Here is a 350,000-nt window from a genome sequence, read left to right on the forward strand (position 1 = left end):
ATGTCCCGACTCAATCCCCGGCAGCAAGAAGCCGTGAACTATGTCGGCGGCCCTCTTTTGGTGCTCGCCGGTGCAGGCTCCGGCAAGACCAGCGTGATCACCCGCAAGATCGCGCACCTGATCCAGAATTGCGGCATCCGCGCCCAGTACATTGTCGCCATGACCTTTACCAACAAGGCCGCGCGCGAGATGAAGGAGCGGGTCGGCACCCTGCTGCGCGGTGGCGAGGGACGCGGCCTGACCGTGTCGACCTTCCACAACCTGGGGCTGAACATCATCCGCAAGGAGCATGTACGGCTGGGCTACAAGCCGGGCTTCTCGATCTTCGACGAGACCGACGTCAAGTCGCTGATGACCGACATCATGCAGAAGGAATACTCGGGCGACGACGGCGTCGACGAGATCAAGAACATGATCGGCTCGTGGAAGAACGACCTGATCCTGCCCGCCGAAGCCCTGGAAAATGCGCGCAACCCCAAGGAACAGACTGCCGCCATCGTCTACACCCACTACCAGCGCACGCTCAAGGCGTTCAACGCGGTGGACTTCGACGACCTGATCCTGCTGCCGGTGAAGCTGTTCGAAGAACACGCCGACATTCTCGAGAAATGGCAGAACAAGGTCCGCTACCTGCTGGTGGACGAATACCAGGACACCAACGCCAGCCAGTACCTGCTGGTGAAAATGCTGATCGGCAAGCGCAACCAGTTCACCGTGGTGGGCGACGACGACCAGTCGATCTACGCCTGGCGCGGCGCGCGCCCGGAAAACCTGATGCTGCTCAAGGACGACTACCCGTCCCTGAAAGTGGTGATGCTGGAGCAGAACTACCGCTCCACCAGCCGCATCCTGCGTTGTGCCAACGTGCTCATCTCCAACAACCCCCACGAGTTCGAAAAACAGTTGTGGAGCGAGATGGGCCACGGCGACGAGATCCGCGTGATCCGCTGTCGCAACGAGGACGCCGAGGCCGAACGAGTGGCCATGGAGATCCTCAGCCTGCACCTGCGCACCGACCGCCCCTACAGCGACTTCGCCATTCTTTACCGGGGCAACTACCAGGCCAAGCTGATCGAATTGAAGCTGCAGCACCACCAGGTGCCCTATCGCCTGTCCGGCGGCAACAGCTTCTTCGGACGCCAGGAAGTAAAGGACCTGATGGCTTACTTCCGCCTGATTGTGAACCCGGACGACGACAACGCCTTCCTGCGGGTGATCAACGTGCCGCGCCGGGAAATCGGCTCCACGACCCTGGAAAAACTCGGCAACTACGCCACCGAACGCAAGATCTCGATGTACGCCGCCACCGATGAGATCGGTCTGGGCGAACATCTGGACAGCCGCTTCACCGACCGCCTGGCGCGCTTCAAGCGCTTCATGGATCGGGTCCGCGAGCAGTGCGCCGGCGAAGACCCGATCTCCGCCCTGCGCAGCATGGTCATGGACATCGACTACGAGAACTGGTTGCGCACCAACAGTTCCAGCGACAAGGCCGCGGACTACCGGATGGGCAACGTCTGGTTCCTGATCGAGGCCTTGAAGAACACCCTGGAAAAAGATGAAGACGGCGAGATGACCGTCGAGGACGCCATCGGCAAGCTGGTTCTGCGCGACATGCTGGAACGTCAGCAGGAAGAGGAAGACGGCGCCGAAGGCGTGCAGATGATGACCTTGCATGCCTCCAAGGGGCTGGAGTTTCCCTACGTGTTCATCATGGGCATGGAAGAGGAAATCCTCCCGCACCGCTCCAGTATCGAAGCCGATACCATCGAGGAAGAACGGCGCCTGGCCTACGTGGGCATTACCCGCGCACGTCAGACCCTGGCCTTTACCTTTGCGGCCAAGCGCAAGCAGTACGGTGAAATCATCGACTGCGCGCCGAGCCGCTTCCTCGATGAGCTGCCCCCGGACGACCTGGCCTGGGAAGGCAACGACGACACCCCGACCGAAGTCAAGGCCGTTCGCGGCAATAGCGCTTTGGCGGATATACGCGCGATGTTAAAGCGTTAAAATCGACTATTTTTTAAACGACCTTTGGCGCACCAGGCAGGCGCTGTGGAAACCGAACAAGCGAAGGTCAGACAAGGCCGGAACAGGCAAGAGCACGACGTTCAGGATGCTGGATAGGCATTCCCGAACCCGCACCCGAATCTGTTTCTAGCGCGCAATGACCCAACGCAGTGGTTTGCACCGTGCCACCGGCGCCAGATAGAGGAAGCAACATGGAAGCACTGCACAAGAAAATTCGCGAAGAAGGCATCGTGCTTTCCGATCAAGTCCTGAAAGTCGACGCCTTTCTGAACCATCAGATCGACCCGCAGCTGATGAAGCTGATCGGCGACGAATTCGCCACGCTGTTCAAGGACTCGGGCATCACCAAGATCGTCACCATTGAAGCCTCGGGCATCGCCCCGGCGATCATGACCGGTCTGAACCTGGGGGTGCCAGTGATCTTCGCCCGCAAGCACCAGTCCCTGACCCTGACCGAGAACCTGTTGTCGGCCACCGTGTACTCCTTCACCAAGCAAGTGGAAAGCACCGTGGCCATCTCCCCACGGCACCTGACCAGCAGCGACCGGGTGCTGATCATCGATGACTTCCTGGCCAATGGTAAGGCGTCCCAGGCGCTGATCTCGATCATCAAGCAGGCCGGCGCTACCGTCGCCGGCCTGGGCATCGTGATCGAGAAATCGTTCCAGGGCGGGCGCGCCGAACTGGACTCCCAGGGCTACCGCGTGGAATCCCTGGCCCGGGTCAAGTCCCTGGCCGGCGGCGTGGTCACCTTCATCGAGTAACCCTGCCCGCCAGGCCTGCGCAGCAACTGACTTGTGCGGGAGCTGCCCTGTGTAGGAGTTGCCCTGCGTAGGAGCTGGCTTGTGTAGGAGCTGGCTTGCCAGCGAAGACGCCCTCGAGAGCAGCGCAAGACTTGAAGGCCCATTCGCCGGCAAGCCGTCTCCTACGACACGGTGGGGGCCGTGGCCTGCAGACCAGCCAGCAGAAACCGCTGGTACAGGTCTTCACGCAGGCCTTCGGGCTTCTCCAGTTGCATGCGCTCAAGGTGCGCCGGAAATGCCTGCGGGTCCGGCGCGTCGAGTGCCGCCTTGCCCAATTCGAGGATTTCGCTGAGCTTGAACTTGCTCTTGAGCCAGTTCAGGGCCCGCAGCAGGTCGCGCTCCTGGGCACTGAAATCACTGCCCAGCGGGTACTCCGGGAACAGATGGCGATGACGCGCCTGAATGTTCTCCAGACGTTGCGGGCTGTTGTCGGCAAAACGCAGATCCAGACGAAAATCCTTCGCCAGCTTGCCGGCTTTCTGCGCCTGCTCCATCAGGCCCGGCTGGAAGCGTGAATCGCTGATATTGAGCAGCGCCTCGATCACTTTCGCATCCGACTTGCCTCGCAGGTCGGCAATACCGTACTCGGTGATGACGATGTCCCGCAGGTGGCGCGGGATGGTGCAGTGGCCATATTCCCAGACGATATTGGAACTGACCTCACCGCCGGACTCACGCCAGCTGCGCAGGATCAACACCGAACGTGCGTCCGCCAGGGCATGGCCCTGGGCGACGAAGTTGTACTGCCCGCCCACCCCGCTCAACACCCGCCCGCCCTGCAACTGGTCGGACACCGCAGCGCCCATCAGGGTCATGGTGAACGCACTGTTGATAAATCGCGCATCACGGCGTTGCAGGCGCTTGAGCGCTTCGTCGCCATACAGCTCGTTGATGTAGCTGATGGCGGTCATGTCGAATTCCGCCAGCCGACTCCGGGGCAGCTCTCGCAGGCGCTGGTAGAAGCTGCGCGGCCCGAGGAAGAAACCGCCGTGGATCGAGACTCCGCCAGCGGCCGAAGCCGCGTCCAGGGTTCCGGCATTGGCCTGCTGCTGCAGGTCCAGGGTCGGGTAGACCTTGCGCCGCACGATTCCGGCATCGGCCAGGGCCAGCAGGCCGTTGACGAACATCTCGCTGCAACCATAGAGCCCCTGGGCAAAGGGCTCGACACCCCCTTCGCGATCGATCAGTGGTTGCCAGTGATTCACCTGCAAGTCCGCCAGCAAGGCGCGATAGCCCTCGTTATCGGCCTGGCGCGCCAACAGCGCGGCCGTCAGTGCATCGCCCATCGAACCGATGCCGATCTGCAAGGTGCCGCCATCACGCACCAGGGTGCTGGCATGCAAGCCAATGCAATGGTCTTGCACCCCAACCGGCATGTTGGGCGTGGAAAACAACGTGCTGTGTTCTTCCTCATCGATCAGCAGGTCAAAGTCTGCAGCGGCGATCTCGGAGCTCCCCGGCATGTACGGCAGGTCACTGTGGACCTGGCCGAGGACCAGGATGGTTTCTCCCTGGGCGCGACGCTTGGCGATCATCGGCAGCATGTCCAGGGTGATGTCCGGGTTGCAGCTCAGGCTCAGGCGCTGCGGATGCTGGGGATCGCGCGCAACCATCTGCGCCACCAGGTTCAGGCCGGCGGCATTGATGTCCCGGGCCGCATGGCTGTAGTTGCTGCTGACGTAGTCCTGCTGCGCCGACGCGCTGTGCAAAAGGCTGCCGGGCTGCATGAAGAACTGCTCGACGCGGATGTTCGCCGGCAGGCTGTCGCGGTGCAGATCGGCGAGGTAATCCAGTTCGGGGTAGTCACCGAACACCCGCTCGACAAAGGGTTCGAGAAAGCGCCGCTGCAAGCCATCGCCCAGCGAAGGCCGGCCCAGGCTCAGGGCGGTGTAGATCGTCAGCTGGCGCTCGGGCAATTGAGCCACACGGCGATACAGGGCGTTGGCAAAGCGGTTGGGCTTGCCCAACCCCAGGGGCATGCCCATGTGAATGTGTGACGGCAAACGCGCGAGCACTTGGTCAACCGCATGCTCGATAGAACAGGATTGCAGCATCTGACCCTCCAGGGACCATCCATGAATTGAGGTTGGACCGAGCTTGCCGGGAGTTTGCTGCGTTGAACAGTATGGAGGCTGAATTACGCCCACAAAAAAGCCGCTCGTAAGCGGCTTTTTCGCTGAAGATGACGACTTATTTCAAGCCGGACATCTTCTGGATGGCGCCCTTGAGCTCATCGTCGGAGCAATCAGCGCAAGTGCCTTTAGGCGGCATCGCGTTGAGACCGGTGATGGCCTTGGCCAGAAGACCGTCGAGGCCGCCCTGGTGGTCGGCGCGCTCTTTCCAGGCCGCTGCATCACCAATCTTCGGTGCGCCCAACAGGCCAGTGCTGTGGCAAGCATTGCAGTGCTTGGCAATCACGTCATCCGGGGATTTCGCCCCGCCGCCACCGCCTGCAGTGGCAGCAACTTCCATTCCCTTGCACTCTTGCCCCTGGACGCACACCTGACCCACAGGCTCGAGGCGCTTGGCAATGTCATCATTAGTCGCAGCTTGAGCGCTGACTGCCCAAAGGGCCAATACGGTTGCTGGTGCGGCCAGCATTTTCATAATTAGGTTCACGCGTACACCCTCAATGGTGGCTAGTCACGCCTGCGGCCACGGTTTCGCAGGCGGGCGAAAGTATAACGGTTAGCCCGCCACACTGAAACAACCCCAAAGTCGAAGGGGTCTTATTCGCGGCGAAATGTCGCTGGGCAGCTCTCTGCAAGCCTTGCAGGACGCCTCTGGTTCTAGAAGTTCGCCGGAGTGGCTGCGCTGATTAGTCGCGCCGGAACATCGAACGGATTACGGAAACGGTGCGGCTTGGTACTCTCAAAGTAGTAGCTGTCACCGGCTTCGAGGACAAATGTTTCAAGTCCTACTACCAGTTCCAGACGACCTTCAAGCAAGATTCCGGTTTCCTCGCCGTCATGGGTGAGCATCTCTTCACCGGTGTCGGCACCTGGCGGGTAGATCTCGTTGAGGAAGGCAATGGCGCGACTCGGATGGGCCCGGCCCACCAGCTTCATGGTCACTGCACCATCGGAGATATCGATCAGTTCGTGGGCTTTGTAGACGATCTGAGAAGGTGTTTCCTGGAGGATTTCCTCGGAAAAGAACTCGACCATGGACATCGGAATGCCGCCCAGCACCTTGCGCAACGAGCTGATCGAGGGGCTGACACTGTTCTTTTCGATCATTGAAATGGTGCTATTGGTGACGCCCGCACGCTTGGCGAGTTCACGCTGGGAAAGACCTTTCAGTTTACGGATGGATTGCAGTCGTTCACCGACGTCCAATACGGCAGCCTCCTAGGCGGGAATCAGGCGTTATTGTAATTGAGCGTTATCATGGCGACAGCGTTCAGTATTTACAACACTTGGTCCCGATTCCCCCAGGGGAGGCGACTTTCGGTGCGACCCGCGTAATCTCAGCCTTCGCTGTACTGCAGGGGCACCCGGCGCAGGTTGCAGAACAGCTGGTACGGAATAGTCCCGGCGGCCAGCGCCACATCACTGGCGAGGATGTTCCTGCCCCACAACTCCACAGTCGAACCCAGGCCGGCCTGAGGCACGTCCGTCAGGTCGACGCACAGCATGTCCATTGACACCCGGCCCAGCAGGCGGCTGCGCTGGCCGGCCACCAGTACCGGCGTGCCGGTCGGTGCATGGCGCGGATAGCCGTCGGCATAGCCCATGGCAACCACGCCAATGCGCATCGGCCGGTCGGTAATGAACTTGGCGCCGTAGCCAACAGGCTCGCCGGCGGGCAGTTCACGCACACAGATCACCTTGGACTCCAGGGTCATGACCGGCTGCAGGCGCGCCGCCACGGAGTTGTTTTCTTCGAACGGCGTCGAGCCATAGAGCATGATGCCCGGGCGTACCCAATCGCTGGGAACGCTCGGCCAGCCCATGACCGCCGGCGAATTGCGCAGGCTGACTTCGGCGCCCAGGCCCTGCCGAGCGGCTTCGAATACCGCGACCTGTTCGCTGCTGCGCGGGCAATCCAGCTCGTCGGCGCGGGCGAAGTGACTCATCAGTACGATCTTCTCGACCTTGCCACTGGCCTGCAGGCGCTCATAGGCCGCGCGGTAATCCTTGGGATGCAGGCCAACCCGGTGCATGCCCGAGTCCAGCTTGAGCCAGACGGTCAGCGGCTTGGCAACGGCTGTCTGTTCAATGGCCTCGAGCTGCCACAGCGAATGCACCACGCACCAGAAATCATGCTCGACGATCAGCGCCAGTTCCGAGGCCTCGAAGAACCCCTCCAGCAACAGAATCGGCGCCCGGATACCGGCAGCACGCAGCTCCAGGGCTTCTTCGATACAGGCCACGGCAAAACCGTCGGCGCTGTCCTCCAGGGCCTGGGCGCAACGTACCGCGCCGTGACCGTAGGCATCGGCCTTGATCACGGCGAGCGCGCGAACGCCCGCGACTTCACGGGCCAGTTGGTAGTTGTGACGCAGGGCTTGGAGATCGATCAGGGCACGGGCAGGACGCATGGCGGCAGACTTCTAGGCGGTCATGGGGAATAAAAACCGGTGCTGGATGATGGCGGACCACCACCGGCACCGGGAGAGGGATCTTGTGGCTTAAGGCAGGGCAGCCACGACCGACAGCTCGACGAGGATTTCCGGCTCGCAGAGCTTGGCCTGCACCGTGGCCCGGGCTGGCGCCACGCCTTTGGGCAACCACTGGTCCCAGACACTGTTCATGCCTGCGAAATCGGCATCGATGTCCTTCAGGTAGATGGTCACCGACAGCAGCTTGCTCTTGTCGGTCCCGGCCAGGTCCAGCAGGCGCTCGATGCTGGCCAGGGTTTCCCGGGTCTGCTGCTCAATCCCGGCCTGCATGTCGTCACCGACCTGCCCGGCCAGGTAGACCGTGCCGCCGTGAACAACGATCTGGCTCATGCGCTCATTGGTGAGCTGGCGCTGGATTGACATGTTTAGCTGACTCCTGGTGGTTACCGTAACGGGAAATATCGAGGCCTTCGGCGCTGATCTGCGGCTTTTTCTTCGCCATCAGGTCAGCCAGCAAGCGACCGGAGCCGCAGGCCATGGTCCAGCCGAGGGTGCCATGGCCGGTGTTCAAGTACAGGTTGCGGAACGGCGTGGCACCGACAATCGGCGTGCCGTCCGGGGTGGTGGGACGCAGCCCGGTCCAGAAACTGGCCTGGGACAGGTCGCCGCCCTGAGGATAGAGATCGTTGACGATCATCTCCAGCGTTTCACGCCGGCGCGGGTTCAGCGAGAGGTCAAAACCGGCTATTTCAGCCATGCCGCCAACCCGGATGCGGTTGTCGAAACGGGTGATCGCAACCTTGTAGGTCTCATCCAAGATGGTCGAGGTCGGAGCCATCGCCGGGTTGGTGATCGGCACGGTCAGGGAGTAGCCCTTGAGCGGGTACACTGGCGCCTTGATCCCCAGCGGCTTGAGCAATTGCGGCGAGTAGCTGCCCAGGGCCAGCACGTAGCGGTCGGCGGTTTCCAGCTTGCCGTCAATCCACACGCCATTGATCCGGTCGCCGGCGAAATCGAGGCGCTGGATATCCTGACCGAAGCGGAATTCCACACCCAGCTTGGTGGCCATTTCCGCCAGGCGGCTGGTGAAGATCTGGCAATCACCGGTCTGGTCGTTGGGCAGGCGCAAGGCACCGGCCAGAATGTCGGTGACATTGGCCAGGGCCGGCTCGACCCGGGCAATGCCTTCGCGGTCCAGCAGCTCGAACGGTACCCCGGACTCCTTGAGCACGGCGATGTCTTTCGCCGCGCCATCCAACTGCGCCTGGGTCCGGAACAACTGGGTGGTGCCCAGGCTGCGACCCTCGTAGGCGATGCCGGTTTCGGCGCGCAGTTCGTCGAGGCAGTCACGGCTGTATTCGGACAGGCGCACCATGCGCTCTTTGTTCACTGCATAGCGGCTGGCGGTGCAGTTGCGCAGCATCTGCGCCATCCACAGGTATTGATCGATGTCGGCGGTGGCCTTGATCGCCAGTGGCGCGTGGCGTTGCAGCAGCCACTTGATGGCCTTGAGCGGCACGCCCGGGGCAGCCCAGGGCGAGGCATAGCCAGGGGACACCTGGCCGGCGTTGGCGAAGCTGGTTTCCATGGCTGCAGCCGGCTGGCGGTCCACCACTGTCACGTCAAACCCGGCCTGAGCCAGGTAGTAGGCACTGGTGGTTCCGATAACGCCACTGCCCAAGACCAGAACGCGCATTTTCATATCCCTCATCGCGGCTTGACCGCTGACGTTTGTTATTCAGAGCAAAGATGGGCGCAGTGTAAGAAACAATGGGCAGTGATTTTCACTATATAACCGCCTATATTTGGCGAGAATTCTCGGCAATATCGCTTTTCATGGAGGGGCATCCCCTATGCGTACCAACCATCAGACCCGTCGTGCCCTGGATAAGATAGATCGCAACATCCTGCGTATCCTGCAGGCCGACGGCCGTATCTCCTTCACCGAGCTGGGGGAACGGGTCGGCCTCTCCACCACGCCCTGCACCGAGCGTGTACGCCGCCTGGAGCGTGAAGGGATCATCATGGGCTACAACGCCCGGCTCAACCCGCAGCACCTCAAGGGCAGCTTGCTGGTGTTCGTCGAGATCAGCCTGGACTACAAGTCCGGCGACACCTTCGAGGAGTTCCGCCGCGCCGTGCTGAAGCTGCCGCATGTACTGGAGTGTCACCTGGTGTCCGGCGACTTCGACTACCTGGTCAAGGCACGGATCTCGGAGATGGCCTCCTATCGCAAGCTGCTGGGGGACATCCTGCTCAAGCTGCCTCACGTGCGGGAGTCCAAGAGCTACATCGTGATGGAAGAGGTGAAGGAGAGCCTCAGCCTGCCGATCCCGGACTGAGCCGCAGCGCGCGTCGAGGCCCGCCAGCCGCAGCCGGCAGTGGTCGCCCCTAGACCAGCACCTGGCGGGTGCTGGCCATGTATTCATGGATCTGCTTCTCGACCCGGGGATGAATCATCTCCACCGGGCGCCTGCCGTTGGGGCACGGCAGGCTCGGCGTGGTGCCGAACAGGCGACAGATCAGCGGCCGCTCGTCATACACCGTGCAGCCCTCGGGCCCGAGGTGCACACAGTTGAGCTCCTCCATGGCCGCGTCCTGCTCGGCAGCCGTCTTGCGCGGCAGGCGGGACATTTCCTCCGGCGAGGTGGTAACCGGCCCGCAGCAGTCGTGGCAGCCAGGAACACACTCGAAAGAGGGGATCTGCTGGCGCAGGCTACGGATTTTCTGACGGTTACAGCTCATGCCAACACTTACCGGGATCATGGAGAGCCGTGGATTCTGCCTCAAATGCCCCGCCGCAGACAGGGCCGACCGTCCTGCGGTTGCTCCGGCGGAAAGGCCCGGCTTATGCTCCGTCAATTTTTCCAGATGCCATGATCAGGACGCTTTCCATGCCCGCCAACCTTCAGCAACCCGCCTCCAGCGACTGGCACGCTGCCTCTTACTATGCTGCCAGCAGCCTGCCCCAGCCTGACTATCCGGTGCTGGCGGGGGACCTGTCGGCAGATGTCTGTGTGGTCGGCGGCGGGTTTTCCGGGCTCAACACCGCCCTGGAACTGGCCGAGCGCGGACTCAGCGTGATCCTGCTGGAAGCCCGCAAGATCGGCTGGGGCGCCAGCGGGCGCAACGGCGGGCAACTGATTCGCGGAGTCGGTCATGGCCTGGACCAGTTCGCCAAGGTGATTGGCACCGACGGCGTGCGCCAGATGAAGCTGATGGGACTGGAGGCGGTGGAAATCGTCCGCCAGCGCATCGAGCGCTTCCAGATCCCCTGTGACCTGACCTGGGGCTACTGCGACCTGGCCAACAAGCCCGCCGACCTCGAAGGCTTCGCCGAGGATGCCGAGGAACTGCGCAGCCTCGGCTATCGCCACGAGACCCACCTGTTACAGGCCAATGAAATGCACAGGGTAGTGGGCTCCAAGCGCTACGTGGGCGGCCTGATCGACATGGGCTCGGGCCATTTGCATCCGCTGAACCTGGCCCTGGGTGAAGCCCAGGCGGCGCAGCAGATGGGCGTTCAGCTGTTCGAGCACTCGGCGGTGACCCGCATCGACTACGGCCCTGAGGTCAAGGTCCACTGTGCCCGGGGCACGGTCCGCGCCAAGACCCTGGTCCTGGGCTGCAACGCCTACCTCAACGACCTCAACCCGGAACTGGGGGGCAAGGTCCTGCCGGCCGGCAGCTACATCATCGCCACCCAGCCCCTGAGCCAGAGCCAGGCCCAGGAACTGCTGCCACAGAACATGGCGGTCTGCGACCAGCGCGTGGCCCTGGACTACTACCGGCTCTCGGCCGACCGCCGCCTGCTGTTCGGCGGTGCCTGCCATTATTCGGGACGCGACCCCAAGGACATCGCCGCCTACATGGGGCCGAAGATGCTGGAGGTGTTCCCCCAGCTGGCTGGCGTGAAGATCGACTACCAATGGGGCGGCATGATCGGCATCGGCGCCAACCGGCTGCCGCAGATCGGCCGGCTCAAGGACCAGCCCAATGTGTATTACGCCCAGGCCTACTCCGGCCACGGCTTGAATGCCACGCACCTGGCGGGCAAGTTGCTGGGTGAAGCCATCAGCGGCCAGCAGGGCGGCGGTTTCGACCTATTCGCCAAGGTGCCTCACATCACCTTCCCCGGCGGCAAGCATCTGCGCTCACCGCTGTTGGCCCTGGGCATGCTCTGGCATCGCCTGAAGGAGCTGACCTGAGCCCTTTCCGCAGCCGCTGGCACAGGTGCGGACAAGCCCCCAAACACCCAAGACAGTTGCCCGTCTGCTCAGGCCCGCCGCCGCGGGCGATTGCAACCCGGGGATGGCTGTCGACCGTCATCCCCGGGCGTTGCGCAGCCGGCTCACAGGCGCCAGAAGGGCTTGAGGCCTTCGGCCCGCGCCTGCTCACGACTCAGGCCAACATCGCGCAGTTGCTCGGCGGTCAGCCCAAGCAACGCCTTGCGAGTGTGCAACCGATGCCAGTACAGCCCCCAGCGACCCAACCCGGTCGGCGCATTGCGCGGCAGGCTGGCTGCCTCTGCCTGCTGCGCCACCAGTTCCTGACTGCGTAACGACAGACGCACATCGCTCAAGCCGTTCATCTGCATTGCTCCTGTTTGCTGGGTTGCCATGAGCAAACATGATGCGCGGCCGACCAAAACCATTACAGACTCAATACAACGACATTACTTCCATACAGTTTTGCCAAAAAACCCGCTGAATCCTGTATTTTGGCCCCATCTGTACTGGTCCCTGCGACCACCACCACGAGCCAACACCATGACCCTCTATGTGAACCTCGCCGAACTCCTGGGCACCCGTATCGAACAAGGCTTCTACCGTCCGGGTGACAGGTTGCCCTCGGTACGCGCCCTGAGCGTCGAGCACGGGGTCAGCCTGAGCACCGTGCAGCAGGCTTACCGCCTGCTGGAAGACAATGGCCTGGCGATGCCCAAGCCCAAGTCCGGCTATTTCGTGCCGCCCAGCCGAGAGCTGCCGGCGCTGCCGGCGGTAGGCCGTCCGGCGCAACGTCCGGTGGAGATTTCACAATGGGACCAGGTGCTGGAGCTGATACGCGCCGTGCCGCGCAAGGACGTGGTGCAACTGGGCCGGGGCATGCCGGACATCACCACGACGACCCTGAAGCCGCTGCTGCGGGCCCTCGCCCGGCTCAGCCGGCGCCAGGACATGCCCGGGCTGTACTACGACAACATCTACGGCGTACTGGAACTGCGCCAGCAGGTGGCGCGCCTGATGCTCGACTCCGGCTGCCAGCTCAGCGCCAACGACCTGGTGATCACCACCGGCTGCCATGAGGCGCTGTCCACCAGCATTCGTGCCATCTGCGACCCCGGGGACATTGTCGCCGTGGACTCACCCAGCTTTCACGGGGCCATGCAGACCCTCAAGGGCCTGGGCATGAAAGCCCTGGAAATTCCCACCGATCCCATCACCGGCATCAGCCTGGAAGCCCTGGAGCTGGCCCTGGAGCAGTGGCCGATCAAGGCCATACAGTTGACCCCCAACTGCAACAATCCCCTGGGCTATATCATGCCGGAGCCGCGCAAGCGGGCGCTGCTGACCCTGGCCCAGCGCTTCGACGTGGCGATCATCGAGGACGACGTGTATGGCGAGCTGGCCTACACCTACCCACGCCCGCGGACCATCAAGTCCTTCGACGACGACGGCCGGGTGCTGCTGTGCAGTTCCTTCTCGAAGACCCTGGCCCCCGGCCTGCGCATCGGCTGGGTCGCCCCCGGGCGCTACCTGGAACGGGTGCTGCACATGAAGTACATCAGCACCGGCTCCACTGCGCCGCAGCCCCAGGTGGCCATCGCCGAATTCCTCAAGGGGGGCCACTTCGAGCCCCACCTGCGCAAGATGCGCAGCCAATACCAGCGCAATCGTGACCTGATGCTCGATTGGGTCAGCCGCTTCTTTCCCGCCGGCACCCGCGCCAGCCGGCCACAGGGCAGCTTCATGCTCTGGATCGAACTGCCCGAGGGTTTCGATGCTCTGAAGCTCAACCGGGAGCTGCTTGAGCAGGGGGTGCAGATCGCCGTGGGCAGCATCTTTTCCGCCTCGGGCAAGTACCGCAACTGCCTGCGGATGAATTACGCTGCCAAGCCCACTGCGCAGATCGAAGAGGCGGTGCGCAAAGTCGGCGCCGCGGCCATCAAGCTGCTCGGCGAAACCCAGGACTGACACCCCGAACCCTTGCCGGAAGCCAGCCGTCCCATGCCTATTCGTGCCGTGATGCGAGATGACCTGACTTGAGCCGTATAAGGGTGTTTACCTGGCTGGTGCTGCTGAACCTCGGGCTGGCCGGTTGCGCCACCCTGGAAGTGCCGTACCAACCCAGCCAGGCCCTGCCCGCCAGCGACTCGAGCTTTGCCCAGTCGATCAGGGCCCAGGCAGCGCCCTATCAGGGGCGCTCGGGCTTTCGCCTGCTGCCCAACAGCACCGAAGCCTTCATGGCCCGCGCCGAGCTGATCCGCAACGCGCAAAGCAGCCTCGACTTGCAGTACTACATCGTCCACGACGGCATCAGCACCCGGATGCTGGTGGACGAGCTGCTCAAGGCCGCCGACCGTGGGGTGCGCATCCGCATTCTGCTCGATGACACCACCAGCGACGGCCTGGAGCAGATCATCGCCACCCTGGCGGCCCACCCGCAGATTCAGATTCGCCTGTTCAACCCGCTGCACCTGGGCCGCAGCACCGGCCTGACCCGGGCCATGGGCCGGCTGTTCAACCTGTCCCAGCAGCATCGGCGGATGCACAACAAGCTGTGGCTGGCGGACAACAGCGTGGCCATCGTCGGCGGGCGCAACCTCGGCGACGAGTACTTCGATGCCGAGCCCAACCTGAACTTCACCGACATCGACCTGTTCAGCGTCGGCCCAGTGGCCGAGCAGCTCGGCCACAGTTTCGACCAGTACTGGAACAGCGCCCTGAGCCGGCCCATCGGCGAGTTCCTGTCCTTCGCGCCGTCAGCCAAGGACCTGAACAACACCCGCCAGCGCCTTGAAGAGTCGCTGCAAGACAGCCGCCGGCAGAACCAGGCCCTGTACCGCCAGTTGATGACCTACCAGACCCGACCACGCATGGAGATCTGGCGCAAGGAGCTGATCTGGGCCTGGAACCAGGCGCTGTGGGACGCCCCGGCCAAGGTCCTGTCCAAGGGTGACCCCGATCCGCACCTGCTGCTGACCACCCAACTGGCCCCGGAGCTGAGCGGGGTCAGCCAGGAACTGATCATGATCTCGGCCTACTTCGTCCCCGGCCAGCCCGGCCTGGTCTACCTCACCGGCCGCGCCGATGCCGGGGTTTCCGTCAGCCTGCTGACCAACGCCCTGGAGGCGACCGACGTGCCCGTGGTGCATGGCGGCTATGCCCCCTATCGCAGGGCGCTGCTGGAACACGGGGTGAAACTCTACGAACTGCGTCGCCAACCCGGCGAGCGCCGTGGCGGCAGTGGCCCGCACCTGTTCGGTGGCTCCCAGCACGGCTCCGACTCCAGCCTGCACAGCAAGGCCATGATTTTCGACCGGCAGAAGAGTTTTGTCGGCTCGTTCAATTTCGACCCGCGCTCGGTGCTCTGGAATACCGAAGTCGGGGTCCTGGTGGACAGTCCCGAACTGGCCGGCCACCTGCGCGCCCTGGCACAGCAAGGCATGGCTCCGGCCTTGAGCTATCAGGTGCAACTGGAGGACGGCCAGTTGGTCTGGGTCACCGAAGACCAGGGGCAGATCCACACCCTGCACCGCGAACCCGGTAGCTGGTGGCGCCGGATCAATGCATGGCTGAGCACCCGTATCGGCCTGGAACGCATGCTCTAAGCCACCACCAACGGGCTACAGCGGTTGTGCCTGGGCGTTGCCGAACGCGCCTTGGCGCAGCAGCAGGAGCAGCAGGCCAAACGCCCCGGCCGCCACCAGCAGCAACATCGCGTGGCCGCTCACCCACTGGCTGCCCGCCCCCGCCACCAGCGGTCCGATCAGGCAGCCAATGCCCCAGAGTTGCGCCACATGGGCATTGGCCCGGACCAGCGCATCATCACGATAGCGTTCGCCGATCAGGATCAACGACAAGGTAAACAGACCGCCTGCACTGGCGCCGAACAGCACCCACAACGGCCAGATCAGCACAGTGTCCAGCAACAGCGGGATGGCCAGGCTGGAGCACAGCAGGATCACCGCGCAGCCGGTGAACAATCCGCGCCGCGACACCCGGTCGGCCAAGGCGCCGATCGGCAACTGCAACAGGGCATCGCCCACCACTACGGTGCTGACCATCGCCAGAGCAATGTCCTCGGTGAACCCCTGGCTCAGGCAATAGACCGGCAGCAAGGTCAGGATCAGCGCCTCGAAGGTCGCGAACAGGGCCACCGCCCAGCCAATTGCCGGCAGCGCCTGGCAGAAGCGCCAGAGATCGATCAGGGTCACGCTGCAGGCCTCGGTGCTCGGTGCCCCGCTGCGCCCCAGAAGCAGCAGGGGCGAGACCACCAGCAAGGCCACCGAGACCCAGAAACCGTAGTCCTGCTGAGTGCCCAGGACTCCCAGTATCAGCGGCCCGGCCAGTTGGCTCAGGGCATAGCTGCTGCCATACAAGGCCACCAGACGGCCTCGCCATTGCTCGACCACCAGCTGATTGATCCAGCTTTCACCCAGAATGAAAATAATGGTCAGGACCACGCCCAGTATCAGGCGCAGCACCAGCCATATCGGGTAACTGGGCAGCAGCGCCAGCAAGCCGATGGAGATGGCCCCGCCCCACAGGCACAGGCGCATAAGGTTGGCGGTCCCGAAGCGCGCGGCCAGGCGGCTGGAGATTTTCGCCCCGAGCAATACGCCAATGGCCGGCATCGCCGCCACCACGCCGATGGCGAAAGGACCGTAGCCCCAGCTCTCCAGGCGAAAGGACACCAGGGGCATGGTCATGCCCAAGGCCAGGCCCACACTCAAGACCGCAGCCAGAACGGCGAAATAGGTCGCCCAACGCATTTCCACACTCCTGTGGATCAGTGTTTCAGAAAGCACAGACAACACAGCCGGACTCCCCTTGCGGAAAGTCCGGCTGCGCTGCGGATCCGTCGGCCCTTGCCGGAGCAGGCGTCCTTACGGACGCCAGTCACTCCAGGCCTGAAGACTCAGAGCTTGATCCAGGTCGCTTTCAACTCGGTGTACTTGTCGAACGCGTGCAGCGACTTGTCGCGGCCATTGCCCGACTGCTTGAAGCCGCCGAACGGCGCCGTCATGTCGCCGCCATCGTACTGGTTGATCCAGACGCTGCCGGCACGCAGGGCCTTGGCGGTCTGGTGGGCCTTGGAAATGTTCGCGGTCCAGACGGCAGCTGCCAGGCCGTACGGGGTGTCGTTGGCAATCTGAATCGCCTCTTCCACGCTGTCGAAGGCGATCACCGACAACACCGGGCCGAAAATCTCTTCCTGAGCAATTTTCATCGCATTGCTGACGCCGTCGAAAATCGTCGGCTCGACGTAGGTACCGCCGGTTTCCTGCAGGGTACGCTTGCCACCTGCCACCAGCTTGGCGCCATCGGCGTGCCCGGCTTCGATGTAGGACAGCACAGTGTTCATCTGCTGGGTATCCACCAGGGCACCGACGTTGGTGGCCGGGTCCAGCGGGTTGCCCGGCTTCCAGCCTTTCAAGGCCTCGATCACCATGGGCAGGAATTTGTCCTTGATCGAACGCTCCACCAGCAAGCGCGAACCGGCGGTGCAGACTTCACCCTGGTTGAATGCGATGGCACCGGCGGCGGATTCGGCCGCAGCCTGCAGGTCCGGGGCGTCGGCGAAGACGATGTTCGGGCTCTTGCCGCCCGCCTCCAGCCAGACGCGCTTCATGTTGGACTCACCGGAATACACCAGCAGTTGCTTGGCGATCTTGGTCGAGCCGGTGAACACCAGGGTGTCCACGTCCATGTGCAGGGCCAGGGCCTTGCCGACAGTGTGGCCATAACCCGGCAGTACGTTGAGCACGCCCGCAGGGATACCGGCCTCCACCGCCAGGGCAGCGATGCGGATGGCGGTCAGCGGAGATTTTTCCGATGGCTTGAGGATCACCGAGTTGCCAGTGGACAGCGCCGGACCGAGTTTCCAGCAGGCCATCATCAGTGGGAAGTTCCAGGGCACGATGGCCGCGACCACGCCCACCGGCTCCCGGGTCACCAGGCCCAATTGGTCATGGGGGGTGGCGGCCACTTCGTCGTAGATCTTGTCGATGGCCTCGCCGCTCCAGCTCAGGGCCTGCGCTGCACCGGGGACGTCGACGTCCAGGGAATCGCTGATCGGCTTGCCCATGTCCAGGGTTTCCAGGAGCGCGAGCTCTTCGGCGTGCTTTTTCAGCAGGCCGGCAAAACGAATCATGGTGGACTTGCGCTTGGCCGGCGCCAGGCGCGACCAGACGCCGGAGTCGAAGGTGGCGCGGGCATTATCCACGGCACGTTGGGCATCGGCGGCGTCACAGCTGGCAATGGTTGCCAGCAGGCGGCCGTCTACCGGGCTGATGCACTCGAAGGTGTCATTGGAGACGGATGCGGTGTATTCGCCATTGATGTAGGCGCGGCCTTCGATTTTCAGGTCGCGGGCACGTTGTTCCCAGTCGGCACGGGTCAGGGTGGTCATACGAGTGTCCTCCTCTTATTTGTATACAAGCGCCATGCGAACGTTGCCGGCACTCCTGAAGAATTCTGCCCGGCCAGCCTGCTTTCGGCCAAAGGCACCCGCCACCCTAAACCAGCGACACCTGTACTTTCAATATATTTGACAAAGTCGCGGCAAACGCCATTGCTATGTGCATTTTAATAAACATAGACTTTGCCCTTCATAGCCACTCGCGCCGCAATCACGGGGGAATACAAGAATGAGCATCCACAACGTCGTCGACTTCAGCCAGGCCAATACCGAGGGCGAACGCTACCGTCCCGCGCCCGAGAAAGTACTCAAGGGCGACCCTGAACAAGCGGTGTTCAACCACTACGCCAGCCCATGCGCACAACTGAACGCCGGGATCTGGGAAGGCGCCGTCGGCCAGTGGACGGTGAACTTCACCGAGCACGAATATTGCGAGATTCTGCAGGGCGTGTCGGTACTGCGCGACCATGAAGGCAATGCCAAGACCTTGCGGGTCGGCGACCGCTTCGTGATCCCGGCCGGCTTCAAGGGCACCTGGGAAGTGCTGGAGCCCTGCCGCAAGGTCTACGTGGCCTTCGAACAGAAAGCCTGAATGACAGGCACAAAAAAACCCGCTTGAAGGCGGGTTTTTTTGTCAGAAGAAAAATCAATTACTTGATTTTGCCTTCCTTGTAGATCACGTGCTTGCGAACAACCGGATCATATTTCTTGATCTCGATTTTGTCCGGAGTAGTACGCTTGTTCTTGTCGGTAGTGTAGAAGTGACCAGTACCGGCGCTCGAGATCAAACGAATCAATTCACGCATGATTAGCTCCCTTAAACCTTGCCGCCATCGCGACGGATTTCGGCCAGCACGACATCAATGCCGCGCTTGTCGATGATACGCATGCCTTTGGCAGATACGCGCAGACGCACAAAACGTTTCTCGGACTCAACCCAGAAGCGGTGATGCTGCAGGTTCGGCAGGAAACGACGACGGGTTTTGTTGTTTGCGTGGGAAATGTTATTCCCAGTCACCGGACCCTTACCGGTAACTTGACAGACTCTAGACATGCCTCAGCCCTCTAAAACCACATGCCCAACCCGGCATGGGTTGGCCGCTTAATCTCTCAGTCATTTGGCGCCAGGCGCCGCGTTTCTTTAAGGGTCTTACCGGCTACACCTACAAGCGAAGGAACCGGGCCCCTAGAAAAGAGCGCTGCTTTATACCAGAAAGACCCAATAGCAACAACAACCGCTGTGGTCTGAATGACGAAAAGTCCTGATTTTCTTGCGCCGAACGCCTGCGGCAAAGGCTACCGTGGAAATCTACCGCTCGTCGCAGAATATATTCCAGCCTCTGCCAAGCGTCCCTCCCCTGCAGGTAACAACCCCGCCCCCGGGCCGTGGACGCCGTTCCAACGGGATCAATCTGCAGAAAATGCGGCCCCAGATGACCCGCCCTCACCCACAGCGCCACAAGCGGATCGCGAGCCACACGCCAGGTTCCGGCACAGGATGCAAAAGGGGATAGTCATTTTCCAGCAAGGCCACTAGGGTAAGGCATTTCCAGACTGCACTCGCAGATGGGCTTTCGATCTGCACAAGGAACCCGACCATGCGTCTCGCCGCCCTCCCGCTCCTGCTCGCCCCTTTTCTGAGCCCACTGGCTCAGGCTGCCGCGCTGAGCGTCTGCACCGAAGCCAGCCCGGAGGGCTTCGACGTGGTGCAGTACAACTCGCTGACCACCACCAACGCTTCCGCCGACGTATTGATGAACCGCCTGGTGGAGTTCGATGCCGCCAGCGGCAAGGTGGTCCCCAGCCTGGCCGACAGCTGGGAAGTGTCCAGCGATGGCCTGACCTATGAGTTCAAACTCCATCCCAAGGTCAAGTTCCACCGCACCGACTACTTCACTCCAAGCCGCGAGCTGAACGCCGAGGACGTGAAGTTCAGCTTCGAGCGCATGCTCGACCCGGTCCACCCATGGCACAAGATCGCCCAGAGCGGTTTCCCCCACGCCCAGTCCCTGCAGTTGCCCAGCCTGATCAAGAAGATCGATGCCCTGGACCCACTGACCGTGCGCTTCACCCTGGACCATGCCGACTCGACCTTCCTCGCCACCCTGAGCATGGGCTTTGCTTCGATCTACTCTGCCGAATACGCCGACCAGCTCCTCAAGGCCGGCACCCCGGAGAAGCTCAACAGCCAGCCGATCGGCAGCGGTCCGTTCATCTTCGGTCGCTTCCAGAAAGATGCCTCGATCCGCTACAAGGCCAACCGCGATTACTTTGCCGGCAAGCCGGCGGTGGACTCACTGATCTTCGCCATCACCCCGGACGCCAACGTGCGCCTGCAGAAGCTGCGGCGCAACGAATGCCAGATCGCTCTTTCGCCCAAGCCCCTGGATGTTCAGGCCGCCAGCGGTGACCCTGCACTGAAGATCGAAAGCACCGCGGCCTTCATGACCGCCTTCGTTGCCATCAACAGCCAGCACCCACCCCTGGACAAACCGGAAGTGCGCCAGGCCATCAACCTGGCCTTCGACAAGACTCATTACCTCAAGGCCGTGTTCGAAGGCACCGCCGAGGCCGCCAACGGGCCCTACCCGCCCAACACCTGGAGCTATGCCAAGGATTTGCCCGGCTACACGCACGACCCGGAAAAGGCTCGCCAACTGCTGGCCAAGGCTGGCCTGAAAAATGGCTTCGAAACCACCCTCTGGACCCGCCCTTCCGGCAGCCTACTGAACCCCAACCCCAGCCTGGGTGCCCAACTGCTGCAGGCAGACCTGGCGCAAGTGGGAATCCAGGCCGAGATCCGGGTAATCGAATGGGGCGAGCTGATCCGCCGGGCCAAGGCCGGCGAGCACGACCTGCTATTCATGGGCTGGGCCGGTGACAACGGCGATCCGGATAACTTCCTCTCGCCGCAGTTCACCTGCGCCGCGGTCAAGTCCGGCACCAACTTCGCCCGTTATTGCGATCAGAACCTCGACAAACTGATCACCGCGGGCAAGACCACCACCGAGCAGGGCGTACGCAGCAAGCTTTATCAGCAGGCGCAGACCCAGATCCAGCAGCAGGCACTGTGGTTGCCCCTGGCGCATCCCACCGCCTTTGCCCTGACCCGCAAGCAGGTCGAGGGCTATCAGGTGAGCCCCTTCGGGCGCCAGGACTACTCGAAGGTCAGTGTCCGGTAGGTCCGCGGCAAGCCTTCGGCGGCAAGTTTCAAGACCAGGTCGGTCCTGGACCTGCCGCCGATTCAGATCCAGCCGTACTCGGCCATCGACAACGGGTCGCCGTCGCCGACGATGAAGTGATCCAGCACCCGCACGTCAATCGACTCCAGCGCCTCCTGCAGGCGCCGGGTCACGACCCGGTCGGCCGGACTGGGCTCGGAGATGCCCGACGGATGGTTATGACAGAAGATGACCGCGGCCGCGTTATGCACCAGGGTGCGCTTGATGACCTGCCGCAGATACACCGTGGTGCTGTCGATGGAGCCTTGAAACAGCACCTCGAAAGCCAGCACACGGTGCTTGGTGTCCAGGAACAGGCAACCGAACACTTCGTGGGGCTCATGCCGAAGCATCGACTTCAGGTAATCGCGCACCACCAGCGGACTCTCCAGCGCGGACTGCCGATGCAGCCTCTCTGCCAGATGGCGGCGGGCCATTTCCAGCACCGCCTGTAACAGGGCATATTTGGCCGGCCCCAAGCCCAACTGCCGGGTGAAGGTCAACTGATCGGCCTCCAGCAACCTGCGCAGGCTGCCAAAGCGCTGCAACAGGTGCCGCGCCAGGTCCACCGCACTTTTGCCGGCCACTCCGGTGCGCAGGAAAATAGCCAGCAGTTCGGCGTCGGAAAGGCTTATCGCACCCTGCTCCAGAAGCCGCTCCCGCGGGCGCTCCGCCGCGGGCCAATCACGAATGCTCATCACACCTCCCTGTGCATGGCGCCGCTGTTCGGCAGCGGTCGCTGTGCTATCTTAGCCCCCTCTTTTTTGCGTGGTATTTCACCTGGGGAGGGGGCATGCCACGCAGCAATCACTGAACGGAAAGACAGGCCTATGCAGCGGCTGTATCGGAAACGCATCGTGCTCGGCGTCGGCGGCGGCATTGCCGCCTACAAGAGCGCGGAACTGGTTCGCCGACTCCTCGACCAGGGCGCCGAAGTGCGCGTGGTCATGACCCGGGGCGGCAGTGAGTTCATTACCCCGCTGACGATGCAGGCGCTCTCCGGGCACCCGGTCCACCTCGATCTGCTGGACCCGGCGGCCGAAGCCGCCATGGGCCATATCGAGCTGGCCAAATGGGCCGACCTGGTACTGATCGCCCCGGCCACGGCCGACCTGATCGCCCGCCTGGCCCAGGGCATTGCCGACGACCTGCTGACCACCCTGGTCCTGGCGACCGACGCCACCGTGGCGATCGCCCCGGCGATGAACCAGGCCATGTGGCGCGACCCGGCCACCCAGGCCAACACCCAACTGCTGCAAAGCCGCGGCCTGCGCGTGTTTGGCCCTGCCTCCGGCAGCCAGGCCTGTGGCGACGTAGGCCTGGGCCGCATGCTGGAGGCCACGGACCTGGTGCAATGCGCCGCCGATTGCTTCCAGCATCTGGCACTGACCGGCAAGCACCTGCTGATTACCGCCGGGCCAACCCAGGAAAACATCGACCCGGTGCGCTACATCACCAACCATAGCTCAGGAAAAATGGGCTTCGCCCTGGCCGAGGCCGCCGTCGAGGCCGGCGCCCGGGTGACCCTGATCACAGGTCCTGTACACCTGCCAACACCCGACAGAGTCACGCGGATCGACGTTGTCAGCGCCCGCGACATGCTTGCGGCTTGCGAAGCGGCCATCCCATGCGACGTTTTCATCGCCTCTGCCGCGGTCGCGGACTACCGCCCAGAAGTCGTCGCCCCACAGAAATTAAAGAAAGACCCTACGAAAGGCGACGGCCTGCTACTACAGATGGTGCGCAATCCGGACATCCTGGCCACCATCGCCGGCCGCCCGGATCGCCCTTTCAGTGTCGGTTTCGCCGCCGAAACCGAACACCTGCTCGACTACGCTGCACGCAAATTGAAGGACAAGAACCTCGACCTGATCGTCGCCAACGACGTGGCCAACCCGAGCATTGGCTTCAACAGCGAGGAAAACGCCTGCAGCGTGATTGACCGGGAGTTGCACGCAACTCTCTTCGCCCAGACCAGCAAGGGCAAGATTGCCCGCCAACTGATCTCTTTTATCGCCGAACGGCTGAACCAGGTTTAACTCGCATGCACGCTTTACAAGCCAAGATCCTCGACCCACGCATCGGCAATGAATTCCCCCTGCCGCAGTACGCCACACCGGGCTCCGCCGGCCTGGACCTGCGGGCCATGCTCAAGGAAGACACTGTCCTGGAACCGGGCCAGACCCTGCTGATTCCCACCGGCCTGTCGGTCTACATCGGCGACCCGGGCCTGGCGGCGCTGATCCTGCCGCGCTCCGGCCTTGGCCACAAGCACGGTATCGTGCTGGGCAACCTGGTGGGCCTGATCGACTCGGACTACCAGGGCGAACTGATGGTGTCCTGCTGGAACCGTGGCCAGACGGCCTTCAATATTGCCGTGGGCGAGCGCATCGCCCAACTGGTACTGGTCCCGGTAGTCCAGGCGCATTTCGAAGTGGTCGAGGCATTCGACGAAAGCCAGCGCGGCGCAGGCGGTTTCGGTCACTCCGGCAGTCACTGATAGCACTTCCCCGGGCCAGGCTCCCTGCCTGGCCCGATCAATGGCGACAGGGATTTCAGGATGAATGACCACCGACACCCAAGCATTGCCACGCCCCCTTCAAACAGGGCTCTTGAGCGGTCACGGTCAGGTCACCGCCCCTCAGATGGCACTTTCGCAGTACGAACTCTATGCTGAAAACGCCGTCATACCCTTCAGTTTGAGCCTGCCGGCCTACCATTCCACGGCCGTACTGCACCCCCTTCAGATGGAGCACCCTCAGTGATGAGCAACGCAGCTAAAGTCGCCCCGAAATTCCCCGACAGCATCTTTCGCGCCTACGACATCCGCGGCGTTGTACCGGAAACCCTGACCGCAGAGACCGCCTACTGGATCGGCCGCGCCATTGGCGCCCAGAGCCTGGCCCAGGGCGAGCCGAACGTTTCCGTAGGCCGCGATGGCCGCCTGTCCGGCCCGGAGCTGGTGGCACAACTGATTCAGGGCCTGTATGACAGCGGCTGCCACGTCAGCGATGTCGGCCTGGTGCCCACCCCGGCGCTGTACTACGCCGCCAATATCCTGGCCGGCAAGTCCGGGGTGATGCTCACCGGCAGCCACAACCCGTCGAACTACAACGGCTTCAAGATCGTCATTGCCGGTGACACCCTGGCCAACGAACAGATCCAGGCCCTGCACGAGCGCCTGAAGAGCAACAACCTGACCAGCGCACCGGGCAGCATCACCCAGGTCGACATCCTGCCGCGCTATGCCGACGAGATCACCCGCGACATCAAACTGGCCCGGCGCCTGAAGGTCGTGGTGGACTGTGGCAACGGCGCCGCCGGGGTCATCGCCCCACAACTGATCGAAGCCCTGAACTGCGAAGTCATCCCACTGTTCTGCGATGTCGACGGCAACTTCCCCAACCACCACCCGGACCCGGGCAAGCCCGAGAACCTCGAGGACCTGATCGCCAAGGTCAAGGAAACCGGCGCCGACCTGGGCCTGGCCTTCGACGGTGATGGCGACCGCGTCGGCGTAGTGACCAATACCGGCAGCATCGTCTTCCCCGATCGCCTGCTGATGCTGTTTGCCAAGGATGTGGTGGCACGCAATCCGGATGCGGAGATCATCTTCGACGTCAAATGCACTCGACGCCTGATCCCGCTGATCAAGGAGTACGGTGGTCGCCCGCTAATGTGGAAGACCGGTCATTCGTTGATCAAGAAGAAGATGAAGCAGACCGGCGCCCTGCTGGCCGGCGAAATGAGCGGGCACGTGTTCTTCAAGGAGCGCTGGTTCGGCTTCGACGACGGCATCTACAGCGCTGCGCGCCTGCTGGAGATCCTCAGCAAGGAGAAATCCACCGCGCAAGAGCTGTTCGCCACCTTCCCGGACGATATTTCTACGCCGGAAATCAATATCCATGTGACCGAAGAGAGCAAATTCAGCATCATTGATGCCTTGCATGACGCGCAATGGGGCGAAGGCGCCGACCTGACCACCATTGACGGGGTGCGAGTCGACTATGCCAAGGGCTGGGGCCTGGTTCGCGCCTCCAATACCACCCCTGTGCTGGTGCTGCGCTTCGAGGCCGATGACGAGGCCGAACTGCAGCGAATTAAGGACGTTTTCCACGCCCAGCTGAAACGTGTTGCACCTGATCTCCAACTACCGTTTTGATTGTTTGAAGCACCGGAGCCCTGAATGACCCTCGAACGCGATGCCGCCGCCAATACCGCCAAGGTCCTATCCGAAGCGCTGCCTTATATTCGCCGCTACGTCGGCAAGACCCTGGTGATCAAGTACGGCGGCAACGCTATGGAAAGCGAGGAGCTGAAGACCGGCTTCGCCCGCGACATCGTGCTGATGAAGGCTGTCGGGATCAACCCGGTGGTGGTGCACGGTGGCGGCCCGCAGATCGGCGATCTGCTCAAGCGCCTGTCGATCGAGAGCCATTTCGTCGATGGCATGCGCGTCACTGACGCGCAGACCATGGACGTGGTGGAGATGGTCCTTGGCGGCCAGGTCAACAAAGACATCGTCAACCTGATCAACCGCCATGGCGGCAGCGCCATTGGCCTGACCGGCAAGGATGCCGAACTGATCCGGGCGAAGAAACTTACCGTGACTCGCCAGACACCGGAGATGACCACCCCGGAAATCATCGACATCGGCCATGTGGGCGAAGTGGTCGGGATCAACACCGACCTGCTCAACCTGCTGGTCAAGGGTGATTTCATTCCAGTGATCGCACCCATCGGCGTCGGCGCCAACGGCGAGTCCTACAACATCAACGCTGACCTGGTGGCCGGCAAGGTGGCCGAGGCGCTGAAAGCCGAGAAGCTCATGCTGCTGACCAACATCGCCGGCCTGATGGACAAGTCGGGCAAGGTCTTGACCGGCCTGAGCACCCAGCAGGTGGACGAGCTGATTGCCGATGGCACCATCTACGGCGGCATGCTGCCCAAGATCCGCTGCGCACTCGAAGCGGTGCAGGGCGGGGTTGGCAGCTCGCTGATCATCGACGGTCGCGTGCCCAACGCGATCCTGCTGGAGATCTTCACCGATACCGGTGTCGGCACCCTGATCAGCAACCGCAAGCGTCCTTAAGCACCAGGCACAAAAAAGCCCTCGTCCGGGATCCCGGGCGGGGGCTTTTTTATCGACGCAATCTTTGTGGGAGCCGGCTTGCCGGCGAAGGCACTCTTGCGAGCAGCTCAAGGCCCAAAGGCCTCTTCGCCGGCAAGCCGGCTCCTACAGGTCAGATTCCGTATTGCGCGCGGTAGGCTTCCACCGCCGGCAGATGCTGCTTGAGCGCCGGATCGTCTGCCAGGAACTCGAGGACCTGGGTCAGGGACACGATGCTCACCACCGGAATGCCGAAGTCACGCTCGACTTCCTGGATCGCCGACAGCTCACCATTGCCACGCTCCTGGCGATTCAGGGCAATCAACACCCCGGCGGCCTTGGCGCCGTCCTGGGAGGCGATGATCTGCATCACCTCGCGAATGGCGGTGCCGGCAGTGATCACGTCATCGATGATCAGTACATCACCGGTCAGCGGAGCGCCCACCAGGCTGCCACCTTCGCCGTGGGCCTTGGCTTCCTTACGGTTGAAGCACCAGGGCAAGTCGCGCTGATGATGCTCGGCCAGGGCCACCGCGGTGGTCGCCGCCAAGGGAATACCCTTGTAGGCCGGGCCAAACAGCACATCGAAGGGAATGCCACTTTCAACGATCGCCGCAGCGTAGAAACGCCCCAGTTGCGCCAGGGCCGAACCGCTGTTGAACAGGCCGGCATTGAAGAAGTAAGGGCTGGTGCGCCCGGACTTCAGGGTGAACTCACCGAAGCGCAAAACCCCGCGATCGATGGCAAAACGAATGAAATCGCGCTGATACGCCTGCATGAAAAAACCCCAGATACCACGGATTTAGCTAATTAGGTAGAGCTCGGGTATCATACACGCACGTGATTTTTGGGGCCATTTATGCGGATCATCAGTGTGAACGTCAATGGTATTCAGGCGGCAGTCGAGCGTGGTTTGCTCAGTTGGCTGCAAGCACAGAATGCCGACGTCATCTGCCTGCAGGACACCCGCGCCTCTGCCTTTGAACTGGACGACCCAGCCTTCCAACTGGATGGCTACTTCCTTTATGCCTGCGATGCTGAAGTCCCTGCCCAAGGCGGTGTGGCTTTGTATTCGCGGTTGCAGCCGAAGGCGGTCATCAGCGGCCTCGGCTTCGAGACAGCCGATCGTTACGGGCGCTACCTGCAAGCCGATTTCGACAAGGTCAGCATCGCAACCTTGCTGCTTCCATCAGGGCAGAACGGCGATGAAGACTTGAACCAGAAGTTCAAGTTGATGGATGACTTCGCCCGCTATCTGGATAAACAGCGGCGCAAACGCCGCGAGTACATTTATTGTGGCTCGCTGTATGTGGCGCAACAGAAGCTGGATATCAAGAACTGGCGCGACAGCCAGCAATCTCCGGGCTTCCTGGCGCCTGAACGCGCCTGGATGGACGAGATCGTTGGCAACATGGGCTATGTCGATGCCTTGCGCGAAGTCAGCCGCGAAGGTGACCAGTACAGCTGGTGGCCGGATAACGAGCAGGCCGAGATGCTCAACCTGGGCTGGCGTTTCGACTACCAGTTGCTGACTCCCGGACTGCGCCGCTTCGTTCGCAGTGCACGCCTGCCGCGCCAGCCGCGCTTTTCGCAGCACGCACCGCTGATCGTGGACTATGACTGGACGCTGACTATCTAAGCGTCTTTTCATCGCCACAAAAAAGCCGACAGTGATGTCGGCTTTTTTGTGCGTGCCCGTTCTATTTGATCAGGCGCCAGGTGAAGGGATAGCGATAAGCCACACCTTCTCCCGCCTTGACGCCGCCGATGATGGTCAGCACCAGGGCGCCGATGGCAAGCAGGCCAAATAGAATGAAGCCGATGAACACGAACATCAGCAGGAAGCACACCGCCGAGGCGATCGCCACCGTCAGCTGGAAATTCAGTGCTTCCTTGCCTTGGGCATCGATGAAGGGGTCGGTTTCACGCTTGAGCTGCCAGAGAATCAACGGCCCGATCAAGGTGCCGAACGGCACCCAGATCCCCAGCAAGGCCGATAAATGGCAAAACATCGCCCACTGCCGAACCTCATGGCTCGGGGTAGGCAGCGGCAGTTGTTCATCGCTCATGGCGCTCTCCTTGCTGGGGACCGGCACTCATCAATCGGCGAGTGCAGCCTGTTGCAGTTGGAAGATCTCGGTCATGCCTTTCTGTGCCAGCGCCAGCATCGCGTTCAATTCCGCAGGCTGGAACGGTGCGCCCTCGGCGGTGCCCTGCACTTCGATGAAACCACCGGTGCTGGTCATCACTACGTTGAGATCGGTTTCGGCTGCCGAATCCTCCAGGTAATCCAGGTCAAGCACCGGCTCGCCCTGGTACATGCCCACGGACACCGCCGCGATCATCTGCTTGAGCGGATCGCCACCCTTCAGGCCGCCACGCTTCTTGATCACTTTCAAGGCATCGACCAGGGCAACCATGGCACCGGTGATCGAGGCGGTACGGGTGCCGCCGTCGGCCTGGATCACATCGCAATCGACATACAGGGTGACGTCGCCCAACTTGGACATGTCCAGGGCTGCACGCAGGGAGCGACCGATCAGGCGCTGAATCTCCAGGGTACGACCGCCCTGCTTGCCACGGCTGGCCTCACGCTGATTGCGCTCACCGGTAGCGCGCGGCAGCATGCCGTACTCGGCGGTCAGCCAACCCTGGCCCTGGCCCTTAAGGAAACGCGGCACGCCGTTCTCGACGCTGACGGTGCAGATCACTTTGGTATCACCGAACTCGACCAGTACAGATCCCTCTGCGTGTTTGGTGTAGTTGCGGGTGATGCGGATCGAGCGGAGCTGATCGGCAGCGCGACCACTTGGACGTTTCATAGGGGAACACCTGTACGAGGACGGAAAACTGCCGAGCATTATAAAGCCCGCAACTGCACCAGGGCACGCCCAAAAAGGCCGAAAGCACATTTGTACCTCAGATCGGTCCTGTTGCGACGACCTGCCGTCCATTGCCGGCACCAAGGTTTGGGGCCGCCCACCGCACTGCGCTACAATCCTGCGCCTTCGCCGCCTGTCGGCTTTAATTCATCACTATCAGGCCCGTTCAACCCGCACGTGGTTGGCGCCGGCACTGAATCGGAGGTACCTCCATGGTGCATAGCATGACCGCCTTCGCCCGGGTCGAACGGGCCGGTACCCAGGGCACCCTGAGCTGGGAGCTGCGCTCGGTCAACAGCCGCTACCTGGAGCCGCACCTGCGCTTGCCGGAAGCCTTTCGCGATCTTGAAGGCGCCGTTCGCGAAGCCTTGCGCCAGGGCCTTTCACGGGGCAAGGTCGAGTGCACCCTGCGCTTCACTGAAGAAACCGCCGGCAAGTCCCTGCAGGTCGATCGTGAGCGTGCTGCGCAACTGGTCGCTGCCGCCGAGACCGTGGCCAGCCTGATCCAGCAGCCTGCGCCGCTCAACCCACTGGAAGTTTTGGCCTGGCCAGGGGTGCTGGTGGCCGACGCCAGCGACCCGCAAGCCTTGAACAGCGATGCCCTGGCCCTGTTCAACCAGGGCCTGAAGGAGCTGAAGAATGGCCGCGAGCGCGAAGGCGCCGAACTGGCGCGCCTGATCAACGAACGCCTGTCCTCCATAGAGGAAGACGTAGTGACCTTGCGCGAGCTGGTCCCGCAGATGCTCGCAGCCCAACGCCAGAAAGTCCTCGACCGCTTCGCCGACATGCAAGCCGAGCTGGATCCGACCCGCCTCGAACAGGAGATGGTCCTGCTGGCACAGAAAAGCGACGTCGCCGAAGAACTCGACCGCTTGAGCACCCACATCATTGAAGTCCGCCGCGTACTCAAGTCCGGCGGCGCTGCCGGCCGGCGCCTGGACTTTCTGATGCAGGAACTCAACCGTGAAGCCAATACCCTGGGCTCCAAGGCCTTCGACCCGCGCAGCACCCAGGCTGCGGTCAACCTCAAGGTGTTGATCGAGCAGATGCGCGAACAAGTGCAGAACATTGAGTAAGGCAACTGACATGACCCACAGCACCGGCACCCTCTACATCATTTCCGCCCCCTCGGGCGCAGGCAAGAGCAGCCTGGTCAAGGCCCTGACCGACGCCAACCCGGAGATCCGCGTGTCGGTCTCCCACACCACCCGCGCCATGCGCCCGGGCGAAGTGAATGGCGTGAACTACCACTTCGTCGAACGCAGCGAGTTCGTGAAGATGATCGAGCACGGCGACTTTCTCGAGCGCGCGGAAGTGTTTGGCAACCTCTATGGCACCTCGCAAAGCCACCTGCAGCAGACCCTGGATCAGGGCCACGACCTGATCCTGGAAATCGACTGGCAGGGCGCCGAGCAGGTGCGCAAGCTGATGCCCCAGGCGCGCTCGATCTTCATCCTGCCGCCGTCATTGCAGGCCTTGCACCAGCGCCTGACCAACCGCGGCCAGGACAGCGACGAGGTCATCGAAGGACGGATGCGTGAAGCCGTCAGCGAAATGAGCCACTACGTCGACTACGACTACCTGATCATCAACGATGATTTCGCCCACGCGCTGGACGACCTGAAAGCGATTTTCCGCTCCAACCAGCTGCAACAGAAACGCCAGCAACAGCGCTTCGGCAAATTGCTGGCCGAACTGCTGGGTTAAAACAGCACTTCCCAAAACCGCTGCAAGCGCTTTACATTGGCACTTGCAGCGCGTTGAAGAGCTTGGTCAAAAAATCAGCGCTTCCCTAAACGCTGGTGATTTTTTAAACTGTTGAGTCCGCTCGCCCATCCGGGCAGCGCGCATATTGCATTTGCTACGAGGAAGACCATGGCCCGCGTAACCGTTGAAGACTGTCTAGAACACGTGGATAACCGCTTTGAGCTGGTCATGCTCTCTACCAAGCGTGCCCGTCAACTGGCCACCGGCGGCAAAGAGCCGAAAGTAGCATGGGAAAACGACAAGCCTACCGTTGTCGCCCTGCGCGAAATCGCTGAAGGCCTGATCGACTACGCAGCTATCGCCGAAGCCGAAATCGTTGAAGATGAACCGCTTTTTGCTGCTTTCGAGGACGAGTCCAACGAGACCGTCTGAGTCCATGCCTGGTCGACGTAGCACGGCGCGGGATCACAGCTTACGGCAGGAGATATCATGCCGAGCATAGACGCCCTCGCCGATCGCTTATCGACCTATCTCGGCACGGACCAGGTCAATCTGGTCCGCCGAGCGTATTTCTACGCCGAACAAGCCCATGACGGTCAACGCCGTCGCAGCGGCGAGGCGTACGTCACGCACCCCCTCGCGGTAGCGAACATTCTTGCCGACATGCACATGGACCATCAGAGCCTGATGGCCGCGATGCTGCATGACGTGATCGAAGACACCGGTATCGCCAAGGAAGCGCTGCAAGCGCAGTTTGGTGAAACCGTGGCCGAACTCGTGGACGGGGTCAGCAAACTGACCCAGATGAACTTCGAGACCAAGGCCGAAGCCCAAGCGGAAAACTTCCAGAAGATGGCCATGGCCATGGCCCGCGATATCCGCGTGATCCTGGTCAAACTGGCGGACCGCCTGCACAACATGCGCACCCTGGAAGTGCTATCCGGCGAGAAGCGCCGCAGGATCGCCAAGGAAACCCTGGAGATCTACGCTCCCATCGCCAACCGCCTGGGCATGCACAGCGTCCGTATCGAATTCGAAGACCTGGGCTTCAAGGCGATGCACCCGATGCGTTCCGCGCGGATCTACCAGGCGGTCAAGCGCGCCCGGGGCAACCGCAAGGAAATCGTCAACAAGATCGAAGAATCCCTGAGCCACTGCCTGGCCATCGATGGCATCCAGGGCGAGGTCAGCGGTCGCCAGAAACACCTGTATGGCATCTACAAGAAGATGCGCGGCAAACGCCGGGCCTTCAACGAGATCATGGACGTCTATGCGTTCCGCATCATCGTCGACAAGGTAGACACCTGCTACCGCGTGCTCGGTGCTGTACATAATCTGTACAAACCGCTGCCGGGACGCTTCAAGGACTACATCGCCATTCCCAAGGCCAACGGCTACCAGTCGCTGCACACCACGCTGTTCGGCATGCACGGGGTACCGATCGAGATCCAGATCCGCACCCGGGAAATGGAAGAAATGGCCAATAACGGCATCGCCGCCCACTGGCTGTACAAATCCAGTGGCGACGAACAGCCCAAAGGCACCCACGCCCGCGCCCGCCAGTGGGTCAAGGGCGTGCTGGAAATGCAGCAACGCGCCGGCAACTCCCTGGAATTCATCGAGAGTGTGAAGATCGACCTGTTCCCGGACGAGGTCTACGTGTTCACGCCCAAAGGCCGGATCATGGAGCTGCCCAAAGGCTCCACGGCGGTGGACTTCGCCTACGCGGTGCACACCGATGTCGGCAACAGCTGCATCGCCTGCCGGATCAACCGGCGCCTGGCGCCACTGTCCGAACCCCTGCAAAGCGGTTCCACGGTGGAAATCGTCAGCGCCCCGGGCGCACGCCCGAACCCGGCCTGGCTCAACTTCGTGGTCACCGGCAAGGCCCGCACCCACATTCGTCACGCCCTCAAGCTGCAGCGCCGTTCCGAGTCCATCAGCCTCGGCGAACGCCTGCTGAACAAGGTGCTCAACGGCTTCGACAGCTCTCTGGAAAAAATCCCGGCAGAACGGATCCAGGCCATCCTCCAGGAATACCGCCTGGAACTGATCGAAGACCTGCTGGAAGACATCGGCCTGGGCAACCGCATGGCCTATGTCGTGGCTCGCCGCCTGCTGGGCGAAGGCGAACAGCTGCCAAGCCCGGAAGGCCCGCTGGCGATCCGTGGCACCGAGGGCCTGGTCCTGAGCTACGCCAAATGCTGCACGCCGATCCCTGGCGACCCTATTGTCGGCCACCTGTCGGCCGGCAAAGGGATGGTGGTGCACCTGGACAACTGCCGCAATATCAGCGAAATCCGCCACAACCCGGAAAAATGCATCCAGCTCTCCTGGGCCAAGGATGTCACCGGCGAGTTCAACGTCGAGCTGCGGGTCGAGCTGGAGCATCAGCGCGGCCTGATCGCGCTACTGGCCAGCAGCGTCAACGCTGCCGACGGCAATATCGAGAAAATCAGCATGGACGAACGCGATGGTCGCATCAGCGTGGTCCAACTGGTGGTCAGCGTGCACGACCGCGTGCACCTGGCCCGTGTGATCAAGAAACTGCGCGCCCTGACCGGGGTCATCCGCATCACCCGCATGCGTGCGTAGCCCGCCCATTACAAGGAGTCATTCATGACCAAGACTGTAATCACCAGCGACAAGGCCCCAGCCGCCATCGGTACCTACTCCCAGGCGATCAAGGCCGGCAACACTGTCTACATGTCGGGCCAGATCCCTCTCGATCCAAAGACCATGGAACTGGTGGAAGGCTTCGAAGCCCAGACCGTCCAGGTGTTCGAGAACCTCAAGTCGGTGGCCGAAGCCGCTGGCGGTTCGTTCAAGGACATCGTCAAGCTGAACATCTTCCTCACCGACCTGAGCCACTTCGCCAAGGTCAACGAGATCATGGGCAAGTACTTCGAACAGCCCTACCCAGCCCGCGCCGCCATTGGCGTGGCCGCCCTGCCAAAGGGCTCGCAGGTTGAAATGGATGCCATTCTGGTCATCGAGTAACACCCGCGGCGCAGCTCTTCAGGCTGCGCCGTTTTCGTTCTGAAAGGATTTCGTCATGCGCAAAGCGCTAGCTGTTTCGCTGCTCGCCGTATTGCTCGGCGGTTGTGCCAGCGACCCCGCCAAAAACGATGTTGGCGGCATCTGGATCAATCAGGTAGCGATCGACGCAGCCTCCAAAGGTGGCCCTTTGCGTGAAGCCCTCCAGGCTTACGGCCCGAACCTGGAGTGGGAACTCAACACCAAGGCTGGCCAGGCCCGCTACACCAATGGCTTCGAAACCGTCGAAGGCAAGATCATCGGCGACGGCGCAAGCCCGGCCAAGGTCGAGTTCTATGGCAGCGCCGCCACTGAACTCAAGCGCAGCGGCAAGCAATTGCTGCAAGTGGCCAACGACAACGAACCCGAACAGGTCTTCGACCGGCCCAAGGAGCCCGCTCCCGAAGGTGCGCCACTGGGCGCCAACTTCGAGCGCGCCTTGTACTCGGCCTACCTGGGGGGCAAGTGGAAGATCGTCAACGGCCCAGGCCTTGGCAACGAAGTGCAGTTCCAGGCAAACGGTGCGGTCCAGGGCCTGCCCGGGGCTGATCGCTACGCCTTGTGCCTGGCTGGCGACTGCGCCTCCATGAGCGGCGGCAACGACAGCATCTGGCTGCAGCTCAATGGCCAGGGCAACTCATGGATCTTTGTGCGCAAGGATCAACAGCTGGAAATTTTCCAGGCAGTGAATACCGCCCTGGCCGACGAAGTGCCTTCGTTGACCCCGGGCAGCCAGCAGTGGTTGCTGGAAAAGCAGTAAGCCTCCCGCAGCTGCCGCACGCGGCAGCTGCGAACGGGCCGGCGAGTCAGCCCTGCCCTTCGAGAATCGCCGCATAACCCTCGCGATAACTCAGGTAGCGCGGCACCCAACCCAGTGCTCGCGCCCTGGCATTGCTGCAACGCTTGCTGCCCGTGCGACGAACGCTGGCATCTGCCGCCCACTCGGTCACCCCCAGGTATTCACGCAACCAGCCGACCACCTCGGCCAACGGCGCAGGCGAATCGTCGACGCCTATGTAGCAGTCATCCAATGCCGCACCGCGCTGGTCGGCCTTGAGCAGAAACGCCAGCAGGCCTGCTGCATCGTCAGCGTGAATCCGGTTGCCGTACAGCGGCGGATCGGTCTCCACCCGATAGCCTCGCCGCACCTGGGTCAGTAGCCACTCACGGCCCGGACCGTAGATACCGGTAAGACGCACCCGGCTGGCGGGAATCCCGCTGTCCAGGGCCAACTGCTCCGCTTCCAGCATGACGCGACCTGAGTAGGCTTCCGCCTCGGCGGGAGAAGCCTCGTCGACCCACTCACCGTCCTTCTGCTCGTAGACGCTGCTGCTGGATACGAACAGCAGGCGCTTGGGCCGCTGTCCACGCTCCCCGAGCCAGCCCAGAACATGCTGCAAGCCCTCGACATAGGCGGCGCGATAACCGGCCTCGTCATGCTCGGTGGCCGCAGCGCAGTACACCAGATAGTCCGGGGCAGCATCGGGCCAGTCCGCCGGGCATTGCTTGCTGAACAGGTCACCCGCCACGGCCTTGACCCCCTGGGGCAGGCGCGCCACGTTGCGGCGCAAGCCATGAACCTGCCATTGCTCGGCCAGCAACTGAGTCGCCAGGCGACTCCCGACATCACCGCAGCCGGCGATCAAAACAGAGGGGGAGGACATCAGAAAACTCCTTTCATAAAGGCCAAGACTAGCCTCGGCGATGGACGAACGGCTAGCAATCGAGGAAAAAAAGATACTCTATTACTTCTGTTAACAAGAATTACTTGCAATAATGATCGCCCATTTTGTTCTCGGCCCTGCGAGGCCTAGAAGGACATCCAACCCTTTTCTCCTCTCAGGTCCGGCAGCATGACAAGCAATCAACTCTCCGCCTCGCCAACCAAACGCCCAAGCCCGCTGCGCGCCATGAGCGCGGTTGCAGCGCTGCTGTGCAGCCTGCTGCTGGCACCGACCGCAGCCTTCGCCGATCAGCACGCCCCGGTCAGCGCACCTGCCGCACCTGCTGCCACGGCCCCCGCCGCCGAACACCCGGCCACCGATCCTGCCGCTCCGGTGGTGACTCCGGTCGCCGGCGAGCCGACCCAGGCCGAAGGTCTGCCGGTAGCAGGCGAAGATGCTCCCGAGGTTCTCGAGGCCGACAACACCCTGGGCATGGCCCACGACCTGTCGCCCTGGGGCATGTACCAGAATGCCGACATCATCGTGAAACTGGTGATGATCGGCCTGGCCATTGCCTCGATCATCACCTGGACCATCTGGATCGCCAAAGGCTTCGAGCTGATGGGCGCCAAGCGTCGTCTGCGCAGCGAAATCGCCGCACTGAAAAAAGCCACCACCCTCAAGGAAGCCAGCGCCACTGCAACCAAGGAAGGCACCCTCGCCAACCTGCTGGTGCACGACGCCCTGGAAGAAATGCGCCTTTCGGCCAACAGCCGTGAGAAAGAAGGCATCAAGGAGCGCGTCAGCTTCCGCCTCGAACGCCTGGTAGCCGCCTGCGGCCGCAACATGAGCAGCGGCACCGGCGTGCTGGCCACCATCGGTTCCACTGCGCCGTTCGTCGGCCTGTTCGGCACCGTGTGGGGCATCATGAACAGCTTCATCGGCATCGCCAAGACCCAGACCACCAACCTCGCCGTGGTTGCCCCAGGCATCGCCGAAGCGCTGCTGGCCACCGCCCTGGGCCTGGTTGCCGCGATTCCGGCCGTAGTGATCTACAACGTCTTCGCCCGCTCCATCACCGGCTACAAGGCCCAGGTCACCGACGCCTCGGCCGAAGTCCTGCTGCTGGTCAGCCGTGACCTGGACCACCAGCCGCAAGAGCGCTCCGCACAACCGCACATGGTGAAAGTGGGGTAATCAGCCATGGGCTTGCATTTGAAAGAAGGCGCAGGCGACGACCTGGCCGAAAACCACGAGATCAACGTCACACCGTTCATCGACGTGATGCTGGTGCTGCTGATCATCTTCATGGTGGCTGCCCCCCTGGCCACCGTGGACATCAAGGTCGACCTGCCCGCCTCCAGCGCCAAGCCGGCGCCACGGCCAGAGAAGCCGGTGTTCCTCAGCGTCAAGGCCGATCAACGCCTGTTCCTGGGCGAAGATGAAGTCAAGGCCGAGACCCTGGGCGCCATTCTCGACGCCCGGACCGAGGGCAAGAAAGACACGACAATCTTCTTCCAGGCCGACAAGGGCGTGGACTACGGCGACCTGATGAGCGTCATGGACACCCTGCGGGCCGCCGGATACCTGAAAGTCGGCCTGGTCGGACTTGAGACGGCAGCCAAGAAATGATCACGACGCGCCAAAGACTGACGCGTTACAGCGGTAGCCTGGCGGTGGTGCTGGGCGTCCATGCGGTGGCGATCCTGCTCGCCCTCAACTGGTCCAAGCCACAGCCGATACCCGTTCCACCACAAGCCATGGTGGTCGAGTTGGCGCCTGCCCCTGTGCCGCCTCCACCGGCACCACCGAAAGTGGTGACCCCGCCGCAACCGCCCGCGCCGGTGGAGGAACTGCCGCTGCCCAAGCTGGCCGAAGCCCCGAAACCGACTATTTCGGTACCCAAGCCGGTCAAGCAGAAACCCAAGCCCCAACCGCCCAAGCCGGTGGAGAAAATCGAGCCGCCCAAGGAAAAGCCTTCCGAGGAAAAGCCCAGCGACGCCCCGGTAACGCCTTCGCCGTCCAAGCAGCCTGCACCTGCAACCCCTGGCCCCTCCCCGGCCCAGGCAGCAGCCAAGGCCAACTGGCAGGGTGAACTGCAAGCTCACCTGGCGAAGTACAAACGCTATCCGGGCGAGGCCCAGCGCCGTGGCAAGGAAGGCACCAACTCGCTGCGCTTCGTGGTGGATGCCGAAGGCAAGGTACTGTCCTATGAGCTGGTCAACCGCTCGGGCAACGCCGATCTGGACCGGGCCACCCTGGAAATGATCCGCCGCGCCCAGCCGCTGCCCAAACCACCCGCCGACATGCTCAACAATGGCAGCGTGGAGATCACCGCCTCGTACAACTACGAGATCGACAGGAGTCGCGGCCGCCGCTGACCACCGCAAGGGCACCTTCCAAGGTGCCCTTTGCACATCGGGAGACCGGCCGAGACATTGACGGGTTCCGCGCTCCACCCTCAGTCTGATAACGTGCGTCTATCGATTGCAGTCGGTATGCTTGGCCGCAACCTCATGGATGCCCGCTATGACCCTTACAGAATTGCGCTACATCGTTACCCTCGCCCAGGAGCAGCACTTCGGCCACGCGGCCGAGCGTTGCCATGTCAGCCAACCCACCCTGTCGGTCGGCGTGAAAAAGCTAGAAGACGAACTCGGTGTGCTGATTTTCGAGCGCAGCAAGAGCGCGGTGCGCCTGACACCGGTGGGTGAAACCATCGTCGCCCAGGCGCAGAAGGTCCTGGAACAGGCCCAGGGCATCCGTGAACTGGCCCAGGCCGGCAAGAACCAGCTGACCGCGCCCCTCAAGGTCGGAGCTATCTATACGGTCGGCCCCTACCTGTTTCCACACCTGATTCCACAACTGCACCGGGTCGCCCCGCAGATGCCGTTGTACATCGAGGAAAACTTCACCCACGTGCTACGGGACAAGCTGCGCAACGGCGAACTGGACGCGATCATCATCGCCCTGCCGTTCAATGAGTCCGATGTCCTCACCCTGCCGCTGTACGACGAGCCGTTCTACGTGCTGATGCCCAGCGGCCACTCCTGGACCAAGAAGGAAACCATCGACGCCAACCTGCTCAATGACAAGAGCCTGTTGCTGCTGGGCGAAGGCCATTGCTTCCGCGACCAGGTCCTGGAGGCCTGCCCGACCCTGACCAAGGGCAATGACGGCGCCAAGCACACCACCGTGGAATCCAGTTCCCTGGAAACCATCCGCCACATGGTCGCTTCCGGCCTGGGCATCTCGATCCTGCCGCTGTCGGCAGTGGACAGCCATCACTACGCTCCCGGGGTGATCGAGGTCCGTCCACTGACCCCTCCGGTGCCTTTTCGCACCGTGGCCATCGCTTGGCGTGCAAGCTTCCCGCGGCCCAAGGCCATCGAGATTCTCGCCGACTCGATCCGCCTGTGCTCGGTGGCCAAGCCGCCCGCCGCGACTTAAGCGGTCGCGATGACTGAGCTGTCGAAAGTGCCGGTCACGGCACTCAAGGGCGTTGGCGAAGCCATGGCCGAGAAACTGGCCAAGGTCGGCCTGGAAAACCTCCAGGACGTGCTGTTTCACCTGCCCCTGCGTTATCAGGATCGTACCCGCGTGGTGCCGATCGGTGCCTTGCGCCCCGGCCAGGACGCGGTCGTCGAAGGCACCGTCAGCGGCGCCGATGTGGTCATGGGCAAGCGCCGCAGCTTGCTGGTGCGCCTGCAGGATGGCACCGGTGGCCTGAGCCTGCGCTTCTACCATTTCAGCAATGCACAGAAAGACGGCCTGAAACGCGGCACCCGGGTGCGCTGCTACGGTGAAGCGCGCCCCGGCGCCTCGGGCCTGGAGATCTACCACCCGGAATACCGGGCCATCAGTGGCGATGAACCGCCGCCCGTGGACCAGACCCTGACACCGATCTACCCCCTTACCGAAGGCCTGACCCAGCAGCGCCTGCGCATGCTCTGCCAGCAGAGCCTGGCACTGCTTGGCCCTCGCAGCCTGCCCGACTGGCTGCCCCAGGAACTGGCCCGGGACTACCAACTGGCACCCCTGGACGACGCGATCCGCTACCTGCATCACCCGCCTGCGGACGCCGATGTCGACGAGCTGGCCCTGGGTCACCACTGGGCGCAGCACCGCCTGGCCTTCGAAGAGCTGCTGACTCACCAGTTGTCCCAGCAACGCCTGCGGGACAGCCTGCGCTCGCAACGCGCCCCGGTGCTGCCGGTGGCCAAGAAGCTGCCGGCCCAATACCTGAAGAACCTGGGCTTTGCCCCCACCGGCGCACAACAGCGGGTCGGCAACGAGATCGCCTACGACCTGAGCCAGCCGGAGCCGATGCTGCGGCTGATTCAGGGCGACGTCGGTGCCGGCAAGACCGTGGTCGCCGCCCTGGCGGCCCTGCAAGGGCTGGAGGCTGGCTATCAGGTGGCCTTGATGGCACCCACCGAGATCCTCGCCGAACAGCACTTCATCACCTTCAAGCGCTGGCTCGAGCCCCTGGGCCTGGAAGTCGCGTGGCTGGCCGGCAAGCTCAAGGGCAAGAACCGGGCCGCGGCGCTGGAGCAGATCGCCGCCGGCGCGCCGATGGTGGTCGGTACCCATGCGCTGTTCCAGGACGAAGTACGCTTCAAGAACCTGGCCCTGGTGATCATCGACGAACAGCACCGCTTCGGTGTCCAGCAGCGCCTGGCCCTGCGCCAGAAAGGCGTGGGCGGCCGCTTGTGCCCGCACCAGCTGATCATGACCGCGACCCCGATCCCGCGGACCCTGGCCATGAGCGCCTATGCCGACCTGGACACCTCGATCCTCGACGAACTGCCCCCCGGGCGCACGCCGGTGAACACCGTCCTGGTGACCGACAGCCGCCGCATCGAGGTGATCGAGCGGGTGCGCGCCGCCTGCGCCGAAGGGCGCCAGGCCTATTGGGTCTGCACCCTGATCGAAGAATCCGAAGAGCTCACGTGCCAGGCCGCCGAGACCACCTTCGAAGACCTCTCCAGCGCCCTGGGCGAACTGCGGGTGGGGCTGATCCACGGCCGTATGAAGCCTGCGGAGAAAGCCGCGGTGATGGCCGAGTTCAAGGCCGGCAACCTGCAACTGCTGGTGGCCACCACGGTGATCGAGGTGGGGGTCGACGTGCCCAACGCCAGCTTGATGATCATCGAGAACCCGGAGCGCCTGGGCCTGGCGCAACTGCATCAGCTGCGCGGGCGGGTCGGGCGCGGCAGCGCGGCCAGCCACTGCGTGTTGCTCTATCACCCGCCGCTGTCACAAATCGGCCGTCAACGCCTGGGCATCATGCGCGAAACCAATGACGGCTTCGTCATTGCCGAGAAGGACCTGGAGCTGCGTGGCCCCGGCGAAATGCTGGGTACCCGCCAGACCGGCCTGCTGCAGTTCAAGGTTGCCGACCTGATGCGCGACGCTGACCTGCTGCCCGCCGTGCGCGACGCCGCCCAGGTACTGCTGGAGCGCTGGCCGGACCATGTCAGCCCGCTGCTGGAACGCTGGCTGCGCCATGGCCAGCAATACGGCCAAGTGTGAACCAAGCCTCAGTTAATGGACCAATGGCATAACCAAGCTGGTTATACTCGTCAAATTGTAGAAAAGCGGATACCAGACCATGACAGAAGTTGCCCTCGCCACTGCAACCCCACACGCTCCGTCTGTTATCCGGTTGCTGCTCGGCAAACTGGCCATCAGCTACAACGAGGTGATCGACCAGCCAGGCCTTCCGGCGGCCCGTCGGGTCCAGGCGGTCTTGCTGGACGACGCCGTCGGCGCGCTGATGGTGCTGTTCCCGCAGAGCCAGTTGCTGGACCTCAATCGCCTTGCCGAGCTCACCGGCCGACGCCTGACGGCGGTGTCCACCGAGCGCCTGGAGCGCATGCTCGGCAAGCACAGCCTGAGCCTGCTGCCCGGCCTGCCGGCACTGACCAGCTCCCCCTGCCTGTATGAAGAAAGCCTGCTGCGCGAACCCAGCCTGCTGATCAATTCCGGCGAGCCAGGCGTGCTCCTGGAGATCACCCGCGACGCCTTCAAGAGCATGCTCAGCAAGGCCAGCGCCGGCCACTTCGGCGAGCCGGTGACCAGCATCCGCCCCAACCTCGACCGCCCGGACGACGACCGCGAAGAGATCACCCAGGCGATGCAGGCCTTCACCGCGCGGCGCATCCAGCAGCGCCTGGAAGCCACCATCGAGATCCCGCCCCTGGCGGAAACCGCACAGAAGATCATCAAGCTGCGGGTCGACCCCAACGCCACCATCGACGACATCACCGGCGTGGTGGAGACCGACCCGGCCCTGGCCGCGCAAGTGGTCAGCTGGGCGGCGTCGCCGTACTACGCATCCCCGGGCAAGATCCGCTCGGTGGAGGACGCCATCGTCCGCGTGCTGGGTTTCGACCTGGTGATCAACCTGGCCCTGGGCCTGGCCCTGGGCAAGACCCTGAGCCTGCCCAAGGACCAGCCGCAACACGCCACGCCCTACTGGCAGCAGTCGATCTACACCGCCGCGGTGATCGAAGGCCTGACCCGTGCCATGCCCCGGGCCCAGCGTCCGGAAGCCGGGCTGACCTACCTCGCCGGCTTGCTGCACAACTTCGGCTACCTGCTGCTGGCCCACGTGTTCCCGCCGCACTTCTCGCTGATCTGCCGGCACCTGGAGGTCAACCCGCACCTGTGCCACAGCTATGTCGAGCAGCACCTGCTGGGCATCAGCCGCGAGCAGATCGGCTCCTGGCTGATGCGCTACTGGGACATGCCGGAGGAGCTCTCCACCGCCCTGCGCTTCCAGCACGACCCAAGCTACGACGGCGCCTACGCCGAATACCCGAACCTGGTGTGCCTGGCGGTGCGCCTGCTGCGCAGCCGGGGCATCGGCTCCGGCCCCCACGAAGAAATTCCCGACGCCCTGCTCGAACGCCTGGGGCTGAGCCGCGACAAGGCCGATGACGTGGTGAGCAAGGTGCTGGAAGCCGAAGTACTGCTGCGGGAACTGGCTTCGCAATTCAGCCAGGCCTGAAACACTGCGCCGCCTCGATAACGGGCGGCGCCAACGGTGTTATGAGTGCTGCCGCAGGCCGGGACCGGCCTGGCTCGGCAGGCGCCACTCTCGAAAGCCTCGCAAGCCCCTCTGCCCCGTCCCGTTCGAATCTGTTCGCAGCCTGCGACAACCACTGCAAAGCCTTCGGGACTCAAGCCTTGGGCTTGGCCTTCTTCGGCTTCAGGTATTTGGTCAGGCCCTGGAACCAGATCACCAGCGCCGGGTTGCCCTTGATCTGGATCGACTTGTCCTGGATGCCGGTCATGAATGCCAGCTGCTTGTTCTTCGCCTGCAGGGTCTCGAAGCCGTAGGCGGCATCCTTGAAGGCAATGGCGAACGCAGGCTCGGGGTAGAAACCCGAACGACTGGTAACGCGCTGATCCTTGACGAAGAAGTGACGAGCAACCTTGCCGTCGAGCGTCTGCAGCTGGAACACCAGCTCCTTGTCACCCAACTGTTGCTGAAAGGCAGGATTGTTGCGGCTGGCTTTGCCCATCAACAGGCCAAGCACCCAGAGAAGAAAACGGAATTTCATGCGCGGCGCCTCAGTGGAATTATTGGATGGCCGGCGCAGTTTAACCTGTAACGCGAAGAGCGCCAGCCGATCTGTTCGATGGCTCGAAGATCGACTGGCGTTCAACGCTTATCGCGACATCTTGTCAGACAATCGCTGACTCAGACGTTAGGGCAAGGTACCGGCGCCCAGTCACCCAGGTCCGGGTTCTTGCACATGCTGTTGACCTGAGTCTGGCCGCTGGTTGCAACCTGGTTGCTCTCGGCCTGCTTGGTCTTGGCCTGCTGCATCGACTTCTCGGTGCTCACCGCTTCCGCTGGCACGGCAGGCAGCTTGGGTTGCTTCGGCGGCTGCTTACCCTTCTGCTTGCCGCTGCCGGTGGTTACCCGAGTGGTGTCGGCGGTGGCCACTTTCACCACGTCGGTGCGCTGTACACCCACTTGCTGCAGGTCCTGCTCGTAGGCCTGGTTGTACTTGCTCAGGTCTTCGCTGGCACGCCCATTGACCGCGGTGATCAGGTCGTTGGACTCTTTCAGGCCGCTGACGATTTCCGCCAGGCGCTTGCGCCCTTCCACGTCGTTGATGCTGTTGGCCTTGCGCGCACTGATCAGGCTGTCGAAGGCGCGCTGGTAGCAGGTCTGCGAGGCACGGGCGTAGGCCGTGCTGCGATCGATGTCGGCCGCGCTCTTGTTGACGTCGGTGGCATAGGAAGCGATGCGCTGATTGTCGTCGGCAATCTGCTTCTGACGCTCGGTGTAGTAACCGGCAGCGCCGCCGGCCAGGGCACCACCCGCGGCACCGATGGCCGCGTTGCGCCCACGGTTGTCGCCGCTGCCGGTCAGGGCACCGAGCAAGGCACCGCCGGCGGCGCCCAGGGCCGCACCGGTGACCACCGACTTGGTCATGTCCGAGTCAGTGGCGCGCAGGTGCTGCACCGGCTCGTAGCAGCTCGGGTAGTACTCGACCTTGGTGGTGGAGGCGACCTTGGACACCGGAGAGGTCGCGCAACCGGTCAATACGGTGCTGAACCCGGCGGCAACCAACAGCAGGTGACGCTTGGACGTTGAAGCAAATGGCTTGCGGGAAAATAGCATGTTGGTGATCTCGATTAAGTTTGACCCACTCGGTACGACACCACGTCGTCCGAGATCCTCCAGGCTCGACAGACAGCGGCCGGTCATGACTTCTGACCGGTCGAGGCGAGCAGTTCCTTCAAAATCGTCGCCGGGTCGGCTCGCCGTTGCTGGCGATAGTTCCCGACATGGCGAACGAATAACGTAGCGCGCGTCACCAGGCTCTTGCCGAGCACCGGCTTGCGATTGAGTTCTTCCTTGATCCGTTGAAATTGCGCCTGGATCACCGCGTCGGTGTAACGGGTGCCCGTGGCCAGGTTGTCGATGTAGATCGCCACCGCCCCATCCAGCGCGCTGCGGCCGTTGTCGATGGCTTCGGCGAACAGCTTGGCGCTGGGCTCGTCCTTGGCATCGATGGCCTGCTGCTGGCTCTTCTTCAGGTTGGTCAGGCGGATGTTGTAGTTATTGATGGTTTCGGCCACCAGGGCCGAGGACTGGATCAGGTTGCCGGCCGCCTCCTCACGCTGCTGGGCGATCAGCGAAACGTTGCGCTTGAGCTCTTCGTTGACCAGCCCCAGCTCGGCCTGCAGGCGCGGGTCAACGCTGGCGGCAATGATGGCGTCCAGGCGCTTGGTGGGGTCCTGGGCGTCGTCGATGGCGTCGGTCAGGGAGGCCAGGCGGCCCTCCTTCTGCCACTGGGCGAACAGCTCCTTGTAGCGCGAACGGGGCGCCGACAGCGCGCCGATGGCCACCCGGAAACCGGTGGTTTCGTTGCTCTGCTCGGTGCCGTCGGCGCCGAACAGCGGGTACTCGCGGCGCATCCCGGTAAACAGCGTGCCCTCGCCTTCCAGGTAGTTGCCACCCTTGACCACGAAGCCGCCGTAGGTGCCCTGGCGGCGCCCGGCGCGCACCAGCTGGAAGGATTCCTGGACCATCTCGGCGGCGTTGCCGATCACGTCGAACAGGCCGATGGGGTTGGGCAGCTTGGTGCCGATGGGCATCAGCCGCGCCGCCTGGCCGGTGCCACCGGCCACCTGGTTGAACACCGCCCAGTCCGCCAGCGGGCCGTCCTCTTCACTGCCGTCCACCCGGCGCGGGAACAGCCGGCCTTCCAGTTCCTGGCGACTCACCGCCTGGCCGCCACGGGCGGCATATTCCCACTCCACCTCGGTGGGCAGGCGCACGAAGCCCAGGCCGCCGTCTTCCGAAGAGCTGCCACGGCCGCTGACCGGCAACAGGTCGCGGTGGTTCTTCATCAGCCAGGCGCTGTACACCGCAGCGAAGCGCTCGGCCTCGAAGCGCGACAGCTTGACCTTGGGCAGGCGCCCCTGCAGGCCGTCCGGCGCCTCGCAGGCCGGGGCCGGCTCGCCACTGGCCAGGGACTGGGCCTGGGCCATGACCTGGGCGTACTGGCGGGCAGTGACTTCGTACTTGCCGATGAAATACAGCATTGGCTTGAGGGGCACCCCGGCGCCGCTTTTCGGCAGCGCCGGGCCAATGGTCTTGCCCCAGGCACTGGGCAGGTCCTTGAGGGTGAACTGGCCGTTGATGTAGTCCCGGCGGTAACCGGAAATGAACGACTGCTGGTAACCGCTCTCGCCCTCGCTGAAGGGGTAGCCGAGGTTCACCTCGCGATCGTCCAGGGTGCCCTGGGCCAGTACGTACACGTAGCGGAACACCATCTCGCCTTCGCAGGGCAACGGCAGGCTGACGTCATCCGGCAAGGGCTTGGGGTTGTCCATCTTGTTCGTCGGTTCTTCGGCCCACACCGCCCCGGCCAGAGTCAGGGCCAGCACGCTGCTGATCAACTTATACATCGCGAATTCCTTCACAGGCTTCTATGCGCGACACCCGCCAGCCGCCCAGCGCGGCGGCCAGGGTGCTGACGCCCAGCGTCGCCAACAGGGCCAGCCCGTAATGGGCCGGCAGCAGGTGGCTGGCGTATTCGCCGGGCACCTGCATGAACAAATGGTTCAGCCCGGCCTGGGCCAGGCCATAGAGCGCGCCGCTCAACAGCGCGGCGAAGCCGGCGCTGTACAGCGCCTGGGCCACCACGAACAACAGCAGCGCCCCGGTGGAGAACCCCAGCAGGCGCAGCACCGACAGCTCCCGACGCTTGCGCTCCACCGCCGCCAGGGCCCCGGCGAAGATCGCCGCGAAGGCCCCCGCCAGGGCCAGCCCGGCGATCACCCAGAAGACGATGGCCAGGTTGCGGCTCAGGGACTGCACCTGGGCGATGGTCTGGGCCTGGGTCGACACCAGCAGCCCGCGCTCGGCGAAATACCGGCGCAACGGCTCAACGTCGCCCAGGTCCCGGGCATACAGGCGAAACGCCGGGTAGACCCGTTGCCCGCTCGCAGCCTGGGCCTCGCCAAGCCAGCCCAGGGCCAACACCGCGCGCCCGTCGCGGTAATCCTCGGCGGCCTCCAGCAGCGCCAGCGGGGCGAACAGCGCATCACGGGCAAAGGCCTCCAGGGGCAGGATGCCTTCCACCTGGACCCGGGTCCGCTGCACCTCACTGCGTCCCGCTACTTGCCGGCCAAAAGTGGCCTGCAACCAGTCCCCCGGCTGCACCCCGAGTTTCTCCGCGGCGGTTCGGCTGAGCAACACGCCGCTCAGGGCCCGGGGCGCGGGCAGGCGCCCGAGCAAAGGATCGCCGGCGGCGGTGGGCAACATTTCCACGGTCAGGCCGATATCCCCCGTGCCCCGGGACAGATCCGCCGTGGCGGCGATCTGTCGGGTCCTGGGCAAGGCAAAGGCCACCTCCGGCCGCCGCCCCAGTTCGGCAATGAAGTCGGCACTGAAACGCCCGCCGCCCAGGGGGATGATCTCGCGCACCGCCGGGTCCTTCTCCAGGCGTTCGGTGAGGCTGCTGACCAAGCCGAACTTGAGCCCGAACAGCACCAGCAACGGAGCGATCACCGCCACCAGGGCCAGCACCGAGCAGGCCGACAGCCAGCTGTCGGCCCGATAGTCCTGCCAGGCCAGTGCCGCGGTCAGGGACGCACGCATCAGCAGGCCTCCCCCAGGGTTGCGGTGACCCCGCCATCGGCATCGCGCTGGCAGGCGATACGCCGCACTTGCAAACCGTTGGCCCGGGCCAGGAGTTCATCGTGGGTGGCGATCACACTGCACACCCCCTGATCCCGCGACTGCTGTACCAGCAATTGCATCACCCGCTGGGCGTTCAAGGGGTCCAGGGCTGCCGTCGGCTCATCCGCCAGCAATACCTGTGGACCGTGGGCCAGGGCCCGGGCGCAACTGACCCGCTGGCGCTGGCCCACCGACAAGGCGGCGGGCTTCTTGTGCAATTGATCAACGATCTCCAGGCGCTCGGCCAGGCGCCGGGGCACGCCCTCGTCGGCCAGCCCCAGCAACTGCCGAGGCAGGCTGATGTTGCCGCGCACATCGAGAAACCCCAGCAAGCCGCCGGTCTGCAGCACGTAGCCCAAGTGCCGGCTGCGCAATTGCGCCAGGGCGCTGTGCCCCTGCGCCCGCCAGATCCCGGCAATGTCGATGGCCTCGCGCAGCGGGGCAAAGTCGAAGTGCCCGGCCGAATCGGGGGCCAGCACCAGCGCCAGCAGGTCGAGCAAGGTGCTCTTGCCGCAACCGCTGGGGCCGACCACCGCCAGTTGATCGCCGGCGCGCAGCTGCAGCCGGGGGATCACCAGGCTGTAGCGCTGGTGCCCCTCGCCACGGCTTTTGCGCACGTCCGACAGGTCGAGCATCACGGCAGCGTCGACAACGGAACGCGGTACAGCGCGTCGCCCGGCTCGGCGTCGCCGAAGCGCACCCAGTTGGCCAGGTCGTTGTGGAAGGTTTCGTAGAGGCGGATCTTCGAATCCAGCTCGTCGATGAAATCTTCCTGTTCGGCCACGCTCAGGGACAGCCACAGGTCCTGGGTCATGTTCAGCGACTTGCTGCGGTACGGCAGGCCTTCCAGGTACTCCCCCAGCACCCCGCCGTCGGCCAGGTTGCCGCCCTTGCGCAGGGCGGAAGGGTCGCGGCTCATGTAGGCACTGGCGCTGGCGATTTCCTGGAAGAAGTCCTTGGGCGAGGTCTGGGTCTTGCGCGCGGCATCGACGATCAGTTTCAGCGACTGCTGCAGGTCGTTGAGCTGCAGCTTGGTGAGCATCACGCAGACCTGGAACGCCGGCAGCGCCGGATTGGTCAGGTCGCGGTCGGCGGTCCAGGCACTGACCAGCTGCGGCGCCTGGCTGGCCGACTTGTGCCCGAGAAAGTCCATGTGCATGGCATAGCCGATGGCCGCCGACTTCTGCGCCAGGCTTGGCGCTGCCGCCAGCACCGGCACCGCCTGGCTCTGGTTGCCGCGCACCTGGTGCACCAGGTCGGCGAACACCGTGCCGATCTCGTCGACCCGGGCGCCGAACTTGCCCACATCGCCACCGGGCACCGGAATGTACAGGTCGCCGATCTTCGGGTTGGCGTCGGCGGTCAGCACCCGGTACTGGGTTTCCGCCTGGGCGTGGTTCTTCTTGCCGGCGTCGGTGCGCAGGTGCAGGGCGTAGATCTTGATCTGCTTGCCCAGGGCTGCCTGGCGCACTTCCGCCTCGTTCATCTGGGTGCGGCTGTAGGGATCGTTCTTGCGCAAGGCCCCGGCATCACTGACCAGCAGGATCAGGCGGCCGCCGTAGCCCTTCCAGTCCATGCCTTCCACCGCCTGCATGATCCCGGCGAAGGCGTCTTCGTTGAACGAATGGCTGGACACGGTGGTGGCCTTGACCTGGCTCACCAGCTCCTGGAAACGCTGAGGGTCGCGGCCCTGATCCAGGGTCACCAGGGTCTTGGTCACGTACTCCAGGCCCGGGGTCTTGCTGGTGTTGTTGCGAAACCCCACCAGGCCGAAGCTGACGCTGTCCAGCTCGCCACGCTCGGCGATCTTGGCCTGCAACTCGTGCACTACGTCGCGTACCTGGTCGATGTACGGCTGCATCGACACCGAGGTGTCCACCACCAGAACCACGCCTGTGCGAAAGCCATCCCCAGCCTGAGGGGGAGTGGCCGGCAGGCTCTTGCCACTGCTGTCGCTGATGCTTTGCGGGGTGCTGCCCGGGTCGATGGAGGCGACATTCAGCAACTGCACCGGCTGGCCGTTCTCGTCGAAGCTCTCCTTGGAATCGAAGATCGGCAACAGGTAGAACTGGTCCTGGGGCACCGCGCTGGCATTGGGTTCCAGGGCCAGCACCTGCTGGTCGTCCTGAGGATTCTTCTGCGCCTTGAGCAACAGGTTCTTGGCCGCCGCCGGGTCCGCCAGCAGGCGTTCCAGCTCACTGGCCTGGCGCACGAACATCACCGGCGCACGGCCGGAGCGCTCGGTGAACTTGAGCACCAGGCTCTGCTTCCAGTCACTGACCTGGTCCGCCGGCAGCCAGCCGGCGCTGCGCCCGTCACTGGCCGCGCCCAGGCGCAGCCAGGAGCGGCCGTCGACGTTCTTGCGCTGGTACACGTAGAGCACCGAGAACGCCGGCACTGCCTTGCCCGGTGTGGCCCCCGGCTCGCTGGAAAAGCTCACCCCCGGCTTGCTCAGCACCCGCTGGAACAGGGTCTTCTTGCCTGGCATCAACAGCGGTCGCTGACCGCCGTCGACGTCGGCAGCCACCGGTTGATTCACCGCTGGCGCCACCACTGGCGGCGTGCTGTTGGACGCCACCGGCGGCTTCGGTTCAACCTCGGGGCTGTCGCCGGACAGCCACCAGTAACCAGCACCGGCAATGGCCAGGGCCACCGCCACGGCGACACCGGCCAGGGCCAGCACCGGGCCGCGACGCTGCCCGGAAGGCCCGGCAGAGGCAGGCGGCAGGTTGGAGGAACGTGGCGGTGGCGGCGCTGGAGGTGGCGACTGGCGATACTCCTGGGCCGACGCGGGCGGCGCCTGCCGGGGAATCTCGATGGAGATCGGGGTCAGCCCGGCCAGGTCATTGCCCAGGGGCAGTTCCTGGGGCGGTAGCGACAACGGTTGGATCAAGGTCGCCTCGACCTCTTCGGCGGCAGCCGGCAGGTGGTCCAGGGCGGCGAGCAACGCGGCCGCGTCGGGGTAGCGTTCCGCCGGGTCCTTGGCCAGCAGCTTGCGCAGGATGTGCTGGTAGCGGCCATGGTGCAGCGGCAGCTCCGGCAGCGGCTCGGTGAGATGCGCCAGGGCCGTGGACAGGGCGTCCGTGCCGTTGTACGGCAGCTCGCCCACCAGGATTTCATACAGCACCACGCCCAGGGCGTAGAGGTCGGCACGACCGTCGATGTCCTGGCCCCGCGCCTGTTCCGGGCTCATGTAGCTGGGCGTACCGACGGCAAAGCCGGCCTGGGTGAACTGGGTACGGTCATCCAGGGACTTGGCGATGCCAAAGTCCGAGAGCACCGCCGTGCCGTCGGCGCGGAACAGGATGTTGGCCGGTTTCACGTCGCGGTGCACCAGCCCCTGGGCGTGGGCATAGCCCAGGGCCGAGGCGATCTGGCGGATGTAGGTCAGGCCCTGCTCCGGGGTCAGGCCAGCGGCGATGCGCTCTTTCAGCGTGCCGTTGGGCAGGTACTCCATGGCCATGTAGTACAGCTCGCCGACATTGCCGATGTCGTGGATGGTCACGGTGTGCGGGTGCGACAACCGCGCCAGGGTCTTGCCCTCACGCAGGAAGCGCTCGCAGAAACTCGGGTCGGCGGCCAGCGCCGCCGCCATTACCTTGAGCGCCACCTTGCGCTCCAGGGAACGCTGGGTCGCCAGGTACACCGAGGCCATGGCGCCTTCGCCGATCTCGCCTTCGATGTCGTAGCCGGGAATCAGAATGTCCATGGTCAGTGTCCTGCGGCCTTGATCACGATGGCAGTGATGTTGTCCGGAGCGCCCCGGGTCAGCCCCAGGTGGATCAGGCTGCGCACCACATCATTGGGCTCGCTGTGACTGAGCACGTCACGCAGTTCAAAGTCCTCGGCGGTCTTGTTCAGGCCGTCGCTGCACAGCAGGAAGGTGTCGCCGTCCTGCACCTGCAGGTCGACCTGGGACAGCTCCAGCTGCGCCTCGACACCAATGGCCCGGGTGACGATATTGGCCCGCGGGTGCACCCGCGCCTCGGCCTCGCTGAGCAGGCCGCTGTCCTGCAGGTCCTGGACGTAGCTGTGGTCCCGGGAAAGGCTTTCCAGTTGCTCGTCGCGCAGCCGGTACAGGCGGCTGTCGCCAGCCCACAGGCACACCGCGCGGTCACCGCGGATCGCCAGCAGGACCACGGTGCTGCCCATCATGGTCACCCCACGGTTGGCGGTTTCCTCACGGACCGCAGCGTTGACGGCGGCCAGGCTGTTGCGCAGCGCGGCGACGTATTCGTCCAGGCTGTCGGCCGCCGGCACCTGGCGCAGGCTGTCGACGATCAGGCTGCTGACATAGTCCCCCGCAGCGTGCCCGCCCATGCCGTCGGCCACCAGCCAGAGACCGCTTTCCGGTGCTTCGAGCCAGGCATCTTCGTTGATTTTCCGCACCATGCCGACGTGGCTGTAGCTGGCGGACTGGTAGGACAGCTGTGGCGCTGAACGCATTTAGACGGCACCTTCTTGTGCGAGCAGAAACTGCGCAAATTCACTGGCCGGCGGCAGCCCCTGGCAACGCAGCAACATCGGGCTGATGTACTGCGATCCCCGGCCCCACCAGACACTCGATTCCTCACAGGCCTGGGCCGCCAATACCGCGCCGCGGGCCTGTGGATCACTGACGTAGAAGCGCTGCAGGCCGGCATAGCGGCTGCCTTCGGCGCGGGGCGCCGGGCTCGGTTCACCCAATGCCTGCAAGCCCGCTTCCAGGGCTTCGAAGCTGGCGTCCTCGTCAAGGGTCGCCAGCAACAGTTCCTCTACCTGTTCGAACCACCGGTCCGGACCGTTCACCAGGGACCCCAGATCATCGTCATGCTCCAGCAGCGCCGCCACGGTCAGGGGGAAATAGCGCCCGACCCGGTCGATGCTCGGCATCACCACCCCCACCGCCGCCTGGGGCCCGCAGACTCCGGGGGCCAGGGCGAAACGCCACAGCGGGCTGACCAGGTAGGCATTCAGCCATTCGCCACCCAGGGCGGTCTGGCTGGCCAGCAGGCCAGCCGCCAGCCAGCTGTCCCAGGGGCCGATAAAACTCTGTGGCAGGCCGCGACTGACGAAATCGCCACGGCTGGCCAACTTGCCGTACAAGCCCATCACCGTCATAGCCGCTCCGGCAGGCTGAAGCCGCTGAGCACCCGGCTCTTGAATGGATTGAAGGCACTGCTGGCGCGCAACTCGTAGGAGATGCTCGCGCCATCCACCCGCAACCGCAGGTTGAAGCGATCCGGCGAATTGGTGGCGGTCAGGTCCGACTGCTCCAGCAGGCGGAACCAGGCCCAGGGCCCGTCCAGGGTGATCCCCGAGCGCCCGGTGGCCGACGGCGGCATGATCGACAGGCGCACCACGCCGATGCTCCCCGGGTTCGGCCACTGCATGGCCACCGGCCGGCTCGGGCCGTGGTCGTAGCTCAGTTGCTGGCCGTCCAGGTCGAGGAGGAACTGGCTGATGCTGGCGTCCATCGCCACCGGCTTGAGCTCGAAGCGCACGGCCGGCTGGGTCCCGCCACTGGAGCGGAAGAAGGCATCGCGAATGTTCGAAGCGCGCTGGAAAGTCTGCAGCACCCCAGGGGAAATCCCCAGTTTCTGCGCGGCGCCCGGCTGCCAGCTCCAGGTCGGGGTCGAGGTGTTGACGTAGGGCTGCAGGTACTTGCGGAAGTAGTTGTCCATCACCCCGCCGGTGCCGAAGAACTGGCCGAAGTCCTCCAGGGTCGCGTCCCGGGAACTGCCTGGCGACATCGGGTAGCGGCCACTCAGGGACTGGCGGTAGACATTCACCACTTCACTGACCCAGGCCGCGTTCAGTTGATTGCGCACCCCGCCCATCATGGTGTTGGTGGTGGAGCCGACCACCGACTTGACCAGGCCCTGGACCACCGCCGGTTGCCGCTCGGCGGTCAGGCTGACCCGCGCCGCAGCGGCGCTGGCCTGGTTCTTGGCCTCGCCCAGCAAGGCATCGCCACTGGCCCCGACCATGGCGCTGACCTGCACGTACAGGGCGTTCATGTCCGCCAGCAGGCCGTCGATGGCCGCCGGTTCGCCCTCGTTCTTGCTCACCAGGCTGTTGAGGTCGGCAAAGTGTTCGCTGACCGGGTCGTCCGCAGCCTGTACGGCACTCGGATTGGCCGCCTGCTCCTGGCCCAACAGGGACCCCAGGCGTTGCTTGAGCTGATCGACACCGCCCTCGACCTTCTGGCCCTGGGCCGCCAGCAACCGGTCTTCCTGTTGCAGGTCGGTTTCCTTGGCCACCGCCACCAGCAGCTTCTTCAGCGGCGAACTGGGCCCGGAGATGATCCGCAGCACATCCGCGGCCTGGGCCACGCTGGTGATGGGCACGAAGTCGATGTCGGCCAGCAGCGCGTCCCACTGGCGCAGATAGTCCTGGAAGTACAGGCGACGCACATCGGCGGCCAGGCTCACGACATTCTGCTGGTCGGCGCGATCGCGGCCCAGCACCCACTGCTCTTCGGCCAGGGTCCCGGCCTGGTCGAGGCTGGCCAGGAGGAAGCCCTGGCGATAGCCCTTGGCGGTGAACAGCCCGCTCAGGGGCTCGCTCAATGGCTTGCCGCTCTTGCGGGTGAACACCAGCGCCGCGTCGCGGCCACCGGCCTCGCTCAGGCGGAAGTCCGGCACCCCAGCCGGCAGCTTGGCGCGCTTGACCCGGTCATAGACCCGCTGGGCCACCGGCAATTGCTGCAACTGGCGACGCAGGTCGTCGATCAGGCGCTGGTCCAGGCGTGCGTTGGGCGGGTGTTTTTCAAACAGTGCCTGCAGGTGGCCGGTCAGGGCCTGGCGCTGTTCGGGCGCCAGGTCGCGGGACAGGCTCTGCTCCCAGTCCAGGGCGATCCAGGCCTTGATGAAATCCGGGTCGTAATGCTCGCTGTCAGCCAGCATCAGGTAGGCCTTGAGGCCCTCGTAGAGGAAATCCGAACTGCCGCCACTGTGCAGTTGCTCCTCGATACGAGTCATCAGGCGCGGGGCGAACACCGCCACCAGCAGCTTGCGATAGACGCTGGCCGACTCGGCTTCAAGCATGTCGCCCTGGTACAGGCCCAGGCCCTCGGCCCAACCGGGCGCATCACCGGCCAGGTGGCGAGTGGCATTGAGCAGCGGCAGCACCGCCAGCACATCGCGCTGGGCCGGGCTGAGATTCTGCACGCCCTGGCGCACCGGCACCAAGCGCTGGTCGACCTGGGCGATGTAGGCCTGGTTGGCCCGGTAGCTGATGATCCACAGGGTGCTGACCACCAGCACCAGGGCCACGGTGGCCGCCAGGGCGCCCCGGGCGATCCACTTGCGTCGCCGCTCGACCTTGGGGTTGACCCCCACCAGCCCGCGCTCGGCAAAGGCCACGGCGCTGAACAGTTTTTCGATGAAGTAGCTGCGGCCGGTGCCGGTCTGGCGCGCCAGGTGCTGGCGATCCAGGTTCATGCTCTGGGCCATGGCGCCGATCAGGCGGTCGATCGGGCTGCCTTCCTGGGTGCCGCTGGTGAAATACACTCCGCGTAGCAATACCCGCTCTTCGAAGGCGTTGGGCTTGAACACCCCTTCGAGGAAGCTCTGCAAGGATTCCTTGAGCGCCGCGAACTGCTGCGGGAAGCCGTAGATCAGGTCGCGCCGCGCCGGGTCGCGTTCCTGTTGCAGGCGTTCCACCAGCCGTTCGTTGAGCCGCTGCTCCAGGGCCGCCAGCTCTTCGGGCAGATGGGCCAGCGGGCTGTCGCTGCTCTTGCCGTCGTCCAGGGCGAAGGTCATGCCCCAGACCTGGGAACGCTCTTCCTTGCTCAGGGAGTCGAAGAACTCCATGAAGCCCGGCACCAGGTCGAGCTTGGTGAGCATCAGGTAGATCGGGAATCGCACCCCGAGCTGGGTATACAGCTCCTGGATCCGCAGACGGATCGCTGCCGCGTGGGCCGCCCGTTCCGTCTCGCTGCTCAGCAGCAGGTCGGAGAGGCTGATGGCCACGAAGGCACCGTCGATGGGGCGGCGCGAGCGCTGGGTTTTCAGCAGGTCGAGAAAGCCCAGCCAGGCCGCCTTGTCCACGGCCGCATGGCTGTCCTGGGTGGTGTAGCGCCCGGCGGTATCGAGCAGCACCGCCTGATCGGTGAACCACCAGTCGCAGTTGCGGGTCCCGCCGACGCCGCGCACGGCACCAGCTCCCAGCTGCGCCGCAAGGGGAAAATGCAGGCCGGAATTGACCAGCGCGGTGGTCTTGCCGGAGCCCGGCGGACCAATGATCACGTACCACGGCAACTCATACAGGTTGCGCCTTTCGTCACCACCGAGCTTGGCTTTCTTGAGCAGCACCAGAGCTTCGTCCATGCGCTGGCGCAGGGCCGCCAGTTCCTCGGCGGTGGCCACGCTGTCCGGGTCCGGCGGGGTGTCGGCGACCAGGCTCTGCAGAACCTTGGCCGCGTGCCGGCGGGCCTGGATGATGCGAAACACCCGGTAGCCGATCCACACCGCAAAGATCAGGATGATCAGCGCCCAACGCCGGCCTTCCGGAACCAGGAACTCCAGCAGCGGGCCAATGAACCAGATGATCAGGCTCAGGGCGATCAGCCCCAGCAGCGGGATCACCCAGCGAATCACAAAACTGAAAAACGCCTTCACTCGACCCCCTCCGCCAATACGCTGATTTCTACCCGACGATTGCGCGCCCGCCCTTCGGCGGTGGCATTGGTTGCCAATGGCTCGGTGTCACTGCGGCCTTCGGCACTGAAGCGCTCCGGTTGCCCAGTCTTCGCCGCGAGGATCTGCAGCACCGACTCGGCCCGGGCCTGGGACAGCTTCCAGTTGGATGGGAAGCGCAAGGTGGCGATCGGTCGATTGTCGCTGTGACCGGTAATGCGCACCTGGCCCTTGACCTTGCGCACCGCGTCGGCGATGCGCAGCATCAGCGGCTGGTAATCGTCGAGGATGCTGGCGCTGGCCGAGGCGAACAGTTCGTCGCCGCGGATGGTCACCACCGAACGGTCGACGGCGTCTTCCACCGCCACCCGCCCGGCCCGGATGTCGTCGGCGAGGAAACCCGCCAGGCGCGGCCGTTCCACCACCTTGGGCTGGATCGCCGGGCGGTCCAGGGTCTGCACCGGGATCTCGCCCAGGGCATGGATGTTCTTGAACACCGGCTCGGCGTCTGCCGCCAGCTTCAGGCGCAGGCCGAACAGCAGGGCCAGGAGCAGCGCCACGCCAATGGCGATGCCGACCCAGGGCGGCATGAACTGGGCCAGGCGATCGCGGGCCACGGTGACCCCGCGCCAATGGGGCGAAAGCTCGCGCTCGTGTTCGCCACGGGCGCTGCGGATGGTCGCAGCCGTACGCTCGCGCAAGGCTTCAAGTTGGCTGCGGCCGTCGATCATCACCCGGTAGCGGCCTTCAAAACCCAGGCACATGCACAGGTACAGGAGCTCCAGCAGGTACAGGCGCTCCCGCGGGCTCTGCAGGCAGTGCTCCAGCAGCTGGAAGACCTTCTCCCCACCCCAGGCTTCGTTGTGCACGGTGATCAGCAGGCTCTGCTTGCCCCAGTCGCTGGTGCTGCCCCAGGGGGTGCTCAGCACCGCCTCGTCGAGGGCGGTGCACAGCGCGTAGCGGGCCAGCAACACGTCGTTGCGTGGAACACCGGCGGCCTCGGCGCGCTCCTCGAACTGCCGCAGGTAGGCCAGCAGTTGCGCCCGCAGGCTGGCCGGTGCCGGGTGCGCCAGCGTGCTGCGCAAGCGGGTGAGCAGTGCCAGCAACGGGCCGGCTGCGCTTTCCAGCGGGTTCAGCCCATGGCCCTGGCCGCTGGGCAGCGGGGCCGCCGGCATTGCCAGGGACGGCGCCGGCGCTGCAGGAGCCGGACGCCCGGGCTCGGGCGCCCGGCCACCAGGGCGCGGCATGAATTGGGTGCGGTCATTGGCGGGGGACGGCTGCCCTGCCGAATCGTCGAAAGGATGCATCGCGACTTATCCTCGAATGGCCCAGAAGGCCAGATTCAACCCCGGGAACTCGCCCGCGACGTGGAACGCGAAGCCTCCGGAATGAGCCAGTTGTTTCCAGTGCTCGCTGCCACGGTCGAGCTCGTAGTAGGTCGAGCCGGCGTGGTACGGCAGTTGCCGTGGCGCCACCGGCAGCGGCAGCAGGCCAATGCCCGGCAATTGCAGGTTGACCAGGTCGCGGATGTGCTCCACCGAGCCCACCTTGCTCTGCTGGGCAAAGCGTCCGCGCAGGGTTTCCCCGGGCACGTCGGCGCGCACCACCAGGATGAAGCTGGCGTTCTCCAGCAGGGTACGGTCCGCCAGCATCGCCACGTGTACGCCGTAGGCCTTCTCGACGATGGGAATCGGCGTCGCTTTACTGTCGATCAGCATCGACAGCGCCTCACGCAGGGCCTGCATCACCGGGGCGAAGCTCAGGGCCAGCTCGTCGTGCTGGTACTGCGGGTATTGCGCCGGACGCCGGGTGCTGTTGGAGAAGGTCGAGAACTCGCCGGCCAGGCTCACCAGCTCGCTGTACAAGCGCTCCGGGTGCAGCGGGCTGAGCTGGTTCAGATGGCCCACCAGGGGCTGCGCCCGGTTCACCAGTTGCAGCAACATGAAATCGGCGATCTCCGAAGCACCGCCAGCCCCCGAAGCCACCACCCGCCCGGCCAGGGCTTCGCCACGCTGGTGCAGCAGCCCCAGCAGCTCGCTGCGAAAGGCGCTCAGCGGCTTGGACGCAGCCACATCCAGCACCGGCGGAATGTAGCTGTCGTCCAGTACCAGGGCCCGATCGGCGCGTTTTTCCTTGACCCGCACCACGCCGATGGCCGCGTAGTCATTCAGGCCGTCCGCCGCGGTGAGCAGACGCAGGGCGCGGGAGCCGACCGCTACCGGGGCACGGTTTTCAAAAGGGGCATTGTCATCACGCACCTCACGCACCTGGCTCAGGTAGCGCGCCCCACCCAGTTCCTCGCCTTCGTCCACGGTGTCGCGGGCGCCGGCACGCTTGAGGGGCAGCGCCAGGTACACCAGGCCGTCGCGCAGGTTGTCATCGATGCTCAGAGGGCTCGGCGCCAGGTCGTCATGGGGAATGTTGAACGGCGTACCGTCGGGCAGCAGGCCACGGGCGCTGACGATGGCCAGCTTGCCCTGGGCCAGCAGGCCCTGATCGATACGCAGCTCGGAGAACCCCCAGGCCCCGGCCGACAACGGGCGGCTGCGAGCGTCGATGAGGTTTTCCAGATAACGGTCATGCTGCTGGAAGTGCTGGGTTCCAATGAACATGCCTTCCGACCAGACCACGCGATTGTTCCAGGACATGGTTGCTCCGATTGCCTATTGGGCAGGGCTGGATGGGGATTCCACGAGTTCGGCGCTGACCGAGCGAACATCGAGGACGATCTGCGATCGGTTGAGCTTGTGCGGCACGGCGTAGACCCCGACCCGCCACAGCGCCTGGTCGACCTCGCGATAGCCCACCAGCAGGCCGAGGGTGCGAGTCGCCGGATCGAGGGTGCGCTTGAGGGTGAAGCGATCACCAGGCCGCACCAGGACTTCATCCTGGTCGATCAGGTCCGGGCCCAGGGTCGCCTGCGCCCGCTCGGCCAGGGCGAAGTAGTCCGAACGCATGAAGGTCGCCGGGTTCTTCAGCTCGAAGAGCCGTACTCGCACTGGCGTAGCCTGACCGTCAGGTCCCGGGTTGAGCCCGGTCACGGCGAGAAAATCCAGCTCCACCGTGGTGGCTCCAGGCCCTTCCCTGGCGGCCTCGGCAGCGGGCGGTGCGTCCTTGGCACACGCCGCCAGTACCAGCATGGCGACCAATGTCAGCAATCGTTGAATCATCCTGCGTCCTCAATGACGTATTAGCTGTCCGTGTATCCGTGTGTCGGGGGTTCCAGGCGCGCTCAGGAACGGCGCAGCCGGTGGGTGTGCTCTTCATAGGCGCGACTGAACTCGCGGCCGAAGAGGTCCTGGAAATCATCCTGGGCCTCTTGGGAAATCTGCTTGTAGAGCGCGGTGAACTGCTGCCAGTTTTGTGCCTGGCGCGAACCACTGAACAGGTTCCCCAGGCCGCCGGGCTTGCTCATGCGCGCTTCCAGCTCGCCCGGTTCGAAGCGCCCCAGCAAATGCTTGATCGCGGCTTCCACACCGGCCATGACCGCCAACTGGTGGGCTCGCAAGTCATCGAAACTGTCCTGCACCGCCTGGTCCGGGGCCATGAACGCCTGATTGCTGTGGCGCAGCAGCAGGAGCATGGCTTCGTCGACGTTGGGGGCGAACTTCAGCGGATTGTTCTCCACCGGGCGGATCATCGTCTGCTGCATGCGGAACTCGCCCTTGAGACTGCTGCGGGCACGCAGGACGTCGATCAGGCCTTCGACCATCAGCCGGTAGCTACGGCCCAGGTTCTCCATCTGGGCCTGGGCCTGCTGCGGGTCGATCCGCAGTTGGTCCAGCCCGGCCCCCCGAAGAAAGGCTTGCAGCAGATCAGGCTGGGCCGCCGTGGCTGGCGCAGCCACGGCAGCGACCGCAGCGGGAGCCGCGGGAGCCGCAGCCGGAGCCACTGGAGCCACTGGAGCGGAGGCGACCACGGCGACAGGAACCTCTGCAACCGCTACCGGTTCGGGCTGGGGCTGGGGCTGCGGTTGCGGTTGCGGTTGCGGTTGCGGTTGCAACATTTCGGCCGGGAACTGGGCCACCTCGGCCAGCGGCAGCGCAGCGCGAGGTGCGACAGGCGGCGCCTCGGAAAACGGCGCGGAACGGGGTGGCGTGTCGCCAAACAGGTCCCAGTCTTCCGGGATCACCGAGGCGGCAGGTGCCGCCAGCGGCTGCGGCGCAGGCTGGGGTACAGGCTGCGGCACCGCCGTCGGCGCCGGGGGACGGAAATCGTGCTGCTCGGCCGGCACGTGGTCTGGCTGGGTGGCCGGCGGGGTCGCGCTCGGTGCAAGAAAGTCGAACAGGTCGGGAAAAGTGTCCTGGGCCGAAGCCCCCTGAAAATGCGCCACGGGCGCCAGGGAGATCGGTTCGATCGGGGTCGGCGGCGCCGATTGACGCCCCATCAGCGCCTCGAAACTGTTGGCGCTGTCCCCGGAAAAGGCTTCAGCCTGCGCACGACTCAGATTGAAATCGATGCGCGCACTGATTTCATAATCGCCGATGCGAATAACCTCGCCATCTTCCAGCAGCTCGCTGTTACCCCGGCGCATGCGAATGCCGGCACGGACCAACTCCACACCATTAGTGCTGTTATCGGTCAAATAATAACGACCATCCCGGTATTGGATGACGCAATGACGAGCGGAAACTAAGCGCTCGGGATCAGGAAGTACCCAGTCATTATCGGAACTGCGGCCAATTGCCATCACTCCCTGATCCATTAGTTTCTCAGGGCACTGGCCGGGGGTAATCTTGTGATAACTAGTGATAGTCAGACACAGCGACATCGCGCCTCCTTAGCTGTACTTCGCGTGCGAACCGGCGTCAGGAAAAAAGTTCCGCGTTCAACCGATAAATTCGCAAATAATCCTTTCAACGGCGCTGTTCACAGCATAATCGCTTAATTTAAACGATAAAAATGACAATCGCCTTGCGCCCCGCCTCAAGTCTGACTTCTCGGTCAGAGAGCTAACAAGACGACATTACACTGTCATGCGGGACGAATAGCTTACCTTGACAAGGCATAACTACTACACCAAAAATGCACAACTTCTTGAACACGGATGATGGCTTACTAATATCAGTGAGTCCATATAAACCAAGAAATGTGCGCGGGTTCACAAATCAACTAGCGCATTAATTGCCTGACTGTCCTGCAGGCCGATAGGGAGATCGAATCAGGTGGATGTACCGATGTTGCTCGCCGCCATTTCAGCAACTTCACCTTGTGGTGAAGACTTGGAGTATGACGCGGATTTCTTGCACTTGGAGCGGGCCGCACAAGGTCAGCCCGAGCGCAGCATGGGCGACTCGATCCTGCCGGCCGAGCCGCCGGACTGGCGCAGCATCCAGCAACTGAGCCTGGACTTGCTGGCCCGCAGCAAAGACCTGCGCATCACCCATTTCCTCCTGCAAAGCACCCTGGCCCTCGAAGGCCTGCCGGGCCTGGCCACCAGCCTCGAACTGATCGACGGCCTGCTCCGCGATTACTGGGCGGACCTGCATCCGCGCCTGGACGCCGACGACGACAACGACCCCACGGTGCGCATCAACGCCCTGGCCGGCCTGGTCTCGGACACCACCATCGGCCTGCTGCGCGAAGCCATCCTGACCCGTTCCCGAACCTTCGGCCCGGTCAGCCTGCGCGCGGCCCTGAACGCCGCCGGGCTGCAACACTTTTCCGGCGAGAGCCTGGGTTCCGACCACCTCGCCGGCGCCCTGCAAGACAGTGATCCCCAGCACCTGGAAGCCATTCGCACCGCCTTGAGCACCGCCCGCTCGGCAGCCGAATCCATCGAGAAACAGGTCAGCGAACAAGTGGGCTCGGCCAGCGGCGTCGACCTTGCGGCCCTCAAGCAGCCTCTGCGCCTGGCGCTGCAGGTACTGGGCCAAGGCGCCTCCCAGGGGGCCGACATCCCCGTCGACGAGCACCACGAAACGCCGCCAGACGAAGCCCCAGGCGCCCCTGTGGCCCCGGCTGCGGTGCGGGTGTCCGGCGAGATCAACAGTCGCGACGACGTGCTGCGCAGCCTCGACCGGCTACTGGCCTACTACAGCCGGCACGAGCCTTCGAGCCCGCTGCCGGTATTGCTCAACCGGGCCAAGAACCTGGTCAACGCCGACTTCGCGGCCATCGTGCGCAACCTGATTCCCGACGGCATGTCCCAATTTGAAAACCTGCGCGGCCCCGAATCCGACTAACCCGGGACAGGCCGAACAGTATCGTCAGCGGCAACCACCGACCGACGCCAACATCGTCGCAGCAGCGACCAGGAGCACAACGTGGCGAAGCAAAGTTCTCAAAAGTTCATCGCGCGCAACCGCGCGCCCCGGGTGCAGATCGAGTACGACGTCGAACTCTACGGCGCCGAGAAAAAGGTCCAGCTGCCCTTCGTCATGGGCGTGATGGCCGATCTTGCCGGCAAGCCCGCCGAGCCCCTGGCGGCCGTGGCTGATCGCAAGTTCCTGGAAATCGACGTCGACAACTTCGACTCGCGTCTCAAGGCCATGCAGCCGCGAGTGGCCTTCCACGTGCCCAACGAACTGACCGGCGAAGGCAACCTGAGCCTGGACATCACCTTCGAAAGCATGGACGACTTCAGCCCGGCAGCCGTGGCGCGCAAGGTCGACTCGCTGAACCAGTTGCTGGAAGCCCGTACCCAGCTGGCCAACCTGCTGACCTACATGGACGGCAAGACCGGTGCTGAAGAAATCATCATGAAAGCCATCAAGGATCCGGCGTTGCTCCAGGCCCTGGCGAGTGCGCCAAAGCCTGTGGACTCCGAGCCCAACGCTTAATCAGGACCAACGATCATGACCGAATCGATGCGTGACAATCAGGCGCAACCCGCCGCCACCGAGCAGGCCAACGAGTTCGCCTCGCTGCTGCTGCAAGAATTCAAGCCCAAGACCGAGCGTGCCCGCGAAGCCGTGGAAACCGCGGTGCGTACCCTGGCCGAGCAGGCCCTGGCGCAGACCGACCTGGTGTCCAACGATGCGATCAAGTCGATCGAATCGATCATTGCCGCCATCGACGCCAAGCTCACCGCCCAGGTCAACCAGGTGATCCATCACCCGGAATTCCAGAAGCTGGAAAGCGCCTGGCGCGGCCTGCACTACCTGGTCAACAACACCGAGACCGACGAGCAGCTGAAGATCCGCGTCCTGAACATCTCCAAGCCGGAGTTGCACAAGACCTTGAAGAAGTTCAAGGGCACGGCCTGGGACCAGAGCCCGATGTTCAAGAAGATGTACGAAGAGGAATACGGCCAGTTCGGCGGCGAGCCTTACGGCTGCCTGGTGGGCGACTACTACTTCGACCAGTCGCCACCGGATGTCGAGCTGCTGGGCGAGCTGTCGAAAGTCTGCGCCGCCATGCACTCCCCGTTCATCGCCGCGGCCTCGCCGACCGTGATGGGCATGGGCTCGTGGCAGGAGCTGTCCAACCCCCGCGACCTGACCAAGATCTTCACCACCCCGGAATACGCCGGCTGGCGCTCCCTGCGTGAATCGGAAGACTCGCGCTACATCGGCCTGACCATGCCGCGCTTCCTCGCGCGCCTGCCCTATGGCGCCAAGACCGACCCGGTGGAAGCCTTCGCCTTCGAAGAGAACACCGACGGCGCCGACAGCTCCAAGTACACCTGGGCCAACGCCGCCTACGCCATGGCGGTGAACATCAACCGCTCGTTCAAGCATTTCGGCTGGTGCTCGCGGATCCGCGGCGTGGAGTCCGGTGGCGAGGTGGAAAACCTCCCGGCCCACACCTTCCCCACCGACGACGGTGGCGTGGACATGAAGTGCCCGACCGAGATCGCCATCTCCGACCGCCGCGAAGCGGAACTGGCGAAGAACGGCTTCATGCCGCTGCTGCACAAGAAGAACACCGACTTCGCCGCCTTCATCGGTGCCCAGTCGCTGCAGAAGCCGGCCGAATACGACGACCCGGACGCCACCGCCAACGCCAACCTGGCCGCGCGCCTGCCGTACCTGTTCGCCACCTGCCGCTTCGCTCACTACTTGAAGTGCATCGTGCGCGACAAGATCGGCTCCTTCAAAGAGAAGGACGAAATGCAGCGCTGGCTGCAGGACTGGATCCTCAACTACGTCGACGGTGACCCGGCGCACTCCACCGAAACCACCAAGGCCCAGCACCCGCTGGCCGCGGCGGAGGTGGTGGTCGAGGAAGTCGAAGGCAACCCTGGCTACTACAACTCCAAGTTCTTCCTGCGTCCGCACTACCAGCTCGAAGGGCTGACCGTGTCGCTGCGGCTGGTCTCGAAGTTGCCGTCCGCCAAGGGCGTCTAACCCGCGTGGGAGCCGGCTTGCCGGCGATGCACTCAAGGGCGCCTGGCGCCATCGTTGACGACCATCGCCGGCAAGCCGGCTCCTACAGGTTCATATACGAAACATCGTGGCAAGGGCCACACAGGGAGAAAACATGGCTGTTGATATTTTCATCAAGATCGGTGACATCAAGGGCGAGTCCATGGACAAAGCCCACAAGGACGAAATCGACGTACTGAACTGGAGCTGGGGCATGTCCCAGTCCGGCAACATGCACGTTGGTGGTGGCGGCGGCGCGGGCAAGGTGAACATCCAGGACCTGTCGCTGACCAAGTACGTCGACAAGGCCTCGCCGAACCTGATGATGCATTGCTCCAGCGGCAAGCACATCGACAAGGTGCGCCTGACCGTGCGCAAGGCCGGCGGCGAAAGCCAGGTCGAGTACATGATCATCGACCTGGAAGAAGTACTGATCACCTCCCTGAGCACCGGCGGCTCGGGCAGCGATGATCGCCTGACCGAAAACATCACCCTGAACTTCGCTCAGGTGATGGTCGAGTACCAGCCGCAGAAAGCCGACGGCACCAAGGACGGCGGCCCGATCAAGTACGGCTGGAACATCCGCTCGAACACCAAGCGCTAATCCGCTGCGGTCGCGCCACAGACGGCACTCGCCGCCTGTGGCAGCGGCTACAGGTCTGAGCGTTGTCGAGTCTGTGGCAATGCCCCTTTTCCTGACGTCATGCCTGCGCAATCCGATCCTGGAGCGAACCCTTTGGTAACCGACATCGCCGCCCGCGATCGCTTGCAACCCTCTTTACTGGATCGTCTGACCGACGATGAACCCGGCAACCTGAAAGAAAGTCCGGACAAGCGCGTGCTCTCTCTGAGCCAGCTCAAGGCTTCAGTGCTGCGCGACCTCGCCTGGCTACTGAACACCACGTCCTTGCTGGAAGCCGACGCCACCCTGCACACCCCCGCCGGCACCTCGGTGGTCAACTACGGCCTGCCGGCCCTGGCCGGGTACAGCGCCTCGAGCATCGATATCCCGGCCCTGGAGGCGCTGATCCATCAGGCCATCGCCACCTTTGAACCGCGAATCCTGCGCAGCAGCCTGCGGGTGCGTGCCCGCACCGCCCCCGGCGAGATGAACCACAACGCCCTGAGTTTCGAGATCGAGGGCGATCTGTGGGCCCAGCCGATGCCCCTGCGCCTGCTGCTGCAAACCGACATGGACCTGGAATCGGGCCATGTGCGAGTGGTCCATGCCGACTCCCGGAGGCGCTCATGAACCCGCGCCTCTTGGAGCTGTACAACCAGGAACTGCACCACGTGCGCGAGAGCGCCGCGGAGTTCGCCAAGGAATACCCGAAGATCGCCAGCCGCCTGACCCTGTCGGGCATGGATTGCGCCGACCCCTATGTCGAGCGCCTGCTGGAAGGCTTTGCCTACCTCACCGCGCGGGTGCAGCTCAAGCTCGACGCCGAGTACCCGACCTTCACCCATAACCTGCTGGAGATCGCCTACCCGCACTACCTGGCGCCGACCCCATCGATGACCGTGGTGCAGCTGCAGGCCGATCCCGACGAAGGCTCCCTGAGCAGCGGCTTCACCCTGGAGCGCGGCACCAGCCTGCGCGCCGCCCTGAGCCGCGACACCCAGACCTGCTGCGAGTACCGCACCGCCCACGCGGTGACGTTGTGGCCGCTGCAGGTCAGCCAGGCCGACTACTTCGGCAACCCAGCGGCCGTGCTCGGGCGCCTGGCCGCCAGCGAACCCAAGGCCAAGGCCGGGTTGCGCCTGACCCTGCGCACCGGCGCCGAGCTGCCATTCAACAGCCTGGCCCTGGATGAGTTGCCGCTGTACCTCAATGGCAACGACGAACAGCCGTTCCGCCTCTACGAGCAACTGCTGGGCAATGCCTGCGCGATCTTTGCCCGGGCCCCGGGTGGCGACTGGGTCGAACGCCTGCCCCTGGACGCCCTGCGCTCCCGGGGTTTCGACGATCGCGATGCGGCCCTGCCGGTGGTGCCCCAGGCTTTCCAGGGCTACCGCCTGCTGCAGGAATACTTCGCCCTGCCCAACCGTTTCCTGTTCGTCGAGTTCACCCAGCTGAGCCGTGCGGTACAGCGTTGCGCCGGCCAGGAGCTGGAGCTGATCGTGCTCTTCGAGCGCTTCGAGCAGAGCCTGGAAAGCAGTGTCGCTGCGTCCCAGTTCGTGCCCTTTTGCACCCCGGCGATCAACCTGTTTCCCAAGCGCCTGGATCGCATCCACCTGTCCGACCGGGTCAACGAACACCATGTGATCGCCGACCGCACCCGGCCGATGGATTTCGAGGTGCATTCGCTGACCGCCATCAGCGGCCATGGCACCGGCCCCGAGCAACCGTTCCTGCCGTTCTACGCGGTACGCGATCCGTCGCGCTACGGCCGCGACCAGGCCTACCACATCGTCCGCCGCGAGCCACGGGTGCTGTCCAGCGACCAGCGGCGCAACGGTCCGCGCTCCACCTACATCGGCAGCGAATCCTTCGTCAGCCTGGTGGACAGCCAGCAGGCGCCCTACCGCCACGACCTGCGCCAGCTCGGGGTCAGCGCCCTGTGCACCAACCGCGACCTGCCGCTGTTCATGAACGTGGGCAACGGCAAGACCGACTTCACCCTGGCCGACAGCGCCCCAGTGCAGGCCATTCGCTGCCTGGCCGGCCCGAGCCGGCCGCGCCCCAGCCATGCCCACGACGGCAAGGCCTGGCGGCTGATCAGCCAGCTGTCGCTGAACTACCTGTCCCTGAGCGAACAGGGCCAGGGCGCGGCGGCCCTGCGCGAGCTGCTGCGGCTGTACGGCGACAGCAACGACGCGGCCCTGCAGCTGCAGATCGAAGGCCTGCGCGAAGTCAGCAGCAAGGCGGTGACCCGACGCCTGCCAATGCCCGGGCCGATCGTCTTCGGCCGTGGCCTGGAGATCACCCTGGAATTCGATGAAAACGCGTTTCGCGGCACCGGGGTGTTCCTGCTCGGCGCCGTGTTCGAGCGCTTCCTGGCACGCTACGTGTCGATCAACAGTTTTACCGAGACGGTGATCCGTACCACCGAACGCGGCGAGATCATGCGATGGAAAGCCAAGCCCGGACGTCGTCCGACTCTTTGAATACGCTGGCGGCGATGCACGCCGAGCCCTGGGAGTACGACTTCTTCCAGGCCCTGCGGCGTATCGAATGCCTGTCGCCGCAACTGCCGCGCTTCGGGCACTCCCTGCGCCTGGCGGACGATCCCTTGCGCCTGGGGCAACAGGCCGACTGCACCTTCGCCCCCGCCACCCTGGCCTCGGTCACCCCCGGCAACGAGGGCGCCAGCACCCGCCTGGAGCAGTTCTTCTTCGGCCTCGGCGGGCCCAACGGACCGCTGCCGCTGCACCTCACCGAATACGTGCGCGAGCGCCAGCGCAACAACGCCGACAGCACCAGCAAGCGCTTTCTCGATGTCTTCCACCACCGCCTGCTGAGCCTGTTCTACCGGGCCTGGGCCGAGGCCCGGCCGACCGTCAGCCATGACCGCCCGGACGACGACTACTGGTCGGCGCGGCTGGCGGCCCTGAGTGGCCGAGGCATGCCCAGCCTGCTCAAGCAGGGGCTGATAGCCGACACCGCCAAGCTGCATTACAGCGGCCATCTCGCGGCCCAGACCCGCTACCCCGACGGCCTACGGGCGATCATCAGCGAGTATTTCGGCCTGCCGGTGGCGATCGAGGAGTACGTCGGCCAGTGGCTGGAACTGCCGGAGCGCAGCCGGGTCGGGGTCCAGGCACACCAACTGGGGGTGGATTTCTGCCTGGGCAGCCACGTCTGGGACCGCCAGCACAAATTCCGCATCTGCCTGGGTCCGCTCAAGCTCGACGACTACCTGGGCATGCTGCCCGACGGTCAGCAGTTCAAGGAGCTGGTGGCCTGGGTCGCCGAATACCTGGGGCACGAACTGGACTGGGACCTGAACCTGGTCCTGCTCAAGGACGAAGTGCCCAGGCTGCAACTCAACGGCCGCCAGCGCCTGGGCTTCAACACCTGGCTCGGCCAACCCGGCAGTGATGCCAAGGATCTAATACTGGCCCGGCACTACGCCGATCAGGCCACTACCTCACGTACACCAAGGAGCACAGAGCATGGGTGAAATCAGTCGCGCGGCACTGTTCGGCAAGCTCAACAGCGTTGCCTACAAAGCCATCGAGGCCGCCACGGTCTTCTGCAAACTGCGGGGCAATCCCTATGTGGAACTGGCCCACTGGTTTCACCAGTTGCTGCAGCTGCAGGACTCTGACCTGCACCGCATCATCCGCCAGTTCAACCTGGAGCCGGCGCGCCTGGCCAAGGACCTGACCGAGGCCCTGGACCGCCTGCCCCGGGGCTCGACCTCGATCACCGACCTGTCGTCCCACGTCGAGGAAGCGGTGGAGCGCGGCTGGGTCTACGGCAGCCTGATGTTCGGCGAAAGCCAGGTGCGCACCGGCTACCTGGTGATCGGCCTCCTCAAGACCCCGAGCCTGCGCCACGCGCTGCTGGGCCTGTCCCGGGAGTTCGACAAGATCAAGGTCGAGGCCCTGAGCGAGCGCTTTGACGAATACGTCGGCGACTCGCCGGAAAACGCCCTGAGCGCCAGCGACGGCTTCAATGCCGGCGCAGTGCCCGGCGAAGCCAGCGGCGCCATGGCCCCCAGCGCCCTGGGCAAGCAGGAAGCCCTCAAGCGCTTCACCGTCGACCTCACCGAGCAGGCCCGCAGCGGCAAGCTCGACCCGATCGTCGGCCGCGACGAAGAGATCCGCCAGTTGGTCGACATCCTCATGCGCCGCCGGCAGAACAACCCGATCCTCACCGGTGAGGCCGGGGTGGGCAAGACCGCGGTGGTGGAAGGCTTCGCCCTGCGCATCGTCGCCGGCGACGTGCCGCCGGCGCTCAAGGACGTCGAACTGCGCAGCCTCGACGTCGGCCTGCTGCAGGCCGGCGCCAGCATGAAGGGCGAGTTCGAACAGCGCCTGCGCCAGGTCATCGAGGACGTCCAGGCTTCGCCCAAGCCGATCATCCTGTTCATCGACGAAGCCCACACCCTGGTGGGGGCCGGTGGCGCCGCCGGCACCGGCGACGCGGCCAACCTGCTCAAGCCGGCCCTGGCCCGTGGCACCCTGCGCACCGTGGCCGCCACCACCTGGGCCGAGTACAAGAAGCACATCGAGAAGGACCCAGCGCTGACCCGGCGCTTCCAGGTGGTGCAAGTGGCCGAGCCGTCGGAAGACAAGGCCCTGTTGATGATGCGCGGCGTGGCCTCGACCATGGAGCAGCACCACCAGGTGCAGATCCTCGACGAAGCCCTGGAAGCCTCGGTCAAGCTGTCCCACCGCTACATCCCGGCGCGCCAGTTGCCGGACAAGTCGGTGAGCCTGCTGGACACCGCCTGTGCCCGGGTCGCCATCAGCCTGCACGCGGTGCCGGCCGAAGTGGATGACAGCCGCCGACGCATCGAGGCCCTGGAAACCGAGCTGCAGATCATCGCCCGGGAACTGGCGATCGGCGTGGCGATCGGCAACCGCCAGGTCAACAGCGAGAACCTGCTGGCCGCCGAGCGCGAGCGCCTGGCCGAACTGGAAGACCGCTGGGCCCAGGAGAAGACCCTGGTGGACGAGCTGCTGGCCACCCGCGCCCAACTGCGCGAGCAGGTCGGCGTGGTGGACAGTGATGCCGGCGACGCCAGCCACGGCCTGCGGGAGAAACTGGTGGACCTGCAACAGCGCCTGAGCGCCCTGCAGGGTGAAAACCCGCTGATCCTGCCGACCGTGGACTACCAGGCGGTGGCCTCGGTGGTCGCCGACTGGACCGGCATCCCCGTGGGCCGCATGGCCCGCAACGAACTGGAAACAGTGCTCAACCTCGACCAGCACCTGAAGAAGCGCATCATCGGCCAGGACCACGCCCTGCAGATGATCGCCAAGCGCATCCAGACCTCCCGTGCCGGCCTCGACAACCCGAACAAGCCGATCGGCGTGTTCATGCTGGCGGGCACCTCCGGGGTGGGCAAGACCGAAACCGCCCTGGCCCTGGCCGAAGCCATGTATGGCGGTGAGCAGAACGTCATCACCATCAACATGAGCGAGTTCCAGGAAGCCCACACCGTGTCCACCCTCAAGGGCGCCCCGCCGGGCTACGTGGGTTATGGCGAAGGCGGCGTGCTCACCGAAGCGGTACGGCGCAAGCCCTACAGCGTGGTGCTGCTGGACGAGGTGGAAAAAGCCCACCCGGACGTGCACGAGATCTTCTTCCAGGTGTTCGACAAGGGCGTCATGGAAGACGGCGAAGGCCGTACGATCGACTTCAAGAACACCCTGATCCTGCTCACCACCAACGCCGGCACCGAGCTGATCGCCAACGTCTGCAAGAACCCCCAGGACGTGCCCGAGCCGGAAGAGATCGCCAAGGCCCTGCGCCAGCCATTGCTGGAGATCTTCCCACCGGCGCTGCTGGGGCGCCTGGTGACCATCCCTTACTACCCGCTGAGCGACGACATGCTCAAGGCCATTACCCGCCTGCAACTGGGGCGGATCAAGAAGCGCGTGGAAAGCACCCACAAGGTGGGTTTCGATTTCGATGACCAGGTGATCGATCTGATCGTGTCCCGTTGCACCGAGACCGAAAGCGGCGGCCGCATGATCGACACCATCCTCACCAACAGCCTGCTGCCGGACATGAGCCGCGAGTTCCTGACCCGCATGCTCGAAGGCCGTGCCCTGGCCGGGGTACGCATCAGCCAGCGCGACAATGAGCTGCACTACGACTTCAGCGAGCCGACCTGACCCCGCGCCTCTGCAGGAGCCGGCTTGCCGGCGAAGCGCCCGCCACGGTGACGAACCTGGCGCCTTCGCGAGCAAGCTCGCTCCTACCGGGGGCCGGCCAGGCACACCACGCATTCAACGAGACTGATGATGTTATTTCAGCAATCCACACGACTGGCACAGGTCAACTGCCCCCTGGGACCTGACGTCCTGCTGCTCAAGAGCATGAGTGGCGGCGAGGAACTGGGACGCCTGTTCGACTACCAGCTGCAACTGACCTCCAGCGACGCCAGCATCGACCTCAACCAGTTGCTGGGCAAGCCCATGGGCTTGAGCGTGCAGCTGGATGGCGGCGGCCAGCGCCATTTCCACGGCATCGTCGCCCGTTGCAGCCAGAACATCGACAGCGGCCAGTTCGCCAGCTATCAAGTGACGCTGCGGCCCTGGCTGTGGCTGCTGAGCCGCACCTCCGATTGCCGGATTTTCCAGAACCTGAGCATCCCGCAGATCATCAAGCAGGTGTTTCGCGACCTGGGGTTTTCCGACTTCGAAGATGCGCTGAGCCGCCCCTACCGCGAGTGGGAATACTGCGTGCAGTACCGCGAGACCAGCTTCGATTTCGTCAGCCGGTTGATGGAGCAGGAAGGCATCTACTACTTCTTCCGCCACGAAAAGGGCCGCCACGTGCTGGTGCTGGCCGACGCCTACGGTGCCCACAGCAGCGTGCCGGGCTACGCCTCGGTGCCCTACTACCCGCGGGACGAACAACAGCGCGAACGCGACCACATGTTCGACTGGCACCTGGCCCAGGAGGTGCAGCCCGGCTCTCTTGAACTCAACGACTACGACTTCCAGCGCCCCAGTGCGCGGATCGATGTGCGCTCGGCCATGCCGCGCCCGCACACCGCCGGCGACTACCCGCTGTACGACTACCCCGGCACCTACGTGCAGAGCAGCGACGGCGAGCACTATGCCCAGACCCGCATCCAAGCGCTGCAAAGCCTGCATGAGCGCATCGAGTTCAGCGGCAACGCCCGGGGTCTGGGGGTGGGCAACCTGTTCACCCTCAGTGGCTTCAGCCGCCAGGACCAGAACCGCGAATACCTGATCGTCGGCATCCGCTACTACCTGGTCCAGGAAAGCCTGGAAAGCGGCGCCGGCGGCGGTTCGGCGCAATTTGAAAGCAGCCTGACCTGCATCGACGCCCAGCAGAGCTTCCGGCCCCTGGCCAGCACCCACAAGCCCATGGTCCAGGGCCCACAGACCGCGCGGGTGGTAGGCCCGTCCGGCGAGGAAATCTGGACCGACCAGTACGGCCGGGTCAAGGTGCACTTCCACTGGGACCGCCACGACCAGTCCAACGAAAACAGCTCCTGCTGGATTCGCGTGTCCCAGGCCTGGGCCGGCAAGAACTGGGGCTCGATGCAGATTCCGCGCATCGGCCAGGAAGTCATCGTCAGCTTCCTGGAAGGCGATCCCGACCGCCCGATCATCACCGGCCGGGTGTACAACGCCGAGCAGAGCGTGCCCTACGACCTGCCGGCCAACGCCACCCAGAGCGGGATGAAGAGTCGTTCGAGCAAGGGCGGCAGCCCGGCCAACTTCAACGAAATCCGTATGGAGGACAAAAAGGGCGCGGAGCAGCTGTACATCCACGCCGAGCGCAACCAGGACATCGTGGTCGAGGTCAACGAAAGCCATTCGGTGGGCAACAATCGCAACAAGAGCATCGGCCACGACGAGTACGTGACCATCGGCAACAAGCGCACGCGGATCGTCCAGCATGTGGATGAACTGCGGGTCGGCGAGAAGAAGCTCGACAGCGTCGGCCAGAGCTATGTGATCGAGGTCGGCGAGCGCCTGCGCCTGGTGTGCGGGGCCAGCATCCTGGAGCTCAACGCCAGCGGCCAGATCAACCTGTGTGGGGTCAACATCAGTGTTCATGCCTCCAGCGACGCGCAGATCAACACCGGCGGCGTGCTGCACCTGAACAACGGCGGCGGTCCGGATACCACCACCGAGGGCCAGGGTGTACAGGGCGCCATCAGCGCCCAGGTGAAAGCCGCCTTCCCCACGGCCACAGGCCAGTAACCGGATGCTTGCACCATGACTTACCGCCTCAACGAAATGCACTTCCAACTGCCCGCCAGTGAATTGCAGGATGCCTCAATCAACATCCTCAAGTTCCCGGCACTGGGGACCTCGCTGATCGTCAGCCGCAGCCTGCTGGCCGACGGCGAGACCCTGGAAAGCAGCCTGGCCAGCCAGCTGCAGCGGCTCGAGCAACAAGTCCAGGAACTGCGCTACCAGGCACCGCAAGCGGTGCTGCTGGGCCCAGCCCGGGACATCCCCGGCCAGGAGTTGCGCAGCCAGTTCAGCAAGGGCAGCGAGCGGGTATTCCAGTACCAACTGGCCCTGGTGCTGCCCGGCACCCGGCAGATGCTCGCCATGAGCTACGTCAAGGCGCAGCAACTCGGCGACGCCGAGGCCGCCCATTGGGCACAGATCAAGAACACCCTGGTCCTGGGTTGAGCCATGTCTGACGCCTTGTGGGCCGCTCGGCTGGGCGACGGGCTGGAACACACCTCGATGATGGCCGACATCCTCGGCGGTGTGCTCGAGGTGGCGGCCAACGTGGCCATCGGCGCCCTGGCGACCATGGCGGTGGCCGCGGCAGCCGGGATCACCGTGGCCACCGGTGGCCTTGGCGCCTGCGTGCTGGGGCTGGTGGTGGGCGTGGTGGTCGGCGTGGTGATGAGCAAGACCGGGGCCGACAAGAAACTCAGCGGATTATGCGAGGACATCGGCAACGCCCTCTTCCCGCCCTCGATCCAGGCCACCATCGCCAGTGGCTCGACCAAGGTCCTGACCAACCACAAACCGGCGGCCCGCGCCGCCGGCACTGCGCCGCCGTCGCGGATCAGCGGCGACGGCGCCGAGGAAGGCGAGGCGACTGACACGCCCTCGGCGACTCCACAGGAGGACGCGGGATTCCTCGACATGGCCAAGGCGTTCTTCTCGCAGATGTGGCGCCCCACCGTGGCCTCCCCGGCTCCGGGTTCCGAGCCCAAGGACCAGGACCTGGTGACCTGCACCAAGCACCCGCCGATGCCCTTGCAGTACCTGGCCGAGGGTTCGGAAAAGGTCAGCATCGAGGGCCAGCCCGCGGTGCGCAGCGGTGATCGCAGCACCTGCGACGCCAAGGTGGTGTCCGCCGGCCCGATCTCCCCCGACGTGACCATCGGCGGCGGCTCGGTGGTGGTGCGCGAGATCCGCAGCGGCAAGACCCCGGGGGTGGGCCTGGCGGTGAGCGTGCTGATGATGCTCAAGGGCGGCAAGGGCAAATTCCTCAGCAACCTGCCGTGCATGCTGATGGCGGGGGTCAACTCCTTTGTCGTGGGCCAGGCGACCAACGCCCTGACCCGGGCCATCGCCGGCTCGCCGAACCCGGTGCACGCGGCGACCGGGGCCAAGGTGCTGGGGGACGACGAGGACCTGGATTTCGTGCTCCCCGGCCTCCTGCCCATCGACTGGCAGCGTTTCTACAACAGCCATGACCTGCGCCGCGACGGGCTGTTCGGCGCGGGCTGGAGCGTGCCCTATGAAATCAGCGTGGAGATCGACACCCACGAGGGTACCCAGCGCCTGATCTACTGCGACGAGCAGGGCCGGCGTATCGACATGGGCTGGGTTGCCCCGGGCGCTGCCGTGTTCTGCCCGGGGGAAGGGCTGAGCGTGAAGCACAACGCCGATGGGCGCTTGCTGATCGAAAGCGAAGATGGCCTGTATCGCCTGTTCGAACCGAGCCCGGCCCAACCGTCGAGGTTGCGTCTCGGCTTGCTGGGGGACCGCAATGACAACCGCATCCATATCGACTACGACGAATCGGGGCGCATCAGCGGCCTGCACGATGCACACGAACTGACTCGGATCGCGCTGACCTACAGCGCCACCTGGCCACGGCGAGTGGCGTGCATCGAGCGCCTCTACGCCGACCAACAGCGCGAGCTACTGGTGCGCTACGACTACGATGCCCAGGGTGACTTGGCCGCGGTGCACGACGCCAATGCCCAGCTGCAACGGTGCTTCGCCTACGACGCTGGCCGGCGCATGACCGAACACCGGCTGCCCACCGGCCTGCGCTGCTTCTATGAATGGGCCTGCATCGACCAGCGCGAATGGCGGGTAGTCCGGCACTGGACCGATGACGGCGCCGACTACTGCTTCGACTATGACTTGCAGGCCGGTACCACGCGCATTCGCGACGGCTTGCAGCGCACCAGCCTGCGGCGCTGGAACGCCCAGCAGCAGATCACCGAATACATCGACAACCTGGGCCTGGCCTGGCAGTTCGAGTGGAACGACGAGCGCCAGCTGCTGAGCGCCACCGATCCCCAAGGCGGCCAATACCGGTTTGGCTATGACGAGACCGGCAACCTGTGCTCGGCCACCGACCCACTGGGTCGTGCCGAGACCACCCTGTGGCTGGAGCACTGGTCGCTGCCGCTGGTGCACACCGATGCGGCAGGCAGCAGCTGGAGCTACGCGTACGACCAACGGGGCAACCGCATCCGCGAAACCGACCCCCTGGGCCAGGTCACCCAATACCGCCATGACGCCCGAGGCCTGGTCGTGGAAGTGATCGACGCCAGCGGCAAGAGCAAACACCTGCACTGGAATGACGCCGGGCAGTTGGTCAAGCATGTCGACTGCTCGGGCCTACCCACCACCTTCGGCTACGACCGTCGCGGTTGCCTGCAAGTGGTGACCAATGCCCTGGGCGAGCGCCAGACCTACGAACACGATACCAATGGCTATCTACTGCAAAGCCAACTGCCGGACGGCCGCATAGAACGCTTCCAGCGTGATGCCAGCGGCCAGTTGACCGCCTACATCGACCCCGCCGGCCATGCCACGGGCTACCAGTACAACACTCGCGGCCAGGTCCAGCAGCGTACCGACGCCCTGGGCCGGCGTGTCGGCTTCAGCTACGACAGCTACAGGCGCCTGCTGGCCCTGACCAACGAAAACGACGAGAGCTATGGCTTTTCCTGGGATGCCGGCGATCGCCTGATCGCGCAACAGAACCTGGATGGCGGCGCCCGGCGCTACGCCTATGACCCGCTGGACAACCCGACCCGTATCGAGTTCGTGCCGACACCCCACAGCGACCACCGGCTGGCAGCGGAATCAACGCCTGCGGCGCCGATCATTCATCACTTGCAGCGCGACCCGGTAGGGCGCCTGATCGCCAAGATCACCGACGACGGGGTGACCCGATACCGCTACGACCCGCTGGACCAACTGACCGCCGTAGAATTCACCGACACCCTGGGGCGCCAGCAACAGTTGGGCTTCGCCTACGATGCCCTCGGCCGCCTGCTGGAAGAACGCAGCGCAGCGGGCAGTCTTGAGCATCACTACGACGAACTCGACAACCTGATCCAGACCCGCCTGCCGGACGGCCGCCAACTGAACCGGCTGTATTACGGCAGTGGCCACCTGCACCAGATCAATCTTGACGGCCTGGTGATCAGTGATTTCGAGCGCGACCGCCTGCATCGCGAAGTGTTGCGCACCCAGGGGCAGATCAGCACCCACAGCGAATACGACCGTTGCGGTCGCTTGCGCTCGCGGGTCAGGCGCCCGGCACAAACACTCGCGGCACTGGCACCCAGCGCCCAGCGCCACTTCGAATTCGACCCCGGCGACCAGCTGATCGGGCGTACCGACCGGCACGCCAACGGCCAGGATCAACACCTGCTGGGCTATGACGCCAGTGGGCGCATCATCGCCAGCCAGGGGCATCTGCACGGGCACAATGAAACCTTCGCCTACGACGCCGCCGCCAACCTGCTCGACGGCCCGCAGGCAGGTGCTGGGCGGGTGCGCCACAACCTGCTGCTGACCTATCAGGACAAGCGCTATCGCTACGATGCTTTCGGGCGCTTGAGTGAGAAGCGCAGCGGCAAGCGAGGCGTACAGCGCTTTAGCTACGATGCCGAACACCGCCTGGTGGAAGTTCAGAACCAGGGCCCCGGCGGTGAAACCCGGGTGCAGATGAGCTACGACCCACTGGGGCGACGCATCCTTAAAAGCGTCCATGATCCGCAGGGTTATCCCCTGGGCGACACCCGCTTCACCTGGGAAGGCATGCGCCTGCTGCAAGAGCACAAGCACTCCCAGAGCAGCCTGTATATCTACAGCGACGAGAACGAATACGAGCCCCTGGCCCGCGTTGACGGCGAGGCTGGCGCGCAAAAGGTCCGTTATTACCACAATGACCTCAACGGCCAACCCGAACAGCTGACCGAAGCCCAGGGTCACAGCGTCTGGCGCGCTCGCTACCACGTCTGGGGCAACACCGTGGAAGAGGTGCGCGAGCCCTACTACATCGAGGAACAGAACCTCAGGTTCCAAGGTCAGTACCTGGACCGGGAAACCGGCCTGCACTACAACACCCTGCGCTATTACGACCCCGACATCGGACGCTTCACCACCCCGGATCCAATTGGCCTGGGCGGTGGCATCAATGCCTATACCTACGCCGACAACCCTTTCGGCTGGATCGACCCGCTGGGCCTGGCACCTTGCGGCGCCGGCGGCAAAGTCCATGGCAACAGCAACTCGAGCACCAAGCCCAACCACGTGTATGTGATCGTCGATACCCGTACAGGGAAGATGATGAAACCGGGGATCAGCGGCCAGCCCCTGAACAAGAACGGCAGCTCCCCCCGGGCGAACACCCAGCTGGCCGCACTCAACAAACCCGTGCCGGGACGTTACAAGGCGGTGATCGTGGAGAAGAACAAGACCCGGGTCCAGGCCAAGGCCACCGAGCAGAAAATCACCGACAAATATGGTGCCCGCAACAGCGGTAAATCGCCCTCGAGCATCCACAAGAGGCCGGTGACGCAAGTTGACACTCGAGATGGCTACACGAAACTATACGGCACGCCAGACAACCGCTAGAACGCACAGCGAACACCCCATGACACTCAACATGCTGACCCTTCAAGAAAGTGATGCGGCCCCACGCACGGTAGGCACCCGCCTTCGCCAACTGAGCCACCCCCTCACTGAAATCTTCATGGCCTTGCTGCCGAAAATCGACGTCAACGGCAGCAGCAAGGTAACCATAGCGCTGGGACCGCAAGGAGATGAAGAGGCGTTCGACAACGTTCTGGGCGTCACCTGCGTGTTCATCGAGGATTTCGACTTCAAGCACTTCCTGGCCCAGGACCCTGCCACGCAGAACAGCCAGTTGCTGGAGCTGCTGCGACAGAACCTGATCGCGATTGCCACCCGCAAAGGCGAGAATGCACAAGCGGTCGACGCGATCAACGCCACCGCCGACGCCGTCGCTCAGGCCCAGTTCCAGTTGACCCTGCCGATCAAGAAATTGAGCAAAAGCAGCAAGGACCGAAAAACCCGCTTCGACATTTTCCGACGCCTTGATTCAACCGTCGGCGAAGCCTGGTACTGCGAGGTCACCCGGCCCGGCGCAGAGGCGGCGGAAAAGATCTGCATGAACGATCTGCCCGGGCTGATCGACCGCCGCGATTTCTTCAAGACGGCCGAAGTGACCGACAGCGGTTACAGCGTCAAGAACCGCTTTGGCAAGGTGGTTTTCCAGGCCCCGCTGGCCTGAGCCGGCGGCGCTGACGAGCCGGGCTTGAGCTCAGATCGCCGTGCCGCGATTATTGCCCGGCTTCATCATCAGCAATTGATCCAGCTCGCGCTTCCTGGCGCGGGTGACAAACTCCAGCGCCGCTTGCAGGTCCTGCTCAAACAACTCGAAGGTGGCCCGATCGATGGCGTAGTACTCCTCGTAGTCGACCATGCCGTTGCTGACCGGGAAGGAGACGTAGTACTGGCCGGAGACTTCCTCGATGCCCATCGAGAACATCTCTTCACGGTTTACAAACAGATCGTTGAATTTCATGTCGGTCCTTAGAATTTGAGTATTTTCCAATCCAGGTCACTGGTCTTGACCCCGCCGGCATCGATCACCGCTTCACTGGTGCCCTTGGGCAGCTTGCCGCCGGGGATCCAGAAATCGTTGGCCCCGGCCTCATTGCCCGAAGGAATGCGCAGGCCCATGTCCTTGGGTGCGGGAAGGTCGATACGCACCAACTCGCCGGTCTCGAGGAATTTTTCCGGAAGGCCCAGGGCCTCCTCCAGCGCGCGGTTATTGCCCTTGGTGCGGGCCAGGAGCTGGTCAACCTCATGCTTGGGCATTATGAACGAAGTGCCATCCCTCTGAGCGATGCCGTACTTGTCCAGGTTACCTTTGGGCATCAATCGCGAGGCGCCCTTGTCGAACTGCGCCAGGTGCCGGGACATGTATTGCGGGGTCAGGTATTCCGACGGGTCCGGGCGCGAGCCCTTGGGAATGCCGAGGATGTCGGCCTCGCTGAAGCCCGGCTTGAACTTGGGCGGCTCGATTCTCTTGGCCATCTTCGGCCCCAGGCCCAGCATCGCCATGCCGGCCATGCCCTGGAGCAGGTCGCGATAACCCGGGCCGAGGCGATCGCCCAGTTGCCCGAGCAACTCCATGCCGCCCATCATCGCTCCGCCGATGGCAACGGCCCCGGCAAAGGCGGCAAAACCGGCCATGGCCGCCATCACCAGTGCAGCGCCTGCCGCGGCGATCCCCAGGGCCTCGAGCCCGGTGTGCATCCAGCCTTCGATATCCAGCACGAAGGCCACTTGCACCGTGGGGCCGCCGATGAAGGTGTTGTGGCTGCCGGTCTTGATATGGGCGCCGCAGACCATCTTGCTCTGCAACCGCGCAGCCGGCTTGCCGTTGATGGTGACCTTGGCGCTGCCCTCGGCGATCAGCACCGGGAATGGCCAGATCGGGTGGTTCAGCGGCAGGCCGCTGCACGAGGACGAGCTGTCCTGCCCTGCGCGCATGCCATTGCGCAGGTTGATATAGACGTTGAAGCTGCCCTCCACCAACACCCCCGTGCCGGGTTCGGGCAGGTTGAAGATGGTGCTCAGGCCCTTGGCGATCTGGAACATCGACAGGCCGCCCGCGGCCACCGAGCCCGCGATGATGGCGATTGCCACCCCACCGGTGGCCACCGTCGCGGCCACCACGGCGGCCCCGATCAGGGCGCCGACAACGGCCCCGGCCACCATCGCCGCGACACCAAAACCATGGGCGATCTCATCCCCCAGACGCGCTGCTGCCAACATATCCATGACGGGTCACTCAGCCGCGATGATCAGGCTACCGGGGGCTGAGGCACGAGGCTTTGCATGGCCTGCTTCCAGGCCGGCTCGTGGTGCACCAGATCATTGACCGTGGTGGTCAGGGTGGTAATCAGCACCGCCGGCTTACGCTCGATGAACACCTGGCGCAGCATCAGCTCGCGGCCTTCGCGTTTCCAGCTGTAGTCCAGCAGTACCGCGGCGTGGCCGTGCATGTCGAAGTCCCAGCGCTTGAGCAGGTTGAAGCCCGGCAGTTGCTGCTCGGCGCTGCTCAGTTGGGTGGCCACATAGTCGGCGAAGGGGGCATCGCCCTGGCTCGGGTCACGGCTGATGACGAAGCTGGCTTCCTGGGCACCGCCCACGGCCGGCAGCTTGAAGATGTTGATGCTCTGATCCTGCCAGGTGTCGGGGATATCGAGGTCGGCTTCTTGAATGCGGTAAGAGGACAAGAGGTTCGCGTTCCATGCAAAAAGGGGGAAATCGGACAGCGGCAAATCTTCAAGCAATGCCCGGCAACAATCAAGGAACCTGTCGGCAACTCTGTGTAAAGAAAGCCGCGTTTCCCGGCGTGCCGCTACGTGCTCGAACGCGCCAGGCCGGGGCTCAGCGCGCCTTGAGGCAGGAGGCGTAGGCTCGGGCGAAACGAGGGTCGAACTTGAGCGCCTGGGGCTCTTCGGGATCGATGCTGACGTTCCACAGCGCCTGCTCTGGCACGTCGTAACGAACCCAGCCAATGATGCCGCTGCCGGAGGTTTCATAGAACAGCTGCAGGCTCAGTTGCTCGCCATCATCGCGGTCGATCAGCAGCTTGAGCCGCTCCGGGGTGGTGAAGTCGCGGTAGGGAAAATCGCTGCTCCTGACCATCTCGGTGAGGTAGCCGTAGCAACCCTGGCCGGGAGCCGGTTCGTCGGCGTGGGCCGGTACAGCGATGCAGCCCATCAGCAAGCCCAGGCCCGCCAGGTTCAAGTTCCGCATGATTGCCCCTTGAGGGTCAGGGTTTCGACCTGATCGTTCATCTCGATCTTTGCCAGCACCTGGCGGTCGTGGGATTCCTGGTATTCGCTGAAATTGTTGCGCTTGAGGATGTCCAGGGTGACCCGGATAGCGGCACCGGCACTCTGGTATTCGCTGCGCTGGGGACTCTGGGCGGCACCGGTGAGCTCCACCAGCTTGCCGCCGGTCTTGAGGTAGAGGTAGCGCTCGTCCACCTCCACCAGCAGCCGTGGGGCCTTGGGCGCTACGCTGTAGTCCTCGTGGGCCAGGGAGTAGCCGCAAAGCCAGGCGCCGGAACTCTCGTACTTCTGGCTGTGGAACCAGGCCAGGGCCTCGCGGTAGCCGATCTGCTCGAGCCGCGAGTCGTTGCCGGCAGCGGCCGAGGACAAGCCAAGGCTGAACAGGCAGCCCACTATCAGGGCAGCTGTACCGGAGCGTCCCAGGCCGTGCAGCAGTGCTGCCCATGAAAGGGGTCTGTCAGTGGGGCGGGTCATCCTTGGCCTTTGGATCAAACATCTAACGATCGCGCATCCTAGCCACGCCAAAGCGGCTTCGCAAGAACATCTGCGGGCAAATGGCAGGCAAAAAAATAGGCACCCGATGCGCTCGGCGTGCCTATTTTCCCCTGCGTGCCCCCGCTCACGGGAGCCCGCTCAATGCTTATGGGTTGACGCTGTCTTTCAGCGACTTGCCCGGTTTGAATGCCACGGTGTTGCTGGCCTTGATCTTCACCGGCTCGCCGGTTTGCGGGTTCTTGCCGGTGCGGGCACCACGGTGACGCTGCAGGAAGGTCCCGAAGCCAACGAGGGTGACGCTGTCCTTGCGATGCAGGGCCCCGGTGATTTCTTCGAGAATGGCGTTGAGCACACGATTGGCCTGCTCTTTGGTCAGGTCCGCTTTTTCAGCAATGGCTGCGGCGAGTTCTGGTTTACGCATAGTGTGAAGCCTCTTTGACGGTTTTTTGTTGTTATGTCCGTGCTGTTCACGGGAACAGCGCCCAAGGCGCCGCAGGCTCTACGCTGCGGCAGACGGGTGTGAGGATGGCACGCGCTTGAGAGTGGCGCCAGTCTCCCCGCGACCTTTGTGAGGGCTAGAACCGGTTTATTCCGACAGAACGACCGGTATTTAAGCCAGCAGGGCCGGAAGTTCCTTGTTCAGGGCCAGTTTCTCCATCACCGCCGCCCCGGTCAGGGCATAGCCCAGCAGCTGCCCGCTGGCATCGCGGCACAGAACCTTGATGTCGGCCCCCTGCCCTTCGGTGCTCCAGACGCCCTCGGCACCCCGCGGCGGCGGCGAGACCACCAGCGGGCAGACCGGGGTCTTCACGGTGATCGGCATCGGCCCGTAGCTGACCGCCGTCGGCTTGCCGGCCAGGGTCTGCGCCAGGGCCCGGGCGCAGCTCATCAGCGGCATCACGTACAGCAGGTTGAGGCCATCCACCTCGGCGCAATCGCCCAGGGCATAGATGTTGGCGTGGGAGGTCTTCAGCTCGCGGTCCACCACCACGCCGCGATTGACCATCAACCCCGCGGCGGCGGCCAGATCGATGCGCGGGCGCAGGCCGATGGCCGAGACCACCAGGTCGCAGGCAATCACCTGGCCATCGGACAGGTGTGCCTCCAGGCCATCGGCGCTGCGCTGCAGGCGGTTGAGCACCGGCCCCAGGTGGAACCGCGCACCGAGGCTTTCCAGGCCGGCCTGGACTGCCGCGGCGGCGGCCGGGTGCAACAGGGTCGGCATCACCTGCTCGCAGGGTGCGACCAGGTCCACTTCATAGCCGCCCAGGATCAGGTCGTTGGCAAACTCGCAGCCAATCAGGCCGGCCCCCAGCAGCAGCACCCGGCGCTTGCCGGCCGCCGCGGCCCGAAAGCGCGCGTAGTCCTCCAGGTCGTTGATGGGAAACACCAGCTCGCTGGCGTCGCCCTGCACTGGCACGCGCACGGTTTCCGCGCCCCAGGCCAGGATCAGGTCGCGGTAGGCCACGGCCTCCTCGCCAATCCACAGGCGCTTGTGCCCCGGGTCGATACCGCTGATGCGGGTGTGGGTGCGCACCTCGGCATTGAGCTGCTCGGCCATGGTGCCGGGCTCGGCCATGCTCAGGCCGTCGGCGTCCTTGTTCTTGCCAAAACCGGTGGAGAGCATCGGCTTGGAGTAGGAACGGCCGTCATCGGCGGTGATCAGCAACAGCGGCGTCTGGCCGTCGAGCTTGCGAAATTCCCGGGCCAGGTTGTAACCCGCCAGGCCTGTCCCCACGATCACTACCGGTGCGCTCATTCCCTGCTCCTTGTTATTGGTCATTGAATCCACAAAATTCGATCAAGCGATTTCGATCATCTCGAAATCCATCTTGCCTACGCCGCAGTCCGGGCACAGCCAGTCTTCGGGTACATCTTCCCAACGGGTACCCGGCAAAATACCGTCGTCCGGCCAGCCTTCCGCTTCGTTGTAAATCAGGCCGCAGACCACACATTGCCACTTTTTCATTGATGCATTTCCTCGGGAATTCAGGCTTTGCCGGTGGGGCGGTCGATGGGTCGACTCTGGGAGCCCTGCTGCTCAGCGCCCGGCACTGGGGTTTTTTACTGATCAGTACCGGCAGATGCAAGCACGTTCGTGCCGCCGGACGTCCTGGATCAATCAAAACAGCCGGTGCCATGCTAAGCTCGCCGCCTCATTTGCTGCCAATACTGACCCACTGTGCCGCACTCAATGCCCCCCGCGCCGGCCCCGAGCTGGCTGGCGCAAAGCCGTCTGTCCCCTTTCCCCGGGACGCTCGTCGCGAACTGGCTGTTCGATGAAGGGTCGCTGACCCGACGCCTGTCCCGGCTTTCCCACGACGCCTTCAGCGTCACGCCGCTGGTGGAAGGGTGGCAGGCCCTGCGCAACGATGAATGCGCCGCCCTGGGGCTGCCCGAGCAGAGCGAAGGCTGGGTTCGCGAGGTCTACCTGCGCGGCCACGGTGAGGCCTGGGTGTTTGCCCGCAGCGTCGCCGCCCGCAGCGCCTTGCTCGATGGCGGCTTGAATATCGACGAACTGGGCAGCCGCTCCCTGGGCGAGCTGCTGTTCTGCGACGAAGCCTTTACCCGCCGCCCCATCGAAGTCTGCCGCTATCCACAGCAGTGGCTGCCGGCGGCCGTCTGCACCAGCGGCCTGTGGGGCCGTCGCTCGCGCTTCGACCGCGGGCCGCTGAGCCTGCTGGTGGCCGAAGTCTTCCTGCCCAGCCTATGGACCGCCATTGATGCCCGACCGGAGGCCTGCTGATGTACCTGCGCCTGCTCAAATCCCTGAACCGCCTGCATCCACGGGCCTGGGACTTCCTGCAACTGACCCGCATGGACAAGCCGATCGGCATCTACCTGTTGCTCTGGCCAACCCTGGTGGCACTGTGGATCGCCGCCGAGGGCAAACCTTCCCTCAGCCACGTACTGATCTTCACCTTCGGCGTAGTGCTGACCCGGGCCGGCGGCTGCGCGATCAACGACTTCGCCGACCGCAAGGTCGACGGCCAGGTCAAGCGCACCGACCAGCGCCCACTGGCCACCGGCAAGGTCAGCGCCAAGGAGGCCCTGGTACTGTTCGCCGGGCTCATGGGCACAGCCTTCCTGCTGGTGCTGTGCACCAACGCCACCACGGTCTGGCTGTCGTTCGGCGCCCTGGCCCTGGCCGCCTGCTACCCCTTCATGAAGCGCTACACCTACTACCCGCAGGTGGTGCTGGGGGCCGCCTACTCCTGGGGCATCCTGATGACCTTCACCGCGCAGAACGGTGAACTGCCGGCCACGGCCTGGCTGCTGTACATCGCCAACCTGCTGTGGACCGTGGGCTACGACACCTACTACGCCATGACCGACCGCGACGACGACCTGAAGATCGGAGTCAAGTCCACGGCGATCCTGTTCGGCGATGCCGACCGGGTGATCATTCTCACCCTGCAGGGCCTGTCCCTGGGCTGCCTGCTGTTGGCCGGGGCGCGGTTCAATCTGGGGGGCTGGTTCCACCTGGGGCTGGCAGTGGCGGCGGCGTGTTTCGCCTGGGAGTTCTGGTACACCCGGGACCGCGACCGGCTGAAGTGCTTCAAGGCTTTCCTGCACAACCACTGGGCGGGGCTGGCGATCTTTATCGGCGTGGTCCTGGACTACGCAGGGCGCTGAGCCAGGCCGAGCTCCGTGAGGGGTTCCCCGCAGCCGCGCCGCGGCTACGGGGCAGGCGCAGGTCAGTCGGACTTGGCGACCTTCCAGGCGCCGTCCATCTTGCCCTCACCGGTCATGTCGCCGGCTTTCTTGTCCATCACGAATCCGTACAGCGGCTTGCCGTCATAGGCCCATTGCATCTTGCCGTCGTCGCGCTTGATCACGCTCCACTTGCCCATCGCCTTGTCGCTGCCTTCGGCCATCAATGGCGGCCAGTTGGTCGCACACTTGTCGTTGCACATGGACTTGCCATCAGCGTCCTTGGCAAAGGTGTAGAGGGTCATGCCCTTGTGATCCACCAGCATGCCGTCCTTGCTCATTGCCGGCTCCGCGGCCAGGGCGAACGTCGGCAGGGCCAGGGCGGCACCCACCAGCAGAACCTTCAGAGATTGCTTGAACAGAGTCATGGAAACCTTCTTTTGTGGTTGTCAGGAATCGGACTCAAAGCTTAGTCGACGAAGCTGCAGCACGCTGCGCGACCTGAAATACTGTCACACGACTGCAATAATTCCGTTATCTAATGCGGCGCAAGACAGTTAAATGACAAGAGGTTCAAGCATGGTTGGCAGAAGCATTCTGATCGTTGACGACGAAGCGCCTATTCGCGAAATGATCGCCGTTGCGTTGGAAATGGCCGGCTATGACTGCATGGAGGCAGAGAACTCGCAGCAAGCCCATGCCATCATCGTCGATCGCAAGCCGGACCTGATCCTGCTGGACTGGATGCTGCCCGGCACCTCAGGCATCGAGCTGGCCCGGCGCCTCAAGCGCGACGAGCTGACCGGGGACATCCCGATCATCATGCTCACCGCCAAGGGCGAAGAGGACAACAAGATCCAGGGCCTGGAAGTCGGCGCCGACGACTACATCACCAAGCCGTTCTCCCCCCGCGAACTGGTGGCCCGCCTCAAGGCCGTACTGCGCCGCGCCGGTCCGTCCGATGGCGAAGCACCGATCGAAGTCGGCGGCCTGCTGCTGGACCCCATCAGCCACCGGGTGACCATCGACGGCAAGCCGGCGGAAATGGGCCCGACCGAATACCGCCTGCTGCAGTTCTTCATGACCCACCAAGAACGCGCCTACACCCGCGGCCAGCTGCTGGACCAGGTCTGGGGCGGCAATGTGTACGTCGAGGAGCGCACCGTGGATGTGCACATCCGCCGGCTGCGCAAGGCCCTGGGTGATGCCTACGAAAATCTGGTACAAACCGTGCGCGGCACCGGCTATCGTTTTTCCACCAAGGCCTAACAACAGCTGCAAGCGGTATGTCACAAGCGGCAAATCGATAACCGACCGCCTCTGGACTTGCAGCTTGCGGCTTACAGCATGGAGCTGCTCCTCAAAGTGAATCAAAACTGGCATGGCACCCTGATTCGCCACATGCTGCTGTTGGTCACCGCCTGCCTGCTGGTGGGCCTGATCAGTGGCTACTACGGCTGGAGCCTGGCCGCCGGGCTGGGTCTCTACCTGGCCTGGACCCTCAAGCAACTGCTGCGTCTGCACGAATGGCTGCGCCTGCACCAGCCCGATGAAGCCCCACCCGACGGCTATGGCCTGTGGGGCGAGGTGTTCGACAGCATCTATCACCTGCAACGTCGCGACCAGCGAGTGCGTGGGCGCCTGCAGGCGGTGATCGATCGGGTCCAGGAATCCACCGCCGCCTTGAAAGACGCGGTGATCATGCTCGACAGCGATGGCAACCTGGAGTGGTGGAACCGCGCCGCCGAGACCCTGCTGGGCCTCAAGACCCCACAAGACAGCGGCCAGCCGGTGACCAACCTGGTGCGCCACCCGCGCTTCAAGGAATACTTCGAACAGGACAGCTACGCCGAGCCGCTGGAGATCCCCTCCCCGGCCAACGACCGCGTGCGCATCCAGCTGTACATCACCCGCTATGGCAACAACGAGCACCTGATGCTGGTGCGCGACGTGACCCGCATCCACCAGCTGGAGCAGATGCGCAAGGACTTCATCGCCAACGTGTCCCACGAGCTGCGTACCCCGCTGACAGTGATCTGCGGCTATCTGGAGACCCTGCTGGATAACGTCGAGGAAGTGAACCCGCGCTGGAACCGCGCCCTGCAGCAGATGCAGCAGCAAGGCGGGCGCATGCAGACCCTGCTTAACGACCTTCTGCTGCTGGCCAAGCTGGAGGCCACCGACTACCCCTCGGACAACCAGCCGGTGCCCATCGACGCACTGCTGCAATCGATCAAGAGCGACGCCCAGGCGCTGTCCGGGGAGCGCAACCAGCACATCACCCTGGAAGCCGACGCCTCGGTGCAGCTCAAGGGCAGTGAGGCAGAGCTGCGCAGCGCCTTCTCCAACCTGGTGTTCAATGCAGTGAAATACACCCCCGCCGAAGGCAATATCCGCATTCGCTGGTGGGGCGACGAGCACGGCGCGCACCTGAGCGTGCAGGACTCGGGGATCGGCATCGACAACAAGCACCTGCCGCGCCTCACCGAACGCTTCTACCGGGTGGACTCCAGCCGCAACTCCAACACCGGCGGCACCGGCCTGGGCCTGGCCATCGTCAAGCACGTGCTGCTGCGCCACCGGGCCCGCCTGGAGATCAGCAGCGTGCTGGGCCACGGCAGTACCTTCACCTGCCATTTCGCACCGGCCCAGGTGAAAAAAAACCGCGCCAGCAGCCTCACCGACCAGCGCTGACAGCGCTCTGCACGGGGTTGCGGAGGTCTGGCAACAGGCCGTAAACGTCGACAACCCCTAGGCAATCGCCCTGTCAGCCGCTACATTGCGTGACTTGTGCCTGCCTTTCAGGCACTGCATTTCCTTCTTTTTCGAACACACGGAACCCGCAAAACTCCATCATGGACCCTTCCCCTGGTTTTACCCTCGCGTCTCTGTTCGCCGACTTCGGCATGATTCTTTTTGCTCTGATCCTGGTATTGCTCAACGGCTTTTTCGTTGCCGCCGAGTTCGCCATGGTCAAGCTGCGCTCGACCCGGGTCGAGGCCATCGCCCACAAGAACGGCTGGCGCGGGCAGATCCTGCGCACCGTGCATAACCAGCTCGATGCCTACCTCTCGGCCTGCCAGCTGGGCATCACCCTGGCCTCCCTGGGCCTGGGCTGGGTCGGTGAGCCGGCCTTCGCCCACCTGCTGGAACCGCTCTTGGGCGCAATCGGCGTGAGCTCTCCGGAAGTGATCCGCGGGGTGTCGTTCTTCACCGCGTTCTTCATCATTTCCTATCTGCACATCGTGGTCGGCGAGCTGGCGCCCAAGTCCTGGGCGATCCGCAAGCCCGAGCTGCTGTCGCTGTGGACGGCGGTGCCGCTGTACCTGTTCTACTGGCTGATGTACCCGGCGATCTACCTGCTCAACGCCAGCGCCAACACCATCCTGCGCATCGCCGGCCAGGGCGAGCCCGGCCCGCACCACGAACACCATTACAGCCGCGAGGAACTCAAGCTGATCCTGCACTCCAGCCGTGGCCAGGACCCCAGTGACCAGGGCATGCGCGTACTGGCCTCGGCGGTAGAAATGGGCGAGCTGGAAGTGGTGGACTGGGCAAACTCCCGGGAAGACCTGATCAGCGTCGAATACAACGCGCCGCTCAAGGAGATCCTCGCCCTGTTCCGTCGCCACAAGTTCAGCCGCTACCCGGTCTACGACAGCGAGCGCAACGAATTCGTCGGCTTGCTGCACATCAAGGACCTGCTGCTGGAACTGGCGGCCCTGGATCACATTCCCGAGTCGTTCAACCTGGCCGAGCTGACCCGTCCGCTGGAGCGCGTCTCGCGCCACCTGCCGCTGTCGCAGTTGCTGGAGCAGTTCCGCAAGGGCGGTTCGCACTTCGCCCTGGTGGAAGAAGCCGACGGCAAGGTGATCGGCTACCTGACCATGGAAGACGTGCTGGAAGTGCTGGTGGGTGACATCCAGGACGAACACCGCAAGACCGAGCGCGGCATCCTCGCCTACCAGCCCGGCAAGCTGCTGGTGCGTGGTGACACGCCGCTGTTCAAGGTCGAACGCCTGCTGGGCATCGACCTGGACCATATCGAGGCCGAAACCCTCGCCGGCCTGGTCTACGAGACCCTGAAACGGGTGCCGGAAGAGGAAGAGGTGCTGGAAGTCGAAGGCCTGCGCATCATCATCAAGAAGATGAAGGGGCCGAAGATCATCCTGGCCAAGGTCCTGATGCTCGACTGAACACACCCTGCCGGCAGCCGCCCCGAGCGCCCCCTGCCGGCAAAGCCATGCAACCCCGCTGATGCAGCCCACGGCGCCTGGCCCGGCCTGAAAACCGCGCTACGCGCCGCTCGCGGCTGGCGACGCGGCGGCGGGCAGCAACGCTGCCAGAGTCCCGATCCCCGTCAGCAGGCCTCGACACCCGCTCCTGTTCACTGCTTGCCCAAGGCGAAGTTCGGCAGGCTGCCCACCGGCTGGTTGAACTGATACGGGATCGACACCAACCCCAGCCCGGTATTGCGCTGCACCACAAAATGCAGGTGCGGCCCGCTGCTGTTGCCCGTATTGCCCGACAACCCCAGGGCACTGCCCACCACCACTCGCTGCCCCTCACGCACGCTCACCGACCCTTGCTTGAGGTGCAGGTACACGCCCATGGTGCCGTCCTCGTGCAGCACCCGGACAAAGTTGCCCGCCGGGTTGTTGCCTCGCCCGCTCTGGGCGTTTTCAGTCTTCACCACGGTGCCGCTTCGAGCGGCGATGATCGGCGTGCCCTCAGGCATGGCGATATCCATGGCATAACGGCTCTTGGGGCTGAAATGGCTGTACTGGCCATTGGCGCCCTGAGTCAGGCGGAACGGCCCGCCACGCCAGGGCAGCGGATAGCGATAGGCCTGGGCGGCCCCTGCAGGGTCGCCCAGGGAATAACGGAACCTGGGGGCATAGCTGAAGGGCTGATCGCCGCGGGTCGCCGTGAGCAGCGCCAGGCGCAGTCTGCTGCGGGCCGGCAGAACCCGGCGGATCGGCTGCCCAGGCGCACCGCTGACATTGTTCAGCCCGGCAAAGCCCAGCTCGATCTCCACCGGCGCATACAGGTCATTGCGCACATAGACGCTGTCCACACCCCTGCCCTTCTGGATATCCAGGCGCACCTGGCGCTCCAGGTGCTCGACCATGCGATCGCGGAACACGAACTCCCGCGCTCCCGGCGAAGGCCGGTCGCTGTAGGACACCACACCGTTGGCGTCGGTGGACTTGTAGATAGTCATGGCCGCCAGCGAGGTGGCGACCAATGACAGTCCACAGAAAAACAGCAGGCGCACAAACATTCAGTAGCTTCTTGGCAGGGGGTGAAATCAAGCTAACAGCCTGATATGGAGCTTGTATGAATCAGGCCGGCGCCAGGGGTTCCGGACCTGGCCCTTCAAAGCTGATCTCCAGTCCGAGGTGGGCGGCTTCGGACAGGTTGACCAGCGCGTCGAGGGAAAACTTGTTGATCTTACCGCTAAGCACATCGTTGAGCCGCGGCTGAGTGATATTGAGGCGCTTGGCCGCTTCCTTCTGCGAAACGCCCCAGGCCTGCACGGTCTTGCCCAGTTCCAGCATCAGCCTGGCCCGCAGGCGCATGTTGGCTGCTTCCTGGGGGGTCGCCTCAAGGGCATCCCAGACACTGGCGAACCGCTGTGTCACGAGTGAGTCAGTCATAGTGTGAACCTGTTTCCTGAAATCTGGCGCGAGCCAGCTCGATATCCCGCGCTTCGGTCTTGCGGGTAGTCTTGCGCACCGCATGCAGCACATAGATCGCCGCCGCTCGCCTGACCACATAAAACACCCGAAACGCCCCTGAGTCCTCATTGATGCGGATCTCGAATACCCCCGGCCCGATGGTTTTCACTGATCGGCAGTCATAGGGCTGCTCGCCCTGCTGCAACAGATCCAGTTGATAACCTGCCGCCCTGCGAGCCTCCAGGGGGAACGCCCTGAGATCCCGGAGCGCGCTCCCGACAAACACCACATCCTTGTGCCTTGGCATTGAACTTCTCCTGTGACTGACCAGGAGGAAGGCTAATCAAGACCGTCCAGACAAACCGCGCCGGGTTGTTTCAAGGCGTGGCCGAAGGTGATGAATGAGGTGAAGCACCCCCTGCAATTTATATCTAAATAGATATAAAGCAAGCCTAAGGAAATCAATCGGACGTACGGCGCCAACAGCCGGGCGCGGCGCCCAAGACCTTGCCGCTGGCGGCTTCCGGTCCTTGCTAACGCTTGTCCGTCGAGCGCTGCGGGGCTTGGGTAATGCGCCGCTGACCGCGCTCATTTCTGCGCCAGGGCGGCCGGCAGGAAAGTGTTTTCAGCAGGTTTCCGGCCGCACCCTCATGGGCATCGGCAAGTCGGCGCGTAGCGTTCAGGGTGATCGGCAGGACCCAGGGCCTGCCGGGGTGGATTCTGGTCACGGCCAATGGAGCAATGATTCACGGCACACCTTGGCAAGCGTGCCATGACCCAGGGCCTTGAGGGGACCGGATGGCCCGAGCGCCAACGGCCTAGATCGGCCTGATGGCCCCTGGCATGACAGGGACCACTTCCAAGCCGCGCCCCTGCGCAGCGACGAAGCACTCTTGCGAGCCCCAGGCTCCGGTTCAGCCATCAGGGCAAGGAAAGCCTCAAGCCCCTGGAACGAAGTGCTTCTGCGCCGTGCCGCGAGCGATCAGCCGCGAGATGTAGTCCAGTTTCTGCGCATCCTGATCGACAAAGCGGAACGTCAGTTGCAGCCACTCGCTGTCGGGCTTGGGCTCGAAGGCCACCACCGCATGCAGGTAGCCGTTCAACCGCGCCACTTCGGCGTTGTCGCCCTGCTCCAGGTCCAGCACCGCGCTCTCCAGCACCTGCGGCAGGTTCTCGCTGCGTTTGACCACCAACAGCGCCTCCTTGATGCTCAAGGCCTTGATCACGCACTGCTGATTGCCACTCGACAGGCGCAGTTGGCCCTGGCCACGACCGCCACCGGCGGCCGCTGCAGGAGCCGCTGCCTTGACCGGTGGGCTGTTGAGCAGGCCACGGGCCGGAGCCGCGGCGCTGGGGGCCGGGGCCGGGGCTGGAGCCGCTGCCGGCTTGGCAAACGGGTTGGCGGCGGGCGGGGTGCCGACCACCGTTGCCTTGCCGCCGGTCAGGGCATTGAGGGAGTCATTGCCGAAGGCCGAATTCATCTTGGTCGGCGCGCTGTTCATCAGGGTGTCGAGCTTGCCGACCTTGTTCAGCGCCTGCTTGACCTTGGTCAGCAGCTGCTCGTTGGTGAAGGGCTTGCTGACATAACCGGACACCCCGGCCTGGATCGCCTGCACCACGTTTTCCTTGTCGCCCCGGCTGGTGACCATGACGAACGGCATGGTTTTCAGGGCCTCTTGCCCGCGGCACCAGGTCAGCAGTTCGAGGCCGGACATTTCCGGCATTTCCCAGTCGCACAGGACCAGGTCGAACGCTTCCCGGGCCAGCATCGCCTGGGCCTTCTTGCCATTGATTGCGTCTTCGATCTTGATGCCAGGGAAGTAGTTGCGCAGGCACTTCTTCACCAGGTCACGAATGAACGAAGCGTCATCCACCACCAACACACTTACCTTACTCATCGACCACCCCTTTAAAAATCCCGGCAAGCATAACGCTGGCTGATGGCACTTTGCCAAAACTCTTCAGTCACGCCGGGACTTTTCGTTCGCGGGTGCTGCTTTTCGAATTCGAGGAGCACAAACAAAAACGCCCGACCAAAAGGCCGGGCGCTCTTCTCGGGCACTCTTACTTATCGTCAGCTTGATCCGGAACATTAGCGGATTCGCCACTTGTGCCTTCAACTTCTTCCTTCATGCGCTTGAGCCCCAGATGGCGCACGTCGGTACCGCGCACCAGGTAAATCACCAGCTCGGAAATATTGCGCGCGTGGTCGCCGATCCGCTCCAGCGAGCGCAGCACCCAGATAATGCTCAGAACCCGCGAGATAGAGCGTGGGTCTTCCATCATGTAGGTGGCCAGCTCACGCAGTGCAGTCTTGTATTCGCGGTCGATGATCTTGTCGTACTGGGCCACGGAAAGTGCCAGGTCGGCATCGAAGCGGGCAAAAGCGTCCAGAGCGTCACGCACCATGTTGCGCACCTGATCGCCAATATGCCGCACTTCCACGTAGCCACGCGGTGCCTCGCCCTCTTCACAGAGCTGGATGGCCCGGCGGGCGATCTTGGTGGCTTCGTCGCCGATGCGCTCCAGGTCGATCACCGACTTGGAGATGCTGATGATCAACCGCAGGTCGGACGCCGCCGGCTGACGACGGGCGAGAATGCGCAGGCATTCCTCGTCGATGTTGCGCTCCATCTGGTTGATCTGGTCATCGATCTCGCGCACCTGCTGGGCCAGCCCGGAGTCGGCCTCGATCAGCGCGGTGACCGCGTCATTGACCTGTTTCTCCACCAATCCGCCCATGGCCAGCAGGTGGCTGCGCACTTCCTCAAGCTCGGCGTTGAACTGAGCGGAAATGTGATGGGTTAAACCTTCCTTCGATATCATGGTTTGCTCCGCAAAAGCTGTGAGCTGCAAGCTACAAGCTGCAAGCTATCTATGTCGTTACCCTGAACCGCTCTCACTTGCCGCTTGAAGCTTGCGGCTTGCAGCCGCTTTCTAGCCATAGCGGCCGGTGATGTAGTCTTCGGTCTGCTTCTTGGCCGGGTTGGTGAACAGGGTATCGGTGTCGCCGAACTCCACCAGTTTGCCCATGTACATGAACGCCGTGTAGTCGGACACCCGGGCAGCCTGTTGCATGTTGTGGGTGACGATGACGATGGTGAACTTGGACTTGAGCTCGTAGATCAGCTCTTCGACCTTCAGGGTCGAGATCGGGTCCAGGGCCGAGCAGGGTTCATCCAGCAGCAGCACCTCAGGCTCCACGGCGATGGTCCGGGCAATCACCAGACGCTGTTGCTGACCGCCGGACAGGCCCAGGGCCGAGTCATGCAGGCGGTCCTTGACTTCATCCCACAGCGCCGCGCCCTTGAGCGCCCATTCCACGGCCTCGTCGAGCACGCGCTTCTTGTTGATGCCCTGGATGCGCAAGCCGTAGACCACGTTTTCATAGATGGTCTTGGGGAACGGGTTGGGCTTCTGGAACACCATGCCGACCCGGCGACGCAGCTCGGCCACGTCCTCGCCCTTGCGGTAGATGTTGCTGCCGTAGAGGTTGATGGCGCCTTCCACACGGCAGCCGTCCACCAGGTCGTTCATGCGGTTGAAGGTCCGCAGCAGGGTCGACTTGCCGCAGCCGGACGGGCCGATGAAGGCGGTCACGCGCTGCTTGGGGATGTTCATGCTGACGTCGAACAGCGCTTGTTTCTCACCGTAGAACAGGCTCAGGCCGGGCACTTCGATGGCCACGGTTTCCTGCTCCAGGCTCAGGCTCTGCTTGTCGCGGCCCAGGGCGGACATGTTGATGCCATGAGTGTGGGTTTCGTGTTGCATGGTCTCACTCCGTTCGTAGCTGCAAGCTTCTAGCTGCAAGCCGCAAGTTAGGGCAAAGCGGCACTCTGCTTGGAGCTTGCCGCTTGTGGCTTAAAGCTTTCGTTAGCTGTCCAGCGCTTTGTATTTTTCCCGCAGGTGGTTACGGATCCACACCGCCGACAGGTTGAGCGTCGCAATCACCAGTACCAGCAGCAGCGCGGTGGCGTACACCAGCGGCCGCGCGGCCTCGACGTTGGGGCTCTGGAAGCCGACGTCGTAGATGTGGAAGCCCAGGTGCATGATCTTCTGGTCCAGGTGCAGGTACGGATAGTTGCCGTCCAGCGGCAGCGACGGGGCCAGTTTCACCACGCCCACCAGCATCAGCGGCGCCACTTCACCGGCGGCACGGGCCACCGCGAGAATCATGCCGGTCATCATCGCCGGGCTGGCCATGGGCAGCACGATCTTCCACAGGGTCTCGGCCTTGGTCGCGCCCAGGGCCAGGGAGCCCTCGCGCACGGTGCGGGGAATCCGCGCCAGGCCTTCCTCGGTGGCCACGATCACCACCGGCACCGCCAGCAGCGCCAGGGTCAGGGAGGCCCAGAGCAGGCCTGGGGTGCCGAAGGTCGGCGCCGGCAGGGCTTCGGGGAAGAACAGACGGTCCACCGAACCACCCAGCACATAGACGAAGAAGCCCAGGCCGAACACGCCGTAGACGATGGCCGGAACCCCCGCCAGGTTGTTCACGGCGATGCGGATCACCCGGGTCAGGGCGTTCTGCTTGGCGTATTCACGCAGGTACACCGCTGCCAGCACGCCAAACGGGGTGACGATCATGGCCATGATCAGGGTCATCATCACGGTGCCGAAGATCGCCGGGAAGATCCCGCCTTCAGTGTTGGCTTCACGCGGGTCGTCGCTGAGGAATTCCCAGACCTTGCTGAAGTAGAAACCGATCTTGGTGAAGGTGCCCATGGCATTCGGCTGATAGGCGTGAACCACCTTGCCCAGGCCGATCTCCACTTCCTTGCCGTTGGCATCGCGGGCGGTCAGGCTGTCGCGGTTGAACTGGGCGTGCAGGTCACTCAGACGCGCCTCGATGTCCTGGTAACGGGCATTGAGTTCGGCGCGCTCGGCGTCCATGTCGGCCTGGGCCGCGGCGCTCATCTTGCCGTCCAGCTCCAGTTTGCGGCCGTGCAGGCGGATACGTTCGAGGCCGGCGTTGATCGCACCGATATCGGACTTCTCCAGGCTCTTGAGCTGGGCCGCCAGCTTGTTCACCCGGTCGATCCGCGCTTGCAGCTCGGGCCAGGCGGCTTCGCCCTCGGCGATCACCTTGCCGTTTTCCTTGACGTTGACCAGGTAGCCGTAGAAGTTGCCCCACTCACGGCGCTCGATGGCCATCAGTTCCTTGGGGTAGCTCTGGTTGGTCAGCCACTCGCCGACGATCCAGGTGAAGTCGTTGCCGTTCAGGTCACGGTTGCCGACCTTGATCAGCTCCCGAGTCATGAACTCCGGGCCCTGGTCGGGCACCGGCAAGCCGGCGCTCTTCAACCGGGCGCGGGGCACTTCTTCCTTCTGCACCACTTCACCGATGACCAGATGGTTGGCCTGGCCCGGCACGTCGTAGTTGGCATGCACCAGGTCCGCCGGCCAGAAGTGGCCAAGGCCGCGCACAGCGATCACGGCCAGCAGGCCGATGGTCATGATGACCGCGATGGACACCGCGCCACCGCTGATCCAGACGCCGGGGGCGCCGCTTTTGAACCAGCCGTTTAGGGAGTTCTGTTTCACAGACTTCTACCTTTGTTAAAGCGACGAATATTTCTTGCGCAGACGCTGACGAATCAGCTCGGCGAGGGTGTTCATGACGAAGGTGAACAACAGCAGCACCAGCGCCGAGAGGAACAGCACGCGGTAGTGGCTGCCGCCGACCTCCGACTCGGGCATTTCCACCGCGACGTTGGCAGCCAGGGTGCGCAGACCTTCGAACAGGTTCATCTCCATGACCGGGGTGTTGCCGGTGGCCATCAGTACGATCATGGTCTCGCCCACGGCGCGGCCCATGCCGATCATCAGCGCCGAGAAGATCCCCGGGCTGGCGGTGAGGATCACCACTCGGGTCATGGTCTGCCACGGCGTGGCGCCCAGGGCCAGGGAGCCCAGGGTCAGGCCGCGCGGTACGCTGAACACGGCGTCTTCGGCGATCGAGTAGATGTTCGGGATCACCGCAAAACCCATGGCCAGGCCAACCACCAGGGCGTTGCGCTGGTCGTAGGTGATGCCCAGGTCGTGGGAGATCCACATGCGCATGTCGCCGCCGAAGAACCAGTTCTCCATGAACGGGCTCATGTACAGCGAGAGGAAGCCGACGAAGATGATCACCGGGATCAGAATCGCGCTTTCCCAGCCGTCCGGCACCCGCAGGCGCAGGGACTCGGGCAGGCGGCTCCAGGCAAAACCGGCCACCAGGATGCCCACCGGCAGCAGGATCAGCAGGCTGAAGATGCCCGGCAGGTGACCTTCGACATAAGGCGCGAGGAACAGACCGGCAAAGAAACCGAGGATCACCGTCGGCATCGCTTCCATCAGCTCGATCACCGGCTTGACCTTGCGGCGCATGCCCGGGGCCATGAAGTAGGCGGTGTAGATCGCCGCGGCCACCGCCAGCGGCGCTGCCAGCAGCATGGCGTAGAACGCCGCCTTCAGGGTGCCGAAGGTCAGGGGCGAGAGGCTCAGCTTGGGTTCGAAATCGGTGTTGGCCGCGGTGGATTGCCAGACGTACTTAGGCTCGTCGTAGTTCTCGTACCAGACCTTGCTCCACAGTGCGCTCCAGGAGACTTCCGGGTGCGGGTTGTCCAGCAGCAGCGGTTGCAGCTTGCCGCCAGCCTCGACGATTACCCGGTTGGCCCGTGGCGACAGGCCGAAAATGCCTTGGCCGTCCACCACCTGGTCCACCAGCAGGGTGCGGTGGGCAGTGCTGTGGAACACCCCGAGCTTGCCGGCGGCGTCCAGGGCGACGAAGCCCTTGCGGCGCTCTTCGGCGGTGATTTCGACGATGGGCGCGGTGCCCATCTGGAAGGTGCGGATCTGCTTCAGGCGCAGCTCACCATCCGGGTCGCGGGCCATGAACCACTGGGCCAGGCCGCCCTTGGAGGTACCGATGATCAGCGAGATGCCGCCCACCAGCTGGGTGCTGGCGGTGACTTCGGTATCGGCGTCTTCCAGCAGTTTGTAGCGCCCGTTGAGGCTCTTGTCCCGCAGGCTGAAGACGTCGGCCTGGGCGCGCCCGTTGATCACATACAGCCATTGCTGGCGCGGATCGATGTACATCGCCTTGACCGGCTCGGTCATCTGCGGCAGCTCGATGCGGCTCTGCTCGCTGGTGACTTCACCGGTCATCATGTTTTCTTCGCGGGTCAGCTTCAACACGTGCAGCTGCGAGCCATTGGAGCCGGCCAGGACCAGCGACGAATCAGTGGCGTTGAGGTTGACGTGCTCCAGCGCGCCGCCCTGTTCGTTCAGGGTGATCGGGGCTTCGCCGTAGGGGTATTCGATGGCCGGCGAGATGGTCTTCTTGCCGTCCGGGTAGCTGACCTTGTAGGTGTGACGGAACACCAGGGCCTGACCGTTGGACAGGCCGACCACCACCAGCGGGTTGCCGGGCTGGTCCTTGCCGATGGAGGTGACGCTGGCGCCCGCCGGGATCGGCAGGTCGACCTTGCGCAGCTCGGCGCCGCTGTCGATGTCGAAGAACAGCGCCTGGCCCTTGTCGGAGACGCGCATGCCGACCTGGTTCTGCTCTTCCAGGGAGAACATCAGCGGCTTGCCGGCATCCTGCATCCAGGCCGGGGTCAAGGGGTCCTTGGCGGTCAGATCGGCACCCTGGAACAGGGGCGCGACCACGTAGGCGAGGAAGAAGAAAATCAGGGTGATCGCGCCCAGCACGGCAAGGCCGCCTACCAGGACGTACCAGCGGGTCAGACGGTCTTTCAGCGCGCGGATGCGGCGCTTGCGTTGCAGTTCAGGCGTATTGAAATCAATGCGCTTAGGGGGAGAAGTCGTAGTCATGGTGGAATTGGCCAGATCATTCATGCGCACACCCTAGCGATCCTGTATGACAGAAAGATGACAATGCAGTGACGCAGCAAATCCGCCGCGTAGCAGAGCTGGCAGCGGACAGAAAATGAGGTTGTAGGAGCCGGCTTGCCGGCGAACAGGGCCTTGAGCCTGGGTGCCCTTTGGAGCGCTTTCGCTGGCAAGCCAGCTCCTACGAGGAAGGGTCCGGGGAGCCGGACCCTTCTGCGGCGGCTTATGCGCCTTCTTTCAGACCCAGGTCAGCCAGGGCCTTGGCGGCAACCTTGGCAGGCAGTGGGATGTAGCCGTCTTTCACAACCACTTCCTGACCCTGTTTGGACAGGACCAGTTTCACGAACTCGGCTTCCAGCGGGGCCAGAGGCTTGTTCGGGGCCTTGTTGACGTAAACGTAGAGGAAGCGCGACAGCGGATACTTGCCGTTCAGGGCGTTTTCTTCGGTGTCTTCGATGAAGTCGCTGCTGCCTTTCTTGGCCAGGGCCACGGTCTTCACGCTAGCGGTCTTGTAACCGATGCCCGAGTAGCCGATGCCGTTCAGCGAGGAGCTGATGGACTGCACCACGGAAGCCGAACCTGGCTGCTCGTTGACGTTAGGCTTGTAATCGCCTTTGCACAGAGCTTCTTCCTTGAAGTAGCCGTAGGTGCCGGATACCGAGTTGCGACCGAACAGCTGCACTGGCTTGTTGGCCAGGTCGCCCTTCACGCCCAGGTCGCCCCAGGTCTTCACTTCTGCCTTGGCGCCGCACAGACGCGTCGAGGAGAAGATCGCATCGACCTGTTCCATGGTCAGGTGCTGGATCGGGTTGTCCTTGTGCACGAACACCGCCAGGGCGTCCACGGCCACCGGGATAGCGGTTGGCTTGTAGCCATACTTCTGCTCGAAGGCCGCCAGTTCGGTGTCCTTCATCTTGCGGCTCATCGGGCCCAGGTTGGAGGTGCCTTCGGTCAGCGCGGGTGGCGCAGTGGCGGAGCCAGCGGCCTGAATCTGGATGTTGACGTTCGGGTATTCTTTTTTGTAGTTCTCGGCCCACAGGGTCATCAGGTTCGCCAAGGTATCGGAACCGACGCTGGACAGGTTGCCCGACACACCAGTGGTCTTGGTGTAGCTCGGGATAGCAGGGTCAACAGCGGCAACCGCGTGGGCAGTCGCAACGCCAGCGGCGACAAAGGTCATTGCCGCCATCAAACGCTTCAGTTTCATGCCTTACTCCTAGCAGATAGGGTGTGTTAAGTCGGGGCCAAGTATCTGTAGGCCGTGTGAACACTCTATGTCTGGAATATGACAATTAGATGAAAGGCCAGCATTCCTGAACGAAGGCTGGCCTTTCTTTGACAGGCGCCGAAACGCGCAAGCACTGCAGGGCAATTACGCGATAGGTCGAGCGCAAAACGCCCTCGCTGCACGCCACATGTCACCAGCCACAAGCGGGTAGCTTGCAGCTCCAGACCTGTTAACGGCCCTTCTTCCACAGGTACAGCCCCACCAGCAGGCCGATGCCGCAAATAATTGCAACATAATAGGCCGGCCCCATCGGGCTCTCCTTGAGCAGCCAGGTCACCACCATTGGCGTCAGGCCACCGAAGACCGCGTACGCCAGGTTGTAGGAAAACGACAGGCCGCTGAAGCGCACTACTGCCGGGAACGCCTTGACCATCACATAAGGCACCGCGCCGATGGTGCCGACGAACAGGCCGGTCAGGGCATACAGCGGGAACAGCCACTGCGGGTTATCCAGCAGGCCGTGATAGAAGGTCCAGGACGTGGCCAGCAGCAAGGCGCTGCCGAAGACGAACACCCGCCCGGCGCCGAAACGGTCCGCCAGGGCGCCGGAGGCCACGCAGCCCAGGCTCAGGAAAACGATGGCCAGGCTGTTGGCTTCCAGGGCGGTGATGGCCGGGAATTTATAAACAGTCTGCAACACGGTGGGGGTCATAAGGATCACCACGATGATCCCGGCGGACAGCAGCCAGGTCAGCAGCATGGAAATCACGATGGCGCCGCGATGCTCACGCAACACAGTGCGCAGCGGCAGTTCCTCGGCCAGGGCCTTGCGCAACTGCAGCTCGGCGAATACCGGGGTTTCGTGGAGCAGGCGACGCAGGTACACCGAGAACAGGCCGAACACACCACCCATCAGGAACGGGATACGCCAAGCGTACGCCGCCACCTCTTCCGGGGTGTAGAGACTGTTGATCGCGGTGGCCACCAGCGAGCCCAGGAGAATCCCGGCGGTCAGGCCCGAGGTCAGGGTGCCGCAGGCATAGCCGATATGGCGCTGGGGCACGTGTTCGGAAACGAACACCCAGGCCCCGGGGACTTCCCCGCCGATGGCCGCGCCCTGGATCACCCGCATCAACAGCAGCAGGATCGGCGCCCACAGGCCGATCTGCGCGTAGGTGGGCAACAGGCCCATGATCAGGGTCGGCACCGCCATCATGAAGATGCTCAGGGTGAACATCTTCTTGCGCCCCAGCAGGTCGCCGAAGTGGGCCATGACGATCCCGCCCAGGGGCCGCGCCAGGTAGCCGGCGGCGAAGATGCCGAAAGTCTGCATCAGGCGCAGCCACTCGGGCATGTCCGCCGGGAAGAACAGCTTGCCGACCACGGTGGCAAAGAACACGAAAATGATGAAGTCGTAGAACTCCAGCGCACCGCCCAGGGCAGACAGCGAAAGGGTCTTGTAGTCACTACGAGTCAAGGGACGGGCGGGCTGCGCTGGCTGCGCGGCGCTGGAGGGCACAGTGGTCATGGCAAGGGCTTCTCTTATTAGTCGGTTCTGCAAGCCGCAACAGCGCTGGCTAGGGCCTGGCAGGTTCGGCACGATAGCAAATTGTTCGAATGCGTACACAGCGGCGCACAAATGACTCACAAATTTGCGAACTGGACGGGTCGTCGCGGAGTCTATCGACCGATATACTCGCAGACCTCGGAGCGCAAAGCCGCTCCTGGCAAGGGTTGCTGTGCGAAAACGCTGCTGCGCGCCCCTGGCCCTGGCCAGCGCCAGTCGATTTCGCAGAGTTTCCCTTTAGCACGCCTTAGAAAGAACGTGACGAACGTAGTATGTTCGGGCTGAATCGTTTTTCCTGAAGACGGCTATTCACCTGAAGTACCCATGAAGCGTCACGGGTCAGAGGCCCCCCGGCATGATAGAGCTCGAACAAGAAGATCCAATCCCGCAAGGCGACCTGGCCCTGCAAATCACCGCCCTGCCCCGTGAAACCAACGGTTTTGGCGATATCTTTGGTGGCTGGCTGGTAGCGCAGATGGACCTGGCAGGCACCGCCATGGCCAGCCGCGTCGCCGGTGGCCGGGTGGCCACGGTGGCCATCGATCGCATGGCCTTCCTGGTGCCGGTGGCGGTGGGCGCGCAACTGTCCTTCTATACCCAGACCCTGGAGATCGGCCGCAGCTCGATCCAGATGATGGTGGAAGTGTGGAGCGACGACCCGCTCTCCAGCGAATGGCGCAAGGTCACCGAGGCGGTATTCGTGTTCGTCGCCATCGACGGCAGCGGCCGCACCCGTTCGGTTCCGCCCCGCGCGCGTTAAACCTGGAGGCTGTTATGCGGTCCATAACAGCCCAAACCTTGCGAACGAGATCAGCAGCATGCCTACGCCCCACGTTGAAACAGTGAAACTCGATGAGCTGAACTGCTGGCGCATCCGCCACGGTGCTGCCGAACTGTTGGTGGCCCAGCAAGGCGCGCACATCCTCAGTTATCAGGTGGCCGGGCAACAGCCGCTGATCTGGCTCAACGAGGAAGCACAGTTCAAGACCGGCAAGAGCATCCGCGCCGGGGTTCCGGTGTGCTGGCCCTGGTTCGGCAACTTTGCCCGCAACCCGCAAGCCGTGCAGGCCATGCGCCAAAGCAGCGAGCCGGCACCGGCCCATGGCCTGGTGCGGGCCAGCGACTGGGAGCTGCAAGGCATCGAGAGTGAAGGCGACAGCTTGCTGGTGCGCCTGCGCCTGCCCTGCCCCGAAGGCGGCTTTCCCGGCTGGCCCCATCAAGTGGAGCCAAGCCTGAGCATCCGTCTCGACCAGCAACTGCACATCAGCCTCAGCAGCCACAACCTGGGCACTGAAAGCGTCAGCATCAGTCAGGCGCTGCACAGCTACTTCGCGGTCAGTGATGTGCGCAATGTGCAGGTCGCAGGTGTGGACGGGCTGAACTACATCGAGACCCTGGAAGACTGGAAGACCAAGGTCCAGGACGGCGACCTGCACTTCGCCGGGGAAACCGACCGCATCTACCTGGATGTTCCGGAGCAGTTGGAGATCGTCGACCCGGACTGGCAACGGCGAATTCGCCTGACCAGCGCAGGCTCGCGCACCGCCGTGATCTGGAACCCCTGGATCGACCGCGCCGCGCAGTTCAGCGACATGGCCAACGACGGCTGGCAGCGCATGCTGTGCATCGAAACCGCCAACGTGATGGACGACATCGTCACCCTGGCCCCCGGTGCCACTCACACCCTGAGCGTGAGCATCACCAGCGCCCCACTCTGACCTCACCTGCCCCCGTAGGAGCTGGCTTGCCAGCGAAGAGGCCCTCAAGACCATCGGCGTTCTTGAGGCCGCTTTCGCCGGCAAGCCGGCTCCTAGCGTTGCGCGGCGTTCAAATGCGCCGCTTCAGAGATCCGACTCCTTGACCACCCGCACCTTCGCCGCCTCCAGGGCGTAGGCGGCATCGGCCAGGTCATTGCTGACCTTTTCGATCTTCAGGGTGCCGGTCACCCACAGCGGCGTGTAGATGTCGTCCAGCTTCAAGCCCTTGGGAAAGCGCACCAGCACCAGCTGGTTGGGCGGCGGTGGCGGCACATGGATGCAGGCCCCCGGGTACGGCACCAGGAAGAACAGCGTGCTGCGCCCCTTGGCATCGGCTTCCAGCGGCACCGGATAACCGCCGATGCGAATCTGCTTGTCATTCATGGCCGGCACGGTCTTGGTGGAATACATCACCGCCGGCAAGCCCTTGCTCTGCTTCAGGCCGCCCTTTTCGGTGAAGGTGCCATTGGCTTCCGGGGAGTTGTGGTCGATTTCCGGCATCTGCTCCAGGGCCTTCTGGTCCGACTTGGGCATCAGCTCCAGCCAGTCGGTTTCCGGCAGTTCGCCAGCCTGGGCCAGGCCGCAGCCCAGCAGAACAAAGGTCAATAGAAGACGGCGCATGTGAGGGTGGCTCGGTCAAAAAGAAAGGACGGAAAAACCCGGGCATTCTAGTGCCCAAACCGTCAGCTGCGGTGAAGTTTCAGATAAAGAAAGGGGTCCCCTCCGCCCGGATGGCAGAGGGGGCTTGCAACGTGGCTCAGCTCTTTTTGACGAAGCCGTAGATCACCAGCAGGACGATCGCGCCCACCAGCGCACCGATGAAACCGGCGCCCTGGCCAGCCTGGTAGATGCCCAGCGCCTGGCCGCCATAAGTGGCCGCCAGCGAACCGCCGATACCCAGCAGGATGGTCATGATCCAGCCCATGCTGTCGTCTCCCGGTTTGAGGAAACGCGCCAGCAGACCAACGATCAAGCCGATGAAAATGGTTCCGATAATGCCCATGGCTGTTCCTCTGTAAGGGGGGATCAAGCCAAAGCCTAGTCAGCGCCTTGGCATCCTGCTATCAGAGAACGGCGGGAAACGAAGGTTCCCGCCAGCCGGTGGATTTGTTACTTGGCGATCAGCGCTTCGACCTTGGCGATCTGCGCTTGCAGGGTCGCCTGATCGGCGCAGCGCAGGTTGGCATGGCCGACCTTGCGTCCGACCTTGAAGGCCTTGCCGTAGTGATGCAGGTGGCAGTCGTCGATGGCGATGACCTGGTCCACCGGCGGCACTTCGCCGATGAAGTTGAGCATGGCGCTCTCACCAACCTTGGCCGTGGAGCCCAGGGGCAGGCCAGCCACCGCCCGCAGGTGGTTTTCGAACTGGCTGCACTCGGCGCCTTCGGTGGTCCAGTGCCCGGAGTTGTGCACCCGCGGGGCGATCTCGTTGGCCTTGAGGCCACCGTCGACTTCGAAGAACTCGAACGCCATCACGCCGACGTAATCCAGCTGCTTGAGCACGCGGCCGGAGTAGTCCTCGGCCAGGGCCTGCAACGGGTGATCGCTGCTGGCCACCGACAGGCGCAGGATGCCGCTGTCGTGGGTGTTGTGCACCAGCGGGTAGAAACGGGTTTCACCGTCACGGGCGCGCACGGCGATCAGCGAGACTTCACCGGTGAAGGGCACGAAGCCTTCCAGCAGGCAAGGCACGCTGCCCAGCTCGGCGAAGGTGCCTTCGACATCGGCGGCGCTGCGCAGAACCTTCTGGCCCTTGCCGTCGTAACCCAGGGTGCGGGTCTTGAGCACGGCCGGCAGGCCGATGCGCGCCACGGCGGCGTCCAGGTCAGCCTGGGACTGGATGTCGGCGAACTCCGGGGTAGGAATCCCCAGGTCCTTGAACATGCTCTTCTCGAACCAGCGATCGCGAGCGATGCGCAAGGCTTCGGCACTCGGGTAGACCGGCACGAACTGCGAGAGGAAGGCCACGGTTTCCGCCGGCACGCTCTCGAATTCGAAGGTCACCAGGTCCACTTCATCGGCCAGCTGGCGCAGGTGGTCCTGGTCGCCGTAATCGGCCCGCAGGTGTTCCCCCAGGGGGGCGGCACAGGCATCCGGCGCCGGGTCGAGGAAAGCGAAGTTCATTCCCAGCGGAGTACCCGCCAGGGCCAACATGCGGCCCAGTTGGCCGCCACCGATTACACCGATCTTCATCGTCAACAACCTCAGGCGACTCGCGGGTCTGGATTGTCCAGGACGCTGTCTGTCTGTTCAGCACGGAATTTTTTCAGCACCGCGTGGAATTGCGGGTGCTTGGCGCCCAGGATGCTCGCCGAGAGCAGGGCGGCGTTGATTGCCCCAGCCTTGCCGATGGCCAGGGTGGCGACCGGAATACCGGCCGGCATCTGCACGATGGACAGCAGCGAATCCACGCCCGAGAGCATCGACGACTGCACCGGCACGCCCAGCACCGGCAGGTGGGTCTTGGCTGCGCACATGCCCGGCAAGTGCGCCGCGCCGCCGGCACCGGCGATGATCACCTCGATGCCTCGCGCCTCAGCCTCTTCGGCGTACTGGAACAGCAGGTCCGGGGTGCGGTGTGCGGAAACCACCTTCACCTCGTAAGGGATGCCGAGCTTTTCCAGCATATCGGCGGTGTGGCTAAGGGTGGACCAATCGGACTTGGAGCCCATGATCACGCCAACCAGTGCACTCATCGTCGTGCCTCTTCTCTCTGGGCGCCCGCGGGCGCGTCAAAAACAACAAGCCACGCGAAAATGCGTGGCTTTGTTGTACGAAAAATGACCGGATAAACCGGCCGAAGGCCGCGCAGTATACCGAAAAAGGCGCGCTAAACGCACTTTCGCCGACCATATGCAAAACAAAGTATTTCCAGCGCAAAACCCCGGTTTTATTGACTCCAAGGTCAATCCCGCCCGCCTCGTAGGAGCTGGCTCGCCAGCGAAGAGGCACGCCCTGCAATCACCGCCATCCCGGCCGACGCTTTCGCCGGCAAGCCGGCTCCTACAAAAACTCTGCGCCTATCCCCCGTAGGAGCTGGCTCGCCAGCGAAGAGGCCAGCCCGCCGATCACCACCCTCCCCGCCGACGCCTTCGCCGGCAAGCCGGCTCCTACAAAAAAACCTGCGCCTATCTCCCGTAGGAGCTGGCTCGCCAGCGAAGAGGCCCGCCCCGCGATCACCGCCATCCCGGCCGACGCTTTCGCCGGCAAGCCGGCTCCTACAAAAAAACCTGCGCCTATCTCCCGTAGGAGCTGGCTTGCCAGCGAAGAGGCCCGCCCTGCAATCACCACCCTCCCGGCCGACGCCTTCGCCGGCAAGCCGGCTCCTACACGGCCGCGGCTTGGGCGGCGGCGCCTTCCAGCTTGCGCCAGAGCAAGCGCACGTTGGCCTTGCGCACCAGGGCGCAGCGGTACAGGCGGATCTCCAGCGGCACATGCCATTGCGCCCCGCCGCACACCACCAGTTCGCCCCGGGCCAGTTCGGCGCGCACGCTCAGTTGCGGCACCCAGGCAATGCCCAGCCCCTCCAAAGCCATGCTCTTGAGGCTGTCGGCCATGGCGGTTTCATAAACAGTGGTGAAACGCAGGTTGCGCTGGCGCAGCAGCAGGTTCACCGAGCGGCCAAGGAAAGCCCCGGCGCTATAGGCCAAGAGCGGCACGCTGGCCTCGCCCTCCAGGTCGAACAACGGCTTGCCCTGGGCATCGGCGGCGCACACCGGGAGCATCTCGGTGTGCCCCAGGTGCAGCGAGGGGAAGATTTCCGAATCCATCTGCAGGGCGGCGTCCGGGTCGTAGAAGGCCAGCATCAGGTCGCAACCGCCTTCACGCAGGGCATGCACCGCATCGCCGACGTTGGTGGCCACCAGCCGCGTGGCGATGTTCAGCCCTTCGTTGCGCAACTGGGCGATCCAGCGCGGGAAGAAGCCCAGCGCCAGGGAGTGGGCCGCCGCTACCTGCATCACCTCACCCTGCCCGCCTTCCAGGTGGTGCAGGTGGCGCACCACCTCGCCGAGCTGTTCGACCACGGTGCGCGCGGTCACCAGGAACAACTGCCCCGCTGCCGTCAGTTCCACCGGCGTGCGCGAGCGGTTGACCAGGGTCAGGCCCAGGGCCGCTTCCAGGCTGCGGATCCGCCGACTGAACGCCGGCTGGGTCACGAAACGTCGCTCGGCAGCCTGGGAAAAGCTGCGGGTGGCGGCCAGGGCACTGAAGTCCTCGAGCCATTTGCTTTCCAGATTCATCACGTCCTCCCGGACACGCACCATTTTAGGTCACACGCTCGCCGGCAACCCGGCGTCACACCGCCATTATGCCGAATATGCATAGCCCAGTGTTTAACAGCATTGGCCCAAAAATTCCCTTCGGCCTAGGATTCGCAGCGTTCCCGGCACAGACCGGGTCCCTACCGAGATGATCTCCGTCATGTCCTCCGCTGCATCATTCCGCACCGAAAAAGACCTGCTTGGCGTACTCGAAGTACCCGCTCAAGCGTATTACGGCATCCAGACCCTGCGAGCGGTGAACAACTTCCGCCTCTCCGGTGTTCCGATTTCGCATTACCCGAAATTGGTGGTCGGCCTGGCAATGGTCAAGCAGGCAGCTGCTGACGCCAACCGCGAGCTGGGTCAGCTCAGCGAAGCCAAGCACGCTGCCATCAGCGAAGCTTGTGCCCGTCTGATCCGCGGCGATTTCCACGATGAGTTCGTGGTGGACATGATTCAAGGCGGCGCTGGCACTTCAACCAACATGAATGCCAACGAAGTCATCGCCAACATCGCGCTGGAGGCCATGGGCCACAGCAAGGGCGAATACCAGTACCTGCACCCGAACAACGACGTGAACATGGCGCAGTCCACCAACGACGCCTACCCGACCGCGATCCGCCTGGGTCTGCTGCTGGGTCACGACGCGCTGCTGGCCAGCCTCGACAGCCTGATCCAGTCGTTCGCCGCCAAGGGTGAAGAATTCGGCCACGTCTTGAAGATGGGCCGTACCCAGCTGCAAGACGCCGTGCCGATGACCCTCGGCCAGGAATTCCGCGCCTTCGCCACCACTCTGGGTGAAGACCTGGCGCGCCTGAAGACCCTGGCCCCCGAGCTGCTGACCGAAGTCAACCTGGGCGGCACCGCCATTGGTACCGGCATCAACGCCGACCCGCGTTACCAGGCCCTGGCCGTGCAACGCCTGGCCGTCATCAGCGGCCAGCCGGTTGTTCCAGCTGCCGACCTGATCGAAGCCACTTCCGACATGGGCGCCTTCGTGCTGTTCTCCGGCATGCTCAAGCGTACCGCGGTGAAGCTGTCGAAGATCTGCAACGACCTGCGCCTGCTGTCCAGCGGCCCACGCACCGGCATCAACGAAATCAACCTGCCAGCGCGTCAGCCAGGCAGCTCGATCATGCCCGGCAAGGTCAACCCGGTGATCCCGGAAGCCGTGAACCAGGTAGCGTTCCAAGTTATCGGCAACGACCTGGCCCTGACCATGGCGGCCGAAGGCGGCCAACTGCAACTGAACGTGATGGAGCCGTTGATCGCCTTCAAGATCTTCGACTCGATCCGCCTGCTGCAACGCGCCATGGACATGCTGCGCGAGCACTGCATCACCGGCATCACCGCCAACGAAACCCGTTGCCGCGAACTGGTGGAGCACTCCATCGGCCTGGTCACCGCGCTGAACCCGTACATCGGCTATGAAAACGCCACCCGTATCGCCCGCATCGCCCTGGAAAGTGGCCGTGGCGTACTGGAACTGGTGCGCGAAGAAGGCCTGCTGGACGACGCCATGCTCGACGACATCCTGCGTCCGGAAAACATGATTGCCCCGCGTCTGGTTCCGCTGAAAGCCTAACCACCGCGACACCGAAACATGCAACACCGCTCACCAGGTTGAGGGACTAGACACCTCTCACCTTTTGAGGGCTTGGAGCTTCGTCTCCAGGCCCTTTTTTTTGCCTGGCGGAAAGTGCCGCGCCCGCCCAACCTCGACCTCGATTTGTAACCGCAGCCGAGTTCGCCAGGCTGCGAACGACCCCGCAGGGGCCGCAAACCCGCCAACCGGTTCTGCCTGCACCTCACACACTCGACCCGAACGGTACCCAGCGCCTGATCCCCTGCCGGTTTTGTCAGGGAATGCCAGCCAGAGCCGGAGCCGTTTCGCTTTGTTTTGTAGGGCAAATCCGAGAGAATCCCCCACGCCTTTGAGCGCCTTGTACCCCCTCGAACGATCAGGCAGTCTCGCTGAGCCGCTGCAAAATCAGCGGCCCGGATGTGGAAGTCTGGGATAAAGGACGTGCAGTCGTCTCACTCGAACCTCCCTGCCGCCTCGGCGTGGGTGAACTCGATTTATGGCGGCTGTGCGTAGGGCACCTTCGGGTGCGCCGGTTCCTTTAGCCCGGTCTTCCACACCTGCGCACGGCTGCCACCCTCTCATGTGGAAGTGAGATCTGGCGGTTTCTTAAATGCTAAAGGAACCAGTCTCATGAAAAAGCTCGTCCCCGATCCACCTTTACCCACCGATCATCCGCGCCGCGATCCGGAGCTGGACCGCGCCAACGCCAACCTGCTGGCCGCCTTGCACGGCACCCGCCATCGCTCCTTCGGCCTGCGCGACGGCCAAGGCCACCCGCTGTTCGCCGTACAGCCCCAGGTCAATGCCGAAGACGCGCTGATGCACGTCTCCCTGCTGCTCAAATGCGCCGAAGAGGTGTCCGATGAAATCACCGAACGGGCCAGCGGCATCGAACGCGGGCTGATCTGGTCCATGGTGCACTCGGTTGAAATGGCCCGCGCCGTGGTGGACGCCCTGCTCGATGGCGCCCGCCCAGACCCCACCTAAACACCGCGCCGTAGGAGCTGGCTTGCCAGCGAAGAGGCCGGCCCAGCCTTCACCGCCATCCCGGCCAACGCCTTCGCCGGCAAGCCGGCTCCTACAAACCCAAAACCGTGTAAATCCCGTGGGTGCCGCAATCATCATCGGAGCCTCGTTATAAACCCGCACAACTGCGCGCCCACGGTGGATAATCGCTCCTCTCGAACATCCGCCACTCCCGAGGCAACGCAGTCGATGGACCCGACGCACATCCAGGCCCTGCAACAGCTACGCACCCTGATCCCCATCGGCCTGCGCCACGCCCAGGCCCTGCTCGCCCGCTGCGCAGGCAACCCGCAACAGGCCGCCGAGCTGTACAAATCCGAGTTGCTGCAGGTGCTGGTAGAAAAGTCCGGCCTGCCCCAAGAGCAAGCCCGGGAACAGCTGCACACCGCCGGCTATGACTTGAACCGCGCCCTGCACGCGATTGAAGAAGCGCGCTTCACCCTGACCCAGCGCATCCTGCGCAAGCATCACCGGGACCCGGCTCAGGCCCTGGACCTGATCGCCCAGGCCTTGGAAACCGCCGAGCAGTTGCCGCGTCAGTACTGGCTGGATTTCGCACAACTGGAGCAACTGGCCCCGGCCCCGCGCTGCTTCATGATCCTGCACGAGTGGCTGGCCTACGAGGATTGGGAGGGCTTCGACAGCGCCCTGCACTTTCACCTGCCCGAGGCCATCGCCCAGTTGCGCCACCTGCAACTGGATAACCTGGCGGACAGTCTGGAACAGGCCGATCAGCGCCAGCAGCAACTAAGAGCGGCCCATGCCGAAAGCGAAAGCCCCATCGAGCTGGCGCTGCGGGTCAATCAGGACCCGTTCTTCATTAGCTGCCAGGACCGCTTCAGCCAGCAGCGGCCGCAACTCGACGAACACCTGTTCCAATGGGTGGAGCGATACATAGAGCAATTTCCAACCTGAGCAGTGAGTAAAGGTTCGCGCACACGCCGCTGCTACCCGCCCCACAGAAATCGGTAAACTGCCGCCCTCACCGAACACGGACCTCGGATTCAGCCCCCATGGAATTGCACTACCGCATCACCCCTGCCCACACCGAAGCCTGGATTGCCGAACCGCTGAAGCAAGAACTGCTCAAGGGTGATCAGCAGCATGTCCGGGCCATGAGCACATTTGCTCAGTGGCAAGGCCGCTTTATCGGCCTGGTGATGTTCACCCTGTGCCTGCTCGGCGGCTGCCTGTCGATCTATTTCCCCGAGCGACGCCTTACCCCGGAGAAAGTCATCGCCATGGTGCTGTTCGCGTTGATCTTCATCCCCTTGTGGTGGCGCTTTTCCGGGCGCTGGATCAAGCACCTGCAAAACCGAATTGCTGCCACCCCGATCAAACCCCAGGCGCCCTTGCGCGGGTTGAGTCAGCACTTGATCGAAACCAGGCTGCGAGTCGTCGAAGGCACCTATTACCTGAACTTCGACCACCAGGGCTTCACCCTGCTCAACGCCCGCGGAGGTCAGAGCAGCCTGGCCTGGGATCAGATCGTACGCGTGCAGGAAATAGCCGATTTCTACCTCGTGGCTGACGCCGATATGGTGCGCCAGGGTACGGCCTGCTTCATCGCCAAACACAGTGACCTGATGCCGGTCGAGGAATACCAGCAAAAGCTGCAGGGGTTTCTGAGCAAATGCCCAGTGGCGCCTTCAGCCAACTGAGCGCACCTCGCAACACCCCCTCGATGCCCCACAAATGGAATTTGCATGCACACATCAGCGTCCCCCCTGCGCCCGGCCCGCACTCTGGCCATCCTCGGCAGCGGCCATGCCCTGCCGCAGCGCGTGGTCACCAGTGCCGAACTGGACAGCCAGCTCGGCCTGGAATCCGGCAGCGTGGCGCGCATCAGCGGTGTGCAGCAGCGCCATGTCGCCGGCCCCGCGGACAACGCCGCCAGCCTCGGTGCCAGTGCTGCACGCCAGGCCCTGCACGCAGCAGGCCTGACGCTTGAACAGCTGGACCTGATCGTCTGCGCCAGCGGCACCATGGACCAGGGCATGCCCTGCAACGCCGCGCTGCTGCAGCGGGAGCTGGGCCTGGGGCAGTCGGGCATTCCGGCCATGGACATCAACGCCAGTTGCCTGGGCTTTATCGCCGCCCTGGACACCCTGTCCTGGCCAATCCAGGCCGGGCATTACCGGCGCGTGCTGCTGGTGTGCGCCGATATCGCCTCCTGCGGCCTGGACTGGCAGCAGGTGGAGGTCAGCGGCATCTTCGGCGACGGCGCGGCGGCGGTGGTGCTGGGGGCCGGTGACGGCGGGCAGAAGATCCTCGCCTCGCGCCTGAAGACCTACGCCGAAGGCGCCGCGCTGTGCCAGATCCCAGCCGGCGGTTCGCGCTTTCATCCGCGGCGCATCGAGGTGCCCTTCGAGCCCCTGACCAGCTTCGCCATGCAAGGCAAAGGGGTGTTCCGCCTCGCCGCCAAGCACCTGCCCGAGCTGATGGACGACCTGCTCCAGCAAGCTGCATTGCCCCTGGAGCGGATCGACTGGGTGATCCCCCATCAGGCCAGCCAGCAGGCCATGCAGCACGCAGCCAAGCGCCTGAGCCTGAGGCCGGAACAGGTCATCGATATCTTTGCCCGACACGGCAACCAGGTGGCGGCGTCCCTGCCCACCGCCCTGGACATCGCGGTGCGCGACGGGCGCATTCAACGCGGGCAAACCCTGATGCTGATCGGTACCGGCGCGGGCTTGTCCCTCGGCGGCCTGATCCTGGAGTTCTGATGAAGATCCTGGTCACCGGCGGCACCGGTTTTATTGGCCGGCATCTGGTCTGGAAGCTGGCCGCCGAGGGCTGCGAAGTGCAGTTCAGCGGGCGCAACCCCGAGGCGGCGGCGCAAGTCATCGCCCACAGCCCGGCGCCGGTGCGCTGGCTGCCCCTGGAACACGGCAGCCGCCAGGCCAAACGCCTGCTGACCGACGCCAGCCGCGAGCACGACGCCATCGTCCATTGCGCGGCGCTGTCCTCGCCCTGGGGTTCGCCCCAGGCGTTTGCCCGGGCCAACCTCGACTCCACCGCCGAGGTGATCCACGCCTGCCGGGACAACCGCATTACGCGGCTGGTGCACATCTCCACCCCGAGCCTGTACTTCAACTTCAGCGACCGCCTGGGCATCCGCGAAGACCAGCCGCTGCCGCCACCGGTGAACGACTACGCCCGCAGCAAGGCCCAGGCCGAAACCCTGCTGGGCCAAGCCGGCTTGCCGGAATGCGTGATCCTGCGGCCCCGGGCGGTATTCGGCCCCTGGGACGCGACCCTGATGCCGCGTCTGCTGCGGGTGATGCAGCGCGGGGCGATTCCGCTGATGCGCGGCGGCCGGGCGCAGCTGGACCTGACCTGCGTCGACAATCTGGTGCACGCGGTGTGGCTGGCCCTGACCCGACCCCTGCCGCGCCCGCTGTGCGTCTACAACCTGAGCAACGCCACGCCCCTGGCCTTCAAGGACTTGCTGCAACAGATGGCCGAGCACTTCCAATTGCCACTGCGCACCCGCCGCCTGCCCTGGCCCCTGGTGCACGGCGTGGCACAGTTGCTGGAGCTCAAGGCGCGCCTGGGCAGCGGCGCTGAACCCTTGATCACCCGCTATGGCGCAGGCGTCCTGGCCTTCAGCCAGACCCTGGACATCAGCGCCATCCAGCGCGAGCTGGGCTACCACCCGGTGATCAGCCAGGAACAGGGCATCGCCCAGCACGCCCAATGGTGGCTGGCCCAACAGAGGCAACGACCATGAGCCGCCGCGTTAGCTTGAAGATCCTTCGGGCCGGCTGGTGCCAGCATCTGGAATGCATGGCCGACCGCGGCGGGCGCCTGGCGCCGGTGCAGTTCCCGGCCTTGTGCGGGCTGATCCAGCACCCGGACCACGGCTGGATCCTCTACGACACCGGCTACGCCGAGCACTTCTTCCAGGCCACCCGCGTCCTGCCCGAACGCCTGTACCGCAGCGCGGTGCCGGTGCAGCTACCGGTGGCGGAGCAACTGGGCGCGCAGTTGCACGAGCTGGGCATCGGCCCGGGGGATATCCGCCATGTGATCATTTCCCACTTCCACGCCGACCATATCGCCGGCCTGCGGGACTTCAGCAATGCCCGTTTCATCGCCCTGCAGGCCGATTACCAGCATATCGACAACCTGCGCGGCCAGCGTTGGCGCGCCACCCTCGGCGGCCATCTGCCGGGGTTGCTGCCGGACGACTTCAGCGCCCGCCTGCGCCTGGCCGACGCCAGCCCCAGCTGTGCGCTACCGGGCTGGATGGCGCCCTTCGAGCAGGGCCTGGACCTGTTCGGCGATGGCAGCCTGATCGGCGTGCCGCTGCCGGGGCACAGCGCCGGCCAGCTGGGCCTGTTCATCGCCGACGCCCAGGGGCGGCCGGTATTTCTGGTGGCCGACGCCTGCTGGTCAGTGCCGGCCTGCCGCGCCGAGCGCCTGCCGGCCGCACCGGCGCTGTGGTTTGCCAGCGCCGACCGCCAGCAATACCTGCGCACCTACAGCGGCCTGGGCCAGCTGATCCGCCGGGAACCGGCGGTGGCGGTGCTGCCGTCCCATTGCACCCAGGCCTGGGAGGCGTTCGCCAATGAACAGTGAACGCCTGCTGGGCACCCTGCGCAGCATCGGTGCCTTTGTGTTCAGCCGCTATGCCCTGCGCTTTCGTCGTCGCGAGCGGCTGGAAGCCTGGCAGGCAAGACGCCTGCGGCACTTCATGGCCAAGGTCATGCCTGGCGGCGAGCGCTTCAGGGGGCTGGTCAACGACGGCCTGCACAGCTTGCCGATCATGGACAAGGCCAGCCTGATGAGCGATTTCGCCGGCTTCAACACCCGTGCCCTGAGCCTGGAGCAGGTGCTGCCGGTGGCCTTGCAAGCCGAGCACTCCCGGGACTTCAGCCCGACCCTGGGGGACATCACCGTGGGCCTGTCCAGCGGCACTTCGGGGGCCCAGGGGGTGTTCCTGGTCAGCAGCGCGGAACGCCAGCGCTGGGCCGGGATTCTGCTGGCGCGAACCCTGCCCCGGGCCCTGCTGCCACGGTTGCTGTGCCCCTGGTTGGCACCGCTGCGCATCGCCTTTTTCCTGCGGGCCAACAGCCGCCTGTACACCACCCTGGCCAGCCGTCGCATCGACTTCGCCTTTCATGACCTGACCCTGGGCCTGAGCGCCTCCCTGGAGCGCCTGAACCAGCAGAACCCGGACGTGCTGGTGGCCCCGGCCACGGTGCTGCGCGGGTTGGCCCAGGCGGCCCTGGCCGGGCAGCTGACGATCCGCCCACGGCACATCCTGTCGGTGGCCGAAGTGCTGGAAAGCACTGACGCCGAGGTGGTGCAGCAGGCCTTCGGCCTCAAGCCCCAGCAGATCTATCAGGCCAGCGAGGGCTTTCTTGGCTACACCTGCGAGGCCGGCACCCTGCACCTGAATGAAAGCCACCTGCACATCGAGCCGCAGTGGCTGGACCCGGAACGCACGCGCTTTCAGCCGATCATCACCGACTTTTCCCGGCGTACGCAGTTGATCGTGCGTTATCGCCTCAATGACATCTTGCGGGTGGCCAGCGCGCCCTGCCCCTGCGGCCGCGCGGAGCGGGCGATTGCCGCCGTGGAGGGCCGCGCCGACGAAATCCTCTGGCTACCAAGGCTCGACGGCCAGCAACTGGCACCGCTCTACCCCGATGTGTTGCGCCGCGCCTTGCTGATGCTCGGGGCGACGCTTGAAGAATATCAAATCCACCAGCGCGGGCTGCTCTGGCAGGCCAACCTGCGCACCTCGGGCGACTACCCCGCCCTGTGCCAACGCTTGACCGAGGCCCTGAGCGCACTCTGCGCGCAACAGGGGCTGCAGACGCCGAGCCTGAGCTTCGGCCACTGGCAGGCCCCGCCCCCCCAAACGAAAAGACGCCGCCTGCTGATGCTGCAACTACCCGAGGAACTGCCATGCGTGTATTGATTCTTGGCGCCCGGGCCCCGGCCTGCCTGGAATGGGCCCGGGCGTTCAAGCAAGCCGGCTGGACGGTGACCGTGGCCGATTCCCTGGCCCAGCCCCTGAGCCGTTTCAGCCGCGCCGCCGAACACTTCGTGCGCCTGCCGGAACCCCGGCACGATCCCCAGGCCTGGATCGAGGCCCTGGCCGTGGTCATCCGCCAGCAGGCCATCGACCTGCTGCTGCCCACCTGCGAAGAGGTGTTCTACCTGGCCCACGGCCTGGAGCGCTTGCGGCCTTTGTGCCGGGTGTTCACCAGCGATTTCGAGCTGCTGCACCGCCTGCACCACAAGGGCGATTTCGCGGCCATGACCCAGGGCTGGGCCGTGGCCGCACCGCCGACCCAGGTGTTGCATGACCCGGCCGCGTTGCAGGCCCTGGCCGCCGAACACGATGCCCTGGTGTTCAAGCCGGCCTATTCGCGTTTCGCCTCCCAGACCCTGATCCGCCCGAGCCCGGCGCAACTGGCCAAGGTCCGACCCAGCGCCGAGGCCCCCTGGGTGGCCCAGCGCTTTGTCCCCGGCCAGGAATACTGCAGCTTCAGCGTGTTGGTGGACGGCCAGTTGCGCGCCCACAGCAGCTACCAGCCGCGCTACCGGGTCGGGCGCGGCTCGGGGATCTACTTTCACAGCTGCGCCCCGGCGCCGATCCGCGCCTTCCTGGAGCAGTTCGGCCAGGCCACCGGCTACACCGGGCAAGTGGGCTTTGATTTCATCGAGGACCAGCACGGCCGCTTCCACGTCCTGGAGTGCAACCCCAGGGCCACCAGCGGCGTGCACCTGTTCGACGACCAGCGCGAACAACTGGTGGCGGCGCTGGGCATTGAGGCCGGCACGGCGCTGCAGGCCACCCTGGAACCGCGGATGATCGCCCTGGCCATGCTGCTTCTGGCGGCGCCGCAACGGGCCTTGAGCCGCGCGTTCTGGCACGACTATCGGCAAGCCCGGGACGTGATCGTCCAGGACGGCGACCGCGGCCCCCTCACCGCCCAGGTACTGAGCCTGGCGGAAATCATCGGCCGCGCCCTGACCCGCCGCTGTGGGCTGCTGGCCGCCTCCACCGCCGATATCGAGTGGAACGGCCAACCCCTGGAGGCGCCGCGCCCATGAAGCTGTTGCTGCCCGAACAACTGGCTCAGCAGCCACCCAGCGCCGACGACAGCCACGCCCGACATTACGTGCGCACCTGCGCCGGTGGCGCGCTGATCGGCAACGTCAGCACCGCCCTGGCCCTGCTGGATACCGGCCGCCAGCAGTTCCCGGTGAGCATCAACCATGGCCACGACCCTGTGGATAACTGCTACGTGGTGTCGCCGCAGACCGCCTACAGCGGCTATGCCCGGGAAGAGCTGCAACGCCTGAAGCGACCCTGGCTGGCCTGGCCACTGAAGCTGCTGACCCAGGGCGTCGACCGGCTGCTGAGCGTGGCCAAGGTCGATCGCCTGGTGCAGGTCAACAACTGGCTGCTGTCCACCAACCTCTACCCGGCCGACTGGGATGGCGCGGATTTGCCGGCGATCACCGAGCTGCTGCGCCGGGAGTTTCCCGACCACGGCTTCGGCTTCCGCTCCCTCAACGATTTCAGCAACCTCGAACTGCGCAAGCGCCTGCAAACCCTGGGCTACCTGGCGATTCCCAGCCGCCAGGTGTACCTGTTCGACGGGCGCGACGGCGAAGACTCGGCCTTCCTGCGCCATCACAACACCCGCATGGACGCCACCCTGCTGCGCCGCAGCCCTTATACGGTGGTGCCCGGCAGCGAGCTGAACGAGGCCGACTTCCAGCGTATCGAACAGCTGTACAACCTGCTCTACCTGGACAAGTACAGCCGCCTCAACCCCCACTACAGCGCCCAATGGCTGCAACGCGGGCAGGCCGAGGGCTGGCTGGAAGTGCGCGCCCTGCGCAACGCCGAAGGGCGCATCGACGGCGCCCTGGGCTGGTTCGCCAACAGCGCCCTGATCAGCACCCCCATCGTCGGCTACGACACCGCCCTGCCTCAGCGCGCCGGCCTGTACCGGCAACTGACAAGGCTGTGCCTGCAAGAAGCGGTGAACCGCCGCCAGGTGCTCAACTTCAGCTCCGGCGCCGCCGCCTTCAAGCGCCTGCGGGGCGGTGAGCCAGAGATCGAATACAGCCTGATCCACGTCGCCCACCTGCCCTGGTCGCGAAGGCTGGTGTGGCAATTGATGGGCCTGCTGCTGCAACAGATCGGCGTACCACTGATGAGGAAGCTCAAACTGTGAACAGTCACTCGGGCTGGTGGCCCGTCGCCCTGAGCCGGCAACTGCAACGCCAACCCCTGGCCTGCACCCTGCACGGCGTGCCGCTGGTGCTGTTCCGCGATGCCGAAGGCGCCCCCTCCGTGCTGCCGGACCGCTGCCCCCATCGCTTTGCGCCCCTGAGCGCCGGTCGGGTGCGCGACGGAGAGATCCAGTGCCCCTACCACGGCTGGCGATTCGACCCCCAGGGCCGCTGCACGCACCTGCCCGGCCAGGAGCAGCAGCGCTGCAGCCAACCGCTGCTGCAACCCTTGCACAGTTGCGAAGCCCAGGGGCTGGTGTGGGCCAGCCTTGCCGCCGAACCACCGAGCACCGCTCCGGTGGCCGCCGCCGAACAGGCCCAGGCCCTGGACGTGTTCTGGATCAGAGACCGGGTGCGCTGCACCTTGCAGGACGCCGCGGAGAACTTCCTCGACGGCTTCCACACCCACTTCGTGCACGCCGGCTGGATTCGCCACGACCGCCAGCGCCAGCGTATTCGCGCCTGGGTGCATCAGCTGGAGGATGGGGTTGAAGCGCAGTACAGCGAAGAAGGCACCCAATCCGGGCTGATCTCCCGGCTGTTCGAAGGCGAACGCGGCATCAGCATGGGGCGCTTCCGCCTGCCCGGGCTGGCGGAAATCGAATACCGCGACCGCCAGGGCCGGCTCAACCTGCTGGTCAGCGCCTGGCTGAGCCCGGCCGCCGAGGGTGAACTGCGCCTGTTCGCGCGCATCGCCACGGCCCGCGGCCGCACGCCGGGCTGGCTAAAGCGCGGCGTGCTGCAGCCCTTGTTCAAGGTGATCCTCAAGCAGGACCGGCAGATCCTGGAGAAAGTCAGCGCCAACCAGCAGCGCTTCGCCCAGGTGCCGCTGCGCTGGCAGCGGCCAAGCCCTTTGGACAGTTCGCTGGATCTGCTGGGGCCGTGGATTCGCCAGTTGCTGGAACAGGGTGAGTTGCAGGGCTTCCAGGAGCGGCATGAGGAGTTTCTGCTCTGAAAGGTAGGAGCCGGCTTGCCGGCGATGGCGGTCTTGCAGGCCTCTTCGCTGGCGAGCCAGCTCCTACAGCTGGCAGAGGGATCGGCGGGGGCCGTAGGAGCCGGCTTGCCGGCGATGGCGATCTTGCGGGCCTCTTCGCTGGCAAGCCAGCTCCTACAGCTGGCAGGGGGATCGGGGGGAGTCTGTAGGAGCCGGCTTGCCGGCGATGGCGGTCTTGCGGGCCCCTTCGCTGGCAAGCCAGCTCCTACAGCTGGCAGGGGGATCGGGGGGAGTCTGTAGGAGCCGGCTTGCCGGCGATGGCGATCTTGCGGGCCTCTTCGCTGGCAAGCCAGCTCCTACAGCTGGCAGGGGGATCGGGGGGAGGTGCGGTTCTCGGGACGCCTGTTCGCGGGGGTTTGCGGGCCAGGACAAGAACCGATTCAGCCTGCCGCCCTGCCTGCCGTTCCTCGGCTCGACGCACTATATGCAGACGGCGAGCCCGCGCACCGGTATAGTGCGCCCCCTCTTCACGTGGACAGCCGTCGGTAACGAGGCTCAATCCCACGGGAAACCCGAACTAATAACAACCCGCGAATAGAGAACCGGGACGAACAATCGCCCCACCGCTTTGCCGTGCGTGCAATCAGCGGTGTAACAGAATGTTTCCGTCCGCTCTGCTTTTGCCTACACAAAAAACAGCGAGGAATAATCCATGCTCGAAGTCATCAACGACTTCCTCTCAGGGAAAGTGCTGATCGTGCTCATCGTCGGGCTCGGCAGCTACTTCACGATCCGCTCGCGTTTCGTTCAATTGCGCCACTTCCTCCACATGTTCGCGGTGTTCCGCGACAGCCTGAAAAGCAGCGGCGGCCAGCTCAGCTCGTTCCAGGCGCTGATGCTCAGCCTCGCCGGCCGAGTGGGCGCGGGCAACATCGCCGGCGTCGGCATCGCCGTGACCCTGGGTGGCCCTGGCGCGGTGTTCTGGATGTGGGTGACCGCACTGGTCGGCATGTCCAGCAGCTTCTTCGAGTGCACCCTGGCCCAGGTCTACAAGCGCGCCGACGGCGACGGCCTGTACCGCGGCGGCCCGGCCTACTACATCCAGCACGGCCTGAAGCTCAAGGGCATGGCGGTGTTGTTCTCGATCCTGCTGCTGGTCACCTACGGCTTCGCCTTCATCGGCCTGCAGTCCTACACCGTGACGCACTCGCTGCAGGACGCCTTCGCCTTCGCCCCTAGCCACACCGGTATTGTCCTGGCGGCGCTGCTGGCGATCACCTTCATCGGCGGCATCAAGCGCATCGCCGCGGTGTCCGACCTGCTGGTCCCGGTCAAGACCCTGGCCTACATCGGCGTGACCCTGTACGTGATCGGCACCCAGATCGAACAAGTCCCGGCCATGCTGGAGACCATCATCAAGAGCGCCTTCGGTCTCGACCCGGCCTTCGGCGGCCTGCTCGGCAGCGCCATCGTCATGGGCGTGAAGCGTGGCGTGTTCGCCAACGAAGCGGGCCTGGGCAGTGCGCCGAACGTCGCCGCCGTGGCCGCTGTGAAGCACCCGGGCGCCCAGGGCGTGGTCCAGGCCTTCAGCGTGTTCCTCGACACCTTCGTGATCTGCACCTGCACCGCGCTGCTGATCCTGCTGTCGGGCTTCTACACCCCGGGCTTCGAAGGCGACGGCATCGTCCTGACCCAGAACTCGCTGGCCGCCGTGGTCGGTGACTGGGGTCGCCTGTTCGTCAGCGTCGCGCTGTCGCTGTTCGTCTTCACCTGCATCCTCTACAACTACTACCTGGGCGAGAACAGCCTGCAGTTCCTCACCCGCAACCGCACCGTGCTGATGCTGTTCCGCGGCCTGGTACTGGCGCTGGTGGTATGGGGTTCGATGCAGGACCTTTCGACCGTGTTCGCCTTCGCCGACATCACCATGACCTGTCTGGCCTTCGTCAACCTGGTGGCCCTGGCCATGCTGTTCAAGGTCGGCCTGCGGGTGATGCGCGACTACGACGAGCAGCGCCGCGCCGGCGTCGCCCAGCCAGTGTTCGACTCGCGCAAATTCGCCGATCTGGACCTGGACCTGAAGGCCTGGCCTGCCGAACCTTCGGCCACCGCCCAGGCCGAGCCGCAAGGCGTGCCCGCAGCGCAACGCTGACGGGTAAACGACGGGCGCATCCTCTGCATCCGTCGGTTACAGTTCGATAAATGTGGGGGCGGCCTTGCCCGCTCCCACAGGAACTCACCGTTTCGGAGAATCCCATGAACCCTTCGACCTACCCTGCCGCCCAGCACGTCATGGTGCTCTACACCGGTGGCACCATCGGCATGCAGGCCAGCGCCGACGGCCTGGCCCCGGCGTCCGGCTTCGACGTGCGGATGCGCGCCTACCTCGACAGCCAGCCCGAACTGGTGGTGCCGGCCTGGCGCTTTCGCGAGATGGCGCCGCTGATCGACAGCGCCAACATGACCCCCGACTACTGGCAGCGCCTGCGTGAAGCGGTGGTCGAGGCCGTCGAGGTACAGGGCTGCGACAGCGTGCTGATCCTGCACGGCACCGACACCCTGGCCTACAGCGCCGCGGCCATGAGCTTCCAGCTGCTGGGCCTGCCGGCGCGGGTGGTCTTCACCGGTTCGATGCTGCCGGCCGGGGTGCCCGACAGCGATGCCTGGGAAAACCTCAGTGGCGCCCTGCTGGCCCTGGGCCAGGGCCTGGCACCGGGGGTGCACCTGTACTTCCACGGCGAGCTGCTGGCACCGACCCGCTGCGCGAAGATCCGCAGCTACGGCCGGCACCCGTTCGCCGCCCTGAAGCGCAATGGCGGCGCGGCCAGGGCCGAGGCGATTCCTGCCGGACTGGATTACCGCCAAGCCAGGCAACTGGCCAAAGTCGGCGTGCTGCCGCTGTTCCCCGGCATCGGCGCCGAACTGCTGGACGGCGTGCTAGGCAGCGGAATCCAGGCCCTGGTCCTGGAGTGCTTCGGCAGCGGCACCGGGCCCAGCGACAACCCGGCCTTCCTCGCCAGCCTCAAGCGCGCCCATGAGCGCGGGGTCGTGGTGGTAGCCGTGACCCAGTGCCATGAAGGCGGTGTCGAGCTGGACATCTACGAAGCCGGCAGCCGCCTGCGCGGCGTGGGCGTGCTGTCCGGTGGCGGCATGACCCGCGAGGCGGCGTTCGGCAAGCTCAACGCCCTGCTCGGCGCGGGCTTGGAAACCGCCGAAGTGCGGCGCCTGGTGGAATTGGACCTGTGTGGCGAGCTGAGCTGAAGCTCGCGCTCGGGAGCCGGCAGCTACTGCGGTAGCCGCCGGCTCGACGACAAGCAGGGGATGGCGCTCGGGTTACTTCTTGACCGAGTAATCCTGGCCCCAGACCCGCACCGAACTCGAACTCTCGATCGGCCCTTCAAACACGAACTTCTGCCGCACGGCCGCCTTGGCCGGGATGGTGACTTCGTCCGGGTTGTCGAGGCTGGCCGTCAGGTTGTTGGCGTAACCGTCCTGGTCGATCGCCAGCAGGGCGCCGGTCTGCTTGAGGTTGATCAGCCGCAACTGGCTGTCGCTGCTGTTCTTGAAACCCAGGGTGACGTTGAAGCTGTCGCCGACGGCTTCGGTCTTCAATACCTGGACATCGACGCGGCCTTTCATTTGCTCACGGGAGGAAATGATCGAGGCACCGTCGACGCCTTGCGCCGATTGGCGACCATCGAGCACACCTTCGCTGACGCCGCCCAAAAGGTTCTTGCCTGCCGAAATGGCTGACGAGACGGCTGACTTGGCAGAGTCCTTGAGGGTGCTTTCGCTGCCTGGCTCAGCCTCGGCCAGGCACAGCGAACTCAGGAGCAAGCCGGACAGCAGAAGCAGGGAATGCGCAGGGATGAGGGTCATACATAATCCTTTATCGGGGTTGCTGCACCGCCACCTCAGGCGGTGAATGGCAGGCAGGTTGCACCAATCAAAGCGCCAAGTCACTAGCCACACAACCCCCGGAATGCCGCCTGCAGCAGGCCGGCAAACCACAGGTCCGAGCGCGGGCGGCATGCAACTTGCTCCGGTTAAGGGTCTTTCCCAGGCTGGAATCTGCGCATGCTGCACTCGCACCTCACCACCCTCAATGCGGTTTCACTGGTGCTCAACACCTTCAAGGAACAGGGCCAGGACGGCGACACGCTGTTGGCCGGCAGCGGTATAAACCCCGCCGACCTGAGCCGCGCCGACACTCGCATCACCACCAACCAGGAGATGCTGGTGTGCGCCAATGCCGTGGCCCTGCAACGGGACATCGGCCTGGAACTGGGCCGGCGGATGCACGTGTCCTCCTACGGCATGCTCGGCTATGCCCTGCTCACCAGTGCCACCTTAGGTGACGCTTTGCGCCTGGCGCTGCGCTATCCGGCGCTGATGGGAACACTTTTCGAACTGAGCCTGGAAACCGACGGCGCGCGCATCTGGCTGACCGCCGCCGACTACCGCGAATGCCCGGCACTGGCGGCGTTCAACACCGAGTTCTGCCTGGTGTCGATGAAGGTCATCTGCGACGACCTGCTGGGCCACCCCTTGCCGCTGCTGGGAGCGCGCTTCGACTACCCGGCGCCGGACTATCAACAGCACTACCGCGAACCCTTCGACTGCCCGCTGCAGTTCGACGCCCGCAGCAACGCCTTCGCCTTCGACCAGCGCTGGCTCGACCAGCCCCTGCCCCTGGCGGATGTGATCACCCATCAGGCCATGGCCGAACGCTGCCGCAAGCAGAACACCGAGTTCACCGGGCGCCAGGCCTGGCTGGGGCGTATCCGCCAGTTGCTGGCGGCGCAGCTGGACGCCGCGCCGGGGCTGGAGGGGCTGGCGGAACAGATGAACTGCTCGGCCCGGACCCTGCGCCGCCACCTGCGGGACCTGGGTTGCAGCTATCAGGAGCTGCTGGACGAACTGCGTTTCGAACGGGCCAAGCAGATGCTCTGCGAAGACCAACTGCCCATCTACCGCATCGCCGAGGCCCTGGGCTTCAGCGAAACCGCGAGTTTTCGCCATGCCTTCATCCGCTGGAGCGGCGTGGCGCCGAGCCAGTTCCGGCCCTGAGACAAACCCCGGCACAAAGCCGCCGATTGCATTACATTGCCGACCTTTCTACCGGCAAGGGACTGCAACGTTGAACTTATCCACACGCGCCATCGCCCGACATGTCGGCATCCGCGGGGTTTGCCTGGCGCTGGCGCTGCTGGCCGGCGCACCTGCCGCCCAGGCCTTCGACCTATGGAAGATCCGCTGGTGGGAAATGCAGCGCGACATCCTCCTGGACGATCCGGAAACCGCCACGCTGCAACTCGAACCATTCGCCATGCCCGGGCTGGCCCAGACACCGGCACGGGTGATCCTCAGCCAATACCGCGGGCTGTTCTATCTCAATGGCTACGGGGATTCGCAGTACCGACAGCGGGTCTACAAATCGCCGCCTCTGCCACTGTTCAGCACCCAGGAACTGCAGGCCTGTGTACCAGAGCAACGCCCGGTTGAAGCCACGGACAACTGGCCGAAGAGCCACCAGCTGGAATCAGCCCTGAGTCTGAGCAAACTGAGTTTCGACTGCCAGAGCCCGGAATGGCAGCTCAGCAATCGCTACCTGCTGGTGGACAACCGTGACCCCTTGCGGCCGTTGCTGGCCATCGGTCATCGCCAGGGCGAGGCGCAGATTGACTTCATCCCGCTGCAACCGATCGGCCCCGAGCTGCAGCAGCAATGGCTACAAGCCCTGCGCAAGTATCCCCAGTTGCTCGAGCCGTTCAATGCCAGCACTGGCCAACTGATGATCAAGCCCTATGCCGCGGCATCAACTGCGGACCAGGCCTGGACCGAATTTCGCCAACTGCACGCACAATTGCGCGCTGCCAAGGACAAGGCCCCGGGCATCGCCCAGGTCGAAGACTTCTTCACCCGCCATGACTTTCGCGCTATCGCCCCCGAGCGCAGTGCCTACCCCGGCCTGCTCAACGACATCGCCTATTGGGCCACCGAGGCTGGCCAGTTGCAGAGCGCCCGGCCCTGGCTGGCGTACGTACTGCGCCGCGACCCTGGACGCATCCCCACCTATCTGAACCTGGCGGATCTGGATTGGCGCCTGTACCAACAGGATCCCGCGAACTCCAGGCACCTGGGCCGGGCCATGGAGAACTATCGGCTGTACTGCGGGCTGCGCCTGCAGCGCCAGCTTGGGGTACCCGCCAGGGTCACCCAGCGCCTGGGGCTGGAAACGGCCAGCGAACAGGCTTGCCAGGGCTCCTGGCCACTGGTGGTAGCCGTGGACCAAGGCGACGCAGCCGAAGTCCGGCGCCTGCTGCACAACGGCCTGCGTGGCGACGTCATAGGCACCGATGGGCGCCCGGCACTGTTGCACGCGCTGGATAAACCAGACCTGGATATCGCCCGGCTGCTGCTGGCCCATGGCGCCCGCCCCGATGGCCAATACAACGGCCGCACCCAGGTGGTCCTGGCCATGCGCCGCGACCTCAAGGACAACCCGGACCTGAACCAGGCCACACGCCTCAATTTCCTGCTGCAAGCCGGCGCGGCAATCGATGAGCAGGATATCCAGGGCGGCACCGCACTGCAGGAAATGGCCAAGGAGCGCGATGATATCGAGCGCTTCAACTGGCTGCTGCAACACCCACAGAACCTCGACAAACGCAGCGGGCCGGACGCCGTAACGGCGCTGTACCTGGCGCTCAAGGCGGGCAACTACGCCGCTGCCAGGCAACTGATAGCAGCCGGCGCCGACCTTAACCTGGGTTATGGCCGCTATGTTTGCGACAAGCAGCCCACCCGCGAAAGCCTACTGATGATCGTCGCTGAACAGGGCTCGCCCGAGGTCATCAATCCCTGGGTCAGCCAGCAAGAGAGCCTGGACATGTTCACCCTGCTTCTGCAGCGTGGCGCCGATCCCAACGTCGGCCGCTACTGCCGGAACAACGGCTACACCTGGCTGCTGGAGATCATCGCCCGGCGCAAGCGCGACGACATGCTCAAGGTGCTGCAAGGCTTTGCGCCGCCACCGCCCGCGACGGCGTTTCGTCTTTGAGGCGCGGTGCCGAGCCTGTTTCAGGCCCGAGACAAAGCCCGGCAAAAAACCACCGATTGCATTACATTGCCGAGCTTTCTACCGGCAAGGGACTGCAACGTTGAACCTCTTCTCAAGCGCCATCGCCCGGCGCATCAGGATTCGCCGGCTTGGCCTGGCGTTGGCGCTGCTGGCTGGCGCCCCCGTCGCCCAGGCCTTCGATCCGGACCTGGCCGGGATCAAATGGTCGGGGGCGGTCCGCCACTTCGTCATCGACTACCCGGAAACCGCCACCCTGCAGCTCCAGCCGTTCCCCCTGCCGGGCCTAGCGCGGGTGCCGGCGCGGATCATCCTGACCCAGTATCGCGGGCTGTTCTACCTCAACGCCTATCAAGACCTGGACTACCAGCAGCGGGTCTACAAGTCGCCGCCGATTGCCCTGTTCAGCCCCAAAGAGCTGCGGGCTTGCGTGTCTCCGGAGAACCCGGTGCGGGTCACCGACCACTGGCCCACCAGCAATACCCTGGCCCCCGGCATCAGCCTGACGCCCCTGGACTTCGACTGCTCGGTGCCAGCCGATTGGCAACTGAGCCAACGCTACCTGCTGATCGACCAGCGCGATCCGCAGCACCCGCTGCTGGCGATCAGTCACCGCCAGGACCTGACCCAGATGGATTTCACCCCGCTGCAACCCATCAGCGAGGAAACCGGAGCGCAATGGTTGCAGGCCCTGCAGACATTCCCAGCGTGGTTCCGCCCCTTCACCCACGGTAGCGGGCCGCTCACCCTCAACGCCTATGTACCCGCGCAGGCCCCGGATCCGGACAGCGTCTGGAAACAGTTTCGCGCGCTGCACGAACAGTTGCGCATCGCCAAGGACAAGCAGCCGGGCCTCTTCGAGGTGGAGGACTTCTTCGTCGAGCATGACTTTCGCAGCATCGCCACCGACCGCCGTGAATACCCCCACCTGCTCAATGACATCGCCTACTGGGCCAGCGAGGCCGGCCAGCTGCGCACTGCCCGCCCCTGGCTCAAGGAAGTGCTGCGCCGTGATCCCGGGCGCATGCCGACCTATCTCAACCTGGCGGACCTGGACTGGGCGATCTACCAGCTACGAACCTTGGACAACATCCACCAGGGCCGGGCCATCGAGGGTTACCGGGTGTATTGCGGCCTGCGCCTGCAACGCCAGATGAGCATCCCGCCGCGGGTGCTGCAGCGCCTGGGCCTGAACGCCGCCAATCCCCAGGCCTGCCAGGCCTTCTGGCCGCTGGTGGACGCCGTGGATGCCGGCGACCTGGCCGAGGTGCAGCGCCTGCTGGCCACGGGCATCAGCGGCGAGGTCATGGCCGACGATGGCCGCAGCGCCCTGTTGCACGCCCTGGACGCACCGCGCCTGGACATCGCCCGGCTGCTGCTGGAACACGGCGCCCACACCCGTGGCCTGTACAACTGGACCACCCTGGCGACCCTGGCCATGCGCCGCGACCTCGGCGACAGCCCCGACCTGAGCCAGGGCGGGCGTTTGAAGTTCCTCATCGACGCCGGGGTGGCCATCGACGAGCCGGACAGCCAGGGCCAGACGCCGCTGATGCAGATGGCCGAGCAGAAGCGCAGCCTGCAAGGCTTCAGCTGGCTGATGCAGTACCCGCAAAACCTCGACCTGCGCAAAACCGAGGATGGCGAAACCGCGCTGTACCGGGCGTTCTCGGGCAACAACTACGTGGCCATGAGGCAGTTGATAGAGGCTGGCGCCAACCTCAACCTGAGCTACGGCCGTGGTACCTGCTACAACCAGCCGGTGGGCGAAAGCCTGCTGACCCTGGTCGCCGACAAGACCTCCGCCGACGACAAGGCGCCCTACGTCAGCCAGCAGGACACCCTGGAGCTGTTCAGCCTGCTGCTGGAAAAAGGCGCCGACCCGAATGTCGGCCAGCACTGCGAGAAGAAGGGCTACACGCTATTGCTCGAAGCCATCGCCCGGAAAAAACGCGAGGACATGCGCAAGGTCCTGCAACGCTATGTTCCCGCCCCAGCCGTCGGTTGAAGTCGATGGCGCCCCGCAACGGGGCGCCACGCCTCTTTAAGGGGCGAATTTCGGTCAAACACTTTGGCCAGATCAATCCCCTTTTGGCCGCTCCTGCCGTTCTCCGAAACCCCGCGCCCCGCAAGACTGTGATCCACCGAATCAGCCTGCGGAGAACAAGAAAATGCTGACGATCTACTCGGATGATCACCACCTGCACCACGGCCGTTGCGAACTGATCGACGGGCAACTGATGCCCTGCTTCGAAATGCCTTCCCGGGCCGACCACGTGCTGGACCGGGTGAAGTACCGCAACCTCGGCCCCGTCGAGGCGCCCAAGGATTTCGGCCTGGGGCCCATCGAGCGCGTCCACAGCCGCGCCTACCTGGAGTTCTTCAAGGGCGCCTGGGCGCGCTGGGCGGCCCAGGGCATCGACGGCGACCTGCTGCCCTACACCTGGCCGGCGCGCACCCTGCGCAGCGTGATCCCCACCAGCCTCCACGGCCAACTCGGCTACTACAGCTTCGACGGCGGCGCGCCGATCACCGCTGGCACCTGGCAGGCGGCCTATAGCGCAGCCCAGGTGGCCCTCACCGCCCAGGCGGTGATCCAGCGCGGCGCCCGCAGTGCCTTCGCCCTGTGCCGGCCGCCGGGACACCACGCCGCCGGCGACCTGATGGGTGGCTACTGCTACCTGAACAACGCCGCCATCGCCGCCCAGGCGTTCCTCGATCAGGGCCATAAAAAAGTCGCGATCCTCGACGTCGACTACCACCACGGCAACGGCACCCAGTCGATCTTCTATGAGCGCAGCGACGTGCTCTTCACCTCGATCCATGGCCACCCGGAAGCCGAGTTCCCGTTCTTCCTGGGTTACGCCGACGAATGCGGCGAAGGCCTGGGCGAAGGCTACAACTTCAACTACCCGCTGGCCGCCGGCAGCGGCTGGGACGTGTGGAGCGCGGCCCTGGAGCAGGCCTGCAACGAGATCCAGCGCTATGACGCCGACATCATCGTGGTGTCCCTGGGCGTGGACACCTTCAAGGACGACCCGATCTCGCAATTCAAACTCGACAGCCCGGATTACCTGGCCATGGGCAAGCGCATCGCCGCCCTCGGCAAGCCGACGCTGTTCGTCATGGAAGGCGGTTACGCGGTGGCAGAAATCGGCATCAACGCCGTCAACGTTCTCGAAGGCTTTCAAAGCGCCCAGTGAGGATTCGCCCGATGAAAAGTTTGCAACGCCTTATCGTTCCGGCCCTGTGCGCCAGCCTGCTGGGCACCGCTGCCCACGCCGAAGAACGCACCCTGCGGGTCTACAACTGGTTCGACTACATCACCCCCAAGGCCCTGGAGGATTTCAAGGCCCAGAACAGCCAGGTGAAGCTGGTGTACGACATCTTCGACACCAACGAAGCCCTGGAGGCCAAGCTGCTCACCGGCAACTCCGGGTATGACGTGGTGGTGCCGTCCAACGTGTTCCTGGCCAAGCAGATCGAGGCCGGGGTGTTCCAGCCCCTGGACCGCAGCAAGCTGCCCAACTGGAACCACCTCGATCCCAAGCTGATGAAGCTGATCGAAGCCAACGACCCGGGCAACCAGTTCGCCGTGCCCTACATGTACGGCACCATCCTGATCGGCTTCAACCCGGCCAAGATCAAGGCCGCCCTGGGAGACCAGGCACCGGTGGACAGCTGGGACCTGATTTTCAAGGAAGAGAACATCAGCAAGCTCAAGCAGTGCGGCGTGGCCTTGCTGGATTCGCCTTCGGAAATCCTGCCCCTGGCCCTGCAGCACCTGGGCCTGGACCCCAACAGCAAGAAGCCGGCGGACTACGAGAAGGCTGAAGCGCTGCTGATGAAGATCCGCCCGTACATCACCTACTTCCACTCGTCCAAGTACATGGCCGACATCGCCAACGGCGATATCTGCGTGGCGGTGGGCTACTCGGGGAGCTTCTCCCAGGCCGCCAACCGCGCCAAGGAAGCCAAGAACGGCGTGACCGTGGACATGCGCCTGCCCAAGGAAGGCGCGCCGATCTGGTTCGACATGCTGGCGATCCCCAAGGGCGCGAAGAACCAGGAAGATGCCTACACCTTCATCAACTACCTGCTGCAACCCCAGGTGATTGCCCCGGTCAGCGACTTTGTCGGTTATCCGAACCCGAACAAGGACGCCACCGAACTGGTGGACCCTTCGATCCGCAACAACCCCAACCTGTATCCAACGGAAGCAGCCATGAGCACCCTGTACACGCTGCAGCCGTTGCCCCGTGATGCGGAGCGGGCGCGGACCCGGGCCTGGACCAAGATCAAGTCCGGGACCTGATTCGTCAGCAGCCCAGCGGCGGTGTGCGGGTTGCCGGCGGACGACGGTGGCGCGGTTGGCGATAGACCGCGGCGCCGGGTTCGCCGGCAAGCCGGCTCCTACAGCTGTGCCTTCAGCAGCCGCTGAGGCCTTGGGGGCTGCGCTCTTCGGCGAAGAACCAGGGCCGCAGGCGCACACCCACGCCGTTGCCGATAAAGGCCGCCACCAGCCATAGCCAGCCGTGCAGGCTGCCGGAGGCGATGCCGCTGAAGTAGGCGCCGATGTTGCAGCCATAGGCCAGGCGCGAGCCGTAGCCCAGCAGCAGGCCGCCAATCACCGCCGCCATCAGGGAGCGGGCCGGGATCTTCAGGTTCGCGCAAAACGTCCCGCCAACCCCGCTGCCAGCAGCGCCCCCAGGACGATGCCGATGTCCATGACGCTGGTGATGTCCTGCCACACTGGGGCTGCCAGGGCCTTGGCATTCGCCGCGCCCTGCCAGAACACCCAACTGCCCACGTCCACACCCAACCCGTTGGCAACCTTGGCACCCCACAGGGCGAACGCCGAGGTAATGCCCCATGGGCGTCCGGCCAGGGCCAGGGTGGCAAAGTTCAGCAGGGCCAGGGCCACCGCGCCCCAGACCAGCGGCCAAGGGCCACGCAGCAAGCGGCGCCAGCCCTGGTGCGCGCTAGCGACCGGGGCTTCGAGGTTGCCGTGACGGCGCTTTTCCAGGGTCAGGGTGAGCACCGCAATCAGGGCGAACAGGCTCAGGCTCAAGCCCAGCGCCGGCCCCACGCCGAAGCTCTGGACGATGGAGATCGGCGGCAGCGACGGCAGGGCGAACCACCAGTCGACGTGATGGGTGGCGATCAACGAACCGCAGATGAAAAAACCCAGGGTCACCAGCATCCGCGCATTGCCGCCGCCAACGGTGAACAGCGTGCCCGAGGCGCAACCGCCGCCCAGCTGCATGCCGATGCCGAAGATGAAGGCGCCGAAAATCACCGAGACTCCGGCCGGCGCCACCAGGCCCACCACCGGCTGGCCGAACAGGCTGCCCGCCCCCAGCGCCGGGAAGAACAGCAGCACCGCCAGGGCCAGCATCACCATCTGCGCCCGCAGGCCGGCGCCGCGCCGGTCGCGGATAAACACCCGCCAGGCCGAGGTGAAGCCGAAGGCCGCGTGGTACAGGGTCAATCCCAGGGCCGCCCCCAACAGCAACAGCAGCACCTGCCGTGCGCCCACCTGGGCTTGCAGGAACAAGGCCCCGGCTACCAGGAGCAACAGGGCGAACAACGGGGCGCCGAACTTGCGTTCAGGCGCCATGGAAAGGGTCTGGCTCATGAGGAGTCTCGGGCAGGGGAAGGTCCGGGAGTATACCTGCTCAGACCCGCCAGGCCTGGCGCAAACGGCTCACGGCGGCGCGGATATCGGCCTCCGGCACCGCGGCAAACCCCAGCACCAGCCCGGCCCGCCGGTCTTCGGGCAAGGGCGTGTCCGGCAACCAGTAGCTGCTCAGGCCGTTGACTTCGACATCGACACTCGCGGCCTGCGCCAGCAACTCCTGCTCTCGCTGCAGGCTGTCGACTTTCAGCGTCAAGTGCAGCCCGGCAGCCACCGAGGGCAGCGGCCCTACCCCCTCGATCACCGTCGGCCAGGCCTCCAGCAAGGTATTGCGCCGGCTCAGGGCAGCCCTGCGCATGCGCCGGATATGCCGCTGGAAGTGCCCGGCGGCCATGAATTCGGCCATCACCGCCTGGGTACTGACTTCCGAATGCCGTACATCCACCGCCCGGCGCTGGGCAAAGGCCTGCACCAGGTTCGGCGGCAGCACCAGGTAGCCCAGGCGCAGCGCCGGAAAAGCCACCTTGCCGAAGGTGCCGACGTAGATCACCCGCCCCTGGCGGTCCAGGGCTGCCAGGGGCGCCAGCGGAGCGCCGCTGTAGCGGTACTCGCCGTCATAGTCGTCCTCGACGATCCAGCCCTGGCTGCGCTCGGCCCAGGCCAGCAATTCCAGGCGCCGGGCCAGGCTCATGATCACCCCGGTGGGGTACTGGTGGGACGGTGTGACATAGGCCAGGCGGCAGTTGTCCAGTTGCTCCAGCTGACGGCAATCGATGCCCTCCTGATCCACCGCCACGCCCCGCAATCGCGCCCCGGCCACGGCGAAGGCATGGCCGGCGGCGCGGTAGCCGGGGTTTTCCACAGCCACGCTGTCGCCGGGCTCCACCAGCAGCTGTGCACAAAGGCTGATGCCCTGCTGCGCACCACAGGTGATCACAATTTGTTCAGCCGTGCAGTGCAGCCCCCGGGCGCTGCGCAGGTAGGCGGCAATCAGGCTGCGCAGGCGCAAATCGCCGGCCGAATCGCCGTAACACAGTTGACGCAGGTCCGGCCTGCGCCAGAAAGCCGCATTCAGCTTGGCCCAGACCTCGAACGGGAACAGATCGAAGGCCGGCACGCCAACCCGAAAAGCCCGCGGCGGCCCCTTGGGCGGGGTACTCAAATGATGGGTTTGCAGGCGCTGCCAGCCACTGCTGTGGATAACTTTACTGGATAAATCACCAGGCGTTTCTGCCGATTTTGTGGATAACCCTGTGGGTAAGCCTGTTGAAAACCCTGTGGATACTTTTGTGGATAGTTTTTTGATGGGTAACCGGGTTTCCGGCAATTGGGCCACATAGGTGCCATCGCCGACCCGCCCTTCGATAAAGCCTTCGGCATACAGCTGGTCGTAGGCGCGCACCACGCTGTTGCGGGAAATCCCCAATGCCGCGGCCAGGTCGCGGCTGGCGGGCAAGCGCGTACCGCTGGCCAGGCGCCCATCCAGCACCCGCTGGCGCAGGGCCTGGTACAGCTGGCGGCTGAGACCCTGGCGGCGATCCAGCTGGATGCCGGCAGGGTTGAAAGACAGCGGAGGCAAAGCACTGTTCATCGGGGCGCCCCGGGAATTGGACCCATGAAATAGACCATAGATGGCTCTTACAACGAACCATTAGCCTGCCTAGGATGCAGCCACTCGCCAAGGATTTTCTATATGTATCTGCCTCGCGCTTTCGTCGATGAAGACCTGCCCCGCCTGCACGGGGTGATCCAGCACAGCCGCCTGGCGACCCTGGTGACCTGGGGCGCCCTGGGCCTGCAGGCCAGTCATGTGCCGCTGTTGCTGGACCCGGAACAGGGCCCCAATGGCACCCTCTACGGGCATCTGGCCAAGGCCAACCCTCAGTGCGCCGAGCTGGCCAGCGGCGCCGAGGCCCTGGTGATTTTCACTGGCGAGGGCGCCTATGTCAGCCCCTCGTTCTATCCGAGCAAGGCCGAACACGGAAAAGTGGTACCGACCTGGAACTACGTGGCCGTGCACGCCTATGGCCAGCCCGAGGTATTCACTGATCCGCAGCGGCTGTTGAAGGTGGTGGAGGGCCTGACCGAACGCCACGAAAGCGGCCGCCGCCAGCCGTGGAAGGTAGCGGATGCCCCGGCCGACTACCTCGACGGTATGCTGCGGGCCATTGCCGGCTTTGCCCTGCCGATCCAGCGCCTGGAGGGCAAGCGCAAGCTCAGCCAGAACCGCAGCGCCGAGGATATCGCCGGGGTGCGCGAGGGCCTGGCGGCCAGCACCGACCTGCGTGACCAACAACTCGCCCACCTGATGGGCTAGGTTTTCGTACAGAACAAAAAAGGAGCTTTCATGAGCCAGATCCAGATCCGCCCCGTTTCCGCTGCCGACCACGGCGCCTGGCTGCCCTTGTGGCAGGCCTACCTGCGCTTTTACCAAACTGAACTGCCGGACGCCGTGAGCCAAAGCACCTGGCAGCGCTTTCTCGATGCCGGCGAGCCGACCCACGCCGCCCTGGCCTGGGACGGCGAGCGCGCCGTGGGCCTGGTGCATTTCATCTACCACCGCTCCAACTGGAGCATCGAGAATTCCTGCTACCTGCAGGACCTGCTGGTGACCCCGGACCAGCGCGGTACTGGCGTCGGCCGCAAGCTGATCGAGTTCGTCTACGCCCAGGCCAAGCAGGACGGCTGCGCCAAGGTCCACTGGCTGACCCACGAAACCAATGCCACGGCCATCCAGCTGTATGAACGCATTGCCGAGCGCCCGGGTTTCATCCAGTTCCGCAAACCCCTCTGAGTTGCCAAGGAGCCACTGCATGTCGACTTCACTCGCCGATTGGAAGGGCGCACCCGCCCCTTCGGCCACCCTGCTTGAAGGGCGCTTCATCCGTTTGGAAAGGCTCGACCCGGCCCGCCATGGCGACGACCTGTTCCAGGCCCTGCAAGGCCCCGGCGCCGACCCGGTGCTGTGGAACTACCTGCCTTACGGTCCCTTCCCCGAGCGCCCGGCGTTCGATGCCTGGCTGAGCAATAACGCCGCGGCCAGCGATCCGTACTTCTTCAGCGTGATCGACCGCGCCAGCGGCCAGGTACAGGGCATTCTCAGCCTGATGTCGATCGTCCCGGCCCAGGGGCGCATCGAGATCGGCCACGTGACCTTCGGTGCACCGATGCAACGTTCACCGAGAAGCACCGAGGCGGTGTACCTGCTGGCCAAGGAAGCCTTCGCCCTGGGTTATCGGCGCCTGGAATGGAAGTGCAACAACGCCAATGCCCGCTCGCGCTACGCCGCGGAACGTTTGGGCTTCAGCTTCGAGGGGGTGTTTCGCCAGCACATGGTGGCCAAGGGGCAGAACCGCGATACCGCGTGGTTCTCGATCCTCGATGGGGAGTGGCCGGCCATCGCCAAGGGCTTCGAACAATGGCTCAGCGATGAGAACCAGAGCGGCTCGGGGCAGCTCAAGTCACTGGCGGAGTGTCGCGGCTAAGCGGGGGTTTCGCCGGCAAGCCGGCTCCTACAGGCCTGGGTAGGAGCTGGCTTGCCAGCGAAGGGCTCAACCGAGCTTCTGCGCCAACAGCGCAATATGCTCCGGCCCGATGCCGCAGCAACCGCCCACATGGCTGGCCCCGCGCTGTTGCCAATCCGCCACCCAGTGCAGATAACCCGGCGGGTCCAGGTCCTCTCGCAGCGGGCACAGGCCATCGTTGGCGGTGGCATCTTCGGGCTGCGGCGGGAAGGCGTTGGCGTACACGCCGATATGGATCTGCACCCCTAGACGCTCAAAGGTTTCACGGGCCGCATCCACCGCCGCACCAATCACTTCCGGCTGGCTGCAATTGAACAGCAGGGTCTGCACTCCCAACTGCGCCGCCACCGCCGCCGCTTCGGCCACCGGCTCGCCGGAACGCAGGCGCGGCACTTCATCGACGTCTTCATCCTTCAGGGTGAAGGACAGCCAGAACGGTTTGCCGTCCTTGGGCAGGCCGGCGTGGATGGCCCGCGCCTCGGCGATGGAGCTCTGGGTTTCCGCCAGCCACAGGTCGACATGGGGCGCCAGGCCCTTGATCAGCGGGCTCAACACATCCTTGACCCGCGCAGCATCGAACAGGTCCGGACGATAGGAGCCGAACAGCGGCGGCAACGAACCTGCAACCCGCACCGGCTTGCCGGAAGCCTGCACCGCACGCCGCGCCAGCTCGCCAGCCAGGGAGGCCAGGGCCTGGCCCTCGGCAGCGAAGCGTTCTTCGCCGATATGGAACGGCACCACGGCATAGCTGTTGCTGGTGATCACGTTGGCACCGCTATCGATGTAGGCCGCGTGTACCGCTTCCACCGCTCGCGGGTCTTCGCTCAATGCCAGGGCCGACCACTCGGGTTGCCGGAACGGCGCACCACGGCGCTGCAACTCGCGACCCATACCGCCATCCAGAATTACCGTGCTACCTGCGCCCATATGCTTTTCACTCATATGCTTATGAAAATAACTCACTACCGGAGCCGTTCTTATAACTATTAAATACGCACCATTCAGTTAATAACAACTCTTTTTCAGTCAGGATTCCGATGAATTTCAAACCGCTGCTGGCCCTCGGCCTGACCCTTCTCGCGGCCTCCTCCCAGGCCTTCGCCGGCGCCACCCTGGAGCGTATCGAGCAGAAAAAGGAACTGGTGGGGGTGCTGATGGAAAGCTACCCGCCCTTCTCTTTTCTCAATGAGCAGAACCAGCTGGACGGCTTCGATGTGGACGTGGCCAAGGCCGTGGCCGCCAAGCTGGGGGTCAAGCTGCGCCTGGAAACCCCGTCCTGGGACGTGATCGCCGCCGGCCGCTGGAGCGGGCGCTACGACATCTGCATCTGCTCCATGACCCCGAGCAAGGCCCGCGCCGAGGTCTTCGACTTCCCGGTGCAGTACTACGCCTCGCCGGCGGTGATCGTGGTCAACGCCAAGGATGAGCGGATCCACGGCGCCAAGGACCTGAGCGACAAGAAGGTCGGCCTGACTGCCGCCTCCAGCTACGAGGGTTACCTGAACAAGAACCTGGTGATCGAAGGCGCCGAAGACACCCAACTGCAATACCCCTTCGAGAATGTGCAGATCGCCCCCTACGACACCGACAACGTGGCCTTCCAGGACCTCGGCCTGGGCCCCGGCGTGCGCCTGGATGCGATCCTCACCAACCTGGTCACCGCGCAACCACGGCTGACCCAGGACTCGCGCTTCAAGCTGGCGGGCGAAGCGCTGTACGCCGAGCCCAACTCGGTGGCCATCGAGAAAGGCGACGCCCAGTGGAACGCCAAGGTGCGTGAAGTCTTCGCCCAGCTGAAGCAGGACGGCACCCTGAGCCAGCTGTCGCAGAAATGGATCGGCGCCGACATCAGCCAATGACCGCCTACACCCCACCTCCCCGGCCGCCGCACGCGGTGGCCGAGCCACTGCTCAAGCGCCTGCTGGGCTTTCGCACCCGGCTGTACCTGACCTGGGCCGCGTTGCTGGTGCTGTTCGCCAGTTTCTTCCTGAGCTTCGAGCTGAAGTTCTCGATCATCCTCGACAAGCTGCCGAACCTGCTGGGCCTGCACCTGTCCCCCAGCGGCTTTCTCCAGGGCGCGGCGCTGACCCTGTTCCTCTGCGCCTGCTCCATCGTCGCCTCGTCGCTGCTGGGCTTTGTCACCGCCCTGGCGCGCTTGTCTTCAAGCGCCGTGGCATTCGGCATCGCCAGCTTCTACGCCTCGTTCTTTCGCGGCACGCCGCTGCTGATCCAGATCCTGTTGATCTACCTCGGCCTGCCGCAACTGGGGGTGGTGCCGGGCGCTATCACCGCGGGGATCATCGCCCTGTCGCTGAACTACGGTGCCTACCTCAGCGAGATCTTCCGCGCCGGTATCCTCGGCGTGCCCCATGGCCAGCGCCAGGCGGCCCTGGCCCTGGGCATGAGCGACAGCGTGATCTTCTGGCAGGTGACCTTGCCCCAGGCCATGCGCACCATCATTCCCCCGGCCACCAACCAGTTCATCTCGATGCTCAAGGACTCGTCGCTGGTCTCGGTGATGGGGGTCTGGGAGGTGATGTTCCTGGCCCAGTCCTATGGCCGCTCCAGCTACCGCTACATCGAGATGCTCAGCACCGCGGCGCTGATCTACTGGCTGCTGTCCATCGGCCTGGAACTGATCCAGGCACGCATGGAAAAGCATTACGGCAAGGGTTACGTGCAGCGCGGCTGAGGCTCAGGCAAGGGCTGAAGGCCCGGGGCCACCCGGGCTTCTTTCCGAGCGCTCAGGCTCATCGAGCAGCGAACGGGCGCGGCTGGTTCGCTGCACTTTCACCACCCCCATCTGCAGGCCGAAAGGCTGGAACACCGCGTTCAATGACTTGAGGGTCGGGTTGCCGTCGCCGTGTTCGATATGGATCAGGGTGCGCAGAGAAATCCGGCACATTCGAGCAAACAGGTGCTGATGCAGCCCCGTGACCTCGGTCCGCAGGCGCTTGACCGCATCGCCAATGGGCAAGCGACCGGCCGCCATTTCCTGCTGGATGTTGTCGATCAGCGCACCGCGCTCTTCCACAGTCATGTTCATCGCAATCCCCACTCCTGCAGGCGTCGATCCAGGTGGCGCAGGTGAATGCGCGGATGATTCAGGGTGGCTTCGGGCAAGCCCCCGGCACTCAGCAGGTCTGGCAGGGCCCGCAGCTGTTCGGCATCGGCGCGCAGGCGCGTCAAGGCCAGCTCGGGATCGAGCAGCGGCTTGAGGCTGGCGCACACCAGGCGCCAGTCGACTTCACCGGCCACTTCCATGCGACCGGGCCATTTGGTGGTGCGGGCAATCCCCTGGTCATCCATGACCTTGGGCGCCAGGTCATGGATCGGGGCCAGACGCACCCCCTCATCAGCGCGAACCACCGAAAGCGTGCGGCCATGATTGTCCGTGTTGCCGAGGATTCTGTTGATCAGGTCGCGCCGCAGGTAGTCCGCCACCAGATCGGGGATCGACGCCTCCTGGCCCGTGGAACGCCACAGTTCGGCGAGTATCCCCAGCACCTCGGTATGGCGCATGCCTTGGCCATGGCCCACCAGCCCAGCCAGGGAATAGATCGACTCCACCGCCAGGCGCTCGACGCCTGCGGGCGTTAGCCGGCGGTCAAAACGCTGCCCCCACAGGCTCGGCCGGCGCCCCTCTTCCAGGGCCAGCCCGGGAGCCGGCAAGGTCTCGATACCCAACTGCTGCAGCGCCCGGTAGTAATGGAACTCGCTCCTGAGGATCTCGCAGTCATTGGCCGAAGCCGGGTTGCGCGGGAACTTCACCCACCAGTGACGCGCCGCCGAGGCGTCATCAAGCAGCGCATCGGGGTACAACAAGCCCTCGCGGTTTTCAGTCAGCAACAACTTGGGTGCTTCGTCGCCGATGCTCGCCGTGCCACCAAAAGCCGCCGCCTGCTCATGGGCGTATTCAACAAAGCGGTTATCAAGGCTGACCACCTGATCCCGGGTGAAGCCCAGGGCCGGACGCCTGCGCAGCCCTGCCAGGGACTCCTTGATCCGCAGGTTGCCAATGGGCGCCGCATTGCTGCGGGCCAGCAGGAACAACTCGCTGCCCAGGCCATCGGGCCGCTCATGGCCGATCTGCCGCAGCAAAAAGCCACTCGCCGCCTTGGTGGGGGCCAGGTCATACAGGAAGGCCGGGGCGCGGTCTTCTCGCCATGGCTCCCACCCCAGAGGTATCAGCGCACTGACCGAACGCGCCAGCGGGCTGGCGACCGCCTCCAGGTTGTCCACCAGGTACTGGTGCAGGTAACCAAAGCTGCAGGGGCTGGCGAAGCCCTCTTCGGGCCTGTCGAAACTCAAGGTCATGGCGTCAGCCCATGTCCCTGCGCAGTAGAGTTGCAAAGTCAGCCGAAGCACTTTTTTACCTGCTTTTTAATGCATTCAGAATCTTCTGCCCGGCAGAAAAATGCATTTTAACGCATGTTTACTGATTCAAACATGAATAAAGTGCACTAAAACACACTTCAACCCTGCCCTACCTAGCCCTGGCGCCAGGCAAAAAAAAGGGGAGCCGTAGCTCCCCCGAGGTAAACAGTTGCAGATGAGGGCCTGAACTCAGCCCTCGATCTCGATCAGGATTTCGCCCGGGTTGACCCGGTCGCCCTTGGCCACGTGGATCGCCACGACCTTGCCGGCAATCGCCGCCTGGACTTCGGTTTCCATCTTCATGGCTTCGGTGATCAGCACCGCCTGGCCGGCCTTGACCACATCGCCTTCCTTGACCAGCACATCAACGATGTTGCCCGGCATGGTGGTGCTGACGTGGCCCGGGGCGCTGGCTTGCTTGCGCTTGCTGCCACCGCCGCCGACGAACTCGTTGAGGGGCTCGAACACCACTTCTTCCGGCATGCCGTCGATGGACAGGTAGAAGTGCCGCTTGCCTTCGGCCTTGACCCCGACCCCGGTGATGTCGACGCGGTAGGTCTCGCCGTGAACGTCGATGACAAACTCGGTAGGCACGCCTTCGCCGCCAGCCTTGCTGACGCCACCGGCTTCGGGGATCGGCAGCAGCGCTTCCGGAACCAGGGTGCCGGCCTCACGCTCTTCGAGGAATTTGCGCCCGATGTCCGGGAACATGGCGTAGGTCAGCACGTCTTCTTCGGAATGGGCCAGGGCACCGATTTCGCCGCGCAACTTGGTCATTTCCGGCTTCAGCAGGTCGGCGGGACGCACGTCGATCACATCTTCGCTACCGATGGCCTGGCGCCGCAGTTTCTCGTCGACTTCACCCGGAGCCTTGCCGTAGCCGCCCTGCAGGTAGAGCTTCACTTCATTGGTGATGGTCTTGTAGCGTTCGCCGGCCAGGACGTTGAAGAACGCCTGGGTGCCAACGATCTGCGAAGTCGGGGTCACCAGGGGCGGGTAGCCCAGGTCGTGACGCACCCGCGGGATCTCGGCCAGCACTTCGCCCATGCGGTTCAGCGCGCCCTGCTCTTTCAGCTGGTTGGCCAGGTTGGAAATCATCCCGCCCGGCACCTGGTTGACCTGCACCCGGGTATCGACCGCGGTGAATTCGCTTTCGAACTGGTGGTACTTCTTGCGTACGGCGTAGAAGTACAGGCCGATCTCCTGCAGCAGCTCCAGGTCCAGGCCGGTGTCGAATTCGCTGCCTTTAAGGGCCGCGACCATGGACTCGGTGCCCGGGTGGCTGGTGCCCCAGGCGAAGCTGGAGATGGCGGTGTCGATGTGGTCGGCGCCGTTCTCGATGGCCTTGAGCTGGCACATCGCGGCCAAGCCGGCGGTGTCGTGGGAGTGGATGAACACCGGCAACGACAGCTCGGCCTTCAACGCCTTGACCAGTTCGCCGGTGGCATAAGGGGTCAGCAGGCCGGCCATGTCCTTGATCGCGATCGAGTCGCAACCCATGGCTTCCATCTGCTTGGCCTGGGCCACGAAGGCCTCGATGGTGTGCACCGGGCTGGTGGTGTAGGCGATGGTGCCCTGGGCGTGCTTGCCGGCGGCCTTCACCGCTTCGATGGCGACCCGCAGGTTACGCACGTCGTTCATGGCGTCGAAGATGCGGAACACGTCGATGCCGTTGACCGCCGCCTTGGCCACGAAGGCCCGGACCACATCGTCGCTGTAGTGGCGGTAGCCCAGCAGATTCTGGCCGCGCAGGAGCATCTGCAGGCGGGTGTTGGGCAGTGCGGCGCGCAGTTTGCGCAGGCGCTCCCAGGGGTCTTCCTTGAGAAAGCGTACGCAGGCGTCGAAGGTGGCGCCGCCCCAGACTTCCAGGGACCAGTAGCCGACTTTGTCGAGCTTGTCGCAGATCGGCAGCATGTCCTCGGTGCGCATGCGGGTCGCCAGCAGCGATTGGTGGGCGTCGCGCAGGATGGTGTCGGTAACGAAGATTTTCTTAGTCATTGGTATCTCCTCATAGCGGCAAGCTCCAAGCTACAAGCTGCGAGTAAAAGCCGATTCGCTTCTACTTGCCGCTGGCCGCTGACAGCTTGCGGCTGCATTCAAAGGCCTGCGTGGGCGGCGATGGCGGCGGCGATGGCCAGGGCCAGCTCTTCGGGTTTGCGCTTGATCGAGTAGTTGGTCAGTTCCGGGTGGCTCTCAACAAAGCTGGTGTTGAACTGACCGCTGCGGAACTCCGGGTTGCGCAGGATTTCCTGGTAGTAGGCGGCGGTGGTCTTGACCCCTTGCAGGCGCATGTCGTCGAGGGCGCGCAGGCCACGGTCCATCGCCTCTTCCCAGGTCAGGGCCCAGACCACCAGCTTCAGGCACATGGAGTCGTAGAACGGCGGAATGGTGTAGCCGGTGTAGATCGCCGTGTCGGTACGCACGCCGGGACCGCCGGGGGCGTAGTAACGGGTGATCTTGCCGAAGCTGGGGAGGAAGTTGTTCTTCGGGTCTTCTGCATTGATCCGAAACTGCAGGGCAAAGCCACGGTGGTGGATGTCTTCCTGCTTGACCGAGAGCGGCAGGCCGGAGGCGATGCGGATTTGCTCGCGGACGATGTCAATGCCGGTGATTTCCTCGGTGATGGTGTGTTCCACCTGCACCCGGGTGTTCATTTCCATGAAGTACACCTCGCCCTCGGCGAGCAGGAACTCCACGGTGCCGGCGTTCTCGTAGCCCACGGCCTTGGCCGCGCGCACCGACAGGTCGCCGATATAGGCGCGCTGTTCGGGGGTCAGTTGCGGGCTCGGGGCGATTTCGATGAGCTTCTGGTTGCGGCGCTGGATCGAGCAGTCGCGCTCGAACAGGTGCACCACGTTGCCAAAGCTGTCACCGAGGATCTGCGCTTCGATGTGCTTGGGATTGACGATGCACTTTTCCAGGAACACTTCCGCCGAACCGAAGGCCTTGGTGGCCTCGGATATCACTCGGGGAAAGGCTTGTTCGAGTTCTTCGCGGCTGTTGCAGCGGCGAATGCCGCGGCCGCCACCGCCGGAGGTGGCCTTGAGCATCACCGGGTAGCCGATGCGGTCGCCCTCGGTCAGGGCTTCGTGGATGTCCGCGACGTTGCCTTCGGTGCCCGGGGTCACCGGCACGCCGGCCTTGATCATGCTGCGGCGGGCTTCGGTCTTGTCGCCCATGCGCCGGATCACTTCCGCCGATGGGCCAATGAACTTGATTCCGCGTTCGGCGCAGATGTCCGCCAGCTCGGCGTTTTCCGAAAGAAAACCGTAGCCGGGATGCAAGGCATCGCAGCCGGTCTCCACCGCCAGGTTCACCAGTTTGCGCGGGTTCAGGTAGCCGGCCAGGGGCTCGGCACCAATGCTGTGGGCCTCATCCGCACGCTTCACATGCAAGGCATGGCGATCGGCGTCGGAGAAGATCGCCACCGAACGGATGCCCATCTCGGCGCAGGCACGCACGATTCGTACGGCAATCTCACCACGGTTGGCAATCAGGATCTTTTTTATCACTTGGAGGTTCCCTTGAGCCGTTGAAACAAACGACCCGCTAGACCGAGTCGGCGCGTGACCAAATGTTTCAAGTCAGTCGCCGCGTCACACTAGCTCTGAAGAGGGATTAACAAAAATCAATAATTATTGGGTCGGACATAAGTAAAGACTTATAGTCATGCCACCAGCCCTTGGCACGAGCACTCAGAAGATGCGTAAGTCCTTGATGAGACTGACATTACGTCAGTTGCAGATTTTCAATGAAGTCTGCGATCTACGCTCCTACAGCCGCGCCGCCGAGGAAATGTCCCTGTCCCAGCCCGCGGTCAGCCTGCAGATTCGCCAGCTGGAGGAGCTGATCGGCCAGCCGCTGTTCGATTACGTCGGCAAGAAGCTCTACATGACCGAAGCCGCCGAAGCCCTGCAACGGGCCAGCCGGGACATCTTCGGGCGCCTGGAGAACCTCGACATGCAGCTCTCCGACATGCAGGGCTCGCTGCAGGGCCAGCTCAAGCTGGCGGTGGAGTCCAGCGCCAAGTACTTCGTGCCGCACCTGTTTGCCGCCTTCAAGCGCCAGCACCCGGAAGTCCACCTGCAACTGACCGTGGTCAATCGTGCCCAGGTGATCCGTCGCCTTTCGGACAACCGCGACGACCTGGTGATCATGTCCATGGTGCCGCCGGACATGGAGCTGGAGTTCCTGCCGTTTCTCAACAACCCGATCGTCGCCGTGGCCCCGCCGGATCATCCCTTGAGCCACATGGGGCCGCTGCGCCTGCAAGACCTGGAACCCTACACCCTGGTGCTGCGGGAGTCGGGCTCCGGCACCCGCCTGGCCTGCGAGGAGTACTTCAAGGAAAAGCGCGTGCACTTCACCCAGGTGCTTGAAGTGTCGTCGGCGGAAGCTCAGCGAGAGTGCGTGCGAGCGGGTCTGGGCGTGGCCTTGCTGACGCGCCACGCCCTGAACCTTGAGTTGGCGACCGGCGGCCTGATCGAGTTGCCGGTCGAAGAGCTGCCCTTGCTGCGCAGCTGGTGCCTGGTGCAGGCCAAAGCCAAACGCCTGTCACCGGTAGCGCACGCGTTCCTGGGATTCATCCGCAGCGAACGGGTGCAGATCAGCGGGCTGGTTGAACGCTTCGACGGGAAGCCGCTGGGGCTGCCTGCCAGTAATTGACGGCTTCAAGTTCCGGATAGTCATCGATGTCCTGTTGCAACTGACGCAGCTCGAAGCGATGTTCGATGGCACGGCGAAATTCCATGCGACGCTGGTCTTCCTGCTGACGACGGGTCTTGACTGCGCTGTTGCTGTCTTCGTAAGGGCGGGCCATTTCGAGTCTCCCAATGCGAGTACGGAAGCCTCACGATGGACGCCTGGGATGACGATTTGGCGGCGGCTCGGTTACAGGGACATGAAAGTTGCCCAAAGGCAGCACTGAACGGCGATGCCCAGTCAGCTCAAGCATCTGCCTGGGGGATGAGGGAGCCTGCTCGCGCTCGGTCGCGCAGCCTTCGCCACCCTCCACCCATCACGACCAGCAACCCGGCTGATCAGTCGTCCAGGGCTTTCACCGACTTGGGCGACAGGCGCAGGCTGCGAAGGCTGCGCTTGACGCTCTTGAGGTGGTTCACCAGGCTCGGACCGCGGGCCATGGCCACGCCCATGGCCAGCACGTCGATCACCACCAGATGGGCGATCCGCGAGGTCAGCGGGGTGTAGATCTCGGTGTCTTCGTGCACGTCGATGGCCAGATTGACCGTCGACAGCTCGGCCAACGGCGTCTGGCTCGGGCACAGGGTGATCAGCGAGGCGCCGCTTTCACGCACCAGGTTGGCGGTGATCAGCAGGTCCTTGGAGCGCCCGGACTGGGAAATGCAGATCGCCACGTCCGAGGGCTTCAGGGTGACCGCCGACATCGCCTGCATGTGCGGGTCGGAATAGGCCGCAGCGGTCAGCAGCAGGCGGAAGAACTTGTGCTGGGCATCCGCAGCCACCGCGCCCGAGGCACCAAAACCGTAGAACTCCACGCGCTGGGCCTGGGACATGAGGGTCACGGCCCGTTGCAACTCCACCGGATCGAGCTTTTCGCGAACCTCCATCAGGGTGTGCAGGGTGGTATCGAAAATCTTCAGGCTGTAGTCGGCGACCGAGTCGTCTTCATGGATCGCGAACTGGCCGAAACTGGCTCCCGCCGCCAGGCTCTGGGCCAGCTTGAGCTTCAGGTCCTGGAAACCGGAACAGCCGATGGCCCGGCAGAAGCGCACGATGGTCGGCTCGCTGATGCCCACGCTGTGGGCCAGGTCAGCCATGGAACTGTGCATCACGGCCGCAGGATCAAGGAGCACGTGATCGGCGACCTTGAGCTCCGATTTGCGTAACAGATGACGTGACTGGGCGATGTGCTGCAACAGGTTCAAAGGGCTGGACTCATTGTTATTGGCTGACGCCGGGGATGTAGCGAGCTTGTAGTTATACTACAGGAATCGGCTTTTTGCCCGTTCAATGCATCAAGAAAATAACGGCCCGCCCCCCATTTTCAGCCGGGTACGACTTATGTAGCCGTTGTGGCAGGCAGCGCCGGCACCTACCGGGTCTGGGCCTGCAACAGGGCGGCGAGCTCCTCGGCGGCCACCGGACGGCTGATCAGGTAGCCCTGCACCTCATCACAGTGCTCGGCCCGCAGGAAGCTCAGTTGGGCCGGGTCCTCGACCCCCTCGGCCACCACTTTCAGCGACAGGCCGTGGGCCATGGCAATGATCGCCCGGGTGATGGCCGCATCCTCGCCACCATCGGCCAGCCCGCGAATGAAGGCCTGGTCGATCTTCACGTAGTCCACCGGGATGCGCTTGAGGTAGCTCAGGGACGAGTAGCCCGTGCCGAAGTCGTCGATGGCCAGCTTGACCCCCAGGCGGCGCAGTTGCTGGAAGGTCGTGATGATGTGCTCGACGCTGTCCAGCAACTGGCTTTCGGTCAGCTCCAGTTCGAGGAAGTGCGGCTCCAGGCCGGTTTCTTCCAGCACCTGGCGCACCAGGCTCACCAGCTTGCCCTGGCGCAGTTGGTAGACCGACAGGTTGACCGACACACGAATCGGTTCCAGGCCCTGGCGCTGCCATTCGCAGGCTTGCCGACAGGCCTGGCGCAGCACGAACTCGCCGATCGGGCCGATCAGCCCGGTCTCTTCTGCAAGGCCGATGAAATCCCCCGGTGGCACCCGCCCCAGGGTCGGGTGTTCCCAGCGCACCAGGGCCTCGGCGGCATTCAGCCGACCGCTGGCCAGGCACAGTTTGGGCTGGTAGAAGACCATCAACTGGTCTTCCTCGATGGCCTTGCGCAACTGGTTCTCCAACTGCAGGCGCTCCAGGGTGCTGGCCTGCAGGCTCTCGGTATAGAACTGGAAGTTGTTGCCACCCAGGTGCTTGGCGTGGGCCATGGCCATGTTCGCCTGGCTGACCAGCGCGGCGATTTCCCGAGCGTTGTCCGGCAGCATGCTGATGCCCATGGACGCACTGACCACCAGCTCATGGCCGTCAACGGTGATCGGCAGGCGCAACTTGCTCAGCAGCCGGGTGGCGACCCGGGTCAGGCTCGACAGGTTGCCATAGGCGTCGAACAGCACCGCGAACTCATCCCCGGACAGGCGCGCCAGGGTGTCGGCTTCCGGCAAGGCGTTGACCAGACGCCGGGCCATCTTCTGCAACAGCTGGTCGGCCACTTCATGGCCGAGGCTGTCGTTGAGCAGCTTGAAGCGATCCAGGTTGATGTGCAGCAGCGCCAGGCTGCGCCCGCCCTGGCGTACCCGCTGATGGGCTTCACGCAGGCGCTCGCGGAACAAAGAGCGGTTGGCCAGCCCGGTGAGTTCATCGTAGTGAGTGAGGTAGCGCATGCGCTCCTCGGATTCGCGGCGGGCCGAAAGATCGGCGAAGAAGCCCACGATATGGCGGATTTTCCCCCGTTTGTCCCGCACCACATTCAGTTGCAGCCATTGCGGATAGAGCTCGCCGTTCTTGCGCGTCTCCACCAGTTCCCCCTGCCAACTGCCGTGCTGTTCCAGGGCCTGGTGAATCAGCGGGTAGTGGCGACGGGCATCGCGGCTGCAGGACAGCTCCACCACATTGCGCCCGAGCATGTCCTCGATCTGGTAGCCGGTGACCTGGCTGAAGGCCTGGTTGGCGGCGATCAGGGCGTAGTCGGGGTCGAGGATGACAATGCCCTCGCTGGCCGCCTCGAACACCGTCGCCGCCAGGTTGCGCTGCACCTCAAGCTCCTTGTCGGCGCTGATGTCGCGCCGCGTGCCGACCATGCGCAGGACTCGCCCACTGGGGCTGCGCTCCACCGCCCGGCCGCGATCCTCGATCCATACCCAGTGGCCGTCACCGTGGCGCACCCGGTATTCCACCTGGTAATCGTCGCGCCGCCCCTTGAGGTGCTCCACCAGCGCCCGCTTGAGCACGGGCAGGTCCTCGGGGTGCAGGCGCGGCTTGAGGTGGCTGAGCATCGCGGTCACGCCCTCTGGCTCCAGGCCGAACAGCTCCCGCAGGTGCGTATGGTGGATTTCGTCGCTCTGCAGGTTCCAGTCCCACAACCCCAGCTCGCTGGCATTCAGAGCCAGGGCCAGGCGCGCTTCGCTCTTGCTCAGGGCCTGGTTGGCCGCGTCCAGTTCCAGGCTGCGTTGGGCCACCCGCAACTCCAGCCCGGCCTGGGCCTCGCGCAATTGCTCTTCGGCTCGCCGGCGCTGCTCGACTTCTCGGGCCAGCTCGCGATTGAGTTGCTCGCTGCGGCCCTGAGCGTTCTGCAGATGTTCTATCAGCGCCTGGTTCTGAAAGCGCCGCAGCAGGCCGCGCTGGATCAGGCGATTGACCTGCCAGGCCACCACACTCAGGGACACCAGGAGAATCAGCCCCAGCCAGCCCCAGCCGCGCTGCTGCTCGTCACCGCCCCAGAACAGGTAGCCGATGGCCGGCAGCAGGCAAGGCAGGGTGAACGACAAGAAGGCCTGCAGGTTGACCGCATAGGCCACGCTGGCAGACAGAATGGCCGCGCCGATCAGGCCGAACACCCAGGCCTGCTGGACAAAACTGTCGGTGGGTACCAGGGCGATGCCGGCGCAGGCCAGGGTCAGGCCGCTGACCGCCGAGCCGAGGAGGAACATACGCTGCCAGATCGGCTGCGCCTGCCGGCTGGGGATCGCCGAGTCGAAGGCCGCGACCTGGATCACCCGCAAGGCCACCAGGGCCAGCAGCCAGACCATCCATACACTGAGCAACAGATAGCGCGTCGGATTCCACAGGAGCCAGGCACACACCAGGCCGTTGAGCAGCATGAACAGGGTGGGCAGCAACGAGCCCTGATACAGCAGGCGTGTACGCTCCACCGCCATCTCGACGGCGTAGCGTTGGCGAATGACCCGGGGCGCCACAAAGGGCCCGGACAGGTCTGGGTCAAGTGTCATAGGCAGTGTTCTTATAATGGTTGAGCCTGAAACGTCGCCGGAGCATACACAAGCAAAGGCCCGAGCCAAACTGCCCCAGGTCATAAAATCGATAAAACAAATCCCGGCGTATTCCGACATGAAAGTGTGCGGGCGAGAGACGCCAATGGCTGCGACCTGTGACCAACCGGTCGTCCCCGACCGTTGTTTTATCGGCTAATGCAATGCCGGGTTTGCCCGGGGTGGCGCGGCCCCCTAGAATGCCCCGATGCGCGATGATCTCTCCCTCCTGTTGAACTCCCTCAACGATGCCCAACGCCAGGCCGTAGCCGCCTCCGTGGGTCGTCAGTTGGTCCTGGCCGGTGCTGGCTCCGGCAAAACCCGTGTGCTGGTGCACCGCATCGCCTGGTTGATCCAGGTCGAGAACGCCTCGCCCCACTCGATCCTGTCGGTGACTTTCACCAACAAGGCGGCGGCCGAAATGCGCCACCGCATCGAGCAATTGCTGGGGATCAACCCGGCGGGCATGTGGGTCGGCACCTTCCACGGCCTGGCCCACCGCCTGCTGCGGGCGCACTGGCAAGAGGCCGGCCTGAGCCAGACCTTCCAGATCCTCGACAGCGACGACCAGCAACGGCTGGTCAAGCGAGTGATCCGCGAGCTGGGGCTGGACGAGCAGCGCTGGCCGGCCCGCCAGGCCCAGTGGTTCATCAACGGCCAGAAAGACGAAGGCCTGCGCCCGCAGCACATCCAGGCCAGCGGCGACCTGTTCCTGGCCACCATGCGCGGCATCTATGAGGCCTACGAGGCCGCCTGCCAGCGTGCCGGGGTCATCGACTTCTCCGAACTGCTGCTGCGCGCCCTGGACCTGTGGCGCGACCACCCGGGCCTGCTGGCGCACTACCAGAAGCGTTTCCGCCATGTGCTGGTGGACGAGTTCCAGGACACCAACGCCGTGCAATACGCCTGGCTGCGGCTGCTGGCCAAGGGCGGCGAGAGCCTGATGGTGGTGGGCGACGACGACCAGTCGATCTACGGCTGGCGCGGGGCGAAGATCGAGAACATCCATCAGTATTCCGAAGACTTCCCGGACACCGAAGTGATCCGCCTGGAGCAGAACTACCGCTCCACCGCCGGCATCCTCAAGGCTGCCAACGCCCTGATCGCCAACAACACCGGGCGCCTGGGCAAGGAGTTGTGGACCGACGGCGGCGATGGCGAAGCCATCAACCTGTACGCCGCCTTCAACGAGCACGATGAAGCACGCTACGTGGTGGAAACCATCGAAAGCGCGCTGAAGACGGGCCTGGCCCGCAGCGACATCGCCATTCTCTATCGCTCCAACGCCCAGTCCCGGGTGCTGGAAGAGGCCCTGCTGCGCGAGCGCATTCCGTACCGCATCTATGGCGGCCAGCGCTTCTTCGAACGGGCCGAGATCAAGAACGCCATGGCCTACCTGCGCCTGCTGGAAGGCCGCGGCAACGACGCAGCCCTGGAGCGGGTGATCAACGTGCCGGCCCGGGGCATCGGCGAGAAGACCGTCGAAGCCATCCGCGAGCACGCACGCCACAGCGATGTGTCGATGTGGGAAGCCATGCGCCAGCTGGTGGCCAACAAAGGCCTGACCGGCCGCGCCGCCGGCGCCCTCGGGGCCTTTATCGAGCTGATCGAGAACCTCGCGGCCAAGACCCTGGACATGCCCCTGCACCTGATGACCCAGACGGTGATCGAGCAATCCGGGCTGATTGCCTACCACGAAGCGGAAAAAGGCGAAAAAGGCCAGGCACGGGTAGAAAACCTCGAGGAGCTGGTCAGCGCTGCGCGAAACTTCGAGAGCACCGAAGAAGACCAGGACCTGACGCCCCTGGCGGCTTTCCTCGGCCACGCGTCCCTGGAAGCCGGCGATACCCAGGCCGAAGAGCATGAAGACGGCATCCAGCTGATGACCCTGCACAGCGCCAAGGGCCTGGAATTCCCCTATGTGTTCCTGGTGGGCATGGAAGAAGGCCTGTTTCCCCACAAGATGAGCCTGGAAGAACCCGGCCGCCTTGAGGAAGAACGGCGCCTGGCCTATGTCGGCATTACCCGGGCGATGCAGAACCTGGTGATGACCTACGCGGAAACACGTCGCCTGTACGGCAGCGAAACCTACAACAAGGTGTCGCGCTTCGTCCGCGAGGTGCCCAAGGGCCTGATCCAGGAAGTACGCCTGTCCAACAGCGTCAGCCGGCCTTTTGGGGGCGGCCAGTCACAAAGCACCAGCAGCCTGTTCGGCGGCAGCGAAATCCCCGACACCGGCCTGAGCCTGGGCCAGGCCGTGCGGCACTCGGTGTTCGGCGACGGGGTGATCCTCAACTTCGAAGGCGCCGGTGCCCAGGCCCGGGTGCAAGTGAACTTCAGTGAGGGCAGCAAGTGGCTGATGCTCGGCTACGCCAAGCTGGAAGCCATCTAAACCTGATTGTTGCGGGGCTGGCGCACCGGCGATGGCGATCCCCAATACGCCTTCGCCGGCCAGCCGGCAGGCACAGCACCTATATAAGGATGCGCGAACATGGGCTCGGGATTTTTTTCCTCATGGACATTCTGGGCCCTGCTCTCGGCCACTTTCGCCGCTTTGACGGCGATCTTCGCGAAAGTCGGCATTGAAAACGTCAATTCCGACTTCGCCACCCTGCTGCGCACCGTGGTGGTACTGGTCAGCCTGGCCTTGATTTTGTACGCCACGGGCCAATATCAGTCCCTGGGATCGATTTCTGCCAGAAGCTACCTGTTCCTGCTGCTGTCCGGGCTGGCCACGGGCGCTTCCTGGCTGTGCTACTTCCGCGCCTTGAAACTCGGCCCCGCCTCGCTGGTGGCGCCGGTGGACAAACTCAGCGTGGTACTGGTCGCGATCATCGGCGTGGTGCTGCTGGGCGAGAAGCTCGACCTGCGGCAATGGAGCGGAATCGGCCTGATCACCGCGGGCGTGGTGCTGCTGGCACTGCGGCGCTGAATGACACCGGGATTGAACGCAAAGCACCTCTGGACGGACAAAAGCCACAACGGCGAGCATGACGCCGGGCAGAGCTGAACCGAGCCTGTCAGGCAAAAGCCCGAAACATTATGCCGCTCGCCACTGACACTTCACCTGTGCAATATGGCGCGCGTGCCATCCACAAATGGGAACCCCCTTTATGAAACGTTTTCTTAGCATCGCCATGGCGCTGTGCATCGGTTTGACGATGAGCCTCGATGCCAACGCCAAGCGCTTTGGCGGCGGCAAAAGTGCCGGTGCTGCCCCGACTCACCAGACTCGCCAGGCGGCGCCGACCGCCCCGGGTGCTCCCGCCGCTGCAGCCACCGCTGGCGCAGCCGGTGCCGCGGGCGCTGCGGCCAAGGCCGGTGGTGCATCGCGCTGGCTCGGCCCTCTGGCCGGCATCGCCGCCGGTGGCCTGCTGGCGTCCATGTTCATGGGCGGTGGCTTCCAGGGCATGCAGATCTTCGACATCCTGATCATGGCGGTCATTGCCTTCGTGATCTTCCGTTTCATTGCCGCACGTCGCCGCAAGCAGCAGGAGCAGTACGCTCCGGCGGGCCACGCGCCGATGCAGCGTGAAGCCTTCGAACCTCAGCAGCCTGCGGGTGGCTCGATCTTCGGCGGCTCGGCCGCTCCGGTCGCCCGCCCGGTGATCAACGCACCGGCCTGGTTCAACGAGGAGCGTTTCATTGAAGCGGCGCGCAACCACTTCCAGTCCCTGCAGCAACACTGGGACGCCAACGAAATGGACAAGATCGCCGAGTTCGTGACCCCGCAACTGCTGCAGTTCCTGAAGCAGGAACGTGCCGATCTGGGCGACGGCTTCCAGTCGACCTACATCGACAACCTGCAAGTGCAGCTTGAAGGCGTGGATGACCGTGCCGACAAGACCATCGCCACCCTGACCTTCAGCGGTGTATCGAAGACTTCGCGCTTCGACCAGGGCGAAGTGTTCAGCGAAAGCTGGAACATGGAACGTGCCCAGGGCGACAACCAGCCATGGCTGGTGGCAGGTATCCGCCAGAACGGCTGATTCATTCTGCTGTCACAGCTGTAATGCAAAACCCCGACTCAGGTCGGGGTTTTGCATTTCACGATTGCACTTATAGCGAGCTACTGTATAAACCGCCGTCACATAACCGCGCCATAGAGCTAAGAGGACCCAGGCCGTGGAAGAAGTCATCGAACAACTCCGAGAAGCCAACGAACCGGTACCCGTCCCCCTGGAACTCCCGGACGAAGACCAACTGGTGGAAATTGAAGAACAGCTGTTCATCAACATCCCGTTCGTCTTCAAGGAGTTCCTGTTGACGGTCAGCGATGTGGTTTACGGCAGCCTCGAACCTGTAACCGTCACCGACCCACAATCCCACACCTACCTGCCGGAAGTGGCCGCTACCGCCTGGGACATGGGCGTGCCTCGCGAGCTGATCCCGATCTGCCAGGACGGCGACGACTACTACTGCGTCGAGGAAGACGGCACCGTGGTGCTGTGGTCCGGCGAAGAAGAGCTGATCACCGAGGAATCCTGGGAATCGGTGTGGCACTGGGCGCGGGACGTCTGGCTGGAAAGCTGAGACCTGCGCCGCCCAAGCGTTGGCCTGCAGCGCTTGAAACAACTCGCCAGCCCCCCTGCTGGCGAGTGGCAGGGTCAATGCCCGCCGTTGTCCTTGCTGTGGTCCAAGGTTTCGATCAGCGCCACCTGCATCCGCGTGTGTACGCGGATGAACCAGCGCCACAGCACCGCGGCCACCGCCGCCGCCACCACCGCGATCAGCATCAGCAACTCCAGGGTTGGCAGGATGCTCGACGAGAGCGCCGCCAGCAGCAGGAAAATCACCAGCAACGACAGGATCGGGATCACCTCGGCGATGACCCGGCGCACTCGCTGGGTATGGCGCCCGGCCATTTCCGCCTTGACCCCCATCTCCGCCAGCAACATCGACAGGGCCTTGAGCTTGCGATAGGCGGCGATCAGGAACGGCAGGGAAACCAGCAGCGCCCCACCCCAGATCAACGCCTTTTGCCAGCTGGGATCACTCACCCAGTCCTGCAGATAGGCACCAATGCGCTTGGCGAAATAGCCGCCGGAAAAGAACACCGCCACCACTAGCGCCAGATTCACCCCCACCTGCAGCAGGATCTTGCGAATCATCGAGGCCAGCAATGCCCCCTCACCCTGGGGCTGGATGCTGCGCAGCCACTCACCGTACATGCCCAGCACCCGGCTGACACGCTGGGGCATGATCCCCGCCAGCTTCAGCGAGAGCGGATCGGCGGCCCGGATCAGGTACGGCGTGAGCAGGGTGGTCATGGCCGACACCGCCACTGCCACCGGGTACAGGAAGTCGCTGGTGACCTGCAGGGTCATGCCCAGGGCAGCGATGATGAAGGAAAACTCGCCGATCTGAGACAGGCCCATGCCCACTCGCAAGGAAGTACGTCCGTCGTTGCCGGCGATAAAGGCCCCCATGCCGCAGGACAGCATCTTGCCGAGCACCACCGCCACCGTGATCACGGCGATCGGCCAGGCGTATTGCAGGAGGATCTGTGGGTCGATCATCAGGCCGATGGCGACGAAGAAGATGGCACTGAACAGGTCGCGAACCGGCTCGATCAGCCGCTCGATCTTCAGCAACTGGCGGGACTCGGCCATGATCGCACCGATCAGGAAGGCCCCCAGGACCATGCTGTACTCCAGCTTGACCACCAGCAGGCAGAAGCCGAAACACAGCCCCAGCACGGTGATCAGCAGCATCTCGTTGCTCTCGAACTTCGCCACGTAGGCCAGCAGGCGCGGTACCAGCAGGATGCCGATCACCAGAGCCACGATCATGAACAGCGAGAGCTTGCCGACAGTGGAGAACACCTCGCCGGAGCTCACGGTGCCGCTGACCGCGATGCTCGAGAGCAAGGCGATGATGCCGATACCCAGAATGTCCTCGACGATCAGCACGCCGAAGATCAGCTGGGCGAAGCGCTCGTTCTTCATCTTCAGGTCGTTGAGGGCCTTGACGATGATGGTGGTGGAGGAAATGGCCAGGATCGCCCCGAGGAACAGCGAATCCATGGTGTTCCAGTCGAACCAGCGGCCGATCTCGTAGCCGATCCAGATCATCAATACGATTTCCAGGAAGGCCGCGATAAACGCCGTGGCCCCCACCTTGAACAGCTTGCGCAGGCTGAACTCCAGCCCCAGGCAGAACATCAGGAAGATCACCCCCAGCTCGGCCAGGGTCTTGATGGTCTGCTCGTCATGGATCAGGCCGAAAGGCGGGGTGTGCGGGCCAATGATGAAGCCGGCGACTATGTAGCCCAGCACCACCGGCTGCTTGAATCGATGAAAGAGAATGGTCACCACGCCTGCGACCAACATGATCACTGCCAGGTCCTGAATGAAGCTGATGGCATGCATGGCCGGTGCTCTCCTTGAATGATGGGCGGCGCAGATCGCCTCAAAAGAAAATTCTGATCAGTAAGGGGAAACATCCTTCAAGAGGAGTGGAAAAATACCCTGGAACGGGTGTTTTGCAGGTTAACACCGCGACTTCCGCCAGCAAGGCGGCGCAATATAAGGAAACAGATCCACTAAAGCGTGACGGCGCGACCAGGCCCGGCGTCCCGTTATCGATGGTTTGAAAACTCTTCGACCAAGCACCCGCAGAGGTGCTCCAGCAACCCCTGCCTAGAACCGTGAGTGTGCTATGGAACCCGGAAACGCCCAGCTGTCGATGACGGTATTGATGACCCCTGACATGGCCAATTTCTCTGGCAATGTCCACGGCGGCACCCTGCTCAAGTACCTCGATGAAGTCGCCTATGCCTGCGCCAGCCGCTACGCGGGACGCTACGTGGTGACCCTGTCGGTGGATCAGGTGATCTTCCGCGAGCCGATCCATGTCGGCGAACTGGTGACCTTCCTGGCCTCGGTCAACTACACCGGCAACACCTCGATGGAGGTGGGTATCAAGGTGGTCACCGAGAACATCCGCGAGCGTTCGGTGCGCCATACCAACAGCTGCTTCTTCACCATGGTGGCGGTGGACGACCAGCGCAAACCGGCCCAGGTGCCGCCTCTGCAGCCCGAAACCAGCGACGGCAAGCGCCGCTATATCCAGGCCCAGCAGCGCCGGCAGATCCGCCAGGAACTGGAAAAGCGCTACCAGGAAATCAAGGCCGACGGCCCTTGATTCACCGGTAATCCGGCTGCTCCAGCAGGACCACGGACGGTCCTTCCCCCCGCTCCCCTCCACTCTCCTCCCGGCCCGCGCCTGCTGCGCCAGGCCAGCTCCTTTCCAGGCCTTGCCAGGCAGTCTTCTGCGGTCATCTTGAATGGCCAGATCTATCCCTTTTTGACCACATCGAGAGTTATGTCCTCAGGGCGCCACTGCCAGAATCCATGGGCAAGGCAGCAACGCACTCCCCCCGGGGAGCCTTCGAGCCAACGAACGCGTGAGAACAATAACAATGCCCAGCGCCAATCCCCTCCCCAGCAACCCTCCACTTTCCAGCAGCGCCAGCCTCGACGCGAGTTTCGCCCACAGTGCCCAGGGCACTGCCCTGCGACGCATCCTCGGCCTACCGGCCCTGGTGTTCTTCGGCCTGGTGTACATGGTCCCGCTGACGGTCTTCACCACCTACGGCGTGGTCACCCAGATCACCGGCGGCCGTACCGCCGCAGCCTATGTGATCACCTTGCTGGCGATGATCTTCACCGCCCGCTCCTACAGCGTGATGGTCAGGAAATACCCGATTGCCGGTTCGGCCTATTCCTACGCCAGCCTCAGCTTCGGTCCGGGTATCGGCTTCCTCGCCGGTTGGTCGCTGCTGCTGGATTACCTGTTCCTGCCGATGATCAATTACCTGGTGATCGGGCTGTTTCTCAACCTGGCGTTCCCCGACGTGCCGGCCTGGGTGTTCGTGGTGGCGACGGTCTGCCTGGTGACCGTGCTGAACATCCGTGGGATCGGCTCGGTGTCGAGCATGAGCAACCTGATCGTCTGTGCCCAGTTGGTGTTCGTGGTGGTGTTCGTGGCACTGGTGCTGCGCCAGCTGGCAGGCGCCCCGAGCATGGACCTCGCCGCGCCCTGGGTCGGTGACGGCAGCCAGACCGGGCTGCTGCCGTTGATGGCCGGAGCAGCGGTGCTGTGCCTGTCGTTCCTGGGCTTTGACGCGGTATCGACCCTGGCCGAGGAAACCCGCGACCCGCGGCGGGACATCCCCCGGGCCATCCTGATCACCACCCTGGGCGCCGGCCTGCTGTTCATCCTGCTGGCCATGGCCAGCCAGCTGGCGTTTCCCGGCAGCAGTTTCAAGGACGCAGACTCGGCGGCCAGCGAAGTGATGCTCCAGGCGGGCGGGCGTTTCCTGGAGATTTTCTTCACCGCCACCTACGTGGCCGGCGCCGCCGGTTCGGCCCTGGCCTCCCAGGCCTCGGTGTCGCGCATCCTGTTCAGCATGGGCCGCGACGGCATCCTGCCGCGGCGGCTGTTCGGCCGCCTGTCGGAGCGCTACAAGACACCGGTGATCGCCATTGTGCTGGTGTCGCTGGTGTCCTTGCTGGCGGTGGTCATCGACCTGACCACCCTGGCATCGATGATCAGCTTCGGCGCGCTGGTGGCGTTTTCCGTGGTCAACCTGGCGGTGATCAAGAGCCACCTCGGCCAGGGCCAGCCGCGCGGCATCGTGCGGCTGCTACAGTACGGCCTGCTGCCGCTGATCGGTTTTGCCCTGATCGTCTGGCTATGGACCAGCCTCTCGGCCCTGACCCTGGGACTCGGCATGGCCTGGTTCGCCCTGGGCCTGGCCTACCTGGCCATCCACACCCGGGGCTTCCGTCAGCCGGCGCCGACGGTGCAGTTCTCCGAGCAGGCCTGACTCGACCGCCCGCCGGTCGCCCTCAGAAACCGATCGGCGTGGCTTCGAAGCGCACCCGTGGGTGGGCAATGCGGTCCTGGGCCCGCACCAGCTCCAGCTCGTAGCTGGCGCAGGCCTGGGTTTCCAGCAGCACTTCGTGCACCGCTGCGGCGGTGAATTCGAACGCCGCCACCAGGCTGTCCCCCAACAGCACCCGGGCCAGGAACAGACCCGACGTCAGGTCGCCCACGCCCACCGGCTGGCGCGGGAACGCCAGCAACGGACGCCGCAAGTGCCAGCTGCCTTCGGCAGTCACCAGCAGCATCTCGAAACCTTCCGCCAGCTTGCCCGGGTAGTCCAGGTGCTTGACCAGCACCGCTCTCGGGCCTTTCTCCAGCAGCGAGCGGGCCATGGCCAGGCAATCGAACAGCGACTGCGGCTTGCGCCCGCAAAAACTGTCCAGCTCCAGTTGGTTAGGGCACAGGAAGTCAGCCATGGCCACCGCTTCGTCCAGCAGAAAGTCGCTGACCTCCGCCGGCACGCTGCAGCCTTTTTCCGGGTGCCCCATCACCGGGTCGCACAGGTACAAGGCCTTGGGGTTGATCGCCTTGATCCGCGCCACGCCACTGAGGATCGCCCGGCCCTGAGCTGCGCTGCCCAGGTAGCCGGAGAGGATCGCGTCGCAGTTGCCCAGCTCGCCGATGCTGGCGATGCCTTCCACCAATTCGGGAATCTGCTGGGGCGCCAGCACTTCCCCGGCCCAGTGACCATACTGGGTGTGGTTGGAGAACTGTACGGTGTTCAGGGGCCAGACATTCACCCCAACCCGCTGCATGGGAAAGACTGCGGCACTGTTACCGGCGTGGCCGAAAACCACATGGGACTGGATCGCAAGCAGGTGGGGCGTACGTTTCATGCAGGATTTTCCATAAAACCGGTGGAATTCAAGCCGCGCAGTATGCGACTAAACGCAGCCTGTACGACAGACCGGAGTCGCAGTTAAGCTGATGCCACTTCGTTGGAGCGAACCTTCATGCTGACCCTTGGAAATATCTTTGTGCTGATGCTGCTGGCGACCGGCGCCGCCTGGCTGTGGCACAACCACGGCCTGCGCGAGCGGGCGCTGGAACGGGTCAAGCAACACTGCGCACGGCTCGACATCGAGTTGCTCGACGGCAACGTGGCGCTCAAGCGCATTGGCCTGATCAAGGACGCCAGCGGCCGACGGCGCCTGGCCCGGGTCTACACCTTCGAGTTCACCGTCACCGGCGAAACCCGCCACGCCGGGACCATCACCCAGTTCGGCGCCCACAGCGCGCAGATCGAACTGGCGCCCTACCCATTTGAGGCCAAGGAACCCCAGCCCAGCGCCGAGGTGATCGAACTCAGCCAGTGGCGCGACGAACACCGCAAGCGCAATTGACCCCCCTGCTGTCCTCCGGCGACGGCACTAGGCCGAAGCCGGCGCCGCTTTGCCGTCCCAGGACAATCCTTGGCCGCTGCTAGCCAACCACCGCAGCAGCTACAGGCGGCAGGCCGCCAGGCTGTCTTGCAGCGCCTGCACATCCTGAATCTCACTGAAGATCAACTCCAGGCGCGAATCCCGACGCCATTCGCTGGGCAGCCAGTTGAGCGGCGAGTTGTCCAGCCCGTTGCCCGAGCGCCAACCTTCGCTGCTGTGGATCACCAACTTGGCCCGCCGCCAGTCGAGGTTCTGCAGCCAGTGCTCGATCCGGGCCAGATCGAACTGCTGGCTTGGGTGCCAGCGCCAGCCGACGCTCCAGCCCTCGGCCTGGGCCTGGCTGAGGCAGATAGGCAAGGCCGGATCGCTCCACACCGCCGGTAGCTGCGCCAGCCCCTGGGGCAGCTCGAATGGCTCCTGCGCGGCCTCGGCACTGACCGCCAGGCCCGGCAGCTCCGCCAGGGGCAGCGCCGCATGACGAGTCCAGAACAAGCGGATAGCCGGCAACTGTTCCAGTACCCGCAACCGATCGCTGTCGCTGAGCAGTTCGTCCTTGTTCAGTACCAGCAAGCCGGCGCTGGACAACGCCTCCTGCTGGGCCTGGGGCAGCGGCTTGCCAGCCGCCAGGGCCTGGGCATCCAGCACCATCACGCCTGGCTGCAGCGCCAGCACCCCTTGCCAGGGCGCGACACTCAATTGCTTGAGCAACTGCGCCGGGTGGCCGAGGCCGGACAGCTCGATAAACAGGCGATCGGGTCGCGATTGGCGCAGCAAACGCCCCAGGCCCACCTGGAACGGCGCGCCGTTGACGCAGCACACGCAGCCTCCGGCCACTTCACCGAGGGCGATGCCATCCTCGTCACGGGTCAGCAAGGCTGCATCCAGGCCGATCTGGCCAAACTCGTTGATCAGCACCGCCCAGCGTTCATCCGCCGGACGCTGACTGAGCAAATGGCGGATCAGGCTGGTCTTGCCGGCACCCAATGGCCCGGCGATCACATGGGTGGGGATGTTCTGCAGCATGGGAAGGGTTTCCGAAAGCGTGTGTGCCGATGCTACGCCATTCCCTGGCAGGGCGAAAATACAGAGCCTGTCAGGCACGCTGGCCGATTGCTGTTCGTGGAAAGGCCGCTGGCCCCCGCGGGGCTGCACAGCAGCGCTCATTTCGGGGCTCCTGGACGGCGGTTCGCCGGCCTGGCCTAGCGGGAACGAGCTCCCACGCCACAGGTTATGTCGCGCTCAACGGATCGGCATTGGCCTCCCCAGTGCCTCTGTTGCAAGCGGCAGCAGCGGCGTTGCGCACGCCATACGCTATCGAGGCGCTCAACCCAGCCAGTCCAGGGTGAGGATCAGCCTGCGTTCACCCGGGGCCGGCTGCGGCGAACGGTGGATCAGGCCAAAGCCTTCGTTGCCGTGCCACTTCTCGCCCTTGAACAGCGCCACTGCACCGCTGCCCATCTGCTGGATCAGTGCCGGGTCCCGGGGCTCGGCCCCGGCCTGCCCCAGTTGTTGGCGGTCCATCACGCCTTCACGCAGCCACTGGCTGCCGATGCCGGCATAGGTGGTGATCAGCCGCACCGGCACATGGTCCACGTGAAAGCGCGGGCACATGGCCTTGTCCAGCACCCGCAGGCGCAGGCCCACACGCCGTGCGCCCAACAGGCAGGCAAAAGCGCTGACCAGCCAGGAAACGTCGGCGATAAAGCCGTCATACCCCTCAAGATCACTGAAGCCGGATGCCAGGCCCTGGAGGTTCGGCACGGCCTCTTCGTCCGCCAGCTCCAGGCACAGGGACTCGGCCAACGGTTCGTTCAGGGACAGCAGCAGTTCGCCGAAATCCGCGATATGGGCCGGCAGCCGGCGCTGCCAGAGGCTGAGGTTGACCTCGTCCTCCAGCACCTGCGCCAGCACCGCCGGGATCTCGCCGAACACCTGGCGGCGCAGGCGCCGCGGCCGGCCAGCCACCAGCAGCAAGCCGTTGGCCGGGGGCGGATCAGCCAGCGGTTGCAGCGGAGCACTCGGGGTCAGCATCAGGCCACCTCCCCTTCATGCCAGGCACCGAAGGGGTCGCTCATCAGGCTCCAGCCCTCGACCCCAAGGGCCATTTCGTCATCGTCCAGCAGGCACAGGTCCAGCTCGGCGCTCAGCCGGGTAAAGTCGATGTCCTGGCCGATGAACACCAGCTCCTGGCGGCAATCGCCGGTAGCCGCGTGCCAGTTGTGCATGATCGCCGCGGTGCTCTCCTCATCCTGGGGCCAGTGCTGCTTGGGCACGAAGCGCCACCAGCGCCCGGCGAAGCCATGGCGCATCAGGCCACCGGCCTGGGACCAGCTGCCGGCTTCCTGGTACTTGCTGGCCAGCCAGAAGAACCCTTTGGAGCGCAGCAACTTGCCATTGACCCAGGGGCGGTTGATGAAGGCGAAGAAGCGCTGCGGATGAAAGGGTCGGCGCGCTCGGTAGGCGGTGGAGGCAATGCCGTATTCCTCGGTTTCCGGCACGTGCTCGCCACGCAGCTCCTGCAGCCAGCCCGGCGCCTGCGCCGCACGCTCGAAATCGAAACGGCCGGTGTTGAGGATCTTGGCCAACGGCACCTGACCCATGACCATGGGAATGATTTCTGCCTGGGCATTGAGTCGCGCAAGAATCGCCATCAGTTCCTGGCGCTGATCGCTGCTGATCAGGTCGATCTTGCTGATGAGGATCACGTCGGCGAACTCCACCTGCTCGATCAGCAGGTCAGTGATCGAGCGCTCATCCTCTTCGCCCAGGGTTTCCCCCCGGGACGCCAGGCTTTGCGCAGCCTGGTAATCCTGCAGAAAGTTCATGCCGTCGACCACGGTGACCATGGTGTCGAGCCGGGCGATGTCCGCCAGGCTCTGGCCCGACTCATCGCGGAAGGTGAAGGTTTCTGCCACCGGCAGCGGCTCGGAAATCCCGGTGGACTCGATCAGCAGATAGTCGAAGCGCCCGTCCCGGGCCAGCTTGCCCACCTCTTCCAGCAGGTCCTCGCGCAGGGTGCAGCAGATGCAGCCGTTGCTCATTTCCACGAGCTTTTCTTCGGCGCGGTTGAGGCTGACATCGCGCTGCACTTCGCTGCCATCGATGTTGATTTCGCTCATGTCGTTGACGATCACCGCCACCCGCAGGTTGTCGCGGTTGCGCAGTACATGATTGAGCAGGGTGCTTTTGCCGGCGCCGAGAAAGCCGGAGAGCACGGTAACGGGAAGGCGGTCGGTCATGGGGGGTTCCTCATCAGGGTCGCGGCTGGGTCAAAACGCTCGGTGGTGGCGTTCGCGCAGCTCTTGGCGTTCTTTGGCTTCGATGCACAGGGTGGCGGTGGGCCGTAGCAGCAGGCGCTTGAGGCCGATGGGCTCGCCGGTTTCGCGGCACCAGCCGTATTCGCCACGGGCCAGGCGCTCCAGGGCTTCGTCGATCTTGTCGAGGAGCTTCTTTTCCCGCTCCAGCAGGCGCAGTTGCCACTGCCGCTGCTCCTCGGCGCTGCCGATATCGGCGGGGTCGCTGTGGGGCTCCTGCTCGCGCAGCTGGTCAAACTCGCCGGCAATGCGCTGCTGCAGGTCGTTGCGCTGGCTCAGCAGCAAATCGCGGAAAAAGCCCTGCTGGGCGTCATTCATGTAATGCGCCTCGGGTTGGCCGAGGAGGTCGTGTTCAGTCATGGCGAGTCACGGATCAGGCTTTATTTAATGTTATATTATAACAATGCGAATTAGCCAACACTCCCTTGCCGCCCACGACGAAGGGCGCGATGCTGCGCCTCTGTCGCCACGAGAATCGCCATGCGCCTTGCCCTGCCCCTCCTGCTTTCGAGCCTTTCACTGCTGCTGGCCGGGCCTGCTGCGGCGGCCGCTCCCGGTTCCCTGGCCACCTGCACCCGCAGCGCCACCCTGCTGGCCTGCGTCGATCCCCTGGGCAATGCCTACAGTGTCGCGACCGCTGGCAGCACCACCTACCTGCGGGGGTTCGAGGTGATCGGCAAACGCTACTGGGCGCAAACCAACAGTCGCTACGGGCAACTGACTTTCTTCACCGGCCTGGCCTCCGACGGCGAGGCCTGGGTGGGCTACAGCCAGCGCGTGGGCTGGACCACGCGCAACCGCTTCTCCAGTTCCGGCGGCAGCAGCGCCACGTTCACCTGCAGTCGAATCAGCGGCTGCTAGGTTCGTCCCAGCGCTGCCAGGCAGGCCCAAACGGCGCTTGATGCTCGCCGCCACCTACACCGAAGCGCCGGCCTGCGATTCCTGGAGCCAGGCCAGGTAACTGTTGGCTGGCGGGTTTTTCTCGAAGTAGCGCTGCAGCCCCTTGAACAGGCCGTCGGCAATCGCCTGCTGGTGGCGCGTGGTCACCAGGCGCTGGCTGTCGCGGCTGTTGGAGATGAAGCCGGTCTCCACCAGGATCGAAGGCACATCCGGCGACTTGAGCACCGCGAAGCCGGCCTGTTCCACACGCTTCTGATGCAGGGTGGTGATCCCCGACAGGCTGTCCAGCACCGTGCTGCCCAACTGCAGGCTGGCGGCGATGGTGGCGTTCATCGACATGTCGAGGATCACCCCCGCCAGCATCGGGTCCTTGTCCCTGAGGTTGAGCAGGCTGGTGGCTCCCAACAGGTCGACGCCATTTTCCCGCTGGGCCATGAAGCGCGCGGTCGCCGAGGTCGCGCCGCCTTCGGACAGGGCGTACACCGAAGCCCCGGACGCCGTGAGGCGCGGCGCGGCATCGGCATGCACCGAGATGAACAGGTCGGCCTTGTGCTTGCGGGCGATCTCCACCCGTTTGCGCAGCGGCACGAAGAAGTCGTCGTTACGCACCAGCTTCACGGCAAAGCCCTTCTCGCGCTTGAGCCGCTTGGCCAGCAGTTGGGCGATGGACAGCACCACGTCCTTCTCCCGCTCGCCCTTGGCCCCCACCGCGCCCGGGTCCTTGCCGCCGTGCCCCGGATCGACCACCACGATGATGTCGCGCTTGGGATGGGACCTGGCCACCGGCGTCTCGGGCTTGGCCAGGGGGGCCGCGACTGCAGCGACCTGCAGCGGCGTGTTGCCGGCATGAGCCAGGTCGAGCACCAGCCGGTGCCCCTGGCCATCCTGGGGCGGCAGGAGAAAACTCTTGAGCTGCACCGGCTCGCTGAGGTCGAGGACGATCCGCGTATCACCCTGGCCGAAGTGCCCGGAACGGATCGAGCGAATCACCGTATTGGCCAGGGCCAGCTGGCTGAAATCACCACTCAGGCGCGCACCGTTCAAGTCGATGATCAGGCGCTCCGGCGCGCTCAGGGTGAAGGTCTTGTACTGCACCGGGCCGCTCAGATCGAGCACCAGGCGCAGCTTGTCGGCGGAGTTCCACAACCGCGCGTTGCGGATCTGCGCGGCCGAAACACTCCAGGGAAACATCAGGGCCGTACCGGCCAATAGCAGGTTGAGCAATTGACGTCTGTGCATGACAAATACCGCAGATAAGGGAGCGTCCGTACTCGCAAAGGCAGGGTGAAGAGCCGCCGAGGAAAAAGATTTCATCGAACGTATTGTTATAATATAACATGTCGAATCTTTTCCTACGACGGACCTGCTCATGAACGCGCTGACTCTGCCGGATATCGCCGCGCAGTCCTCACGCCAAGCCTTGCCCCTGGAATGGGTGGGCATGTGCGGCATTGCCTTACCTGTAGTGATGGACGGCCAGCGAACCAGCGCCAAGGCCGATGCCGGCGTCAGCCTCGACGATGGCGAAGCCCGCGGCATTCATATGTCGCGCCTGTATCTGGCCCTGGAACTGCTTGAACAGGAGAACCTCACTCCCGCGCTGCTGCGCCAGGTGTTGCAGCGTTTTCTTGACAGCCACCAAGGCCTGGCCCGCACTGCGTACCTGCGTATTCACCTGGACTTGCTGCTCAAGCGCCCGGCCCTGGTCAGCCCTTTGGCGGGCTGGAAGAGCTATCCGTTGTCCATCGACGCACGGCTGCAAGATGGGATGTTCCACGTGGAACTAAAAATCGATGTGCCTTATTCCTCTACCTGCCCCTGCTCTGCCGCCCTGTCCCGGCAGTTGATTCAACAGCAATTCATCGACGATTTTGCCAATCGACCCTTGCAGCATGCCGACGTCCTGGCCTGGCTGGGATCATCCCAGGGCATTGTCGCCACCCCCCACAGCCAGCGCAGCCAGGCCGAATTGCAACTGCGCCTGGATGACTTCCTTGATGAGCTGCCCCTGATCGCCCTGATCAACGATGCCGAGACTGCCCTGGGCACCGCCGTGCAAACCGCGGTCAAGCGCGCCGACGAGCAAGCCTTCGCCCTGGCCAACGGGCAGAACCTGATGTTCTGTGAAGACGCCGCTCGCCGGTTGAACCAAGCCTTGCGCCGCTCCCCCGGGGTCAACGCCTTTAGCCTGCGCGTCGTGCATGCGGAAAGCCTCCACGCCCATGACGCCGTGGCGCAGAGCCGCTGGAACTGGGAGGCCTGATGATCCGTTGCCAAGCCTTGCGCTGGGGCGCGCCCGGACAGCCACTGACTCCGCCTCTGGATCTGCACCTGCCCGCCGGCAGCCTGAGCGCCATCATCGGCGCCAACGGTTGCGGCAAGAGCAGCTTGTTGAAGGTCCTGGCCGGGCTGCAGAAACCCTTGTCCGGCAGCCTCTCACTGGCAACCCCACAGCGGGGCGGCCTGGCGTTCCTGCCCCAGCAGCAACACCTGGACCGGCAGTTCCCCATCAGCCTCGAAGAGCTGGTGGCTGCCGGTTTCTGGGGCAAGCGCGAGTCCGCCGCCATACGCCGGGCAAAACTCCTGGCCGCACTCGAAGACTGGCACCTGGACGGGTTGCAGAAGCGTCCGCTGATGGCCCTCTCCGGCGGCGAATTGCAGCGTGCCTTGCTGGCCCGCTTGAGCCTGACCGAAGCACCGCTGCTGTTGCTCGACGAGCCCCACGCCGCCCTCGACGACGCCGGCCAGGCCCTGCTTTGGCAGCACCTGCACAACTGGCACGCCCAGGGCCGGACCCTGGTAGTGGTCTGCCATGACCTGGCTGCCGTGCGCCAACACATCCCCCAGAGCCTGCTGATCAAGAGCAGCGGTTGCCTCTTCGGTCCCAGCCGCGAACTGATCGCCCAACAACCCCAGACGCAGGTGGCTTGATGCAGCTGGCCATGCACCTCTGGCAACCGTTCAGCGAGTTTGTCTTCATGCGCCGGGCCTTGCTCGGCGGCCTGGTCCTGGCCTGCAGTACCGCGCCGCTGGGGGTGTTCCTGATCCTGCGGCGCATGAGCCTGATCGGCGACGCCGTGGCCCACGGCATCCTCCCCGGCGCGGCCCTGGGCTTCTGGTTCGCCGGCCTCAGCCTGCCGGCCCTGACCCTCGGCGGCCTCGGTGCCGGCCTGGGCATGGCCGGCCTGGCAGCCTGGATTACCCGCCGCACCGGCCTGCGGGAAGACGCCAGCATCGCTGCCATCTACCCCATCTCCCTGGCCAGCGGGGTGCTGATCCTGGGGCTCGCCGGCAAACGCCTGGACCTCCTGCACCTGCTGTTCGGCTCGGCCCTGGCAGTGGACGGCCCAACCCTGAGCGGCATGCTCTGGGTCTCGGTCTTCAGCCTGCTGGCCATGGTGCTGATCTACAAACCCCTGCTGCTGGACACCCTCGACCCGTTGTTCCTGCACAGCGTCAGCCGCCTCGGGCCGCTGGCCCACGGTCTGTTCCTGACCCTGGTGGTGCTCAATCTGGTGATCGGTTTCCAGGCCATCGGCGCACTGATGGTGGTCGGCTTGATGATGCTGCCGGCCGCCGCCTCGCGTTTCTGGAGCCGCCGCCTGCCGCTGCTGATCGGCATCGCCGCCCTGCTGGGCTGCCTTTCGGTGTGGCTCGGCCTGCTGTTGTCGTTCCACTACTCGCTGCCCAGCGGACCGGCCATCGTGCTGGTAGCGGGCAGCCTGTACCTGCTGTCCGTGGTGTTCGGGCCGGTGCACGGCCTGCTGCATCGCCCACCGTTGCTCACATCCCCATGAGGTGTTTCCCGATGCGCGCCCTACTCGTGCTGTTCAGCCTGCTGCTGCCCCTGTCGTGGTCGACGGCCCAGGCCGCGGACAAGCTTGCCGTGGTCACCAGCTTCAGCATCCTCGCCGACATGACCCGACAGGTCGGCGGCGACCATGTGCAGATCACCAACCTGGTGGGAGCCGACGAAGATGCCCACACCTATGAGCCAACCCCGGACGACGCCAAGGCCCTGCTCAAGGCGCGGCTGATCATCAAGAACGGCCTGGGTTTCGAGCCCTGGCTGGATCGCCTGGTGGCTAGCACCGGCACCCGGGCCACGGTGATCAGCGCCAGCCGCGGGGTGATCCCGCGAACCCTGGAGGAGGACGGCGAAAGCATTCCCGACCCTCACGCCTGGCACAACCTGGCCAACAGCGAACTCTATGTGAACACCATCACCAAGGCGCTGATCGCCGCCGACCCGGCCCATCAGGCCGACTACCAGCGCAACAGCCAGGCCTACCTGCAACAGATCTACCGGCTGCTGGCCGAAGCCAAGGCCAAGCTCGGCGCCCTGCCCCCGGGCAACCGCAGGATCGTCACCTCCCACGACGCCTTCGGTTACCTGGGCCAGGCCTATGGCATCGACTTCATGGCGCCCCAGGGATTGTCCACCGACCGTGAACCCTCAGCGGCCGAAGTCGCGGCGCTGATCACCCAGATCCGCAAGGCCAAGGTCAAGGCGGTGTTCATGGAGAACATCAAGGACTCGCGCCTGCTCAAACAGATCGCCGAGGAAAGCGGCGCCCGCATCGGCGGCACCCTGTACTCCGACGCCCTCGCGGCCAGCGGCCCGGCAAGCACCTTCACCGGGCTGTTCGAATACAACCTCAACACCTTGTACGACGCCTTGAGCCAACCATGATCCCGCGCCCGCCGCTGTCGATGCTGGATCTGGAACAAGCCGCCCTGGGCAGCCGCTGGCCGCTGACCGCAGTGCTCGACGCCCTGCCCTGGAACAGCGCTGGCCTGATTGCCGCCATCGCCCAGCAGCACGACAGCGGCGCGGTGCTGATGCTGGCCTGGATGAACCGCCGGGCCCTGGCCGAAACCCTGATCAGCGGCCAGGTCTGCTACTGGTCACGCTCGCGCCAGTGCCTGTGGCGCAAGGGCGAAAGCTCCGGGCATCGACAGCGGCTGGTCGAGGCACGCCTGGATTGCGACGGCGACGCCGTGCTGTTGCTGGTCGATCAGCAAGGACCGGCCTGCCACACCGGGCGCCCCAACTGTTTCTACAACGCCATTCGCGATGGCGCGGTGGAAGTCATCAGTTCCCCTATGAAGGACTCGCGCCATGATTCGTAAAAACCCTTCCGGCGACCTGCCAGTGATCGCCGAATCCGCCTATGTGGACAAGACCGCAATCATCTGCGGCAAGGTGGTGATCGGCGACAACGTGTTTGTCGGCCCTTACGCGGTGATCCGCGCCGACGAGGTCGATGCCTCGGGCCAGATGGAAGCCATCACCATCGGCGCCAACTCGAACATCCAGGACGGTGTGGTGATCCACTCCAAATCCGGCGCGGCGGTGACCATCGGCCAGCACACCTCCATCGCCCACCGCTCCATCGTCCATGGTCCCTGCGTGGTCGGCGACCGAGTGTTCATCGGCTTCAACAGCGTGTTGTTCAACTGCGTGGTGGGTGACGGCAGCGTGGTCCGGCACAACTCGGTGGTCGACGGCCGCGACTTGCCCCAGGGCTTCTATGTGCCCTCCACCACCCGCATCGGGCCCAAGACCGACCTGGCGAAGTTCCCTCCCGTGAGTATCAGCGCCTCGGAGTTTTCCGAAGACGTGGCACGCACCAACGTCGACCTGATCCGTGGCTACAAGGCCCTGCAGAACGAGTTTTAAGCATGAGCCGAATCCTCATTCGCAATGCCCGCCTGGTGAACGAAGGCCGTGAGTTCGAAGCCGACCTGCTGGTGAAACAAGGCCGCATCGAAACCATCGGCAACCTTGACCACCTCAGCGCCGAACAGGAAATCGACGCCCAGGGCCAATGGCTGCTGCCGGGAATGATCGACGACCAGGTGCACTTTCGCGATCCCGGTGCCCCCGACAAAGGCAGCCTCTATTCCGAATCCCGGGCCGCCGTGGCGGGTGGCATCACCAGCTTCATGGACATGCCCAACACCTCGCCACCGACCCTGAGCCTGGCTGCGCTGAACGACAAGAAGCGCCGTGCGGCGATCACCTCGGCGGCCAACTACGGCTTTCACTTTGGCGTCAGCAACGACAACCTGGACATCGTCGCTGCCCTCGATCCCAAGGAGGTGGCCGGGGTCAAAGTGTTCATGGGCGCCTCCACCGGCAATATGCTGGTGGACGATCCGCAGGTCCTCGACCGGCTGTTTCGCGAAGTGCCGACCCTGCTCCTGGCCCATTGCGAACACACCCCGAGCATCCAGGTCAGGCAGCAGCGCTGGCAGCAACTCTATGGCGAGCAGATCCCCGCTGCCGCCCACCCGCGCATCCGCGACGCCGAGGCCTGCTACCGCTCCTCGTCCCTGGCGGTGGCACTGGCGAAAAAACACGGCACCCGCCTGCACGTCCTGCACCTGACCAGCGCCCGGGAACTGGCACTGTTCGAGGACCGGCCCCTGGCGGAAAAAACCATCACCGCTGAAGTCTGCGTGCATCACCTGCTGTTCGATGACCGTGACTATTCGCGCCTCGGCCACCTGATCAAATGCAACCCGGCGATCAAGACCCAGGCTGACCGCGATGCCCTGCGCCAGGCCCTGAACAGCAACCGGCTGGACGTCATCGGCACCGACCACGCGCCCCACACCTGGGAGCAGAAGCAACAACCCTACGCCCGCGCCCCTTCCGGCCTGCCCCTGGTGCAGCACGCCTTGCCGGCGCTGCTGGAGCTGGTAGCGGACCAACTGCTGCCCCTGACCACCCTGGTGGCCAAGACCAGCCATCGGGTGGCCGACCTGTTCGCCATCACGGACCGCGGCTACCTGCGCGAAGGCTACTGGGCCGACCTGGTGCTGGTTCGCGCCGAGCCCGAAGGCAAGGCGGTGGACAGCCAGCCGATCCTCGCCCAGTGCGGCTGGACCCCTTTCGCCGGCCAACGCTTCCGCCACAGCGTCAGCACCACCCTGGTCTCGGGCCAGCTCGCCTGGCACCAGGGGCGCCTGTACGACCAGTGCCGGGGCCTGCCCCTGCGCTTCAACCGCTAATTCGCCCTGACAAGGACCCCAGCAGATGATCCGCATCACCCTGCCTGATGGCGCGTGCCGTGAGTACGACCAGCCGTTGTCGGTATTCGAGGTCGCCGCCAGCATTGGCACTGGCCTGGCCAAGGCCGCCGTGGCCGGGCGGGTCGATGGCCGCCTGGTGGACTGCGACTACCAACTGCAGGCCGATGCTCACCTGAGCATCGTCACCCCCCGCGATCCCGAGGGCCTGGAAGTGCTGCGCCACTCCTGCGCGCACCTGCTGGCGATGGCGGTAAAGCAGCTGTATCCCTCGGCCCAGATGGCCATCGGCCCGGTAACCGAGGACGGCTTCTTCTATGACTTCGCCTACGAGCGTCCCTTCACCCCCGAAGACCTGGGCCTGATAGAAGCGCGCATGAACAGCCTGGCCGCGACCAACCACAGGCTGCACCGTCGCGAGCTGCCTCGGGAACAGGCAGTGGAATATTTCCAGGCCCGGGGCGAGCACTACAAGGTCGAGCTGATCCGCGACCTGCCGGCCGACGCGGTGCTGTCGCTGTACCGTCAGGGACAGTTCGAGGACCTGTGCCGCGGCCCACATGTGCGTTCGACTGGACTGCTGCGAGCCTTCAAGCTGACCAAGGTGGCCGGTGCCTACTGGCGCGGCAACGCCAGCAACGCGCCCCTGCAACGGATCTACGGCACCTGCTGGGCCACTCGCCAGGACCTCGACGCTTACCTGCTGCGCCTGGAACAGGCCGCCAAGCGCGACCATCGCAAGCTGGGCCAGCAACTGGACCTGTTCCATTTCGACGAGTGCGCGCCGGGCTCGGTGTTCTGGCACGCCCGGGGCTGGACCCTGTTCCAGCAATTGATCGGCTATATGCGCAAGCGCCAGGAGCAGGCCGGCTACCAGGAAGTGAACACCCCGGACGTGATGGACCGCGGCCTCTGGGAAACCTCCGGGCACTGGCAGAACTACCGCGATCACATGTTTACCACCAGCACCGAGGACCAGCGCACCTTTGCCCTCAAGCCAATGAACTGCCCGGGCGCCGTGGCGATCTTCGGCCATGGCCTGAAGAGCTACCGCGACCTGCCGCTGCGCATCGCCGAATTCGGCAAGGTGCATCGCTACGAACCTTCAGGCGCGCTGCACGGCCTGTTGCGGGTGCGTCACTTCACCCAGGACGACGCCCACATCTTCTGCACCCCGGAACAGATGCAGGACGAATGCGCCCGCACCATCGCCCTGGTGTTCGACATCTATCAGGAGTTCGGCTTCGAAGACGTGACCGTCAAGCTTTCCACCCGCCCGGCCCAGCGCATCGGCAGCGACGAGGTCTGGGACCAGTTGGAAAATGCCCTGATCGGGGCCTTGCAGAGCCTGCAGATCGACTATCAGATCAACCCGGGAGAAGGCGCCTTCTACGGCCCCAAACTGGAGTTCGTGCTGCGCGATGCCATCGGCCGCGACTGGCAGTGCGGCACCCTGCAAGCGGACCTCAACCTGCCCGAGCGCTTTGCCATCAGTTACATCAGCGACACCGGCGAGCGGCGCCAGCCGGTGATGCTGCACCGGGCGCTGTTCGGTTCCCTGGAGCGTTTTATCGGCATCCTCCTGGAACACCACGGCGGCGCCCTGCCCCTGTGGCTGGCTCCGCAACAGGTCGTGGTGCTCAACATCAGCGAGGCCCAGGAGGACTATGCCCGCGACGTCTGCGAACGCCTGCGCCGACATGGGTTGCGCGCCGGCACCGACCTGCGCAATGAAAAGATCGGCTACAAGATCCGCGAACACAGCCTGCAGAAAGTGCCCTACCTGCTGGTGATTGGCGACAAGGAAAAGGCCGGCGGCTACGTCAGCCTGCGCAGCCGCAACGGCGATGACCTGGGGCGCCTCAGCGTGGAACAGGCCCTGGCCTGCATCTGCTAGCCGCAGGTTCAGGCCAGGCCGCGGACGCCCGCAGGCAGCGGTGATCCCTTGCCGAAGATGTGCGCCGGGATACCAGGGCCAGCAGCACGCTGGATCCGCCTCAGGACGCTCGCGGCTTCACCGTCCCACAGTCCTGCCCCAGCCACACCGCGCGGGTGTCCATGCTGCCCTTCTGCTGCAGGCCGGTGGCATTGAAGGTGCCGATCACATGGGTGGTGAACTCGCGGTCGCTGATGAATTGCGCCACTCCGCTGCCCTGGGCTTTCGGGCAACTGAAACGGAATTTCCACTGGTTGCCGTTACGCTCGGTGACCTGCTGCTGGCAGCCCGATTGCGGGTCCTGCAGCGGAATGGTGTCTGATTGCACCTGGGCCGGGGTCAGGCAGGCACGGATGCCCTTGCCGCCCATGGTCACGCCTTGCTTCTCCAGCATGGCCCGCTGCTCCGGGGTCATCTGCTGTTGCAATTGCCCCAGAATCAGCGACAGGTCCGGCAGGTTCTGGTCATCGACCTTCATGTTGCTGCTGGTCAGCTCCCACAACCCCGGCTGCAGCATCTGCGCCTGCGCAGCCACTGGAAACACCAGTGCCGCAGCCAGGGACCAACCCAGTAAACGAAGTTTCATCGAATGACTCCTAGACAGTAGTGGCCGTTAGACTTCGGCCGAAGCGCGGCGTTGCATGCAGAATAAAATAGCGACATTCGCTGTGGAACATGGTCTGTTAGGGATTGTTGCCGCCCGGCCCAGCCACCTGACTCGTCATCCGACAGGTACAGGCCCCAGGCATTGAATCTTCAGGAGCAAGGTTGCCCCATGGATTATTTTGGCCCGCACATCTTCGGCTATCTCATCGCACTGCTGCACTTTCTCGGGCTGATTGCCGCGATCCACGCGGTGCTTACCGTCAGGACCGCCCAGGGCGCCATCGCCTGGGCCCTGTCCCTGATGTTCATGCCCTACCTGACCCTGATCCCCTACCTGGTGTTCGGCCGCAGCACCTTCGACGCCTATATCCAGGCCCGTCGCCAGGCCAACGTGGAAATGCACAAGGCCATCAACGAGCTGAACTGGCGCCCTTGGGTCGAAGAGGCACTCACCGCCCGAGCCTCCAAGGCCTATGCCTCACTGCGGGCCATGCCCAAGCTCGGGCGCATGCCGTGCCTGGCCAACAACCAGGTTCGCCTGCTGGTGAACGGCGACGCCACTTTCGAGGCGATCTTCAACGCCATTCGCCGTTCCCACAAAGCGGTGCTGATCCAGTTCTTCATCATTCACGACGACGACCTGGGCCGACGCCTGCAGCGCCTGCTGCTGGAGAAAGCCGCCGAGGGTGTGTCGATCCACCTGCTCTACGACCGCATCGGCAGCCATTCCCTGCCCGCCAGCTATGTGCAGACCCTGCGCGATGCCGGGGTCCAGGTGCACGCCTTTGCCACCCGTAGTGGCTGGCTCAACCGGTTCCAGGTGAACTTTCGCAATCACCGCAAGATCGTGGTGGTGGACGGCATGCTGGGGTTTGTCGGCGGGCACAACGTCGGCGATGAATACCTGGGCAAGAAGCCGCCCCTGGCGCCCTGGCGCGACACCCATGTCCAGGTCAGCGGCCCGGTGGTGGCCTGCATGCAGGAATCGTTCGCCGAGGACTGGTTCTGGGCCTCACGGGAGCTGCCGCCGCTGATCCTCCCGGACACCTACCCGGATGGCGGTGTGCTCTGTCAGTTTCTGGCCAGCGGCCCGGCCGATGCCTACGAAACCTGCTCGCTGTTCTTTGTCGAGGCGATCCACGCGGCCACCGAACGGGTGTGGATCACCAGCCCGTACTTCATTCCCGACGAGGCAGTATTCGCTGCCCTGCGCCTGGCGGTGCTGCGGGATGTGGACGTGCGCATCCTCCTGCCGGCGCGGGCGGATCACCGCATCGTCTATGCCGCCTCCAGCCTGTTCGCCTTCGAGGCAGTGCGCGCGGGCGTCAGGGTGTTCCGCTATCAGCCGGGGTTCCTGCATCAGAAGGTGGTGCTGATCGACAACGAGATCAGCGCCATTGGCAGCGCCAACCTGGACAACCGTTCGTTCCGCCTGAACTTCGAGGTGATGCTGCTGACCGTGGACGACGACTTCGCCACCGAGGTGGAGCTCATGCTCGAGGCCGACTTCGCCAAGGCCCGGGAAGTCGCCAAGGAAGAAAGCCGCCAGATCCACCGCCTGCAACAACTGGGCATGCGGGTCGCGCGGCTGATTTCTCCTATCCTGTGAACTCGTCGGGGCCCAGCCCCGACCTCAAGGGTGGTACAGGTCGTCGCGGGTCCAGGGCAGTTCATGGCTGCCATCGGCATGGGGTTTGACCGCGAGGATCTGATGCAGGTTGATCCAGCCCTTGGCGAACGCATAGGCACAGCCCGCCAGGTAGAGTCGCCAGATTCGCAACGCCTGCTCCGGAACCTGCTGGGCAGCGGCGGCCAGATTGTCTTCCAGGCGCTCGCTCCAGTGATCCAGGGTACGGGCGTAATGCATGCGCAGGCTTTCTACATCGACGATTTCCAGGCCGACCTCACTGATCTGCGCCGAGATCATCGCCAGGTGCGGCAGCTCGCCGTTGGGAAAGACATAACGCTCGATGAAATCTCCCGCGCCGCGGCCCACCGGGCGCCCGTCGGTATGCTTGGCGGTGATCCCGTGGTTCATCACCAGGCCGCCTTCGCGCACCGCATTGAACAGGGTCTGGCAATACTCCGGCAGGTTGGCGTGGCCCACGTGTTCGAACATGCCGACGCTGACCACCTTGTCGAAGCGGCCATCCTGGGGCAGGTCGCGATAGTCCAGCAGTTGCAGCTCCACCAGGTCGTCCAGGCCTTCGGCACTCACCCGCTCCCGGGCCAGGGCCAGCTGTTCCTTGCTCAGGGTGATGCCGAACACCTTGGCGCCGAACTCCCGGGCCGCGTAACGGGCCAGGCCGCCCCAACCGCAGCCGACGTCCAGCAGGTAATCCCCGGGTTGCAGGCGCAGCTTGCGGCACAGGTGACGGAACTTGGCCTGCTGGGCCTGCTCCAGGGATTCGCTGCCAGTCTCGAAGTAGGCACAGGAATAGGCCATGTCACTGTCGAGCCAGAGCTGATAGAAGGCGTTGGACAGGTCGTAGTGATAGGAAATGGCCGCGGCGTCGGTGGCCTTGTCGTGCAATGTACGCACAGGCTGGTTGTCGTCATTCTCGTCCAGCAGGGCCTGGCTGAGTTCGTCGCATACCCGGATGACTTCGCTGATGGAGCCTTCGAGCTCCAGCTTGCCCTCGACGAAGGCCCCCCCCAGGGCGTCCAGGCTGGGATGGGTGAATTGCGCGACCAACTGCGGGTCCTTGACCACAATGGTGACGTTGGGCTCGGGCCCAAGATTGAACTCGTGGCCGTCCCAGAGCCGCAGGCGTAAGGGCAATTGCAGATTCTGTAAGGCCGGTGGAAGTTGCGTGAGCATGAAAAATCCCCCCTTGTTTCAGACGTCTGAAATGAGGGTAGACCATCCTAGAAATTAGCAGGGCTATCGATGTGATAGCGCTTTTCTATGATTCGCTGCGTACCACCAGGCCTTCCTCGACCCACTGTTTCAGCCAGGTAACCGCCTGCAGCGCAGCCCCCTCGGCATAAGTGACGGCCAGCTCGGCACAGAGTTCCGCAAAAATCCACTGTTCCTCGATCATGCCCCGCAATGCCCAGGCTTCTTGCGCCGACAGGCTGCGATAACGGCAGACCCGGTCCGCTCGCCAGACCAGGCACACCTGCTCCTGGTCGAGTAACCCGGTGTCGGGGAAATCCGCCTGGTCCTTGACTGCGCGCCACTGGGCGACGCTGTTGTAGCGACAGACCAGCCATTGCACGCAAGGCGCCAGGCGCAATTGCAGAAGTGGCCACTCTTCAGCGCTCAGAACCGCCATGGCCGGCACCGTCAGCACCTGGGCTTCGGCAGCATCGAACGCCAGGGTAAAGGCCCATTCCAGACGCGCCAGTTCCGCCAGGGGCTCGCCCTGCTCCGCTATCAGGTGCCCCTGAATGAACTCGGCGAATCCCTGCCCCAGCCAGCGCAAGCTGAAATGCCGGGACGGCGTTTGACGAATATAGGCCGCCGCCAGTTGTTCAAACTCCTCATCCCCCAACCAGTGCCAGATTGTCGGGAAGTCGGTGCCCATGACCTCTTGCAGGCGGGCCAGGTAAGCGTTGTGGTAGATCGCCAGGCCGGTGTCGACATCCAGGGTCGGGCCGCCGATCAGGCTGTCGCCCAGCTCATTCGCTGCCCGGGGCTGCCCGGCAAGCAGGTAGGCTTCAAAGGCCAGTTGCCAGTCGTTCAGGCGCATTGCTGCCTCCCGGCCAAGGTTTGCCGCCCCAGGTCACGGGCCTTGTGCAACTCCCTGAGCAGCTCGCTCAGGGGCGGGAAATGGTCGTCGCGCTCCAGCAAGGTGGCCACCGGGCCCAAGTGTTCGAGGGTGCTTTGGTACAGCGCCCAGACCGGATCGCACACCGGATGGTCGTGGGTGTCGATCACGTAGTCGCCATAGTCCTGGTGCCCGGCCAGGTGCAGTTGGCGCACGCGCTCGGCCGGCAGCCCCTGGATGAAGTGCCAGGGGTCGAATCCATGGTTGCGTGAACTGACGTAGACATTGTTCACGTCCAGCAACAGTTCACAGCCGCTGAGCTGGCTCAGGGCGGCGAGAAACTCCCACTCGCTGAACGAGTCCGCCGCTGCGCGCACATAGCTGGAGACATTCTCCAGCACCAGCGGACGCTCAAGAATCTCCTGCACCTGACGCACCCGACCCGCCACGTAGACCAGGCTTTCTTCGGTGTAGGGCAACGGCAGCAGGTCGTGCAGTTGATGGGCGTTGCCACGGCTCCAGCACAGGTGATCGGACACCCAGGCCGGCTCGACTCGCCGGGCCAACTGCTTGAGCTGCGCCAGGTAATCCAGGTCCAGGGCATGGGGACCACCGATGGACAGCGACACCCCGTGCATCACGATCGGGTAACGCTCGGCAATGGCGTCCAGGTAATACAGGGCCTTGCCGCCTTCGACCATGAAGTTCTCGGACACCACTTCGAACCAGTCGACATCCGGTGCTTCATCGAGAATCTGCTGGTAGTAGGCACTGCGCAAACCCAGGCCGTAGCCCAGGCTTGAAGATAAATCAGACATCGTGAACTCCTTGCGAAGTGGCCGCAGTGGTGGGGTTGCCAAGGCCACTGCGGCAGCACTCGATCGCCGCTTACTCGCCGACTTTGCCGCCCGCTTTTTCGCACGCCGACTGAGTCATGGCCTTGAAGCCCTGGCCTTTGCAGGCGCCCATGCCCTTGCAGGCGTGGTCCTTGGTCTTGCAGTCGTTCTGGCCTTTGCAAGCGTTGACGCCGTAACAGTGAACCTGGGCATCGGCGGCCGATGCTTGAGTGACGACACCGGCAAACATGGTGGCGGCAGCAAAAGCCAAGGCAGCGCCGGCAGCGGTTTTCTTCATGTTCATTTTTATTTCCTCAAGAGTCGCAGGGGGAGCGACGGGAAGCTTGTTCAATCCCGTCATAGCACTAGAGAGGGAAGCGATCCCGGCGTTACAGCCGGGATCAAAATAAATATGAAAAGTGCAGAAAGGCCTCACCGGCAGCTGGGTTCTTCCCCGGGCGATGGCGTTGCGCGAGCAGCAAAGCCCTCTTCAGAGCTTCAACAACGGCTCCTGAAACCGCAGCAGGCGCCCGGCATTGCCCAGCACCAGCAAGGTGCTGAGGTTGTGCAGTATCGCGGCGATCATCGCCCCCGCCGCCCCCAGCCAGCCGAATGCGGCAAAGGCGACGATGGCCAGGGTCCAGCCCAGGCCGATGATCACGTTGACCTGCAGGGTCTGCCGGCACTCGCGGCTCAGGCGCACGCAGGTACCCAGGCGCCGCAGGTCGCTGCCGATCAGCACCACGTCCGCCGAGGCCAGGGCAATGTCCGCGCCACCGGCGCCCATGGCGACGCCCACCACCCCGGCCTTGAGCGCCAGGGAATCGTTGATGCCGTCCCCTACCACCATCGGCCGGAAACCCTTGGCGATTTCCCCGAGCACGCGCTTGAGCTTGTCTTCCGGCAGGGCTTGGGCCTCGACATCACTGATGCCCACGTCCAGGGCCAGGCTGTCCGCCACGCTCTGCCGATCCCCCGTCAGCAGCAACTGGCGCCCCAGCCCCAGTTCGCGCAGTTCACCCAGGGCCTGCCGGGCTTCGGGTTTGACGCTGTCCGCCAGCAGCAACCACCCCAGGAACTGGCCATCGAGCGCCAGACCGGCGATCGGTCCGTCATGGGCCGGCACCGGGCGAGTGCTGATGCCCAACTGCTGGAACAATTCCGGACGCCCAAGAGCCGCCTCGCCCTCCTCGGTCCGCGCTACCACACCCAGGCCCTGGCGCTCATGAATCTCACTCAAGGGCCAATGCTGCTCCGGGGGCACCAGCCCTGCCAGTGCCCGGCTCACCGGATGGCTGCTGGCAGCACCCAGGCTGGCTGCCAGATCGAGCATGCCCGGTTGATCTTCCCCGAGGCTGTCGATGGCCTGCAGGCGCAAGCTGCCGTAGGTCAGGGTGCCGGTCTTGTCCACCACCAGCGAGGTCAGGTCCGCCAGCTCCTCGAGAAATGCCGAACTGCGGATCAGGATGCCGTGGCGCGCCGCCACGGCGATCCCGGCGATGGCAGTGGCCGGCGCCGAGAGCACCAAAGCACAGGGACAGGCGGCCACCAGCACCGCGAGCATGGCCTGGGCATCATTGGTGATGAACCAGGTCACGGCTGCCAACAGCAAGACCAGCACCAGATAACTGCCGGCATAACGCTCCAGTAACCGGGTGATCGGCGGCTTGGCCCGCTCGGCGCCTTGCATCAGGGCAATCACCTTGCCCAGGGTCGACTCCTCGCCGGTACGGGTCACTTGCACGCGCAACAGGCCATCGAGGTTGATTGCCCCGCCGAACACTTGCGTACCCACAGTTGCCTCCAACGGCACCGACTCACCGGTGATCGGCGCGGTGTCCAGGCTCGCTTGGCCGGATACCACCAGGCCATCGGCGGGCACCCGATCTCCCGCGCGAACTTCCACCAGGTCACCCGCCTTGAGCTCGGCGTTGTCCACTTCCTGCACGCTGCCATCGGCCTGCACCCGCCGCGCCTGGCTGCGGGTCAGGCGGCCCAGGGCATGGATGGCTTCCTGGGAGCCGATGACGCTGCGCTCTTCCAGCACATGGCCGAAAATCATGATGATCGGCAGCAAGGCCGCGGTCAGCAGGTCACCGGTGGCCCAGGCGCCCAGCATGGCCAGGGCGATCAATTGGTCGGTGATGCCATGCAGGCTCGGATAGCGCAGGCTGAACCAGGCCGAGCGCATCACCGGCACCGCCACCAGCAACGAAGCCACGCCCAGCAACAACTGGCTGACGCCGATTTGCTCGGGGGCCAGCCAGCGCCACACCAGGCCAAGCCCCAACAGACCCAAGGCCAGCATGGCCAGCGTCAGTTGGCGTGCGGCGCTGCGTTGTTCGGCCGAGGTCAGCATGCTGACGGGAGCCGCGTGGGTAGAAGCACTCATTGTTCGGCTCCCTGAATGATCAGGCGGGAATCGTCTTGGGGATTGACCGTAGTCACCGAGCCAGCCTGCCCGAGGATCTTCGGCAAGCGCTCACGGTAGAGACGCAGGAGCATTTCCGGATCACTGCCATTGCGCTGGGCCTCGGCCAGGCTCTGCACGGTGGCTGTCTGGGCACGGGCCAAAGCCAGGCGTTCGCTGGCCTGGGCATGGGCCACTTGCAGGCTGCGATCGGCCTGTTCGTTGGCACCCTGGGTCAGTTTTTCCGCCTCGGTACGGGCGTTGGCCACCGCCTTGTCGGCTTGCTGGCTGGCCGTCAGTACCGCGTTGAAAGCACTCACCGCCGGTCCCGGCAGGCTCGATTGCACGTCCACACGAGTGACTTCAAGGCCGATTCCCTGCCCGCTGGCAGTCAGCTCTGCCAAACGCTGATTGATGCCTTGCAGCAGGTCGCCACGCAAACGCTCACGACGCTCGGCAGCTTGATGATCGTTGCCGATCAATTCCGGGCGTGCCACCAGGATGGTGTCCAGGTCGCGAGCAGCGGTCAGCGCCAGGGCGCTGCGTGTCACCAGCCTGTCGAGAGCCGGCAGCACATGGTCGCCCTGCAAGACATAGGCAAAGGGTTCGCTGACCTTGTAGAAGACTCGCACATCCAACTGCACCACCCCGGCATCGCCAGTCAGCAGGTAGCCCGATCCCGCCAGGGCATCGCTCAATGGCGTGGCCAGGCTCGCGACCCGGTCCCCTTCCAGGGCTGCGTCGGAGCGCAGTAAACCTTCGACCCGACGCTCCAGCACCCGATCGGCGGCCGGTAACAACACCACCTGTTCAAATGGACGGGGCCAGGCCAGCAACAGCCCGGCGTTCTGCACCCGTTGCAGGGCGCCGAAGTGCAGGACCAGGGCACGATTCTGCGGATCAATCTGCCGCACATTGGAGCCAGCCCAGGCCAGCGCCGCCAACACCGTGACCGCGTACAAGGCGATAAACGCCAGGCGGCCGGCCTGAATCCACGGGCTGCTCAACTCACTTGTTCCACGTGGAACCTTGTTCATGGCTGCGATCCGCCGGCTTTACCCGGCAGGCTCGGCGGCCCGTCCACCAGCACCCGGAACGGTGCCGCATCCGTGCGCAGGATCAGCTTGGTGCCAGGGGTCACCACGGTGCCAAGGGTGTCCAGGGAGCGCAGCAGGTTATACAGCTGCGGCGAACTGGCGTAGGCGCGGCCATAAATCTGCGCGGCCTCGACCCGGGACTGGGCCTCGATATCCGCCGCCTTTACCGTGGCGTCGGCCTGGACAATCCGCGCGTCGCGCTCGGCGGCGGAACGAATCTGCGCCGCCTCGCGCTTGCCGACAGCCGTGCGTTCAGTGGCGATGGTTTCCCGCTCGGCACGCATGCGATCCACGGTGGCGGTCAGGGTCACCGACGGCAGGGTCAGGCGTTCGATGCCCACCTGCACCACTCGCACCCCGTAGGTGGCGAGCAGCTGCTGGTCGATCTGCTTGCGCAGCTGTGCTTCGAAGTCGGCGATCCGCACCTGGCTGGCATCGGTGTTCACCAGATTGGCCAGGTCGAAACTGCTGGCCGTGGTTTCCAGGGCCGAGCCGACAAAGGTGCGGATCTGCCGCGCGGCTTCATCCGGCTGGTTCTGCACCGCCCGCATGAAGCGCTGCACGTTGTCCGGATCGCCCTGCACCCGCCAGGCCACATAGGCCTGGACGATGATGCGCAAACCGTCACGGGTGCCGACATCCTGCAAACCGCTGGAGGTGGTGCGCAAGCGCAGGTCCACTGGAATCGCTGCTTCGAAAGGCGCCGGCCAGCGCCAGTTCAGCCCCGGCTCCAGCAGCACCCGCGCCGGATTGCCGAAGCGCGTGATCACCGTGGCTTCGCCGGAGCGCACCTGCACCAGGCAAGCGGCAGCTACGGCAAACAGCACCAGCAGCAGCGCCCAGCCCATGCGCCGCCAGGGGAAAGGCCCCGCCTCGGCCGGCGCGCCGTGATGGTGGTGGTGATGACCGTGATGGTGATGATGGCCATGCCCATGGTCGTGATCGTGGGCGGCGTGATCGTGGGAGTGGGAGGACTGGCTCAATGGACGGCTCCTGGCTGAGCGGCTTTACGCGGCGCCAACGGGTCGGCCGGCAAGGTGAACGTACGCAGATCGAGGGTCGGCGAACTGGCGCCCCCCAGACGATGATCAAGAATCAACAGCTTGGCCTGGCTCAGGCCCTGGCTCAGTTGGCCCAGGTACTGCTCCAGGACAAAGGCCTGGCCTGCACTGGCATAGGCTTTCTGCTCGGCAGCAAAACGCAGGTCGGCGGCCTGGGCCACAGCCTGCACTTCGCGAGCATCGGCACGGGCCTGGTCATTGGCGACGCTGGCCTGCAGCAGCGCCTGGTTGGTCTGCTCGGCAGCCGCGCCACGCTCCCGGGAGATCAGGGCCTGGGCGCCGATCTGCGCCGCTTGCACACCGTGATAGGCATTGGCCGCGCCAGCCGGCGGATGAATCGCCTCGACCACCGTGGCGAGGATTTCCACGCCGCTGTCGAGCTTGCCCAGATCGGCCTGTACCGCCCTGCCGATATCATCTGCCAGGCGGGTACGGTCTTCCCCCAGCAGGCCGTCGAGGGTGCGCGAAGCAAAATCGTGCACCAGCACCCGGCTCGCCGTGCTGCGAATCAAGGTCGGGACGTCGCTGCTGTTATAGGTCGCCGCCAGGGCGGCTGCGTCATCCAGGCCGATACGGTAGACGAAGCGTACGTCCATGTTGACGATCTGGAAGCTCTGCTGCCGGGCATTGCCGCTGGCGATCACCTGGGATTTGTCATTGACGTGGCTGGCGTCCCACAGGCGATTGGCAATCAGCGGCGCCGGACCTTCGGCCGGCGCGAGTTCAAGGGGAGGTTGCGGGGTGTCGCCGACGCTGGTGGCCAACTCGTGGACCACGCCGTTTTCCACGGTCAATACCCGTCCCAGAGGCCAGGGCAGGCCAAGGTGCAAGCCGGGGCCGAACACCGCGACCGGTTTGCCGAAACGTTCGTAAATACCGCGATTGCTGATGGAAAGTTCATGAACGCCGGTCAACAGCCAGCCCACCAGCAGCACCAGCGCCAGTACCGGCAGGAACGCCCTGCGCATGTAGGCGAAGGCCCAGATCTGCCTCAGGTCGATGCCAAACCGGTTGTGCAATTCGTGCTGCAGGCTCAGCAGCGGCTGTGGCGGCCAACGCACCAGCTCGGCGATAAAACTGTGGGCCAGCAAGCGGGGTTCCAATTTTTCGCGTTGTGGGCTGAACAACGACAGCAGTGCCCGCAGCAGCAACTCGCCGGCCACCAGCGCCGGCAGCAAGCCCAGCAACACTGCCAAGCGTACCGGCCACAGGGCGGTGTCGCTGCTGAACAGCAGGCACAGGGCGCTGAGCAGCAAGCTCACGATGGCCACTCGCAACAGCTGGGCCAGGGGCCCGGCCTCCGGCCATTGCGCCACCGGCTCCTGGGCCAGTTGGCGCTCCAGCACCAGCAGGGCAAACGCCAGCAGCAGTGCCAGCACTGCGGCAACGCTGGCGCTCAGGCCAAGGGCGGTGGCGGGCAACGACAGGTTGAAGACCTGCACCGTGCAATAAAGGATCAGCACCGACCAGCCAGCGAGCCACAGGGTCGGCGCGCCGATCTGCTGCAGCAATCGCCGCCAGCGTATCGCCAGTGCGGCCCAGAGCCCTCCGAGGGCCGCGCCGGCCGGCTCCTCCACAACCTGTGGCAGCGCTGCGGACGGAGGATTGATCGCCTCTTCCCGCCAGCGGCTGACCCAACAGGCCGATTGCAGCCCCGCCACCACCACCAGCAAGGCACAGGACAGATTCACCAGCACCACCGGCCAGATCGTCAGCGCGGCAAACAGATCGACGAACACCGCCGTCACCAGCCCCAGCACCGCCAGGCCAAGCAGCAATGCACCCCAACGCTGCAGGCGCCCGGCATGAACCCCTGCCTGCTGGAAGCGTGGCAGGGCGGCCACTTCGGCCCCCTGTGTTTCAAGATCGACTTGCATACCACCCCGCCGCTCTGGTCCGGCCCTGTGGATAAATTTCAGGCCGAAGATACTTGACACAATTCGTTACTATATAACGATCCGGGTGAAATTTTTGTCGCTCGCCATGCCTTTTCATCTATTCAGTGCGTCGTAGTCACAGAGACAGCTGTTTGATCCTGCAAAAACTTCTGATGTCAGCCCCCTGGCATTTAAGGCAATAATCCAGCCCTGCTCACCGCGTGCGACAAGGAACCGTCCCATCATGCTCTCGATTTACCAGCTCAAACCGCGCTTTCAGAACCTGCTGCGGCCGTTGGTGCAGCGCTTGTACGACAACGGCACCACGGCCAATCAGATCACTGTCCTGGCCGCCGTCATCTCCCTGCTGGTGGGCGCGCTGATCGCCCTGTTCGCCAGCCATGCCTGGCTCTTCGCCCTGATCCCTGTGTGGATGATCCTGCGCATGGCGCTGAACGCCATCGACGGCATGCTGGCCCGGGAGTTCGGCCAGCAATCGCGCCTCGGTGCCTACCTCAACGAACTCTGCGACGTGGTCGCCGATTGCGCCCTGATCCTGCCCTTCGCCCTGCTGCCCGGTGTCAGCCTGCTGCTGGTACTGGCGGTGACCCTGCTGGCGCTGTTCAGCGAATACGCCGGGGTACTGGGCCCCATGGTGGGTGCCTCGCGCCGTTATGACGGGCCCATGGGCAAGAGCGACCGCGCCTTCATCCTCGGCGTGCTGGCCACCGGCATCGCCCTGGGCTGGCTCGGCGCCCTGTGGATAAACAGCGTACTGGCGCTGGTCGCCGCACTGCTGGTGTACACGCTGTTCAACCGGGTCCGCCAGGGCCTTGAAGAAGTTCAGCACAACGCTCCCTCTGCATAAGGAAATGGCTATGCGCGACGCTCAACACCAGACGTTCCGGACCCATGACGGTGTCGAACTGTTTTACCGCCACTGGCCAGCCACCGAGGTCGTCCCCGGCGAACCCCGGCAGGCGGTGATGCTGTTCCATCGCGGCCACGAACACTCGGGGCGCATTGCCCACCTGGTGGATGAACTGAACCTGCCCCAGGTCGACTTTTTCGCCTGGGACGCCCGTGGCCATGGCCAGTCGCCGGGGGCCCGGGGCGACAGCCCGAGCTTCGCCACCAGCGTGCGCGACGTGCAGACCTTCTGCGACCACCTGGGCAGCGCTCACCAGATCGCCGAGGAAAACATCGCGGTCATCGCCCAGAGCGTCGGCGCCGTGATCGCCGCCACCTGGGTCCATGACTACGCGCCGCGGATCCGCTCCCTGGTGCTCGCGTCCCCGGCCTTCAAGGTCAAGCTGTATGTGCCCTTCGCCCGCCCGGGCCTGGCCCTGATGCGGCGCTTTCGCGGCAACTTCTTCGTCAACAGCTACGTCAAGGCGCGTTTTCTCAGCCACGACCCGGAACGAGTACGCAGCTACGACAGCGATCCGCTGATCACCAAGGCGATCTCGGTCAACGTGCTGCTGGGCCTGTACGAAGCGGCGGACCGGGTAGTGGCCGACGCCCAGGCGATCCAGGTGCCGACCCAGCTGCTGATCTCCGGCGCCGACTTCGTGGTGCACCGCAAGCCCCAGGAGCAGTTCTTCGACCGCCTGGGCAGCCTGCAGAAGGAAAAACACATTCTTCCCGGGTTCTTCCACGACACCCTGGGGGAAAAGGCTCGCGCTCCGGCGATCGCCAGTGCCCGCCGGTTCATCCTGCAAAACTTCGAGCGCCCGCTGAACCGCCCTGCCCTGCTGGACGCCGACCGCCTGGGCGTGACCTGCGCCGAGTCCGAAGCCCTGGCCGCACCGCTGCCGCACAACTCCCTGCGCGACCTGTACTGGCGCGCGACCCGCGCCAGCATGCGCCTGGGCAGCCAGCTGTCGGCGGGGGTCAAGCTGGGGTTCGACACCGGTTTCGACTCCGGCAGCACCCTGGACTACGTCTACCGCAACCGGCCCACCGGGCATTCGCCGCTGGGCCGGATGATCGACCAGAACTACCTGAACTCCATCGGCTGGCGTGGCATCCGCCAGCGCAAGCTGCACGTGGAGGAACTGCTGCGCCTGGCCATGGAGAAACTCCGTGAACAGAACAGCGAAGTGCGCATTGTCGACATCGCCGCCGGCCACGGCCGCTATATCCTCGAAGCCTTGCAAGGGGTGAGCCCGCTGCCGGAATCGATCCTGCTGCGCGACTACAGCGACATCAACGTGCGCGACGGCAGTGCCCTGATCGTGGAGAAGGGCCTGAGCGAGATTGCCCGCTTCGTCAAAGGCAACGCCTTCGATCGCGAAGACCTCGCCGCCCTTGAGCTGAAGCCGACTCTGGCAGTGGTGTCCGGGCTCTATGAACTGTTCGCCGACAACCAGATGGTCGGTGGTTCCCTGGCCGGCCTGGCCAGCGCCGTGGAGCCCGGTGGCTTCCTGGTGTACACCGGCCAGCCCTGGCACCCGCAGCTGGAACTGATCGCTCGGGCCCTGACCAGCCACCGCGAAGGCCAGGCCTGGGTCATGCGCCGCCGCACCCAGGCCGAGATGGACCAGCTGGTGGAGGCCGCAGGCTTTCGCAAGATCACCATGCGCGTCGACGAGTGGGGCATCTTCAGCGTGTCCCTGGCCGTACGGGTGCAATGATGGCCGATGCCGGACTGCCTACGCGCGAGCCGGGATTGCTGAAACCCGCGGTGCTCTGGCTGCTGTTGCTGGCACCGCTGTTTTTCAGCACCTACGGCTTCGCCACCTGGGTCACCGCGCAACGCGACGACGTCGCCAGCCTGGTCTTCGACTGGGAACGGCACATGCCGTTCTGGGCCTGGACCATCGTGCCCTATTGGTCCATCGACCTGCTCTACGGCCTGTCCCTGCTGCTGCCGCGCACCCGCGACGAACTCAAGCGCCACGCCCTGCGCTTGCTCACCGCCCAGGTCATCGCGGTCAGTTGCTTTCTGCTCTGGCCGCTGCGCTTCACCTTCCCTCGACCAGCGCTGGACGGGGTATTCGGCTGGCTGTTCGAGGTACTGGCGGGCTTTGACAAACCCTTCAACCAGGCACCCTCGCTGCACATCGCCCTGCTGGTGGTGCTCTGGGTCTGCTACGCCCGGCATACCCAGGGCATCTGGCGCTGGCTGGTACACGGCTGGTTCGGGCTGATCGGGGTGTCGGTGCTGAGCACTTATCAACACCACTTTGTCGATGTGCCCACTGGCGCCCTGGCCGGCTGGCTGTGTGTCTGGCTGTGGCCCCTGGATCGCCCCAGCCCGCTGTTCAGCGCCCGTCTGGCGCAGGACCCGCGACGGCGCCAGCTGGCCCTGCGCTACGCCCTGGGGGCGGTCCTGCTGAGCGCCGTGGCCTTTACCTGGGGCGGCACCGGGCTATGGCTGATCTGGCCCGCCGTGGCGCTGCTGCTGGTGGCCCTGAACTACGCCCTGCTGGGTGCAGAAGGCTTCCAGAAACGCCAGGACGGACGCCTGAGCCCGGCCGCACGCTGGCTGCTGGCGCCTTATCTCGCCGCGGCCTGGATCAACTCGCGGCTGTGGACAAAAAACCATCCACAGCCGGACCTGGTTGTGGATAACGTCTGGCTCGGACGCTTGCCGACGCCGCTGGAGCTCAGGGACAGCCCGTTTGTCGCGGTGCTCGATCTGTGCGCCGAGCTGTCCCTGGACAGCCGCCCGCTGCCGGCCTACCAGAGCCTGCCGGTGCTCGACCTCTGCGCCCCCAGCCCGGAGCAGTGCCTGGCGGCCGCGCAGGCCATCGAACGCCTGCACGCCCAGGGACCGCTGCTGGTGTGCTGCGCCCTGGGCTACTCGCGCAGCGCCACGGCGATTGCCGCCTGGCTGCTGCACAGCGGGCGTGCGGCCACGGTGGATGGGGCAATCGTGCTGTTGCAGCGGGCGCGCCCCCAGATCGTCTTGCAACCTGCCCATCGCCAGGCCCTTGCAACATTGCTCAGCGTCGGGAGAGCGGCCCATGTCCACTGAGATGCAGTTGCACAGTGTCGCCAGCCTGCTGCGCCAGGGCCGGGCCCTGGACCAGTTATCCACAGGCCTGACCCTGCTCGGTGCCCTGTACGGCCTGGGCCAGTACCTGCTGGCCAGCGTCACGCTGGGCGGGATGCTGGTCAGCCTGGCCTTGGTGCTGCTGGGGCTGGTGGAAAAGTACCTGGCGCTGCGGGTGGCCTTCGACGCCGACCTGTTCCAACGGGTCGCCGATGCACCTGCAGCGCTGGAACACAGCACCCAGGCCCTGGATCAGGCCCTGGGCGCCCTCGGCCTGCTACCCCTGGAACGTGCCGGCCGGCCCTGGAATGAACGCAGCCGCGGTGCCCTCGGCCTGCTGCGCCGCCAGGCGTTGCTGCTGGCGGCGCAGGTGCTGGTACTACTGAGCTTGATCCTGGCCAGCCCCTGGCTGACCTTCGCCGGATAAGGAATGCCCATGTTCGAACCCCTGGTCGCCAACCTCATCACCTCCGCCGCCCGCAGCATCACCGGCGCCCGCAGCCTGTGGCTCGGCTCGGCGCCGCAGGCGGTGCAGCGGATCTATTTCGCCAACCACAGCAGCCACGGCGACTTCGTGCTGCTCTGGGCTTCGCTGCCCCCCGCCCTGCGCCGCCTGACCCGGCCCGTCGCCGGCTCCGACTACTGGCACAAAAGCGGCCTGCGTCGCTACATCATCGACCGGGTGTTCAACGGCGTGCTGATCGACCGCGAGCGCAAGGAACCGGCAGACGGCAATCCCCTGCAGCCGATGCTCGACGCCCTGGAGAACGGCGACTCGCTGATCATCTTCCCCGAAGGCACGCGCAACCTGGAAGACGGCCTGCTGCCGTTCAAGAGCGGCATCTATCACCTGGCCAGGAGTTATCCACAGGTGGAACTGATTCCGGTATGGATCGCCAACCTCAACCGGGTCATGCCCAAGGGGCGCTTCCTGCCCCTGCCACTGCTGTGCACCACCAGCTTCGGCGCCGCGCTGACCCTGGAAGAGGGTGAAAGCAAGGAACACTTCCTCGAACGCAGCCGCGCCGCGCTGCTGGACCTGGCCCCGGAGCACGCCTGAAATGGATAAGCAGACCCTGATGTTGTTCGGCGGCATCGGCGCCATTCTGGTGCTGGCCTCGCTGATTGGATTCATCCTCAAGCTGCGCACCCGCGGCGCGCCCAACCCGGTGATCGACAACCTCAACGCGCGGATCAACGCCTGGTGGGTGATGGTGCTGGTGATCGGCATCGCCTTCTGGCTCGGCACCGCGGCGGTGATCCTGCTGTTCTACGCGGTGTCGTTCTATGCCCTGCGCGAGTTCCTGACCCTGACCCCGACCCGGCGCAGCGACTACCCGGCTCTGGTCGCGGCCTTCTACCTGGCCCTACCGCTGCAGTACCTGCTGATCTACTCCGACTGGTACGGGCTGTTCTCGATCTTCATCCCGGTCTATGTGTTCCTGCTGCTGCCGATCCTCGCCTCCCTGGGCGGTGACAGCACGCACTTCCTGGAGCGGGCCTCCAAGGTCCAGTGGGGCCTGATGATCGCGGTGTTCTGCGTATCCTTCGTGCCGGCCCTGCTGACCCTCGACATCGCCGGCTATGAAGGCCGCAACCTGCTGCTGATCGCCTACCTGGTGATCGTCGTGCAGTTGTCGGATGTGCTGCAGTACGTCTGTGGAAAACTCTTCGGCAAGCGCAAGATCGCCCCCAACCTGTCGCCGTCCAAGACCGTCGAGGGCTTTGTCGGCGGTATCCTCCTGGCCTCGTTGATCGGTGGCGCGCTGTGGTGGATCACCCCGTTCAACCTGTGGCAGTCGTTCCTGATCGCCTTGCTGATCAACCTGCTGGGGTTTGCCGGCGGCATCGTGATGTCGGCGATCAAGCGCGATCGCGGGGTCAAGGACTGGGGCCACATGATCGAAGGCCACGGCGGCATGCTCGACCGCCTGGACTCGGTATGTTTTGCCGCTCCGATCTTCTTCCACCTGGTGCGCTATTGGTGGACCTGATGCAGAGCGCCTGGCCAGGCCCAGCACGCCCCCTCAAGCCGGCAAATGCCCCAATGGCAGGGGGCCAGGAGTTTTCACCGTGTGAATGGCGAAGTTGCTGCGAATGTCGCTGACCCCGGGGATCTTCAGCAGGCAGCCGGTCAGGAAGCGGTCATAGCCGCGCAGGTCGGGGACCACCACCTGCAGCAGGAAGTCCGATTCGCCGGAGACCAGGAACGCCGAGATCACCTCCGGCAACTGCAGCACCGCCAGGCGAAAGGCCTCGGCTTCGGCGTCGTTGTGCCGCTCCACCCTGACCCCGACGAACACCGTCAGCCCCAGCCCCACTTCATCGCGATCCAGGGTGGCCTGGTAGCCACGGATCACCCCGGCCTCTTCCAGCATCCGCACCCGACGCAGGCAGGGTGACGGCGACAGGCCGATCTCCTGCGCCAGTTGCACATTGCTCAGGCGACCGTCGCGCTGCAGGGCGGCAAGGATCTTGCGGTCGTAGGCATCGAGTTTCATGGTTGGCATATCCGGATGGTTTAAGGGCTTGATCATCGAAGGTTATGCCAATTTTTCCACTATTGCTGGCTGATTACGCAAGCACCTGCCTGGCCCTTCGGCCCTAAACTGGGCGCACCGACTCGACAACGAAGGGGGTGCAAGGTGGCGCAACTGTGGATGTATTTCCTGGCCCTGGCGGTGGTCTACCTGCTGCCCGGCCCCGACATGATCCTGCTGCTGCAGACCGGTGCCCGCCAGGGCAAGGCCCAGGCGCTGGCTACCGCCCTGGGCCTGGCGCTCTCCCGGGGCTGCCACGTGGCCCTGGCCGCCCTGGGCCTGGCCGCGCTGTTCAAGACCGCGCCCTGGACCTTCGACCTGGTGCGCCTGGCCGGCGCCGCCTACCTGCTGTGGATCGGCATTCAGTGCCTGCGGGCGAACCTGCTGCCCAACCTCGACCAACCCGGCACGGCGGCCACGCCCCTGCGCTGGCGCCAGGCGATCCAGCGCGGCTTGCTGACCAACCTGCTGAACCCCAAGGCGCTGCTGTTCTGCTCGGTGCTGCTGCCACAGTTCATCGACCCCCAGGCAGGTGCCGTGGCGTCGCAATTCATCATCCTGGGGGTGCTGCTGGTGGCGGTGGGCGGGATGTTCGACTGCTGCTACGCCCTGACCGGTGCGGGACTTGGCCGCTGGATGCAGCGCAGCCCTTCGGCGCAACGCTTGCAGCAGTGGCTGTTTGGCAGCCTGCTGATCGGGTTTGCGCTGCGCCTGACCTTCATCCAGCAGGCCTGATCACCTTGCGATGACCCCCTGTGGCCCGCGAACTGGCTCGCGCGGGCCTGCACAGCAGGCCCGAAACCTGCCATCAGCCATTGCCTGATAGATCGCAGCGGCCGGATCTGCGACCGCTGCGCGTCGGGGCGCCAGCCGCTCGAGCGGGAGCAAGCTGCCTCGCCACACCAGGCGTTCCGCCCTCCGCCCGCGCCACAAAATGCCCTGGGCTACGGATATTGCCCCTGGCAAGCCGCGAGGTGGCTTGAACCTGGCAACCTGCGGCGATCAGGACAAACGACGGCGACGCGTCCAGAACAGCCCGGCAGCCCCCAGCAGGATCACCCCGGCAGCGCTGTACAGGGCCACCTTGTGCGGCTGCAATGCCTCGCGTGAAGCATCCAGCCACTGGGTCAGGTAGCGCTTGTTGGCGCTGCCGAAATCCGGCTCCTCGCAGTTCATGCCGAAATTGCCAGCCCACTCCACGAACGGCCCGTTTTCCACATAGCGCTGGTAGTAGTCGATCTCGGCATCGCTGCCCCGGGTCCAGCGCGCCGCCTTGCACAGCACTGCGGCGTAGGCCTGGCTGGTGTGGGGCAGGAAGTCCGCGGCGCGATTGCCCAGCTCTCCGGCCACATAGCGGTAGTGGTAGCGCACATCGGGCTCGGCCGTGGTGGCTTGCTGGCGCTGGACTTCCTCGGCATTGATGAAGGGCCCGGCCTGGACCGACGGAATGTCCAGGCTGTAGCTGCCCCAGAGGCTGTGGTAGTCCGGGCCCATTTCGTAGCCCAGGATCTCCATCCCCGAAGCCCGTGCCAGCGTGCCCGCCTGGTAATAGGCCTCGGCCCGGCGAGTGGGCAGCCAGGCCGACTCGGCAGTGCGCCGGTATTCGCCGTAGGCCTTGGCGATCGCCTGGCGCTCGGGGCTGTCGAAGTAACCCCAGCCTTCTTCGTAGCGGCCCTCGCGCAGCAGCCGGCGGCCCAGCAACTCACGCAATTGCGCAGCAACCGGCAAGGTCTCGTAGTAGGCATCTTCTTGTTTCGGTGTGGGCGGCGGTGCCGGGACCTGGGTGTCGACGAAGTGCTTGAGCTCGTCCAGGGTCAGCACCCGTTCCGCCACGGTGGCAGCATCCTGCCAATAGATATCGCCGCTGCGGTAGAGCAGTTCGAACGCCTGCAGGTAGTCGCCACGGTCCAGGGCCAGCAGGGCGCTTTCGCCTTCGACCCGGCAGCCGGGCCTCACGGTTTCGTAATTGCCCTCGTAGTCGTCGCGCAACCCCCAGCTCTCGTCACGCGGGAAGGCTTCGGACGCCTTGGCGTAGGCCGCCGCCGCCGCAACCTTGTCGCCGTCACGCAGGGCGATCTTGGCCCGCAGCCACCAGGCCAGGCCACCATCGCCGGCGTGTTCGAGCAACTGTCTGGTGGTGACGAAATCGCCGTTCTGATAATTCAGCGCCGCCAGGCGGTCGGCGTTGTCGAAGCTGCCCACGGTGCCTTGGGTCAACAGCTTGATCATTCTTTGTTCAGCCGCAGGCTTTTCGCCCAGGGACCAGCCCAGGTGGGTGATCAGCGCGGCGGTCAGCAACCGCGACACGGAAGGGCCCTTGATCTGCTCGAGCAATTGCTCGTCCGGCAAGGCGCCGAGCTCGCCCGCCACCTGCTTCAGCGAACTGTAGCCAATGCTCGAACCCAGCCGGCTCTGGGCCGCATACAGGTCGATGGCCTGGTTCCACTGACCCAGGTTCTTGAGGATCCGCGCCTCTTCGCCAAGGCTGGCGATGCCCAGTTCCAAGGGGTCGCTGAAGCCGTCGGCGCTCAGTTGGCGGCTCTGTGCAAAAGCCTCGCGCGCCGCCTGCAAAGTGGCCTGACGGCCCTGTTCGTCCAGCTCACTGGCTTCTTCGCTGAGCGCCACCAGGGCCCGACCCAGGGAATAGGCCGCCCAGGTGCTGCGCAGGCGCCGTTGCTCGGCCGGCAGTGCCAGTACCTGGCGGAAGTACTCCGCAGCCAAACCAGAGTCGCCGGCCCGGAAGGCCACCGCGCCAGCGGTGTACAGATTGATCTCGGCCGGCAGACTGGCGCCCTGTTGCTGGGCCTGGCGCGCATCCTCAAGGGTGCGCAACTGGGTGACCAGGGCCCGTTGCGCTTGGTTCAGGCCATCCTGCTCGGCCTGCAGGCGCTGCTTCACATATTCGCTGTCATCGTCCCCCCATCCGGGAGCCAGCGAAACGTCCGTGGCCGGCTTGAGCCCGGCGATGCCCTGGCCCAGGCGGCTGACCTCGAACTGGAAGCTGCCTTCCGGCAACTCGGCCAGCGTCGCCGGGCGGTCCGCCAGCAGGCGCAAGGGGAAATTCGGCCCGCAGGCCAGGGCCGGGGCCAAAGGCAGGCACAGGCTCAGGCACAACAGGTAGCGGGATCTAGGGACGAACATGTGCAGCTCCTTGGTCAATGCTTGTACAACGGGCCCAGCCCACGGCCCGGGTGCCACCCGCCAGCAGGCGGCCACTCTGGTGACGAGTCAGCAGCAACTGGCCGTCACGCAGCTGTGCGGAATAACCGCCCAGCCCGTCGAATCCGTCGCATTGGGCAACGGCCAGGGTCAGTTGTTCAGGCAGGGGCTGATCGAGATTGCCCGGGTTGCTCAAGCGGATGTCGAACAGGCCGCCCTGCTCCTGCAACTCGATACCCAGCCGACTGTCGAGAACATCGCCGCGGGCCACCGCCCGCAGGGTCTCCAGGCTCCAGGCGCGCAGGTCGCCCTTGAGCGGCAGGCGAAACCAGATCAGCCCGGCCAGGTGGGCCGGCGGATCATTGCGCAGGGCCTTGGCCAGCTCGCTCAATTGCCGGGGGTCGGCCATCAGTTCCCGGCGCCGGCCGCCTTGCCCGAGGGCGACTTCGCTTTCCACCTGCGGCGCCCCCTCGCCATCCTCGAGCAGGGCCACGCCATAGGCAGGCAGGGCCAGATAGAAGGGTTTGTCACTGATCCTGGCCCAGCGCCTGGCCCATTGTTCGGCCAGCCGAGGGTCGAACAGGCCGTGTCGCGGGTCGCTGACCGCGTGCACCTGGAGCACGCTGCTGTCGACCTGGGCCAACAACCCTGGCAGTTCGCGGCTGTCGAGCCAGGACGGCAAGGCCGTGATGCTCAGGGCCAGTTGTGGCCCCAGCTCTGCGCGCAATCGCTGCAGCAGCCTGGCATAGGCCGGCAACCGGGCGCTGCCAGCGTCGTGGTCGATCTCGATCCCCACCAGGGTCAGGCCCTGCCCTTGCCAGTCGGCGAGCACTTGCTGCACCTGGTGGATAATCTCGGCCTGATCCAGAGCGTGGAGCTGGCCATCGAGGCGGACCACGGCAATCAGCGGGCGGGCATCCTGCTTGAGCAAGGCGGCGTCGATTCGTGCACGGCGCCAGCCGGCCTGTGGATAAGCTTGCAGGGCCAGCACCCGGAGTGTGGAAAAGTCCGCTCGCGAGCCGGACAGCGCATCGACATGGGCCGGGGTCCACTGGCGCTGCCAGACATAGAGTTGCTGATCCAGGGGCGCAGCGTCTTCGTGGCGACAAGCGCTGAGCAACAGCCCGCAGAGCAGCAAGGTGCAAAGACGCAGAACAACCTGGGGAAGCATGGACCGTTGATTTCCTTTGACGCATTGAAGCACCGGGCCGGCCCAGCAGGAGGGTATGGCAGCGGTGCTGAAGATCGCGCCAGACTACGCAGCGCAAGGCCTGGCGGCAATCGCCGGCGGGGACTTTTTTCAGCCCGCTACAGCTCCAGGATCAAGGGCTGCGAATCTTTATCCACAGCGCCCGGAACGGCGCAGCAGATCAGCACCAGCCCGTCTTCAGGCATCTGCGCAGGCACCTGTGGATAACTGACCTGGCCACTCAGCAGCCGGGTCTGGCAGGTGCCGCAGGAACCGCCCCGGCAGCTGAATTGCGGATGCACACCGGCACTTTCCGCCAGTTGCAGCAGGCTGCCGCTGGCGGGTTGCCAGTGCAACACCAGACCCGATGCCTGGAACCTCACCACCACCTCACCGGTGGCCGCAGGCGGTTGCACAAAGGGCGCGACTTGCGGGTCGAGCTGGCGCTGCAGGGTCGAGGGGCCGAAGGTTTCGGCGTGGATCTGCCCATCGCTGATGTCCAGGGCCCGCAGGCTGTCGTACAGGCCCTGGGTAAAGCCGCCCGGTCCGCAGAGGACAAAATCCGCGCTGTCGTAGTCATCCAGCTCAAGCTGTGCAAGCAACAGCGGCGTATCGATCCGGCCCACGTGATCGAAGGCACGGCCTGGATGAACGTCCGCCTCCGGCTGGCTGAGCAGCCGCAGCGTGCGCAACGACTCCCCGGCCAGGCTCTGCAACGCCTGCAGCTCTGCCGCAAAAGGTTGTTCGGCCAGGCTGCGCGAGCTCTGGATCAACCAGGTGGGGCGGGTACGGCGGGTACGCAGGCCCTGGTAGACCACTTCCCGCAGCATCGACAGCAAGGGCGTGATGCCGACCCCGGCCGCCAGCAGCACCAACGGCCGCTCTGCCCGGGGATCGGCCGTGAAGCGGCCCTGGGGCGCCCGGGCCTGCAGCAGGTCCCCGACCCTGATGTGCTGGTGCAGATAGCTGGAAACCACGCCGTCGCGCTTGACGCTGATCCGCAGCAAAGCGTCGGAGGGCGCGGACGACAGGCTGTAGGTACGAATCAGCGTGCGGCCTTCGATCTGCACCCGCAGCGGCAGGTGCTGGCCCGGCAGGAAGGCCGGCACACCCGCCGGGTCCGCCGGCTCCAGGTAGAAGGAACGGATGCTGCGGCTTTCGTCCTCGATCCGGGTGACCCGCAATGGCCGCCATTGCTGGCCCAGGGCTGACGCCCGCAGGCGCGCCTCGGCTTGCGGCCAATTGCCGGTCAGCAGGCTGTTGGGCGAATAGGCCTGCAACTGCCAGCGCAAGGACAGGGCGGCCGGGCGCCGTACCAGCCGTTCCACGGTAAAACGCCACAACCGCTCGGCGCCCTGGAAGGCACTCACCAGCGGCCCGTCGAGGATGATCTCGGTGCGCCCGCACAGGTGCAGCAGCTCGCCACTGTGAAAATCGATGAACAGCAAGCCCGCCCGCGGGTTGAGCAGCAGGTTGCCCAGGGTGTTGAAGAACAGGTTGCCGGCAAAATCCGGAATGGTCAGGCAATCGCCCTCGACCCGGACAAAACCGGCCTGCCCGCCCCGATGGGAAACGTCCACCGAGCGCTGGCCTTCAAGGTCCACGTAACTGGCGACAAAGAAGGTGCCGGCGGCGCGGATCAACGCCTGCGCCGCCTGATCCAGGCCCTGGCGATGTTCGGCCGGACGGCTGGCGGGATCGCTCAGAGGCACCTGCTGCAAGTGGCGCAACTGGATGTATTGCGGGCAATTGCCGAACGACTGCTGCACCACCACGCTGAAGCCTGCAGCATCCAGGGTACTGATCCGGCCATTGAGGCGATTGCGCCGCCGGGTGTGCAATTCGATGCCCAGCAAACCCAGGGCCGCGCCTGGGTGCAATTGCACCGGGTCATCAGCGGCCGGCAGGCTGGCGAGGTGCAGCAGGCTCGGGCTCGGCGCCTGGGCAAACCCGGGAGGTCCCTCGAGAACGCTGGCCCAGGGATTGCCGTCGGCATCCACAGCCGCCACCAGGATGAACGGCAGCTGCCCGTAGAACTGCCGGTGCTGGTCCGGCATTTCCTTGCGGATGACCTTGGCGCCCACGCTCGCCATGCGCTCGGCCACCCCGGCCTGGGCCTGCAACTGCCGCTCGCCGGCATGCCAGGGTGAATGCGTGGTCATGCTGCGGTCTCCGTTCAATCCCGTCTCAGGCGCTTTTCAGCCCGGCCGCGGTGGACGGCATGGCGACAAAACCGGGCAAGGCTTCGATCCGCGCCAGCCAGGCCCGCACATGCGGGTAATCGGCCAGCGATACGTTGCCCTCGGGTGCGTGGGCTATGTAGCTGTAACCCGCAACATCGGCGATGGTCGGCTCCTGCCCCACCAGGAAAGGACGGCTCGCCAACTCCTGCTCCATGACCTTGAGCAGGGCATGGGAACGGGCAATGACCTCCTCGGCATTGAACGGCGCTCCAAACACCGTGACCAACCGCGCGGCGGCCGGACCGAAGGCGATCTGCCCCGCCGCCACCGACAGCCAGCGCTGCACCTGGGCAGCACCGACCGGGTCGGACGGCAGCCAGCAGCCACGGCCGTAGCGCTGCGCCAGGTACACCAGGATCGCATTGGAATCCGCCAGGACCACGCCCTGGTCATCGATCACCGGCACCTGGCCAAAGCTGTTGAGGGCGAGGAAGTCGGCCTGCTTGTGCTCGCCCTTGGCCAGGTCGACGAAGATGGTTTCGGTGGGCAGGTCGAGCAGGGACAGCATCAGTTCGACGCGATGGGCATGCCCGGAACGGGGAAAGTTGTAGAACTTGATCGCAAGCAGGGACATGGTCGACTCCACAGGCTGGGGCGCGGTCCAGGTGCCGCGCCAGGAGGCCTATCTTCGTCCCCGGGGAAAAACAACAGAATCACCAGAAATCACAATCCATCATTTCATCCAGCGCAATAAACCCCTTCAAGGGTTGAGTGCCGGATGTTCCCGCAGGGCCTGCACCGCAAAATCGACAAAGCTGCGCACCCGCGCCGGGGCCTTGCGTCCGCCCTGGTACACCACATGGATCGGCAGGGGCGGCAGTTCAAAGTCTTCGAGGACCAGCTCCAGCTGGCCCGCCGCGACTTTGTCGGCCACCTGGTAGGACAGCACCCGGGTCAACCCCAGCCCCAGGCAGGCCGCGCTGATGGCCGCCTGGTTGGCGCTCACCAGCAGCCGTGGCTCGGGACGGACGCTCAGGGCCTGGCCGGCGACATTGAACTGCCAACTGCGAGTCTGGCCAATGGACGAAGGAGCAATGACCGGCGCTTCTCGCAAATCATCGGGATGCTGCGGGCGCCCATTGGCCGCAAGAAACCCGGGGGCGGCGCATACCACCCGCCGCACCTCGCCGACGCGGACGCTGTGCTGGCCGCTGTCGGGCAACTCGCCAATGCGCACCGCCACATCGATGCCCTCCTCCACCATGCTTGCCACCCGGTCCACCAACAGCGCGTTGACCCTCACCTGTGGATAACGTTGCAGGTAGCGCACCAGGACCGGCGTGACGAAGAGTTCACCGAACAGTACCGGCGCAGTCAGGGTCAGCTGTCCCCGGGGCTGGGCGTGAACCCCGGCGGCCGAAGCCTCGGCGTCCTGGATCTCGGCAAGAATGCGCCGGCAGTCTTCCAGGTAGCGTTGCCCGGCTTCGCTCAGGTGCACGCTGCGGGTGGTACGAATCAGCAACTGCGTGCCGATGCGCTGCTCCAGGGCCGCGACAGCCCGGGTAACGCTGGCCGCCGACAGGTTCAGGCGTCGCGCGGCAGCGGCGAAACCTTGCTCCTGGGCGACACAGGTAAACACCTGCATTTCCTGAAACCTGTCCATGTCCTACCTCAACCAGCGGCGCCTGCCCGATGGGCGCCAAAGGCTCGCAGCATAATCCAGCGCCGGGATTTCAGGGTGCACACCAGGTCTGTACATCGTGCTTGTCGAACCCCGGGCACAGGTTGTTCTTGGCAATCAGCCGATAGGGCTGATCCTTGGTGTAGGAAAAATAGAAGTAGTAATGCCGATCTTCTCCATACAGCCAATAGGAAGAAGCCCCCTGATTGATCAGGGTCGGCTCGAAGCTCCAGATCGACGATTCGGCGGGAATGAAATTGTCCCGCTCCATCAGCAGCAGCAAGCTGTTGGAGAGCACCGAGGTCAGCCCGCCCAGCGCCAGTACCACCAGCGTCAGAGCGATCGTCCATCCATGAATGAGGCGCAGGTTCATCGGTTTTCCACCGCAGGATAAAAAATCCCGGCCTGTGCACAGGCCGAAAGTGTGAGGGTCAATTCGCGATTGCTCGCGTAGCAAAACAATAAAGATGGTCACAAGGTCTTCGGGCAGAGGGTGAGCATGACCCCAGACTGCTGCGATCGCCAAGACATTGCTGGATCACGAACCCGACCCGGTAAAGCCGCGACGCTATCCACGATCTGATGCTGCTCCGCATATAAATGCCTAGTTTGCTTTCATGCAGTTTTAAAATCGAAGTGTGTCCGCCAACGGACGACAGCAAGTGAACCCGACGCTCGAAAAGTTATTGAGCGCAGATCCAAGCGGAAACCTTTTCCTTTATTTCCTCCAGTAAGGCTAGGTTGCCGATTACAACCAGCTCACACCCTGCCTCCTTATCGCGATATGAACACAGTTCATGGGCATCCTCGTCCAATACCACTCTCAGGATCTGCCCATTCAGTTGATTTTTTACCGAGAAAATTGGATTGCCATCCATGAACGGCGAGCCATTTGAAAAAAAAGTATTGTAATAAGGCGCTTTAAATACCTCAGTGCCAACCGGGTTCGCCTGAACTTTCAATCGGAAATGATCATAAAAACTCCGCTCCAACTCGAGGTAGCGATCTTTATCATTCAGATATTCATTGAACACTTTGCTACTCCACAAAAGCTTTATAGGGAGTCAGTCGTCATGACGACGGCAACCTGAGTTCCAGGGCAGAGGGGATAGTGAAAATGCCTGTCTCGCCGGCCCACGTGGCATGGGCTCCGTAGCCTGCCAGGTTGAGTTTTAAAATCTGTCTCACTGCGCCGCCAGAGGGGCTTTGCGCTTCGGAAAAACATGATGAACAGCCTCAGCTGGGGCATGAGGTGGTCGAACGCCGTGCAGCCAACATCGGCAGGAAATATCGCCCGAATGCTGTCGCGGAATGGTTTCCTGCTGATGCTGGCAGCGGCATGGCGCTGAGATGGGCCTGCCAATTTGGCAACCCATCACAGTAGAGAGAGGCTTGATATGCCCACTTTGAATCCTGCAATCACGCTGGTCGGCAACCTTGACCAATTCAACCATGATGGTTTCGAGATCGAAGCCATGAACTTCCTCTTCGAGCGCCTTGAACGTGGCAACCTGACGGTGGATGGCGAGGCGCTGTACATCGGCAATCAAGCCGTCCATCACTACACCTGGCGCGATAAACAACGTAACCGCACCTGCTCAATGTTCTACACGTATGGCAATACCCCGAGCAGTCACCTCTCGGTTTATGGCCTGGGCAAACACGTTGGTGACAACGACAAGGAATACGCGCTCTACACCTGGATCGACAAGAAAGAACAGTTGTATACCCTGGCCCCCACACGCAGCGATTCACGCTTCCGCTCACTGCTAGCGCCCAACTAAGTCGGCGGCCATGTGAACCCGCCCCATGCAACAAGGCGCTCATCTGGAGCGCCTTGTTGCAAGAGCATGATCTGTTCAAGCACCGAGGAAATTTCCGTGCCGAGGCGCAGCGACTCGAGCCTCTCCGGAGCTGAAGGAGCTTTCGATGGGGCCCGCGATTCGGCCGAGCTGCCATCTGCTCATCTGGACCACCACCCCTGTTTTCCGGGTGGACGTGCGCTTGGATAGTCAGCAGCAACCAGGCGCATCTAGGACTGCACATCAGCACAAAGGTGGCAGAGTAAGTAGTCGCCTGGAGCCCACGGCGGCTCCAAGCGAAACAGACTCAAATGTTTACGATCACAGCGACGTCCCGCTGTGGATAACTCACTCCACCGTCACCGACTTGGCCAGGTTGCGCGGCTGGTCGACGTCGGTGCCCTTGAGCACCGCCACGTAGTAGGACAGCAGCTGCAGCGGGATGGTGTAGAGGATCGGCGAGAGGATGTCGTGGATATGCGGCATCTGGATCACGTGGGTGCCTTCGCCATTGGTCATGGCCGCCTGCTCGTCGGCGAACACGATCAGCTCGCCGCCACGGGCACGGACTTCCTGCAGGTTGGACTTGAGCTTCTCCAGCAGTTCGTTGTTCGGCGCCACGGTGACCACCGGCATGTCGTTATCCACAAGGGCCAGCGGGCCGTGCTTGAGCTCGCCGGCTGGGTAGGCTTCGGCGTGGATGTAGGAGATTTCCTTGAGCTTGAGCGAACCTTCCATCGCCACCGGGTACTGGGCGCCACGGCCGAGGAACAGGGTGTGGTGCTTGTCGGCGAACAGTTCGGCGGTCTTCTCCACCACCGCATCCATGGCCAGGGCTTCGCCCAGGCGAATCGGCAGGCGGCGCAGTTCTTCCACCAGCTCGGCTTCCACGCCGGCCGCCAGGGTGCCACGCACCTGGCCCAGGGACAGGGTCAGCAGCAGCAGGCCCACCAGTTGGGTGGTGAAGGCCTTGGTCGAGGCCACGCCGATTTCACGGCCGGCCTGGGTCAGCAGGGTCAGGTCCGACTCACGCACCAGCGAGCTGATGCCGACGTTGCAGATCGCCAGGCTGGCGAGGAAGCCCAGCTCCTTGGCGTTGCGCAAAGCGGCCAGAGTGTCGGCGGTTTCACCGGACTGGGAGATGGTCACGAACAGGGTGTCGGGCTGCACCACCACCTTGCGGTAGCGGAACTCGCTGGCCACTTCGACCTGGCACGGAATGCCGGCCAGTTCTTCCAGCCAGTAACGGGCAACCATGCCGGCGTGGTAGCTGGTGCCGCAGGCAACGATCTGCACATTGCGCACCTTGGCGAACAGCTCGGCAGCCTGGGGGCCGAAGGCCTGGACCAACACCTGGTTGGCGCTCAGGCGGCCTTCCAGGGTGCGCTGCACCACGGACGGCTGCTCGTGGATTTCCTTGAGCATGTAGTGGCGGTACTCGCCCTTGTCCGCGGCTTCGGCGCCGTCGCGGTACTGCACGGCTTCACGTTCCACGGCCTTGCCGCTGATGTCCCAGATCTGCACGCTGTCGCGGCGGATCTCGGCGATGTCGCCTTCTTCCAGGTACATGAACCGGTCGGTGACCTGGCGCAGGGCCAGTTGGTCGGAGGCGAGGAAGTTCTCTCCCAGGCCCAGGCCGATCACCAGCGGGCTGCCGCTGCGGGCCGCAACCAGGCGGTCCGGCTGGCTGGCGCTGATCACTGCCAGGCCGTAGGCACCGTGCAGTTCCTTGACCGTGGCCTTGAGCGCGACGGTCAGGTCGCCCAGGTCCTTGAGCTTGTGGTTGAGCAGGTGGGCGATGACTTCGGTGTCGGTGTCCGAGGCGAATTCGTAGCCCAGGGCACTGAGCTGAGCCCGCAGGGCCTCGTGGTTCTCGATGATGCCGTTGTGCACGATCGCCAGGTCGCCGGAGAAGTGCGGGTGGGCATTGCGCTCGCACGGAGCGCCGTGGGTGGCCCAGCGGGTGTGGGCGATGCCCAGACGGCCCATCAACGGCTCAGCGGCCAGGGCTTGCTCCAGCTCGCTGACCTTGCCCGGGCGGCGCATGCGCTCGAGCTTGCCAGCGTTGGTGTAGACCGCCACACCGGCGCTGTCGTAGCCGCGGTATTCGAGGCGCTTGAGGCCTTCCAGCAAAATGGCGGTGATATTGCGTTCAGCAACGGCGCCAACAATTCCACACATGGTTTCTCTCCTAGCTGACAGCCGCGCAAATCAGGGTTATGCCGCGGGCCTGGATCTGGTCGCGGACCTCTAAGGGCAGGCGATCATCGGTAATAAGGGTATGGACGCTGCTCCATGGCAGCTCCAGGTTGGGAATCTTGCGGCCGATCTTGTCGGATTCGACCATCACCACCACTTCCCGGGCCACTTCAGCCATGACTCGGCTCAAGCCCAGCAGCTCGTTGAAGGTGGTGGTGCCACGGGCCAGGTCGATGCCATCGGCACCGATAAACAGTTGGTCGAAGTCGTATGAGCGTAGAACCTGCTCGGCCACCTGGCCCTGGAAGGACTCGGAATGCGGGTCCCAGGTGCCACCGGTCATCAACAGCACCGGTTCGTGCTCCAGCTCGCTCAGGGCGTTGGCCACATTCAGCGAGTTGGTCATGACCACCAGGCCAGGTTGCAGGCCCAGTTCGGGGATCATCGCGGCGGTGGTGCTGCCGCTGTCGATGATGATGCGCGCATGTTCACGGATACGCTGCACCGCGGCACGGGCAATGGCCTGCTTGTAGAGGGATACGGGCTGGCCAAGATCGCTGACCAGTTCCTGGGGCATGGTGATCGCTCCACCGTAGCGGCGCAGCAGCAAACCATTGCTTTCCAGGGCAGCCAGGTCCTTTCGAATCGTAACTTCCGAGGTTTCGAAACGCTTGGCCAGCTCGTCGACACTCACTTCGCCCTGTTCATTGAGCAAGGCAAGGATGTTGTGGCGACGTTGGGGTGTGTTGCGTTTCGACATGATGGCTTTAAGTTTCGATTCGAAAGATAACGGAAGCAATAAAAACCCAAGATCGAAACTTCGTCAAGCACGGAGGTGAAAAAATTCGCCGGCAAGCCGGCTCCTACCGATCGGTGTAGGAGCCGGCTTGCCGGCGAAGGGATTGTGGATAACTTCAGCCCTTGCTGATCTTTTCCGGCCGTTTCCAGCCGTCGATGTTCTTCTGCCGTGCCCGGCCTACCGCCAGTTGGGCCGGAGCCACATCCTGGGTGATGGTGGAGCCGGCAGCGGTGGTGGCACCGCTAGAGATATCCACAGGCGCCACCAACGAGTTGTTGGAGCCGATGAACACGTCTTCGCCCATGACGGTCTTGTGCTTGTTCACCCCGTCGTAGTTGCAGGTGATGGTGCCGGCGCCGATGTTGGTGCGTGCACCGATCACCGCGTCGCCCAGGTAGGTCAGGTGGCCGGCCTTGGCGCCCTGGCCCAGGTGGGCGTTCTTCAGTTCGACGAAGTTACCCACATGAGCACGGGCTTCCAGCACGGTGCCGGGGCGCAGGCGGGCGAACGGGCCGGCATCGCTGCCCTCGCCCATGACCGCGCCATCGAGATGACTGTTAGCCTTGATCACCACGCCCTTGCGCAGGGTGCTGTCCTTGATCACGCAGTTGGGGCCGATCACCACGTCGTCCTCGATCACCACCCGGCCTTCGAGAATCACGTTGATGTCGATCAGCACGTCGCGGCCCACGGTGACGTCGCCGCGCACGTCGAAGCGTGCCGGGTCGCGCAGGGTCACGCCCTGGGCCATCAACCGGCGTCCGGCCCGCAGCTGGTAGTGACGCTCCAGTTCAGCCAGTTGCTTGCGGTCGTTGGCGCCCTGCACTTCCATGGCGTCGTGGGGCTGCTCGGTGGCGACGATCAGGCCGTCGCTGACCGCCATGGCGATCACGTCGGTGAGGTAGTACTCGCCCTGGGCGTTGTTGTTGGACAAGCGGCCGGTCCAGTCGCCCAGGCGCTTGCCGGGCACCGCGAGGATTCCGGTGTTGCCTTCGGTGATGGCCCGCGTGGCTTCGTCGGCATCCTTCTGCTCGACGATGGCGGTGACCTTGCCATTGCCGTCACGGACGATGCGCCCGTAGCCGGTCGGGTCATCCAGCTCAACGGTGAGCAGGCCCAGTTGCTCCGGGCCCACCTGCTGGAGCAGGCGCTGCAGGGTCTCGACTTCGATCAGCGGCACGTCGCCGTAGAGAATCAATACGGTGTCCGCAGTAATGAAGGGCACCGCCTGGGCCACGGCGTGGCCGGTGCCTAGTTGCTTGTCCTGCAGCACGAAATTCAGGTCGTCCGCGGCCAGACGCTCGCGCACGGCATCGGCACCGTGGCCGATCACCACGTGGATGCGCTGTGGATCGAGTTGCCGGGCGCTGTGGATAACATGCCCGAGCATGGAGTTGCCGGCGACCGGGTGCAGCACCTTGGGCAGCGCCGAACGCATGCGGGTGCCCTGGCCTGCGGCGAGGATAACGATTTCGAGAGACATGACTGGCTACCAATCCTGGAAGGTCAGACTGCGACCAAGAGGGGGGTGAATGGCGGAAAATAAAAAGGGTAGCCGAGGCTACCCTTTTTAATCAATCACACAGAAAGCCTGCGACTTAGCCGCCGAACTTCTTGCGGATCTGCTGGACGGTGCGCAGCTGAGCTGCAGCCTCGGCCAGACGTGCAGCAGCAGAACCGTAGTCGAAATCTGCGCCTTTTTCATTCAGGGCCTTCTCAGCAGCCTTGACGGCTTCCTGAGCGGAGGCTTCGTCCAGGTCGGCAGCACGTTGCACGGTGTCGGCAAGAACCTTGACCATGTTCGGCTGAACCTCGAGGAAACCACCGGAGATGTAGAACACCTCGGCTTCCCCGCCCTGCTTGATCAAGCGGATCGGACCTGGCTTCAGATTGGTGATCAGCGGTGCGTGACCCAGAGCGATACCAAGATCACCCAGTTCACCGTGCGCAACCACCATCTCCACCAGACCGGAGAAGATTTCCCCTTCCGCGCTGACGATATCGCAATGGACTGTCATAGCCATCTGCTTGCCTCAACCTAAATTAGCGCCCGTTGCCGGGCGCCGGGATTACAGTTTCTTGGCTTTCTCGATCGCTTCTTCGATGCCGCCGACCATGTAGAACGCTTGTTCTGGCAGGTGGTCGTAGTCACCGTTGAGGATGCCTTTGAAGCCCGCGATGGTGTCTTTCAGGGAAACGTATTTACCTGGAGAACCGGTGAAGACTTCAGCCACGAAGAACGGCTGCGACAAGAAGCGCTGGATCTTACGAGCGCGGGATACCAACTGCTTGTCGGCTTCCGACAGTTCGTCCATACCCAGGATCGCGATGATGTCCTTCAGCTCTTTGTAACGCTGCAGTACATACTGAACGCCGCGAGCGGTCTCGTAGTGTTCGTTGCCGATCACGTTCGGGTCCAGCTGACGGGAAGTCGAGTCCAGTGGGTCTACCGCTGGGTAGATACCCAGGGAAGCGATGTCACGGGACAGAACGACGGTGGCGTCCAAGTGGGCGAAGGTGGTCGCTGGCGACGGGTCGGTCAAGTCGTCCGCAGGTACGTATACCGCTTGGATCGAGGTGATCGAACCTTCCTTGGTCGAAGTGATACGTTCTTGCAGAACGCCCATCTCTTCAGCCAGGGTCGGCTGGTAGCCTACTGCCGAAGGCATACGGCCCAGCAGTGCGGATACTTCGGTACCGGCCAGGGTGTAACGATAGATGTTGTCGACGAACAGCAGAACGTCGTTACCTTCGTCACGGAACTTCTCGGCCATGGTCAGGCCGGTCAGGGCTACGCGCAGACGGTTGCCCGGCGGCTCGTTCATCTGACCGTAAACCAGTGCCACTTTGTCCAGAACGTTGGAATCCTTCATCTCGTGGTAGAAGTCGTTACCCTCACGAGTACGCTCACCCACACCGGCGAACACGGAATAACCGCTGTGCTCGATGGCGATGTTACGGATCAGTTCCATCATGTTTACGGTCTTGCCTACACCGGCACCACCGAACAGACCAACCTTGCCGCCTTTGGCAAACGGGCAAACCAGGTCGATAACCTTGATGCCGGTTTCCAGCAGGTCGTTGCCGCCTGCCTGGTCTGCGAAGGACGGAGCGGCGCGGTGAATGCCCCAACGCTCGTCGGTGTCGATTGGACCGGCTTCGTCGATCGGGTTGCCCAGAACGTCCATGATCCGGCCCAGGGTCGCTTTACCGACCGGTACGGAGATGGCTGCCTTGGTGTCGACAACGTCCAGACCGCGCTTCAAGCCTTCGGTGGAACCCATCGCAATGGTACGAACCACGCCGTCGCCCAGCTGCTGCTGAACTTCCAGAGTGGTTTCCGCGCCTTGTACTTTCAGCGCGTTGTAGATGCTCGGTACGCTGTCGCGTGGAAATTCCACGTCGATAACGGCGCCGATGATTTGAACGATACGTCCGCTACTCATAGCTGGATCCTCTGAATATTTGAACCGTTAAACCGCGGCAGCGCCGCCGACGATTTCCGAGATCTCTTGGGTGATCGCAGCCTGACGCGCCTTGTTGTAGATCAGCTGCAAATCGCTGATCAAATCACCGGCGTTGTCGGTAGCGTTCTTCATTGCGATCATCCGCGCCGCTTGTTCAGCTGCGTTGTTCTCGACCACCGCCTGGTAGACCTGCGACTCAACGTAACGGACCATCAAGCCGTCCAGCAGCTCCTTGGCATCCGGTTCGTAGAGGTAGTCCCAGTGGTGCTTGAGTTCTTGATCCGGGGTTGCCTCCAGTGGAATCAACTGCTCCACGGTCGGCTGCTGGGTCATGGTGTTGATGAACTTGTTGGATACCACGGACAGGCGGTCGATCCGGCCTTCCAGGTACGCATCCAGCATCACCTTGACGCTGCCGATCAGGTCATTGATCGACGGCTCTTCACCCAGATGGCTGATAGCTGCAACGACGTTACCGCCGAAGTTGCGGAAGAAGGCCGCACCCTTGCTACCGACCACACACAGATCGATCTCGACGCCTTGTTCGCGGTTTACCGCCATGTCCTTGACCAGGGCCTTGAACAGGTTGGTGTTCAAGCCACCACACAGACCACGGTCACTGCTCACCACAACGTAACCGACGCGCTTGATAGCACGGTCGATCATGAAGGGGTGACGATATTCCGGGTTGGCGTTGGCCAGATGACCAATAACCTGGCGGATGCGCTCCGCATAAGGACGGCTAGCAGCCATGCGCATTTGTGCCTTGCGCATTTTGCTGACCGCCACTTTTTCCATGGCGCTGGTAATTTTTTGCGTGCTTTTGATGCTCGCAATCTTACTGCGAATCTCTTTTGCGCCTGCCATGTAACACCTATCAGGTTAGCAAGCGGGAGCCTTGCGGCTCCCGCTGCGGCTTACCAGGTTTGGGTGGCTTTGAACTTCTCGATACCGGCTTTCAGGCCAGCGTCGATTTCGTCATTGAAGTCACCCTTCACGTTGATCTTCGCCATCAGTTCGGCGTGATCGCGGTTGAAGTAAGCAATCATGGCCTGTTCGAAGCTACCAACTTTGGCAATCTCGACGTCCGTCAGGAAGCCGCGTTCAGCGGCATACAGGGACAAGGACATGTCGGCGATGGACATCGGCGCATATTGCTTCTGCTTCATCAGCTCGGTAACGCGCTGACCATGCTCAAGTTGCTTGCGGGTCGCTTCGTCCAGGTCAGAGGCGAACTGGGCGAATGCCGCCAGTTCACGGTACTGAGCCAGAGCGGTACGGATACCACCGGACAGCTTCTTGATGATCTTGGTCTGAGCGGCACCACCCACACGGGATACCGAAACACCGGCGTTCACAGCTGGACGGATGCCAGAGTTGAACATGGCCGATTCCAGGAAGATCTGACCGTCGGTGATGGAAATCACGTTGGTCGGAACGAACGCGGAAACGTCGCCAGCCTGGGTTTCGATGATCGGCAGTGCGGTCAGGGAACCGGTTTTGCCGGTCACTGCGCCGTTGGTGAACTTCTCTACGTACTCTTCCGAAACGCGGGATGCGCGCTCCAGCAGACGGGAGTGGAGATAGAACACGTCGCCTGGGTAAGCTTCACGGCCTGGTGGACGGCGCAGCAGCAGGGAGATCTGGCGGTAAGCCACTGCCTGCTTGGACAGATCGTCATAAACGATCAGTGCGTCTTCACCGCGGTCGCGGAAGTATTCGCCCATGGTGCAACCGGAGTACGGTGCCAGGAACTGCAGCGCAGGAGATTCGGAAGCACTGGCAGCCACCACGATGGTGTTGGCCAAGGCGCCGTTTTCTTCCAGCTTGCGAACCACGTTGGCGATGGTCGATTGCTTCTGACCGATGGCTACGTAGACGCAGAAAATGCCGCTGTCTTTCTGGTTGATGATCGCGTCGATCGCCAGAGCGGTCTTACCGATCTGACGGTCACCGATGATCAGCTCACGCTGGCCACGGCCGACCGGGATCATGGCATCGACAGCCTTGTAGCCAGTCTGTACAGGCTGGTCTACCGACTTACGCCAGATCACGCCTGGAGCAACTTTCTCGACCGCATCGGTCTCGGTGTTGTTCAGCGGACCTTTGCCGTCAACTGGGTTACCCAGTGCGTCGACTACGCGACCCAGCAGTTCCTTACCAACAGGAACCTCGAGGATGCGGCCGGTGCACTTGGCGCTCATGCCTTCAGCCAGAGACTGGTAAGCGCCCAATACAACGGCACCTACAGAGTCTTGCTCCAGGTTGAGGGCCATACCGTAGACGCCGCCCGGAAACTCGATCATCTCGCCGTACATAACGTCGGCCAGACCGTGAATCCGCACGATGCCGTCAGAAACGCTGACGACAGTGCCTTCGTTACGGGCTTGGGAGGTCACATCGAGCTTGTCGATGCGGCCCTTGATAATTTCACTTATTTCGGAAGGATTGAGTTGCTGCATTGCTCTGCTGCCCCTTCAAACTCAAGATTTCAATGCTTCGGCAAGGTTCGCGAGTTTGCCGCGAATCGAGCCATCGATAACCAGGTCGCCGGCGCGGATTACGACGCCACCAATCAAGCTGGCATCCTCCGCAGCGTGCAGTCGCACTTCCCGGCCGAGCCGTGCACTGAGAACCTTGGCGAGTTTGTCTTGCTGTTCTTGGTTCAATGCGTAAGCACTGGTGACATCCACATCTACCGACTTCTCTTGCTCGGCCTTGTACAGGTCGAACAGAGCCGAGATCTCCGGCAACAGCAGGAGACGATCGTTTTCGGCGGCAACGTGAATGAAATTCTGTGCCTGTGCATCAAACTTGTCGCCACACACTTCAATAAAAGTGCTGGCCTTTTCTGCGCTCGTCAGTCGCGGGGCCTTAAGCACGCGCTGCATGGTGTCATCTTGTGACACCGCTGCAGCCAGGCCGAGCATGGCTGACCAAGAGGCCAGCTGCTGGTGGGCCTGAGCGTGCTCGAAGGCCGCCTTAGCGTAAGGTCGGGCCAACGTGGTCAATTCTGCCATGATCGCCCTCGCTTAAATTTCAGCAGCCAGTTTGTTAACCAGCTCTGCGTGCGCGTTTTGATCGATTGTGGCACCCAGGATCTTCTCTGCACCATTGACTGCCAGGCTACCCAGTTGGGCACGCAGCGCGTCTTTGACACCGTTCAGTTCCTGTTCGATCTCGGCCTGAGCCTGAGCCTTCACACGTTCAGCTTCGACACGAGCCTGTTCACGGGCTTCGTCGACGATCTGAGAACCGCGCTTCTTGGCTTGCTCAATGATTTCAGCTGCCTGAGCTTTTGCTTCGCGCAGTTGCTGACCCGCTTTATCTTGGGCCAGTTCCAGGTCACGAGCTGCTCGGTTGGCAGCGTCCAATCCATCCGCGATCTTCTTTTGACGTTCGTGCAAAGCAGCAATGACCGGAGGCCAAATGAACTTCATGCAGAACAATACAAAAATTAAGAACGCAACGGACTGGCCAATCAGGGTTGCATTAATGTTCACGCCAACACCTCGCTCGTTCGTTGTCCGTCACACCAATCAACTCGAAGAATCGAGTGATTAGCCAGCGAGTTGACCAACGAAGGGGTTTGCGAAGGTGAAGAACAGAGCGATACCAACACCGATCATGGTTACGGCGTCGAGCAGACCGGCAACGATGAACATTTTAACTTGCAGCATTGGAACCATTTCTGGCTGACGCGCTGCGCCTTCCAGGAACTTGCCGCCCAGCAGGCCGAAACCAATTGCGGTACCCAGTGCGCCCAGGCCGATCAACAGTGCAACAGCGATAGCGGTTAGACCAACTACAGTTTCCATCTTTCCTCCCGACTTTTACGTCGTATGGTTTAGGTTTTTTAGATTAAAGCGGTAAAACAAATCGTTTCATCGAGCCCGAGACGGGCTCCCTCTCGCCGCAACGAGAGGGACATCAGACTAGCCGAGACTGGTCTTAATGGTTCTCTTCGTGCGCCATCGACAGGTAGACGATGGTCAGCATCATGAAGATAAAGGCCTGCAGGGTGATGATCAGGATGTGGAACACAGCCCACGCCCATTGCAGAACCACACCCATCCCGCTGAGCCACAGCAGGCCGCTGCCGAACATCACAGCGATCAGGATGAACACCAGTTCGCCGGCATACATGTTGCCGAACAGACGCAGTGCCAGAGAGATTGGCTTGGCGATCAGGGTCACGAACTCCAGCAGGAAGTTCACCGGAATCAGCAGCGCTTGAACCAGGATGTTCTTGCTGCCGAACGGATGCAGGGTCAGTTCGCCGATGAAGCCGCCGATGCCCTTGACCTTGATGCTGTAGAAAATGATCAGTGCGAACACCGACAGGGCCATGCCCAGGGTCGCATTCGGGTCAGTAGTGGAAACCGCACGGAATGGAATGTGCGGATCGCCCGAGATCAACATGGCCAGTTGTGGAATCCAGTCCACCGGTACCAGGTCGATGGCGTTCATCAGGAACACCCAGACGAAAATGGTCAGCGCCAGCGGTGCAATCACCGGGCTGCGACCGTGGAAGCTGTCCTTCACGCTGCCATCGACGAAGCCAACCATCACCTCGACGAAGTTCTGCAAAGCGCCCGGCACGCCGGAAGTCGCCTTCTTGGCCGCCATGCGGAACAGAAGAATGAAGATCACACCCAGTGCGACAGACCAGCCGAGGGTATCGACGTGGAATGCCCAGAAGCCCATTTCCTTGGCTTCTGCTGCGGAGTGGGCAAAGCCCCAGCTCCCATTGGGTAGCTGACCGAAGGTCAGGTTCTGCAAGTGGTGCTGGATATAGCCCGAAGCGGTTGTTTCTGCTGACATGGTTGCCTCAAACGCCCTAAGGTCTCGAAAGTCTTGTTCTCATTAGCAGGGGAGCGAACCAGCTGACCATCTGGGTCAGCACGAAGACGCCGAATACAGCCAGCGGCGCCAATGGCTTCACACCTGCAAACGTCAGTGCAAACAGCACCGCCGTCAAAATCAGTTTGCCCGCCTCACCGGCATAAAAAGACCGGACGATGGCTTGGGCTGCTCGGGCGCCGGAAAACCGAAATGCCCTGTGAGCGAAATACACATTGGGTAGCAAGGCTATCAGTCCTCCGCAAAGGCCTGAGTATCCGGCTACGACTCCACGCCATTGCCAGAGCGCCAGAGCGGCTATCAGTAGAATGACCAACTGAGCCAATAAAACCGGAAAAACCGCCAAGCGATGAAACGGCAAGCGGTTTGGCGTGCGGGTTTCCATCGCTCTTGCTCCTCAAGGGTCGGCTGCCAGAATTCAATAACTTGGCATAATTTGTGCCGACAAAATGCGCGCAGAGTATAGGGGCGGTTCAGCCCCTATTCAACTGCCGGGTAGTGATTTCCGACTGCGCGCTACATAAGGAAATGTTTCAGCGGATGTGAGCGAGGACGCCTTGCAGCTCATCCAGGGAGTTGTAGCCGATCACCAGCTGACCTTTGCCCTTCTTCCCGTGGCGGATCTGCACCGCAGAGCCCAGGCGCTCGGCCAGGCGCTGCTCGAGGCGAGCGATATCCGGGTCCGGTTTGACCGGTTCGGCAGGCTCCTGCTTGCCGCTCAGCCACTGGCGTACCAGGGCTTCTGTCTGGCGCACCGTCAGGCCTCGTGCGACAACGTGTCGCGCCCCTTCAACCTGTTGATTTTCCGGCAATCCGAGCAATGCACGGGCGTGCCCCATCTCCAGGTCGCCGTGGGACAGCATGGTCTTGATCACCTCAGGCAAGGCAATCAGGCGCAGCAGGTTGGCCACGCTGACGCGGGACTTGCCCACCGCCTCGGCGACCTGTTGCTGAGTCAGCTGGAATTCCTGCTGCAGGCGCTGCAGGGCTACCGCTTCTTCGATGGGATTGAGGTCTTCGCGCTGGATGTTCTCGATCAATGCCATGGCAATGGCGGTTTCATCGGGGACATCGCGGACCATCGCCGGGATGGTTTCCTGGCCAGCCTGCTGGCTGGCACGCCAGCGGCGTTCACCGGCGATGATCTCGAAACGACCACCACCGATAGGGCGCACCACGATCGGCTGCATAACCCCTTGGGTCTTGATCGAGTTCGCCAGTTCTTCCAGCGCTTGCGGATCCATGTCCCGGCGCGGCTGGTACTTGCCGCGCTGAATCAGGTCCAGGGGCAGGTGTTGCAGTTCACGCTGGTCAGCCTGCACCGCTTGTTCTTCCAGTGCGCTGACAGTCGGACCACTCAACAGTGCATCCAGTCCACGTCCGAGACCTCGTTTCTTGACGGCCATGGGGATTCCTTAAGTTGGCTGGGCGGCTGCGGCGCGCGATTGTTTACGTTGCCGGCGAACCATCTCGCCCGCCAAGGCCAGATAGGCCAGCGCGCCACGGGATTGTTTGTCGTACGCCAATGCCGGCATGCCGTAGCTCGGCGCCTCGGCCAAACGGATGTTGCGCGGAATCACGGTGTCGTAGAGCTGATCACCGAAGTGTTCCTTGAGCTGCGCCGACACATCGTTCATCAGGCTCAGGCGCGGGTCGAACATGGTCCGCAGCAAGCCTTCGATCTTCAGCTCCGGGTTGAGCAGTTCAGCGATGCGCTTGATGTTATCCACAAGGTCGCTCAAGCCTTCCAGGGCGTAGTACTCGCACTGCATGGGGATAATCACCCCATCGGCGGCCACCAGGGCATTGAGGGTGAGCATCGACAGCGACGGCGGGCAGTCGATCAGGATGTAGTCGTAGTTCTCACGGATCGGTGCCAGGGCGCTGCGCAGACGGCTTTCCTTCATCTGCATTTCCAGCAGCACCACTTCCGCGGCGGTCAGGTCGCGGTTGGCCGGCAGCAATTGATAACCGCCGTGCTCGGAATAGTGCATGGCCTGGGCCAAGTCGCATTCGCCGATCAGCAGGTCATAGACCGAGTTTTCCAAACCGTGTTTATCCACACCGCTACCCATGGTGGCGTTGCCCTGTGGATCGAGATCGATCAGCAGCACCCGGCGCTTGGTCGCTACCAGGGATGCTGCGAGGTTGATGCAGGTGGTGGTCTTGCCCACGCCACCTTTCTGGTTCGCTATCGCGAATACCTTAGCCATTCTTGCTTGTGTTCCCAATCATGCCGTGCGGCGCAGTATCAGCAGATGGCGTTGGCCTTGGCAACCGGGTACGGCCAAGGCGTGTTCGCTATCGAGGTGGAAGTCTGCCGGCAATGCTAACAGCTCATCCGAGGGATGGACGCCCTTCATTGCCAGCCAGCGTGTATCGCGGTCGCCGAGGTGGCGGGTCCAACTGGTGAAGTTTTCCATGCTGCTGAACGCCCGGGAAATGATCCCGTTGAACGGCCGTTCAGGCGTGAAGGCTTCGACCCGACTGTGGATAACTTGCAGGTTGTCCAGCTTGAGCTCCAGTTTGACCTGGGTCAGGAACCGGGTTTTCTTGCCGTTGCTGTCCAGACAGGTGACCTGCGACTCGGGAAACAGGATCGCCAGCGGGATGCCGGGCATGCCGCCGCCGCTACCGACATCCAGCCAATGGCCGTTTTCGATGAACGACATCACGCTCAGGCTGTCGAGCAAGTGGCGGGAAACCATTTCGTCGGGATCGCGCACCGCGGTCAGGTTGTAGGCCTTGTTCCATTTGATCAACAGGGCCAGGTAGCCCAGCAGCAATTGCTGCTGGGTTTCGCTCAGGCTGACGCCAAGCTGGCGAGCACCTGTGGATAACTCTTCGGCGTGTTTCGAGGTAACCAACGAACTCAAGCGCTTTGCTCCAACTGACGGCCCGCGCCGCGTTTTTTCAAATGAATCATCAACAGGGAAATCGCCGCCGGGGTCACGCCAGGAATCCGTGAGGCCTGGCCCAGGGTTTCCGGACGGGTCGCGCCGAGCTTGCTCTGGATTTCCTTCGACAGTCCGGAAATACCGGAATAGTCGATATCCACAGGCAGCTTGGTGTCTTCGCTGGCACGCAGCCGGGCAATCTCGTCCTGCTGACGGTCGATGTAACCGGCGTACTTGGTCTTGATCTCAACCTGTTCCGCGACCTGCGGGTCTTCTGCGCCCTGCCCAGTCACTTCGACCAGACCAGCGTAGTCGATTTCCGGACGGCTCAAGAGGTTCAACAGGTTGTATTCGTGAGTCAGCGGGGTACCGAATTTTTGCGCGATGGCATCGCCCTGCTCGGTGCCCGGGCGAACCCAGGTGGACTTCAAGCGCTGCTCTTCCAGGGCAATTTCTTCACGCTTCTTGCAAAACGCGGCCCAGCGCACGTCATCCACCAGGCCCAGTTCGCGACCTTTTTCGGTCAGACGCAGGTCAGCGTTGTCTTCGCGCAGGATCAGGCGATATTCCGCCCGGGACGTGAACATCCGGTACGGTTCCTGGGTACCCAGGGTGATCAGGTCGTCTACCAGCACGCCGATGTAGGCTTCGTCGCGACGCGGGCACCAGCTGTCTTTGCCTTGAGCACGCAGTGCCGCATTGGCCCCGGCCAGCAAACCTTGGGCTCCGGCCTCTTCGTAACCGGTGGTGCCGTTGATCTGTCCGGCAAAGAACAGACCGCCGATAACCTTGGTTTCCAGGCTGTACTTCAAGTCCCGCGGGTCGAAGTAGTCATATTCGATGGCATAGCCCGGACGCACGATGTGGGCGTTTTCCATGCCGCGGATCGATTGCACGATCTGCAACTGCACATCGAACGGCAAGGATGTGGATATCCCGTTCGGGTACAGCTCATGGGTGGTCAAGCCTTCGGGTTCGATGAAGACCTGGTGGCTTTCCTTGTCGGCAAAGCGGTGGATCTTGTCTTCGATCGACGGGCAGTAGCGTGGGCCAATGCCTTCGATCACCCCGGAGTACATCGGCGAACGGTCGAGGTTCGAGGCGATGATCTCGTGGGTGCGGGCGTTGGTGTGGGTAATCCAGCAGCTGACCTGCTGCGGATGCTGTTCCTTCGAGCCCAGGAACGACATCACCGGAATCGGCGTATCGCCGGGTTGCTCGGTCATCACCGAGAAATCCACAGAACGGCCATCGATACGCGGCGGGGTGCCGGTTTTCAGGCGGCCGACACGTAACGGCAGCTCCCGCAGTCGTTGCGCCAGGGCAATCGAGGGCGGATCACCGGCCCGACCGCCGGAATAGTTCTGCATGCCGATGTGGATAAGTCCGCCGAGGAAGGTTCCGGTGGTCAACACCACGGATTCGGCGAAGAAACGCAGGCCCATCTGAGTCACGACGCCACGTACCTGATCCTGCTCGACGATCAGGTCGTCGGCCGCCTGTTGAAATATCCACAGGTTGGGCTGGTTTTCCAGAATCTCGCGTACCGCGGCCTTGTACAGAACGCGGTCGGCCTGGGCGCGAGTAGCGCGCACGGCTGGGCCTTTGCGGCTGTTCAAGACGCGAAACTGAATACCACCTTTATCGGTGGCCATGGCCATCGCGCCGCCCAGGGCATCGATTTCCTTGACCAGATGGCTCTTGCCGATCCCGCCAATTGCGGGGTTGCAGCTCATGGCTCCGAGGGTTTCCACGTTATGCGTCAGCAACAGGGTTTTTGCCCCCATGCGTGCTGATGCAAGTGCTGCCTCGGTACCGGCATGACCGCCGCCGATGACGATCACTTCAAAACGGGAAGGGAAATCCACCACGCACCTCGTGCCTGCTTCAAGTAGGAGTAATTAGGAGTAGTTGTTGGGTTGGTTTTTGGACCAAGGCGGCAAGTATAGGGACTTCGCCCTTCCTAAAGAACCCTTTGAACAAAATTTAACCAGCTGTGGATGACTCACGGACAATAGAAATTAAAAAGAAAGAAATTTATTAAAACCTTGTTTTTATGTTTATTCTTATACAGCACCCTATCTGTGGATAAAGCTCTGAAGGCCTTATTATTCAATATGTACAGAGGTTTTGAACTCTGTGGTTAGGTGGTCATGAGGCCCTTGGATAAGCGCTTTAAGCCTGTGGATTAAAGGGGTGGTTATCCACAGAGGGGTTTTTCCTCAGTTTTGAAGCCCGGTTATCAACCGCCCACAAGGGCAGTTATGCACAGGGCTTAATCCACAGGAATACCCTCTGTGGATGAAAATCAGGCAGGGCAGGTCGTACCAGGACCGCAAGAGCTGGCAAAAATGAAGCGCAGAGGGACAACAGACGAGTCAGACAGGCTGCAAGAGCCTGTCTGTGGAACAGAAAGGAAGGCGGTGAGCTAATCGGAGCGCTTGGTCAAGCGTCCCTGAACCCACCAGCTTCCCCCCAGAAACAAGACGATCAGGACCAGCCAGTATTTCTTCAGCAGCGCTTTGATCCCTTCGATGCCTTGTTCACCGGTTATTTCATCCTTTGGCCAGGTGTCCTCTGTGGACAAGGGGCTGTCGTTCCCTTGGGCAATCGAACTGTCCCCAGGAGCAGGTGTTGCTGGCACGGAAGCCGGCGACTCGAAGGCGGCGACACCCGTCGCCGCTGGCGCCTTATCGGTGGAGGGTTGAGCCCAGGCAGCCTGATGGACAAGGGCCAGGCTCAAGATGGCAAGACAAGCATAAAAGCGCATAAACACCCTTTCATCTCCCGCGTTGTGTACAGGGCGGCAATCACATTGCCGGAGTTTTCCATGCGGTCGTCACCCGACGAAGCATGTCCGCGTGACAGCAGCGGCGCGACATGCTGGCCGGCCCTGCCCGGCACGAATATCAGATCAATCTGAAATACCAGCGGATAGTGCGCCGCAATGCCGTGTTGAGTTCTTCAGCCTTGTCCTTCCTGGGTGAGTGGCCACAGGCGAGGGAACAGTGGATGTTCCATCGGCGCTCCTCCCTCCAGTTCGCTCGCCAGCCCCGGAAACTCTGGCGAGGTGCGCCACGGCCGCGGCGCATGACACATGTCCTCGCCAAGAAAGCGCAAGGAGAACGCCCGGCGTCGGCGAGCACCGCCCACACCTCCTGCAGCGTGGAGGGTCAGCATGTGGAAAAACACCGCATCCCCGGGTTCCAGGGCCCAGCCAAGGATGTTCCAGGCTGACCGGTCGGCTTCGATATCCGGGAGATCGGCAAGGCTACCTTCGGGAAACCACTTGGCCTGGTTGTCGAGAAAGGTCCTGGGCATCAGCCAGGGGCCCAGATGGGAGCCGGCGACAAATTCCAGGGTTGACTCGCGCGCCACCGGATCCACGGGCATCCACATGCTGCAGTTCTGCCGTCCCTCTACGTTGTAGTACGGCTGATCCTGGTGCCAGGGCGTGGGCTGGCGAGTGTTGGGTTCCTTGACCAACAGATGATCGTGGTACAACCGGGCGCTGTTGCTGCGCATCAGCTGGCTGGCGACGTGCCCCACCCGGCTGTTGAAGATGAACTGGCGGTATTGGGGATTGTCCTGCCAATTGCAGAAATCCTCGAAAAACCAGCCAGGGTCATCCGCACTGCTGGCCACCTTGGCTCGTTCACTGGGGCTGGCCAGATTCTGTTCGATTCCCTGCTCCAGCAGAGCCACTTCGTCAGCGCTGAAGAGTTGGCGGATACATACGGCACCATCGCGCTGAAAAGCTTCGAGGGTGGATTCCGGCAATTGAAATGTTTGCATGGTGATTTCCTTTTCATTCGTTCAGAGCGTCTTGTTGCCAGGTGCGACGATTGCCACTCAATTCAAGGTGATTTCCCCGGCGGCCATCCGGCCGGGCCGGATCCAGATCCAGTAGGCCAGCGACAGCAGCAACAGCCAGCCTCCCCCGACATAGAGTGCCAGGCGGGTTTCGGGGAATGTGCCGAGCACAACGAAGATGAACAACATGAAAAGCACCGCGCAGATCTGGCCCGCAGCACCAAAAGGCACGGGAAAGTGCAAGGCCGCGATCTCATCCGGACTCAGCCCACGGCGCATGGCCATTTGCGAAAGCAGGATCATCAGCCAGACCCAGACCACCGAAAAGGTCACCATCGAAGCAAAGATCAGGAACAACTCTTGCGGTACCAGGTAATTGAGCAGGACCCCTAGCAACAATGCCCCGGACATCACCAGAACCGTCATCCACGGCACCCCGGACTCGGTGGTCCTGGCGAAAGCCTGCGGGGCCTGGCCAATGGAAGCCATGCCGTACAGCATCCTCCCGGCGCTGAAAATATCGCTGTTGATGGCAGAGATCACTGCGGAAATCACCACCAGGTTCAACACACTGGCCGCCGAACTTATCCCCAGGCCACTGAATATCTGAACGAAGGGGCTGCCCTGGCTACCGATTCCAGACCAGGGAAACAGGGTCAACAACACCAGCAAGGTCAGGACGTAGAAAATCAGGATGCGCAGCGGTACCGAATTGATCGCCTTAGGGATCATGCGCTGCGGATCCTTGGCCTCTCCCGCAGTGATGCCGATCACTTCGATGCCGCCGAAGGCGAACATGACCACGGTGAAGGACGCGATCATGCCCTCGAGGCCATTGGGGAAGAAGCCGCCATGCATCCACAGGTTGCTCAGGCTGGCGGTTTCCGTGCCCTGCCCCAGCTGGATTCCGAAAAACAACAGGGTAAAGCCGCCGGCGATCATCGCAATGATTGCCCCGACCTTGAGCAGGGACAGCCAGAATTCCATCTCGCCGAAGACCCGCACACTGCACAGGTTCAGCGCACCGATGCCCAGGACTATGCCCAGTACCCAGATCCAGCGTGGGGTATCGGGAAACCAGAATCCCATGTAGATGCCGAAGGCGGTGACATCTGCCAGGCACACCATCAACATCGAGAAGGCGTAGCTCCAGCCGGTAAGAAAGCCGGCAAAACGGCCCAGGTACTGGCTGGCGTAATGGCTGAATGATCCGGACACCGGGTTCTTCACCGCCATTTCGCCCAGGGCACGCATGGTCAGGTATATCGCGGCGCCACCGATCAGATAGGCCAGCAGTACCGACGGCCCGGCTCGCTGAATGGCTGCCGCTGAACCATAAAACAGACCTGTTCCGATGGCCGAGCCCAGGGCGATGAAACGGATGTGCCGAGTGCTCAGGCCGCGATGTAGAGCGGTGCTTGCGTTAGCCATGACTGTTCCTTGAATGCACGGGACCTGAGAGAAATCGATGGCCATCGGCTCTGTTGCCGACTCGATTTCTTCGGATGTACGAACCTGTACACCAGGTCTCGATGCAAATTGGGAACCACCTGGGGAAGTCCGGTAAATAACGCAGAAATGAAGGCGAAGACGCCAAGTAATGCGGCTAAATGAGCCAATCCTGGCAATTTGAGTGTTACGCAACCGAGCCCCACCAGGAAAGGGGGACAAAGGTAACGCCGATGGGCACCGATGATCCGGCTCGGAGCGAGGGGGCTAAAATCGCAAAATCTGCAAATCGCCCCCTCATACAGTGGACCGCCAAGGAGGCCCCCATGAAACCCGCAACGCGAATCCACTACGCCCAACGCATGGAACCGGTCCTGCGGTGGCTGGCCAGCCACCCTCACTGCGATCCGGATCTGTACCAACTGGCGGATCTGGCCTGCATGTCGCCTTATCACTTTCACCGTATCTACCGAGCGATGCTGGGAGAGACCGTGAATGCCTCGGTGCAACGTATCCGCATGCACCAGGCAGCGGTGGCATTGGCCGGGTCGCAGGAGGCAGTGCATGAGGTGGCTTCGCGGGCCGGGTACGAATCGAGCGCCGCCTTCAACCGGGCATTTGCCGCTACGTTCGGGTTGCCCCCCGGCCGCTATCGCGAAACCCGTTCCCGCCCTTTCGCTCCCGAGGAGTCAGGCATGTACCCCATCACTCTAGAAACCTTCCCCGGCGTCACCCTGGCAACATTGCCCCACCGCGGCAGCTATCAGGAGATCGGCCCAGTGTTCACCCGGCTCTTCATGCTGGCAGCCAGCCGGGACCTTGCCCAGCCGGATGCCTGTGGTTTTGGCGTGTACTTCGACGATCCCGAACAGGTGCCGCCGGCGCAACAGCGTTCACTGGCTGGCCTATCGGTCGATCCGGATGCCCACCTGGGGGAAGACCTGGAAAGGTTCGACATCCCCGAAGGACGCTATGCGATCCTGAGCTATACCGGCCCCTACAACGAGATGGGCAAAGCCTACAGTTGGATGTTCTCCGAATGGTTGCCCGGCAGCGGCTTGATACCGGCGAACTTTCCGATGTTCGAACAGTATGTGAACGACCCGCGCAGTACCCCGCCGGCGCAGTTGCAAACGCGGATCTATTTGCCGCTGGGGTAAGTAGAGCGCACTAGCAGGTGGTGGCTTATTTTCCCGCACGCAAGGACACCGGGACGCCCCAGACCGGGTCTTCCAGGCCTTGCTTGCCCAGCGGCGTAATCTGCATGGGTTCAAGCCTGGACAGCATCTGCTGGTGTTGCGCGCTGAGGTTCTTGCGCTGGGCGATGAACTTCTGCGAAAACTCCATTGGCGCCGGGCGGGTGTAGACAGTCATGTTCTCCAAAGGACACTCGATCATCTTGGGTTCGACCGCTCGGCACCCGGACTGCTGGTACTTGTAGCTGGGAGTTTTCAGGTGCATGCGCTGGCTCAGCACCAACTGGCCGCCTTTGAGGGTAAAGCTGGCCAATGCCTGCTTGGGGGGAATGCGCGACTGCACCTTGATCGCGGGGATATCGCGGTACTGCGTATCTTCACGGTAGCCCGCTGCCCCGGTCTGCCTGGTGTCGTTGTATTGTTGCTCCCCCTGGCTCACACAGGCCCCCGAAGCCATGTGCACGGCAGTGCAGACCGTGCGGGTCTTGGTCTCCGTCAGGTAGCTGGCGTCATGCCAGTTGGTCTGCTTGTAGAACTCTCGATAGAGTTCCGGCGACAGATAGGAGGTGCCGTTGGCACCGCGCCCCGAGCCGATCGCGCCATTCTTGGCACCGACCTGGTCGAGCTGGGCATTCAACCGGTAATCATCACCGCCAGTCAGCAAGTACTTGCCCGGTGGCAAGACATGAACTTCGAACGACTGGAACAGGTAGACCGTCTTGGTGTCCTTTTGCAGCGAATTATTCTGGAAGCCGCGGCTGAAGGTCACCTGCGGTGCCGCTTCGTTCATCCAGATGACCCGGGTGGTGTACTGGGTCATGGCCATTGCATCTCCCAGCTTGGGGTGCGGTGTCAGATCAGCCACCAACACCACGGCCATGTCCGATTTGAGTGCTTCATCGATCAGGTCCAGCAACTGCGAATAGCGTGGATCATCCCGGGTGCCTTCAGCGCTCATGAACTGATTGGGCGCACACCCCGACAGGGCAAGCGATAGGGCCAGGGTGGGCAAGGCAAATCGAAGTCGTGGCAAGGTCATAGATCGATCCTTGATCAGGGGGAGTGGATAATTGAGCCCCACATGCTACTGAATCGAGGTCGGATCGCGATACCCACGCGTGGGGGCTTCCGCTCGGCGGAATGGGCAGACATGTCCTGCAGCGCCAGGACCGTGGTTCAGTTGGTCGCGCGGCATCGCCGCGCTTGCAGGACGCTTTGAAAAGTCATTTACCGATGCAGAAGCTGGAGAAAATACGCCCCAGCAGATCGTCGGAGCTGAAGGCTCCAGTGATTTCCCCCAGGGACTGCTGGGCCTGACGCAGATCCTCGGCCAGCAGTTCGCCCGCCCCCGCCAGGGTCAGTTGCGCGCGGCCATGCTCCAGCGCGGCGCTGGCATAGCGCAAGGCTTCTAAGTGCCTGCGTCGAGCACTGAAGCTGCTTTCAGAGGTTTGTTCGTACCCCATGCAGGCTTTCAGGTGATCGCGCAGCAACTCCAGCCCGGTGTCGGCCGACATGGCACTGAGGCTGATGGTGACATGGCCGTCGTCACAGGTTTCCAGGGCGATGGGTTCGCCCGTGAGGTCGGCCTTGTTGCGGATCAGGGTGACCTTGGCCGGATCCGGGCGCTGCTCGAGAAACTCCGGCCACAGGGCGAAGGGATCTGCTGCCTCGGCAGCCGTGGCATCCACCACCAGCAGTACCCGATCAGCCTCGCGGATAGCCTTGAGCGCACGTTCGACGCCAATCTTTTCCACTTGATCCTCGGTATCCCGCAATCCGGCGGTATCCACTACGTGCAAGGGCATGCCGTCGATGTGGATATGTTCGCGCAGAATGTCCCGGGTAGTGCCGGCGATATCGGTAACGATGGCAGCCTCGCGCCCGGCCAGGGCATTGAGCAGGCTGGATTTGCCAGCGTTCGGGCGCCCGGCGATCACCACGGTCATGCCGTCACGAAGCAAGGCCCCCTGCCCGGCCTCCCGCAGTACTGTGGATAACTCATCGCGAACCGCATCGAGCATGGTCAGCACGTGGCCATCGGCGAGGAAGTCGATTTCCTCCTCGGGGAAATCGATGGCCGCTTCGACATAGATCCGCAGGGCGATCAGTTGCTCGGTCAAGTTATGCACACGCTGGGAAAACGCGCCTTGCAGCGAACGCAGGGCATTGCGCGCAGCTTGTGCAGAACTGGCCTCGATCAGGTCGGCGATGGCTTCGGCCTGGGCCAGGTCGAGCTTGTCGTTGAGAAACGCGCGTTCGCTGAATTCCCCTGGTCGGGCCAGGCGACAACCCAGGCCGAGGCAACGCTGCAGCAGCATATCTAGGACAACGGGACCGCCGTGCCCCTGGAGCTCCAGTACATCTTCGCCGGTGAAGGAGTTCGGCCCCGGGAAATACAAGGCAATGCCTTCATCCAGAACCTCTCCCTGCTCACCCACAAAGGGGCCGTAATGAGCGAATCGCGGCTTCAATTCGCGACCACTGATGGCCTTGGCGGCCATGCCCGCCAGGGGCCCGGAAATCCGTACGATGCCCACGCCACCGCGACCTTGGGCGGTAGCAATGGCAGCGATGGTTTCACGAGGAATAGTCATAACCGCAAATCCAGACAAAAGTGACAGATAGCAAAACGCCCCACTAGGGGGCGTCTTGTGTGGTTATCCACAGCGTAGGTCAGGCAGCTTCTTTCTTGGTAGCCGCTTCGATCTTACGAGTGATGTACCACTGTTGGGCGATCGACAGGCAGTTGTTGACTACCCAGTACAGCACCAGACCAGCAGGGAACCAGAGGAAGAAGAAGGTGAAGATGATAGGCATCATTTTCATCACCTTGGCCTGCATCGGATCCGGCGGCGTCGGGTTCAACTGCTGCTGGATGAACATGGTGGCGCCCATGATGATCGGCAGGATGAAGAACGGATCCTTGATCGACAGGTCGGTAATCCACAGCATGAACGGTGCCTGGCGCATTTCCACGCTTTCCAGGAGCACCCAGTACAAGGACAGGAAGACCGGCATCTGCACCAGGATCGGCAAGCAGCCACCCAGCGGATTGATCTTCTCTTTCTTGTACAGCTCCATCATCGCCTGGGACATTTTCTGACGATCGTCGCCGAATTTTTCCTTCAGCGCGGCCAGTTTCGGTGCCACTGCACGCATACGTGCCATGGACTTGTAGCTGGCGGCCGACAGTGGGAAGAAGATCCCCTTGATCAGCATGGTCAGGAAAATGATCGACCAGCCCCAGTTACCTACCAGGCTGTGGATATGTTGCAGCAGCCAGAAGATCGGCTGAGCAATGAACCACAGGAAACCGTAGTCCACGGTCAGTTCCAGACCTGGGGACAACTCTTTCAGCACCGCCTGGCTTTTCGGACCGGCGTAGAGAATGGCACTGGTTTCAGCTTTGGCACCCGGAGCAACGGTCAGCGAAGGACCGGTGTAGCCGATGATGTAGTTGCCTTTGCTGTCCTTGCGCGCCAGTACCTGGTTGTTCTCGCCTTTTGGCGGAATCCAGGCAGTCACGAAGTAGTGCTGCAGCCAGGCGACCCAGCCACCTTGAACGTTTTCAGTGATCGGGGCCTTGGATTTGTCCTCGTTCACCTTGTCCATGTCTTTCATGGACACTTTCTTGTACGGCTCGGAACTTGTCCACAGGGCGGCGCCCAGGTAAGTCGCGGTGCCGGTGGCGGTGCTGGAGGACGGATCGGAACTGGCGTCGCGCTTGAGCTGGGCGAACATCGCACCGGTCCAAGGTTGAGCGCTTTCGTTGTCGATCAGGTAGGAAACGGTGATGTCATACAGGCCACGCTTCAGGGTGAAGCGCTTGATGTAGTTGACGCCGTCCTTGCTGAACTTCAGGTCGACCACCAGTTGGTCCTGACCGTCAGCCAGTTGATAACTTTTCTTCTCCGAGGAGTAGACAGGACGACCAGCCGGGTTGGCATCCGGGCCGTTGCTGCCAATCAGGCCGCTTTGCGCCAGATAAGTCCGTTCGTTGCCGTTGTCGAACAGCTGGAAGGGAATTTCCGGGTGGTCCTGACGACGTGGATACAGTGGCAGGCGCAGTTGCGCGATATCCCCACCTTGTGGATCGACAGCCAGGTCAAGCACGTCCGTTTTGATCTGAATGAGATCTTTGCTGACAGCTACCGGTGCTTCGGCAGGTGCAGTTGTATCACTGGCTGCACGCGGGATGTCGTCGTTGGCAGCAGGAGTGCCAGTTGGCGTATCCGGCAAGCCCGGAGTGGTCGTGCTGGAAGCAACATTCTGAGTCGGCAGGGCAGCTTGGCCATAATCCTGGTTCCATTTAAGAACCATGACGTAGGACACGATTGCCAGGGCGACGATCAGGATCGTGCGTTTGATATCCATGATTACTCGGCCATCGAAGAAGAACGGGAGGTAGGGATAGGTGGAACCGGGTCATAACCACCGGGATTCCACGGATGACAGCGACCTAAACGACGAAAGGTCAGCCAGCCACCGCGCAGAAGGCCATGATTTTCGATGGCTTCCAACGCGTAGCAGGAACAACTGGGGTAGAAACGACAGTGATTGGCCATCAGAGGACTAATGGCATAGCGATAAAACTGGATCGGAACGAGGGCCAGTTTACGCATCAGGACTGTCTACCCCTACAGTTTCGGATTTCACCGCTGGTTCCGGCTTGTTGCGTGCCAGACGTTTCCAGAGTTTGCCGAAATGCTGAATCAATTCGGGGTTTTCTACATCGCCCAAACCTTTGCGCGCGACGATAACGATGTCCCATCCGACCAGAGACTCCTGGTGGAGGCGAAACGATTCGCGCATCAGACGCTTGAGGCGATTGCGCTCAACGGAGAGTTTTACGCTCTTTTTCCCGATCACAAGCCCCAGACGGGGATGATCGAGGTCGTTGTTGCGCGCAAGGAGCAGGAGATTTTTCCCCGGAACCTTGCCGGTAGGGGAGTCAAAGACCGCCTTGAAGTGCCGGGGGGTAAGCAGACGCTTTTCCCGACTGAAGTCCTGACTCACCTCCAGTGCCGGATTATCAAACTGCCAGACGCGCACGACCTTTGGCGCGACGACGCGACAGGACGGCGCGACCGTTCTTGGTAGCCATGCGAGCACGGAAACCGTGGGTACGAGCGCGTTTGATAGTGCTTGGTTGGAAAGTACGTTTCATGTCGTGTTACCTGGTTCGTCCACAACGGGCCGGAATGGCCCCCGTTTTAAGAGATCGGCGATTCTAGAGAAAGCAAGCCTCTAGGTCAATTTCCAACCAGCTTTTCCTTTATCTATGTATGTCCAGGTCGGGCTTGTGAACCAGGGACAGCCAAATATAAAAATAAAGAAGGAAAGTATTTAAAGCTTTTCTGTAAAGCTTATAAAGGCTAGGGACGCCATCCTCTGTGGATAACTACCTTTAACCCTTGTAGCTCGTGCTGTACAGAGAATGACAACACGGTTGAGAAGCGGTGTCCTGCCTGTGCTGCACCCTCGGAAAACCTGTGTGTGGAAAGTGTTGTTATCCACAGGCGAGTTACCCACAGAGTTTCGCCCCGAGTTGTGCAATGACCTCAAGCGTGGTTATCCACAGAGCTTATGCACATACCATTGGTCGTGTTTATTCGGGGTAAGGCGTTGATTCTTAGTGCTCTGAGGTCACGCTACATGTGGATAAGTGGACGGCTGATCGCTACAATGGCCGCTTGTTTTTGCCTCACCGGCTTTCAACTTAGGGGATATCCGTGTCAGTGGAACTTTGGCAGCAGTGCGTGGAGCTTCTGCGTGATGAGCTGCCTGCCCAGCAATTCAACACTTGGATCCGTCCGCTACAGGTCGAAGCCGAAGGCGACGAGTTGCGTGTTTACGCACCGAATCGTTTTGTTCTCGATTGGGTCAATGAAAAATACCTGGGGCGTGTGCTCGAGCTACTGGATGAGCACGGCAACGGTATGGCACCAGCGCTTTCCTTATTAATAGGCAGCAAACGCAGTTCGGCGCCTCGCGCCGCTCCGAATGCCCCGCTGGCCGCGGCGGCTTCTCAAGCCCTGCAGGCCGCCGCGGCCAATGCAGCGCCGGCCGCCCCCGCACCGACACCGGCCCCTTCCGCCGCGCCCGCCAAGAAAGCGGCAGCGCAGAAGAATGCCGAGATCAGTGAAGAGCCCTCTCGTGACAGCTTCGACCCGATGGCGGGCGCCAGCTCGCAACAGGCTCCGGTACGTGCAGAGCAACGCACTGTGCAGGTGGAAGGCGCGCTCAAGCACACCAGCTACCTGAACCGGACCTTCACCTTCGAAAACTTCGTCGAGGGCAAGTCCAACCAACTGGCCCGCGCTGCGGCCTGGCAGGTGGCGGACAACCCCAAGCACGGCTACAACCCGCTCTTCCTTTATGGCGGCGTCGGCCTGGGTAAGACCCACTTGATGCACGCTGTGGGTAACCACCTGTTAAAGAAGAACCCGAATGCCAAGGTCGTGTACCTGCATTCCGAGCGTTTTGTGGCGGACATGGTCAAGGCGTTGCAGCTCAACGCGATCAATGAATTCAAACGCTTCTATCGTTCGGTCGATGCCTTGCTGATCGACGATATCCAGTTCTTCGCCCGCAAGGAGCGTTCCCAGGAAGAGTTTTTCCACACCTTCAACGCCCTTCTTGAAGGCGGTCAGCAGGTGATTCTCACCAGTGACCGTTACCCGAAGGAGATCGAAGGCCTGGAAGAACGCCTCAAGTCCCGCTTCGGTTGGGGCCTGACGGTGGCGGTCGAGCCGCCGGAACTGGAAACCCGGGTGGCGATCCTGATGAAGAAGGCCGACCAGGCCAAGGTCGATCTGCCTCACGACGCAGCGTTCTTCATTGCCCAGCGCATTCGCTCCAACGTCCGTGAACTGGAAGGTGCGCTCAAGCGGGTCATCGCCCACTCGCACTTCATGGGCCGCGACATCACCATCGAGTTGATTCGTGAATCCCTGAAGGACCTGCTGGCCTTGCAGGACAAGCTGGTCTCTGTGGATAACATTCAGCGCACCGTCGCCGAGTACTACAAGATCAAGATCTCCGATCTGTTGTCCAAGCGCCGTTCGCGTTCGGTGGCTCGTCCGCGCCAGGTGGCCATGGCCCTGTCCAAGGAACTGACCAACCACAGCCTGCCGGAAATCGGCGATGTGTTCGGCGGCCGCGACCACACCACGGTCCTGCACGCCTGCCGCAAGATCAATGAACTTAAGGAATCCGACGCGGACATCCGCGAGGACTACAAGAACCTGCTGCGTACTCTGACCACTTGATGATTCCAACGCAGCTTATTAAGGCAAGGGACTAGACCATGCATTTCACCATTCAACGCGAAGCCCTGTTGAAACCCCTGCAACTGGTCGCCGGCGTCGTCGAACGCCGTCAGACCTTGCCGGTACTTTCCAACGTGCTGCTGGTTGTCGAAGGCCAGCAACTGTCGCTGACCGGTACCGACCTGGAAGTCGAGCTGGTCGGTCGTGTGCAACTTGAAGAGCCCGCAGAGCCGGGGGAAATCACCGTTCCCGCGCGCAAGCTGATGGACATCTGCAAGAGCCTGCCCAATGACGCCCTGATCGATATCAAGGTCGACGAGCAGAAGCTGGTGGTGAAGGCTGGCCGTAGCCGCTTCACCCTGTCGACCCTGCCGGCCAACGATTTCCCGACTGTGGAAGAAGGCCCGGGCTCGCTGACCTGCCAGCTGGAGCAGAGCCGGTTGCGCCGCCTGATTGAGCGCACCAGCTTCGCCATGGCTCAGCAGGACGTGCGCTACTACCTCAACGGCATGCTGCTGGAAGTGTCTGCCGGCATTATCCGCGCCGTGGCTACCGACGGTCACCGTCTGGCCATGTGCTCGATGCAGGCCGATATCGGCCAGCCTGATCGCCATCAGGTGATTGTGCCGCGCAAAGGCATCCTGGAACTGGCGCGCCTGCTCACCGAGCCCGATGGCATCGTCAGCATCGTTCTGGGCCAGCACCACATCCGCGCCACCACCGGCGAGTTCACCTTCACCTCCAAGCTGGTCGACGGCAAGTTCCCGGACTACGAGCGCGTACTGCCCAAGGGCGGTGACAAGCTGGTGCTGGGCGATCGTCAGGCCCTGCGCGAAGCGTTCAGCCGTACCGCGATCCTGTCCAACGAGAAGTACCGCGGTATCCGTCTGCAACTGGCCAATGGTCAGTTGAAGATCCAGGCCAACAACCCGGAGCAGGAAGAAGCGGAAGAAGAAGTAGGCGTGGAATACAACGGCGGCTCGCTGGAAATCGGCTTCAACGTCAGCTACCTGCTGGACGTGCTGGGGGTGATGACCACCGAACAGGTGCGCCTGATCCTGTCCGACTCCAACAGCAGTGCGCTGGTGCAGGAATCCGACAACGACGACTCGGCTTACGTTGTCATGCCGATGCGCCTGTAATCATGCTCAGCAGAAGCTAGATGTCCCTCAGTCGCGTCTCGGTCACCGCGGTGCGCAATCTGCACCCGGTGACCTTCTCCCCCTCTCCCCGCATCAACCTTCTCTACGGCGCCAACGGCAGTGGCAAGACCAGCGTGCTGGAAGCCATCCACTTGCTGGGGCTTGCCCGCTCGTTTCGCAGTGCCCGCCTGTTGCCAGTGATCCAGTACGAGCAGCTGGCCTGCACGGTGTTCGGCCAGGTGGAATTGGCCCAGGGTGGGCACAGTAGCCTGGGGATATCTCGCGATCGCCAGGGGGAATTCCAGATCCGCATCGACGGTCAGAATGCCCGCAGTGCGGCGCAACTGGCCGAAATCCTGCCGCTGCAGTTGATCAACCCGGACAGCTTCCGCCTGCTGGAAGGCGCTCCGAAGATCCGCCGCCAGTTCCTCGACTGGGGAGTGTTCCATGTGGAACCTCGCTTCATGTCCACCTGGCAGCGCTTGCAGAGGGCCCTGCGGCAGCGGAACTCATGGCTGCGGCATGGTACACTTGACGCCGCTTCGCAAGCGGCCTGGGACCGGGAACTGTGTCAGGCCAGCGCTGAAATCGATGAATACCGCCGCGCTTACATCAAAGCCTTGAAACCAGTCTTTGAGCGGACCTTGAGCGAACTGTTGGAGCTCGAGGGCCTGACGCTTAGCTATTACCGTGGTTGGGACAAGGAACGGGAACTCAGTGAAGTCCTCGCGACCGCCCTGCACCGTGATCAGCAAATGGGTCATACCCAGGCCGGCCCGCAACGTGCTGATTTGCGTCTGCGCTTAGGTGGACACAACGCCGCGGACATCTTGTCCCGTGGCCAGCAGAAGTTGGTGGTCTGTGCCTTGCGCATTGCCCAGGGGCACCTGGTGAGCCAGGCCCGTCGCGGTCAGTGTATTTATCTGGTGGATGACTTGCCGTCCGAGCTGGACGAGCAGCACCGCCGCGCACTTTGTCGCTTGTTGGAAGACTTACGCTGCCAGGTGTTCATCACCTGTGTAGATCACGAATTATTGAGGGAAGGCTGGCAGACGGAAACGCCAGTTGCTTTGTTCCACGTGGAACAAGGCCGTATCACCCAGACCCACGACCATCGGGAGTGAAGGCATGAGCGAAGAAAACACGTACGACTCGACCAGCATCAAGGTGCTGAAAGGTTTGGATGCCGTACGCAAACGTCCCGGTATGTACATTGGCGACACCGATGACGGCAGCGGTCTGCACCACATGGTGTTCGAGGTGGTCGATAACTCGATCGACGAAGCTCTGGCAGGCCATTGCGACGACATCAGCATCATCATCCACCCGGACGAATCCATCACCGTGCGCGACAACGGTCGCGGCATCCCGGTGGATGTGCATAAAGAAGAAGGCGTTTCGGCAGCAGAGGTCATCATGACCGTGCTCCACGCCGGCGGTAAGTTCGACGACAACTCCTACAAGGTCTCCGGCGGTCTGCACGGCGTAGGTGTGTCGGTGGTGAACGCGCTGTCCGAAGAGCTGATCCTGACGGTGCGCCGCAGCGGCAAGATCTGGGAACAGACCTACGTCCACGGTGTTCCGCAAGAGCGGATGAAGATCGTTGGCGACAGCGAAACCACCGGTACCCAGATCCACTTCAAGCCTTCGGCGGAAACCTTCAAGAACATCCACTTCAGCTGGGACGTCCTGGCCAAGCGGATTCGTGAGCTGTCGTTCCTCAACTCCGGTGTCGGCATCATCCTCAAGGATGAGCGCAGCGGCAAAGAGGAGCTGTTCAAGTACGAAGGCGGCCTGCGGGCGTTCGTTGAATACCTGAACACCAACAAGACCGCGGTCAACCAGGTGTTCCACTTCAACATCCAGCGTGAAGACGGCATCGGCGTGGAAATCGCCCTGCAGTGGAACGACAGTTTCAACGAGAACCTGTTGTGCTTCACCAACAACATTCCTCAGCGTGACGGCGGCACCCACTTGGTGGGCTTCCGTTCGGCCCTGACCCGTAACCTGAACAACTACATCGAGCAGGAAGGCCTGGCCAAGAAGCACAAGGTCGCCACCACCGGTGATGACGCCCGTGAAGGCCTGACCGCGATTATCTCGGTGAAGGTGCCGGATCCGAAGTTCAGCTCCCAGACCAAGGACAAGCTGGTGTCTTCCGAAGTGAAGACCGCGGTCGAACAGGAAATGGGCAAGTACTTCTCCGACTTCCTGCTGGAAAACCCCAACGAAGCCAAGTTGGTGGTGGGCAAGATGATCGACGCCGCACGTGCCCGTGAAGCGGCGCGCAAGGCCCGGGAAATGACCCGTCGCAAGGGCGCGCTGGATATCGCCGGCCTGCCGGGCAAACTGGCGGACTGCCAGGAAAAAGACCCTGCCCTTTCCGAACTCTACCTGGTGGAAGGTGACTCTGCTGGCGGCTCCGCCAAGCAGGGACGCAACCGCAAGACCCAGGCGATCCTGCCGCTCAAGGGCAAGATCCTCAACGTCGAGAAGGCTCGCTTCGACAAGATGATCTCCTCGCAAGAGGTGGGCACCTTGATCACCGCGCTGGGCTGCGGTATCGGCCGCGAAGAGTACAACATCGACAAGCTGCGTTATCACAACATCATCATCATGACCGATGCTGACGTCGACGGTTCGCACATCCGTACCCTGCTGCTGACCTTCTTCTTCCGTCAGTTGCCGGAGCTGATCGAGCGCGGCTACATCTACATCGCCCAGCCGCCGCTGTACAAGGTCAAGAAAGGCAAGCAAGAGCAATACATCAAAGACGACGACGCCATGGAAGACTATATGACCCAGTCGGCTCTGGAAGATGCCAGCCTGCACCTGAACGACGAAGCACCGGGTATCTCCGGCGCTGCGCTGGAAGCTCTGGTCAACGACTTCCGCATGGTGATGAAGACCCTCAAGCGTCTGTCGCGCCTGTACCCTCAGGAGCTGACCGAGCACTTCATCTACCTGCCGGCCGTGAGCCTGGAGCAGCTGTCCGATCACGCCGCCATGCAGGATTGGCTGGCCAAGTACGACGCCCGCCTGCGCACTTCCGAGAAGTCCGGCCTGGTCTACAAGGCCAGCCTGCGCGAAGACCGTGAACGCAATGTCTGGCTGCCAGAGGTCGAGCTGATCTCCCACGGCCTGTCCAACTACGTCACCTTCAACCGCGACTTCTTCGGCAGCAACGACTACAAGACCGTGGTTTCCCTGGGCGCGCAACTGAGCACCCTGCTGGACGAAGGCGCTTATGTTCAGCGTGGCGAGCGCAAGAAAGCGGTCACCGAGTTCAAGGAAGCCCTGGACTGGCTGATGGCCGAAAGCACCAAGCGCCACACCATCCAGCGATACAAAGGTCTGGGCGAGATGAACCCTGACCAGCTGTGGGAAACCACCATGGACCCAAGCATGCGCCGCATGCTCAAGGTGACCATCGAAGACGCCATCGGCGCCGACCAGATCTTCAACACCCTGATGGGTGATGCGGTCGAGCCTCGTCGCGACTTCATCGAAAGCAACGCCCTGGCGGTGTCCAACCTGGACTTCTGATCCGCAGCGACACCTCAAAAGCCAACGCCTAGCGTTGGCTTTTTTTTGCGCGGACATCATGGCGTTGTCTGTGTTTCAGGTAGCTGTTCTGCTCAACAGGAAGGCAAGGAGCCTATGAGTCGATTCAAGATTTCTCCATGGCTGTCCAGTTTCGGTGGCCCCTTGGTGGTGATGGGGGAAGGCTTGGCCGCTATGTGGCGTGGCCTCGACGGTGATCCCTCGGATTACCACCGGGCGTGTCAGATTGATGACTATGCCGGCCGGCTGGAGGGGGACGATGGCGACATTCTTGTCCTGGGTGACGAGCCTTTGGACACGGCGATTGCCACAGCAGACGATGCCTTGCTGATTATCCGATGGATGTGCGCCCCATCTGAGGCTGAGGTGCTGGCGCAGCTTGAGTTGCTTGAGCTTGGTGCACTGACCCCGATCGAGCGATTGAGTATTGATTGCTCAAGCGACGCGCTGGTGCTGTTTGATGGGGTCGAGCGGTTTGATCCACAGGCTTGTCTGCAGCTTCAACTGCTGTCGCCGCACAGCGATGTATCGACATTCCGCTACCAGCCCACGCTCGATACCGCCCTGATGATCCACCAGATAGTGCCTCGCCAGTGGGCCCGTCCGTACTGAGGTTTGGCATGCATGGATAGGCAGCATTACCTTTTTGATGAGCAACGCTACCCCATTGCCTGGCGGTTCAATGCTCGGGATTGTGGGTTGTCCGATAGCGACAAACAGCGTCTGTGCTTCTACCAGCAGGCGCAGTCCCAGGCGCTATGGGATGAGTGGATTCCGGTTTCGCACCTGATGCGCCTCAGCGCCGGGACGTTCCAGGTCAGCGAAACGACCACTCTGGATTTCAAGCGTCGGGCTGACGGCGCCAGGTTTTTCCACAAGGCCCTGGAGGATGAGGAATGGCTCTGGCTGTTCTGGGGCAGATGCTGCGCAGCGCAGGTGCCCAAGGATATTTTTATAAAATGCTGGGACGACTTTTTCTATCCGTCCGATGAGAATACGGCCCTGGTCATGCCGGGCAGTGCAGAGGTCATATTTTCCTTCGAGGAAAACTTCTTTCACGGACAGTTTGTGAGGCCCCTGGCGGAGCCTTTGTGAGAGGGGATGGAAAACTCGACAGCACGTGCTTCCAGACCTGTTTGTCGAGGCGTTGACCCGCTACGCGGCTGAGCCTGGCTCGGCCCTTTTCACCCTTGGTAAAAACAGCAATCGCTCGGAAATTTGTTATGGATGATGAAAACCAGGAAATGTCGATTCGGGTGGTTGCGGGGCAGAACAGCCGCGGCCCGGTCTATGAGCCGCTGCATGTACGGCGGATCGATGAGGACAGTTACGAGATTCTCTACTCCCCCGGGCTGACGCTGAACCTGGCCAAGGGCGACATCATCTCGATCAAGGACCCGCAGGCCCCCGCCGTGGTGCTCAAGCGTGGCGGCAACTTCTGCATCCACATCTATTCGAATCACATCCCTGAAGAGCTGATTGTTGCCCTGGCGGCGGATGTGGCGACCGAACTGGACGGCATGCTCGACGGGCGCCATAAGGGCAACTTGACATTGTCGGTGCCGGCGCGAAACGGCATGGACACCATCGCCCTGTTCTTCAACCGCTTCCGCGAAACCACCGGCATTGAGTGGTACTACGCCAACATCTATAAAAACCTCGATGACAACGATGACCAGACCTTGCTCAATTGGTGGCTGGACAGCTGACCGCGAACGAAGTGAAGACGAGCATGAGCTACGAATATCGCCTGGTATTTGATGAGCCGCTGGACGCGCGGCAGGTGATGGACAGGCTGCGCAGCCGTGCGGATTGTGTGCGGGCGGCAGAGCAGGTGGTCGAGTTCAAGGACCCTGGCCTGGGCAGCAGCGCTGACTATGACCTGCGCCTGACCTGCGAGAGCGACCATACGCTCTGGATGGAGCTACTGTTTCGCACCACGGCGTTGTACCAGTGCCTGGAGCCGGCACTGCGGGGGCGCCGTTTCCGGTGCTTCGAAGACGGTGACGGCGATGACGAGGTCGCACTCGAACAGGTCTTTGCGCTGGGCAGGACCCTCTCTATTTTCCCTTGATGGCTGGCCCCATGAACGAAAGACAGCAGCTTATCTGTGAACGCTACGACCTTGCTCCCCAGGCACCGGAGCCGATGATTGCTCTGGCCACCGGCTCCCTTGCGCAGTCGCCCATCTATGGCACCCGGGTCGAGTTGCCGGAGAACGGCACGGTCAGTTGGTTTATCCACTGCGGCGAACATTCCACCGCTGTGGATTTCTACCAGCCTCTGTGCGCCGAGCATCTGCTCGAGCTGTTGCCGCAGGTGATCGATTACCTGTATCTGCCGAGCGGGACGCGTTTCATCATCGACCGCGCCGGCTATGAAGACGTCTGGCGCGACCCGGAATAACAGCAAGCCGCTAGCCGTCAGGTGCCCTGCTCTTCAGGCGCCGCGACACTTTCCAGGCGGTAGCCGTAGCCGTAGATCGTCAGCAGCTGCCAGCCTCGATCCGCCGTCAGCCCGAGCTTGTTGCGCAGTCGATAGATGTGGGTATCCAGGGGCCGTGACGAAACGATTTCCTCGTGGGTCCAGAACCGCTCGTACAGGTACTCCCGGGACAGTGGCCGGCCCAGGTTGGCGAACAGGCAGCGGGCCAGGCGGTACTCGCGCTCGGTCAGGCTGATGGGGGCGCCGGCGCGGGTGACGGTGAGCTCGGCATCGTCGAAGCTCAGGTCATTGAAGGTCAGCACTTCCTCACCATGATTGCGTTGCAGGCCATGGCGGCGCAGCACCGCATTGACTCGGGCCTTGAGCTCGTTGGGCCGGAACGGCTTGCTCAGGTAGTCATCGGCCCCGGTGTTCAGGGCCTGGACGATATCGCTCTCGGCATCGCGGCTGGTCAGCATGATGGCGGCCGGGGGCGAATCCATGTGCTCGCGGGTCCAGCGCAGCAGCGACAGGCCGCTGAGATCCGGCAGTTGCCAGTCGAGGATCAGCAGGTCGAAGGTTTCTCGGCGCAATTGGCGCAACAGGTCCTCACCCCGTCCGAAGCTGTGCAGGGTCCAGGGTTGTTCACCTGGGCCGGGTATCTCTCGCAGTGTCTGTTCCACCCGCGCCAGTTCAGCGGGTTCGTCATCCAGTATCGCGACACGCATGCGAGGCAGTTCCTTGTTGTTTGGGGAGCGCCCGAGGTTGTGGCCGGTGTTGATCGGGTCAGGAGAAGTTTAGGCCTCAGGCCTGAATCTGAACAATTGTGGCGAATTGCTCTAGGGCTCCTGCTCCCTCGGTACGCTGATATCAAATAGCCGGTAGCTGTTGGGAGCACCATTCAGCGCTGCATTCATTGCGGGACGATACCGGCTCGAACGAGCAAGGAAAAGGACAATGGCCAACATGTCGGGGACGGTGGGTGTGTGGTGGAAAAAATGTGCCGAAGGAGCGGACCTGGCGAAACTCGTCACCCTGTCTCTTGCGGCGTTCTTGAGCTTTGAACCTTCCTCCACGGAGATCGCCATCGTGGAGGTTTCTCACTATGACCTTCCGGTCCAGCGCTATTTCAGTCCTTCGGTGAACCAGGTCGACTTTGCCGATTCGCGAGGCTTCGCACCTACGAACATCGCGCAACCGGCACCGCCGATTGTGTATCAGGAACAGCAGCGCTGGGTGTTTTGACCCTGGGACTGAGAATTCTGAACAAATATTGCAAAGCGACACCGGGCTCCTGGCTCCCGGTAAATTCTCACTCGCTGAGTGGCACACAGGGGCAATCGGAAGTGCTCCGACACAGGGAGTGTCATCCGCCGGTTTGGCGGTGGTGGATCGAAGCTCGCTTTGGTTTGCCGTACAGGGGAACACAAGGAGTGCCTCCTCAGGACGTAATACTCGACACAAGGATGTGTCTCCCCCCCTCCCCGCTGATCCTCGGCGAAGTAGACCCCCTCTTATTCAAAACTTGTGTGAAGGCTTCTGATGAAAACATTCGGCGCGGAATTTTTCGGTACGTTCTGGTTGGTGCTGGGAGGATGCGGCAGTGCCGTACTGGCCGCAGGGGTTCCACAGTTCGGCATTGGCTACCTGGGCGTCGCCCTGGCGTTTGGCCTCAGCGTACTGACCATGGCGTATGCCGTAGGACCCATTTCCGGTGCTCACCTCAATCCGGCGGTCTCGGTAGGTCTGTGGCTGGGCGGGCGCTTTCCGGGCAACCGGCTGCTGCCTTACATCGTCGCTCAGGTTCTCGGCGGCCTGGCGGCTGGTGGCGTATTGTTCCTGATCGCTTCGGGCAAGACCGGTTTCGACGCTTCGGCAGGTTTTGCCGCTAACGGTTATGGCGAGCATTCTCCGGGTGGCTACTCGATGTTCGCCGCCCTGTTGAGTGAAGTGGTGCTGACGGCCATGTTTCTCCTGATCATTCTGGGGGCCACCGCCAAGCGTGCCGCTCCTGGTTTTGCGCCGATTGCGATTGGCCTGACCTTGACCCTGATCCACCTGATCAGCATTCCGGTCACCAATACCTCGGTCAACCCGGCACGCAGCACCGCTGTGGCATTTTTTGCCGGAGAGTGGGCGGTGTCCCAGTTGTGGCTGTTCTGGATTGCGCCGCTGCTGGGTGCAAGCCTGGGCGCCCTGGCGTATCGATTGATCGCCAGCGAGCGGGATTGACGAAAGGCCGGCCCCCCTCGTGCGGGGCCGGCGAATCACGCAATGAACGCACGACCGCTCGAGAGCGGTTGTGCTGTTCCTGCAGGGATGAACGCTGCGGACCGACCTCGCTAGAGAGGTATGGTCAGAACGCCAACAATGTAGTTCTAATGGCACGGACTTCAGAAGAGCGCGACCACGGACCCGATGACCTCATGACCTATTTGCCTATTCGCCAGGGGTCGATGTTCGCCCCGCTTCTGTTTGGCCTGGCGCTGGCGCTGTGCGCCCCGCAGGCCAGTGCCGCCCTCTCCCCTGCCAAGCGTCTGCCTTACATCGATGACAACCAGCAATGCCGTGGGCAGCCGCTGCCGGCAACCGTCGAGCACCTCACCGGCGAAGCCTGGAAGCTGGATGCCAAGGGCCGCGAAGTGCCCCTGGAGGAAGGTATGAGCATCGATGAGAAAGAGGGCGTGAAGACCTCGCCATCGGCTTTTGTCAGCCTGTCCCTGGGGGATGGTTCACGGGTGGTGCTGCCTTCCAGTTCCCAGGTCACCCTGCAACTGAATAGCCAGTACCTCATCCCCCAGGTGGTCCTGGAGCAGGGGCAGATCGAGTCCTACGTGATCAAGCGCGACAGCGACCATGATCGCTTCCAGATCGTGACCCCGGTGGGCGTACTGGGAGTTCGTGGCACGCATTTCCGCGTGCGTAACGACGATCAGCAATCCCTGGTGGAAGTGCTCAATGGCCAGGTGGCGGTGAACCGCGATGAAGCCTTGCCAGGCAAGGTTGCGAAACGTTCCGCCAAGGGCGTTGTGGATAAAGCTGCGGGCCCGCTGCCGGGAGAGGTCCAGGTCATGGCCCGCCAGGGCTTGCGCATCCACAAGCAGGGCGAGTTGAAACCGGTGGAACTGCTGGCCGCTCCCCGGCTGCTGGGGCAGGCCGGGCAAGTCGCTGCCCTGCCGGTCTGGCAACTGATCTTGCAGCCCTTGCCCGGGGCTCGTCGCTACCGGGCCCAGGTGGCCACCGACAAGGATTTCCTGAATATCAAGCAAGAGCAGTTCTCCAGTACCCCGCAAGTCAACTTCACTGGGTTGAAGGCGTTTTTCTATCATGTGCGCCTCTCGGCGTTCGACGAGCATGGCCTGGAAGGAGAAACCGGGGTTTATGACATCTTCTATTACCCCAGAACCACCCGCGTTGAATAACCTGCCGGTGGGCAACTGGTGAGCGGCTGGCGCCGCCGGGCCGACGGCCGTGAGGCGACCCAGGCCCAGCGTCTGTTTCGCGGGTTGATCCGCGAATGGCTGTGGGTCAGCCTGATTCTGCTGCCGCTGACGGCGCTGTTGTCCCTGAGTCATGGCCTGGCCCTGAACAACCTGTTCTATGACAGGCTGCAGCGCTTTACCCCGCTGCCGGTGGATCCGCGGATCCTGCTGGTGACCATCGATGACTACAGCCTTCAGCAACTGGGGCGCTGGCCCTGGCCACGGTCGACCCATGGCGAACTGCTGGACCGGTTGACGGCGGCGCAGGCCAAGGGCGTGCTGTTCGATGTGATCCTCAGCGAACCGGGCAGCACGATGGAAAACGACACTCGGTTGGCTGCTGCGCTGTGTCGCGCCGGCAACGTGTTCCTGCCGGTACTGCGCGAAAGCGTTGCCCGTTATGGCCAGGATCTGGGGGAAATTCTCCCGGTGCCCGTGCTGCGCAACTGTGCCCGGGGCCTGGGCCATATCAATGCCGAAGCTGACCCAGATGGCACGGTACGCAGCGTCTACCTGCAAGAAGGGCCGGAACAGGCACCCCAGGCGCAGTTGGCGTGGATGCTGTACCAACTGGCTGAAGCGGACCCATTGCTGAGTTCGCCGCTGCCCGGGGTGGCGACGCCCCGTGTGGCTCAGGGCTGGCTGTGGGCCAATCCGGTACGCATTCCCTTTATCAGCGGCGCTGCAGGCTTTCCCAGCGTGCCTTATGTCAGCGTGCTGCGTGGCGAGGTGCCCGCGCAGTTGCTGCGGGATCGGCTGATCCTGGTAGGGTCCACCGCCCCGGGACTGGGGGATCGCTACGTGACGCCGCAATCCGGTAGCCAGGGCACCACGCCGGGGGTCGAGATCCAGGCCAATCTGCTCAATGGGTTGCTGCAGCATCGCAGCATCGTGGCCCTGGGCAAATGGTCGGGGATGCTGCTGTCCATGGCCTTGACCGCGGCCCTGCTCGGGCTCCTGCTGTGGCGCCCGCGCCATGCCCTGTGGATAACCCTGGGGTGCATGGGCCTGGCGTTGCTGGGGTCGGTGCTGATGTTGCGCTTGGGCTATTGGTGGTCGCCGGTGGCCAGTCTCCTGGGCATGCTCCTGGCCTACCTGATCTGGAACTGGCGGCGCCTGAGCGTGATCCTGGCCTATTTCGGCTGGGAACTGGAGCGCCTGGACAGCGAACCCAAGGTGCTGCCGGAGCGGCGCCGCAACCCGGCACCGGTCGGGGACGTGCTGCAAGGGCAGATTGTCGCCCTGGAGCAGGCCTTGAGCCGGACCCGAGACACCCGGCGTTTTATCGCTGATGGCCTGGAGTACCTGCCGGTAGCGACCCTGATCAGCGATCCGCATGGAAAAATCCTCCTGGCCAATCGCAATGCCCGGGAAGTGTTTGCCCACTCACTGGTGGGTGAAGGGCTGATCCCGCAACTGGCCGCCCTGGGGTATCCGGGGCTGGCGGACCCAAGCCAGTACCCGAGTATCGGGCAATTGCCCGCCGTGGAGTTTCGCGACCTTCGGCAACGCAGCCTGCGCATGGAACTGGCGCCGCTGCTGCCGGTGGACAGTGACGCGGCCATCGGCTGGTTGCTGAGCCTGACCGACCTCAGCGTCGAACGCGATGCCGAACAGCAGCGCGGTGTGCTGCTGCGGTTCCTTTCCCATGATTTGCGCGCGCCGCATTCGGCGATCCTGGCCCTGCTGGATGTGCAGCGAAACCAGCCGTCGCTGCCCCAGCAGGTCTATGGGCAGATCGAACTGCAGGTACGCCGGGCCCTGGGGCTGACCGAGGCCTTCGTGCAGTTGGCCAAGGCCGAGTCGGAGGCGTATCAGTTCCAGCCGAGCATGTTTGCCATGCTGGTGCTGGACGCTTTCGACCAGGCCACCACCCTCGCCCAACTGAAGAACATCCGCCTGCAACATGACCTGGACGAGGAGGCCGAGAGCCTGGTCCTGGCAGACCAGTCGTTGCTGACCCGGGCCTTGTTCAACCTGCTGGAGAATGCCATCAAGTACAGCCCGGCAGGCTCGACCGTGAGTGTGCAGGTCAGCTGCGCCGAAGGCTGGCTGCGTTGTGAGGTCATCGATGAAGGCCAGGGCATTGCGGATGCGGATCTGCCCCTGCTGTTCGGCCAGTACCAGCGTTTTGCCTCGGCCAAGGGCATCGACGGCCTGGGCCTGGGCCTGTCGATGGTCAAGGCGGTGGTAGACCGGCACCAGGGGCATATCAGTTGTCACAGCGTGGTGGGCCGGGGCTCGCGCTTCTGTTTTGAATTGCCCCTGTTGGAGGAATGAAGGGCGCGAAATCATCCAGGCGAAAAAAAACCGGCAACCAGGCCGGTTTTTTGCTGCCGTAAAACTTATGCACGTTTTTCCGAATTTTATGAGCTTGAGAAATATACATATAAATCAGTGATTTATACGTTGATTTCAGACCTTGTGAGAAAAATCGTACACAGGTTATCCACAGAAGCTCATACAGCAACCTTATCCGTGGAAGTGGCCAATTGTGGCAATGAGCCCATATCTCGCTGGGCCTGCTCGTTCCAGGCGGCCACTCGGTCATTGAGCTCGGCGATGGCCCGGGGACCACTGCCTTCGGCATGCATCGGTGCGCCGATGGTCACGGTGATGGTGCCAGGGCGCTTGGCCCAGCCGGTCTTGGGCCAGAACTTGCCGGCGTTGTGCGCCACCGGCAGGACCGGCAGGTCGGCATTCACCGCCAGGGCACTGCCGCTGCGGGAGAACTTGCCCACCTGGCCGAACGGCACCCGGGTGCCCTCCGGAAAAATCAGCACCCAGACATTGTCCTTGAGCAATTCGTCGCCCTTGCTTGCCACTTGCTTGAGGGCGGCCTTGGGGTTGTCGCGGTCAATGGCGATGGGGCGCAGCATGGCCATGGCCCAGCCGAAGAACGGTACATACAGCAGCTCGCGCTTGAGCACCTGGCTCAAGGGCTCGAAGTAGGCCGAGAGAAAGAATGTCTCCCAGGTGCTCTGGTGGTTCGAGACGATCACGCAAGGCCGCTCGGGAACGTTTTCCGCGCCCTTCACTTCCACGTGGATATTCAGGAATACCTTGGTCAGCCACAGCGCGCAGCGACACCAGTAGACGTTGATAAAGCGATAGCGCGCCTTGAACGGCAGGAACGGCGCGATAAAAAAGCTCAGTGAGCACCACAGCAGCGAAGAGGTACCCAGCAGCAGGTAAAAGAAGAAGGTTCTGATGGCCTGCAGGATCGACATAGCGGCATTTACCATTGCGGGCATTGCCCGCCTGTTAAAAAGCGCTCTCCCGAACAGTCCTTGGTCAGGATGCCAGAAGGGGCCTAATTGTGGATAAGTTCAGCGGCAACGGCCGCCAGGTCGTCAAAAATCAAGGTGCCTACCGGCAGGGTTTTCCCCAGGGTCTTTTCGCCTTTCCCGGTCTTTACCAAAACTGGCTGAGAGTCGACGGCTTTTGCGGCCTCCAGGTCACCGAGACTGTCACCGACAAACCATAGACCGGCAAGGTCGGCCTGGTAATGCGCGGCGATGGTCTGCAGCATGCCCGGTTTTGGTTTGCGGCAGGCGCACCCTTCATCGGGTCCATGGGGGCAGTAGACAATCAGCCCCACCTCGCCGCCCTGCTCCGCCACCAGCTCGCGCAAGCGCGCGTGCATGGCGTCGAGGGTGGCCAGGTCGTAGTAGCCGCGAGCGATGCCGGACTGGTTGGTGGCAATCGCCACCGTCCAGCCGGCCTTGCTCAACTGCGCAATGGCTTCGATCGCGCCGGGGAGTGGAATCCACTCCTGCACCGATTTGATGTAGGCATCGGAGTCGTGATTGATCACGCCGTCACGATCGAGTATCAGCAGTTTCACAGCAGTTCCTTACCTGATCAGCTCAGTACCGAAATGTCTGCCACGCCCAGGAACAGGCCCCGCAGCCGCGCCAGCAGCGCATAGCGGTTGGCCCGTACCTTGGCGTCTTCGGCATTGACCATCACCGCCTCGAAGAAGGCGTCCACCGGCTCGCGCAGGGCGGCCAGGCGGGCCAGGGTCTCGCTGTACTGACGAGCGGCGGCCATGGGCTGTACAGCCTGGTCCGCCTGCTGGATCGCCGAGTACAGGGAGAACTCGTTGGCGTTGTCGAAGTACTTGGCTTCGACGGTGGTCGGCACATTGCCTTCGATCTTGCTCAGCAGGTTCGACACGCGCTTGTTGACCGCGGCCAGGGCGGCGGCTTCAGGCAGCTTGCGGAACGCCTGCACGGCTTGCACGCGCTGGTCGAAGTCCAGGGCCGAGCCCGGCTTCAGGGCACGTACCGACAGGTAGGTGGCTACGTCCACGCCTTCGTCTTCGTAACGGGCACGCAGGCGGTCGAAGATGAACTCCAGCACCTGGTCGGCCAGGCCGGCGGCCTTGACCTTGCTGCCGAAGGCGCTGACGGCGAAGGCCACGGCGTCGTTCAGGTCGAGGTCGAACTTCTTCTCGATGAGGATCCGCAGCACGCCCAGGGCCGCGCGGCGCAGGGCGTAGGGGTCCTTGCTGCCGGTGGGCAGCATGCCGATGCCGAAGATGCCGACCAGGGTGTCGAGCTTGTCGGCAATCGCCACGGCGGCACCGGTTACGGTGCTTGGCAGCTCGGCACCGGCGCCACGAGGCATGTACTGCTCGTTGAGGGCCAGGGCCACATCTTCCGGCTCGCCGTCATTGAGGGCGTAGTAGTAGCCGGCGATGCCTTGCATCTCCGGGAACTCGCCGACCATTTCGGTGGCCAGGTCGCACTTGGACAGGAGGCCGGCACGGGCTGCGCGCTGGGCGTCGCCGCCGATGCGCGGGGCAATGAAGGCGGCCAGCTTGGAGATCCGCTCGGCCTTGTCGTAGACGCTGCCGAGTTTTTCCTGAAAGACCACGTTCTGCAGGCGCTGGTTGAAGTCTTCGAGCTTCTGCTTCTTGTCCTGCTTGAAGAAGAACTCGGCGTCGGTCAGGCGTGGGCGCACGACTTTCTCGTTGCCCTCGATGATCTGGCGCGGGTCCTTGCTCTCGATGTTGGCCACGGTGATGAAGCGCGGCAGCAGCTTGCCGTCCACGTCCAGCAGGCAGAAGTACTTCTGGTTGTCCTGCATGGTGGTGATCAGGGCTTCCTGGGGCACGTCGAGGAAGCGCTCTTCGAACGAGCACACCAGCGGCACTGGCCATTCCACCAGGGCGGTGACTTCGTCCAGCAGGTCGGCCGGGACGATGGCAGTGCCTTCCTGCAGGGTCGCCAGCTCGGCGGTGCGCTTGCTGATCAGCTCGCGACGCTCGTTGGCGTCGGCCAGCACGTAGGCGGCACGCAGGTCGGCCAGGTAGTTGGCCGGCGCGGTGATGCGCACGCTTTGCGGGTGGTGGAAGCGGTGGCCACGGGAGTCGCGGCCGGCTTTCTGGGCGAGAATGGTGCAGTCGATGACGTCGTCACCCAGCAGCATCACCAGCCATTGGGTCGGGCGCACGAACTCTTCCTTGCGCGCGGCCCAGCGCATGCGCTTGGGAATCGGCAGGTCGTTGAGCGAATCCTCGACGATGGTTGGCAACAGGCTGGCGGTGGGCTTGCCCTTGATGCTCTGGCTGTAGCGCAGTTTCGGACCGCTCTGGTCGATCTCGCTGAGGTCGACGCCGCACTTCTTGGCAAAGCCCAGGGCGGCCTGGGTCGGGTTGCCTTCAGCGTCGAAGGCCGCCTGGCGTGGCGGGCCGTCGAGGTTGATGCTGCGATCGGGCTGCTGGGTGTCCAGCTGGCTGATCAGCACCGCCAGGCGCCGTGGCGCGGCGTACACGTGCTTGGCCTGAAAGCTCAGGCCAGCGCTCTGCAGGCCTTTCTCAATGCCGGCCAGAAAGGCCTCGGCCAGGGTGTTCAGGGCTTTGGGTGGCAGTTCTTCAGTGCCCAGTTCAACCAGAAAATCTTGCGCACTCATTGTGCCGCCTCCAACTTAGCCAACACTTCATCACGCAGGTCCGGGGTTGCCATCGGGAAGCCCAGCTTGGCGCGAGCCATCAGGTAGGCCTGGGCGACGGAACGCGCCAGGGTGCGCACACGCAGGATGTACTGCTGGCGTGCAGTCACCGAGATCGCCCGGCGTGCATCCAGCAGGTTGAAGGTGTGCGAGGCCTTGAGGACCATTTCATAGCTCGGCAGCGGCAGCGGCTGATCCAGTTCGATCAGGCGCTTGGCTTCGCTTTCGTAGAAGTCGAACAGTTCGAACAGCTTCTCGACGTTGGCGTGTTCGAAGTTGTAGGTCGACTGCTCCACTTCGTTCTGGTGGAACACATCGCCATAGGTGACCTTGCCGAACGGGCCGTCGGCCCAGACCAGGTCGTACACCGAATCCACGCCTTGCAGGTACATGGCCAGGCGTTCCAGGCCGTAGGTGATCTCGCCGGTCACCGGGTAGCACTCGATGCCGCCAGCCTGCTGGAAGTAGGTGAACTGGGTCACTTCCATGCCGTTGAGCCAGACTTCCCAGCCCAGGCCCCAGGCGCCCAGGGTCGGCGATTCCCAGTTGTCTTCGACGAAGCGGATATCGTGCACCAGCGGGTCCAGGCCCACGTGCTTGAGCGAGCCCAGGTACAGCTCCTGGAAGTTTTCCGGGTTGGGCTTCAAGACCACCTGGAACTGGTAGTAGTGCTGCAGGCGGTTGGGGTTTTCGCCGTAGCGGCCGTCAGTCGGGCGACGACTGGGCTGCACATAAGCGGCGTTCCAGGTTTCCGGGCCGATGGCCCGCAGGAAAGTGGCGGTGTGGAAAGTGCCGGCGCCTACTTCCATATCGTAGGGCTGAAGTACCACACAACCTTGCTCGGCCCAGTACTGCTGGAGGGCGAGGATCAAGTCTTGGAAGGTACGCACGGCTGGCGTAGGCTGGCTCACGAAATTCACCTGTTACTTGGGCTGCGATTTAAGGAGCGGGAGTATACCCGATTCAGTCCTGCGCACGCCCCCTGGAGCCTTATGCCACGCTGCTTTTGGTGTTCCGACGATCCGCTGTACATGGCTTATCACGATCAGGAGTGGGGCGTGCCGCTACGCGATGCGCAGCGCTTGTTCGAGTTGTTATTGCTCGAAGGGTTCCAGGCCGGGCTGTCATGGATCACCGTATTGAAGAAACGCGAGCGCTATCGCCAGGTGCTGTTCGGCTTCGACGTGCAGCGCGTGGCGCAGATGAGCGACGCCGAGATCGAGGACCTGATGCAGGACCCGGGCATCATCCGCAACCGCCTCAAGCTCAATGCCGCTCGGCGCAACGCCCAGGCCTGGCTGGAGCTGGACGACCCGGTGGGGTTGCTCTGGTCCTTCGTCGGCGGTGTACCGAAGATCAATCATTTCCAGGACCGCAGCGAAGTACCGGCGGTGACCCCGGAGGCCGAAGCCATGAGCCGTGGCCTGCGCAAGGCCGGCTTCACCTTTGTTGGCCCGACCATCTGTTATGCCCAGATGCAAGCCTCGGGCATGGTCATGGATCACACCCGCGACTGTGATCGCTACGCCGTCCTGGGCCAACAGGCCGGGTGAACGCCGTGGCCCAGGTCGCTTCGTGGGCAGCAGGCCATTGCGGGACAGGCACAGGCAGGGCCTGCCTTCACTCGCGAGGTTTTCACACAGCCGGTTGCGGCCGGTTAGAATAGCCGGCTCGCGACTAGGTCATGATCAACCGATCAGGAGTCATTTGTGGATAAGTTCAAAGGCGCCCTGCTGGTGGGCGCTCTGCGGTTGTTTGCCCTGCTGCCCTGGCGCGCGGTGCAGGCGGTTGGCACGGCCATTGGCTGGATCATGTGGAAGACCCCCAACCGCTCCCGCGATGTGGTGCGCATCAACCTGGCCAAGTGTTTTCCACAGATGGACCCTGCCGAGCGCGAGCGCCTGGTGGGCCAGAGCCTGAAGGACATCGGCAAGTCCCTGACCGAAAGCGCCTGCGCCTGGATCTGGCCCGCCGAGCGTTCCATCGCCCTGGTGCGTGAAGTCGAGGGCCTGGACGTGCTCAAGGAGGCCCTGGCCTCGGGCAAGGGCGTGGTCGGCATCACCAGTCACCTGGGCAACTGGGAAGTGCTCAACCACTTCTACTGCAGCCAGTGCAAACCGATCATCTTCTACCGTCCGCCCAAGCTCAAGGCGGTGGACGAGCTGCTGCGCAAGCAGCGGGTACAGCTGGGCAATCGCGTGGCGGCCTCGACCAAGGAAGGCATCCTCAGCGTCATCAAGGAAGTGCGCAAAGGCGGAGCCGTGGGGATTCCCGCCGACCCGGAGCCGGCCGAATCCGCCGGCATCTTCGTGCCCTTCTTCGCCACCCAGGCCCTGACCAGCAAGTTCGTGCCGAACATGCTGGCCGGCGGCAAGGCGGTCGGGGTGTTCCTCCATGCCCTGCGCCTGCCCGATGGTTCGGGCTACAAGGTGATCCTCGAAGCGGCCCCGCAAGACATGTACAGCACCGATACCGAGACCTCCTGCGCGGCCATGAGCAAAGTGGTCGAGCGCTATGTGGGGGCGTATCCGAGCCAGTACATGTGGAGCATGAAGCGTTTCAAGAAGCGCCCGCCGGGTGAGGAACGCTGGTACTGACAGGGTAGGCACGATCTGTGGATAACCCCATGCCGGGTGTTATCCACAGCCCATTGCACAAGGGCGCAGCAGATGTCCGATCACCGCAAGTCGTTCCGTATCAAGATTCAGCACGAGAGCATCGGCGAATGCCTGGGGCAGACGCGCAACCTGTCTGCCAGCGGCGTCTACGTGCAAAGCCCGGCCCTGGCGAAGTTGCCCAAGGGCGCAGTGGTGTACGGCCAGGTGCAAGGCCTGCCGGTGAGTGCACCGCGGGTGCGCATGGAAGTGGTGCAGGTGGATGCCGAAGGGATCGCCCTGCGCTACCTGTGACACACCATGAGCGCGCCGCCCAGGCCGCAAAAATCTAGAGGAATGTCGAGACGCTGAAGGGCTGCGCCAGTCACGGTCTGGATCTGTGCCAATGGGAGCGGGTCGAGGCAGGGCTCAGGCCTGGGACTGGCGTTCGAGCTTCTTGATGAACACGGTCATTTCCTTTTCCGCCTGCTTGTCGCCATGGCCACGGGCCGCTTCCAGGCCCTGCTCCCAGGCCTGGCGCGCTGCCGGCAGGTCGCCCTGCCCCTGGCAGGCCTTGCCCAGCAGCTTCCACGCCGCGGAATACTTGGGGTCGAAGGCCACGCAGCGTTGCAGGTGTTCGGCGGCCTTGGCGAAATCGCCCTGATCCAGGTAACCCTTGCCCAGGCCAAAGCGCAGCAGGGCGTTATCCACACCTTTGGCGAGCATTTTCTCCAGGGATTCAAGCATCAGCGACTCCTCATCGTTGGCTGGCGCAACTGTGTAGCAGCCGGCTTGCCGGCGAAGGCGATCTCCGGGACCCCTTCGCCGGCAAGCCGGCTCCTAGGGTGTTAGAAGAAGCTCAGGCCGACGTGGAACAGTTTCTCCACGTCGCGGATGTGTTTTTTATCCACAAGGAACAGGATCACGTGGTCGCCGGCTTCGATCACCGTGTCGTCGTGGGCGATCAGCACTTCTTCATCGCGGATGATCGCGCCGATGGTGGTGCCCGGCGGCAGGCCGATGTTCTCGATGGCCCGGCCAATCACCTTGCTCGACTTGGCGTCGCCATGGGCGATGGCCTCGATGGCCTCCGCCGCGCCCCGGCGCAGGGAGTGCACGCTGACGATGTCACCGCGGCGCACGTGGGCCAACAGGGTGCCGATGGTGGCCAGCTGCGGGCTGATGGCGATGTCGATATCGCCACCCTGGATCAGGTCGACGTAGGCCGGGTTGTTGATGATGGTCATGACCTTCTTCGCCCCCAGGCGCTTGGCCAGCAGCGAGGACATGATGTTGGCCTCGTCGTCGTTGGTCAGGGCCAGGAAGATATCGGCATCGGCGATGTTCTCTTCCAGCAGCAGGTCGCGATCCGAAGCGCTGCCCTGCAGCACCACGGTGCTGTCCAGGGTGTCGGACAGGTAGCGGCAGCGAGCCGGGTTCATCTCGATGATCTTCACCTGGTAGCGGCTTTCGATGGCCTCGGCCAGGCGCTCGCCGATCTGCCCGCCACCGGCGATGACGATGCGCTTGTAGGATTCCTCCAGGCGGCGCATCTCGCTCATCACCGCGCGGATGTGGGCCTTGGCGGCGATGAAGAACACCTCGTCGTCGGCCTCGATCACCGTATCGCCCTTGGGCATGATCGGCCGGTCGCGACGGAAGATCGCCGCCACCCGGGTGTCGACGTTGGGCATGTGCTCGCGCAGCTGGCGCAGTTGCTGGCCCACCAGCGGGCCACCGTAGTAGGCCTTGACCGCCACCAGTTGCGCCTTGCCCTCGGCGAAGTCGATCACCTGCAGGGCGCCGGGGTGCTCGATCAGGCGCTTGATGTAGTTGGTCACCACCTGCTCGGGGCTGATCAGCACGTCCACCGGGATTGCATCGTTGTCGAACAGCCCGGCGCGGGTCAGGTAGGCGGCCTCGCGCACCCGGGCGATCTTGGTCGGGGTGTGGAACAGGGTGTGGGCCACCTGGCAGGCGACCATGTTGGTCTCGTCGCTGTTGGTCACTGCCACCAGCATGTCGGCATCGTCGGCACCGGCCTGGCGCAGCACCGTGGGAAAGGACGCCCGGCCCTGGACGGTACGGATGTCCAGGCGGTCGCCAAGGTCGCGCAGGCGTTCGCCATCGGTGTCGACCACGGTGATGTCGTTGGCTTCGCTGGCCAGGTGTTCCGCCAGCGTGCCACCCACTTGGCCGGCACCGAGGATGATGATCTTCATCCAGTCACTCCCTTAAAACCGTTTAGCCGCGAGCTGCGGCAATCTTGATCAGCTTGGCGTAGTAGAAACCGTCATGACCACCCTCTTGCGCCAGCAACTGGCGCCCGTGAGGCTGCTTGAGACCGGCCGCAGGCTGCCCCAGTTGGCCGCCGATGTCCAACTCCCGGGCGCCCGGGGTGCGGGCCAGGAACGCCTCGATCACCTCGGTGTTCTCGGTCGGCAGGGTCGAGCAGGTGGCGTAGAGCAGGATGCCGCCGACTTCCAGGGCCTGCCACATGGCATCCAGCAACTCGCCTTGCAACTGCGCCAGGGCGAGGATGTCTTCCGGCTGGCGAGTCAGCTTGATGTCCGGGTGGCGACGGATCACCCCGGTGGCCGAGCAGGGGGCGTCCAGCAGGATCCGCTGGAACGGCTTGCCGTCCCACCAGGCCTGGGTATCGCGGCCATCGGCGGCGATCAGTTGCGCGTCGAGCCCCAGGCGATCGAGGTTCTCCCGCACTCGCACCAGGCGCTTGGCTTCCAGGTCCACCGCGACCACGCCGGCCAGGGCCGGCTCGACTTCGAGGATGTGGCAGGTCTTGCCCCCCGGTGCGCAGCAGGCATCCAGTACCCGTTGCCCCGGTGCCAGTTCCAGCAGGTCGGCGGCCAGTTGTGCGGCTTCGTCCTGCACGCTCACCCAGCCTTCGGCAAAGCCCGGCAGGCTGCGCACGTCACCGGCCTCGTCGAGGACAATGCCGTCCTGGCTGTAGACGCAAGGCCCGGCTGCCACGCCGGCCTGCGCCAGGAGCTTCAGGTAGGCGTCACGGGAATGATGGCGACGGTTGACCCGCAGAATCATCGGCGGGTGGGCGTTGTTGGCCGCGCAGATGGCTTCCCACTGCTCGGGCCAGAAAGCCTTGAGAGATTTTTGCAACCAGCGCGGGTGGGCGGTACGCACCACCGGGTCGTGCTCCAGCTCGGCCAGCAGGGCCTCGCTCTCGCGCTGGGCGCGGCGCAGCACAGCGTTGAGCAGGGCCTTGGCCCAGGGCTTTTTCAGCTTGTCGGCGCAACCCACGGTTTCGCCGATGGCGGCGTGCGCCGGAACCCGGGTGTAGAGCAATTGGTAGAGGCCCACCAGCAGCAATGCCTCGACATCGGCGTCGGCGGCCTTGAAGGGCTTTTGCAGCAGCTTGGCGGCCAGGGCCGACAGCCGTGGCTGCCAACGGGCGGTACCGAACGCCAGGTCCTGGGTGAAGCCGCGGTCACGCAGCTCGACCTTGTCCAGCTGGGTCGGCAACGAACTGTTGAGCGAGGCCTTGCCGTTGAGCACGGCGGCCAGTGCCTTGGCGGCGGCCAGGCGCGGGTTCATTGGGCGTCCACCGCTTGGCCGAGAACGGTGCCGAGGGCGAATTTCTCGCGGCGGCTGTTGAACAGGTCGCTGAAGTTCAGCGCCTTGCCGCCGGGCAGTTGCAGGCGAGTCAGGCACAGCGCCTGTTCAGCGCAGGCGACGATCAGGCCGTCCTTGCTGGCGCCGAGGATCTGCCCCGGGGTGCCCTGGCCCTCGGCCAGGGTCGCGGCCAGCACTTTCAGGGCTTCGCCGTTGAGCGTGCTGTGGCAGATCGGCCAGGGATTGAAGGCCCGGATCAGGCGCTCCAGCTCTACCGCCGGGCGGTTCCAGTCAATGCGCGCCTCGTCCTTGTTCAGCTTGTGGGCGTAGGTGGCCAGGCTGTCGTCCTGGACTTCTCCTTCCAGGGTGCCGGCGGCCAGGCCCTGGATGGCTTGCAGCACGGCTGGCGGGCCCAGTTCGGCGAGACGGTCGTGCAGGCTGCCGCCGGTGTCCGTGGCGCTGATCGGGGTGCTGGCCTTGAGCAGCATCGGCCCGGTGTCCAGGCCGGCCTCCATGCGCATCACGGTCACCCCGCTCATCGCATCACCGGCCTCCACGGCGCGCTGGATCGGCGCCGCGCCGCGCCAGCGTGGCAGCAGCGATGCGTGGCTGTTGATGCAGCCCAGGCGCGGGATATCCAGCACCACCTGCGGCAGGATCAGGCCGTAGGCCACCACCACCATCAGGTCCGGCTTGAGCGCCGCCAGTTCGGCCTGGGCCTCGGCGTTGCGCAGGGTGGGCGGCTGCAGCACTGGAATGTGGTGCTCCAGTGCCAGTTGCTTGACCGGGCTGGGCATCAGTTTTTGCCCACGACCGGCCGGGCGATCCGGTTGGGTGTAGACCGCGACGATCTCATAAGGGCTGTCGAGCAGGGCCTTGAGGTGTTCGGCGGCAAACTCGGGAGTGCCGGCAAAGACGATGCGCAGTGGCTCAGTCATGGGAGTTCTCGGTAGTAAACATGCGGAAAAGAAAAAGGCTTGCTGTTGCAAGCCTTTGGAAGAGGAGCATCAAGCGTTCTGGCGATGCTGCTTTTCCAGTTTCTTCTTGATCCGGTCACGTTTGAGGGTGGACAGGTAGTCAACGAACAATTTGCCGTTGAGGTGGTCGCATTCGTGCTGGATACACACCGCGAGCAGGCCCTCGGCGATCAGTTCATAAGGCTGGCCATCGCGGTCCAGGGCCTTGACCTTGACCCGCTGCGGACGGTCGACGTTCTCATAGAAACCCGGTACCGAGAGGCAGCCCTCCTGATACTGGTCCATCTCGTCGGTCAGGGGTTCGAACTCGGGGTTGATGAACACCCGCGGCTCGCTGCGGTCTTCGGACAGGTCCATGACCACGACGCGTTTGTGCACGTTGACCTGGGTCGCCGCCAGGCCAATGCCTGGGGCCTCATACATTGTTTCAAACATGTCGTCGACCAACTGACGCACTTCGTCGTCCACTACGGCCACTGGTTTGGCGATAGTGCGCAGGCGCGAATCGGGGAATTCGAGGATGTTTAAAATGGCCATAAGCGTAATTGCTACACGTGTGAAGTAAGGGCGGAGTCGGCGTCCTGGCAGGTCCTGGACCTGGGCCGCCGATGCAAAACGTGCTCTGGGAAGGAGCGAGCCGCGCAGGCTCTGGCGTTTTACGCGAACGCACATAATAAAGGGATTCAGCCCATGATGAAATCACTGTTCGCCTTGCTGCTGTTGGGCTGGAGCAGCATCGGCCAGGCCCAGGTGCAGCTCAGGGACGGGTATCCGGCGGATTATCGGGTGGTGGCGGGCGATACCCTGTGGAGCATCGCCAGCCTTTATCTGCAGCAGCCCTGGCAGTGGCGCGAGCTCTGGCCCGCGGATTCCGTGGGTGGGGCGCCGAGCCGGATCTTCCCCGGCGACCGCCTGCAACTGGTGCATCCCGATGGCCAGCCGCAGTTGCAGCTTGAACGGTCGGCCACGCTGCCCACCGTCAAGCTCTCGCCCCAGGTGCGGCGCCTGCCGCCAGCAGCGATACCGAGCATCCCCCTGCAGGCCATCAGCAGTTTTGTCCTGCATAACCGCATCGTCGATCAGCCGGAGGCCTTCGAGCAGGCGCCCTATATCGTCGCCGGCGATGGCGAGCGAGTGCTCGGCGGCCTGGGCGACCGACTCTTCGCCCGTGGCCGGCTCGACCCGGGGCAGCCGGTCTATGGCGTGTTTCGCGAGGGCAAGCGTTATCGCGATCCGTTGAGCCAGGAGCTGCTCGGTATCAACGCCGATGCCATCGGCACCGCCCAGGTGCAGGCGATCAACGGCGACCTGGCCACCCTGACGCTGCAGCGCACCACCCAGGAAGTGCGCCTGGGCGATCGGTTGCTGGAGATGGGGGCCCAGGACCTGGCCCCTCGCTTCAGCCCCAGTGCGCCGCCACGCCCTGTGGATGGCGTGATCATCGATGTGCCCCGCGGCGTTACCCAGATCGGTGCCCTGGATGTGGTCACCCTGAACCGGGGCCGGCGTGACGGGCTGGTGGAGGGCAACGTACTGGCGGTGATCAAGACCGGTGAAACCGTGCGCGACCGGCTGACCGGCGAGCCGCTGAAGATTCCCGACGAGGCCGCCGGCTGGCTGATGGTGTTCCAGAGCTACGACAAGCTCAGCTATGGCCTGGTGCTCAAGGCTTCGCGTTCCCTGGCGCTGCAGGACAAGGTGCAGAGTCCCTGAAAAGGCCTTTCCTCAACAACTTACCAACAGACTTATCCACAGCTTGTTCCGGTTCCGACCGGGTTGAAAACGATCAAGGATGATCCATGTCGAGCTCGATTGCTGGCACCCTTTCCCCCGCGGAACTGGAAGCCCGCCTGCGTTTGCATTGTCTGCCCGGCCTGGGACCGATGCATTTTCAGCGCTTGCTCCAGGCCTTCGGTTCGGCCTCCAGGGCCATCAGTGCGCCGACCGCTGCCTGGCATTCCCTGGGCATCCCGCTGGCGTCTGCCGAGGCCCGGCGCAGTGCGCTGGTGCGCGAGGGTGCCCGCCATGCATTGGCCTGGATGGATAGCCAGGCCCAGCATTTGCTGATGTGGGACCAGCCTGGGTACCCGGCCTTGCTCGCACAGTTGGAGGATGCACCACCGCTGCTGTTCGTTGCCGGCGACCCTTCGATTCTCGAGTTGCCGCAGCTGGCGATGGTGGGTAGCCGTCGTGCTTCGCGACCGGGGCTGGACACTGCCGCGGCTTTTTCTCGGAGCCTGGCGGGTGCCGGGTTCGTCATCACCAGCGGCCTCGCACTGGGCATCGACGGTGCCGCGCATCAGGCGGCCCTGGACGTGGGCGGGCGTACCGTGGGGGTGCTCGGCACCGGCCTGGAAAATTTTTATCCACAGCGGCATCGAAACCTGGCCAGGGCGATGATCGACCAGGGCAGCGCGGTGATTTCCGAGTTCCCGCTGGACACCGGTCCGCGCCCGGAACACTTCCCCAGGCGCAACCGGATCATCAGCGGCCTGGCCGTGGGGGTACTGGTGGTGGAAGCCAGCGTGGCCAGCGGTTCGCTGATCACCGCGCGCCTGGCGGCGGAGCAGGGCCGCGAGGTGTATGCCATTCCCGGCTCGATCCACCACCCCGGCGCCCGTGGTTGTCATCAGTTGATCCGCGATGGCGCGGTGCTGGTGGAAAGTGTCCAGCACATCCTCGAGACCCTGCAGGGCTGGCAATACCAGGGGCCACCCGCCTTTTCCCAGTCCCGGGGCGGGGATCATCCCCTGCTGGCCCTGCTGCAGGCCGCGCCCCACAGCAGTGAAGCCCTGGCCAGGGCCTGCGGCTGGCCACTGCCGCGGGTACTGGCGGCCCTCACCGAGCTGGAGATCGAGGGGCGCGCAGTCAATGAAAACGGCCGCTGGTTGGCACGCCTGAGCTAGGTTTTATAAGCAGGATCGGTAAACTGCGCACAGCTTTTATCTGGAGAGTCGGTAATGGTCAGCAGTTGGCGTGTGCAACAAGCCGCACGAGAGATTCGCGCAGGGGCGGTGATTGCCTATCCAACCGAAGCGGTCTGGGGCCTGGGGTGTGATCCGTGGAATGAAGAAGCGGTGGATCGCCTGCTGGCGATCAAGTCGCGTTCGGTGGACAAGGGGCTGATCCTGATCGCCGACAATATCCGTCAGTTCGACTTCCTCTTCGAGGATTTCCCGGACAGCTGGATCGAGCGCATGTCCAGTACCTGGCCGGGGCCCAATACCTGGCTGGTACCCCATCAGGATCTGTTGCCCGAATGGGTGACCGGGGTCCATGACACCGTGGCGCTGCGGGTCAGCGATCACCCGCAGGTGCGTGAGCTGTGCGCCTTGGTTGGTCCGTTGATCTCCACCTCGGCCAATCCCCAGGGGCGGCCGGCGGCCCGGACCCGGATTCGCATCGAGCAGTATTTCCGCGGGCAACTGGACATGGTGCTGGGCGGCAGCCTCGGGGGCCGCAAGAACCCGAGCCTGATCCGCGACCTGGCCACTGGCAAAGTGGTGCGCCCTTCCTGAGTCCTGCGTGGCCCAGCCCCTGGCGCGGCGAGGGTGCTTGCGCCCGCTGGGGCGACTTGTGCGCCGGAGCGCAGTCGCCCCACTCCGGCCATCGCGGTGTCTCAGCCCTACTCCAAGGGCCGGAACAGGGAGCGCCGTGCCCGTCAGCGCGGGCCGGCTCCCCTGCCTATGCCAGTCTCAACCAGCCGGATTCGGTTTCAGGGCAAGAGCAGCGTCGAGCCGGTGGTGCGCCGCGCCGACAGTTCGGTATGGGCCTTGGCCGCGTCCGCCAGGGCAAAGCGCTGGCCAATCTCGATCTTCAGCTTGCCGCTGGCAATCATGGCGAACAGGTCGTCGGCCATGAGCTGCAGGTTCTCGGCGTTGTTGGCATAGCTGGCCAGGGTCGGCCGGGTCACGTACAGCGAACCCTTGGCCGAGAGAATCCCCAGGTTGACCCCGTCCACCGCGCCCGAGGCGTTGCCGAAGCTGACCATCAGCCCGCGGGGCTGCAGGCAGTCCAGGGAGGTCAGCCAGGTGTCCTTGCCGACGCCGTCGTAGACCACCGGGCACTTCTTGCCATCGGTCAGCTCCAGCACGCGCTGGGCCACGTTCTCATGGCTGTAGTCGATGGTTTCCCACGCGCCGAGGGCCTTGGCGATGGCGGCCTTTTCCGCTGAGCTGACGGTACCGATCAGCTTCACCCCAAGGGCCTTGGCCCATTGGCAGGCCAGGGAACCGACGCCCCCTGCGGCGGCGTGGAACACTATGGTTTCGCCCCCCTTGAGCTCGTAGGTCTGACGCAGCAGGTACTGCACTGTCAGGCCCTTGAGCATGGCCCCGGCGGCCTGTTCGAAGCTGATGCTGTCCGGCAGGTGCACCAGGTTGGCTTCCGGCAATACATGCACATCGCTGTAGGCGCCCAGCGGGCCACTGCCGTAAGCCACGCGGTCGCCCACCTTGAAGCGGGTCACCGCGCTGCCTACCGCCTCCACCACCCCGGCTCCTTCGGCGCCCAGGCCGGACGGCAGTGCCGGTGGGGCATACAGGCCACTGCGGAAATAGGTGTCGATGAAGTTCAGGCCAATGGCCTTGTTGCTGACGCGAACCTGCTGTGGGCCCGGCTCGGCTGGCTGGTAGTCGACATACTCGAGTACTTCGGGGCCGCCGTGGGCGCGGAACTGGATACGTTTGGCCATCTCACTCTTTCCTCGGTGGTGGGGTGAAAGTGCTCTATCGGACTCCTGTGCTTGACCTTCGTCAACTGCGGCGGGCCCCGACGCAGTGTTATGCTACGCGCCCATTTGCGCCGCCCCCCGCTCCATTGCTGGCGCCGCGTAGCTTTGCCCGATTCAAGGTGATGCCATGACTACCCGCACCGAGGCCGTAAAAGCCTACCTGCTCGACCTGCAAGACCGCATTTGCGCTGCCCTGGAAACCGAAGACGGCGGCGCACGCTTCATCGAGGATGCCTGGACCCGCCCCGCCGGTGGCGGCGGACGCACCCGGGTGATCGGCGATGGCGCGGTGATCGAAAAGGGCGGGGTCAACTTTTCCCATGTGTTTGGTGCCGGCCTGCCGCCTTCCGCCAGCGCCCATCGTCCGGAACTCGCCGGTCGGGGCTTCGAAGCCCTGGGCGTGTCCCTGGTGATCCACCCGCACAACCCTCATGTTCCGACGTCCCATGCCAATGTGCGTTTCTTCATTGCCGAGAAGCAAGGTGAGGAGCCGGTCTGGTGGTTCGGTGGCGGTTTCGACCTGACCCCCTACTACGCCAACGAGGAAGACTGCGTGCATTGGCACCGAGTCGCCGAGCGCGCCTGTGCACCCTTCGGTGCCGACGTCTACCCGCGCTACAAGGCCTGGTGCGACAGCTACTTCCACATCAAGCACCGCAACGAGCCGCGGGGCATTGGCGGCCTGTTCTTCGACGACCTGAACGAGTGGGACTTCGACACCAGCTTCGCCTTCATGCGCGCCATCGGCGACGCCTACATCGAGGCCTACCTGCCCATCGTCCAGCGCCGCAAGGCTGTCGCCTACACCGAGCAGCAGCGCCAATTCCAGGAATTCCGCCGGGGCCGCTACGTCGAGTTCAACCTGGTCTACGATCGCGGCACCCTGTTCGGCCTGCAATCGGGTGGCCGTACCGAGTCGATCCTCATGTCGCTGCCGCCGCAAGTGCGCTGGGGCTATGACTGGAAGGCCGAGCCGGGCAGCGAAGAGGCGCGCCTGACCGAGTACTTCCTGCAGGATCGCGACTGGCTGGCAGGCGGCAACTGATGGGCGTACCTGCCGCTTGAGGCAGGCATTGAACGAAGGGTGAGAGATGGACCAGTACGTTGTCTTTGGTAATCCGATCGGCCACAGCAAGTCGCCGCTGATCCATCGGCTGTTCGCCCAGCAAACGGCCCAGCAGATGGAATACAACACCCTGCTGGCGCCCCTGGACGATTTTGCCGGCACTGCCCGCCGCTTCTTCGCCCAGGGGCGCGGGGCCAATGTCACGGTGCCGTTCAAGGAAGACGCCTATCGCCTGTGTGACTGCCTGACCGAGCGCGCGCAGCGGGCCGGCGCGGTGAACACCCTGAGCAAGCAGGCCGATGGTCGCCTGCTGGGAGACAACACCGATGGCGCCGGGCTGGTGCGCGACCTGACGGTGAATGCCGGGGTCAGCCTCAAGGGCAAGCGGATCCTTTTGCTGGGCGCTGGCGGCGCGGTGCGGGGAGCCCTGGAGCCTGTGTTGGCCGAGCAGCCGGCGTCGGTGGTCATTGCCAATCGCACCGTGGAAAAAGCCGAGTTGCTGGCTGAGCTGTTCGCCGACCTGGGGCCGGTGGCGGCCAGTGGCTTCGACTGGTTGCAGGAGTCGGTGGATCTGATCATCAACGCCACGTCCGCCAGCCTGTCGGGGGAGTTGCCGCCGATTGCCGGCAGCCTGATCGAACCGGGCAAGACCGTGTGCTACGACATGATGTACGGCAAGGAGCCGACGCCGTTCTGCCGCTGGGCCAGCGAACAGGGCGCGCTGCTGGTTATGGATGGCCTGGGCATGCTTGCCGAGCAGGCTGCCGAAGCCTTCTACCTGTGGCGCGGGGTGCGCCCTGACAGCGCGCCGGTGCTGGCTGAACTGCGTCGCCAACTGGCCCTGTAACCCGCCGCAGGAACTGGCTTGCCAGCGAAGGCGGGGTCAAGGCTGGGCCAGGCTCAAGGGCCTCTTCGCCGGCAAGCCGGCTCCTACGTCGGGTGTGGGCAAGGCGCCTGCGGGTTCAGTCTTCGAAGTGGATCGGGCAGCGTTCCGCGCCTTCGAGCTTGATCAACTCTTCTTTCACCGCCTGCCGTGCCCGGCGCAGGATCAGGCTGCGCTCCTGGCGCCTGAGGCGGCGTGCTTCCTGGTGCAGCATTTCCACCCCTGAATAATCGATGAAGTTGATCTGCCGCGCGTCGATCACCAGTTTCGGTGCGTGGCAGCGCTGCATGCGTACCTGCAGGTAATGGCTGGCGCCGAAGAAGATCGAGCCGCCGACCCGCAGAATGTCTTCATCGCCCTCGCGGGACTGCTGCACCCGAGGCTGCGAAGTGCGCTTGAGGTAGAAGAACAGCGACGCCAGGACCCCGGCGTAGATCGCCGTCTGCAACTCCAGCAGCAGGGTGGCGAGGCAGGTCAGACTCATCACCACGAACTCGGCGCGGCTGACCCGGAACAAGGCGCGGATACCCCGGTGATCCACCAGGCCCCAGCAGATCAGCAGGATGCTGCCGGCCATGGCGGGAATAGGAATATGGGCGATCAGCCCCGCGCCGCCCACGGCGAACAGGGCCACCCACAGCGCCGAGAACACCCCGGCCAGGGGCGAACGGGCACCGGCTTCGTAGCTCAGCCCGGAGCGGGTGAAGGAGCCGGAAGACAGGTAGCCGGAGAACAAGGCACCGACGATGTTCGACAGGCCCTGGGCGCGGATTTCTTGGTTGGCGTCCAGCAGTTGTTCCGAGCGTGCCGACAGCGAGCGGGCAATCGACAGGCTGGTCACCAGCCCCAGCATGCCCACCGCCACGGCGCTGGGCAGCAGGCGCAGGATCAGCTCCAGGTCCAGCGGTACCGGGCTCCAGGGTGGCAGCCGGCCAACGAAGGCGCTGACCCGTTGCACATGGCCGAACACCCCCGGCAGCAGCCACACCACCAAGGCGCTGAGCACCAGGCTCAGCAGCAGGCTCGGCCAGCGTGGTGCCAGCAACTTCAGGGCAATGCCCATCGCCAGGGTGCCCAGCCCGAGCAACAGTGAAGGCCGGTCCACGCCATCCAGATGCTCCAGCAACTGGGTCAGGCTATTGAGGGCGGTGGCCTGGTTCGGCAGGTCCAGGCCCATCAGGTTGGGCAGTTGGCCAAGGGCGATCACCGCTGCCGCGCCCAGGGTGAAGCCCAGCACCACGGAATGGGAGACGAAGTTCACCAGGGCGCCGAAGCGCAGCATGCCCAGCAGCCACTGGAAGATCCCGGCCAGCAGGGTCAGCAGCAGGATCAGGGTGATGTAGTCCTCCGAGGCTGGCACCGCCAGGGGGCTGATGCTGGCATAGAGCACGATGGAAATGGCCGCCGTGGGGCCGCAGATCAGGTGCCAGGACGAGCCCCACAGGCAGGCGATCAGCACCGGGACTATGGCCGCGTACAGCCCGTACTCCGGAGGCAGGCCGGCAATCAGGGCGTAGGCGATGGATTGCGGCAGGGCGAGGATCGCGCCGCTCAGGCCCACCAGCAGATCGCCGCCGATGCTGGCGCGGGTCTGGCGTGGCAGCCAGCTCAGGAAGGGCAGGAGTGAATGGCGGTTGGGCCAGGCCATGGTGCCTCGCGGTTTGGTTCAGTCAAAGGTGCGTGCGAAGGTGTCAGGGTAAAGCATTGTCCACCTCGTTGCCGGGGATGGAGGGCTGTTGTGGCGAGTGAGCTTGCCCCCTCGCCACATCAGTTGCTGTCCAGGCTCCGAGTCAGAGCTTGGCCTTCACCGCCGCCAGGGCATCCTGGCCATCGAGGGTCCGCACCCCTTCCAGCCACTGCTCCAGCACCGCCGGGTTGGCCTTGATCCAGGCCTTGGCGGCCTCGCCGTTGCTGAGTTTGTTGCGCACCACCTCGGCCATGATGCTGTTCTCCATGTCCAGGGTGAAGCGCAGGTTGCCCAGCAGCTTGCCGACGTTGGGGCAGGCCTGTGCATAACCCTTGCGGGTCAGGGTGTAGACGCTGCCGCTGGCACCAAAATACTTCTCGCCGCCGCTGAGGTAGCGCATTTTCAGCTGCACGTTCATCGGGTGCGGGGTCCAGCCAAGGAAGGCTACGAAGCGCTGCTTGCGGGTGGCCCGCGAGACTTCGGCGAGCATCGCCTGTTCGCTGGACTCGATCAGCTTCCATTGGCCGAGGTGGAACTCGTTGTTCTTGATGATTTCCTGCAGGGACAGGTTGGCCGGCGCGCCGGAGCCGATGCCGTAGAGCTTCTTGTCGAACTTGTCGGCGAATGTGTTCAGGTCGGCGAAGTCGTGCACGCCCGCGTCCCAGACGTAGTCCGGGACCGCCAGGGTGAATTCGGTGCCCTCGAGGTTCTTCGCCAGTTGAGTGACCTCGCCGTTGGCCACGAACTTGTCGTAGAAGCCCTGTTGCGCTGGCATCCAGTTGCCGAGGAACAGGTCCACCTGCCCGTCCTTGAGGCCGCCGTAGATGATCGGCACCGCCAGGGTGTCGACCTTCGCCTTGTAGCCCATGGCGTCCAGCAGGAAACCGGCGATGGCGTTGGTGGCGGCGATGTCGCTCCAGCCCGGATCGGCCATCTTCACCGTCGCGCACGAGTCGGCCCAGGCGGGTGCGCTGGCCAACGCCAGGACCCCGGCCGCCAGCGCTGTGGATAACCTATGCATGCTCTTCCCCTTACGTTATTGGTTTTGGCAGGGTTGTGGATAACGAGCCTTGCGCTCCAGGTCATCGAGGTCGATGTGGTTGCGCATGTACTGTTGACTGGCGTCCACCAGGGGCTGGTGATCCCAGCTCTTGAGCCGGCCCTGGCTCAGCGCCTGGGCCACCAGGCGGCGGCGTCGCTGGCTGGCCAGGACCTGTTGGCGGATGGCCGGGATGTCCCATTTGGCCCGGGCCTCGGCGAGAAACGCGGCGAACAGCGCTCGATGTTCGAGCGATTGGCTGAGGTCGCGGTGTTCTTGCGGGTCGTTGTGCAGGTCGAAGAGTAGACAGGGGTCGTCTTCGCTGTAGATGAACTTGTAGGCGCCGCGACGGATCATCATCAGCGGGCCAATGGTGCCCTCGGCCATGTATTCGCCGAACACCTCATCATGCCCGCCCTGCCCTTGCAGGTGCGGCACCAGGGAGCGGCCATCCAGGGGCAGGTCCGCCTGCACCTCGCCGCCGGCCAATTCCACCAGGGTCGGCAGCAGGTCGGCAGTGGAGACGGCGGCACTCACCCGTCCGGCGGCGAATTGTCCCGGGGCGCAGATCAGCAGCGGCACCCGGGCGGCCATTTCGAACCAGTGCATTTTGTACCAGAGGCCACGCTCGCCGAGCATGTCGCCATGATCGCCGGAGAACACGATCAGGGTGTCGTCCATCAATCCGGTGTCTTCCAGGGTCTGCAGCAGCTTGCCGACATTGCTGTCGATGTAGCTGCAGGCACCGAAATAGGCCCGCCGCGCGTCGCGGATCTTATCCACAGGCAGCGGCTTGTCCCACAGGTCGTAGACCTTGAGCAGGCGCTGGGAGTGCGGGTCCTGGTCGGTCTGGGGCGGGGTCTGGGGCAGCGCGATCTCATCGTCGCGGTACAGGTCCCAGAAGGCCTTGGGAATGGTGTACGGATCATGGGGATGGGTCATGGAGACGGTCAGGCAGAACGGCTGGTCGCCAGACTCGCGGACGTGGTCGAACAGGTACTGCTGAGCCTTGAACACCACCTCTTCATCGAAATCCAGCTGGTTGGTGCGGATGCAGGGGCCGGCCTGCAGCACCGAGGACATGTTGTGGTACCAGCTGGGGCGCAGGTCGGGCTGGTCCCAGTTCACCGCCCAACCGTAGTCGGCGGGGTAGATGTCGCTGGTCAGGCGTTCCTCGTAGCCATGCAACTGGTCCGGCCCGCAGAAGTGCATCTTGCCCGAGAGCGCGGTGCGATAGCCCAGGCGCCGCAGGTAGTGAGCGTAGGTGGGCACATCGGCGGGGAAGTCGGCGGCGTTGTCATAGGCGCCGATCTTGCTCGGCAACTGGCCGCTCACCAGGGTGAAGCGCGACGGTGCGCACAACGGGCTGTTGCAATAGGCCGCGTCGAATACCACGCCGGTGGCGGCCAGGCGGCTGAGGTGCGGCACGCGGATCGGCGATGAACCGTAGAACGGCAGCAAGGGTGCGGCCATCTGGTCGGCCATGATGAAAAGAATGTTCTTGCGCTTCATGGATTCGCGGCATTCCATAGTCGATGGTTATGCGAGAGTGCTGCGATTGAGCATGGATCCCATGTGTTTGGCGGTAAAGCCCATGCACGGCAATGACTAGGATAAGCACAGCTTATGTATGAAACCCTTGGCGACCTGTCCCTGGACCTGCTCCGGGTATTTGAAGCGGCGGCTCGCTTGCGCAGCTTCACCGCGGCCGCGGTGGAGCTGGGGACTACCCAGCCGGCCATCAGTCAGCAGATCAAGCGGCTGGAAGAACAGCTGAGCGTGCGCCTGTTCGACCGCATCTACCGCGGCATCGAATTGACGGAGTCCGCGGCCCTGCTGCTGGAGCAGGTGCAGGTCGGCCTGCAGAGCATCGATGCCGGCTTGAGCGCCATCAGCCAGCAGCATCAGCATGAGGTGTTGCAGGTGGCCACGGATTTCGCCTTTGCCGCCTACTGGCTGATGCCGCGCCTGCACCGTTTTCATGAGGCCAATCCGCAGGTCGACGTCAGCCTGGTCACCAGTGAACGCAGCCACAGCATGCTGCGCAGCGATATCGATGTGGCAATACTGTTCGGCGACGGTCGCTTCAAGCAGGGGGAAAGCCGCTGGTTGTTCAGCGAGGAGGTGTTCCCGGTGTGCAGCCCGCTGCTGCTCAAGGAGCGCAGCCGGCCCCTGCCCGCCGATGGGCTGCTGGAGCTGCCGTTGCTGCACCTGCGCAGCGAGGCCAGCAACCACTGGTTCGACTGGAGCGGGGTGTTTCGCGAACTGGGCATCGCCTCGGCTCCCGCACCAGGGCAGTTGCGTTTCGACAATTACACCCTGCTGATCCAGGCGGCCATCGGTGGCCAGGGGGTGGCCATCGGCTGGCGGCACCTGGTGGACGACCTGCTGGACCAGGGCCTGCTGTGCCGACCGATCGCCGAGACGGTGATTTCCAGCTACGGCTATTACGTGGTGCGGCCTCAGCGCAAGCGCCGGGGACCGTTGATCGAGCGTTTTGTCGATTGGTTGATGACCGAGCAGGCCGACAGCGCCCAGAGCCTCAAGGGGCTGGCTGCGCTGTCGATTGCCCGCTAGGGGCGGGGCACACGATGGGGGTGAGTCATGGCACCATGGCGCTTTCGCCGGGGCATCGCAGTCCGCTGCCTTCACCGCCAGACATTCTGCTGGCCACCGGGTAGGTGCGTGACCTGTGGCCAGCCATGAGAACCCGATTTTTTCGCGAGGCTTTGCATGCAACGAATCAAGGGCTATCACGCCCACGTCTACTTCGACGCCAGTACCATCGACCAGGCCCGGGCCTTGTGTGAACAGGCGGCGCAGCGGTTTGCACTGAAAATGGGCCGGGTCCACGAACGGCCGGTGGGGCCACACCCGGACTGGAGCTGCCAACTGGCCTTCGAGCCACAGTTGTTCGGCGAGGTCATCCCCTGGTTGGCGCTCAATCGCCGCGGGCTGGTGGTGTTCACCCATCCCGACACCGGGGATGACCTGCTGGACCACACCGACCATGCCATCTGGATGGGGGCGGTCAGGCCGCTGAACCTGGCGGGGTTCTGAGGGGCATCGAGCACCGGCACACCGGCCCCCATGGGACGCCGGTGGCAGGTCTGGCTGGATGAGTTCTGATCAATACAGCACGCCGTCGAGAATCTCGTAGACGATGCCGGTACCGGCGGCGATCAGCACGATGTCTGCGCCCATGCGCCGCCACTCATAGCCTTGGTACACCGGCAGGCGCGACAGGGCGCGACTGTCCAGGCGTTCACCGTAGTAGCCGCGGGGCAACGGCTGGCCACGGACCAGGTGCACCCCGGGAGGCGGTGGTGCGCCGCGAACGAAGTAGCCGTGATTGTCGTGGATGGTCTGGCGCACCGGACCGAAATCCCGCGGCGGGCCGCCACGGTGATCATCCCCCGGGCCGCGGTGGTCGCCACCACGGTTGTCCCAATGACCCTGTTGCGGGCCTCCGCGAGCACCCCCCCGATCATAATCACCACGTTCGTCGGCCATGACCTGCAGCAACGGGCTGGCGCTGAGCATCAGCACCGCAGCACCGGCGATCAGACGCTTGGGCATTTTCATCAGGTATTCCTCGCAGCACACAGAGCAAAAAAAGGGGGTTCGCCACCTTGGTCGCGAACCCCCGGGTCTTGCCATTTAGTCTGTGTGCCGAGGCGCTAATTCCTCTGTATCAGGAACTTTACCTTCAGCTGACCCGAGCCTGACGTACGCCCTCGGACAGGGCCGCGCAGAGGCTCAGGACACCGTCGACCGCCTGCTCGGACGTCTCGGCGTTGGCGATGTGGTCGATCAGTGCCGAACCCACTACCACGCCGTCTGCCAGGCGGGCGATGGCGGCTGCCTGATCGGGCGTGCGGATGCCGAAACCGATGCTGATGGGCAGGTCGGTGTGGCGCCGCAGGCGGGCCACGGCCTCCTCCACATGTTCCAGGGTGGCGGCTCCGGCGCCGGTAACCCCCGCCACCGAGACGTAGTAGACGAAGCCGGAACTGCCATCGAGCACCTTCGGCAGGCGTGCATCGTCGGTGGTCGGGGTGGTCAGGCGGATGAAGTCGATGCCCGCGGCCTGGGCCGGATCGCACAACTCGCCGTTATGTTCCGGCGGCATGTCCACCACGATCAGGCCGTCGACCCCGGCGTCCTTGGCGTCGGCAATGAAGCGCGGTACGCCGTAGCGGTGGATCGGGTTGAAGTAGCCCATCAGCACCAGCGGCGTATCGCTGTTGCCGCTGCGGAACTCACGGACCATCTGCAGGGTTTTTGCCAGGTTCTGCTTGTTGCCCAGGGCGCGGATGTTGGCCAACTGGATCGCCGGGCCATCGGCCATCGGATCGGTGAAGGGCATGCCCAGCTCGATCACGTCGGCACCGGCGGCCGGCAGGCCCTTGAGAATCGCCAGGGCGGTGTCGTAGTCGGGGTCGCCAGCGGTGACGAAGGTCACCAGGGCGGCACGGTTCTGTTGCTTCAGCTCGGCGAAGCGAGTGTGCAGGCGGCTCATCAGTGTTTCTCCTGCTGGGACTGTTGCATGTGATGCATGACGGTCTGCATGTCCTTGTCGCCACGACCCGACAGGTTGACCACCATCAGGTGATCCTTGGGCAGGGTCGGGGCGCGCTTGAAGACTTCGGCCAGGGCGTGGGCGCTTTCCAGGGCCGGGATGATGCCCTCCAGGCGGCAGCACTGGTGGAAGGCGGCCAGGGCTTCGTCGTCGGTCACCGAGGTGTATTCGACGCGGCCGATGTCATGCAGCCAGGCGTGTTCCGGGCCGATGCCGGGGTAGTCGAGGCCGGCGGAAATCGAGTGGGCGTCGATGATCTGGCCGTCGTCGTCCTGCAGCAGGAAGGTGCGGTTGCCGTGCAGTACGCCGGGCACCCCGCCGTTGAGGCTGGCGGCGTGCTTGCCGGTCTCGATGCCGTAGCCGGCAGCTTCGACGCCGATGATCTGCACGCTTTTATCGTCGAGGAACGGGTGGAACAGGCCCATGGCGTTGGAACCGCCGCCGATGCAGGCCACCAGGCTGTCCGGTAGACGGCCTTCCTGGGCGTGCAGTTGCTCGCGGGTTTCCTTGCCGATCACGGCCTGGAAGTCGCGGACCATGGCCGGGTACGGGTGCGGGCCGGCCACGGTGCCGATCAGGTAGAAGGTGCTGTCGACATTGGTCACCCAGTCGCGCAGGGCTTCGTTCATTGCATCCTTCAGGGTGCCGGTGCCGGCCACCACCGGAATCACTTCGGCGCCCAGCAGCTTCATGCGGAACACGTTGGCCTGCTGGCGCTCGATGTCGGTGGTGCCCATGTAGATCACGCAATCCAGGCCGAAGCGCGCGGCCACGGTGGCGGTGGCCACGCCGTGCATGCCGGCGCCGGTCTCGGCGATGATGCGTTTCTTGCCCATGCGCCGGGCCAGGAGGATCTGGCCGATGCAGTTGTTGATCTTGTGCGCGCCGGTGTGGTTGAGCTCTTCGCGCTTGAGGTAGATCTTGGCACCGCCGCAGTGCTCGGTCAGGCGCTCGGCGAAGTACAGCGGGCTTGGGCGGCCGACGTAGTCGCGCTGGAAGTAGGCCAGCTCCTTGAGGAACTCGGGATCTTCCTTGGCCGCTTCGTATTCACGGGCCAGGTCGAGGATCAGCGGCATCAGGGTTTCGGCCACGTAACGGCCGCCGAACGCGCCAAACAGGCCGTTGTCATCAGGACCATTACGCAAAGGGGTCTGGGTCATTGGAGCGCTCCCGGAATGAGTGTGGAAACAAGACTGGATGGAATGGCAATGAAGGCCACTCTACCCCTGACGCCGGACGCTGAAAACCGATAAGATCGCCGTGACCTGTCAGGAAAACTCACCTATTCCATGAGCCGCGACCTTCCTCCCCTGAATGCCCTGCGGGCCTTCGAAGCCACTGCCCGACTGAACAGCGTCAGCCAGGCTGCCGAGCAATTGCACGTGACCCACGGTGCGATCAGCCGACAGTTGAAGGTGCTTGAGGAGCACCTCGGGCTGAACCTCTTCGTCAAGGATGGTCGTGGCATTAAACTCACAGATGCCGGTGTGCGCCTGCGGGACGCCAGCACTGAAGCTTTCGAGCGTGTGCGCGATGTCTGTGCCGAACTGACCCAGGGCAGTGCCGAGGCGCCCTTTGTCCTGGGCTGTTCCGGCAGCCTGCTGGCGCGCTGGCTGATTCCGCGCCTGGGGCGGCTGAATGCCGACCTGCCGGACCTGCGCCTGCACCTCTCGGCCGGTGAGGGCGATCTGGACCCCCGGCGACCGGGCCTGGATGCCTTGCTGCTGTTCGCCGAGCCGCCCTGGCCGGCAGACATGCAGGTCTATGAACTGGCCCGCGAGCGTATTGGCCCGGTGCTCAGCCCGCGCTATGCCGGTTATCCACGGCTGTCCCAGGCACCGGTCACGGCGCTGGCAGCAGAGCCGCTGTTGCACACCACCTCACGGCCACAGGCCTGGCCCAGCTGGGCTGGACACAATGGTATCGGTATCGAGGCGTTGAAGTATGGGCAGGGTTTCGAGCACCTGTATTACTTGCTCGAGGCCGCGGTGGCGGGGCTGGGGGTAGCGATCGCTCCGCAACCCTTGGTCACTGAAGACTTACAGGCAGGCCGCCTGGTGGCGCCCTGGGGATTTTCCGAGACCCCGGGGCAACTGGCCCTGTGGTTACCCAAGCGCGCCGCGGACGGGCGCGCTCGGCAGTTGGCGCAGTGGTTGAAGGCAGAACTGCGCCAGCAGGCTTAGTTGTTGCGCTTGCACAGCAGGTAGGCGGCCAGCAGGCCAATGGCCCCGACGGCGACACCGGCGGTGGTCCATGGGTGTTCCTGGGCATAGTCACGGGTGGCGATCCCGGTCTCGCGGGTTTTCACCTTGACCTCTTCATAGGCATCGCTGAGCAGGCTGCGGGAATGCTTCAGCGCGTTTTCGGCGTTGCCCTTGAGCGCCTTGAGGGTTTTGCGCGACTCGTCAGAGGCGTCGTCCTTGAGGCTTTCCAGTGACTTGAGCAGGCTGGCGATCTCGGATTCCATACTTTCCAGCGAGGCTTTGCGTAACGAGGTGTTGGCCATGTCGGCTCTCCTGCAGGGTGATGAGTGGCGTGTGTAGGTTCCGACTGCGCAGGGTTGGGAAAGTGCAGAAAATCTGAACCCGGGTGGGGGTGAGGGCACTCCGAGTAATAAGAACAATCACTGCTAGGCTGTAATTCACAGCTAAAAAAGGAGAGTGCCATGACTGATCATCACACCTACAAAAAAGTCGAACTGGTGGGTTCGTCGCCGAACAGCATCGAAGATGCGATCAACAACGCGCTGGCCGAGGCGCACAAGAGCATCAAGCACCTGGAGTGGTTCGAAGTGACCGAAACCCGGGGCCATATCAAGGACGGCAAGGCTGCGCATTTCCAGGTCACCCTTAAGGTCGGCTTCCGGATTGCCAATAGTTGAAGGCTTGAGCTAGGCTCTGGAACTTGTGCGCTGGCCGAGTGCCATAGGAAATGGCAAAGCGCTACAACTGTCTTGAGCCTCTGTCTGGCGGGCGCCAACGCCGCCTCTTTTGATCCGACCAGGGAATGTGACCGATGAAAAAACTAGTAATAGCAGCAGCTTTGTTGAGCCTTGCGGGAACTGCCCTTGCCGCTGGCAAGCCCTGCGAAGAGCTCAAGAGCGAGATCGCCGCCAAGATCGACGCCAATGGCGCCAAGCACTACTCGCTGGAAGTGGTGGACAAGGGCGCGGCGGCGGATGGCAAGGTGGTCGGCTCTTGCGAAGCCGGAACCAAGGAGATTGTCTACAAGCGTGGTTGAGCCCTTGTAGATGCCCATTGAAAAGCCGACGCCCAAGCGTCGGCTTTTTTGTGCCTGCAAAACCGTCGGCGCCCGCTTGCGAGGACCGCTCGGACCTCAGCCCTTCATCACCTGCGACAGCAACTGGTAGGCGTGCAGGCGGTCGGCGTGTTCGTACAAATCGCAGGTAAAGATCAGCTCATCGGCTCCGGTCTGCTCGATCAGCACCTCCAGCTTGGCGCGAATCTTCGCCGGGCTGCCAATCATCGCCAGTCCGAGGAAGCTCGAGACGGCGTCCTTTTCATGGGGCAGCCACAGGCCGTCCATGCTCTGCACCGGCTTGCGCTGGACCAGGCTCTGGCCACGCATCAGGGCCAGGATCCGCTGGTACACCGAGGTCGCCAGGTAGTCGGCCTGTTCGTCGGTATCGGCCGCCACCAGCGGCACGCCGAGCATCACGTAGGGCTTGTCGAGCACTGCTGACGGCTTGAAGTGGTTGCGGTAGACGCGAATTGCCTCGTGCATGTAGCGCGGTGCGAAATGCGAGGCGAAGGCGTAAGGCAAGCCTCGTTCCCCGGCCAGTTGTGCGCTGAACAGGCTGGAGCCCAATAGCCATATCGGCACGTTGGTACCGGTGCCCGGCATAGCGATCACCCGTTGATCCGGGGTGCGCGGGCCCAGGTAGGCCATCAGTTCGGCGACGTCCTCGGGGAAATCGTCGGCGCTGCCGGAGCGCTCGCGGCGCAGGGCACGGGCGGTCATCTGGTCCGAGCCCGGCGCACGGCCCAGACCCAGATCGATGCGTCCCGGGTAGAGGCTTTCCAGGGTGCCGAACTGTTCGGCAATCACCAGGGGCGCGTGGTTGGGCAGCATCACTCCGCCGGAACCGACGCGAATGGTCGAAGTACCACCGGCCAGATAGCCGATCAGCACCGAAGTGGCGGAGCTGGCGATACCGTCCATGTTGTGGTGCTCGGCGACCCAGAAACGCGTGTAGCCAAGTTTCTCCACATGCTGCGCGAGGTCCAGGGAGTTGTGCAGGGACTGCGCCGGGCTGCCGTTTTCACGCACGGGCACCAGGTCCAGGGTCGAGTATTTAACAGCGGACAGCGGTTTCATAAGTCTGCTTCTCCTTGGGGGCGCAGGCTTTTGTCATGGGCCAAAACCTGCCGAAGTCTGTGAGTCAGATCTATGCAATGTGGGCATATACCCGAGTTTCAATAGCCAGAGTAAATTTGTCGGGTAAACGGGCGTCGGCGACAACGGCTGAACTTTGCCATCGGATCTATCCTCAGAACCCTTAGGCAACAGAAACCAGCGCGGTGCGAACCTTCGCACCGGTTCGTGAGGAGAAAGCGATGAGCATCAAAAAGAAGGCCTCGGCCCATTGGCAAGGTGACCTGAAAACCGGCATCGGCTCGATCTCGACCGAGACCGGCGTACTGCGCGAAGCGCCCTACGGCTTCAAGGCGCGTTTCGAAGGCGGCAAGGGGACCAACCCCGAGGAGCTGATCGGTGCCGCCCACGCGGGCTGCTTCTCCATGGCGCTGTCGATGATTCTCGGCGAGGCGGGACTCACGGCCCAGAGCATCGACACCCAGGCAGAGGTCACCCTGGACCAGGTGGAGGGTGGCTTCGCGATTACCGCGGTGCACCTGACGCTCAAGGCCAAGATCCCCGGTGCCAGCCAGCAGCAGTTCGATGAGCTGAGCAAGAAGGCCAAGGAAGGTTGTCCGGTGTCCAAGGTGCTCAATGCCAAGATCAGCCTGGACGCGACCTTGCTGGGTTGAGGCGCCAGCCTTGCCGGTCGGCAGCCTTTGCGGAGTTACAGGGGCGGGCTGACCGGTGAAGGCGGTGTTTGCAGTCTGTGCGACAGATCAGAACTCGTTTCCGGCAAATGTGGTCGAATACGCCATGGCGGCTTCAGCGCATGTTCGTGCGCGCCGCCGCAAGGGAGCTTGAGATCATGAAACGTTTAGCCTTGGCGGTTGTTAGTTGCGCGCTGGCCACATCGGCCCTGGCCGCCCCCAAGCCCTGCGAGGAACTCAAGGCCGAGATCGAAGCCAAGATCCAGGCCCAGGGCGTTGCCTCCTACACCCTGGAAATCGTCACCAACGACGAAGTCCACGACAACAACATGGTGGTCGGCAGCTGTGAAAACGGCACGAAGAAGATCATCTACCAGAAGAACGACCGCTGAAACCGATCAAGGCACGCAGTTGATCATGCGCTCCTCGGCGACGATCTCGCGCTTGGCGTTGTACAGCCGGGCGCTGGGGGTGAACGCCAGGTTGCGTGCTTCCAGGCGATAGCGCTGGCCGGCCTCGAAATGGTCGTAGCGCAGGCTCAGGTAGCACAGCCGTTCCTGTGGGTCGGTGGTCATGCCCATGCCACCACCGAACACTTCGAAATCGAAACGCACCATCAGCTCGTGGCTGCCGGGGCTGACCTGGAAGAACCGGCCGTCCCTCAGGCGCTGGTTGTCCAGGCGCTCGGCCATCACCAGCTTGCCTCCCGGGGTCGGTGTGGCGAGGTCGATCCAGGCCTGTTGCGGATCAACGCCGGGTAACGGCGTGCTGCAGGCGCTGAGGGTGGTGAGGGCGAGGATCAGCAGTGCTGGGCGCATGAAGAGGACCAAATGAACGCAAGGCCCTCAGCATAGCGCTGATCAGCTGCGCTGGCAGCCTGCCGGCTGGGCTTTGCCAAGCAGGGTGTGCTGCTGGTCGTAGAGCCTGGCCCAGGGGTGAAAACCGATATTGCCGGCCTGCACCTGATAGCGCTGGCCGGCGCTGAAATCGTTGAATTTCACATTCAACTGGCAGTCGCGCCACAGGGGCTCGGCGTCCGGGCCGATATTGCCCGGCTGCACCGCGAACTGGTAACGCAGGGTCAACTCATGGGTGCCGGGCGGTACCTGAAAGTAGCGTGGGTCCTGGGTGCTTCTGGCGTCCACCTCCAGGGCTTGCAGGTGGGTGTCCTGGCGAGGCGCGAGGTCGATCCAGGCTTGGGCCGGGTCGGGGTCGGGCAGCCCGGCGCAGCCGGCGAGGGTCAAGAGTCCGGTGGTCAGCAGCAACACGCGCATGGCGAAACTCCAGGCAGGCGAGATAGTCTTGCGGGCAGACTCTCTCTGGATGATTCGATTTGAATAGGCCGTGTTCAAGCCATGGGGTACTTGATCCTCTTTTGCGCTTTTTGTTTCCGGCACTGATACTTTTGCTGCTCAACGGTTGCAGCAGCGCCGCTTATTACAGCCAGTTGGCCGGTGGCCAGCTGCAGCTGTTGCGGGCCCGGATACCGGTGGCCCAGGTGGTTGCCGACCCCAGCCGCGACCCGACCCTGCGCGCCCATCTGGCCCAGTCGCAGCGGGCCCGGGCCTTTGCCAGCCAGCACCTGCACCTGCCGGACAACAACAGCTACCGGCTGTACGTCGATATCGGCCGGCCTTACGTGGTGTGGAACGTGTTCGCCACCCCGGAGTTTTCCCTGAGCCCGCAGACCCACTGCTTTCCCATTGCCGGTTGCGTGGCCTATCGCGGCTATTACAGCCAGGGCGCAGCCCGGGGCGAGGCGGCGCTGCAGCAGCTGGACGGCATGGACGTGGCGATTGGCGGTGTGGAGGCCTATTCGACCCTGGGCTGGTTCGACGACCCGATCATCAGCTCGATGATGCACTGGGGCGACGAGCGCCTGGCGACCCTGATCTTTCACGAGCTGGCGCACCAGCGCTTCTATGTGAAGGACGACACCGAATTCAATGAGTCCTTCGCCACCTTTGTCGAGCAGGAAGGCACGCGGCAGTGGCGAGCGTATCGCGCCCTGCCGCCGACGGACGATGCCGAGGTGCGCCAGCGAGACCAGTTCATCCAACTGTTGCTCGATGCCCGCAAGCGTCTGGAGCAGTTGTATGCCCAGCCTTTGCCCGCCGCGCAGATGCGCCAGCGCAAGGCGCAGGAATTCGAGCGCCTGCGCCGGGATTATCGGCAGCTGCGAGACAGCCAGTGGGCCGGCTCCAAGCGCTATGACGCCTGGATCAACCTGCCGCTGAACAACGCCCGGTTGCTGCCCTTTGGCCTCTATGACCAGTGGGTGCCGGCGTTTGCCGCGCTGTTCAAGCAGGAGCAAGGGAATTGGCCGGCGTTCTATGGGGCGGTGGAGAAACTGGGCAAGTTGCCGGCCTCGGAGCGCAAGGCTGCCTTGCAACGCTTGGCGCCGTAGGAGGGAACCCTGGCGGCGGGGGCTGCCTGCCGCCAGGGTCATCATCACGCTTGGCGCAGGAACGCCTGGTGCAACTCGTCCAGGGTTTCGAAGTGATAGGCCGGAGCCTCGGCACTCAACTCCTCACGACTGCCGAAGCCATAGCCCACGGCTGCCGCATCCAGCCCGTTGCGCCGGGCGCCGATCAGGTCGTGCTTGCGATCGCCGATCATCAGGGTATTGGCCGGGTCGAGCTTCTCCTGCTCCAGCAAATGGGCGATCAGCTGCACTTTGTCGGTGCGGGTACCGTCCAGTTCGCTGCCGTAGATCACCTTGAAGTGTCGGGCGAAGTCGAAGTGGCGGGCGATCTCGCGGGCGAACACCCAGGGCTTCGAGGTGGCGATATACAGCTGGCGTCCTTGCCCGCCAAGGGTTTCGAGCAGCGGTATGACGCCCTCGAAGACGCGATTCTCGTAGAGGCCGGTGACCTTGAAGCGTTCGCGGTAGAAGTTCACCGCCTCCCAGGCCCGGGCTTCGTCGAAGCCGTAGAACTGCATGAAGGCCTGGAGCAGCGGCGGGCCGATGAAGTGTTCCAGTTTGCTCAGGTCCGGCTCGTCGATGCCCAGTTTGCCAAGGGCGAACTGGATCGAGCGGGTGATGCCCTCGCGTGGGTCGGTCAGGGTGCCATCGAGGTCGAACAGTACGGTTTGGTAATGCATGGAAATTCCCGGGCAGTGCAGCGGATGGTCAGGACCGGTCGTAGCCTTCGGCCAGATGCAGGTCCTTGAGTTTCACGTAGTTGGCGGCGCTGTAGGTGAAGAAGGCGCGCTCCTTGTCATTCAATGGGCGTACCTGTTTCACCGGGCTGCCGACATAGAGGAAGCCGCTTTCCAGGCGCTTGCCCGGCGGCACCAGGCTGCCGGCGCCGACGATCACCTCGTCTTCCACCACGGCGCCGTCCATGACGATGCTGCCCATGCCGATCAGCACCCGACTGCCGATGCTGCAGCCGTGAAGCATGACCTTGTGGGCGATGGTCACGTCATCGCCGATCAGCAGCGGAAAGCCTTCGGGATTGAAGGGGCCGGCGTGGGTGATGTGCAGCACGCTGGCATCCTGCACGCTGGTGCGCGCGCCGATGCGGATGCGGTGCATGTCGCCACGGATCACGGTCAGGGGCCAGACCGAGCTGTCGGCACCGATCTCGACGTCGCCGATGACCACTGCCGAGTGGTCGACGAACGCCCGTTCACCCAGTCTTGGCGTCATGCCCTGGTATTTTCTTATCGCTGTCATAGAGATTCCTGTGGCTGCATGCCGCGCCGATTGTAATTTAAGATGGTCGCCATCGACCCGCTAAAAGCGTCGAAAATACATGATTTACCAGGATTAACCGCCTTCTTTGGCCAAGGTGTCAATAATCTGGCATACTGGCTGGCCGTCTCTGGAAAAGGAGTGTGTTTATGACTACCTTGCGCATCAGATCCTCTGCGAGCAAGGCAGGAAATAAAGCGGCTGTTGAAACCCGTGAATCCATCGCTGCTCATGTAGCGGTCTATCTTCATCGTGGTGGACAGATTCAGAAGATCGCCAAAGGCATCAGCGGAATGCCCAAGAACGGCTCCTGGCATATGAACAGGAGACGAAAATAATTTCCGGAGGGGGCTTGCGCCCCCTCTCTGTTTCTTGTTGCTCTATAAACCTCTACCCAGACGCAATCTACAGGTGAATGCCTTGAGCTCCAGCAATCCCCTCCTGCAGGACTTCGACCTGCCGCCCTACTCCGCCATTCGTCCCGAGCACGTCCAGCCTGCCATCGAGACCCTGCTCGCCGACAACCGCGCCGCCATCGCCAAGCTGCTGGAACAGCAGCAAGGCACGCCGACCTGGCAGGGCCTGGTGCTGGCGCTGGACGAGTTGGGCGCCCGCCTTGGGCGCGCCTGGAGCCCGGTGAGCCACCTGAACGCCGTGTGCAACAGCGCCGAACTGCGCAGCGCCTACGAGGCTTGCCTGCCCATGCTGTCCGAGTACTGGACCGAGCAGGGCCAGAACCGCGAACTCTTCAAGGCCTACGAGGCCCTGGCCGCCAGCCCCGAGGCCGCAGGGTTCGATGTGGCGCAAAAGACCATCCTCGAGCACACCCTGCGCGACTTCCGTCTGTCCGGCATCGACCTGCCGGCGGACCAGCAGCAGCGTTATGGCGAAATCCAGATGAAGCTGTCCGAACTGGGCAGCCGTTTCTCCAACCAGCTGCTGGACGCCACCCAGGCCTGGACCAAGCACATCACCGACGAAGCGGCTCTGGCCGGCCTGACCGATTCGGCCAAGGCGCAGATGGCCGCCGCGGCCCAGGCCAAGGACCTGGAAGGCTGGCTGATCACCCTGGAGTTCCCCAGCTACTACGCCGTGATGACCTACGCCCAGGACCGTGCCCTGCGTGAAGAAGTCTATGCCGCCTACTGCACGCGGGCGTCTGACCAGGGCCCCAATGCCGGTCAGAACGACAACGGCCCGGTGATGGAAGAAATCCTCGACCTGCGTCAGGAACTGGCCCGGCTCCTGGGCTTTGCCAGCTTCTCCGAACTGAGCCTGGCGACCAAGATGGCCGAATCCAGCGATCAGGTGCTGAGTTTCCTGCGGGACCTGGCCCAGCGCAGCAAGCCGTTCGCTGCCCGGGACCTGGAGCAGCTCAAGGCCTATGCCGCCGAACAGGGCTGCGCCGACCTGCAAAGCTGGGACAGCGGCTTTTATGGCGAGAAGCTGCGTGAACAGCGCTACAGCGTGTCTCAGGAAGCTCTGCGCGCCTACTTCCCGATCGACAAGGTGCTGGGCGGGCTGTTTGCCATTGTCCAGCGCCTGTACGGCATCGAGATTGCCGAGCAGAAAGGCTTCGACAGCTGGCACCCGGATGTACGCCTGTTCGAAATCAAGGAAAACGGCCAGCACGTCGGCCGCTTCTTCTTCGACCTGTATGCCCGTTCCAACAAGCGCGGTGGTGCCTGGATGGATGGTGCCCGTGACCGTCGCCGCACCATTGACGGCGTATTGCAGAGCCCGGTGGCCAACCTGGTGTGCAACTTCACCCCGGCCGACAGCGGCAAGCCTGCCCTGTTGACCCACGACGAAGTCACCACCCTGTTCCACGAGTTCGGCCACGGCCTGCATCACCTGCTGACCCGGGTCGAGCATGCCGGCGTGTCCGGGATCAATGGCGTGGCCTGGGACGCCGTCGAGCTGCCGAGCCAGTTCATGGAGAACTGGTGCTGGGAACCCGAGGGCCTGGCGCTGATTTCCGGCCATTACGAGACCGGTCATCCACTGCCCCAGGACCTGCTGCAGAAGATGCTGGCGGCGAAGAACTTCCAGTCGGGCCTGATGATGGTGCGCCAGCTGGAATTCTCGCTGTTCGATTTCGAGCTGCACGCCACCCATGGCGACGGCCGCAGCGTGCTGCAGGTGCTGGAAACCGTGCGCGACGAAGTCTCGGTGATGCGCCCGCCGGCCTACAACCGCTTCCCCAACAGCTTTGCGCACATCTTCGCTGGCGGTTATGCCGCGGGTTACTACAGCTACAAGTGGGCGGAAGTGCTGTCGGCCGACGCCTTCTCCAGGTTCGAGGAAGACGGCGTGCTCAACCCGGCCACCGGGCGGGCTTTTCGCGAGGCGATCCTGGCCCGTGGCGGTTCCCAGGAGCCCATGGTGCTGTTCGTCGATTTTCGCGGACGGGCGCCGTCGATTGACGCACTCTTGCGCCACAGCGGCCTCAGCGAGGACGCGGCAGCATGAGTGAAGTACCCGTGAAGACCAAGAAACGCTTTATCGCCGGGGCGGTCTGCCCGGCGTGCAGTGAGCAGGACAAGCTGATGATGTGGAGTGAGGACGGCGTGCCTCATCGCGAGTGCGTGGTCTGTGGTTATTCCGACACGCTCAACGAGCAGGGGCTGTCCGTGCCCAAGGAACTCGGGACCCGGGTTAACAGCCCGGCACCCAAGGTGGCGGACATCAAGGTGCAATCGGTGCAGTTTTTCCCCAACCCCAAGTTGAAGAAAACCACTGACTGACCACGCAGTAAAAAGCCGGCTCCCCTCCAGGAGCCGGCCTGCCGGCGAAGCGATTCGCCACCCTTCCTTCTTTCACCCCGTGCGTTTTTGCGAGCAGGCTCGCTTCGACAGAGGGTACGTCGTTCAGTTGCTCAGCGGCTTGGTCGCGCTCACCGTCTCGAACCAGCTCTTCACCGAACAGGTGGCGAAAACGCTGGTGCTGCAATCGCCATTGGCCAGTGCAGTGCGCAGTTTGTCGACATCGGCCTGCATCATGTAGCGAATGCCGTCCTTGAAGTGGGAACTGTCGCCAAACCCGCCCTGGGTCATTTCATTCAGCGCATCTTCTTTGCTCCAGCCCTGGATCACCACCCGGTACATGGCCGACATCAGGCCGGTGCGGTCCGAGCCATGCTTGCAGTGCATCAGCACCGGGCCCTGGGCCTCGGCGCTCTGGATTGCGCGCAAGGCCTTGAGCACGTCCGCGTCGTCCACATGGTTGGTGCGATAAGGCAGCTGCACCAGGTTGATGCCCGGGGTCGACAGCCAGTTCGCATCGGACTCCGGCAGGAAGTTGATCACCGTCCCCACCTTGAGCTGTTGCAGCAGCGGCACGGCGCCTTTGTCCGGCAGGGCGCTGCGGTACAGGGTCGGCGACATCTGGTACAGGTTGTACTGCTTTTCCACCGATTGCGCCCATTGCTCCGGGCGGCTGGAGGGCGCCTCGGCGGCGTTTGCCTGTGGCCCGGCCAGCAGCGCCAGCAACGACAGGCAAAGGGCTGGGATGAAACGGATGCTCGACATGCGGGGGATCACCGATGAGGGGATTCAATGCCGCGCAGTATCGGTTTTCAGGGGTCAAAGCCCCGTGAGCCCTCTGTCAAAGAATCGTGAAGCTGATCCGCTTTTTACGGCGCTTTCTGATCTTTTTTCAGCCTGAAACGATTCATCTGGATGCTTAGCCTGCTACCATTTGTAACTAAAGTTTGCTGATGTGTTCATAAAGCCGGGGGCCTTCCCGGCCTTTTTGCGTTGCCCAAACATAAAGTCGCGCCATGACGCGGCTGACCAATCCATCAATGCCTGATGAGGTGCACCCATGTCTGATCAAGATCGAGACAACCCGCGGCGTGAGTTCTTGCGTAAATCCCTGACCTTGATCCCCGTGGTCACCGTCGCCAGCACCGGCCTGGGCGGCTCCCTGCTGGCGGCTGCACCTGAAACGGCCGCCGCTGCCACGCCGGCCAAGCAGCCCGCCGGCAGCAGCCAGGGCTACGAGCCGAGCTATTTCACCGCCGAAGAATGGGCCTTCATCAAGGCCGCAGTGGAACGCCTGATCCCGGCCGACGAAATGGGCCCGGGCGCCCTGGAAGCCGGCGTGCCGGAATACATCGACCGGCAGATGAACACCCCCTACGCCGCCGGTGCCCTGTGGTACATGCAAGGCCCGTTCAAGGCCGATGCGGCACCGGAGATGGGCTGGCAGAGCAAACTGGTGCCCAAGGACATCTATCGCCTGGGCATTGCCGCCACGGATGCCTGGTGCAAAGACCTCAAGGGGCAAACATTTGCCGCGCAAGACAGCGCTACCCGAGACGATTTGCTCAAGCAACTGGAGGCCGGAACCCCGCAGTTAGACGCGGTCCCGGCCAAGCTTTTTTTCAATCTGCTGTTGCAGAACACCAAAGAAGGCTTCTTCAGCGATCCGATCCACGGGGGCAATAAAGGCCTGGTGGGCTGGACCCTGATCGGCTTTCCCGGCGCCCGCGCCGACTTCATGGATTGGGTGGAGCGCAACGAGCAATACCCCTTCCCGGCAGTTTCGATTCGCGGCGAGAGGGCTTGAGCATGGCAACGGTAATGAAGAAGGTCGACGCAGTGATCGTCGGTTTCGGCTGGACCGGCGCGATCATGGCCAAGGAGCTGACCGAGGCCGGGCTCAACGTGCTGGCGCTGGAGCGCGGGCCGATGCAGGACACCTACCCCGACGGCAACTACCCCCAGGTGATCGACGAGCTCACCTACAGCGTACGCAAGAAACTCTTCCAGGACGTCTCCAAGGAGACGGTGACCATCCGCCACAGCGTCAATGACGTGGCCCTGCCCAACCGGCAGTTGGGCGCTTTCCTGCCGGGCAATGGCGTGGGCGGCGCCGGCCTGCACTGGTCCGGGGTGCACTTTCGGGTCGACCCCATCGAGCTGCGCATGCGCAGCCACTACGAAGAACGCTACGGCAAGCACTTCATCCCCAAGGACATGACCATCCAGGACTTCGGCGTCAGCTATGAAGAGCTGGAACCGTTCTTCGACTACGCGGAAAAAGTCTTCGGCACCTCGGGCCAGGCCTGGACCGTGAAGGGCCAACTGGTGGGCGATGGCAAGGGCGGCAACCCTTATGCGCCGGATCGCTCGGACCACTTCCCGCTGGAGTCGCAGAAGAACACCTATTCCGCACAGCTGTTTCAGAAAGCGGCCAATGAGGTGGGCTACAAGCCTTACAACCTGCCTTCGGCCAATACCTCGGGGCCTTACACCAATCCCTACGGTGCGCAGATGGGGCCGTGCAACTTCTGCGGTTTCTGCAGCGGCTACGTCTGCTACATGTATTCCAAGGCCTCGCCCAACGTGAATATTCTGCCGGCCCTCAAGCCGTTGCCGAACTTCGAGCTGCGGCCCAACTCCCACGTACTCAAGGTCAACCTCGACAGCAGCAAGACCCGCGCTACCGGCGTCACCTACGTCGACGGCCAGGGCCGGGAGATCGAGCAGCCGGCGGACCTGGTGATCCTCGGTGCCTTCCAGTTCCACAACGTGCGCCTGATGCTGCTGTCGGGCATCGGCAAGCCCTACGACCCGATCACCGGCGAAGGCGTGGTGGGCAAGAACTTCGCCTACCAGAACATGGCCACCATCAAGGCCTACTTCGACAAGGACGTGCACACCAACAACTTCATCGGCGCCGGCGGCAACGGCGTGGCGGTGGACGACTTCAACGCCGACAACTTCGACCACGGCCCCCACGGCTTTGTCGGCGGCTCGCCGATGTGGGTCAACCAGGCCGGCAGCCGGCCCATCGCTGGCACCTCGAACCCGCCGGGCACCCCGGCCTGGGGCAGTGCCTGGAAGAAAGCCACCGCCGACTACTACACCCACCAGGTGTCGATGGACGCCCACGGTGCGCATCAGTCCTACCGGGGCAACTACCTGGACCTGGACCCGGTGTACCGCGATGCCTACGGCTTGCCCCTGCTGCGGATGACCTTCGACTGGCAGGACAACGACATCAAGATGAACCGCTTCATGGTCGAGAAGATGGGCAAGATCGCCGAGGCGATGAACCCCAAGGCCATTGCCCTGCTGGGCAAGAAGGTCGGTGAGCACTTCAACACCGCGTCCTACCAGACCACCCACTTGAACGGCGGCGCGATCATGGGCACTGATCCCAAGACCAGCGCCCTGAACCGCTACCTGCAAAGCTGGGACGTGCACAACGTCTTCGTTCCCGGGGCTTCAGCCTTCCCTCAGGGCCTGGGCTACAACCCCACCGGCCTGGTGGCAGCGTTGACCTACTGGTCGGCCCGGGCGATCCGCGAGCAGTACCTGAAAAACCCCGGCCCGCTGGTTCAGGCATAAGGAGCGATGACCATGAAAGCACTCGTTATCGCCACCCTGGCGCTGCTGGGCAGCGCATCCGTCAATGCTGCCGAAGCGGATCAGCAGGCCCTGGTGAAACAGGGCGAATACCTGGCCCGCGCCGGTGACTGCGTAGCCTGCCATACCGCCAAGGACGGCAAGCCGTTCGCCGGCGGGCTGCCGATGGAGACCCCCATCGGCGTGATCTACTCCACCAACATCACCCCGGACAAGAGCGGCATCGGCGGCTACAGCTTCGAAGACTTCGACCAGGCCGTGCGCCATGGCGTGGCCAAGGGCGGCAGTACCCTGTACCCGGCCATGCCGTTTCCTTCCTACGCCCGAGTCAGCGACGCCGACATGCAGGCGTTGTATGCCTACTTCATGAAGGGCGTGGCACCGGTGGCCCGGGACAACCAGGACAGTGACATTCCCTGGCCCCTGAGCATGCGCTGGCCGTTATCCATCTGGCGCTGGATGTTCGCCCCGAGCGTGGCGACCCCGGCGCTCGTGGCCGGCAGCGACCCGGTGATCAGCCGCGGTGCCTACCTGGTGGAGGGCCTGGGCCACTGCGGCGCCTGCCACACGCCACGGGCCCTGACCATGCAGGAGAAGGCCCTGAGCGCCAGCGATGGCAGCGACTTCCTGTCTGGCAGCGCGCCGCTGGAGGGCTGGATCGCCAAGAGCCTGCGTGGCGATCACAAGGATGGCCTGGGCAGCTGGAGCGAAGAGCAACTGGTGCAGTTTCTCAAGACCGGCCGCAGCGATCGCAGCGCGGTGTTCGGCGGCATGAGCGATGTGGTGGTGCACAGCATGCAGTACATGACCGAGGCCGACCTGACGGCGATTGCCCGCTACCTCAAGTCCCTGCCGGCCAATGACCCCAAGGACCAGCCGCACCAGTACGACCAGCAAGTGGCTCAAGCCCTGTGGAACGGTGACGACAGCAAGCCGGGCGCGGCGGTGTACATCGACAACTGCGCGGCCTGCCACCGCACCGATGGCCACGGCTACACTCGGGTGTTCCCGGCGCTGGCGGGCAACCCGGTGCTGCAATCGGCGGATGCCACCTCGCTGATCCACATCGTGCTCAAGGGGGGCACCTTGCCGGCCACTCACAGCGCGCCTTCGACCTTCACCATGCCGGCGTTCGCCTGGCGCCTGTCGGACCAGGAGGTGGCCGACGTGGTCAACTTCATCCGCAGCAGCTGGGGCAACCAGGCGTCGGCGGTGAAGCCCGGGGACGTGGCGGCGCTGCGCAATGGCGACCTGCAGAGCACCTCCAACGATGACCTGGGGCAGGTCACCAGCCACTGACCCCAAGGCCGGCGCCCGCTGTGGGCGCCGGCCCGGGATGGCTGTTCAGCCCTGGCTGAAGCGCTGGATGCCCAGGCGGCTTTCCAGCTGATAGCCGGCGATGCAGTGCGCCAGCCCGGCGTTCGTCAGGTCCTCCCAGCTTGCGGGCAGCAGGCCGATGCCATCGTGGTAGGCGCTCCAGCACACCTCGGCGAACTTCGGGTCCGCTGCATCGAAGGGCTGATGGTCGCTCACCGCGGCCTTCTCGATGTCCTGGGTGCACAGGTCGAACTCGCAGGCCAGGCCCCAGAGCTGGCCATCCGGTGCCCTGACGATGATCAGGTCGGCGCCTTGTTCGTAGCTCGGGAGGTAGGCGTCTGCCGCGTAGAAGATCTTTTCCAGCGTGCCGGGTGTCCTGGGCATGCTTGTGCTCCTGTTCTTTGAGCCTGCCTTATACCCTAACGGCACAAAACTGTAGGAGCCGGCTTGCCGGCGAAGGTGCGGCCTGCATCGTGCGGGGAGCCTTCACTTACAGGGCTGGGTTTCGGTCCGGCGGTGCTGGTCAGACAAATCCGACTCCATTACTGTATGTGCATACAGCAATGGAGCGCCCTCATGTTCAGCCCCCTGCCTCCTCGTGGTCGCGGCACCGCGAGCAATCCGCACAACCGCTTCGCCCCCAACCGCTCGGTGGCCGAGGATGACGGCTGGTACCAGGAAGTGCCGCTGACCCAGGGCACCGAAGTGCGCTTTGAAACCGCCAAGTCGATCATCACCCGCAACAGTTCGCCGGACCTGCCCTTTGACCGTTCGATCAATCCCTATCGCGGCTGCGAGCATGGTTGCATCTACTGCTACGCGCGGCCCAGCCACGCCTATTGGGATATGTCACCGGGGCTGGATTTCGAAACCAAGCTGATCGCCAAGAGCAACACCGCAGCCTTGCTGGAGCAGCAACTGTCCAAGCCCGGTTATCGCTGCGCACCGATCAACCTGGGGTCCAATACCGATCCCTACCAACCCATCGAGCGTGAGCAGAAACTCACTCGGCGCACCCTGGAGGTGCTGCTGCGCTATCGGCACCCGGTGACCATCGTCACCAAGGGCTCGCTGATCCTGCGCGACCTCGACCTGCTGAGCGAACTGGCGCGGCAGCGCTTGGTGGCGGTGATGATCAGCCTGACCACCCTGGACGATGAGCTCAAACGCATTCTCGAACCCCGGGCTGCGGCGCCCAAGGCCCGATTACGGGCGATCCGGGTGATGCGCGAGGCCGGCATTCCGGTGGGCGTGCTGTGTTCGCCGATGATCCCGATGATCAACGACAGCGAGCTGGAAAGCCTGCTGGGCGAGGCCCATGCCGCGGGCGCGCAAAGTGCGGCCTACATGATGCTGCGGCTGCCCCTGGAAGTGGCGCCGCTGTTCGAGGAGTGGCTGGCGGTGCATTACCCGCAACGGGCTGCCCATGTGCTCAGCCTGATCCGCCAGAGCCGTGGCGGTGAGCTCTACGACAGCCGCTTCGGTGCCCGCATGCGCGGTGAGGGGCCCTTCGCCGACTTGCTGGCCCAGCGTTTCGCCAAGGCGCTCAAGCGCCTGGGGCTCAACCGGCGCGAGGGCTTCGACCTCGATTGCTCGGCCTTCTGCCCGCCGGGCGGGCAGATGTCGTTGCTGTGAGCGGCATTGGCCTATCGTTGAGTAGTGGGCGTAGGTTTCCCGGGGTACCCTGGTCGCCTTTTGCCATTGCCCATAGTGGCGTTCTAGAGCCTTCCATTCAGTTTGAGTTAAGTTTTTAGGGCTACCTTGTTCATCGAGTGACCCATGGGTCGCCGTCAGCGGGACGGTGGTTTTTTAATCGATCGCTGGCGTCGTGCCGGATATTTCTGGAAAATTCACCAAATCCGACAGAGAGGCTGAATCATGAGTGACAAGGATAAACAGCCGTTGGCTGCGTCGGCTCCCGCACCCACCGAGGTTGCCGAAACCGCCGATGCAGCGCTGCGCCATATCGTTGACGGCTTTTTGCATTTTCATCATGAGGTCTTCCCGCAGCAGGAAGAGCTGTTCAAGAAACTTGCTACCGCCCAGCGGCCCCGGGCGATGTTCATTGCCTGCGCCGACTCGCGCATCGTTCCCGAACTCATTACCCAAAGCTCCCCCGGCGACCTGTTCGTGACCCGCAACGTGGGCAACGTGGTGCCGCCCTACGGGCAGATGAACGGCGGTGTGTCCACCGCGATCGAGTACGCGGTGCTGGCCCTCGGGGTTCATCACATCATCGTGTGCGGACACTCGGACTGCGGCGCCATGCGCGCGGTGCTCAACCCGCAGAGCCTGGAGAAGATGCCCACGGTCAAGGCCTGGCTGCGCCATGCCGAAGTGGCCCGGACCATGGTCCACGAGAACTGCGATTGCGCCGACGAATCCTCGAGCATGCACGTGCTGACCGAAGAGAACGTCATCGCCCAGTTGCAGCACCTGCGCACCCACCCTTCCGTGGCCTCGCGCATGGCCAACGGCCAACTGTTCATCCATGGCTGGGTCTATGACATCGAGACCAGCTCGATCAAGGCCTACGATGCGGACCGGGGATGCTTCCTGCCCCTGGATGGCACCCATCCGATTCCCGTAGCGACGCCCAAAGCGCGCTTCTGAAACCTCCTGGATTCTGTTTGAAAACCCGCCGAGTGAAGAGCGGCCGGTTTTCCCACAGAACCTGAATCCCTGTGTGGCTGTTGCCAGGACCGTCGTTCGTGCGGTCCGGCTTTGCCACGCCTTGAAGAAAGTGTCGGGAGAACGGTCATGCGTGCAGCACAGCTTAAAAGTGTCCTGCCACGGGAGCTGCTGGCTTCGGTGGTGGTGTTTCTGGTGGCCTTGCCCCTGTGCATGGGGATTGCCATCGCCTCGGGCCTGCCACCGGCCAAGGGCCTGATCACCGGGATCATCGGTGGCCTGGTGGTGGGATGGCTGGCGGGGTCGCCGCTGCAGGTCAGTGGCCCGGCCGCCGGTCTGGCGGTACTGGTGTTCGAACTGGTGCGCCAGCACGGCGTGGCCATGCTCGGGCCGATCCTGCTGCTGGCGGGGCTGCTGCAATTGCTCGCCGGACGCCTGCGCCTGGGGTGCTGGTTCCGGGTCACGGCACCAGCGGTGGTCTACGGCATGTTGGCGGGGATCGGTGTGTTGATCGTGCTGTCCCAGGTGCATGTGATGCTCGATGCCACGCCCCAGGCGTCCGGGCTGGACAACCTTATCGGTTTCCCCCAGGCGTTGGCCAAGGCTATGCCCAGCCTCGGCTGGCAGGCCGGGCTGCTGGGGCTTGGGACCATCGCCGTGATGTGGGGCTGGGAGCGCTGGCGGCCCCGGTCGCTGCGGTTCATCCCCGGGGCCTTGCTGGGGGTGGGGCTGGCAACCCTGGCCAGCCTGGTCCTGGCACTGCCGGTGAAGCGGGTCGAGGTGCCGGCCAACCTGGCCGAGGCGATCGACTGGCTGCGCCCCAGCGACCTGCTCAACCTGGCGGATCCCAACCTGTTGATTGCGGCGTTCGCCGTGGCCTTTATCGCCAGCGCCGAGACCCTGCTGTCCGCCGCGGCGGTGGATCGTATGCACAGTGGCCCGCGCTCGGATTTCGACCGTGAACTGTCGGCCCAGGGCATCGGCAACATGCTCTGTGGCTTGCTGGGCGCCTTGCCGATGACCGGGGTCATCGTGCGCAGCTCGGCCAACGTCCAGGCCGGGGCTCAGACCCGCTATTCGACGATTTTCCATGGCCTGTGGCTCTTGGGTTTCGTGCTGTTGCTGTCCAGCGTGCTGCAGCGCATTCCAGTGGCGAGCCTGGCGGGGGTGCTGGTCTACACCGGCTTCAAGCTGGTGGACCTGAAGGTGTTTCGCGGCCTGGGGCGATACGGGCGGATGCCGATGCTGACCTATGCGGTGACTGGCCTGGCGATTGTCTTCAGTGATCTGCTGACCGGGGTGCTGATCGGCTTTGCCCTGACCCTGGCCAAGCTGGCATTCAAGGCGGCGCGCCTGAAGATCAGCCTGGTTGATCTGCCGGATGACGGTGAGATGGAATTGCGTCTGGCGGGGGCGGCGACCTTTCTCAAGGTACCGGCCCTGACGCGGGTGCTGGCGACTGTCCCGGCAGCCACGACGGTGCATGTGCCCCTCAATAATCTCAGCTACATCGACCATGCCTGCCTGGAGTTGCTGGAGGAATGGAGTCGGGCCAACGGGGCCAAGGGATCACGGTTGGTGATCGAGGCACGGGGGCTGAAGCGTCGCCTGGAGGGGCGCCTGAGCACGACCAGTGGAGTGGCAGCGGCGGTCAGAGGTTGAGCGGGGGGCGGGGCGCTGGGGCGACCCCTTCGCCACAAGGCTCGGTGCGAGCCTTGCTGGCGAGGAAGTGGGATCAGGCGGCGGGCTGGTCGAGTTCCAGTTCCACGCCTAGCTGGCGCGACAGGCAGGGCCAGCGTTTCCAGGCGGCCTCGGTGTCCGGGCTGCCGAGTTTGTCGCGGTAGGCTTCCACCGACTCCAGGGCGAAGCTTTCTTCGTCGAGCATGGCATCGACGGCGTGGTGTACCGCTTCGTCCAGCTGGTTGGCGAAGGTTTCGCCGATCAGTTGGTGGGCGATCAGATTGGCGACCGTCATGTCCAGGGGGATCAGGGGACGGGCGAAGTGCTTGATGTACAGGTCGTTGACTTCTTCTACCAGGCGATGGGCCAGGTAGGCTTCGTCCAGCAGGCTGTCGAGGCCGACATGGCCGTCCATGATGGCTGGAGGCTGGAGGAAGAATTGCTCGGCGATCTTCAGGACCGGCTTGATCTGCGATTCGATACCGGCTTCCCGGGCGACCGCATTGGCGGCGTCCAGCAGGTCCGGGACCTGGTCGATGTAGGCGCTGACGAAACGGGTCATGACGCCCTTGGCGTCGACTTCGGGCAGCAGGATGGCGGGGTGCAGGTGAGGCAGTTGTGTTTCTAGCTGACGGGTCAGAAGACCCGTGCTGGCCTCATGTTGTTGAGCCAGTTGGATCTGCTCGCGCAATGCGGCGGTGTTCATGAAAACTCCAGGGAACAAGGGCAATTGAATAGGGAAGACATAAGTTAGCGTGCTTACGAAAACGCTTAAGACGCATTTGTCATAATTATTTCATGCTTAGTCATCACGGTTATATCGTTCTGCCATCGCTGACCCTCGATCCCTTTCCAACCGTGGCCTGCAAACCTTCTTTTGAGTGTTTCAGCCGATTTACGCCATCGCGTTGCGAGGTGAGAGTCGCTGTCTATACTCGCCCTTGTATGAAGTTAGCTGATGACGCCCGACTGCATGTGCAGCGAAGGCTCGGCGGTTTAAGTTCGTAGTCTAGGCAGCCGCTCCCTTGCCGCAGGTGAAAGCCGGCGGGATAACAAGAACGATAAGGGGAACCCGCAATGATGCGACATCCACATGTCTGGATGGGCCTCCTGTTGTGGTCGATATTCAGCCAGGCGCAGGCCGCCTGGACGGTGAATATGACGCCTGGGGCGACCGAGATTAGCCACGCGGTATTCGACCTGCACATGACCATCTTCTGGATCTGTGTGGTGATCGGCGTCATCGTCTTCGGCGCGATGTTCTGGTCGATGATCGCTCACCGCCGCTCCACCGGCCAGGTCCCGGCCCAGTTCCACGAGAGCACCACGGTCGAGATCCTCTGGACCATCATTCCGTTCCTGATCCTGGTGGCCATGGCCGTGCCGGCCACGGCGACGCTGATCAAGATGTACGACACCAGCGAGCCGGATGTCGACATCCAGGTCACCGGCTACCAGTGGAAGTGGCACTACAAATACCTGGGCCAGGATGTGGAGTTCTTCAGTAACCTGGCCACCCCCGCCGAGCAGATCCACAACAAGAGCGCCAAGGGCGAGCACTACCTGCTGGAGGTCGACCAGCCCCTGGTGCTGCCGGTGGGTGCCAAGGTGCGCTTTCTGGTGACCGCCGCCGATGTCATCCACTCCTGGTGGGTGCCTGCCTTCGCGGTCAAGCGCGACGCCATCCCCGGCTTCGTCAACGAGGCCTGGACCCGGGTCGACCAGCCCGGCATCTACCGTGGCCAGTGCGCCGAGCTGTGCGGCAAGGACCACGGCTTCATGCCGATCGTGGTCGAGGTCAAGAGCCAGGCCGACTACGACACCTGGATGGGCGAGCGCAAGGCCGAGGCGGCCAAGCTCAAGGAGCTGACCAGCAAGGAATGGACCCTCGACGAGCTGGTGGCCCGTGGCGACAAGATCTACCACACCACCTGCGTTGCCTGTCACCAGGCCGAAGGCCAGGGCCTGCCGCCGATGTTCCCGGCGCTCAAGGGCTCGAAGATCGCCACCGGACCCAAGGACGCGCACCTGAGCCTGGTGTTCCACGGCAAGCCGGGCACCGCCATGGCGGCCTTCGGCAAGCAGCTGTCGGAAGTCGACATCGCCGCCGTGGTGACTTACGAACGCAACGCCTGGGGCAACAACAAGGGCGACATGGTGACGCCCAAGGAAGTCCTGGCGCTGAAACAGGCGGAAAGCAAATGAGCCGGCCTATCGGGTATTTGCGCAACCGGTCGCGGCGCGCCGCCGCCGATCATCCAGTCCATTCGCTCGCAGGAGACAGGACATGAGTGCTGTGATCGATGACCACGGCCACGCCGGCCATGACGACCACGCCCACGGCCCGGCCAAGGGCCTGATGCGCTGGGTGCTGACCACCAACCACAAGGACATCGGCACCCTGTACCTGTGGTTCAGCTTCTGCATGTTCCTGCTGGGCGGCTCCTTCGCCATGGTGATCCGCGCCGAGCTGTTCCAGCCCGGATTGCAGATCGTCGAGCCGGCATTCTTCAACCAGATGACCACCATGCACGGCCTGGTGATGGTCTTCGGCGCGGTGATGCCGGCCTTCGTCGGCCTGGCCAACTGGATGATCCCGTTGATGATCGGCGCGCCGGACATGGCCCTGCCACGGATGAACAACTTCAGCTTCTGGCTGTTGCCGGCGGCCTTCCTGCTGCTGGTCTCGACCCTGTTCATGCCCGGCGGCGGGCCGAACTTCGGCTGGACCTTCTACGCCCCGCTGTCCACCACCTACGCCCCGGAAAGCGTGACCTTCTTCATCTTCGCCATTCACCTGATGGGCATCAGCTCGATCATGGGGGCGATCAACGTGATCGCCACCATCCTCAACCTGCGGGCCCCGGGCATGACCCTGATGAAGATGCCGCTGTTCGTCTGGACCTGGCTGATCACCGCCTTTCTGCTGATCGCGGTGATGCCGGTGCTGGCCGGTGTGGTGACCATGATGCTGATGGACATCCACTTCGGCACCAGCTTCTTCAGTGCCGCCGGCGGTGGTGATCCGGTGCTGTTCCAGCACGTGTTCTGGTTCTTCGGCCACCCCGAGGTGTACATCATGATCCTGCCGGCGTTCGGCGCCGTCAGCTCGATCATCCCGACCTTCAGCCGCAAGCCGCTGTTCGGCTACACCTCGATGGTCTACGCCACCGGGGCCATCGCCTTCCTGTCGTTCATCGTCTGGGCGCACCACATGTTCGTAGTGGGCATCCCGCTGGTGGGCGAGCTGTTCTTCATGTACGCCACCCTGCTGATCGCCGTGCCCACCGGGGTCAAGGTGTTCAACTGGGTGAGCACCATGTGGCAGGGCTCGCTGACCTTCGAGACGCCCATGCTGTTCGCCGTGGCCTTCGTCATCCTGTTCACCATCGGCGGCTTTTCCGGGCTGATGCTGGCCATTGCCCCGGCGGACTTCCAGTACCAGGACACCTACTTCGTGGTGGCGCACTTCCACTACGTGCTGGTGCCCGGGGCGATCTTCGGGATCTTTGCCTCGGCCTATTACTGGCTGCCCAAGTGGACCGGGCACATGTACGACGAAACCCTGGGCAAGCTGCATTTCTGGCTGTCCTTCGTCGGCATGAACATGGCCTTCTTCCCCATGCACTTCGTCGGCCTGGCCGGCATGCCGCGGCGGATCCCGGACTACAACCTGCAGTTCGCCGACTTCAACATGGTGTCCTCCATCGGCGCCTTCACCTTTGGCGCGACGCAGATCTTCTTCCTGTTCATCGTCATCAAGTGCATTCGTGGCGGCAAACCGGCCCCGGCCAAGCCGTGGGAAGGTGCCGAAGGGCTGGAGTGGAGCATTCCCTCGCCGGCGCCGTATCACACCTTCGTCACCCCGCCGGAAGTGAAATGAACAGCTGTGCTGTAGGAGCCAGCTTGCTGGCGAAGGCGTCGGGCCAGGCGCTGGAAGGCGTCGCCCGGTTCGCTGGCAAGCCAGCTCCTACAGGTTCGGGAGGGGCTTGAGATGGCCGATGTTTCGCTGAAGAAGCTGGTCACCCGCCTGTTGCTGGTGGTGGTGGCGATGTTTGTCTTCGGTTTTGCCCTGGTGCCGATCTACGACGTGATGTGCAAGGCCCTGGGCATCAACGGCAAGACCGGCGGGCAGTACCAGGACGCGCAGCAGCAGGTCGATGTCTCGCGCCAGGTGCGGGTGCAGTTCCTGTCCACCAACGCCATCGACATGGTCTGGGAGTTCTACCCCAAGTCCGATGACATCGTGGTCCATCCGGGGGCGGTCAACGAGATGATCTTCATCGCCCGCAACCCCAGCAATCACCCGATGAGCGCCCAGGCGATCCCGAGTATTTCCCCCAGCAGTGCGGCGATGTACTTCCACAAGACCGAATGCTTCTGCTTCACCCAGCAAGTGCTGCAGCCCGGCGAGAAGATCGAGATGCCGGTGCGTTTCATCGTTGACCGCGACATGCCCAAGGATGTGAAGCACCTGACGCTGGCTTACACGCTGTTCGATATCACCGCGCGTCATCCACCGGTGGCGGTCAGCGCCAAGACGGGTGGCTAAGGCGTTCAAGCGTGACCGAATAAGGAGAACAATAAATGGCGACTCATGAGCACTATTACGTTCCCGCCCAGAGCAAGTGGCCGATCATCGCGACGGTGGGCATGTTTGTCACCGTGTTCGGCCTGGCAACCTGGTTCAACGACCTCAAGGCCGCGCGCCCCGAATCCCATGGCCCGCTGATCTTTTTCGTCGGCAGCCTGTTGCTGGCCTACATGCTCTTCGGCTGGTTCGGCGCGGTGGTCAAGGAAAGCCGCGCCGGGCTCTACAGCGCCCAGCTCGATCGCTCGTTCCGCTGGGGCATGAGCTGGTTCATCTTTTCCGAAGTGATGTTCTTCATGGCCTTCTTCGGCGCGCTGTTCTATGTGCGGCACCTGTCCGGTCCCTGGCTGGGCGGTGAGGGCCACAAGGGCATTGCCCACATGCTCTGGCCGAACTTTGAGTTCGTCTGGCCGTTGCTCAACAACCCCGACCCAAAACTCTTTCCGGCGCCCAAGGGCACCATCAGCCCCTGGGGCCTGCCGCTGCTCAACACCGTGCTGCTGGTGAGTTCCAGTGTCACCGTGACCATCGCCCACCACGCCTTGAAGAAAGGCCACCGCGGCGCGCTGAAAATCTGGCTGGCGCTGACGGTGCTGTTGGGCTGCGCCTTTCTCGGCTTCCAGGCCGAGGAATATATCCACGCCTATCACGAGCTGGGCCTAACCCTGGGCTCGGGGATCTACGGCGCCACCTTCTTCATGCTCACCGGTTTCCACGGCGCTCACGTGACCATTGGCACGCTGATCCTGTTCGTGATGCTGGTGCGCATCATGCGCGGGCACTTCGACGCCGATCACCAGTTCGGCTTCGAGGCCGCGAGTTGGTACTGGCACTTCGTCGACGTGGTCTGGATCGGGTTGTTCGTCTTTGTCTACGTGCTCTGAGGAGCGCTTACCAGGGAGCGTGGGAAACCAATTGGCCGCTGAAGAAACCCCAGGCGATCAGGCCGACGGTGATGGCGGCCAGGCCGACCCGAACACTTAATGCAGTCACCAGGCGCTTGGATTGGCTGTCGTCCTTGACCAGAAAGAACAGGCCGCTGAACAGGCTGACAACCGTGGCAATCAGCATCAGGACGATGGCTGCTTTGAGCATGGTGAGACTCCGGGGGAGACGCGATGAACATCAGTATAGCGAGTCGATTTCCCAGTTTTATGGGCCGCCCATGAAAGGCTTCCGGCCGGGACTCGTGCCGACCCTGGTGGTGCTGTTGCTGCTGCCGGTACTGGTCTCTCTGGGGTTCTGGCAACTGGGGCGTGGCGAGCAGAAGCGCCAGTTGCTGAGCAGCTACGCCGAGCGTCGCGGGGCTGAGCCGGTGCCGCTGTTCGAGCTGTTGAGCGCCGCGGATCCGGCTTTTCGCCGGGTACGCCTGCACGGTCATTTCGATGCTGAGCACAGCCTGTTGCTGGACAACCGCATGCACGGCGGCAAGGTCGGGGTCGAGCTGCTGCAACCCTTTCTTGATCAGGCCAGCGGCCGCTGGCTGCTGGTCAATCGTGGCTGGCTGCCCTGGCCCGACCGGCGCACGCCACCCCGCTTCAACACTCCAGAGCAGAGCCTGAGCCTGGATGCCTGGGTCTACGTTTCTCCGGGAGCGGCGTTCCAGCTGCATGCCGACCCCACTGGAGCCCGCTGGCCGCGGCTGATCACTGCCGTGGCGCCCCAGGCGCTATGGGCCGAGCTGGGGCGCAGCGGCTTCGACCATGAAGTGCGCCAGGAATCCGGTCCCGGCGCCTACCTGACCGAGTGGCCAGTGGTCGCCATGGGCCCGGAAAAACACCAGGCCTACGCGGTGCAATGGTTTGCCATGGCCCTGGCGCTGTTCGCTCTCTACCTCTATTTCGGTTGGCACAACACGCGGGAGAAACGCCATGGGAACGGCCATGAATCCACCCAGCATCTCTGACACCCCAACGCCCAACCGGCGTCGCGGGCGCTGGCAGCTGATCCTCATCCTGTTGATGGTGATCGGCCCGATGATCCTCGCCACCGGCATGTACAAGCTGCAGTTCTGGGTGCCGGAAAGCCGCAGCTATCACGGCGAGATGATCGGCAATGGCCAGACCCGCGCCGACATTGGCGTGCAGTCCGAGGAGGAGCGCTGGCAGATCCTGGTCACCGCGCCCAAGGGCTGCTCGGTGGATTGCCAGCAGCTGGTGTACCTGGCGCGGCAGATCCAGGTGGCCCTGGGCCGTGATGCCTCGCGGGCCAGTCACGCCCTGGCCAGCGCCGAGCCCCTGAGTGCCGAGTACGAGGCCAAGCTGCAGCGCGAGTATCCGCAGCTGCAACGCTACCCGCTGGACCTTGCAACCTTTGCCAAGCTGGCCAACGACAAGGACGCACCGCAGCTGTGGATCGTCGATCCCCACAGCAACCTGGTGCTGCGTTACGACGCCCGGGTCAAGGGCAAGGACCTGCTCAACGACCTGCGCCACCTGCTGAAACTGTCGAACATCGGATAGGGGCAACGTCATGGCCAAACCTGGATTTCGCCTCGCGCTGTTTGCCACCTTGCTGGCGCTGATCGTGGTGCTGCTTGGCGCCTACACCCGGCTGACCCACGCCGGCCTGGGCTGCCCGGACTGGCCCGGTTGCTACGGCTTTATCAGCGTACCGAAAAGCGAAGCTCAACTGGCCCATGCCGAGCTGCACTTCCCCGACGCACCGGTGGAGGCCCACAAGGGCTGGAACGAGATGATCCACCGCTACTTTGCCGGCACCCTGGGACTGCTGATCGTGCTCCTGGCCGCCCGCGCCTGGACCCATCGCCAGCATCCTGGGCAGCCGCTGAAGTTGCCGTTGTTCCTCCTGGCGGTGGTGTTCGCCCAAGCGGCCTTCGGCATGTGGACGGTGACCCTGAAGCTCTGGCCGCAGGTGGTCACCGCGCACCTGCTGGGCGGCTTTGCCACCCTGAGCCTGCTGTTCCTGCTGACCCTGCGATTGTCCGGGGTGCTGCCGGCGCTGATCGTGCCGCGCCGCCTGCAGTACTGGGCCACCGCAGGGCTGGTGCTGGTGATCGGGCAGATCGCCCTGGGCGGCTGGGTCAGTTCCAACTATGCCGCGGTGGCCTGCATCGACCTGCCGACCTGCCACGGCCAGTGGTGGCCGAACATGGATTTTGCCAACGGCTTTCACCTGACCCAGCACATCGGCCCCAACTATCTGGGCGGCCAGCTGGACAGTGACGCCCGCACCGCCATCCACATGACCCACCGGGTCGGCGCGGTGCTGGTGACTCTGGTGCTGCTGGGGCTGGCCTGGCAATTGCGGCAGGTGGGCATGACTCGCCTGGCAGGATTGGTGCTGGTGGCACTGGGTGCGCAGATCAGCCTGGGCCTGAGCAATGTACTGTTCCACCTGCCGCTGCCGGTGGCGGTGGCCCACAACGCCGGGGGCGCGGCACTGCTGTTGACCCTGGTGCTGGTCAATTACCACGCTCGTACCAGCCTGGTGCAGGCCCGGGTTCGCCGGCCCCTGGGCTGGCGCCTCAGCCCGCGCAAACAGATGGCAGGGCCCATCACCATCAAAGGAGAGATGCCATGGCGACTCTGATCGGCGAACGCCCGCACCCCCGGGCGATCTGGCGTGACTACCTGGAGCTGACCAAGCCCAAGGTGGTGGTGCTGATGCTCATCACCTCGTTGGTGGGCATGTTCCTCGCCACCCGCGCCGGGGTGCCTTGGACAGTGCTGGTGTTCGGCAACCTGGGCATTGGCCTGTGCGCGGCAGGCGCGGCGGCGGTCAACCACGTGGTGGACCGGCGCATCGACGCGGTCATGGCCCGGACCCACAAGCGCCCGCTGGCCGAAGGGCGGGTATCGCCGGCGGCAGCGCTGGGGTTCGCCCTGGTGCTGGCCCTGCTCGGGCAGGCCCTGCTGCTGGCCTTTACCAATCCGCTGACCGCCTGGCTGACCCTGGCCTCGCTATTGGGCTACGCGGTGGTCTACACCGGCTTCCTGAAGCGGGCGACGCCGCAGAACATCGTCATCGGCGGCCTGGCCGGGGCCGCCCCGCCGCTGCTGGGCTGGGTTGCCGCAACCGGGCACATGAGCGCCGAGCCGTTGCTGCTGGTGCTGATCATCTTCGCCTGGACCCCACCGCACTTCTGGGCCCTGGCGATCCATCGCAAGGAGGAGTACGCCAAGGCCGATATTCCGATGCTGCCGGTGACCCACGGCGAGCACTACACCAAGGTGCATATCCTGCTGTACACCTTTGCCCTGCTGGCGGTGAGCCTGTTGCCCTACGCCATCCACATGAGCGGCGTGCTGTACCTGGTCTGCGCCCTGGCCCTGGGCGGGCGCTTCCTGCAATGGGCCTGGGTGCTGTACCGTGGCACTCGGCCGCACGCGGCGATCAACACCTTCAAGTACTCTATTTATTACTTGTTCCTGCTGTTCATCGCCCTGCTCGTAGACCACTACCTATTGTTGAACCTATGACTCGAACTCAGAAAACCGTCTTTATTCTCGTTGCGCTGGTGGCCCTGGTCCTGGGGCTCACCGTCAACAAAGTACTGTCCGGCAAGGGTCAGGGCGACCCCACCGCATTGATCGATGCCGGCATCATCCTGCTGCCCCAGAGCCGCACGTTGCCCGCGGTGAAGATGCTCGACCAGGACGGCCATCCCGTGGTGATCGATGAGTTGAAGGGCAAGTGGTCGCTGCTGTTCTTCGGCTACACCTTCTGCCCGGACATCTGCCCTACCACCCTGGCCCAACTGCGCCAGATCAAGAGCGAGCTGCCCAAGGAGTCGGTGGACAAGCTGCAGGTGATCCTGGTCAGCGTCGACCCCAACCGCGATACGCCGCAGCAGCTCAAGCAGTACCTGGGCTACTTCGACAAGGACTTCAAGGGCCTGACCGCCTCCTCGGTGGAAGACCTGCAGAAGATTGCCAACGCGGTGAGCATCCCCTTCATTCCGGCAGACACCAGCAAGCCCAACTACACCGTGGACCACAGCGGCAACCTGGCGGTGATCGGTCCGGACGGCACCCAGCGCGGCTTTATCCGTGCGCCGCTGAACAACCAGAAGCTGGTGGCCCAGTTGCCGGTGATGCTGCAGCGCAAGTAACCCGGTTTTCACCGCAGCAAACAAAACGGGGCGCCCAAAGGCGCCCCGTTTGCATTGCGTCGGTCGATCAGAACGCGGGAACGATCGCGCCTTTGTACTTCTCGAGAATGAATTGCTTCACTTCCGGGCTGTGCAGGGCGGTAACCAATTTCTTCATGGCGTCCGAGTCCTTGTCGTCAGGACGGGCCACCAGGATGTTCACGTAAGGCGAATCCTTGCCTTCGATCACCAGGGCGTCCTTGGACGGGTCCAGCTTGGCTTCCAGGGCGTAGTTGGTGTTGATCAGCGCCAGGTCGACCTGGGTCAGCACGCGCGGGATGGTGGCGGCTTCCAGTTCACGGAACTTCAGGTCCTTGGCGTTCTCGGTGATGTCCTTGACGGTGGCCAGGATGTTATTCGAATCCTTGAGCTTGATCAGGCCGGCCTTGTCCAGCAGCAGCAGCGCGCGGCCGCCGTTGGTGGCGTCGTTGGGGATCACCACGGTGGCACCGCCCGGCAGTTCGGAGAGTTGCTTGTACTTGCTGGAGTAGGCGCCCAGGGGCTCGATGTGCACACCGGCCACGCTCAGCAGCTTGGTGCCCTTGGCCTTGTTGAACTCATCCAGGTACGGCTGGTGCTGGAAGAAGTTGGCGTCCAGGCGCTTCTCGGCCACTTGCACATTGGGCTGCACGTAGTCGGTGAAGACCTTGACCTTCAGGTCCACGCCTTCTTTGGCCAGGGCCGGTTTGACGAATTCCAGGATCTCGGCATGGGGCACCGGTGTGGCGGCCACGGTCAGGGTTTCGGCGGCGTGCGCGGAGAACGCGGCAACGGCTGCGAAAGCGACGAGCAATTTTTTCATCGATCAAGCTCCTTGTAAGTCGCCCGACCCCGGGCGCCTGCCGGCCTGAGCCGGCAATTTTATTTGCGGGAAAAGTGCACCACCAGCTTGTCGCCGACGGTTTGCAGAACCTGGACCAGCACCAGCAGCAAGACCACGGTCACCACCATCACATCGGTCTGGAACCGCTGGTAGCCGAAACGGATCGCCAGGTCGCCAAGGCCACCGGCACCCACCACGCCGGCCATGGCGGTGTAGGACACCAGGGTAATGGCGGTCACGGTGATAGCGGCAAAGATGCCCGGGCGGGCTTCCGGGAGCAAGGCATTGGTAATGATCTGCCGGGTGCTGGCGCCCATGGACTGGGTGGCCTCGATGATGCCGCGGTCGACTTCGCGCAGGGCGGTTTCCACCAGCCGGGCAAAGAACGGCGTTGCGCCCACCACCAGCGGCGGGATGGCCCCGGCGACGCCCAGGGAGGTGCCGGTGATCAGCACGGTGAACGGAATCATCACGATCAGCAGGATGATGAAGGGCAAGGAACGCAGGATGTTGACGATCAGCGAGAGCAGCGCGTAGAGCGATTTCTGTTCCAGCAACTGACGTGGACTGCAGAGGAACAGCAACACGCCCAGGGGCAGGCCCAGGAGCACGGTGAACAGCAACGAGCCGCCGAGCATCATCAGGGTGTCGCCGGTGGCCAGCCAGATTTCCAGCCAGTCGATGTTGGTGAAGAAGGTATCCATCAGCGCAGCACCTCCATGTGGACATCCGCTGCGGTGAAGCGGGCGAAGGCCGCTTCCATGTCACCGCCGGTGATGGCCAGGGTCAGTTGCCCGTAAGGGGTGTCTTTGATGCGGTCGATGCGTCCGGCGAGGATGCTGTAGTCGACCCCGGTCTCCCGGGCCACGGTGCCCAGCAGCGGCGCGTAGGTGGCGTCGCCCTGGAAGGTCAGGCGCACGATGCGCCCCGGCACGTGAGCGAAATCGTCGCGCTGCTCGTTCTCGTCGACCTGCTCGTCTTCCTGGACGAAGCGCTTGGTGGTCGGGTGCTTGGGGTGCAGGAACACGTCGGCCACCGGACCCTGCTCGACGATCACGCCGGCATCCATCACCGCCACCTGGTCGCAGACGCGACGGATCACGTCCATTTCGTGGGTGATCAGGACGATGGTCAGGTTCAGTTCGCGGTTGATCTCCGCCAGCAATTGCAGGACCGACGCAGTGGTCTGCGGATCAAGGGCGCTGGTGGCTTCGTCGCACAGCAGGATCTTAGGCTTGGTGGCCAGGGCGCGGGCAATGCCGACGCGCTGCTTCTGGCCGCCGGACAGCTGCGCCGGGTATTTCTTCGCATGATCGGCCAGGCCGACCCGGTCCAGCAGCTCGGCTACTCGACGATCGATCTCGCCACGGGACAGCTCGCCAGCCAGGGTCAGGGGCAAGGCGACGTTGTCGGCCACGGTCTTGGAGGACAGCAGGTTGAAGTGCTGGAAGATCATCCCGACCTGCTGGCGGAAGCGGCGCAGGCCATTGGCATTCAGCGCGGTGACTTCTTCGTTGTCGACGATGATCTTGCCGCCGCTGGGGTTCTCCAGGCGGTTGATCAGGCGCAGCAGGGTGCTTTTACCCGCGCCGGAATGGCCGATCAGGCCGAACACCTGGCCATTCTCGACCCGAAGACTGGTCGGATGCAGGGCGGGAATATCCCCACCGGCGACCCGGTAGGTTTTATGGACGTTTTGAAACTCGATCACGTAGCGAACCTTGTGGGGCGCGTTAGAAAAGGATCAGCGGTTAGCCGGGCGCGCATTTTAGCCTGTCCGTATAGAGGTTCTTAGCATTTATTTCGCAATCATCATGCCATTTGGCAATAACGCGATCAAAGGTCATAAAAAAGGAACGGCCGCCTGCTCTCGCCAGTCACTACTTAAGCCACTCGAAAGCCGCCAGGTGCCGTGCCTGGAGGTCTTTGCCCACGAAGCCCCCGGGCCTGCCAGGGGCTCGCCAACGAGGAGTTTTTGCCTGATGAGCACGAAAAAGCCCAGCGCCCCGAAAAGCCAGATGGCCGGGACCGACACCCTGGACCGGGGCAACACCAACAGCAAGCTGCAGAGCCTCGAGGAGTTCCGCTCCGACGCCACCGGGCAGGCCCTGCGAACCAATCAGGGAGTGAAGGTTGCCGATAACCAGAACACTCTGAAAGCCGGTGCCCGCGGCCCCTCGCTGCTGGAAGACTTCATCATGCGGGAGAAGATCACCCACTTTGACCATGAGCGGATTCCCGAGCGCATCGTGCATGCCCGGGGGGTAGGCGCCCACGGTTACTTCCAGAGCAACGGTAATCATTCGGCACTGACCAAGGCCGGTTTCCTGCGGGACCCCGGGAAGAAGACGCCAGTGTTCGTGCGTTTTTCCACGGTCCAAGGACCGCGAGGCTCGGGAGATACGGTACGTGACGTGCGCGGTTTTGCCGTGAAGTTCTTCACCGACGAAGGCAACTTCGACCTGGTGGGCAACAACATGCCGGTGTTCTTCATCCAGGACGCGATCAAGTTTCCCGACTTCGTGCATGCGGTAAAACCCGAGCCCCACAACGAAATGCCCACCGGCGGCTCGGCCCACGATACGTTCTGGGACTTTGTCTCTCTGCAGCCGGAGTCGGCGCACATGGTGATCTGGGCCATGTCCGACCGGGCCATTCCGAAAAGCCTGCGCAGCATGCAGGGATTTGGCGTGCACACCTTCCGCTTCATCAACGCCGAAGGTCGCTCGCGCTTCGTCAAGTTCCACTGGCGGCCGACGGTGGGCACCTGCTCCCTGGTCTGGGACGAGGCACAGAAACTGGCGGGAAAGGACACCGATTTTCACCGGCGCGACCTGTGGGAGTCGATCGAGGCCGGCGACTACCCGGAATGGGAACTGGGGGTGCAGATCGTTGCCGAGGAGGACGAGCACAGTTTCGACTTCGACATTCTCGACCCGACCAAGCTGATCCCCGAGGAACTGGTGCCGATCACGCCCCTGGGCAAAATGGTGCTGGACCGCAACCCGGACAACTATTTCGCCGAGACCGAGCAGGTCGCCTTCTGCCCGGGGCACATAGTGCCCGGGATCGACTTCTCCAACGACCCGCTGTTGCAAGGGCGACTGTTTTCCTACACCGATACCCAGATCAGCCGCCTGGGTGGGCCGAACTTCCACGAATTGCCGATCAACCGGCCTTTGGCGCCCTTCCACAACAGCCAGCGCGACGCCATGCATCGCATGACTCTGGACAAGGGGCGAGCCTCCTACGAGCCCAACTCCATCGACGGCGGCTGGCCCCGGGAGACCCCGCCGGCCGCCGAGGATGGTGGCTTCGAGAGTTACAACGAGCGTATCGATGCGCACAAGATCCGCCAGCGCAGCGAATCCTTCAGCGACCATTTCTCCCAGGCGCGGCTGTTCTACAAGAGCATGAGCAAGCACGAGCAGGAGCACATCATCGCCGCCTACAGCTTTGAGCTGGGCAAGGTGGAACGTGAATGGATCCGCGAACGCCAGGTCAACGAGATTCTGGCCAACATCGACTTGCAGCTGGCCGCGCGAGTGGCCGAGAACCTCGGGCTGGCGGCGCCGAAGAAAGCCACGGTGGCGGAGCGCAAGACTTCGCTGTCGCGCTCGCCGGCCCTGAGCCAGGCGAACCTGTTACCAGGCAATATCAAAACCCGGAAGGTGGCGATTCTAGCGGCCAACGGCGTCGATGGTGTGGCGATCGATGCGCTGAAGAAGGCTCTCAAGGCCGAAGGGGCGCACGCCAAGCTACTGGGGCCGACCTCGGCGCCGGTCACCACGGCGAATGGCAAGAGCCTGCCGGTGGATGGGTCCATGGAGGGCTTGCCATCGGTGGCCTTCGATGCGGTGTTCGTACCCGGAGGTGCGCAGTCGATCAAGGCCTTGAGCGGCAATGGCGTGGCCCTGCATTACCTGTTGGAGGCCTACAAGCACCTCAAGGCGATCGCCCTGCACGGTGAAGCCAGGGAGCTGCTGCAGGTGCTCAAGCTGGAAGCGGACGAGGGCTTGATCATCGGCGCGGATGCCAAGGCCCTGAAGGCATTTTTTGCGGCGATTGCCCAGCATCGGGTCTGGGATCGGGAAGACAAGGCCAAGGCGGTTCCGGCCTGAGCCATTGTGCCAGCCGGCTTCCTCGCGGGAGCCGGCCAGGGGCAAGGCTTTACTGCGCCTTGCGCGGGCTCAGGACCATCTGTGCTGGAACATGACGCACGATCTGCCGGCTGATCTTCTGCTGGAAGTCGGGATCGAGTTTTTTCACCCGCTTGCTCAGCAGGGTCGACAGCCAGGGGTAATCCTCGGTGCGCGGTACCTGGATGATCACGTCGCACTGATAATTCACCGTATCGGCGGCCAAGGCATCGAGTTGCCGACGCAATTTACGGATATCGGTGACGTTCAGTGCAAGGGTGCTGCTTTCGGCCGTCGGATCGATCAGCTTGGCCGGTGGCCGGGCTTCGGCGGCTTTCAGGGCTGCCTCGGCCTGTTCCAGCTCAGCCTTGCGGGCATGGGCGATGGCATTGTTGACCCCGCCGGTCAGCGCGGGTGCCTTGGGCATCAGCGCCCGGGCACGGCTCAGGGCGGTGGCTGCGGCGTTGACGTCACCTTTTTGCAGGACGATCTGGCTGCGCTGCAGATAGGCTTCGGCCAACTGCCGCTGGTACTGCACCAGTTGCGGGTCGTCGGGCGTCTGCGCCTGCAAGGCGCTGAGTTGATCTTCCGCGGTGGCCAGTTCGCTGCTGGCGATGTTTTGTTCCAGCTGCGCGATGGCCGTGGCCCGTGCATCAGGGACCTCGGTGGCCGCTGGTGGCGTGCTTTGGCAGGCTCCCAGCAGCAGGGAAAATGCGACAAGGAGCAGATAACGGGAGGCGAACGGCTTCATTCCTGCGACTCTCTAATTGCGCAAAAAGCGAGCAAGTCTACACCCCTCGACGGGGCAGGACAAAACTCAGCAGAAACAGTGCGGCGGCCGTGACCACGATCGATGGCCCGGCCGGGGTGTCCTTGAACCAGGACAGCGCCAGCCCGCCGCATACCGCGAGCATGCCCAGCAGGCTTGCGCCCAGGGCCATCTGCTCCGGGGAGCGGGCGTGACGCTGTGCCGCGGCGGCCGGGATGATCAACAGCGAGGTGATCAGCAACACGCCGACAATCTTCATGGCCACCGCGATCACTACGGCGATCAGCAGCATCAGCGCCATGCGCAGCGTGGCCACCGGCAGGCCTTCGACCTTGGCCAACTCCTCGTGCACGGTGATTGCCAACAAGGGCCGCCACAGTGCTACCAGCAGCAACAGCACTGCTGCGCTGCCGCCGAGAATCCACCCCAGGTCGCCAGGGCTGATCGCCAGCAGGTCGCCGAACAGATAGGCCATCAAGTCGATCCGCACTTCATGCATGAAGCTTAGTACCACCAGGCCAAGAGACAGGGTGCTGGGGGCAAGAATCCCCAGCAGCGTGTCGGATGCCAGGGGCTGGCGTTGTTGCAGGGTCACCAGCAGTACCGCCAGGAGCAGGCAGCCCACGGTGACCGCTACGGCAGGGCTGATATCCAGCAGGAAACCCAGGGCTACCCCCAGCAATGCCGCATGGGACAGGGTGTCACCAAAATAGGCCATGCGCCGCCAGACCACGAAAGATCCCAAGGGGCCGGCGACCACCGCCAGGGCCAAACCTGCGAGCAGGGCGTAGAGCAGAAAATCAGCCATGCTTGCAGTTTTCTCCATGGACATGAGGCAGGCCCGTGGCGGGCTGAGTGACCACCGATCCATGCAGGTCGTGGGCGTGGTCGTGATGGTGGTGGTAGATCGCCAGGCTGGGCGCGTTCTTGCCGAACAGTTCGACGAAGGCCGGGTCGCCGCTGACCTGCTCGGGGTGCCCCGAGCAGCAGACGTGACGGTTGAGGCAGACCACCTGGTCGGTGGTGCTCATCACCAGGTGCAGGTCATGGGAGACCATCAGCACGCCGCAGCCGTGCCGGTCCCGCAGGCGGGTGATCAGGCTGTAGAGCTCGGCCTGACCGGCCACGTCGACCCCTTGCACCGGCTCGTCGAGCACCAGCAGTTCGGGTTCGCGGAGCAGGGCCCGGGCCAGCAGTACCCGCTGCATTTCGCCCCCGGAAATACTTTGCACGGGGCTGTCGATCACTTGTTCGGCACCGACTTCCTTGAGGGCCGCCAGGGCCCGTGGACGATCCACTCCTGGCACCAGGCGCAGGAAGCGCAGCACCGACAGAGGCAGCGTCGGGTCGACATGAAGCTTCTGCGGCATGTAGCCGACCCGCAGTTTGGGTTTGCGCCAGACACTGCCGCTGTCGGGCTTGAGCAGGCCGAGCACGGCGCGCACCAGGGTGGTCTTGCCGGCGCCGTTGGGGCCGATCAAGGTGACTATCTGCCCGGGTTCGACACTGAGCTGGATATTGTCCAGCACGTTCTGTCCGGCAAAGGTCACCCCGACCTGCTCGAGGCGGATCAACGCAGTGCTCATCAAGCCCCCTGGCAGCCCGAGCAGAGCCCGACCACTTCGACGGTCTGGCCCTCGACCACGAAGCCGACGTCGCGGGCGCTGGAGATGATCGCGTCGCTGATGGATTTCTGTTCCAGCTCGATAGCGGCGTGGCACTCGCGGCAGATCAGGAACTGCCCCTGGTGAGCGTGCTCCGGGTGGTTGCAGCCGACAAAGGCGTTGAGCGAAGCGATGCGGTGTACCAGGCCGTTTTCCAGGAGGAAGTCCAGCGCCCGGTAAACGGTCGGAGGTGCAGCGCGGCGGCCATCCTGTTCGCTGAGCACGGCGAGGATGTCGTAAGCCCCCAGAGGCTTGTGGCTCTGCCACACCAGCTCCAGCACCCGCCGGCGCAGGGCGGTCAGGCGCAGGCCTTGCCGTGCGCACAGGGCGTCGGCCTCAGACAGTGCGCTGTGCACGCAGTGAGAGTGGTCGTGGGGACGGCTGGCGAGGGGTGTTTTAGGCATGAGCGGCGACGAGGTTTGTGAGAGACGTTATTATGTTACCCGTTCTCGCCTCTTCGAGTGTCCATCGTGCCCAGACTTTTTCGCCTTTTTGTCGCTTTTACCCTCAGCCTGTTGGCGATCGGCTCGGCCCAGGCCGAAGTGCGGGTACTCACCAGCATCAAACCCCTGCAACTGATCGCCGCTGCGGTGCAGGACGGCGTGGCGGTTCCCGAGGTGTTGCTGCCACCGGGGGCGTCGCCGCACAACTACGCGCTGCGCCCTTCCGATGTGCGCAAGGTGCAGAGCGTGGACCTGCTGTACTGGATTGGCCCGGACATGGAGGGCTTCCTGCCCCGCGTCCTCAAGGGGCGGAGCCTGCCTTCGGTGGCGGTACAGGACTTGCCGGGGATGAAGTTGAGACATTTCGCCGAAGATAGCCACTCTCATGCCGAAGATGCCGACGAACACGACCATGATCACCGGCCGGGAACCCTGGACGCGCACCTGTGGTTGTCGCCGGTGAATGCCCGGGTCATCGCGGCGCGTATCGCCGCCGACTTGAGCGCTGCCGATCCGGCCAACGCTGCCCGCTACCAGAGCAACCTGAAAGCCTTCAACGAGCGTCTGGACGCCCTGGATACTCGCTTGAAGGCTCGCCTGGCGGGAATCGCCGGCAAGCCCTACTTCGTGTTCCACGAAGCGTTCGATTACTTCGAGGACGCTTATGGCCTCAAGCACACCGGGGTGTTCAGTGTGGCCTCGGAGGTTCAGCCGGGCGCGCAGCACGTTGCCGCCATGCGCGCGCGCTTGCAGCAGGTGGGCAAGACCTGTGTGTTCAGCGAGCCGCCCCTGCGCCCACGGCTGGCCGAGACGCTGGTGGCCGGATTGCCGGTGAAACTGGCGGAGCTGGATGCGTTGGGTGGGTATACGCCAGCGACCGCTCAAGGCTATGAGCAGGTGCTGGAGAAGCTGGGGAACGATCTGGCGGGCTGTCTGGAACAGCTTTGAGCAGGGATTGTTGCGGGATGGCTTTCGCGGGCAAGCCCGCTCCTACAAGGGTGTTATCCATCTGTAGGAGCGGGCTTGCCCGCGAAGGGTTTACAGGGCGAACGGCAGCGCGATGCTGACCTGTTGCCGTTGCGCCAGGCGTTGCTGGAATTCCATCGGGTCGTGAATCAGCACGTCCTGCCCGGCAAACGTCTCGGCAGCAATCAGCCGTGACAGCCAGAAACGCACGCAGGCCACCCGCAACAGGGTCGGCCAGAGCTCGGCCTCCGCTGCAGTGAACGGGCGCAGCGCGGCATAGGCGCCCAGCAGCGCTCGCGCCCGCTGGCCATCGATCACGCCCTCATCATCGGAGCACCAGTCGTTCAGGGCGATCGCCACGTCGTAGAGCATCGGCCCCGAGCAGGCATTGTAGAAGTCGATCAGGCCGGTCAGGTGAGTGCCTTCGAACATGGCGTTGTCGCGAAACAGATCGGCATGAATATTGGCCCGGGGCAGGGCCAGGATCTTCACCTTCTGTGCGGCGATTTCCTCCAGCGCCCGCTGCAGCAGGTCCTGGGCGGTGGTGTCGAGGTGAGGGAGCATTTTCGTGCCCTCCTCCTGCATCCAGTCCAGGCCGCGATCGGTCTTGCGCTTGATCATGTTGTCCTTGGTGGCCACGTGCAGGTGGCCGAGCAGCTCGCCGACCTGGGTGCAATGCTGGGCATTGGCCTGCTTGATGTGCTTGCCCGCCAGGCGCGGTTGCAGCAGTGCCGGCTTGCCCGCCAGCTCCCGCAGGGCGACGCCGTCGGTGGTGCGCAGTGCGTAAGGCACCGGCAGGTCGGCCTCGTGCAGCACGTCCAGCAGTTCGATGAAGAACGGCATTTCCTGGACCGGGCCGCGCTCGATCAGGGTCAGGACGAACTCGCCCTGCTCCAGGCTGATGAAGAAATTGGTGTTTTCGCTACCAGCGGCAATCCCCTGGAAGTCAAGCAGGCGGCCGAGCCCATAAGGGGCGAGAAAGGTTTCCAGCTCGGGCCGAGCCAGGGGGGTGAACACAGACATGGTTAAAAACTGCCAGTACGGGCGCCGCGATCACGCTGGCGCCAATTGAAGTCGAGAGTGTTTTACCACTCAAAGATTTTCCACGAAGGGATCAGCATATCCGGCTGATCCGAGCGGATGAAGTTGCCGTCGGAGCCATCGGCGCGCACCAGGAAGTAGGGCTTGCCACCCTTTGGCGTGACCTTGATGGCATACAGGAAACCATTCTGCCGGTATTCCTGGATGGTCTTGTCGCCTTCCGTGCGAATGGTCACGTCCGGGTCGGCTGATGGCGCATCCTCTGCGGCGATAACGGCCATTGGAGCGATTGCAATCAAGCTGGCCAGCAGCAAGCGATTCAGTGTGCGCATGATAACCTTGTCCCTTTGTCGTCAACGGTCCCGCTATTCTAGCGCCGGACCCGCCGAAAAGGTTGATCCTACTCATGAGCCAAGCCCCCCTCGTCCTGGTGGACGGTTCTTCCTATCTGTACCGCGCGTTCCACGCGTTGCCACCTCTGACCACCTCCAAAGGCCTGCCCACCGGCGCGGTCAAGGGCGTGCTGAACATGCTCAAGAGTCTGCGCAAGCAGTACCCGGACAGCCCGTTCGCGGTGGTGTTCGACGCCAAGGGCGGGACTTTCCGCGATGACATGTATGCCGAGTACAAGGCCAACCGCCCGAGCATGCCGGACGACATGCGGGTGCAGATCGAGCCCTTGCACGCCAGCGTGATCGCCCTGGGTTTCCCGCTGCTGTGCGTTGAGGGGGTGGAGGCTGACGACGTGATCGGCACCCTGGCCCGCAGCAGCGCGGCGGCGGACCGGCCGGTGGTGATTTCCACCGGTGACAAGGACATGGCACAGCTGGTGGATGGGCACATTACCCTGGTCAACACCATGTCCGGTAGCAGCATGGATGTGGAAGGCGTTAAGGAGAAATTCGGCGTCGCTCCCGAGCAGATCATCGATTACCTGGCGCTGATGGGCGACTCTTCCGACAACATCCCGGGGGTTCCGGGCATTGGTCCCAAGACCGCTTCCGGCCTGCTGGTAGGGGTCAATGGCGGCCTGAAGGAGCTCTACGAGCAGCTGGATATCGTGCCGAGCCTGCCGATCCGTGGGGCCAAGACCCTGCCGGCCAAGCTCGAGGAACACAAGGAGATGGCCTTCCTCTCCTACCAATTGGCGACCATCAAGGTCGATGTGGCCCTGGATGTGGGGCTGGATGATCTGCACTTGCGCGAGCCGGATCGTGACAAGTTGATGGAGCTCTACAGCCTGCTGGAGTTCAAGAGCTGGCTGGACGACCTGCAGCGTGACGCCAAGCGTGTCGAGCTTGATGTTGCCCAGGCCCCGCAGGCGGCTGTCGAGCAGCCTGAAGCCGAGCCGGAGCCACTTGAGCTGCAATACGAAACCATCCTCGACCCGGCGCGTTTCGACGCCTGGCTGGAGAAACTCAAGCATGCCAGGCTGATCGCCTTCGACACGGAAACCACCGGCATCGACGCCCAGCAGGCGCAACTGGTGGGGCTGTCGTTCTCGGTCAAGGCTGGCGAAGCCGCCTATGTGCCTCTGACCCACTCCTACATGGGCGCACCGGAGCAGTTGGATCGCGACACCGTGCTGCTGGCCCTGAAGCCGCTGCTGGAAGACCCTAAGCTGCTCAAGGTGGGCCAGCACGCCAAGTTCGACATGAACATCCTGGCCAACTGTGCCATCGGTGGAGACCAGGCCAACGGCATCACGGTACGTGGCGTTGCCTTCGACACCATGCTCGAGTCCTACGTGCTCAACTCCACTGCCACCCGCCATGACATGGACAGCCTGGCGCAGAAATACCTGGACCACAGCACCGTGAGCTTCCAGGACATCGCCGGCAAGGGCGCCAAGCAACTGACCTTCGACCAGATCCCCCTCGAGCAAGCCGGGCCTTACGCCGCCGAAGATGCCGATGTGACCTTGCGTCTGCACCAGGCGCTGTTCGGCAAGCTCACCGCGATTCCGAGCCTGGCCAGCGTGCTGACCGATATCGAGATGCCATTGGTGCCGGTCCTGGCCCGCATCGAGCGTCAGGGGGCGCTGGTGGATGCCCAGTTGCTGGGGGTGCAGAGCATCGAACTGGGGGACAAGATGGTTGCCCTGGAGCGCGAGGCTTTCGAGATCGCCGGTGAGGAGTTCAACCTGGGTTCGCCCAAGCAATTGGGCTCGATCCTCTACGACAAGCTCGGCCTGCCGGTGCTGAAGAAGACGGCCAAGGGCCAGCCCTCCACCGCTGAAGAGGTGCTGGCCAAACTGGCGGAGGATGACTACCCGCTGCCTCGGGTATTGATGCAGTACCGCTCCATGAGCAAGCTGAAAAGCACCTACACCGACCGTCTGCCGGAGCAGATCAACCCGCGTACCGGGCGGATCCATACCTCCTACCATCAGGCGGTGGCTTCCACTGGGCGTCTGTCCTCCAGTGATCCGAACCTGCAGAACATCCCGGTGCGTACTGCCGAAGGCCGGCGCATTCGCCAGGCCTTCATCGCGCCGGCCGGCTACAAGCTGCTGGCGGCGGACTACTCGCAGATCGAGTTGCGGATCATGGCCCACCTGTCTCGGGACGAAGGGCTGCTCAATGCATTTCGCAACAACCTCGATGTGCACACGGCCACCGCGGCCGAGGTGTTCAAGGTCGAGCTCGAGGATGTCACTTCCGATCAGCGTCGCAGTGCCAAGGCGATCAACTTCGGTTTGATCTATGGCATGGGTGCGCAGAAGCTGGGCAAGGACATCGGTGTCGGAACCAAGCAGGCCAAGGCCTATATCGATACCTACTTCGCGCGCTATCCAGGGGTTCGCGAGTACATGGACCGGACCCGGGCACAGGCTGCTGAGCAGGGGTATGTAGAGACCATCTTCGGTCGTCGGCTGTACCTGCCGGAGATCAATTCCAACAAGCCACAGGAGCGCGCCGGCGCCGAGCGCACGGCGATCAACGCGCCGATGCAGGGCACCGCGGCAGACATCATCAAGAAGGCCATGGTGGCGGTGGACAACTGGCTGGAGTCTTCGGGTCTCGATGCCCGGGTCATTCTCCAGGTGCACGATGAACTGGTGCTGGAGGTGCGCGAGGACCTGGTGGACAAGGTTCGCGAAGAGATTCGCGGGCACATGAGCGGTGCCGCGACCCTGGATGTACCGCTATTGGTCGAGGTCGGGGTGGGAAATAACTGGGATGAGGCCCATTAAGGGCACTTTTCAGCGGCTTTTGCCGCGGCATAGTGTCGCGGCAAATGGCTGGCGAAGGGCTATTAGCACGGAAAATTTCATCAATTATTGCCAATAGTTTTTGCAGCGCGCCGGAACTAAATCGGTGAACGCCCACTCAGAGTTACTGAATGGCTGGTGAAGCCCTTCGATGCTCCTATGTTGTGTTAAGTGTTGGCAGATATCTGGACCCCGCCCTAGCGGTCTAGAACTTGAACCCCGAACTTCCCCCTCCCCATACGAAGTCCGGGGTTTTTTTTGCCTGAAAATCGCCTGGGAAATGATCATGCTGCGTTAAAAGCGCGGCGCGAAATGCTCATTTACAGCCGGTAAACTCCGCTTTCGCACCGCGCTTTTGCCTTGCCTGATCATCCTCCAGGCAATTTTCCCTACGTCTCTCAGGCCTCGATTTCGGTGCCTTTGTCAGCCAGTTCCATCCAGCCCGCCAGTACGGTGTATGCCTCTTCCAGGCCCATGCGCTTGGGCGCGGAGAACAGTTGGATGGTGACCGCTTCGCCCCAGCCCTTGCGGATCTGCGACTGGACCTTGAGCAGGGTGTTCTTGGCCGCGCCGTAGGTCAGCTTGTCTGCCTTGGTCAGCAGAATGTGCATCGGCATGCCGCTGGCCACGGCCCAGTCCAGCATCAGCAGGTCGAAGTCGGTCATGGGATGACGGATGTCCATCATCAGGATCAGGCCTTTGAGGCTCTCGCGGCTGCCCAGGTAGGCTTCCAGGTGGCGCTGCCAGTGCTGCTTGAGCGGGATCGGCACTTTGGCGTAACCGTAGCCCGGCAGGTCGACCAGACGGCGATCGTCGTCTAGCTTGAAGAAGTTCAACAACTGCGTGCGCCCCGGGGTCTTCGAGGTGCGGGCCAGGCTGGCGTGGGTCAGGGTGTTCAGGGCGCTGGATTTGCCAGCGTTGGAACGCCCGGCAAAGGCCACTTCAAAGCCTTCGTCGTCAGGGCATTGATCGACTTTGGCGGCACTGAGCATGAAGGTAGCCTGTTGGCACAGACCGAGGATGGGGTTCTTGAGTTGCATGGGATTTCCGATAGGGGCGATGCCGAGAGTGGACGCGGCGAGCGGTGTCGTTTCCGTTTCAGTAGCGCCAGTATATAATGCCGCAGATTTTGTGTGCGCTTTGTCCCAGCGTAGGATGAAGTTCACGAGAGCGATAAACCTTGAATGCGCATTAGAACGCATCACGCTCTCAACCCTGAAAAGGTCGTTTTATGACGAAATGGCTGCTAGCTGCCGGTGTCTTGATGCCGCTTTACAGCGCTCAGGCTACACAGGATCCGGAAGCTGTGTACAACCGTGTTTGTGGGGCTTGTCATTCCGGCCAACTACCCACGGCGCCCCGCAAGGGCGACCAGGAAGCTTGGGCGCCGAGGTTGGCGCAAGGTATGGAGACGCTGGTGCAACACGTGACCCAGGGTTTCAAGGCGATGCCGCCGCGTGGTTTGTGCATGGACTGCAGTGCCGAGGATTACCGAGTCATCATCCATTGGATGAGCGAGTGATCCCGGTCCATAACTCTTTAACCCTTAGCCGTAGTTGGATTAGCTGATGAACAAATTACTCGTGAGTCTGCTGTTGACCTTGGGCATCACAGGTGTCGCCCATGCCGCAGGCGACGCTGCTGCCGGTCAGGCGAAAGCCGCAGTCTGTGGCGCTTGCCACGGCCCTGATGGGAACAGCATGGCGCCAAACTTTCCAAAGCTGGCGGGTCAGGGGGAAAAGTACCTGGAGAAGCAGTTGCACGATATCAAGTCGGGCAAGCGCCAGGTGCTGGAAATGACCGGCCTGCTGACCAACCTGAGCGATCAGGACATGTCTGATATCGCCGCCTACTTCGCCAGCCAGAAAGGCAGTGTCGGCGCGGCAGATCCGAAAGTCGTGGCCCGGGGCGAGGAATTGTTCCGTGGCGGCAAGCTCGATCAGGGCATGCCAGCCTGCACCGGTTGCCACTCGCCAAACGGCGCGGGTAACGCAGCGGCCGGCTTCCCTCATCTGAGCGGCCAGCACGCACAATACGTGGCCAAGCAACTGACCGACTTCCGCGAAGGCAACCGCACCAACGACGGCGACACCCTGGTCATGCGCAGCATCGCTGGCAAGCTGAGCAACAAGGACATCGAAGCGGTGTCCAGCTATATTCAGGGCCTGCACTGAGGTTGGTTCGATCGGGCCTGCCGAGGATGCGAAGCCACGGCACGTTAATGATCGATTAATCTGACGATGCAAGCATAAAGGGTGGCTCAGGCCGCCCTTTTTTATGGCGTCTGCCGCTACACTAGCGAACTCAAGCCCGCCATGATCTGTCTGAACTCAGGTCGCGCGAGGCGCCAAAATTGTCCAGGAGTAAAGCATGCGTAATCTGATTCTCAGCGCCGCTCTCGTCACTGCCAGCCTATTCGGCGTGACCGCTCAAGCCGCCGAACCGGTCGAGGCCGGTAAACAATATGTCGAGTTGAGCAGCGCCGTTCCGGTTGCGGTGCCTGGCAAGATCGAAGTGGTGGAGTTGTTCTGGTACGGCTGCCCGCATTGCTACGCCTTCGAACCAACCATCAATCCCTGGGTTGAAAAGCTTCCGGCCGACGTCAACTTCGTGCGTATCCCGGCAATGTTCGGCGGTATCTGGAACGTTCATGGCCAACTGTTCATCACCCTGGAAGCCATGGGCGTAGAGCACAAGGTCCACAAGGCCGTATTCGAAGCCGTCCACAACGGCAAGAAACTCGCCACTCCGGAAGAGATGGCCGAGTTCCTGGCTACCGAAGGCGTCGACAAGGACAAGTTCCTCAGCACCTACAACTCCTTCGCCGTCAAAGGCAAGGTCGAAGACGCCAAGAAGAAGGCCCAGGCCTATCAGATCACCGGCGTACCGACCATGGTGGTCAACGGCAAGTATCGCTTCGACCTGGGCACCGCCGGTGGTCCTGAAGGCGCGCTGAGCGTGGCCGACCAGTTGATCGCCAAAGAGCGCGCAGCCAAGTAAGCGCCGCCGCCATGCCGCGCTGGGGCTCGGAACGCATCGTTGGCCTGCATGATCCGCAGGTCAACGAACATCATTTAGCGTCTAGCGGCCTGCCGGCGGACAGTCGCCTGCGCTTGCTCAGTTTCAATATCCAGGTCGGGATCAGTACCGAACGCTATCGTCACTACCTGACCCGTGGCTGGCAGCACTTGCTGCCCCATAACGGGCGGGCGGGCAATCTGCAGAAGATTGGCAGCCTGTTGGGGGATTTCGACCTGGTGGCCCTGCAGGAAGCCGATGGCGGGAGCCTGCGTTCAGGCTACGTCAATCAAGTGGAGCACCTGGCCCAGCTGGGTGCGTTCCCCTACTGGTATCAACAGCTCAATCGCAATCTCGGGCGCCTGGCTCAGCACAGCAACGGCGTGCTCAGTCGCTTGCGGCCCTGGGCCATCGAAGACCACCCGCTGCCTGGTCCCAAGGGGCGTGGTGCGATTCTGGTGCGTTTCGGCGAAGGCCCTGACGCGCTGGTGGTCGTGATGATGCACCTGGCGCTCGGTGCCCGGGTTCGCACCCGGCAACTGGCGTATATCCGCGAGTTGATCGGCGGCTACAAGCATCAGGTGCTGATGGGTGACATGAACACCCACGCCAGCGATCTGCTGGAGCATTCCCCCTTGCGCGATCTCAGCCTGCTGGCGCCGCAACTGCAGGCGACCTTCCCCAGCTGGCGGCCGCAACGCTGCCTGGACCACATCCTGCTCAGCCCCAGCCTGACCCTGGAGCGAGTCGAAGTCCTGGCCCAACCCATATCCGATCACCTGCCGGTCGCGGTAGAGATTCGTCTGCCGGGTTCGCTCACGGCTGATGCATTGCCCGCGTTGAGTCCTGCCCCTCGCGGAACCGATGAATGAGCGACGACGCCCAGCGCTGGAAAGAGAAATACCTCAAGAGCATCGAACAGCAGGACAAGCTTGAGCGCCGTTGGGCTGCTCGCCTGGACTTGCTGCGCCGCGGGCTGGTGCGCAGCACCCTGGCGGCGGAGGGCACCGATCGCGCGGTCGACCAGTGCATGAAGGAAATGCGCGAGGTGATCCGCACCGATGACATGGATGCGGGCCTGGCAGCCTTGCTGCCGCGGCTGGAAAAAGCCGTGCTGGACTCTGAGCAGCGCCGGGAAACCCGAGTCGATCAGATGAGCAGTGCCCTGACTGCCCTGGTTGCCCAATTGCAGTCCCTGCCCCTGCCCCGAGAGGTCAGTCGGCCGCTCAAGGCGTTCGCCAAGCAGCTGGACAGCCGGGTAGGCCAGGCGCGGGAAATTCCCCTGCTGCTGGGGGAGCTGAGCAATCTGCAGGGCAAGGCCCTGGGTCAGTTGGAAAACCCGGTCGAGCCGGGGCGACCGAGCCTGCTGCAACGATTGTTCGGTGCCCGCGATAGCGCTGAGGCCACTCCTCCGGTGGAGGCTGTGCAAGTACCAGCGGCACTGCCTGCTCCAGACGTCCGCACGCAGCCGGAAGAGGTCGAGGTCGCGGATGCCACGGTGCGCGAGCACTACCAGACGCCTGTTGCCCAAGCCCCCGAAATCGTTCAATCACCCGCACCCGCACCCGCACCCGCACCCGTAGCACCCGTAGCACCGGCGCCGACCAGAGAAGAGCCGCAAGTCGCGCCGGAACTTGCTATCGAACCGGTCACGAGTGTTGAGCCCGAAGCCGTCAGCATGCCTCCCCAAGCGCCGGTCGCGGCAGTCGTGCCGCCCGTTCTGGAACAGGCCCAAGTGCCCGAACCCGAGCCTGCCCCGCGGATTGAGGATGAACCTCCAGAACCTGTGCCTGCACAGCTGGAGCCCGTGGCGCTGGCCGCCAACGAAGCCGTCTCGGTGGAGGCGCCACCTGGGCCCGTGGCCGAGGCTGCGGTCGAGCCTGCCCCGCTCAACCCCGACGAATTGCTACCCGTTCCGCGGGTGCCGCCTGCGGTGTTGCTCGACAGCCTGCCGTTACCGGCGGTGATGGCCGAGGCTCTGGCCGCCATCGATCCGGAGCAGCCGGAGCAGGATGTGCTTTACGCGCTGCCCGACTCCCCCGAGCCTTCCTACAGTTCGGTGGCCAAGCACATCGAGGACACCCTGCTGGGCTTGCTCGATGACCTGAGCCTGCCGGAGCGCCACCGGCCCCAGGCCGAGGCCATGCGTGATCGTCTGCAACATGGTCTGAACTGGTACGAATTGTTGCCGATCCTCGATGATCTGGCGGTGTTGATGCTGGCAATCACCGATTCGGGCCAGCATGAGTTCGAGAACTACCTCAAGCACCTCAACGAGCGCCTGGAGGCTTTCCAGAGCAACCTGCAGGCCGCCAGCGACGGTCATGCCGACAGCCATTCGGCAGCGCGCGCCATGGACACCCAGATCCGTGAGCAGGTCGATGGGCTGCAGAGCAGCGTGCAGGACGCGGCTGACCTGGATGACCTGAAACAGGTACTGGAAAGCCATCTGGAAGGCCTGTTGGGCACCATGGACCAGCATCAACAGCAGCGCGAGGAGCGCGAGAAGGAGGTGGCCGCCCGCTTGCAGAGCCTGGCGGAGCGAGTCTCGAGCATGGAGCAGGAAGCCCAGGGCTATCGTGAGCACCTGGAAGAGCAGCGCCAGAAAGCCTTGATCGACCCGCTGACCGGCCTGCCCAATCGTGCGGCCTGGAGCGAGCGCCTGGAACATGAAGTCGCGCAATGGCAGCAACACGGCAACAGCCTGCTGCTGGCCATGCTCGACCTCGATCATTTCAAGCGGATCAACGACAACTACGGTCACCTGGCCGGCGACAAGGTGCTGAAGATCATCGCCACTGTGCTGCGCAAGCGTCTGCGGGGCAACGACTTCATCGCCCGGTTTGGCGGCGAGGAGTTTGTCCTGCTGATGCCCAATACCCCGTGGCCGGCGGGTGTGCGCCTGGTGGAAAACCTGCGAGCGGCGATCGAGGCCTGCCCGTTTCACTTCAAGGGCGAGCCGGTGACCATAACCGTGTCGGTCGGCTTGAGTGCGTTCAAGGCCGGTGATCGCAGTGAACTGGTGATCAAAAGAGCCGATCAGGCGCTGTACCGGGCCAAGGATGCGGGGCGCAACCGAGTGGAGGCAGGCTGAAGCGCCTGCTGCTTCCTGTCTGAAAGCATTGTTTTGCCCATTGTGCCGGGATCAGTACGTTACACTGTTGCATTCCCGTTTTCAGCGTACTGCCCTTTGCCATGAAACTTCTCGTCCTCGCTTTCTCGCTCCTGCTTCTTGCCGGCTGTTCCAGCGGCCCACGCATCGACACCAGCCATCCATCGGTCAACTACGACCAGCGTGCCCAATTCATCATCGTGCACTACACCTCGGCGTCCCTGGAGCGCTCCCTGGCCTTGCTGACCCACGGGCAGGTCAGCAGTCACTACCTGATTGGCGACGACAAGTCCGCCACCATCTACAAGCTGGTGGACGAGCAGTACCGTGCCTGGCACGCCGGCGAAAGCCAGTGGCAGGGCCGCACCTGGCTCAACTCCAGCTCGATTGGTATCGAAATCGTCAACCCGGGTTTCCGTGACGGCCCCACCGGCCGGCTCTGGTACCCCTACAGCGAAGCACAGGTGCAGAACCTGATCGTGCTGCTCAAGGACATCAGCAAGCGCAACAACATCTCCCCGCGTCACATCATTGGCCACAGTGACATCGCGCCCCAGCGCAAGCTCGATCCGGGCCCGCTGTTCCCCTGGAAACGCTTGGCCGATGCCGGGCTTGGCCTGTGGCCCAACGCTCAGGCGGTGGCGGCCCAGCAGGCGGCATTTGCCGCGAGCCTGCCGAGCGTCAGCTGGTTCCAGCAGCAACTGGCGCAGCTGGGCTACACCACCCCGCAGACCGGTGAACTGGATACTGCGACCCGGAATGTGCTGGCAGCCTTCCAGATGCACTACCGACCGACCCTCTTCGATGGCACGCCGGATGCGCAGAGCGCGGCGATCCTGATGGTCCTCAACCAGACAAAATAATGACGCCGCCGGACGGTCCGCGCCGATTGCCCAATCAGTTGCTATAACTCATTGGTAATCCTTCGGATCTCCCATGATGCTGGCCGCTCGCGAGCCCCTGCGTACCTGGTTCCATCGCCCTTGGTTGCTGGCGACGCTGGCGGCTGTGTTGAGTGCGGCGGTGCTGGTGCTGGGCAGCGCCGGGGTGGCGATGCATCAGGTCCAGCAACGGGAAAGCGAGCAGATGAATGCCCAGGGCCAGCGTTTCCTGGAGCGTCTGGAGCAACTGTTCGGCCAACTGCGCGAAGGCCTGGACGCGCTGGAGGCCCAGCCGCTGCGCGAGTGCAATGCGGACATGATCGCGATCCTGCAGCAGGTCAGCTACAGCTACCGCTTCATATATGAAGCGGTCTACATGGATGCCACTCAAACCTGTTCCAACTGGCCACGGCAGAACCTGCGGCCCTCCCTCAGGGCCCCGGACATTCATGGGCCGACCTACAGCTACTGGCTCAATACCTCGACCCAGCCCAACGAGAACCTCGCCGCGCTGATGCTGGGCCGGGGCAATTTTCGCGTGGCCACTTCCCGCGGGCATTTGACCGATGTGGTCGACCTGCCGGCAGGCGGTAGCCTGATGGTGGTGGTGGATCACGGGGCCCGGGCGATCCCGGTGCTGGGCCCGGCCCGGGCATGGCCGCCTGTGGAGCCCTGGCGGGGCGGTCGCGACGGGCCGTTGCAGGTCACCCCTGACCTGTTGGTCTATCGCATGCCGACCCAGAACCCCGAGTATCAGCTGGTGCTGGTGACCCCCCGGGCCAGCATGCAAGCGAAGCTGCTGGACGGCTGGTGGTGGCTGTTGCCGATCAGCCTGTTGCTCGCGCTGTTCATCGGCGGCCTGGTCTATCAGCTGGCACGCCAGCGCTTGTCATTGGGGGCGGAGTTGCAGGGGGCCTTGCGGCGCGGAGAGCTGCAGGTGCTGTACCAGCCGATCTTCGACCTGAGCAGCCGCCTTTGTGTGGGGGCCGAGGCCCTGCTGCGCTGGCGCCGTCCGGATGGCACCCTGACCAGCCCCGACCTGTTCATCCCGCTGGCGGAGAATACCGGGCAGATCCGCCAGATCACCGACTTCGTCCTGCAGCGCCTGCTGGAGCAACTGGGGCATGTGTTGCGAGCCAATCCGCAGCTGTACATCTCGGTCAACCTGGCGGCCTGCGACGTGATGGTGCCGCGTATCGGCCTGGTCATGGCGCGGCTGCTAGCGTTGCACCAGGTGGCGGCGCGGCAGATTGCCTTCGAGGTGACTGAGCGTGGCCTGATCGATGTGGTGGTGGCGCGTGACAACCTGCAGGCTCTGCGCGATGTCGGGCATCAGGTGCTGATCGATGACTTTGGCACCGGTTATTGCAGCCTGGCCTACCTGCAAAGCCTGCCGGTGGACTGCCTGAAGATCGACAAGGCCTTTATCGATGCCCTGGGACACGATGCCGCCAGTAGCGGCGTGGCACCCCACATCATCCGCATGGCCCACGCCCTGAAGCTCAAGGTGATTGCCGAGGGCATCGAGTTTGAAGACCAGGCGCTGTTGCTCAGCAGCGAGGGGGTGAGCTATGGCCAGGGCTGGTTGTTCGCCCATGCCTTGAGCGCCTTGCAGTTCACCGAGATGATCACCCGTGGGCGACGCCTGGTGGCCAGGCGCCTGGACGATGAAGCCTGACGTTCTACAGCGGCAGAGCCAAATAGAACTGAGTGCCCTGCCCGGGTCTTGAGTAGACGCCCATGCGCCCGCCATGGAGCTGGACGATTTCCTTGCACAGCGCCAGCCCCAGCCCGGCACCGCCCTTCTTGCGGCCCACCTGGACAAAGGGTTCGAAGATCCGTCCTTGCTGACCGTAGGCGATGCCCTCGCCATTGTCCTCGACGCTGACGATCACCCGCTCGCCGTGGCGTCGAGCCTGCAGGCGGATCTGGCCGCCGCCGGCGGTATGGCGCAAGGCGTTGTCGATCAGGTTGTCCAGCACCCGTTCCAGCTGTGGCCGGTCGGCATGCAGGCGCGGCAGAGGCGCCTGGATCTCCAGCAGCAGGTTGATGCCTTGCTGCTGAGCCTGTTCGGTGAAGCGTCCCTGTGCCTGTTCCAGCAGCTCATCCAGGGAACAGGGGGCGAGGCTGAGTTTCTGCAGGCCGTTCTGGTAGCGGGAGAAGTTCAGCAGGTCGTTGATCAACTGCATCAGGCGCTGCATCTCTTCGTTGACCGTATTGAGCAGGTCGGCCTCGCGGGATTCCTCGGCAAAGTGCAGGCGCTCCTGCAGCAGCCCGAACGCCATGTGCATGCCCGTGACCGGGGTGCGCAGTTCATGGGAGGCGCGCAGCACGAACTCGCTGCGGACCCGTTCGAAGGCCCGTTGTTCGGTCACGTCATGCAGGACCATCACCGCGCCGAGAATATGCCCCTGGGTGTGGCTGACCGGGGTCAGGCTGTAAGTCAGCAGGCGCGACTCGCCGTCGACCTCGACATCCAGGTCTTCCGGAGCCCGTTCCAGGTTGCCGCCACGCAGCACCAGCTGCAGTTGCTCGTCCAGCTCCGGACGCTGCAGGGCACTGCCCAGGCCCTGGCCGAGGCGCTCCTGGTCCCAGCCCAGTTGCCGCTGGGCCACCGGGTTGAGGTGTTCCAGGCGGCCTTGGCGGTCGATCATCAGCAAGCCGTCGTCGATGCTGTCGAGCACCGCCTGCAGGCGCTGCTGACCTGCCAGCAGTTCGTCGACATTGGTTGCCTGATGTTGGCGCAGGGCTTCGGCCATGATGCCGAAGCGCCGGGTCAGCAGGTTCATTTCCGCTGCCGCCGAGATCGGCAGGGTGACATCGAAATTGCCTTCGCCGATCTTGTCCGCGGCCTTGGCCAGGGCTTCGATTGGCCCGCCAAAGCGCCGGGCGATGGCGTGGGCGGTGATGAAGCCGATGATCAGTACCGCCAGGCCCACCAGGCCGAGCAGGCCGGCCACCAGCAGGGCCCGGTCGCGTGACTGGTGCTGCACCTGGTTGATGTTGTCCAGGGCCTGCTTGTGCTCGTTGATCAGCCCATTGCGCAAGGTATTGAAGCGCTCGGTCAGCTCGTTGTTGTCACTCAGTCCGTTGGGGGCGCTGTTGTGTTCGAAGGCCTGGTAAAAACGCAGGTAGTCGCTGCGAGCCTGCGTGAAACCGCTTTGACCCGGGTTCTGCTGCTCGTGGGCGATCCCCTGGTCGAGCAGCTCCAGGTAGTGCTGCCTGGAGGTTTCCAGGGCCGCACGGTCGGGCTTGTTGCTGAGCATGAGGATCAGCTGGTCCCCCAGGGTCTGGCGCAGCTTGAGCCCCAGGTCGAGGGTGATGAAGTTGTTGCGGATCAGCGATTCCTGGGTGCTGGCCATCTGCATCACGCTGACCAATCCGAGTATCAGCCCCAGCAGGGCCACGGTCATCAGCGCCGAGATGCTCAGAAACAGCCGAGTGCGCAGTTTCATCGCTAACTTCATAGGGTGTTGCTCACAGGTTGTACTGTTTGCGCTTGCGGTACAGCGTCGAAGCGTCGATGCCCAGGGTTTTTGCCGCCTGGTCGAGGGTGTCGCTGGTGGCCAGGACAGCGCCGATATGGGCCTTCTCCAGCTCGTCCAGGCTCAAGGCGGCGCCGATCCGCGGGGCGTTGTTGGTGACGTGCTCGCTCATGCCCAGGTGGCTGATTTCCACCCGCTCCTGGGGACAGATGATGCTTGCCCGCTCCACCACGTTGCGCAACTCGCGAATATTGCCCGGCCAGCGGTAGTTCAGCAGGGCTTCCCGAGCCTCGTCGCTGAAGCCTCGCGCCGGTCGCGAATATTCTTTGACGAAGCGTGCCAGGAAGCGATCGGCCAGGGTCAGGATGTCTTCGCTGCGCTCGCGCAGGGGCGGCAGGTGCAGGGTGATCACATTGAGGCGGTACAGCAGGTCTTCACGGAAACGCCCATCGCGCACCATGTCCTCAAGGTTGAGGTTGGTAGCGGCGAGGATGCGCACATCGGCGCGGCGGGTCACCGGGTCGCCGACCCGCTCATATTCCTTGTCCTGGATAAAGCGCAGCAGCTTGGGCTGCAGGGTCAGGGGGAAGTCGCCGATCTCGTCGAGAAACAGGGTCCCGCCATCGGCCTGGTTGACCCGGCCCAGGGTGCTCTCGCTGGCCCCGGTGAAGGCGCCGCGGCTGTGGCCGAAGAGCTCGCTTTCCATCAGTTCGGCGGTCAGGGACGGGCAGTTAATGGTCACGCAGGATTTCTTCGCCCGCTTGCTCCAGCCATGGATGGCCCGTGCCAGTTCGCCTTTACCGGTGCCGGACTCACCGAGAATCAGGATGTTGGCGTCCGTGCTGGCCACCTGGCGGGCAGTCTCCAGTACCACTTTCATGGCCGGACTGTGGGAGTCCAGGCCGTCCTTGGGTTTGCGCACCTCGCCTTCCAGGGCTTCCAGGCGCGCCGAGAGCTGGCGCACTTCCAGTTGCTTGGCAGTGGCCAGGCGCAGCTGGTCGGGGCTGCAGGGCTTGACCAGGTAGTCGGCGGCGCCGGCCTGGATGGCGTCGACCGCGGTGTCCACGGCGGAATGGGCGGTGACGATCACTACCCGCATCCAGGGTGCCTGGGTGCGCATCTGCGCGAGCACGTCGAGGCCATTGTCTTCGCCCAGGCGCAGGTCAAGGAAGCACAGGTCGAACACCTGGCGTTGCAGCAGAGCGTCCGCCTGGGCCGCGCTGTTGGCTGTGGCCACGGTGTAGCCCTCGTCTTCCAGGCAATAGCGGAAGGTGCGAAGGATTGCGGATTCGTCATCCACCAGAAGGATGCGGCCCTGATTCTCCGGCGCTGACTGCATTTCCTCGGCTCCTTTAATAAATGATCTTATTTAGTCCCGGAAAAATCGGGCAAGTTGCAAGGTTGATTCTGATTGATTCCACCGCTCGCGGGTTGGATATCTCCGCCTGGAGTGGCTAACAGTCTGAATTATTGGGTGTTTTGCCAAGGATAGACGTTACCTGGGTCTGTATCAGGCTGCTGGCCGATCGGCAAAGTTCCCACTGTGATCAAAAAGCATCCAATAAACGGTCGCGCGATCGTGCAATTCGCACGGTCTGCTCGGGGGCATCGTGCAGGATGCGTAAGAGGAGCATCTTTTGCTTGATCGTAAGTAATTGATTTTATTGAAAATAATCTCAACCTAAAAGCTGGCATGCAGACTGCAACAACCCTCCTATCGAGAAGCGCCGCAATGGCTTCCATAACAACATCGTCACTGGTGTCGGAGGAGTTTCAGGATGAACCGCCAACGTCTTGCCCAACTGCGTATTTCGCCACTGCATCTGCAGCAGGCCCTGTTTGCCAGCCTTGCGCTGCTGGTCACGCTGATTGCCGGGCAGCAATTCATCCGTTGGCAGGACAGTGAAGCCCCCGCTCCACGACTGCCGATGCACCATGCTACCCAAACCCATTTCAGTTCGATGAGCCGCCAGCTCAACGACGCCACCCCCCTGCAACTGATGGCGGTCGACCAGGCGCAACCCGCGCTGGACGCACCCCGTCAGGAGCGCTGGGTGTTCTAGGCACCAAGGCCTGGCCCGCACCTGCGGCGCCCGGCTGGCTTCACCGGCAGCACCCCCTATAGAAGAGTAAGGAGAATCATCATGCTGAGCTGGGCAATCACATTCCTGATCATTGCCATTGTCGCTGCAGTACTGGGCTTCGGTGGTATCGCGGGCACCGCCACGGGTATCGCCAAGATTCTCTTTGTCGTGTTCCTGGTGATGTTCATCGCTTCGTTCTTCTTTGGCCGTCGTGGCCGAGGCTGACCATGAGTGCCTCGTTGAAGACCTTGGCCGCCACGCTGTTGCTGGGTATCAGTACCCTGGCGTCGGCGGCCAATGATGGCCAGTCGCGAGCCAATCAGCTGCTGGATTCGGATCCACAGTTTCGTGAAACCTGGCAGGAGGTGGTGCGCAAGGAAGAGCGCCTGCCCGAATGGGTGATGAACCTGTCGGGTGATGCTCAACAAATGAACGCCGTGACCGAAGAGGGCGATCAGTACCTGGTAGGGCCGCTGTGTGAGTCCGCCCAGAGCTGCCAGAGCCAGCGCTTGATAGTCGCCTTCGGCTTCGACAAGAAACATGCCTATGCCATGTTGGTGGACGTGCCGGCGGGGCTGCCCGCAGACAAGTCGCCCACCCGCCATGCCAACTACCGTTTCCTCGGCAAACCCGATCAAGGCATGCAAGCCTTGCTCAAGGAGCAGCTGAGGAAAGACCCGAACTGGTACTGAGTTCAAGGTGTGGACTCATCACCAGGAATAGGAGGAAGCCTCCAAGGGGCTTGCGCCTGTTGCACCGCCCGAGGAGGGCGAGTGCATGACCAAGGGGCCGGGATGTTCTGATCCACAGGTGATCGGAGTGACCTAGGGGTACAGGGAGTGCCTCCGCAAGGGCCGGGTCAGGAAAGAGCGGCGGCGCAGGTTCCCAAGTCGATTTCGACTTGATGGACCTGCGGCGTGCTTGAACCGGCAAAGACTTGTATTAGAGCCGTCGGCATACGCTCGTCGGTCATTTCTCGGGAAAAAATCTTCCTTTGACTCCGATCAAACGTTTCCGCTTGTTTCTCTGCGACCGTATATCGAGAAACTTTGTAGAAAATCCGGATCGATCCCAGGCGCCTGAATCAGAACTTTCCTGAGCATTTTTAGACCATTTCCTGACCCTCCCGACAAGCCTGCACGCCGCCTGAAATGGCCGTTTCACGGTATTTCTGCCTGCCGAAATGTCGTATTCGAACCGGTTGGGACGCTCGTTTTGTTTGCAAAATCTCATGCCGATTCGGCATAGGGTAGGCGTTTACGGCATTAGACGCGCTTCCCTTGCATCGGAATAGTTGCGCCTTTTTTCGCCTGCAGAGAGCCGTAATTGCTCGCTCGGGATGACCTTATACGGGGGACGATGCACAAACTTTTCCGCCATTGAGCGTTCCAGTTCGCGCATCAGCCCGAGTCCAACTGAAGTAAGGGTAATGATATGAAGAAGGCAAAATTAAGCCTCGCCTGGCAGATCCTCATCGGTCTGGTCCTGGGGATTGCGATCGGCGCGCTGCTCAATCATTTCAGTGCTGAAAAGGCCTGGTGGATCAGCAACGTCCTGCAACCTGCGGGCGATATCTTTATCCGCTTGATCAAGATGATCGTGATCCCGATCGTCATCTCTTCGCTGATCGTCGGCATCGCCGGTGTCGGTGACGCCAAGAAGCTCGGCCGCATTGGCCTCAAGACCATCATCTACTTCGAAGTCGTGACCACCATTGCGATCGTTGTCGGTCTGCTGCTGGCCAACCTGTTCCACCCGGGCGCAGGCATCGACATGAGCACCCTGGGTACCGTGGATATCTCCAAGTACCAGGCCACTGCTGCCGAAGTGCAGCATGAACACGCGTTCATCGAGACCATCCTCAACCTGATCCCGTCGAACATCTTCGCGGCCATGGCTCGCGGCGAGATGCTGCCGATCATCTTCTTCTCGGTGCTCTTCGGCCTGGGCTTGTCGAGCCTGCAGTCGGACCTGCGCGAACCCCTGGTGAAGATGTTCCAGGGCGTCTCGGAAAGCATGTTCAAAGTCACCCACATGATCATGAACTACGCCCCTATCGGTGTGTTCGCGCTGATCGCGGTGACCGTCGCCAACTTCGGTTTCGCCTCCCTGCTGCCGCTGGCCAAGCTGGTGATCCTGGTGTACGTGGCCATCGCTTTCTTCGCCTTCGTGATCCTCGGCCTGATCGCCCGCCTGTTCGGCTTCTCGGTGATCAAGCTGATGCGCATCTTCAAGGATGAGCTGGTCCTGGCCTACTCCACCGCCAGCTCGGAAACCGTGCTGCCGCGGGTGATCGAGAAGATGGAAGCCTACGGCGCGCCGAAAGCCATCTGCAGCTTCGTGGTGCCGACCGGCTACTCGTTCAACCTCGACGGTTCGACCCTGTACCAGAGCATCGCGGCGATCTTCATCGCCCAGCTCTACGGCATCGACCTGTCCATCAGCCAGCAACTGCTGCTGGTGCTGACCCTGATGGTCACCTCCAAAGGCATCGCCGGGGTTCCGGGCGTGTCCTTCGTGGTGCTGCTGGCAACCCTGGGCAGCGTGGGCATTCCTCTGGAAGGCCTGGCGTTCATCGCCGGTGTCGACCGTGTGATGGACATGGCGCGTACCGCCCTGAACGTGATCGGCAACGCCCTGGCGGTCCTGGTCATCTCCCGCTGGGAAGGCATGTACGACGATGCCAAGGGCCAGCGCTACTGGAACTCCCTGCCGCACTGGCGTAGCAAAGAGAAGCTGCCGGCCGGCGAAGTCTCCAAAGGCTGACACCTCAGCGCAGGGGCCGGCGAGCCGGTTCCGCGATGCAGACAAACCCCGGTCAATCCGGGGTTTGTCGTTTCTGCCCGCCCCGCTATCATTCGCCGCATCTTCCGAGGGATATGACCGATGCTCAATGGCCTGTGGCTTGGCTTTTTTATCGTTGCAACCGTGTCAGCCCTGGCGCAGTGGTTGGTGGGCGGCAACGCCGGGATCTTCGCCGCCATGGTCGAAAGCATCTTCGCCATGGCCAAGCTGTCGGTCGAGGTCATGGTGCTGCTGTTCGGCACCCTGACCCTGTGGCTGGGCTTTCTGCGCATCGCCGAGAAGGCCGGGATCGTCGAGTGGCTGGCCAAGGTCCTGGGGCCGCTGTTCAAGCGCCTGATGCCGGAAGTGCCGCCTGGGCACCCGGCCCTGGGCCTGATCACCCTGAACTTCGCGGCCAACGGCCTGGGCCTGGACAACGCGGCCACGCCCATCGGTCTCAAGGCCATGCGCGCCCTGCAGGAGCTCAACCCCAGTGCCACCACCGCGAGTAACGCGCAGATCCTGTTCCTGGTGCTCAACGCCTCTTCCCTGACCCTGCTGCCGGTGACCATCTTCATGTACCGCGCCCAGCAGGGCGCCGCGGACCCGACCCTGGTGTTCCTGCCAATCCTCCTGGCCACCAGCGCCTCGACCCTGGTGGGCCTGCTGTCGGTGGCAGTGATGCAGCGCCTGCGGCTGTGGGACCCGGTGGTGCTGGCCTATCTGATTCCCGGTGCCCTGGCCCTGGGCGCCTTCATGGCCTTGCTGGCGACCCTGTCGGCCACGGCCCTGGCGTCCTTGTCGTCAATCCTCGGCAACCTCACGCTGTTCGGCCTGATCATGCTGTTCCTGGTGGTTGGCGCGCTGCGCAAGGTCAAGGTCTACGAGGCCTTTGTCGAGGGCGCCAAAGAAGGCTTCGATGTCGCCAAGAACCTGCTGCCGTACCTGGTGGCCATGCTCTGCGCGATCGGTGTGCTGCGGGCTTCCGGGGCCCTGGATTTTGGCCTCGACGGGATTCGCCACCTGGTGGAATGGGCCGGTTGGGACACGCGCTTCGTCGATGCCCTGCCCACCGCCCTGGTCAAGCCGTTCTCCGGTAGCGCGGCGCGGGCGATGCTCATCGAAACCATGCAGAGCCAGGGCGTGGACAGCTTCCCGGCCCTGGTGGCCGCGACCATCCAGGGCAGTACCGAAACCACCTTCTATGTGCTGGCGGTCTACTTCGGCGCGGTGGGCATCCAGCGGGTGCGGCACGCGGTGGGCTGTGCCTTGCTGGCGGAATTCGCCGGCGTGGTGGCGGCGATCGGGGTCTGCTACTGGTTCTTTGGTTGAGTTGAGCGGGTCTTCGCCGGCAAGCGGGCGCCTAGAACATTTGTAGGCGCCGGCTTGCCGGGGAAAGGGTCCTTAACGTTTCAGCGCCAGGCTCCCCTGCCCCACGGCCCAATCCACCACCTGCCGGGTCAGCGCATCGCTGGCCTGGCCAAAGCCTGTCACCACCGCCGGCACCTGGGTCTCACTCAACGGCTGACGCACTTCAAAGCGCCGGCTGGCAAGGATCTTCTGGTCAAACCCGCGAATCAGCCGCGCATCCAGGCGAATCACCACCTGGGCCGTGCTGCCCTGGTACTCGGTCTGGAACGCCTGCAGGTCGCCGCCCAGGGCCAGGTCGGTCTGCAGATTGCTGTCGTCGGTGCTCAGCAACTGCACCCGGCCATCGCGCTGGAAACCGTCCAGCAGGCGGTTGCGCAGCAGGATCGGCGCCGGGTCGCTCCAGCGTGAAGCCTTGTAGCTGCTGATCAGGTTGCCTTGGGGAATCACCGCGATTCGTGCGTTGTTCAGGGCGTCGCTGGCCTGGGGCTTGAGCAGTTGCAGGGACCAGGTCTGAGCCCTGGCCGCAGGCGAGGCGGCGCTTTGCCCGACCGGCAAGCGGTAGACATCCAGCGGCTCACCCTTGGGCAGGATCGAGCAGGCGCTGGTCAGCGCCAGGGTTGCGCCCAGGGCCAAGGGGGCGAAGAGCCGATAGGCACGCTTCATGGCGTGAACTCCTTGTTCTGATCGTTGCCCAGCAGGTAGCCGCCGGGATTGGCCTCCAGGCGGCGCGAGATGGCCCGCAGCGAACTCAGGGTGTCGCGCAGTTCGCGCACTGCCGGCGCCAGGCCGTTGAGGCCCTGCATGCCGTTGTTCAGCGAATCCTGGTTGTCGGCCAGCAATTTGTTGAGGGTGGCGCTGGTCTGCTCCAGGGAGTGCATGGCGTTCTCGGCACTGCCGAACATCTGCTTGCCCTGGTCGTTGAGCAGGCCATTGGCGTTGCGCATCAGGGTGGTGGTCTGCTCAAGCATGGCGCTGGTCTGCTTGGTGATGGTCCCCAGTTGCTGCATCAGCTGGCGCAGGTCGCCACGTTGTTCGGCAATGCTGGCGGAAGTCTGCTGCAGGTTGTCCAGGGTCTTGCTGACCCGGGTCACGTTGTCGGGGGAGAGCATCCGGTTGGCGTTGTGCAGCAGCAGGTTGACGCTGGTCATCAGGTCATTGCTGTTGTTCAGCAGGCGGGCGATGGGCGATGGCGAGGCGATGATGGTCGGCGGCTTGCCATCCTTGCCCTTGAGGCTCGGGCTCTGGGGCGTGCCGCCGCTGAGCTGGATGATCGAGGTGCCGGTGATGCCGGTCAGGGCCAGCTTGGCCTGGGTGTCTTCCTTGATCGGTGTCTCGCTGCCCAGGCGGATAAGGGCCAGTACCCGCCGCGGGTCCTGGGGGTCCAGGCGCAGGCTGACCACATCGCCGACCTTGATCCCGCTGTACTGCACCGCGCTGCCCTTGGACAGGCCGCTGACGGCTTCGTTGAAGACGATCTCGTAGTCCTGGAAGGCGCTGTCGACACTGGACTTGGCCAGCCACAGCCCGAACAGCAAGGCGCCGGCCACCACGATCACGGTGAACAGGCCGATCAGAACATGATGGGCTCGGGTTTCCATGTCATCCCTCGTTGGTCTGGGTCGCGGCCAGGTAGGCCGCGCGGCCGCGTGGGCCGTGGAAGTATTCGTGGATCCAGGCGTCGTCGGTTTCGGCAACCTGGTCGATGGGGGCGGCCACCAGGACTTTCTTCTGTGCCAGCACCGCCACCCGATCGGTGATGGTGTAGAGCGTATCGAGGTCGTGGGTGACCAGGAACACACTCAGGCCCAGGGCGTCGCGCAGGGTCAGGATCAACTGGTCGAAGGCCGCGGCGCCCACCGGGTCGAGGCCGGCGGTGGGCTCGTCGAGAAACAGGATGTCCGGGTCCAGGGCCAGGGCCCGGGCCAGGGCGGCGCGCTTGATCATGCCGCCGGACAGCGAGGCCGGGTACTTGTCGGCCGCCGACAGGGGCAACCCGGCCAGGGCCAGTTTCACCGCCGCCAGGTGCTCGGCATCGGCGCGGGACAGCCCGGCGTGCTCGATCAGAGGCAGGGCGACGTTCTCGGTCACGGTCAGGGAGGTGAACAAGGCGCCCTTCTGGAACAGCACGCCGAAGCGCCGTTCGATCAGCGAGCGTTGCTGTTCCGGCAGGCTCGGCAGGTCCTGGCCGAAGACCCGCACCGAACCTTCGCTGGGCTGGCGCAGGCCGACGATGCTGCGCAGCAGCACCGACTTGCCGCTGCCGGAGCCGCCGACCACACCGAGGATCTCGCCCTTGTATACGTCCAGATCGAGGTTCTCGTGCACGCTCTGCTTGCCAAAGCGGTTGCACAGGCCACGGACCTCGATCACCGCCGGGGCCGGCTCGCGCGGCAGGCGGCTCACCAGCCCATCTCCATGAAGAACAGCGCAGCGACGGCGTCGATGACAATCACCACAAAGATCGACTGCACCACGCTGGAGGTGGTGTGGGCGCCTACCGACTCGGCACTGCCACTGACCTTGAAGCCTTCCAGGCAGCCGATGGCAGCGATCAGGAAGGCAAAGATCGGCGCTTTGACCAGGCCCAGCAGAAAGTGCTTAACGCCGATGTCCGAATGCAGCAGGGAGAGGAACATCGCCGGCGAGATATCCAGGGACAGGGCGCAGACCACCGCCCCGCCGACAATCCCCGAGAGCATCGCGAGGAAGGTCAGCATCGGCAACGAGATCAGCAAGGCCAGGACCCGAGGCAGTACCAGCAATTCCACCGGGTCCAGGCCCAGGGTGCGAATCGCGTCGATCTCTTCGTTGGCCTTCATCGAGCCGATCTGTGCCGTGAAAGCACTGGCAGTGCGCCCGGCCATGAGAATGGCGGTCAGCAGCACGCCGAACTCCCGCAGGAAGGAGAACGCCACCAGGTCCACGGTAAAGATGCTGGCGCCGAAGTTGGCCAGGACCGTGGCGCCGAGAAAGGCCACCACGGCCCCCACCAGGAAGGTCAGCAGGGCAACGATGGGCGCGGCGTCGAGCCCGGTCTGTTCGATGTGCGCGACCACCGGCGTGATCCGCCAGCGCCGGGGGCGCAGCAGGCCGCGAGCCAGGGTCTCGAGGATCAGGCCGATGAAGCCGAGGACTTTCAGGGAGTCCTGCCAGACGGTGTAGACCGCGCTGCCGATGCGCGAGAGCAGCTGGACGCTGACCGAGATCTCCGGCTCCTTGACCGGCACGCAGAAGTCGTTAAGCGAGCTGTAGACCGTTTGCAGCAGCGCCCGGTCGGCGGCAGACAGGGTGCAGTCGGGGTGCTCCGCGGATTGGCCGAGACGTTCGGCCCCCAACAGTTCCACCAGCAGCGAGGCCCCGGCGGTGTCCAGGGCACCCAGGCCATTGAGGTCGATGTGGGTGCTGCTGTCGTAGTGGCCGCTCAGGGTCTGGCTGAGGCGCTTGAGGTCGCTGTAGTGGGCCAGCGTCCAGTCTCCGGCGATGCGCAGTTGCGCCGGGGAACGGGCGGTATCCAGTTGAGCGGTGCCGGGCGTCACGCGGATAGTCATAAGCTCCAAGCTTGTGTGGCGATTTCGCAGTGCTACCTAATAGCACGATCCCGTCTACTTTGCCTCGCCGGTCTTGGCCGCATCTTGACCTGGATCGGTGATCTCGAAGCGCAGCACGCCAATCATCTGGCCGTCCTCGGTGATAACCCGCACCTGCCACTTGCCGGCCGGGTTGGCCGGGAAGTTCTGCTTGTGGGACCAGGCACGATAGCCTTCCTTGCGCCCGCCATGGATATCCAGGGCGACCCGATCGACCTCGCTGCCGTTGAACTGCCAGACATGGTAGATGCGCTCGTCCAGCCCTCGCGGTGCGTTGATCGCGGTATAGGCGTATACACCGTTGCTGCGGGCCTGGCTGACGGTGAGCTGCTCCAGGCTGTCGCCTGGCGTACGGCCCTGAAGCTGGGTGCTGATGGCGTCCTCGGTCAGCCACAGGGTGGCCGGCGGCACCCAGGAGCGCAGCAGCCAGCCGGTGCTGCCGATGGCCAGGGTAATGGCCAGCACTGTCAGGGCGCTGCGCAGGCTGCGGATCGGCAGGATCGAGGCCAGGCTGGGGAAGGACAGGAGCATCGCGGTGCCCAGGGCCAGCTTGAAGCTCTGAGCGGTGGTCAGGTGCAGGATCAGTGGCAGCGCCGTGAGCAATGCGGCGAACAGCGTCAGGGTGTGCAGTGCGAGGAACAGCCAGCGGCGCGGCGCCAGCCACTTGTAGTACAGCGGGTCAATGATGGAGATCAGCGCCGCGGCCCCCAGCAGCCCGGTGAACACCAGTTGGCCGCTGTCCCAGCGAGTGGTGATGAAGAAGAACGGCAGGACGAAGAACAGGCTTTCCTGGTGGATCATCTGCGTCGCGTAGCGCAGTAGCGGCTGCGGGATCTCGCGCTTGAAGACCTTGGTGAACAGTTGGGTCAGGCTGTTTTCCAGCATCAGCCAGACCCAGCTCACCAGCAGGATCACGGCAATCCATGAGGCCAGGCTCTGCTGGCGGTCCACCAGGATGAAGCTGCCGACCCCAGAGATGAAACCACCGAGTGCAATGATCCCCGGGTAGCGCTTCATCAGTTCGAGAATGCGCTGAATAACGAGGTTCAGGTTAGGCATCGGGCGGGATCACAGTCTGGGCAGGGAAAAACCGCGACAGGATAACGTTGGCCGCCGCTCGTGGCGAGGGCGCTTGCTCAGGTGCGCACGCGTTGACGAGGTAATCCGCCCCATGTGATTGCACGGCCCTGTCCTTGGGGCTGCCGCGCAGCCCAGCGGGAGCAAGCTCCCTCGCCACGGGTCAGTGGGCCCGGCGGCGCAGCAGGTAAATGCCGAAGCTGGCGAGCACGACCAGGGCCAGCAGGCCACCGATCAGCCAGAGCAGTTGCTCGTCGCTCAACAGGGGCTTTTCGATACGCAGGTAGCCGGGCTGTTGCAGCAATTGGCGCAGGGCCAGGTTGGCCTGCTCCAGGCTCACTGCTCGCAGGCGCTTGGCTGGGTCGCTGAAGCGCCCGTTGTCGAAGTCGCCCAGGGCGCTCCAGTAGTAGTCGGCCAGGGCGCTGTTGCCCTGTACCGCCCAGGCCTGGCGGTCGATGGCTGCCTGCTTGAGGCGCGCGAAGGTGGCTGGGTCGAGGCCGTCCTTGAGCAGGTGCGCCTTGAGTTGTTCGATCACTTGTCGGGCCTGGGGCAGAGCATCGCGTTCAAGGTCGGCATTCAGGCTGAGAAAGCCGACGCTGCCGAAGACTTCCCGGTCGCTCCAGGGCCCGTAGGACAGTTCGTGCTCCAGGCGCAACTGGCGATACAGTGCCCAGTCCAGATAGTCCTTGAGCAGGTCGAAGGTTTCGTCATGCTGCTGGTCCAGCAGGGGTTCGGGGAACAGCCAGTGCAACTGGGCGCCCTGCCCGATCCAGCCATGGATCAGGTCGCGCTCGGCTGCCGCGGTGCCCTGGATCTGCGGCAGCTCGCGGTGTTCGCTGGGTTCCACCGGCTCCAGCGCGCCATAGGTGCGCTCCAGGTAGGCCGGTAGCAGGCGGTCCAGCTCACCGACCACGATCAGGGTCATGTTGTTGGGGGCATACCAGTCATTGCGCACCTGCTCCAGCTGGGCCAGGGTCAACTGGCCGACTTCGGCACGTTCGGCGCATTTGAGCCCCAGTTCCACGGCCAGCTGGTTGCTCGCTTTGTGCCCCAGGTCCTGGCGGTCGAGCCAACGCTGCAGGTGCGAATAGTGGCCGCCGCCCTCGCGCTCTACCACCTGCTTGGCGGCGGCCACGGCGTTATCGTCGAGGTGGGTACGGGTCAGCAGTGACATCAGCAGGTCCAGGACCTTGCGCTGGTTTTTCGCCGGGGCCTCGATGACGAAGGTAGTGTCGGCGTTGCTGGTGTAGGCGTTCCACTCGCCGCCCAAGGCTTGCATGCGCTCTTCCAGGCCCCCTTCACCGCTGGCGTCGATGCCACTGAACAGCAGGTGTTCTAGCAGGTGGGGCAGTTCCTTGTCGGCACAGGCAAAGTCGTCGAGGCCGACGCCCACCACCAGGCGGATCGCCACGTGGCCGCGTTCGCTGCCGGGCTTGAGCAGCAACTGCAGGCCGTTGGGCAGGGTGTAGCCTTCGACCTGGAAGCGATCCAGGGCCCATCCATGTGCACTGCCCAGCAACAGGCAGGCGAATACCAGACAACGCATAACAAGCTTCCTTACGGCGTGCGTAAGTTCTACAGACTTCCGATCACTGTGGACGTTCAGGGTGAATGAGTGATGTCGGCCATGTCCTCGACGGCCAGGGCGCCGGTTTCCGAGGTTTCCAGGACCACGTAGGCACTGCTGCAAAACAGCGAGTTGAGGCGCTTCATGTCGGCGATCAGCTCCAGGTGCAGGGAGCTGGTTTCGATGCTCTGGACGATCTTGCGCTGCAGCCGGCTGACGTGGGCATGGGCCAGGCGCCGTTCCTGGGCGCGGAAGCGGCGTTTTTCCCGCAGCAGCTGGCGGGCGCTTTCCGGGTCGGCGCTGAGGAACACCGAGAGCCCCAGGCGCAGGTTGGCGATCAGTTGGGCATGCAGGCCAGTCAACTCTTCCAGGCCGACTTCGGAGAAGGAGCGGCGCTGCGAGGTCTTTTGCTGCTGGACCTTGCGCAGCATGCGCTCGATCAGGTCGCTGGCCAGTTTGAGGTTGATCGCCAGTTCGATGATTTCCGCCCAGCGCCGGCTGTCCTGTTCGCTGAGGTCTTCCCGGGGCATTTGCGCCAGGTACAGTTTGATGGCGCTGTACAGAGACTCGACGTCGTCGCTCAGGGCGCGCATTTCCTGGGTGATGGCGGTCTGCTTGCCCCGCAGCACATCGCTCATGGCCTCCAGCATGTTGTCGATCAGGTCGCCGATGCGCAGGGTTTCCCGCGCCGCGTTGGCCAGCGCCAGGCTTGGCGTGACCAGGGCCGTGGGGTCCAGGTGCCGGGGCCGGGCGCGGCCATTTTCCTGTGCCCGTTCCGGCAGCAGCCAGGCACAGAGCCGGGCCATGGGGCCAACGCTAGGCAGCAGCAACAGGCAGCGGGCGGTGTTGTACAGCAGGTGGAAGCCGATCACCACTTCCTGGGGGCTGAAGTCCAGGCTGTCCATCCAGTGGGCCAGCGGGTCGAGCACCGGGATGATCAGCAGCAGGCCGATGAGCTTGTACAGCAGGCTGCCCAGGGCCACCTGGCGCCCGGCGGCGTTCTGCATGCTGGTGCTGAGGAAGGCCAGCACCCCGCTGCCGATGTTGGCGCCGATCACCAGGCCGATGGCCACCGGCAGGCTGATCACGCCGGCGCCGGCCAGGGTCGCGGTGAGCAGCACCGCCGCCAGGCTGGAGTAGGACACCATGGCGAACACCGCGCCCATCAACGCATCCAGGAGGATGTCGCCGGTCAGCGAGGCGAACAGCACCTTCACCCCTTGGGCGTGGGTGATGGGGGCGGCGGCTTCGACGATCAGCTGCAGGGCCAGGATGATCAGGCCCAGGCCGATGCCGACCCGGCCCAGCTGGCCGGCGCGGGTCTGCTTGCGCGAGAGGAAGAAGATCACCCCGAGGAAGATCAGCAGCGGCGACAGCCAGGACAGGTCGAAGGTCAGTACCCGGGCCATCAGCGCGGTACCGACGTCGGCGCCGAGCATGGTCGCCAGGGCCGGGGTCAGGGCCATCAGTCCCTGGCCGACAAAGGAGGTCACCAGCATCGCCGTGGCGTTGCTGCTCTGGACCATGGCGGTCACCAGGATCCCGGCGACAAACGCCAGTGGCCGTTTGGCCATGTTCTGGCCGATCACCTGGCGCAAGTTGGAGCCGTAGACCCGCAGGATGCCGGTACGGACGATGTGCGTGCCCCAGATCAGCAGGGCTACGGCGGAAAGCAGGTTGAGCAGGGTCAGCATAAAGGCCCCCCCTGGGGTGAAGTGCCCCAAGCGGGGCCAGTGGACGTTGTTGCGCGACGTTCTACGTTATGTATTTAAGCTGTAGTTGGCTAACGCACGAGGCGCCAGCATCGCACAGCCAAACCGGTGATTGAAACAAAACTGTCATGAAAACAGCTGCCTGCAGACGCAGAAAAGGGGCCCGAAAGCCCCTTTTCCATTCAGCGCATTCTCGGTTTATTGACCGGGAATGTCCTTGCGCAGTTTCACCGGGTCCTGCTGTTTTTTCTTTTTCGCGATGGCGGTGCGCATCTTGATGTTGATGGCTTCCACCGCCAGGGAGAAGGCCATGGCGAAGTAGACGTAGCCTTTTGGCACGTGCACTTCGAAGGCTTCGGCGATCAGCACGGTACCCACCACCAGCAGGAACGACAGCGCCAGCATCTTCAGCGACGGGTGCTTGTCGATGAAATTGCTGATGGTCCCGGCCGCCAGCATCATCACCAGCACAGCGACGACGATCGCCGCCACCATCACCGGCACATGGGAAACCATGCCCACGGCGGTGATCACCGAATCCAGGGAGAACACGATGTCGATAATGGCGATCTGGATGATGGTGTAGAGGAAGTTGCCGCCCTTGCCCTTGGGTTCCTCATGGGTTTCGTCCTCGCCTTCCAGAGCGTGGTACATCTCCTGGGAGCTTTTCCACAGCAGGAACAGGCCACCGAAGAACAGGATCAGGTCACGCCCGGAAATGCCCTGGCCGAACACCACGAACAGGTCGGCCGTGAGGCGCATGACCCAGGTGATCGACAACAGCAACAGAATCCGCGTGACCATCGCCAGCGCCAGACCGAAAATCCGCGTGCGCGCCTGCATGTGCTTGGGCATGCGGCTGACCAGGATCGAGATCATGATGATGTTGTCGATGCCCAGGACGATCTCCAGGGCAGTCAGGGTGAAGAAGGCAACCCAGATTTCCGGGTTGGTCAGCCATTCCATGTGTATTCCTTTGAGCGAGTGTTATGGCCCGGGCCGGGGAACCGGCCAGGGCAGAGAATCATTGCTTTTATAGAGTGCTGAACAGCGGAAAAATCCCCATCAGCAAAGCGGCGAACATTATGCACAGGCAAACCAGCACTGCCCACTTGAGGGTGAAGCGCTGGTGATCGCCGAACTCGATCCCGGCCAGGGCCACCAACAGATAGGTCGAGGGTACCAGTGGGCTGAGCAAGTGCACGGGTTGGCCGACGATCGACGCGCGGGCCATTTCCACTGCGGTGATGCCGTAGTGGCTGGCGGCCTCGGCCAGTACCGGCAGCACGCCGTAGTAGAAGGCGTCGTTGGACATGAAGAAGGTGAACGGCATGCTCACCAGCGCGGTGATCACTGCCAGGTACGGGCCCAGGGCATCGGGGATGACCGCCAGCAGGCTCTTGGACATGGCGTCGACCATGCCGGTGCCGGACAGGATGCCGGTGAAGATACCGGCGGCAAAGATCAGCCCGACCACTGCCAACACGCTGCCGGCATGTGCCGCGACCCGGTCTTTCTGCTGTTGCAGGCACGGGTAGTTGACGATCATGGCGATGCTGAAGGCCACCATGAACAGCACCGGCAGCGGCAGCAGGCCGGCGATCAGGGTGCACATCAGGACAAAGGTCAGGGCGCCGTTGAACCAGATCAGCTTCGGACGGCGGGCATCCGGGTACTGCGAGACGCTGATCTCGCTGTGGTCGATCTCGTCGCCGGCCAGGTGCAGCTCACCCAGGCGCGCCCGCTCGCGCTTGCCGTACAGGTAGGCGATTGCCAGGATCGCCACCACGCCGGCCAGCATGGCCGGGATCATCGGTACGAAGATGTCTGAGGGGTCCACATGCAGCGCACTGGCGGCGCGGGCGGTGGGGCCGCCCCAGGGAGTCATGTTCATCACCCCGCCAGCGAGGATGATCAGGCCGGCCATGATCCGCGGGCTCATGCCGATGCGGCTGTACAGCGGCAGCATGGCGGCCACGCAGATCATGTAGGTGGTGGCGCCGTCACCGTCCAGGGACACCACCAGGGCCAGCACCGCGGTGCCCACCGAGACCTTCAGCGGGTCGCCCTTGACCAGCTTGAGGATCTTGCGCACGGCCGGGTCGAACAGGCCGGAGTCGATCATCAGGGCAAAATACAGGATGGCGAACATCAGCATCACGCCGGTGGGCGCGAGCTTGGTGATGCCTTCGAGCATCATCGGGCCGATCTTCGGCGCGAAACCGCCGAACAGCGCGAACAGGATGGGCACGATGATCAGGGCGATCAGCGCCGACAGGCGCTTGGTCATGATCAGGAACATGAAGGTGATGACCATGGCAAAGCCAAGGAAAGTCAGCATGGGGATACTCCAGGCGTAGCGCGGCTAGGGAATGGCGAACCGGGTGGGATCAGCGCAGGACGGCAAGCACGAGGCGTACGGGAGGAGTCGAAGCGAACAGGCGGGTACGAGCAAACATCAGAATCACCATTGTTGTTGTTAATAGGGCCGGGAGCGCAAAACGCCCACTGTGGCCAACCGGTCTTTTGCCGGTAGTGGGGGCGATCCTAATCGGGGAAGCTTTCAGCCAGCTTTCGTCGCCCAAAGGAATGGGTGGATGTCCAAGGAAGCGATCGACGGCATACAGTGATCGCCAGCACTTCAAGGGAGCGATGCCAATGAGCGAATTGCACACGGGGGGCTGCCACTGCGGGCAGTTGCGTTACGAGTTCCACGGGCCGCTGCGGGATATCGCCCACTGCCATTGTTCGATCTGCCGGCGGGTCAGCGGTGGCCTGGTGACCACCTGGATCACCCTGCCCGCCTCGGCGTTTGCCTGGGTGAAGGGCGCGCCGGCCCGCTATGACTCGTCCAGCAGCTGTGCGCGTTATTTCTGTGGGAACTGTGGCGCCCAGCTGGCGCTGGTCACCCACCTGAGCCCGGACAGCATCGATGTCACCATCGCTACCCTGGATCACCCGGAGCGGGCACCGGCGGACCGGCATATCTGGACCGACAGCCGCTTGCCCTGGCTGCATCTGGATGAGCAGTTGCCAGGTGAGGCGCAAGAGACGCTATAGCGTCGTCGCCTGTCGGCCGGGTTGCACAGTGATAGGTAGAGCTCAGGGCTGATGCGGTTCAGCAGAGGGTGAAGGCTTTGCCTGTACCCAGGGGGGCATGAATGAGTCCCAAGAATGGGGCTGCTGCGTGGTCCAGCGGGAGCAAGTTCCCTCGCCACGGGTTTGTGTTTGGTGTGTCGCCGGCTGGACAGCGCTGGGCCTGGGGCACTGTTGTCAATTGAGGGTCAGGTTGCCAATGGCCCGGCGACCTCAGCGGGTGGAAACCAGGATCGCCAGGGCCAGGGCCAGGTCATCGTAGTGATCCAGGCCGCCCTTCTGGCGCAACATCAGCAGCGCCGACTCAAGCCGCGCCCCGCGCAGGGCGGCATCGGTGGCGACAAAGGCCGCAGCGTCATCGCGGGCCAGTCGCAGCTTCTTCTTGTCGTTGTCACTCAGCTCATTGAAGGTCACTGTGGTGCCGATAAACGGACCGGTTGTGGTGAAGGCGCTCCAGAACACCGTGGCGGCGCCAGGCTCTGTATCGAAATCGGGGACTACCTTGATGGCCTGGGCAGGCGGGCTCAGGGCCAGGGTGCCTAGAATGCTGAAACCTAAGCGCGCGGCGATGGTCTTGGTGGCGTTCATGGTGACGTGCATCCTGCAGTCGTAGGGAGGGATCCGCTGCAAACGAGGGGCTTTCTGGCGGCTAGCGGGCAAAGCACCGAGTGTGGTTCAGGGAGTCAAGGCAGTTCAAGGCCGCCGGCGGCCTTGTGCAAGGCTCGCAGGTGCTCGCCCACCTGTTTCAGGTTGGCCTCGTTGGCGGCGATCTCGGCGGCCCTGGCAGGTTCGAGCAGGGCCCGTACTTCCTTGTCCAGATCACCGGTCAGCGATTGCAGCTGTTTCTGCCGCTGGCTGCTTTCGGATTCCAGACGCTGCCATTCACTGGCCTGTGGCAGGCCATAACCGCTGCTGCCCAGCAGTTCCGCCGGGCGGCTGAGGAAGCCACTGTTGGCGAGAATTTCCTGCAGGGTCTTGTTGGCTTTTTCCATGCCGCCGTTCTGCAGTTCGCGAGCCCCCAGGTAGCGCTGTTTGACCTCGTCCTGAGCCAGCAGCAGTTGCCGGCGATAGCTCGCCTGCTCCAGCAACAGCAAGGCGGCGCTGGTGCGCAGATCGGCCTGGGCGAACCACTGGCGCCGCTCTGCTGCGCTGAGGGACAGCCAGTCTTCGACGCTGGTCTGCTTGATCGGCAAGTGCTTCTTGATCACTTCGAACATGGCCTGATAGCGATCGCGGAAGGAATCGAAGCGATACCCCAGGCGCAGCGCTTCGCGAGGGTCGTCGAGAACGCTGGTATCGGCCAGCCCCCTGCCCTTCAGCACCTCCAGCAAGCCGTTGGGCATGATGCTGTCGAGGCCGATCAACTGCTTGTTGTTGCTGCCGCTGCGCAGCAGCTTGAGGCTTTCCACCGCACAGTTGTTGGACAGGAAGTAATAGTTGCCGTCGTAGCTCCAGTGCATCTCGGCGGCGTGCTCCACCACTTCCTCGATCTCGTTGCGCGACAGCTTCAGGGGCACCGAGGCGAGGCTGCGCAGCTCGGTCTTGGTGTATTCGTCGATGACCTGGGACAGCGGCAGTACAAACAGCCGCGACGGGTATTTGCCCACCAGGCCATCCCAGCTGGACAACTGCACGTCGCCGACAAAGGCGCGGTAGGACAGCACCAGGTGCTGGTCCAGGTCCAGCCGGCAATCCGGTCCTCGGGGGCGCCCCGGGGCACAGATCACCAGGCGCAGCATGCTGTGGCCCCAGCGGCTGACCCAGTTCTGGTTGGCTTCGGCCAGCAGGTAGTCCACGGCGTAGACCCGTTCCGGATCCACTTGCCCCAGGGGCTGCTTGGCGAAATCGTTGCCGGCATTGAGGAAGGCGAAAGATTGGGCGCAGGTGTCCTTGGCCGCCGGGGCCCAGCCGAAATGCTCCTTGTAGTAGCGATACAGCGCCGGGCGTCGGCAGGCATAGCTCGCGTCGAGGAGGAAGTACTCCATGTTCACTGCCACGAACTCTTTCGGGTTGGTGGTCTTGTAAAGGTCCGGGCTGCGGGCTATCTGGCGGTTGTGCTGTTCGCGCTCGCCACGACGACCGACGTATTGCGGCCAGCCGGCCAGATCCAGCAAGCGCGGGTCATCGCTGAGGGTGAAGCGGCGATCGTTCTGGCCTCGGCATTCATCCGGTAGGCCGATCAAGCCGGAGCTGTTGTTCTTGCGGGTGCAGCGCTGAATCAGGCGGCGCTCGGCACTGGGCCACAACCGCGCGCGATCATAGATATGGGTCAGTTCATGGAGCACGGTGGCGAGCATTTCCCGGCGCACGGTGCCATGGGGGCGGCTGGTTTTCTGGGTAGCGGCGGAACCGTCGGTCAGGCTGGCCAGCAGGGCACGGTTGAGGTTCAGCTCCGACACCAGGGACGCTTCACCGTAGGCGTTGTCGGGCATCTGGTCGGTCCAGCCGACATCAATGGTGCGGTCCAGCTGCTGGATGAAGCGCGGCGGCAAGGCCTGCATCGCTTCATCCAGCAGCGCCTGGCTGGCTTGCTGCTGTGCGGGGCTCAAGCCATCGGTCTTGAGGCGCAAGTGCAGGTCGGCCTGGGCAGTGCTGCAAAGCACTGCCAGGGTCCCGGCCAGCAGCCAGGCGAGAAGTGGTTTCACAGGGCGAGGATGGCTTCGGCGAGTACCTGGTCACTGGCATCACGGGCTTGCGGTAGCTGGGTGCGCAGGGCATCGAATGCGGCTTCCAGGTGAGCGCCACGGATATCGCCATTGCTGGCGACGAAGCTGGCGGCATCATCGTGGGCTTCGCGGACGACTTTCGAGTCACGGATCGAGGTGGTGGTGTCCGAGGTGAAATCGATGGTCCGGCCGGAAGCGCGGACGATGATGTTACTGGTGGCCACCAGGGTATGGGCCTGGGCCACATCGGCCAACAACAGCAGGCCAAGGGTGGCGGCAATCAGCGGGCTACGCATGGAACGACTCCGGAATAACAGGGGTGATTATTGGACGAGAATTGCCTGCGCCAGTTCAAGGTCGCTGGCATGAAGTTTTGCCTGGTGCTGGCGCAGGTACCTCAACGCAGACTCCAGGCGAGCGCCTCGTAGTTGGCCGTCAGTCGCAATGAAGGCGGCGGCGTCATCCTGGGCGGCGAGCATCAGTTTATGGTCGAAGGGCGCCGAGGTCACCTGGCTTGTCGCGTAAACGGTGACCACCGAGCTCTGTGTCGACAGGTCGAATGCCTGCACCGAGCCGGCCCAACAGAGGGCAATCAATAGCGGGGCGAAAAGTGAAGTCCGGAACAAACCCATGAGTCTCGACAGCTGAAAACCAGCGCCAAGGCTAGCGCAATGGTCCGCAGACGACCAGCGCAGAGGGCCTCAGGTACCTGCGCGCACCTGAGGCCAGCATGGCTTAGATCGCCAGGATCGCCTGGGCCAGCTGTGCATCAGTGGCCTGCAGTTGTGGAACCTGTTGGCGAATATGCTCAAAGGCACTTTCCAGTTTCACGCCACGAATTGCGCCATCGGTTGCGACGAAGCTGGCGGCATCATCCCGGGCAGCGCGGACAATCTTGTTGTCGCGCAGGGAGGATGTGGCGTCAGAGGTAGCGTCGGAGGTGGCCTTGAGCGCGCCGACAATGGCGTCAGTGGTCACGATCAGGCTGGTGGCGTGGGCGTTGGCAGCCAGGGCCAGCAAGGCGGCAGCGCTGAGCAGGCGAAGACGGGACATGGGGTAACTCCTGTGAATGAACAGACAAGTAATGGGCGCTGAGTGAGACGCCAGGCAGCCACTGCGAAGTGCTGTGTCTGATTGCTCTGACGCAGCTTGAAGGAAAATCGCTACGTCAGTGCCGATATTAGGCTGCGCAGTGCTGTTCGCACAGATCTGTGTCAGGACTTAACGCCAGAAGGGGTGATGCAATTCCCTGGTCCGGTCACAGTGGCTGATGCCGCAATCTGCCAGCTGTCGTTCATCCATTTGCGCCAGCAGCCGGCGAGTACGGGTTCTCTCGAGCATGCCTGCGAACATCGTCATCCAGCGCCGCAAGGTGCCAGGAGCTGTCTGGGAGGTGGGCCTTTTGCCGTATGTGTCCATGCTGCAGTCCTCGTTAAGCTGGCGATCGAGTGATGTGCAGTCTTATGGTGACGGCTGGCGGCGTGGCCAAACAGGTACAGCGCGATCAAATTGTACTGGTCCAGTTTTAAGATATATAAAACTGTACCTGTTGTGAGTTACCCAGGCTGTACTGCACCTTTTTCCGGGCCAGAACGACAAGACCCGTCGCGGTTTCCCGCGACGGGTCTTGTGTGTGCAATTCGGGGTGCTGGCGGTGGACCCGGTGGGTCAGGGCCAGCGACGCTGAGTTAGCGCCAGAATGGCTTGCTCAGCTCTTCGTAGCGTTGTGCTTCGCTGATCCCGGCATCGGCCAGCAGACGCGAATCCAGGCGAGCCAGTTGATGGCGGCTGGAGATGCGGCGCTGCCACAGCATCAGGTTGGCAAGAACGCGCAGAGGCATGGAAGCCTGGGTTTTTACAGCTTTGTCTTCGAAGAACAGTTCGGAACTGAGTGTACGTTCCATGGTTGACATCCTTCCGCTTGTGGCGGGATCAGGTAGTGGTTTAACTGGTGCCCATGATCCTCCTCCTGCGCAAGACTCTCTAGATACAGTTCACCTGTATTGTGAAGGACCAGTTAACTGTTTATAGAGGCTGTACTGTTCGAAATGGGCACAACTGTACCTGTCGGCACTTTTTTGGTGCGTTTCGGCTGTTTTTAGTGGGTGGCGGCCGGATTCAGGCGGCGAAAAGACCGGTACAGCAGTACAGTTTTTGACGCTTGTTGGTGAGCGGTCGGCGAACTGACGAAACTGTGTTTGCGTCAGCTGCCGACTGTATCAATCACTCAGCCAGCATTTTCCCGGTTTCTTCCAGGTTGATGTGCCAGCTCAGGGCATCGCGCAGGATGTGCGGGGTGTGTCCGCCCAGGGCACAGGCTTTGGTGAAGTAGTCATTCAGCGCGTCGCGGTAGGACGGATGCACGCAATTGTCGATGATCACCCGCGCCCTTTCCCGTGGCGCCAGGCCACGCAAGTCCGCCAGGCCGATTTCGGTGACCAGGATATCGACGTCATGCTCGGTATGGTCCACGTGGCTGACCATGGGCACCACGCTGGAAATCGCCCCGCCCTTGGCTATCGACTTGGTGACGAAGATCGCCAGGTGCGCATTGCGCGCGAAGTCCCCGGAGCCGCCAATGCCGTTCATCATCCGCGTGCCGCAGACGTGGGTGGAGTTGACGTTGCCGTAGATGTCGAACTCCAGTGCGGTGTTGATACCGATGATGCCCAGGCGGCGCACCACTTCCGGGTGGTTGGAGATCTCCTGGGGGCGTAGCACCAGCTTGTCCTTGTAGCGCTCCAGGTTGCCGAACACGTCGGCATTGCGCCGGCTCGACAGGGTAATGGAACTGCCAGAGGCGAAGCTCAGCTTGCCGGCGTCGATCAGGTCGAAGGTCGAGTCCTGCAGTACTTCGGAGTACATGGTCAGGTTCTCGAATGGCGACTCGATCAGGCCGCACATCACCGCGTTGGCGATGTTGCCGATCCCCGCCTGCAGTGGGCCGAGTTTGTTGCTCATGCGCCCGGCGTCCACTTCCTGCTTGAGGAAGTCGATCAGGTGATTGGCGATGCCCTGGGTCTCGCTGTCCGGAGTCGACACGGTGGATGGCGAGTCCGATTGGTTGGTGATGACGATGGCGACGATCTTCTCCGCCGGAATCGGGATGGCGGTGCTGCCGATACGGTCGTCGACTTTCACCAGCGGGATCGGTGTGCGAGTCGGGCGATAGGTGGGGATATAGATGTCGTGCAGGCCTTCCAGGTTCGGATTGTGCGCCAGGTTGATCTCGACGATCACCTGCTTGGCGAAGATCGCGAAGCTGGCAGAGTTGCCCACCGAGGTGGTCGGCACGATATGCCCCTGTTCAGTGATGGCCACGGCCTCGATCACTGCGATGTCCGGCAGCTTGAGCTGCTGATTGCGCAGTTGCTCGACGGTTTCCGACAGGTGCTGGTCGATGAACATCACTTCACCGGCGTTGATCGCCTTGCGCAGGGTGCTGTCCACCTGGAATGGCATGCGCCGGGCCAGGACGCCGGCTTCGGTGAGTTGCTTGTCCAGGTCGTTGCCCAGGCTGGCGCCGGTCATCAGGCTGATTTTCAGTGGCGTTACCTTGGCCCGTTCGGCCAGGGCATGGGGTACGGCCTTGGCTTCACCGGCGCGGGTAAAGCCGCTCATGCCGACGGTCATGCCGTCCTCAATCAGAGCGGCTGCGTCGGCGGCGCTCATCACCTTATCCAACAACGAAGGCAAGCGGATACGATCACGGTACATGGATTGTTATCTCGGGCAACGAAAGCAAGAAGCGCAGTCTAGTGATTTCAAAAAAAAACGCCCCGCGACAAAGGTCGAATGAAAGGCCCTGATCTAGAGCCTTCTGTCGGCTTTATGGGGTAAATAAAAAACCCCAGCCTACTAAAGGCTGAGGTTTTGGGTATTGCGCTACAGCAGGGTTATTCGACGGCCTTGACCATGTCTTCGATGACTTTCTTCGCGTCGCCGAACACCATCATGGTCTTGTCGAGGTAGAACAGCTCGTTGTCCAGGCCGGCGTACCCGCTGGCCATGGAGCGCTTGTTGACGATGATGGTCTTGGCCTTGAAGGCTTCGAGGATCGGCATGCCGGCAATCGGCGACTTCGGATCGTTCTTCGCCGCCGGGTTGACCACGTCGTTGGCGCCCAGCACCAGCACCACGTCGGCCTGGCCGAACTCGGAGTTGATGTCTTCCATCTCGAACACCTGGTCGTAGGGCACTTCGGCCTCGGCCAGCAGCACGTTCATGTGGCCGGGCATGCGGCCTGCCACCGGGTGGATCGCGTACTTCACGGTCACGCCCCGGTGCACCAGCTTCTCGGTCAGCTCTTTCAGCGCGTGCTGGGCCCGTGCTACCGCCAGGCCATAGCCGGGCACGATGATCACGGTGTCGGCGTTGGTCAGCAGGAAGGTCGCGTCGTCGGCCGAGCCGGACTTCACCGGACGGGCTTCCTGTGCTCCAGCCGGGCCGCCTGCGTCGGCGCTGTTGCCGAAGCCGCCGAGCAGCACGTTGAAGAATGAACGGTTCATCGCCTTGCACATGATGTACGAGAGGATCGCACCGCTTGAGCCCACCAGGGAGCCGGCGATGATCAGCATCGAGTTGTTCAGGGAGAAACCGATCCCCGCTGCAGCCCAGCCGGAGTAGCTGTTGAGCATCGACACCACCACCGGCATGTCGGCGCCACCGATCGGGATGATGATCAGCACGCCCATGACGAAGGCCAGGGCCAGCATCAATGCAAAGGCGCCCAGGTTGCCGGTGAGCATGAAGGTGATGCCCAGGCCCAGGGTCGCCAGGCCCAGCACCAGGTTGAGCTTGTGCTGGCCGGCAAACTGTACCGGTGCGCCCTGGAACAGGCGGAACTTGTACTTGCCCGACAGCTTGCCGAAGGCGATCACCGAACCGGAGAAGGTGATGGCGCCAATGGCCGCGCCCAAGAACAGTTCCAGGCGGTTACCGGCGGGGATCGAGTCCCCCAGGTGCTTGACGATGCCCAGGGACTGGGGCTCGACCACGGCGGCGATGGCAATGAATACCGCAGCCAGGCCGATCATGCTGTGCATGAAGGCCACCAATTCCGGCATCTTGGTCATCTCGACCCGTTTGGCCATGATCGAACCGGCGGTACCGCCGATCAGCAGGCCAACGATCACGTAGCCGATCCCGGCAGTCGCCAGTTCCGCGCCCAGCTTATAGATGAGGCCGACGGTGGTGAGCACCGCCAGCGCCATGCCCAGCATGCCGAACAGGTTGCCGCGTCGGGACGTGGTCGGGTGCGAAAGGCCCTTGAGCGCCTGGATGAAACACACCGAGGCGATCAGGTAGAGGGTTGTTACCAAGTTCATGCTCATTATTTCTGCACCTCTTCTTTCACGGCTTTGGGCGCTTTCTTCTTGAACATTTCCAGCATGCGGCGGGTGACCAGGAAGCCGCCGAACACGTTGACCGCGGCCAGGGCCACGGCCAGGGTGCCCATGGTCTTGCCCAACGGGGTCACGGTCAGGGCGGCGGCCAGCATGGCGCCGACAATGACGATGGCGGAAATGGCGTTGGTCACTGCCATCAAGGGTGTGTGCAGTGCGGGTGTGACGTTCCAGACCACGTGGTAACCGACATAGATCGCCAGCACGAAGATGATCAGGTTGTAGATACCGGGGGAGATAAGCTCTTCCATCGTCTGAATCCCTGCTTAGGCGTTTTTGCGGATGACTTGGCCGTCGCGGCACATCAGGCACGCGGCGACGATGTCGTCTTCGAGGTTGACTTCGAACTGCCCTTCTTTGGTGAACACCAGTTTCAGGAAATCCAGCAGGTTGCGGGCGTACAGTGCCGAGGCGTCAGCGGCTACCGCCCCGGCCAGGTTGGTTGGGCCGACAATGGTCACGCCATTCTCGATCACCACCTGATCCGCTACGGTCAACGGGCAGTTGCCACCCTGGGCCGCTGCCAGGTCGATGACCACCGAGCCAGGCTTCATCTGGGACACGGTGTCGGCGCTGAGCAGCGTGGGCGCCTTGCGGCCGGGAATCAGCGCGGTGGTGATGACGATGTCGGCCTGTTTGGCGCGCTCGTGTACCGCCAGGGCCTGGCGCTGCATCCAGCTGGCCGGCATGGGGCGAGCGTAGCCGCCGACACCAACGGCGCATTCGCGCTCTTCATCGGTCTCATAAGGCACGTCGACGAATTTGGCACCCAGGGATTCGATCTGCTCCTTCACTGCCGGACGCACATCTGAAGCCTCGATCACCGCGCCCAGGCGCTTGGCGGTGGCGATGGCCTGCAGCCCGGCCACGCCGGCGCCCAGGATCAATACGCGAGCCGCCTTCACGGTGCCGGCCGCGGTCATCAGCATGGGCATGAAGCGCGGGTAGTAGTGGGCTGCCAGGAGCACGGCCTTGTAACCGGCAATGTTGGCCTGGGACGACAGTACATCCAGGCTCTGGGCCCGAGAGGTACGTGGTGCGGCTTCCAGGGCGAAGGCGGTGATTCCGCGTTCGGCCAGCTTGGCGATGGTTTCATTGCTGAACGGGTTGAGCATGCCTACCAGCACGGTGCCGCTCTTGATCAGAGCCAGTTCGCTGTCGCTTGGGGCCACGACCTTGAGGATCAGCTCGGCGCCAAAGGCATCGTTGGCGCTGCCAATGGTTGCCCCTGCAGCTTCATAGGCACTGTCGACCACACTGGCATTGATGCCGGCGCCGCTTTGCACAGTGACTTTATGACCCTGGCCGATCAGCTTCTTGATGGTTTCCGGGGTTGCAGCAACCCGTGTTTCACCCGTTTGGGTTTCGAGAGGAACACCAATGTGCACGTCAAATCTCCTGCTTGATCTTATTGCTTTCGATCTTTCTTAGAAGGCCAGCGCACTGCGCAGGTGCGTCTGGGGCGGCCGATCAGCACGATCCCGCTGAAATCACAGCGGGGCGCGGCATTTTGCAGGCGAACTTTGAGGCCTTCAAGGGATTCTGACTAGTGACGGAAAATTAACTACAAGTCACCCCGTGACCGAATGTCGCAAGGTACCGGGTTTAACCCTTGTAAGCCGTGCCTTTCAAGGCATTTCCATTGAAATTAAGATTTTTCCTATCGTTAGCGTGAATAGCTCTTTATCGCTGCAAAATAAACCCTACAAGCCACGTGGTTAGGCGCTTATAAGGGTTTTTTCGGAGGTCTCGGTACAGTCTGTTTAAATGCGACAAATATTTATATCTGTAGTGCTTTGATATTTCTGACTACGAGGTCAGCTAATTGCTAGGAGCCTTTACTGCTCTGGGTTATAGCTGTTTGCCTGATTCACCAGCCAGTCACGAAATGCCCGTAAAGAGGCAGATTCGACTTTGCGCTCGGGAATCATCAGGTAATACGCCTTGAGGCTCGAGAGCGCTTGTGGATTGGCAATCACCAGGCGTTTTTCTGCCAGTTCGCGCTGGATGAGAAAGGGAGGAATCAGGGCGATGCCCATATCGTGCATGGCGGCCTGGGCGAGCATGGAGAATAGCTCGTAGCGCGGACCTGTCATGTCGCGGGGGATGTTCAAGTGTTGCGAGTTGAACCATTGCCGCCAGGCGTAGGGTCGAGTGGTCTGCTGCAGCAGGGGCAGTTCGGCGATGGCTGTTGCACTGAATTGCAGGTCATTGCCCAGCATGGCTGGACTGCAGACTGGCATGGGGTTCTCGCCCATCAGGCGGTGGGACTGGGTACCGGACCAGTCGGCATCGCCGAAGTAGATGGCGGCATCGAAGGGGGTGTCGGCAAACAGAAAGGGGCGCGTGCGGTTGGTCAGGTTGACCGTGACATCGGGGTGCTGCTGCTGGAAGTCCTTTAACCGTGGTAGCAGCCATTGGGTGCCGAAGGTCGGAACCACTGCCAGCTCGATGACGTTGGCGCCCTGCTGCCCCATGACTGAAAGTGTGTCGCGTTCCACCGCATCCAATTGAGTGGCCACCCGGCGGCTATAGGAGAGCCCTGCCTCCGTCAGCTTGACCCCCCTTCGCGAGCGCCGGAACAGCTCCACGCCGAGGAACTCTTCCAGGCTGGCAATCTGTCGGCAGACCGCGCCCTGAGTCAGGGAAAGCTCCTGGGCAGCCTTGGTGAAACTTTCGTGGCGGGCGGCCGCTTCGAAGCTGATGAGGGCAGCGGTGCTGGGGATTTTTCTGCGCATGTACGGCAATCTCACAAATGGGTGCTGTAAAAGCCGCTTTCAGCCATTACGGAGTGAGAAATTAGCACAACAGTATGCAAAATCCTCGTTTGCCTGAGGCGCTGCGGTGGGCCTAGGATCAGCCCACGATAGTTGACCTACTTCACGAGGACTCACTCATGGGCGGCAAAGCAAGCTTCAACTGGATCGATCCCCTCCTGCTGGACCAGCAACTGACCGAAGAAGAACGCATGGTCCGCGACAGTGCCGAGCAGTTCGCTCAAGACAAGCTGGCGCCGCGGGTCTTGGAAGCTTTCCGCCATGAGAAGACTGACCCAGCCATCTTCCGTGAGATGGGCGAGGTAGGCCTCCTGGGGGCAACCATTCCCGAGCAGTACGGTGGCAGTGGCTTGAACTATGTGTGCTATGGCCTGATCGCCCGTGAAGTGGAGCGTGTGGACTCTGGCTACCGCTCGATGATGAGCGTGCAGTCGTCCCTGGTGATGGTGCCGATCAATGAGTTCGGGACCGAAGCGCAGAAGCAGAAGTACCTGCCGAAGCTGGCCTCGGGCGAATGGATTGGCTGCTTCGGCCTGACTGAGCCGAACCATGGGTCTGACCCGGGTGCGATGATTACCCGCGCCCGCAAGGTGGATGGTGGGTATAGCCTGACCGGCAGCAAGATGTGGATCACCAACAGTCCGATCGCTGATGTGTTTGTGGTCTGGGCCAAGGATGATGCTGGCGATATTCGTGGTTTTGTCCTGGAGAAGGGCTGGAAGGGTCTGAGCGCACCAGCGATTCACGGCAAGGTCGGCCTGCGAGCGTCGATCACCGGTGAGATCGTCATGGATAACGTATTTGTGCCGGAAGAAAACATTTTCCCCGATGTGCGTGGCCTGAAAGGTCCTTTCACTTGCCTGAACTCGGCGCGTTACGGCATCTCTTGGGGTGCACTTGGCGCTGCCGAGTTCTGCTGGCACACCGCGCGGCAATACACCCTGGATCGCCAGCAGTTCGGTCGTCCTCTGGCGGCGACTCAGTTGATTCAGAAGAAGCTGGCGGACATGCAGACCGAGATCTCCCTTGCCCTCCAGGGTTGCCTGCGTCTGGGGCGGATGAAGGATGAAGGGACTGCTGCGGTGGAAATTACCTCGATCATGAAGCGCAACTCCTGCGGCAAGTCTTTGGATATCGCGCGCATGGCCCGTGACATGCTGGGCGGCAATGGTATCTCCGATGAGTTCGGTGTCGCCCGTCACCTGGTGAACCTGGAAGTGGTCAACACCTATGAAGGCACCCATGACGTGCATGCGCTGATTCTCGGGCGTGCGCAAACCGGTCTCCAGGCGTTCTATTAATAGGAGAGCAGCCATGGGCGCGTTATCGCATCTACGGGTACTGGATTTGTCGCGGGTATTGGCTGGGCCCTGGTCCGGGCAGATCCTCGC

The 350,000-nt window shown here is 63.5% G+C and carries 330 protein-coding genes and 3 pseudogenes (1 of these 333 running past the window's edge); 159 read left to right on the forward strand and 174 right to left on the reverse strand.

Annotated features, from left to right (window positions below; translation table 11 throughout):
* Together rep and ACZ5BO_RS00010 are read left to right on the forward strand one after the other, a co-directional pair.
* Entirely contained in the window at positions 1-2,010 is a 2,010-nt protein-coding gene (rep, locus tag ACZ5BO_RS00005; RefSeq protein ID WP_025130843.1) for a DNA helicase Rep, read from the forward strand.
* A gap of 212 nt (positions 2,011-2,222) precedes the next feature.
* A complete protein-coding gene (locus tag ACZ5BO_RS00010) occupies positions 2,223-2,795 on the forward strand; it encodes a xanthine phosphoribosyltransferase (RefSeq protein ID WP_011064203.1) in 573 nt (190 codons plus the stop codon).
* Positions 2,796-2,956: 161 nt separating this feature from the next.
* On the opposite strand, the gene ACZ5BO_RS00015 is transcribed toward ACZ5BO_RS00010, so the two are convergent.
* The 6 genes from ACZ5BO_RS00015 to dadA all read right to left on the reverse strand — a co-directional run bounded on the left by ACZ5BO_RS00015 (position 2,957) and on the right by dadA (position 9,094).
* Positions 2,957-4,888 carry an acetyl-CoA hydrolase/transferase C-terminal domain-containing protein gene (locus tag ACZ5BO_RS00015; RefSeq protein ID WP_464697600.1) on the reverse strand — a complete coding sequence of 644 codons (1,932 nt, stop codon included), beginning with the start codon at positions 4,886-4,888 and terminating at the stop codon, positions 2,957-2,959.
* 136 nt (positions 4,889-5,024) lie between these two features.
* Positions 5,025-5,441 (reverse strand): c-type cytochrome, encoded by a 417-nt coding sequence (locus tag ACZ5BO_RS00020; RefSeq protein WP_029978637.1) that lies wholly within the window; start codon positions 5,439-5,441, stop codon positions 5,025-5,027.
* Positions 5,442-5,623: 182 nt separating this feature from the next.
* Positions 5,624-6,172, reverse strand: coding sequence for a cupin domain-containing protein (locus ACZ5BO_RS00025; protein WP_015637462.1), 549 nt, complete (start codon positions 6,170-6,172; stop codon positions 5,624-5,626).
* Between the two features lie 131 nt (positions 6,173-6,303).
* Positions 6,304-7,377, reverse strand: coding sequence for an alanine racemase (gene alr / locus ACZ5BO_RS00030; protein ID WP_025130840.1), 1,074 nt, complete (start codon positions 7,375-7,377; stop codon positions 6,304-6,306).
* A gap of 90 nt (positions 7,378-7,467) precedes the next feature.
* Positions 7,468-7,821 (reverse strand): RidA family protein, encoded by a 354-nt coding sequence (locus tag ACZ5BO_RS00035; RefSeq protein WP_025130839.1) that lies wholly within the window; start codon positions 7,819-7,821, stop codon positions 7,468-7,470.
* A complete protein-coding gene (gene dadA, locus ACZ5BO_RS00040) occupies positions 7,793-9,094 on the reverse strand; it encodes a D-amino acid dehydrogenase (RefSeq protein WP_025130838.1) in 1,302 nt (433 codons plus the stop codon). Before dadA ends, ACZ5BO_RS00035 begins: the two co-directional genes overlap by 29 nt.
* 157 nt (positions 9,095-9,251) lie before the next feature.
* Between dadA and ACZ5BO_RS00045 the strand changes: the two genes are divergently transcribed.
* Positions 9,252-9,740: an Lrp/AsnC ligand binding domain-containing protein gene (locus tag ACZ5BO_RS00045; protein ID WP_011064210.1), complete on the forward strand. Its 489-nt coding sequence runs from the start codon at positions 9,252-9,254 to the stop codon at positions 9,738-9,740.
* 49 nt (positions 9,741-9,789) lie between these two features.
* On the opposite strand, the gene ACZ5BO_RS00050 is transcribed toward ACZ5BO_RS00045, so the two are convergent.
* The gene (locus ACZ5BO_RS00050; RefSeq protein WP_464697601.1) at positions 9,790-10,143 is read right to left on the reverse strand and encodes a YkgJ family cysteine cluster protein; all 354 of its coding nucleotides are present in this window, start codon (positions 10,141-10,143) and stop codon (positions 9,790-9,792) included.
* Positions 10,144-10,292: 149 nt separating this feature from the next.
* Here ACZ5BO_RS00050 and ACZ5BO_RS00055 point away from each other — a divergent pair, with 149 nt between their 5' ends.
* Entirely contained in the window at positions 10,293-11,606 is a 1,314-nt protein-coding gene (locus ACZ5BO_RS00055) for an NAD(P)/FAD-dependent oxidoreductase (RefSeq protein ID WP_464697602.1), read from the forward strand.
* A 143-nt stretch (positions 11,607-11,749) separates the two neighbouring features.
* Here ACZ5BO_RS00055 and ACZ5BO_RS00060 read toward each other — a convergent pair whose 3' ends face one another.
* The gene (locus tag ACZ5BO_RS00060) at positions 11,750-11,989 is read right to left on the reverse strand and encodes a DUF1127 domain-containing protein (protein ID WP_025130835.1); all 240 of its coding nucleotides are present in this window, start codon (positions 11,987-11,989) and stop codon (positions 11,750-11,752) included.
* Positions 11,990-12,167: 178 nt separating this feature from the next.
* On the opposite strand from ACZ5BO_RS00060, the gene ACZ5BO_RS00065 reads away from it, so the two are divergent.
* Together ACZ5BO_RS00065 and ACZ5BO_RS00070 are read left to right on the forward strand one after the other, a co-directional pair.
* Positions 12,168-13,592 carry an aminotransferase-like domain-containing protein gene (locus ACZ5BO_RS00065; protein WP_464697603.1) on the forward strand — a complete coding sequence of 475 codons (1,425 nt, stop codon included), beginning with the start codon at positions 12,168-12,170 and terminating at the stop codon, positions 13,590-13,592.
* A 68-nt stretch (positions 13,593-13,660) separates the two neighbouring features.
* Entirely contained in the window at positions 13,661-15,229 is a 1,569-nt protein-coding gene (locus ACZ5BO_RS00070) for a phospholipase D family protein (RefSeq protein WP_464697604.1), read from the forward strand.
* 15 nt (positions 15,230-15,244) lie between these two features.
* On the opposite strand, the gene ACZ5BO_RS00075 is transcribed toward ACZ5BO_RS00070, so the two are convergent.
* Positions 15,245-16,393 (reverse strand): MFS transporter, encoded by a 1,149-nt coding sequence (locus ACZ5BO_RS00075; RefSeq protein WP_025130832.1) that lies wholly within the window; start codon positions 16,391-16,393, stop codon positions 15,245-15,247.
* A gap of 146 nt (positions 16,394-16,539) precedes the next feature.
* Positions 16,540-18,033 carry an aldehyde dehydrogenase gene (locus ACZ5BO_RS00080; protein WP_025130831.1) on the reverse strand — a complete coding sequence of 498 codons (1,494 nt, stop codon included), beginning with the start codon at positions 18,031-18,033 and terminating at the stop codon, positions 16,540-16,542.
* A 238-nt stretch (positions 18,034-18,271) separates the two neighbouring features.
* Between ACZ5BO_RS00080 and ACZ5BO_RS00085 the strand changes: the two genes are divergently transcribed.
* Positions 18,272-18,634 (forward strand): cupin domain-containing protein, encoded by a 363-nt coding sequence (locus ACZ5BO_RS00085; RefSeq protein WP_025130830.1) that lies wholly within the window; start codon positions 18,272-18,274, stop codon positions 18,632-18,634.
* A 58-nt stretch (positions 18,635-18,692) separates the two neighbouring features.
* Here ACZ5BO_RS00085 and rpmG read toward each other — a convergent pair whose 3' ends face one another.
* Both rpmG and rpmB read right to left on the reverse strand, forming a co-directional pair.
* Positions 18,693-18,848, reverse strand: coding sequence for a 50S ribosomal protein L33 (rpmG, locus tag ACZ5BO_RS00090; RefSeq protein ID WP_003177274.1), 156 nt, complete (start codon positions 18,846-18,848; stop codon positions 18,693-18,695).
* Between the two features lie 11 nt (positions 18,849-18,859).
* A complete protein-coding gene (gene rpmB / locus ACZ5BO_RS00095) occupies positions 18,860-19,096 on the reverse strand; it encodes a 50S ribosomal protein L28 (RefSeq protein WP_011064219.1) in 237 nt (78 codons plus the stop codon).
* A gap of 544 nt (positions 19,097-19,640) precedes the next feature.
* On the opposite strand from rpmB, the gene ACZ5BO_RS00100 reads away from it, so the two are divergent.
* Positions 19,641-21,224: an ABC transporter substrate-binding protein gene (locus ACZ5BO_RS00100; protein ID WP_464697605.1), complete on the forward strand. Its 1,584-nt coding sequence runs from the start codon at positions 19,641-19,643 to the stop codon at positions 21,222-21,224.
* A 62-nt stretch (positions 21,225-21,286) separates the two neighbouring features.
* On the opposite strand, the gene radC is transcribed toward ACZ5BO_RS00100, so the two are convergent.
* The gene (gene radC, locus ACZ5BO_RS00105) at positions 21,287-21,961 is read right to left on the reverse strand and encodes a RadC family protein (protein WP_464697606.1); all 675 of its coding nucleotides are present in this window, start codon (positions 21,959-21,961) and stop codon (positions 21,287-21,289) included.
* 132 nt (positions 21,962-22,093) lie between these two features.
* Here radC and coaBC point away from each other — a divergent pair, with 132 nt between their 5' ends.
* From coaBC to argB, 4 genes and pseudogenes are all read left to right on the forward strand, one after another.
* On the forward strand, positions 22,094-23,302 hold the full coding sequence (gene coaBC / locus ACZ5BO_RS00110) for a bifunctional phosphopantothenoylcysteine decarboxylase/phosphopantothenate--cysteine ligase CoaBC (protein WP_025130827.1): 1,209 nt from the start codon (positions 22,094-22,096) through the stop codon (positions 23,300-23,302).
* A gap of 5 nt (positions 23,303-23,307) precedes the next feature.
* Positions 23,308-23,763, forward strand: coding sequence for a dUTP diphosphatase (dut, locus tag ACZ5BO_RS00115; RefSeq protein WP_025130826.1), 456 nt, complete (start codon positions 23,308-23,310; stop codon positions 23,761-23,763).
* 261 nt (positions 23,764-24,024) lie between these two features.
* A pseudogene (locus ACZ5BO_RS00120) lies at positions 24,025-25,425 on the forward strand (phosphomannomutase/phosphoglucomutase); the annotation flags it as partial.
* Positions 25,426-25,449: 24 nt separating this feature from the next.
* Positions 25,450-26,355 carry an acetylglutamate kinase gene (gene argB / locus ACZ5BO_RS00125; protein WP_025130823.1) on the forward strand — a complete coding sequence of 302 codons (906 nt, stop codon included), beginning with the start codon at positions 25,450-25,452 and terminating at the stop codon, positions 26,353-26,355.
* A 151-nt stretch (positions 26,356-26,506) separates the two neighbouring features.
* On the opposite strand, the gene pyrE is transcribed toward argB, so the two are convergent.
* Positions 26,507-27,151, reverse strand: coding sequence for an orotate phosphoribosyltransferase (gene pyrE / locus ACZ5BO_RS00130; RefSeq protein WP_025130822.1), 645 nt, complete (start codon positions 27,149-27,151; stop codon positions 26,507-26,509).
* 81 nt (positions 27,152-27,232) lie between these two features.
* On the opposite strand from pyrE, the gene ACZ5BO_RS00135 reads away from it, so the two are divergent.
* Positions 27,233-28,012 carry an exodeoxyribonuclease III gene (locus tag ACZ5BO_RS00135; protein ID WP_003176915.1) on the forward strand — a complete coding sequence of 260 codons (780 nt, stop codon included), beginning with the start codon at positions 27,233-27,235 and terminating at the stop codon, positions 28,010-28,012.
* A gap of 61 nt (positions 28,013-28,073) precedes the next feature.
* Here the strand turns inward: ACZ5BO_RS00135 and ACZ5BO_RS00140 are convergent, their stop codons facing one another.
* Both ACZ5BO_RS00140 and rph read right to left on the reverse strand, forming a co-directional pair.
* A complete protein-coding gene (locus ACZ5BO_RS00140; RefSeq protein WP_025130821.1) occupies positions 28,074-28,442 on the reverse strand; it encodes a DUF4870 domain-containing protein in 369 nt (122 codons plus the stop codon).
* A gap of 30 nt (positions 28,443-28,472) precedes the next feature.
* The gene (gene rph, locus ACZ5BO_RS00145) at positions 28,473-29,195 is read right to left on the reverse strand and encodes a ribonuclease PH (RefSeq protein WP_025130820.1); all 723 of its coding nucleotides are present in this window, start codon (positions 29,193-29,195) and stop codon (positions 28,473-28,475) included.
* Between the two features lie 272 nt (positions 29,196-29,467).
* On the opposite strand from rph, the gene ACZ5BO_RS00150 reads away from it, so the two are divergent.
* The 6 genes from ACZ5BO_RS00150 to ACZ5BO_RS00175 all read left to right on the forward strand — a co-directional run bounded on the left by ACZ5BO_RS00150 (position 29,468) and on the right by ACZ5BO_RS00175 (position 34,758).
* Positions 29,468-30,331 carry a YicC/YloC family endoribonuclease gene (locus ACZ5BO_RS00150; protein ID WP_464697607.1) on the forward strand — a complete coding sequence of 288 codons (864 nt, stop codon included), beginning with the start codon at positions 29,468-29,470 and terminating at the stop codon, positions 30,329-30,331.
* Positions 30,332-30,341: 10 nt separating this feature from the next.
* Positions 30,342-30,962 (forward strand): guanylate kinase, encoded by a 621-nt coding sequence (gmk, locus tag ACZ5BO_RS00155; RefSeq protein WP_025130818.1) that lies wholly within the window; start codon positions 30,342-30,344, stop codon positions 30,960-30,962.
* A gap of 168 nt (positions 30,963-31,130) precedes the next feature.
* Positions 31,131-31,394, forward strand: a complete 264-nt coding sequence (gene rpoZ / locus ACZ5BO_RS00160) for a DNA-directed RNA polymerase subunit omega (protein WP_025130817.1) — start codon at positions 31,131-31,133, stop codon at positions 31,392-31,394.
* A 57-nt stretch (positions 31,395-31,451) separates the two neighbouring features.
* Entirely contained in the window at positions 31,452-33,557 is a 2,106-nt protein-coding gene (gene spoT / locus ACZ5BO_RS00165; RefSeq protein WP_025130816.1) for a bifunctional GTP diphosphokinase/guanosine-3',5'-bis pyrophosphate 3'-pyrophosphohydrolase, read from the forward strand.
* A gap of 24 nt (positions 33,558-33,581) precedes the next feature.
* Positions 33,582-33,962 (forward strand): RidA family protein, encoded by a 381-nt coding sequence (locus tag ACZ5BO_RS00170; protein WP_025130815.1) that lies wholly within the window; start codon positions 33,582-33,584, stop codon positions 33,960-33,962.
* Positions 33,963-34,017: 55 nt separating this feature from the next.
* Complete coding sequence (locus ACZ5BO_RS00175) at positions 34,018-34,758, forward strand: hypothetical protein (protein WP_464697608.1); 741 nt, start codon at positions 34,018-34,020, stop codon at positions 34,756-34,758.
* Positions 34,759-34,804: 46 nt separating this feature from the next.
* Here ACZ5BO_RS00175 and ACZ5BO_RS00180 read toward each other — a convergent pair whose 3' ends face one another.
* Positions 34,805-35,662, reverse strand: a complete 858-nt coding sequence (locus ACZ5BO_RS00180; RefSeq protein WP_464697609.1) for an NAD-dependent epimerase/dehydratase family protein — start codon at positions 35,660-35,662, stop codon at positions 34,805-34,807.
* 189 nt (positions 35,663-35,851) lie between these two features.
* Here ACZ5BO_RS00180 and exbB point away from each other — a divergent pair, with 189 nt between their 5' ends.
* The 6 genes from exbB (at position 35,852) to ACZ5BO_RS00210 (ending at position 42,677) form a co-directional block, all read left to right on the forward strand.
* A complete protein-coding gene (gene exbB / locus ACZ5BO_RS00185; protein ID WP_464697610.1) occupies positions 35,852-36,859 on the forward strand; it encodes a tonB-system energizer ExbB in 1,008 nt (335 codons plus the stop codon).
* A gap of 6 nt (positions 36,860-36,865) precedes the next feature.
* A complete protein-coding gene (exbD, locus tag ACZ5BO_RS00190; protein ID WP_025130811.1) occupies positions 36,866-37,294 on the forward strand; it encodes a TonB system transport protein ExbD in 429 nt (142 codons plus the stop codon).
* The gene (locus ACZ5BO_RS00195; protein WP_025130810.1) at positions 37,291-38,043 is read left to right on the forward strand and encodes an energy transducer TonB; all 753 of its coding nucleotides are present in this window, start codon (positions 37,291-37,293) and stop codon (positions 38,041-38,043) included. The genes exbD and ACZ5BO_RS00195 overlap by 4 nt, the downstream gene beginning before the upstream one ends.
* A gap of 148 nt (positions 38,044-38,191) precedes the next feature.
* Complete coding sequence (locus tag ACZ5BO_RS00200; RefSeq protein WP_025130809.1) at positions 38,192-39,112, forward strand: hydrogen peroxide-inducible genes activator; 921 nt, start codon at positions 38,192-38,194, stop codon at positions 39,110-39,112.
* A gap of 9 nt (positions 39,113-39,121) precedes the next feature.
* Positions 39,122-41,197 carry an ATP-dependent DNA helicase RecG gene (gene recG, locus ACZ5BO_RS00205; protein ID WP_025130808.1) on the forward strand — a complete coding sequence of 692 codons (2,076 nt, stop codon included), beginning with the start codon at positions 39,122-39,124 and terminating at the stop codon, positions 41,195-41,197.
* Between the two features lie 79 nt (positions 41,198-41,276).
* Positions 41,277-42,677 carry an aminoacyl-tRNA deacylase and HDOD domain-containing protein gene (locus ACZ5BO_RS00210; RefSeq protein WP_464697611.1) on the forward strand — a complete coding sequence of 467 codons (1,401 nt, stop codon included), beginning with the start codon at positions 41,277-41,279 and terminating at the stop codon, positions 42,675-42,677.
* Between the two features lie 172 nt (positions 42,678-42,849).
* Here the strand turns inward: ACZ5BO_RS00210 and ACZ5BO_RS00215 are convergent, their stop codons facing one another.
* The 13 genes from ACZ5BO_RS00215 to tagH all read right to left on the reverse strand — a co-directional run bounded on the left by ACZ5BO_RS00215 (position 42,850) and on the right by tagH (position 60,770).
* Positions 42,850-43,233, reverse strand: coding sequence for a hypothetical protein (locus tag ACZ5BO_RS00215; protein ID WP_025130806.1), 384 nt, complete (start codon positions 43,231-43,233; stop codon positions 42,850-42,852).
* 140 nt (positions 43,234-43,373) lie between these two features.
* Complete coding sequence (gene tagQ / locus ACZ5BO_RS00220) at positions 43,374-44,306, reverse strand: type VI secretion system-associated lipoprotein TagQ (protein ID WP_025130805.1); 933 nt, start codon at positions 44,304-44,306, stop codon at positions 43,374-43,376.
* 83 nt (positions 44,307-44,389) lie between these two features.
* On the reverse strand, positions 44,390-46,102 hold the full coding sequence (locus ACZ5BO_RS00225) for a formylglycine-generating enzyme family protein (RefSeq protein WP_464697612.1): 1,713 nt from the start codon (positions 46,100-46,102) through the stop codon (positions 44,390-44,392).
* Positions 46,095-47,297, reverse strand: a complete 1,203-nt coding sequence (locus ACZ5BO_RS00230) for an ABC transporter permease (protein WP_464697613.1) — start codon at positions 47,295-47,297, stop codon at positions 46,095-46,097. The genes ACZ5BO_RS00225 and ACZ5BO_RS00230 overlap by 8 nt, the downstream gene beginning before the upstream one ends.
* Positions 47,297-48,013 carry an ABC transporter ATP-binding protein gene (locus tag ACZ5BO_RS00235; protein WP_464697615.1) on the reverse strand — a complete coding sequence of 239 codons (717 nt, stop codon included), beginning with the start codon at positions 48,011-48,013 and terminating at the stop codon, positions 47,297-47,299. Before ACZ5BO_RS00235 ends, ACZ5BO_RS00230 begins: the two co-directional genes overlap by 1 nt.
* The gene (locus tag ACZ5BO_RS00240) at positions 48,013-51,087 is read right to left on the reverse strand and encodes a serine/threonine-protein kinase (RefSeq protein ID WP_464697617.1); all 3,075 of its coding nucleotides are present in this window, start codon (positions 51,085-51,087) and stop codon (positions 48,013-48,015) included. Before ACZ5BO_RS00240 ends, ACZ5BO_RS00235 begins: the two co-directional genes overlap by 1 nt.
* Before the next feature lie 2 nt (positions 51,088-51,089).
* Positions 51,090-51,824, reverse strand: coding sequence for a PP2C family protein-serine/threonine phosphatase (locus ACZ5BO_RS00245; RefSeq protein WP_025130800.1), 735 nt, complete (start codon positions 51,822-51,824; stop codon positions 51,090-51,092).
* Positions 51,825-52,478, reverse strand: a complete 654-nt coding sequence (gene tagF, locus ACZ5BO_RS00250) for a type VI secretion system-associated protein TagF (protein WP_464697619.1) — start codon at positions 52,476-52,478, stop codon at positions 51,825-51,827.
* On the reverse strand, positions 52,475-55,981 hold the full coding sequence (gene tssM, locus ACZ5BO_RS00255; RefSeq protein WP_464697621.1) for a type VI secretion system membrane subunit TssM: 3,507 nt from the start codon (positions 55,979-55,981) through the stop codon (positions 52,475-52,477). The genes tagF and tssM overlap by 4 nt, the downstream gene beginning before the upstream one ends.
* On the reverse strand, positions 55,978-57,306 hold the full coding sequence (locus tag ACZ5BO_RS00260) for a DotU family type VI secretion system protein (RefSeq protein WP_025130797.1): 1,329 nt from the start codon (positions 57,304-57,306) through the stop codon (positions 55,978-55,980). The genes tssM and ACZ5BO_RS00260 overlap by 4 nt, the downstream gene beginning before the upstream one ends.
* A gap of 6 nt (positions 57,307-57,312) precedes the next feature.
* The gene (gene tssK, locus ACZ5BO_RS00265) at positions 57,313-58,647 is read right to left on the reverse strand and encodes a type VI secretion system baseplate subunit TssK (protein WP_025130796.1); all 1,335 of its coding nucleotides are present in this window, start codon (positions 58,645-58,647) and stop codon (positions 57,313-57,315) included.
* Between the two features lie 15 nt (positions 58,648-58,662).
* Positions 58,663-59,169, reverse strand: a complete 507-nt coding sequence (gene tssJ / locus ACZ5BO_RS00270; RefSeq protein ID WP_025130795.1) for a type VI secretion system lipoprotein TssJ — start codon at positions 59,167-59,169, stop codon at positions 58,663-58,665.
* A 62-nt stretch (positions 59,170-59,231) separates the two neighbouring features.
* Entirely contained in the window at positions 59,232-60,770 is a 1,539-nt protein-coding gene (tagH, locus tag ACZ5BO_RS00275) for a type VI secretion system-associated FHA domain protein TagH (RefSeq protein ID WP_464697624.1), read from the reverse strand.
* 394 nt (positions 60,771-61,164) lie between these two features.
* Between tagH and tssA the strand changes: the two genes are divergently transcribed.
* From tssA to ACZ5BO_RS00335, 12 genes are all read left to right on the forward strand, one after another.
* Complete coding sequence (gene tssA / locus ACZ5BO_RS00280) at positions 61,165-62,184, forward strand: type VI secretion system protein TssA (protein WP_464697626.1); 1,020 nt, start codon at positions 61,165-61,167, stop codon at positions 62,182-62,184.
* Positions 62,185-62,265: 81 nt separating this feature from the next.
* Positions 62,266-62,781, forward strand: a complete 516-nt coding sequence (tssB, locus tag ACZ5BO_RS00285; protein WP_025130792.1) for a type VI secretion system contractile sheath small subunit — start codon at positions 62,266-62,268, stop codon at positions 62,779-62,781.
* 15 nt (positions 62,782-62,796) lie between these two features.
* Positions 62,797-64,290, forward strand: a complete 1,494-nt coding sequence (gene tssC, locus ACZ5BO_RS00290) for a type VI secretion system contractile sheath large subunit (RefSeq protein WP_025130791.1) — start codon at positions 62,797-62,799, stop codon at positions 64,288-64,290.
* Between the two features lie 133 nt (positions 64,291-64,423).
* Positions 64,424-64,912 carry an Hcp family type VI secretion system effector gene (locus tag ACZ5BO_RS00295; protein WP_011064257.1) on the forward strand — a complete coding sequence of 163 codons (489 nt, stop codon included), beginning with the start codon at positions 64,424-64,426 and terminating at the stop codon, positions 64,910-64,912.
* Between the two features lie 132 nt (positions 64,913-65,044).
* Complete coding sequence (tssE, locus tag ACZ5BO_RS00300) at positions 65,045-65,560, forward strand: type VI secretion system baseplate subunit TssE (RefSeq protein WP_025130790.1); 516 nt, start codon at positions 65,045-65,047, stop codon at positions 65,558-65,560.
* A complete protein-coding gene (tssF, locus tag ACZ5BO_RS00305) occupies positions 65,557-67,416 on the forward strand; it encodes a type VI secretion system baseplate subunit TssF (protein WP_464697630.1) in 1,860 nt (619 codons plus the stop codon). Before tssE ends, tssF begins: the two co-directional genes overlap by 4 nt.
* Positions 67,380-68,432, forward strand: a complete 1,053-nt coding sequence (gene tssG / locus ACZ5BO_RS00310) for a type VI secretion system baseplate subunit TssG (protein WP_025130788.1) — start codon at positions 67,380-67,382, stop codon at positions 68,430-68,432. Before tssF ends, tssG begins: the two co-directional genes overlap by 37 nt.
* Positions 68,425-71,100 carry a type VI secretion system ATPase TssH gene (gene tssH / locus ACZ5BO_RS00315; protein ID WP_025130787.1) on the forward strand — a complete coding sequence of 892 codons (2,676 nt, stop codon included), beginning with the start codon at positions 68,425-68,427 and terminating at the stop codon, positions 71,098-71,100. Before tssG ends, tssH begins: the two co-directional genes overlap by 8 nt.
* Positions 71,101-71,229: 129 nt before the next feature.
* Complete coding sequence (locus ACZ5BO_RS00320; RefSeq protein ID WP_464697632.1) at positions 71,230-73,170, forward strand: type VI secretion system Vgr family protein; 1,941 nt, start codon at positions 71,230-71,232, stop codon at positions 73,168-73,170.
* 15 nt (positions 73,171-73,185) lie between these two features.
* A complete protein-coding gene (locus ACZ5BO_RS00325) occupies positions 73,186-73,611 on the forward strand; it encodes a DcrB-related protein (RefSeq protein ID WP_025130785.1) in 426 nt (141 codons plus the stop codon).
* A 3-nt stretch (positions 73,612-73,614) separates the two neighbouring features.
* Positions 73,615-78,051 (forward strand): RHS repeat-associated core domain-containing protein, encoded by a 4,437-nt coding sequence (locus tag ACZ5BO_RS00330; protein WP_464697635.1) that lies wholly within the window; start codon positions 73,615-73,617, stop codon positions 78,049-78,051.
* Positions 77,999-78,730 carry a hypothetical protein gene (locus ACZ5BO_RS00335; protein ID WP_464697637.1) on the forward strand — a complete coding sequence of 244 codons (732 nt, stop codon included), beginning with the start codon at positions 77,999-78,001 and terminating at the stop codon, positions 78,728-78,730. Before ACZ5BO_RS00330 ends, ACZ5BO_RS00335 begins: the two co-directional genes overlap by 53 nt.
* A gap of 30 nt (positions 78,731-78,760) precedes the next feature.
* On the opposite strand, the gene ACZ5BO_RS00340 is transcribed toward ACZ5BO_RS00335, so the two are convergent.
* The 8 genes from ACZ5BO_RS00340 to ACZ5BO_RS00375 all read right to left on the reverse strand — a co-directional run bounded on the left by ACZ5BO_RS00340 (position 78,761) and on the right by ACZ5BO_RS00375 (position 83,775).
* Positions 78,761-79,024, reverse strand: a complete 264-nt coding sequence (locus ACZ5BO_RS00340; protein ID WP_025130782.1) for a hypothetical protein — start codon at positions 79,022-79,024, stop codon at positions 78,761-78,763.
* Positions 79,025-79,032: 8 nt separating this feature from the next.
* Positions 79,033-80,289 carry a PAAR domain-containing protein gene (locus tag ACZ5BO_RS00345; protein WP_025130781.1) on the reverse strand — a complete coding sequence of 419 codons (1,257 nt, stop codon included), beginning with the start codon at positions 80,287-80,289 and terminating at the stop codon, positions 79,033-79,035.
* Between the two features lie 23 nt (positions 80,290-80,312).
* Positions 80,313-80,747: a DcrB-related protein gene (locus ACZ5BO_RS00350; protein WP_464697640.1), complete on the reverse strand. Its 435-nt coding sequence runs from the start codon at positions 80,745-80,747 to the stop codon at positions 80,313-80,315.
* A 154-nt stretch (positions 80,748-80,901) separates the two neighbouring features.
* Entirely contained in the window at positions 80,902-81,273 is a 372-nt protein-coding gene (locus ACZ5BO_RS00355) for a hypothetical protein (RefSeq protein ID WP_025130779.1), read from the reverse strand.
* Positions 81,261-81,785: a hypothetical protein gene (locus ACZ5BO_RS00360; protein ID WP_025130778.1), complete on the reverse strand. Its 525-nt coding sequence runs from the start codon at positions 81,783-81,785 to the stop codon at positions 81,261-81,263. Before ACZ5BO_RS00360 ends, ACZ5BO_RS00355 begins: the two co-directional genes overlap by 13 nt.
* 166 nt (positions 81,786-81,951) lie before the next feature.
* Entirely contained in the window at positions 81,952-82,227 is a 276-nt protein-coding gene (locus tag ACZ5BO_RS00365) for an HU family DNA-binding protein (RefSeq protein ID WP_011064269.1), read from the reverse strand.
* 189 nt (positions 82,228-82,416) lie between these two features.
* Positions 82,417-83,565, reverse strand: a complete 1,149-nt coding sequence (locus tag ACZ5BO_RS00370) for an NAD(P)/FAD-dependent oxidoreductase (RefSeq protein ID WP_464697643.1) — start codon at positions 83,563-83,565, stop codon at positions 82,417-82,419.
* Positions 83,566-83,607: 42 nt separating this feature from the next.
* Positions 83,608-83,775, reverse strand: coding sequence for a rubredoxin (locus tag ACZ5BO_RS00375; protein ID WP_025130776.1), 168 nt, complete (start codon positions 83,773-83,775; stop codon positions 83,608-83,610).
* Positions 83,776-83,988: 213 nt separating this feature from the next.
* Here ACZ5BO_RS00375 and ACZ5BO_RS00380 point away from each other — a divergent pair, with 213 nt between their 5' ends.
* Together ACZ5BO_RS00380 and ubiA are read left to right on the forward strand one after the other, a co-directional pair.
* The gene (locus ACZ5BO_RS00380; RefSeq protein WP_464697645.1) at positions 83,989-84,552 is read left to right on the forward strand and encodes a chorismate--pyruvate lyase family protein; all 564 of its coding nucleotides are present in this window, start codon (positions 83,989-83,991) and stop codon (positions 84,550-84,552) included.
* Entirely contained in the window at positions 84,552-85,442 is an 891-nt protein-coding gene (gene ubiA, locus ACZ5BO_RS00385) for a 4-hydroxybenzoate octaprenyltransferase (RefSeq protein WP_464697647.1), read from the forward strand. Before ACZ5BO_RS00380 ends, ubiA begins: the two co-directional genes overlap by 1 nt.
* Before the next feature lie 62 nt (positions 85,443-85,504).
* Here the strand turns inward: ubiA and ACZ5BO_RS00390 are convergent, their stop codons facing one another.
* Positions 85,505-85,888, reverse strand: a complete 384-nt coding sequence (locus tag ACZ5BO_RS00390) for a COG4315 family predicted lipoprotein (protein WP_025130773.1) — start codon at positions 85,886-85,888, stop codon at positions 85,505-85,507.
* A gap of 151 nt (positions 85,889-86,039) precedes the next feature.
* Here ACZ5BO_RS00390 and phoB point away from each other — a divergent pair, with 151 nt between their 5' ends.
* From phoB to ACZ5BO_RS00405, 3 genes are all read left to right on the forward strand, one after another.
* Positions 86,040-86,729, forward strand: coding sequence for a phosphate regulon transcriptional regulator PhoB (phoB, locus tag ACZ5BO_RS00395; protein WP_025130772.1), 690 nt, complete (start codon positions 86,040-86,042; stop codon positions 86,727-86,729).
* Between the two features lie 78 nt (positions 86,730-86,807).
* The gene (gene phoR, locus ACZ5BO_RS00400; RefSeq protein ID WP_464697650.1) at positions 86,808-88,154 is read left to right on the forward strand and encodes a phosphate regulon sensor histidine kinase PhoR; all 1,347 of its coding nucleotides are present in this window, start codon (positions 86,808-86,810) and stop codon (positions 88,152-88,154) included.
* Between the two features lie 161 nt (positions 88,155-88,315).
* Entirely contained in the window at positions 88,316-89,656 is a 1,341-nt protein-coding gene (locus ACZ5BO_RS00405) for a hemolysin family protein (RefSeq protein ID WP_025130770.1), read from the forward strand.
* A gap of 191 nt (positions 89,657-89,847) precedes the next feature.
* Here ACZ5BO_RS00405 and ACZ5BO_RS00410 read toward each other — a convergent pair whose 3' ends face one another.
* The 10 genes from ACZ5BO_RS00410 to ACZ5BO_RS00455 form a co-directional block, all read right to left on the reverse strand.
* Positions 89,848-90,744 (reverse strand): peptidoglycan DD-metalloendopeptidase family protein, encoded by an 897-nt coding sequence (locus ACZ5BO_RS00410; RefSeq protein WP_025130769.1) that lies wholly within the window; start codon positions 90,742-90,744, stop codon positions 89,848-89,850.
* A gap of 61 nt (positions 90,745-90,805) precedes the next feature.
* Complete coding sequence (locus ACZ5BO_RS00415; RefSeq protein ID WP_025130768.1) at positions 90,806-91,120, reverse strand: helix-turn-helix domain-containing protein; 315 nt, start codon at positions 91,118-91,120, stop codon at positions 90,806-90,808.
* Positions 91,113-91,448, reverse strand: coding sequence for a type II toxin-antitoxin system RelE/ParE family toxin (locus ACZ5BO_RS00420; protein WP_464697653.1), 336 nt, complete (start codon positions 91,446-91,448; stop codon positions 91,113-91,115). Before ACZ5BO_RS00420 ends, ACZ5BO_RS00415 begins: the two co-directional genes overlap by 8 nt.
* Positions 91,449-92,079: 631 nt before the next feature.
* Complete coding sequence (locus tag ACZ5BO_RS00425) at positions 92,080-93,039, reverse strand: response regulator (RefSeq protein WP_464697655.1); 960 nt, start codon at positions 93,037-93,039, stop codon at positions 92,080-92,082.
* Positions 93,040-93,205: 166 nt separating this feature from the next.
* On the reverse strand, positions 93,206-93,967 hold the full coding sequence (phoU, locus tag ACZ5BO_RS00430; protein ID WP_025130765.1) for a phosphate signaling complex protein PhoU: 762 nt from the start codon (positions 93,965-93,967) through the stop codon (positions 93,206-93,208).
* A gap of 111 nt (positions 93,968-94,078) precedes the next feature.
* Entirely contained in the window at positions 94,079-94,912 is an 834-nt protein-coding gene (gene pstB, locus ACZ5BO_RS00435; RefSeq protein ID WP_025130764.1) for a phosphate ABC transporter ATP-binding protein PstB, read from the reverse strand.
* A 102-nt stretch (positions 94,913-95,014) separates the two neighbouring features.
* Positions 95,015-96,685, reverse strand: coding sequence for a phosphate ABC transporter permease PstA (gene pstA / locus ACZ5BO_RS00440; RefSeq protein ID WP_464697658.1), 1,671 nt, complete (start codon positions 96,683-96,685; stop codon positions 95,015-95,017).
* A gap of 15 nt (positions 96,686-96,700) precedes the next feature.
* Entirely contained in the window at positions 96,701-98,734 is a 2,034-nt protein-coding gene (locus ACZ5BO_RS00445) for an ABC transporter permease subunit (protein WP_177330313.1), read from the reverse strand.
* A gap of 469 nt (positions 98,735-99,203) precedes the next feature.
* Positions 99,204-100,187: a phosphate ABC transporter substrate-binding protein PstS gene (locus tag ACZ5BO_RS00450; protein WP_464697660.1), complete on the reverse strand. Its 984-nt coding sequence runs from the start codon at positions 100,185-100,187 to the stop codon at positions 99,204-99,206.
* Positions 100,188-100,437: 250 nt separating this feature from the next.
* Positions 100,438-101,736 carry an MFS transporter gene (locus ACZ5BO_RS00455; RefSeq protein ID WP_464697662.1) on the reverse strand — a complete coding sequence of 433 codons (1,299 nt, stop codon included), beginning with the start codon at positions 101,734-101,736 and terminating at the stop codon, positions 100,438-100,440.
* 394 nt (positions 101,737-102,130) lie between these two features.
* On the opposite strand from ACZ5BO_RS00455, the gene ACZ5BO_RS00460 reads away from it, so the two are divergent.
* Together ACZ5BO_RS00460 and ACZ5BO_RS00465 are read left to right on the forward strand one after the other, a co-directional pair.
* The gene (locus ACZ5BO_RS00460; RefSeq protein ID WP_003229628.1) at positions 102,131-102,535 is read left to right on the forward strand and encodes an acyl-CoA thioesterase; all 405 of its coding nucleotides are present in this window, start codon (positions 102,131-102,133) and stop codon (positions 102,533-102,535) included.
* A gap of 58 nt (positions 102,536-102,593) precedes the next feature.
* Complete coding sequence (locus ACZ5BO_RS00465; protein ID WP_464697666.1) at positions 102,594-103,493, forward strand: D-hexose-6-phosphate mutarotase; 900 nt, start codon at positions 102,594-102,596, stop codon at positions 103,491-103,493.
* Between the two features lie 123 nt (positions 103,494-103,616).
* Here the strand turns inward: ACZ5BO_RS00465 and ACZ5BO_RS00470 are convergent, their stop codons facing one another.
* The 5 genes from ACZ5BO_RS00470 to ACZ5BO_RS00490 form a co-directional block, all read right to left on the reverse strand.
* On the reverse strand, positions 103,617-104,153 hold the full coding sequence (locus tag ACZ5BO_RS00470) for a DUF3299 domain-containing protein (RefSeq protein ID WP_464697668.1): 537 nt from the start codon (positions 104,151-104,153) through the stop codon (positions 103,617-103,619).
* A gap of 136 nt (positions 104,154-104,289) precedes the next feature.
* Positions 104,290-104,535, reverse strand: a complete 246-nt coding sequence (locus tag ACZ5BO_RS00475; protein WP_011064289.1) for a GlsB/YeaQ/YmgE family stress response membrane protein — start codon at positions 104,533-104,535, stop codon at positions 104,290-104,292.
* A gap of 107 nt (positions 104,536-104,642) precedes the next feature.
* Positions 104,643-105,725 carry a 5-(carboxyamino)imidazole ribonucleotide synthase gene (locus ACZ5BO_RS00480; protein WP_464697670.1) on the reverse strand — a complete coding sequence of 361 codons (1,083 nt, stop codon included), beginning with the start codon at positions 105,723-105,725 and terminating at the stop codon, positions 104,643-104,645.
* 11 nt (positions 105,726-105,736) lie between these two features.
* Positions 105,737-106,228, reverse strand: coding sequence for a 5-(carboxyamino)imidazole ribonucleotide mutase (purE, locus tag ACZ5BO_RS00485; protein ID WP_016967060.1), 492 nt, complete (start codon positions 106,226-106,228; stop codon positions 105,737-105,739).
* A gap of 630 nt (positions 106,229-106,858) precedes the next feature.
* On the reverse strand, positions 106,859-107,773 hold the full coding sequence (locus tag ACZ5BO_RS00490; RefSeq protein ID WP_025131509.1) for a LysR substrate-binding domain-containing protein: 915 nt from the start codon (positions 107,771-107,773) through the stop codon (positions 106,859-106,861).
* Positions 107,774-107,954: 181 nt separating this feature from the next.
* On the opposite strand from ACZ5BO_RS00490, the gene aspA reads away from it, so the two are divergent.
* The 13 genes from aspA (at position 107,955) to ACZ5BO_RS00555 (ending at position 122,868) form a co-directional block, all read left to right on the forward strand.
* The gene (gene aspA / locus ACZ5BO_RS00495) at positions 107,955-109,379 is read left to right on the forward strand and encodes an aspartate ammonia-lyase (protein WP_123728046.1); all 1,425 of its coding nucleotides are present in this window, start codon (positions 107,955-107,957) and stop codon (positions 109,377-109,379) included.
* A 630-nt stretch (positions 109,380-110,009) separates the two neighbouring features.
* Positions 110,010-110,366: a DUF6124 family protein gene (locus ACZ5BO_RS00500; RefSeq protein ID WP_464697673.1), complete on the forward strand. Its 357-nt coding sequence runs from the start codon at positions 110,010-110,012 to the stop codon at positions 110,364-110,366.
* A 228-nt stretch (positions 110,367-110,594) separates the two neighbouring features.
* Positions 110,595-111,320, forward strand: a complete 726-nt coding sequence (locus ACZ5BO_RS00505; protein WP_464697675.1) for a hypothetical protein — start codon at positions 110,595-110,597, stop codon at positions 111,318-111,320.
* A 98-nt stretch (positions 111,321-111,418) separates the two neighbouring features.
* Entirely contained in the window at positions 111,419-112,066 is a 648-nt protein-coding gene (locus ACZ5BO_RS00510; RefSeq protein ID WP_025131516.1) for a hypothetical protein, read from the forward strand.
* 45 nt (positions 112,067-112,111) lie between these two features.
* Complete coding sequence (locus ACZ5BO_RS00515; RefSeq protein ID WP_464697677.1) at positions 112,112-113,131, forward strand: beta-ketoacyl-ACP synthase 3; 1,020 nt, start codon at positions 112,112-112,114, stop codon at positions 113,129-113,131.
* The gene (locus ACZ5BO_RS00520; protein ID WP_464697679.1) at positions 113,131-114,138 is read left to right on the forward strand and encodes an NAD-dependent epimerase/dehydratase family protein; all 1,008 of its coding nucleotides are present in this window, start codon (positions 113,131-113,133) and stop codon (positions 114,136-114,138) included. Before ACZ5BO_RS00515 ends, ACZ5BO_RS00520 begins: the two co-directional genes overlap by 1 nt.
* A complete protein-coding gene (locus ACZ5BO_RS00525; RefSeq protein ID WP_464697681.1) occupies positions 114,135-114,989 on the forward strand; it encodes an MBL fold metallo-hydrolase in 855 nt (284 codons plus the stop codon). The genes ACZ5BO_RS00520 and ACZ5BO_RS00525 overlap by 4 nt, the downstream gene beginning before the upstream one ends.
* Positions 114,979-116,337 carry a F390 synthetase-related protein gene (locus ACZ5BO_RS00530; protein WP_464697683.1) on the forward strand — a complete coding sequence of 453 codons (1,359 nt, stop codon included), beginning with the start codon at positions 114,979-114,981 and terminating at the stop codon, positions 116,335-116,337. Before ACZ5BO_RS00525 ends, ACZ5BO_RS00530 begins: the two co-directional genes overlap by 11 nt.
* On the forward strand, positions 116,325-117,479 hold the full coding sequence (locus tag ACZ5BO_RS00535) for an ATP-grasp domain-containing protein (RefSeq protein WP_464697685.1): 1,155 nt from the start codon (positions 116,325-116,327) through the stop codon (positions 117,477-117,479). The genes ACZ5BO_RS00530 and ACZ5BO_RS00535 overlap by 13 nt, the downstream gene beginning before the upstream one ends.
* The gene (locus ACZ5BO_RS00540) at positions 117,476-118,615 is read left to right on the forward strand and encodes a hypothetical protein (protein ID WP_464697687.1); all 1,140 of its coding nucleotides are present in this window, start codon (positions 117,476-117,478) and stop codon (positions 118,613-118,615) included. Before ACZ5BO_RS00535 ends, ACZ5BO_RS00540 begins: the two co-directional genes overlap by 4 nt.
* A complete protein-coding gene (locus tag ACZ5BO_RS00545) occupies positions 118,612-119,628 on the forward strand; it encodes a Rieske 2Fe-2S domain-containing protein (protein WP_464697689.1) in 1,017 nt (338 codons plus the stop codon). Before ACZ5BO_RS00540 ends, ACZ5BO_RS00545 begins: the two co-directional genes overlap by 4 nt.
* A 691-nt stretch (positions 119,629-120,319) precedes the next feature.
* Entirely contained in the window at positions 120,320-121,759 is a 1,440-nt protein-coding gene (locus ACZ5BO_RS00550; protein ID WP_464697691.1) for an alanine/glycine:cation symporter family protein, read from the forward strand.
* A gap of 104 nt (positions 121,760-121,863) precedes the next feature.
* Positions 121,864-122,868 carry an asparaginase gene (locus tag ACZ5BO_RS00555; RefSeq protein ID WP_464697693.1) on the forward strand — a complete coding sequence of 335 codons (1,005 nt, stop codon included), beginning with the start codon at positions 121,864-121,866 and terminating at the stop codon, positions 122,866-122,868.
* A gap of 72 nt (positions 122,869-122,940) precedes the next feature.
* Here the strand turns inward: ACZ5BO_RS00555 and ACZ5BO_RS00560 are convergent, their stop codons facing one another.
* Positions 122,941-123,486: a hypothetical protein gene (locus tag ACZ5BO_RS00560; RefSeq protein ID WP_464697695.1), complete on the reverse strand. Its 546-nt coding sequence runs from the start codon at positions 123,484-123,486 to the stop codon at positions 122,941-122,943.
* Positions 123,487-123,684: 198 nt separating this feature from the next.
* Between ACZ5BO_RS00560 and ACZ5BO_RS00565 the strand changes: the two genes are divergently transcribed.
* The 5 genes from ACZ5BO_RS00565 to ACZ5BO_RS00585 all read left to right on the forward strand — a co-directional run bounded on the left by ACZ5BO_RS00565 (position 123,685) and on the right by ACZ5BO_RS00585 (position 131,003).
* On the forward strand, positions 123,685-124,677 hold the full coding sequence (locus ACZ5BO_RS00565) for an AraC family transcriptional regulator (RefSeq protein ID WP_025131527.1): 993 nt from the start codon (positions 123,685-123,687) through the stop codon (positions 124,675-124,677).
* A gap of 70 nt (positions 124,678-124,747) precedes the next feature.
* On the forward strand, positions 124,748-126,670 hold the full coding sequence (locus ACZ5BO_RS00570; RefSeq protein WP_464697697.1) for an ankyrin repeat domain-containing protein: 1,923 nt from the start codon (positions 124,748-124,750) through the stop codon (positions 126,668-126,670).
* A gap of 100 nt (positions 126,671-126,770) precedes the next feature.
* Complete coding sequence (locus tag ACZ5BO_RS00575; protein ID WP_464697699.1) at positions 126,771-128,696, forward strand: ankyrin repeat domain-containing protein; 1,926 nt, start codon at positions 126,771-126,773, stop codon at positions 128,694-128,696.
* Positions 128,697-128,859: 163 nt separating this feature from the next.
* The gene (locus ACZ5BO_RS00580) at positions 128,860-129,891 is read left to right on the forward strand and encodes a histone deacetylase family protein (RefSeq protein ID WP_464697701.1); all 1,032 of its coding nucleotides are present in this window, start codon (positions 128,860-128,862) and stop codon (positions 129,889-129,891) included.
* A gap of 11 nt (positions 129,892-129,902) precedes the next feature.
* Positions 129,903-131,003, forward strand: a complete 1,101-nt coding sequence (locus ACZ5BO_RS00585) for a polyamine ABC transporter substrate-binding protein (RefSeq protein ID WP_464697703.1) — start codon at positions 129,903-129,905, stop codon at positions 131,001-131,003.
* Positions 131,004-131,115: 112 nt separating this feature from the next.
* Here ACZ5BO_RS00585 and ACZ5BO_RS00590 read toward each other — a convergent pair.
* Positions 131,116-132,326: pseudogene (locus ACZ5BO_RS00590) on the reverse strand (YeeE/YedE family protein).
* Positions 132,327-132,366: 40 nt separating this feature from the next.
* Positions 132,367-133,917, reverse strand: coding sequence for a MocR-like pyridoxine biosynthesis transcription factor PdxR (gene pdxR / locus ACZ5BO_RS00595; protein WP_464697705.1), 1,551 nt, complete (start codon positions 133,915-133,917; stop codon positions 132,367-132,369).
* 102 nt (positions 133,918-134,019) lie between these two features.
* Here pdxR and ACZ5BO_RS00600 point away from each other — a divergent pair, with 102 nt between their 5' ends.
* From ACZ5BO_RS00600 to ACZ5BO_RS00610, 3 genes are read left to right on the forward strand one after another with little or no spacing between them, the layout of a single operon-like run.
* On the forward strand, positions 134,020-134,643 hold the full coding sequence (locus tag ACZ5BO_RS00600; RefSeq protein ID WP_464697707.1) for an FMN-binding negative transcriptional regulator: 624 nt from the start codon (positions 134,020-134,022) through the stop codon (positions 134,641-134,643).
* A 30-nt stretch (positions 134,644-134,673) separates the two neighbouring features.
* Complete coding sequence (locus ACZ5BO_RS00605) at positions 134,674-135,120, forward strand: N-acetyltransferase family protein (protein ID WP_464697709.1); 447 nt, start codon at positions 134,674-134,676, stop codon at positions 135,118-135,120.
* Positions 135,121-135,139: 19 nt separating this feature from the next.
* Positions 135,140-135,811: a GNAT family N-acetyltransferase gene (locus ACZ5BO_RS00610; protein ID WP_464697711.1), complete on the forward strand. Its 672-nt coding sequence runs from the start codon at positions 135,140-135,142 to the stop codon at positions 135,809-135,811.
* Between the two features lie 66 nt (positions 135,812-135,877).
* On the opposite strand, the gene ACZ5BO_RS00615 is transcribed toward ACZ5BO_RS00610, so the two are convergent.
* On the reverse strand, positions 135,878-136,777 hold the full coding sequence (locus ACZ5BO_RS00615) for a homocysteine S-methyltransferase family protein (protein ID WP_464697713.1): 900 nt from the start codon (positions 136,775-136,777) through the stop codon (positions 135,878-135,880).
* 110 nt (positions 136,778-136,887) lie between these two features.
* On the opposite strand from ACZ5BO_RS00615, the gene ACZ5BO_RS00620 reads away from it, so the two are divergent.
* Positions 136,888-137,709, forward strand: coding sequence for an ABC transporter substrate-binding protein (locus ACZ5BO_RS00620; protein WP_464697715.1), 822 nt, complete (start codon positions 136,888-136,890; stop codon positions 137,707-137,709).
* The gene (locus ACZ5BO_RS00625) at positions 137,706-138,542 is read left to right on the forward strand and encodes an amino acid ABC transporter permease (protein ID WP_464697717.1); all 837 of its coding nucleotides are present in this window, start codon (positions 137,706-137,708) and stop codon (positions 138,540-138,542) included. The genes ACZ5BO_RS00620 and ACZ5BO_RS00625 overlap by 4 nt, the downstream gene beginning before the upstream one ends.
* Before the next feature lie 87 nt (positions 138,543-138,629).
* Here ACZ5BO_RS00625 and ACZ5BO_RS00630 read toward each other — a convergent pair.
* The 4 genes and pseudogenes from ACZ5BO_RS00630 to ACZ5BO_RS00645 form a co-directional block, all read right to left on the reverse strand.
* Positions 138,630-138,896 (reverse strand): annotated as a pseudogene (locus ACZ5BO_RS00630) (helix-turn-helix domain-containing protein); the annotation flags it as partial.
* Positions 138,893-140,167: a type II toxin-antitoxin system HipA family toxin gene (locus ACZ5BO_RS00635; RefSeq protein WP_464697719.1), complete on the reverse strand. Its 1,275-nt coding sequence runs from the start codon at positions 140,165-140,167 to the stop codon at positions 138,893-138,895. The gene ACZ5BO_RS00635 and the pseudogene ACZ5BO_RS00630, both read right to left, overlap by 4 nt.
* Before the next feature lie 249 nt (positions 140,168-140,416).
* Entirely contained in the window at positions 140,417-142,225 is a 1,809-nt protein-coding gene (gene oadA, locus ACZ5BO_RS00640; protein ID WP_464697721.1) for a sodium-extruding oxaloacetate decarboxylase subunit alpha, read from the reverse strand.
* 98 nt (positions 142,226-142,323) lie between these two features.
* Positions 142,324-143,739: an acetyl-CoA carboxylase biotin carboxylase subunit gene (locus ACZ5BO_RS00645; protein WP_025131542.1), complete on the reverse strand. Its 1,416-nt coding sequence runs from the start codon at positions 143,737-143,739 to the stop codon at positions 142,324-142,326.
* Positions 143,740-143,929: 190 nt separating this feature from the next.
* Between ACZ5BO_RS00645 and ACZ5BO_RS00650 the strand changes: the two genes are divergently transcribed.
* Positions 143,930-144,892, forward strand: a complete 963-nt coding sequence (locus ACZ5BO_RS00650) for a LysR family transcriptional regulator (protein ID WP_025131543.1) — start codon at positions 143,930-143,932, stop codon at positions 144,890-144,892.
* On the opposite strand, the gene ACZ5BO_RS00655 is transcribed toward ACZ5BO_RS00650, so the two are convergent.
* The 3 genes from ACZ5BO_RS00655 to ACZ5BO_RS00665 form a co-directional block, all read right to left on the reverse strand.
* The gene (locus ACZ5BO_RS00655) at positions 144,834-145,046 is read right to left on the reverse strand and encodes a PA3496 family putative envelope integrity protein (RefSeq protein ID WP_464697723.1); all 213 of its coding nucleotides are present in this window, start codon (positions 145,044-145,046) and stop codon (positions 144,834-144,836) included. The two genes, ACZ5BO_RS00650 and ACZ5BO_RS00655, sit on opposite strands and share 59 nt — an antisense overlap.
* A gap of 220 nt (positions 145,047-145,266) precedes the next feature.
* Entirely contained in the window at positions 145,267-146,133 is an 867-nt protein-coding gene (hexR, locus tag ACZ5BO_RS00660; protein WP_025131545.1) for a transcriptional regulator HexR, read from the reverse strand.
* Between the two features lie 167 nt (positions 146,134-146,300).
* Positions 146,301-149,165 (reverse strand): putative bifunctional diguanylate cyclase/phosphodiesterase, encoded by a 2,865-nt coding sequence (locus ACZ5BO_RS00665; RefSeq protein ID WP_025131546.1) that lies wholly within the window; start codon positions 149,163-149,165, stop codon positions 146,301-146,303.
* A 247-nt stretch (positions 149,166-149,412) separates the two neighbouring features.
* On the opposite strand from ACZ5BO_RS00665, the gene uvrD reads away from it, so the two are divergent.
* The 4 genes from uvrD (at position 149,413) to ACZ5BO_RS00685 (ending at position 153,737) form a co-directional block, all read left to right on the forward strand.
* Positions 149,413-151,596 (forward strand): DNA helicase II, encoded by a 2,184-nt coding sequence (gene uvrD / locus ACZ5BO_RS00670; RefSeq protein WP_025131547.1) that lies wholly within the window; start codon positions 149,413-149,415, stop codon positions 151,594-151,596.
* A gap of 99 nt (positions 151,597-151,695) precedes the next feature.
* Positions 151,696-152,136, forward strand: coding sequence for an EamA family transporter (locus ACZ5BO_RS00675; protein ID WP_025131548.1), 441 nt, complete (start codon positions 151,696-151,698; stop codon positions 152,134-152,136).
* Positions 152,137-152,317: 181 nt separating this feature from the next.
* Positions 152,318-153,193, forward strand: a complete 876-nt coding sequence (locus tag ACZ5BO_RS00680) for a Tim44 domain-containing protein (protein ID WP_025131549.1) — start codon at positions 152,318-152,320, stop codon at positions 153,191-153,193.
* Positions 153,194-153,329: 136 nt separating this feature from the next.
* Positions 153,330-153,737 carry an SMI1/KNR4 family protein gene (locus tag ACZ5BO_RS00685; protein ID WP_011064330.1) on the forward strand — a complete coding sequence of 136 codons (408 nt, stop codon included), beginning with the start codon at positions 153,330-153,332 and terminating at the stop codon, positions 153,735-153,737.
* 74 nt (positions 153,738-153,811) lie between these two features.
* Here the strand turns inward: ACZ5BO_RS00685 and ACZ5BO_RS00690 are convergent, their stop codons facing one another.
* Positions 153,812-155,575, reverse strand: a complete 1,764-nt coding sequence (locus tag ACZ5BO_RS00690) for a cation:proton antiporter (RefSeq protein WP_025131550.1) — start codon at positions 155,573-155,575, stop codon at positions 153,812-153,814.
* A gap of 289 nt (positions 155,576-155,864) precedes the next feature.
* Here ACZ5BO_RS00690 and ACZ5BO_RS00695 point away from each other — a divergent pair, with 289 nt between their 5' ends.
* Together ACZ5BO_RS00695 and ACZ5BO_RS00700 are read left to right on the forward strand one after the other, a co-directional pair.
* Positions 155,865-156,350: an acyl-CoA thioesterase gene (locus ACZ5BO_RS00695; protein ID WP_025131551.1), complete on the forward strand. Its 486-nt coding sequence runs from the start codon at positions 155,865-155,867 to the stop codon at positions 156,348-156,350.
* Positions 156,351-156,627: 277 nt separating this feature from the next.
* Complete coding sequence (locus tag ACZ5BO_RS00700; RefSeq protein WP_464697728.1) at positions 156,628-158,037, forward strand: APC family permease; 1,410 nt, start codon at positions 156,628-156,630, stop codon at positions 158,035-158,037.
* Positions 158,038-158,059: 22 nt separating this feature from the next.
* Here ACZ5BO_RS00700 and pdxY read toward each other — a convergent pair whose 3' ends face one another.
* Positions 158,060-158,932, reverse strand: coding sequence for a pyridoxal kinase PdxY (pdxY, locus tag ACZ5BO_RS00705; RefSeq protein WP_025131553.1), 873 nt, complete (start codon positions 158,930-158,932; stop codon positions 158,060-158,062).
* A gap of 117 nt (positions 158,933-159,049) precedes the next feature.
* On the opposite strand from pdxY, the gene ACZ5BO_RS00710 reads away from it, so the two are divergent.
* Complete coding sequence (locus ACZ5BO_RS00710; protein WP_464697730.1) at positions 159,050-159,439, forward strand: DUF3301 domain-containing protein; 390 nt, start codon at positions 159,050-159,052, stop codon at positions 159,437-159,439.
* Between the two features lie 99 nt (positions 159,440-159,538).
* Here ACZ5BO_RS00710 and ACZ5BO_RS00715 read toward each other — a convergent pair whose 3' ends face one another.
* From ACZ5BO_RS00715 to dksA, 4 genes are all read right to left on the reverse strand, one after another.
* Positions 159,539-160,501, reverse strand: a complete 963-nt coding sequence (locus ACZ5BO_RS00715) for a CobW family GTP-binding protein (protein WP_464697732.1) — start codon at positions 160,499-160,501, stop codon at positions 159,539-159,541.
* A gap of 300 nt (positions 160,502-160,801) precedes the next feature.
* Positions 160,802-161,509 (reverse strand): DUF1826 domain-containing protein, encoded by a 708-nt coding sequence (locus ACZ5BO_RS00720; RefSeq protein ID WP_464697734.1) that lies wholly within the window; start codon positions 161,507-161,509, stop codon positions 160,802-160,804.
* Complete coding sequence (gene zigA, locus ACZ5BO_RS00725; RefSeq protein WP_464697736.1) at positions 161,509-162,717, reverse strand: zinc metallochaperone GTPase ZigA; 1,209 nt, start codon at positions 162,715-162,717, stop codon at positions 161,509-161,511. The genes ACZ5BO_RS00720 and zigA overlap by 1 nt, the downstream gene beginning before the upstream one ends.
* A gap of 30 nt (positions 162,718-162,747) precedes the next feature.
* Positions 162,748-163,152, reverse strand: a complete 405-nt coding sequence (gene dksA, locus ACZ5BO_RS00730) for an RNA polymerase-binding protein DksA (RefSeq protein WP_025131558.1) — start codon at positions 163,150-163,152, stop codon at positions 162,748-162,750.
* 120 nt (positions 163,153-163,272) lie between these two features.
* Here dksA and ACZ5BO_RS00735 point away from each other — a divergent pair, with 120 nt between their 5' ends.
* Positions 163,273-163,653 carry a glutamine synthetase gene (locus ACZ5BO_RS00735; RefSeq protein WP_464697738.1) on the forward strand — a complete coding sequence of 127 codons (381 nt, stop codon included), beginning with the start codon at positions 163,273-163,275 and terminating at the stop codon, positions 163,651-163,653.
* Between the two features lie 54 nt (positions 163,654-163,707).
* On the opposite strand, the gene ACZ5BO_RS00740 is transcribed toward ACZ5BO_RS00735, so the two are convergent.
* Positions 163,708-164,931: an N-acetylmuramoyl-L-alanine amidase gene (locus ACZ5BO_RS00740; protein ID WP_464697740.1), complete on the reverse strand. Its 1,224-nt coding sequence runs from the start codon at positions 164,929-164,931 to the stop codon at positions 163,708-163,710.
* 130 nt (positions 164,932-165,061) lie between these two features.
* Here ACZ5BO_RS00740 and folE2 point away from each other — a divergent pair, with 130 nt between their 5' ends.
* Genes folE2 through thrS form a run of 8 tightly spaced genes read left to right on the forward strand, consistent with a single transcriptional unit; the run spans position 165,062 to position 172,627 of the window.
* Complete coding sequence (gene folE2 / locus ACZ5BO_RS00745) at positions 165,062-165,955, forward strand: GTP cyclohydrolase FolE2 (RefSeq protein WP_025131561.1); 894 nt, start codon at positions 165,062-165,064, stop codon at positions 165,953-165,955.
* Positions 165,955-166,623 carry a metal ABC transporter ATP-binding protein gene (locus tag ACZ5BO_RS00750; protein WP_464697742.1) on the forward strand — a complete coding sequence of 223 codons (669 nt, stop codon included), beginning with the start codon at positions 165,955-165,957 and terminating at the stop codon, positions 166,621-166,623. The genes folE2 and ACZ5BO_RS00750 overlap by 1 nt, the downstream gene beginning before the upstream one ends.
* A complete protein-coding gene (locus ACZ5BO_RS00755; protein ID WP_025131563.1) occupies positions 166,623-167,489 on the forward strand; it encodes a metal ABC transporter permease in 867 nt (288 codons plus the stop codon). The genes ACZ5BO_RS00750 and ACZ5BO_RS00755 overlap by 1 nt, the downstream gene beginning before the upstream one ends.
* An 11-nt stretch (positions 167,490-167,500) precedes the next feature.
* The gene (locus ACZ5BO_RS00760; protein WP_464697745.1) at positions 167,501-168,385 is read left to right on the forward strand and encodes a metal ABC transporter substrate-binding protein; all 885 of its coding nucleotides are present in this window, start codon (positions 167,501-167,503) and stop codon (positions 168,383-168,385) included.
* On the forward strand, positions 168,382-168,825 hold the full coding sequence (hisI, locus tag ACZ5BO_RS00765) for a phosphoribosyl-AMP cyclohydrolase (protein ID WP_025131565.1): 444 nt from the start codon (positions 168,382-168,384) through the stop codon (positions 168,823-168,825). The genes ACZ5BO_RS00760 and hisI overlap by 4 nt, the downstream gene beginning before the upstream one ends.
* Positions 168,815-169,375: a gamma carbonic anhydrase family protein gene (locus ACZ5BO_RS00770; RefSeq protein WP_464697747.1), complete on the forward strand. Its 561-nt coding sequence runs from the start codon at positions 168,815-168,817 to the stop codon at positions 169,373-169,375. Before hisI ends, ACZ5BO_RS00770 begins: the two co-directional genes overlap by 11 nt.
* Before the next feature lie 2 nt (positions 169,376-169,377).
* Complete coding sequence (locus ACZ5BO_RS00775; RefSeq protein WP_025131567.1) at positions 169,378-170,712, forward strand: dihydroorotase; 1,335 nt, start codon at positions 169,378-169,380, stop codon at positions 170,710-170,712.
* 25 nt (positions 170,713-170,737) lie between these two features.
* Positions 170,738-172,627 carry a threonine--tRNA ligase gene (gene thrS, locus ACZ5BO_RS00780; RefSeq protein WP_464697749.1) on the forward strand — a complete coding sequence of 630 codons (1,890 nt, stop codon included), beginning with the start codon at positions 170,738-170,740 and terminating at the stop codon, positions 172,625-172,627.
* A 100-nt stretch (positions 172,628-172,727) separates the two neighbouring features.
* Here the strand turns inward: thrS and ACZ5BO_RS00785 are convergent, their stop codons facing one another.
* Positions 172,728-173,252, reverse strand: a complete 525-nt coding sequence (locus ACZ5BO_RS00785; protein WP_025131569.1) for a DUF3617 domain-containing protein — start codon at positions 173,250-173,252, stop codon at positions 172,728-172,730.
* 189 nt (positions 173,253-173,441) lie between these two features.
* Between ACZ5BO_RS00785 and cls the strand changes: the two genes are divergently transcribed.
* Positions 173,442-174,881 (forward strand): cardiolipin synthase, encoded by a 1,440-nt coding sequence (cls, locus tag ACZ5BO_RS00790; RefSeq protein WP_025131570.1) that lies wholly within the window; start codon positions 173,442-173,444, stop codon positions 174,879-174,881.
* Between the two features lie 24 nt (positions 174,882-174,905).
* Here the strand turns inward: cls and cfaB are convergent, their stop codons facing one another.
* From cfaB to hflK (ACZ5BO_RS00830), 8 genes are all read right to left on the reverse strand, one after another.
* The gene (gene cfaB / locus ACZ5BO_RS00795) at positions 174,906-176,093 is read right to left on the reverse strand and encodes a C17 cyclopropane fatty acid synthase CfaB (protein WP_025131571.1); all 1,188 of its coding nucleotides are present in this window, start codon (positions 176,091-176,093) and stop codon (positions 174,906-174,908) included.
* 85 nt (positions 176,094-176,178) lie between these two features.
* Positions 176,179-176,967, reverse strand: coding sequence for an HvfC/BufC N-terminal domain-containing protein (locus tag ACZ5BO_RS00800; protein WP_025131572.1), 789 nt, complete (start codon positions 176,965-176,967; stop codon positions 176,179-176,181).
* Entirely contained in the window at positions 176,958-177,803 is an 846-nt protein-coding gene (gene bufB, locus ACZ5BO_RS00805) for an MNIO family bufferin maturase (RefSeq protein ID WP_464697753.1), read from the reverse strand. Before bufB ends, ACZ5BO_RS00800 begins: the two co-directional genes overlap by 10 nt.
* Positions 177,804-177,873: 70 nt before the next feature.
* Entirely contained in the window at positions 177,874-178,125 is a 252-nt protein-coding gene (bufA2, locus tag ACZ5BO_RS00810; protein WP_025131574.1) for a BufA2 family periplasmic bufferin-type metallophore, read from the reverse strand.
* A gap of 186 nt (positions 178,126-178,311) precedes the next feature.
* Positions 178,312-180,213 carry a heavy metal translocating P-type ATPase gene (locus ACZ5BO_RS00815; RefSeq protein WP_464697755.1) on the reverse strand — a complete coding sequence of 634 codons (1,902 nt, stop codon included), beginning with the start codon at positions 180,211-180,213 and terminating at the stop codon, positions 178,312-178,314.
* A complete protein-coding gene (gene hflK, locus ACZ5BO_RS00820) occupies positions 180,210-181,268 on the reverse strand; it encodes a protease modulator HflK (protein ID WP_464697757.1) in 1,059 nt (352 codons plus the stop codon). The genes ACZ5BO_RS00815 and hflK (ACZ5BO_RS00820) overlap by 4 nt, the downstream gene beginning before the upstream one ends.
* Complete coding sequence (hflC, locus tag ACZ5BO_RS00825) at positions 181,265-182,311, reverse strand: protease modulator HflC (RefSeq protein WP_464697759.1); 1,047 nt, start codon at positions 182,309-182,311, stop codon at positions 181,265-181,267. The genes hflK (ACZ5BO_RS00820) and hflC overlap by 4 nt, the downstream gene beginning before the upstream one ends.
* On the reverse strand, positions 182,308-184,266 hold the full coding sequence (hflK, locus tag ACZ5BO_RS00830; protein ID WP_464697761.1) for a protease modulator HflK: 1,959 nt from the start codon (positions 184,264-184,266) through the stop codon (positions 182,308-182,310). The genes hflC and hflK (ACZ5BO_RS00830) overlap by 4 nt, the downstream gene beginning before the upstream one ends.
* 244 nt (positions 184,267-184,510) lie before the next feature.
* Here hflK (ACZ5BO_RS00830) and ACZ5BO_RS00835 point away from each other — a divergent pair, with 244 nt between their 5' ends.
* The 6 genes from ACZ5BO_RS00835 to ACZ5BO_RS00860 are packed head-to-tail and all read left to right on the forward strand — an operon-like array spanning position 184,511 to position 190,260.
* Complete coding sequence (locus ACZ5BO_RS00835; protein WP_025131579.1) at positions 184,511-185,134, forward strand: CDP-alcohol phosphatidyltransferase family protein; 624 nt, start codon at positions 184,511-184,513, stop codon at positions 185,132-185,134.
* Between the two features lie 10 nt (positions 185,135-185,144).
* A complete protein-coding gene (locus ACZ5BO_RS00840) occupies positions 185,145-186,902 on the forward strand; it encodes a bifunctional alpha/beta hydrolase/class I SAM-dependent methyltransferase (protein ID WP_464697764.1) in 1,758 nt (585 codons plus the stop codon).
* Complete coding sequence (locus ACZ5BO_RS00845; RefSeq protein ID WP_464697766.1) at positions 186,902-188,248, forward strand: phosphatase PAP2/dual specificity phosphatase family protein; 1,347 nt, start codon at positions 186,902-186,904, stop codon at positions 188,246-188,248. The genes ACZ5BO_RS00840 and ACZ5BO_RS00845 overlap by 1 nt, the downstream gene beginning before the upstream one ends.
* Positions 188,238-188,693: a hypothetical protein gene (locus ACZ5BO_RS00850; protein ID WP_025131582.1), complete on the forward strand. Its 456-nt coding sequence runs from the start codon at positions 188,238-188,240 to the stop codon at positions 188,691-188,693. The genes ACZ5BO_RS00845 and ACZ5BO_RS00850 overlap by 11 nt, the downstream gene beginning before the upstream one ends.
* A gap of 9 nt (positions 188,694-188,702) precedes the next feature.
* On the forward strand, positions 188,703-189,326 hold the full coding sequence (locus tag ACZ5BO_RS00855) for a lysophospholipid acyltransferase family protein (RefSeq protein WP_025131583.1): 624 nt from the start codon (positions 188,703-188,705) through the stop codon (positions 189,324-189,326).
* A gap of 1 nt (position 189,327) precedes the next feature.
* Positions 189,328-190,260: a phosphatidate cytidylyltransferase gene (locus tag ACZ5BO_RS00860; protein ID WP_025131584.1), complete on the forward strand. Its 933-nt coding sequence runs from the start codon at positions 189,328-189,330 to the stop codon at positions 190,258-190,260.
* Positions 190,261-190,293: 33 nt separating this feature from the next.
* Here the strand turns inward: ACZ5BO_RS00860 and ACZ5BO_RS00865 are convergent, their stop codons facing one another.
* Positions 190,294-190,767: an Lrp/AsnC family transcriptional regulator gene (locus tag ACZ5BO_RS00865; protein WP_025131585.1), complete on the reverse strand. Its 474-nt coding sequence runs from the start codon at positions 190,765-190,767 to the stop codon at positions 190,294-190,296.
* Between the two features lie 159 nt (positions 190,768-190,926).
* Here ACZ5BO_RS00865 and ACZ5BO_RS00870 point away from each other — a divergent pair, with 159 nt between their 5' ends.
* Entirely contained in the window at positions 190,927-191,541 is a 615-nt protein-coding gene (locus ACZ5BO_RS00870; protein WP_464701424.1) for a LysE family translocator, read from the forward strand.
* A gap of 267 nt (positions 191,542-191,808) precedes the next feature.
* Here the strand turns inward: ACZ5BO_RS00870 and ACZ5BO_RS00875 are convergent, their stop codons facing one another.
* From ACZ5BO_RS00875 to ACZ5BO_RS00905, 7 genes are all read right to left on the reverse strand, one after another.
* A complete protein-coding gene (locus ACZ5BO_RS00875) occupies positions 191,809-193,947 on the reverse strand; it encodes a hypothetical protein (RefSeq protein ID WP_025131587.1) in 2,139 nt (712 codons plus the stop codon).
* A complete protein-coding gene (locus ACZ5BO_RS00880) occupies positions 193,934-195,136 on the reverse strand; it encodes a DUF3142 domain-containing protein (protein ID WP_464697770.1) in 1,203 nt (400 codons plus the stop codon). The genes ACZ5BO_RS00875 and ACZ5BO_RS00880 overlap by 14 nt, the downstream gene beginning before the upstream one ends.
* Positions 195,137-195,273: 137 nt before the next feature.
* Entirely contained in the window at positions 195,274-197,316 is a 2,043-nt protein-coding gene (locus tag ACZ5BO_RS00885; protein ID WP_464697772.1) for an FAD-binding oxidoreductase, read from the reverse strand.
* A 25-nt stretch (positions 197,317-197,341) separates the two neighbouring features.
* Positions 197,342-197,971: a glutathione S-transferase family protein gene (locus ACZ5BO_RS00890; RefSeq protein ID WP_464697774.1), complete on the reverse strand. Its 630-nt coding sequence runs from the start codon at positions 197,969-197,971 to the stop codon at positions 197,342-197,344.
* A 126-nt stretch (positions 197,972-198,097) separates the two neighbouring features.
* Complete coding sequence (locus ACZ5BO_RS00895) at positions 198,098-199,000, reverse strand: LysR family transcriptional regulator (protein ID WP_464697776.1); 903 nt, start codon at positions 198,998-199,000, stop codon at positions 198,098-198,100.
* A gap of 70 nt (positions 199,001-199,070) precedes the next feature.
* Complete coding sequence (locus ACZ5BO_RS00900) at positions 199,071-199,391, reverse strand: hypothetical protein (RefSeq protein ID WP_464697777.1); 321 nt, start codon at positions 199,389-199,391, stop codon at positions 199,071-199,073.
* A gap of 310 nt (positions 199,392-199,701) precedes the next feature.
* Complete coding sequence (locus ACZ5BO_RS00905; RefSeq protein ID WP_464697779.1) at positions 199,702-200,052, reverse strand: hypothetical protein; 351 nt, start codon at positions 200,050-200,052, stop codon at positions 199,702-199,704.
* Positions 200,053-200,415: 363 nt separating this feature from the next.
* Between ACZ5BO_RS00905 and ACZ5BO_RS00910 the strand changes: the two genes are divergently transcribed.
* Positions 200,416-200,802, forward strand: coding sequence for a hypothetical protein (locus tag ACZ5BO_RS00910; protein ID WP_025131592.1), 387 nt, complete (start codon positions 200,416-200,418; stop codon positions 200,800-200,802).
* Positions 200,803-201,168: 366 nt separating this feature from the next.
* Here the strand turns inward: ACZ5BO_RS00910 and glmS are convergent, their stop codons facing one another.
* The 19 genes from glmS to ACZ5BO_RS01005 all read right to left on the reverse strand — a co-directional run bounded on the left by glmS (position 201,169) and on the right by ACZ5BO_RS01005 (position 220,289).
* Positions 201,169-203,001 (reverse strand): glutamine--fructose-6-phosphate transaminase (isomerizing), encoded by a 1,833-nt coding sequence (gene glmS / locus ACZ5BO_RS00915; RefSeq protein WP_464697781.1) that lies wholly within the window; start codon positions 202,999-203,001, stop codon positions 201,169-201,171.
* A 10-nt stretch (positions 203,002-203,011) separates the two neighbouring features.
* On the reverse strand, positions 203,012-203,782 hold the full coding sequence (locus ACZ5BO_RS00920) for a DeoR/GlpR family DNA-binding transcription regulator (protein WP_177330338.1): 771 nt from the start codon (positions 203,780-203,782) through the stop codon (positions 203,012-203,014).
* A 151-nt stretch (positions 203,783-203,933) separates the two neighbouring features.
* Positions 203,934-205,301, reverse strand: a complete 1,368-nt coding sequence (gene glmU / locus ACZ5BO_RS00925; protein WP_025132147.1) for a bifunctional UDP-N-acetylglucosamine diphosphorylase/glucosamine-1-phosphate N-acetyltransferase GlmU — start codon at positions 205,299-205,301, stop codon at positions 203,934-203,936.
* 115 nt (positions 205,302-205,416) lie between these two features.
* Positions 205,417-205,842 carry a F0F1 ATP synthase subunit epsilon gene (locus tag ACZ5BO_RS00930; RefSeq protein ID WP_011064380.1) on the reverse strand — a complete coding sequence of 142 codons (426 nt, stop codon included), beginning with the start codon at positions 205,840-205,842 and terminating at the stop codon, positions 205,417-205,419.
* 45 nt (positions 205,843-205,887) lie between these two features.
* Positions 205,888-207,264, reverse strand: coding sequence for a F0F1 ATP synthase subunit beta (gene atpD / locus ACZ5BO_RS00935; protein WP_025132146.1), 1,377 nt, complete (start codon positions 207,262-207,264; stop codon positions 205,888-205,890).
* A gap of 27 nt (positions 207,265-207,291) precedes the next feature.
* Positions 207,292-208,152 (reverse strand): F0F1 ATP synthase subunit gamma, encoded by an 861-nt coding sequence (gene atpG, locus ACZ5BO_RS00940; RefSeq protein ID WP_011064382.1) that lies wholly within the window; start codon positions 208,150-208,152, stop codon positions 207,292-207,294.
* Positions 208,153-208,202: 50 nt separating this feature from the next.
* On the reverse strand, positions 208,203-209,747 hold the full coding sequence (atpA, locus tag ACZ5BO_RS00945; RefSeq protein ID WP_025132145.1) for a F0F1 ATP synthase subunit alpha: 1,545 nt from the start codon (positions 209,745-209,747) through the stop codon (positions 208,203-208,205).
* 21 nt (positions 209,748-209,768) lie between these two features.
* Positions 209,769-210,305: a F0F1 ATP synthase subunit delta gene (locus tag ACZ5BO_RS00950; RefSeq protein WP_025132144.1), complete on the reverse strand. Its 537-nt coding sequence runs from the start codon at positions 210,303-210,305 to the stop codon at positions 209,769-209,771.
* Positions 210,306-210,317: 12 nt separating this feature from the next.
* Positions 210,318-210,788, reverse strand: a complete 471-nt coding sequence (locus tag ACZ5BO_RS00955; RefSeq protein WP_025132143.1) for a F0F1 ATP synthase subunit B — start codon at positions 210,786-210,788, stop codon at positions 210,318-210,320.
* A gap of 57 nt (positions 210,789-210,845) precedes the next feature.
* Positions 210,846-211,103 carry a F0F1 ATP synthase subunit C gene (atpE, locus tag ACZ5BO_RS00960; RefSeq protein WP_002555987.1) on the reverse strand — a complete coding sequence of 86 codons (258 nt, stop codon included), beginning with the start codon at positions 211,101-211,103 and terminating at the stop codon, positions 210,846-210,848.
* 133 nt (positions 211,104-211,236) lie between these two features.
* Positions 211,237-212,109 (reverse strand): F0F1 ATP synthase subunit A, encoded by an 873-nt coding sequence (gene atpB / locus ACZ5BO_RS00965; protein ID WP_025132141.1) that lies wholly within the window; start codon positions 212,107-212,109, stop codon positions 211,237-211,239.
* A gap of 16 nt (positions 212,110-212,125) precedes the next feature.
* Positions 212,126-212,533, reverse strand: coding sequence for a F0F1 ATP synthase subunit I (locus ACZ5BO_RS00970; protein WP_025132140.1), 408 nt, complete (start codon positions 212,531-212,533; stop codon positions 212,126-212,128).
* A gap of 148 nt (positions 212,534-212,681) precedes the next feature.
* Positions 212,682-213,554: a ParB/RepB/Spo0J family partition protein gene (locus ACZ5BO_RS00975; protein ID WP_025132139.1), complete on the reverse strand. Its 873-nt coding sequence runs from the start codon at positions 213,552-213,554 to the stop codon at positions 212,682-212,684.
* Between the two features lie 9 nt (positions 213,555-213,563).
* Positions 213,564-214,361 (reverse strand): ParA family protein, encoded by a 798-nt coding sequence (locus ACZ5BO_RS00980; protein WP_025132138.1) that lies wholly within the window; start codon positions 214,359-214,361, stop codon positions 213,564-213,566.
* Positions 214,362-214,379: 18 nt separating this feature from the next.
* The gene (gene rsmG / locus ACZ5BO_RS00985) at positions 214,380-215,024 is read right to left on the reverse strand and encodes a 16S rRNA (guanine(527)-N(7))-methyltransferase RsmG (RefSeq protein WP_025132137.1); all 645 of its coding nucleotides are present in this window, start codon (positions 215,022-215,024) and stop codon (positions 214,380-214,382) included.
* Positions 215,021-216,913, reverse strand: a complete 1,893-nt coding sequence (gene mnmG / locus ACZ5BO_RS00990) for a tRNA uridine-5-carboxymethylaminomethyl(34) synthesis enzyme MnmG (protein ID WP_464697787.1) — start codon at positions 216,911-216,913, stop codon at positions 215,021-215,023. Before mnmG ends, rsmG begins: the two co-directional genes overlap by 4 nt.
* A gap of 560 nt (positions 216,914-217,473) precedes the next feature.
* The gene (locus tag ACZ5BO_RS00995; protein ID WP_464697789.1) at positions 217,474-217,815 is read right to left on the reverse strand and encodes a hypothetical protein; all 342 of its coding nucleotides are present in this window, start codon (positions 217,813-217,815) and stop codon (positions 217,474-217,476) included.
* A gap of 194 nt (positions 217,816-218,009) precedes the next feature.
* The gene (locus tag ACZ5BO_RS01000; RefSeq protein ID WP_025132134.1) at positions 218,010-218,840 is read right to left on the reverse strand and encodes a phytanoyl-CoA dioxygenase family protein; all 831 of its coding nucleotides are present in this window, start codon (positions 218,838-218,840) and stop codon (positions 218,010-218,012) included.
* 57 nt (positions 218,841-218,897) lie between these two features.
* Positions 218,898-220,289 carry an amino acid permease gene (locus ACZ5BO_RS01005; RefSeq protein WP_464697791.1) on the reverse strand — a complete coding sequence of 464 codons (1,392 nt, stop codon included), beginning with the start codon at positions 220,287-220,289 and terminating at the stop codon, positions 218,898-218,900.
* Positions 220,290-220,633: 344 nt separating this feature from the next.
* Between ACZ5BO_RS01005 and ACZ5BO_RS01010 the strand changes: the two genes are divergently transcribed.
* Positions 220,634-221,467 carry an AraC family transcriptional regulator gene (locus tag ACZ5BO_RS01010; RefSeq protein WP_025132132.1) on the forward strand — a complete coding sequence of 278 codons (834 nt, stop codon included), beginning with the start codon at positions 220,634-220,636 and terminating at the stop codon, positions 221,465-221,467.
* A 25-nt stretch (positions 221,468-221,492) separates the two neighbouring features.
* Here the strand turns inward: ACZ5BO_RS01010 and ACZ5BO_RS01015 are convergent, their stop codons facing one another.
* The 6 genes from ACZ5BO_RS01015 to rpmH all read right to left on the reverse strand — a co-directional run bounded on the left by ACZ5BO_RS01015 (position 221,493) and on the right by rpmH (position 226,670).
* Positions 221,493-222,542 (reverse strand): hypothetical protein, encoded by a 1,050-nt coding sequence (locus ACZ5BO_RS01015; RefSeq protein ID WP_025132131.1) that lies wholly within the window; start codon positions 222,540-222,542, stop codon positions 221,493-221,495.
* A gap of 184 nt (positions 222,543-222,726) precedes the next feature.
* On the reverse strand, positions 222,727-224,097 hold the full coding sequence (mnmE, locus tag ACZ5BO_RS01020) for a tRNA uridine-5-carboxymethylaminomethyl(34) synthesis GTPase MnmE (RefSeq protein WP_025132130.1): 1,371 nt from the start codon (positions 224,095-224,097) through the stop codon (positions 222,727-222,729).
* 79 nt (positions 224,098-224,176) lie between these two features.
* Positions 224,177-225,877: a membrane protein insertase YidC gene (gene yidC / locus ACZ5BO_RS01025; RefSeq protein ID WP_025132129.1), complete on the reverse strand. Its 1,701-nt coding sequence runs from the start codon at positions 225,875-225,877 to the stop codon at positions 224,177-224,179.
* Between the two features lie 2 nt (positions 225,878-225,879).
* A complete protein-coding gene (yidD, locus tag ACZ5BO_RS01030) occupies positions 225,880-226,125 on the reverse strand; it encodes a membrane protein insertion efficiency factor YidD (RefSeq protein WP_003213574.1) in 246 nt (81 codons plus the stop codon).
* Positions 226,118-226,519 carry a ribonuclease P protein component gene (gene rnpA / locus ACZ5BO_RS01035; RefSeq protein ID WP_218188941.1) on the reverse strand — a complete coding sequence of 134 codons (402 nt, stop codon included), beginning with the start codon at positions 226,517-226,519 and terminating at the stop codon, positions 226,118-226,120. The genes yidD and rnpA overlap by 8 nt, the downstream gene beginning before the upstream one ends.
* A gap of 16 nt (positions 226,520-226,535) precedes the next feature.
* Positions 226,536-226,670: a 50S ribosomal protein L34 gene (rpmH, locus tag ACZ5BO_RS01040; protein WP_003213577.1), complete on the reverse strand. Its 135-nt coding sequence runs from the start codon at positions 226,668-226,670 to the stop codon at positions 226,536-226,538.
* Positions 226,671-227,235: 565 nt separating this feature from the next.
* Here rpmH and dnaA point away from each other — a divergent pair.
* From dnaA to ACZ5BO_RS01085, 9 genes are all read left to right on the forward strand, one after another.
* Positions 227,236-228,774, forward strand: coding sequence for a chromosomal replication initiator protein DnaA (gene dnaA, locus ACZ5BO_RS01045; RefSeq protein ID WP_025132127.1), 1,539 nt, complete (start codon positions 227,236-227,238; stop codon positions 228,772-228,774).
* A gap of 38 nt (positions 228,775-228,812) precedes the next feature.
* The gene (gene dnaN, locus ACZ5BO_RS01050) at positions 228,813-229,916 is read left to right on the forward strand and encodes a DNA polymerase III subunit beta (RefSeq protein ID WP_025132126.1); all 1,104 of its coding nucleotides are present in this window, start codon (positions 228,813-228,815) and stop codon (positions 229,914-229,916) included.
* A gap of 20 nt (positions 229,917-229,936) precedes the next feature.
* Positions 229,937-231,040, forward strand: a complete 1,104-nt coding sequence (gene recF, locus ACZ5BO_RS01055; RefSeq protein WP_464697796.1) for a DNA replication/repair protein RecF — start codon at positions 229,937-229,939, stop codon at positions 231,038-231,040.
* 4 nt (positions 231,041-231,044) lie between these two features.
* The gene (gene gyrB, locus ACZ5BO_RS01060) at positions 231,045-233,462 is read left to right on the forward strand and encodes a DNA topoisomerase (ATP-hydrolyzing) subunit B (RefSeq protein ID WP_025132124.1); all 2,418 of its coding nucleotides are present in this window, start codon (positions 231,045-231,047) and stop codon (positions 233,460-233,462) included.
* Between the two features lie 114 nt (positions 233,463-233,576).
* Positions 233,577-234,092, forward strand: a complete 516-nt coding sequence (locus tag ACZ5BO_RS01065; RefSeq protein WP_464697798.1) for an Imm21 family immunity protein — start codon at positions 233,577-233,579, stop codon at positions 234,090-234,092.
* A 12-nt stretch (positions 234,093-234,104) separates the two neighbouring features.
* The gene (locus ACZ5BO_RS01070) at positions 234,105-234,575 is read left to right on the forward strand and encodes a hypothetical protein (RefSeq protein WP_464697800.1); all 471 of its coding nucleotides are present in this window, start codon (positions 234,105-234,107) and stop codon (positions 234,573-234,575) included.
* Between the two features lie 128 nt (positions 234,576-234,703).
* Positions 234,704-235,189, forward strand: a complete 486-nt coding sequence (locus ACZ5BO_RS01075) for a DUF4265 domain-containing protein (RefSeq protein WP_464697802.1) — start codon at positions 234,704-234,706, stop codon at positions 235,187-235,189.
* Between the two features lie 23 nt (positions 235,190-235,212).
* Entirely contained in the window at positions 235,213-235,554 is a 342-nt protein-coding gene (locus tag ACZ5BO_RS01080) for a hypothetical protein (RefSeq protein WP_464697804.1), read from the forward strand.
* 11 nt (positions 235,555-235,565) lie between these two features.
* Positions 235,566-235,886, forward strand: a complete 321-nt coding sequence (locus ACZ5BO_RS01085) for an immunity protein Imm33 domain-containing protein (RefSeq protein WP_029978795.1) — start codon at positions 235,566-235,568, stop codon at positions 235,884-235,886.
* Positions 235,887-235,903: 17 nt separating this feature from the next.
* Here ACZ5BO_RS01085 and ACZ5BO_RS01090 read toward each other — a convergent pair whose 3' ends face one another.
* Positions 235,904-236,632, reverse strand: a complete 729-nt coding sequence (locus ACZ5BO_RS01090; protein WP_025132119.1) for a response regulator transcription factor — start codon at positions 236,630-236,632, stop codon at positions 235,904-235,906.
* Between the two features lie 229 nt (positions 236,633-236,861).
* Between ACZ5BO_RS01090 and ACZ5BO_RS01095 the strand changes: the two genes are divergently transcribed.
* The 4 genes from ACZ5BO_RS01095 (at position 236,862) to ACZ5BO_RS01110 (ending at position 241,666) form a co-directional block, all read left to right on the forward strand.
* Positions 236,862-237,149 carry a hypothetical protein gene (locus ACZ5BO_RS01095; RefSeq protein ID WP_025132118.1) on the forward strand — a complete coding sequence of 96 codons (288 nt, stop codon included), beginning with the start codon at positions 236,862-236,864 and terminating at the stop codon, positions 237,147-237,149.
* A gap of 297 nt (positions 237,150-237,446) precedes the next feature.
* The gene (gene aqpZ, locus ACZ5BO_RS01100; protein WP_025132117.1) at positions 237,447-238,136 is read left to right on the forward strand and encodes an aquaporin Z; all 690 of its coding nucleotides are present in this window, start codon (positions 237,447-237,449) and stop codon (positions 238,134-238,136) included.
* A 194-nt stretch (positions 238,137-238,330) separates the two neighbouring features.
* Positions 238,331-239,326: a FecR family protein gene (locus ACZ5BO_RS01105; RefSeq protein WP_025132116.1), complete on the forward strand. Its 996-nt coding sequence runs from the start codon at positions 238,331-238,333 to the stop codon at positions 239,324-239,326.
* Between the two features lie 18 nt (positions 239,327-239,344).
* The gene (locus ACZ5BO_RS01110) at positions 239,345-241,666 is read left to right on the forward strand and encodes a CHASE2 domain-containing protein (protein WP_464697807.1); all 2,322 of its coding nucleotides are present in this window, start codon (positions 239,345-239,347) and stop codon (positions 241,664-241,666) included.
* Between the two features lie 179 nt (positions 241,667-241,845).
* Here ACZ5BO_RS01110 and ACZ5BO_RS01115 read toward each other — a convergent pair whose 3' ends face one another.
* From ACZ5BO_RS01115 to glyQ, 4 genes are all read right to left on the reverse strand, one after another.
* Positions 241,846-242,616 carry a lysophospholipid acyltransferase family protein gene (locus tag ACZ5BO_RS01115; RefSeq protein ID WP_464697809.1) on the reverse strand — a complete coding sequence of 257 codons (771 nt, stop codon included), beginning with the start codon at positions 242,614-242,616 and terminating at the stop codon, positions 241,846-241,848.
* 83 nt (positions 242,617-242,699) lie between these two features.
* Positions 242,700-243,233, reverse strand: coding sequence for a D-glycero-beta-D-manno-heptose 1,7-bisphosphate 7-phosphatase (gene gmhB / locus ACZ5BO_RS01120; RefSeq protein ID WP_025132113.1), 534 nt, complete (start codon positions 243,231-243,233; stop codon positions 242,700-242,702).
* Between the two features lie 17 nt (positions 243,234-243,250).
* Positions 243,251-245,305 (reverse strand): glycine--tRNA ligase subunit beta, encoded by a 2,055-nt coding sequence (glyS, locus tag ACZ5BO_RS01125; RefSeq protein ID WP_025132112.1) that lies wholly within the window; start codon positions 245,303-245,305, stop codon positions 243,251-243,253.
* Positions 245,302-246,255: a glycine--tRNA ligase subunit alpha gene (gene glyQ / locus ACZ5BO_RS01130; protein WP_025132111.1), complete on the reverse strand. Its 954-nt coding sequence runs from the start codon at positions 246,253-246,255 to the stop codon at positions 245,302-245,304. Before glyQ ends, glyS begins: the two co-directional genes overlap by 4 nt.
* A gap of 81 nt (positions 246,256-246,336) precedes the next feature.
* Between glyQ and ACZ5BO_RS01135 the strand changes: the two genes are divergently transcribed.
* The 3 genes from ACZ5BO_RS01135 (at position 246,337) to ACZ5BO_RS01145 (ending at position 248,253) form a co-directional block, all read left to right on the forward strand.
* Entirely contained in the window at positions 246,337-246,897 is a 561-nt protein-coding gene (locus tag ACZ5BO_RS01135) for a DNA-3-methyladenine glycosylase I (RefSeq protein ID WP_464697812.1), read from the forward strand.
* A gap of 156 nt (positions 246,898-247,053) precedes the next feature.
* Positions 247,054-247,941: a lysophospholipid acyltransferase gene (locus ACZ5BO_RS01140; protein WP_464697814.1), complete on the forward strand. Its 888-nt coding sequence runs from the start codon at positions 247,054-247,056 to the stop codon at positions 247,939-247,941.
* A gap of 72 nt (positions 247,942-248,013) precedes the next feature.
* Entirely contained in the window at positions 248,014-248,253 is a 240-nt protein-coding gene (locus ACZ5BO_RS01145; RefSeq protein WP_025132108.1) for a PilZ domain-containing protein, read from the forward strand.
* Between the two features lie 114 nt (positions 248,254-248,367).
* On the opposite strand, the gene ACZ5BO_RS01150 is transcribed toward ACZ5BO_RS01145, so the two are convergent.
* The 5 genes from ACZ5BO_RS01150 to def all read right to left on the reverse strand — a co-directional run bounded on the left by ACZ5BO_RS01150 (position 248,368) and on the right by def (position 253,040).
* Positions 248,368-248,688: a tetratricopeptide repeat protein gene (locus ACZ5BO_RS01150; protein WP_177330337.1), complete on the reverse strand. Its 321-nt coding sequence runs from the start codon at positions 248,686-248,688 to the stop codon at positions 248,368-248,370.
* A gap of 98 nt (positions 248,689-248,786) precedes the next feature.
* Positions 248,787-250,160, reverse strand: a complete 1,374-nt coding sequence (gene trkA, locus ACZ5BO_RS01155) for a Trk system potassium transporter TrkA (RefSeq protein ID WP_011058408.1) — start codon at positions 250,158-250,160, stop codon at positions 248,787-248,789.
* A gap of 22 nt (positions 250,161-250,182) precedes the next feature.
* Positions 250,183-251,508, reverse strand: coding sequence for a 16S rRNA (cytosine(967)-C(5))-methyltransferase RsmB (gene rsmB, locus ACZ5BO_RS01160; RefSeq protein ID WP_025132106.1), 1,326 nt, complete (start codon positions 251,506-251,508; stop codon positions 250,183-250,185).
* The gene (gene fmt / locus ACZ5BO_RS01165; protein WP_464697817.1) at positions 251,505-252,464 is read right to left on the reverse strand and encodes a methionyl-tRNA formyltransferase; all 960 of its coding nucleotides are present in this window, start codon (positions 252,462-252,464) and stop codon (positions 251,505-251,507) included. The genes rsmB and fmt overlap by 4 nt, the downstream gene beginning before the upstream one ends.
* A gap of 69 nt (positions 252,465-252,533) precedes the next feature.
* Positions 252,534-253,040 carry a peptide deformylase gene (gene def, locus ACZ5BO_RS01170; protein ID WP_025132104.1) on the reverse strand — a complete coding sequence of 169 codons (507 nt, stop codon included), beginning with the start codon at positions 253,038-253,040 and terminating at the stop codon, positions 252,534-252,536.
* A gap of 153 nt (positions 253,041-253,193) precedes the next feature.
* On the opposite strand from def, the gene ACZ5BO_RS01175 reads away from it, so the two are divergent.
* From ACZ5BO_RS01175 to tsaC, 3 genes are all read left to right on the forward strand, one after another.
* On the forward strand, positions 253,194-254,216 hold the full coding sequence (locus ACZ5BO_RS01175) for a LysM peptidoglycan-binding domain-containing protein (RefSeq protein WP_464697819.1): 1,023 nt from the start codon (positions 253,194-253,196) through the stop codon (positions 254,214-254,216).
* 86 nt (positions 254,217-254,302) lie between these two features.
* A complete protein-coding gene (gene dprA / locus ACZ5BO_RS01180; protein ID WP_464697821.1) occupies positions 254,303-255,409 on the forward strand; it encodes a DNA-processing protein DprA in 1,107 nt (368 codons plus the stop codon).
* 54 nt (positions 255,410-255,463) lie between these two features.
* On the forward strand, positions 255,464-256,021 hold the full coding sequence (tsaC, locus tag ACZ5BO_RS01185) for an L-threonylcarbamoyladenylate synthase type 1 TsaC (protein ID WP_025132101.1): 558 nt from the start codon (positions 255,464-255,466) through the stop codon (positions 256,019-256,021).
* A 197-nt stretch (positions 256,022-256,218) separates the two neighbouring features.
* Here the strand turns inward: tsaC and ACZ5BO_RS01190 are convergent, their stop codons facing one another.
* On the reverse strand, positions 256,219-257,196 hold the full coding sequence (locus tag ACZ5BO_RS01190; protein WP_464697823.1) for an NADPH:quinone reductase: 978 nt from the start codon (positions 257,194-257,196) through the stop codon (positions 256,219-256,221).
* A 166-nt stretch (positions 257,197-257,362) separates the two neighbouring features.
* On the opposite strand from ACZ5BO_RS01190, the gene hemF reads away from it, so the two are divergent.
* Together hemF and aroE are read left to right on the forward strand one after the other, a co-directional pair.
* Complete coding sequence (gene hemF, locus ACZ5BO_RS01195; protein WP_025132099.1) at positions 257,363-258,280, forward strand: oxygen-dependent coproporphyrinogen oxidase; 918 nt, start codon at positions 257,363-257,365, stop codon at positions 258,278-258,280.
* 46 nt (positions 258,281-258,326) lie between these two features.
* Positions 258,327-259,148: a shikimate dehydrogenase gene (gene aroE / locus ACZ5BO_RS01200; protein ID WP_464697825.1), complete on the forward strand. Its 822-nt coding sequence runs from the start codon at positions 258,327-258,329 to the stop codon at positions 259,146-259,148.
* Between the two features lie 115 nt (positions 259,149-259,263).
* On the opposite strand, the gene ACZ5BO_RS01205 is transcribed toward aroE, so the two are convergent.
* The 3 genes from ACZ5BO_RS01205 to betC all read right to left on the reverse strand — a co-directional run bounded on the left by ACZ5BO_RS01205 (position 259,264) and on the right by betC (position 263,422).
* Positions 259,264-260,832 carry a SulP family inorganic anion transporter gene (locus ACZ5BO_RS01205; RefSeq protein ID WP_464697827.1) on the reverse strand — a complete coding sequence of 523 codons (1,569 nt, stop codon included), beginning with the start codon at positions 260,830-260,832 and terminating at the stop codon, positions 259,264-259,266.
* Between the two features lie 142 nt (positions 260,833-260,974).
* Positions 260,975-261,892 carry a choline ABC transporter substrate-binding protein gene (gene choX / locus ACZ5BO_RS01210; protein WP_464697829.1) on the reverse strand — a complete coding sequence of 306 codons (918 nt, stop codon included), beginning with the start codon at positions 261,890-261,892 and terminating at the stop codon, positions 260,975-260,977.
* 15 nt (positions 261,893-261,907) lie between these two features.
* Positions 261,908-263,422, reverse strand: a complete 1,515-nt coding sequence (gene betC, locus ACZ5BO_RS01215; protein ID WP_464697831.1) for a choline-sulfatase — start codon at positions 263,420-263,422, stop codon at positions 261,908-261,910.
* Between the two features lie 114 nt (positions 263,423-263,536).
* Here betC and ACZ5BO_RS01220 point away from each other — a divergent pair, with 114 nt between their 5' ends.
* A complete protein-coding gene (locus ACZ5BO_RS01220; protein ID WP_464697833.1) occupies positions 263,537-264,487 on the forward strand; it encodes a choline sulfate utilization transcriptional regulator in 951 nt (316 codons plus the stop codon).
* 156 nt (positions 264,488-264,643) lie between these two features.
* Complete coding sequence (locus tag ACZ5BO_RS01225) at positions 264,644-264,970, forward strand: DOPA 4,5-dioxygenase family protein (RefSeq protein ID WP_025132093.1); 327 nt, start codon at positions 264,644-264,646, stop codon at positions 264,968-264,970.
* A gap of 69 nt (positions 264,971-265,039) precedes the next feature.
* On the opposite strand, the gene ACZ5BO_RS01230 is transcribed toward ACZ5BO_RS01225, so the two are convergent.
* From ACZ5BO_RS01230 to trpB, 3 genes are all read right to left on the reverse strand, one after another.
* On the reverse strand, positions 265,040-265,495 hold the full coding sequence (locus tag ACZ5BO_RS01230) for an anti-virulence regulator CigR family protein (protein WP_464697835.1): 456 nt from the start codon (positions 265,493-265,495) through the stop codon (positions 265,040-265,042).
* 124 nt (positions 265,496-265,619) lie between these two features.
* Complete coding sequence (gene trpA, locus ACZ5BO_RS01235) at positions 265,620-266,432, reverse strand: tryptophan synthase subunit alpha (RefSeq protein ID WP_025132091.1); 813 nt, start codon at positions 266,430-266,432, stop codon at positions 265,620-265,622.
* On the reverse strand, positions 266,432-267,652 hold the full coding sequence (trpB, locus tag ACZ5BO_RS01240) for a tryptophan synthase subunit beta (protein ID WP_025132090.1): 1,221 nt from the start codon (positions 267,650-267,652) through the stop codon (positions 266,432-266,434). The genes trpA and trpB overlap by 1 nt, the downstream gene beginning before the upstream one ends.
* Positions 267,653-267,781: 129 nt before the next feature.
* Between trpB and ACZ5BO_RS01245 the strand changes: the two genes are divergently transcribed.
* A complete protein-coding gene (locus ACZ5BO_RS01245; protein WP_025132089.1) occupies positions 267,782-268,675 on the forward strand; it encodes a LysR family transcriptional regulator in 894 nt (297 codons plus the stop codon).
* Here ACZ5BO_RS01245 and ACZ5BO_RS01250 read toward each other — a convergent pair.
* Positions 268,672-268,998 carry an ElaB/YgaM/YqjD family protein gene (locus tag ACZ5BO_RS01250; protein ID WP_025132088.1) on the reverse strand — a complete coding sequence of 109 codons (327 nt, stop codon included), beginning with the start codon at positions 268,996-268,998 and terminating at the stop codon, positions 268,672-268,674. The two genes, ACZ5BO_RS01245 and ACZ5BO_RS01250, sit on opposite strands and share 4 nt — an antisense overlap.
* Before the next feature lie 159 nt (positions 268,999-269,157).
* On the opposite strand from ACZ5BO_RS01250, the gene ACZ5BO_RS01255 reads away from it, so the two are divergent.
* A complete protein-coding gene (locus tag ACZ5BO_RS01255; RefSeq protein ID WP_011058429.1) occupies positions 269,158-269,373 on the forward strand; it encodes a dodecin in 216 nt (71 codons plus the stop codon).
* Between the two features lie 134 nt (positions 269,374-269,507).
* Complete coding sequence (locus tag ACZ5BO_RS01260) at positions 269,508-269,732, forward strand: DUF1161 domain-containing protein (RefSeq protein WP_025132087.1); 225 nt, start codon at positions 269,508-269,510, stop codon at positions 269,730-269,732.
* Positions 269,733-269,828: 96 nt separating this feature from the next.
* On the opposite strand, the gene ACZ5BO_RS01265 is transcribed toward ACZ5BO_RS01260, so the two are convergent.
* On the reverse strand, positions 269,829-270,830 hold the full coding sequence (locus ACZ5BO_RS01265) for an LLM class flavin-dependent oxidoreductase (protein ID WP_464697839.1): 1,002 nt from the start codon (positions 270,828-270,830) through the stop codon (positions 269,829-269,831).
* A 239-nt stretch (positions 270,831-271,069) separates the two neighbouring features.
* Here ACZ5BO_RS01265 and ACZ5BO_RS01270 point away from each other — a divergent pair, with 239 nt between their 5' ends.
* Together ACZ5BO_RS01270 and ACZ5BO_RS01275 are read left to right on the forward strand one after the other, a co-directional pair.
* Positions 271,070-271,501 (forward strand): OsmC family protein, encoded by a 432-nt coding sequence (locus ACZ5BO_RS01270; RefSeq protein WP_025132085.1) that lies wholly within the window; start codon positions 271,070-271,072, stop codon positions 271,499-271,501.
* A 176-nt stretch (positions 271,502-271,677) separates the two neighbouring features.
* Positions 271,678-271,911, forward strand: coding sequence for a DUF1161 domain-containing protein (locus ACZ5BO_RS01275; RefSeq protein WP_025132084.1), 234 nt, complete (start codon positions 271,678-271,680; stop codon positions 271,909-271,911).
* 6 nt (positions 271,912-271,917) lie between these two features.
* On the opposite strand, the gene ACZ5BO_RS01280 is transcribed toward ACZ5BO_RS01275, so the two are convergent.
* The gene (locus tag ACZ5BO_RS01280) at positions 271,918-272,337 is read right to left on the reverse strand and encodes a PA0061/PA0062 family lipoprotein (RefSeq protein ID WP_464697842.1); all 420 of its coding nucleotides are present in this window, start codon (positions 272,335-272,337) and stop codon (positions 271,918-271,920) included.
* A gap of 42 nt (positions 272,338-272,379) precedes the next feature.
* Complete coding sequence (locus ACZ5BO_RS01285; RefSeq protein ID WP_464697844.1) at positions 272,380-272,793, reverse strand: PA0061/PA0062 family lipoprotein; 414 nt, start codon at positions 272,791-272,793, stop codon at positions 272,380-272,382.
* Between the two features lie 59 nt (positions 272,794-272,852).
* Between ACZ5BO_RS01285 and ACZ5BO_RS01290 the strand changes: the two genes are divergently transcribed.
* A complete protein-coding gene (locus ACZ5BO_RS01290; protein WP_464697846.1) occupies positions 272,853-273,926 on the forward strand; it encodes an aminopeptidase in 1,074 nt (357 codons plus the stop codon).
* 44 nt (positions 273,927-273,970) lie between these two features.
* On the opposite strand, the gene ACZ5BO_RS01295 is transcribed toward ACZ5BO_RS01290, so the two are convergent.
* Together ACZ5BO_RS01295 and ACZ5BO_RS01300 are read right to left on the reverse strand one after the other, a co-directional pair.
* Positions 273,971-274,624 (reverse strand): HAD family hydrolase, encoded by a 654-nt coding sequence (locus ACZ5BO_RS01295; protein WP_464697848.1) that lies wholly within the window; start codon positions 274,622-274,624, stop codon positions 273,971-273,973.
* Between the two features lie 28 nt (positions 274,625-274,652).
* Positions 274,653-275,201: a gamma carbonic anhydrase family protein gene (locus ACZ5BO_RS01300; protein WP_029978793.1), complete on the reverse strand. Its 549-nt coding sequence runs from the start codon at positions 275,199-275,201 to the stop codon at positions 274,653-274,655.
* Positions 275,202-275,368: 167 nt separating this feature from the next.
* On the opposite strand from ACZ5BO_RS01300, the gene ACZ5BO_RS01305 reads away from it, so the two are divergent.
* The 3 genes from ACZ5BO_RS01305 to ACZ5BO_RS01315 all read left to right on the forward strand — a co-directional run bounded on the left by ACZ5BO_RS01305 (position 275,369) and on the right by ACZ5BO_RS01315 (position 277,966).
* Positions 275,369-275,557, forward strand: a complete 189-nt coding sequence (locus ACZ5BO_RS01305) for a hypothetical protein (protein WP_081818741.1) — start codon at positions 275,369-275,371, stop codon at positions 275,555-275,557.
* 82 nt (positions 275,558-275,639) lie between these two features.
* Positions 275,640-277,691, forward strand: a complete 2,052-nt coding sequence (gene prlC / locus ACZ5BO_RS01310; protein WP_025132078.1) for an oligopeptidase A — start codon at positions 275,640-275,642, stop codon at positions 277,689-277,691.
* Positions 277,688-277,966: a YheV family putative zinc ribbon protein gene (locus ACZ5BO_RS01315; protein WP_025132077.1), complete on the forward strand. Its 279-nt coding sequence runs from the start codon at positions 277,688-277,690 to the stop codon at positions 277,964-277,966. The genes prlC and ACZ5BO_RS01315 overlap by 4 nt, the downstream gene beginning before the upstream one ends.
* Before the next feature lie 123 nt (positions 277,967-278,089).
* On the opposite strand, the gene ACZ5BO_RS01320 is transcribed toward ACZ5BO_RS01315, so the two are convergent.
* A complete protein-coding gene (locus ACZ5BO_RS01320; RefSeq protein WP_025132076.1) occupies positions 278,090-278,749 on the reverse strand; it encodes a phosphatase domain-containing protein in 660 nt (219 codons plus the stop codon).
* A 295-nt stretch (positions 278,750-279,044) separates the two neighbouring features.
* On the opposite strand from ACZ5BO_RS01320, the gene ACZ5BO_RS01325 reads away from it, so the two are divergent.
* Genes ACZ5BO_RS01325 through ACZ5BO_RS01335 form a run of 3 tightly spaced genes read left to right on the forward strand, consistent with a single transcriptional unit; the run spans position 279,045 to position 282,895 of the window.
* Entirely contained in the window at positions 279,045-279,791 is a 747-nt protein-coding gene (locus tag ACZ5BO_RS01325; protein WP_464697852.1) for a gluconate 2-dehydrogenase subunit 3 family protein, read from the forward strand.
* A gap of 2 nt (positions 279,792-279,793) precedes the next feature.
* Positions 279,794-281,578, forward strand: a complete 1,785-nt coding sequence (locus ACZ5BO_RS01330) for a GMC family oxidoreductase (RefSeq protein ID WP_025132074.1) — start codon at positions 279,794-279,796, stop codon at positions 281,576-281,578.
* Positions 281,579-281,590: 12 nt separating this feature from the next.
* Positions 281,591-282,895 (forward strand): c-type cytochrome, encoded by a 1,305-nt coding sequence (locus ACZ5BO_RS01335; protein ID WP_464697854.1) that lies wholly within the window; start codon positions 281,591-281,593, stop codon positions 282,893-282,895.
* A 45-nt stretch (positions 282,896-282,940) separates the two neighbouring features.
* Here ACZ5BO_RS01335 and ACZ5BO_RS01340 read toward each other — a convergent pair whose 3' ends face one another.
* Entirely contained in the window at positions 282,941-283,297 is a 357-nt protein-coding gene (locus ACZ5BO_RS01340) for a hypothetical protein (protein ID WP_464697856.1), read from the reverse strand.
* A gap of 192 nt (positions 283,298-283,489) precedes the next feature.
* On the opposite strand from ACZ5BO_RS01340, the gene ACZ5BO_RS01345 reads away from it, so the two are divergent.
* The 3 genes from ACZ5BO_RS01345 to ACZ5BO_RS01355 all read left to right on the forward strand — a co-directional run bounded on the left by ACZ5BO_RS01345 (position 283,490) and on the right by ACZ5BO_RS01355 (position 287,206).
* Positions 283,490-284,548 (forward strand): PA0069 family radical SAM protein, encoded by a 1,059-nt coding sequence (locus ACZ5BO_RS01345; RefSeq protein ID WP_464697858.1) that lies wholly within the window; start codon positions 283,490-283,492, stop codon positions 284,546-284,548.
* Positions 284,549-284,791: 243 nt separating this feature from the next.
* Positions 284,792-285,526, forward strand: a complete 735-nt coding sequence (locus ACZ5BO_RS01350; protein ID WP_025132070.1) for a carbonic anhydrase — start codon at positions 284,792-284,794, stop codon at positions 285,524-285,526.
* Between the two features lie 147 nt (positions 285,527-285,673).
* A complete protein-coding gene (locus tag ACZ5BO_RS01355) occupies positions 285,674-287,206 on the forward strand; it encodes a SulP family inorganic anion transporter (RefSeq protein WP_464697861.1) in 1,533 nt (510 codons plus the stop codon).
* A 73-nt stretch (positions 287,207-287,279) separates the two neighbouring features.
* On the opposite strand, the gene ACZ5BO_RS01360 is transcribed toward ACZ5BO_RS01355, so the two are convergent.
* Positions 287,280-287,930 carry a hypothetical protein gene (locus ACZ5BO_RS01360; RefSeq protein WP_025132068.1) on the reverse strand — a complete coding sequence of 217 codons (651 nt, stop codon included), beginning with the start codon at positions 287,928-287,930 and terminating at the stop codon, positions 287,280-287,282.
* Between the two features lie 371 nt (positions 287,931-288,301).
* On the opposite strand from ACZ5BO_RS01360, the gene coxB reads away from it, so the two are divergent.
* The 4 genes from coxB to ACZ5BO_RS01380 all read left to right on the forward strand — a co-directional run bounded on the left by coxB (position 288,302) and on the right by ACZ5BO_RS01380 (position 292,699).
* Complete coding sequence (gene coxB, locus ACZ5BO_RS01365) at positions 288,302-289,429, forward strand: cytochrome c oxidase subunit II (protein WP_025132067.1); 1,128 nt, start codon at positions 288,302-288,304, stop codon at positions 289,427-289,429.
* 82 nt (positions 289,430-289,511) lie between these two features.
* Positions 289,512-291,107, forward strand: a complete 1,596-nt coding sequence (ctaD, locus tag ACZ5BO_RS01370) for a cytochrome c oxidase subunit I (protein ID WP_025132066.1) — start codon at positions 289,512-289,514, stop codon at positions 291,105-291,107.
* A gap of 111 nt (positions 291,108-291,218) precedes the next feature.
* A complete protein-coding gene (locus tag ACZ5BO_RS01375) occupies positions 291,219-291,776 on the forward strand; it encodes a cytochrome c oxidase assembly protein (RefSeq protein WP_464697864.1) in 558 nt (185 codons plus the stop codon).
* 35 nt (positions 291,777-291,811) lie between these two features.
* Positions 291,812-292,699: a cytochrome c oxidase subunit 3 gene (locus ACZ5BO_RS01380; RefSeq protein WP_464697866.1), complete on the forward strand. Its 888-nt coding sequence runs from the start codon at positions 291,812-291,814 to the stop codon at positions 292,697-292,699.
* A gap of 7 nt (positions 292,700-292,706) precedes the next feature.
* Here ACZ5BO_RS01380 and ACZ5BO_RS01385 read toward each other — a convergent pair whose 3' ends face one another.
* Complete coding sequence (locus tag ACZ5BO_RS01385; protein ID WP_025132063.1) at positions 292,707-292,910, reverse strand: twin transmembrane helix small protein; 204 nt, start codon at positions 292,908-292,910, stop codon at positions 292,707-292,709.
* 70 nt (positions 292,911-292,980) lie between these two features.
* On the opposite strand from ACZ5BO_RS01385, the gene ACZ5BO_RS01390 reads away from it, so the two are divergent.
* From ACZ5BO_RS01390 to ACZ5BO_RS01410, 5 genes are read left to right on the forward strand one after another with little or no spacing between them, the layout of a single operon-like run.
* Positions 292,981-293,721, forward strand: a complete 741-nt coding sequence (locus ACZ5BO_RS01390; protein ID WP_464697868.1) for an SURF1 family protein — start codon at positions 292,981-292,983, stop codon at positions 293,719-293,721.
* Positions 293,687-294,277 (forward strand): hypothetical protein, encoded by a 591-nt coding sequence (locus ACZ5BO_RS01395; RefSeq protein ID WP_025132061.1) that lies wholly within the window; start codon positions 293,687-293,689, stop codon positions 294,275-294,277. Before ACZ5BO_RS01390 ends, ACZ5BO_RS01395 begins: the two co-directional genes overlap by 35 nt.
* A 10-nt stretch (positions 294,278-294,287) precedes the next feature.
* On the forward strand, positions 294,288-295,367 hold the full coding sequence (locus ACZ5BO_RS01400) for a COX15/CtaA family protein (protein WP_025132060.1): 1,080 nt from the start codon (positions 294,288-294,290) through the stop codon (positions 295,365-295,367).
* A complete protein-coding gene (gene cyoE / locus ACZ5BO_RS01405; RefSeq protein ID WP_025132059.1) occupies positions 295,355-296,257 on the forward strand; it encodes a heme o synthase in 903 nt (300 codons plus the stop codon). Before ACZ5BO_RS01400 ends, cyoE begins: the two co-directional genes overlap by 13 nt.
* Positions 296,254-296,889 carry an SCO family protein gene (locus ACZ5BO_RS01410; protein ID WP_464697871.1) on the forward strand — a complete coding sequence of 212 codons (636 nt, stop codon included), beginning with the start codon at positions 296,254-296,256 and terminating at the stop codon, positions 296,887-296,889. The genes cyoE and ACZ5BO_RS01410 overlap by 4 nt, the downstream gene beginning before the upstream one ends.
* Positions 296,890-296,956: 67 nt before the next feature.
* Here the strand turns inward: ACZ5BO_RS01410 and ACZ5BO_RS01415 are convergent, their stop codons facing one another.
* Genes ACZ5BO_RS01415 through ACZ5BO_RS01425 form a run of 3 tightly spaced genes read right to left on the reverse strand, consistent with a single transcriptional unit; the run spans position 296,957 to position 299,462 of the window.
* Positions 296,957-297,730, reverse strand: coding sequence for a MetQ/NlpA family ABC transporter substrate-binding protein (locus tag ACZ5BO_RS01415; RefSeq protein WP_025132057.1), 774 nt, complete (start codon positions 297,728-297,730; stop codon positions 296,957-296,959).
* Between the two features lie 59 nt (positions 297,731-297,789).
* The gene (locus tag ACZ5BO_RS01420; protein WP_464697874.1) at positions 297,790-298,455 is read right to left on the reverse strand and encodes a methionine ABC transporter permease; all 666 of its coding nucleotides are present in this window, start codon (positions 298,453-298,455) and stop codon (positions 297,790-297,792) included.
* Positions 298,455-299,462: a methionine ABC transporter ATP-binding protein gene (locus tag ACZ5BO_RS01425; RefSeq protein ID WP_464697876.1), complete on the reverse strand. Its 1,008-nt coding sequence runs from the start codon at positions 299,460-299,462 to the stop codon at positions 298,455-298,457. The genes ACZ5BO_RS01420 and ACZ5BO_RS01425 overlap by 1 nt, the downstream gene beginning before the upstream one ends.
* A 271-nt stretch (positions 299,463-299,733) precedes the next feature.
* Between ACZ5BO_RS01425 and katE the strand changes: the two genes are divergently transcribed.
* The gene (gene katE, locus ACZ5BO_RS01430; RefSeq protein WP_464697878.1) at positions 299,734-301,872 is read left to right on the forward strand and encodes a catalase HPII; all 2,139 of its coding nucleotides are present in this window, start codon (positions 299,734-299,736) and stop codon (positions 301,870-301,872) included.
* Positions 301,873-301,921: 49 nt separating this feature from the next.
* Here the strand turns inward: katE and ACZ5BO_RS01435 are convergent, their stop codons facing one another.
* Genes ACZ5BO_RS01435 through zur form a run of 4 tightly spaced genes read right to left on the reverse strand, consistent with a single transcriptional unit; the run spans position 301,922 to position 304,727 of the window.
* Positions 301,922-302,641, reverse strand: a complete 720-nt coding sequence (locus tag ACZ5BO_RS01435) for a PA5502 family lipoprotein (protein ID WP_025132053.1) — start codon at positions 302,639-302,641, stop codon at positions 301,922-301,924.
* Positions 302,642-302,678: 37 nt separating this feature from the next.
* The gene (gene znuB, locus ACZ5BO_RS01440; RefSeq protein WP_025132052.1) at positions 302,679-303,467 is read right to left on the reverse strand and encodes a zinc ABC transporter permease subunit ZnuB; all 789 of its coding nucleotides are present in this window, start codon (positions 303,465-303,467) and stop codon (positions 302,679-302,681) included.
* The gene (znuC, locus tag ACZ5BO_RS01445) at positions 303,460-304,245 is read right to left on the reverse strand and encodes a zinc ABC transporter ATP-binding protein ZnuC (protein ID WP_025132051.1); all 786 of its coding nucleotides are present in this window, start codon (positions 304,243-304,245) and stop codon (positions 303,460-303,462) included. The genes znuB and znuC overlap by 8 nt, the downstream gene beginning before the upstream one ends.
* Positions 304,245-304,727 carry a zinc uptake transcriptional repressor Zur gene (zur, locus tag ACZ5BO_RS01450; RefSeq protein ID WP_011058466.1) on the reverse strand — a complete coding sequence of 161 codons (483 nt, stop codon included), beginning with the start codon at positions 304,725-304,727 and terminating at the stop codon, positions 304,245-304,247. Before zur ends, znuC begins: the two co-directional genes overlap by 1 nt.
* A 66-nt stretch (positions 304,728-304,793) precedes the next feature.
* Here zur and znuA point away from each other — a divergent pair, with 66 nt between their 5' ends.
* The gene (gene znuA / locus ACZ5BO_RS01455; RefSeq protein ID WP_464697882.1) at positions 304,794-305,714 is read left to right on the forward strand and encodes a zinc ABC transporter substrate-binding protein ZnuA; all 921 of its coding nucleotides are present in this window, start codon (positions 304,794-304,796) and stop codon (positions 305,712-305,714) included.
* Positions 305,715-305,804: 90 nt separating this feature from the next.
* Here znuA and ACZ5BO_RS01460 read toward each other — a convergent pair whose 3' ends face one another.
* Positions 305,805-306,755 (reverse strand): homoserine kinase, encoded by a 951-nt coding sequence (locus ACZ5BO_RS01460; RefSeq protein WP_464697884.1) that lies wholly within the window; start codon positions 306,753-306,755, stop codon positions 305,805-305,807.
* 62 nt (positions 306,756-306,817) lie between these two features.
* On the reverse strand, positions 306,818-307,105 hold the full coding sequence (locus ACZ5BO_RS01465) for a DUF2782 domain-containing protein (RefSeq protein WP_464697886.1): 288 nt from the start codon (positions 307,103-307,105) through the stop codon (positions 306,818-306,820).
* A gap of 74 nt (positions 307,106-307,179) precedes the next feature.
* Here ACZ5BO_RS01465 and polA point away from each other — a divergent pair, with 74 nt between their 5' ends.
* Positions 307,180-309,969 carry a DNA polymerase I gene (polA, locus tag ACZ5BO_RS01470; protein WP_025132047.1) on the forward strand — a complete coding sequence of 930 codons (2,790 nt, stop codon included), beginning with the start codon at positions 307,180-307,182 and terminating at the stop codon, positions 309,967-309,969.
* A 416-nt stretch (positions 309,970-310,385) separates the two neighbouring features.
* Here polA and yihA read toward each other — a convergent pair whose 3' ends face one another.
* Positions 310,386-311,027: a ribosome biogenesis GTP-binding protein YihA/YsxC gene (gene yihA / locus ACZ5BO_RS01475; protein ID WP_025132046.1), complete on the reverse strand. Its 642-nt coding sequence runs from the start codon at positions 311,025-311,027 to the stop codon at positions 310,386-310,388.
* Between the two features lie 191 nt (positions 311,028-311,218).
* Between yihA and ACZ5BO_RS01480 the strand changes: the two genes are divergently transcribed.
* The 7 genes from ACZ5BO_RS01480 (at position 311,219) to ACZ5BO_RS01510 (ending at position 318,676) form a co-directional block, all read left to right on the forward strand.
* Positions 311,219-311,509: a c-type cytochrome gene (locus ACZ5BO_RS01480; protein WP_025132045.1), complete on the forward strand. Its 291-nt coding sequence runs from the start codon at positions 311,219-311,221 to the stop codon at positions 311,507-311,509.
* Positions 311,510-311,555: 46 nt separating this feature from the next.
* The gene (locus ACZ5BO_RS01485) at positions 311,556-312,161 is read left to right on the forward strand and encodes a c-type cytochrome (protein ID WP_025132044.1); all 606 of its coding nucleotides are present in this window, start codon (positions 311,556-311,558) and stop codon (positions 312,159-312,161) included.
* Positions 312,162-312,357: 196 nt separating this feature from the next.
* Positions 312,358-312,987 (forward strand): thiol:disulfide interchange protein DsbA/DsbL, encoded by a 630-nt coding sequence (locus ACZ5BO_RS01490; protein WP_025132043.1) that lies wholly within the window; start codon positions 312,358-312,360, stop codon positions 312,985-312,987.
* Positions 312,988-312,998: 11 nt separating this feature from the next.
* Positions 312,999-313,877, forward strand: coding sequence for an endonuclease/exonuclease/phosphatase family protein (locus ACZ5BO_RS01495; protein ID WP_025132042.1), 879 nt, complete (start codon positions 312,999-313,001; stop codon positions 313,875-313,877).
* Positions 313,874-316,099 carry a GGDEF domain-containing protein gene (locus ACZ5BO_RS01500; protein ID WP_464697890.1) on the forward strand — a complete coding sequence of 742 codons (2,226 nt, stop codon included), beginning with the start codon at positions 313,874-313,876 and terminating at the stop codon, positions 316,097-316,099. Before ACZ5BO_RS01495 ends, ACZ5BO_RS01500 begins: the two co-directional genes overlap by 4 nt.
* 101 nt (positions 316,100-316,200) lie before the next feature.
* A complete protein-coding gene (locus ACZ5BO_RS01505) occupies positions 316,201-316,980 on the forward strand; it encodes an N-acetylmuramoyl-L-alanine amidase (protein WP_464697892.1) in 780 nt (259 codons plus the stop codon).
* A gap of 76 nt (positions 316,981-317,056) precedes the next feature.
* On the forward strand, positions 317,057-318,676 hold the full coding sequence (locus ACZ5BO_RS01510; protein ID WP_464701427.1) for an EAL domain-containing protein: 1,620 nt from the start codon (positions 317,057-317,059) through the stop codon (positions 318,674-318,676).
* Positions 318,677-318,680: 4 nt separating this feature from the next.
* Here the strand turns inward: ACZ5BO_RS01510 and ACZ5BO_RS01515 are convergent, their stop codons facing one another.
* Positions 318,681-320,465 carry a KinB sensor domain-containing domain gene (locus ACZ5BO_RS01515; RefSeq protein WP_464697894.1) on the reverse strand — a complete coding sequence of 595 codons (1,785 nt, stop codon included), beginning with the start codon at positions 320,463-320,465 and terminating at the stop codon, positions 318,681-318,683.
* A 10-nt stretch (positions 320,466-320,475) separates the two neighbouring features.
* Entirely contained in the window at positions 320,476-321,822 is a 1,347-nt protein-coding gene (algB, locus tag ACZ5BO_RS01520) for a sigma-54-dependent response regulator transcription factor AlgB (RefSeq protein WP_025131724.1), read from the reverse strand.
* A gap of 439 nt (positions 321,823-322,261) precedes the next feature.
* Between algB and ACZ5BO_RS01525 the strand changes: the two genes are divergently transcribed.
* From ACZ5BO_RS01525 to ACZ5BO_RS01545, 5 genes are all read left to right on the forward strand, one after another.
* The gene (locus ACZ5BO_RS01525) at positions 322,262-322,546 is read left to right on the forward strand and encodes a hypothetical protein (protein ID WP_464697896.1); all 285 of its coding nucleotides are present in this window, start codon (positions 322,262-322,264) and stop codon (positions 322,544-322,546) included.
* 81 nt (positions 322,547-322,627) lie between these two features.
* Positions 322,628-322,792 (forward strand): DUF1328 domain-containing protein, encoded by a 165-nt coding sequence (locus ACZ5BO_RS01530; protein ID WP_003170804.1) that lies wholly within the window; start codon positions 322,628-322,630, stop codon positions 322,790-322,792.
* Positions 322,793-322,794: 2 nt separating this feature from the next.
* The gene (locus ACZ5BO_RS01535; protein WP_464697898.1) at positions 322,795-323,259 is read left to right on the forward strand and encodes an inhibitor of vertebrate lysozyme family protein; all 465 of its coding nucleotides are present in this window, start codon (positions 322,795-322,797) and stop codon (positions 323,257-323,259) included.
* A 742-nt stretch (positions 323,260-324,001) separates the two neighbouring features.
* Positions 324,002-325,333, forward strand: coding sequence for a glutamate/aspartate:proton symporter GltP (gene gltP / locus ACZ5BO_RS01540; RefSeq protein ID WP_025131727.1), 1,332 nt, complete (start codon positions 324,002-324,004; stop codon positions 325,331-325,333).
* A 120-nt stretch (positions 325,334-325,453) separates the two neighbouring features.
* Entirely contained in the window at positions 325,454-326,683 is a 1,230-nt protein-coding gene (locus tag ACZ5BO_RS01545; RefSeq protein WP_025131728.1) for a nucleoside recognition domain-containing protein, read from the forward strand.
* A gap of 72 nt (positions 326,684-326,755) precedes the next feature.
* On the opposite strand, the gene ACZ5BO_RS01550 is transcribed toward ACZ5BO_RS01545, so the two are convergent.
* The 9 genes from ACZ5BO_RS01550 to ACZ5BO_RS01590 form a co-directional block, all read right to left on the reverse strand.
* Entirely contained in the window at positions 326,756-327,385 is a 630-nt protein-coding gene (locus ACZ5BO_RS01550) for an ABC-type transport auxiliary lipoprotein family protein (protein WP_464697901.1), read from the reverse strand.
* Entirely contained in the window at positions 327,382-328,320 is a 939-nt protein-coding gene (locus ACZ5BO_RS01555) for an MlaD family protein (RefSeq protein ID WP_464697903.1), read from the reverse strand. The genes ACZ5BO_RS01550 and ACZ5BO_RS01555 overlap by 4 nt, the downstream gene beginning before the upstream one ends.
* Before the next feature lies 1 nt (position 328,321).
* The gene (locus ACZ5BO_RS01560; RefSeq protein ID WP_025131731.1) at positions 328,322-329,125 is read right to left on the reverse strand and encodes an ABC transporter ATP-binding protein; all 804 of its coding nucleotides are present in this window, start codon (positions 329,123-329,125) and stop codon (positions 328,322-328,324) included.
* Complete coding sequence (locus tag ACZ5BO_RS01565; protein ID WP_025131732.1) at positions 329,122-330,270, reverse strand: ABC transporter permease; 1,149 nt, start codon at positions 330,268-330,270, stop codon at positions 329,122-329,124. Before ACZ5BO_RS01565 ends, ACZ5BO_RS01560 begins: the two co-directional genes overlap by 4 nt.
* A 54-nt stretch (positions 330,271-330,324) precedes the next feature.
* Positions 330,325-331,368, reverse strand: coding sequence for a DUF5924 family protein (locus ACZ5BO_RS01570; protein WP_025131733.1), 1,044 nt, complete (start codon positions 331,366-331,368; stop codon positions 330,325-330,327).
* Between the two features lie 181 nt (positions 331,369-331,549).
* The gene (locus ACZ5BO_RS01575) at positions 331,550-332,932 is read right to left on the reverse strand and encodes a M16 family metallopeptidase (RefSeq protein WP_464697906.1); all 1,383 of its coding nucleotides are present in this window, start codon (positions 332,930-332,932) and stop codon (positions 331,550-331,552) included.
* Positions 332,933-332,988: 56 nt separating this feature from the next.
* Complete coding sequence (locus ACZ5BO_RS01580; protein ID WP_464697908.1) at positions 332,989-334,647, reverse strand: Na/Pi cotransporter family protein; 1,659 nt, start codon at positions 334,645-334,647, stop codon at positions 332,989-332,991.
* 216 nt (positions 334,648-334,863) lie between these two features.
* Positions 334,864-335,631 (reverse strand): TerC family protein, encoded by a 768-nt coding sequence (locus ACZ5BO_RS01585; RefSeq protein ID WP_025131736.1) that lies wholly within the window; start codon positions 335,629-335,631, stop codon positions 334,864-334,866.
* 67 nt (positions 335,632-335,698) lie between these two features.
* A complete protein-coding gene (locus ACZ5BO_RS01590) occupies positions 335,699-337,006 on the reverse strand; it encodes a CitMHS family transporter (RefSeq protein WP_464697910.1) in 1,308 nt (435 codons plus the stop codon).
* A gap of 317 nt (positions 337,007-337,323) precedes the next feature.
* On the opposite strand from ACZ5BO_RS01590, the gene ACZ5BO_RS01595 reads away from it, so the two are divergent.
* On the forward strand, positions 337,324-337,725 hold the full coding sequence (locus tag ACZ5BO_RS01595; protein ID WP_025131738.1) for a GFA family protein: 402 nt from the start codon (positions 337,324-337,326) through the stop codon (positions 337,723-337,725).
* 249 nt (positions 337,726-337,974) lie between these two features.
* Here ACZ5BO_RS01595 and ACZ5BO_RS01600 read toward each other — a convergent pair whose 3' ends face one another.
* The 12 genes from ACZ5BO_RS01600 to ACZ5BO_RS01655 all read right to left on the reverse strand — a co-directional run bounded on the left by ACZ5BO_RS01600 (position 337,975) and on the right by ACZ5BO_RS01655 (position 348,570).
* Positions 337,975-338,349 (reverse strand): DUF2388 domain-containing protein, encoded by a 375-nt coding sequence (locus ACZ5BO_RS01600; protein ID WP_025131739.1) that lies wholly within the window; start codon positions 338,347-338,349, stop codon positions 337,975-337,977.
* Positions 338,350-338,444: 95 nt separating this feature from the next.
* Positions 338,445-340,406 (reverse strand): DUF7844 domain-containing protein, encoded by a 1,962-nt coding sequence (locus tag ACZ5BO_RS01605; RefSeq protein WP_464697913.1) that lies wholly within the window; start codon positions 340,404-340,406, stop codon positions 338,445-338,447.
* Positions 340,403-340,723, reverse strand: a complete 321-nt coding sequence (locus ACZ5BO_RS01610; RefSeq protein WP_025131741.1) for a DUF2388 domain-containing protein — start codon at positions 340,721-340,723, stop codon at positions 340,403-340,405. Before ACZ5BO_RS01610 ends, ACZ5BO_RS01605 begins: the two co-directional genes overlap by 4 nt.
* 27 nt (positions 340,724-340,750) lie before the next feature.
* Positions 340,751-341,059: a DUF2388 domain-containing protein gene (locus tag ACZ5BO_RS01615; protein WP_025131742.1), complete on the reverse strand. Its 309-nt coding sequence runs from the start codon at positions 341,057-341,059 to the stop codon at positions 340,751-340,753.
* A 103-nt stretch (positions 341,060-341,162) separates the two neighbouring features.
* Positions 341,163-341,480: a DUF2388 domain-containing protein gene (locus ACZ5BO_RS01620; protein ID WP_025131743.1), complete on the reverse strand. Its 318-nt coding sequence runs from the start codon at positions 341,478-341,480 to the stop codon at positions 341,163-341,165.
* A gap of 168 nt (positions 341,481-341,648) precedes the next feature.
* The gene (locus ACZ5BO_RS01625) at positions 341,649-341,846 is read right to left on the reverse strand and encodes a DUF1127 domain-containing protein (RefSeq protein ID WP_081818728.1); all 198 of its coding nucleotides are present in this window, start codon (positions 341,844-341,846) and stop codon (positions 341,649-341,651) included.
* A gap of 269 nt (positions 341,847-342,115) precedes the next feature.
* On the reverse strand, positions 342,116-342,331 hold the full coding sequence (locus ACZ5BO_RS01630; protein WP_025131744.1) for a DUF1127 domain-containing protein: 216 nt from the start codon (positions 342,329-342,331) through the stop codon (positions 342,116-342,118).
* A 319-nt stretch (positions 342,332-342,650) separates the two neighbouring features.
* Positions 342,651-344,144 carry an acetyl-CoA hydrolase/transferase family protein gene (locus tag ACZ5BO_RS01635; RefSeq protein ID WP_016963711.1) on the reverse strand — a complete coding sequence of 498 codons (1,494 nt, stop codon included), beginning with the start codon at positions 344,142-344,144 and terminating at the stop codon, positions 342,651-342,653.
* A gap of 179 nt (positions 344,145-344,323) precedes the next feature.
* A complete protein-coding gene (locus ACZ5BO_RS01640; RefSeq protein WP_025131745.1) occupies positions 344,324-345,760 on the reverse strand; it encodes an NAD(P)(+) transhydrogenase (Re/Si-specific) subunit beta in 1,437 nt (478 codons plus the stop codon).
* Complete coding sequence (locus tag ACZ5BO_RS01645) at positions 345,760-346,083, reverse strand: NAD(P) transhydrogenase subunit alpha part 2 (RefSeq protein WP_005783507.1); 324 nt, start codon at positions 346,081-346,083, stop codon at positions 345,760-345,762. Before ACZ5BO_RS01645 ends, ACZ5BO_RS01640 begins: the two co-directional genes overlap by 1 nt.
* Before the next feature lie 15 nt (positions 346,084-346,098).
* Positions 346,099-347,220, reverse strand: a complete 1,122-nt coding sequence (locus tag ACZ5BO_RS01650) for a Re/Si-specific NAD(P)(+) transhydrogenase subunit alpha (protein ID WP_025131746.1) — start codon at positions 347,218-347,220, stop codon at positions 346,099-346,101.
* A gap of 450 nt (positions 347,221-347,670) precedes the next feature.
* Positions 347,671-348,570 (reverse strand): LysR family transcriptional regulator, encoded by a 900-nt coding sequence (locus ACZ5BO_RS01655; RefSeq protein WP_464697918.1) that lies wholly within the window; start codon positions 348,568-348,570, stop codon positions 347,671-347,673.
* 158 nt (positions 348,571-348,728) lie between these two features.
* On the opposite strand from ACZ5BO_RS01655, the gene ACZ5BO_RS01660 reads away from it, so the two are divergent.
* Entirely contained in the window at positions 348,729-349,910 is a 1,182-nt protein-coding gene (locus ACZ5BO_RS01660) for an acyl-CoA dehydrogenase (protein ID WP_025131748.1), read from the forward strand.
* Positions 349,911-349,923: 13 nt separating this feature from the next.
* Positions 349,924-350,000 carry the beginning of a CaiB/BaiF CoA transferase family protein gene (locus tag ACZ5BO_RS01665; RefSeq protein ID WP_464697920.1) on the forward strand. 1,144 nt of this gene lie beyond the right edge of the window, so 77 of the gene's 1,221 nt are visible here — the first part of the coding sequence; it begins with the start codon at positions 349,924-349,926; its stop codon lies beyond the right edge, outside the window.

This window comes from Pseudomonas sp. FFPRI_1, assembly GCF_055384485.1.

Coding starts and splice junctions, on each gene's coding strand:
- rep (WP_025130843.1), top strand. CDS start 1: ATGTCCCGACTCAATCCCCGGCAGCAAGAAGCCGTGAACTATGTCGGC.
- ACZ5BO_RS00010 (WP_011064203.1), top strand. CDS start 2,223: ATGGAAGCACTGCACAAGAAAATTCGCGAAGAAGGCATCGTGCTTTCC.
- ACZ5BO_RS00015 (WP_464697600.1), bottom strand. CDS start 4,888: ATGCTGCAATCCTGTTCTATCGAGCATGCGGTTGACCAAGTGCTCGCG.
- ACZ5BO_RS00020 (WP_029978637.1), bottom strand. CDS start 5,441: ATGAAAATGCTGGCCGCACCAGCAACCGTATTGGCCCTTTGGGCAGTC.
- alr (WP_025130840.1), bottom strand. CDS start 7,377: ATGCGTCCTGCCCGTGCCCTGATCGATCTCCAAGCCCTGCGTCACAAC.
- ACZ5BO_RS00035 (WP_025130839.1), bottom strand. CDS start 7,821: ATGTCAATCCAGCGCCAGCTCACCAATGAGCGCATGAGCCAGATCGTT.
- dadA (WP_025130838.1), bottom strand. CDS start 9,094: ATGCGCGTTCTGGTCTTGGGCAGTGGCGTTATCGGAACCACCAGTGCC.
- ACZ5BO_RS00045 (WP_011064210.1), top strand. CDS start 9,252: ATGCGTACCAACCATCAGACCCGTCGTGCCCTGGATAAGATAGATCGC.
- ACZ5BO_RS00050 (WP_464697601.1), bottom strand. CDS start 10,143: ATGAGCTGTAACCGTCAGAAAATCCGTAGCCTGCGCCAGCAGATCCCC.
- ACZ5BO_RS00055 (WP_464697602.1), top strand. CDS start 10,293: ATGCCCGCCAACCTTCAGCAACCCGCCTCCAGCGACTGGCACGCTGCC.
- ACZ5BO_RS00060 (WP_025130835.1), bottom strand. CDS start 11,989: ATGAACGGCTTGAGCGATGTGCGTCTGTCGTTACGCAGTCAGGAACTG.
- ACZ5BO_RS00065 (WP_464697603.1), top strand. CDS start 12,168: ATGACCCTCTATGTGAACCTCGCCGAACTCCTGGGCACCCGTATCGAA.
- ACZ5BO_RS00075 (WP_025130832.1), bottom strand. CDS start 16,393: ATGCGTTGGGCGACCTATTTCGCCGTTCTGGCTGCGGTCTTGAGTGTG.
- ACZ5BO_RS00080 (WP_025130831.1), bottom strand. CDS start 18,033: ATGACCACCCTGACCCGTGCCGACTGGGAACAACGTGCCCGCGACCTG.
- ACZ5BO_RS00085 (WP_025130830.1), top strand. CDS start 18,272: ATGAGCATCCACAACGTCGTCGACTTCAGCCAGGCCAATACCGAGGGC.
- rpmG (WP_003177274.1), bottom strand. CDS start 18,848: ATGCGTGAATTGATTCGTTTGATCTCGAGCGCCGGTACTGGTCACTTC.
- rpmB (WP_011064219.1), bottom strand. CDS start 19,096: ATGTCTAGAGTCTGTCAAGTTACCGGTAAGGGTCCGGTGACTGGGAAT.
- ACZ5BO_RS00100 (WP_464697605.1), top strand. CDS start 19,641: ATGCGTCTCGCCGCCCTCCCGCTCCTGCTCGCCCCTTTTCTGAGCCCA.
- radC (WP_464697606.1), bottom strand. CDS start 21,961: ATGAGCATTCGTGATTGGCCCGCGGCGGAGCGCCCGCGGGAGCGGCTT.
- coaBC (WP_025130827.1), top strand. CDS start 22,094: ATGCAGCGGCTGTATCGGAAACGCATCGTGCTCGGCGTCGGCGGCGGC.
- dut (WP_025130826.1), top strand. CDS start 23,308: ATGCACGCTTTACAAGCCAAGATCCTCGACCCACGCATCGGCAATGAA.
- argB (WP_025130823.1), top strand. CDS start 25,450: ATGACCCTCGAACGCGATGCCGCCGCCAATACCGCCAAGGTCCTATCC.
- pyrE (WP_025130822.1), bottom strand. CDS start 27,151: ATGCAGGCGTATCAGCGCGATTTCATTCGTTTTGCCATCGATCGCGGG.
- ACZ5BO_RS00135 (WP_003176915.1), top strand. CDS start 27,233: ATGCGGATCATCAGTGTGAACGTCAATGGTATTCAGGCGGCAGTCGAG.
- ACZ5BO_RS00140 (WP_025130821.1), bottom strand. CDS start 28,442: ATGAGCGATGAACAACTGCCGCTGCCTACCCCGAGCCATGAGGTTCGG.
- rph (WP_025130820.1), bottom strand. CDS start 29,195: ATGAAACGTCCAAGTGGTCGCGCTGCCGATCAGCTCCGCTCGATCCGC.
- ACZ5BO_RS00150 (WP_464697607.1), top strand. CDS start 29,468: ATGGTGCATAGCATGACCGCCTTCGCCCGGGTCGAACGGGCCGGTACC.
- gmk (WP_025130818.1), top strand. CDS start 30,342: ATGACCCACAGCACCGGCACCCTCTACATCATTTCCGCCCCCTCGGGC.
- rpoZ (WP_025130817.1), top strand. CDS start 31,131: ATGGCCCGCGTAACCGTTGAAGACTGTCTAGAACACGTGGATAACCGC.
- spoT (WP_025130816.1), top strand. CDS start 31,452: ATGCCGAGCATAGACGCCCTCGCCGATCGCTTATCGACCTATCTCGGC.
- ACZ5BO_RS00170 (WP_025130815.1), top strand. CDS start 33,582: ATGACCAAGACTGTAATCACCAGCGACAAGGCCCCAGCCGCCATCGGT.
- ACZ5BO_RS00175 (WP_464697608.1), top strand. CDS start 34,018: ATGCGCAAAGCGCTAGCTGTTTCGCTGCTCGCCGTATTGCTCGGCGGT.
- ACZ5BO_RS00180 (WP_464697609.1), bottom strand. CDS start 35,662: ATGTCCTCCCCCTCTGTTTTGATCGCCGGCTGCGGTGATGTCGGGAGT.
- exbB (WP_464697610.1), top strand. CDS start 35,852: ATGACAAGCAATCAACTCTCCGCCTCGCCAACCAAACGCCCAAGCCCG.
- exbD (WP_025130811.1), top strand. CDS start 36,866: ATGGGCTTGCATTTGAAAGAAGGCGCAGGCGACGACCTGGCCGAAAAC.
- ACZ5BO_RS00195 (WP_025130810.1), top strand. CDS start 37,291: ATGATCACGACGCGCCAAAGACTGACGCGTTACAGCGGTAGCCTGGCG.
- ACZ5BO_RS00200 (WP_025130809.1), top strand. CDS start 38,192: ATGACCCTTACAGAATTGCGCTACATCGTTACCCTCGCCCAGGAGCAG.
- recG (WP_025130808.1), top strand. CDS start 39,122: ATGACTGAGCTGTCGAAAGTGCCGGTCACGGCACTCAAGGGCGTTGGC.
- ACZ5BO_RS00210 (WP_464697611.1), top strand. CDS start 41,277: ATGACAGAAGTTGCCCTCGCCACTGCAACCCCACACGCTCCGTCTGTT.
- ACZ5BO_RS00215 (WP_025130806.1), bottom strand. CDS start 43,233: ATGAAATTCCGTTTTCTTCTCTGGGTGCTTGGCCTGTTGATGGGCAAA.
- tagQ (WP_025130805.1), bottom strand. CDS start 44,306: ATGCTATTTTCCCGCAAGCCATTTGCTTCAACGTCCAAGCGTCACCTG.
- ACZ5BO_RS00225 (WP_464697612.1), bottom strand. CDS start 46,102: ATGTATAAGTTGATCAGCAGCGTGCTGGCCCTGACTCTGGCCGGGGCG.
- ACZ5BO_RS00230 (WP_464697613.1), bottom strand. CDS start 47,297: ATGCGTGCGTCCCTGACCGCGGCACTGGCCTGGCAGGACTATCGGGCC.
- ACZ5BO_RS00235 (WP_464697615.1), bottom strand. CDS start 48,013: ATGCTCGACCTGTCGGACGTGCGCAAAAGCCGTGGCGAGGGGCACCAG.
- ACZ5BO_RS00240 (WP_464697617.1), bottom strand. CDS start 51,087: ATGGACATTCTGATTCCCGGCTACGACATCGAAGGCGAGATCGGCGAA.
- ACZ5BO_RS00245 (WP_025130800.1), bottom strand. CDS start 51,824: ATGCGTTCAGCGCCACAGCTGTCCTACCAGTCCGCCAGCTACAGCCAC.
- tagF (WP_464697619.1), bottom strand. CDS start 52,478: ATGACGGTGATGGGCTTGTACGGCAAGTTGGCCAGCCGTGGCGATTTC.
- ACZ5BO_RS00260 (WP_025130797.1), bottom strand. CDS start 57,306: ATGCATCCTTTCGACGATTCGGCAGGGCAGCCGTCCCCCGCCAATGAC.
- tssK (WP_025130796.1), bottom strand. CDS start 58,647: ATGTCCTGGAACAATCGCGTGGTCTGGTCGGAAGGCATGTTCATTGGA.
- tssJ (WP_025130795.1), bottom strand. CDS start 59,169: ATGATTCAACGATTGCTGACATTGGTCGCCATGCTGGTACTGGCGGCG.
- tagH (WP_464697624.1), bottom strand. CDS start 60,770: ATGTCGCTGTGTCTGACTATCACTAGTTATCACAAGATTACCCCCGGC.
- tssC (WP_025130791.1), top strand. CDS start 62,797: ATGACCGAATCGATGCGTGACAATCAGGCGCAACCCGCCGCCACCGAG.
- ACZ5BO_RS00295 (WP_011064257.1), top strand. CDS start 64,424: ATGGCTGTTGATATTTTCATCAAGATCGGTGACATCAAGGGCGAGTCC.
- tssF (WP_464697630.1), top strand. CDS start 65,557: ATGAACCCGCGCCTCTTGGAGCTGTACAACCAGGAACTGCACCACGTG.
- tssG (WP_025130788.1), top strand. CDS start 67,380: ATGGAAAGCCAAGCCCGGACGTCGTCCGACTCTTTGAATACGCTGGCG.
- tssH (WP_025130787.1), top strand. CDS start 68,425: ATGGGTGAAATCAGTCGCGCGGCACTGTTCGGCAAGCTCAACAGCGTT.
- ACZ5BO_RS00320 (WP_464697632.1), top strand. CDS start 71,230: ATGTTATTTCAGCAATCCACACGACTGGCACAGGTCAACTGCCCCCTG.
- ACZ5BO_RS00325 (WP_025130785.1), top strand. CDS start 73,186: ATGACTTACCGCCTCAACGAAATGCACTTCCAACTGCCCGCCAGTGAA.
- ACZ5BO_RS00330 (WP_464697635.1), top strand. CDS start 73,615: ATGTCTGACGCCTTGTGGGCCGCTCGGCTGGGCGACGGGCTGGAACAC.
- ACZ5BO_RS00340 (WP_025130782.1), bottom strand. CDS start 79,024: ATGAAATTCAACGATCTGTTTGTAAACCGTGAAGAGATGTTCTCGATG.
- ACZ5BO_RS00345 (WP_025130781.1), bottom strand. CDS start 80,289: ATGGATATGTTGGCAGCAGCGCGTCTGGGGGATGAGATCGCCCATGGT.
- ACZ5BO_RS00355 (WP_025130779.1), bottom strand. CDS start 81,273: ATGCGGAACTTGAACCTGGCGGGCCTGGGCTTGCTGATGGGCTGCATC.
- ACZ5BO_RS00360 (WP_025130778.1), bottom strand. CDS start 81,785: ATGACCCGCCCCACTGACAGACCCCTTTCATGGGCAGCACTGCTGCAC.
- ACZ5BO_RS00365 (WP_011064269.1), bottom strand. CDS start 82,227: ATGCGTAAACCAGAACTCGCCGCAGCCATTGCTGAAAAAGCGGACCTG.
- ACZ5BO_RS00370 (WP_464697643.1), bottom strand. CDS start 83,565: ATGAGCGCACCGGTAGTGATCGTGGGGACAGGCCTGGCGGGTTACAAC.
- ACZ5BO_RS00375 (WP_025130776.1), bottom strand. CDS start 83,775: ATGAAAAAGTGGCAATGTGTGGTCTGCGGCCTGATTTACAACGAAGCG.
- ubiA (WP_464697647.1), top strand. CDS start 84,552: ATGTACCTGCGCCTGCTCAAATCCCTGAACCGCCTGCATCCACGGGCC.
- ACZ5BO_RS00390 (WP_025130773.1), bottom strand. CDS start 85,888: ATGACTCTGTTCAAGCAATCTCTGAAGGTTCTGCTGGTGGGTGCCGCC.
- phoB (WP_025130772.1), top strand. CDS start 86,040: ATGGTTGGCAGAAGCATTCTGATCGTTGACGACGAAGCGCCTATTCGC.
- phoR (WP_464697650.1), top strand. CDS start 86,808: ATGGAGCTGCTCCTCAAAGTGAATCAAAACTGGCATGGCACCCTGATT.
- ACZ5BO_RS00405 (WP_025130770.1), top strand. CDS start 88,316: ATGGACCCTTCCCCTGGTTTTACCCTCGCGTCTCTGTTCGCCGACTTC.
- ACZ5BO_RS00410 (WP_025130769.1), bottom strand. CDS start 90,744: ATGTTTGTGCGCCTGCTGTTTTTCTGTGGACTGTCATTGGTCGCCACC.
- ACZ5BO_RS00415 (WP_025130768.1), bottom strand. CDS start 91,120: ATGACTGACTCACTCGTGACACAGCGGTTCGCCAGTGTCTGGGATGCC.
- ACZ5BO_RS00420 (WP_464697653.1), bottom strand. CDS start 91,448: ATGCCAAGGCACAAGGATGTGGTGTTTGTCGGGAGCGCGCTCCGGGAT.
- ACZ5BO_RS00425 (WP_464697655.1), bottom strand. CDS start 93,039: ATGAGTAAGGTAAGTGTGTTGGTGGTGGATGACGCTTCGTTCATTCGT.
- phoU (WP_025130765.1), bottom strand. CDS start 93,967: ATGATATCGAAGGAAGGTTTAACCCATCACATTTCCGCTCAGTTCAAC.
- pstB (WP_025130764.1), bottom strand. CDS start 94,912: ATGCAACACGAAACCCACACTCATGGCATCAACATGTCCGCCCTGGGC.
- ACZ5BO_RS00445 (WP_177330313.1), bottom strand. CDS start 98,734: ATGCAGGATGCCGGCAAGCCGCTGATGTTCTCCCTGGAAGAGCAGAAC.
- ACZ5BO_RS00450 (WP_464697660.1), bottom strand. CDS start 100,187: ATGAAACTGAAGCGTTTGATGGCGGCAATGACCTTTGTCGCCGCTGGC.
- ACZ5BO_RS00455 (WP_464697662.1), bottom strand. CDS start 101,736: ATGACCACTGTGCCCTCCAGCGCCGCGCAGCCAGCGCAGCCCGCCCGT.
- ACZ5BO_RS00460 (WP_003229628.1), top strand. CDS start 102,131: ATGATAGAGCTCGAACAAGAAGATCCAATCCCGCAAGGCGACCTGGCC.
- ACZ5BO_RS00465 (WP_464697666.1), top strand. CDS start 102,594: ATGCCTACGCCCCACGTTGAAACAGTGAAACTCGATGAGCTGAACTGC.
- ACZ5BO_RS00470 (WP_464697668.1), bottom strand. CDS start 104,153: ATGCGCCGTCTTCTATTGACCTTTGTTCTGCTGGGCTGCGGCCTGGCC.
- ACZ5BO_RS00475 (WP_011064289.1), bottom strand. CDS start 104,535: ATGGGCATTATCGGAACCATTTTCATCGGCTTGATCGTTGGTCTGCTG.
- ACZ5BO_RS00480 (WP_464697670.1), bottom strand. CDS start 105,725: ATGAAGATCGGTGTAATCGGTGGCGGCCAACTGGGCCGCATGTTGGCC.
- purE (WP_016967060.1), bottom strand. CDS start 106,228: ATGAGTGCACTGGTTGGCGTGATCATGGGCTCCAAGTCCGATTGGTCC.
- ACZ5BO_RS00490 (WP_025131509.1), bottom strand. CDS start 107,773: ATGAATCTGGAAAGCAAATGGCTCGAGGACTTCAGTGCCCTGGCCGCC.
- aspA (WP_123728046.1), top strand. CDS start 107,955: ATGTCCTCCGCTGCATCATTCCGCACCGAAAAAGACCTGCTTGGCGTA.
- ACZ5BO_RS00500 (WP_464697673.1), top strand. CDS start 110,010: ATGAAAAAGCTCGTCCCCGATCCACCTTTACCCACCGATCATCCGCGC.
- ACZ5BO_RS00505 (WP_464697675.1), top strand. CDS start 110,595: ATGGACCCGACGCACATCCAGGCCCTGCAACAGCTACGCACCCTGATC.
- ACZ5BO_RS00510 (WP_025131516.1), top strand. CDS start 111,419: ATGGAATTGCACTACCGCATCACCCCTGCCCACACCGAAGCCTGGATT.
- ACZ5BO_RS00515 (WP_464697677.1), top strand. CDS start 112,112: ATGCACACATCAGCGTCCCCCCTGCGCCCGGCCCGCACTCTGGCCATC.
- ACZ5BO_RS00520 (WP_464697679.1), top strand. CDS start 113,131: ATGAAGATCCTGGTCACCGGCGGCACCGGTTTTATTGGCCGGCATCTG.
- ACZ5BO_RS00525 (WP_464697681.1), top strand. CDS start 114,135: ATGAGCCGCCGCGTTAGCTTGAAGATCCTTCGGGCCGGCTGGTGCCAG.
- ACZ5BO_RS00530 (WP_464697683.1), top strand. CDS start 114,979: ATGAACAGTGAACGCCTGCTGGGCACCCTGCGCAGCATCGGTGCCTTT.
- ACZ5BO_RS00535 (WP_464697685.1), top strand. CDS start 116,325: ATGCGTGTATTGATTCTTGGCGCCCGGGCCCCGGCCTGCCTGGAATGG.
- ACZ5BO_RS00540 (WP_464697687.1), top strand. CDS start 117,476: ATGAAGCTGTTGCTGCCCGAACAACTGGCTCAGCAGCCACCCAGCGCC.
- ACZ5BO_RS00550 (WP_464697691.1), top strand. CDS start 120,320: ATGCTCGAAGTCATCAACGACTTCCTCTCAGGGAAAGTGCTGATCGTG.
- ACZ5BO_RS00555 (WP_464697693.1), top strand. CDS start 121,864: ATGAACCCTTCGACCTACCCTGCCGCCCAGCACGTCATGGTGCTCTAC.
- ACZ5BO_RS00560 (WP_464697695.1), bottom strand. CDS start 123,486: ATGACCCTCATCCCTGCGCATTCCCTGCTTCTGCTGTCCGGCTTGCTC.
- ACZ5BO_RS00565 (WP_025131527.1), top strand. CDS start 123,685: ATGCTGCACTCGCACCTCACCACCCTCAATGCGGTTTCACTGGTGCTC.
- ACZ5BO_RS00580 (WP_464697701.1), top strand. CDS start 128,860: ATGCTGACGATCTACTCGGATGATCACCACCTGCACCACGGCCGTTGC.
- ACZ5BO_RS00585 (WP_464697703.1), top strand. CDS start 129,903: ATGAAAAGTTTGCAACGCCTTATCGTTCCGGCCCTGTGCGCCAGCCTG.
- pdxR (WP_464697705.1), bottom strand. CDS start 133,917: ATGAACAGTGCTTTGCCTCCGCTGTCTTTCAACCCTGCCGGCATCCAG.
- ACZ5BO_RS00600 (WP_464697707.1), top strand. CDS start 134,020: ATGTATCTGCCTCGCGCTTTCGTCGATGAAGACCTGCCCCGCCTGCAC.
- ACZ5BO_RS00605 (WP_464697709.1), top strand. CDS start 134,674: ATGAGCCAGATCCAGATCCGCCCCGTTTCCGCTGCCGACCACGGCGCC.
- ACZ5BO_RS00610 (WP_464697711.1), top strand. CDS start 135,140: ATGTCGACTTCACTCGCCGATTGGAAGGGCGCACCCGCCCCTTCGGCC.
- ACZ5BO_RS00615 (WP_464697713.1), bottom strand. CDS start 136,777: ATGGGCGCAGGTAGCACGGTAATTCTGGATGGCGGTATGGGTCGCGAG.
- ACZ5BO_RS00620 (WP_464697715.1), top strand. CDS start 136,888: ATGAATTTCAAACCGCTGCTGGCCCTCGGCCTGACCCTTCTCGCGGCC.
- ACZ5BO_RS00625 (WP_464697717.1), top strand. CDS start 137,706: ATGACCGCCTACACCCCACCTCCCCGGCCGCCGCACGCGGTGGCCGAG.
- ACZ5BO_RS00635 (WP_464697719.1), bottom strand. CDS start 140,167: ATGACCTTGAGTTTCGACAGGCCCGAAGAGGGCTTCGCCAGCCCCTGC.
- oadA (WP_464697721.1), bottom strand. CDS start 142,225: ATGACTAAGAAAATCTTCGTTACCGACACCATCCTGCGCGACGCCCAC.
- ACZ5BO_RS00650 (WP_025131543.1), top strand. CDS start 143,930: ATGCGTAAGTCCTTGATGAGACTGACATTACGTCAGTTGCAGATTTTC.
- ACZ5BO_RS00655 (WP_464697723.1), bottom strand. CDS start 145,046: ATGGCCCGCCCTTACGAAGACAGCAACAGCGCAGTCAAGACCCGTCGT.
- ACZ5BO_RS00665 (WP_025131546.1), bottom strand. CDS start 149,165: ATGACACTTGACCCAGACCTGTCCGGGCCCTTTGTGGCGCCCCGGGTC.
- uvrD (WP_025131547.1), top strand. CDS start 149,413: ATGCGCGATGATCTCTCCCTCCTGTTGAACTCCCTCAACGATGCCCAA.
- ACZ5BO_RS00675 (WP_025131548.1), top strand. CDS start 151,696: ATGGGCTCGGGATTTTTTTCCTCATGGACATTCTGGGCCCTGCTCTCG.
- ACZ5BO_RS00680 (WP_025131549.1), top strand. CDS start 152,318: ATGAAACGTTTTCTTAGCATCGCCATGGCGCTGTGCATCGGTTTGACG.
- ACZ5BO_RS00690 (WP_025131550.1), bottom strand. CDS start 155,575: ATGCATGCCATCAGCTTCATTCAGGACCTGGCAGTGATCATGTTGGTC.
- ACZ5BO_RS00695 (WP_025131551.1), top strand. CDS start 155,865: ATGGAACCCGGAAACGCCCAGCTGTCGATGACGGTATTGATGACCCCT.
- ACZ5BO_RS00700 (WP_464697728.1), top strand. CDS start 156,628: ATGCCCAGCGCCAATCCCCTCCCCAGCAACCCTCCACTTTCCAGCAGC.
- pdxY (WP_025131553.1), bottom strand. CDS start 158,932: ATGAAACGTACGCCCCACCTGCTTGCGATCCAGTCCCATGTGGTTTTC.
- ACZ5BO_RS00710 (WP_464697730.1), top strand. CDS start 159,050: ATGCTGACCCTTGGAAATATCTTTGTGCTGATGCTGCTGGCGACCGGC.
- ACZ5BO_RS00715 (WP_464697732.1), bottom strand. CDS start 160,501: ATGCTGCAGAACATCCCCACCCATGTGATCGCCGGGCCATTGGGTGCC.
- ACZ5BO_RS00720 (WP_464697734.1), bottom strand. CDS start 161,509: ATGCTGACCCCGAGTGCTCCGCTGCAACCGCTGGCTGATCCGCCCCCG.
- zigA (WP_464697736.1), bottom strand. CDS start 162,717: ATGACCGACCGCCTTCCCGTTACCGTGCTCTCCGGCTTTCTCGGCGCC.
- dksA (WP_025131558.1), bottom strand. CDS start 163,152: ATGACTGAACACGACCTCCTCGGCCAACCCGAGGCGCATTACATGAAT.
- ACZ5BO_RS00735 (WP_464697738.1), top strand. CDS start 163,273: ATGCGCCTTGCCCTGCCCCTCCTGCTTTCGAGCCTTTCACTGCTGCTG.
- ACZ5BO_RS00740 (WP_464697740.1), bottom strand. CDS start 164,931: ATGCACAGACGTCAATTGCTCAACCTGCTATTGGCCGGTACGGCCCTG.
- folE2 (WP_025131561.1), top strand. CDS start 165,062: ATGAACGCGCTGACTCTGCCGGATATCGCCGCGCAGTCCTCACGCCAA.
- ACZ5BO_RS00750 (WP_464697742.1), top strand. CDS start 165,955: ATGATCCGTTGCCAAGCCTTGCGCTGGGGCGCGCCCGGACAGCCACTG.
- ACZ5BO_RS00755 (WP_025131563.1), top strand. CDS start 166,623: ATGCAGCTGGCCATGCACCTCTGGCAACCGTTCAGCGAGTTTGTCTTC.
- ACZ5BO_RS00760 (WP_464697745.1), top strand. CDS start 167,501: ATGCGCGCCCTACTCGTGCTGTTCAGCCTGCTGCTGCCCCTGTCGTGG.
- hisI (WP_025131565.1), top strand. CDS start 168,382: ATGATCCCGCGCCCGCCGCTGTCGATGCTGGATCTGGAACAAGCCGCC.
- ACZ5BO_RS00770 (WP_464697747.1), top strand. CDS start 168,815: ATGATTCGTAAAAACCCTTCCGGCGACCTGCCAGTGATCGCCGAATCC.
- ACZ5BO_RS00775 (WP_025131567.1), top strand. CDS start 169,378: ATGAGCCGAATCCTCATTCGCAATGCCCGCCTGGTGAACGAAGGCCGT.
- thrS (WP_464697749.1), top strand. CDS start 170,738: ATGATCCGCATCACCCTGCCTGATGGCGCGTGCCGTGAGTACGACCAG.
- ACZ5BO_RS00785 (WP_025131569.1), bottom strand. CDS start 173,252: ATGAAACTTCGTTTACTGGGTTGGTCCCTGGCTGCGGCACTGGTGTTT.
- cls (WP_025131570.1), top strand. CDS start 173,442: ATGGATTATTTTGGCCCGCACATCTTCGGCTATCTCATCGCACTGCTG.
- cfaB (WP_025131571.1), bottom strand. CDS start 176,093: ATGCTCACGCAACTTCCACCGGCCTTACAGAATCTGCAATTGCCCTTA.
- ACZ5BO_RS00800 (WP_025131572.1), bottom strand. CDS start 176,967: ATGCGCCTGAACGACTGGCAACTGGCCTTTGAAGCCTACCTGCTTGCC.
- bufB (WP_464697753.1), bottom strand. CDS start 177,803: ATGTCTGATTTATCTTCAAGCCTGGGCTACGGCCTGGGTTTGCGCAGT.
- bufA2 (WP_025131574.1), bottom strand. CDS start 178,125: ATGAACATGAAGAAAACCGCTGCCGGCGCTGCCTTGGCTTTTGCTGCC.
- ACZ5BO_RS00815 (WP_464697755.1), bottom strand. CDS start 180,213: ATGAGTGCTTCTACCCACGCGGCTCCCGTCAGCATGCTGACCTCGGCC.
- hflK (WP_464697757.1), bottom strand. CDS start 181,268: ATGAACAAGGTTCCACGTGGAACAAGTGAGTTGAGCAGCCCGTGGATT.
- hflK (WP_464697761.1), bottom strand. CDS start 184,266: ATGCAAGTCGATCTTGAAACACAGGGGGCCGAAGTGGCCGCCCTGCCA.
- ACZ5BO_RS00835 (WP_025131579.1), top strand. CDS start 184,511: ATGCTCTCGATTTACCAGCTCAAACCGCGCTTTCAGAACCTGCTGCGG.
- ACZ5BO_RS00840 (WP_464697764.1), top strand. CDS start 185,145: ATGCGCGACGCTCAACACCAGACGTTCCGGACCCATGACGGTGTCGAA.
- ACZ5BO_RS00845 (WP_464697766.1), top strand. CDS start 186,902: ATGGCCGATGCCGGACTGCCTACGCGCGAGCCGGGATTGCTGAAACCC.
- ACZ5BO_RS00850 (WP_025131582.1), top strand. CDS start 188,238: ATGTCCACTGAGATGCAGTTGCACAGTGTCGCCAGCCTGCTGCGCCAG.
- ACZ5BO_RS00855 (WP_025131583.1), top strand. CDS start 188,703: ATGTTCGAACCCCTGGTCGCCAACCTCATCACCTCCGCCGCCCGCAGC.
- ACZ5BO_RS00860 (WP_025131584.1), top strand. CDS start 189,328: ATGGATAAGCAGACCCTGATGTTGTTCGGCGGCATCGGCGCCATTCTG.
- ACZ5BO_RS00865 (WP_025131585.1), bottom strand. CDS start 190,767: ATGAAACTCGATGCCTACGACCGCAAGATCCTTGCCGCCCTGCAGCGC.
- ACZ5BO_RS00870 (WP_464701424.1), top strand. CDS start 190,927: ATGTATTTCCTGGCCCTGGCGGTGGTCTACCTGCTGCCCGGCCCCGAC.
- ACZ5BO_RS00875 (WP_025131587.1), bottom strand. CDS start 193,947: ATGTTCGTCCCTAGATCCCGCTACCTGTTGTGCCTGAGCCTGTGCCTG.
- ACZ5BO_RS00880 (WP_464697770.1), bottom strand. CDS start 195,136: ATGCTTCCCCAGGTTGTTCTGCGTCTTTGCACCTTGCTGCTCTGCGGG.
- ACZ5BO_RS00885 (WP_464697772.1), bottom strand. CDS start 197,316: ATGACCACGCATTCACCCTGGCATGCCGGCGAGCGGCAGTTGCAGGCC.
- ACZ5BO_RS00890 (WP_464697774.1), bottom strand. CDS start 197,971: ATGTCCCTGCTTGCGATCAAGTTCTACAACTTTCCCCGTTCCGGGCAT.
- ACZ5BO_RS00895 (WP_464697776.1), bottom strand. CDS start 199,000: ATGGACAGGTTTCAGGAAATGCAGGTGTTTACCTGTGTCGCCCAGGAG.
- ACZ5BO_RS00900 (WP_464697777.1), bottom strand. CDS start 199,391: ATGAACCTGCGCCTCATTCATGGATGGACGATCGCTCTGACGCTGGTG.
- ACZ5BO_RS00910 (WP_025131592.1), top strand. CDS start 200,416: ATGCCCACTTTGAATCCTGCAATCACGCTGGTCGGCAACCTTGACCAA.
- glmS (WP_464697781.1), bottom strand. CDS start 203,001: ATGTGTGGAATTGTTGGCGCCGTTGCTGAACGCAATATCACCGCCATT.
- glmU (WP_025132147.1), bottom strand. CDS start 205,301: ATGTCTCTCGAAATCGTTATCCTCGCCGCAGGCCAGGGCACCCGCATG.
- ACZ5BO_RS00930 (WP_011064380.1), bottom strand. CDS start 205,842: ATGGCTATGACAGTCCATTGCGATATCGTCAGCGCGGAAGGGGAAATC.
- atpD (WP_025132146.1), bottom strand. CDS start 207,264: ATGAGTAGCGGACGTATCGTTCAAATCATCGGCGCCGTTATCGACGTG.
- atpG (WP_011064382.1), bottom strand. CDS start 208,152: ATGGCAGGCGCAAAAGAGATTCGCAGTAAGATTGCGAGCATCAAAAGC.
- atpA (WP_025132145.1), bottom strand. CDS start 209,747: ATGCAGCAACTCAATCCTTCCGAAATAAGTGAAATTATCAAGGGCCGC.
- ACZ5BO_RS00950 (WP_025132144.1), bottom strand. CDS start 210,305: ATGGCAGAATTGACCACGTTGGCCCGACCTTACGCTAAGGCGGCCTTC.
- atpE (WP_002555987.1), bottom strand. CDS start 211,103: ATGGAAACTGTAGTTGGTCTAACCGCTATCGCTGTTGCACTGTTGATC.
- atpB (WP_025132141.1), bottom strand. CDS start 212,109: ATGTCAGCAGAAACAACCGCTTCGGGCTATATCCAGCACCACTTGCAG.
- ACZ5BO_RS00970 (WP_025132140.1), bottom strand. CDS start 212,533: ATGGAAACCCGCACGCCAAACCGCTTGCCGTTTCATCGCTTGGCGGTT.
- ACZ5BO_RS00975 (WP_025132139.1), bottom strand. CDS start 213,554: ATGGCCGTCAAGAAACGAGGTCTCGGACGTGGACTGGATGCACTGTTG.
- ACZ5BO_RS00980 (WP_025132138.1), bottom strand. CDS start 214,361: ATGGCTAAGGTATTCGCGATAGCGAACCAGAAAGGTGGCGTGGGCAAG.
- ACZ5BO_RS00995 (WP_464697789.1), bottom strand. CDS start 217,815: ATGCGCTTTTATGCTTGTCTTGCCATCTTGAGCCTGGCCCTTGTCCAT.
- ACZ5BO_RS01000 (WP_025132134.1), bottom strand. CDS start 218,840: ATGCAAACATTTCAATTGCCGGAATCCACCCTCGAAGCTTTTCAGCGC.
- ACZ5BO_RS01005 (WP_464697791.1), bottom strand. CDS start 220,289: ATGGCTAACGCAAGCACCGCTCTACATCGCGGCCTGAGCACTCGGCAC.
- ACZ5BO_RS01010 (WP_025132132.1), top strand. CDS start 220,634: ATGAAACCCGCAACGCGAATCCACTACGCCCAACGCATGGAACCGGTC.
- ACZ5BO_RS01015 (WP_025132131.1), bottom strand. CDS start 222,542: ATGACCTTGCCACGACTTCGATTTGCCTTGCCCACCCTGGCCCTATCG.
- mnmE (WP_025132130.1), bottom strand. CDS start 224,097: ATGACTATTCCTCGTGAAACCATCGCTGCCATTGCTACCGCCCAAGGT.
- yidC (WP_025132129.1), bottom strand. CDS start 225,877: ATGGATATCAAACGCACGATCCTGATCGTCGCCCTGGCAATCGTGTCC.
- yidD (WP_003213574.1), bottom strand. CDS start 226,125: ATGCGTAAACTGGCCCTCGTTCCGATCCAGTTTTATCGCTATGCCATT.
- rpmH (WP_003213577.1), bottom strand. CDS start 226,670: ATGAAACGTACTTTCCAACCAAGCACTATCAAACGCGCTCGTACCCAC.
- dnaN (WP_025132126.1), top strand. CDS start 228,813: ATGCATTTCACCATTCAACGCGAAGCCCTGTTGAAACCCCTGCAACTG.
- recF (WP_464697796.1), top strand. CDS start 229,937: ATGTCCCTCAGTCGCGTCTCGGTCACCGCGGTGCGCAATCTGCACCCG.
- gyrB (WP_025132124.1), top strand. CDS start 231,045: ATGAGCGAAGAAAACACGTACGACTCGACCAGCATCAAGGTGCTGAAA.
- ACZ5BO_RS01065 (WP_464697798.1), top strand. CDS start 233,577: ATGAGTCGATTCAAGATTTCTCCATGGCTGTCCAGTTTCGGTGGCCCC.
- ACZ5BO_RS01070 (WP_464697800.1), top strand. CDS start 234,105: ATGGATAGGCAGCATTACCTTTTTGATGAGCAACGCTACCCCATTGCC.
- ACZ5BO_RS01075 (WP_464697802.1), top strand. CDS start 234,704: ATGGATGATGAAAACCAGGAAATGTCGATTCGGGTGGTTGCGGGGCAG.
- ACZ5BO_RS01080 (WP_464697804.1), top strand. CDS start 235,213: ATGAGCTACGAATATCGCCTGGTATTTGATGAGCCGCTGGACGCGCGG.
- ACZ5BO_RS01085 (WP_029978795.1), top strand. CDS start 235,566: ATGAACGAAAGACAGCAGCTTATCTGTGAACGCTACGACCTTGCTCCC.
- ACZ5BO_RS01090 (WP_025132119.1), bottom strand. CDS start 236,632: ATGCGTGTCGCGATACTGGATGACGAACCCGCTGAACTGGCGCGGGTG.
- ACZ5BO_RS01095 (WP_025132118.1), top strand. CDS start 236,862: ATGGCCAACATGTCGGGGACGGTGGGTGTGTGGTGGAAAAAATGTGCC.
- aqpZ (WP_025132117.1), top strand. CDS start 237,447: ATGAAAACATTCGGCGCGGAATTTTTCGGTACGTTCTGGTTGGTGCTG.
- ACZ5BO_RS01105 (WP_025132116.1), top strand. CDS start 238,331: ATGACCTATTTGCCTATTCGCCAGGGGTCGATGTTCGCCCCGCTTCTG.
- ACZ5BO_RS01115 (WP_464697809.1), bottom strand. CDS start 242,616: ATGTCGATCCTGCAGGCCATCAGAACCTTCTTCTTTTACCTGCTGCTG.
- glyS (WP_025132112.1), bottom strand. CDS start 245,305: ATGAGTGCGCAAGATTTTCTGGTTGAACTGGGCACTGAAGAACTGCCA.
- ACZ5BO_RS01135 (WP_464697812.1), top strand. CDS start 246,337: ATGCCACGCTGCTTTTGGTGTTCCGACGATCCGCTGTACATGGCTTAT.
- ACZ5BO_RS01145 (WP_025132108.1), top strand. CDS start 248,014: ATGTCCGATCACCGCAAGTCGTTCCGTATCAAGATTCAGCACGAGAGC.
- trkA (WP_011058408.1), bottom strand. CDS start 250,160: ATGAAGATCATCATCCTCGGTGCCGGCCAAGTGGGTGGCACGCTGGCG.
- rsmB (WP_025132106.1), bottom strand. CDS start 251,508: ATGAACCCGCGCCTGGCCGCCGCCAAGGCACTGGCCGCCGTGCTCAAC.
- fmt (WP_464697817.1), bottom strand. CDS start 252,464: ATGACTGAGCCACTGCGCATCGTCTTTGCCGGCACTCCCGAGTTTGCC.
- def (WP_025132104.1), bottom strand. CDS start 253,040: ATGGCCATTTTAAACATCCTCGAATTCCCCGATTCGCGCCTGCGCACT.
- ACZ5BO_RS01175 (WP_464697819.1), top strand. CDS start 253,194: ATGATGAAATCACTGTTCGCCTTGCTGCTGTTGGGCTGGAGCAGCATC.
- dprA (WP_464697821.1), top strand. CDS start 254,303: ATGTCGAGCTCGATTGCTGGCACCCTTTCCCCCGCGGAACTGGAAGCC.
- tsaC (WP_025132101.1), top strand. CDS start 255,464: ATGGTCAGCAGTTGGCGTGTGCAACAAGCCGCACGAGAGATTCGCGCA.
- ACZ5BO_RS01190 (WP_464697823.1), bottom strand. CDS start 257,196: ATGGCCAAACGTATCCAGTTCCGCGCCCACGGCGGCCCCGAAGTACTC.
- hemF (WP_025132099.1), top strand. CDS start 257,363: ATGACTACCCGCACCGAGGCCGTAAAAGCCTACCTGCTCGACCTGCAA.
- aroE (WP_464697825.1), top strand. CDS start 258,327: ATGGACCAGTACGTTGTCTTTGGTAATCCGATCGGCCACAGCAAGTCG.
- ACZ5BO_RS01205 (WP_464697827.1), bottom strand. CDS start 260,832: ATGGCCTGGCCCAACCGCCATTCACTCCTGCCCTTCCTGAGCTGGCTG.
- choX (WP_464697829.1), bottom strand. CDS start 261,892: ATGCATAGGTTATCCACAGCGCTGGCGGCCGGGGTCCTGGCGTTGGCC.
- betC (WP_464697831.1), bottom strand. CDS start 263,422: ATGAAGCGCAAGAACATTCTTTTCATCATGGCCGACCAGATGGCCGCA.
- ACZ5BO_RS01220 (WP_464697833.1), top strand. CDS start 263,537: ATGTATGAAACCCTTGGCGACCTGTCCCTGGACCTGCTCCGGGTATTT.
- ACZ5BO_RS01225 (WP_025132093.1), top strand. CDS start 264,644: ATGCAACGAATCAAGGGCTATCACGCCCACGTCTACTTCGACGCCAGT.
- ACZ5BO_RS01230 (WP_464697835.1), bottom strand. CDS start 265,495: ATGAAAATGCCCAAGCGTCTGATCGCCGGTGCTGCGGTGCTGATGCTC.
- trpA (WP_025132091.1), bottom strand. CDS start 266,432: ATGAGCCGCCTGCACACTCGCTTCGCCGAGCTGAAGCAACAGAACCGT.
- trpB (WP_025132090.1), bottom strand. CDS start 267,652: ATGACCCAGACCCCTTTGCGTAATGGTCCTGATGACAACGGCCTGTTT.
- ACZ5BO_RS01245 (WP_025132089.1), top strand. CDS start 267,782: ATGAGCCGCGACCTTCCTCCCCTGAATGCCCTGCGGGCCTTCGAAGCC.
- ACZ5BO_RS01250 (WP_025132088.1), bottom strand. CDS start 268,998: ATGGCCAACACCTCGTTACGCAAAGCCTCGCTGGAAAGTATGGAATCC.
- ACZ5BO_RS01255 (WP_011058429.1), top strand. CDS start 269,158: ATGACTGATCATCACACCTACAAAAAAGTCGAACTGGTGGGTTCGTCG.
- ACZ5BO_RS01260 (WP_025132087.1), top strand. CDS start 269,508: ATGAAAAAACTAGTAATAGCAGCAGCTTTGTTGAGCCTTGCGGGAACT.
- ACZ5BO_RS01265 (WP_464697839.1), bottom strand. CDS start 270,830: ATGAAACCGCTGTCCGCTGTTAAATACTCGACCCTGGACCTGGTGCCC.
- ACZ5BO_RS01270 (WP_025132085.1), top strand. CDS start 271,070: ATGAGCATCAAAAAGAAGGCCTCGGCCCATTGGCAAGGTGACCTGAAA.
- ACZ5BO_RS01275 (WP_025132084.1), top strand. CDS start 271,678: ATGAAACGTTTAGCCTTGGCGGTTGTTAGTTGCGCGCTGGCCACATCG.
- ACZ5BO_RS01280 (WP_464697842.1), bottom strand. CDS start 272,337: ATGCGCCCAGCACTGCTGATCCTCGCCCTCACCACCCTCAGCGCCTGC.
- ACZ5BO_RS01285 (WP_464697844.1), bottom strand. CDS start 272,793: ATGCGCGTGTTGCTGCTGACCACCGGACTCTTGACCCTCGCCGGCTGC.
- ACZ5BO_RS01295 (WP_464697848.1), bottom strand. CDS start 274,624: ATGCATTACCAAACCGTACTGTTCGACCTCGATGGCACCCTGACCGAC.
- ACZ5BO_RS01300 (WP_029978793.1), bottom strand. CDS start 275,201: ATGACAGCGATAAGAAAATACCAGGGCATGACGCCAAGACTGGGTGAA.
- ACZ5BO_RS01305 (WP_081818741.1), top strand. CDS start 275,369: ATGACTACCTTGCGCATCAGATCCTCTGCGAGCAAGGCAGGAAATAAA.
- ACZ5BO_RS01315 (WP_025132077.1), top strand. CDS start 277,688: ATGAGTGAAGTACCCGTGAAGACCAAGAAACGCTTTATCGCCGGGGCG.
- ACZ5BO_RS01320 (WP_025132076.1), bottom strand. CDS start 278,749: ATGTCGAGCATCCGTTTCATCCCAGCCCTTTGCCTGTCGTTGCTGGCG.
- ACZ5BO_RS01325 (WP_464697852.1), top strand. CDS start 279,045: ATGTCTGATCAAGATCGAGACAACCCGCGGCGTGAGTTCTTGCGTAAA.
- ACZ5BO_RS01330 (WP_025132074.1), top strand. CDS start 279,794: ATGGCAACGGTAATGAAGAAGGTCGACGCAGTGATCGTCGGTTTCGGC.
- ACZ5BO_RS01335 (WP_464697854.1), top strand. CDS start 281,591: ATGAAAGCACTCGTTATCGCCACCCTGGCGCTGCTGGGCAGCGCATCC.
- ACZ5BO_RS01340 (WP_464697856.1), bottom strand. CDS start 283,297: ATGCCCAGGACACCCGGCACGCTGGAAAAGATCTTCTACGCGGCAGAC.
- ACZ5BO_RS01345 (WP_464697858.1), top strand. CDS start 283,490: ATGTTCAGCCCCCTGCCTCCTCGTGGTCGCGGCACCGCGAGCAATCCG.
- ACZ5BO_RS01350 (WP_025132070.1), top strand. CDS start 284,792: ATGAGTGACAAGGATAAACAGCCGTTGGCTGCGTCGGCTCCCGCACCC.
- ACZ5BO_RS01355 (WP_464697861.1), top strand. CDS start 285,674: ATGCGTGCAGCACAGCTTAAAAGTGTCCTGCCACGGGAGCTGCTGGCT.
- ACZ5BO_RS01360 (WP_025132068.1), bottom strand. CDS start 287,930: ATGAACACCGCCGCATTGCGCGAGCAGATCCAACTGGCTCAACAACAT.
- coxB (WP_025132067.1), top strand. CDS start 288,302: ATGATGCGACATCCACATGTCTGGATGGGCCTCCTGTTGTGGTCGATA.
- ctaD (WP_025132066.1), top strand. CDS start 289,512: ATGAGTGCTGTGATCGATGACCACGGCCACGCCGGCCATGACGACCAC.
- ACZ5BO_RS01375 (WP_464697864.1), top strand. CDS start 291,219: ATGGCCGATGTTTCGCTGAAGAAGCTGGTCACCCGCCTGTTGCTGGTG.
- ACZ5BO_RS01380 (WP_464697866.1), top strand. CDS start 291,812: ATGGCGACTCATGAGCACTATTACGTTCCCGCCCAGAGCAAGTGGCCG.
- ACZ5BO_RS01385 (WP_025132063.1), bottom strand. CDS start 292,910: ATGCTCAAAGCAGCCATCGTCCTGATGCTGATTGCCACGGTTGTCAGC.
- ACZ5BO_RS01390 (WP_464697868.1), top strand. CDS start 292,981: ATGAAAGGCTTCCGGCCGGGACTCGTGCCGACCCTGGTGGTGCTGTTG.
- ACZ5BO_RS01395 (WP_025132061.1), top strand. CDS start 293,687: ATGGGAACGGCCATGAATCCACCCAGCATCTCTGACACCCCAACGCCC.
- ACZ5BO_RS01400 (WP_025132060.1), top strand. CDS start 294,288: ATGGCCAAACCTGGATTTCGCCTCGCGCTGTTTGCCACCTTGCTGGCG.
- cyoE (WP_025132059.1), top strand. CDS start 295,355: ATGGCGACTCTGATCGGCGAACGCCCGCACCCCCGGGCGATCTGGCGT.
- ACZ5BO_RS01410 (WP_464697871.1), top strand. CDS start 296,254: ATGACTCGAACTCAGAAAACCGTCTTTATTCTCGTTGCGCTGGTGGCC.
- ACZ5BO_RS01415 (WP_025132057.1), bottom strand. CDS start 297,730: ATGAAAAAATTGCTCGTCGCTTTCGCAGCCGTTGCCGCGTTCTCCGCG.
- ACZ5BO_RS01420 (WP_464697874.1), bottom strand. CDS start 298,455: ATGGATACCTTCTTCACCAACATCGACTGGCTGGAAATCTGGCTGGCC.
- katE (WP_464697878.1), top strand. CDS start 299,734: ATGAGCACGAAAAAGCCCAGCGCCCCGAAAAGCCAGATGGCCGGGACC.
- ACZ5BO_RS01435 (WP_025132053.1), bottom strand. CDS start 302,641: ATGAAGCCGTTCGCCTCCCGTTATCTGCTCCTTGTCGCATTTTCCCTG.
- znuB (WP_025132052.1), bottom strand. CDS start 303,467: ATGGCTGATTTTCTGCTCTACGCCCTGCTCGCAGGTTTGGCCCTGGCG.
- znuC (WP_025132051.1), bottom strand. CDS start 304,245: ATGAGCACTGCGTTGATCCGCCTCGAGCAGGTCGGGGTGACCTTTGCC.
- zur (WP_011058466.1), bottom strand. CDS start 304,727: ATGCCTAAAACACCCCTCGCCAGCCGTCCCCACGACCACTCTCACTGC.
- ACZ5BO_RS01460 (WP_464697884.1), bottom strand. CDS start 306,755: ATGTCTGTGTTCACCCCCCTGGCTCGGCCCGAGCTGGAAACCTTTCTC.
- ACZ5BO_RS01465 (WP_464697886.1), bottom strand. CDS start 307,105: ATGCGCACACTGAATCGCTTGCTGCTGGCCAGCTTGATTGCAATCGCT.
- polA (WP_025132047.1), top strand. CDS start 307,180: ATGAGCCAAGCCCCCCTCGTCCTGGTGGACGGTTCTTCCTATCTGTAC.
- yihA (WP_025132046.1), bottom strand. CDS start 311,027: ATGCAACTCAAGAACCCCATCCTCGGTCTGTGCCAACAGGCTACCTTC.
- ACZ5BO_RS01480 (WP_025132045.1), top strand. CDS start 311,219: ATGACGAAATGGCTGCTAGCTGCCGGTGTCTTGATGCCGCTTTACAGC.
- ACZ5BO_RS01485 (WP_025132044.1), top strand. CDS start 311,556: ATGAACAAATTACTCGTGAGTCTGCTGTTGACCTTGGGCATCACAGGT.
- ACZ5BO_RS01490 (WP_025132043.1), top strand. CDS start 312,358: ATGCGTAATCTGATTCTCAGCGCCGCTCTCGTCACTGCCAGCCTATTC.
- ACZ5BO_RS01495 (WP_025132042.1), top strand. CDS start 312,999: ATGCCGCGCTGGGGCTCGGAACGCATCGTTGGCCTGCATGATCCGCAG.
- ACZ5BO_RS01500 (WP_464697890.1), top strand. CDS start 313,874: ATGAGCGACGACGCCCAGCGCTGGAAAGAGAAATACCTCAAGAGCATC.
- ACZ5BO_RS01505 (WP_464697892.1), top strand. CDS start 316,201: ATGAAACTTCTCGTCCTCGCTTTCTCGCTCCTGCTTCTTGCCGGCTGT.
- ACZ5BO_RS01510 (WP_464701427.1), top strand. CDS start 317,057: ATGCTGGCCGCTCGCGAGCCCCTGCGTACCTGGTTCCATCGCCCTTGG.
- ACZ5BO_RS01515 (WP_464697894.1), bottom strand. CDS start 320,465: ATGAAGTTAGCGATGAAACTGCGCACTCGGCTGTTTCTGAGCATCTCG.
- algB (WP_025131724.1), bottom strand. CDS start 321,822: ATGCAGTCAGCGCCGGAGAATCAGGGCCGCATCCTTCTGGTGGATGAC.
- ACZ5BO_RS01525 (WP_464697896.1), top strand. CDS start 322,262: ATGAACCGCCAACGTCTTGCCCAACTGCGTATTTCGCCACTGCATCTG.
- ACZ5BO_RS01530 (WP_003170804.1), top strand. CDS start 322,628: ATGCTGAGCTGGGCAATCACATTCCTGATCATTGCCATTGTCGCTGCA.
- ACZ5BO_RS01535 (WP_464697898.1), top strand. CDS start 322,795: ATGAGTGCCTCGTTGAAGACCTTGGCCGCCACGCTGTTGCTGGGTATC.
- gltP (WP_025131727.1), top strand. CDS start 324,002: ATGAAGAAGGCAAAATTAAGCCTCGCCTGGCAGATCCTCATCGGTCTG.
- ACZ5BO_RS01545 (WP_025131728.1), top strand. CDS start 325,454: ATGCTCAATGGCCTGTGGCTTGGCTTTTTTATCGTTGCAACCGTGTCA.
- ACZ5BO_RS01550 (WP_464697901.1), bottom strand. CDS start 327,385: ATGAAGCGTGCCTATCGGCTCTTCGCCCCCTTGGCCCTGGGCGCAACC.
- ACZ5BO_RS01555 (WP_464697903.1), bottom strand. CDS start 328,320: ATGGAAACCCGAGCCCATCATGTTCTGATCGGCCTGTTCACCGTGATC.
- ACZ5BO_RS01565 (WP_025131732.1), bottom strand. CDS start 330,270: ATGACTATCCGCGTGACGCCCGGCACCGCTCAACTGGATACCGCCCGT.
- ACZ5BO_RS01570 (WP_025131733.1), bottom strand. CDS start 331,368: ATGCCTAACCTGAACCTCGTTATTCAGCGCATTCTCGAACTGATGAAG.
- ACZ5BO_RS01575 (WP_464697906.1), bottom strand. CDS start 332,932: ATGCGTTGTCTGGTATTCGCCTGCCTGTTGCTGGGCAGTGCACATGGA.
- ACZ5BO_RS01580 (WP_464697908.1), bottom strand. CDS start 334,647: ATGCTGACCCTGCTCAACCTGCTTTCCGCCGTAGCCCTGCTGATCTGG.
- ACZ5BO_RS01585 (WP_025131736.1), bottom strand. CDS start 335,631: ATGGAATGGCTGACCAACCCGGAAATCTGGGTTGCCTTCTTCACCCTG.
- ACZ5BO_RS01590 (WP_464697910.1), bottom strand. CDS start 337,006: ATGCTGACTTTCCTTGGCTTTGCCATGGTCATCACCTTCATGTTCCTG.
- ACZ5BO_RS01595 (WP_025131738.1), top strand. CDS start 337,324: ATGAGCGAATTGCACACGGGGGGCTGCCACTGCGGGCAGTTGCGTTAC.
- ACZ5BO_RS01600 (WP_025131739.1), bottom strand. CDS start 338,349: ATGAACGCCACCAAGACCATCGCCGCGCGCTTAGGTTTCAGCATTCTA.
- ACZ5BO_RS01610 (WP_025131741.1), bottom strand. CDS start 340,723: ATGCGTAGCCCGCTGATTGCCGCCACCCTTGGCCTGCTGTTGTTGGCC.
- ACZ5BO_RS01615 (WP_025131742.1), bottom strand. CDS start 341,059: ATGGGTTTGTTCCGGACTTCACTTTTCGCCCCGCTATTGATTGCCCTC.
- ACZ5BO_RS01620 (WP_025131743.1), bottom strand. CDS start 341,480: ATGTCCCGTCTTCGCCTGCTCAGCGCTGCCGCCTTGCTGGCCCTGGCT.
- ACZ5BO_RS01625 (WP_081818728.1), bottom strand. CDS start 341,846: ATGGACACATACGGCAAAAGGCCCACCTCCCAGACAGCTCCTGGCACC.
- ACZ5BO_RS01630 (WP_025131744.1), bottom strand. CDS start 342,331: ATGGAACGTACACTCAGTTCCGAACTGTTCTTCGAAGACAAAGCTGTA.
- ACZ5BO_RS01635 (WP_016963711.1), bottom strand. CDS start 344,144: ATGTACCGTGATCGTATCCGCTTGCCTTCGTTGTTGGATAAGGTGATG.
- ACZ5BO_RS01640 (WP_025131745.1), bottom strand. CDS start 345,760: ATGAGCATGAACTTGGTAACAACCCTCTACCTGATCGCCTCGGTGTGT.
- ACZ5BO_RS01645 (WP_005783507.1), bottom strand. CDS start 346,083: ATGGAAGAGCTTATCTCCCCCGGTATCTACAACCTGATCATCTTCGTG.
- ACZ5BO_RS01655 (WP_464697918.1), bottom strand. CDS start 348,570: ATGCGCAGAAAAATCCCCAGCACCGCTGCCCTCATCAGCTTCGAAGCG.
- ACZ5BO_RS01660 (WP_025131748.1), top strand. CDS start 348,729: ATGGGCGGCAAAGCAAGCTTCAACTGGATCGATCCCCTCCTGCTGGAC.